The 461,373-nt window shown below is 59.7% G+C and carries 435 protein-coding genes, 5 tRNA genes, 1 other RNA gene, 2 pseudogenes and 1 riboswitch (2 of these 444 cut by a window edge); of the genes and pseudogenes, 203 read left to right on the forward strand and 240 right to left on the reverse strand.

What is annotated here, in order from left to right:
• Positions 1–651 carry the 3' end of a Do family serine endopeptidase gene (locus tag G359_RS14690; protein WP_045836732.1) on the forward strand. The gene continues 885 nt to the left of window position 1, outside the view, so only the last 651 of its 1,536 coding nucleotides appear in the window; its start codon lies beyond the left edge, outside the window; it ends in the stop codon at positions 649–651.
• 115 nt (positions 652–766) lie between these two features.
• Here the strand turns inward: G359_RS14690 and G359_RS14695 are convergent.
• A tRNA-Leu gene (locus G359_RS14695) sits at positions 767–853 on the reverse strand.
• Between the two features lie 255 nt (positions 854–1,108).
• Between G359_RS14695 and lipB the strand changes: the two genes are divergently transcribed.
• Positions 1,109–1,813 carry a lipoyl(octanoyl) transferase LipB gene (gene lipB, locus G359_RS14700; protein WP_045836733.1) on the forward strand — a complete coding sequence of 235 codons (705 nt, stop codon included), beginning with the start codon at positions 1,109–1,111 and terminating at the stop codon, positions 1,811–1,813.
• Positions 1,814–1,921: 108 nt separating this feature from the next.
• Here the strand turns inward: lipB and G359_RS14705 are convergent, their stop codons facing one another.
• Positions 1,922–2,299, reverse strand: coding sequence for a hypothetical protein (locus G359_RS14705; RefSeq protein ID WP_045836734.1), 378 nt, complete (start codon positions 2,297–2,299; stop codon positions 1,922–1,924).
• 243 nt (positions 2,300–2,542) lie between these two features.
• Here G359_RS14705 and G359_RS14715 point away from each other — a divergent pair, with 243 nt between their 5' ends.
• Positions 2,543–3,391: a LysR family transcriptional regulator gene (locus G359_RS14715; RefSeq protein WP_045836736.1), complete on the forward strand. Its 849-nt coding sequence runs from the start codon at positions 2,543–2,545 to the stop codon at positions 3,389–3,391.
• 65 nt (positions 3,392–3,456) lie between these two features.
• Here the strand turns inward: G359_RS14715 and G359_RS14720 are convergent, their stop codons facing one another.
• The 11 genes from G359_RS14720 to rpoZ form a co-directional block, all read right to left on the reverse strand.
• Positions 3,457–5,475: an acetyl-CoA carboxylase biotin carboxylase subunit gene (locus G359_RS14720; RefSeq protein ID WP_045836737.1), complete on the reverse strand. Its 2,019-nt coding sequence runs from the start codon at positions 5,473–5,475 to the stop codon at positions 3,457–3,459.
• Between the two features lie 216 nt (positions 5,476–5,691).
• Positions 5,692–6,702 (reverse strand): hypothetical protein, encoded by a 1,011-nt coding sequence (locus tag G359_RS14725; RefSeq protein ID WP_045836738.1) that lies wholly within the window; start codon positions 6,700–6,702, stop codon positions 5,692–5,694.
• Between the two features lie 564 nt (positions 6,703–7,266).
• Positions 7,267–7,986, reverse strand: a complete 720-nt coding sequence (gene recO, locus G359_RS14730; RefSeq protein WP_045836739.1) for a DNA repair protein RecO — start codon at positions 7,984–7,986, stop codon at positions 7,267–7,269.
• A gap of 20 nt (positions 7,987–8,006) precedes the next feature.
• Entirely contained in the window at positions 8,007–8,945 is a 939-nt protein-coding gene (gene era / locus G359_RS14735; protein ID WP_045836740.1) for a GTPase Era, read from the reverse strand.
• Positions 8,938–9,645 carry a ribonuclease III gene (rnc, locus tag G359_RS14740; protein ID WP_045836741.1) on the reverse strand — a complete coding sequence of 236 codons (708 nt, stop codon included), beginning with the start codon at positions 9,643–9,645 and terminating at the stop codon, positions 8,938–8,940. Before rnc ends, era begins: the two co-directional genes overlap by 8 nt.
• Before the next feature lie 21 nt (positions 9,646–9,666).
• Positions 9,667–10,425 carry a signal peptidase I gene (gene lepB, locus G359_RS14745; RefSeq protein WP_045836742.1) on the reverse strand — a complete coding sequence of 253 codons (759 nt, stop codon included), beginning with the start codon at positions 10,423–10,425 and terminating at the stop codon, positions 9,667–9,669.
• A 199-nt stretch (positions 10,426–10,624) separates the two neighbouring features.
• On the reverse strand, positions 10,625–11,041 hold the full coding sequence (gene acpS, locus G359_RS14750) for a holo-ACP synthase (RefSeq protein WP_045836743.1): 417 nt from the start codon (positions 11,039–11,041) through the stop codon (positions 10,625–10,627).
• On the reverse strand, positions 11,038–11,850 hold the full coding sequence (locus G359_RS14755) for a pyridoxine 5'-phosphate synthase (protein ID WP_045838059.1): 813 nt from the start codon (positions 11,848–11,850) through the stop codon (positions 11,038–11,040). The genes acpS and G359_RS14755 overlap by 4 nt, the downstream gene beginning before the upstream one ends.
• 54 nt (positions 11,851–11,904) lie before the next feature.
• Positions 11,905–12,465 (reverse strand): DUF2062 domain-containing protein, encoded by a 561-nt coding sequence (locus G359_RS14760; protein ID WP_245280045.1) that lies wholly within the window; start codon positions 12,463–12,465, stop codon positions 11,905–11,907.
• A gap of 52 nt (positions 12,466–12,517) precedes the next feature.
• Positions 12,518–14,743 carry a RelA/SpoT family protein gene (locus tag G359_RS14765; RefSeq protein WP_045836744.1) on the reverse strand — a complete coding sequence of 742 codons (2,226 nt, stop codon included), beginning with the start codon at positions 14,741–14,743 and terminating at the stop codon, positions 12,518–12,520.
• Positions 14,744–14,844: 101 nt separating this feature from the next.
• Positions 14,845–15,300, reverse strand: coding sequence for a DNA-directed RNA polymerase subunit omega (gene rpoZ / locus G359_RS14770; protein ID WP_045836745.1), 456 nt, complete (start codon positions 15,298–15,300; stop codon positions 14,845–14,847).
• Positions 15,301–15,691: 391 nt separating this feature from the next.
• On the opposite strand from rpoZ, the gene G359_RS14775 reads away from it, so the two are divergent.
• A complete protein-coding gene (locus G359_RS14775) occupies positions 15,692–16,345 on the forward strand; it encodes a LabA-like NYN domain-containing protein (protein WP_045836746.1) in 654 nt (217 codons plus the stop codon).
• Between the two features lie 36 nt (positions 16,346–16,381).
• Positions 16,382–17,044, forward strand: a complete 663-nt coding sequence (locus G359_RS14780; RefSeq protein WP_045836747.1) for a uracil-DNA glycosylase — start codon at positions 16,382–16,384, stop codon at positions 17,042–17,044.
• Here the strand turns inward: G359_RS14780 and G359_RS14785 are convergent.
• From G359_RS14785 to dapA, 3 genes are read right to left on the reverse strand one after another with little or no spacing between them, the layout of a single operon-like run.
• Positions 17,025–17,594 carry a peroxiredoxin gene (locus tag G359_RS14785; RefSeq protein WP_371199071.1) on the reverse strand — a complete coding sequence of 190 codons (570 nt, stop codon included), beginning with the start codon at positions 17,592–17,594 and terminating at the stop codon, positions 17,025–17,027. The two genes, G359_RS14780 and G359_RS14785, sit on opposite strands and share 20 nt — an antisense overlap.
• Positions 17,595–17,600: 6 nt before the next feature.
• Positions 17,601–18,074, reverse strand: a complete 474-nt coding sequence (gene smpB, locus G359_RS14790) for an SsrA-binding protein SmpB (RefSeq protein WP_045836749.1) — start codon at positions 18,072–18,074, stop codon at positions 17,601–17,603.
• A gap of 26 nt (positions 18,075–18,100) precedes the next feature.
• The gene (dapA, locus tag G359_RS14795; RefSeq protein WP_045836750.1) at positions 18,101–18,991 is read right to left on the reverse strand and encodes a 4-hydroxy-tetrahydrodipicolinate synthase; all 891 of its coding nucleotides are present in this window, start codon (positions 18,989–18,991) and stop codon (positions 18,101–18,103) included.
• Positions 18,992–19,342: 351 nt separating this feature from the next.
• Here dapA and G359_RS14800 point away from each other — a divergent pair, with 351 nt between their 5' ends.
• Both G359_RS14800 and G359_RS14805 read left to right on the forward strand, forming a co-directional pair.
• A complete protein-coding gene (locus G359_RS14800) occupies positions 19,343–21,475 on the forward strand; it encodes a lytic transglycosylase domain-containing protein (RefSeq protein ID WP_245280046.1) in 2,133 nt (710 codons plus the stop codon).
• A 31-nt stretch (positions 21,476–21,506) separates the two neighbouring features.
• The gene (locus G359_RS14805; RefSeq protein ID WP_045836752.1) at positions 21,507–22,490 is read left to right on the forward strand and encodes an alpha/beta fold hydrolase; all 984 of its coding nucleotides are present in this window, start codon (positions 21,507–21,509) and stop codon (positions 22,488–22,490) included.
• Here G359_RS14805 and G359_RS14810 read toward each other — a convergent pair.
• The 7 genes from G359_RS14810 to G359_RS14840 form a co-directional block, all read right to left on the reverse strand.
• Positions 22,430–24,244, reverse strand: coding sequence for a hypothetical protein (locus G359_RS14810; RefSeq protein WP_045836753.1), 1,815 nt, complete (start codon positions 24,242–24,244; stop codon positions 22,430–22,432). The two genes, G359_RS14805 and G359_RS14810, sit on opposite strands and share 61 nt — an antisense overlap.
• A gap of 167 nt (positions 24,245–24,411) precedes the next feature.
• Entirely contained in the window at positions 24,412–26,562 is a 2,151-nt protein-coding gene (locus tag G359_RS14815; protein ID WP_045836754.1) for an OmpA family protein, read from the reverse strand.
• A 358-nt stretch (positions 26,563–26,920) separates the two neighbouring features.
• On the reverse strand, positions 26,921–27,895 hold the full coding sequence (locus G359_RS14820; protein WP_245280047.1) for an NAD(P)-dependent oxidoreductase: 975 nt from the start codon (positions 27,893–27,895) through the stop codon (positions 26,921–26,923).
• 193 nt (positions 27,896–28,088) lie between these two features.
• A complete protein-coding gene (locus G359_RS14825; protein WP_045836756.1) occupies positions 28,089–29,423 on the reverse strand; it encodes a cytochrome c in 1,335 nt (444 codons plus the stop codon).
• Positions 29,420–31,573, reverse strand: coding sequence for a xanthine dehydrogenase family protein molybdopterin-binding subunit (locus G359_RS14830; RefSeq protein WP_045836757.1), 2,154 nt, complete (start codon positions 31,571–31,573; stop codon positions 29,420–29,422). The genes G359_RS14825 and G359_RS14830 overlap by 4 nt, the downstream gene beginning before the upstream one ends.
• An 11-nt stretch (positions 31,574–31,584) precedes the next feature.
• Positions 31,585–32,037, reverse strand: coding sequence for a (2Fe-2S)-binding protein (locus tag G359_RS14835; protein WP_045838061.1), 453 nt, complete (start codon positions 32,035–32,037; stop codon positions 31,585–31,587).
• Positions 32,038–32,195: 158 nt separating this feature from the next.
• Positions 32,196–33,119, reverse strand: a complete 924-nt coding sequence (locus G359_RS14840; protein WP_045836758.1) for an alpha/beta hydrolase — start codon at positions 33,117–33,119, stop codon at positions 32,196–32,198.
• 334 nt (positions 33,120–33,453) lie between these two features.
• Here G359_RS14840 and G359_RS14845 point away from each other — a divergent pair, with 334 nt between their 5' ends.
• The 5 genes from G359_RS14845 to G359_RS14865 all read left to right on the forward strand — a co-directional run bounded on the left by G359_RS14845 (position 33,454) and on the right by G359_RS14865 (position 37,814).
• The gene (locus G359_RS14845; protein ID WP_052699399.1) at positions 33,454–34,119 is read left to right on the forward strand and encodes a DedA family protein; all 666 of its coding nucleotides are present in this window, start codon (positions 33,454–33,456) and stop codon (positions 34,117–34,119) included.
• 126 nt (positions 34,120–34,245) lie between these two features.
• Positions 34,246–35,709 (forward strand): phenylacetate--CoA ligase family protein, encoded by a 1,464-nt coding sequence (locus tag G359_RS14850; protein ID WP_045838063.1) that lies wholly within the window; start codon positions 34,246–34,248, stop codon positions 35,707–35,709.
• An 81-nt stretch (positions 35,710–35,790) separates the two neighbouring features.
• A complete protein-coding gene (locus tag G359_RS14855) occupies positions 35,791–36,060 on the forward strand; it encodes a hypothetical protein (RefSeq protein ID WP_045836759.1) in 270 nt (89 codons plus the stop codon).
• A 282-nt stretch (positions 36,061–36,342) separates the two neighbouring features.
• Positions 36,343–37,350: a zinc-dependent alcohol dehydrogenase family protein gene (locus G359_RS14860; protein WP_045838064.1), complete on the forward strand. Its 1,008-nt coding sequence runs from the start codon at positions 36,343–36,345 to the stop codon at positions 37,348–37,350.
• Positions 37,351–37,388: 38 nt separating this feature from the next.
• A complete protein-coding gene (locus G359_RS14865; RefSeq protein WP_045836760.1) occupies positions 37,389–37,814 on the forward strand; it encodes a VOC family protein in 426 nt (141 codons plus the stop codon).
• Positions 37,815–38,015: 201 nt separating this feature from the next.
• On the opposite strand, the gene G359_RS14870 is transcribed toward G359_RS14865, so the two are convergent.
• Positions 38,016–38,107 (reverse strand) — tRNA-Ser (locus G359_RS14870).
• Between the two features lie 183 nt (positions 38,108–38,290).
• On the opposite strand from G359_RS14870, the gene G359_RS14875 reads away from it, so the two are divergent.
• Positions 38,291–38,908, forward strand: coding sequence for a hypothetical protein (locus tag G359_RS14875; RefSeq protein WP_245280048.1), 618 nt, complete (start codon positions 38,291–38,293; stop codon positions 38,906–38,908).
• Between the two features lie 45 nt (positions 38,909–38,953).
• On the opposite strand, the gene G359_RS14880 is transcribed toward G359_RS14875, so the two are convergent.
• Complete coding sequence (locus G359_RS14880) at positions 38,954–39,223, reverse strand: sel1 repeat family protein (RefSeq protein WP_045836762.1); 270 nt, start codon at positions 39,221–39,223, stop codon at positions 38,954–38,956.
• 405 nt (positions 39,224–39,628) lie between these two features.
• On the opposite strand from G359_RS14880, the gene G359_RS14885 reads away from it, so the two are divergent.
• Positions 39,629–39,898, forward strand: a complete 270-nt coding sequence (locus tag G359_RS14885) for a hypothetical protein (protein ID WP_156150887.1) — start codon at positions 39,629–39,631, stop codon at positions 39,896–39,898.
• Positions 39,899–39,912: 14 nt separating this feature from the next.
• Here G359_RS14885 and G359_RS14890 read toward each other — a convergent pair whose 3' ends face one another.
• Together G359_RS14890 and G359_RS14895 are read right to left on the reverse strand one after the other, a co-directional pair.
• The gene (locus G359_RS14890) at positions 39,913–40,557 is read right to left on the reverse strand and encodes a glutathione S-transferase N-terminal domain-containing protein (protein WP_045836764.1); all 645 of its coding nucleotides are present in this window, start codon (positions 40,555–40,557) and stop codon (positions 39,913–39,915) included.
• 8 nt (positions 40,558–40,565) lie between these two features.
• Positions 40,566–41,534 carry a quinone oxidoreductase family protein gene (locus G359_RS14895; RefSeq protein WP_045836765.1) on the reverse strand — a complete coding sequence of 323 codons (969 nt, stop codon included), beginning with the start codon at positions 41,532–41,534 and terminating at the stop codon, positions 40,566–40,568.
• A 205-nt stretch (positions 41,535–41,739) separates the two neighbouring features.
• Between G359_RS14895 and G359_RS14900 the strand changes: the two genes are divergently transcribed.
• The 5 genes from G359_RS14900 (at position 41,740) to G359_RS20805 (ending at position 44,822) form a co-directional block, all read left to right on the forward strand.
• The gene (locus G359_RS14900; RefSeq protein ID WP_245280049.1) at positions 41,740–42,153 is read left to right on the forward strand and encodes a hypothetical protein; all 414 of its coding nucleotides are present in this window, start codon (positions 41,740–41,742) and stop codon (positions 42,151–42,153) included.
• Positions 42,154–42,258: 105 nt separating this feature from the next.
• Positions 42,259–42,789 carry a DedA family protein gene (locus tag G359_RS14905; RefSeq protein ID WP_045836766.1) on the forward strand — a complete coding sequence of 177 codons (531 nt, stop codon included), beginning with the start codon at positions 42,259–42,261 and terminating at the stop codon, positions 42,787–42,789.
• Between the two features lie 134 nt (positions 42,790–42,923).
• Positions 42,924–43,085: a hypothetical protein gene (locus tag G359_RS20800; RefSeq protein ID WP_197077587.1), complete on the forward strand. Its 162-nt coding sequence runs from the start codon at positions 42,924–42,926 to the stop codon at positions 43,083–43,085.
• A 64-nt stretch (positions 43,086–43,149) separates the two neighbouring features.
• Positions 43,150–44,517 carry a cytochrome P450 gene (locus tag G359_RS14910; RefSeq protein ID WP_245280050.1) on the forward strand — a complete coding sequence of 456 codons (1,368 nt, stop codon included), beginning with the start codon at positions 43,150–43,152 and terminating at the stop codon, positions 44,515–44,517.
• Positions 44,518–44,675: 158 nt separating this feature from the next.
• A complete protein-coding gene (locus G359_RS20805) occupies positions 44,676–44,822 on the forward strand; it encodes a hypothetical protein (protein ID WP_197077588.1) in 147 nt (48 codons plus the stop codon).
• 18 nt (positions 44,823–44,840) lie between these two features.
• Here the strand turns inward: G359_RS20805 and gatB are convergent, their stop codons facing one another.
• The 5 genes from gatB to gatC are packed head-to-tail and all read right to left on the reverse strand — an operon-like array spanning position 44,841 to position 48,762.
• The gene (gatB, locus tag G359_RS14915) at positions 44,841–46,322 is read right to left on the reverse strand and encodes an Asp-tRNA(Asn)/Glu-tRNA(Gln) amidotransferase subunit GatB (RefSeq protein WP_045836767.1); all 1,482 of its coding nucleotides are present in this window, start codon (positions 46,320–46,322) and stop codon (positions 44,841–44,843) included.
• Positions 46,319–46,630: a hypothetical protein gene (locus G359_RS14920; protein WP_245280051.1), complete on the reverse strand. Its 312-nt coding sequence runs from the start codon at positions 46,628–46,630 to the stop codon at positions 46,319–46,321. Before G359_RS14920 ends, gatB begins: the two co-directional genes overlap by 4 nt.
• Positions 46,620–46,934 carry a chorismate mutase gene (locus tag G359_RS14925; RefSeq protein ID WP_245280052.1) on the reverse strand — a complete coding sequence of 105 codons (315 nt, stop codon included), beginning with the start codon at positions 46,932–46,934 and terminating at the stop codon, positions 46,620–46,622. The genes G359_RS14920 and G359_RS14925 overlap by 11 nt, the downstream gene beginning before the upstream one ends.
• A gap of 37 nt (positions 46,935–46,971) precedes the next feature.
• Entirely contained in the window at positions 46,972–48,471 is a 1,500-nt protein-coding gene (gene gatA, locus G359_RS14930; RefSeq protein WP_045836769.1) for an Asp-tRNA(Asn)/Glu-tRNA(Gln) amidotransferase subunit GatA, read from the reverse strand.
• Positions 48,472–48,474: 3 nt separating this feature from the next.
• On the reverse strand, positions 48,475–48,762 hold the full coding sequence (gatC, locus tag G359_RS14935) for an Asp-tRNA(Asn)/Glu-tRNA(Gln) amidotransferase subunit GatC (protein WP_045836770.1): 288 nt from the start codon (positions 48,760–48,762) through the stop codon (positions 48,475–48,477).
• Between the two features lie 203 nt (positions 48,763–48,965).
• On the opposite strand from gatC, the gene ruvX reads away from it, so the two are divergent.
• The 10 genes from ruvX (at position 48,966) to rpmG (ending at position 60,716) form a co-directional block, all read left to right on the forward strand.
• A complete protein-coding gene (gene ruvX, locus G359_RS14940; protein ID WP_082072949.1) occupies positions 48,966–49,460 on the forward strand; it encodes a Holliday junction resolvase RuvX in 495 nt (164 codons plus the stop codon).
• Positions 49,461–49,611: 151 nt separating this feature from the next.
• Entirely contained in the window at positions 49,612–50,586 is a 975-nt protein-coding gene (locus tag G359_RS14945) for an aspartate carbamoyltransferase catalytic subunit (protein ID WP_045836771.1), read from the forward strand.
• Positions 50,583–51,914 carry a dihydroorotase gene (locus G359_RS14950; RefSeq protein ID WP_045836772.1) on the forward strand — a complete coding sequence of 444 codons (1,332 nt, stop codon included), beginning with the start codon at positions 50,583–50,585 and terminating at the stop codon, positions 51,912–51,914. Before G359_RS14945 ends, G359_RS14950 begins: the two co-directional genes overlap by 4 nt.
• A gap of 82 nt (positions 51,915–51,996) precedes the next feature.
• Positions 51,997–52,599: a glycerol-3-phosphate 1-O-acyltransferase PlsY gene (plsY, locus tag G359_RS14955; RefSeq protein WP_045838069.1), complete on the forward strand. Its 603-nt coding sequence runs from the start codon at positions 51,997–51,999 to the stop codon at positions 52,597–52,599.
• Positions 52,583–53,770 carry a DNA-processing protein DprA gene (gene dprA / locus G359_RS14960; protein ID WP_045836773.1) on the forward strand — a complete coding sequence of 396 codons (1,188 nt, stop codon included), beginning with the start codon at positions 52,583–52,585 and terminating at the stop codon, positions 53,768–53,770. The genes plsY and dprA overlap by 17 nt, the downstream gene beginning before the upstream one ends.
• Positions 53,771–54,177: 407 nt before the next feature.
• Positions 54,178–56,955 (forward strand): type I DNA topoisomerase, encoded by a 2,778-nt coding sequence (topA, locus tag G359_RS14970; protein ID WP_045836775.1) that lies wholly within the window; start codon positions 54,178–54,180, stop codon positions 56,953–56,955.
• Positions 56,956–56,975: 20 nt separating this feature from the next.
• Positions 56,976–59,246 (forward strand): ribonuclease R, encoded by a 2,271-nt coding sequence (gene rnr / locus G359_RS14975; RefSeq protein WP_045836776.1) that lies wholly within the window; start codon positions 56,976–56,978, stop codon positions 59,244–59,246.
• A gap of 51 nt (positions 59,247–59,297) precedes the next feature.
• The gene (locus tag G359_RS14980; RefSeq protein ID WP_052699400.1) at positions 59,298–59,759 is read left to right on the forward strand and encodes a DUF983 domain-containing protein; all 462 of its coding nucleotides are present in this window, start codon (positions 59,298–59,300) and stop codon (positions 59,757–59,759) included.
• Positions 59,760–59,771: 12 nt separating this feature from the next.
• Positions 59,772–60,473, forward strand: coding sequence for an NUDIX hydrolase (locus tag G359_RS14985; RefSeq protein WP_045836777.1), 702 nt, complete (start codon positions 59,772–59,774; stop codon positions 60,471–60,473).
• A 75-nt stretch (positions 60,474–60,548) separates the two neighbouring features.
• Positions 60,549–60,716, forward strand: a complete 168-nt coding sequence (gene rpmG, locus G359_RS14990) for a 50S ribosomal protein L33 (protein WP_045836778.1) — start codon at positions 60,549–60,551, stop codon at positions 60,714–60,716.
• Between the two features lie 596 nt (positions 60,717–61,312).
• Here the strand turns inward: rpmG and G359_RS14995 are convergent.
• From G359_RS14995 to G359_RS15005, 3 genes are all read right to left on the reverse strand, one after another.
• Positions 61,313–62,008, reverse strand: a complete 696-nt coding sequence (locus tag G359_RS14995) for a sensor histidine kinase (protein ID WP_082072951.1) — start codon at positions 62,006–62,008, stop codon at positions 61,313–61,315.
• 171 nt (positions 62,009–62,179) lie between these two features.
• Positions 62,180–63,550, reverse strand: coding sequence for a PleD family two-component system response regulator (locus G359_RS15000; protein WP_045836779.1), 1,371 nt, complete (start codon positions 63,548–63,550; stop codon positions 62,180–62,182).
• Between the two features lie 24 nt (positions 63,551–63,574).
• Positions 63,575–64,009 carry a response regulator gene (locus G359_RS15005; protein ID WP_082072952.1) on the reverse strand — a complete coding sequence of 145 codons (435 nt, stop codon included), beginning with the start codon at positions 64,007–64,009 and terminating at the stop codon, positions 63,575–63,577.
• Positions 64,010–64,165: 156 nt separating this feature from the next.
• On the opposite strand from G359_RS15005, the gene G359_RS15010 reads away from it, so the two are divergent.
• On the forward strand, positions 64,166–64,435 hold the full coding sequence (locus G359_RS15010; protein WP_156150791.1) for a DUF3572 domain-containing protein: 270 nt from the start codon (positions 64,166–64,168) through the stop codon (positions 64,433–64,435).
• A gap of 35 nt (positions 64,436–64,470) precedes the next feature.
• Here G359_RS15010 and G359_RS15015 read toward each other — a convergent pair whose 3' ends face one another.
• Positions 64,471–65,340 (reverse strand): cell envelope integrity EipB family protein, encoded by an 870-nt coding sequence (locus G359_RS15015; protein ID WP_045836781.1) that lies wholly within the window; start codon positions 65,338–65,340, stop codon positions 64,471–64,473.
• A gap of 126 nt (positions 65,341–65,466) precedes the next feature.
• Here G359_RS15015 and G359_RS15020 point away from each other — a divergent pair, with 126 nt between their 5' ends.
• The 4 genes from G359_RS15020 to G359_RS15035 all read left to right on the forward strand — a co-directional run bounded on the left by G359_RS15020 (position 65,467) and on the right by G359_RS15035 (position 68,435).
• Positions 65,467–65,928 carry a RidA family protein gene (locus G359_RS15020; RefSeq protein ID WP_045838073.1) on the forward strand — a complete coding sequence of 154 codons (462 nt, stop codon included), beginning with the start codon at positions 65,467–65,469 and terminating at the stop codon, positions 65,926–65,928.
• Positions 65,929–65,932: 4 nt separating this feature from the next.
• Positions 65,933–66,682, forward strand: coding sequence for a glycerophosphodiester phosphodiesterase family protein (locus tag G359_RS15025; protein ID WP_045836782.1), 750 nt, complete (start codon positions 65,933–65,935; stop codon positions 66,680–66,682).
• A gap of 106 nt (positions 66,683–66,788) precedes the next feature.
• On the forward strand, positions 66,789–67,961 hold the full coding sequence (locus tag G359_RS15030; RefSeq protein WP_045838074.1) for a GNAT family N-acetyltransferase: 1,173 nt from the start codon (positions 66,789–66,791) through the stop codon (positions 67,959–67,961).
• 51 nt (positions 67,962–68,012) lie between these two features.
• Positions 68,013–68,435, forward strand: coding sequence for an HIT family protein (locus tag G359_RS15035; protein ID WP_045836783.1), 423 nt, complete (start codon positions 68,013–68,015; stop codon positions 68,433–68,435).
• Positions 68,436–68,458: 23 nt separating this feature from the next.
• Here the strand turns inward: G359_RS15035 and G359_RS15040 are convergent, their stop codons facing one another.
• The 3 genes from G359_RS15040 to clpS form a co-directional block, all read right to left on the reverse strand.
• Positions 68,459–68,692: a hypothetical protein gene (locus tag G359_RS15040; protein WP_045836784.1), complete on the reverse strand. Its 234-nt coding sequence runs from the start codon at positions 68,690–68,692 to the stop codon at positions 68,459–68,461.
• Between the two features lie 85 nt (positions 68,693–68,777).
• Positions 68,778–71,234, reverse strand: a complete 2,457-nt coding sequence (gene clpA / locus G359_RS15045; RefSeq protein ID WP_045836785.1) for an ATP-dependent Clp protease ATP-binding subunit ClpA — start codon at positions 71,232–71,234, stop codon at positions 68,778–68,780.
• Between the two features lie 7 nt (positions 71,235–71,241).
• Positions 71,242–71,598: an ATP-dependent Clp protease adapter ClpS gene (gene clpS / locus G359_RS15050; RefSeq protein ID WP_045838075.1), complete on the reverse strand. Its 357-nt coding sequence runs from the start codon at positions 71,596–71,598 to the stop codon at positions 71,242–71,244.
• 671 nt (positions 71,599–72,269) lie between these two features.
• Between clpS and G359_RS15055 the strand changes: the two genes are divergently transcribed.
• Together G359_RS15055 and G359_RS15060 are read left to right on the forward strand one after the other, a co-directional pair.
• Entirely contained in the window at positions 72,270–74,021 is a 1,752-nt protein-coding gene (locus G359_RS15055) for a D-alanyl-D-alanine carboxypeptidase (RefSeq protein ID WP_045836786.1), read from the forward strand.
• A 12-nt stretch (positions 74,022–74,033) separates the two neighbouring features.
• Entirely contained in the window at positions 74,034–74,471 is a 438-nt protein-coding gene (locus tag G359_RS15060) for a cupin domain-containing protein (protein ID WP_371199072.1), read from the forward strand.
• A 50-nt stretch (positions 74,472–74,521) separates the two neighbouring features.
• Here the strand turns inward: G359_RS15060 and putA are convergent, their stop codons facing one another.
• Positions 74,522–77,704, reverse strand: a complete 3,183-nt coding sequence (putA, locus tag G359_RS15065; protein WP_045836787.1) for a bifunctional proline dehydrogenase/L-glutamate gamma-semialdehyde dehydrogenase PutA — start codon at positions 77,702–77,704, stop codon at positions 74,522–74,524.
• A 168-nt stretch (positions 77,705–77,872) separates the two neighbouring features.
• On the opposite strand from putA, the gene panC reads away from it, so the two are divergent.
• Entirely contained in the window at positions 77,873–78,724 is an 852-nt protein-coding gene (gene panC / locus G359_RS15070; protein WP_045836788.1) for a pantoate--beta-alanine ligase, read from the forward strand.
• 173 nt (positions 78,725–78,897) lie between these two features.
• A complete protein-coding gene (gene parE, locus G359_RS15075; RefSeq protein ID WP_045838077.1) occupies positions 78,898–80,904 on the forward strand; it encodes a DNA topoisomerase IV subunit B in 2,007 nt (668 codons plus the stop codon).
• Positions 80,905–81,025: 121 nt separating this feature from the next.
• On the opposite strand, the gene G359_RS15080 is transcribed toward parE, so the two are convergent.
• Positions 81,026–82,450, reverse strand: a complete 1,425-nt coding sequence (locus G359_RS15080) for a fatty acid desaturase family protein (RefSeq protein WP_045836789.1) — start codon at positions 82,448–82,450, stop codon at positions 81,026–81,028.
• Positions 82,451–83,019: 569 nt separating this feature from the next.
• On the opposite strand from G359_RS15080, the gene G359_RS20980 reads away from it, so the two are divergent.
• On the forward strand, positions 83,020–83,118 hold the full coding sequence (locus tag G359_RS20980; protein WP_245280053.1) for a hypothetical protein: 99 nt from the start codon (positions 83,020–83,022) through the stop codon (positions 83,116–83,118).
• 528 nt (positions 83,119–83,646) lie between these two features.
• The gene (locus G359_RS15090) at positions 83,647–85,407 is read left to right on the forward strand and encodes a DEAD/DEAH box helicase (RefSeq protein ID WP_045836790.1); all 1,761 of its coding nucleotides are present in this window, start codon (positions 83,647–83,649) and stop codon (positions 85,405–85,407) included.
• Between the two features lie 6 nt (positions 85,408–85,413).
• Here the strand turns inward: G359_RS15090 and G359_RS15095 are convergent, their stop codons facing one another.
• The 8 genes from G359_RS15095 to G359_RS15130 all read right to left on the reverse strand — a co-directional run bounded on the left by G359_RS15095 (position 85,414) and on the right by G359_RS15130 (position 93,308).
• Positions 85,414–85,818: a TfoX/Sxy family protein gene (locus tag G359_RS15095; RefSeq protein WP_045836791.1), complete on the reverse strand. Its 405-nt coding sequence runs from the start codon at positions 85,816–85,818 to the stop codon at positions 85,414–85,416.
• Between the two features lie 24 nt (positions 85,819–85,842).
• The gene (locus G359_RS15100; RefSeq protein ID WP_045838078.1) at positions 85,843–86,199 is read right to left on the reverse strand and encodes a HesB/IscA family protein; all 357 of its coding nucleotides are present in this window, start codon (positions 86,197–86,199) and stop codon (positions 85,843–85,845) included.
• Between the two features lie 105 nt (positions 86,200–86,304).
• On the reverse strand, positions 86,305–86,784 hold the full coding sequence (locus G359_RS15105) for an SUF system Fe-S cluster assembly protein (RefSeq protein ID WP_082072954.1): 480 nt from the start codon (positions 86,782–86,784) through the stop codon (positions 86,305–86,307).
• Positions 86,785–86,795: 11 nt separating this feature from the next.
• Positions 86,796–88,079, reverse strand: a complete 1,284-nt coding sequence (locus G359_RS15110; protein WP_045836792.1) for a cysteine desulfurase — start codon at positions 88,077–88,079, stop codon at positions 86,796–86,798.
• A 4-nt stretch (positions 88,080–88,083) separates the two neighbouring features.
• The gene (gene sufD, locus G359_RS15115) at positions 88,084–89,421 is read right to left on the reverse strand and encodes a Fe-S cluster assembly protein SufD (RefSeq protein WP_045836793.1); all 1,338 of its coding nucleotides are present in this window, start codon (positions 89,419–89,421) and stop codon (positions 88,084–88,086) included.
• Between the two features lie 2 nt (positions 89,422–89,423).
• Positions 89,424–90,179 carry a Fe-S cluster assembly ATPase SufC gene (sufC, locus tag G359_RS15120; RefSeq protein WP_045836794.1) on the reverse strand — a complete coding sequence of 252 codons (756 nt, stop codon included), beginning with the start codon at positions 90,177–90,179 and terminating at the stop codon, positions 89,424–89,426.
• Positions 90,180–90,212: 33 nt separating this feature from the next.
• Complete coding sequence (sufB, locus tag G359_RS15125) at positions 90,213–91,682, reverse strand: Fe-S cluster assembly protein SufB (RefSeq protein ID WP_045836795.1); 1,470 nt, start codon at positions 91,680–91,682, stop codon at positions 90,213–90,215.
• Between the two features lie 54 nt (positions 91,683–91,736).
• Entirely contained in the window at positions 91,737–93,308 is a 1,572-nt protein-coding gene (locus tag G359_RS15130; protein ID WP_082073101.1) for an aminotransferase class V-fold PLP-dependent enzyme, read from the reverse strand.
• A 273-nt stretch (positions 93,309–93,581) separates the two neighbouring features.
• On the opposite strand from G359_RS15130, the gene G359_RS15135 reads away from it, so the two are divergent.
• Positions 93,582–94,364, forward strand: a complete 783-nt coding sequence (locus G359_RS15135; protein ID WP_045836796.1) for an alpha/beta hydrolase — start codon at positions 93,582–93,584, stop codon at positions 94,362–94,364.
• 18 nt (positions 94,365–94,382) lie between these two features.
• Here G359_RS15135 and G359_RS15140 read toward each other — a convergent pair whose 3' ends face one another.
• Positions 94,383–95,504 carry an anhydro-N-acetylmuramic acid kinase gene (locus G359_RS15140; RefSeq protein ID WP_045838081.1) on the reverse strand — a complete coding sequence of 374 codons (1,122 nt, stop codon included), beginning with the start codon at positions 95,502–95,504 and terminating at the stop codon, positions 94,383–94,385.
• 86 nt (positions 95,505–95,590) lie between these two features.
• On the opposite strand from G359_RS15140, the gene tyrS reads away from it, so the two are divergent.
• Positions 95,591–96,850: a tyrosine--tRNA ligase gene (tyrS, locus tag G359_RS15145; RefSeq protein WP_045836797.1), complete on the forward strand. Its 1,260-nt coding sequence runs from the start codon at positions 95,591–95,593 to the stop codon at positions 96,848–96,850.
• A gap of 20 nt (positions 96,851–96,870) precedes the next feature.
• Here the strand turns inward: tyrS and G359_RS15150 are convergent, their stop codons facing one another.
• Entirely contained in the window at positions 96,871–100,542 is a 3,672-nt protein-coding gene (locus tag G359_RS15150) for a DUF3971 domain-containing protein (RefSeq protein WP_245280054.1), read from the reverse strand.
• Positions 100,543–100,835: 293 nt separating this feature from the next.
• On the opposite strand from G359_RS15150, the gene G359_RS15155 reads away from it, so the two are divergent.
• A complete protein-coding gene (locus G359_RS15155; RefSeq protein ID WP_045836799.1) occupies positions 100,836–101,303 on the forward strand; it encodes a peroxiredoxin in 468 nt (155 codons plus the stop codon).
• 237 nt (positions 101,304–101,540) lie between these two features.
• Positions 101,541–102,071, forward strand: a complete 531-nt coding sequence (locus G359_RS15160) for a bactofilin family protein (RefSeq protein ID WP_045836800.1) — start codon at positions 101,541–101,543, stop codon at positions 102,069–102,071.
• A gap of 98 nt (positions 102,072–102,169) precedes the next feature.
• Here the strand turns inward: G359_RS15160 and G359_RS15165 are convergent, their stop codons facing one another.
• From G359_RS15165 to G359_RS15185, 5 genes are all read right to left on the reverse strand, one after another.
• Positions 102,170–104,422 carry an AAA family ATPase gene (locus G359_RS15165; protein WP_045836801.1) on the reverse strand — a complete coding sequence of 751 codons (2,253 nt, stop codon included), beginning with the start codon at positions 104,420–104,422 and terminating at the stop codon, positions 102,170–102,172.
• The gene (locus G359_RS15170; RefSeq protein ID WP_045836802.1) at positions 104,419–105,549 is read right to left on the reverse strand and encodes a metallophosphoesterase family protein; all 1,131 of its coding nucleotides are present in this window, start codon (positions 105,547–105,549) and stop codon (positions 104,419–104,421) included. Before G359_RS15170 ends, G359_RS15165 begins: the two co-directional genes overlap by 4 nt.
• A 76-nt stretch (positions 105,550–105,625) precedes the next feature.
• On the reverse strand, positions 105,626–106,180 hold the full coding sequence (locus G359_RS15175) for a GNAT family N-acetyltransferase (RefSeq protein WP_245280055.1): 555 nt from the start codon (positions 106,178–106,180) through the stop codon (positions 105,626–105,628).
• A 24-nt stretch (positions 106,181–106,204) separates the two neighbouring features.
• Positions 106,205–106,615, reverse strand: a complete 411-nt coding sequence (locus G359_RS15180) for a hypothetical protein (protein WP_045836804.1) — start codon at positions 106,613–106,615, stop codon at positions 106,205–106,207.
• 117 nt (positions 106,616–106,732) lie between these two features.
• Positions 106,733–107,356, reverse strand: a complete 624-nt coding sequence (locus tag G359_RS15185) for a MarC family protein (protein ID WP_245280056.1) — start codon at positions 107,354–107,356, stop codon at positions 106,733–106,735.
• A gap of 249 nt (positions 107,357–107,605) precedes the next feature.
• Between G359_RS15185 and G359_RS15190 the strand changes: the two genes are divergently transcribed.
• On the forward strand, positions 107,606–107,878 hold the full coding sequence (locus G359_RS15190) for an usg protein (RefSeq protein WP_045836806.1): 273 nt from the start codon (positions 107,606–107,608) through the stop codon (positions 107,876–107,878).
• Positions 107,879–108,081: 203 nt separating this feature from the next.
• On the opposite strand, the gene G359_RS15195 is transcribed toward G359_RS15190, so the two are convergent.
• Positions 108,082–109,122, reverse strand: a complete 1,041-nt coding sequence (locus tag G359_RS15195; RefSeq protein ID WP_052699508.1) for a sensor histidine kinase — start codon at positions 109,120–109,122, stop codon at positions 108,082–108,084.
• A gap of 322 nt (positions 109,123–109,444) precedes the next feature.
• Between G359_RS15195 and G359_RS15200 the strand changes: the two genes are divergently transcribed.
• The 4 genes from G359_RS15200 to arsC all read left to right on the forward strand — a co-directional run bounded on the left by G359_RS15200 (position 109,445) and on the right by arsC (position 111,244).
• Positions 109,445–109,696: a DUF2188 domain-containing protein gene (locus G359_RS15200; RefSeq protein WP_045836808.1), complete on the forward strand. Its 252-nt coding sequence runs from the start codon at positions 109,445–109,447 to the stop codon at positions 109,694–109,696.
• 84 nt (positions 109,697–109,780) lie between these two features.
• Positions 109,781–110,149 (forward strand): TIGR02300 family protein, encoded by a 369-nt coding sequence (locus G359_RS15205; protein WP_052699401.1) that lies wholly within the window; start codon positions 109,781–109,783, stop codon positions 110,147–110,149.
• Positions 110,150–110,377: 228 nt separating this feature from the next.
• The gene (locus G359_RS15210) at positions 110,378–110,755 is read left to right on the forward strand and encodes a DUF930 domain-containing protein (RefSeq protein ID WP_045836809.1); all 378 of its coding nucleotides are present in this window, start codon (positions 110,378–110,380) and stop codon (positions 110,753–110,755) included.
• A gap of 75 nt (positions 110,756–110,830) precedes the next feature.
• Positions 110,831–111,244 (forward strand): arsenate reductase (glutaredoxin), encoded by a 414-nt coding sequence (gene arsC, locus G359_RS15215; RefSeq protein WP_045836810.1) that lies wholly within the window; start codon positions 110,831–110,833, stop codon positions 111,242–111,244.
• Between the two features lie 793 nt (positions 111,245–112,037).
• Here the strand turns inward: arsC and G359_RS21150 are convergent.
• Positions 112,038–112,349 carry a phosphate starvation-inducible protein PsiF gene (locus G359_RS21150; protein ID WP_371199073.1) on the reverse strand — a complete coding sequence of 104 codons (312 nt, stop codon included), beginning with the start codon at positions 112,347–112,349 and terminating at the stop codon, positions 112,038–112,040.
• Positions 112,350–113,089: 740 nt separating this feature from the next.
• On the opposite strand from G359_RS21150, the gene G359_RS15230 reads away from it, so the two are divergent.
• Positions 113,090–114,778, forward strand: a complete 1,689-nt coding sequence (locus G359_RS15230) for a hypothetical protein (protein ID WP_156150792.1) — start codon at positions 113,090–113,092, stop codon at positions 114,776–114,778.
• A gap of 30 nt (positions 114,779–114,808) precedes the next feature.
• Here G359_RS15230 and G359_RS15235 read toward each other — a convergent pair whose 3' ends face one another.
• A complete protein-coding gene (locus G359_RS15235) occupies positions 114,809–115,411 on the reverse strand; it encodes a DUF1285 domain-containing protein (RefSeq protein ID WP_045836813.1) in 603 nt (200 codons plus the stop codon).
• A 188-nt stretch (positions 115,412–115,599) separates the two neighbouring features.
• On the opposite strand from G359_RS15235, the gene G359_RS15240 reads away from it, so the two are divergent.
• The 7 genes from G359_RS15240 (at position 115,600) to thiC (ending at position 127,552) form a co-directional block, all read left to right on the forward strand.
• Complete coding sequence (locus G359_RS15240; protein WP_045838084.1) at positions 115,600–116,598, forward strand: AAA family ATPase; 999 nt, start codon at positions 115,600–115,602, stop codon at positions 116,596–116,598.
• Positions 116,599–116,609: 11 nt separating this feature from the next.
• Positions 116,610–117,608: a DUF58 domain-containing protein gene (locus G359_RS15245; protein WP_045836814.1), complete on the forward strand. Its 999-nt coding sequence runs from the start codon at positions 116,610–116,612 to the stop codon at positions 117,606–117,608.
• Entirely contained in the window at positions 117,605–120,583 is a 2,979-nt protein-coding gene (locus G359_RS15250) for a DUF4159 domain-containing protein (protein WP_045836815.1), read from the forward strand. The genes G359_RS15245 and G359_RS15250 overlap by 4 nt, the downstream gene beginning before the upstream one ends.
• 11 nt (positions 120,584–120,594) lie before the next feature.
• A complete protein-coding gene (locus G359_RS15255) occupies positions 120,595–122,736 on the forward strand; it encodes a membrane protein (RefSeq protein ID WP_045836816.1) in 2,142 nt (713 codons plus the stop codon).
• Between the two features lie 37 nt (positions 122,737–122,773).
• Positions 122,774–123,559, forward strand: a complete 786-nt coding sequence (locus G359_RS15260; protein ID WP_045836817.1) for an NAD(P)-binding domain-containing protein — start codon at positions 122,774–122,776, stop codon at positions 123,557–123,559.
• An 87-nt stretch (positions 123,560–123,646) separates the two neighbouring features.
• Entirely contained in the window at positions 123,647–125,230 is a 1,584-nt protein-coding gene (locus G359_RS15265; protein WP_045836818.1) for a DUF4332 domain-containing protein, read from the forward strand.
• A 210-nt stretch (positions 125,231–125,440) separates the two neighbouring features.
• Positions 125,441–125,551, forward strand: a riboswitch (TPP riboswitch).
• Positions 125,552–125,668: 117 nt separating this feature from the next.
• Positions 125,669–127,552 carry a phosphomethylpyrimidine synthase ThiC gene (thiC, locus tag G359_RS15270; RefSeq protein ID WP_045836819.1) on the forward strand — a complete coding sequence of 628 codons (1,884 nt, stop codon included), beginning with the start codon at positions 125,669–125,671 and terminating at the stop codon, positions 127,550–127,552.
• 483 nt (positions 127,553–128,035) lie between these two features.
• Here thiC and G359_RS15275 read toward each other — a convergent pair whose 3' ends face one another.
• Both G359_RS15275 and G359_RS21030 read right to left on the reverse strand, forming a co-directional pair.
• On the reverse strand, positions 128,036–128,758 hold the full coding sequence (locus G359_RS15275) for an outer membrane protein (protein WP_052699402.1): 723 nt from the start codon (positions 128,756–128,758) through the stop codon (positions 128,036–128,038).
• Positions 128,759–128,920: 162 nt separating this feature from the next.
• The gene (locus G359_RS21030) at positions 128,921–129,046 is read right to left on the reverse strand and encodes a hypothetical protein (RefSeq protein WP_256363862.1); all 126 of its coding nucleotides are present in this window, start codon (positions 129,044–129,046) and stop codon (positions 128,921–128,923) included.
• A gap of 196 nt (positions 129,047–129,242) precedes the next feature.
• Between G359_RS21030 and G359_RS15280 the strand changes: the two genes are divergently transcribed.
• Together G359_RS15280 and G359_RS15285 are read left to right on the forward strand one after the other, a co-directional pair.
• Positions 129,243–129,656, forward strand: a complete 414-nt coding sequence (locus G359_RS15280) for a hypothetical protein (RefSeq protein ID WP_045838086.1) — start codon at positions 129,243–129,245, stop codon at positions 129,654–129,656.
• Between the two features lie 84 nt (positions 129,657–129,740).
• A complete protein-coding gene (locus tag G359_RS15285; protein WP_045836820.1) occupies positions 129,741–130,025 on the forward strand; it encodes a hypothetical protein in 285 nt (94 codons plus the stop codon).
• A gap of 776 nt (positions 130,026–130,801) precedes the next feature.
• Here G359_RS15285 and G359_RS15290 read toward each other — a convergent pair.
• Positions 130,802–132,163, reverse strand: a complete 1,362-nt coding sequence (locus G359_RS15290) for a polysaccharide deacetylase family protein (RefSeq protein ID WP_045836821.1) — start codon at positions 132,161–132,163, stop codon at positions 130,802–130,804.
• A 223-nt stretch (positions 132,164–132,386) separates the two neighbouring features.
• Between G359_RS15290 and G359_RS15295 the strand changes: the two genes are divergently transcribed.
• Complete coding sequence (locus G359_RS15295; protein ID WP_045836822.1) at positions 132,387–132,698, forward strand: hypothetical protein; 312 nt, start codon at positions 132,387–132,389, stop codon at positions 132,696–132,698.
• Between the two features lie 314 nt (positions 132,699–133,012).
• The gene (locus G359_RS15300) at positions 133,013–133,423 is read left to right on the forward strand and encodes a bactofilin family protein (protein ID WP_245280057.1); all 411 of its coding nucleotides are present in this window, start codon (positions 133,013–133,015) and stop codon (positions 133,421–133,423) included.
• 103 nt (positions 133,424–133,526) lie between these two features.
• On the opposite strand, the gene G359_RS15305 is transcribed toward G359_RS15300, so the two are convergent.
• Positions 133,527–133,838, reverse strand: a complete 312-nt coding sequence (locus tag G359_RS15305; RefSeq protein WP_045836824.1) for a hypothetical protein — start codon at positions 133,836–133,838, stop codon at positions 133,527–133,529.
• 209 nt (positions 133,839–134,047) lie between these two features.
• On the opposite strand from G359_RS15305, the gene G359_RS15310 reads away from it, so the two are divergent.
• The gene (locus G359_RS15310) at positions 134,048–135,019 is read left to right on the forward strand and encodes a magnesium transporter CorA family protein (RefSeq protein ID WP_045836825.1); all 972 of its coding nucleotides are present in this window, start codon (positions 134,048–134,050) and stop codon (positions 135,017–135,019) included.
• Positions 135,020–135,028: 9 nt separating this feature from the next.
• Here the strand turns inward: G359_RS15310 and G359_RS20575 are convergent, their stop codons facing one another.
• Genes G359_RS20575 through G359_RS15315 form a run of 3 tightly spaced genes read right to left on the reverse strand, consistent with a single transcriptional unit; the run spans position 135,029 to position 135,997 of the window.
• Positions 135,029–135,199: a hypothetical protein gene (locus G359_RS20575; protein ID WP_156150793.1), complete on the reverse strand. Its 171-nt coding sequence runs from the start codon at positions 135,197–135,199 to the stop codon at positions 135,029–135,031.
• Entirely contained in the window at positions 135,150–135,269 is a 120-nt protein-coding gene (locus G359_RS21155; protein WP_371199074.1) for a hypothetical protein, read from the reverse strand. Before G359_RS21155 ends, G359_RS20575 begins: the two co-directional genes overlap by 50 nt.
• Positions 135,221–135,997, reverse strand: coding sequence for a chromate transporter (locus tag G359_RS15315; RefSeq protein ID WP_052699403.1), 777 nt, complete (start codon positions 135,995–135,997; stop codon positions 135,221–135,223). The genes G359_RS21155 and G359_RS15315 overlap by 49 nt, the downstream gene beginning before the upstream one ends.
• A gap of 653 nt (positions 135,998–136,650) precedes the next feature.
• Between G359_RS15315 and G359_RS15320 the strand changes: the two genes are divergently transcribed.
• Together G359_RS15320 and G359_RS15325 are read left to right on the forward strand one after the other, a co-directional pair.
• On the forward strand, positions 136,651–137,130 hold the full coding sequence (locus tag G359_RS15320) for a septal ring lytic transglycosylase RlpA family protein (RefSeq protein WP_045836826.1): 480 nt from the start codon (positions 136,651–136,653) through the stop codon (positions 137,128–137,130).
• Positions 137,131–137,251: 121 nt separating this feature from the next.
• Positions 137,252–137,890 (forward strand): septal ring lytic transglycosylase RlpA family protein, encoded by a 639-nt coding sequence (locus G359_RS15325; RefSeq protein WP_245280058.1) that lies wholly within the window; start codon positions 137,252–137,254, stop codon positions 137,888–137,890.
• Here G359_RS15325 and G359_RS15330 read toward each other — a convergent pair.
• The gene (locus tag G359_RS15330) at positions 137,869–138,252 is read right to left on the reverse strand and encodes a lysozyme inhibitor LprI family protein (RefSeq protein WP_045836827.1); all 384 of its coding nucleotides are present in this window, start codon (positions 138,250–138,252) and stop codon (positions 137,869–137,871) included. The genes G359_RS15325 and G359_RS15330 overlap by 22 nt on opposite strands.
• A gap of 230 nt (positions 138,253–138,482) precedes the next feature.
• Here G359_RS15330 and G359_RS15335 point away from each other — a divergent pair, with 230 nt between their 5' ends.
• Positions 138,483–139,280, forward strand: coding sequence for a helix-turn-helix domain-containing protein (locus G359_RS15335; protein WP_045836828.1), 798 nt, complete (start codon positions 138,483–138,485; stop codon positions 139,278–139,280).
• 73 nt (positions 139,281–139,353) lie between these two features.
• On the opposite strand, the gene G359_RS15340 is transcribed toward G359_RS15335, so the two are convergent.
• From G359_RS15340 to G359_RS15355, 4 genes are all read right to left on the reverse strand, one after another.
• Positions 139,354–139,878: a DUF3280 domain-containing protein gene (locus tag G359_RS15340; RefSeq protein WP_045836829.1), complete on the reverse strand. Its 525-nt coding sequence runs from the start codon at positions 139,876–139,878 to the stop codon at positions 139,354–139,356.
• 80 nt (positions 139,879–139,958) lie between these two features.
• On the reverse strand, positions 139,959–141,050 hold the full coding sequence (locus G359_RS15345; RefSeq protein ID WP_045836830.1) for a patatin-like phospholipase family protein: 1,092 nt from the start codon (positions 141,048–141,050) through the stop codon (positions 139,959–139,961).
• Between the two features lie 337 nt (positions 141,051–141,387).
• Positions 141,388–141,633: a BrnA antitoxin family protein gene (locus G359_RS15350; protein ID WP_045836831.1), complete on the reverse strand. Its 246-nt coding sequence runs from the start codon at positions 141,631–141,633 to the stop codon at positions 141,388–141,390.
• Positions 141,634–141,717: 84 nt separating this feature from the next.
• On the reverse strand, positions 141,718–142,623 hold the full coding sequence (locus G359_RS15355) for a metallophosphoesterase family protein (protein WP_045836832.1): 906 nt from the start codon (positions 142,621–142,623) through the stop codon (positions 141,718–141,720).
• A gap of 95 nt (positions 142,624–142,718) precedes the next feature.
• Here G359_RS15355 and G359_RS15360 point away from each other — a divergent pair, with 95 nt between their 5' ends.
• The 4 genes from G359_RS15360 to G359_RS20580 all read left to right on the forward strand — a co-directional run bounded on the left by G359_RS15360 (position 142,719) and on the right by G359_RS20580 (position 146,580).
• On the forward strand, positions 142,719–143,171 hold the full coding sequence (locus G359_RS15360; RefSeq protein WP_045838088.1) for an NUDIX domain-containing protein: 453 nt from the start codon (positions 142,719–142,721) through the stop codon (positions 143,169–143,171).
• A gap of 56 nt (positions 143,172–143,227) precedes the next feature.
• Positions 143,228–143,749: a GNAT family N-acetyltransferase gene (locus G359_RS15365; protein WP_045836833.1), complete on the forward strand. Its 522-nt coding sequence runs from the start codon at positions 143,228–143,230 to the stop codon at positions 143,747–143,749.
• A 181-nt stretch (positions 143,750–143,930) separates the two neighbouring features.
• A complete protein-coding gene (locus tag G359_RS15370) occupies positions 143,931–146,090 on the forward strand; it encodes a DUF1217 domain-containing protein (protein WP_045836834.1) in 2,160 nt (719 codons plus the stop codon).
• 160 nt (positions 146,091–146,250) lie between these two features.
• Complete coding sequence (locus G359_RS20580; RefSeq protein WP_156150794.1) at positions 146,251–146,580, forward strand: hypothetical protein; 330 nt, start codon at positions 146,251–146,253, stop codon at positions 146,578–146,580.
• A gap of 65 nt (positions 146,581–146,645) precedes the next feature.
• On the opposite strand, the gene G359_RS15380 is transcribed toward G359_RS20580, so the two are convergent.
• From G359_RS15380 to glmM, 11 genes are all read right to left on the reverse strand, one after another.
• Positions 146,646–147,470 carry a hypothetical protein gene (locus tag G359_RS15380; RefSeq protein ID WP_156150795.1) on the reverse strand — a complete coding sequence of 275 codons (825 nt, stop codon included), beginning with the start codon at positions 147,468–147,470 and terminating at the stop codon, positions 146,646–146,648.
• A gap of 301 nt (positions 147,471–147,771) precedes the next feature.
• Positions 147,772–148,230 (reverse strand): c-type cytochrome, encoded by a 459-nt coding sequence (locus G359_RS15385; RefSeq protein ID WP_052699405.1) that lies wholly within the window; start codon positions 148,228–148,230, stop codon positions 147,772–147,774.
• A 41-nt stretch (positions 148,231–148,271) separates the two neighbouring features.
• Complete coding sequence (locus G359_RS15390; protein ID WP_045836837.1) at positions 148,272–149,084, reverse strand: quinoprotein dehydrogenase-associated putative ABC transporter substrate-binding protein; 813 nt, start codon at positions 149,082–149,084, stop codon at positions 148,272–148,274.
• Positions 149,065–150,849: a methanol/ethanol family PQQ-dependent dehydrogenase gene (locus tag G359_RS15395; RefSeq protein ID WP_256363878.1), complete on the reverse strand. Its 1,785-nt coding sequence runs from the start codon at positions 150,847–150,849 to the stop codon at positions 149,065–149,067. Before G359_RS15395 ends, G359_RS15390 begins: the two co-directional genes overlap by 20 nt.
• A gap of 296 nt (positions 150,850–151,145) precedes the next feature.
• Positions 151,146–151,943, reverse strand: coding sequence for a YdcF family protein (locus tag G359_RS15400; protein WP_045836838.1), 798 nt, complete (start codon positions 151,941–151,943; stop codon positions 151,146–151,148).
• A 66-nt stretch (positions 151,944–152,009) separates the two neighbouring features.
• Positions 152,010–153,299, reverse strand: coding sequence for an adenylosuccinate synthase (locus G359_RS15405; RefSeq protein WP_045836839.1), 1,290 nt, complete (start codon positions 153,297–153,299; stop codon positions 152,010–152,012).
• Between the two features lie 97 nt (positions 153,300–153,396).
• Positions 153,397–155,079, reverse strand: a complete 1,683-nt coding sequence (locus tag G359_RS15410) for a mucoidy inhibitor MuiA family protein (RefSeq protein WP_045836840.1) — start codon at positions 155,077–155,079, stop codon at positions 153,397–153,399.
• 154 nt (positions 155,080–155,233) lie between these two features.
• Complete coding sequence (locus tag G359_RS15415) at positions 155,234–156,406, reverse strand: phosphoserine transaminase (RefSeq protein WP_045836841.1); 1,173 nt, start codon at positions 156,404–156,406, stop codon at positions 155,234–155,236.
• A gap of 88 nt (positions 156,407–156,494) precedes the next feature.
• Positions 156,495–157,451 (reverse strand): hypothetical protein, encoded by a 957-nt coding sequence (locus G359_RS15420; protein WP_045836842.1) that lies wholly within the window; start codon positions 157,449–157,451, stop codon positions 156,495–156,497.
• A 289-nt stretch (positions 157,452–157,740) separates the two neighbouring features.
• A complete protein-coding gene (locus G359_RS15425; protein ID WP_045836843.1) occupies positions 157,741–158,538 on the reverse strand; it encodes an outer membrane beta-barrel protein in 798 nt (265 codons plus the stop codon).
• Positions 158,539–158,774: 236 nt separating this feature from the next.
• Complete coding sequence (gene glmM / locus G359_RS15430) at positions 158,775–160,124, reverse strand: phosphoglucosamine mutase (protein WP_045836844.1); 1,350 nt, start codon at positions 160,122–160,124, stop codon at positions 158,775–158,777.
• Between the two features lie 351 nt (positions 160,125–160,475).
• Here glmM and G359_RS15435 point away from each other — a divergent pair, with 351 nt between their 5' ends.
• The 3 genes from G359_RS15435 to G359_RS15445 are packed head-to-tail and all read left to right on the forward strand — an operon-like array spanning position 160,476 to position 163,257.
• Positions 160,476–161,384, forward strand: coding sequence for a ParA family protein (locus G359_RS15435; RefSeq protein WP_045836845.1), 909 nt, complete (start codon positions 160,476–160,478; stop codon positions 161,382–161,384).
• A gap of 26 nt (positions 161,385–161,410) precedes the next feature.
• Positions 161,411–161,893 carry a hypothetical protein gene (locus G359_RS15440; RefSeq protein WP_045836846.1) on the forward strand — a complete coding sequence of 161 codons (483 nt, stop codon included), beginning with the start codon at positions 161,411–161,413 and terminating at the stop codon, positions 161,891–161,893.
• Positions 161,894–161,925: 32 nt separating this feature from the next.
• Positions 161,926–163,257, forward strand: a complete 1,332-nt coding sequence (locus tag G359_RS15445) for an APC family permease (RefSeq protein WP_045836847.1) — start codon at positions 161,926–161,928, stop codon at positions 163,255–163,257.
• Between the two features lie 20 nt (positions 163,258–163,277).
• On the opposite strand, the gene folP is transcribed toward G359_RS15445, so the two are convergent.
• From folP to tolA, 8 genes are all read right to left on the reverse strand, one after another.
• Complete coding sequence (gene folP, locus G359_RS15450; protein ID WP_045836848.1) at positions 163,278–164,381, reverse strand: dihydropteroate synthase; 1,104 nt, start codon at positions 164,379–164,381, stop codon at positions 163,278–163,280.
• Positions 164,382–164,465: 84 nt separating this feature from the next.
• Positions 164,466–166,418, reverse strand: coding sequence for an ATP-dependent zinc metalloprotease FtsH (gene ftsH / locus G359_RS15455; RefSeq protein WP_045836849.1), 1,953 nt, complete (start codon positions 166,416–166,418; stop codon positions 164,466–164,468).
• 152 nt (positions 166,419–166,570) lie between these two features.
• Positions 166,571–167,926, reverse strand: a complete 1,356-nt coding sequence (tilS, locus tag G359_RS15460; RefSeq protein ID WP_045836850.1) for a tRNA lysidine(34) synthetase TilS — start codon at positions 167,924–167,926, stop codon at positions 166,571–166,573.
• Between the two features lie 39 nt (positions 167,927–167,965).
• Positions 167,966–168,970, reverse strand: a complete 1,005-nt coding sequence (gene ybgF, locus G359_RS15465; RefSeq protein ID WP_045836851.1) for a tol-pal system protein YbgF — start codon at positions 168,968–168,970, stop codon at positions 167,966–167,968.
• Positions 168,971–169,114: 144 nt separating this feature from the next.
• Entirely contained in the window at positions 169,115–169,906 is a 792-nt protein-coding gene (locus G359_RS15470) for an OmpA family protein (RefSeq protein WP_045836852.1), read from the reverse strand.
• Positions 169,907–170,068: 162 nt separating this feature from the next.
• On the reverse strand, positions 170,069–170,581 hold the full coding sequence (gene pal, locus G359_RS15475) for a peptidoglycan-associated lipoprotein Pal (protein ID WP_082073103.1): 513 nt from the start codon (positions 170,579–170,581) through the stop codon (positions 170,069–170,071).
• A 956-nt stretch (positions 170,582–171,537) separates the two neighbouring features.
• On the reverse strand, positions 171,538–172,875 hold the full coding sequence (tolB, locus tag G359_RS15480) for a Tol-Pal system beta propeller repeat protein TolB (protein ID WP_045836853.1): 1,338 nt from the start codon (positions 172,873–172,875) through the stop codon (positions 171,538–171,540).
• An 88-nt stretch (positions 172,876–172,963) separates the two neighbouring features.
• On the reverse strand, positions 172,964–174,073 hold the full coding sequence (gene tolA / locus G359_RS15485; protein WP_245280059.1) for a cell envelope integrity protein TolA: 1,110 nt from the start codon (positions 174,071–174,073) through the stop codon (positions 172,964–172,966).
• Positions 174,074–174,103: 30 nt separating this feature from the next.
• Between tolA and G359_RS20810 the strand changes: the two genes are divergently transcribed.
• Entirely contained in the window at positions 174,104–174,316 is a 213-nt protein-coding gene (locus G359_RS20810; RefSeq protein ID WP_197077641.1) for a hypothetical protein, read from the forward strand.
• 12 nt (positions 174,317–174,328) lie between these two features.
• Here the strand turns inward: G359_RS20810 and tolR are convergent, their stop codons facing one another.
• From tolR to G359_RS15530, 9 genes are all read right to left on the reverse strand, one after another.
• Positions 174,329–174,778, reverse strand: coding sequence for a protein TolR (tolR, locus tag G359_RS15490; RefSeq protein WP_045836854.1), 450 nt, complete (start codon positions 174,776–174,778; stop codon positions 174,329–174,331).
• A 4-nt stretch (positions 174,779–174,782) separates the two neighbouring features.
• Complete coding sequence (gene tolQ, locus G359_RS15495) at positions 174,783–175,499, reverse strand: protein TolQ (protein WP_045838093.1); 717 nt, start codon at positions 175,497–175,499, stop codon at positions 174,783–174,785.
• Between the two features lie 359 nt (positions 175,500–175,858).
• Positions 175,859–176,350, reverse strand: a complete 492-nt coding sequence (gene ybgC, locus G359_RS15500; protein ID WP_045836855.1) for a tol-pal system-associated acyl-CoA thioesterase — start codon at positions 176,348–176,350, stop codon at positions 175,859–175,861.
• Positions 176,347–177,291, reverse strand: a complete 945-nt coding sequence (locus G359_RS15505) for a metallophosphoesterase (RefSeq protein ID WP_045836856.1) — start codon at positions 177,289–177,291, stop codon at positions 176,347–176,349. Before G359_RS15505 ends, ybgC begins: the two co-directional genes overlap by 4 nt.
• Before the next feature lie 127 nt (positions 177,292–177,418).
• Positions 177,419–178,465: a Holliday junction branch migration DNA helicase RuvB gene (gene ruvB, locus G359_RS15510; protein WP_045836857.1), complete on the reverse strand. Its 1,047-nt coding sequence runs from the start codon at positions 178,463–178,465 to the stop codon at positions 177,419–177,421.
• A 66-nt stretch (positions 178,466–178,531) separates the two neighbouring features.
• Complete coding sequence (locus G359_RS15515; RefSeq protein ID WP_045836858.1) at positions 178,532–178,951, reverse strand: hypothetical protein; 420 nt, start codon at positions 178,949–178,951, stop codon at positions 178,532–178,534.
• A 42-nt stretch (positions 178,952–178,993) separates the two neighbouring features.
• Positions 178,994–179,617 carry a Holliday junction branch migration protein RuvA gene (gene ruvA, locus G359_RS15520; protein ID WP_045836859.1) on the reverse strand — a complete coding sequence of 208 codons (624 nt, stop codon included), beginning with the start codon at positions 179,615–179,617 and terminating at the stop codon, positions 178,994–178,996.
• Positions 179,614–180,141 carry a crossover junction endodeoxyribonuclease RuvC gene (ruvC, locus tag G359_RS15525; RefSeq protein ID WP_045836860.1) on the reverse strand — a complete coding sequence of 176 codons (528 nt, stop codon included), beginning with the start codon at positions 180,139–180,141 and terminating at the stop codon, positions 179,614–179,616. The genes ruvA and ruvC overlap by 4 nt, the downstream gene beginning before the upstream one ends.
• On the reverse strand, positions 180,138–182,243 hold the full coding sequence (locus G359_RS15530) for a hypothetical protein (protein ID WP_045836861.1): 2,106 nt from the start codon (positions 182,241–182,243) through the stop codon (positions 180,138–180,140). Before G359_RS15530 ends, ruvC begins: the two co-directional genes overlap by 4 nt.
• 120 nt (positions 182,244–182,363) lie before the next feature.
• Here G359_RS15530 and G359_RS15535 point away from each other — a divergent pair, with 120 nt between their 5' ends.
• Positions 182,364–182,723, forward strand: a complete 360-nt coding sequence (locus tag G359_RS15535; protein WP_245280060.1) for a hypothetical protein — start codon at positions 182,364–182,366, stop codon at positions 182,721–182,723.
• A gap of 24 nt (positions 182,724–182,747) precedes the next feature.
• Here the strand turns inward: G359_RS15535 and G359_RS15540 are convergent, their stop codons facing one another.
• The 5 genes from G359_RS15540 to G359_RS15555 all read right to left on the reverse strand — a co-directional run bounded on the left by G359_RS15540 (position 182,748) and on the right by G359_RS15555 (position 185,651).
• Positions 182,748–183,497: a YebC/PmpR family DNA-binding transcriptional regulator gene (locus G359_RS15540; RefSeq protein ID WP_045836862.1), complete on the reverse strand. Its 750-nt coding sequence runs from the start codon at positions 183,495–183,497 to the stop codon at positions 182,748–182,750.
• 142 nt (positions 183,498–183,639) lie between these two features.
• Positions 183,640–184,467, reverse strand: coding sequence for a TIGR00282 family metallophosphoesterase (locus G359_RS15545; RefSeq protein WP_045836863.1), 828 nt, complete (start codon positions 184,465–184,467; stop codon positions 183,640–183,642).
• A 13-nt stretch (positions 184,468–184,480) separates the two neighbouring features.
• A complete protein-coding gene (locus G359_RS15550) occupies positions 184,481–185,056 on the reverse strand; it encodes a 5-formyltetrahydrofolate cyclo-ligase (protein ID WP_045836864.1) in 576 nt (191 codons plus the stop codon).
• 35 nt (positions 185,057–185,091) lie between these two features.
• A non-coding RNA gene (gene ssrS / locus G359_RS20130) (6S RNA) lies at positions 185,092–185,251 on the reverse strand.
• Between the two features lie 61 nt (positions 185,252–185,312).
• Positions 185,313–185,651, reverse strand: a complete 339-nt coding sequence (locus tag G359_RS15555) for a cell division protein ZapA (protein ID WP_045836865.1) — start codon at positions 185,649–185,651, stop codon at positions 185,313–185,315.
• 66 nt (positions 185,652–185,717) lie between these two features.
• Here G359_RS15555 and G359_RS20585 point away from each other — a divergent pair, with 66 nt between their 5' ends.
• The 3 genes from G359_RS20585 to G359_RS15570 all read left to right on the forward strand — a co-directional run bounded on the left by G359_RS20585 (position 185,718) and on the right by G359_RS15570 (position 188,319).
• Positions 185,718–185,927 carry a hypothetical protein gene (locus G359_RS20585; RefSeq protein WP_045836866.1) on the forward strand — a complete coding sequence of 70 codons (210 nt, stop codon included), beginning with the start codon at positions 185,718–185,720 and terminating at the stop codon, positions 185,925–185,927.
• 274 nt (positions 185,928–186,201) lie between these two features.
• Complete coding sequence (gene gap / locus G359_RS15565; protein WP_045836867.1) at positions 186,202–187,212, forward strand: type I glyceraldehyde-3-phosphate dehydrogenase; 1,011 nt, start codon at positions 186,202–186,204, stop codon at positions 187,210–187,212.
• 72 nt (positions 187,213–187,284) lie between these two features.
• Complete coding sequence (locus G359_RS15570; protein ID WP_045836868.1) at positions 187,285–188,319, forward strand: class I fructose-bisphosphate aldolase; 1,035 nt, start codon at positions 187,285–187,287, stop codon at positions 188,317–188,319.
• A gap of 79 nt (positions 188,320–188,398) precedes the next feature.
• Here G359_RS15570 and G359_RS15575 read toward each other — a convergent pair whose 3' ends face one another.
• Positions 188,399–190,678 (reverse strand): L,D-transpeptidase family protein, encoded by a 2,280-nt coding sequence (locus tag G359_RS15575; RefSeq protein ID WP_045836869.1) that lies wholly within the window; start codon positions 190,676–190,678, stop codon positions 188,399–188,401.
• A gap of 321 nt (positions 190,679–190,999) precedes the next feature.
• Between G359_RS15575 and G359_RS15580 the strand changes: the two genes are divergently transcribed.
• The 5 genes from G359_RS15580 (at position 191,000) to G359_RS15600 (ending at position 195,826) form a co-directional block, all read left to right on the forward strand.
• Positions 191,000–191,653, forward strand: coding sequence for a thiamine phosphate synthase (locus G359_RS15580; RefSeq protein WP_045838095.1), 654 nt, complete (start codon positions 191,000–191,002; stop codon positions 191,651–191,653).
• Positions 191,650–192,753: an SEL1-like repeat protein gene (locus tag G359_RS15585; RefSeq protein WP_045836870.1), complete on the forward strand. Its 1,104-nt coding sequence runs from the start codon at positions 191,650–191,652 to the stop codon at positions 192,751–192,753. Before G359_RS15580 ends, G359_RS15585 begins: the two co-directional genes overlap by 4 nt.
• Before the next feature lie 77 nt (positions 192,754–192,830).
• On the forward strand, positions 192,831–193,625 hold the full coding sequence (locus tag G359_RS15590; protein WP_045836871.1) for an inositol monophosphatase family protein: 795 nt from the start codon (positions 192,831–192,833) through the stop codon (positions 193,623–193,625).
• Positions 193,626–193,742: 117 nt separating this feature from the next.
• Entirely contained in the window at positions 193,743–194,792 is a 1,050-nt protein-coding gene (locus tag G359_RS15595) for a hypothetical protein (RefSeq protein ID WP_045836872.1), read from the forward strand.
• Between the two features lie 5 nt (positions 194,793–194,797).
• Entirely contained in the window at positions 194,798–195,826 is a 1,029-nt protein-coding gene (locus tag G359_RS15600) for a peptidoglycan -binding protein (RefSeq protein ID WP_045836873.1), read from the forward strand.
• Positions 195,827–195,879: 53 nt separating this feature from the next.
• Here the strand turns inward: G359_RS15600 and G359_RS21035 are convergent, their stop codons facing one another.
• Both G359_RS21035 and G359_RS15605 read right to left on the reverse strand, forming a co-directional pair.
• Positions 195,880–196,008, reverse strand: a complete 129-nt coding sequence (locus tag G359_RS21035) for a hypothetical protein (RefSeq protein ID WP_256363863.1) — start codon at positions 196,006–196,008, stop codon at positions 195,880–195,882.
• A 97-nt stretch (positions 196,009–196,105) separates the two neighbouring features.
• Positions 196,106–197,929: an ABC transporter transmembrane domain-containing protein gene (locus G359_RS15605; protein ID WP_045836874.1), complete on the reverse strand. Its 1,824-nt coding sequence runs from the start codon at positions 197,927–197,929 to the stop codon at positions 196,106–196,108.
• Positions 197,930–198,205: 276 nt separating this feature from the next.
• Between G359_RS15605 and rpmE the strand changes: the two genes are divergently transcribed.
• On the forward strand, positions 198,206–198,430 hold the full coding sequence (gene rpmE / locus G359_RS15610) for a 50S ribosomal protein L31 (protein WP_045836875.1): 225 nt from the start codon (positions 198,206–198,208) through the stop codon (positions 198,428–198,430).
• Between the two features lie 92 nt (positions 198,431–198,522).
• Here rpmE and G359_RS15615 read toward each other — a convergent pair whose 3' ends face one another.
• Both G359_RS15615 and G359_RS15620 read right to left on the reverse strand, forming a co-directional pair.
• Positions 198,523–199,071: a protease adaptor protein RcdA gene (locus G359_RS15615; protein ID WP_052699406.1), complete on the reverse strand. Its 549-nt coding sequence runs from the start codon at positions 199,069–199,071 to the stop codon at positions 198,523–198,525.
• A 380-nt stretch (positions 199,072–199,451) separates the two neighbouring features.
• Complete coding sequence (locus tag G359_RS15620) at positions 199,452–199,646, reverse strand: DUF1192 domain-containing protein (RefSeq protein WP_045836877.1); 195 nt, start codon at positions 199,644–199,646, stop codon at positions 199,452–199,454.
• 177 nt (positions 199,647–199,823) lie between these two features.
• Here G359_RS15620 and G359_RS15625 point away from each other — a divergent pair, with 177 nt between their 5' ends.
• On the forward strand, positions 199,824–200,822 hold the full coding sequence (locus tag G359_RS15625) for an NAD(P)H-quinone oxidoreductase (RefSeq protein ID WP_045836878.1): 999 nt from the start codon (positions 199,824–199,826) through the stop codon (positions 200,820–200,822).
• Between the two features lie 24 nt (positions 200,823–200,846).
• Here G359_RS15625 and G359_RS15630 read toward each other — a convergent pair whose 3' ends face one another.
• Positions 200,847–201,701: a TIGR01459 family HAD-type hydrolase gene (locus G359_RS15630; protein WP_045836879.1), complete on the reverse strand. Its 855-nt coding sequence runs from the start codon at positions 201,699–201,701 to the stop codon at positions 200,847–200,849.
• Between the two features lie 121 nt (positions 201,702–201,822).
• Entirely contained in the window at positions 201,823–204,090 is a 2,268-nt protein-coding gene (locus G359_RS15635; RefSeq protein ID WP_045836880.1) for an EAL domain-containing protein, read from the reverse strand.
• A 335-nt stretch (positions 204,091–204,425) separates the two neighbouring features.
• Between G359_RS15635 and G359_RS15645 the strand changes: the two genes are divergently transcribed.
• The 7 genes from G359_RS15645 (at position 204,426) to G359_RS15675 (ending at position 212,607) form a co-directional block, all read left to right on the forward strand.
• Positions 204,426–205,169, forward strand: coding sequence for an SDR family NAD(P)-dependent oxidoreductase (locus tag G359_RS15645; RefSeq protein ID WP_045836882.1), 744 nt, complete (start codon positions 204,426–204,428; stop codon positions 205,167–205,169).
• Positions 205,170–205,284: 115 nt separating this feature from the next.
• Positions 205,285–206,193, forward strand: coding sequence for a LysR family transcriptional regulator (locus G359_RS15650; RefSeq protein ID WP_045836883.1), 909 nt, complete (start codon positions 205,285–205,287; stop codon positions 206,191–206,193).
• A 202-nt stretch (positions 206,194–206,395) separates the two neighbouring features.
• The gene (locus G359_RS15655) at positions 206,396–206,926 is read left to right on the forward strand and encodes an NAD(P)H-dependent oxidoreductase subunit E (RefSeq protein ID WP_045838096.1); all 531 of its coding nucleotides are present in this window, start codon (positions 206,396–206,398) and stop codon (positions 206,924–206,926) included.
• Positions 206,923–208,488 carry a formate dehydrogenase beta subunit gene (locus G359_RS15660; RefSeq protein ID WP_045836884.1) on the forward strand — a complete coding sequence of 522 codons (1,566 nt, stop codon included), beginning with the start codon at positions 206,923–206,925 and terminating at the stop codon, positions 208,486–208,488. Before G359_RS15655 ends, G359_RS15660 begins: the two co-directional genes overlap by 4 nt.
• Before the next feature lie 55 nt (positions 208,489–208,543).
• Positions 208,544–211,441, forward strand: coding sequence for a formate dehydrogenase subunit alpha (gene fdhF / locus G359_RS15665; RefSeq protein ID WP_045838097.1), 2,898 nt, complete (start codon positions 208,544–208,546; stop codon positions 211,439–211,441).
• Positions 211,442–211,473: 32 nt separating this feature from the next.
• Positions 211,474–212,292, forward strand: a complete 819-nt coding sequence (gene fdhD / locus G359_RS15670) for a formate dehydrogenase accessory sulfurtransferase FdhD (protein ID WP_045836885.1) — start codon at positions 211,474–211,476, stop codon at positions 212,290–212,292.
• A gap of 57 nt (positions 212,293–212,349) precedes the next feature.
• Positions 212,350–212,607, forward strand: coding sequence for a formate dehydrogenase subunit delta (locus G359_RS15675; protein WP_082073104.1), 258 nt, complete (start codon positions 212,350–212,352; stop codon positions 212,605–212,607).
• Between the two features lie 57 nt (positions 212,608–212,664).
• Here G359_RS15675 and G359_RS15680 read toward each other — a convergent pair whose 3' ends face one another.
• A complete protein-coding gene (locus G359_RS15680) occupies positions 212,665–214,749 on the reverse strand; it encodes an elongation factor G (protein ID WP_045838098.1) in 2,085 nt (694 codons plus the stop codon).
• 356 nt (positions 214,750–215,105) lie between these two features.
• Between G359_RS15680 and G359_RS15685 the strand changes: the two genes are divergently transcribed.
• Positions 215,106–215,354: a hypothetical protein gene (locus G359_RS15685; protein ID WP_045836887.1), complete on the forward strand. Its 249-nt coding sequence runs from the start codon at positions 215,106–215,108 to the stop codon at positions 215,352–215,354.
• A 64-nt stretch (positions 215,355–215,418) separates the two neighbouring features.
• On the opposite strand, the gene G359_RS15690 is transcribed toward G359_RS15685, so the two are convergent.
• Positions 215,419–216,621 (reverse strand): pyridoxal phosphate-dependent aminotransferase, encoded by a 1,203-nt coding sequence (locus G359_RS15690; protein WP_045836888.1) that lies wholly within the window; start codon positions 216,619–216,621, stop codon positions 215,419–215,421.
• Positions 216,622–216,916: 295 nt separating this feature from the next.
• Between G359_RS15690 and G359_RS15695 the strand changes: the two genes are divergently transcribed.
• Both G359_RS15695 and G359_RS15700 read left to right on the forward strand, forming a co-directional pair.
• On the forward strand, positions 216,917–217,378 hold the full coding sequence (locus G359_RS15695; RefSeq protein ID WP_052699407.1) for a hypothetical protein: 462 nt from the start codon (positions 216,917–216,919) through the stop codon (positions 217,376–217,378).
• Between the two features lie 88 nt (positions 217,379–217,466).
• Positions 217,467–217,955 (forward strand): hypothetical protein, encoded by a 489-nt coding sequence (locus tag G359_RS15700; RefSeq protein ID WP_045836889.1) that lies wholly within the window; start codon positions 217,467–217,469, stop codon positions 217,953–217,955.
• Positions 217,956–218,041: 86 nt separating this feature from the next.
• Here G359_RS15700 and G359_RS15705 read toward each other — a convergent pair whose 3' ends face one another.
• Positions 218,042–218,773, reverse strand: a complete 732-nt coding sequence (locus G359_RS15705; RefSeq protein ID WP_045836890.1) for an SDR family NAD(P)-dependent oxidoreductase — start codon at positions 218,771–218,773, stop codon at positions 218,042–218,044.
• Between the two features lie 116 nt (positions 218,774–218,889).
• Positions 218,890–219,108 carry a PsiF family protein gene (locus tag G359_RS15710; protein WP_045838100.1) on the reverse strand — a complete coding sequence of 73 codons (219 nt, stop codon included), beginning with the start codon at positions 219,106–219,108 and terminating at the stop codon, positions 218,890–218,892.
• 490 nt (positions 219,109–219,598) lie between these two features.
• Between G359_RS15710 and uvrB the strand changes: the two genes are divergently transcribed.
• From uvrB to G359_RS15725, 3 genes are all read left to right on the forward strand, one after another.
• Complete coding sequence (gene uvrB / locus G359_RS15715; RefSeq protein ID WP_245280061.1) at positions 219,599–222,229, forward strand: excinuclease ABC subunit UvrB; 2,631 nt, start codon at positions 219,599–219,601, stop codon at positions 222,227–222,229.
• A gap of 83 nt (positions 222,230–222,312) precedes the next feature.
• Positions 222,313–222,606 (forward strand): GYD domain-containing protein, encoded by a 294-nt coding sequence (locus G359_RS15720; RefSeq protein WP_045838101.1) that lies wholly within the window; start codon positions 222,313–222,315, stop codon positions 222,604–222,606.
• Between the two features lie 102 nt (positions 222,607–222,708).
• Positions 222,709–223,287 carry a type 1 glutamine amidotransferase domain-containing protein gene (locus G359_RS15725; RefSeq protein ID WP_045836891.1) on the forward strand — a complete coding sequence of 193 codons (579 nt, stop codon included), beginning with the start codon at positions 222,709–222,711 and terminating at the stop codon, positions 223,285–223,287.
• A gap of 68 nt (positions 223,288–223,355) precedes the next feature.
• Here the strand turns inward: G359_RS15725 and G359_RS15730 are convergent, their stop codons facing one another.
• The gene (locus G359_RS15730) at positions 223,356–223,895 is read right to left on the reverse strand and encodes a DUF3617 domain-containing protein (protein WP_052699408.1); all 540 of its coding nucleotides are present in this window, start codon (positions 223,893–223,895) and stop codon (positions 223,356–223,358) included.
• Positions 223,896–223,993: 98 nt separating this feature from the next.
• Positions 223,994–224,296, reverse strand: coding sequence for a hypothetical protein (locus tag G359_RS15735; RefSeq protein ID WP_045838103.1), 303 nt, complete (start codon positions 224,294–224,296; stop codon positions 223,994–223,996).
• A gap of 217 nt (positions 224,297–224,513) precedes the next feature.
• Here G359_RS15735 and G359_RS15740 point away from each other — a divergent pair, with 217 nt between their 5' ends.
• From G359_RS15740 to G359_RS19765, 3 genes are all read left to right on the forward strand, one after another.
• Entirely contained in the window at positions 224,514–224,960 is a 447-nt protein-coding gene (locus G359_RS15740; protein WP_045836892.1) for an acyl-CoA thioesterase, read from the forward strand.
• 19 nt (positions 224,961–224,979) lie between these two features.
• The gene (locus G359_RS19760; protein ID WP_052699509.1) at positions 224,980–225,708 is read left to right on the forward strand and encodes a histidine phosphatase family protein; all 729 of its coding nucleotides are present in this window, start codon (positions 224,980–224,982) and stop codon (positions 225,706–225,708) included.
• A 116-nt stretch (positions 225,709–225,824) separates the two neighbouring features.
• Entirely contained in the window at positions 225,825–226,418 is a 594-nt protein-coding gene (locus tag G359_RS19765) for a histidine phosphatase family protein (protein ID WP_052699409.1), read from the forward strand.
• Positions 226,419–226,438: 20 nt separating this feature from the next.
• On the opposite strand, the gene G359_RS15755 is transcribed toward G359_RS19765, so the two are convergent.
• Positions 226,439–226,942, reverse strand: coding sequence for a hypothetical protein (locus G359_RS15755; protein ID WP_045836893.1), 504 nt, complete (start codon positions 226,940–226,942; stop codon positions 226,439–226,441).
• Positions 226,943–227,274: 332 nt separating this feature from the next.
• On the opposite strand from G359_RS15755, the gene G359_RS15760 reads away from it, so the two are divergent.
• Together G359_RS15760 and G359_RS15765 are read left to right on the forward strand one after the other, a co-directional pair.
• Positions 227,275–227,775, forward strand: a complete 501-nt coding sequence (locus G359_RS15760) for a hypothetical protein (protein ID WP_045838106.1) — start codon at positions 227,275–227,277, stop codon at positions 227,773–227,775.
• 34 nt (positions 227,776–227,809) lie between these two features.
• Positions 227,810–228,187, forward strand: coding sequence for a hypothetical protein (locus tag G359_RS15765; RefSeq protein WP_045838107.1), 378 nt, complete (start codon positions 227,810–227,812; stop codon positions 228,185–228,187).
• A 21-nt stretch (positions 228,188–228,208) separates the two neighbouring features.
• On the opposite strand, the gene G359_RS15770 is transcribed toward G359_RS15765, so the two are convergent.
• The gene (locus tag G359_RS15770) at positions 228,209–228,871 is read right to left on the reverse strand and encodes an MBL fold metallo-hydrolase (protein WP_045836894.1); all 663 of its coding nucleotides are present in this window, start codon (positions 228,869–228,871) and stop codon (positions 228,209–228,211) included.
• Positions 228,872–229,059: 188 nt separating this feature from the next.
• On the opposite strand from G359_RS15770, the gene G359_RS15775 reads away from it, so the two are divergent.
• Positions 229,060–230,385 (forward strand): outer membrane protein, encoded by a 1,326-nt coding sequence (locus G359_RS15775; protein ID WP_256363864.1) that lies wholly within the window; start codon positions 229,060–229,062, stop codon positions 230,383–230,385.
• Positions 230,386–230,599: 214 nt separating this feature from the next.
• Complete coding sequence (locus tag G359_RS15780; RefSeq protein WP_045836895.1) at positions 230,600–232,000, forward strand: outer membrane protein; 1,401 nt, start codon at positions 230,600–230,602, stop codon at positions 231,998–232,000.
• Between the two features lie 104 nt (positions 232,001–232,104).
• Here the strand turns inward: G359_RS15780 and ctrA are convergent, their stop codons facing one another.
• Positions 232,105–232,803: a response regulator transcription factor CtrA gene (ctrA, locus tag G359_RS15785; protein WP_045836896.1), complete on the reverse strand. Its 699-nt coding sequence runs from the start codon at positions 232,801–232,803 to the stop codon at positions 232,105–232,107.
• 684 nt (positions 232,804–233,487) lie between these two features.
• Here ctrA and G359_RS20140 point away from each other — a divergent pair.
• Together G359_RS20140 and G359_RS15800 are read left to right on the forward strand one after the other, a co-directional pair.
• Positions 233,488–233,871 carry a flagellar export protein FliJ gene (locus G359_RS20140; protein WP_082072961.1) on the forward strand — a complete coding sequence of 128 codons (384 nt, stop codon included), beginning with the start codon at positions 233,488–233,490 and terminating at the stop codon, positions 233,869–233,871.
• 219 nt (positions 233,872–234,090) lie between these two features.
• Positions 234,091–234,732, forward strand: coding sequence for a hypothetical protein (locus G359_RS15800; protein WP_045836899.1), 642 nt, complete (start codon positions 234,091–234,093; stop codon positions 234,730–234,732).
• 79 nt (positions 234,733–234,811) lie between these two features.
• Here the strand turns inward: G359_RS15800 and G359_RS15805 are convergent, their stop codons facing one another.
• On the reverse strand, positions 234,812–235,090 hold the full coding sequence (locus G359_RS15805; protein ID WP_045836900.1) for a CtrA inhibitor SciP: 279 nt from the start codon (positions 235,088–235,090) through the stop codon (positions 234,812–234,814).
• A gap of 408 nt (positions 235,091–235,498) precedes the next feature.
• Here G359_RS15805 and mnmA point away from each other — a divergent pair, with 408 nt between their 5' ends.
• From mnmA to G359_RS15830, 4 genes are all read left to right on the forward strand, one after another.
• Positions 235,499–236,722 (forward strand): tRNA 2-thiouridine(34) synthase MnmA, encoded by a 1,224-nt coding sequence (mnmA, locus tag G359_RS15810; RefSeq protein WP_052699410.1) that lies wholly within the window; start codon positions 235,499–235,501, stop codon positions 236,720–236,722.
• 45 nt (positions 236,723–236,767) lie between these two features.
• Entirely contained in the window at positions 236,768–237,505 is a 738-nt protein-coding gene (locus G359_RS15815; protein ID WP_052699510.1) for a class I SAM-dependent methyltransferase, read from the forward strand.
• A 140-nt stretch (positions 237,506–237,645) separates the two neighbouring features.
• Positions 237,646–237,722, forward strand: a tRNA-Met gene (locus tag G359_RS15820).
• A 478-nt stretch (positions 237,723–238,200) separates the two neighbouring features.
• The gene (locus G359_RS15830; protein ID WP_052699411.1) at positions 238,201–238,893 is read left to right on the forward strand and encodes a class I SAM-dependent methyltransferase; all 693 of its coding nucleotides are present in this window, start codon (positions 238,201–238,203) and stop codon (positions 238,891–238,893) included.
• Between the two features lie 191 nt (positions 238,894–239,084).
• Here G359_RS15830 and G359_RS15835 read toward each other — a convergent pair whose 3' ends face one another.
• The 3 genes from G359_RS15835 to arfB all read right to left on the reverse strand — a co-directional run bounded on the left by G359_RS15835 (position 239,085) and on the right by arfB (position 241,727).
• Positions 239,085–240,080, reverse strand: coding sequence for a glycosyltransferase family 2 protein (locus G359_RS15835; RefSeq protein WP_045836902.1), 996 nt, complete (start codon positions 240,078–240,080; stop codon positions 239,085–239,087).
• A 32-nt stretch (positions 240,081–240,112) separates the two neighbouring features.
• On the reverse strand, positions 240,113–241,132 hold the full coding sequence (locus tag G359_RS15840) for a glycosyltransferase family 2 protein (RefSeq protein WP_045836903.1): 1,020 nt from the start codon (positions 241,130–241,132) through the stop codon (positions 240,113–240,115).
• Positions 241,133–241,307: 175 nt separating this feature from the next.
• On the reverse strand, positions 241,308–241,727 hold the full coding sequence (arfB, locus tag G359_RS15845) for an alternative ribosome rescue aminoacyl-tRNA hydrolase ArfB (RefSeq protein ID WP_045836904.1): 420 nt from the start codon (positions 241,725–241,727) through the stop codon (positions 241,308–241,310).
• 384 nt (positions 241,728–242,111) lie between these two features.
• Between arfB and G359_RS15850 the strand changes: the two genes are divergently transcribed.
• Entirely contained in the window at positions 242,112–242,444 is a 333-nt protein-coding gene (locus tag G359_RS15850) for a hypothetical protein (RefSeq protein ID WP_156150796.1), read from the forward strand.
• 356 nt (positions 242,445–242,800) lie between these two features.
• Here the strand turns inward: G359_RS15850 and G359_RS15855 are convergent, their stop codons facing one another.
• Positions 242,801–243,697 (reverse strand): branched-chain amino acid aminotransferase, encoded by an 897-nt coding sequence (locus G359_RS15855; RefSeq protein WP_045836906.1) that lies wholly within the window; start codon positions 243,695–243,697, stop codon positions 242,801–242,803.
• A gap of 195 nt (positions 243,698–243,892) precedes the next feature.
• On the opposite strand from G359_RS15855, the gene G359_RS15860 reads away from it, so the two are divergent.
• Genes G359_RS15860 through G359_RS15870 form a run of 3 tightly spaced genes read left to right on the forward strand, consistent with a single transcriptional unit; the run spans position 243,893 to position 246,655 of the window.
• On the forward strand, positions 243,893–244,477 hold the full coding sequence (locus tag G359_RS15860) for a MarR family winged helix-turn-helix transcriptional regulator (protein WP_082072964.1): 585 nt from the start codon (positions 243,893–243,895) through the stop codon (positions 244,475–244,477).
• Positions 244,474–245,190, forward strand: coding sequence for a response regulator (locus tag G359_RS15865; protein ID WP_045836907.1), 717 nt, complete (start codon positions 244,474–244,476; stop codon positions 245,188–245,190). The genes G359_RS15860 and G359_RS15865 overlap by 4 nt, the downstream gene beginning before the upstream one ends.
• A gap of 52 nt (positions 245,191–245,242) precedes the next feature.
• Positions 245,243–246,655: an ATP-binding protein gene (locus G359_RS15870; protein ID WP_045836908.1), complete on the forward strand. Its 1,413-nt coding sequence runs from the start codon at positions 245,243–245,245 to the stop codon at positions 246,653–246,655.
• A gap of 261 nt (positions 246,656–246,916) precedes the next feature.
• On the opposite strand, the gene proC is transcribed toward G359_RS15870, so the two are convergent.
• The 3 genes from proC to G359_RS15885 form a co-directional block, all read right to left on the reverse strand.
• Positions 246,917–247,747: a pyrroline-5-carboxylate reductase gene (gene proC / locus G359_RS15875; protein ID WP_045836909.1), complete on the reverse strand. Its 831-nt coding sequence runs from the start codon at positions 247,745–247,747 to the stop codon at positions 246,917–246,919.
• 48 nt (positions 247,748–247,795) lie between these two features.
• Positions 247,796–248,293 (reverse strand): type III secretion system chaperone family protein, encoded by a 498-nt coding sequence (locus G359_RS15880; protein WP_045836910.1) that lies wholly within the window; start codon positions 248,291–248,293, stop codon positions 247,796–247,798.
• A gap of 256 nt (positions 248,294–248,549) precedes the next feature.
• Positions 248,550–248,828 (reverse strand): accessory factor UbiK family protein, encoded by a 279-nt coding sequence (locus G359_RS15885; protein WP_045836911.1) that lies wholly within the window; start codon positions 248,826–248,828, stop codon positions 248,550–248,552.
• Positions 248,829–249,036: 208 nt separating this feature from the next.
• Between G359_RS15885 and lgt the strand changes: the two genes are divergently transcribed.
• From lgt to G359_RS15910, 5 genes are all read left to right on the forward strand, one after another.
• Complete coding sequence (gene lgt / locus G359_RS15890; RefSeq protein ID WP_045836912.1) at positions 249,037–249,876, forward strand: prolipoprotein diacylglyceryl transferase; 840 nt, start codon at positions 249,037–249,039, stop codon at positions 249,874–249,876.
• Positions 249,873–251,012: a class I SAM-dependent methyltransferase gene (locus tag G359_RS15895; protein WP_052699412.1), complete on the forward strand. Its 1,140-nt coding sequence runs from the start codon at positions 249,873–249,875 to the stop codon at positions 251,010–251,012. The genes lgt and G359_RS15895 overlap by 4 nt, the downstream gene beginning before the upstream one ends.
• A gap of 25 nt (positions 251,013–251,037) precedes the next feature.
• Positions 251,038–251,826, forward strand: a complete 789-nt coding sequence (gene pgeF / locus G359_RS15900) for a peptidoglycan editing factor PgeF (RefSeq protein WP_045836913.1) — start codon at positions 251,038–251,040, stop codon at positions 251,824–251,826.
• A gap of 204 nt (positions 251,827–252,030) precedes the next feature.
• The gene (locus G359_RS15905) at positions 252,031–253,098 is read left to right on the forward strand and encodes a RodZ family helix-turn-helix domain-containing protein (protein WP_245280064.1); all 1,068 of its coding nucleotides are present in this window, start codon (positions 252,031–252,033) and stop codon (positions 253,096–253,098) included.
• Positions 253,099–253,275: 177 nt separating this feature from the next.
• On the forward strand, positions 253,276–254,211 hold the full coding sequence (locus G359_RS15910) for a ribose-phosphate pyrophosphokinase (protein WP_045838114.1): 936 nt from the start codon (positions 253,276–253,278) through the stop codon (positions 254,209–254,211).
• 54 nt (positions 254,212–254,265) lie between these two features.
• Here G359_RS15910 and G359_RS15915 read toward each other — a convergent pair whose 3' ends face one another.
• A complete protein-coding gene (locus tag G359_RS15915) occupies positions 254,266–254,691 on the reverse strand; it encodes a Fur family transcriptional regulator (RefSeq protein WP_045836915.1) in 426 nt (141 codons plus the stop codon).
• A 294-nt stretch (positions 254,692–254,985) separates the two neighbouring features.
• On the opposite strand from G359_RS15915, the gene G359_RS15920 reads away from it, so the two are divergent.
• From G359_RS15920 to G359_RS15940, 5 genes are all read left to right on the forward strand, one after another.
• Positions 254,986–255,723 carry a 50S ribosomal protein L25/general stress protein Ctc gene (locus G359_RS15920; RefSeq protein ID WP_045836916.1) on the forward strand — a complete coding sequence of 246 codons (738 nt, stop codon included), beginning with the start codon at positions 254,986–254,988 and terminating at the stop codon, positions 255,721–255,723.
• A gap of 188 nt (positions 255,724–255,911) precedes the next feature.
• Positions 255,912–256,661: an aminoacyl-tRNA hydrolase gene (pth, locus tag G359_RS15925; RefSeq protein WP_045836917.1), complete on the forward strand. Its 750-nt coding sequence runs from the start codon at positions 255,912–255,914 to the stop codon at positions 256,659–256,661.
• 43 nt (positions 256,662–256,704) lie between these two features.
• Complete coding sequence (locus G359_RS15930) at positions 256,705–257,433, forward strand: hypothetical protein (protein ID WP_045836918.1); 729 nt, start codon at positions 256,705–256,707, stop codon at positions 257,431–257,433.
• A 93-nt stretch (positions 257,434–257,526) separates the two neighbouring features.
• Positions 257,527–258,624: a redox-regulated ATPase YchF gene (gene ychF, locus G359_RS15935; RefSeq protein ID WP_045836919.1), complete on the forward strand. Its 1,098-nt coding sequence runs from the start codon at positions 257,527–257,529 to the stop codon at positions 258,622–258,624.
• 12 nt (positions 258,625–258,636) lie between these two features.
• Positions 258,637–258,879, forward strand: a complete 243-nt coding sequence (locus G359_RS15940) for a DUF3297 family protein (protein ID WP_045836920.1) — start codon at positions 258,637–258,639, stop codon at positions 258,877–258,879.
• A 13-nt stretch (positions 258,880–258,892) separates the two neighbouring features.
• Here the strand turns inward: G359_RS15940 and G359_RS15945 are convergent, their stop codons facing one another.
• The 6 genes from G359_RS15945 to G359_RS15970 form a co-directional block, all read right to left on the reverse strand.
• The gene (locus G359_RS15945; RefSeq protein ID WP_045836921.1) at positions 258,893–259,297 is read right to left on the reverse strand and encodes a hypothetical protein; all 405 of its coding nucleotides are present in this window, start codon (positions 259,295–259,297) and stop codon (positions 258,893–258,895) included.
• Positions 259,298–259,449: 152 nt separating this feature from the next.
• Complete coding sequence (locus G359_RS15950) at positions 259,450–260,958, reverse strand: catalase (RefSeq protein WP_045838115.1); 1,509 nt, start codon at positions 260,956–260,958, stop codon at positions 259,450–259,452.
• A 142-nt stretch (positions 260,959–261,100) separates the two neighbouring features.
• A complete protein-coding gene (locus G359_RS15955) occupies positions 261,101–261,787 on the reverse strand; it encodes a class II aldolase/adducin family protein (protein ID WP_256363865.1) in 687 nt (228 codons plus the stop codon).
• Positions 261,784–262,884: an S-methyl-5-thioribose-1-phosphate isomerase gene (gene mtnA, locus G359_RS15960; protein ID WP_045836922.1), complete on the reverse strand. Its 1,101-nt coding sequence runs from the start codon at positions 262,882–262,884 to the stop codon at positions 261,784–261,786. Before mtnA ends, G359_RS15955 begins: the two co-directional genes overlap by 4 nt.
• Complete coding sequence (locus G359_RS15965; protein WP_045836923.1) at positions 262,874–263,584, reverse strand: alpha/beta fold hydrolase; 711 nt, start codon at positions 263,582–263,584, stop codon at positions 262,874–262,876. The genes mtnA and G359_RS15965 overlap by 11 nt, the downstream gene beginning before the upstream one ends.
• 233 nt (positions 263,585–263,817) lie before the next feature.
• On the reverse strand, positions 263,818–264,357 hold the full coding sequence (locus G359_RS15970) for an adenine phosphoribosyltransferase (protein ID WP_045836924.1): 540 nt from the start codon (positions 264,355–264,357) through the stop codon (positions 263,818–263,820).
• Between the two features lie 128 nt (positions 264,358–264,485).
• Here G359_RS15970 and G359_RS15975 point away from each other — a divergent pair, with 128 nt between their 5' ends.
• Complete coding sequence (locus G359_RS15975; protein WP_045838117.1) at positions 264,486–264,920, forward strand: hypothetical protein; 435 nt, start codon at positions 264,486–264,488, stop codon at positions 264,918–264,920.
• Between the two features lie 16 nt (positions 264,921–264,936).
• On the opposite strand, the gene G359_RS15980 is transcribed toward G359_RS15975, so the two are convergent.
• From G359_RS15980 to petA, 4 genes are all read right to left on the reverse strand, one after another.
• Positions 264,937–265,809, reverse strand: coding sequence for an S-methyl-5'-thioadenosine phosphorylase (locus G359_RS15980; protein WP_045836925.1), 873 nt, complete (start codon positions 265,807–265,809; stop codon positions 264,937–264,939).
• A 102-nt stretch (positions 265,810–265,911) separates the two neighbouring features.
• A complete protein-coding gene (locus G359_RS15985; RefSeq protein WP_045836926.1) occupies positions 265,912–266,772 on the reverse strand; it encodes a cytochrome c1 in 861 nt (286 codons plus the stop codon).
• A gap of 13 nt (positions 266,773–266,785) precedes the next feature.
• On the reverse strand, positions 266,786–268,105 hold the full coding sequence (locus G359_RS15990; protein ID WP_045836927.1) for a cytochrome b: 1,320 nt from the start codon (positions 268,103–268,105) through the stop codon (positions 266,786–266,788).
• Between the two features lie 13 nt (positions 268,106–268,118).
• Complete coding sequence (petA, locus tag G359_RS15995; RefSeq protein ID WP_045836928.1) at positions 268,119–268,706, reverse strand: ubiquinol-cytochrome c reductase iron-sulfur subunit; 588 nt, start codon at positions 268,704–268,706, stop codon at positions 268,119–268,121.
• Between the two features lie 222 nt (positions 268,707–268,928).
• On the opposite strand from petA, the gene G359_RS16000 reads away from it, so the two are divergent.
• Positions 268,929–269,399 (forward strand): tRNA (cytidine(34)-2'-O)-methyltransferase, encoded by a 471-nt coding sequence (locus G359_RS16000; protein WP_045836929.1) that lies wholly within the window; start codon positions 268,929–268,931, stop codon positions 269,397–269,399.
• A gap of 73 nt (positions 269,400–269,472) precedes the next feature.
• Positions 269,473–270,114 carry a methyltransferase family protein gene (locus G359_RS16005; protein ID WP_045836930.1) on the forward strand — a complete coding sequence of 214 codons (642 nt, stop codon included), beginning with the start codon at positions 269,473–269,475 and terminating at the stop codon, positions 270,112–270,114.
• A 17-nt stretch (positions 270,115–270,131) separates the two neighbouring features.
• Here the strand turns inward: G359_RS16005 and G359_RS16010 are convergent, their stop codons facing one another.
• The gene (locus tag G359_RS16010) at positions 270,132–272,009 is read right to left on the reverse strand and encodes an ABC transporter ATP-binding protein (RefSeq protein ID WP_045838118.1); all 1,878 of its coding nucleotides are present in this window, start codon (positions 272,007–272,009) and stop codon (positions 270,132–270,134) included.
• Positions 272,010–272,150: 141 nt separating this feature from the next.
• On the opposite strand from G359_RS16010, the gene hemF reads away from it, so the two are divergent.
• From hemF to G359_RS16025, 3 genes are all read left to right on the forward strand, one after another.
• On the forward strand, positions 272,151–273,059 hold the full coding sequence (gene hemF, locus G359_RS16015) for an oxygen-dependent coproporphyrinogen oxidase (protein ID WP_045836931.1): 909 nt from the start codon (positions 272,151–272,153) through the stop codon (positions 273,057–273,059).
• A 50-nt stretch (positions 273,060–273,109) separates the two neighbouring features.
• Positions 273,110–274,261, forward strand: coding sequence for a DUF2235 domain-containing protein (locus G359_RS16020; RefSeq protein ID WP_045836932.1), 1,152 nt, complete (start codon positions 273,110–273,112; stop codon positions 274,259–274,261).
• 152 nt (positions 274,262–274,413) lie between these two features.
• Positions 274,414–275,484, forward strand: a complete 1,071-nt coding sequence (locus G359_RS16025; RefSeq protein WP_045836933.1) for an alkene reductase — start codon at positions 274,414–274,416, stop codon at positions 275,482–275,484.
• Between the two features lie 52 nt (positions 275,485–275,536).
• On the opposite strand, the gene G359_RS16030 is transcribed toward G359_RS16025, so the two are convergent.
• Positions 275,537–276,763: a hypothetical protein gene (locus G359_RS16030; RefSeq protein ID WP_045838119.1), complete on the reverse strand. Its 1,227-nt coding sequence runs from the start codon at positions 276,761–276,763 to the stop codon at positions 275,537–275,539.
• 132 nt (positions 276,764–276,895) lie between these two features.
• Between G359_RS16030 and G359_RS16035 the strand changes: the two genes are divergently transcribed.
• The 7 genes from G359_RS16035 to G359_RS16065 all read left to right on the forward strand — a co-directional run bounded on the left by G359_RS16035 (position 276,896) and on the right by G359_RS16065 (position 282,547).
• Complete coding sequence (locus tag G359_RS16035; protein ID WP_045836934.1) at positions 276,896–277,561, forward strand: CoA pyrophosphatase; 666 nt, start codon at positions 276,896–276,898, stop codon at positions 277,559–277,561.
• Positions 277,558–277,863 carry a DUF6111 family protein gene (locus tag G359_RS16040; RefSeq protein WP_045836935.1) on the forward strand — a complete coding sequence of 102 codons (306 nt, stop codon included), beginning with the start codon at positions 277,558–277,560 and terminating at the stop codon, positions 277,861–277,863. The genes G359_RS16035 and G359_RS16040 overlap by 4 nt, the downstream gene beginning before the upstream one ends.
• Positions 277,864–277,866: 3 nt before the next feature.
• On the forward strand, positions 277,867–279,123 hold the full coding sequence (locus G359_RS16045; protein WP_045836936.1) for a CCA tRNA nucleotidyltransferase: 1,257 nt from the start codon (positions 277,867–277,869) through the stop codon (positions 279,121–279,123).
• 97 nt (positions 279,124–279,220) lie between these two features.
• A complete protein-coding gene (locus G359_RS16050) occupies positions 279,221–279,454 on the forward strand; it encodes a hypothetical protein (RefSeq protein WP_045836937.1) in 234 nt (77 codons plus the stop codon).
• Positions 279,455–279,734: 280 nt separating this feature from the next.
• Positions 279,735–280,544 carry a UDP-2,3-diacylglucosamine diphosphatase gene (locus G359_RS16055; protein ID WP_045836938.1) on the forward strand — a complete coding sequence of 270 codons (810 nt, stop codon included), beginning with the start codon at positions 279,735–279,737 and terminating at the stop codon, positions 280,542–280,544.
• 99 nt (positions 280,545–280,643) lie between these two features.
• The gene (locus tag G359_RS16060; protein WP_045836939.1) at positions 280,644–281,888 is read left to right on the forward strand and encodes a BtaA family protein; all 1,245 of its coding nucleotides are present in this window, start codon (positions 280,644–280,646) and stop codon (positions 281,886–281,888) included.
• Positions 281,885–282,547 carry a class I SAM-dependent methyltransferase gene (locus G359_RS16065; protein WP_245280066.1) on the forward strand — a complete coding sequence of 221 codons (663 nt, stop codon included), beginning with the start codon at positions 281,885–281,887 and terminating at the stop codon, positions 282,545–282,547. The genes G359_RS16060 and G359_RS16065 overlap by 4 nt, the downstream gene beginning before the upstream one ends.
• A gap of 16 nt (positions 282,548–282,563) precedes the next feature.
• On the opposite strand, the gene G359_RS16070 is transcribed toward G359_RS16065, so the two are convergent.
• Positions 282,564–282,746 (reverse strand): hypothetical protein, encoded by a 183-nt coding sequence (locus tag G359_RS16070; RefSeq protein ID WP_045836940.1) that lies wholly within the window; start codon positions 282,744–282,746, stop codon positions 282,564–282,566.
• Positions 282,747–282,931: 185 nt separating this feature from the next.
• Positions 282,932–283,630, reverse strand: coding sequence for a hypothetical protein (locus tag G359_RS16075; RefSeq protein ID WP_045836941.1), 699 nt, complete (start codon positions 283,628–283,630; stop codon positions 282,932–282,934).
• A gap of 251 nt (positions 283,631–283,881) precedes the next feature.
• Here G359_RS16075 and G359_RS16080 point away from each other — a divergent pair, with 251 nt between their 5' ends.
• On the forward strand, positions 283,882–284,562 hold the full coding sequence (locus G359_RS16080; RefSeq protein ID WP_156150797.1) for a hypothetical protein: 681 nt from the start codon (positions 283,882–283,884) through the stop codon (positions 284,560–284,562).
• 56 nt (positions 284,563–284,618) lie between these two features.
• Here G359_RS16080 and G359_RS16085 read toward each other — a convergent pair whose 3' ends face one another.
• The 4 genes from G359_RS16085 to G359_RS16100 all read right to left on the reverse strand — a co-directional run bounded on the left by G359_RS16085 (position 284,619) and on the right by G359_RS16100 (position 288,437).
• On the reverse strand, positions 284,619–285,419 hold the full coding sequence (locus G359_RS16085) for a glycosyltransferase family 32 protein (RefSeq protein ID WP_045836943.1): 801 nt from the start codon (positions 285,417–285,419) through the stop codon (positions 284,619–284,621).
• Between the two features lie 271 nt (positions 285,420–285,690).
• Complete coding sequence (groL, locus tag G359_RS16090) at positions 285,691–287,337, reverse strand: chaperonin GroEL (RefSeq protein WP_045836944.1); 1,647 nt, start codon at positions 287,335–287,337, stop codon at positions 285,691–285,693.
• A gap of 35 nt (positions 287,338–287,372) precedes the next feature.
• Positions 287,373–287,687, reverse strand: coding sequence for a co-chaperone GroES (gene groES, locus G359_RS16095; RefSeq protein WP_045836945.1), 315 nt, complete (start codon positions 287,685–287,687; stop codon positions 287,373–287,375).
• A 402-nt stretch (positions 287,688–288,089) separates the two neighbouring features.
• Positions 288,090–288,437 (reverse strand): H-NS histone family protein, encoded by a 348-nt coding sequence (locus G359_RS16100; protein WP_045836946.1) that lies wholly within the window; start codon positions 288,435–288,437, stop codon positions 288,090–288,092.
• Between the two features lie 813 nt (positions 288,438–289,250).
• On the opposite strand from G359_RS16100, the gene G359_RS16105 reads away from it, so the two are divergent.
• Both G359_RS16105 and G359_RS16110 read left to right on the forward strand, forming a co-directional pair.
• Positions 289,251–289,841, forward strand: a complete 591-nt coding sequence (locus G359_RS16105; RefSeq protein WP_045836947.1) for a superoxide dismutase — start codon at positions 289,251–289,253, stop codon at positions 289,839–289,841.
• 236 nt (positions 289,842–290,077) lie between these two features.
• Positions 290,078–291,337 carry a patatin-like phospholipase family protein gene (locus tag G359_RS16110; protein WP_045836948.1) on the forward strand — a complete coding sequence of 420 codons (1,260 nt, stop codon included), beginning with the start codon at positions 290,078–290,080 and terminating at the stop codon, positions 291,335–291,337.
• A gap of 92 nt (positions 291,338–291,429) precedes the next feature.
• Here the strand turns inward: G359_RS16110 and G359_RS16115 are convergent, their stop codons facing one another.
• Together G359_RS16115 and G359_RS16120 are read right to left on the reverse strand one after the other, a co-directional pair.
• A complete protein-coding gene (locus G359_RS16115; RefSeq protein WP_045836949.1) occupies positions 291,430–291,726 on the reverse strand; it encodes a DUF4236 domain-containing protein in 297 nt (98 codons plus the stop codon).
• A gap of 99 nt (positions 291,727–291,825) precedes the next feature.
• Complete coding sequence (locus G359_RS16120) at positions 291,826–293,253, reverse strand: helicase HerA-like domain-containing protein (protein WP_045836950.1); 1,428 nt, start codon at positions 293,251–293,253, stop codon at positions 291,826–291,828.
• A gap of 216 nt (positions 293,254–293,469) precedes the next feature.
• On the opposite strand from G359_RS16120, the gene G359_RS16125 reads away from it, so the two are divergent.
• Entirely contained in the window at positions 293,470–295,344 is a 1,875-nt protein-coding gene (locus tag G359_RS16125; RefSeq protein WP_045836951.1) for a methylmalonyl-CoA mutase family protein, read from the forward strand.
• 22 nt (positions 295,345–295,366) lie between these two features.
• Here G359_RS16125 and G359_RS16130 read toward each other — a convergent pair whose 3' ends face one another.
• The 4 genes from G359_RS16130 to G359_RS16145 all read right to left on the reverse strand — a co-directional run bounded on the left by G359_RS16130 (position 295,367) and on the right by G359_RS16145 (position 298,068).
• On the reverse strand, positions 295,367–296,173 hold the full coding sequence (locus tag G359_RS16130; protein WP_045836952.1) for a hypothetical protein: 807 nt from the start codon (positions 296,171–296,173) through the stop codon (positions 295,367–295,369).
• 287 nt (positions 296,174–296,460) lie between these two features.
• Positions 296,461–296,664, reverse strand: coding sequence for a hypothetical protein (locus tag G359_RS16135; protein WP_045836953.1), 204 nt, complete (start codon positions 296,662–296,664; stop codon positions 296,461–296,463).
• A 136-nt stretch (positions 296,665–296,800) separates the two neighbouring features.
• Positions 296,801–297,076 carry a hypothetical protein gene (locus G359_RS16140; protein ID WP_045836954.1) on the reverse strand — a complete coding sequence of 92 codons (276 nt, stop codon included), beginning with the start codon at positions 297,074–297,076 and terminating at the stop codon, positions 296,801–296,803.
• Positions 297,077–297,165: 89 nt separating this feature from the next.
• On the reverse strand, positions 297,166–298,068 hold the full coding sequence (locus G359_RS16145) for a DUF817 domain-containing protein (RefSeq protein ID WP_045838121.1): 903 nt from the start codon (positions 298,066–298,068) through the stop codon (positions 297,166–297,168).
• A 174-nt stretch (positions 298,069–298,242) separates the two neighbouring features.
• Here G359_RS16145 and G359_RS16150 point away from each other — a divergent pair, with 174 nt between their 5' ends.
• The 3 genes from G359_RS16150 to G359_RS16160 all read left to right on the forward strand — a co-directional run bounded on the left by G359_RS16150 (position 298,243) and on the right by G359_RS16160 (position 301,391).
• Positions 298,243–298,707 (forward strand): hypothetical protein, encoded by a 465-nt coding sequence (locus tag G359_RS16150; protein ID WP_156150798.1) that lies wholly within the window; start codon positions 298,243–298,245, stop codon positions 298,705–298,707.
• A 268-nt stretch (positions 298,708–298,975) separates the two neighbouring features.
• A complete protein-coding gene (scpA, locus tag G359_RS16155) occupies positions 298,976–301,150 on the forward strand; it encodes a methylmalonyl-CoA mutase (protein ID WP_045836956.1) in 2,175 nt (724 codons plus the stop codon).
• Positions 301,151–301,184: 34 nt separating this feature from the next.
• The gene (locus G359_RS16160; RefSeq protein ID WP_045836957.1) at positions 301,185–301,391 is read left to right on the forward strand and encodes a hypothetical protein; all 207 of its coding nucleotides are present in this window, start codon (positions 301,185–301,187) and stop codon (positions 301,389–301,391) included.
• Positions 301,392–301,923: 532 nt separating this feature from the next.
• Here the strand turns inward: G359_RS16160 and G359_RS16170 are convergent.
• Both G359_RS16170 and G359_RS16175 read right to left on the reverse strand, forming a co-directional pair.
• Positions 301,924–302,514 (reverse strand): HdeA/HdeB family chaperone, encoded by a 591-nt coding sequence (locus G359_RS16170; protein ID WP_045836959.1) that lies wholly within the window; start codon positions 302,512–302,514, stop codon positions 301,924–301,926.
• 294 nt (positions 302,515–302,808) lie between these two features.
• Positions 302,809–303,243: a hypothetical protein gene (locus G359_RS16175; RefSeq protein ID WP_045836960.1), complete on the reverse strand. Its 435-nt coding sequence runs from the start codon at positions 303,241–303,243 to the stop codon at positions 302,809–302,811.
• A gap of 321 nt (positions 303,244–303,564) precedes the next feature.
• On the opposite strand from G359_RS16175, the gene pip (G359_RS16185) reads away from it, so the two are divergent.
• Both pip (G359_RS16185) and G359_RS16190 read left to right on the forward strand, forming a co-directional pair.
• Entirely contained in the window at positions 303,565–304,509 is a 945-nt protein-coding gene (pip, locus tag G359_RS16185; protein ID WP_045838122.1) for a prolyl aminopeptidase, read from the forward strand.
• A gap of 298 nt (positions 304,510–304,807) precedes the next feature.
• Positions 304,808–306,607: a DEAD/DEAH box helicase gene (locus tag G359_RS16190; RefSeq protein WP_045836962.1), complete on the forward strand. Its 1,800-nt coding sequence runs from the start codon at positions 304,808–304,810 to the stop codon at positions 306,605–306,607.
• Positions 306,608–306,745: 138 nt separating this feature from the next.
• Here the strand turns inward: G359_RS16190 and G359_RS16195 are convergent, their stop codons facing one another.
• From G359_RS16195 to G359_RS16215, 5 genes are all read right to left on the reverse strand, one after another.
• Positions 306,746–307,363, reverse strand: a complete 618-nt coding sequence (locus tag G359_RS16195) for a Spy/CpxP family protein refolding chaperone (RefSeq protein WP_045838123.1) — start codon at positions 307,361–307,363, stop codon at positions 306,746–306,748.
• A gap of 198 nt (positions 307,364–307,561) precedes the next feature.
• Positions 307,562–308,065: a hypothetical protein gene (locus G359_RS16200; protein ID WP_156150800.1), complete on the reverse strand. Its 504-nt coding sequence runs from the start codon at positions 308,063–308,065 to the stop codon at positions 307,562–307,564.
• A gap of 398 nt (positions 308,066–308,463) precedes the next feature.
• Positions 308,464–309,543, reverse strand: coding sequence for an efflux RND transporter periplasmic adaptor subunit (locus G359_RS16205; RefSeq protein ID WP_245280068.1), 1,080 nt, complete (start codon positions 309,541–309,543; stop codon positions 308,464–308,466).
• Positions 309,544–309,661: 118 nt separating this feature from the next.
• A complete protein-coding gene (locus G359_RS16210; RefSeq protein WP_045836963.1) occupies positions 309,662–309,880 on the reverse strand; it encodes a DUF1656 domain-containing protein in 219 nt (72 codons plus the stop codon).
• On the reverse strand, positions 309,877–311,865 hold the full coding sequence (locus G359_RS16215; protein WP_197077589.1) for an FUSC family protein: 1,989 nt from the start codon (positions 311,863–311,865) through the stop codon (positions 309,877–309,879). Before G359_RS16215 ends, G359_RS16210 begins: the two co-directional genes overlap by 4 nt.
• A gap of 213 nt (positions 311,866–312,078) precedes the next feature.
• Between G359_RS16215 and ada the strand changes: the two genes are divergently transcribed.
• Positions 312,079–313,182: a bifunctional DNA-binding transcriptional regulator/O6-methylguanine-DNA methyltransferase Ada gene (gene ada, locus G359_RS16220; RefSeq protein ID WP_156150801.1), complete on the forward strand. Its 1,104-nt coding sequence runs from the start codon at positions 312,079–312,081 to the stop codon at positions 313,180–313,182.
• Positions 313,183–313,456: 274 nt separating this feature from the next.
• Entirely contained in the window at positions 313,457–313,891 is a 435-nt protein-coding gene (locus G359_RS16225) for a CBS domain-containing protein (protein ID WP_045836965.1), read from the forward strand.
• A gap of 80 nt (positions 313,892–313,971) precedes the next feature.
• Here the strand turns inward: G359_RS16225 and G359_RS19770 are convergent, their stop codons facing one another.
• A complete protein-coding gene (locus G359_RS19770; protein ID WP_052699416.1) occupies positions 313,972–315,048 on the reverse strand; it encodes a glycosyltransferase in 1,077 nt (358 codons plus the stop codon).
• A 205-nt stretch (positions 315,049–315,253) separates the two neighbouring features.
• Positions 315,254–317,365 (reverse strand): glycosyltransferase, encoded by a 2,112-nt coding sequence (locus G359_RS16235; protein WP_156150802.1) that lies wholly within the window; start codon positions 317,363–317,365, stop codon positions 315,254–315,256.
• 692 nt (positions 317,366–318,057) lie between these two features.
• On the opposite strand from G359_RS16235, the gene G359_RS16240 reads away from it, so the two are divergent.
• Positions 318,058–319,197, forward strand: coding sequence for an MFS transporter (locus tag G359_RS16240; protein WP_045836967.1), 1,140 nt, complete (start codon positions 318,058–318,060; stop codon positions 319,195–319,197).
• 12 nt (positions 319,198–319,209) lie between these two features.
• Here G359_RS16240 and G359_RS16245 read toward each other — a convergent pair whose 3' ends face one another.
• Complete coding sequence (locus G359_RS16245; RefSeq protein ID WP_052699417.1) at positions 319,210–320,115, reverse strand: ATP-grasp fold amidoligase family protein; 906 nt, start codon at positions 320,113–320,115, stop codon at positions 319,210–319,212.
• Positions 320,116–320,350: 235 nt separating this feature from the next.
• Between G359_RS16245 and G359_RS20590 the strand changes: the two genes are divergently transcribed.
• Positions 320,351–320,506 carry a hypothetical protein gene (locus tag G359_RS20590; RefSeq protein ID WP_156150803.1) on the forward strand — a complete coding sequence of 52 codons (156 nt, stop codon included), beginning with the start codon at positions 320,351–320,353 and terminating at the stop codon, positions 320,504–320,506.
• A 496-nt stretch (positions 320,507–321,002) separates the two neighbouring features.
• Entirely contained in the window at positions 321,003–321,530 is a 528-nt protein-coding gene (locus tag G359_RS16250) for an Hsp20/alpha crystallin family protein (protein ID WP_045836968.1), read from the forward strand.
• A 133-nt stretch (positions 321,531–321,663) separates the two neighbouring features.
• Here G359_RS16250 and G359_RS20155 read toward each other — a convergent pair.
• Positions 321,664–321,888 (reverse strand): annotated as a pseudogene (locus G359_RS20155) (transposase); the annotation flags it as partial.
• 191 nt (positions 321,889–322,079) lie between these two features.
• Positions 322,080–323,597 (reverse strand): bifunctional aminoglycoside phosphotransferase/ATP-binding protein, encoded by a 1,518-nt coding sequence (locus tag G359_RS16255; protein ID WP_245280069.1) that lies wholly within the window; start codon positions 323,595–323,597, stop codon positions 322,080–322,082.
• 342 nt (positions 323,598–323,939) lie between these two features.
• Here G359_RS16255 and G359_RS16260 point away from each other — a divergent pair, with 342 nt between their 5' ends.
• From G359_RS16260 to G359_RS16270, 3 genes are all read left to right on the forward strand, one after another.
• Positions 323,940–324,329 (forward strand): c-type cytochrome, encoded by a 390-nt coding sequence (locus tag G359_RS16260; RefSeq protein ID WP_245280070.1) that lies wholly within the window; start codon positions 323,940–323,942, stop codon positions 324,327–324,329.
• A gap of 237 nt (positions 324,330–324,566) precedes the next feature.
• A complete protein-coding gene (locus G359_RS16265; protein ID WP_045836969.1) occupies positions 324,567–325,220 on the forward strand; it encodes a BON domain-containing protein in 654 nt (217 codons plus the stop codon).
• Between the two features lie 38 nt (positions 325,221–325,258).
• Entirely contained in the window at positions 325,259–325,678 is a 420-nt protein-coding gene (locus tag G359_RS16270; RefSeq protein ID WP_045836970.1) for a CBS domain-containing protein, read from the forward strand.
• Positions 325,679–325,732: 54 nt separating this feature from the next.
• Here the strand turns inward: G359_RS16270 and G359_RS16275 are convergent, their stop codons facing one another.
• The 12 genes from G359_RS16275 to acsA form a co-directional block, all read right to left on the reverse strand.
• Positions 325,733–326,170: a DUF3775 domain-containing protein gene (locus G359_RS16275; RefSeq protein ID WP_045836971.1), complete on the reverse strand. Its 438-nt coding sequence runs from the start codon at positions 326,168–326,170 to the stop codon at positions 325,733–325,735.
• A gap of 20 nt (positions 326,171–326,190) precedes the next feature.
• Positions 326,191–326,832 (reverse strand): DUF2267 domain-containing protein, encoded by a 642-nt coding sequence (locus G359_RS16280; protein WP_082072971.1) that lies wholly within the window; start codon positions 326,830–326,832, stop codon positions 326,191–326,193.
• A gap of 46 nt (positions 326,833–326,878) precedes the next feature.
• Positions 326,879–328,558: a DUF885 domain-containing protein gene (locus G359_RS16285; RefSeq protein WP_210165515.1), complete on the reverse strand. Its 1,680-nt coding sequence runs from the start codon at positions 328,556–328,558 to the stop codon at positions 326,879–326,881.
• A gap of 223 nt (positions 328,559–328,781) precedes the next feature.
• A complete protein-coding gene (gene ppsA / locus G359_RS16290) occupies positions 328,782–331,193 on the reverse strand; it encodes a phosphoenolpyruvate synthase (RefSeq protein WP_045836974.1) in 2,412 nt (803 codons plus the stop codon).
• Between the two features lie 171 nt (positions 331,194–331,364).
• On the reverse strand, positions 331,365–332,096 hold the full coding sequence (gene gpmA / locus G359_RS16295; protein ID WP_045836975.1) for a 2,3-diphosphoglycerate-dependent phosphoglycerate mutase: 732 nt from the start codon (positions 332,094–332,096) through the stop codon (positions 331,365–331,367).
• Between the two features lie 153 nt (positions 332,097–332,249).
• Positions 332,250–333,233 carry a 1-phosphofructokinase family hexose kinase gene (locus G359_RS16300; RefSeq protein WP_045836976.1) on the reverse strand — a complete coding sequence of 328 codons (984 nt, stop codon included), beginning with the start codon at positions 333,231–333,233 and terminating at the stop codon, positions 332,250–332,252.
• Positions 333,234–333,243: 10 nt separating this feature from the next.
• Positions 333,244–334,218 (reverse strand): glucokinase, encoded by a 975-nt coding sequence (gene glk / locus G359_RS16305; protein ID WP_371199075.1) that lies wholly within the window; start codon positions 334,216–334,218, stop codon positions 333,244–333,246.
• A complete protein-coding gene (locus tag G359_RS16310; protein WP_045836977.1) occupies positions 334,215–334,502 on the reverse strand; it encodes an acyl carrier protein in 288 nt (95 codons plus the stop codon). The genes glk and G359_RS16310 overlap by 4 nt, the downstream gene beginning before the upstream one ends.
• Positions 334,499–335,671 (reverse strand): dihydrolipoamide acetyltransferase family protein, encoded by a 1,173-nt coding sequence (locus tag G359_RS16315; protein WP_045836978.1) that lies wholly within the window; start codon positions 335,669–335,671, stop codon positions 334,499–334,501. The genes G359_RS16310 and G359_RS16315 overlap by 4 nt, the downstream gene beginning before the upstream one ends.
• Positions 335,668–336,648 (reverse strand): alpha-ketoacid dehydrogenase subunit beta, encoded by a 981-nt coding sequence (locus G359_RS16320; RefSeq protein ID WP_045838132.1) that lies wholly within the window; start codon positions 336,646–336,648, stop codon positions 335,668–335,670. Before G359_RS16320 ends, G359_RS16315 begins: the two co-directional genes overlap by 4 nt.
• A 5-nt stretch (positions 336,649–336,653) precedes the next feature.
• Positions 336,654–337,658, reverse strand: coding sequence for a pyruvate dehydrogenase (acetyl-transferring) E1 component subunit alpha (pdhA, locus tag G359_RS16325; protein WP_045836979.1), 1,005 nt, complete (start codon positions 337,656–337,658; stop codon positions 336,654–336,656).
• Complete coding sequence (gene acsA, locus G359_RS16330) at positions 337,655–339,397, reverse strand: acetate--CoA ligase (protein WP_045836980.1); 1,743 nt, start codon at positions 339,395–339,397, stop codon at positions 337,655–337,657. The genes pdhA and acsA overlap by 4 nt, the downstream gene beginning before the upstream one ends.
• Before the next feature lie 254 nt (positions 339,398–339,651).
• Here acsA and G359_RS16335 point away from each other — a divergent pair, with 254 nt between their 5' ends.
• Both G359_RS16335 and G359_RS16340 read left to right on the forward strand, forming a co-directional pair.
• On the forward strand, positions 339,652–340,413 hold the full coding sequence (locus G359_RS16335) for a BON domain-containing protein (RefSeq protein WP_045836981.1): 762 nt from the start codon (positions 339,652–339,654) through the stop codon (positions 340,411–340,413).
• Between the two features lie 150 nt (positions 340,414–340,563).
• On the forward strand, positions 340,564–341,280 hold the full coding sequence (locus G359_RS16340) for a protein-L-isoaspartate(D-aspartate) O-methyltransferase (protein ID WP_045838133.1): 717 nt from the start codon (positions 340,564–340,566) through the stop codon (positions 341,278–341,280).
• Between the two features lie 54 nt (positions 341,281–341,334).
• Here G359_RS16340 and G359_RS16345 read toward each other — a convergent pair whose 3' ends face one another.
• The 4 genes from G359_RS16345 to G359_RS21160 all read right to left on the reverse strand — a co-directional run bounded on the left by G359_RS16345 (position 341,335) and on the right by G359_RS21160 (position 345,864).
• On the reverse strand, positions 341,335–342,963 hold the full coding sequence (locus G359_RS16345; RefSeq protein WP_045836982.1) for an MBL fold metallo-hydrolase: 1,629 nt from the start codon (positions 342,961–342,963) through the stop codon (positions 341,335–341,337).
• Between the two features lie 62 nt (positions 342,964–343,025).
• Positions 343,026–343,928, reverse strand: a complete 903-nt coding sequence (locus tag G359_RS16350; RefSeq protein ID WP_156150804.1) for a ribose-phosphate diphosphokinase — start codon at positions 343,926–343,928, stop codon at positions 343,026–343,028.
• Between the two features lie 23 nt (positions 343,929–343,951).
• Positions 343,952–345,469 carry a thymidine phosphorylase family protein gene (locus tag G359_RS16355; protein ID WP_045836983.1) on the reverse strand — a complete coding sequence of 506 codons (1,518 nt, stop codon included), beginning with the start codon at positions 345,467–345,469 and terminating at the stop codon, positions 343,952–343,954.
• 32 nt (positions 345,470–345,501) lie between these two features.
• Positions 345,502–345,864 carry a hypothetical protein gene (locus G359_RS21160; protein ID WP_082072973.1) on the reverse strand — a complete coding sequence of 121 codons (363 nt, stop codon included), beginning with the start codon at positions 345,862–345,864 and terminating at the stop codon, positions 345,502–345,504.
• Here G359_RS21160 and G359_RS16360 point away from each other — a divergent pair.
• Together G359_RS16360 and G359_RS16365 are read left to right on the forward strand one after the other, a co-directional pair.
• Positions 345,805–346,269 (forward strand): YbhB/YbcL family Raf kinase inhibitor-like protein, encoded by a 465-nt coding sequence (locus G359_RS16360; RefSeq protein WP_045836984.1) that lies wholly within the window; start codon positions 345,805–345,807, stop codon positions 346,267–346,269. The genes G359_RS21160 and G359_RS16360 overlap by 60 nt on opposite strands.
• A gap of 269 nt (positions 346,270–346,538) precedes the next feature.
• Positions 346,539–349,397, forward strand: coding sequence for an AMP-binding protein (locus G359_RS16365; RefSeq protein ID WP_245280071.1), 2,859 nt, complete (start codon positions 346,539–346,541; stop codon positions 349,395–349,397).
• Between the two features lie 78 nt (positions 349,398–349,475).
• Here the strand turns inward: G359_RS16365 and G359_RS16370 are convergent, their stop codons facing one another.
• The 3 genes from G359_RS16370 to G359_RS16380 are packed head-to-tail and all read right to left on the reverse strand — an operon-like array spanning position 349,476 to position 351,345.
• Positions 349,476–349,982 carry a flavodoxin family protein gene (locus tag G359_RS16370; protein WP_082072974.1) on the reverse strand — a complete coding sequence of 169 codons (507 nt, stop codon included), beginning with the start codon at positions 349,980–349,982 and terminating at the stop codon, positions 349,476–349,478.
• A gap of 37 nt (positions 349,983–350,019) precedes the next feature.
• Positions 350,020–350,535: a BCAM0308 family protein gene (locus G359_RS16375; RefSeq protein WP_197077591.1), complete on the reverse strand. Its 516-nt coding sequence runs from the start codon at positions 350,533–350,535 to the stop codon at positions 350,020–350,022.
• 6 nt (positions 350,536–350,541) lie between these two features.
• Entirely contained in the window at positions 350,542–351,345 is an 804-nt protein-coding gene (locus tag G359_RS16380) for an MBL fold metallo-hydrolase (RefSeq protein WP_197077592.1), read from the reverse strand.
• Between the two features lie 299 nt (positions 351,346–351,644).
• On the opposite strand from G359_RS16380, the gene G359_RS16385 reads away from it, so the two are divergent.
• Both G359_RS16385 and G359_RS16390 read left to right on the forward strand, forming a co-directional pair.
• The gene (locus tag G359_RS16385) at positions 351,645–352,289 is read left to right on the forward strand and encodes a dienelactone hydrolase family protein (protein WP_045836985.1); all 645 of its coding nucleotides are present in this window, start codon (positions 351,645–351,647) and stop codon (positions 352,287–352,289) included.
• Positions 352,290–352,293: 4 nt separating this feature from the next.
• On the forward strand, positions 352,294–352,962 hold the full coding sequence (locus G359_RS16390; RefSeq protein ID WP_371199076.1) for a phosphoribosyltransferase: 669 nt from the start codon (positions 352,294–352,296) through the stop codon (positions 352,960–352,962).
• A gap of 222 nt (positions 352,963–353,184) precedes the next feature.
• Here G359_RS16390 and G359_RS16395 read toward each other — a convergent pair whose 3' ends face one another.
• Positions 353,185–353,622: a universal stress protein gene (locus tag G359_RS16395; RefSeq protein WP_045836986.1), complete on the reverse strand. Its 438-nt coding sequence runs from the start codon at positions 353,620–353,622 to the stop codon at positions 353,185–353,187.
• A 295-nt stretch (positions 353,623–353,917) separates the two neighbouring features.
• On the opposite strand from G359_RS16395, the gene G359_RS16400 reads away from it, so the two are divergent.
• Entirely contained in the window at positions 353,918–354,454 is a 537-nt protein-coding gene (locus G359_RS16400; RefSeq protein WP_052699418.1) for a hypothetical protein, read from the forward strand.
• Positions 354,455–354,461: 7 nt separating this feature from the next.
• Here the strand turns inward: G359_RS16400 and G359_RS16405 are convergent, their stop codons facing one another.
• The 3 genes from G359_RS16405 to cysQ form a co-directional block, all read right to left on the reverse strand.
• Complete coding sequence (locus G359_RS16405; RefSeq protein WP_045836988.1) at positions 354,462–355,019, reverse strand: HPF/RaiA family ribosome-associated protein; 558 nt, start codon at positions 355,017–355,019, stop codon at positions 354,462–354,464.
• A gap of 287 nt (positions 355,020–355,306) precedes the next feature.
• Positions 355,307–356,425 (reverse strand): CapA family protein, encoded by a 1,119-nt coding sequence (locus G359_RS16410; protein WP_045836989.1) that lies wholly within the window; start codon positions 356,423–356,425, stop codon positions 355,307–355,309.
• A gap of 6 nt (positions 356,426–356,431) precedes the next feature.
• A complete protein-coding gene (cysQ, locus tag G359_RS16415; protein ID WP_245280072.1) occupies positions 356,432–357,364 on the reverse strand; it encodes a 3'(2'),5'-bisphosphate nucleotidase CysQ in 933 nt (310 codons plus the stop codon).
• Positions 357,365–357,505: 141 nt separating this feature from the next.
• Here cysQ and G359_RS16420 point away from each other — a divergent pair, with 141 nt between their 5' ends.
• Positions 357,506–358,468, forward strand: a complete 963-nt coding sequence (locus G359_RS16420) for a ribose-phosphate diphosphokinase (RefSeq protein ID WP_245280073.1) — start codon at positions 357,506–357,508, stop codon at positions 358,466–358,468.
• On the opposite strand, the gene G359_RS20165 is transcribed toward G359_RS16420, so the two are convergent.
• Positions 358,386–359,510: a hypothetical protein gene (locus tag G359_RS20165; protein ID WP_197077593.1), complete on the reverse strand. Its 1,125-nt coding sequence runs from the start codon at positions 359,508–359,510 to the stop codon at positions 358,386–358,388. The two genes, G359_RS16420 and G359_RS20165, sit on opposite strands and share 83 nt — an antisense overlap.
• Before the next feature lie 309 nt (positions 359,511–359,819).
• Between G359_RS20165 and G359_RS16430 the strand changes: the two genes are divergently transcribed.
• Positions 359,820–360,803, forward strand: a complete 984-nt coding sequence (locus G359_RS16430; protein WP_045836992.1) for an endonuclease/exonuclease/phosphatase family protein — start codon at positions 359,820–359,822, stop codon at positions 360,801–360,803.
• A gap of 345 nt (positions 360,804–361,148) precedes the next feature.
• Here the strand turns inward: G359_RS16430 and G359_RS16435 are convergent.
• Positions 361,149–361,238: transfer RNA gene (locus G359_RS16435), tRNA-Ser, on the reverse strand.
• A gap of 155 nt (positions 361,239–361,393) precedes the next feature.
• Between G359_RS16435 and G359_RS16440 the strand changes: the two genes are divergently transcribed.
• Both G359_RS16440 and msrA read left to right on the forward strand, forming a co-directional pair.
• Positions 361,394–361,891 carry a hypothetical protein gene (locus tag G359_RS16440; RefSeq protein ID WP_045836993.1) on the forward strand — a complete coding sequence of 166 codons (498 nt, stop codon included), beginning with the start codon at positions 361,394–361,396 and terminating at the stop codon, positions 361,889–361,891.
• Positions 361,892–362,005: 114 nt separating this feature from the next.
• Positions 362,006–362,659, forward strand: coding sequence for a peptide-methionine (S)-S-oxide reductase MsrA (gene msrA, locus G359_RS16445; protein ID WP_045836994.1), 654 nt, complete (start codon positions 362,006–362,008; stop codon positions 362,657–362,659).
• Between the two features lie 59 nt (positions 362,660–362,718).
• On the opposite strand, the gene mepA is transcribed toward msrA, so the two are convergent.
• Complete coding sequence (gene mepA / locus G359_RS16450; RefSeq protein ID WP_045836995.1) at positions 362,719–364,221, reverse strand: penicillin-insensitive murein endopeptidase; 1,503 nt, start codon at positions 364,219–364,221, stop codon at positions 362,719–362,721.
• Between the two features lie 166 nt (positions 364,222–364,387).
• Between mepA and G359_RS16455 the strand changes: the two genes are divergently transcribed.
• Positions 364,388–365,098, forward strand: a complete 711-nt coding sequence (locus tag G359_RS16455; RefSeq protein WP_082072975.1) for an alpha/beta family hydrolase — start codon at positions 364,388–364,390, stop codon at positions 365,096–365,098.
• Positions 365,099–365,185: 87 nt separating this feature from the next.
• Complete coding sequence (locus G359_RS16460) at positions 365,186–366,838, forward strand: lysine--tRNA ligase (RefSeq protein ID WP_045836996.1); 1,653 nt, start codon at positions 365,186–365,188, stop codon at positions 366,836–366,838.
• Between the two features lie 37 nt (positions 366,839–366,875).
• Here G359_RS16460 and G359_RS16465 read toward each other — a convergent pair whose 3' ends face one another.
• Positions 366,876–368,651: a DUF262 domain-containing protein gene (locus G359_RS16465; protein WP_245280074.1), complete on the reverse strand. Its 1,776-nt coding sequence runs from the start codon at positions 368,649–368,651 to the stop codon at positions 366,876–366,878.
• Positions 368,652–368,825: 174 nt separating this feature from the next.
• On the opposite strand from G359_RS16465, the gene G359_RS16470 reads away from it, so the two are divergent.
• The 4 genes from G359_RS16470 (at position 368,826) to pdeM (ending at position 373,719) form a co-directional block, all read left to right on the forward strand.
• The gene (locus G359_RS16470; protein ID WP_045836998.1) at positions 368,826–369,179 is read left to right on the forward strand and encodes a DUF952 domain-containing protein; all 354 of its coding nucleotides are present in this window, start codon (positions 368,826–368,828) and stop codon (positions 369,177–369,179) included.
• Positions 369,173–370,261: a quinone-dependent dihydroorotate dehydrogenase gene (locus G359_RS16475; RefSeq protein ID WP_045836999.1), complete on the forward strand. Its 1,089-nt coding sequence runs from the start codon at positions 369,173–369,175 to the stop codon at positions 370,259–370,261. The genes G359_RS16470 and G359_RS16475 overlap by 7 nt, the downstream gene beginning before the upstream one ends.
• Before the next feature lie 246 nt (positions 370,262–370,507).
• Positions 370,508–373,000 carry a ligase-associated DNA damage response DEXH box helicase gene (locus tag G359_RS16480; RefSeq protein ID WP_045838142.1) on the forward strand — a complete coding sequence of 831 codons (2,493 nt, stop codon included), beginning with the start codon at positions 370,508–370,510 and terminating at the stop codon, positions 372,998–373,000.
• Positions 372,997–373,719, forward strand: coding sequence for a ligase-associated DNA damage response endonuclease PdeM (gene pdeM, locus G359_RS16485; protein ID WP_045837000.1), 723 nt, complete (start codon positions 372,997–372,999; stop codon positions 373,717–373,719). The genes G359_RS16480 and pdeM overlap by 4 nt, the downstream gene beginning before the upstream one ends.
• 2 nt (positions 373,720–373,721) lie before the next feature.
• Here pdeM and G359_RS16490 read toward each other — a convergent pair whose 3' ends face one another.
• The 3 genes from G359_RS16490 to G359_RS16500 all read right to left on the reverse strand — a co-directional run bounded on the left by G359_RS16490 (position 373,722) and on the right by G359_RS16500 (position 378,480).
• Complete coding sequence (locus tag G359_RS16490; RefSeq protein WP_045837001.1) at positions 373,722–374,510, reverse strand: TIGR02186 family protein; 789 nt, start codon at positions 374,508–374,510, stop codon at positions 373,722–373,724.
• The gene (locus G359_RS16495; RefSeq protein WP_045837002.1) at positions 374,510–375,436 is read right to left on the reverse strand and encodes a sulfite exporter TauE/SafE family protein; all 927 of its coding nucleotides are present in this window, start codon (positions 375,434–375,436) and stop codon (positions 374,510–374,512) included. The genes G359_RS16490 and G359_RS16495 overlap by 1 nt, the downstream gene beginning before the upstream one ends.
• Before the next feature lie 179 nt (positions 375,437–375,615).
• A complete protein-coding gene (locus G359_RS16500; RefSeq protein ID WP_052699420.1) occupies positions 375,616–378,480 on the reverse strand; it encodes a tetratricopeptide repeat protein in 2,865 nt (954 codons plus the stop codon).
• A 349-nt stretch (positions 378,481–378,829) separates the two neighbouring features.
• Here G359_RS16500 and G359_RS16505 point away from each other — a divergent pair, with 349 nt between their 5' ends.
• On the forward strand, positions 378,830–379,456 hold the full coding sequence (locus G359_RS16505; protein ID WP_045837004.1) for a hypothetical protein: 627 nt from the start codon (positions 378,830–378,832) through the stop codon (positions 379,454–379,456).
• A gap of 38 nt (positions 379,457–379,494) precedes the next feature.
• On the opposite strand, the gene pip (G359_RS16510) is transcribed toward G359_RS16505, so the two are convergent.
• The 3 genes from pip (G359_RS16510) to G359_RS16520 all read right to left on the reverse strand — a co-directional run bounded on the left by pip (G359_RS16510) (position 379,495) and on the right by G359_RS16520 (position 382,641).
• Positions 379,495–380,466, reverse strand: a complete 972-nt coding sequence (pip, locus tag G359_RS16510) for a prolyl aminopeptidase (protein WP_045837005.1) — start codon at positions 380,464–380,466, stop codon at positions 379,495–379,497.
• A 70-nt stretch (positions 380,467–380,536) separates the two neighbouring features.
• Positions 380,537–382,372: a solute symporter family protein gene (locus G359_RS16515; RefSeq protein WP_045837006.1), complete on the reverse strand. Its 1,836-nt coding sequence runs from the start codon at positions 382,370–382,372 to the stop codon at positions 380,537–380,539.
• 8 nt (positions 382,373–382,380) lie between these two features.
• The gene (locus G359_RS16520) at positions 382,381–382,641 is read right to left on the reverse strand and encodes a DUF4212 domain-containing protein (RefSeq protein ID WP_045837007.1); all 261 of its coding nucleotides are present in this window, start codon (positions 382,639–382,641) and stop codon (positions 382,381–382,383) included.
• 273 nt (positions 382,642–382,914) lie between these two features.
• Here G359_RS16520 and mscL point away from each other — a divergent pair, with 273 nt between their 5' ends.
• On the forward strand, positions 382,915–383,304 hold the full coding sequence (gene mscL / locus G359_RS16525; RefSeq protein ID WP_045837008.1) for a large-conductance mechanosensitive channel protein MscL: 390 nt from the start codon (positions 382,915–382,917) through the stop codon (positions 383,302–383,304).
• A 134-nt stretch (positions 383,305–383,438) separates the two neighbouring features.
• Here the strand turns inward: mscL and G359_RS16530 are convergent, their stop codons facing one another.
• The 3 genes from G359_RS16530 to G359_RS16540 all read right to left on the reverse strand — a co-directional run bounded on the left by G359_RS16530 (position 383,439) and on the right by G359_RS16540 (position 385,786).
• Entirely contained in the window at positions 383,439–383,747 is a 309-nt protein-coding gene (locus tag G359_RS16530) for a hypothetical protein (RefSeq protein WP_197077594.1), read from the reverse strand.
• A 248-nt stretch (positions 383,748–383,995) separates the two neighbouring features.
• Positions 383,996–384,700: a glycosyltransferase family 25 protein gene (locus tag G359_RS16535; RefSeq protein WP_045837010.1), complete on the reverse strand. Its 705-nt coding sequence runs from the start codon at positions 384,698–384,700 to the stop codon at positions 383,996–383,998.
• A gap of 225 nt (positions 384,701–384,925) precedes the next feature.
• The gene (locus G359_RS16540) at positions 384,926–385,786 is read right to left on the reverse strand and encodes an aldo/keto reductase family oxidoreductase (RefSeq protein ID WP_045837011.1); all 861 of its coding nucleotides are present in this window, start codon (positions 385,784–385,786) and stop codon (positions 384,926–384,928) included.
• An 809-nt stretch (positions 385,787–386,595) separates the two neighbouring features.
• Here G359_RS16540 and G359_RS21040 point away from each other — a divergent pair.
• The 7 genes from G359_RS21040 to G359_RS16570 all read left to right on the forward strand — a co-directional run bounded on the left by G359_RS21040 (position 386,596) and on the right by G359_RS16570 (position 390,291).
• Positions 386,596–386,721 (forward strand): hypothetical protein, encoded by a 126-nt coding sequence (locus G359_RS21040; protein ID WP_256363866.1) that lies wholly within the window; start codon positions 386,596–386,598, stop codon positions 386,719–386,721.
• A gap of 49 nt (positions 386,722–386,770) precedes the next feature.
• On the forward strand, positions 386,771–387,094 hold the full coding sequence (locus G359_RS16545; protein WP_045837012.1) for a type II toxin-antitoxin system HigB family toxin: 324 nt from the start codon (positions 386,771–386,773) through the stop codon (positions 387,092–387,094).
• The gene (locus tag G359_RS16550) at positions 387,087–387,485 is read left to right on the forward strand and encodes a helix-turn-helix domain-containing protein (RefSeq protein ID WP_045837013.1); all 399 of its coding nucleotides are present in this window, start codon (positions 387,087–387,089) and stop codon (positions 387,483–387,485) included. Before G359_RS16545 ends, G359_RS16550 begins: the two co-directional genes overlap by 8 nt.
• 391 nt (positions 387,486–387,876) lie before the next feature.
• The gene (locus G359_RS16555; RefSeq protein WP_045837014.1) at positions 387,877–388,455 is read left to right on the forward strand and encodes a hypothetical protein; all 579 of its coding nucleotides are present in this window, start codon (positions 387,877–387,879) and stop codon (positions 388,453–388,455) included.
• A gap of 134 nt (positions 388,456–388,589) precedes the next feature.
• Positions 388,590–388,937, forward strand: a complete 348-nt coding sequence (locus tag G359_RS16560; protein WP_045837015.1) for a helix-turn-helix domain-containing protein — start codon at positions 388,590–388,592, stop codon at positions 388,935–388,937.
• 13 nt (positions 388,938–388,950) lie between these two features.
• The gene (locus G359_RS19775) at positions 388,951–389,799 is read left to right on the forward strand and encodes a vWA domain-containing protein (protein WP_197077595.1); all 849 of its coding nucleotides are present in this window, start codon (positions 388,951–388,953) and stop codon (positions 389,797–389,799) included.
• Positions 389,800–389,964: 165 nt separating this feature from the next.
• Entirely contained in the window at positions 389,965–390,291 is a 327-nt protein-coding gene (locus G359_RS16570) for a hypothetical protein (RefSeq protein WP_045837016.1), read from the forward strand.
• 649 nt (positions 390,292–390,940) lie between these two features.
• On the opposite strand, the gene G359_RS16580 is transcribed toward G359_RS16570, so the two are convergent.
• The 16 genes from G359_RS16580 to G359_RS16660 form a co-directional block, all read right to left on the reverse strand.
• A complete protein-coding gene (locus G359_RS16580; RefSeq protein ID WP_156150805.1) occupies positions 390,941–391,555 on the reverse strand; it encodes a hypothetical protein in 615 nt (204 codons plus the stop codon).
• 396 nt (positions 391,556–391,951) lie between these two features.
• A complete protein-coding gene (locus G359_RS16585) occupies positions 391,952–393,313 on the reverse strand; it encodes a coiled-coil domain-containing protein (RefSeq protein WP_045837019.1) in 1,362 nt (453 codons plus the stop codon).
• An 8-nt stretch (positions 393,314–393,321) separates the two neighbouring features.
• The gene (locus tag G359_RS16590; protein ID WP_045837020.1) at positions 393,322–399,546 is read right to left on the reverse strand and encodes an AAA domain-containing protein; all 6,225 of its coding nucleotides are present in this window, start codon (positions 399,544–399,546) and stop codon (positions 393,322–393,324) included.
• Complete coding sequence (locus tag G359_RS16595) at positions 399,543–400,202, reverse strand: 4Fe-4S single cluster domain-containing protein (protein ID WP_197077596.1); 660 nt, start codon at positions 400,200–400,202, stop codon at positions 399,543–399,545. The genes G359_RS16590 and G359_RS16595 overlap by 4 nt, the downstream gene beginning before the upstream one ends.
• Complete coding sequence (locus tag G359_RS16600; protein ID WP_045837021.1) at positions 400,199–402,046, reverse strand: AAA family ATPase; 1,848 nt, start codon at positions 402,044–402,046, stop codon at positions 400,199–400,201. The genes G359_RS16595 and G359_RS16600 overlap by 4 nt, the downstream gene beginning before the upstream one ends.
• 89 nt (positions 402,047–402,135) lie before the next feature.
• Complete coding sequence (locus tag G359_RS16605; protein ID WP_052699424.1) at positions 402,136–403,500, reverse strand: ubiquitin-activating E1 family protein; 1,365 nt, start codon at positions 403,498–403,500, stop codon at positions 402,136–402,138.
• Between the two features lie 2 nt (positions 403,501–403,502).
• On the reverse strand, positions 403,503–403,940 hold the full coding sequence (locus tag G359_RS16610; protein WP_052699425.1) for a Mov34/MPN/PAD-1 family protein: 438 nt from the start codon (positions 403,938–403,940) through the stop codon (positions 403,503–403,505).
• Positions 403,941–403,977: 37 nt separating this feature from the next.
• Positions 403,978–404,463, reverse strand: coding sequence for a DUF7665 family protein (locus G359_RS16615; protein WP_045837022.1), 486 nt, complete (start codon positions 404,461–404,463; stop codon positions 403,978–403,980).
• Positions 404,464–404,467: 4 nt separating this feature from the next.
• A complete protein-coding gene (locus tag G359_RS16620) occupies positions 404,468–404,962 on the reverse strand; it encodes a hypothetical protein (RefSeq protein ID WP_045837023.1) in 495 nt (164 codons plus the stop codon).
• Between the two features lie 61 nt (positions 404,963–405,023).
• Complete coding sequence (locus G359_RS16625) at positions 405,024–408,362, reverse strand: UvrD-helicase domain-containing protein (RefSeq protein ID WP_082072978.1); 3,339 nt, start codon at positions 408,360–408,362, stop codon at positions 405,024–405,026.
• Complete coding sequence (locus G359_RS16630) at positions 408,335–408,973, reverse strand: hypothetical protein (protein WP_045837025.1); 639 nt, start codon at positions 408,971–408,973, stop codon at positions 408,335–408,337. The genes G359_RS16625 and G359_RS16630 overlap by 28 nt, the downstream gene beginning before the upstream one ends.
• Positions 408,970–409,635 (reverse strand): hypothetical protein, encoded by a 666-nt coding sequence (locus G359_RS16635; protein ID WP_045837026.1) that lies wholly within the window; start codon positions 409,633–409,635, stop codon positions 408,970–408,972. Before G359_RS16635 ends, G359_RS16630 begins: the two co-directional genes overlap by 4 nt.
• Before the next feature lie 1,256 nt (positions 409,636–410,891).
• The gene (locus tag G359_RS16645) at positions 410,892–411,512 is read right to left on the reverse strand and encodes a hypothetical protein (protein ID WP_156150809.1); all 621 of its coding nucleotides are present in this window, start codon (positions 411,510–411,512) and stop codon (positions 410,892–410,894) included.
• A 367-nt stretch (positions 411,513–411,879) separates the two neighbouring features.
• Positions 411,880–412,335, reverse strand: coding sequence for a hypothetical protein (locus G359_RS16650; protein ID WP_156150810.1), 456 nt, complete (start codon positions 412,333–412,335; stop codon positions 411,880–411,882).
• An 83-nt stretch (positions 412,336–412,418) separates the two neighbouring features.
• Positions 412,419–412,997: a hypothetical protein gene (locus G359_RS16655; protein WP_197077597.1), complete on the reverse strand. Its 579-nt coding sequence runs from the start codon at positions 412,995–412,997 to the stop codon at positions 412,419–412,421.
• A 71-nt stretch (positions 412,998–413,068) separates the two neighbouring features.
• Positions 413,069–414,121, reverse strand: a complete 1,053-nt coding sequence (locus G359_RS16660) for a GIY-YIG nuclease family protein (protein WP_197077598.1) — start codon at positions 414,119–414,121, stop codon at positions 413,069–413,071.
• A 1,040-nt stretch (positions 414,122–415,161) separates the two neighbouring features.
• Here G359_RS16660 and G359_RS16670 point away from each other — a divergent pair.
• Complete coding sequence (locus G359_RS16670; protein ID WP_045837032.1) at positions 415,162–415,815, forward strand: hypothetical protein; 654 nt, start codon at positions 415,162–415,164, stop codon at positions 415,813–415,815.
• A gap of 49 nt (positions 415,816–415,864) precedes the next feature.
• Entirely contained in the window at positions 415,865–416,284 is a 420-nt protein-coding gene (locus G359_RS16675; protein WP_045837033.1) for a hypothetical protein, read from the forward strand.
• A 37-nt stretch (positions 416,285–416,321) separates the two neighbouring features.
• Here G359_RS16675 and G359_RS16680 read toward each other — a convergent pair whose 3' ends face one another.
• The gene (locus tag G359_RS16680; RefSeq protein WP_045837034.1) at positions 416,322–417,224 is read right to left on the reverse strand and encodes a hypothetical protein; all 903 of its coding nucleotides are present in this window, start codon (positions 417,222–417,224) and stop codon (positions 416,322–416,324) included.
• 379 nt (positions 417,225–417,603) lie between these two features.
• Between G359_RS16680 and G359_RS16685 the strand changes: the two genes are divergently transcribed.
• A complete protein-coding gene (locus G359_RS16685; RefSeq protein ID WP_045837035.1) occupies positions 417,604–418,659 on the forward strand; it encodes a tyrosine-type recombinase/integrase in 1,056 nt (351 codons plus the stop codon).
• 11 nt (positions 418,660–418,670) lie between these two features.
• Positions 418,671–418,952, forward strand: coding sequence for a hypothetical protein (locus G359_RS16690; RefSeq protein ID WP_210165516.1), 282 nt, complete (start codon positions 418,671–418,673; stop codon positions 418,950–418,952).
• 601 nt (positions 418,953–419,553) lie between these two features.
• Here the strand turns inward: G359_RS16690 and G359_RS16695 are convergent.
• On the reverse strand, positions 419,554–420,462 hold the full coding sequence (locus tag G359_RS16695) for a hypothetical protein (protein ID WP_156150811.1): 909 nt from the start codon (positions 420,460–420,462) through the stop codon (positions 419,554–419,556).
• 1,103 nt (positions 420,463–421,565) lie between these two features.
• On the opposite strand from G359_RS16695, the gene G359_RS16700 reads away from it, so the two are divergent.
• The 6 genes and pseudogenes from G359_RS16700 to G359_RS16720 all read left to right on the forward strand — a co-directional run bounded on the left by G359_RS16700 (position 421,566) and on the right by G359_RS16720 (position 426,964).
• Positions 421,566–423,140 carry a hypothetical protein gene (locus G359_RS16700; protein WP_045837038.1) on the forward strand — a complete coding sequence of 525 codons (1,575 nt, stop codon included), beginning with the start codon at positions 421,566–421,568 and terminating at the stop codon, positions 423,138–423,140.
• Between the two features lie 317 nt (positions 423,141–423,457).
• On the forward strand, positions 423,458–423,790 hold the full coding sequence (locus tag G359_RS16705; protein WP_156150812.1) for a hypothetical protein: 333 nt from the start codon (positions 423,458–423,460) through the stop codon (positions 423,788–423,790).
• 294 nt (positions 423,791–424,084) lie between these two features.
• On the forward strand, positions 424,085–424,762 hold the full coding sequence (locus G359_RS19780; protein WP_197077599.1) for a helix-turn-helix domain-containing protein: 678 nt from the start codon (positions 424,085–424,087) through the stop codon (positions 424,760–424,762).
• Between the two features lie 506 nt (positions 424,763–425,268).
• Positions 425,269–425,325: pseudogene (locus G359_RS21165) on the forward strand (hypothetical protein); the annotation flags it as partial.
• A 65-nt stretch (positions 425,326–425,390) separates the two neighbouring features.
• Positions 425,391–426,611 carry a tyrosine-type recombinase/integrase gene (locus G359_RS16715; protein ID WP_045837040.1) on the forward strand — a complete coding sequence of 407 codons (1,221 nt, stop codon included), beginning with the start codon at positions 425,391–425,393 and terminating at the stop codon, positions 426,609–426,611.
• A gap of 279 nt (positions 426,612–426,890) precedes the next feature.
• Positions 426,891–426,964: transfer RNA gene (locus G359_RS16720), tRNA-Gly, on the forward strand.
• A gap of 44 nt (positions 426,965–427,008) precedes the next feature.
• On the opposite strand, the gene G359_RS20595 is transcribed toward G359_RS16720, so the two are convergent.
• The 4 genes from G359_RS20595 to G359_RS16740 form a co-directional block, all read right to left on the reverse strand.
• Positions 427,009–427,227, reverse strand: coding sequence for a hypothetical protein (locus G359_RS20595; RefSeq protein WP_045837041.1), 219 nt, complete (start codon positions 427,225–427,227; stop codon positions 427,009–427,011).
• An 86-nt stretch (positions 427,228–427,313) separates the two neighbouring features.
• Positions 427,314–428,141 (reverse strand): transglutaminase-like domain-containing protein, encoded by an 828-nt coding sequence (locus G359_RS16730; RefSeq protein WP_045837042.1) that lies wholly within the window; start codon positions 428,139–428,141, stop codon positions 427,314–427,316.
• Positions 428,142–428,176: 35 nt separating this feature from the next.
• Positions 428,177–428,407: a hypothetical protein gene (locus tag G359_RS16735; RefSeq protein ID WP_045837043.1), complete on the reverse strand. Its 231-nt coding sequence runs from the start codon at positions 428,405–428,407 to the stop codon at positions 428,177–428,179.
• 205 nt (positions 428,408–428,612) lie between these two features.
• Positions 428,613–428,858 carry a hypothetical protein gene (locus G359_RS16740; RefSeq protein WP_045837044.1) on the reverse strand — a complete coding sequence of 82 codons (246 nt, stop codon included), beginning with the start codon at positions 428,856–428,858 and terminating at the stop codon, positions 428,613–428,615.
• Between the two features lie 598 nt (positions 428,859–429,456).
• Between G359_RS16740 and G359_RS16750 the strand changes: the two genes are divergently transcribed.
• Together G359_RS16750 and G359_RS16755 are read left to right on the forward strand one after the other, a co-directional pair.
• Positions 429,457–429,654 (forward strand): hypothetical protein, encoded by a 198-nt coding sequence (locus G359_RS16750; protein ID WP_045837045.1) that lies wholly within the window; start codon positions 429,457–429,459, stop codon positions 429,652–429,654.
• 401 nt (positions 429,655–430,055) lie between these two features.
• Positions 430,056–430,502, forward strand: a complete 447-nt coding sequence (locus tag G359_RS16755; RefSeq protein ID WP_045837046.1) for a hypothetical protein — start codon at positions 430,056–430,058, stop codon at positions 430,500–430,502.
• An 889-nt stretch (positions 430,503–431,391) separates the two neighbouring features.
• On the opposite strand, the gene G359_RS20600 is transcribed toward G359_RS16755, so the two are convergent.
• Entirely contained in the window at positions 431,392–431,673 is a 282-nt protein-coding gene (locus G359_RS20600; protein WP_156150813.1) for a hypothetical protein, read from the reverse strand.
• Between the two features lie 409 nt (positions 431,674–432,082).
• The gene (locus G359_RS16765; protein WP_045837048.1) at positions 432,083–432,310 is read right to left on the reverse strand and encodes a hypothetical protein; all 228 of its coding nucleotides are present in this window, start codon (positions 432,308–432,310) and stop codon (positions 432,083–432,085) included.
• 496 nt (positions 432,311–432,806) lie between these two features.
• Here G359_RS16765 and G359_RS16770 point away from each other — a divergent pair, with 496 nt between their 5' ends.
• Positions 432,807–433,001 carry a hypothetical protein gene (locus G359_RS16770; protein ID WP_045837049.1) on the forward strand — a complete coding sequence of 65 codons (195 nt, stop codon included), beginning with the start codon at positions 432,807–432,809 and terminating at the stop codon, positions 432,999–433,001.
• Here G359_RS16770 and G359_RS16775 read toward each other — a convergent pair.
• Both G359_RS16775 and gmd read right to left on the reverse strand, forming a co-directional pair.
• Positions 432,982–433,983 carry a GDP-L-fucose synthase gene (locus G359_RS16775; protein ID WP_045837050.1) on the reverse strand — a complete coding sequence of 334 codons (1,002 nt, stop codon included), beginning with the start codon at positions 433,981–433,983 and terminating at the stop codon, positions 432,982–432,984. The genes G359_RS16770 and G359_RS16775 overlap by 20 nt on opposite strands.
• A 15-nt stretch (positions 433,984–433,998) precedes the next feature.
• Positions 433,999–435,075 (reverse strand): GDP-mannose 4,6-dehydratase, encoded by a 1,077-nt coding sequence (gmd, locus tag G359_RS16780; RefSeq protein WP_045837051.1) that lies wholly within the window; start codon positions 435,073–435,075, stop codon positions 433,999–434,001.
• A gap of 647 nt (positions 435,076–435,722) precedes the next feature.
• Between gmd and G359_RS16785 the strand changes: the two genes are divergently transcribed.
• Complete coding sequence (locus G359_RS16785; protein ID WP_045837052.1) at positions 435,723–435,947, forward strand: hypothetical protein; 225 nt, start codon at positions 435,723–435,725, stop codon at positions 435,945–435,947.
• Here the strand turns inward: G359_RS16785 and G359_RS20175 are convergent.
• Positions 435,944–436,129: a hypothetical protein gene (locus tag G359_RS20175; protein ID WP_082073111.1), complete on the reverse strand. Its 186-nt coding sequence runs from the start codon at positions 436,127–436,129 to the stop codon at positions 435,944–435,946. The genes G359_RS16785 and G359_RS20175 overlap by 4 nt on opposite strands.
• A 311-nt stretch (positions 436,130–436,440) precedes the next feature.
• On the opposite strand from G359_RS20175, the gene G359_RS20605 reads away from it, so the two are divergent.
• The gene (locus tag G359_RS20605) at positions 436,441–436,587 is read left to right on the forward strand and encodes a hypothetical protein (RefSeq protein ID WP_156150814.1); all 147 of its coding nucleotides are present in this window, start codon (positions 436,441–436,443) and stop codon (positions 436,585–436,587) included.
• Between the two features lie 167 nt (positions 436,588–436,754).
• Positions 436,755–437,492, forward strand: coding sequence for a lysophospholipid acyltransferase family protein (locus tag G359_RS16795; RefSeq protein WP_045837054.1), 738 nt, complete (start codon positions 436,755–436,757; stop codon positions 437,490–437,492).
• A gap of 12 nt (positions 437,493–437,504) precedes the next feature.
• Here G359_RS16795 and G359_RS16800 read toward each other — a convergent pair whose 3' ends face one another.
• The gene (locus G359_RS16800; RefSeq protein ID WP_045838150.1) at positions 437,505–438,755 is read right to left on the reverse strand and encodes an SAM-dependent methyltransferase; all 1,251 of its coding nucleotides are present in this window, start codon (positions 438,753–438,755) and stop codon (positions 437,505–437,507) included.
• 178 nt (positions 438,756–438,933) lie between these two features.
• Between G359_RS16800 and G359_RS16805 the strand changes: the two genes are divergently transcribed.
• Positions 438,934–439,263, forward strand: a complete 330-nt coding sequence (locus tag G359_RS16805; RefSeq protein ID WP_045838151.1) for a DUF3175 domain-containing protein — start codon at positions 438,934–438,936, stop codon at positions 439,261–439,263.
• A 12-nt stretch (positions 439,264–439,275) separates the two neighbouring features.
• Here the strand turns inward: G359_RS16805 and G359_RS16810 are convergent, their stop codons facing one another.
• Entirely contained in the window at positions 439,276–440,655 is a 1,380-nt protein-coding gene (locus tag G359_RS16810) for a glycosyltransferase (protein ID WP_245280075.1), read from the reverse strand.
• 269 nt (positions 440,656–440,924) lie between these two features.
• Between G359_RS16810 and G359_RS16815 the strand changes: the two genes are divergently transcribed.
• Positions 440,925–441,785 carry a transporter substrate-binding domain-containing protein gene (locus G359_RS16815; RefSeq protein WP_045837056.1) on the forward strand — a complete coding sequence of 287 codons (861 nt, stop codon included), beginning with the start codon at positions 440,925–440,927 and terminating at the stop codon, positions 441,783–441,785.
• A gap of 97 nt (positions 441,786–441,882) precedes the next feature.
• Entirely contained in the window at positions 441,883–443,238 is a 1,356-nt protein-coding gene (locus G359_RS16820) for a glycoside hydrolase family 3 N-terminal domain-containing protein (protein ID WP_045837057.1), read from the forward strand.
• A 37-nt stretch (positions 443,239–443,275) separates the two neighbouring features.
• On the opposite strand, the gene G359_RS16825 is transcribed toward G359_RS16820, so the two are convergent.
• Entirely contained in the window at positions 443,276–443,836 is a 561-nt protein-coding gene (locus G359_RS16825; RefSeq protein ID WP_082072981.1) for a nuclear transport factor 2 family protein, read from the reverse strand.
• 273 nt (positions 443,837–444,109) lie between these two features.
• Here G359_RS16825 and rpsU point away from each other — a divergent pair, with 273 nt between their 5' ends.
• On the forward strand, positions 444,110–444,472 hold the full coding sequence (gene rpsU / locus G359_RS16830; RefSeq protein ID WP_045837059.1) for a 30S ribosomal protein S21: 363 nt from the start codon (positions 444,110–444,112) through the stop codon (positions 444,470–444,472).
• Between the two features lie 104 nt (positions 444,473–444,576).
• Here rpsU and G359_RS16835 read toward each other — a convergent pair whose 3' ends face one another.
• The 8 genes from G359_RS16835 to G359_RS16870 form a co-directional block, all read right to left on the reverse strand.
• Complete coding sequence (locus G359_RS16835; RefSeq protein ID WP_045837060.1) at positions 444,577–445,392, reverse strand: alpha/beta hydrolase; 816 nt, start codon at positions 445,390–445,392, stop codon at positions 444,577–444,579.
• 12 nt (positions 445,393–445,404) lie between these two features.
• Entirely contained in the window at positions 445,405–446,793 is a 1,389-nt protein-coding gene (locus G359_RS16840) for a YiiX/YebB-like N1pC/P60 family cysteine hydrolase (RefSeq protein WP_045837061.1), read from the reverse strand.
• A gap of 118 nt (positions 446,794–446,911) precedes the next feature.
• Positions 446,912–448,330 carry an NAD(P)(+) transhydrogenase (Re/Si-specific) subunit beta gene (locus tag G359_RS16845; RefSeq protein ID WP_045837062.1) on the reverse strand — a complete coding sequence of 473 codons (1,419 nt, stop codon included), beginning with the start codon at positions 448,328–448,330 and terminating at the stop codon, positions 446,912–446,914.
• A 69-nt stretch (positions 448,331–448,399) separates the two neighbouring features.
• A complete protein-coding gene (locus G359_RS16850) occupies positions 448,400–448,813 on the reverse strand; it encodes a proton-translocating transhydrogenase family protein (RefSeq protein ID WP_082072982.1) in 414 nt (137 codons plus the stop codon).
• The gene (locus G359_RS16855) at positions 448,810–449,949 is read right to left on the reverse strand and encodes a Re/Si-specific NAD(P)(+) transhydrogenase subunit alpha (RefSeq protein ID WP_045837063.1); all 1,140 of its coding nucleotides are present in this window, start codon (positions 449,947–449,949) and stop codon (positions 448,810–448,812) included. Before G359_RS16855 ends, G359_RS16850 begins: the two co-directional genes overlap by 4 nt.
• A gap of 110 nt (positions 449,950–450,059) precedes the next feature.
• The gene (locus G359_RS16860) at positions 450,060–450,203 is read right to left on the reverse strand and encodes an aa3-type cytochrome c oxidase subunit IV (RefSeq protein ID WP_045837064.1); all 144 of its coding nucleotides are present in this window, start codon (positions 450,201–450,203) and stop codon (positions 450,060–450,062) included.
• 161 nt (positions 450,204–450,364) lie between these two features.
• Positions 450,365–452,281 (reverse strand): potassium transporter Kup, encoded by a 1,917-nt coding sequence (locus G359_RS16865; RefSeq protein ID WP_045837065.1) that lies wholly within the window; start codon positions 452,279–452,281, stop codon positions 450,365–450,367.
• A gap of 194 nt (positions 452,282–452,475) precedes the next feature.
• Positions 452,476–454,323, reverse strand: coding sequence for a M3 family oligoendopeptidase (locus G359_RS16870; RefSeq protein WP_045837066.1), 1,848 nt, complete (start codon positions 454,321–454,323; stop codon positions 452,476–452,478).
• A 342-nt stretch (positions 454,324–454,665) separates the two neighbouring features.
• On the opposite strand from G359_RS16870, the gene G359_RS16875 reads away from it, so the two are divergent.
• The 3 genes from G359_RS16875 to G359_RS16890 all read left to right on the forward strand — a co-directional run bounded on the left by G359_RS16875 (position 454,666) and on the right by G359_RS16890 (position 460,473).
• Complete coding sequence (locus tag G359_RS16875; protein ID WP_045837067.1) at positions 454,666–456,177, forward strand: sigma-54-dependent transcriptional regulator; 1,512 nt, start codon at positions 454,666–454,668, stop codon at positions 456,175–456,177.
• A gap of 428 nt (positions 456,178–456,605) precedes the next feature.
• Positions 456,606–458,705: a L,D-transpeptidase family protein gene (locus G359_RS16885; RefSeq protein WP_045837069.1), complete on the forward strand. Its 2,100-nt coding sequence runs from the start codon at positions 456,606–456,608 to the stop codon at positions 458,703–458,705.
• A 214-nt stretch (positions 458,706–458,919) separates the two neighbouring features.
• Entirely contained in the window at positions 458,920–460,473 is a 1,554-nt protein-coding gene (locus tag G359_RS16890) for a peptidoglycan L,D-endopeptidase MepK (protein WP_045837070.1), read from the forward strand.
• Between the two features lie 4 nt (positions 460,474–460,477).
• On the opposite strand, the gene G359_RS16895 is transcribed toward G359_RS16890, so the two are convergent.
• On the reverse strand, positions 460,478–461,373 hold the 3' portion of the coding sequence (locus G359_RS16895) for a LysR substrate-binding domain-containing protein (protein ID WP_045837071.1). 34 nt of this gene lie beyond the right edge of the window; 896 of the gene's 930 nt are visible here — the last part of the coding sequence; the start codon falls outside the window, past its right edge; it ends in the stop codon at positions 460,478–460,480.

A 461,373-nucleotide genomic window follows, 5' to 3' on the forward strand; every position in this document is an offset into this window, starting at 1 on the left:
GCAAAACGCGTTTCCGATGAGTTGAAATCATCAGGTCAGGTCATTCGCGGTTGGATCGGCGTAGCGATCCAGCCCGTGACGGCCGATATCGCAGACAGTCTCGGACTGAAGGAGGCGAAGGGCGCGTTGGTTGACGAGCCCCAGGACGGCGGACCGGCAGCCGCCGCCGGCATCAAGGCGCAGGACGTGATCGTTTCCGTAGATGGAAAGCCGGTCAAGGACGGACGCGACCTTGCCCGCATGATCGCCGGTATATCGCCGGGTAAATCGGCAACCCTCGCCCTCATTCGCGACGGAAAGCAGCGGACGATCAATCTGACGGTCGGCACCTTCCCGAAGGACAAGACCGCCCAGCTTGACCACTCCGCCGGCACCGATACGCAGCTCGGCATGACGCTCGCCCCCGCCGATGAGGTTCAGGGCGCGGGCTCGCACGGCGCCGTAGTCGTGAATGTCGATCCCGACGGCCCTGCCGCCGAGAAGGGCATTCAGCAGGGCGACATCATCCTGTCGGTCGGAGGAAAATCTGTTTCTGGCCCGCACGACGTAACGAAAGCGCTACGCGAGGCCAAGAGCCAGAGTAAGCGCGCGGTGCTGATGCAGCTGAAGACCGCCAACGGCGATCGCTACGTTGCCATACCCACTGCCTGAGGCGCACGGCGTTTAGATAACCGGCCAAAAAAAACGGAGCCCTACCGTCAATAGCTGACGGAGGGCTCCGAAACTTTTGAGCCTTGCTCAAGTACATAAGCACTTGAAAATAAAATGGTGCGGTTGAAAGGACTCGAACCTTCACGCCGTTTCCAGCGCTACCACCTCAAGGTAGTGCGTCTACCAATTCCGCCACAACCGCAGTTCAGACCCGTAGGATCTGGAATTCGCGAAAGGGCGTTTGGCGCTGCCCAATTCCGCGAAGACCGCCCACGTAACAGAGCGTTATCACAAACGCAAGCGGCAGTTTGCCAGGGGCCTATCGAACCATTCGCCTCGGACTCACTCTATATAATGCCGGGATCGCTATCGTCGCACGTCAGACCGCCGGAATAGCCCCGGAATTAGCCGACTTTCGAGGTTCGCCGTCGCTCAAGAACCATCCAGATTAACGCCGATGCCATCCAAATTATCGATCGCAAAATCATCCGGCGCCGTCGATTGGGCCATCAGCAATGGCTATGTCGAATACGAACATGCCCTCGCTGTTATGGCGCGCCGGACAGAGGCAATTCGCGAAGGCCGCGCGAAGGAACTCATCTGGCTTCTGGAGCATCCGCCGCTTTACACCGCAGGGACCGGCGCGAAGGAACAGGACCTTCTCAATCCCGGATCGCTCCCCGTTTATCACACCAACCGCGGCGGCCAGTTCACCTACCACGGACCGGGTCAACGCGTGGCCTACGTCATGCTCGACCTCGAAACCCGGGGCCGCGATATCCGCAGCCTGATCACCCATCTCGAGAAATGGCTGATCGATACGCTCGCCGACTTCAACGTGATCGGCGAAACGCGGCCTGACCGGGTCGGCATATGGGTAAGACGACCATCAAAGGGCGAGATGGTCGAAGATAAGATCGCGGCGATAGGTCTTCGGGTTAGCCGATGGGTGTCGAGCCACGGCGTAGCTCTGAACGTCGACCCGGATCTGTCTCAGTTTGGTGGGATTGTCCCGTGCGGCATCCGCGATCACGGTGTGACGAGCCTCGCCGACCTCGGTTTGCCCGTGACCCTCTACGACGTGGACGTCGCACTGCGCAGAAGTTTTCAACAGATTTTCGGACCGACGAGGCTCATTGAAGCCAACGGGCTCGAAATTTAGTCCGAAAACGGACGATCGGCGGGGGGCTATAGTCAGGCGGCAAAAAGAAAAAGGCGCCTGCATCCGAGGGGACACAAGCGCCAAACAGGCGATGCCGCAACCTTTTCTCTACCTTATTTTCCCCTCTCCCTCTTTCGAGGCGCTGCCAGCGGGCGGCGCGAGCCCCTTTTCGGAAGAATCGTAGTAGAGAAATCCCCCTTCGACCGAGACGTTTTCCGAACCGTCGAGCTCGTATTCGTCATTGACGTTGTCGTTGAGGCGGATGATGCAGCTCTTCTGACAGACCCCGCCGATCACCTTACCTATTGGCAGAACCACGTCTTGATGGGACGAGCCCTGGGTGATGGTGAGTTTGACCTCGTTATCACCTCGGTTGGTAATCGTGGCTGCGGAAGCAGCCGAGGTCATAAGAAGAACTGCGATCGCACGAACCGTAAGAGCCAGAAGGTCAGAACGGCCGCTCCTGCGATCGCGGCAGAAATTCATTACTTCTTCTTCTTAGCTGCCTTCTTGGCAGGAGCCTTCTTGGCGGCTTTCTTTGCAGCTTTAGCCATTTTAAATCGTCCTTCCGTTTGGATCGTTGACAGACGCACGTCTGTCGACCCGACTCGAGTCAGGTCGCATTGACATTGATAAGATTCAAGACAATGCACAAACGAAATTTGGCGTTTGGTGATATCGGAAATTTCGATAGATGAGTTTTCCACTCATCGATGAGGATCCCACGCGATGGACGTCAATCTCGCTCGCACATTTCTCGTCGTCGCTGAGACCGGAAGCTTCGTCGATACGGCGCGTAAGTTGAACATCACCCAATCAACCGTCTCCGCACGCATCAAAGGCCTCGAAGATCTGCTCGGACGGCCTCTTTTCACCCGCTCGAAGTCAGGCGCTGAGCTAACAGGCGCCGGCGAACTCTTTCAGAAGCATGCGCTCGCGATGGTCCGCGTCTGGCAACAAGCCCAGCTTCAAGTCTCGCTTGCAGATCAGCATCCCGAACACATTTCCGTCGGCGCACCGTTGAGCCTATGGGGCGGATTCCTGCTGAAATGGACCGCAGGATTGCGAGTTCAGATCCCGGGGATCGCTGTTTCCGCGACTGCCGGAGCCTCGGCCATGTTGAGCCAGCGCTTGATTGAAGGAACGCTCGATCTCGCGATCATGTACCGGCCATCACCCCCGCCCGGCCTGACGATCGAACATTTGTTCGACGAGGAGTTTGTTTTGGTCTCGTCATCGAAAGCAACGGCGCGACGGGGCGTTAACGACTATCTGCTCGTCGATTGGGGAACGGATTTCTTGCAGGACCACGCCGCTGCATTTCCCGAGCACGCGAACCCCGCGATCAGCCTCGATCTCGGACCGATGGGCCTCGATTATCTTCTCGCGAATGAATGCTCGGGGTATTTTCCAGCGCGCATGGTGCGCAAACTGATCGCTCGAGGGCGGGTGAGAGAGCCCAAACGAGCGCGGAAATTCGTTTATCCGGTCTACATGGTCTACCCGGAGACCCGAAACGAAGAGGCTTATGAGCCTATTCTGCGCGGTTTGAGGCGGGCGGCCGCCAAGCTCGGCTGATTGCCAGGCCGCCTGCCTCACACATTGTTTCTATTCCTGACGCCCACCGGCTCAGGCGAGCGCGCTCAAGCGAACTCGAGGATCACCGCGTCGACGGCGAGGCTGTCACCGGGTTGCGCGGCAACCTTCTTCACCTTGCCGTCGCGCTCCGCCTTCAAGATGTTCTCCATCTTCATGGCTTCGACGATTGCAAGATTGTCCCCAGCCTTAACCTCCTGGCCCTCGGCGACATTGATCGCTTTGACCAGACCCGGCATCGGGCACAGCAGGAACTTCGACATGTCGGCCGCGACCTTGACCGGCATCAGCGCCGCAAGTTCCGCCTCGCGCTGCGTATAAACGTACGTCGCCGCCTGAATACCGCGGTACGAAAGGGTCAGACCATTGGGAATCGGACGAACCTGAACCGCAACGTCGGCTCCGTCGACCGTACCAAACCAGACGGGCTCACCGGGCCACCACTCAGATGTGATCTCCATGGTCTTCTTCGGCTCGCCTTCGCCGTCGAGGACCGACACATAGTACGGTCCTGGAATGGCGCCGAGGACTTCGAGCTCAACCGTCGCCGATCCGATTTTGACGATACGGCGCTTGGCAAAGCTGATCGAGTGTCCGGACATCTGGTCCGTGATATCGCGACGGCGCGTATTACCGAGGTGATCGATCGTACCCGCCACAGCGGCGAGCGTGACCAGATCCTTGCCCTCAGGCGCCCGCGGCGCGAAGCCTTCAGGATATTCTTCCTTGATGAAGCCGGTCGAAATCTTGCCGGAGCGCCAGCGCGGGTGCTGCATCATCGCGGAGACGAAGGGCACGTTGTGCTGGATGCCGTCGATGTAAAACGCGTCGAGGGCGGCCGACTGCGCGTCGATGGCCGCTTCGCGCGTCGGCGCATGCGTGACGAGCTTGGCGATCATCGGATCGTAATACATCGAGATTTCGCCACCCTCGAAGACGCCGGTGTCGTTGCGAACAGTCACGCCGTCCTTGGTGCCCTCTGCCGGCGGCCGGTATTTGACCAGACGGCCGATGGAAGGCAGGAAGTTCCGGAACGGATCTTCAGCGTAGACGCGGCTTTCGACAGCCCAGCCGTTGAGTTTGATGTCCGACTGCTTGAACGGCAGCTTCTCACCCGCCGCAACCCGGATCATCTGCTCGACGAGGTCGACGCCGGTCACGAGTTCCGTCACCGGATGCTCGACCTGCAGACGCGTGTTCATTTCGAGAAAATAGAAGGAACGGTCCTGGCCGGCGACGAATTCGACCGTGCCCGCGCTATCGTAGCCGACAGCCTTCGACAGAGCGACTGCCTGCTCGCCCATCGCCTTACGGGTTTTCTCGTCGAGCAGTGGCGAGGGCGCTTCCTCGAGAACCTTCTGGTTGCGGCGCTGAATGGAGCATTCGCGCTCGCCCAGATAGACGACGTTGCCGTGCTTATCGCCGAGCACCTGAATTTCGATGTGGCGGGGATTTTCGATGAACTTCTCGACGAAGCAGCGATCGTCGCCGAACGACGACTTGGCTTCCGAACGGGCAAGCTCGAAACCTTCCGCGGCCTCTTTCGCGTCATAGGCGATGCGCATGCCCTTGCCGCCGCCGCCTGCGGAGGCCTTGATCATCACCGGATAGCCAATCTCATTGGCGATCTGGACCGCGTGCTTCGCGTCCTTGATCTCGCCCATGTAGCCGGGAACGGTTGAAACCTTGGCGGCAGCCGCCGCCTTCTTACTCTCGATCTTGTCGCCCATCGCGGCTATGGCTCGGGGGTTGGGACCGATGAAGACGATACCGTGCTTCTGAAGCTCGACCGGAAACGCCTCCCGCTCCGATAGGAATCCGTAACCTGGATGAACCGCCTCGGCGCCCGTTGCCTTGCAGGCCTCGATAATCTTATCCATCAGCAAGTAGGACTGATTGGCGGGCGCGGGACCGATGTGGACGGCTTCATCCGCCATTTCAACATGGAGAGCATCCCGGTCGGCGTCCGAATAGACCGCCACCGTCTTGATGCCCATTTTGCGCGCCGACTTAATTACGCGGCAGGCGATCTCACCGCGGTTGGCAATCAGAATTTTCTTGAACATCGGCGGGTCTCGGTCCTTCCCGTAAACTCATTCAGGTGCCTCAGCTTGTCGCAAGGCTTCACGCCGTTCTAGAGCCTGCAGAAGGCCGCGTAAACACGCCAGGAGATGGACCGAAGTCACTGACTATGCGATCCGCTGCCGCACAGGAAATGATCGTCGGCAAGCAGCCGTTGCCTGCCAGATCGGGCGTTAATCGAGCCCTGCCTCTTTATCTCATCAGGCTGCGTCGCCGAGCCGGCACACAGCCTCGGTGAGAACAGGGTGAATCCGGGGACTTTCGCGATTGAGATACGAGACCAGCGCCTTCTCGCTCGGGCTCAAACGGCCGTTGCGCCCGAGGCGGCTGACGAGCCAAGTCGCCTCCGCTTCGGTGATTTCCTCGTGCGTGATGATCTCGATTCGCTGGTGCTCGAGGCGCGCCAGAGCCCTCTCCTCAGCAGTCTGATCGAGATAAGCGTCCTGCACGGAGGCTAGGTTCGACTGCACCATGGATAGGAGAGCGGCGAGGATAGACGTCTCCTCTTCCTGGTCCTCGAACGTCGCTTCCTGCTTCAGCGCCTCTTCGCGCGAGGGAACCGCGTAGCCTGATGCCGCCATCATCACATTGGCGATCGCCTTCACGAAAAGATCTGTCCACGCGGGATTAGGCGCGCCGCTCGAAATGGCTTCGTCGATATCAAATAGAACATCCGCCTCGGCCCGTGTCACGGCGACGGCCCCATCCCCCGCAAAAGCGTAGAGCATGCGCCGAATAAGATCGACCTCAGCTTCGCTGATGCTGCCATCCGGCAGAGCTTTGCCTCTGCGCAATGGCCCGGTCCCTTCGATGACCGCGTGCTTCACCTGCTCGAGCGCAAACTTGACGAGGCTGACGGGCGCCCAGCGCGCCTTGTCGAGAATGTTGACGACGAGATCAAGTTCGGTTTTTCGATCAATCTTCCCGTCTTTCGAAACGCGATCGATCAGCCATTTGGCGTTGGCCGCCGTGATGTAGCCCCGCGGCGCTTCCTGAAAGACGATATAATCGGTGATGGCTTCAATGAAGAAATCGGGCCACTCCGGGTTATACCTGCCGCAAGCGTCATTCAGCGCGAAAAGCAGATCGGCTTCATCCGATGAGATGATCCCGTCTTCATAGAAGACGCGCCGAAAATGCAAAATATCGATCAGATCGATCGTTCCGCGCTTCGAAATCTCGTCTATCGGCAGCGACCGCAGCCCACTCATCGAATGCCCCCACACCCAGGACTAAACTGTGGCCTAGAGCGTAGGTCGCGATGTTTAATTGCACCTTAAGAGGCGCACGGAAAATGAACACCCGAAAGCCGGTGACGTAGATAGTGGCCGCGCCGTCACAAGCTTCAAAAACGTTCGGGGGCCGCAGCTCCCCGCTGCGACCCCCGTAACCCCCCGCCGTGCTCCCGCGTGCGCGACGGGTAAGTCTCAATAGAGTTATCTACACCTCAGAATGAACAGTTGCTGAAGGCGTCCGCGTCCGGCGGGTTCCCGCGTCCGGCGGCCGGCTCCCACAGGGGAGTCGCCGGACGCAAATATAAAGCCCGTCCGGAAGGGGGGATTTCCGAACGGGCATGCCGGCTGAGTACGATATCGGACGCACGCGGCCAGTTGAAAAGCACCGGCGGCAAAAAAGAACTCCGCGGTGCGAACAGTTTCTGCCGTCGCGTGATCCCGCATTCACATGGTCCGGCAGTGGCTAGAAGAACGGACTTCGGCCGGATACCCGTCGCGAACGCTCTGACGAAGAGCAGGAAAAGACTCCTCAATCGGATCTCAGGCGGCCAGCTGGGCCAGTAGCCGGGCGCGCGATTGCGGGAGCGATTGGCCGCGCGGGAGCAGAAGATGCTTCTCGATGAAATGTCCCGTCAGCACGAACCCGAGATTGACGTCTTGCGCCGTCACCGGTCCCGATCGCTGCTTCGTCAGGAACTGAGGCAACGCCAGAAGTTTATCGCGGTAGGGCTCACCCGCGGAGGCGGACACGGCGCGGCCCGACTTCGGCGAAACATAGATGAGCTGGTCGTTGCTTCCCGTCGCCGCGCATTGACTGAGATCGAGGCCGAAGCCGAGCTCATCGAGAAGTGCCATCTCCCATCGGACGAGCAGCGCTGGCCACACGGTCGCGTCATTGAGAAAGCCAAGAACGAACAGCGTGATTTCATAAAGATTAGGATGGGGATCGCGCTCGGGCAAAAGCCGCGTCAGGGCGGTGATCGATGAAAGCGCCATCAACGCCTGCGCATCGTCCATCGTCTCGGCGGCGAAGGCTCGGCGCATCTCGACGCTCATGGTCCCGAGCTGGTCGGCGAGACGCGCCTTCCATTCCGCATCGACATGATTGCCGGGTTGAAGAATTGGCCTTAGGCGCCGCGAACGCCCGCCATGTACGAGCCCCATGTGCCGCCCATGCGCCCTCGTCCACAAATCGACGACCGCGGCAGTCTCGCCGTGGGCTTTTACCGAAAGAACGATGCCTTCATCGGACCATTGCATATGGCTGAATAGCCGGCGCCTTACGATTTGGGGAAAGGAAGACCCATTTCCCGATAACGCTCGGGGTCGCTTTCCCAGTTCTCACGCACTTTGACGAATAGGAAGAGATGCACCCGGTGGCCAGCCATCTCTTCGATCGCGTGCCGGGCCGTACTCGATATCTTCTTGATCGTGTCGCCACCCTTGCCGAGCACGATCTTCTTCTGGCTGTCGCGTTCGACATAAATCGTCTGCTCGACGCGCGCTGATCCGTCTTTCAGAGTCTTCCAATCCGTGGTCTCGACCGTCGTCGTGTACGGAAGCTCCTGATGCAGGAAGCGGTAGACGCTTTCGCGCGTCATCTCGGCGGCTTGCGTTCGCATCGGCACGTCGGTGACGTCGTCTTCCGAATAGTGCCACGGCCCCTTGGGGACGAGATTTGCGAGATGCGTCCGCAAATCCTTGATGCCCTGACCCTCAGTGGCCGAGATCATGAAGATGCGATCGGGCGCGAGAAGCTCATCGACCATTTTTGCCAGCGACAGCAGCCTCGGCTTGTCGTCCACGCGGTCGATTTTATTCAAAATCGCAATCTTCGGCATCCGCGCGGACTTCAGCCGCTCGATGATACCCCTGACATCATCGTCGATCCCGGCCGCCGCATCGATGACGAGCAGCACCGCATCCGCGTCTTCGAGGCCGCCCCACGCCGCGTCCACCATCGCGCGATCCAAGCGGCGCTTCGGGTTGAAGATGCCGGCCGTATCGATGAAGACGATCTGGCTATTGCCCTCGATCGCGATACCGCGAATGGGCGCGCGGGTCGTTTGAACCTTGTGAGAGACGATCGCGACCTTGGCGCCGACGAGCGCGTTGACGAGCGTCGACTTGCCGGCGTTCGTCGGCCCAATGACGGCAACGAAACCGCAGCGCTGATCGGCTGGGTCGGGCGGCGAAGAAACTGTTTTGTTGTCAGACATCGCCTATGCGGGCTCCTACGCCTTCTCGAGTTAGTAGCGCAGTTGCTGCGGCCTGCTCAGCAATCCGCTTCGAAGCCCCCTCGCCCTGCGCGGGCGCTTTTCCGGTAATCAAGACTTCGGCCGTGAAGCGAGGCGCGTGATCGGGCCCATTGCGCGCAACGACCGTATATCGTGGCAGCGCCAAGCCCTGCCCTTGCGCCCATTCCTGCAACGCCGATTTGGCATCAACCGCCACCTCGGGAACGAGTTCGCTTTGTTCCTGCCAGAGCCGGTGTACGACACCGCGCGCCTTTTCGAAACCGCCATCGATGAACACGGCGCCCAGAAGGGCCTCGGCCGCGTCAGCTAGAATAGTCGTTTTGTTGCGGCCGCCGCTATCGGCTTCGCTTTCCGAAAGAATAAGATGGGCGCCAAGCCCGATATTACGAGCCACCTTGGCGCACGCCTCGCCTCTAACAAGACGATTGTAACGCCGCGCTAGTTCCCCTTCGCTGGCGTCGGGATATTGCCCGTTGAGGGCCTCGGCGATCGCGAGACCAAGAACGCGGTCGCCGATAAACTCCAGCCGCTCGTTGTCGAACCGGGCAACCTTGCCGCCGCGCACGCTCGCGTGTGTCAGCGCACGCTCCAGGAGCGCGGGATCCTTGAACTTGTATCCGAGTTTCGTCTCGAGTTCTTTAAACTTGCGAGGTCTCAGCATGGCGCGAATGCCGATTTGCGGTCACCGCACGAGAGTGAAGAACCTGTTCCAGCGGATGTCAAACGGCCAAGTCCAGGGCGCATACCATCTGAAGGCATCGGGCTCGTCGACTTTGGCGGAGAAGAAGATGATCTCGGCACGACCGATAAAGTTCTCGTAAGGGACGAACCCGACAGCGCTGCGCACCCGGCTGTCGGTTGAGTTGTCGCGGTTGTCACCCATCATGAAGTAATGACCCTCGGGAACCTTGTAGACCCCCGTATTGTCGTAGGGGCCATTCGGGTCGCTATCGAGAACCTTGTACTTCACGCCGTTGGGAAGCGTTTCCTCAAATACCGCAATCGTTCGCTCGCGACCATCCTCGAATGTAGTGAATTCACCCGCGGGCTGCTTCGGTATCGCCTGCCCGTTGATGAAGAGCTGACCACTCTTCATCTGAATTTCATCACCCGGCAGACCGATGACCCGCTTGATGTAGTCGGTCGAGTTGTCCCGCGGCAGCTTGAAGACGGCGACGTCTCCGCGCTTTGGCTCCCCACCGAAGATGCGTCCCTCAAAGAGGTTCGGACTGAAGGGAAAAGAAAACTTGCTGTAACCGTAGGATAGCTTCGAGACGAACAGGTAATCGCCGATCAGCAGCGTCTCCTTCATCGAGCCCGAGGGAATATTGAAGGGCTGATAAAAGAAGACGCGGACGAACATCGCAATGGCGAGTGCTTCGACGACGATGATGAGGGTTTCAGACCAACTCGATCTCGACGCCTTGATACCAACGCTCATCCAGAGGCTCCTCTGCGCCGCCGAGCGGCATTGGCCGGGGCTCGCTTCATGTTAGGCGGTCCGCTATAGCGAGTTTGCTCCTGAGCCGCAACGACGGGCACAAACCTGACAAAACCGTAAGGAATAACAGTAACTCAGCGCTGCATCGGGCATTTAGGCAGGTAAGCGCTCTGAGGCGATTTTAACCGCGGCGAAATAGTCAGTCGCGTCGATTTCCCTCATCCCGGACCGCGGAGATGATCACGATGGCTTGGGCAAGCGGATATTCGTCCGTCAGGGTGACGTCGATGCGCGCCTCGTAGCCCTCGGGGATCAAGTGCGCTAGGCGCTGCGCCGCGCCACCGGTAAGCGCCAAGGTCGGACGACCCGACAAAGCATTCACGACGCCGATGTCTTTCAAATACACGCCGTAGCGAAAGCCGGTCCCGAGAGCTTTCGAAGCCGCTTCCTTCGCGGCAAAGCGCTTTGCAAACGTTCGAGCCGAATGGGCCCGCGAGAACGCCTTGCGGCGCTCTTCCGCCGTGAATACCCGCTGAAGAAAGCGGTCGCCATAGCGCTCGATCGTCCGCTCTATCCGTCGGATATCGCAGAGATCATTGCCTATGCCGATGATCATCGCCCTCTCTGCGCCGACAACGCCTCACGCGCTTCGTCCATCAGAACGCGCATGCGGCGGACGGCCATGGAAAGGCCGCCGAAAATCGCCTCTCCGATCAGGAAGTGCCCGATGTTGAGCTCCACGATCTCGGGGATGCGCGCAATGGGCTGCACTGTGTTGTAGGTAAGGCCGTGTCCGGCATGAACTTCAAGTCCCACCGACGCGGCAGCGCTCGCCGCTTTCCTGTGCCGCTCGATCTCGAAGGCGACGCCGGCAGCATCGTGTTCAAGCGCGAGATTGCAATACCTGCCGGTATGAAGTTCGACGATATCGGCGCCCACATCCGACGACGCCTCTATCGTCTTGATGTCGGGCTCGATGAACAATGAAACCCGGATGCCCGCATCCTTGAGCTTGGCTACGAACGGCTTGAGCGTCTTCGCCGCTCCCTGCACGTCGAGGCCGCCTTCGGTCGTCCGCTCCTCGCGCCTTTCCGGCACGAGGCAGCACGCGTTTGGCACATGCCGCAACGCGATCTGGAGCATTTCGTCCGTGGCCGCCATTTCGAGATTGAGCGGACGCGTCAGCTCATTCTTGAGGCGCGTGATGTCGGTATCAGAAATGTGCCGGCGGTCTTCCCTGAGATGCGCGGTGATGCCGTCGGCACCACCTTCGATCGCGAGATGGGCCGCACGAAGCGGATCAGGATGCATGCCGCCGCGCGCATTCCTGAGCGTCGCGACATGATCGATGTTTACGCCGAGCCGCAACGCACGAACGGGCGTTGACGCTTGGCCAGTTTCCGAGACTTTGCGGTTTGCCGCCACGTGCTTCACTGCCACCAATGAAAATGAGGGATTTGTTCTGCCGCCGCCGATAGTTCAGCGGAGCCTGCGGTGCCGTTGGAAAACGCGCACCGCTCGGCGTGTAGGATAGTAGCTAAATATCGCGGCTATCAAGCCGACGAGAAGACCACCCACGATCATCGGCTCCACGATGGGCGAAAGATGATCGACGGCCGTATTGAGGGTCTCTGGCGAGGGGGCACTCAACGTTGCGCCAAGCGCATTGGCCGTATCGGTAAAATGATCGGCGGCATAGGCGGGATCTTGACCGAGAAGCAATGCGCCCGCGACGTACGACCCGCTCCAGATCGCGGGCCAGCTCAAGGGGTTGCCGATGAATGTCCCGAGCAGTGCCGCGGGCATGCTGACACGCAGGACGAAGGCGAGCGCAAGCGCGAGGATCGTTTGAACGCCGAGAAACGGCGTGCACGCACTGAACACCCCGAGCGCGAAGCCCAGCGCCACCTCATGCGGTGTTGCCCGAAGCAGAAGGATGCGCCGCCAGAAGAAGCGAAGCTTGTTCCGCAGCCCGGCCGCCCTGAACGGCCATAGGGTCTCACGCGCTCCAGCTGCTGTAGGCTTCTCGTTCAACGACACGGTTCCTATCGACGCTTCGAAAAGCCTCAATCCAGTGAAGGCATAGAATAGCTCACTCGAACAGGCGTTCCACCTTCGCAACGGAGGATTTCGCCCTGAGTCCAGCAACGATGTGGTTCAAATGCACCAAATCGAAAACCTCAAGCTCAATATGCATCACCGTGAAGTCTGCCGCACGGCGAGCCATCTTGATATTGTCGATATTGCCACCCGTCTCGCCGATCACTTTGGCGATCTCAGCCAGTGAGCCCGGCGCGTTAACCGCGGTGACACTGATTCTTGCCGGGAAACGCTGGGGCCGCTCGGGATCGACGTCCCAAGTCACGTCGATCCAATGCTCTTCCTCGTATTCCTTCAGACGTGGTGAATGGATCTGGAACACCCGGATGCCCTCGCCGGGCGCCATGACACCGACGATCCGGTCACCCGGAACCGCGCCGCCGGGTTCGAATGCGACCGGTAATTCCTGACTTGGACCGCCAATCGACACAGCCGTCGTGCTGTCTATTTCGGACGTCCGGAATTTAAGGCTTTTGACCTTTTCGATATTGAACCAGCCGTCTTGCTCGCGGGCGCGCCCGAAGCGCCGCGTCGGCTTGTACCCTTCGTCACCAGGCGCTTGCCCGTGCGGCAGGATCGCGCCGAGCACGTCCTGCAGCGGAATATCGTTCCGCCCGACGGCCGCCAGTAGATCGTCAGCCGTCTTGAAGCCAACCTTCGGCGCCGCGGCTTTGACCTTCTCCTCTGAGTAATCGACCTCGAGCCCCGCAAGCGTCGAAGTAACGAGCTGCCGCCCGAGTTCCATGAAGCGCCGGCGTTCGGCCTCGCGGGCCGCTCGTCGTATCGCCGCTCGTGCACGCCCCGTAACAGCGAAGGCCTCCCACGCCGCCGGTCGGATATGTCCCTTCGACGTCTCGATGACGACCTCGTCGCCGTTGCGCAGATGCGTATCGATCGGAACGTGACGGCCATTGATGTAGGCCGCGATCGCTTCGTTGCCGATGTCGGTATGCACGGCATAGGCGAAATCGAGCGGCGTAGCCCCGCGCGGAAGCGCGATGAGCCGGCCCTTCGGCGTGAAGCAGAAGACCTGATCGTGAAACAGTTCGAGCTTCGTGTGCTCGAGAAATTCCTCCGGATTCGCGGCCTCAAGCAGCGACGAGATCATCACTCGAAGTCGCCCATACGGGCTGTCGTCCCCGTCCAATGTAGACTCGAAGTCGTGGCCATTGACGCGGCCGTGCTGCTGATCCTTGTAGAGCGCATGCGCAGCGATACCGAACTCGGCGATATGCTGCATGTCGTAGGTACGAATCTGCAGCTCGACGCGTTGATGGCGCGGACCGTAAACGGTCGTGTGGATCGACTGATAATTGTTCCGCTTCGGAGCCGATATGTAGTCTTTGAATCGGCCGGGAACCGTGCTCCACGTGGTGTGCACGATGCCGAGCACCCGGTAGCAGTCTTCGATCGAATGTACGACCACCCGAAACCCGTAGATGTCGGACAGCTGCTCCAGGCTGATCTGCTTATGCTCCATCTTGCTCCAGATGGCATAAGGCTTTTTCTCTCTCCCGAAGGTCTCGGCCTTGATGCCGGCATCGGCGCATTTGCGCGCGATCGCTTGCCGGATCTCCTCGACAAGCCCGCGATTACGCTCCCGCATTTCTCCGAGCTTTTCGGTAAGCGCGTCATGCGCCTCGGGATGCAGCCAGCGAAAGGCGTGATCCTCGAGCTCCTCGCGTAGCGCCTGCATGCCCATCATGCCGGCAAGCGGCGCGTAGATGTCGAGCGTCTCTTCCGAATTGCGGCGGCGACTCTCGGGCTTCATGTGCTCGAGCGTCCGCATGTTGTGCAAACGGTCCGCGAGCTTGACGAGAAGCACCCGGATATCGCTCGAGATCGCGATGAGGAGCTTCCGGAAACTTTCCGCCTGTTCGGCCTTTTTGGAAACGAGATCGAGGCGTTTGATCTTTGTCAGACCATCAACGAGGCTGCCGATCTCCGGCCCGAACATCTGGTCGATTTCGGCTCGCGTCGCATCCGTATCCTCGATCACATCATGGAGAAGCGCCGTCGCAATGGTTGCGTCGTCGAGCTTCAGGTCTGTGAGAATGGCCGCCACTTCGAGCGGATGCGAAAAATACGGCGCCCCCGACGCACGCTTCTGATGGCCGTGCGCCTTCATCGCATAGACGTAGGCGCGATTGAGCAGCGCCTCGTCCGCCTTTGGATCGTATTTGAGAACCCGCTCGACGAGTTCGTATTGCCGCATCATGACCCGCCGCACTCCTTCAGGGCGCAAGCGTAACCGAAGACGCAGCACACATTAAAGTAGATCGGTACGAGCTTGATGTCGCTAGACGGGCTAATGAAATATTAGCGAGAGCGGTCGCGCGGATCACGGTCGCGTTCACGGCCAGAACCTGAGCCCGACCCGATGTTGGCCGAAGGCTCCAGCGGCGTCATGCTCTCCAGACCGCGAAGAAGCTGTTCTTCCGTCATGACATCGACCTGCGTGTCGGACGAAAGATCATCGCGGCCGAGCATCGGCGCGCGGCGCTCCGGCGGCAGCAACGGCGCTGCAACGGCTTCCGGCTCGTCGACTTCGGTGTTCTTCTGGATCGACGAGATCAGCGTTTCGCGCATGTCGTCGGGCGAAAGCGTGCGCTCAGCGATCTCGCGCAGCGCGATGACCGGATTCTTGTCGTCGTCGGGCGCGATGGTGATGGAGCTGCCGTTGGCGATTGCCCGCGCGCGGTGCGCAGCGAGGAGGACCAATTCGAATCTATTCGGAATCTTGTCGACGCAATCTTCGACGGTGACGCGAGCCATGGGCAGAACCTTCCCTTGGTAAAAACTGGCACGTTGTAAGGCATTAAAGGGCGCAAACAGCCGATCGGACCGCCTTCCAGCGCCACGCTGATGCCTCTTTGCCACGTTTAATTGGATTAATCAAGTAGTACCGGGGAGAAGCAAAACCGTAATTGCTCGCCCCATAGCATTCCGTTCCAATCAGGATTAAATAGACTAATTGTCACAATTGTTGACTGGCATTCAACTCTGGTAGCCATTAGGAACGAAGCGTTCTACACTGTAGATACATGAACCTGTCGTAATTACCTAAGTCCTTGTAACCGATTAGCGAAACTGGGCTTTTAATGCCCTTTCCAGAGAGATTACTGGACGCTGTTTAGTTAGAACATTCCGCTTTAGGAAACGAAAAATGCATTTTTATCCTACCGAACGGGTTGCTCTCTTCATCGACGGCGCGAACCTCTACGCGACCGCCAAGTCTTTGGGCTTCGATATTGATTACAAGCGCCTGCTTGGGCTGTTCCGGCAAAAGGGCCAGCTCGTTCGGGCGCTCTACTACACAGCGCTCGCTGAAGAGCAGGAATATTCGTCAATCCGCCCGCTGATCGATTGGCTGGACTACAACGGCTTTTCGATGGTGACGAAGCCGACGAAGGAATTCACCGACGCGACCGGTCGTCGGAAGGTCAAAGGCAACATGGATATCGAGCTGGCCGTCGATGCCATGCGTCTGTCCGAGAACCTCGACCACATTGTCATTTTCTCAGGCGACGGCGATTTCCGCAGCCTCGTAGCCGCCCTTCAGCAAAAGGGTAAGCGCGTAAGCGTCGTTTCAACCCTCCAGACGCAGCCGCCGATGGTTGCCGACGAGTTGCGCCGTCAGGCCGACCAATTCGTCGACCTGGCAGATCTCGAAGAGCTGGTCGGACGCGCCCAGAGCGGTGGCGCGAGCGCCGGTCGCGCGCCGCGTGATGGACGCAGCTATACGCCTCGCGCTCCGCTCCCGCCCGTACGCGACTCGAGCTATCTCGGCGACGATGACCTCGCGGAAGAAGAAGTCTGAGCCCACTTTCTTCTTCTTCGATACGAGCATCGACACATGGCGGCCGGGACGATAGGCAATACAGTCTTTGGTCCAGAGCCTCCCAAAGATTGTCCTCGCTGTCCGCGGCTCGTTGCATACCGCCAAGAGAACGCCCGCTTAGAGCCCCATTGGTTCAATGGCGCAGTCCCTTCATTCGGAACCGCTCAAGCCCGTCTGCTGATCGTCGGTCTGGCCCCGGGACGAATGGGCGCCAACCGAACCGGCCGGCCGTTCACCGGCGATTATGCCGGCGTTCTTCTCTATGAGACCCTGATCCGCTACGGATTTGCCAAAGGCGAATATCACGCCCGGCCCGACGATGGCCTGAAGCTCGTCGATTGCATGATTTCGAATGCCGTGCGCTGCGCGCCGCCCGAAAACAAGCCAGAACCAAAGGAAATCGCGACGTGCCGGCCGTTCTTCGAGGCCCGGCTGGCGAGCTTGAACAAGCTCAAGATTATCTTAGCGCTCGGCCGCATAGCCCACGATCAAACGCTCGCAGCGCTCGGCGAAAAGAAAACGCTCTATCCCTTCGCCCACGGCGCGCGCCACGTGCTGAGCGGCGGTCGCATCCTCTACGACAGCTTTCATTGCTCGCGGTACAATACGAGCACCCGCCGGCTGACGCCCGAGATGTTCCAATCCGTGTTCGAAGCGATCAGGCGCGAGCTGGCCTGAGCGCGGCAAGCAATTCTCGCGCATGTGACTGTGGCGCCGTTACCGGATAGACGACGCGATAGATCACGCCGTTCCGAACGACCATTGTCAGACGTTTGAGGTACGTCACACCACCCGTCTCGAACCGCGGCAGCTTCAGTGCATCGGCGAACGCGAGCGTTTCATCGCTGAGCAGGAGATAGGGAATACCCGCACGCGTCGCGAAGGCCTGCTGGCTTTCCGATGATTGACCGCTGAGCCCAAAGACCTCGTAGCCCAAAAGTTCGAATTCCGCGTAAGCGTCGCGAAATCCTTCCGCTTCGGGCGTCGATCCATGCGCACCCGGAATGACATCCCAATCGGGCGGATTGGGAACACCCGGCGTCCCCGTCATCGGGTAAACGAAAACAACCGCCCGCTCCTGATAACGAGCGAGATTGACGCTGGCCCCGCGTGTTGCTGGCAGCGCGACGTCGGGAAGACGCGTTCCCGCAATCAGATGCTTAGCAGCGCCGTCGTCCTCAGGAATCGGGAAATTCGGCATCGCAGCTGGCGGCAGGCTGTTGACCAAGTGAGTTCAGCCCTTCTCTCGCATCAGGCGCGCTTTCTGGCGATTCCAATCGCGCTTGGCCGCATCCTGACGCTTATCGGAGTGGTTCTTGCCTTCGGCGAGGCCGATCTTCACCTTCGCCCGGCCCTTCTCGTTGAAATAGAGCTCGAGCGGAACGAGCGTCATGCCCTTCCGTTCGACAGCGATGCCGATCTTGTGAATCTCGCTCGCATGCATCAGCAGACGACGCTTGCGTCGCGGCTCATGCGGGAAAAGCGCGGCACCCGGATATTCGGCAATATAGCTGTTGATCAGCCAGACGCCGCCGTCCTCAACCGAAGCATAGCTCTCCGCTATATTCGACTGGCCGCGGCGCAAGGATTTCACTTCCGAGCCGAGCAGTTCGATGCCTGCTTCCCAGCTGTCGGTAATGAAGTACTCGTGCCGCGCCTTGCGGTTCTCGGCGACCAGCGTTGTGCCGTCGTCGCGTTTAGAAGCCATCGATCAATGCTTTCCGGCAACAGCCGTCACTCGGCGGCCTTTGCGTCGATCAAATCCAGGCGGAGAAGAACGGCGTCAATTGCCCTGCGGCTCGCCTCCGATATGGGAACCATGGGAAGACGCATGTCTGACGTCCCAAAGCCCAAACGCGACACTGCATATTTAACAGGCGCCGGATTGGTTTCGATAAAGAGGACTTCGTGAAGCGGCATGAGCCGATCCTGAAGTGCCAATGCCTTCTTGAAATCGCCGGCCATGCACGCATTTTGGAACTCGGCGCAAAGCCGTGGCGCAACGTTCGATGCAACGGAAATGCAGCCCGCGCCACCGTGCGCCATGAACGCCAGCGCCGTCGCATCTTCACCCGAAAGCTGACAGAACTCCGGCCCGAGTGCCGCGCGCGTCTGCGAGGGCCGCGCTAGGTTCGCGGTCGCATCTTTGACGCCGACGATGTTCTTCAGCTCGAAGCACCGCGCCATGGTCGCGACCGACATATCGACAACCGAACGGCTCGGAATGTTGTAAATAACAATCGGAATGTTGATGGCGTCATTAATCGCCTTGAAGTGCTGATAAAGCCCTTCCTGGCTCGGCTTGTTGTAATAGGGCGTGACGATGAGCACGGCGTCCGCGCCGACTTTTTCCGCATATTGCGAAAGCTCGACAGCCTCATCCGTCGAGTTCGAGCCCGTACCGGCAATCACGGGAACGCGCTTCTTCGCAGCTTCGACAGCGAGTTCTATGACGCGCTTATGTTCATCGTGATCGAGCGTCGGGCTTTCTCCCGTCGTACCGACAGGCACGAGACCGTGCGTGCCTTCGCTGATCTGCCAATTGATGAACCGCGTGAACGCAGCTTCGTCCACCTTCCCGTTACGAAAAGGCGTGATGAGTGCCGTGATAGAACCTTTGAACATGTCTTCGCCTTAACTAGAAAGGACCGTAACCAACACCGCTCGATGATGCGTCCCTGGGCCTTGTTCGGGAAAATCGACGTGGAAAGGCCCAAGCCGTCACGGCCATGAGCCACTGTCTCGCCGCACGCGCGTGCCACCTCGTTCGGCTTGAACCGCTTGCTTCAGTAGCCATGTCTCCGCTTAATACGGTTTAACGTTGCTGACGACGCAAGCGCCGCGACATTAGGCGCTCGGAAAGCCCACCGCAAGATCGGGCGGGTTGGGCGTTTCATCCCATAGGACGCGATGCATCTAAGGCCCAATCATACAAGACTAATCGGCTTCCTTTTGCGCGCGTTACCGCGATCGGCCGTGGCCTGCGCTATCCTTGGGTTCACCCTCGCGAGCACATCGGCCGGCGCCGAATCAGCGTTCAAACCCGTGCCCCCGCCCGGGCTCCTTAGCGCCGAAAAAGACCAGCTTCGCAAACTCGACGCGGCTCTCGCACCCCTTTTGTCAATCTCCCCCGATTCGGGAGACGTCGACGCTCTGCGCCAAGCCGTTGCTGCCATTCGCTCCGATGACACCAATGGGTTTGCGGAAGCAAAGGGAAAAATTAACGACCCCGTAGCCCGCAAACTCGCGGATTGGATCAGGCTGCGCGCAGGCTTCGGCGAGCCGCCGGAATTTCAGAGCTTCCTAAAGGACAATCCGGCGTGGCCCGACCGGCCGACCCTGACCCAGCGCTTCGAAGAGGCGCTCTTCACGCACGGGGGAAGCGCGAAAAACATCAAAAGCTTCTTCAAAAATTCCGTGCCCGAGACCGGCGCCGGGTACGCAGCCCTGGCCTCCGCCAATCTTGCGGACGGCAATACCGATGAAGCCCGAAAATTTGCAGCGCTCGCATGGCGCGAGAAGAGCATTCCTCCACAGCTGGAAAATGGATTTCTCGATCGCTTCGGCAAGCTGCTCTCCCCCGCCGATCACAAATGGCGCTTCGACCGGTTGGTAACGGACGACGTTCGCTTTGCAGGCAACCGCGCTGATCGCGTGGCGCTCGCTCGCCGTCTCATTCCGCTTCTGCCGGCCAGCGAGCAAAAAAGAGCCGCGGCACGCCTCGCCGTATTCAATAAGGCGTCGAACGCCCAGGCGCTGATGAACGCCCTTCCGCCCGGCAGCCGCGACGACACCGGGCTCGCCTTTCATAAAGAGCAGCTTCTTCGCAAGGCTGGAAAAATCGAGGAAGCGGCGGCGATCATTCTCGCCATTCCGCCGAACCCCGACAAGATTGCGGGGCTCGACGAATGGTGGGCGGAACGGCGCGAACTCGCATACGGCGCGTTGAAACTCGGCAACGCCAAACTCGCCTATGACCTCGTTAAAGACGCAGGTCCTATATCGGTCAATCCGCGCAAAGAACAGGCGTTCTTGGCGGGATGGATCGCGTTTCGTCAGCTCAAAAAGCTCGATGCCGCGCAGAAGCACTTCAAGGATATGGCGACAGCGGCCGATGGCCCGTTGAGCCACGCCAAGGCCGCCTATTGGCTCGGCCGCGTTGCCGACGCGCGAGGCGACAAGGCAGAAGCGGCCAAGCGGTACCGGGCCGCGGCGAAGAATTCCGATACCTTCCACGGCTTGCTCGCGATGCAAATGCTCGAGCCTAATCGTACGAGCTTCGAGATATCGCCGCCCGCCTATCCAACCGCCGCTCAAATCCAAAAGCTCGTATCGTCAGAGACCGCAAAGGCCCTGGTGATTGCGCGTAAAGCCAATCTTTCACGCGAAGTCACCCGGACATTGCTCGCCGGTCTTCGAAACGGCGCCAATACCGAAGCCGAAGTCGGAATGGTGGCCTATCTCGCGGACACGCTCGGCGACCCGCAGATGTCGCTTCGGATTTCAAAGGTCGCCATCGGCAATGGACAGAACCTACTGACCTACGGCTATCCGCTGAAGCCTTTCCCCGGATACACGCCGTTGCGGGCGCCCCCTGAACTGCCCTTGCTGCTCGGCATCGCGCGCCAGGAGACCGAATTCGATCCGCAAATCGTGTCAGGCGCAGGCGCCAAAGGCCTATTGCAGGTCATGACAGGCACGGCTCATCACGTCTGCCGCGACTACAAGATCAAATGCTCGATACCGCGCCTTCTCTCGGATCCGCCGTACAATGTGATGATCGGCTCAGCCTACATCGCCGATCGCATGGATGACTTCGGCGGCTCATATGTGCTCGGCATCGCCGGTTATAACGCGGGGCCCGGCCGCGCGCGCCAGTGGATCAGGGAAAACGGCGACCCGCGCGATCCGAACGTCGATCCCGTCGATTGGATCGAACGCATTCCGATTACGGAGACGCGCGAGTACGTCACCAAGGTTTTGGCGAACATCCAGATCTATCGCGCCCGGCTCGGCATGAAAAATCCGCTGCGATTGAAGCAGGACCTCCTGCGCGATCGCGGCGATGGGAAAATGCCGGAAGGTTTCGCTGAGAACAACGACGGTTGAAAACCTTCAACGACGGGGCGACGACACACCGATGACGATCGAGCAAGAGTTCGAAGATATCTACTTCACCTGCCGCGATGGATTGCGTCTCTACGGCCGGCACTATCGATCGCAAACTCCGTCGCAGGCACGTCCCATTGTCTGCCTGGCGGGCCTGACGCGTAACAGCCGCGATTTTCACGCCGTTGCCCTGGCACTCAGCCGGGGCGCCGTTCCTCGCGACGTTTTCACGCTCGATACGCGCGGGCGCGGGCTTTCCGATCACGATACCGATTGGAAGAATTACGCCGTGCCGATCGAGATGCAGGATGTCATCGATTTCTTGACGATGCTCGGCTTGCGCAATGCCGGCATCGTCGGCACCTCGCGCGGCGGCCTTATCACCATGGTCTTGGCGGCGGTGCAGCCATCGTTGATCGGCGCGGTGGTATTGAACGACATTGGCCCGGTCATCGAGATGGAGGGCCTTGCTCGTATCGCAGGTTACGTCGGCCGCGTTCCGCTGGCGAAGAGCTGGAGCGACGCGACGCGGATCGTGAGAGATCTCTTCCATCACGACTTTCCGAAAATGACGGACCAGGATTTCGAAGCCGTCGCCCACCAGCTCTTCAATGAACGAAAGGGAAAACCCGCGCGGGGTTACGATCCAAAGCTCGCAAAGTGCCTTTCCGTTCTCGATGGGCCGGCGCCGCAGCTATGGCCGCAATTCGAAGCGATGAAGCGCGTACCCGTGCTCGTCCTGCGCGGTGCGAACTCCGATCTTCTCTCGGAGAAAACTGTCGAGGAAATGAAGCAACGTCATCCCCGGCTCAAATCCCTCACCGTTCCCGACGAAGGCCACGCTCCCCTATTGAGAGATGCACCGACGATCTCGGCCATCGCGTCGTTCTTCGCCGAGACCGACGAGCCGCGCGATGGCGCGCGCTACGGAACATTATCGCGCAGCGATTTCGGTCACGTCTCGCGGCTGGTATCGACCTCACCCCGGTCGACGCGCCGCGAAAACTCGGTGTGACCGCCACTCGCGAGAATACGCGCCTGCTCTACCCAGTTCTCGCGCTCAATCCGCCCTTTGAATTCGAGGCTCCGGCTGATGCGATCGATGTCGCCGCTCGTCCAATTCGCGATCTGATCGTAGCGGCCCACACCCAAAGCATTGAGCCGCTTCTCGATTAGAACGCCAATCCCACGAATACGCTTGAGATCATCATGCGGGCCGTCAGCCTCACTATGAGGTGGGACGGCCTCGGTCTCTTCGACGGCCGGCGGGGCGGTAGCGCCGGTCTTTTCGCGAATAGCATCGGTGATCCTGGCCGGTATCGAGATCTTCGGATCGACCTTGGAGAGTGGCGAAATCGGCTCGATGGGCTTCAGGCCACGTGTCACACTGGCTGATGCAGCAGCGATGGCTGCGGCGGCAGCGGCAGCCATTTCGGCGACGGACCGTCCGTGACTCGCAGCAGCAACGCCTGCCATTTCAGCCCGCTCTTCCCCGCTCGGTTGCGACGTTGAACCCGCACCGCTCGCGTCAGTCCGTTGCGGTTGATCCCTGCCAGTTGGCTTCGGAGCCGCAGCAGCAGCATTGGATTTGAGAGCCGCGAGACGATTGCGCGAATAATAGGTCTCTCCACCCTTCGCGAGAATTTGCGCCTGTTCGACCCATTGCTCGCGGTCGATGCGGCCGGGGATTTGCAAATCCTGCCCGACGCGTTTGACGTCGGCCGGCGTCCAGGCTGCGATGTCTTCGAAATAATTGACGCCCGCCGCCTTCAGCCTCTGTTCGATATCGGAGTCGATGGCGCGAATGCGCTGGAAGTCATCGCCGCCTTCGATAGGCTTCGCAGCCGCCAACGGCGCTCTGACTTCAGGTGCGGGCTGAGGCGCAGGCTCAGGAACAAAAACCGGTTCGGGTTCGGGCTCGGGCTCTGGTTCAGGCTCCGGTAGAAACTCCGGCTCCGGTTCGGCTCGCGTCTCCGCTACAGGCGCGATCGGTTCGTCAAACTCCGGCGATTCCAACGGCGCATCTTCCGAAGCAGCCGCTTGCTCGCTCACGACCTCCTCCGGCGGAGCCGCCTTCTCTTCTGCGTTTCTTCGGCCAAACCCGCTCGGCATCATGACGGATGCAGCAGCGGCGGCCTTCGCCGCAGCGACCGCGCCGGCCGCTGCGGCCGTCGTCGCATCACGCAATCTCGCAGCCAGACCGCCGGGTCGCTCCGGTTTTCTAACGGTGTCAGGTTCTGGCTCGGGCTCAGGGAACACCGGAGGCGCCGCATCTTCCGGAGCAATCTCGGCAACCGGCGGCTCGAGTTCCGGCGGCATTTCGGGTTCAGGCAACGGCTCGGGCAGCCGGGGGACGTACATTCCTGTTACCGGCTTCAGAACCGACGGACGAATTTCAACAATCGCGCGGCGCGGAACCCCTTCGTTGAAATCTGGCCCGGTGAGCGCACGCTCGAAACGAGAGGGATCGAGCACCTTGGGCGCCGGACGCGGTTCCGGCCGGCGCAAAAGGTCGATTTTTGGCTGAACGGGATCGATCGCTCTCGGCGCGATCGGCTGATGAATCCGGGGTCCGCTGCGCGCGCGAACGGGCGGCGGCGCGATGACGGGGGGACGATCAGGAACCTCAAGGTGGATCGGCGCCAAAACGCCTTCCGGAACTTCCGCAGACGCGCCCGCGAACGCCCGCTTCACAAGGCAAGCAATAAACGCGCCCGAGAAGTACGACGCGAGCAAAAGCAGGAATGTCTGTAACAGGAGGTACGTCATTTCCTACCTAATCGGATGCACAACAGTTCGCCCCGGACTTCCAAGCTCAGTTCTTCTTCTCGCCGCACGACACCCAACCGGCGACGAGTCCCAGCGCAAAGGCTCCCGCCATCCACCAGATCAATTTCAGGAACAGATAATCCATGGTTGGCTCCTCAGGCCTCGTCTCAGTTGACCCGAACGGTGAATTCGATGCGGCGATTCTTGGCGCGGCCTTCTTCGGTAGAATTGTCACCGATCGGCCGCGTCGCCCCGTAGCCGGTCGTTGTCAGGCGGCGCGCATCCACGCCATTCTGCGAAAGAAAATCCGCAACCGCGCGGGCGCGGCGATCCGCGAGCCGCGAATTGCGCTCATCCGTTCCCTCCGCGTCCGTGTGACCCTCGATTTGAATGCTGAAGCTCGGGCACGCGTTGGCGATCTGAACAAGATCCTTCAGCGTCTGCGTGCTGTCCGGCGTCAGATCCGCCTTCGCCCGCTCGAAGTTGATCGTACCCTTCGCGGTCGTCTGGCGCATGAGGGTCTGGCAGCTGTCGGCCGCCTTTTCCTCCACCGACATGACCGTGATCTCGTCGCGACTTTTGAAGCCGGGAGGCAGATCGGTCGAAAGCACGCTGCGAATGTCGTTGGCGACCTGATCACTCTCGGCAGCGCCCTTGATCACCAGCTCCTTGCCAGAAATCGAAACTTCGCCGTTCCGCAACCGCGCCATCTCTTCAAGCCCGAGATGCGCGGCCGACGACCAAGGCTCCGACGCGGCACCGACGATCTTCATGTTGTCGGTGACATTGGACCCGGCATAGATCTGCTGCGCGATCTCAACGAGACGCAGGCGCGACGCATCATCCGGCGCCTCACCCTCAATCGTCACCATGCCGTTGGCTTCGCGGCTCGCCTTCCACGTAAGGTCCGTCTTCAGCTGACCCGTAAAGACGATATTTGTGGTCGTTTCGCAGGTCTGACCTGCCGCCGCCTTCACATCGCCCGGCACGGACTGCGACGCCGCGTAATCATCGGTTTCGCCCGAAACCTCGAGCCTGCGGTCCGTCAGAATAGATTTGCCTTTTTTCAGACGCGGCAGGGACGCAAGACCCGCAACCACGCACTGCTGCCATCCGTCCGGCGCTCCAGGAGCCACCTGTGATTTATCGTTCAGCTGCCGCCCCGGAAAACGGGCTTTCACCGCATCGATGAGGGCCGCACGCGCCGCTTCGCTCGGCATCATGCCGACGAGATTGAGCGCCGCACCCTCGTTCACGATACCCATCACGTATCCGCCGCCCGGCACGACGACATCAGGCCTGGAAAAGCGAATCTGATCGGTGATCCGGAAATTCTGCGGGACCTCGAGCTTCAAGGTCTTTTTAACGGCCGAAGCGATCTGTTCAGTGGATGCCTCACCCGAAACGACCATCTCGCGATCCGAAATCGAAGCCTCGCCCAACCGAAGCTGCGCCAGCTGTTCGATAGCGACGGATGCCGCCTTGCCCCAGCCATCGGGAGCGCCAGCAGCAATATCCGTATGATCGGCGATCGACATGGTTCCAAACAGCGATTTGACGCGCGAACCGAGCTTCTCGCGCTCCTCGTCGGACGGCGCAAAGCCCGATAACGCTATCCCCGAGCCGCTCTTTTTGATGGACCATACGAAAGGCCGGGCGATAGGCAGCGCGATGTCTTCACGCGCCAGAGCGATACCAGCGGGCCGCCGCTTTACCAGCGCCGACCGGATCTCTCGATAGGCGTCCGCTGTCTTTGCCTCGCCCTTGATCGAGAGATTGAGATTGGCGAGTTCGGCCTCGCCCCGCTTCAAGCCTGAAAGGCTTCTCATGCTGAAGAGGGCGCCTGCGAGCCACGCGTCACGATCGATCGCCCCGCGCGCGAGCCGCATCTCGTCGGAAACCTCACTGCCCGGAAAGGTACTGCGAGCCGCATCGATGAGCGTTCGTCGCGCGTCCTCCGACGGAACGTAACCCGTGAGACGCACGCGGCCGCCGCCGGGCGAACTCACCAGCCATCGGTAGTCAGAAACGCTATCGATGAGTTCGGCTCTGTCGGCAGCGACACGAACGCCCCAGACGTTCTCTAATGATGCGAGCGCCTTTGCCGGGTCGCGCTCTTCAGGAGCTCTGCCCGTCAGGACGGCATCACGGCCGACAAAACGAAGACTCGCCCAATCGAAACCAGCCCGCTTCAAGGCTTCGCCGGAACGGTGGGCGAGATCGAACTCGATGCCGTCACGCTCGAGTTGCACGGCAACCCACGTCATCATCGCAATCGGGACGAGTCCCAAAAGCCAATATGATGGATTGCAGCGCATGCGAACGCGACTCCGAATACCTACCGACGCCTAGATGTAGCGGAACGAGCAGAACCCATTGGTGGGAAGCGAACCGCTAACCCGCCAACGTGGCAAACTCTGATCCAAACGGATCCCCTCTCCCAAGTATAGACAAGAGGCAACGCCATTCCAAGCCGCGCCGAGCCTCCTAGTGCTCCGCTAACCATCTGAGGGAAAAAGAAATCTTTCGCCCCCCCACGGAAGCGATCACAGCCTGTGGCCCAAGTACCGCAAACGCCGTTTTCCTCGCACCCCATCAGGGCGGCGCCATGGCGGCGGAAGCCGAACGCACGAAACTTCCACTAGATTAGGAGCGACCGTCGATGCGTGACACACGCTAAGGAGCATGACCCGGCAGGAGGACAACCACAGAAAGTCCCGCGGCTCTGAGCGCCCCGGCCTCGTCTGGCTCCGCACTTGCCTCTGGCGCGACGCACGTTCTGATCCGCACGAGCCGACCGCCCTTTGCAGCTGCCGTCACCATGTCGGTCGCCACGGACTGGCTATTCTCTCTCCCGGAGGCGATTGGGTATCTCCGAGCTTCGCGGCGAGCGAACTCGGTTACGGCCGCCGGAACGTCTTCATCGAAAAAGATGTCGTCGGCCCCGCGGAGGGCTCGGACAGCGCCAAGCGTCAACGCTTCCGCGCCTCCCGGTCCGATATCGATAATGACGACCGGATGACGAGTGGCTTCCTCCGAAATGTCGCCCGTCAGCTGCTCGAGTTCAGCCGAAGTCGGTCCGCGATCGGCGTTGCGGAGTGCGAGATCCGTGAACCGCTGCCAGAAGCGCCTCTTCTTCTCCATCGTGTCGCCGAGGCGGTCACCCTCGCCCCGCAAGCTGCGCGCAGCCTCGGCCCAGCGCTTGAAGCTGACGGGTAACAAACCCTCGATGAGCGAGCGGATCGCTTGGCCGAACACGGGCGCCGCGCCATCCGTCGAGATCCCGACGACAAGCGGCGAACGATTGACGATCGCGCCGAACTGAAAATCACAAAACGCCGGGCGATCGACGACGTTGACGGGAACACCAGCCGCACGCGCGGCGGACGCAAACTGTGCCGCCTCCCCATCATCACTGAAAGCGCCGACTGCCATCGCCGCGGAAACAAGATCCTCCGGCGTCCAACGACGAGCCTTCAACTCCAACTGGCCACTAGGCGGCGAAGACGCCAGCTCTCGAAAACCCTCGGCAAAGCTCTCCGAGTAAACCTCGACGCGAGCGCCTGCGGCCGACAGAAGTTCGGCCTTCCAGAGCGAAGGCTCGCCGCCGCCCGCCAAAACCACCCGTTTGCCGTCAAGTTTGAAAAACACAGGCAAAACCGCCAACGCCGCGATGCGGTGGGCGGGTGAATTTGAGAAATTCGATTGTTCGTCCGGCATTGAGGTCCACGCGAGCAAGAATTCAGCGCCGAGGCGACGGCATAAAGCTGCGTGTTCCTATCCGCCAGACGTTGACCAAACAAGGATTTCCAGGCGTCGGCGCTCAAGCGACCTCGAAAGCCGCCTATTGCGAGGCTTCTTGGCCGATTTTGGCGACCTCTTGCGCCGTGATGTTGGACTTCGCTGCCCCGAACCGCGAGGTGACGTAATTGACGACGGCCGCAATCTCTTCGGGCGAATACGCCTTGCCGAAGGCTGGCATTATGACTTCTCCGGTCGGCGAATGCCGCGTCACGCCCCAGATCACCGCCTGCGCGACGTTCCTCGCGCTCGGATCATTGATCGCTCGGCCACCAACGAAGTTCGCGTACGAGCGCACGGGACTTTCCCCCGACCATCCGTGACAGGCCGCGCAAGCACCCGCGAAAATCATCGCACCACGCTCGTTTTCCGAAATCTCGTGCGCTTTCGGAAATGCCGAAGCGAGCGTTGTCTTCGGAACCGGAAGTTGCGGATCAGAAATCGGCGGAATTGTTTTCAGGTAGGTCACGAGCGCTTTGATGTCTTCCGGAGCCAAATGCATGAGGCTCATGTCGATCGCCTCACCCATCGGCCCCGAAGCCGTGCCAAATCCTTCGACGTGACCGTGCGAGAGAAACTTCGCCGTCGTTTCTGCATCCCAGCCGCCGATCCCAGTCTCCGGATCCTGGGTGATGTTGTAAGCGGTCCAGCCCGCGGTCACGGCGCCCGCAAATTTTTTTCGATTGTTGAGAGCCTGCAGAAGATTGCGCGGTGTATGGCATTCGCCGCAATGACCGAGAGCTTCGGCCAGATATGCGCCCCGATTCCATTCGGCGCTTTGCGAGGGATCGGGACGAAATCGCTTGTCGCTATTATAGAGAAGCGACCAAAACATCATCCCCCAGCGCTGATTAAACGGAAAAGCAAGCGTGTTGGGCGGAGCTTCGCGGCGAACCGGCGAAAGGCTGAAGAGATAAGCCTTGATCGCAAGCACGTCGTCGTCAGTGAGCAATGTGTAAGAGGTATAGGGGAACGCCGGATAAAGCCGCGACCCGTCTGGCGCGATGCCCTTGTGGACAGCCCTCAAGAAATCGGCGTCGGTCCAATTGCCGATGCCCGTTTCCTTGTCGGGTGTGATGTTCGGTGAGTAGAGCGTGCCAAACGGAAGATTGAACGCGAGACCGCCGGCGTAGGGCTCGCCGCCCTTGGCCGTGTGACAGGCCTCGCAATCAGCGGCCCGTGTCAGATATTCTCCTCGGGTCACGAGATCGGCCTGCGAAAGCCGCGCTGGAACGCCCGTCGGAGTGCCATCCTTGTAATCAGAAAGCGCGACTGAGCCGCCTTTCGCGAAAGCCAGCGGACCCGGCACGTAGATGATCCACGCCGCCGCAGCCAGAACGATAATCGCGAGCGCCGCCACCCAATACCATCGCCTCATACCTGCTTTCTCCCGGCGAGGAGATCGCGATCGATGGGTAATCTTCGCAATCGAACCCCCGTCGCCGCGAAGAGAGCATTCGTGAGAGCAGGCGGCGCGGCTGTCGTTCCCGTTTCGCCGATCCCTCCGGGGAACTCAGTGCTTGAGATAAGATGCACTTCGATCTTCGGCGTCTCGTTAATTCGCAACATCCGGTAATCGTGGAAATTGCTCTGCTCGACGCGCCCCTTCGCGATCGTTATCTCGCTGAACAGTGCCGCAGTGAGACCGAAAATGAGTCCGCCCTCGAGCTGAGCGACGATGGTGTCGGGATTGACCGCGATGCCCGTGTCGACCGCCGACACCAGCCGGTGCACGCGAACTTCGCCGTTCTGGTCGACCTCCGCCTCACAAACAGTGGCTATAAAGCTGGCGAATGCCGTTTGAGCGGAGATGCCCCGGCCGACGCGCGCCGGCAACGGCTCGCCCCAACCAGACTTCGACGCCGCCAGTTGAACAGCTGCTTTCAGGCGCGGCGTCGCATCAAGCATCTTCAGTCGATACGCGACCGGGTCCGCACCTGCCCGGTGCGCCAGTTCGTCGATGAAACTTTCGCTCGCAAAGAAATTGTTGTTGGGCCCGACCCCGCGCCAGAACCCCGTCGGGACACCCGGTGGCTCTGCCCGAATGTACTCAACGCGCACGTTCGGAACGCCATAAGGGTTGTCGGTCGCGCCGTCGACAGCGTCGATGTCGATGCCCTTCTGAAAGGCCGGAGGCAGCCAGCGGGCGATAATCGCCGAGCCCGTGATCCGTTGCGTCCAACCGGTGATCTTGCCGTCTTTTACGCTTGCTGCGAGCGCATCGTGATAAACTGGACGGTAAACATCGTGCTGCATGTCCTCTTCACGCCGCCACACGACTTTCACCGGCCCTTCGACATGCTGGGCAATACGCGCAGCCTTGACCGCCATATCCGGCTCGAGCCTGCGACCGAACCCACCGCCAATGAAGAAGTTGTGCACCGTCACTTTTTCAGTCGGCAATCCGAGAGCTTTGGCGACCTCCGACTGAACGCGCGCGATAACTTGCGTCCCGGTCCAGAGTTCACAAGCGTCTTTCGTGAAGTGGACGGTGCAGTTGAGCGGCTCCATCGTCGCGTGCGCGAGAAATGGAAGTTCGTAAACAGCATCGTATCGATCGCCGTCGGCGAAAGCCGCTTTGACATCGCCCTGTTCCTTGGCGACGATGCCTTCTCCCGCGCTGGCGTTCCGCAGAGCGTCCCACACGTCACGAGATCCGACCGCAGCGTTCGGTCCCTCGTCCCAAGTGACGTCGAGCGCACCGAGGCCCTGCATTGCAGTCCACGTCGTATCGGCGACGACGGCGACGAGGTCATCGAGCACCACGACTTGACGTACGCCCTTTATCGCCTTGGCTTTGGTGTCATCGACGCGTTTTATTTTGCCGCCGAACACCGGGCATTCCGCGAGCGTCGCGAACTGAACGCCAGCAGGCATCGCATCAATGCCATACTGAGCTTTGCCGTTGGTCTTATCCGGCGTGTCCTTCCGATGGATCGGATGGCCGATCAGGGTAAAGTCCTTGAGCGCCTTAAGCGGTGGATCACTGGGCGGCTTCATCGTCGCCGCATTCGCAGCAATGGCGCCATAAGCGAGCTTGCGCCCGCTCCCATCGTGGATCACTTCGCTATTTGACGCCCGGCAACTCGAAGGCTCGACCTTCCATTGCTGCGCGGCCGCGGCAATGAGCATTGCTCGCGCGGTGGCGCCCGCTTTGCGAAGCGGCATCCAGAACGCGCGCACCGAGGTCGAGCCGCCGGTGGCTTGAATTTTAAAGACCGGATTGGCGAACAGCTTCTCGTCCGGCGGCGCATGCTCCAGGACGACCTTATTGAAATCAGCGTCGAGTTCATCCGCCAAGATCATGCCGACGGTCGTGTAGATGCCCTGCCCCATCTCCACTTGCGGCATGACGAGCGTTACGATGTCATCATTGCCGACGCGAATGAATGCATTCGGGGCGAATGGTTCACCGGCAGCATGAGCCACCGGCAAGCGAAAGCTGACGAGCAACACGCCCGCTGCCCCCGCCTTGAGAAGCGACCGGCGCGAAAGACCTTCGGCGGCCGAGGATGAGGGTGTTTCCATGTGAAGCCTCGTTATGCCGTTGCCGCTTTTTTGATCGCCGCGCGAATGCGGACGTAAGTTCCGCAGCGGCAAATATTGCCCGCCATAGCTGCGTCGATGTCATCGTCATTCGGATTGGGCGTGTGGGCGAGCAACGCCGCCGCCGACATGATCTGGCCGGACTGGCAATAACCGCACTGGATCACTTCCAGATCGAGCCACGCCTTTTGAATTTTGGCACCGGCAGCTGTCGCCCCCACACCTTCGATTGTCGTGATCGCGCGATCTCCGACAGTGCCAATCGGCAACTGACAGGAGCGGACTGGCTCACCATCGATATGCACGGTACAGGCGCCGCACTGAGCGATCCCGCATCCGAATTTGGTTCCGGTCATCCCGAGCACATCGCGCAACGCCCAGAGAAGCGGAGTATCGGGGGACGTATCAACGTCATGAGACTGGCCGTTGATCTTGAGCGTAACCATCGCCTGCTCCCAGCTTGAAATGATCGAGACGTCGCCTTCTGGCACAATCGTCGACCGGCGGCGGAACTTGAAAATTCGAGCTTATATTACAGCTATAATTATTACGTTCAACGCGCCGAAAAACCGCAATTCACGGGACTTTTCGAAGTTCGATATAGTCAGGCGGCGCTAACGCTATAAGTCGGCTGTTCCGCTCTCTCTTCCGCTCGCAATAAGTAAGAAACAATCGTTCTCGCGACAGGAGGCGCAAAAAGAATATTGCGATGACCAAACCCGGAGTACGTCTTCAATTCTGCGCTGCCGATTTTCGAAGTGATCTCCTCGGCGCACCCAAACGAAATCTCGTGGTCTTCCCGGTCGTGAACGACGAGCGCTTGACATCCTGTCGCCCGCAAAAGCTTGACCACAGTAAAGCACGAGATCGCACGGCCTGAAACCCGTTCCAGACGCGCCTCGAACGCACGGCGGCCTGCGCTATTGAGCCCCCAACGCTCGGCGAACTCGCCGGTAACCTCCGAAAGACAATTCGGGCTTGCGATAAGCGCGATACGCGGCACATCGAGCGCATGACGCATCGGCGCATAACCCTCGACCGCCACAAGCGAAATCATGCCGCCAAAGGAATGCGCAACGATCGCGCTCAGCGGACCGAACTGGCGGCCGATCATTGCCGTGGCGCGCGCACATTCGATGAGATTGGTCGAGCGTCCGCCGCTCAAACCATGCGCCGGAAAATCGAACAAAACGACGCGATATCCAGCCCGCCGTATCGGTTCGGCGATAGCCGTCATGAAGGAAGCCTCGCCCGTCCATCCGTGGGCCACCAGCACGTTGCCGAGCGGCTCCCGGCGGTCAGGATCGAAGACATAAACTTGAATGTCAGCAACCGGTGTCGAAACCCGCTGCCAGCGGGCGTTGCGCAAATGAAAGCGCGCCCGCGCCGTCAATTGCTGATGATTGGGCGCGCGGTAATGGGACAATTCCGGCATGCAAAAAAGCCGGAATGCCGCGTCGCCACCGGCACCAGCGGGAAGCCCCGACAGAGATTGACCGGCCCAAACGTCTTTAGGCAACCAGATCATCCCCTATTTTTGAAATCGGACTTTCAAATCCGCAAGCGGGACTTGTGGCTCTATTTGCCGCAATGGTTGACGGTCCATTACGCCGCCATTTCAATCGGTCCGAACGCAAACAATCTCTGTTCATATGGGGGTGGTGGCAAACGCCCAAGCGGCTCATATTACCGGGAACGTTCACCTCTCGGTAACCGTTCCCTTTCCTTCTACCGATACGATATTCCATCGACGCAGTGCTCATCCCCGCCTTTCCCCACTTGATTATTGGCAAGATGCCTCGGCATTACCGCAGTCATCACGAGGAGCCACTTTTGCTCCGAACGCGAAAAAGGAATGGCTTTTGATCTCACCTGATGAGCTGCATCACCTATTTCAGACGTACGGCATCTGGACCGTCGCCGTCATCGTAGGACTCGAAAGCCTGGGCGTCCCATTGCCGGGCGAAGCGATTTTGATCCTCGCATCAGCTTATGCCGCGACCCATGACGGCAACATCGCCATGGTTATAGCCGCCGCAACCATCGGCGCTATCGTCGGCGATAACATTGGCTATCTCATCGGCCGGGAATTCGGATATCCGCTCGTCGTCAAATTCGGCTCCTACGTCGGCTTGACCGAGGGCCGCATAAAACTCGGGCAATATCTGTTCCAGAAGTACGGCGGGAAGATCGTCTTCTTTGGCCGCTTTTTCGCGGTCCTGCGGTTCCTTGCAGCCCTTTTGGCCGGCATCAATCAATTGGCTTGGCCCCGCTTTCTCGTCGCCAATGCTCTCGGCGGATTTATCTGGGCAAGCATCGTGGGAATTTCCGCCTACACGTTAGGACGAAGCATCCACGCGCTGCAGGGACCGGTTGGCGCCATCGGGCTGACAATCGCAGCGGCCATAGCAATTACGATCTTTGTTTACTTAAAACGCCATGAAGCGGAACTTCAGGCTGAGGCGGAAGCTTCTCTCCCCGGTCCGCTTCCCGGCCTGCAACCGGGAGGACCACCGAACGCGGGCTGAGCCGCTTCAAAGGACGAGTGTACAATCCTTGAAAAACCAGGATGCGTTCGCGATTTCAGTGAACATCTTTCGCCCACGCTTCCGCGGATCTATGACCTCAGAAACCAATTCAAAGGCATGTCTCAGATGAGAGGTTTTCTCACTGCCGCTTACGATCAGGTGAAGCTGGCCCTCGCCATCCGCTCACTTCTCCCTCCTCGTCCCGAGGACATTGAACCTCGAGCAAAGGCCAAGGAAGAACGCTTCCGTAAGCTTCTGCAATATGCCTACGACAATTCCCCGTACTATCGAAAGAAGTTCCAAGGCATCGATCTGAAGACGTGCGCCATCACCGATCTTCCGACCCTCACGAAGTCCGACATGATGGCGAACCTCGACGATATTTTTACGGACCGCGAACTGCGCCGCGCCGAAATTGAAAGCTTCATGGCCGACCCGGCAAACGTCGGCGCCTACTACAAAGACAAATTCGCCGTCTGCCATACCTCGGGAAGCCAAGGTCAACCGGCCATCATCGTTCAAGACAAGCCCGCAATCCTGACGACCTTCGCCGCGCAGTTCGCGCGCGGCAAAAAAGTCAGCCGCCGGTTTCTCCCTCACCTTCAGCGCCTGTTCAATCCGGCGCGCTTTTCGATCGTCACGCAAAAACCGGGCTTCTACCCGAGCAGCACGTTCTTCAACTATTTCCCCGAGCGTGCTCGCCGCTTTCTCAAGTTGCAGCGCCTTTCCGTATTCGATCCGCCCGACGTGCTCGTGCAGAAGCTCAATGAATTTCAGCCGAACTTCATCACCAGCTACACAAGCGCTCTCGAGACGATCACGCGTGAACTTCAAGCAGGCCGGCTGAAGCTCCGGGGCGATCTCGAACAGATGAACAACATCAGCGAACCGCTTCCGGAGCCCATCGCGCAACGGGTTGAAAAAGCTTTCGGTGTCCATATCACCAACGTCTACAGCATGGCCGAGTGCATGGCGCTTACGTGCGGATGCCAAACCACGCACGGCAGCCATCTCAACGACGAGCTCGCATTCCTCGAAGTCGTCGACAAAAACGGCAAGCCCGTTCCGAACGGCAGCCCCGGAAACAAGGTGCTCCTGACCAACCTCTATAATCTGGCCCAGCCGATCATCCGCTATGAGATCGACGATATCGTCACGATCAGCGCGAAACCATGCGAATGCGGAAGCCTCTTGCCTCTCGTGCAGGCGGTCCAAGGACGATCGAAGGATCAGTTCTGGGTTAACGTCAATGGCGAGATCCGCGATCTTCCGTATTATGTATTTCTCCTCGCACTCCACAACGAGACGAGGCTTGCCGAACATCAGTTTCTTCAGACCGGCGTTAACCGGTTCGTTCTGCGCGCCGCGCCCTTGCCGGGCGAAACGCTGTCTGCCGAAAAGCTCCGCCAGTACATCCAACAGTCGATTACGACAGAGGGCCTCGCTAACGTCATTCACTTCGACGTCGAACTCGTCGATCGAATTCTGCCCGAGGAGTCGGGCAAGGTTCGGCGCGCAAAGAATATGTTCGGACCGCCGCCCGCCACGCCCGCAGAACTCGAAACACAGCGAACGGCGGAAGCTGGCTGATGCCTGAAGCTCCGCTTTGTAAGGAACCACTCCAGATAAATTCAGTTCAGATGGAGGGAGCTTTTTTGCGGAGTGTCAGTCATGACCAGAAAAATCCTGAAGATTGTCGACGGTCCCGATAAACCTGCTCTGCGGTCCGCGCTCGCGTCGCCGGACAGGGAACAGGTTCACTTCGTTCTTGAGGGCGATGCCACAGATGCATCGATCGCGCGCATCGAGGAAATGGCGGAAGGTTTCACCTTCGAGATAAACGGCTGGCTGACGACCGGCGTCCACAAAGGCGAGACGTTTCTCGGAATTTACAGCGTCGAGACCCGCTCGGGCTCGATCGCTCTTGGTATAGGCGCTTGACTTGGTGATGCCGCCTCCGAGCCGGCGGCCTCGATTAATTCTTGACTATGACTTGAACCGCCCCTGACGAAATGCCCCTGACATTGCGACATCCGATTTGGCCCTAAGTGCTGAACCGTTCCGTTCGGCAGACTTCGAAATTTAATTCGATTGTTCCCGCTCAGCATCGGCGCGAAACAGCGTATCGCGATTTCTGCACACTCGGCGACATGACGCTGTTAAGAGACCGTACCGGCGCCGAATAATTTGGGGGAATGCCGTGTCGAAGACGGGATGCATGACATGAAAGCGATAAAAATCACTGCGCCGGGCGGACTGGAAAATCTTGCCCTCGTCGACATTGAAGATCCGGGCAAAGCCGGACCAGGCCAGCTCCGCGTCCGCCTTCATGCCAATTCGCTCAATTTTCACGACTACCTGGTCGTCTCCGGAAAATGGAAAGCAGCCGATGGACGGATTCCGATGTCCGATGGCGCAGGCATTGTCGAAGACGTTGGCGAAGGCGTCAGCGAATTCAAAGTGGGCGACCACGTCGTCTCTTGCTTCTTTCCGCTCTGGCAGGATGGTCCGCCCGAGGTCGATAACTTCTCCGACACGCCGGGAGACGGCATAGATGGCTATGCGCGCGAAACCGTCGTGTGTCCGGTGACTTGGTTCACCCACGCACCAAAAGGCTACAGCCACGCTGAGGCCGCCACCCTCACGACGGCCGGACTTACCGCCTGGCGCGCGCTCGTGGTCGACGCACATCTGAAGGCCGGCGACACGGTGCTCGTGCAAGGCACCGGTGGCGTATCGATTTTTGCCCTGCAAATCGCCAAGGCTATGGGCGCGGAAGTTATTATCACGTCGTCATCCGACGAAAAGCTCGAACGCGCGCGCAAACTCGGTGCTGATCATCTTATCAATTACAAATCCGTCCCTGAGTGGAGCGCACGGGTTCGCGAGCTGACGGGCGGACGAGGCGTCGATCACGTCGTCGAAGTCGGCGGACCGGGCACCCTTCCACAATCCATCGCGTCGGTCGCAATCGGCGGACACATCGCGTTGATCGGCGTGCTCACGGGCCTCGGCGGCAACGTTCCGACAGCGTTACTGATGGCAAGGCAGGCGCGTCTGCAGGGCCTTATCGTTGGCAGCCGTCGCGACCAAAAGGACTTCATTCGCGCTATCGATACGATAGGTTTGCGACCGGTGATCGACCGCAGCTTTGGCCTCGCCGAAATCGCCGATGCGTTCCGCTTGCAAGAAGGGGGACGCCACTTCGGCAAGATCTGTCTGGACTTCTAACGTATGGCAAATGCACCGAATTGCAGGAGATCAACGCAATGCTGAATGTCATATCCGTCGATCATTTTGTCTTGAACGTACGCGATGTCAAAACTTCCGCAGATTGGTATGAGCGCGTACTCGGCATGACGCGCGAAGAGGATCAACCGAACGGTGGCACGCCCAGAACCAGCGTGAAGTTCGGCACCGAAAAGATCAATCTTCGTCCGATCAATGCCAGCACAGTCGAATGGTTCACTGCGGAACATCCTGCAACGGGCAGCGGCGATCTTTGCTTTCTCACCAACTACTCCCCCGAGGAGGTCTCGCATCATCTATCGGCGAACGGCGTTGAGATCGTCCTCGGACCCGTCACCAAAAGCGGTGCAATGGGCAAGATTTGCTCCGTCTACTGCCGGGATCCGGACGGCAATCTCATAGAGATTTCTTCTTCCGAGACGCCACCGGGCCCGAGCAGATCGTAGCGGGTGAGCCCCTGAGGAAGTGCCGAGCTACTCAGCTGCGTGATCCGTGTTGCGCCGCGTTGCATGTCCGTGAGGCAAAGACCAAGCTCGCGAACGCCCGATGATCGGGTGTGACGCCAAATGCTCAAGCCAAATGCTCAAGAAGGACACCGCTTTCGGCGCCGACTTTGAATTCCAGCCATGTGCGCAATGAGTGATGGATGGCGGAGACGCAGGGATTCGAACCCTGGATACGCTTTAGGGCGTATGACGATTTAGCAAACCGTTGCCTTCAGCCACTCGGCCACGTCTCCCCAAATCAATGGGCGAGTGCCCCCTATAGAGGCCGCGCCAGCGCAATGCAAGACACGACCTGACAATGCACAGTGGTGATTGAGCCACCGCTGGCGGCCGCCCCAAAGTCGTCCTAGTGTCCTGAAAACAATATACGGACATCGGGGACGGGCTGAGCCGTGCGCGCTTGCTTCAAAATACAGTTGAGTATCGCGATTTCGGCCTTCCTGGGATCGGCTGCCGGGAACGCGTCCGAGCTGTGCGTCAAATGCTCCGGGCCCGACGCAAGCTACGCCTGCGTCATCAACGGCACGTCGAGCGCAACGATCGACACCGTCGGGAAGCTTTATTGCATTACGGCTCTCGCCAAGTCCGGCGCGCACTCGAGCTGCTCGATAGACCGGGCGATGACCGCCCCGTGTCCAGGCGAACGCAAAGAGCTTCCTGTTCCAGCGGTGCTCGATGACGGAGGATCGGAAGATCAGCCCCAGCACGGCGCTCCTGACCTCACCAAGGCTGGCGAAGGACCGTCCGCTACGGAACCCCTCGAAGCGCCCTCACCTGCGATGCAGGTGGAACCGGCCGGAACGCCCCCCGATCAGCCCAAGGACGCGGTTACGAATGAGCCACCGCCCAAGACCGTGCAGGAAATGGTCGAGAAAAGCGCAAAAACAGCGGGCACCGGACTGAGCGATACGCAGAAGTCCGCAGGCGAAGCCGCAAAGTCGGCAAGCACCGCGCTCGGAAAAGCCGGAGCGGCGGTTAGTGGCGCCGCCAAGAGTTCTTGGAAGTGCCTCTCGTCGTTCTTCTCGAACTGCTGACGCCGCAAAGAAAAGCGGCGCGCTCAGTCCTTCAAGAAAGTGGCTTCAATGAACCGAGACGAGCCACTCGCGCGCGAGCTTTTGGGCTTTGATGATCTCGGCCTTGCTCATGTCGCTCGCGACTTCCGACCGGTAGCGCTTCGCTTCGTCGTTGCCGCGGCTTGCTGCGATGTTGAACCACTTATGAGCCTGGATGAGATCGATCGCTCCATCGCGTCCCGTGGAGAAGCTGAGCCCAAGCTCGAAGAAGGCATCCGATTGATCGCCCTGAGCCGAGTAATCGAACTGACGCGACAACACGTCCATGCGTGCCATGTGAAAACACTCCAAAACCGCCACGCGCTCTTCATGTCGAAAGGCGGTAAAGCCAACGCGCTCGCAATCGATGAACGCCTCCAAACCATCGCAGCGGATGAATGAAAACTCGTAAAAGGCCGAACAAATTTGCTTTAACCGCGCGCTAAAATGGCCTTACGCTCAGCTACCTTCTGACCGAATTCGGAACATTTTGCCCGCCCTGCGACGACTGTTGATCGGACCTTAAGAAGGGTTGCTACCAATTCCTAACCATGCTTCAAAAAGGGGTCCCGCGGCGGCTCGATCGAACGACGGGGTTCGAATGTTCAGCCGGGGTTCAGCCGCGTGCTGGTAACCTTAAAATGTGGGCCGAAAGTCGGTCTTAAGGAGGGTTCAGGCTGCTCGTAGCCTGATTGAGGGATGATGGTTCAGTCAGTAGTCTGCCGCTCGTTGGCGGCTGCGGGGTTTCTGTTGCTTGCAGGGTGCGCACAGCAAGGGTCACACCCCGCCTACATCGGATTGTCAGACCTATCGGACGACGAGCCCGCGGGGAAGCCTCTAATTGGCCGGACCGGCGAGCCATCCGAAGCACTTCGGCACGTACAGTCGAACAAGGTGCTGAGCGCCATGGCCTTCCAAAAAGTCACCGGACGGACCGTTGATCCCGAAAGCCTCATCGGTCGCGGCGAATAGTTCGCTGCTCCACTTTACGCCTTCTTCACAGCTAGACCTTTGATGACGGCCGGACGCTGACCAATGTCTCCGAGCCACCGCTCGACATTGGGAAACTTGCCAATGTCCTGATCGAGCACCCTCCAGATCCGCACCCACGGAAAACTGGAAATATCCGCTATCGAATACTTGCCCGCGAGATACGGGCGATCGGACAGCCGCTTATCCAACACCCCAAACAGCCGCGCGACTTCCTTCGTATAGCGTTCGATCGCGTACGGCACTTTCTCTGGCGCATAATTGCGGAAGTAATTGCACTGCCCAGCCATGGGAGCGAGTCCGCTCGCTTGCCAGAATAGCCATTCATCGACCTCCGCCTTCGCCCTTTCACTCGATGGGTAGAAGGCCCCGAACTTCCGGCCGAGATATTGCAGAATGGCGCCCGTTTCAAAAAGCGCGAGCGGTTGACCATCAGGGCCGTCAGGATCGACGATCGCTGGAATTTTATTGTTGGGCGAGATTGCCAGAAATTCCGGCGCGAATTGCTCGCCCTTGCCGATGTCGATGAATTTGACCTCGTAAGGCACGCCAAGCTCTTCAAGCATGATCGAGATCTTCAAGCCGTTCGGCGTCGGCCAAAAATAAAGTGCGATCGGCTCGTCGTCTCCGTCGTCCTGCATATCACTCCTTAGGGAATGAGAATGATCGAGCCCGTCGTCCGCCGGGCTTCGAGATCTCGGTGCGCATCTGCGGCGTGGCTCAACGGGTATTGATGATTGACGCTGATCCGAATTTGTTTGCTGAGCAGCATCTCAAAGAGTTCTGCAGCGTTTTCCTGAAGTTCTCTAGGTGTTGCCGTATAAGCCAAAAGCGACGGCCGCGTGGCGAAAAGGGACCCTTTCAGCGCCGTAAGCGGGAACGGCGGAACAGGCCCGGACGAGTTGCCGAATGACACCCAAAGGCCTCTCGGCTTCAGGCAATCGAGCGATTGCGGAAAGGTGTCCTTGCCGACGGAATCGTAGACGACATCGCATCCATTTCCCTGCGTGTACTCGCGCACGCCGCTGACGAAGTCATCGCGCTTTGTATTGATAACGTGGGTGCAGCCGTTCGCCATGGCGAGCTCCGCCTTCTCGTCCGAGCTCACCGTTCCGATGATCGTCGCGCCGAGCGCATGCGCCCACTGACACGCAATAAGACCGACACCGCCTGCAGCCGCATGCAGCAGCATCGTCGTTTCGGGCCCCACCCGATAAACTTGGCGCAGCAAATAGCGAACCGTCATGCCTTGCAGCAGCCCAGCTGCAGCCGTCTCGTACGAAATGCCGTCCGGTAACTTCACCAGCCGATCGGCCGGCACAGTCCGCTCGTCGGTGTAGCTGCCGAGTGGGCCAGCGTAAGCCACTCTATCGCCGGACTTGAACCCATCGACACCGCGCCCTACCGAAATGACTTCGCCCGCCGCTTCTGAACCCAGAATCGCCGGCAACTTCGGAAACTTGTAGAGACCATTCCGATAGTAGATATCGATGAAATTGACGCCGATAGCGCGCTGCCGAAGGCGCACCTCGCCAGGAGCCGGGTCGGGAACAGTCACTTCCTCGTAGACCAAGGCTTCCGGTCCCCCAGTGGCGTGTATCCGGACTGCAAATGGCATGTCGTAGGCTCCTATGGGACGATCTTAGGCGTAGAGATGCAGTTCTGCGGCGAATCCGGCTAGTGGGTTGACACGGGCCGCATCTTAGACCCCCGTTCGTCACGAGCCTGCCATGGTGGGTTTCTACCGCCAGAGGGAAACGAAAACGGAAATTACCTTGCATAAATTCGAATATGCACCGCCGCCCCGAAAATTGAATACTGCCGTGGCCTTTCTGCTCGCCGTCACATTTGTGGCTGCCGGCTGTGCGGGCAATGAAGCGGCATTGGGAGATCCGGCGCTCGGATTGAAGTGCGTCGACGACAGCCATGTCTGCATCAGCCAGCGCAAGATGGTCTTCGATTCCTATATGGCGGATAAGTCTCGCGCTTGGGTGAACCAACCCGCAGGCCCGCACGAATACGCCTCCGGCGTCCGGCTCATGGCCTTCAGCAGAAAGCGCAAGGAACTGAACTGCAACGAACTGGCGCGTGGCAAGGAAGAAGCCGATCGCGGTCCGTCAGCCCTGAGCGGCGGCGGTTACCTCGGCTTGACCACAGGACAGATTGCACGCGGAGCGATGCTCGCGCGCGAAGTTTCCCGTGAACTCACGCAGGAAATGACGCGCCGGTGCCGCTAGACTTGAACCTGCAAATTGGCTTCTTATTTGGCCGGAACAGGGCACACGAACGTCGGCCGATCTGGCCTGCACGCTGACCATAACTTCCAAAGTGAAAGTCGCTAAATGAGCGTGCAAGACTTTGTCGATGCGATCATCACGTTTGTGAAAGCGAACGAAGGCTGGGCAGCCCCCATTGCGTTCGCCGTCGCATTTCTCGAAAGCTTCTGCTTTCTATCCATCATCTGGCCCGGCACCGCCATTTTGATCGGAATTTCCGCCTTGCTCGCTCAAAGCGGCGTGGGCCTCGACGTTCTTTGGCCAGCCATCATCGCCGCAAGTATCGGCGGCACCCTCGGCTACGCGTTCTCCTATTGGATCGGCCTCTACTACAAGGACGACATCCACAAGCTTTGGCCGTTCAATCGCAATCCGGAACTGGTAAACCGCGGCGAGGCCTTTTTTGCGAAATGGGGAGCGCTCGGCGTCTTCTTCGGGCATTTCTTCGGGCCCGTACGGGCGATCATTCCGGTCGTTGCCGGGATGTACTCAATGCCGCAATGGCAATTCCAGCTTGTGAATGTCTTATCGGCGGCGATTTGGGCGGCGGGCGTCATCGCACCCACTTATTTCGGGCTGGATTATCTCCTGCACTAGCTCGAATCCGGCCATTCGGCCGCAAAATGACCGCCGTGCTTGCACGAACAGGCGCGATCCCGTAGAGGATCGGCCCAATGCTGCGTCAGGGCGCAGCCTGATTCATTACCTTCCCACCTCTCGAGGCCTGTTTCATGTCTAAGACGTCGCTCAAAAATGTTCAAAAGCAGAAGAAGAAGGCCAAGCGCACCATTCCTCGCCCCGCCCAGAGCCGTATTCAGGGCAACACCGCTGGCGTCCGCACGCGTCTGAAGAAGCTTGCCGGTCAGGCCCGCGCAAAGAAGGCATCGGCCTAGATAGCGGCGCAGTCGCTCACTACGTACTTCGTCGCCGGCGCAATATGGTGACGTGAGTAACGACATGATGACGACTGCGTTCTACCCGCCGACGGTCACGCCGTCCGCGCGCCCACTGCCCCTACTTCCATTTCTAGGCCGCTTCGTCCGCAATCCTCTGCGGGCGATTCCGCGCGCCGTCTATCACGAGCCCATCGTCACCTACGGCGGCAAGCGTCCGCTCGTAGCCTGGGTGACCGATCCGGCCCTCCTCGAAAATATCCTTCTCAAGAACGCCGAGCAGTTTCCAAAGACGCGACTCGATCGCCGCGTCCTGACTCCGATCATCGGCAATGGCCTGTTGACCGCACAGGGCGAGAGCTGGCGCTGGCAGCGCAGGATCGCAAGCCCTCCGTTCCGGCACGCAGAACTCCTCGGCTATGTTCCGACGATGGCCGACGCTGCTGTCGATTGCGTGATGCGCTGGAGATCGCGTGGACCAAACGCCTTCGTCACCAATGTCGAAGAAGACCTGACGGACACCACATTCGCGATCATTGCGCGCACGGTTTTAGCGGGCGTCAGCCAACGCGACGGCGACATCATCAAGCGCGCCGGCCGCGCCTATCTCGATCCAATCTCCTGGGAAGTCGCCGCATCACTGCTGCAGCTTCCTCCTTACGTTTGGCATCCAGGAAAAGGCAAAATGCGGCGCGCGGCCGCCGAACTCCGGTCGATTGTCGGAAGGCTCGTTGCCCAGCGCCGCGAGGAAGGCGGCACGGGTTCCGACCTCGTCGCGCGAATGCTCGCCGCGAAGGATCCAGATACCGGCGAGCCGATGCCCAATGAACTTATCGCCGACAATCTCGCGACGTTCCTATTTGCGGGCCACGAAACCACGGCCAAAGCCTTGACGTGGATGCTCTACGTTCTGGCCCGAGCACAGGAATGGCAGCAGCGTGTGCGGGAAGAACTCGATGCCGTAATCGGCACGGGGCGGATCGATGCCGCAACGATCGGCAAACTACCCATTACGACGCGCGTTTTGAAAGAGGTGCTGCGGCTCTATCCTCCCGCGCCAGTCATGACGCGCGTTACGGCGGGAGACATGGACCTCGGAGGCAAGTTTCTCCCAAGCCCCACACTGGTCGTCATTCCGATCTTTATCGTTCATCGCCACAGGTTGCTCTGGCAAGATCCCGACCGGTTTGATCCGGATCGATTTCTGCCGGAGAACGAAGCCCGCTATCCGCGCACCCAGTTCATGCCCTTTGGATATGGTCAGCGCGTTTGCATCGGATCGTCCTTCGCCATCCTCGAGGCGACGGCAATCCTTGCCACTTTATTGCGAAGCATGCGGTTCGAATGGGATGGACGCCACTTACCTGAGCCCGTGAGCCGCGTCACGCTGCGCCCAAGAGGTGGAATGCCCCTGATCGTCAGGCCTTTGTAGCGGCCTCCCAGGAGCGTCAGACGTTAACTCCGCATTTACCACGAGTTACCGGATCGCAAAGATCGCGATGACATTTGTCATGACCGCGTGAGCGGGACTGCAAACACTTGCTGCTATGTTTTGTCGCATCAGAACCACCAGCCTCCAAGGAGAGGCCAATGACAACGACAAAGATAGCTTACGTGTTCGCAGCCGTCGTTCCGTTCGGCTTCGTCATCCTGGCATGCGCGGGCATCGCGCACGTCGTGTTTGTTGGGCTGCGCGAGCGAAAGGCGAGACGCCTCAGCCTTCAGAAGGCCTTCTGACGTCCCACCTGCCGGCCATCAGATTCCAAGCTTGGCCTTGAGGATGTCGTTGACGGACGCAGGGTTCGCCTTGCCGCCCGTCGACTTCATCACCTGACCGACGAACCAGCCGAGCATGGAAGGCTTAGCCTTCGCCTGTTCGACCTTCTCCGGGTTGGCCGCGATGATGGCGTCGACAGCCGCCTCGATGGCGCCGGTGTCGGTCACCTGCTTCATGCCGCGCTTTTCGACGATTTCCGCCGGATCGCCGCCTTCGGTCCACACGATCTCGAAGAGATCCTTGGCGATCTTCCCCGAGATGGCGTTCGACCCGATCAGGTCGACGATCGCACCGAGCTGCGCCGCAGAAACCGGGCTATCCTCGATGGCTTTGCCTTCTTTGTTCAGACGACCGAAAAGCTCGTTGATCACCCAGTTGGCGGCGACCTTGCCATCGCGGCCTTCCGCAACCTTCTCGAAATAGTCAGCCGACGACCGCTCCGCGACGAGCACATCGGCGTCGTAAGCCGAAAGCCCGAAGCTCGTCATGAAACGCGCGCGCTTTTCGTCGGGCAGTTCGGGCAACTTCGATTTGAGCTCTTCGACATACTCGTTCGAGAACTCGAGCGGCAGCAGATCGGGATCGGGGAAATAGCGATAGTCGTGCGCTTCTTCTTTCGACCGCATGGAACGCGTCTCATTCTTCGCGGCATCGAATAGGCGCGTTTCCTGGTCGATCGTGCCACCGTCCTCGATGATATCGATCTGCCGGCGTGCCTCGTACTCGATCGCCTGGCCGATGAACCTGATCGAGTTGACGTTCTTGATCTCGCAGCGCGTGCCGAGTTTGTCGCCAGGCTTGCGAACCGAGACGTTGACGTCCGCGCGCAGGTTGCCCTTGTCCATGTCGCCGTCGGACGTTCCGAGGTAACGCAGAATGCTCCTGAGCTTCGTCACATAGGCCTGCGCCTGCTTCGACGACCTGAGATCGGGTTTCGACACGATCTCCATCAACGCAACGCCCGAACGATTGAGGTCCACGTAGGAATAGTCGGGATGCTGATCGTGCAACGACTTGCCCGCATCCTGCTCGAGATGCAGCCGTTCGACGCCGACCTTCAGCGTCTCGCCGTCGACGGTGATCTCGACTTCGCCTTCGCCGACGATCGGCTGCTTGTACTGCGAGATCTGATAGCCCTGCGGCAGATCCGGATAGAAATAGTTCTTCCGGTCGAAAACGCTTCTGTTGTTGATCTGAGCCTTGAGACCGAGCCCAGTGCGAATGGCCTGCGCCACGCACTCGCGGTTGATGACAGGCAGCATGCCGGGCATCGCGGCATCGACGAGCGAGACGTGGCTGTTCGGCGGTGCGCCGAAGCCCGTCGACGAGCCCGAAAAGAGCTTCGAATTCGACGCGACCTGCGCGTGCACCTCGAGGCCGATGATGACTTCCCAGTCACCGGTCGCACCTTCGATCAGATTTTTGGATTTCGGCTTTTCAGCGATTTTCTGAGAGTTCATTTCTGGCCTCCAGACCATCCCTTGGTCGCGTAACCGATGCCCGCATAAACGAGACCCGCGATGAGCGACGTTGTGAAAACGCCTGCAATAGCGCGACCGAGCGTAGGCGCGTCCCAAAGGCGAAGAAAAGTTACAATATAGAGCAACGCCGCTCCGGCAGCCGCGCCGCCAAAAGCTGCGATCATGATCTTGGTTTTGTCATCCGCACGGCGGCCAAGCATGAAGGCGACAACGATCGTAGCGGGATTGAGCACGCCATAAAGGAAGACTTCAATCAGCGGCACGTTGGGCTGATAATCAGGCACCATCAACTCCCGACTTTTGGGTATCGTTCTGGACTTGTCGCAGCTTTTCTTCTTCGAACTGGACGAACCAGCCGATCATGTTTCGCCACTGCGCGCCAACCATCTCGATCATCTCAGGCGGCAACCCCTTGTCCGCTGCTCGCGCCTTGACGCGATCGATCACCTGCTGGATGCGCCATTGCACGATGGCGCCTTCGCTCGAATTCATCTTGAGCTGCCACGCGCGGTCGACGTAGCCAAAGCGCTCCGCGATGAGATCGACCAGGGCGGCATCGATGCGATCGATTTCAGTGCGAACCTGGGACATGTCTGCGCATTCCCACGGCCGTTTCGGATCCATGATGTCAGCCCTTCATCCACCAAGCTTCCGGCACCGCGAAGCGGCCGGCTGCATCTTCGATAACCTGAGCAGTCCGAAACAGCGTTTCCTCATCGAACGGCTTGCCGATCAGCTGCAGCCCGAGAGGCGTTCCCTCTGAAGAAAGACCGCCCGGAACCGACATTCCCGGCAGCCCCGCCATGTTCACGGTGACCGTAAAGATGTCTTCGAGATACATGGCCAACGGATCGCCGGTCTTCTCGCCGAACGCGAAAGCCGGCGAAGGCGTCGTCGGCGTCAACACGACATCGACCTTATTCCAAGCCTCGTCGAAATCGCGCTTGATCAGAGTCCGAACCTTCTGCGCCTTGAGATAATAGGCGTCGTAATAGCCCGCCGAAAGCACGTACGTTCCGATCAGTATCCGGCGGCGCACTTCCTTGCCGAAGCCCTGATGGCGCGTATTCTCATAGGTGTCGATCAGATTGTCGCCGTTGACGCGCAGCCCGTAGCGCATCCCGTCGTATCGCGCGAGGTTGGACGAACACTCGGCAGGCGCCACGATATAATAGGCGGGAAGCGCATACTTCGTGTGCGGCAGAGAAATATCGTGGATCGTCGCGCCCGCCGACTTGAGCCAAGCGATCCCATCGTCCCAGAGCTTCTGAATCTCAGGCGACATGCCTTCGACGCGATACTCTCTTGGGATTCCGACCCTGAGCCCTTTGACGCCCTTGCCAAGCACCGCCTCGTAATCCGGAACGGGCGCATCGACGGATGTCGTGTCCTTCGGATCGTGGCTCGCCATCGCTTTGAGCATGATCGCGCTGTCCCGCACCGTCTTCGCGATCGGACCTGCCTGATCGAGAGATGACGCGAATGCGACGATGCCCCAGCGCGAACAGCGGCCATACGTCGGCTTTATGCCGACAGTGCCGGTGAGAGCGGCTGGCTGGCGGATCGAGCCGCCCGTGTCGGTCGCCGTCGCGGCGAGGCAGAGACTGGCTGCAACAGCCGCGGACGAGCCGCCCGACGAGCCACCCGGCACCAGCTTGTCCGTCGAGAGCTTGCCGTCCTTGCCCTTGCGCCGCCAGGGACTGACGACGTTTCCGAAGGCGCTCGTCTCGTTCGACGATCCCATCGCGAATTCGTCGTTGTTGAGCTTGCCGAGCATCACGGCGCCGGCATCCCACAAATTCTGTCCGACGGTCGATTCGTAGGTCGGGCTGAATTCACCGAGAATGTTCGAGCACGCCGTCGTGCGAATGCCGCGCGTGCAGAAAAGATCCTTGTTGCCGATCGGCAGACCTTCGAGCGAACGCGCCTTGCCGGCCGCGATCCGCTTGTCGCTGTCCTTCGCCTGCACGCGCGCGTGCTCCGGCGTCTGGAGAACGTAGGCATTGAGCGCAGGATTGGCTGTTTCGATAGCCGAGATAAACGCGTCGGTCAGCTCAAGCGCCGTGAACGTCTTTTTCGCCAAGCCGTCGCGGGCTTCGGCCATCGTCAATTTGGTAAGATCCGTCACCAGCTACTCCACGACCTTCGGCACCACGAAGAAATTGTCCTCGGCCAGCGGCGCATTTGCCGTGACCTGATCTGCGATCTCGCCGTCTGTAACGACATCGTCCCGCATCTTGAGTTGATGCGCGACGACACGCGTCATCGGCTCGACGTTCGCGGTATCGACCTCGTCGAGTTGCTTCACCCAATCGAGAATGCCCGAGAGTTCCGTCTCGAGGCCCTTGGCCTCGGCATCGCTGATTTTGATCCGAGCGAGGCGCGCGATACGGCGAACGGTCGCTTCGTCGACCTGCATGGAAATGTCCCTTCAAGGAAATCGGGGGATGTTGCGAAGCTCTCTTAGCCGCCCTCACCGCATCAATGCAACCGGCGGTACTATCTCCGGTACCTTCAGAGGGTTAAACAGAGCTGTAACGCGACGAACGATGCCAATTTGCCGCCGAAGCTGGTAGAGGCTGGTTCGCAATCCTCCCATTACACATACTCAGGCATCACATTATGAACCAGTCGGCCGCTCCAGCGCCACCCGGCCGCACCACGGAAGACCAGCAGGACTTCCGCGACATCACGGATGGGCGCCTCATCGGCATCGACGCCGGCACCAAAACGCTCGGCCTCGCCCTATCGGATGTGCGGCGCACGATAGCCTCCCCCCTCGAAACGATCCGTAGAACCAAGTTCACGGCGGACGCGACCCGACTCTTGTCACTTGCCGCTGAGCACAACGTCGCGGGCCTGGTGCTCGGCTTGCCCCGGAATTTGGACGGGACGGAGGGCCCCCGGGCGCAGGCCACCCGGGCGCTAGCACGCAATCTCAATAAATTGTCGCCGCTTCCGATCCTGCTGTGGGACGAGCGCCTGACCACCGCGGAAGCTCAAAGAATGTTGATCGACGCCGATCAGACGCGCAAACGCCGCGCCGAGGTGATAGACAAGCTAGCCGCCACGATCATCCTGCAGAGCGCGCTCGATCGTCTGAATAACAAGGCCTGATCTCGAACTGGCGAGGCTTTGCAGCGCGGAAATCACTGCTTCCCGATGCTCTGTGCCCGGATGGCACTTCACCCGCCGTTAAGTCCCTTTGGGATTGATGTCGTTCCCCTCCTTGCGGCCCCGCAAGACTCCCCCTATAGAAGCGCCTTTAATGACATCGAAATCGAATACCAATGCGCTGAAAGTTTTTCCGCGCCGCCACCTGCTGACCTGCGAGGGTCTGTCGGCCAACGAAATCAATTTCCTGCTCGATCTGGCCGATAGAAATGCGGATCACATCCGCAATAACGGCCGCAAGCGCGATGTGCTTGAGGGCCGGACGATCATCAACCTCTTCTTCGAATCATCGACCCGCACGCAGGCCTCGTTCGAAATGGCGGGCAAGCGGCTGAGCGCCGACGTCATGAACATGAACGTCGCGACGTCGTCGGTCACCAAGGGCGAGACGCTCATCGACACCGCCGTGACGCTGAACGCGATGCGCCCGGACATCATCGTCGTCCGCCATCACGCGGCAGGCGCCGTAGAGCTGCTGTCTCAGAAAGTCGATTGCTCCGTCATCAACGCCGGAGACGGCGCCCACCAGCATCCGACGCAAGCGCTTCTCGACGCGCTGACCATCCGCCGGGCGAAAGGCCGTATCGCCGGTTTGACGGTCGCAATCTGCGGCGACATCGTCCACTCCCGCGTCGCACGATCCAACATCAACGTTTTGAACGCGCTCGGCGCACGCGTCCGCCTCATCGGCCCAACGACATTGCTGCCGTCGTCTCCCGAACGCCTCGGCTGCGAAGTCTTCACCGACATGTGGAAGGGCATCGAAGGCGTCGATATCGTGATGATGCTCCGCCTTCAGCGCGAACGCATGGATGCCTCATACGTCCCGTCGACCCGTGAGTTCTTCCATTTCTTCGGGCTCGATCACGAAAAGCTCGCGCGAGCCAAGCCCGACGCACTCGTCATGCATCCAGGTCCGATGAATCGCGGCGTCGAAATCGCCTCGACCGTCGCCGACCATTCCAAAAGCGTTATCCGTGAACAGGTTGAAATGGGCGTTGCCGTCAGAATGGCAGTTCTAGAAGCGTTATCGGCACACCTTCCGGGCTTCGCGGAGGACGCCCGATGAGAAAGCCGATCGAAAAGCCGAAGAGCCTCGGCACCGCCACCGTCTTCATCAACGCCCGCCTCATCGACCCCGCATCGAACCGAGATGAACCGGGCGGCCTCCTCGTCAAGGACGGCCTGATCACCGATCTGGGCTCCCATCTGAGGCGCAACGCTCCGGAAGGCGCGAACGTCATAGACTGCAAAGGCAACGTCTTAGCGCCCGGCCTGATCGACGCGCAGGTCTTCACAGGCGAACCCGGCTACGAGCACCGCGAAACGCTCAAGACGGCGAGCCATGCCGCAGCGGCAGGTGGCGTGACGACCATCGTCGTCATGCCGGACACCAATCCGGTGATCGATCAGGTCGCGCTCGTCGACTTCATTCAGCGCCGCGCCCGCGACAACGCTCTGGTGCACGTCCAGACCATGGCAGCGATGACGAAGGGTCTGCAGGGCGAGGAAATGACCGAGATCGGTTTGCTGAAGCGCGCTGGAGCGATCGGCTTTTCGAACGGCAAATCGAGCGTCGTCAATACCCGCGTCATGCGCAATGTCCTGAGCTATGCCAAGGACTTCAACGCGCTCGTCGTCCACCATACCGAAGACCCTTACCTCTCCAGCGGCTCGATGAACTCGGGCGAAGTCGCCTCCCGCCTCGGACTGCCCGGCATCTCCAAAATTGCCGAGACGATCATGCTGGAACGCGACGTCCGTCTCGTCGAAATGACCGGTGGGCGCTACCACGCCGCGACCATCAGCTGCCAGGAAAGCATCGACGTCATCAAAAACGCCAAAGCAAAAAAGCTTCCCGTCAGCTGCGGTGTCTCGATCAATCACCTGACGCTCAACGAAAACGATATCGGGCCATATCGTACGTTCTTCAAAATGCGTCCTCCGTTGCGCAAGGAAGAAGATCGCGTCGCGATGGTACAGGCCGTCGCCAATGGCGACATCGATGTCATCGTATCGAGCCATGACCCGCAGGACGCCGACACCAAGCGGCGGCCCTTCGCCGAAGCTGCAGACGGCGCCGTCGGTCTTGAAACATTGCTCTCCGCAGCGCTCCGCCTCGTCCATTCGGGAGACATCACGCTCTCCGCGATGCTGAAGGCTTTGACCATCAATCCAGCGCGCCTCTTGGGGCTGCACTCCGGAAGGCTGGCCAAAGGCGCCATTGCGGATCTCGTGTTGTTCGATCCGGGCGAGCCCTGGGTCGTCAACAAAGACCTGCTCCGTTCCCGCTCGAAGAATACGCCCTTCGACGAAGCCAAGATGCAGGGCCGCGTGCTTCGGACGATGGTTGCCGGACAGACGGTCTATGAATACGCTGGTGTCGAGCGCACATAGACCGACCCTCCCCCCGCCGCTCGAGCGGGCCTTTGCGAAAAAGATCTAGGACATGAGCTCTTTGTTACCTTTGGCAATGCTGATGGACGGCGTCTCGCCGGCTGCGATCGCGGCGGCTCTCGTCATCGGCTATGCCCTGGGTTCGATCCCGTTCGGCCTGCTGCTGACGCGTGCCGCTGGGCTCGGCGACATTCGCAACATCGGCTCGGGTAATATCGGCGCGACCAATGTCCTGCGCACGGGGAACAAGAGGCTCGCCGCGGCGACACTCCTTCTCGACGCCGCCAAGGGTGCCGTCGCGGTGCTCATCGCGAGGCATTATCTGGGCGAGGCGCCCGCGATGCTCGCAGGCCTCGCGGCCTTTATCGGACATATCTTTCCGGTTTGGCTCGGATTCAAAGGTGGAAAAGGCGTCGCGACGTACCTCGGCGTTTTGTTGGCGCTCGCTTGGCAATGCGCCCTCGTCTTTGCCGTGCTTTGGCTGACGGTCGCCGCCCTGACGCGCATATCGTCACTCGCGGCCATTGTCGCGACCATCGCCGCGCCGATTGCGGCGTGGTTCCTGGGGAATGCCGATCTCGCGGCCGTCGTCGCCGTGATGAGCCTCATTATTCTGATCAAGCATCACGCGAACATCGGGCGTTTGCTGGCGGGGGAGGAGCCAAGGATTGGTTCCAAGACCTGAGCAGCAGCAGCTTTTTCGTCCGGCACCGCTTCCAACGGCGGAGCTTTCCGATGAAGAGCGGCTGGCGTGCTTGAGGTTGATCAGATCGGAAAACGTCGGCCCGGTGACGTTCCGTGATCTCATCAACCACTACGGCGGCGCGACGAAGGCGCTTGAAGCTCTGCCAGCGCTGTCCCGTCGTGGCGGTTCAGGCCGCCCGATCCGGATCTGCCCCAAAGCCGACGCAGAACGCGAACTCGAAGCCGCCCGGCGCGCTGGCGCCACGCCCCTCTTCACGATCGAGCCGAACTATCCGGCCCTTCTCGCCCGCATCGATGCACCGCCGCCGATGCTCTACGTCAAAGGCGACCATCGGCTTCTGAATGCTCCCGCCGTCGCCATCGTCGGCTCGCGGCAATGTTCAGCAGCCGGCACGCAGTTGACCCGGATCTTTGCGGCTCAGTTGGCCGAAGCCGGCTTCGTCATCGTCTCAGGCCTCGCGCGCGGCATCGATCGGGCCGCCCACGAGACGTCGTTGAAAACCGGCACGGTCGCCGTTCTCGCAGGCGGCATCGATTGGATCTATCCGCCCGAACACGCCGAGCTGCAGGCGCGGATCGGAATTGAAGGATGTCTGGTCACCGAACGACCACCCGGACTGCAGCCGCGCGACAAAGACTTTCCGCGCCGAAACCGGATCATTGCCGGATTGGTTCATGGCGTCGTCATCGTCGAGGCGGCGGCCCGTTCCGGAACCCTTGTCACGGCCCGATATGCCAATGATCTGGGCCGCGAGGTCTTCGCCATCCCCGGTCATCCGCTGGATCCCCGCGCGGAAGGGACAAACCGGCTCATCAAACAAGGCGCGACGCTTGTCACCGAAGCCGCGGACGTCGTTGACGTCCTCCGTCCCATCATGGGCCTCGAAGAACGCCGCTACGACGATACGCTCGCCCAAGAGCCAGCGGCGGCCGAACCCGACGAAGCGAAATCCGTCCGACCGGATCTTCCGGCTGAAGATGTCTTGAAAGTCGTCCTATCGGCGCTCGGGCCCGCACCCGTCACCGTCGATGCCATTGCGCGGCAATGCGGGATAACCGTTCAGGCGGTGCAAATTGCACTGCTGGAACTCGATCTCGGCGGCCGCATCGAGCGCCAGGGCTACAGTCTGGTGGCTTTGAAAGGTGTTTAGCCTTCCTGGCGATGCGTTTCGCGCCGGGCCTCAGCATGCGATATTGCGAGCAACCGGGATAGCTTCCGGCATCCTTCGCGTTCTGCCATGCGCTGTAATTCGCCTAACAAATCAGCGAGATATTCTAGATGCTCGCGCTTCTCTTCGCCGTCCCGGCCGGAAAATCCACTGTTCTGCAATTCTTCCATCGCCCTTGAGAAAAACACCGCTCATTCCATATGCTTAATGTAGAGCATTATCTCTATGGTCGCAATATCAATAATTGCACAATCTATAGTTGTGACAACCCAGGATTTGACAGCGCTGCGTCGATCAACCATGTTCCCGGCCCGCCGCGAGGCGGCGATTGAAGGCCGCCTATCCGTCGACCCGACGGGCGAAGCGCGGCCCAGGAGCGAAATCGCGAGATGAATGTCGTCATCGTCGAATCCGCCGCTAAGGCCAAGACGATCAACAAATATTTGGGCTCAGGCTACAAGGTCATCGCGTCCTACGGGCACGTGCGCGACCTGCCTGCAAAGGACGGCTCCGTCGAGCCGGACCAGGATTTCGCGATGCACTGGGAAGTGGATCCGAAGTCGCAGAAGATCATGCGTGAGATCTCCGAAGCGCTCAAAAAAGCTGACAAACTGATCCTCGCGACCGACCCTGATCGCGAAGGCGAGGCCATTTCCTGGCACATCCTCCAGATCCTCAATCAGAAGAAGGCCCTCAATAAGAATACCGAGGTCGAGCGGGTCGCCTTCAACGCCATCACGAAGCAATCGATCCTCGCCGCGCTCAAGGAGCCGCGCAAGATCGACGAACCTCTGGTCGACGCCTACCTGGCGCGCCGCGCCCTCGACTATCTCGTCGGCTTCACGCTGTCGCCCGTGCTCTGGCGCAAGCTGCCGGGCTCCCGGTCGGCCGGCCGCGTCCAGTCCGTCGCGCTGCGTCTTGTGTGCGACCGCGAAGCCGAGATCGAAGCCTTCAGAACCGACGAATACTGGACGATCGAGGCGCTGCTTTCGACCGCCAAGGGCGAGGACGTCAAATCCCGCCTCGTCGCGATCGACGGAACGACGCTCAAGAAACTCGACATCAAGGACGAAGCGACGGCGACTGCCATCAGGCAAGCGCTGATCGGCCGGGACTTCCGCGTCGCGTCGATCGAGAAGAAGGCGACGAAGCGCAATCCCTACCCGCCCTTCACGACGTCGACGTTGCAGATGGACGCCTCGCGCAAGCTCGGCTTCTCGGCGAAACAGACGATGCAGATCGCCCAGCGCCTCTATGAAGGCGTCGACATCGGCGGCGAGACCGTCGGCCTCATCACCTATATGCGAACGGACGGCGTCCAGATCGTTCCGGAAGCGGTCGGGCACATTCGCGACGTGATCTCCGCCGAATTTGGCAGGAACTACACGCCCTTCGCACGCGAGTACAAAACGAAAGCCAAGAACGCCCAAGAGGCGCACGAAGCCATCCGCCCGACAGACCCGCGCCGCAAGCCCGATCAGGTCCGCAAGCACCTCGAGAAGGACCAGGCCGCTCTCTACGATCTCATCTGGAAACGCACCATCGCGAGCCAGATGGCCGCTGCCGACATCGAGCAGACGGCCGCGGAAATCGAGGTCAAGGGTGCCGACGGCAAAGCCTACGGCATGCGGGCGAACGGCTCCGTCCTGATGTTCGACGGCTTCCTGAAGGTCTACGAGGAAGGCCGCGACGACCGCGTTCGCACGATCGAAAAGGGCAAGGACGATACGTCCGACGACGATGAAAATCGTCGCCTTCCGCCGCTCGCCGTCGGCGACCACCTGAAAGATAAAGAGATCAGCGCCGACCAGCATTTCACGCAGCCCCCGCCGCGCTTCTCGGAAGCGACGCTGGTGAAGCGGATGGAAGAGCTGGGCATCGGCCGGCCCTCGACCTATGCGTCGACAATGGCCGTTCTCGTCGACCGCGATTACGTGCGCATCGAAAAGAAGCGTCTCGTCCCTGAGGACAAGGGACGTCTCGTCATCGCGTTCCTCGAAAGCTTCTTCAAGAAGTACGTCGAGTACGACTTCACTGCCGATCTCGAGGAAAAGCTCGACCTCATCTCCAACGACGAACTCGCCTACAAAGACGTGCTCCGCGATTTCTGGCGCGACTTCATGGCAGCCGTCGGCGAGATCAAGGACCTGCGCGTCGGCGACGTTCTCGAAGCGTTGAATGAAATGCTTGGGCCGCACGTCTTCCCGGATAAGGGAGACGGTAGCGATCCGCGTCTTTGCCCCAAATGCGGATCGGGACGCCTGAGCCTCAAGATTTCCGGAAAGTATGGAGCCTTCATCGGCTGCGGAAACTATCCAGAGTGCAATTATACGCGCCAGCTCACGCAATCCGCCGACGGCGACGCCAACGCGCTCGACGGCAAGATTCTTGGGTACAATGACGATGGCGTTGCAGTCACTCTGCGCACCGGCCGGTTCGGACCCTACATCCAGCTCGGCGAGGCGGTCGGCGACGAAAAGCCGAAACGTTCGAGCATCCCGAAAGGCATCGACGCGGCGACGCTCGATTTCGAGAAGGCGCTACAGCTTCTGTCGCTTCCGCGCGAGGTCGGCGTGCACCCGACAGAAGGCGGCGTGATCACCGCCGGGCTCGGCCGTTTCGGACCCTTCATTGTCCATGAGAACGGCGAAGCCAAAACCTACGTCAATGTCGAGAGTGTCGAGGACGTACTCACGATCGGCCTCAATCGCGCGGTCACGCTGATTGCGGAAAAACGCGCAGGCGGCGGCAAGAGCCGCTTCCAGCGTAACGCGCCGAAGGTCCTGAAGGATCTTGGCGAGCACCCGAGCGAAGGCGGCGTCGTGCAGGTGCTCGAAGGCCGCTACGGACCCTACGTCACGCACAACAAAGTCAACGCCACCGTCCCGCGCGCGAAAGATCCGGCCTCCCTCACGATGGATGAGGCTGTGGCGCTTATCGCCGAGCGGATCGCCAATGGCGGCGGCAAGAAGTCGAAGGCATCGCGCAGCGCGAAGCCGAAAGCAGCAGCCAAATCAGCAAAGCCCGCGAAAGCCGCAGCCGCAGAAAAACCTGCTAAAAGCGCAAGCGCGGCGCCTGCCGAACGTAAGGCGTCGAAGCCTGCAGCCGCGAAAAAGGCGGCGAAGGCCGCTGCACCCGCAAAGAAACTCGCCAGGGCTAAGGCCTGACGGCAAAAACGAGGCGCCAGGTGGCCCGCAAATCGAATGTGACGCGAGCTCCTGCGAACGGCGGACTTCCGAGCAAAGAGCAGATCCTTGACTTTCTGAATTCCGCTCAGGGCAAAGCCGGAAAGCGCGAGATCGCGCGTGCCTTCGGCGTATCGGGCGGCGCGCGGATCGCATTGAAGCGTCTGCTGGCCGAGATGGCGGAAGAGGGCACGCTCGCAGGCGATAAAAAGCACATGCGCGAGAAGGGCAAGCTCCCGCCCACCACGACGCTTGAAGTCACCGGCCGCGACAAGGACGGCGATCTGATCGCCAAACCGCTTCACTGGGAAGAAGACGACGGCAAGCGGCCCATCGTTCGCATCGTAACCGGTCACGGTCGCGACGTCGAAATCGGCATCGGCGATCACGTTCTCGCTCGCCTCGAAAAGCTCCCGCGCGGGAGTGGAGGCGCGCAATACGAAGCGACGCCGATCAAGAAACTCCCGCGCGAAAAACGCCGGCTTCTCGGCATCTATCGCGCATCGAAGCGCGGCGGCGGCACCATCGAGCCTATCGACCGCAAGGAACTGAAGAGCTGGCAAATTCTGCCGGATGACACCGGCGGCGCCAACGACGGCGATCTCGTTCGCTTTCAATTGAACCGCCGCGGACGCTTCGCGACGCCGCGCGCCGAGATCGTTGAAAGCCTCGGCAATCCTGACGACCAGCGCAAGATCTCGCTGATCTCAATTCATGCGCACGGCATCCCTGAAGACTTCCCGGAATCGGTCATCCAGGAATGCGAGACGCTGACGCCGCCAACGATGAAGGGGCGGATCGATCTTCGCGATATCCCGCTCCTGACCATCGATCCCATTGACGCCCGCGATCACGACGACGCCGTCCACGCGGCGCCCGACACGGACGGAAAAAACTCGGGCGGCTTCGTCGTAACGGTCGCCATCGCCGACGTCGCTCAATACATCCGCCCTGACTCGAAACTCGACCGCGAAGCGAAACTCCGCGGCAACTCGGTCTATTTCCCGGATCGCGTCGTGCCGATGCTTCCGGAAAAGATTTCGAACGACCTCTGCTCGCTACGCGAACTCGAAGAGCGGCCCTGTCTCGCCGTCCGCATGGTGTTCGACAAGCATGGCGAAAAACGCAGCCACACATTCATCCGCGCGATGATGAAATCAGCCGCCAAGCTTTCGTATCAGGAAGCCCAGGCCGCGATCGACGGCAACGTATCGGACAAGTGTCAGCCGCTGATGGAAAGCGCGCTGAAGCCCTTGTGGGAGGCCTACAGGGCCGTCGCCAGGGCGCGCGACAAGCGTGGCCCGCTCGACCTCGATTTGCCCGAGCGCAAGATCCTGCTCAACGCCGAAGGCAAAGTCGATCGTGTGGTCACGCCACAGCGGCTGGAAGCGCATCGCTTGATCGAAGAATTCATGATTCAAGCGAACGTCGCGGCTGCCGAGACGCTCGAGGAAAAACGCCTGCCCCTCGTCTATCGCATCCACGATGCACCAAGCCCGGAAAAGTTGAAGGGCCTCAGAGACTTCCTCGAAACCCTCGACATGAAGGTCCCGCACGCCGGCGCGCTGAAGCCGGAAGCGTTCAATCGCGTCCTTGCGCAAGCGAAGGATTTGCCGGTTCCCGACCTTATCAACGAGGTGATCCTGCGTTCGCAGTCGCAGGCCGAATACAATCCGAAGAACATCGGACATTTCGGACTGAACCTCGTGCGTTACGCACACTTCACCTCGCCAATCCGCCGCTACGCCGATTTGATCGTGCATCGCGCACTGATCCGCGCGCTTGATCTTGGGCCCGATGGTCTGAGCGATGAAGAAATCCCGCACCTCGCCAGCATCGCGAAAGCGATCTCCGACACTGAGCGCCGCGCCATGTCCGCAGAGCGCGAAACAACGGATCGCCTCATCGCCGCTCACCTCGCCGATCAGGTCGGTGCGACATTCCACGGCCGCATCGCAGGCGTCACGCGATCGGGACTTTTCGTAAAGCTGAAGGATACTGGGGCCGACGGCTACATCCCGATCTCGAGCCTCGGCAACGATTACTACCATCACGTCGAAGCGGCCCACGCTCTGGTCGGCGCGCGCACGGGCACCGGATATCGCCTGGGCGATACGGTGGAGGTTCGCTTGCTCGAGGCTATCCCCTCGGCCGGAGCGTTAAGATTTGAAATGCTCACCGAGCCGTCCAAGGGGAATTTCGGCTCGAAGGTGCTCGGAAACCGCAGCCGGCAGCGAAAGCCTGGAAACAAGTTCCGAGGCCGGAGTAGATAACGCCGCAGAATGAACGCGCGGCTTGACCCGGGTGCGCCAAGGTACCATCAAATGTCCATGCTCGACACCGCCAACCACATTCCCGTACCGGACGATGCTGCAGATCGAAATGTCTGGCAGGCAATGGGCCGTGGCTGGCACGAGAAGTGCCCTCAATGCGGCGATGGCAGGCTCTACGGCAAATACCTGAAGGTCAACGACCACTGCCCGGTTTGCGCGGCCGAGCTTTTCCATCAGCGGGCCGACGATGCCCCGCCCTATTTCGTCATGACGATCACCGCGCACGTCATCGTGGCCGGCATCCTCATCCTTGAGAGGCTCTACTCCCCACCGACGTGGGTGCAGCTGGTCATATGGATGCCCGCGCTGGTCCTGCTGAGCCTCTGGCTCCTGCCGCGCGTCAAGGGATCGTTGATCGGCTACCAATGGGCACTTCGCATGCACGGCTTCGGAGATCCAAACGAGGATCCGCCGGAAGAATTTCCGCCGCCCGACTCCGGCCCGTCAACCTGACCGCGCCGCCCGATGTCTGAAGCAACAAGCGTCCCGCTGAGCGAAACGCCGATACGCGACGCAGCGTGCCTCGTCGTCGTCGACGCGTCCGGATCGGAACCGACTGTGCTGATGGGCCGGCGTCACGCGAGCCAAGTATTCTTGCCCGACAAATGGGTATTCCCCGGCGGCCGCGTCGAAGAGGACGATCGCGTTCTCGCCAATCGTTTCGACGGCGGGTTCATGCCGATGGACCTCGCCCACGAGATTAAGCCGTTCGCCCTCGCGGCTGTTCGCGAGCTCTGTGAGGAAACGGGACTGATCGTCGGCAAGAATGCGCCATTCATCGAGCAGAGCGCGGCCTGGGAAGCCTTCGTCGCTTCAGGCCATAGCCCAGCACCAGCGGAGCTTCTCCCCTTCGCACGCGCAATTACTCCGCCCGGACGCGTCCGCCGCTACGACACCTGGTTCTTCGTCGCGAAAGCGAATGCGATAACTGGAAATTCATCGTTACCCGACGGCGAACTGCTCGATCTCGGATGGTTTACGTTTTCGGCAGCAGGCGAACTCGACCTGCCTCGCATCACGAAGCTTGTTCTCGAAGATGTTGTGGCGCTCATTCAGGATGACCCGGAGATAAAGGGGCTGAACGAGCTTCTGCCCTTCTATTATTCAGCCGGATCAACCTATCGCCGCGATCTAATATCCTGTAAGGTCGCACCTCCGGCGCCTTGACACGGCAAAGTTCGCGCGTATGTTGCGCGCTTCCTCGCCAAGGTACATTGGCGCTTCCACTTAGGGCCAGGATCCATGGCGAAACCGGTAACACAAAAAATCAAATTGCTCTCGTCGGCCGGCACCGGCTTCTTCTACGTCACGAAGAAGAACCCGCGTACGTCGACTGAAAAGCTTGTCTTCAAGAAGTATGATCCCGTCGTGCGCAAGCACGTCGAATTCAAAGAAACCAAGATCAAGTAGTCGGCGAAAATCGCCCGGCCTACGCTGGTTTGTTCTTGATAAAATCGAATGTGTTGAAAGCCCTGGCTGAAAGCGGCCAGGGCCTAAAGCAAACTCGGCAGCGGGGTAAATCGTTCCGAGACAGCTTCGCGACCCTGGCCACAACCGGGCGAGGTTCAAAGAGGGCGTTGTTCCTCACCCAGCTTCGCGATCGATCCTCTGCAACCGTTCGAGGAGGCCACTCGTGTGGTCGCTCAGTTCGATCATACCCACTCTATCAGGCTATGCGGCGGGCCCAATAGCGCGGGATTTTGACGGTCGCAGCCCAAACGCAAAAACAGGCAGCGCGACCCTTAAACCCGATGTAATTTCCTAGTTATCCCCACTTCGGTGCGCAAATTGGTGCCAGAATACGAGGCGGAAAGCAACAACTGCTTTACTGTGTCGGGCGCGCAACGATTCGAACGGCAAAGTAGCGCTTAGACCGCCGCCTAAGCACCAGAAAAAATTGCTAAAATTGGTCTGGGATCTGCAACAGCGACTAGAGTTGCGCCTGCACAACTGCTCAACAGCAACAGTACCCCCTTTCAGAAACCGCTCGAGCTTCAATCTGAAACTTAGGTCAATTGAAGCGCCGCGAGTGGAATAGCGAGAACGCAAACCACGCCGGTGGGCCGGTATTGTATTTTGCCTTTCCCATCGATCGTTGACAGAAGACTTTGCTCAATCAATCGCGTTCCGAAACTTCTCCTGACCGGCTCCTCGACTGTCGGACCACCGCTTTCTGTCCAGGTGAGCAGTATCTGACGCCCGTCGGGATCGATCTCAGCCTGAATGTCGACATGCCCGTTTGGGACCGAGAGCGCGCCATACTTGCTCGCGTTTGTGCAAAGCTCGTTGAGAACCATGGCCAACGGAAGCGCAGCGGCGGCTGCCACATCAATCGCCGGGCTCGCGATTGAAAATCGATCCACTCCCTTTGAATTAAATGGCTCGATTGCAACCGCGATGAGTGAACTCAGGCTCGCCTGAATCCATTTCGTTTGCAGAAGGAGGTCTTGAACCCTGCCAAGCGACTGAAGTCGCTGCCCGATAGCGCGCTGCGCTTCGACAATCGTGTCGGCGGTTTGCAGACTTTGAGAAACGATCGCCTGAACGATTCCCAGCGTATTCTTGATGCGATGATGCAGCTCTTCAACGATAAGCTGCTGCAGTTTTCTGGCGACGTCGTGTTCCGCTGATTCCAGCCCAGCTCGCGCCAATAGTAACCTGAGGGCCTTATTCTCCCGCTCAAGCTCTATATCGGCCGACACACGGAGCCTCGCATTTCTATAAGACCGCCAGCTCGACGAGCGTCCGCCTCTTATAAAGCTCGGGGAACGCCGAACCTCGGCGCCACACACTCCATTAAGCCGACAATCTCTTCAATCGTCCAGAGACTTCCTTGACGCCTGCCGCGATCGACATTGCGGAAGGAGGCCCGCCTAGGCCGCGTCCGCGACCACCCTGTTTCTTCCCCGACGTTTGGCAACGTAGAGCGCGCAATCGGCACGTTTGAAAATCGTATCGGGCGTGTCGTCCGGACTTTCCAGCGTGCCGAGCCCAACGCTCGCCGTGATGCGGATGTGCTTGCCATCGCCGATGGCGAATTCATCGGATGCCACACACGCCCGCAACCGCTCGCCGACTTGATAAGCGTGCGTGAGGTCCGTGTCCGGCATGATGATGACGAACTCTTCGCCCCCAAGCCGGCACGCGAGGTCTATCCCGCGCGTATTCCGGCGAAGCCGAACCGAAAACTCCCTGAGCACCGCATCTCCGACGTCGTGACCGTAGGTGTCGTTCACGTTCTTGAAATGATCGATGTCGGCAACGAGCATCGACAGGCTTCGGCCCGTGCGGATCGCCTCGGAAACGAGCGTCTTGAGATGCCCTTCCATGTAACGGCGATTGTGCAGGCCGGTGAGAGAATCGGTAATCGCCTGCTCCATGCTTTCTGCCAGGCGATGGCGAAGAAAGTCGGAATGGCGCTTCCGCTTGATTTGCGTCTTCACCCGCGCCAGCAATTCGTGCCGATCAATCGGGCGCATCAGATAGTCGTTGACGCCCATATCAAGACCGCGAAGCAAGCGCGCTTCATCCCCCGGCTCGACCAGCATGATGACGGGCAGATGCCGCGTGCGCTCGAGCGAACGAACTTGCGAGCAAAGCCTCAAACCGTCGGCGCTCTGCAACGACAAGCTGACGATGAGAAGATCAAAATTGCCGTCGGCGAGCCGCACCAGCGCTGTCTGCGCGTCGCGTTCCGCATAGGTGTCGTTGACCTTCGACAGCACTTCGAATAGCCGCGCCGCCGATCTTGGATGATCGTCCACCAGCATGACCCGGCCGGATCTCGCGGACAGCGCTCGCGCGAGCGAACCATCGTCCGGAATGCCCATATCCTTGCCTGTCGACGCCCGCATGATCATCTCGTCGTTCAGCATCTTGAGACGAGCCAGATTTTTCACGCGCGTTACGAGCGCGATGTCATCGACGGGTTTGGTGAGGAAATCGTCGGCGCCGCTTTCGAGACCGAGCACCTTGTCCGACGGCTGGTCGAGAGCCGTGACCATCACGACTGGAATGTGGTGAGTGGCGTTGCTACCCTTTATGCGGCGGCAGACTTCAAACCCGTCCATGCCCGGCATCATGACGTCGAGAAGCACGACGTCGATGCTTTCGCGGCCTAGAATATCGAGAGCCTGCTGCCCGCTGTTGGCCGTCAGAACTTCAAAATACTCCGCCTGCAGCCTCGCTTCGAGAAGCTTCACATTGGCAAGAATATCGTCGACGACGAGTACGCGGGCTGTCATGGATCACAAATCTGCGAGACGGACTTACGGCTTCGACGGGCCGATGAATTTTCGAACGGTTTCGAGAAACGCCATCACCGAGATCGGCTTTGAAATGTACGCCTCGCAACCACCGGACCGGATCCTCTCCTCGTCTCCCTTCATCGCAAAGGCCGTAACGGCGACGATCGGGATTTCGCGGAGAGTGTCGTCGTCCTTCAGCCATCTCGTTACCTCAAGTCCGGAAACTTCCGGCAACTGGATGTCCATCAAGATGAGATCGGGACGGTGTTTGCGCGCAAGTTCGAGCGCATCGAAACCATTTCTGGTCTGTATCGTCTTGTAACCGTGTGCGACGAGGAGATCGTTGAAGAGCTTCATGTTGAGCTCGTTGTCTTCGACGATCAGAACAGATCGCGTCGTAAGCCGCGTTTCAGGCACGCGACGCTCGACGTTCGTTCCGGATTCCTGATACGTCATAGAACCGCCCACTCTCCATCGCGGCCGTTGTGCACCGATTCTCGGCTAAATCAGGGGTTCATCTTTGCCCCGAAAGCCGTAACCAACAGTTAACGCCAGCTATCGATAGGAAACTCAATGATTCGGTCCCGACCGAAGCCCACGTCTAAGAAATCCATGTCTAAGGATGACGCCGAAGCTTTAGCGTTGCAGGTGCTGGCTTTTCTTCTCGGGGATTCAACGCAGAGCTCGCGTTTTCTCGCGCTGACAGGAATTACACCCGACGACCTTCGAAACGTCGCCAGCTCACCCGAGATTCAGTCTGCGACGTTCGAACACATTCTTTCCGACGAAGGACTTTTACTGTCGTTCTGCCAGGAAGCCGGCGTCGATCCGGCAACCATCGGTCCAGCCTATCATTTGTTGGCGGGATCTGATTTCTCATAACCGCCACGCACCGCAGCGAGGCAATTTCGTGCTTGCTAGTGGACGGCCTTCGTATCCGGACATTTGCCAGGAGCAAGCAATGTCAGCTCCTTCAATTGGCCTTTGATCGAAAACTCACCGTAATCGATCTTCAGATCGCTCGTGACGCCGTTCTCGAAATAGCGAAAGGATAGCTCGTAAGCAGGCGTTTGATCGTGCTTGTCCTTGCCGGCCTCGAAATAACTGATCATCATCGGCCAGGAATCCACGCTCGTCAGCGCATCCGCTCCCTTGAACGATGCTGGCGTAGCCCTGGCGTCCCTGTCGTATTTTTTGCCGATGACCGTATTGGTCAGATAATATTTCTCGCCCTGCTCCGACCCATCGTAGAGATTGGCCGCAAACATCTTCACGCCGCTCTTGGCCGCCTGCACAAGAGTCGAAGCGTGTTGCATCGGAAAGTAGATATCCTGGGGCAACGCCACGCGCTTTTTCGCAGGCTTCACGAGATCGACCCCGACGACCGGCGTCGCACCCTTCGAGCGCGCGGCATCACCTTGGCTCGTGTCGGCAAGCTTATCGTTTTGATATTGCGTCGATGAAAATCTGAGCTTCTTCGCGTCGGCCTCTTCCCAACTCGAGTTCCTGAGATCGCTGAGCGTCTCTGTTCCTTCCTGGTTGGTCATCACGGTCACGAAACGCATGTTTTGCGTGTAGCCATCACAGGCCGAACCGCTCAGCTCGTAAACCATCCGGCCGGTGACGCCGGTAACGCCGGAGCCCGCTGTTGAGTCTCCCATCGTAAGCTCATAGACGGCGCGATGCGGGGCGAACGGGATAAGATCGGCGGCAGAAGCCGGTTGAACAGGCGTTGCACCTGCGAGAACGAGAAGCGCGAACGTGGCATAGCCTTCACGCATAGTCATTTGGCTTACTCGCTTTCCAGCTCGGCATACTTACAACTATCCCAATCTAGTTCGCAGATAAAGCGTTGCAAAGAGGCGCTAGCACGGCACAAGCTGCGCCGAAATCTAACTATGGGTAATTATGACATGACAACAGTCGAGCAAAGGCTTTCCCAGCTGGGCCTTAAACTGCCGGAAGCACCCCAACCCGTCGCCAATTACGTGCCTTTTCTGATCTCGGGGGATCAACTTTTCATTTCCGGACAGGTCGCCAAGGACGCCACCGGCCGCCTGCTGACGGGCCGTCTCGGCGCGGACGTTTCCGTCGAGGACGGACAGGCCGCGGCGAAGGCCTCGGCCCTGAGCGTGCTGGCACAGGCGAAGGCTGCTCTTGGTGATCTCGAACGGGTTGTCCAAGTCTTGAGACTGACCGGCTTTGTCGCCTCGACACCGGAATTTACCGACCATCCGAAAGTCCTGAATGGCGCGTCAGACCTGCTTGTCGCAGTTTTGGGCGACGCTGGCCGCCACACAAGATCCGCCGTCGGCGTCGCGAGCTTACCGCTCGGCGTCAGCGTTGAAATCGACGCCATCCTGAAAATACGCTAACGCCATGCTCGATCGTGCAGCCTTCCTTCGTCCTATCGCACATCGCGGGCTGCACGATCCAAAGCGCGGTATCGTCGAGAATACCGGTCTCGCATTCGAGGCTGCGATTAAGGCCGGCTACGGCATCGAATGCGATGTTCGACCAGTCAAGGGCGGCGTTCCAGTCGTCTTTCATGATGAAACCTTGAACCGGCTCGTCGACGGGCGCGGCCCTCTCGCAGCCGTCAAGGAACGCGACCTACGATCCCTTCGCTATAAGGTCGGGGGATCCACGATTTTGACGCTGGCAGACCTCCTCGATCTGGTTGGTAGCCGCGTACCGCTGCTCATCGAAATCAAAAGCGAATGGGACCCGCCGGATCGCGCTTTTCTCGCAAACATCGCGACGCTCGTCTCGAAATATCGCGGTCCCGTTGCGCTGATGTCGTTCGATCCCGATGTGATGCTCGCCGTGCGAAACTTGGCTCCCGAAATTCCGCGAGGCATTGTTTCGGGAAGCTTCAAGGGTGCCGGTTGGTGGTCACGCAAGATCCACAAGAAACGAGCTTCCGTGCTCCGCAATCTACTGGAGTCAGGCCCCGTCGCGCCCGATTTTTACGCTTATCAAGTCGACGCACTGCCAACCCCGGTTACCGAATATGCGCGGCGTGTCTCGGGTCTGCCGCTTTTCACCTGGACAGTGAGGACACCAAAGCAGCGACGCATCGCTGAAGCTTCCGCAGACGCCATGATATTCGAAGGCTTTCGTCCTTAACGATAAGATCCGATCACCGCCCGCCACGCGGATCTGACCTGCCCAAGGTGATTTGGATCTTGCAGAGGAGTTGCGTAAACTTGGCTCTCTCGCAGCAACGGTAAAGATGCCGATAATCCCCGAGACAGCCGTAAAGCTCGCGCCCTCGATCGCAGCGATCGATGCAGCGCAATGGGATGCTTGCGCCAATCCCGTCCCGGCGACATTCAATCCCTTTGTCTCGCACGCCTTCCTGAAGGCGTTGGAAGAGTCGCGCGCCGTTGGCAGCAAAAGCGGCTGGCTACCACGCCATCTCATTCTTGAAGACGAGAATGGCGCGATCGCCGCCGCAGCGCCCGCCTATTTGAAATCGCATAGCCAGGGCGAATACGTTTTCGACCACGGATGGGCCGACGCCTACGCGCAAGCAGGCGGACGCTATTATCCAAAGCTCCAGATCGCAGTGCCGTTCACGCCCGTCCCGGGCCCGCGCCTACTCGTGAAGCCGGGCGCAACGTCCTACGCCGACGAACAGGTGATGGCGGCGGCCGCGATCGAGGTCGCGCGCATCGGCGGCCTTTCGTCAGTGCACATGACGTTTCTCAGCGAAGAGGTCGCCACTCGGTTGCAGGCTCTCGGCTTCCTGACAAGGATCGGCCAGCAGTTCCATTGGCAAAACCAAGGCTACGCCTCGTTCGACGATTTTCTTGGCACCCTGGCCTCGCGCAAACGCAAGGCAATCAAAAAAGAGCGCCAAGCCGCTCTGTCGCCCGGAATAGAGATCGAGCACGTCACCGGCAGAGGCATAGGCGAGGCTCATTGGGATGCGATGTTCGCGTTCTACATGGATACCGGAAACCGCAAGTGGGGCCGGCCCTATCTCAATCGCACGTTCTTCTCGCTCCTCGGCCAAGCGATGCCAGAGCGCTGTCTGCTGGTCTTCGCGAAGCGGCACGGACGCTATATCGCCGGCGCCTTGAACCTCATCGGCGGCGACTGCCTTTATGGCCGCTACTGGGGCGCCGTGGAGCACCATCCAGCCCTGCACTTCGAGGTCTGCTATTATCAGGCGATCGAGTACGCCATCGCGCACGGCCTCCCGCGCGTCGAAGCCGGCGCGCAAGGCGAGCACAAGCTCGCACGCGGCTATCTTCCGGTCGAAACATTCTCCGCCCACTGGCTCGCCGACCCGGCTCTGGAACGAGCGGTCGAGCGATTCCTCAAGCAAGAGCGCGAAGCCGTGTCCCGTTTCAATGCCGACTTGACCGAGATGGGCCCCTATCGCAAAGACGAGGCCTGAAGCGGTGCCGAGCGAACGGTCGCCGCCCTTTCAGCAGAGTGGAAGAACATCATGTCGTACGACGCAAACAACATCTTCGGAAAGATCCTGCGCGGCGAAATTCCCTGCCACAAAGTCTACGAGGATGCCGATGCGATCGTCTTCATGGATGTGATGCCCCAATCGCCCGGCCACACGCTGGTCGTTCCCAAGGCCCCGTCGCGCAATCTTCTGGACGCCGATCCCGCCGTGCTCGCTAAGGTCATCCCGCTTGTCCAGAAGGTGGCAACCGCCGCGAAGGCCGCCTTCGATGCCGACGGCATCAGTATCGCGCAATTCAATGAGCACGCCGGCGGCCAGACCGTCTTCCACCTGCATTTCCACATCATTCCTCGTTACGAGGGCAAGCCGCTACAAATACACGCTCGAAATATGGAAGAGGGCTCCGTGCTGGCCGCGAACGCTGAAAAGCTCAAAGCAGCCCTCGCCGGTTGAGCCCTAGGCCTCGAGACGACGAACTATCCGGCGACCGTCAGATAACGCCTCAGGGCGCGGCTGGCGCCCCATACGAGAAAGCTTGCGGCGACGATGATCGCAAGCATCAAAGCCGTGGCTGCCGCGAACTCATTCGCGGCGATGCTGTCGACCGCAATAACAATGGCCGCAACAACGCCGATCGCGGCGGGCGCATACCAGCCCGTTCCGATCCAACCGAAAAGTCCCGAGAGAAGCAAAGCCGCAAGCCAAATCATGCAACCACGCGGGCCGTTAGGCCATCATAACGGTTTCATCGGCGCATAGAGAAGCGGCACGACCCGAAGGCCGTGCCGCTGAAGTCTACTCTTCTTTCTTTTTCCGCGGCACGCTTGGCACCGCACCGGAGCCGTTGGGCTTCTCGCCCTTCTCCTTCGGACCGGGCAACGCCTTCTTCGGCGTCGCGTCCGCAAGAACCGGCTGCGGAAGATCGTCATCGTCATCCGTTTCTTCGTCTTCCGGCGTTTTGACCTTCTTCGAAGGATCAAGCGGCAGGAAGTCGAACGCCAAAGCCCGGTCAGGGCCTTTGCCGGAGACGAGAACCTTCACCGTTCCGCCGTTCTCGAGTTTGCCGAACAGCAGTTCCTCGGCGAGCGGCTTCTTGATGTATTCCTGGATCACGCGAGACAACGGCCGGGCGCCGAATTTCTCGTCGTAACCCTTCTCTGCAAGCCACCGCGTCGCCTCATCCGACAGCTCGATCGTAACGCCACGATCTGCGAGTTGCGCCTCGAGCTGGAAGATGAACTTCTCGACGACCTGCGCGATGATCTCGGGCGAGAGGCCCGCGAACGGCACGATGGCATCGAGACGGTTGCGAAACTCCGGCGTGAAGAGCTTCGTCACGGCTTCCGAATCCTCGCCCTCCCGCTTCGCGCGGTTGAAGCCCATCGGCGGCTTGGCCATGTCGGACGCGCCCGCGTTCGTCGTCATGATGAGAACGACGTTGCGGAAATCGACCGACTTACCGTTGTGATCCGTCAGCTTGCCGTGGTCCATCACCTGCAAGAGGATGTTGAACAGATCCGGATGCGCCTTCTCGATTTCGTCGAGCAGCAGCACCGAATGGGGATGCTGATCGATACCGTCGGTCAAAAGGCCACCCTGATCGAACCCGACATAACCCGGAGGCGCGCCGATCAGACGCGAAACGGTGTGCTTCTCCATGTATTCCGACATATCGAAGCGCAGAAGCTCGACGCCCATCAGGTTGGCGAGCTGCTTGGCAACTTCGGTTTTGCCAACGCCCGTCGGGCCTGAGAACAGGTAGCAACCGATCGGCTTCTCAGGCTCGCGCAAACCGGCACGCGCCAGCTTGATCGCGCTCGAGAGAGCTTCGATAGCTTTGTCCTGGCCGAAAACCAGCCGCTTCAGGTCACGACCGATATGAGCGATGACTTCGGCATCGCTCTTCGTGACCGTTTTCGGTGGAATACGCGCCATGACGGCAACGGTCGCCTCGATCTCCTTCGTGGTGATCTTCTTCTTCCGCTTGTTTTCCGGCACAAGCATCTGCGAAGCGCCCGTCTCGTCGATCACGTCGATCGCCTTGTCCGGAAGCTTCCGGTCGTGAATGTACCGTGCCGACAGCTCGACCGCCGCCTTGATGGCTTCGTTCGTGTACTTGATCTTGTGATAATCCTCGAAGACCGACTTCAGGCCTTTGAGAATCTCGATCGCGTCCTCGACGGTCGGCTCCTTCACATCGATCTTCTGGAACCGGCGCACGAGCGCCCGGTCCTTCTCGAAGTGCTGCCGGTACTCCTTGTACGTCGTCGACCCGATGCAGCGGAGCGTTCCCGATTGCAGCGCAGGCTTCAACAGGTTCGAAGCGTCCATAGCTCCGCCCGAAGTCGCGCCCGCGCCGATCACGGTGTGGATCTCATCGATAAAGAGAACCGCGCCGGGGAAGGCCTCGACCTCTTTCATCACGGCCTTCAACCGCTCCTCGAAATCGCCGCGATAGCGGGTTCCGGCGAGCAGCGCGCCCATGTCGAGCGCAAAGATCGTTGCGCCCTTGAGCACGTCAGGCACCTGGCCGCCGACAATCTTGCGCGCCAATCCCTCGGCAATAGCCGTTTTACCGACGCCCGGATCGCCGACGAACAATGGATTGTTCTTCTGGCGGCGGCAGAGCACCTGCACGGTGCGCATCACCTCTTGCTCGCGGCCGATCAACGGATCGATCTTGCCGTCGCGCGCTTTCTTGTTGAGGTTCACGCAATACGTGTTCAGCGCATCGCCTGGCTTCTTCTCTTCACCTTCGGTTGCGTTCACGTCGTCATCGACTCCACGAACCGTCCGCGGCTCAAACATGCCGGGGCGCTTTGCAATCCCATGAGCAATGTACTGAACAGCATCGAAGCGTGTCATTTCCTGTTCTTGCAGGAAATACGCTGCGTGGCTTTCGCGTTCCGAGAAGATGCCGACGAGCACGTTGGCGCCCGTAACCTCCTCCCGGCCTGACGTCTGGACGTGAACGATCGCCCTCTGCACGACCCGTTGGAACGAGTTCGTGGGATGAGCGTCGCGCGCTGATTTGGACACGATCGGCTTGAGCTCGGTGTCGAGGTATTCGATCAACCGGGCACGCAATTGCTCGATGTCGACCGAACAAGCCCGCATAACGGCAGCGGCGTCACGATCATCGACGAGCGCGAGCAGCAAATGCTCTAGCGTCGCAAACTCGTGATGGCGGACGTTTGCATACTGCACAGCGCGGTGCAGGGAGGCTTCAAGGTTTTTGGAGAGCGATGTCAATCGAGTCCTACTCTTTCTCCATGGTGCACTGTAGAGGGTGGCCATGCTGCCGCGAAAAGTCCATGACCTGTGTCACCTTTGTTTCGGCGACCTCATAAGTATAGACGCCGCAAATACCGACTCCTTTGTGGTGGACATGAAGCATGATGCGCGTGGCATCCTCTTGTCCCTTATTGAAGAAGCGTTGCAGCACCAGAACCACGAACTCCATCGGCGTGAAGTCGTCATTCAACAGAAGAACTTTATATAGGTTCGGCTTCTTCGTTTTTGGACGGGTCTTTGTGACGATACCTGTTTTCGACTCGCCATCACCGTCGCCATCGTCGCGACGCGGCCCATCGGGCGGGTCGTTGCTTGCGGCCATGCTATAGGCCGCCAACGAGCGAATACTTTGCTCCGTCTTCATCGCGTGCCTCGGGGAAAACCCGAATCCATCGGATGTTCCCAAAATATCCCGCAACAGGGGCATGTTGGAGGCAGAAAGGTAACGCCCGCTTCTCCAAATGCGTGCCCAGCGGGGCACTTCTCTTTCGCGCCAAATGTTCAAGCTAACACCCGTGTCCATCAAGAGCGCAATATAGGCACGCTGACGAGCAAAAAATAGAACGAGCCGTGTGACGCATTTGGCATTCCCAACAATGAATGACGAAACTCCTTCCAGGTTCCTGTGCATGCGCTCTTCTCAACAGGAGAAACGCGCCCGACTCACGCGCCTCCCCGAGCCGAAACCCCGGCGAGCCCGTGAAATCGGCGGCACCAAGATTGCCCGGATGAGATCGCCTTAGCGAGCGAAATTGAGACACCCCGACAGCCTATTTTTACCGTGTTGTTTAACCCTACTGCAGGCCTCGGGCCATAGACTTATCGGAGCATCCGCCGGCGCCCAAACCTGAGCGCCCAAAAGGTGCCCAAAAACAGTGCTCTGCTTTCAACCATTGACTGCGGGGCCGCTCACGGGAGCCTGATCAGGCAAACTCGGGAGACTACGTTGGCAAAGCAACCGCTCGAAATGAGCGGGCAGAGGGAAATAGCGTCTTGTTTCGACGAGCGTTGGCCTATGCGCCGGCTTTTGTAGTTGTGTTCGGTGTGTTCCTCGGAAGCGCAAGCGCCGGGAAAGATCGTCACGCAGCCTTGATCCTTGATGCCAATACGGGCTCCGTCCTCCACCAGGCGGACGGCGACGCGCTCCGTCATCCGGCATCTCTCACCAAAATGATGACGCTTTATCTGACATTCGAGACGCTCCAGTCCGGACGTCTGAAGATGTCCGACCGGCTGACGATTTCCGAAGCCGCCGCCGGTGTCGCTCCCTCGAAGCTGGATCTGAAGCCCGGCGAGCAAATCTCGGTCTCGGACGCCATCATGGCGGTCATAACGAAATCCGCAAACGACATCGCGGTAGCACTCGCTGAGCGTGTCGGCGGCTCCGAGGGCAACTTCGTTCGCCTGATGAACGCTCGTGCCCGCGAGATCGGCATGTCAAAAACGCATTTCGAAAATGCTTCCGGTCTTCCAAACGACGACCAGGTCACGACCGCCCGCGATATGGCGACGCTGGCTCTCCACCTGCAGGACGATTTCCCGAGCTATTTCCCGCTCTTTGCCACGCGCACGTTCGCCTATGGCGGAAAAAACTTCCGCAATCACAATACGATGCTGAATAGTTTCGCTGGCATTGACGGCATCAAGACAGGCTACACCCGCGCGTCCGGCTTCAACCTCGTGACCTCATGGCGCCGTGGCGATCACCACCTCATCGGCGTCGTCTTCGGCGGCGACACGGCAGCCGAGCGAAATTCCGAAATGCGTGTTCTTCTGACGCGGATGGCGTCGCGCGCATCTTCCGTCAAAACCCGTAAGCCCATGCTGCTGGCGAGGCTGAAAAACGAACCCAAGGTGGCCGAACGGCCGGCGACACGGAAGCCGAAACCCCTCCAAGTTGCACAGGCCGCACCCGCTACGCCCCGTCAGCCGAGCGCGCAACAGCCCGCTCAAGGTTCTCCAGCGGGCCTTGAGACGCCTGTCCATGTCTTCAAGGTCCGCGCCGTTCCGATCGTAGAAAAGGCGCGCTCTGTCGCTGCGTCCCCGGAAGAGACGACAGATATGGAAGCGACGGATCGCACACCCGATCGCACTCCGCCGCCATCCCTCAGCACACCGTCGAGATCCGACCTGACGCGTGTCGCCGACGCGCCCAGCCAAAATGCACCGGCTGAGGACATCGTCCTTCGCCCCTTCGCACCGGCTAATCTCGGAGCTTCTGAGGGACCGTCAAGCCCGCCCCCGTCGAAGCCTGCGGGTCAGCAGGTTGCCATGCTCGGCACCTCCGATGCTGCGCCAATCGCAGCCCCAGCAGTCGTCGCAGCGCCTGAACCGGCCATGCGGCCAAAGCAGGCGAAGACCACGAGCGCGGCATCGCATCCCGCGCCCGTGATCCGTGGAATGCCGCCGTCCACACTCGGCGCCCAGGCTGCTGCTATCCACATGGTTTCAACACAAGGCGGCTACGGCGCCCGGAACACAAGCAAAGCGTCCGGTGGCGGCCGCTATGCCGTGCAGATCGGCGCCTATGGCTCGGTCGACGATGCCCAGCGCGCCTTGACGAGCGTCCAGGGACGCGTCGGCAAGCTTTTGGCCGGCGTCCCCTCAGTCACCAACCCGGCCGTGAAAGACGGTCATCAGGTCTATCGCGCCCGCTTCACGGGCTTCGACGCGAACCGCGCGACAACGACCTGCAATGCCCTACGCCGCCAGTCCGTCGATTGCTTTGTGATGGCCAGCGAGTGACAAACTGAGCGCGTGACAGACTTGCCCGTTGAAGCGGGCAAGTCGTACCATCGCGGGCAACCCTTCAATCAAGGCTCACCCGTGACTGCCAACAATCCTGAATTTCCCAAGCTCGTCCTCTTTCAGGGCGCCCTGCCCGCCCCTGAGGTTTACCGACCCGCGGCGGAGCGCATTGTCTCCGGCGATCCGGTCCAGTCCGCGCAAAACCTCTTCCAAAGCCCAGACGGCCGCTTCAACAGCGGCATTTGGAGCAGCGAGCCAGGAACGTGGCGCGTCGTCTTCAGTGAGAGCGAATTCTGCCACCTGCTCGAGGGCGTCATCATCGTCCGCGGCGACGACGGCTCGGAAGCGACCTTCCGCGCGGGCGACGCATTTCTGACGCCCGCAGGCTTCACGGGCACGTGGGAAATCGTTGAGACCGCCAAGAAATTTTATGCGTTTTACGAATAATCATGCGCTCCGGCCGGCTCCGCGTAGCGGAGTCGGAAGCGCCCAAAGGCTCACCCCTTGCCGCTGAGCAGCGTGTAGTTGCCGCCCGTCGCGGTAATGTCGGTCGCCCGCACGCGCTCAGTGGCGAACCGCGCGAGATAATTCGGCCCACCCGCTTTGGGACCGGTGCCCGAAAGCCCCTCGCCTCCGAACGGCTGGACGCCGACCACCGCGCCGATCTGATTGCGGTTGACGTAGAGATTGCCGACCCGCGCATTCTCCGCGACGTAGTCGGCGACGCTTTCGATCCGGCTGTGAAGTCCGAGCGTCAGCCCGTACCCGGTCGCATTGAGCGCCGCGACGACCTTATCCAGGTTCCCGCGCTCGTATCGGATCATGTGCAGGATCGGCCCGAACACCTCGTGATCGAGCTTGCTCAACCGGTCGATCTCATAGAGCGACGGCGTGACGTACGTCCCGGCCCGGCAGGCTTCCGGCATGGCAAGATCGATGATCTCGCGGCCCTCGCGCTGCATACGAACTTTATGGCTCTCGAGAGCATCCTGCGCCGCTTCGTCGATAACCGGGCCGATGTCGGTCGCGTAATCGTAAGGATCACCGACATCGAGCGCCTCGATGGCGCCCGCCAGCATCGAGCGGATGCGCGGCGCGTTGTCGTCCTGCACGAATAGAACCCGAGCAGCTGAACATCTCTGACCGGCGCTGTCGAAAGCCGACCGCACCGCGTCACGCACGACCTGCTCCGGGAGCGCCGACGAATCCGCGATCATCGCGTTGATACCGCCCGTCTCGGCGATGAACGGCACGATGGCGCCCCGGCGATCGGCAAGCGCCCGCTGAATGGCCCAGGCAGTTTCGTTGGAGCCCGTGAAAGCCACGCCCTGAATGCGCGCATCCTTGACGATGGCTTCGCCGAGCTTCCCGCCGCCCGTTACGAGGTGCAGTGCGTCGCGCGGGATACCCGCCTCATGCAGCAGTTTGACCGCTAGAAAACCCGCAATCGGCGTCTGCTCGGCGGGCTTGGCAACGACGGTGTTTCCAGCGGCAAGTGCCGCTGCGACCTGCCCGACAAAAATCGCGATGGGAAAATTCCAAGGCGAAATGCACCCGAAGACGCCGCGGCCTCTGAGCGTGAGTGTATTTTCCTCCCCCGTCGGCCCTTTGAGCAAAACGGGATCGGAAAAAAGGCGGCGCGTTTCGATCGCATAATAGCGAAGATAGTCGACTGCTTCGCGAACCTCGGAATGCGCCGCTTCCAGCGTCTTCCCGGCTTCACGAATAAGCGCGGCCATCAGAACCGTGCGATCCCGCTCGAACAGATCGGCGGCGGCTTCGAGAATCCGCGCGCGTTCCGGCGCATCGGTTTTCTCCCATCGCCGCGACGCATTCACCGCCGACGAAATCGCATCCTCGAGGTGCTGCGGCGTCGCCAGCCGCACCGTCCCGATCCTGTCGCGATGATCGTGCGGCGACAAAGAGATAGCAGCCGAATCTCCTCCCGCAGTGATCGCGCCGTTGACGATCGGCCCGGCCAAGAACGGAGACTTGAGGACCTTCGCGATGTCAGCTTGAAGTCCGTCGCGCACGCTCTGCTGAACCAGCGCCAACCCGGCGCTATTTTTTCGCTCGGGCAGAAAAATGTCCCGCGGCCGCGCGATCAGTTTGACGCGCTCGCCCGAGGTGAACTCTCGATCCGCAATCTCGACAGGGTCGGCAATGATCTCGGAAATCGACATTTCCTCATCGCCCAGCCGATTGACGAACGACGTGTTGGCGCCGTTTTCGAGCAAGCGGCGCACGAGATATCCGAGCAGCTCCTCATGGCCGCCCACCGGCGCATAGATTCGGCACGTTCGCCCGAACTTGCCCTCGCCGACGACCTGCTCGTAGAGCGCTTCGCCCATGCCGTGCAGACGCTGATATTCAAATTCCACCTGACCGCCCGCGACGGACGCCGCCGCGATCGTGTGAGCATTATGCGTGGCAAACTGCGGGTAGAAGGCGACCGGGTCCGAAATCAGCAGGCGCATCGCAGCGAGATAGGAAACATCCGTGTGCAGCTTGCGCGAGAACACCGGATAATCTTCGAGGCCGCGCTCCTGGGCCCACTTGATCTCGCTGTCCCAATAGGCGCCCTTGACGAGGCGCACCGGAATGCGCTTGCCGGTCTTCTCGCTGAGACGCCGCAACCACCGAAGCATCGGAATGGCCCGCTTCCCGTAGGCTTGAACAGCAATGCCCAGACCGTTCCACCCCTCGAGGTGCGGGCTGACAAGCGTTTCGCCGAAGACATCGGCCATAACGTCGAGCCGGTCCTGCTCTTCGGCGTCGACTGTCAGACCCAAACCCTTCGCACGCGCCGCCCGCGCAAGCGTCAAGAGCAGCGGCGCAAGCTCCGACCGCAGGCGATGTTCTTTGCCGGGTTCAAAGCGCGGATGAAGCGCGGAGAGCTTCACCGAGATCGATGGCCGATCAAAAATCGCATCCGCGTGCGGCGTCGCGAAAGGCCCTGCATCCGCGCCGACGGCATCGATTGCGAGCATATATCGTTGGAAATACCGTTCCGCGTCCTGCACGGTTCGGGCCGCTTCTCCGAGCATGTCGTAGGAAAACCGATACCCCTTGTCGGCGAATGCGCGCGACCGCGACAGCGCTCCCTCGATCGTCGAGCCGAGCACGAATTGCTCGCCCAGCAGTCGGACGGCCTGGCGGATGGCGAGCCGGATGGTCCCCTCGCCCGAACGCGCGACAAGACGCTTCATCGCTTGGAAGGGGTTTGCGCCCTTGGCTTCCCTGAGCCGCATGATGCGACCGGTCAGCATCAAGCCCCACGTCGAGGCATTGACGAACAGGCTTTCGGAGTGGCCGCGATGTTTCTCCCACGCCCCGCCTGAAATCTTGTCGGCAATGAACGCGTTTGCCGTTTCAGCGTCCGGAATGCGCAGTAGCGCCTCGGCGAGGCACATGAGGATCACGCCCTCGTCTGTCGCCAAGCCGTATTCGTGCATGAACGCGTCAATGCCGGCATGGCTCGACTTGTCGGCGCGTGCCGCATGCACCAGGCGCCGCGCGACGTCCGCAGTCCGCCGCCGCTCGTCTTCGGTGAAGAGCGCGCGTTCGATCAGGGCGCCGACGAGCCGCGGCTCGTCCATGAGATACTGCGCGGCGAACTCGTCCCGTGGTGGGAGACCCCGCTGTGTCACGCTATCCTCACGCCGCAATGTCGCGACCATAATTTTCTCGCTGATAAAGGGGCACACTCAACGCGATTCGCCCACCGGTTGATATTACCAGATTGCTAGCCCCGCGCCTGCGGCCGAAAGCCGAAGCCCCCTTGTCCCCTTGACGGACTCCCCAAAATTCCGCCACGACTGCCCCAAAATCCAATCGGGGCCTGAACTTTGTCTGAAATCATCAAAGTCGTTCGCAACGTACGCGACCTCCGAAAGGCCACCTCAAAATGGCGGCAACGCGGCCAGAGCATCGCCCTCGTCCCGACAATGGGTGCCCTCCACGCAGGCCACCTCGCACTCGTCAAGCTGGCGAGAAAGAAGGCCGACAGAACGGTCGTTTCGATTTTCGTCAACCCGACCCAGTTCGGGCCGAATGAAGATCTCTCGCGGTACCCGCGCGACGAGGCGGGCGACTTGCAAAAGCTCGCTGACGCCGATGCCGATCTCGTCTGGGCCCCGGATGTCGAAGAGATGTACCCTGAGGGCTTTTCGGCGGGCGTCCGCGCCGGGAGCGCGGGGAAGGACCTCGAAGGCGAGTTTCGCCCGTTTCATTTCGATGGCGTGGCAACGGTCTGCACGAAGCTCTTCAACCAGGTGACGCCCGACATCGCGATCTTTGGCGAAAAGGACTACCAGCAGCTTGCCGTGCTGAAACAGGTCGTTCGCGATCTCAATATGCCCCTGAAGGTGATAGGGGCCCCAACCAAGCGCGATAGCGATGGCCTGGCGCTTTCATCTCGCAATGCCTATCTAAGCGATGCAGAACGCAAGATTGCCCCCGCGCTAAACGCCGTTATTTCTGCACTCGCTGAAGACGTCGCAAACGGAGCGGACGTGGCGTCCGGTATTGCCAACGCCAAGCGCAAGCTTGCTGCTGCCGGATTCACGAAAATCGACTACGTCGAAGTCCGCGACGCAGAAACGCTGGCTGTCCCCCCCGCCGGAGATGGCCGCGACCTGCGTGTCCTCGCCGCTGTTTGGCTCGGCAAGACACGTTTGATCGATAACGTCGCAGTTTAAGGCGTTTGCCGAGTTGCCGCGCCGCCACAAGTCGCAAACGCGATGGTGGCGAGGCACCCGGCTCGGGCTATAAGGAACCCTCAAGATTCGCTTCAGCGGCTCTGGCTGTCGTGCGTGTCCCGCCGCTTCGTTTCGAAGGCATGGCCACGCCACCGCACGAACAAGGGCTGCACATGAGCCGATCACAAACAGACCTCTTTCCGGAATTCGATAGCGAAATGACTGAGAAATCGTCGCGTGCCCGCAAACCTGTCGAGAGCGCCTACAGCGAGCAGCATATCGAGGTGCTTGAGGGCCTGGAGCCCGTCCGGCGCCGCCCTGGCATGTACATCGGCGGCACCGACGAAAAGGCCATGCATCACCTCTTCGCCGAGGTGATCGATAACTCGATGGACGAGGCCGTCGCGGGCCACGCGACATGGATCGAGGTCGAACTCTCGGCCGACGGCTTTCTGTCAGTCACGGATAACGGCCGCGGCATCCCGGTCGGCCCGCACCCGAAGTACAAGAACAAGAGCGCGCTCGAAGTCGTTCTCACCGTGCTGCACGCCGGCGGCAAGTTCGACTCGAAAGCCTACAACACGTCGGGCGGCTTGCACGGCGTCGGCGTCTCGGTCGTCAATGCTTTGTCCGAAACGCTCGAAGTGCAGGTGGCGCGCGACCAGCAGCTCTACCGTATGGTCTTCTCGCGCGGCGAACCGCAAACCAAGCTCGAGAAGCTCGGCTCGATCATGAACCGGCGCGGCACGAAAGTCCGCTTCAAGCCGGATGAGAAAATCTTCGGCAAGGGCTGTGCTTTCAAGCCCGCCCGCCTGATGAAGATGGCCCGTTCGAAGGCCTACCTTTTCGGCGGCGTCGAAATCCGCTGGAAGTGCGATCCTGAACTCATCAAGGATGAAACGCCTGCGGAAGCAATCTTCCATTTCCCGGGCGGCCTGAGCGACTACCTGACGGCGTCGATCGACGGCCAAATCCAGGTGACGAAGGACATCTTCTCGGGCCGGGTGGAAAAGGAAGCCGGTCACGGCTCGGTCGAATGGGCGGTTGCCTGGATCGCCAACGAGGACGGCTTCTCGTCCTCCTACTGCAACACCATCCCGACTGCCGAAGGCGGCACGCACGAGAACGGCTTGCGCCAGGCGCTGTATAAAGGCCTCAGAGCCTACGGCGAACTCGTCGGCGCCAAAAAGGCCATCCAAATCACGTCGGAAGACGTGATGGGAACGGCGGCCTCCATGCTGTCCGTATTCATCCGCGAGCCCGAATTCCAAGGCCAGACGAAGGACAAGCTCGCATCCGCCGAAGCGACAAAAATCGTCGAAACGGCGGTCCGCGACGCCTTCGACCATTGGCTCGCCGACAGTCCGCAACAGGCAACCAAACTCCTCGAATGGACGATTGATCAGTCCGAAGAGCGCCTGAAGCGCCGCCGCGAGAAGGAAGTGGGCCGCCAGTCCGCCACGCGCAAATTGCGCCTGCCGGGCAAGCTCGCCGACTGCTCGATCCAGCAGGCGGCAGGCACCGAGATCTTCATCGTCGAGGGTGACTCGGCCGGCGGCAGCGCCAAGAGCGCGCGCGATCGCGAAACGCAAGCAGTGCTGCCGCTCCGCGGTAAAATCCTGAACGTCGCGAACGCCTCATCGGCCAAGCTTTCGCAGAACCAGCTGCTCGCCGATCTCATCCAGGCGCTCGGCGTCGGCACCGGCACCAAATATCGCGACGAGGATCTGCGCTATGAGCGCGTGATCATCATGACGGATGCCGACGTGGACGGCGCGCACATCGCCTCGCTGCTGATCACATTCTTCTATCAGGAGACGCCCGAACTCGTCGAAAACGGCCATCTCTTCCTGGCTGTCCCGCCGCTCTACAAGATCTCGGACAAGAGCGACGTCGCCTATGCGCGCAACGAAGCACACCGCGACGAGCTCATCGCCACCCACTTCAAGAACAAGAAGCCGAAGGTTACGCGCTTCAAAGGCCTTGGCGAGATGGACTTCAAGGATCTCAAAGAGACGACGATGGACAAGCGGCGGCGAACGCTTCTGCGCGTCGGCATCGGCGAAGGCGAACGGAGCGGATTGGCCGATGTGGTCAACGCGCTCATGGGCTCGAAGCCCGAAGCGCGCTTCCGCTTCATCCAGGAACACGCCGCATTCGCGAAAGACCTGGATATCTAGACTTGTCTTAGGCCTCGGCGGCCGGCTCCCCGAAGGGGAGTCGCCGAGGCCCACAAAAGACTCAACGAGGACAACAAAAAAGGGAGCGCAAATCGCTCCCTTTCTTATTATTCAGCCCAGATTATTTGCCGTCGCGCAGAGACGCCTCGTTCTCCCGTGCAATGGCACCAGCGTCGCTCACCTTGGCGTATTCGAGCGTTTCGGTATCGACGTAGACGTCACCATCTGGCTTCGGCGCGTACCTTTCGCCCAGCACCTCGATAACGGTCGGATTGCGTTCCTCGACCTTGCCATGAGGCGAGTTGAAGTAGCCCTCAACGACGACCCCCTTCTCGCGATAATCCGAATCCTGCAGCAGCAGCTCGTGCAAGCCCTTGAGTTTGTAATGGGGCACAGAGGCGAAGACGTGATGCGGGAGGTGATAATCCATGCCGAACGGAAAGACCGCGTAGCGAATGAACGGATTGACGAGAAACACCCGGGTGTTCGTGTAACGTCCGCGATCGGCATTTCCGTGCTGCACCCACTGGCGCATGATCATGAATAGCGGGAACGCCGTAAACAGAGGCAGTATCCAGAGCAGGCCAAAATACGCCCACGCTGGGCCCCAGCCCGCGACTTCGATCCCCGTAAGAGCGGAGTAGAGGATCGCCATATAGAGGATGCGGCTGATGTTCGTCGTCCGATGTGAGATCACCGTCTCGACGTGCGCATGCGGCAGCTTCTCCTCATCGAGAAAATAGAAGTACGCAACAGCCACGGCCGTCGTCACGCCAAGCGCCGCGAAGGCCCACGCGCCATGTCCCAACTTGATGAGCGTGATCGCAGCGGCAGGCGCCGTCACAGCGTAAATGACGCCCATCAGCGTCGGCAGCCGTTCGCCCTTACGCTCGCGGTCCATATACGGGTTGTTGTCGGTACCGAGCGCGCTGTAACGGGCCCGAACCAGCATGTAGCGGAAGAGGTTCGGCAGCCAAAGCTGCTTCCCGAGTTCCTTCAGCATCTCGAAATGCGTGATGGGGAAATCGAGATCATGACCGCTTTCGTTGAGCTGGGCCCAATCGGGATCACGAAGCGGATCGTTGATGAACTGGTGATGCGCGAGATGGTGCAGCCGGTATTGGAACGTCGACGTATAGATCGGAAACCCGCCGAGCCAGTCGGATGCCAATTCGTTCAGGATCTTGTTTTCGAAAAGAATGAAGTGGGTGCCTTCGTGAATGACACCGCCAAACTGGTGTTGCGACGCGCCGACCACCGCGATGCAGAGGAGCGTAGCGGGAATGTTCCACCACCAGCCGAGGCCCGCCGCTGCGACCGCGCCGTAGCTCCAAATCGTCAATCCAATCGATGCAGCGATGACGAGATAGACAAACGCGATATGGCGGAAATTCGTGTAGTTATCCCGCTTTTTGAGTTCTCGGATGGCGTCGCCGCGACGGACGCCCCGCGGACGGTCTGCGGCCTTCCCTGGCGCAGGTGCACCAGCAGTTTCTCGCGCGGCAATGCCTGCAGCATTCAATGCAGAACCAGCATTCAAAGTCATCTATCGACCCTTGCGAATTCAACGGGGCTTAAGCAATCGGCATCTCCCCTTTGGGGACGCGGCTTGCTACTCACCCAACCGATGTATTCTGCTTCAGACTCAGGTCCGCCGGCACATCGTACGGCATTGAATATTGATCCAAAAGTCAATTTCGCTAATACGACAAATAGCCTTCTTGTTTGGACGGTTAGTAAAGCTCTTTTTCGAGCGGACCTACACACCTCGCTACGAATGAGACCGCGCTGCTGCGATTCGTCCGCAGGCGTGCCTCACACTCGTCCAATATCACCGTGTAGGCATCGGTTTCGACCGTCCTTCACATCAAGCACAGCGATAAACAAGGACCGCCGAAACATTCGGCACATTTATGCTAATGTCGGCCATCCTGGGCTCAGCATTTTACTCCTTCGGAGCCCACGGGCGCTGCCGGCATTTTCGGCGTGGCTTTCTCCATCGGCATAACTGTCATGCTGACCGCTTTCGCCATCGGCCATGTGTCCGGCGGACATTAAAATCCGGCCGTAACGCTCGGTCTCGTTGCAGGCGCCCGTTTCCAGCTTGGAACAGCGGTGTTCTACATTCTGGCTCAGTTCATCGGAGCGTTCGCTGCTTGCGGAATCTTCTCGCTCGTCGGGCACACGAGCCCAACGTTCGCAGCCAACGGCTAGGGCCAGCTCTCGATGCTCAAGGCGAGCCTGCCCGAGGTGTTCATCCTCGAGACCGTGCTGATGTCGATCCCGATCTCCAATACGTCGGTCAACCCGGCCCGAAGCTTCGGACCGGCCGTCTATGCCGGCGGCGAGCCCCTCTGTCCCAGGTTTGGGTGTTCTTTGCTGCTCGCATCCTGGGCGGCATCATTGGAGGCCTATTCGGGAAATGGCTCCTCAAGGACTAAGCCGTCCGTGGCGATACGGGGCGGGCTGCCTATTTCGCTCGCCCCGATCCCTCCCCTGTGACACAACCTCGCGGGCTCAGCCCCCTGAACTGGCGAGTTTCCCTTGCGCTTGGGCGGGATGTATGCGAGCACCCAAACGTGCCGGAGCGCAGGGGATCGATTTGCGCATTTTTTAAATGCTTTTGATCCGCACTCCTATTCGGCTTAGGTCCTTTCGGCACCCGCCCCCTGCGCTCTCGAAAGACTGTCTGACGCCGAGTGCGCCGGACCATCCGAGCTGTGCAGATGGAGATACTGACTTTTGGAAACCAAGACGTTCGCTGACCTAGGGCTGTCGCCCAAGGTTCAAGCAGCCATTACGGCTGCGGGTTACGTCAGCCCCACACCGATTCAAGCCGCCGCCATCCCGGTTGCCGTTACCGGAAGAGACGTGCTCGGCATCGCCCAGACGGGCACCGGAAAAACGGCATCGTTCGTCCTCCCGATGATCACGCGCCTCGAAACGGGCCGCGCGCGGGCGCGAATGCCCCGTTCACTGATCCTCGCGCCGACGCGAGAGCTTGCCGCCCAGGTCGCGCAAAGCTTCGAAAAATACGGCGTCAATCACAAGCTCCAGGTCGCGCTTCTCATCGGCGGCGTGTCGATGGACGATCAGGTCAAGAAGCTCGATCGCGGCGTCGACGTTTTGATCGCCACCCCCGGCCGGCTGCTGGACCATTTCGGGCGCGGCCGCGTCATGCTGATGGGTGTCGAAATCCTCGTCATCGACGAAGCCGACCGCATGCTCGACATGGGCTTCATCCCGGACATCGAGAAGATCTGCAAGCTTCTGCCGCCACGGCGCCAGACGCTGTTCTTCTCGGCGACGATGCCGCCCGAGATCACGCGGCTCGTCAATCAGTTCCTGAACAATCCCGAGCGTGTCGAAGTCGCAAAACCCGCGACGACCGCGAAGACCATCACGCAGAATTTCGTCTATTGCCCGAACGGCGAAGACTGGGCGAAGCGGGAAGTCCTGCGCGATCTGATCCGTGGCAACAACGTCAAGAACGCCATCATCTTCTGTAACCGGAAGCGCGACGTTGCCGTTCTTCACAAATCGCTGACGAAACACGGCTTCAACGCCGGCGCTCTTCATGGCGACATGGATCAGTCGAGCCGCACTGAAACACTCGACAAATTCCGCGCAGGCGAAATCATGCTGCTCGCAGCTTCCGATGTCGCTGCACGCGGTCTCGATATCCCGGAAGTCTCCCACGTCTTCAATTTCGATTTGCCGTGGGCCGCCGATGACTACGTTCACCGCATCGGGCGAACGGGTCGCGCCGGACATGAGGGACACGCCATTTCTCTCGTGAGCCCCGATGACCTGAAGTTCTGCAAGGACATCGAGAAGGTAACGACCGAAGCGCCCGTATGGCTTGGCGATCCTCCGACCGAAGAAGATATTGCAGGCGCCGGCAAACGCCGCCGCGGTCGCGGCGGACGCGGCCAAAGCTCAAGCCCCGACAAATCGCGGCGGCCGCAGCAAGGCTCCCATCGCGGCGGTCGCGCCCCGGAGCATCGGGCCCGCTCGTCCGAACAGCCGGCGCGGTCAGTCGAACAGAGCGCCCACCAGCCGGAACCAAGGCATCGTCAACCGGAACATCCGGCCAGTCAGCCTGATCAACCTCAGGCAGCGGCGGCCGAGCATCCGCATCACGAGCGCAGACGCGCACCGCGTCCGGAAAGAGCACCGCAACCGCAGCACGCCGAGCAACCGAGGCCCGACCATCCAAGGTCAGAGCAGCCACGCCCAGAGCAGGCCAAACGGTCCGCTGAGACCGCGCGGCGTCCTCAGCGTTCGCGACCAGCTCCAGCACCTGATGCATGGACCGATCAGCCTGCACCCGCACAACGGTCGGCTCGCCAAGAGCGGCCCGAAAAGCGGGATGGTGCAAAGGAAGCTCCGCGCAAGCCGCAGCCATCCCACAAAGGCGACGAACGCCTGGGCTTTGCCGAGAACGTGCCCGCGTTCATGCGAAAGCCGCCCCGTCCGATGAAGGTCCCCGGACGCGGCTAAGGTTCATCATGTCTTCGGCTTGCCTGCACGCTTCGCCGTTCCGGCGACGCGTGCCGGCTTGGCCTTTCGGCCCGCTTGCGAAGCAGCATGTTTCGCCGCCGCGACTGAAGCGGATGCCCATTCCGTGAGTTCATCGGCATCATCGAGAAGGCGCTCGGGAAGCCGCCAGTAGGAATGAAGCGCCGCGCTGCCATTCTTCGTCATGTACGAGAACGCGCGCGAATGCTCCGCCTCGAACACCGGCCGCGTAGCCTCCGACGTTTTGAGATAGATCACGCCGTCATCGATGATGGCGAAGAAGATGCCATCGAAATAAACCCCAACGCCGCCGAACATGCGCCGCCCGGAAACCGAGCCGGCGCGCTCCAGCGCATCTTTCAGAATTTGGAGAATTTCGTCGTTGGCGGACATGACCTTTTCACGCCCGCGATCGCATCAAGCCTCTGCGGGAGCAAATCCTGGGGGCGTCGCCGGTTCGAGATTGACGCTCTCGCCGCAACCGCACGCACTCTTCTGGTTCGGGTTGTTGAACACGAACTGCGAGGAAAGCTTGTCGGTCTTATAATCCATCTCGGTGCCGAGCAGATACATCATCGCGGCCGGATCGATGAGGACGACCGCGCCTTTGTCTTCGATGATTTCGTCGAACTTCCCGATCTCTTCAGCCCACGTCATGGTGTATTCCATGCCCGCGCAGCCACCCTTCTTAATGCCGATTTTGAGGGCTTTGACGCCGGGTTTCTGCGCGATGAGCGCAGCAACGCGCGCCGCGGCGGCATCCGTCAGGGTCATCACTTTTGGCATCATTCTAAGCGAGGGCACGCGAGCCTCCGTATCTTCGAGTCGTGGCAGCAGCCACACTATATGGGAATTCAGCCGCCAAAAGCGAGGGTGTCCTCAAAACATGCCGACGGCGAGGCGTGCCTCGTCCGACATGCGGCTTTGATCCCAAGGCGGATCGAACACGATGGCAACCTTCGTCTGGGCGACGCCCGGAACCGCGTTGACGGCATTCTCGACCCAGATCGGCATTTCGCCGGCGACCGGGCAGCCGGGAGCCGTCAAGGTCATGGTGATCGCGACATTGCGGTCGTCATCGACATCGACCTTGTAGATCAATCCAAGCTCGTAGATGTCGGCCGGGATTTCCGGATCGTAAACGGTCTTGAGCGCAGCAACGATATCGTTCGTCAGCCGCTCGATCTCTTCCGGTGGCAATGCAGTGGCGGACGAAGATCCGTTTCTGTCCTCCGACGTCGCAATCTCAGATGCGGGATCGGGCGCAAGGCCACCATCAGGAGGCGTCGTTGGCGGCGCATCGAGCGCTTCGACCGCCTGCTTGACAGCTGCCCGGTCATCAATCTGCTTCCCGTCCATGCGGAAGCTCCTCAGGTGAAAAGGTCATGAGCTTTGGTGAGCGCGGCAACCAGCGCATCAGCCTCGGCTTTTGTGTTGTACAATGCGAAGGAGGCGCGGCAGGTTGCCGAAACCCCGAGCCGCTCCATCAGCGGCTGCGCGCAGTGATGGCCGGCCCGGATCGCGACGCCCGAACGATCAATGATCGTCGAAACGTCATGCGGATGCAGGCCATCGATCGTGAATGAGAAAATCGCGCCTTTGCCGGGAGCGGTTCCGTAAGGCTTCAGCCAAGGCAACTCACCAAGACGCCCCGCCGCATACGCGCCAAGCTCCGCTTCGTAACGCGAGATCTTCTCGCGGCCGATCTGCATCATGTAATTGAGCGCCGCGCTTAAACCAATCGCTTCAACGATGGCCGGAGTGCCGGCCTCAAACCTGTGCGGCGGCTGGTTGTAGGTCACGTTGTCGAGCGTAACGCTCTCGATCATATCGCCCCCGCCCTCGTAAGGCGGCATGGCGGCGAGATGTTGCCGCTTGGCATAAAGCACGCCGATGCCCGTCGGCCCGTACGTCTTATGCCCGGTAAACACGTAGAAATCGGCATCGAGATCGCGAACGTCCACGCCCATATGCACGGCAGCCTGGCTGCCATCGATGAGCACCGGCACGCCCTTCGCGTGCGCGATCCGAATGATCTCTTTCACCGGATTGATCGTGCCCAGCACGTTCGACATGTGCGTAACGGCGACGATCTTCGTGCGCTTCGTGATCAGGCTTTCGAGCTTTTCGATGATCAACTCGCCGCTATCGGTCATCGGCGCCCACTTCAGAACGGCGCCCTTGCGTTCGCGCAGGAAATGCCACGGCACGATGTTCGCGTGGTGCTCCATGATCGTGATGAGGATCTCGTCCCCTTCACCGACCCGCGGCTCTCCAAACGAACGCGCGACGAGGTTGATGGCGCTCGTCGCATTGCGCGTGAAGATGATCTCGTCCTGATGCTCGGCATTGAGAAAGCGGCGCACGGTCTCACGCGCCGCCTCATAATGCTCCGTCGCGGTGTTCGACAGGTAATGCAGCCCGCGATGCACGTTCGCGTATTCGAAGCGATAGGCGTGATCCATCGCCTCGATGACGGAGAGCGGCTTCTGCGCCGACGCCCCGTTGTCGAGATAGACGAGCGGACGATCGTTCACCTCGCGAAAGAGGATCGGAAAGTCCGCACGAATGCGCTCGACATCGTAGGGCGCACCCGTCAGGCCGGCCTGCGAGGCGGTGCTTCTCGCTACATCGATCGACGTTTCGCGTCCCATGTGCCTATCCGCGTGGCGAGCGGCCGAGCCACTGCATCGCATAAGATGCCAGCGCCTCTCTCAGCCCCTCGTGCTCAACCTTGTCGAGCGCTTCACCAATGAACGATTCGATCATCAACGCGCGAGCTTCCTTTTCAGGAATGCCCCGCGAGCGGCAGTAGAACAGAAGATCGGCATCGAGTTCCGCGCTCGTCGTACCGTGCCCGCAAACGACATCGTCCGCGTAGATTTCGAGTTCGGGCTTTGAATCGAACTCGGAATCTTCCGATAGCATCAGCGCTTGCGACATCTGCTTGCCGTCGGTCTTCTGCGCATCGGGCCGAACGATGATCTTGCCCTGGAACACGCCGCGTCCGTGACCGTCGAGAACACCCTTGAACAGCTCCCGGCTTTCGCAACGCGGGACCGCATGATCGACGACGAGCGTCGTGTCGACGTGTTCCGAATGACGAGCGAGATAAGCGCCCGAAAGGTCGAGCTTAGCTCCTTCGCCCGCGAAAAGAACGTTGCTCCCGTGACGGGCAAAGCCGAGACCCGACGAGAACTGGAAGCCGCGGTAGCTCGCATCGGCCGACAGCGTCACTTCGCCATTCGAAAGATGCAGCGACTTGCCTTCATCGACCGCCACCTTCACGTGATTGAGCGTCGCGCCTTTTCCAACCGAGACCTGGGTCAGAGTGTTGAGGTGCGCGTCTCGCACTGCGCCCGGCAGCACGACGTCCGCTTCGATGATCGTCGCGTTCGAACTCTCACCGGCAGTGATCAGATTGCGGACGGTGACCGCATTGGCCTCCGACCCGGCACGCACAAAAATCATGAGAAGCGGCTTGGCGACCGACGCGCCCTTGGCGACTTCAACGATCGCGCCATCCGTCATGAAAGCCGTGTTGAGCGCTTCGACAGCGTCTCCGCCCTCGGGCGTCGAAGCCAGGCTAAGAACAGTCTCTTCGGACGCGGACTGAAGCGCCTTGCCGATTGTCGAGACCGTCAACCCGGTCGCGTCGGCAACGTCGCTCAAGTCTGCGCGATGGTGGCCGTTCACGAAGACGATGCGATGCGCATCGACATGAGCCAACGGCCCGAGCGCAACGATAAGCTCGGCGATGGTCAGCGGCGTCTTATCCTCGACGGCGGGCGGAAGCACCTCTTTGAGGTTCGCGCGGAGATCGGTGTATTTCCATTCTTCGATGCGCCGGTGCGGGAGCCCGAGCCCGCTGAACGCGCCGATAGCCTGCGCACGGAGAGCCTTCACCGCGGCGCTGCCCGGAAGCTTTGCGGCGGCCGCCTCGAAACTCTCCGAGATGGCCTGCTCCGCCTTGGTCTTCATGACTGCTACGTTCATGTTCACGCTGCCTTGTTCGTAAATTCAGCGTAGCCGGATTTCTCCAGTTCGAGCGCCAGCTCCTTGCCGCCCGTCTTCTGAATGCGTCCGTCTGCAAGCACGTGGACCTTATCCGGCACGATGTAATTCAAGAGCCGCTGATAGTGCGTGATCACGAGGAACGCGCGATCCGGCGAACGAAGCGCGTTGACGCCATCCGAGACGATCCGCAACGCGTCGATGTCGAGGCCGGAATCGGTTTCGTCGAGTACGCACAGCGTTGGCTCGAGAAGGCCCATCTGCAGGATTTCCGAGCGCTTCTTTTCGCCACCCGAGAACCCGACGTTGACCGGACGCTTCAACATGTCGATGTCGATGTTGAGCTTCGCGCCCTTCTCCTTCGCCAGTTTCAGGAAGGCCGGCGTTGTGAGTTCCGCTTCGCCGCGTTTCTTGCGAACGGCGTTGAGCGCCGTGCGGAGGAACGTCAGCCCGGCGACGCCCGGAATTTCCATCGGATACTGGAATGCGAGGAACACGCCCTTTGCGGCGCGCTCATCAGGCAACATCTCGAGGATGGACTCGCCATTCCACAGAATGTCGCCGTCGGTAACTTCATAGCCGTCCCGCCCCGCGAGCACATAGGCGAGCGTGGACTTGCCGGACCCGTTCGGGCCCATGATGGCGTGCACTTCGCCTTTCGGCACCGTGAGCGAAAGCCCCTTGAGGATCTCCCGATCCTCGTCCTCGAGCTTCACGTGCAGGTTCTTGATCTCAAGCATCTTCCGTACCTTTGTAAGTAATCCGGGATTTGATTAGCCGACCGAGCCTTCAAGCGAGATGCCGATCAGCTTCTGGGATTCGGCCATGAACTCCATCGGCAGCTGCTGCAGCACGTCGCGAACGAAACCGTTGACAACGAGCGCCACCGCCTCCTCCGACGAAAGACCGCGCTGGCGGCAGTAGAACAGCATGTCGTCCGAGATCTTCGACGTCGTCGCCTCGTGCTCGAAGTGCGCGCTCGAATTCTTGGCTTCGATGTAGGGCACGGTGTGCGCACCGCACTTGTCGCCGATCAGCAGCGAGTCGCAGTTCGTGAAGTTGCGAACGCCCGTCGCCTTCCGGTGCGCCGACACGAGACCGCGATACGTATTCTGCGAATAACCCGCCGCGATGCCCTTCGAGATGATGCGGCTCGACGAGTTCTTGCCGAGATGGATCATCTTCGTTCCGCTGTCGACCTGCTGATAGCCGTTCGAAACCGCGATCGAATAGAACTCGCCGCGCGAATAGTCGCCGCGCAGGATGCAGCTCGGATACTTCCACGTAATGGCGGAACCCGTCTCGACCTGCGTCCACGAAATCTTCGAATGATGGCCGCGGCAGTCGCCGCGCTTCGTCACGAAGTTATAGATGCCGCCCTTGCCCTGAGCGTCGCCCGGATACCAGTTCTGAACCGTCGAGTATTTGATCTCGGCATCATCAAGCGCCACGAGTTCGACGACAGCCGCGTGCAGCTGGTTTTCGTCGCGCATCGGCGCGGTGCAACCTTCGAGATACGAAACGTACGCCCCGCGATCGGCGATGATCAGCGTGCGTTCGAACTGTCCCGTCTGCTTCGCATTGATGCGGAAGTACGTCGAAAGCTCCATCGGGCAGCGCACGCCTTCCGGCACGTAGACGAACGAGCCGTCGGAGAACACGGCCGAGTTCAGCGCCGCATAATAGTTGTCCGACTGCGGAACGACCGACCCGAGATACTTCTTCACGAGTTCGGGGTGCTCGCGCACGGCTTCCGAGATCGAGCAGAAAATCACGCCGGCCTTCTTTAGTTCGTCCTTGAACGTCGTGACGACCGACACGCTGTCGAACACGGCATCGACCGCGACGCGCGATCCCGTCACGCCCGCAAGAATTTCCTGCTCCTTGAGCGGAATGCCGAGCTTTTTATAGGTCTCGAGCAGCTCCGGATCGACTTCGGCAAGGCTCTTCGGACCCTCGGTCGATTTCGGCGCCGAGTAGTAATAGAGATCCTGAAAATCGATCTTCGGATAGTGGACCTTAGCCCAAGTCGGCTCCGTCATCGCCTTCCAGCGAGTGAACGCTTCGAGCCTCCAAGTCAGAAGCCACTCCGGTTCGCCCTTCTTGGCCGAGATGTAGCGCACGGTCGATTCATCGAGGCCTTTCGGCGCCTGGATGCTATCGATCAGCGTCTCGAAACCGTACTTGTACTGGTCGACATCGATCTTCCGAACGTGATCGATTGTCTCCTGAACAGCAGCCATTTCCTCGTCTCTCTTTCAATGCCGCCAACGAGCGGCCCTTCAACCAATTCACTTTTAAGCAGCGAGCGCGGGCGCTCCTGCGATCGTCGTCCACGCAGCGAGAAATGCCGCGATATCTTCCTTAGTCGTCGCCGGTCCGAGACTGATGCGGATCGTGCCCGCGGCAATGTCGTGACCAAGTCCCATCGCTTCGAGAACGTGGCTCGCGCCGACTTTGCCGGATGAGCAAGCCGATCCGGCGCTTACAGCGATTCCGGCGAGATCCAATCTGATGACCAGCGTTTCAGCGAGCTTGCCGGGAAGCGCCAAAGCCGTCGTATTCCCGAGACGCGTCGCGCCTTCGCCGATGATCACCGTCTCGGGACTGATGCGCTTGACGCCTGCCTCGACTTCATCCCGCAATGCCTGGATGGCCGCCGCCGATTTGAGATCGCGAAGCGCGGCTTCGGCTGCAGCACCAAATCCCGCGATGGCAGCGACGTTTTCCGTCCCAGCGCGCCGCCGTCTCTCCTGGCCGCCGCCTCGAATTGCGGGAACGAGATCTACATGGTCACGAATGACCAGTGCACCAACACCTTTAGGGCCACCTAATTTGTGCGCGGAGAGCGCCAGCGTATCGACGCCGAGCGACGCGAAATCGATCGCCATCCGGCCCGCCGCCTGCACCGCGTCCGTATGCACCGACAGGCCTCTCGAGCGCGCAAGCTCGGCAATTTCCGCAACCGGCTGCACGATGCCGGTCTCGTTGTTCGCCAACTGCAGCGCGAGAAGCGACGGACCCGCGAATTCTCGCGTCAAAACACTCTCGGCGAATTCATCGAGGTCGACGATGCCGTTCACATCGAGCGGCAGCATAACAACGTCACTGCGAGCCGCGCGAACCGGAGCGAGAATGGAATCGTGCTCCGTGCCGCTCGTCAAAATCGTCGCCCACGGCTGCGCAACAATCCAGTTGTTGGCTTCCGTCGCTCCGCTGGTGAAAACGATCTCTGAAGGCTTGGCGCCGACAAGACGCCCGACGCTTTCCCGCGCACTCTCGATGACGGAACGGGCACGCCGGCCTTCGGCATGAACAGATGACGGATTGCCCGCGACATCGAGCGCCGCGATCATCGCAGCCTTCGCCTCAGCCCGGAGCGGCGCCGTCGCGTTGTAATCGAGATAGGTTCGCTTGCCCGTGGTTCGCGCGGCAGCGGCTGTGAACAACGGACCCGATGAATACCGCCCGCCGGTGATGACGTCTGCGAGATTAACCGACGACAGGAAGTGTCCCATCGACTCACTCAGCGCGGTCCAAAGCCAGTGTGTGACACATGGCGTCGCGGCGGAGCACCGCGGATCATTGTGCGAACAGCGCGTAAAGCGGGTGTCTTCCTCGACCGCTTCCATCACCGCGGCGATCGAGATCTCGGCGGCAGGCTTCGCGAGCCGGTATCCACCCGAGCGGCCGCGGGCGCTCTCGACGAGGCCAGCGCGGCGAAGGGGCACGAAAAGCTGTTCCAGATAGGCGAGCGGCAGGCTCTGCCGCTCAGCGACGACCGACAGCGCTATGGCGCCTTCATCGGCATGCCCGGCGAGATCCGCCATGGCCATGACCGCGTACCGGCCTTTGGTCGTCAATTCCACGTCGCTGATCTCCGGACTATCGTTGCCCCAAGTGGCAACGGAATCCAAACCTTGCGCCCGGCACCCCGGACTGTGCTAAGAGAGCCGCCCTGATCCAATGCCTGTTGTAAACGAGCCAGGACCCATATTTCGAACGGTTCTAAAGTTATGGAAATCCTGAGCGCCGGAGTCAAGGATTGAGATTCAACCCACAAGGATTTGATCGCTCGGAGGCCATCCATTGGCTCCGTAGCTGCCCTGAAGCCAATTGACCGAAAGATCGAGTAATCTCTGATGCCTGAACTCATTATCAACGGCCCAGGCGGTCGCCTGGAAGCCCGGTATCACCACGAAAGCAACGGCGACAGCCCGATCGCGCTAATTCTGCATCCCCACCCCCAATTCGGGGGCACGATGAACAACCAGGTCGTCTACTCCCTTTACCATACCTTCGCGGCGCGGGGATTTTCCGTCCTGAGGTTCAATTTCCGTGGCGTCGGACGCAGCCAGGGCGTGTGGGACGGCGGACCGGGCGAACTTGCCGACGCCGCCTCCGCGCTCGATTGGCTGCAGCAGGTCAAACCCGACGCCAAGACGTGCTGGATTGCCGGCGTGTCGTTCGGCACCTGGATCGCCATGCAGCTTCTGATGCGGCGCCCCGAAGTCGATGGCTTCATTTGCGTCGCACCGCCATCCAACCTTTACGACTTCTCCTTCCTCGCGCCCTGCCCCTCCTCGGGCCTGATCATCAACGGCGACATCGATCGCGTCGTCCCGACGGCATCGGTCGCCGAAATGGCAGCAAAGGTTAAGGTGCAAAAGGGAATAAAGATCACGCACGAAGTCGTGCCCGGCGCCAACCACTTCTTCGAGAACAAGACCGAAGAACTCGGCAACATCGTCGGATCATATCTCGATGACCGGATGATCCAGTTCGAGCAGGATCGCGAGCGCAACAAGGAACGCGAACGGGAACGTGAGCGCGAACGCCAGCGCCAGCGTGAACTCGAGCGCATGGAATCCCAGAGCACCCCAGCAGCAGCTGCTGCCGGTGAGGACGATAGCGACGAGGAATAAGCTCGTCGCCGAGCCTTTCTACTGAATCACATGAGCGGTGGGATCTGCCCGCAGTCCCCCGCTCATCGGTGCTGAGACCCCGGTCGTCCCGGGATATGTAATCGGCAAACCGCGAATGGAGCGGACCGCCAGATAGGCCCACGCCTCCGCTTCAAGAGCGTCTCCGTCGAACTCCACGGTCTCCGCCGGCACGACGGCGTTTTGAACCTGCTCCGCCAGCATCCGCATGATGGCGCGGTTCTTCCGGCCACCGCCGGAAACGATCCAAAGCTCAGGCTCCACAGGCATATGCTCGCGCGATTTGGCAATGGCGCGCGCCGTGAAAGCGGCAAGCGTCGCGGCTCCGTCTTCGACCGAGAGATGGTCGATCAGATCCGTGCCGAATGTGTTTCGGTCGAGCGACTTCGGCGGCGTGTCCACGAAGTATCCGTGGCTCAGAAAAATCCGGACGATCTCCTCGTCGACATTGCCGTGAGCCGCGGTCGCGCCCCCCGCATCGAGATGCGCGCCGGTTTTCCGGGCCATCCAATCGTCGAGCAACGCATTCCCCGGCCCCGTGTCGAATGCCACGAGACTGCCCTCGCGGCCGATCCAAGTCACATTCGATACCCCGCCGATATTCACGACGGCGACCGGCCGTTGCGGCAGCTTGGCCGTCAGCGCCCGATGATAAACGGGAACGAGCGGGGCCCCTTGCCCACCCGCATCGACGTCGGCCCCACGGAGATCGTAAACGACGGGACAGCGCGTCAAATTTGCGAGCAGGCCACCGAGGCCTAATTGCACGGTCAGACCCGCCTCGGGCTTGTGAAGCACGGTTTGGCCGTGAAACCCGATCACGTCGATCGACGCCCCGTCGATGCCTGCGTCCTTGAGATACTGGCTGACGGCGACGGCATGACACTCGGTCAGGGCCCGCTCGGCCTCTTCCAGCGAGTGAAAACGGTCAGTCCGGGACGTGAGGCCGCGGGCATCGGCAATCGCATTGTTGAGCATCCGCCGCATGCCATCGTCGTAGGGATAAGTCCGCGCCTGGCCGCGGAGAACCACGTCTTCTCCGTCCGTCTCCAGAAAAGCGACGTCGATCCCGTCGAGCGACGTCCCGCTCATAAGGCCAATCGCCCGCACCAACTTGCTCATAGGCACCTTCCCGTGCATGGTGCCGCCGCCCGCGATATGGCTCGATGTGAAGCCCGCGGCCACCGAAGCGGAAGCCAAGAATTGCGATGACGACACCGAAATCCGAATTTCTCAAGATTATGACCGAGCGCGGCTTTGTTCACCAGGGCTCGGATCTGGAAGGCCTCGACAAATTGGCGTGCGAGAACCGCGTCGTGGCTTATGTCGGCTATGACTGCACCGCGCCGTCGCTGCATATCGGACATCTCCTGTCGATCATGATGCTGCGTTGGATGCAGACGACGGGTGCCGGCAAACCTATCGCCCTGATGGGCGGGGGCACCACGCGCATCGGCGATCCCTCCGGCAAGGACGAGACGCGCGTATTGCGGACGGTCGAAGAGATCGAAGCCAACAAGGAAAGCCTCAAGCAGGTCTTCGCGAAATTCCTTCAGTTCGGCGAACGCAAAACCGACGCCCTGATGGTCGACAACGCCGAATGGCTGGCGCCGCTGAACTACATCGGCTTCCTGCGCGACGTCGGACGCCACTTCTCCGTCAATCGCATGCTGACGATGGACAGCGCGAAGCTGCGGCTCGAGCGGGATCAAGAACTGTCCTTTATCGAATTCAACTACATGCTGCTCCAGGCCTACGACTTTGTGGAACTCAACCGCCGCTATGGCTGCAACTTGCAGATGGGCGGATCGGACCAGTGGGGCAACATCGTCACCGGCATCGACCTTGGCCGCCGAATGGGCGCCAAGGAACAGCTCTACGCGTTGACCTGTCCGCTGCTGACGACCGCGTCCGGCGCGAAGATGGGCAAGACTGCCGCCGGTGCCGTCTGGCTGAACGAAGCCCAGCTTTCGACCTACGATTACTGGCAGTTCTGGCGAAACACGGAAGACGCGGACGTTGGCCGCTTCCTCAAGCTCTTCACGTTCCTGCCGCTCGAAGAAATCGCGAAGCTCGAACGCCTTTCGGGTTCCGAAATCAACGAAGCCAAGAAAGTTCTCGCAACGGAAGCGACAGCGCTTCTGCACGGTCGCGAAAAGGCCGAGGCTGCGGCCGAGACCGCGCGCAAAACCTTCGAGCAGGGAACGCTCGCCGCTGATCTGCCGACGATCGAAATACCGAGCGCCGACCTGGACGCCGGGCTTGGCGTTTTGACGGCCTTCGTGAAGGCGGGGCTCGTCGCATCCAACAGTGAAGCGCGCCGCCAGGTCCAGGGCGGTGGTCTCAAAGTGAACGATCAAGCCGTGACGAGCGACAAGGCAACCCTTGGAAAGGCGGACGCGGATGCAAATGGCGTCATCAAGCTTTCGCTCGGCAAGAAGAAGCACGTTCTTCTGAAACCGGTCTGATCGCTAAATCGGTAGCCCGCTCAATGGTTGGTCGTCGTCGATGACCAACCGTCGACGGCCGGCGCGTCCACCTTCGGAGCCTGAGCCTTCGCCTTGGCCTTCGCTGCGGGCTTAGGCTTCGCTTTGGGTTTGTCGCTCGCGTCAGCCGGATTTGGCGGCGCGGCGCGGATCCTGTCTTCGATCGGCTTTTGCGGTGTCCGGTCCTCGCGCACCTGAATGGTTGGATCCATCGACGTCATCTGGAAGATGTCCCGGAATATTCCAGGCGCGACCAGAGAGAACGGATTGACGATAACCTGAGGGTCCGACGTCGGCCCCTGCACGGCGAATGTCATACCGACAATGCCTTCGCCCTGCGAGCCCGACAGGATTTGTCCGAGCAAGGGAATATCGCCCAGCGCACCGTTCAATCCCTGCAACGGGATATAGGTGCCCCCAATATTCACGCGCTTCGTCCGGAAATCGACCTTGCCGCGAAGCGTCGCCCCGAGCAGTGGTCCCTTCAAATACGATTCTTGCAGCACGAACTGTCCGTATCCGACAGAGAACGGCGCACGCATCCGCGTAAAATCGAAAACCTCACGCGTGACATGGCGATTGCCACCTATCGCCGGACGGCCCTCGTCGGCGCTGCTGACGACTTCGGTAACGATCGGATCGCCGAGAATCCTGAAATCATCGACCACGAGAACGCCGGTCTTTTCCGCCGGTCCCGCGCCGTCGAGCCCGACATCGAGCTGCATGCGGCCGCCCTGCATATTCGGGTAGAAGTTCACGAGCTTCATCACTTGGCCCGCGTCGCTCGACGTCACGACGAGCCGCCGCCCGCCCTGGCCTTGATCCAGCTTCGCCACGAGCGGTGCTCCGCCATCGAGCGTGCCCTTGGCATCGAGGCCTGCGAGATCTCCGTTGCGCGTCTCGATCGCCATCTTGAGATTGCGCAGCGATACATCGGAACTGCCGATGACGTTCGCGAGATCGACCGTCACGTGCGCGCCGGCAGACGCCGCCGGCTTGTCTTTCCGGCCCGGACCATCGCCGACACTGAATAGCGAACGGAAGAAGTTCCGCCCGTCGAAATTCGACCCGGCGATTTTGATCGTCCAGAAATCATCTTTGCTCCGCGACCCGCTAAGGTCGAGGCGCGAGATGACGTTCAGATTAAGCCCTGGAAAATTGAATTCTTTGATCTTGTTGTCGGTGCCGATGACGATGCGCCCATCGGCGGCGATATCGTCGCTGACGACTTTGAAATTCTGCAATTCCGTATCGCGACCCTGCGCGGTGACGATATCGGCGTCGAGGCTCGCGGTCCGCCCCGGAGCCTTGCGCCATTGCAAATGATCGAACGTGAGTTCGGCATCCGTCAAATCGGCATGCAGCTTGATTGCGGGCTCCGGCCGGTCGCCTTTCTGAAGCGAAACTTCGATCGGCACGACGCCGTGAACGATATTGTTGACATCGAGACCGAGCTGCGTGCGATCCGCCTCGTCGAGCTTCGCGACGATCTTGAGCGGTGGCTGCTGTCCAGCTGCCGGACCGAGAAGCCGCTGACCGACGACCTTTGCCGGAACGCCATTGATGAGCAGGTCGCCCTTCGCATCGAGCGAGGTATCGGTGAGGTTCAGATCGAGCGTAAAACCCTGGACGTCGAAACGGCCCGCAACCTTGCCGAAACGCCCGTCCGAAACGCGAGCTTTACCGGTGATGGTCATGTCATCGCCGCTGACGCCCGGGAAGAACGGCAACTTGATCAAGAGCTGCGCATCGATCTTGCCCTCTCCCGCCTTGGGCAATGGAGAAGCATCGCGGACGGCCCGCACCGGAAGTTGCTCCATCGCTTCGAGGAACGGAGCGAGTTCACCCGCGGCCGAAAAGCCGATCTCGCCGTTGGGGCGAGGCCCCATGATGTCGTCCGTCGTCAGGTGCCCGTTCTTGAGCGGCAGCTGGCCACCGTTCGCCAACGCGACAGCGCCTTCGGGCACAGTAATGTCGAGAGCGTTGTCATTGATGCGGATCGCCATGCTCGGCGCTGTAATCGCCGGCATGCCGGGCAACGGCGTAAACACGGCATCACTCGCCTCGAAACTCGCGCCGACGCGTTCGAGCTCAGTCGAAACGGAACCTGGTTCGATGCCGCCGACGTTGCTGTTCGTATAGCGAAGCGTTCCACCCTTGAAGTTGACAGCCGATACGTTCTTGCCAACCCATTCGCGCGTCCCCGACGCCACCGCATTCGGCCATAGCGCCTTAAGCGTCGCGAGCGGCATCGGCGAAACGGCGAACTCGGCCGACACGCTCTGACCTTGCGGACCCGCTTGGGTCGTCGCCTTGATCGTCGCCTCTCCCCCACCGCCCGCGAGGTGGAATTCGGTCAGATCGATGAAACCCCGCCGGGGTATAATTGTGCCACGCGCCGACCACTTGTCGATTGTGACTGGAGGCACGTTGAATTCCGCCGCCTCGAGGACTCCGTTCTTGCCGTCGAGCGCGAACTGCCATTGCGGCGGGTCCGATCCCTGCGAGACGTCTGTCATGTTCCCAGTGAACATCATCGTGCCGTCGCCCCATTTCACCGGGCTCGGCTGCAGCTCCCAGTGCCGGGCCTTTCCGTCGAACGTCAGCTTGAAGAGACCGGCGGTAACCTCCATCGGGTGAACCAGATACGGAAGGCGCACGCGGCCTTGTCCGACTTCGACGGCAAGCTCGCCGCTTTCGATCTCACCAACGCTCGAAAGCTGGACGGTGGCATCGCCCGAAACCGGGAATTCGAAATTGCCGAGCAAGGCAAGCGGGGGCGCCGCAGCCGCGAGCGTCGATGGAACGAGGTCGCGGATGGTTGCCTTCACATCGAGCTTGCCGGTTTGAACATTTTCGTCCGTCAGAAACGATACGGACCATGCCCCCTTTGGAGACGCGACAGTCGCGCGACCGGAAATGACGCTACGCCGCTCGGCGTGATTGAAATCGACGCTTGCCTCATCAATCCGCCAGGAACTGCGCTGGCCCTCATAGTCGACAACGACGGTCGCGTTCGAAAGGCCGAATTCCGTCAGATACGACGTAGCATCCAACCGCTTCCTCGCCCGGCGGGACGACTCGCTCAGCATCTTTGCGAGATTGACCTTCGTTCCAGCTTCGACCGCATGAGGCGTCACGACCGTCGTTCCCGACCCGGCAGGCGCCGCCGGCGGTGCGGCAGCGCCAGTGCCGTCCGGACGCACCGGAGTGGGCTTCGGGACTGCCCGCTCGAACACGAATCCGGATTTCTCGGAATAGGCGAGCGCGATGATCGGATCGATCAGCTCGATACGCGCAGGAACAATTCTCCCACGCGCCAGCGCCGCCACGGAAATGTTCACGGCAGCAAGGGGCGACGACAGCACGACATCCCCGCCTTGCTCAAGGACGCTGACGTCCCGGAGCCGGAATTCCAGCTCCCCGCTCGGACCAAGCCGCAGCTCGGCGCCATCGATCCTCACCGAACTCGTGACGAGTTCCGCGTTGATGCCGCGCTCGATCGGAGAGACGACGAAGTCGAAAGCAATCGGGCCGTGCTTCAGCCGCACGTAAAGAAGGCCCGTCGCCATCATTGCGAGCAGCGTCAGCGGCACGACCAGATAGAAGAGGACGCGGCAGCCGTTAAAGAAGTGGCGCAGCCCCGTGGCCATCGCGCCGTCTTCCTCGGGCATTGCAAGGTTCGGCGGTGCCGTAGCCACGCGCCGCGAAATCGCAGTTCGTGGCACGCCATTTTGCTGCGCGCTTTGGTCGGCGTCGCGCCGATTTGGAGGGCGCCCGCCGGTTGCCAGTTTCGTCAACTCCGCTCCTCAAAACCCCCACGGACCATGACGGCCCGGTCCCCCGTGCTGTTGCCGGGAACGGACAGAAAAAAGCTTTCAAAAAGAAAGTCTAAATCCCCTGGCCTCCGCTCTCTCGACGTGCCAGCTACAGTTCCGAAAAACGACAAAAGAAAGGCACATTTAAGATGATCGAGGACGGAAAAAAAGCACCTGACTTTGCCCTGCCCGATGACAACGGTGGAGAGGTTCGCCTATCCAAACTCAAAGGCCGTCCGGTCGTCGTCTATTTCTATCCGAAGGACGACACGTCGGGTTGTACACAGGAAGCAAAAGACTTCTCTTGCCTCGCAGGTGAATTCGCGGCCGAGGGAGCCGAAGTCATCGGCATCTCCCCCGACAGCCCGAAGAGCCACCAGAAATTCAAATCCAAGCACGATTTGCAGGTTCGCCTTCTCGCCGACGAGCAGAAGGACGTCGCGACCGCCTATGGCGTCTGGGTCGAAAAATCGATGTACGGGAAAAAGTACATGGGCGTCGAACGCTCGACCTTCCTGATCGACAAATCCGGCAAACTTGCCCGGAGTTGGCGCAAAGTCCGCGTCCCCGGCCACGCCGAGGAGGTCTTGGAAGCCGTCAGAGAACTCAAAAGATAACCAAGCTGGCGCGAATAGCGGCACCGTTGATCTTCCGCCACACTTCTCCACCAAGAATTATGCTTTCTGCGGCAATGCAGCGAGTTTCCGGTGGAAATTGTCTGCCGCTACGATGGACTGGGTCGCCAAAAGTGCTACGCGAATCAAACGCGCTCGCCGCAGATTTAAATGTTGTAATGCGTTGAGACCGCTCTGGGTGCGGATCGTTGCTTAAGTTGTGTAAGAGGGGAAGACCATATGTTGCCAAATTTTCGCCGTTCCGAGGCCGATTCAAAATCGCAGCCGACCGGCTCCGCCGCGGAAACGAGCCACACACCCGCGTTCCAGCCGCGTCCCTTCCTGACCGTACCTCGCGCCGTCGCAACCGAAGGACCGAAATCCGTCTCGGTGATCGGCGCGGATCTGACCATAACCGGCAATCTCATCTGCAAGGGTGAAGTCCAGGTCGACGGCATCGTCGAGGGCGACATCCAGGGCAGCAACGTTGTTGTCGGCGAACACGCAACGGTCACCGGCAGCATCTCCGGCGAGGAAGTCATCGTCCGCGGCCACGTCGTCGGATCGGTGCGCGGCCGCCGCGTCATGCTGCAGACGACGAGCCAAGTCGAAGGCGATATTTTCCACCAATCGCTGTCCATCGAGCAGGGTGCTCTGTTCGAGGGCAAATCGCGCCGTACCAAGGAAGACCCACGCACTGTGGCGGCGCCGAAATCCGAGCCGATCGGCTTCGTTGTGCCGCCCCGGCTGCCACCCGAACTGCCGAATTAATTCACGTCCCCAGACTCTAAGTCCACTCTAAGACCGCACTCTAAGACCCCAGACTGCAAGACCTCAGACCCCAAGGCCCTTTCCCCCAAGGGCCTAACTCACCTTTCCGGCCGCCAGTTTGTAACTGTGAGTCGACGGCCGGGAAGGATTTCAAAAGCTCTCTCCCGGCACGTCAGAACGATGATCTGCGGAACGCTCGTAGCGGCCGCAAGCTCGGCGCACACGGCGGCGAGACGAACGTCGTCGGAATAAGCCAGCGGATCATCGACGACGAGCGGCACACCTCGGCCGCTCTCGGCAAGGATTTCAGCAAATGCTAGCCGCACGAGGAGCGAAAGCTGCTCGCGCGTGCCATCGGAAAGCGCGCTCACATTCTCCGCACCATTAGCGCGACGCAAGGCAGCGACTGCGAAATCGTCTTGGAACGTCAGTTCCGACGAACCGAACACGCGCTCGAGATGCCCAGAGAGCCTGCGAGAGATCGGCGCCGAGTAGGCTGCCTTCGCGCGCGCTTCGATCTCGCCCAGCGTTCGCTCCAGTAGCCGGAGCGCTTTCGCTTCGTGGCTCAATCGCTGTACCTCGGCCTCGGCGCGCTCGAACTCGCCCTCGTGCGCCGCAAGTTCGCTGGCCCGGCCGCTTTCGTCGAGAGCCTGTTGCGCACCTTTCGTGTGTGCGAGCTCGTTCTTCAAGCGCTCGATTTCGCTTTTACGGCTGGCTTCGGCATTTCGCGCGCTCGCGATCTCGCCGTCGAGCTTGCGAAAATCATCGTCACTCATCGCCTGGGCGCTGAGCGCGTTGAACGTCAGGCGTGCGTCCATGGCTGCCGACTTCAAGCGTTCGACATCGCCTTCCGAGTGAACAGCCTGATCAGCCACCAACACCGCCTCGATCTCCGCGATGTCGCTTGCAAGCGCATCAACGCCCCGGGGAGCGATGTCGGAGAGCCGAGCGCGCGCACCCGAGAGATTCGCTTGTTTCTTCGTGCGCGCCGAGCTTCGCGCACGCGCTTCCTCGATCGTCGCCGCGCCGATGCGCTTCAGCACGTCCTCCATTTCGCGCGACGCCGCTTCGCTCTTCGTCCGCAGCTCCGCTCCGCGCGCAGCGTGCGCAGTCGAAATGCCGATCGTACCAATTCCGGCGATACGGATTTCAAGCGGCTCGACGACGGAAAATTTGCGGCTCTCCTGCAGCGGCGATCCGCCGATCTCGATGCGCCCGCGGCCGCTCTCTTCAAGCGCGATATCGACCGTCGCGGCGTGGCCCGAAAGTTCCGCTTCAGCGACCGCCCGCTCCTGCTCGAGCGCCACGAGCCGATCGATTACGGTCGGCACGGCGGTATCGGCCTCGATTTCCAACGCCCACGTCTCGATCTGCCGGGCGAGGTCGCATGCTGTGGTGTGGGCCGCCCGCTTTGCCGCGAGTTCCTCCGCTGACTTTTTGCGAGCTGTCAGCGCGCTCGCCGCAGCGGCATGCTCCGCTTCCCGCGCCCGCATCGCCTCGCGCGCGACATCCCGCTCGGAGCGCGTGGTAATGGCAGTCGCACGCCGCGCCTCGAGCTCGGCAGTCCCCGCACCCGGTGCATGCGAACGAGACTGCGCTTCGAGCTCGCCAAGCCGCGCGGTCATCGCCGCGATCTGATTGAGCCGCTGCTCCGCCGCTTGCGCAATGGTCCGCGTTTCCTCGAACTGAGCCTTGGCCTCGTCGCGGAGCTTCACGGCAACGTAGAGCGGTCCATCTTTTTTCGCGGCGCCTCGCGACGGTGTCGCGAGAACGTCCAGCGCACGCTTGGTCCGATCGCGCACACCTTCGAAAACCGCATCGAATGCCGCCGTCTCGATCTCGCGGCCGATAACATCCCTGAGGATTGCTCTCTCACCACGATCCTTCACCTTGCCGGAGGGATCGAAATCAGGATTGGGAGGCGACAACCCCCGCTGCTGGCGGACCCACACCAAGCCGAAACTACCGGGCAGATCGCTGCTTCGGCCGGTCAACTCGGCGAGCCGCTCTTCAGCCTCGGCAGCGCGCGCAACGCTCGTTCCGGAATCGAGATCGCTCAGGAACGCGCCCGAACCGCGTCCGAACTGTTTGCGAATTCGCCACCGGCGCCCATCCACTTCGAAGTCCACCTCGACGAGCGGTTCGCCACCGCCGTAAGGGCGCATGTCGTCAAGCACGCCACCGCTCACTTTGTGCCGAACCAGAAACGCAGCCTCGAGCGCGTGAAACATCGTCGACTTGCCCATCTCATTGGGCCCGCAGAGAACGTTCACGCCCTCGCCGAACGTTTCGATGGCCACCGGCTCGCCAAATCGTCTGAAGGACGCGACGCGGAGCGCGAGAATTTTCATGGTGCCTCGCGCCGGCCTTCGGCCGCAAATCCCGCGAGACGTAACAGGGCGGTCGCGGCAGCGTCGGATTCGGCATTTGCCGGATCGGAACTCATGGCCGCGAGATGTTTCGCCGCTTCCAACAGCGGACCGGCCAGACCGAGGCTTTCGAAATCCAGCGAGCCCGACGTCACCGTCAGCCTTTTGTCGTCGATCTCCAACCGGCGCAGGCGCGCCGTCCAATCCTCTCGCCACACATCGAGCGCCGCGCGATCCGCAAGCGAGAGGTGACCGCCAAGCGAGAGCCGAACGAGCGTCTTGGCGAGCGTGCCAGCTGCCGTCCGAACGTCGCGTTCGATCACGCCGAGTTCGGCAAGCGAATGGACGGCCCGCTCAAGCCGCAACCACGTGAATTCCGCAGTCGGCACCTTCTCGACACTGACAAGCTGCGAACCCTCAACCGTGACGGCAAGCGCAAAGCCCGGCTCGTTATCGGGAAATTGATCGGGCTCCGGCGTCCCCGAATACCAGGTATCAGCGGAAATGCGCGCCGCACCGTGCCAATCGCCGAGCGCCAGATACGCGAGCCCCGCACGCTTCGCGCGATCGGGCGCCATGCGGAGCGCCGCATCGTCATCGCTGCCGAAACCGCGAACCGAGCCATGCGCGAGCCCAATGCGCGCGGCTCCCGCTGGCGTCGCGGCCGCGTCCATCCATTCGGTGATATCGCGCCCCGGATCTTTCGATGTCACTGGCGCGGGTAACAGCATCGCGTCATTGCCGAACGCCTGCGGCGCCGCACGCGAAAGCACGGTGACGTTTGCCGGCACACCGATCCGCGAGACCTGATCCCACACGCCGCTCAACCGCAACGGATCATGATTGCCGGGCAACAGCAGCCACGACAGATCGCTTTCCTCAGCGAGTTGTGCGAGCGCGCGCCGGATCTCGACCGTCGCGATCAACTCGGAATCGAAAACGTCTCCTGCAACGAGAATGTGCCGTGCGCCACGTTCACGCGCGATCTTGGCCAGCCGCCCGATAATGCCAAGCCGCGCCGCCGCAAGCTCACCCGCAAGGGCTGGCTCGAAACGGCGAAACGGCTTTGCGAGGTGCCAGTCCGAGGAATGGATAAAGCGGAAGGTCATGAGACGGAGGTTTCGCCGCTTCGTCCGTCAACTTCAAGGCATCTCTCAACGACGCCCTGCCGTGTGGATAACTTTGTCAGAGCGCACGCGCCAGGAACACCAGCTCTCTGGCAGGGCCGATACGAGCGACCTCCGCAAACCCGTTTCGGTTGTAGAAGCTGACATTCAGCGCGCCAGCGCTGGTTACGACATGTACGCCTCTCGCGCCTTGAACCTTCGCGTCAGCCAGGAACCGATCGACCAACTGCTTTCCGATGCCACGATTTCGAAATTCGGGAGCGAGGTTCACATGCAGGTGCGCGGGGAATTGTTTGGTCTGCCCGCGTAAGTCCGCGAAAAATCCGATATCGGCAAACCGCGGTGCGTGGGCCGGATCGTCGACCGCGCCTACGAGATAACCAACGACATCTCCCGGCGGCGTCATTGCCAGATACGCGAATTGCGGATCGTCCCGCAGGTAGCGCCCGAGCCATCGCTCGCGAAAAGCCGCGCGAGATTGCTCGGTCGCGAAGGACTTCGTGTTGCTCGATTCAAAGAAAATCGCATCGATGCCGCGCTCGATTTCCGCCGTCAAAGTGACGTCGAGATAGCGGCGGATGTTCACGGCCTCGGGCATCACTTCGTTTAACACACGGATCTTGCGAAGGCACCGTGGCTAGCCGGCAGCGTCGACCGCTGCGACAAGCTGCTTGCGAAACGGCGGCGGCAAATCGGCGGGGATGGAATCGGGCTGCATGACAGGCCCGTTCGAGACCTTCACCGCGACCGGCGCGGCGCTAACGTCTGCTGGATTAGGGCCGCCGTAATTGCGGCTGAAGGGTTGGGTCGGGTCGTCCGGCATCGTGCGAATACGGGCCGACGGCGAAGCTTGAACGGGCAGGCCATCCTGCTCCATCTCGACCGCGGGACCTTGGGCAACATAAACCGGAGGCGCCGAGCCCGCATAATAAGCGTCGTTGTCCGTCGCGCATCCCGCCACCGAGACGGCAGCCACCGAGGCCATCAGCGGACCAAGCACACCGCGCAAGGCCTTAACCGGCCATAGGCCAACGGAGAACACCGACATAGGATACGCCTTCAGCAACGCCACAAACGCAACAAATCCTCTCGAACTGACCGGGAGTGAAACAGCGAAGCGTTAAAACCGCCCTAACGCACGCCCGCTTTTGGAAAGTGATGATCCTTATCGGGGAATAAGCCCCGACGCATGGATGCCGTTGAAAACCGCCTGCACCGCGATCGCAGCGAGCAAAATTCCGAACACACGAATAAGCACGCGTTGAGCAGTCACGCCGAGCAGGTGATTGAGCTGGTTCGCGAGAGCGAGCAGCACCAGCGTCATGATCATCACGGTCGCGAGCGACGCCATGACGACCACCAGTCCGAGCGGCTCGCCGTGCGCGTTCGCGGCAAGCAAAATGCCGGCACTCATCGCGCCGGGTCCTGCCAGCAGCGGAGTCGCTAACGGGAAAACCGCGATGTCGTCCTTGGTCTGCGCTTCCGCACCTTCAGGCGGTGTGAGTTTTATCGCGCCGGCCGGTCTCGCAAAAATCATATCGAGCGCGATCAACAGCAGCACAATCCCACCCGCGACCTGCAACGCTGCGAGCGAAACGCCGAGTTCACTGAGGATAGGATCGCCGAACAGCGTGAATACTGCGAGAATGCACGACGCGATCAGCGTCGCGCGGATGGCTATGGCTCGTCGCATGTCATAGGGCATCTTCGGCGTGAAAGCCGCGAACAGCACCGCCGCTTCGATAGGCCCGATCGTTACGAAAAACGTCAGGAAACTTTTGAGCGCCATCTCAGTCATCGTCGCCCGCCTTTGACCTCACAGAAATCGCCGCAACGAACCACCGCGCTGCACAGCGAGGCACCGCTTTGCTCAAGCGCTTGGCGGAAAATCCGAGCACTCGATTTGCATGGCTGCTAACAATTTGAATTGGCGAATATTCAATATGGACACGGAACGATTCTCACTGAATCATCGTCGTTTCAGGGAGGGCACCCAATCACCTAATTGAAAGGAGATTGCTACGTGACCGTACGTGAAATGTCTTGCGACAATGGCTTCAAAGCTCAGCTTGCGGGCTTCAGCCTGACGACTGCTGAGATCCTTTATCGTCTTCCGGATCATCCCTCGCTTCTCCAAAGCTATATCTGGCAGGAATACGATTCCGCTCCCCGCTTTCCAAAGCTGAAGTCCTTTCTCGACTTCTGGATCGCCGAGATCGAAGGTCAGCTTTTCAAAGTGACCGTGGCTCACTCTAAGCTTATTCGCCCAGCGGAACTCAGGCTTGTGGGCATGGAATTGAAGCTACACTAGGGACGATCAAGGCGCCGCTGAAATTGGTGGGCGCCTGCTCGACTGAAAGCATCCCGGCGGCGCCAGCTCAATCGGCGTACAGGCGCGTTACGGCATCGTAAGTACCGCTTGTCGCCGGATAGGATTTAGTCTCATGCATGTTGGGGAATCCTAGGGCCCCAAAACTCGAGGCAGCGCCGGATGCGCTGCCTTTTTTATTCATTTCATTTGACCGTCTTCACCGGGATCGTCACGACGATTGCAGTTCCTGGCGACCGGTCTTCAACCTCCATCTTGCTGCCGAGCTGCGCCGCGAGCATTCCCATCAGTCGATTGCCGATACCCGACTGCAACGGTTGGGCCGAAGTGCCTTGTTCCGTTACGCCACGCTGCCCAACGCCATTGTCCGCAACGACGAGCTTGTAAACCTCTCCCGACCGCTGAAAATTTACAACGATCGTTCCCTGCTTTTGATCGGGGAAGGCATGCTTCGTCGCATTGGTGACGGATTCGTTGATAATCAGCCCCAGCGGAACTGCCTTTTCGAGACTGATCGAATGGCTTTCCGCGCGGCATTCGATGGCGATGGGCCGCATCGCAAGCCGCGACAGCCGAAGGTCGGCGCACAATTCGCCGAGGTACGATTTCGTATCGACGACGACATGATCGTCGCGAAGCTCCAGCCGCCGGTGCACGCGCGCAATCGTCTGCACGCGCTCCGCCGCGGAGAGCAACGCTTCCCTCGCCTCTTGGTTCGCCGAACGCGATTGCAAGTTCAGGAGCGTCACGACGTTCGCGAAATCATTTCGCGTGCGATGCGACAACTCGTTCAGCAACACATCGCGATCTCGAACGGCCGCGGTTGCCCTTTCGTGTTCGATGGCGAAGGACACGAGGCCGACATGTAAAGCCTCGACCACCGACGAGATCGCAAATCCGATCACCACGAACAGTGCCAGCGCGATTTGATCTGATGGGTTCAGCACCGCGATCCAGTAGCGCGGATACAGGAAGTAATACGAAACCGCCAACGCGCTTAAAACGGTTGCGAAAAAACCGTTGCCGCGATCGAGGAATGCACCGGCGACGAAAATTACGGGAATAAAAGCAAGGAATGGATAACGGTTGCCCGCGTCTTCTCCCCACGTGAGTTGTATCCAAACGACCAAACCCACGAGCGCGATAGTCACCACATAGCGCAACAGAACAGGCATCGTCCGCGAGGCGACGGCGGTGCCGTGAACTCTCGAAATCCACCTTTGCATGGCCATAAAACGCAACGGAGCAAAAATGGTTCAGACCCATCGGTAGCGTAACAGTTCGCAACCCTTCGGACGGCCGGATGCGCAGGCGGGCGTGAATTTGCTTTATGGGGGCATTTCCGGTAGGGTCCGATACCAGTTCGGCAGTTCGATCGGCCTCGACATGGTTCGCACGAGGCACCGCCGGTACGATTGAAGCCGACGCTCTTGGGGCTGGCAGTATGCAAGCTGCAAGTTCAGACATCGCGGCGACACCGATCAAGACGCATAATTCACCGACCGGTTCACGCTCTGAACCGGCCCCGCACAGGCCGAGGCGACAACCATGCCCGGCAACGAGGAACGCGTCATGGACAGCCGGTTTATTCGCGTCACACGGGCCTCGGACAAAACCTGGGCCGTGCTCCGTGGACCGCGCAGCATCTCTCTTCTGCGGTTCGCGATCAAATCGCACGCCGTCGCCTACGCCCGTGCCGTGTCGCAGGCAGGCAAGCTCACACTGTTCGTCGACGACAGGCACGGCACCGCCATTCGCCAATCGGCGGCCAGCACCACGTATCCGAAAATACTCAACTAACCGAACGGCCAACTTTTCACACGGTGTGCATCTCGCTTTGCAGGTGCTCGAAAGCACCAACCAACCCAGCGAGGAACGAAAAAAATGTCTCTGAGTGTAGCCCAAATTCATGCGGCACGTGGCACCAAGCACACGTGCGGAAACGACGAATGCGGCGAGCGATTTTATGATTTGAACAAGTCGCCGACGGATTGCCCTTATTGCGGCGTCACCTTCGAGCCGATGGCCGCAAGCACGCGCCACACGTTCGAGATGGAAGTCGGCAAGCGCACACGCGGCAAGGTCTACAAGCTGACGCAGGCTCCTGAAGTCGAGGAAGTCGCCGAAGCTGAAATCGACGTCGAGGAAGCCGATGACGGCGCCGACACGCCGAACATCCTCATCGAGGATGACGAGACCGAGCCAAGCACGGACGACGTTATCGACGCTCCGATCAACAACGACGAAGTGTAAGCCCGCTTCAACGACGCGACCGGCGGCGGCCTCCGCACAGCGGAGCTGCCGCCCGCCGCACGCGAAAACATCGCCGATTTCCCAAGGACGAAAGCGCGCGCAATCAAAAAACTGCGTGACGTTCTGGGCCGGCTCTAGGCATAAGTGCCTCCGGAAAACTGAACCTCCATCCGCGACGATTTCTATTCCGCACGATGGAGCGTATTTCAGTCGCCGACGGAGGGGGCAATGCATCGCTGGTTTTTTCTGATTTACGTTGCACTGATAGTGCCAGCCAACGCGGCCACGATTGACCAATCCCTCCTCAAACTCGACCCCGAGGAGCGCGCGCATCAGGTGTGCATCCTGAAGGGCATCCTCGACATCAATCGCGCGAAAAAATTGCAGCACGTCGATCGGCTGAAAACGAGCATCCTCTCGCGCGCGACATTCGACGGAACAACCGTCGTCGCCAAGGGCGGAGCCGTGCGCGCCAAAAATCGCTGGTACCAAGTGAAATTCACCTGCGCGGTGACGAAGGATCAAATGAAGGCGACGTCCTTCGAATACGAAATCGGCCCCGAAATTCCCGAAAGCAAATGGGAGGATGTCGGGCTGTGGAAATAACGCGAGCCTCGGATTGCTGCGCATAAACGGCAGCACGAAAAGCCCGAAGGACACGGCCCGTATCGGAGCACAGTCATGGCGATCACAATCTACCACAACCCGAGCTGCGGAACATCGCGCAACACGCTCGCGATCATTCGCAAAAGCGGCGAGGAACCGCGCGTCGTCGAATATCTGAAAACGCCGCCGAGCCGCGACGAGCTCAAACGCCTCATTCGCGAGATGGGCATCTCACCACGCGATCTCCTGCGCAAAAAGGGAACGCCCTACGACGAACTCGCCCTCGACGATCCGAAGTTGACGGACGAACAGCTGATCGACGCGATGCTTCAGCATCCGATCCTCATCAACCGCCCCATCGTCGTAACGCCGCTCGGCACGCGCCTCTGCCGCCCATCTGAAGCGGTGCTCGACATCCTGCCCAATCCCGACATCGGCGACTTCGCGAAGGAAGACGGCGAAATCATTCCAGCGCGCAAGAAGAAATAGGCGCAACGGCCAACGCGATCGTGATCGGCGGCCGGCTCCGCGAAAGCGGAGTCGCCGATCACAACGCAAAAACTCCGGCCGGCTCGCGGAACGCGAGTCGGTTGCGCCAATCAAACAAGGAACGGGACGGCGGGGCCTCGCTCTCATGTCTTATGTACTTCGGATGCAGCCTTCGCCGCCCCGTGACAGTGCCAAGTCTTGGCCACGACTTCGCAGCGGCCGAACCGGTAATCGAAGCCGTTCAACAACCTGAAAAGAGGCGAACCTCCTTTCGAGCCGTGAGCCCACCAACCTCCCGTGCATCTCGAGTTGGAGCGGGAGTTGAACCGCGACGCCTCATAAGAGGCCCGCTCGCGGCCGGCAGGACATCCCCAGGCGCGCCGATATCGCTGGCGGCCCGGCACGCTCCCATCCGCACGCACACCCCATGCTCGAGTGCACGCCCTTGCAAGTCGCGGCGGGACGAGAGGGAGTATGCTGTGCGCGGAACAAGCGGGGATAAGTTTGCGCGTACCAATTTCGCGGAAGGTTAAGCGGCAATCGCCGAAAGCACGGACACACTTCCCATCCGTCATCCTCGAACGGGTGAGCAACGCGATCCCGTTCGGGGATCCAGCGTAAGAATCGCCGAAGGCGCCACATGGAATTTCGCGACGAGTCTCACGCTGGCCGGGCGACTCCCGTTCCGGGAGCCGGCCACCCGGCGAAACGCGTTCGGGGATCCGCAAAATTCGCGATATGGCAGAAAAAAAGCCCCGCGGGCGGCGGGGCTGCAGTCGGAACGACCTCGCGATCAGTTTGGCGTCTTGTTGCCCGCCGGTGCACCGTCGGTTTTCGCTGGAGCCGGTGTCGTGCTGGACTTATCGGCCGCCGGCGATGGCGTCGTCGTAGCCGAGGAGCCTGCCGATGATTTCCCTTTCAGCTCCTTTTTGCATTGAGCGCGGAATTTGACCCGCTCCTTGCCGTGCAAGCCTTTCGCGTCGGCCTGCTTCGAGCATTCGATCGACTCTGGCGTCTTCGGCTTGGATTTCGAAGCAGCCGCGAAAGTCGCAGTCGATGTGGCCGCCATCGCAACGGCCGCCAGCATGATCGTGAAAGATTTCATCTCGTAATTCCTTTAGCTCTTTAGGACCGTCTACGCTGCACCGCGCGTCAGTTCCACCACCAGTGCCGCGAGTCGCATTGAATACGCTACCGCCGCGGCGTCCTCGCGTTCTTACTTTTCCGGATTATTGAAACGCGATGCCACCCGACTGAGCGAGATAGCGCGCGTTCGGTTGAACGGTTCCCGAATAGGCAGTTCAGAAACCATTCACAATTCGGGTCATCGTTTTGCTGAAAACGTTTTTTGCTGATGCGCCCGCACGCCCTGCCCTTCCGTCATACCCGACCGAGCGCGGCTCACTGCGCTGGCGGCCGGCTCGCGGAACGCGAGTCGCCAGCGCAAAACGAAGCCGCGCCGAAGGTCGGGGATCCAGCGTAAAACTTGGTCAGAAGACGCAATATCGAACCTCCGGCGCTTCTCACGCTGGATCCCCGAACGCGCCTCGCTGCGCTCACGCATTCGAGGATGCGAGGGAAGGTTCAGCCGAGTGCTGCCGACTAAGAATTCTTCATCCGCACGCACACCCCATGCTCGAGTGCACGCCCTTGCAAGTCACGGCGAGTTGAAGGGAAGGGGCTTTTTTTCAGAGGAAAATTCAAACCAATCGACGTTCTGTGAACCGACTTTTTTCGAGATGTGCTAGCTGAGACCTTTATTCGGTGCCTATCGCGGCAAGCTGAGTTCAGCAATTTGCAATTCTTCAGCGTCCCAAGAGCAATTAGTCCAAAATGAGGGCCCACATGTCTATCGACGTTCTCAAAAACGAAATCACGCGTTTCCTAGCAAGCACGGAGCCCGAAGTTCTCTGCATCAACGGCAAATGGGGCACCGGAAAGACGCATGCCTGGAACGATCTGGTACTCAAGTCGAAAGAGGCATTCGGTCTTAAGCAATACGGGTTTATCTCCCTTTATGGAATCAACTCTCCCGAAAAATTGAAGCTCGCCATTTTGGAGAACACCCTACCTGTTGAGCAGATCGGCGAAAAAATTGACCCAAAGACCATTTGGTCAAATCCCGTTACAAACACGAAGAACCGCTGGCGAAAGCCCGTCGCATGGCTCGGCTCCCTCGCTGGGATGGTAGATCTTAGCGAGGTTTTTGAGCGACTATCATTTCTGGCTGTGCGAAATCAGATTGTCTGTCTCGACGACTTGGAACGAAAAGGCGACGACCTAAAAATTAAAGATGTGCTGGGACTTGCAACGTTTTTGAAGGAACAGCGAAATTGCAAGGTCGTTCTCATTCTTAACGAAGGCGCCTTCGAAAAAACCGAGAAAGATGACTTCCTCCAATTCTTCGAAAAAACAGTTGACACCCACATCAAGTTTGAACCGACAGCTCAGGAATGCAGCACCATCGCCCTACCAAACGACACCCGCATTCATGAAGAGCTTCGCAATCATGTTGTCGCGCTCGGTATCACAAACATTCGCGTAATTCGTCGAGTCGAACGGATGGCACGGCTACTGGAACCGCTACTAGCAACGTATCATCCAAGCGTGTTCTCCAATTTCATGAAAGAGCTCATGCTACTTGGATGGAGTCGATATTCCGAGGCTGCTCCAAAAATTGAGTTCCTCAAAAATCGTCGAAGCCAACTATATGGCAAAGAGGAGGATGGATCGCCCGACGAAGAATTATGGGGCACCATACTAGATGAATACGGGATGCAATATTTCTCTCGCACCTCAGAGATCGTGCTCGAAAGCATTGAGCGCGGATTCTTTATCCCGGACTTAGTGAACGAAGAAGCTCAACGCCTTGATAGCGGGTACAAAGAAAAGCAAGGAGATGATGATTTCCACAACGCTTGGCGCTTATTTCATGACGGGTTCGATGATAATCAGGACGAGGTGATCACGGGCTTGAACGACAGCTTCCGCAAAAACGCAAAGTACATCCGGCCGTTGAATGCCAATTCCACTGTCACGCTATTCAGGGACTTGAACCAGGGCAGCCTCGCTGATGAGCTTGTGCAGCTTTACGTGGATAGCCACGGCCCTGAGGTCTTTGATGTGCGCAATCTGTTCTTACCCGATGATATTTCAGATGAAGGCTTCAAAAAGGCCGTTACCAAGAAGCAAGCTGAAGTCAAAGACAGCAGGGATCCAAAGCAGGTACTACTAACTATCGCGCAAAATAGGTCGTGGTCAGACGAGGATATCGCATTACTATCAGCGATGAGCGAAGATTCCTATCTCCGGCTATTTAAGGACCTCAAAAACGGATCCGAACTGTCTGCATGCATCAGAATGGCATTATCATTTAAAACTATGGGTGGCGCTGGTGAACTCGAGACCTCAATTGCGGACAAGACGAAAGCTGCACTTATAAAAATCGGCAATGAGTCTTTACTGAATCGGAGGCGGGTAAAAAAATATGGAATTAACCTGGACTCTAGAGATGATACTCGTGTTTCCAATTGATGCGCAGCCAGTCTCCAGCATCTGCTTCACCTATCCCATCCCCCACCACACGCCCCCACTCCACACCCCAATCTCACCCGCGTCGCCCTCACCCGCCTCCGCCAACTCCACCAGCTCCGCGTACACCGCTCTTGTGCAGAGCGCTTCCAGCCTCCCGCGCACGAGCACGTAGGGCTTCAGTCCGCCGTCGGGCTCTGACTTCGCGAAACGCAACGGATGCTCCGCATCCACCGTCACGACGTCATCGACGTTCGTGCGGAGCGTAATCGTCCGCTTAGCGCCCTCGCCCGTCACTGCCATCTCGACGGCGAGGAACGGCGCGTCCTCCACCTCGACGTCCACCTTCTCCGCGGGCGTCACGAGATAGGTCCGGCCGTCCTCGTCCTTCCGCAGGATCGAGGCGAACAGCTTGACGAGCGCGATGCGCCCGATCGGGCTCCCCTGGTACAGCCACGAGCCGTCGCGGCGGATCTTCATGCCGATGTCGCCGCAGTAGGGAGGGTTCCACTTTTCCACCGGTCTGACGCTCGTGTCCCCGCCCTCCGACGCCGCGCGCATCAAGGCTTCGAGACCCGAGGGATGTGCGTCAGTTTTGCTGGTCATCTGAGGAACTTGCGGTTTTTCATTCGGCATTTACGGTCGCTCCAAGTCGGAGCCTCAATGAGTGCAATATCCTAACGTAACGTTCACTTGACCCTATGAGGGCCGGGCAGGATCGTCTACGTTCAAGCTACCGCCGGGAACACCGCTGCTCGGCCGTTGTTTTCAATGGCGTTTTCGCCAACAAGACTGACAAAACGCTGCTGCGCGAGGCCTCCCTTATGAGCACTGTCGTCGAAACTCACACTGATATCGTGCCGCGGCTCGAAGCCGCTGCCGAGCGCGTGCAGCGCGCGCACAAGGCGGCCGCGACCGTCATTTTCGGGCAGGATCAGGTGATCGAGCGCACGCTCATTACGATCCTGTCGGGCGGCCACGCGCTGCTCATCGGCGTTCCGGGCCTCGCGAAAACGCTGCTCGTCGAAACGCTCGGCAAGGTGCTGGGGCTCGACGCCAAGCGCATCCAGTTCACGCCCGACCTCATGCCGTCGGACATCATCGGCTCGGAAGTGCTGGAGGACGAACCCGGCCGCGGCCGCTCGTTCCGCTTCATCAAGGGCCCGATCTTCACGCAGCTCTTGATGGCGGACGAAATCAACCGCGCCTCGCCGAAGACGCAGTCGGCGCTCTTGCAGGCCATGCAGGAGCATCACGTCACCGTCGCCGGACAGCGCCACGATACGCCCGCGCCGTTCCATGTGCTGGCGACCCAGAACCCGCTCGAACAGGAAGGCACGTATCCGCTACCCGAGGCGCAGCTCGACCGGTTCCTTCTTCAGGTCGATGTCAGCTATCCCGATCTCGTCGCCGAGCGCCGCATGCTCTACGCGACGACGGGCAACGAAACGCCGAAGCTCGAAGCCGTCATCTCCGCGCAGGAATTGATGGCGACGCAGCGCCTCGTGCGCCAGATCCCCGTGCCCGATAAGGTCGTCGAAGCGATCTTGAAGCTCGTGCGCTCCGCGCGTCCCGGCACCGGCGAGAACAGCGACACCGACCGCTTCGTCGCCTGGGGTCCGGGCCCGCGCGCAAGCCAAGCGCTGATGCTCGCGGTCCGCGCGAAAGCCCTGATCGACGGCCGCCTTGCACCGTCTGTCGATGATGTCGTGGCGCTCGCCGAGCCGATCCTGAAGCATCGTATGGCGTTGACGTTCGCCGCCCGTGCCGAAGGCGAAGATCTCACTCACATCATCGCGCGCCTCGCCGCGGCCGTGGAATAAAAGGAGCGCGAATGGCGGGCCCTCTAGGGCGGACAGGCGGCGGACGCGACGGCGCTGGCCCCGAAAGCCGGCGCGTTCTCGCACTTGAGCGCGAAGCCGTTTCGCTCGTCGATCGCATGCCCGAGTTGCTGATGGAAGCGGCGCGCATCGCCTCGACGGTCGCGCAGGGCATTCACGGACGCCGACGCGCGGGACCGGGCGAAACGTTCTGGCAGTTTCGCCAGTATCAGCCGGGCGAAAACGCGAGCAACGTCGACTGGCGCCGCTCCGCGAGTTCCGATCACCTCTACGTCCGCGAGCGCGAATGGGAAGCAGCCCACACGCTCTATCTCTGGCCGGACGTCTCCCCCTCGATGGATTTCAAAAGCCATCTCTCGAAGGTGACGAAGCGCGACCGCGCGCTGGTGCTCGCCCTCGCATCGGCTGAAATGCTGGTGCGCGGCGGCGAGCGTGTGGCACTTCTCGGTCAAACGCTGCCGACCGCGAACCGCAACGCCGCAACCCGCATCGCCGAGACGATCGTCGTCAACGCGAAATCCGAGCAGATACAGAAAAGCCTGCCGCCGAATGCCGGGCTCAACCGCTTTGCAGGCCTCATCCTCTTCAGCGATTTCCTCGCCCCCGTGCATGCGCTCCGCGAACGCCTCGAAGGCTACGCAGGCCACGGCGTCGGCGGCCACCTCGTGCAGATCATCGATCCGGCGGAAGAAACGCTGCCCTATCACGGCCGCACCGAATTCATGACGCCCTCCGGCAGCCAACGCTGGGTCGCTGATCGCGTTGAAGCCTTGCGTCCCAAATATCAGGAGCGGTTCGCGGCCCATCGCGCCGAACTCGCCGAGATGGCGAAGCGCTTCGGCTGGTCGCTGCTCACCCATCACACCGATCGCCCAGCATCCGAGCCGCTGCTGTCGCTGCTGATGCGCCTCAACGGATCGGCTCAGGGCTATCGCTGGATGTCGTCGAGTTCGGACGCTATCTCGACCGACGCCAAGGAGCGCGCGCGATGAGCCTCGGCCCGCTCGCCTTCCTCAATCCCTGGCTGCTCGCGGCCCTCGTCACGCTGCCCGTCATTTATTGGCTGCTGCGCGCCGTGCCGCCGCGCCCGACGCAAGTCGAATTTCCGCCGACGCGCATTCTCGTCGGCCTCGATAACGACGAGAAGACGGCCGAGAAAACGCCGTGGTGGCTGACGCTGATCCGCCTCCTCGCGGCGACGTTCGTCATATTTGCCCTCGCCGAGCCCATTCTCAATCCGTCGAAAAATTCGAGCCTCGGCGGCTCCGGTCCCGTCGTCGTCTTCGTCGACAACGGCTGGGCTGCCGCGTCGCGCTGGTCCGAACGCGCGAGCATGATCGACCGCATCATCGGCGAAGCCGAAAGCGGGGGACGCCCCGTCGTGATCGTACCGACCGCAGCCGCGAGCAAACTCCACAGCGTCAAGATCGAACCGCCGCGCGAAGCCCGCAGCACCGCCGCCGCTCTCACGCCCGAACCATTCGATCCCGACCGCGAAGCCGCGTTCGGCGCGTTGCAGTCCGCGTTGTCGGAAGCGGGCGAGAAGAACCCGAGCATCGTCTGGCTGCACGACGGCATCGATCACAAATCGCAAGTCGCCGGCATCGCGAAAAAACTCCAAGATCTTGCGGGCAACGGCACGTTCGCCGTGCTCGACGAAACGCACGGCCGCGAAGCCTTAGGGCTGGTCGCGAACCTCGCCGAGAAGGGCAAGCTCGAAGCCGTCGTCCTCTCTCCCGGCGGCCCCGCGCGCGAAGGCACCGTCAACGCGTTTTCCGCACGCGGTGAACGCCTCGGCGAAGCCCCCTTCAGTCTCATCGCCGGAGCGACATCGGCGAAAGCGACGTTCGAACTGCCGCTTGAACTCCGCAATCAGGTCGCGCGCATCGAGATCGCGGGCGAACGCTCGGCCGGTGCCGTCAGCCTCATCGACGCCATGACGCAATGGCATCGCGTCGGACTTCTCTCGGGCGAAAGCCGCGAAGAAGCGCAGCCGCTGCTCGCGCCGCTCTATTACGTCGAGAAGGCGCTGAAGCCCTATGCGGACGTCGTCGTCACAAAGGATTCAAACCTCGTCCAGGGCCTCGATTCCGTCCTGAAGCAGAACATCTCGGTTCTGGTGCTTGCCGACATCGGCACGCTCTCGGGTGAAGCGGCCGAAAAGGTCGAAGATTTCGTCAAACGCGGCGGCCTGCTCGTTCGCTTCGCAGGACCGCGGCTCGAGAAAGCGGGCGACGATCTTCTTCCCGTCGCGCTCCGCACGGGCGGACGCTCGCTCGGCGGCGCATTGTCGTGGTCGTCGCCGCAGCCGCTCGCATCATTCGACGAGAGCAGCCCCTTCTCAGGCCTCGCCATCCCGAAAGACGTAACGATCAATCGGCAGGTTCTGGCCGATCCCGCCGAGCTGACGCCCGACGTCGAGATCTGGGCCCGCCTCAAAGACGGCACGCCGCTCGTCACATCGACGAAACGCGGCAACGGCCGGCTGGTGCTCTTCCACGTCACCGCGAATTCCGATTGGTCCAATCTTCCGATCTCGGGGTTGTTCGTCGAGATGCTGCGCCGTCTTTCCACGATGGGCGTCGTCGGCGCATCGGCCTCCGAACAAGGCGACGGCACGAAGTCCGCGAAGGCCGATGCGACGCCGAAAAATAGCAGCGACGCGGGTGTCCTTGCCCCCCTCAAAACACTGAACGGCCTCGGCACGCTCGTCTCGCCGCCGCCGACGGCTGAGCCGCTGAAATCGCCCCAACTGCAATCGACAAAGCCGAGCTTCGAACATCCCCCCGGCTACTATGGACAGTCGGCGAGCCCGCGTGCGTTCAACGTCCTCAATGCGAAAAGCACGCTCGTGCCCTTCCCACCGCTGACCGCAGGCGTGACGCGACTGAGCTACGACAACGCAGCGAGCACGGCCCTGAAACCAGCACTCCTCTCAGCGGCGCTTGCGCTTCTCTTCCTCGACATACTCGCCGTCATGCTTCTCCAGTCCGGCGGCATGCGCGGGCTCTTCTCGCGCCGCCCCGGCCGTTCGAGAGCGGCAGGCGCCGGCGCAGTTGCACTCATCTTCGCCGTTCTCGCGTTCGCTGGCGCGGGCGACGGCAGAGCGCAAGAACTGCAGCCGAATTTCCAGGACATACCCCAGCTCGACAATTTCGCGCCGATACCATCGCCGCGGTCAGGGCCCGACATCGTGCGCTCGGCGCCGACGCCCGCTGACAAAGCCGCCATCGACGCGACGAGCAAGGTGACGCTCGCGTATGTCGTCAGCGGCGACCGCGAGACCGACGAGACGAGCCGCGCCGGTTTGCAAGGTCTCGGCCGCGTTCTGCAGACACGCACCGCAGTCGAGCCGGGTGAACCCGCAGCCGTCGACATCAGCAAAGACGAGATCGCTTTCTATCCGATCCTCTATTGGCCGGTGCTCGAATCCGCCGAAGCCCTTCCCGACACGACGATCGCCAAGATCGACGCCTACATGAAGGAAGGCGGCCTCATCATTTTCGATACGCGCGACTATGGCCAGGGCGGCGCGAATACGCTGCCGCTCGCGGGGCGCGGCGGCACGGCCTTGCAGCGGCTGTTGAGCAAGCTCGACGTGCCGCGTCTCGAGCCCGTGCCCGAAAATCACGTCGTGACGAAATCGTTTTATCTGTTGCGTTCGTTCCCCGGCCGTTGGGATGGCGGACAGCTCTGGGTCGAGGCCATTTCGAACAACGACAACGATACGCACAAGGCCCGCGTCTCCGACGGCGTCACGTCCATCATGATTACGTCGAACGATCTCGCTGCGGCCTGGGCGCTCGATGATCGCGGACGGCCGATGTACCCCGTGGTGCCGGGCGGCGAAATGCAGCGCGAGATGGCGTTTCGCGGCGGCATCAACATCGTCATGCACGCGCTGACGGGCAATTACAAAGCCGATCAGGTTCACGTTCCCGCCCTCCTCGAGAGGCTGGGTCAATAGAGGCATAGTCTTTGAACTGGTCGATCACATTCGCTCCGCTGCTCCCGTCGCCGGTTCTCATCGGCCTGACGGCGGTGGCTGTCGCGCTGATCTTGGTGATGCTCTTCCGGCGCTCGCGCGGAGCATTCATTCGCGCCGCCGCGCTGGCGGCGCTCCTTGCGGCACTGTTCAATCCGATCCTGAAGGAAGAGCAGCGCGAGAGCCTCGCCAACGTCGCGATCGTCGTGCTCGACGAAAGCCCGAGCCAGAAACTCGCCGATCGCACCCAGCAGATGGAAGCGATCCGGTCCGACTTAGAGACGAAGTTCGCGAAAATCCCAAACCTCAACATCAAGTGGGTGACGGGCGGCGTCCCCTCCGAGACGGCAGCCGCTGGAACGAACCTCTTCACCGATCTCAACGCCGCATTGAACGACACCGCGCCCGATCGCATCGCCGGCGTCGTCTTCGTGACGGACGGTCAGGTCCACGATGTTCCAAAATCGGCAGCGGCCCTCGGCTTCGATGCACCCGTCCACACCTTGCTGACCGGCAAGCCCAACGAATTCGACCGTCGCATCGAAGTGATCGAAGCGCCGCGCTATGGCCTTGTCGGACAGTCGCGCGAAATCCAGGTCGCCGTGCGCGAGACGGGAAGCGCGCCCTCCGCCAATTCCGGCGCAGCGACGCTGAAGGTCCGCCGCGAAGGCCTGCCCGACGAGACGGTGCGCACTGAGATCAATCGCAATGTCAAAATCGACATGCCGATCCCGCACACCGGCACGAATATCGTCGAGATCGAATTGCAGCCCGTCGAGGGCGAGCTGACAACGGCGAACAACCGCGCCGTCGTCGCCGCGGAAGGCGTGCGCGAGAACCTGCGCGTGCTGCTCGTCTCGGGCGAGCCACATCCCGGCGAGCGGACGTGGCGCAACCTTCTGAAATCGGACGCCGCCGTCGACCTCGTACACTTCACGATTTTGCGGCCGCCCGAGAAGCAGGACGGCACGCCGATCAATCAGCTGTCGCTCATCGCCTTCCCGACGCGCGAGCTCTTTTCGGAAAAGATCAACGAGTTCGACCTGATCATTTTTGACCGGTACGAGCATCGCGGCATCCTGCAGCTGCTCTACTACGACAACATCGCCCGCTACGTGAACGAACACGGCGGCGCGTTGCTGATCGCTGCCGGCGACGATTACGCGAGCCCCTACAGCATCTACAAAACGCCGCTCGCGCCGGTGCTGCCCGCAGCGCCAACCGGGCGCGTTCTCGAGATGCCGTTCAAGGCGAAGGTGACGGCCGACGGACAGAAGCATCCAGTCACCAAGGATCTGCCCGGCTGGAACGCCGCGCAGGTGGCGGACGCCGCGCCCGAGCCGACGTGGGGAAAATGGTACCGCCAGGCCGAGGTGACGCCCCAGCGCGGCCGCGTCGTCATGAACGGCGCCGAAGATAAACCGCTCCTCATCCTCGATCGCAAAGGCAAAGGCCGCGTCGCGCTTTTAACGTCCGATCATGCGTGGCTTTGGGCGCGCGGCTACGATGGCGGCGGACCGCACACCGACCTGCTGCGTCGCCTCTCGCATTGGCTGATGAAAGAGCCGGATCTCGAGGAAGAACGCCTCATCGCATCCGCCAAGGGACTGAAGCTCACCATCGAGCGCCGCTCGATGGAAGACAAGGTCGGCCCGGTCAAGATTCTCGGCCCCGGCGGCGATACCTCGAACGTAACGCTCGACTCCGTTCCGGTCGAACCGGGCGTCTGGCGCTCGGCCGTCGATGTGAAGCTTCCCGGACTGTACAAAATTGAAACCGAGGGCCCCGACGGCGATCTGACGGCGGTCGCCAATGCCGGCGTCGAAGATCCGCGCGAAATGAGCGAAGTGACGGCAACGGATCAGAAAATGAAGCCGATCGCCGATGCGACGGGCGGCGGCGTTTTCTGGACGAAGGCTTCCGGCGCCCTCTCGTCTGCAACCGATATCGATGTGCCGCGTATCTCAATGATGTCGGCAGCCAAGGTGATGGCAGGGTCTGGCTGGCTTGGCCTCAAGGATCGTCAAGCCTTCCTGACCCGCGGCGTGAAGTTAACGCCGATGTTCACAGGGCTCGCAGCGCTTTCTGCTCTGCTCGCCCTGATCGCTTTGGCCTGGTGGCGTGAGGGAAAATAGCGATAAGCAAAGCAAAAAGCAGTAAGGGCACGACGCAATGGGGCACGCTCTCAACAATCGGCCAATCGGCGTAATCGGCAACGATGAATTCGGCTCAGCAATCGCCGAGCGCATCGCCGCCTGCCATTTTCATACGGTGTACGCCGCACTTCCCGGCTCGCCGCCGCCTGTGACCCACGGCGAGCTGCTCGAACAGATCTCCGAACCCGGCGCCGCATTCCAATGTCCGATCGTGCTCGCGGCAATCGAAGACACCGAAACCTTCCGCCAGCTGCTCATTGGCGACGGCAAGCCGCCCTCAACCGCAGGCCCTCGACCCGGAGCTGTCCTTGTCGATCTCGGCGCCCGCACGCCGCGTGAATTCCAAGTTTTGTTCGAAGTTCTAGAACAGCGAGACGTGGCGTTGGCGGATGCCGCATTGATCGGCGGACCTGACGCTACGATGCACGGCCGTGCAAAAATTCTTCTCGGCGGCGACCTCGCCGCTGTTGAAATCGCGGAAAGCGTTCTCTCCCTTCTCGGCAACGTAGAACGCACCGGCCCGCTTGGCAGCGCTCACGCCGCAGCTGCGCTGATGGGCTACATCGAAGCCGCCCACGCTGTCGCGCGCGAAGAAGCCCTGGCACTCGGAGCCGCCTGCGGACTGGCCCCCGAGACGCTGAAACGCGTCCTCTCCGACGAATCGTCACCACGCGAACTAAATGTCGTCCAGTTGGCGCGACGAGCCGCCCTCGCTCGCCGGATCGCCCGCGACCGGCGTGGCAGCGCCGACATCATCAACCTCGCCGCCGAAAAAAACGCGCGGAATCGCGAAAATCGTTGATGAGCGGCAACACCGGGGCCGAATCAATCGAGCCGGCGGCGCGACTCACGTAGACCATCGGGACCGGTTGCTCACCCCGAGGCTCCCATGTCGCTTCTCTATCGCATCGTCTACGCCACGCACGCGAATGGCACGCATCACAAGCTGGCGCTCGACGCGCTCCAGTCCATGGGACGCGACGACAGCGAAGACTGGACACGCCTCTTCCTGAAGCATGTCGAGCTCTATCTCCAGGGCTCGAAAGCGCCTGACGTAACGTTCAAGGATTTCAAGAACCACGTTCTGCACGTCTCCGAGAACTACTGGGGCGGCGCGCTGGAGAAGGTGAACGAATGGTACGCGAGAACCGTCTTTGAACTCAAAGGCGGCAACTGGCCGGAAGCCGTTTACGCCGCGGGCGTGCTGAGCCACTACTTCACCGATCCTGTAATGCCGTTCCACACCGGTCAGACGGAAGCCGAGAACGCCGTCCATCGCGCGGCCGAGTGGAGCATCAATCGCTCTTACAATACGCTGCGCGCACTTGGCGAAAAGCGTTACGGAACCCCCGACATTCGCGTGCCCTCAGGTCCGCGCTGGCTTTCCGAATTGGTTTGCAGCAGCGCCGAGTTCTCGCATCGCTATTACGAAAAGCTCATCGCCCACTACGACATCAACAAGGGCGCGACACGGCCGGAAGAAGGCCTCGACGACATCGGCAAAAATATCGTCGCCGAGCTTCTGATCTATGCATCGGCCAGCTTCGGCAAGGTTCTCGACCGCGCAATCGCCGACTCCAACGTCATGGCGCCGGAAGTGACGTTGACGTCCGAAACGTTCCTCAGCCTGACCGAGATCCCGCGAAAGTTCATCGAGAAACGGTTGTCGAATGCCGAGGACAAAAAGGCCGTCGCCGCCATTTACGACGAACTCCGCGCGACCGGCACCGTGCGCCACGCGCTCTCGGAAGACGACAAGACCATTCGCGATCTGCACTACGCCGAAGTATTGGCGCCAAAACTTGCCGAGCGGAGCGAAGCGCGCGCCGCCCGCATCGAAGGACGCGACGATACTGCGCTGGAAATCGCCGTCGCCAAATCGGCTGTCGCCCTGAGCGCAATCTCCGAACAGCCGCCCGCGCTTCCCGATGCGCCCGCGCCAAGACCGCGAGCCGAAACCATGGCCGCGCAGGCCGAGCAACTGCGCGCCACGGGTCGATCGCCATCTCGGGCTCCGCGGCTAAGAGATGAGCGGTTGCACGAAGCCAACACGTACCTCACGGCGGATGACGCTCTCGAGGCAGCGCCGTCCATCGGTCCGAAAACGGCCGATCGTATCGCGGCCGTCGGCATCTACAGCGTCGGCGATTTCCTCGCACAAGATCCCGAGCAGCTCGCGGAGGCTTTGAACGATCCGCATTTCGACGCCGAAACGCTTCTCGAATGGCAGGACCAGGCGCGCCTCGTGATGGCGGTGCCGGGCCTTCGGGGCACACACGCTCAGTTGCTCGTCGGTGCCGGATACCGGACGGCTCGGGCCGTCGCCGAAGCCGACCCAGTCTCTCTATCCGCGAACGTATTGCGCTTCGTCACGACGTCCGCCGGCAAACGCGTTCTCCGCGAAGGCCGCCCGCCCGACATCGAAAAAATCAAAGGCTGGGTCGCCGTCGCCAAGCAAGCCGTCGCGGCTTAGCATCGCCTATTTCAAGGCGCGCCTGTTTTTTTTCGTCATCCCGGCGAAGGCCGGGATCCATCCAGGCCGATGGCAACCCGTAGGCCAAACACACGTGAGCGCCCGCTTTCTTGGCTCCGGCAGCTTGGGCGGATCCCCGCCTTCGCGGGGATGACGACGGTAATTGCGCCGCCAGGCTTGCCATCTCCGCACAACGGAGCCACAATGCTCTCGTTTTCCGAGGGGCGCCGGTGTTCCGGCTGAGATCGCGTAACGAAAGCGCGAGCACCCTTCGAACCTGATCCGGGTTATGCCGGCGAAGGGACGGAGCACGAGAGTGGCACGACGCCACGATTCCGCACCTTTCCGGGCACGCAATTGTTCGCACGCGTTTTTCGCGCGTGTGCCATCGCCCAGCCACGTCCTCGCAAGGGAGTGGCCGAGAGGAGCAAAACTGCCATGAACAAGCTTACGCGCGCCGCTGATATTCAAACGCCCAAAGTGACGGTCGGGCCGCACCGGGCATCGACAAAGATCTATTCCTCACCGTCGGGTCACGACGACATCCGCGTGCCGTTTCGCGAAATCGCGCTGACCGACATCAACGAACCGGCTTTCCGCGTGTATGATCCATCGGGTCCTTACACCGATCCCACCGTTACCATCGACGTCGAGAAAGGCCTGCCGCGCATTCGCGACGCCTGGATCGCAGGACGCGCGGGCATCGAAACCTACGACGGCCGGACCGTACAGCCCGAAGATAACGGCAACGTCTCCGGCGCCCACGCCGCGCGCGTCTTCCCGACCGTCTATCGCCCGTTCCGCGCAGCGAATTCCGAGCCACTCACGCAATTCGAATGCGCCCGCGCCGGCATCATCACGAAAGAAATGATCTACGTCGCGCATCGCGAAAACCTCGGCCGTGAGGCCGCACTCGCGCGGGCGAAAGATGCACTGACGGATGGCCAAAGCTTCGGCGCCGAACTCCCCGAGCACATCACGCCCGAATTCGTGCGCAGCGAAATCGCCCGCGGCCGCGCAATTATTCCCGCAAACATCAATCACGGCGAGCTCGAGCCGATGATCATCGGCCGCAACTTCCTCGTGAAGATCAACGCCAACATCGGCAACTCGGCCGTGACGTCGTCCGTCGAGGAGGAAGTCGAGAAAATGGTCTGGGCGATCCGCTGGGGCGCCGACACCGTGATGGACCTCTCCACGGGCCGCAACATCCACACGACGCGCGAATGGATCATCCGCAATTCGCCCGTTCCGATCGGCACCGTGCCGATCTATCAGGCGCTCGAAAAATGCGGCGGCGATCCTGTCAAGCTGACGTGGGAACTCTATCGCGACACGCTCATCGAGCAGTGCGAGCAAGGCGTCGATTACTTCACGATCCACGCCGGCGTGCGCTTGCCGTTCGTCCCCCTCACCGCCAACCGCGTGACCGGCATCGTCTCGCGTGGCGGCTCGATCATGGCCAAGTGGTGCCTCGCACATCACAAGGACAGCTTCCTCTACGAGCGCTTCGACGAGATCTGCGATCTGATGCGCAAGTACGACGTATCGTTCTCACTGGGCGACGGATTGCGGCCGGGCTCGATTGCCGACGCCAACGATCGCGCACAGTTCGCCGAACTCGAAACGCTCGGCGAGCTGACGAAGATCGCCTGGGACAAGGGCTGCCAGGTGATGATCGAAGGCCCCGGCCACGTGCCGATGCACAAGATCAAGGTCAACATGGAGAAGCAGCTGAAGGCCTGCGGCGAAGCCCCGTTCTATACGTTGGGACCGCTGACGACTGACATCGCGCCGGGTTACGACCACATCACGTCCGGCATCGGCGCCGCGATGATCGGCTGGTTCGGGACATCGATGCTTTGCTACGTGACGCCGAAGGAGCACTTGGGGCTGCCGAACCGCGACGACGTCAAGGTCGGCGTGATCACCTACAAGATCGCAGCGCACGCGGCCGACCTCGCAAAAGGCCATCCGGCGGCGCAACTTCGCGACGACGCCCTCTCGCGCGCCCGTTTCGACTTCCGCTGGGAAGACCAGTTCAACCTGTCGCTCGATCCCGATACCGCCGTCGCCTATCACGACGAAACGCTGCCGAAGGACGCGCACAAGGTCGCCCACTTCTGCTCGATGTGCGGACCGAAGTTCTGCTCGATGAAGATCACGCAGGACGTCCGCGACTACGCAGCGACCTTGAACGATAAGGAAGTCGGCATGGCCGAGATGAGCGAGAAGTTCAAGGCGATGGGGAACGAGGTTTATCTCGATGTCGACGAAGTGAGAAAGCAGACAACAGCTCGCGTGCCACCGATTAGGGACTGAGCACCATCGATACCCAAACACGAACGAGCTGATGCCGCTTCGGATGCTTAGGCCGCGACCGCGGTCATACGCTCAACGGTTGCCGCAAAATGTCCGCACCAGTCGCTCTTTTCGACAACGGGCCAAGCAGCACGCGTATTGGCAGACCCTGCTTGAGGAAGGGGCGGATTGAAGCGGCACAATCCGGTATCCTTTTCCTTATGCTTTGCCGCAGCACCTATATGGGTGTCGTAGAATTGGCAGTTTGCGCAGGCACAAGTGGTCATTGGACAACTCCGTATGCAAAACATGCCCCAAGCGGAGATATAATCGTTAGCGAGGCACTTTGAAATAGTGCGGTGCGCCATGACGGGACGCGTGGCGCAACCGTCCTTCGCGCGCCATGCACACTAACCCTTTGCCCTGGGCGTCGCCGACAATGCATAAAAAAAGCCGGGCAAATGCCCGGCTTTTTCCAAATCCAATTGGCGCTTCTTGCGACGCTTACTTGCCGAGCGCGTATGACACGCCAAAGCGAACAGCGTGCGAAGTCAGGCTCCAGGCATCTTTGAAGTGGCGGTCCCAATACACCGAGACATCTTCTGTGTGCGATCCGAAGTCCGTGTAGCGATATTCGGTGCGCACCGACCATCGGTCGTTGAGCGCATATTGCATGCCTCCTCCGACCGTCCAGCCAACACGGGGTTGGTTCATGGAACCTGATACACTTGGCGGATCGCACCAATCGCAGAAGTCTCGGGCGGAGAATTCAGCGACGGCCAAACCGCCCGTTGCGTAGACGAGCGAATGATCGAAGGCGTAGCCGAGCCGTACCCGTGCCGACCCTTGCCACCCTGTTTGAGCCTTGTAACCCCAACTGTGGTAAATCGGGTCATACCAAGTATTGCGACCATCGTTGAATTCGACATCGCCCTCGACGCCATAAACGAGGGCCCCGCGTTGAATGTTATATCCGGCATGACCGCCACCGACGAACGCGGGCTGACTGTCGCCTCCGAAATAGTTCTCGCCCTGCACTTCGTCATAACCGATTTCTTTATAATCCACGTGGCCGCGCGAATATCCGGCCTGCAAGCCGACATAGGAGCCCGACCAGTCATAAAGCGGCGAGATGGCGGGTGTTGCGCGAAGTTTTCCGAGATCTGCAGCGAACGAGGACGAGGACAAGGCGACAAGCGCCACCGCAGATAAGCACGACCGCTTCATTTCACACCTTCAAGTGAACATCGATCAATTCGATCTGATTGATTCGCACGAAATTCTCCACCGGAGATTAAGTCCGGGCACTGACAGCCACGCCAATCGCGCATGAAAAAAGCCGGGCACATGCCCGGCTTTTCCAAATCCGCTTATCGCGTCGCGCGGCAGCTACTTGCCGAGCGCGTATGAAACGCCGAAGCGAACTGCGTGGGACGTCAGCTTGAACGTATCTCTATTGGGCCACTCGCCGCCGGTGGTGCAGCCGAAAGCAACGTCGATTTCATAGAAAACCATCCAATGAACGGCGATCAGTAAAATGATGTGAGCTGATTCGCGGAAATTCTCCAGCCGAGACTAAGAGGGCGCTACACTGGAGTTTAGGTGGATCGATGTGCTCGAGCCCCGTCGCTTCCTAGGAAAACCGATGGCTCCCTCACCCGTTTTGCAGCATCAAAGCACAACGGGAATGCGCAAATCTGGGGGGATGAAAATGGGCTTCAAAACCTATCAGCTCGGCGAACTGCTCGGGATTGCCCTGCTGCTCGGCTCAGCGGCAATGCAGATCTTTTATCTCGACCCGCTGAAGCGGCAGATCGAATGGCAGCTGGCGACATTCAGTATGCAGCAATCGGCGCAGGTTCAGACCAAGGCGACGTTCGACACGCGCATCGCGTTGCTCGAAGCGCTCAACGCACCGGCCGACAAGATCAAGGAAGCCGAATCCGATCGCGACAAAACTCTCGGCCGCTTTCAAACCGCGGACGCAAATATTTCCGATTTCATGATCGAGAAGGAGCGCGTCGAAGACTATTTGCAGCTGATCGTCCTCGCCCTCTTCGCGCTCGGAACGGTGCTCGCGGGCTTTGGACGGGCAATGGAAATGCGCACATCTCACCACGGCTGAGTGCGCGCACGGACGAAATGTGCAGTAAACAGCTCAAACGCAGATACCGTCGCCCGCTCCAAGATTCTGTCCAATGGATTTCCCATGCTCGCATTTCGCGTCTTCCTGATGATCGACATCGCGGCGCTTTTTCTCGCGCTCTACTTCTTCCTCGTCGGCATCGCTGACGGCTCCGTATCATCCTTCAACATCCTGCTTTGGCTGAGCCTGCTCGGCGGCATCTGCGCCATCATCGCGGTCGGCTACAGCCTCAAGACCAAGGAACGCCGCGCGGCCGCGAATACCGTGCTGGCGGTTCTCGCCCTTCCGTCAATCGCCGCCGCGCTGTTCGTCGTGACGCTGCTCATTGCCCAGCCGCGATGGAACTAGCGAGCGTCGCAGAGCCGTCAGTATCGTCGCACACCCCTTTTCAAAGCCCGCAAACAGTGCCAGCTTACCTCCATCTTTCAACAACCGAGAGGAGGTGATCCGATGTCGAGTGGGATCTTGAGGCGGACGATGTCGTGGTCGCTCAGGCTTGCATCAGGAACTCTCCTGGATCGCATCTGAGACCTAAGCGGTAGACATTGCACTCCGCACAGCACGATGATCTCACGGGGCCGCTCTCACAGGAGCGGCCCTTTTCTTTTGGCGATTCCGAACGTCTACGGAGCCTTTCCACAGCATTATAAACCGTACGCTGATAAATCGCTGGGTTGTATCCGGGACGCAACACATGCCCGGATTCAGAGCAGGATGATTCGTTTTGTCTGGCAGTGGCGCGAGACCTCACATAGCTTTGCGCCAAGTGGGCAGCCGATCGGGGGATCGACTGGGGGAGTGGGTCAAGTCCCACTTAATGCCGGAAACGCTACACGCCGATCATCAGCGTCGGCCGTAGCGAACGCCCAAAAATAAGCCACTGCGCTGTCTTGCGCTTCGGCCACAACACTTTGGTTTGCGGCGGGCCCGGGGGGGCCTATCAGGGCGTCCAAAAAGAAATGGGTGGCACCGCCACCCATTTCTTTTTTTGCGCGTACTGGCGCTGCCGGCCGGCTCGACGAAGGAGTGTCGGCAGCGCCAATCAAAATGCGTCCTGCGCTCCCGGCCGGCTCGACGCAGGAGAGTCGGCAGCGCCAAAAATGCGCGCGGCCCCAATCGATTTTTTATTGCCCGAACCAATATTCCCACGCGTCCTTGACCCGTTGAGAAATCGATTTCGTCGGCTGCTGAGGCGCCGTCTCGATAGGCATCATTGGCGCTGCGGGAGAACTCGCAGCCGTCTTCTCGCCTTCCGCGGAAACCGTTTTGACGGGAGACGCAGTCTCCTGCGCCATGCTCACCGCCGCTGTATGCGTCGGTGGAACCGTCGCGTTGGCCGCGGGAAGACTGCCCGTCGTGGTAACGACCGGACCCATCGGAGATGGTGGCGATGAAGTCTCCGCAATGGACTTCATCGGCTGCACCGCCGACTGCTTGCCCGGAACGGAATTCGCTGCCGGTTCGCTCGAAGGTGTCGTCGGGAATGACGGAAGCGCGGGCGCTGCGCCCTCGGAGTGCGAAGCAGCAGATCCCGCGGTCGTTGCGGCATCAGGCGCTGGCGGCGGCGGCAACCCTTCGGGCTCGCCCCCACTCGTCGCGGATTCCGCTGCAGGCGCCGGCCCGTCGATCGTCTTGACGATGCTGGAAACCGGCCGCTCGGCGCCCACCTGCGGCAAGCCCTTGGCTTCCTTCTCGATGGCCTGATCGTATTCCGCGACCGTCGTCACCGGAAACTTCGCCGTCATGTGGACGATCTTGTATCCCTTCGCCTTGAGCTCGGCGAGGAGCATCGGCACCGCCTTCGCCGTCGTCTTGTGAATGTCGTGCATCAAGATGATGCCCTTGCCCCTCTTGTCGATCTTCTGCATCAGGGACTTCACGAGATGATCTGCGGTCTGCGGCTTGAAATCGAAACTGTCGATATCGGTCGAGAACATCGCGATGTTGCGTTTGCCGAGATACGCGACCGCCTCAGGCGTATCGGCGAGCGTTGGAAAACGGAAGAACGGCGCGACCGGCCCGCCGACGGCGCGACGGACACCGCTGACGCCGCGCTCGATCTCATCCTTGCCTTCGTCGAAAGTCTTGAGCTTGGCGATCGACTTGTGGCTCCACGTGTGCGTGCCGACCGTATGGCCCGCCTTCGCCACTTCGCGAATGATCTCAGGATAACCGAGCGCCATCTTTCCGATCGAGAAGAATGTCGCCTTCACGCATTCATCACCCAGCGCCTTGAGCACGGCCTCAGTCGTATATTTCTGCGGGCCGTCGTCGAACGTCAGGAGGATTTCCTTGTCCTGCAGAAAGTCGTAGGCCTTGTAGTTATCCATGCCGAAACCGGGACCGCCGGTCGTATCGATTTCGACGGTGCGGGAGACGCCAAGCGTGCCGGCGCGAGGACAGGTCGCATCGTCCGCAGCACGGGCGGCAGGAACGGCGAGAAGCGCCGTCAGCCCAAATAAGAGACCCACCCGGCAAACAAACATGTTGTCCTCCCTTATTTTATTAATCGAACCTAGCAGACTCCAATGCTGTCAGCAGCCCGCCTCGAAAAATTGGGACGAGCACGTCGCTTTCAGGCTTCACCCGCTCAGGCTCATTTTCAGCACAAGTCTCGCATGAGTCGGGACATTGCCGCACCCGAGTTGCAGCGGAAAAGTTTGGCCCTTAAATTCAATGCACTACAAACAGAAATGAAAAGAGTATCTTATGAAGGCAATTTTCCGCTCCTCGCTAACGATCGGCGCCATGCTCGGCGCGGCTGCGATGATCGCAACCGCAGCCAACGCGGTGACCCTCGCGAAGCCCGCGGGCGAAACATCTTCCCATGTTGTGAAAGTCGATCACGACCGCGATGGCCATCGCCACTATCATCCCCGCAAGCCGCGGCACGTCGTGCATGCACCGTTCACGCGCGTTGAAAGCGGCCGCAGGACGGTCGTCGATGCACCCTTCGTGCATGTCTACAAGGGCCGCCACGGCAAACACATCGTTGCGCCGTTCGTAGACATCCGCAGATAGGTCTTACCCGTTTGTCGAATGCCATTGGGCGGGTCGTCGAAACGGCGGCCCGCTCACATTTTAAGCAGTCCGTGCCCGTTAACAATTTTTCCAAAAATCCTTTTTGGCATCGCGGCGAAACGAGGCTGGCGGATATGCCGACTTGGCCATAATGTACCCAAAGTACACTGCTTAAAGCAGCCCTAGCGGGACGGGCGATAGCAGTTTCTTATTTTGGGGGTAGTCATATGTTCAACCGCGTAGCGACGCCGGATTCGCGTGGCACTGAGCCAGTCAAGACACTCACGCCACAGCAACAGCCGCCGGTGCCACAAATGAAGACCCCGGCCCCGCCGCTCTTCGGCTCGCCAATTCAACAATCAAGTTCCGTGATCGATGCGCCGACCTCGGTGCTCGGCCAGGACATCACGATTTCCGGTCAGCAACTCGTCATCAAAACCAAAGGCTCGCTTTTGATCGCCGGACATATCCAGGGCGACGTGCACGGCGAGTCGGTGACGGTCGGCGAGACGGGAAGTGTTGTAGGCACCATCACGGCGCGCACGATCACGGTGCAGGGTGAAGTCAGCGGCGCCCTCAAGGGCACCTCGGTGAACCTCAACGCAACCTCACGCGTCGACGGCGATATCATCAAGCAGACGCTCTCGATAGATGAAGGCGCGCAGTTCGATGGCAGCGTTCGCCGTGCCAAGGACGCAGCCGAAGTCACTCCCGATCTCAACTGAGATCAGAGCGGCGGCCCCGCCGCCGCAACCGCATTTTGAGTGATGCCGGTGACCGTCGCCATCAAGGCAATCGTCATCGCATCACTGCGATAATCTTCTTGTTTTAAAAGCGCCCGCGTCCTGTCGGATTGACCTCGTCGCACGACTCCTTGATGCGAATGTCGTGGCCGATGTACCGGCAAAGCGTTTGCTTGAAAATGGGATCCTGCCGGACCCTCTCCGGCGATGCCTTGAATCCGTACTCGTTGGCCACCTGGGCTACATACTGGTCCTGGCAGTAGGGCGTCGACAACGGCGATCCCTGCACCATTTGATAACCCCTGTGGCATGCGATCCCTGCTTCCGCTGGCACCGCAAACCCGGCGGCCAGCAACGCCACGCTCACCCCGATCTTAATGTTCAATCGTAGAGCCATGATCGGCCTCCTTTGGAAACTGAATTGTCACACTTCGTGCGTCTCCGTGCAACAAATGTGCGTCACGAAACTTAGACGCATGGCCGGGTTGCCTGGCGACAGCTGACATGAAATGGCTGGCGCGGTGATAACTCGCGCTAACGGCAGGCCCCCAGGCAGGCCGCAAGCGCCGGAAATGTGCGCTCCGAACTCAAAAGGTTTTATCCACGATGATCACTGTCTACGACGCGGTTGGTGGCAAACTGGTCCAGCGGGACCGGATGGGTGATCTCTCGACGAGCGTCTGGATCGATCTGATCGAACCGAAAGAGGACGAAGACAAGTACATCGAACAGGCGCTCGGCATTGAGGTGCCGACCCGATCCGAGATGCGCGAGATCGAGGCGTCGAACCGTTTCTATACCGAGAACGGCGCCTACTACATGACGAGCATCATCCTGCACAACAGCGAGCAGGACGTGCCGATGACCTCGGTCGTGACGTTCATCCTTTCCGGCAATCACCTCGTGACCGTGCGATACGCGTCGCCGCGCGCTTTTCCCGTTTACATCGCCCGCGCCGCCAAGGGTGACGTCGATTGCGTCACCGGTGCCGGCGTCATGATCGGCATTTTGGAAATGCTGATCGAGCGGGAAGCCGATCTGATCGAACGCGTTCAGGACGAGGTCGAGCGCATAGCGCCTCTCGTATTCGGTCAGAGAAATACTTCGAGCGCACCTCAAAGCCGCCGCCTCGAGGTCCTTCTGAAAACCGTCGGCAAGGAAGGCGACGTCGTCGCGAGAGCGCAGGAAAGCGCGATGTCTCTTCATCGGCTCTCGCTCTATTTTGCGAACGCCGCGCGCGAGCGCAAAGACGACCAGCGCGTCGCCGCCCGCATCGAAGCGGCCAATCACGACATCCTATCGCTGATGGAAAGCATGCGCTTCCTCTCGGCGCGGACGAGCTTCCTGCTCGACGCGACGCTCGGCATGATTTCGAACGAGCAGAACCAGATCATCAAACTGTTTTCGGTCATGGCGGTCATGCTGATGCCGCCGACGCTGGTCGCATCGATCTACGGCATGAACTTCCGTCACATGCCCGAGCTTGAATTGGATTACGGCTATCCGCTGGCGCTCATCTTGATGTTCGCCGCGGCCCTCATCCCCTACCTCTATTTCAAGAAAAAGGGCTGGCTCTGATCTCTGCGCTCAACGCAGGAGCGTCAGGAGCAATGAAGCGGCCGCCGCAACGCCGAGCGTCGTGATCACTCCGGCTCGCAACACGAAGAGCAGAAGCGCGGCGAGGACGCCAAGGCCGAGCGCCACGGGATCAAGGCTCGCGATCTCCGGCACCTCGAAATGCAAGGGCCCGACCGCCATGGCAAAGCATTTCGTCCGGCTTCAGCCAGCCGTAACCGGCGACGACCGCCTGCGCCATGTAGGCGAGCACCGCGTAAGCGCCGCCGAACGTGACGACCGCCAGCTTCGAAAAGAACACCGCCAGATGGGTAAGGACGTGATCGAACCCGAACAGAGCGGCCACAGCGGCAGTAACCAGACGGCGAGCCAGATGCCCATCGTCTGCGCCGTCGAAGTGAATGGAACCGGCGCGACCTCCGCCGATCGGCTCGCACCGGCATCCGTCACGGACAACAGGCGCCAGTAGCCGACGAGACCGGCAGCGAGAATGATCAGCGGAAACGGCACGTTGAAAATGAAGATCGCCAGGAAGGACGCGAGCGCGATCAGCCATTCCGTCCGTCCCTTGAGCGAGCGCCGCGCGATGCGGATCAAAGCCTCGACGACGATGGCAACCACGGCCGCCTTGATGCCGGTGAAGACCGCGGCGACCACAGGCACGGTCCCGAACGACGAATAAAGTGCTGCGAGCGTGAGGATGACGAGCGCGCCCGGCACGACGAACAGCAGGCCCGCCGCCAACCCGCCGCGCGTCCCGTGCATCTTCCACCCCGCGTAGGTGGCGAGTTGCATAGCCTCTGGACCGGGCAGCAGGGTGCAGAAATTGAGGGCGAGCAGATAGGTCCCCTCGTCGAGCCACTTCTTCTGCTCGACCAGCACCCGGTGCATCAACGCGATCTGACCGGCCGGTCCCCCGAACGACATCAGCCCGATTTGCGCCCAGACCCGCACCGCCTCGCCGAACGATGGATGGGCCAAAGCTTGACCGTCCGGGCCGGCACTGAACTGTTGTTACCCGAGACCTCACCGGAGAACCGCGGGTTCGGACGTTGCGTGATCGGCGTCAAATGTCGAGCACGGCACCGCCTAGCAGATTGCGTTTCAAAAAGGATCCGGGCCGCGATCTCCTCGCCCTGACAACACCTTAGGCCCGCCAAAAAACGGCGCATACGGAGCGAAAACCGGGAATTTTTCGCTAGGAGACTGAATAGTAAACATTTTGTGGCGCGAGCCCCGCCCCGATTTCAGTTCCCTTAATGGCAGTCCAATTCTGCGACCTGGCGTCGCGCAACTTAAAAGTGCAGCTAAAATAAGTTAGAATTTTCCGTGACTTACGAATTATGGTTAAAAGGTGGTATCTGCTATGGGTTGACCTCCTATCCACAGGGTGCTCGTTGGGCGGGCCAGAACGGGGGGTGACCCCAGTTAGCACGGGCAGCAGGTAGAACCAGGTTCTGGAGTTCTGAAACGGGTCATAGGGGGCAATTCACCTTAAGAGCTACTTCTCCCAACATTAACGACGGTGCCGCTTCCGAAGCGGTTGCCCCGTGGTCGCCTGGTGGCGTGCCGCGGGCGGGGGAAACCGCTCATTCGACCCAGACGACTGCTGCTCTTTTGATAAGGAGTGCACTATGCGTTCAACTATTGCGATCGCCGCGTTCGCGTTCGCTGGGATGTCGGCAGCTGCCGTTCCCGCAATGGCGTCCTCGTCGCATCACAAAGCGACGTATCACAAGGCTTCTTACCAGAAGAAAGCCCACTATTCGTCCAAGGGGTCGCGCAAGCACTACGCTCAGGGCAACGCACGCAAGCACGTCGGCGGCAGCGCTTCGGGCGGTATGGCGTCCTACTACTGGGAAGGCCAGCAGACCGCTTCGGGCGCCCGTTTCAACCCTGAGGGTATGACGGCTGCTCATCGCACGCTCCCGTTCGGTACGCGCGTTCGCGTCACGAACCAGTCGAACGGCCAGTCGGTCGTCGTCACGATCAATGACCGTGGTCCCTTCGTCGGCGGCCGCGTCATCGACCTGTCGCGCGGCGCCGCACGGAAGATCAACATGACCGGAGCCGGCGTCGCCCGGGTCTCGCTCGAGGTTCTCGGCCGCGGCTGAACCTTAAGGTCATAGTCGAACGAACTTCGGGAGGCGTTGGGGATACCAATGCCTCCCGACGTTTTTCCGCCATCGCGAATCAGCATAGTCGTCGGATTGGAGAATATCCGGGGGGATATGCGTGCGCGGAAGCATTAGTGTCGCTTATGTTGCCATGTGGGTGGGCTTGCTCCTTCCAGCCGCGAGCGCCCCGTCGGAAGCCCAGTCTCTACCCGACGCCCTATCCGGCCCCGCCAATAAGGCGGCCCAGGGAAGTTGGACGACCGTAACGGCCCCCACCCGGCCGGCAGGTTCATTCGATCACTGGCAAGCCAAAATCACCATCGCGAAGCCATCCTTCGCCGATCCCAAGCAGACAGCCCCTACGGCCGCGCCCCTTGCCGAGCCCCCGTACGCCCTTCATGGCCCAAACCCGGCGGGCGCCGGTCATACGTTGACCGGCATCGCGTCCTTTTATGGAACGGGCTCGCGGACCGCGACCGGGGAAGCCTTCAATCCGCAAGATCTGACGGCCGCGCATCGGACCCTACCCTTCGGCACGCGCGTCCGCGTGACGAGGGTCGACAGCGGCGATAGCGTCATCGTCCGGATCAACGACCGTGGCCCCTTCAAGCCCGGCCGCGTGATCGACCTTTCGACGAAAGCCGCCGAGAACCTCGGAATAACCGGAAAGGGCCTGGCGGCCGTCAAGCTTGAGGTCCTCGACCGCGAAGCCGGTCCGCGAGTGGAAAACGTCGCTCAACGCTCGGAACGCCGGTAAGCCTGCTCGAGGCGGGATTCCAAGACACTGATCTGATCGAGATAGGCGCCCCGGATGCATTCGGTGTCCCGGCCGCAGCTGTCGCGCGCATCCAGAAACTGCCGCTGATAGTTCCTCAAATCGTTGCGGTCGTAACGATTGCCGTACGCCGCTTTGAGCTCCGAATATAAAGAGCTCATCCGCTCGTCGAGACCAGCCAGCCTGTCGCTCCGGCAGATCGTCCGTTCAGACGTCGTCTGCGCTCTCCGGCAGTCGAATTCCTGCGCGGCTGCGGGACGAACCGACACCGCGAATAATGTGAGCGCCAACAGCGATCCTGCCGAAACAGCCGCTGCCAACTTCAAGGTTCCCGTATCCGACATGTGCCCATCTCCTCAGTTCTCGCGCCTCTCTCGGCGCCGCCCCACCCCAGCGGTGGACAAGCCGACAATGCGAAAAACCGCCCGGAAACGTGAGGCCGTTAAGCGCCACCCGGCGGTAATGGGAGGAAGTCGGATTATTGCCCCCGGATTCCGATTGCGTCCGAACGGAAAGAATCGGTAATTTCCGATACCGGCGGCGTCCGTCGCCGGACTTCAAAATCAAGCGGCCAATGAAGAAAGCTGTCGCCCAGCCTGCGCCCGTAACCACTCGTCCTGAGGCGCTCGAGCGCATCAAGACGGCGATGGTCGAAAAGAAGCTGACGCAGGCGGAACTCGCCGACGCCGCCGATTGCCACGAAAAGACGATCCAGAACCTGCTCGGCGGCCGATCCGTTCGCGATCAGACGCTGTTCGACGTCTGCATGGTGCTGGGCCTCGATTTCCACGGACTACGCGATGCGTGGCACGGGGAATCCGTTGCCCTCGAAACCACCGGCGGGTCGTTGGAGCTGAAAGGCAACGGCGGTGGCATCGCGCCGGTCTATATGGGCGCTTACTCGCGCGCGGCGGTCGACCATTACATCGGCAGCTACCTGACGCTGAGACGAGCGTTCTCCGTGCCCGACACGATCATCGCCTATCGCACCGATATCAGCTGGGATGCGGAATGGCCGAGCCTTGTCTTCCAAGAGCGCGAGCGCCCGGATGCGCCTTACGCCCATCGCGGCCGCCTCTATATCCCGGCTTCATCCAGCTTCATCCACTTGGTCTCACTGACCAAAGGCGCGATGCGCATGGTGGTCGTCTCGCAGCTCGACCGCGCGGGCGAAATGCGCGGGATCATCACCACGCTGAACAAGCAGCGCGCGACCTTCATTCCGGTCGCGACGCCGATCCTCTACGCCCAGCGCGAAAACTTTGATGCCGATGCCTTCGGTGAAATATCGCCGAAGAACCGCGCCTACGGCGAATACAAACGCCTGCTCGATGAAACCATCGCCGAGGGCTACGCCCGGCTCGTCAGCTGATCGCGCTACTCCTTGCGCTGGCGGCCGGCTCCCCGTCAGGGGAGTCGCCAGCGCAAATCAAAGATTCCCGCACTTACGATTTCTGATCGTAGAAATAATTGTCGAGCAGATACTTCAAGCTGCGCGACCACGACTCGTCCGTGTTGCCGCGAATGTCGACGCTCTTCAGGAATGTCAGTTTGTCCGTCGCCGGATCGGCGATGTAGAGATTCATGTTCAGGATGAGGTTCGACACCTTCTGAACGGTGATCCACGCGACGCGGTCGGCCTTGAGTTCTTTGCCGAAAGCCGCCTCACAGCCTCCGCATGAACCGACGAATTGCCCGCTCGCGATCTTCGCCCGGATGTCGTCGGTCAACGGCACGACAGCGTAGCTTCCCGAAGCTTCGAGAGAGGTCGTAAACTGGCGCTCGATCGCGCCGATCCGGTTACGCTCGGCATCACTCGTCGGCTCCAAGCTTTCGTTATCGTTCTGAAGACGTAAACCGAGGAAGGCTAAACGCGGAGCCTCTCCGGCACCTGCGTTCTGAGCCAACGGTACCTGAAACAGAAGCGCCGACATTATCAAAGGCAGGAGAAAAATACGTAGTCGCTTCATCGTGGAGTGTCCTTTTGGAGGTCTGGAACGAAAGCGCCGAAGACGAGAATTGGTTTCACGTTCAGCTGCGCGATGGCCGCTTACTTCTGGCGTTTTCCGCCAACGCCGCGCTTTTGAGCTGGCCGCTTCGCCATGATGGGCGAGCGAAATGTGATGCCATCTTCGACGGCCGGAAAGAAGTGCTTTGCGAGATCGATGGTTTCGAGCCGTCCAACAGCCGACCGCGCAACGTCGAGCCACTTCTCAGCGTATTCGCGTCCCGCACCATGAAGGTACGTGATGATGTCCCAATCGGGCTTCACGGTCGTCTCGGGATTGAGCGCGCCCGTAACCGGCCCACCATCGATCAGATGAAAACGGTGCCGGCAAATCGGCGCGAGGCGCCCCTTTGCGAGAAGCGGTCCCGATGTCTCGCGCGCCGCCATAATGACTTCGATATCGCGCAGAAGCGGCGCGTTGAACGTCAGACGATTGGCGTGGTTTGAAATATCCCGCGCCGTCGTCGGCAACTTCGTGTTGACGCGCGGCGCAACCATCACAAGAAGCGTATCCCCGATCGGACTTTCGCTCGCGAGCGTCACAAGATCCGGATTGGCCGAAAACCCGCCGTCCCAATAGGCCGCGCCTTCAATTTCGACGGCATGATGCATGACCGGCAGACAGGCGGACGCGAGCACGGCATCGACCGTGATCTCGTCTTCGCGAAAGAGACGCGCTCTGCCCGTCGCAACATGCGTCGCCGCAATCAGCAGATCGACCGGCGACTTTGCACGGATCAAGTCGAAATCGACATGCTCGGTGAGCAAACGGCGCAGCGGATCGAAGCCAAGCGGATTGAATTCATAAGGTGACAGCATCGACGCGAGATGCGTCGTCAGATGCGATGGCCGCACCAGCCCGTTGAGAAATGGATTGAGCCGCGTAAGGTCCGGAATGGCGGCGTTATGAATAGCGTGCCAGATTTTGTACATCTTCTCGCGCGCCTTATCGCGAGAACCTTCGGCAAGCCCCGCCGCAAGCGCAACCGCATTGACGGCACCCGCGCTCGTCGCGCTGATCCAGCCGAATTGAAGCGTCTCATCCTCTAGCAGCCGGTCAAGAACGCCCCACGTAAAGGCGCCATGAGCTCCACCGCCCTGAAGGGCAAGATTGATGTAGACAGATTTCGCCAAACCGCATTGCTCCCCGCAGGCCAGTCAAACAACAAAAGCCAGCGTGATCTCATATCATTAACGCACGCGGCGAGCGTGTGACCTAGACGCCGCGGCAGAACGACTGGGCAATTACAAAGGTTCGTCACTAGCGTGTAAATGATACACATGCTCGTCGAGCGACTTTCTGCTCAACACTTGTGCGATCAACGCCAGCGATATGCTCAGCGTCTAAGCGACAACTCGCGAGATGCCGGATAATGATCGCATATCGAGCGCGTGCGTCAGCTTGCAGCACAACTGTCACGATGCGGACGCGCGTGGCATTTGGCCGCTAACGCGACACAGCCGACGTCCGTTAAACCTTCGCCCGCTTAAGCGCCGCATTGATCCGTGTTTGCCAGCCATTGCCGGTCGCGCGAAACTTGGCGATGACGTCCTTATCCAAGCGCAGCGTTACCTGCTCTTTGTCCGATCCGGCTGGACGCCCGATTCGTGCCCGGCGCTCCGCAAGCGCCTTTTCCAAATCCTCCTGCGTGACGTCCCAATCCTCTGGGTCGTTCGGATCTGCCCTAAGGGCTATAATATGTTTTTTTCTCACCATTGTTGCTCTTCCTAACTGAAATGAATCTCACCCTGTCGCCGCGCATGACGTGGACGGCGGTCCACAGCCTATCACCCTCCGCGATCACGACGCCGGCGCGAGAACGGTCTCGCTGATTTTTTTGACGGGCGAATCTGGTCCGTCGATTCCCCGCACGACTTGGCGGATGCGAAGCCCCGTCTCGCTTTTGAAGAACGTGAAGAGATTGTAGCAGGCCAATGGTTCGTCGCCATGTCTGGCGCCCGCCGACGCCGAAGCCACGCCGACGATCGGAATGGATTTCGTGCGAGACCGCACCCAATCGACGCGCGACGTGTGATTGTGACCGTAAAGCACAAGCTCTGCCTCACTGCGTTCAAGAAGGTGCGCGAAGTGGGCCGCATCGCTCAGCGCCCGCCGGGGCGGCGCAAGATTGGGAAGCGGCGGGTGGTGAATGAGCACGACACGGACGATGCCTTCTTCGCCGAGCGCCGCAAGCTGCTCGCCGGCAATCACGAGCTGATGAGCACCGAGCCGTCCGCTGGCGACGAACGGCGGCGTCTCCTCTGCGGAATTCAAACCGACGAGCGCAATTGGCCCGACGCGCCGCACGAACGGAAAGGCCAGCGTATCGTTTTCGCCGCCCATATATTCCGCCCAGCGCCGAACGCCGGGATCGCCATGCAAGCTCGAATAGATGTCGTGATTGCCGGGAACGACGGTGACGTTGTCGGGCGGCCCGATACTTTGAAGCCAAGCATGTGCCGCTTCGTATTCGGCCGGCAGACCCAGATTGATGAGATCGCCCGTTATTGCGATATGATCGACCCGAAGCGCCGTCGCATCGGCGAGCAACTTATTGGCGATCTCGCCTTGATGAACACGGCGCCGTTTGCGAATCCAGTTCACATATCCAAGCGCCCGCTTGGCATTCCAATGCCGCCATCCAGCCCCCAAAACGGGCGGCAGATGCACATCGGAGAAGTGCGCAAGCGTGAAAATCTCGGTCATGTCGGGAATACGGCGTATCCTGCGGGAAACGTACTCTAGCACACCGTGGTAAGTAGCAAATGCCTGGCGACGGGCAGGAAAGGGAGAGTTCGCCGTTGAGAGAGGACCGCTTCCTCGTAGGCCAATTCGTCGCCCGCGCCTTCCAGCAATACTGGCGGTTGACGCGCGGCGTTTATTTGAACGTCGAGGCGTTCGTCATGGACGAAGCGGGCCGGATTCTCCTTGTGCGAGAAGAAGTGGGCGGAAAATGGAGCTTGCCCGCATCGACCGTACAAAAAGGCGAAAGCCTCGAGACCGCGCTCCGGCGCCTTATACGCGACGCAGCAGGCATCGAGGTTAATTCGAAACCCGAGCTGCGCGGCTTTTATGCCGAAAGCCGAAGCCGCCAAACGGGCATGTACGTCATCCGCAATTGGCAGCCGCACTCCGTCCCCGGCACCCTGGAAATGAACTTCTTTGCGCCATACGCGTTGCCGGCCGATGTCACGAAACCGGCCGCGGCGCGAATTAGCCGCTTGGTTGAGGGTCGCACAATTTCGCAAACGTGATAGAAGCCCCGCCTGCCGGACCGTGCCGGCGTCCTCTAGCCTGACAGTCCGCGCGCATGTCCCCATCGATCGTTATCCGCAAAGCGCATCCCGAAGATATCGTCGAGATATCGAAGTTGCATGCACGCGTTTTCGGGCCTGGACGCTTTGCGCGGTCTGCCTATCGGGTGCGCGAGGGAAAAGGACATCTGTCACGGTTCTGTCTTGTTGCCTGCATCGGCAATGAGATCGTTGCCTCGATCCGGACGACTGAGATCGCGATTGGCGGGACCAAGGGCGCGCTCCTGCTTGGACCGGTGGCAGTCGACTCAGACCATCGGAGCTTCGGCCTCGGCAGCAAGCTCATAACGGCCGCACTCGAAGCCGCGCGCAACGGCGGCACGAAACTCGTCGTGTTGGTGGGAGATCAGCCCTACTACGGCCGCTTCGGCTTCAAGCCCGTGCCACCCGGCCAGATCGTCTTCCCGGGCCCCGTCAACCCGTTCCGCATTTTGGCCCACGAACTGGAACCGGATACGCTCCCGAAGTATCGCGGCCTCGTGGTTGCAGAGCCACCCGCGAAATCAGCAGACAATTAAGCTCCGCACTTCCGGCAGTAACGCCATCGTAACCCGAATCTGTCGACGATCGGTTTAAGCCGCTCGTGGCGCAAAGTTGTATCCGATTCAATCGGACGCAAAGCGAAAGGCTTGTCAGGTCCAGTGCAAGCTGTGAGACCATAATTCGGGAACTCGATTCGACTGCAGCAGAAAGCCCGCGATGATCTCAACCTACCTGCTCTATCGGACCTACGCCGCCGACCTGCCGAAAACGCTTTCGCGCATTTCCGCCCAGACCGATGTTTCGAACGCCGCCAAATATTATCAGGCCAACATCGGCAACGTGAAAACGGTCGATGAATTTCTGAACAACTCGCGGCTTTTCACCTACGCGATGACGGCATACGGCCTGAGCGACATGGCGTACGCCAAGGCGTTCATGAAGAAGGTTCTGACGAGCGACCTGACGGACTCAAAGAGCTTCGTCAACAAGCTCACCGACACTCGATTTTTGGAATTCGCGAAGGCTTTCCAATTCTCGACTGATGGCACGCTCGCCTCGCAGCCAACCGTCGCCCAGAACTCGACGGAAGAGAACGATACGATCGGCCTGTACACGCAGCAGCAGGTCAACAAGGGCATCGCGGCCTCGACTGAAGCCACCTACTACCAGGCGAATATCGGCAGCGTGACGTCCGTCGATCAGTTGATGTCGAATTCGCGTCTGCTGAACTTTGCGATTACCGCTTTTGGCCTGAGCTCGAGCAACGCGTCGAGCGCCACGATCAGAGCCGTTCTGACCAGTGATCTTTCTGATCCCAATAGCGTCGCCAATACGCTCTCGAATTCAAATCCGAATTTCAAATTGCTGGCGTCCGCGTTCAATTTCGGGACCGACGGCAGCGTGAACGGAACCGCCCAATCAGCCGGCAACATTGTCTCCGCGGTTTCGCAGTACTTCAACGCGACCGGAACGAACGCCACCCCCGCGGCGGCGGCATACAAGACGCAGTATTATAAGGCCGCGATTACAAGCGTGACCTCGGTCGACGATCTGTTGTCGAATTCCACGTTGTACGATGTCGCGCTGACAGCGTTCGGCCTCAAACCCAACACGGAATCGCAAACGCTCATCCGCCAGATCCTGACGAGCGATCTCTCGGATCCCGACAGCGTCGCCAATCAGCAGACCAACACGGCGTACCAGAAGCTCGCGGCGGCGTTTAGCTTCAACACCGACGGATCGGTCAATGGCGCCGCACAGACATCCACTCAGGTCAGCAGCCTGATCTCCCTCTACTCGTCCAACTACGACGCCACCCAGAAAACGTCGAACGCCACGGCAACCTCGGCCTACCAGGACGCGATTGAGGCCGCGACCTCCGTTCAGGATCTGCTCAACAGCACGGCGTACAACTACATCCTGTCGGCCTACGGAATAGATCCGCTCAAGACGTCAAAATACACGATCACCAAGATTTTGCAGAGCGACGCGAGCGACCCGAACAGCTTCGCGAACCAGTCGCATAACCCCGCCTATATAGCGATGGCGGCGGCATTCAATTTCGGTTCCGACGGCAAAGCGAAGACCGCGCAGGTTGCGCAAACGAGCGCAAATCTCACCTCAACGGTCAAACTCTATATGACGCAAGCCGGCACATCGACAGCCGCGCTGGATCAAGCAGAGACCGACAGCAATTACTACGCAACGGCGATCGGCGCGATCACCAACGTCGATGATTTCCTGAAAGACTCCAAGCTCGTGAAGTTCGCACTCAGCGCATACGGGCTGAAGGACGCAAACCTCTCGACCTCGGATTTACGCAAGATCCTGACGAGCGATCCCCTCGATCCGAAGAGTTACATCAATAAGGTCGAGAATTCCAAATATCGGCCGCTTGCCGTAGCGTTCAATTTCGGAACTGATGGCAAGACGCTCGACGTTCCGGCGGGCCAGTCGCAAGACCGTAGCCAAATAGTCGAGACGATGGACAACTACGTCGAACAGACGATGGAATCGCAGGCCGGCGATCAAAGCGACGGCGTTCGTCTTGCTCTTTACTTCCAGAAGAAAGCGTCGAGCATAACCTCAGCCTACCAGATCCTCGCCGACAAGGCTCTTTTGCAATTCGCCCAGACCGCCTTGGGTCTATCCTCGTATATGTCTGCTGCCGATATCGACACCCAGGCAAAGATGATAACCCAGAGGCTAACTCTGACGGACCTTCAAGACCCGACGAAGGTGAATAAGATCATCGCCCAGTACGCGGCGCTTTATGACGCCGCGAATTCGACAGCCAGCAGTTCTCCAATCCTTCAAATCCTGCAGGGAAGCTCAAACTCTAACGGCATCATAACAATTGATCCGATCACGACATAAGCCCCGTCCGGCCAACTCGCTCGATAGGCCGGCTTCGCATTCTGTGCCAATAAAGCAGCAGACTGAAGGATCCGGCTAAACGGTCTTTTAGTTGTTGGCGAGCAGGATTAATCTTTGCAGACAGCCTGCGACGCGGGCTTCGATGCGAAGGACCCATGCGATGAGACCTTTTGCTTTCACCTCAGTTGCTACGGCCGCACTGCTGCTGTCGGCCGCGGCCGCAGTCGCCCAGCCCCCCCGCTCGAGTTCCGGCCCGCGAGGCCCGGACGGCGGCGTCCAATGGGCGCCTGTCGATCGCCTGGGACCGACCTTCGCGGCTGACGATTTCCTGCTTCCGGACTCAGGCTGGAACGGCCATGGCGTCGCCACGGCCGGGACGGCGGGACCCAATTGGACATTGAGACAGCCAGTATTCGGTCCGCCCCTGCCGACACTCCCGACCCCGGCGCGGCGTAGGGGTTACATCATCCTGGAAGAAAACGGCAACTGACAGCGTTTTTTCAAAACGAAAGAGACGCGAATTTCCTCGCGTCTCCTAGCAACTGAGCATGTCGTTTAGAACACTCGAAATCTAAAGCGCGCCGGAACATTGGTATCGCGGCTGTTGCCACCACGTACACCACCATACCACGCCGCACCGAGCCCGATGAGAAGACCGATGCCGGTGAGCAGTCCCGAAAGTTCCGTCGTCTTCTTCGCCTTGTCGAGCGCCGCAATCGCATCGTTATAAGCCGTATCGACGCGAGCTTGCGCATCGGCCTGCGATATACCGGCTCTAGAAGCAACGATCGAGGAAACGAGATTCCTGTCGCTCGGCGCGATGTGATCGTTACCGAAAGACCGCATGAATACCGCTTCGATGGTCTTCTCTTCCTCGGCGCTCAACAGCTGAACGTTGGTGACGGGCTTACCCTCCGGCGGCGTGGCCAATGCAGTCACGATTCCCGAAAGCGGACTGGATGATGAACTCGAGAACTTTGCGATGGCCGAAGATCCCGCGTGCAACGCAGCAGCGCCTGCGCTTGCCGCAATAAACGCGCCGAACAGGACACATACGCCCCAAGCCACGAGACCCTGCAGTCCATCGCGAAATTCAACCTCGTCGGGCGGCACGTCTGCAAGACGCGGACGGACGCGGGCGGCTACGTATCCCGCGATGAGAAACGACGCGATCGTCGCGATCAGCGCCCAAGCTGCAGCGACTGATGCGGCAAGGGCCCCGTGGGAGTGACCCGGCCATGGAGACAAAAAGGATAGTCCCGCGGCAATGCCGAGAGACGTCAGAACGAACAAGAGTGCCGTCCCAGTGACCGCGCCGGCAAGTATGCCCCGCCAGCTGAGATACGGGCCCGTCTCGCGCACGTCGACAATTTCTACCATCGTGGCGTCTCCTTCGATCATCTAAAACCCAAAAGGCCCAGAAGAAACGAAATGACCACGATCAATCCGATCAGATAAATGATCTCGTGCACTGCACGTCTCCTCACATTATGCCGCCCATTCAACGGCAGCGGCGCGCAGATTGTTCCGGGGAAACAAAACCTTCGCATCTGCAGCAAGGATAGCGAGTGCACGGTGAGCACCACGAGAGGATGATGAAAAGAGAAAGGAGCGAGCGAAAATATCAGAGTCAACGACGCGCCATAGAACGGCTGCCGAAGTGCATGCCCCCCGGCCGAACCTACTTCGCGTCTTTTTTCATTGTGTCCTTCGACTCCTCACCCGGCATCCCGAAAGATAGCGCGTGAACATACGCCGCCACCTGCCAGACCTGCTCGTCCGGCAAGAAGCCTCGGAACGACGGCATCCCGTTGGGCCGTCCTTCGCGAATAGATGCCGCGATGTTCTCGATCGAGCCGCCGTAGATCCAGACCTTGTCCATCAAGGCTGGTCCCATGCCGCCACCACCGTTGGCATGACAGCCGACGCAGTTCATGGCGCTGAAGATCTGCTTTCCTTGAGCGATCTGCGCGGGATCGTTCATGATCCTGCGGCCTTCTGCGCTCGTCTGCGCAATGACCTCGCCGCCTCCCGGAGCGAGTGGAACCAACGAGACTTCCGGCTCTGGGTTATTCGTCACCTGATGCGTACTGCCGTTTTCAGCGGCTTCGGAGTTGCAGCCCGCGATCAGTAAGGTCATCAGCGCGCAACTCAAATAAGGAAGAGATTTTTTCACAGGGCTCACTCCGCTGCTGCGGATTTCTTCGTCATTGGTGAAGTTTGAATGTGATATTCCGCGAGGATGTTTCGAATGTCGGCTTGACGTCTCTCAAGCGAGCGATTGATTTCATCAGCGAGCGCCGTATCCGGCTTGCGCACGCCCATCGATATGGAAAATCTCATGTCGGGAATATTATCGATGTGCGTGACCCGCAACGCAGGCGTCTGGCGCACTGCGTAATAATCGGCAACTGGACCCCAAACGACCGAAAGATCGACATCGCCATGCGCGACACCGGCGACCACGGGAAGAAGCGGATCTGGCTTCGACCAGTCGCCAATCACCATGTAACCTTTGATGCCGCTTATGATCCCGCGCCGCGCGAGTTCCGTCATCGGCGGTGTATTCGCGCCGTCATTGCCGACGAGCTGAACCCCGATGCGCGTGTTTCGCAAGCTTGCATCATCGAAAGAGGTTATCGGAGCGGCGCCTTGCGGCTGAACGAACGCGTAGCTCGCCGTGTAATAAGGCTTCGTCGGCCGCACCCGGTGAAAATCGACCGGCACACCCGGAACGACATCGCAAAGCCCGGCGCCAAGCCCCTTGCGGATGAACCCGCGCCACTCCGGCGTCCACACGAACGTCGCGGTCGCGCCCATGTCGGCGGCGATGAGCGTTGCTATCCGATTTTCGAAGCCTTCGCCGCGATCGTTTGAGAACGGCATGTTGTTCGGATCAGCGCAGAACTTCAATTCGCGCGCGACGACCGGGCCAACCGAAATGGCAATGGCACCAAGAGCGAGAACGATCACTTTACGGAATCGCGAAAACATAAAGCGTTCCTCCCTTCGTCGTATGCTCGGGAAGATCTTTGACGGCGTTGACGAAACCGAGCGCGGCCGTGCCGTCGCGCTTATCGAGGCCGCCGGCGACGATTGCGCCTGGCCAGCCGCCGACACCCGACAGAACGGAAACGTACTGTTTCCCGTCCGGGCCGCGCCACGTCGTCGGCTGACCGATAATTCCGGAGCCTGTTTTGAACCGCCAAAGGAGTTTACCGGTTTTCGCATCGACGGCTTTGAACCAGCCCTCCATCGTCCCGTAGAAGACCACGTCGCCAGCGGTTGCCAGTGCGCCGCTCCAGACAGGAAACGACTCGTCGATTTTCCAGACTTCCTTGCCCGCCTGAATATCCCACGCAGACATCACGCCGCGATTACCACCCGGCCCCGCATTCATGTGAACATTGGCGCCGACATAGGGCGTTGCCGCGATATAGCCGACGTCCTTCTCTTCGATGTCCATGCAGAGGTTGTTGTGCGGAATGTAGAGAAGTCCCGTCGATTCCGAGAATGAGGATGGCTGCCAATCCTTGCCGCCCGGCGGCGCGGGGCAAACATCCGTCATCACCTCATCGACCTTCGGCTGCTTCGCCTGATTGTAAATGAGGCGGCCCGACATCAAGTCGACGTTCGTGCTGCTGGTGATATGCACGAATGGATTTGCGGCCAAAACCTCGCCATTCTCCCGATCGATGATGTAGACGTAGCCATTGCGATCCGGATGGACGAGCACTTTCCGGTTCTTGCCGTTCCACTCCGTATCGAGAAGAATGCATTCGTTGACCGCGTCGTAATCCGACACGTCATGGGGGCTCAGCTGATAGAACCAGCGCGCCTGACCGGTATCGGCGTCGCGCGCAAAGATTCCGGCCGTCCAGAGATTGTCGCCGGGACGCATCGAGGAATTCCACGGCCCCGGATTCGATGTGCCGTAATAGATGAGGTTCAGCTCCGGGTCGTAGGAAACCCAGCCCCAAACAGTTCCGCCGCCCTGCTCCCACATGCCCGACGGCCAAGTCGAAACGCCGAGATCCTTGCCTTGGAATTGTGGATAGTGCGGATTGAACCCGCTCCCGATCAGCACTTCCTTATCGGGACCCGTGCTGAATGCCTTCCACAAAACCTTGCCCGATCCCTGGTCGAGCGCCGCAATCCATCCGCGAACGCCCATTTCGCCGCCGGAATCGCCGACAAGAACTTTATCCTTGGCGAGAAGCGGTGCCATCGTCATCGTCTCGCCGATTTTGATGTTCGCCATCTGCGTTCGCCAGATCTCGGCGCCGGAGTTGGCATCGACAGCGATCGTGTTGCCATCGAGCGTATTGAAGAAGACCCGCCCGTTAGCGAAAGAGGCGCCGCGATTGACGACGTCACAGCAGGCAACGCCCTGCGATGCCGCGAGCGGATGCGGCTCATATTTCCATTTGAGCGGCGCGCCGGGCTTCGACAGATCGAGAGCGTAGAGGATGTTCGGATAGGGCGTGAGTGCGTAGAGCGTATCGCCGACGACGAGCGGCGCGGACTCTTCCCCGCGGTCAACACCCATAGAAAAGGTAAATGCGGGCTGAAGCTTTGCAACGTTCTCCGTATTGATATCGGAAAGCGAACTGTAGCGCGTGAGGCCCGTGTTGGCGCCAGGCATCGGCCACTCGTTCCCGCCCGCATTCGCAAAGGCTGGCGCCTTGGGTTTCGATACGTTTTCTTGGGCTAAGGTTTGAGCGAATGAAGGAAGCGGATGGAATGCCAAAAGTGGCATGAGAGAAAGGAACAACGTGTGGCGTCTGAAATTTGGCATCGGCGTATCCCTGAAAGAGTTGGGCGTTGCCGGGCACCGATGACAACGCGGACGCCACCAAACCTGCGGTCGCCGCTCACGGCACCCCTCAGTTGCCCAAACCGGCGGAGGGATTAGCGGTTCCTGATGTTCGAAGGATTTGCGTTAGACCTGTCGGCTTACTGTTAAGCGGGCGCAAAGAACCGTCCGCAGACAAGCTCTGGCGACACGCTTTCACGAAGTAGATCAAGTTTTGCGCGAAGTGCGCGCGTGATCTTTCAAGGTCCCGGGAAGAGGGACGTGCTTCGTCCCGACATCCAATATGCGAGCAATCCGATCCACTCTTTGGCGGCGAGATCCGTGCGCTCCATCCCAGCGGAAATGCTGTCGAAGGGGCGGATCGCATCTATTCGCCCACGCGTCCGGAAATCGACGGGATAAGGCACGACGTCGAACCCTACTTTGCGGAAAACGCCAACCGCGCGCGGCATGTGGAAGGCGGACGTGACGAGCAGCCACTTATCTTCGCTCGTGGGCTTGAGTAGCCGCTTTGTAAACAGCGCGTTTTCGTAGGTATTTCGCGAGTTGTTCTCGATCACGATCCGGGAAGGCTCGATACCCGCATCGATAAAGAACTTCCGGATATCGGAACCTATCCCCTCGCCGCCGAAAAGAGAGCCACTGCCACCGGTGAAGACCACTTTCGCGTCGGGAAGCGCGTGCGCAAGGCGCAGCGTCTCAGTCAGCCGTTCCGCAGATTCGTTTAGCGCCAGACCGCCTCGACGATCCGTAATCGAACCATCCTCAAAGCCGCCCAAGAGAATGATGCCGTCGATCTTTCCTTGCGGCACCTCCGGCACACGCGTCGCAAAGCGCTGCTCCAACGGCAGAACGAGAAGATTGCCGCCGGGCAGGAATCCGAAGAGGACGATGATGCCGAAGCCCACCGAGAGGAAAAACCCAGCGGGCTTCGGGCGGCCGAATTTCAGAAGGAGAATTCCCGCAGCGAGGGCGAAAAACGCCAGGCTCGACGGCTGGATGCAGAAGAAGATGATCTTCGATGCGATGAAAAACATTTCAGATCCCCCTTCTGCTCGCCGGCCGACCCTGGCCTCCGATTATCCCCGGACGTTTCCCCGTCCTCAGATGAAGGGGTCCTTCATCAGAATGGTGTCGTCGCGCTCCGGGCTCGTCGAGAGAAGCGTGATCGGACATTCGATCAGCTCCTCGACGCGACGCACGTATTTCACGGCTTGCGCCGGAAGATCGGCCCAGCGCCGCGCGCCTTGCGTTGATTCCGACCAGCCTTCGAACTCTTCGTATATCGGCTCGATTTCCGCCTGCGCGGACGAACTCGCCGGCAAACGCTCGATGCGCTCGCCGTTGAGTTTGTAGCCGACGCAGATGCGGATGGTATCGAAGCCGTCGAGAACATCGAGTTTGGTCAGCGCAATGCCGTCGATGCCGGAAACCTTCGCAACCTGCCGGACGAGAACGCTGTCGAACCAGCCGCAACGTCTCTTGCGGCCCGTAACGGTGCCAAATTCGCGACCCCGTTCGCCGATCCGTTCGCCGATTGCGTCCGTAAGCTCCGTCGGAAACGGACCGGATCCGACGCGCGTCGTGTAGGCCTTTGCGATACCGAGCACATAACCAACGTGACCAGGCCCCATGCCCGAACCCGTGGCAGCCTGCCCCGCAACCGTATTCGATGACGTGACGTAGGGATATGTTCCGTGGTCGACGTCGAGAAGCGCGCCTTGTGCACCCTCGAACAGGATGCGCTTGCCCTGCCGCCGCGCCTGATCGAGAAGTTCCCACGTGACGGCCGTGTAGGGGAGAACCTTCGGCGCGATGGCAAGAAGCTCCGCTATCAGGTCTTCCTTCACGATCTCAGGCTGACCGAGACCGCGACGAAGTGCATTGTGATGTGCGAGCGCCCGATCAACCTTCGCTCCAAGCGTCGCAGGCGATGCCAGATCCTGCACCCGGATCGCGCGGCGGCCGACCTTGTCTTCATAGGCCGGTCCGATTCCACGCCCCGTGGTGCCGATCTTTTCCGTGCCCGCCGCAGCCTCGCGAACGACATCGAGTTCGCGATGGAAAGGAAGAATGAGCGTCGCGTTCTCCGCAATGCGCAGATTTTCCGGCGTGATGGCGATGCCTTGTTGCGTCAAGCGCGCGATCTCGTCGGTCAGCGCCCACGGATCGATGACGACACCATTGCCGATGACGGAAAGTTTGTCGGGCCGAACCACACCCGAAGGCAGCAGCGATAACTTGAACGTCGTGCCGCCAATGACGAGCGTGTGTCCCGCATTATGCCCGCCTTGAAAGCGCACGACGACGTCGGCGCGTTCCGACAGCCAATCCACGATCTTGCCTTTGCCCTCGTCTCCCCACTGGGCTCCGACCACCACGACGTTTGCCATTAGTTCAAACCTTCTCACACTCTCATGATTTGGCCCCGGCATCGGCCAGGGCCTCGCGGCAATTCCGCTAGCTTAGTTCACGCTCTGGCTTGTCGTCTCAACGCCCGTAGACGATCGACTTCGCCGCCGGCCACGAAACTCGATAGCCGTACTCCAGAATTTTTTCCTCATCCGGCTCGAGCTTGCTCTGGAAAGCAATGATCCCGCGCTTGTCGTCGACATTCTGCGTCGTCGGCGAAACCCGGCCCGTCAGCTCGACCTTGATGTCGTCATTCTGCGCCACGGGAACGCGATCGAGAATGGTCACGTCAATGGCCCGCTCGTGCATGTTCTTTACGTTGACGCGGAAGTTGCGGCTATCGACGTGCGACGTCGAAATAAGCCCGCTCTCGCCACGCTTTTCTTCCAGCACCGCATGCTTGATCTTGACCTGATCGTCTATGCCGAAGCCGAGATCATATTCGCTTCCCGGATTGAGAAGCGGCAGATCCCCGGTGCCGACGAACGTGCCGTCGCGAAATAGATAAACTGTACCCGGCAGCAGAGGCGTGCCCTTGGCGAGCTTGAGCTTCGCATAGAGGTAGGCGCTGGTATCGAGCTTCGGAACGGCGCGAACGCCCAAGGCCGGCTCGATGGCCTCCGATGCGAGAAGCACGCGCTTGGCTTCGCCCGTTCCCGCGATGCTCGCCCGTCCGGGAACCTCGAACGTCGCTTCGAACGGTGCACTTTGCAGCTGCGCCACGGTTTCTTCGACGATGGCCGGTTCGGCCGCCTCTTGCGCCAAGTTACCGCCGACAGCGTCCTCCGCGGCAAGCGACCGCCGTTTTTCCATCAATGCCGGCGCCGGCGGAGGAGCCGCGGCTGCTACCGGCTTCGGCGGCTGTTCGAAATCCACGAATTGCGTATCGATGTCCGGCGCCGACGAACCATCACTTGGCCGCGATGTCGAAAGGTTCAACGAAACGCCATCCCAATTCTCTCCCGAGCGCTGCGTAATCGCCGCGCGCCGGTCAAGCGACAGTTTCGGCGGCTCCGTCTTCGAGCCCGTCTGCAGCCGGGCATCGTACAGCGGCGCCCAGTGAGCATCCGGAACCTGATAACGCACGCTCAAATCAGCCTCGAGCGGCGTCTGCGCGACAACGTGCACGCGCACCTCGGTTTGTTCCGTCCGTGCAGGCGCCAGCGCCGCAAGCTGTTTCTCGGCGTCGGAGATCTGCCGGTTGATCTCACGAATTTTCTGCTCGGCATCGAGCGCAAGTTTGCTCGCGTCTCCCGTCGCCTGCGCGATCAGAGCCAGAACCTTCGGCCAGTCGTCGAGCGGCGGAGCAACAGATGGCGTTTGAGAAGAGGGCCGCGCCGGGAGCTGAGCGAGATTGGCAATGAGCTTCTTTTGTGTCTTCGCAGCCTGCGCCTGCGCATCGACAGTCGTTCTCTGATCTTTGAGAGCCTGAATGGAGTCTTCGAGAATTTTGCGCTGCTTGTCGGCAGCTTCGCTCTCGGCGCGCTGCAGAAGCTTCTTCGCTGTATCGACAGAACCAATATCGAGCTTGCCGCTCGCCTTGCCCTCGACCCTCACCGAACCGGGAATGGCACTCGCCGGCACGTCGCCGATGACGATCGTATGCTCGCCCTTGTCGATGTGGACCTTTGCGACGCGCGTAACCTCCGCGCCCGAAAGAAACACGGTCACGTCGTCAACGGCTGACGTCGCCGGTACTTCGGCAGCACGCGCGTGGAACGGCATGGCGGCCAGGAAAGCTGCCGCAAAGACAAAACGCATCTCGCTGTGACCTTTGGTTGTTTGGTTCTGACGACGCCCGAATGAACCGCCCTGCCGAGTGGCGACCCCAACCGATTATGGCCGATGCAAAGCGCGATAAAAAGGCATTGACAGCGGCCGTGTTAACCAGAATACGCGAAGGTATCCAGCGAATTCACACCGAAATCGCCTCCGCGCGAGCCTTCGCATACCCCCATTCAAGCCAGGGTAGAAGTGCCGCGATGTCATCACTCTCGACCGTAGTGCCGCACCAAACCCGAAGCCCGGCCGGCATGCCACGGTAAGCGGCAATATCGAAGGCCGCAGCCTCGCCTTCGAGCAAGCGGACGAGCCTGCGCATGACTTTAAGACGCACGTCCTCCGATGCATTCGCCAGCGCCGGTTCTGCGAACCGCATCGCGACCGATGTGTGAGAGCGCGTCCGAGGATCGGCGGCAAGCGGGGCCACCCAGGGCGTCCGGTCGATCCAATCGTAGACCAGCGAAGAATTGGCGCTTGTCCGCGCGATCGTCGCATCGATCCCGCCGAGACCCTCCGCCCAGTTGAGCGCGTCGAGGTAATCTTCGACGCATAGCATCGACGGCGTGTTGATCGTGACGCCCTCGAAAACGTCGCGAAGAACCCCGTCCTTGTTCGTCAGCCGGAAAAGCTTCGGCACGGGCCACGGCGGCCGATACGAAGCTAGCCGGTCGAGCGCACGCGGCGACGCAATGAGCATCCCGTGCGCGCCTTCTCCGCCAAGCGCCTTTTGCCAGGAATAGGTCAGCACATCGATTTTTCGAAGATCGATGCTCTCCGCGAAAAGCGCCGACGTCGCGTCGCAAATGACGAGACCTTGCCGATCATCGGAAATCCAATCGCCGTCGGGAACCTTCACGCCCGTCGTCGTGCCGTTCCATGTGAAGAGAACGTCGCGCGAGAAGTTGACCTCGCCGAGATCCGGAAGATGTCCCGGTTCCGCCTCGAACGTGCGCAGATCGGTAAGCTTCAACTCGGCGGTCGCATCGCGCAGCCAGTTGTGGCCGAACACGTCCCACGCCAGCACATCGACCCCGCGTTCACCCAAGAGGTTCCACATCGCGAGTTCGAATGCTCCGGTATCCGAGCCCGGAACAATCGCGACTTCATAGCCCGCAGGAAGACGAAGAATATCCCGCGTACGGTCGACGGCGAGCTTCAATCTCTCCCGGCCATCAACGGAGCGATGCGAACGCCCAACGAGGGCGCCGCTCAACGCATCCGGTTTCCATCCCGGGCGTTTGACGCACGGGCCGGACGAAAAGAATGGGCGAGCGGGTTTGATCTTTGGCTTTTTGAGTTCGGACATCGGCCGCTCTTAGCATGGAGGCGACACAAGAAAAAAGGCGGTCGCGAACGACCGCCTTTCGGCACCAAGCAACACAAGGGTGCACGTTCTAATCAAACTTGATCCGGAGGCCGGAGCGGAACTGCTGCAGGACGGCGTCCTTGTAAACAACCCTGTTTTCGCCCGAAACAGTTGGCACCGTGGAGGAAATTGCCCCGCCTTCCCAAAGCATCTGCCAGCCGTTGTCCCAAATAATGGTGTCGGTGATATTGGTGGCGATGCCTGCTTGAACTGCCGCAGCGAAGTCGATCTGATCTTTGGTCGTCTTTCCGGTCGTCGTGTAAGTTGCGGGCAACGTGGCGGTATTGACGCAATATCCGTCGGGGTAATTGATGCCGCCGTCCAGACCCGCACTCGTATTCGTCGACTGATTACAGGTCGCGACTTCCTTGTAATTGCGCTTGATCTGACGCCAAGAGAAACCGAATCCGCCTCCCACATAGGGCGTAAACCGCGTTCCCGTTGGTATGTCATACAGCAAATTGAAAAGAGCCGTCGTGCGGGAAAGCTTCACCTTATCGCTCCGCGATACGTCGTAAAAGTTCGTATCGAAAGTGGGACTAGGGAGCTGAGTCGTGGGGTTGATATAGGTGGGTCCGGCAGCCGACCGAGTCGCAGTCGTATAATCGGAAATTGACGAGCTGTAGATTTCTGAACCCGGGGTGTAATCGACAGCGATTTCGGCCCGCAGAGATGGTGTGATATAGCGGCCGAAATTGAGACCGAATATCGGTGTATTGCCTATGCTGCCGCTATCCACATTGGTTGTGGGTCCGGACTGTTCGTAGTCAGTTATTTTGGCATCTTGAAAGATGTTTCCGCCGAGCGCCAACCCGACGTACCAATCGGAATCTGCGTCATATGTCGGCACGGGAACGGGTGCCGGAACCGGTATCGCGACGCCGCCGCCCATATCCTTGACGCCACCCCAGTCCGCGGCCATTGCAGGCGCCCCACCGGCGGCAAGTAGAAAACACGTGGCGATCCACGCTTTCGCAGATTTCATAATCGATCCCTCAAATCGGGCACGCATAAATATGCGCACCACTCAAAGACTCTGCTCAACGCTACGCTTGCGCTAACCGAGCCCTAGGAGGGAAACAGCGGCTTCGGATCGGTGTCCGTGGGCTCCTCGGGAAGGAGGAGCCCACTACGCTTCACGGGGGAGGACACTCAAACGCGAAACACGCACAACAAACCACACCTTTGGCATTCCGGGCGGAACAGGTGCTACGCCCCTGCTCCATCTCTTCTCGAGGGCGCGACGGCGCCCAGACAAATAACCAGACAAATAATCAGTTCAGATCGTACCGAAGGCCGACGCGAAGCTGATGAGCGGTAATGTCCTTTAATTTTTCAGAAGACGTCACAGTGTCTGCATCGAACGAAGCCGTTTCCGCTTTGCCGAGGTAGAGGAAGCGATATCCGAAATCGAGGTAGAGCGCGTTGCCCGAGCTGACCGCTACCGGCTCGTCCTTCATGCCGCTGACGTAGGTCGTCTGACCGCCGCGGATACGCCAGGAGACACCGGCCATTGCCGCTGCCGCGAAATTATCGGTTGATTTGCCGCCAAATTCGGTTGTGCAACCGCACTGCTCGAACGTCCCGGACGACGTTGAATTGTGCGCATAACCGATGCCGGCGCCGATGTAGGGAACGACGCGGCCACCACGGTTGAAATCATAATAGAGGTTGGCGAGGACGACGGTGCTGCTCAGATCGAACTTCGCGTTGCCGACGAGGTTGCCCGGCGAATAATAAAGCGAGGACTCGGTGCTGGCGTCGAAAATATGATCGACCGTGATATCGCCACGGAACCCGCGTCCGAAATAGCGGCCGATACCGCCACCGACGCTCCACGCGCCGTCTTGGCTGGAGTTTCCCACCTCACGGCCGCTGAAGCTCAGCGAAGGGCTCGTGAACCAGTTATATCCGCCGTCGGCCCGGATGTACCAACCCGCCGACGCAGCCGGCATGGGCGCCATGATAGGTGCGTCCTTGAGGCTGGTGCCGCCGAGGTCAGCAGCCGACGCAGCCAGAGCACTGCTAAGAACGAGTGCCGCGCTGAGCAGTACTTTGCGCGTAATAAGCATGTGATTTCCCTTCTCGAGCGGCTCAGCGCTCCGCGCCGGACCGGTACTAAAACCGGTCTCGAATATTACCGAGAAGGCTTAAGACGAGCTTAATTGGCGTCGAAATCTGACACGCCGGAGCAGAAGCCGAATTGCTAATGAGAAGTTAACGTGATGTGCGCACGGACGATCGCCCGCGCCCGGCCCGCGCGCGTCGCCGAACAGAGTTCACATAGGCTCAGATCAACGAAAGCAGCTTATGCAGCTGCAGCCGACTTAACGGCGTCGCAGATGTCACCAACAATGGTCGACACGATCTTCTCGTCATCCCCTTCCGCCATGACGCGGATGACGGGTTCCGTCCCCGACGGCCGAATGACGAGACGCCCGTTTTCTCCGAGCTTCGCCTTCGCGCCCTCGATCGCCTTGATGACTCGCGTATCTTCGAGCGGACGACCGTTTGCATAACGAACGTTCCGCAAAATCTGCGGCAACGGCTGAAAGCGGTTGCAGACTTCCGAAACAGTTTTACCGGTGGCGACGACGCACGCCAAAATCTGCAGTGCAGAGACCAATCCGTCACCCGTCGTCGTGAAGTCGGAAAGCACGATATGCCCCGATTGCTCGCCGCCGACGTTGAATCCATGCTTGCGCATGTGTTCGGTGACGTAGCGATCGCCGACCGGCGTGCGTGCAAGCGTCAATCCGATAGACCGCAAATAGCGTTCCAGCCCGAGGTTGCTCATCACCGTCGCGACGATGCCGCCCGCCGCGAGCTTCCCCGTCCGGTGCCAGCTCTCCGCGATCACCGCCATCAGCTGATCGCCATCGACGATCTCGCCCTTCTCGTCGACGATCACGACGCGGTCCGCGTCGCCGTCGAGCGCGATGCCGATGTCGGCGCGAAGCTCTTTCACCTTCTCGACGAGCGCTTTCGGCGACGTCGATCCGCAATTCAAATTGATGTTGTGGCCGTTCGGCTCGACGCCGATCTTGATGACTTCGGCGCCGAGTTCCCAAAGCGCTTCCGGCGCGACCTTATATGCCGCGCCATTGGCGCAATCGATGACGATGCGAAGCCCCGCAAGACGCAACTGCTTCGGCATCGTTCGCTTGGCGAATTCGATATACCGTTCCTGCGCACTCTCGACCCGTGTCGCACGGCCGATGCGGTCGGATTCGACCAGCAAGGAGCTGGAGTCGGAATCGATCAGATCCTCGATCTGCCTTTCCATCTCGTCCGACAGCTTGTAGCCGTCCGGATCGAAGAGCTTGATGCCGTTGTCGTAAGACGGATTGTGGGAAGCCGAGAGCATCACCCCGAGATCGGCCCTGAGAGACCGCGTCAGCATGGCGACAGCCGGCGTCGGCATCGGTCCGAGCAGGAACACGTCCATCCCGACCGACGTGAAGCCCGACATGAGCGCCGCTTCCAGCATGTAGCCGGAAAGCCGCGTATCCTTGCCGATCACGACACGGTGGCGATGTGTGCCCGACCGGAACACGGTTCCGGCCGCCATCCCGACCTTCAGCGCAATTTCCGACGTCATCGGATGCGTGTTGGCGAGACCGCGAATACCGTCCGTCCCGAAATAACGGCGTCCCATGCTAACCTCCCGTCGTGTGGATCAACCCATTCGCGCGAAGAGCCCGAATCGGCGAACCGAAAATAGCAGCGATCGACTTGAACCAATTGCGATCGGCGTGCTTCCCCGTCACCTTAAAGACCATAGATGCCCGAGCACGCACCTGCATTCCATGCCGATGGTTGAATTGCCGCAAATCTTACACCGGATTCCACTCGGGGTTGCACGCACATAGGCCTTCTTTCCACATTATGAGATTTTGAGACACAGGTTGGCTCGAGTCACGGAATCGGCCCATAGGTCCGCTATTGATGTAGCGCGCGCTTCAGAGGCAAAATCGGTTCGGCGGGCGCAATCCGAGGGGTATCAATTATGGCAGTCTTTCTAGCGGTCGCTAACCGCAAGGGTGGCGTCGGCAAATCTACTGTCTCGGTGATGCTCGCCCACGGGCTTGCGGTCTACGGGGGTAAGCGCGTCCTCTTGATCGACCTCGACTCGCAGTGCAACGCGTCACTCATTCTGATGGGCGGCCAAGGCTGGAACGAAGCCCGCAAAGCCGGCAAGACCATCGCTGATTACTTCTACGACCTGTTCGACGGCATTCCCGCCAACGCCCGCGATTACGTCGCCAAGAACGTCGGCGACGTTTCCATATCGAACGGCAAGCCGGCCCCGATTTCGCTCGTGCCCGGATCGCTTCTCCTTGAGGATATCCAAGGCGAGCTGTACCTCAAGCAGGCGAGCCAGAGCAACGTTCCAGAGGTCGTCGCGAACCGCGTTCGCGGCCGCATGGAAAGCCTCATCCGCCGCTTCGAGGGCGACTATGACGTCGTAATCCTCGACTGCGCGCCGGGCCTCTCGTTCGCGGCGCTCGCCGCGCTCAAGACCGCCGACAAGGTCATCGTTCCCTTCCGGCCGGACTACGTCTCGCAGCTCGCCGTCGATCGCGTCGCCATGCTGATCGAAGACATGCGCAATCTCGATGATCTGGCCGCAATGCCCGCTGAGGACAGGCGTTACGTCTGCCTCGCAAACTACGTGCGCAACGACGACCGGGACTATATGATGATCGAGGAGATAAGCCTCGTGCACCCTGTGCTCGAGACTTTCCTTCCGCAGCGTAACGGCATCGCCAACGCCTTCGACTACATCGGTCAGCTGAGATCGATCGACGTCAAGTATTCCGACGCCGCCGGCGACGTCAAAGAGCTTCATCAGGAGATCGCCCGCCTCGTCGAAACCGTGGCGGCAAAGAAGAAGAACAAAGTCTCCGTTTCCTAACTGTTGAAGGCGAGAAAACGTCGAACATGAGCAAAGGCAAACAGCTCTGGCCCGGCGATGAAATGGCGGCGTTCTTCCGCGCCCATATCCGGCGCGAGACGACGCTCGAGGGCGACGCAGCTGACCGGCTAGCTGCCGCGCTGACCAAAGCCGTCAATCGCATGCTCGTTCGCGAGGTGCCGCCAGAGCCACCCGTTGTTGCAGAGCCGCCCGTCGAAGCCCCGACAGCCGCTGAGCCCGCAAGCCCGGTGGAGACGATCGAGCGGCACGACCGCGCCGAAAATTTCAATCCCTATCGCTTCTCCGCGATGGTGACTTTGGCCAAGCAGGGCCGCGATGGCCTGATGAAGCGCCTCCAGGAAATCAAATCGGCGGAAAACCTCCGGGCCTTCGCCGAGGCGCAGCATGTACCGGTTGCTCCCTCCGTGAAGCGAACCGATGAGATCCGCAAAGCCATCATCGCGGGCGTCGAGCGCCGTCTCGCGGATCGCAAAGCCGCAGCCAGTTGACGAGCTGCAGTCGATAGAAAGAGGGACGCGACGTGGTGGCCGAAGCGCCGATTGACGCAAAGCCGGGCCTCATCCGCTCCATCGGAACGACACAGCTCGCGCTCTATGCGCTCGGCAGCATGGTCGGCTCGGGAATCTACGGCCTCATCGGCAAGGCGGCGGGCGAAGCCGGATCTGCCGTCTGGCTGTCGTTTCTCATCGCCATGGTTGCGGCACTGCTGACCGCTCTCTCCTATGCCTCGCTGGGCTCGCGCTATCCACGCGCAGGCGGCGCCGCCTACGTCACCGACCGCGCCTTCAGGCTCCCGGTCCTGAGTTTCACCATCGGGCTCGCCCTCGTGGCATCCGGACTGACCTCGATCGCGACCCAGTCGAAGATCTTCGCCGCAATCCTCGCCGACTTTGCAGGCATCGAGGCGTTGCCGCCGACCGCGATCGCGGTGGGCTTTCTGCTGATCATGAGCGGAATCGTCTTCCGCGGCATTCGCGAGAGCATGTGGGTCAACGTCGTGTGCACGTTGCTCGAAGTCTCGGGAATTCTCATCGTCATCGCGTCGGGCATCTCTTACTGGGGCACGGTCGACTATTTCGAAACGCCGCCACAGAGCACGGATACCGGCATCGCCCTCGTCGTACTGCAAGCGTCCGTGTTGACGTTCTTTGCGTTCATTGGCTTCGAGGACGCCATCAACGTCGCCGAGGAATGCAAGGATCCGCAGCGCACGATCCCGCGGGGCCTCGTCATCGCAACGGCCTCGGCAGCGCTTCTATACGTGGCCGTCTCGATTACTGCGGTGTCGGTTTTGCCGTGGCAGGAACTCGCTGCCGCGCCGAGCCCATTGACGGCGGTCCTGCAACGCAGCGCCCCCGGGATCCCCGCCGGGCTGATGAGCTTCATCGCGCTCTTCTCGGTGGCCAACACCGCCCTCGTCAATTACGTGACCGCGTCCCGGCTGATCTACGGCATGTCCGGACAGGGACTTCTGCCGGGCTTCGTTGGACGCGTGCACGAGGTGCGAAGAACGCCTCACATCGCAATCGCCGTCATTCTCGGATTGCTGCTGCTGCTCGTCGTTGCCGGAGAAATTGCCGACCTCGCCGCAGCGACAGTCCTATTGCTGCTTGTCGTCTTCATAGCCGTCAACGCGTCGCTCATCGTGCTGAAGCGCCGCAAAGGCGAAGCGCTCGGACAGTTCGAAATTCCCCTGATCCTGCCGATCGCGGGCATCGTCGTCTGCTTAGCGCTTCTCGTCACGCGGGTCGCAAGCACCGACTGGCGCGCCCCAGCACTCGCCGGCGCGCTGCTTGGCCTGATCCTTTGCTTCTACGCCGCTTTACGGATGACGACGTCTAAGATCAGATAGCGATCGCTGCTTTCGCAGGATCAATCGAGGCCCTTCTCCGTCCCAGCCGAGCACGCGCGCCAAACCTCGATCGCCTGCTTCGTTTCCGCAACGTCGTGAACGCGCAAGATCTGCACGCCCGCAGCAACGCCCGCGATCGCACAGGCGAGCGACCCCGGCACACGGTCCTTCGCGGCGTCCACATTGCAGAGCTGCCCGATCATCTTCTTCCGGCTGACGCCGAGAAGCAGCGGAACGCCAAGACCGTGATAGAGCGACAGCCCAGCCATCACGGCAACGTTGTGATGAAGATGCTTGCCGAAGCCGATGCCCGGATCAGCGACGATCTTCGACTTCGGAATTCCGGCAGCGACGCACGCCTGGATGCGCCCTTCCAGATAATCGAACACATCGAGCACGACGTCGTCGTACTTCGGATTGTCGTTCATCGTCTTCGGATCGCCCTGCGCATGCATGATGACGATCGGCAGCCCGGTCTCGGCCGCAACTTCCAGCGCTTCGGGGTCATAAGTGAACGCCGAGACGTCGTTCAGAATGTCGGCACCCGCCGCAGCCGCGCGCCGCATCACTTCGGACTTGCGCGTATCGACCGAAATCACCGCATCGGTCTTGGCGCGCAAACCCTCGACCACGGGAATGACGCGGCGCAGTTCCTCATCGACCGCGACCGTATCGGATTGCGGCCGCGTGCTTTCACCGCCGATATCGAGAATGTCGGCGCCCTCTTCCACGAGTCTCAAGCCCTGCGCGATCGCGGCCTCAGTGGTCGCGAACTGCCCGCCGTCCGAGAAACTGTCGGGCGTGACGTTGATGATGCCCATGATGCGAGGACGATCGAGCGATAACCCGGCAAGGCGCGCGCGCGGCTCTGAGAGCTCCTGAAGAATATCGGCGGCAGACAGCGCCTCGCGGCCCCAGTCGCCGCTGAACGCGTCGCCCAAAACGACCGTCCGCCGTTTCGTTGCTGGCGACGCCCGCGTCAAAACATCGAGCGCCGCAAACGAAAGCCGGCTGCCTGCAAGCGGCAACCCCTTCCATTCTGGAACCTCGGCCTCATCGACCGCCCGGCGTACACTTCGATCCCAGAAGATCGCACTAGGTTGCAGATAGACTGATCGTTTCATCTCGATTGGATTCCAACTCACGAAAAAGCGGCCGCGATGTTATCGCGGCCGCCAGAAAAAACTGAGGACCTTTGTGTCCGGCGATTACTGCGGCTGCGGTTCGGGCTCGATATCGATCCCGCCCTTCGGCTCGCCCCGCGGCCGCGGCGGCTGCCGGCCTGCAGACGGCACGGCCGAACCGGCCGGACCCTTGCTGCCGTCATCGTCCGTCGGACGCACGATCTTGTCGCCACGCATAATCGACTGGCACTCGTCGCCGTTGATCGTCTCGTACTCCATCAGCGCCTGCGCCATGGCTTCGAGTTCCGCCTTGTGCTGCGTCAGCACGGCCCAAGCGGTCTTCTCGCCGGTGGTCACGATGCGCCGAGTTTCCTCGTCGATGAGCTTGGCGGTTTCCTCGCTCATGTTCTTCTGTTGCGTGATCGAATGGCCGAGGAACACTTCCTGCTGGTTCTCCGAATAGAGCAGCGGCCCGAGCTTGTCGCTCATGCCCCACTCCGTCACCATCTTCTTGGCGATGTTCGTCGCCTGACTGATGTCGCTCGAAGCACCCGTATTCAAGTGTTCGCGGCCATAGATGATCTGCTCGGCGACACGGCCGCCGAAAGCCATCGCGATCTTGCCTTCACACCACTGCTTCGAATAGCTGAGGCGATCCCGCTCCGGCAAACTCATCGTGACGCCCAGCGCCCGGCCGCGCGGAATGATCGTCACCTTGTGCAAGGGATCGTTGCCCGGCACGACGAGATTGACGATCGCGTGGCCTGCCTCGTGATAGGCGGTCGCGAGCTTCTCTTCCTCGGTCATGGCCATGGTCTTGCGCTCAGCGCCCATCATGACCTTGTCTTTGGAATCCTCGAACTCGGCCTGAGTTACGAGCCGCTTGTTGCGGCGCGCAGCGAGCAACGCCGCTTCGTTGACGAGGTTCGCGAGATCCGCGCCCGAGAACCCAGGCGTACCGCGAGCGATGACCTTCGGATCAACGTCCGGCGCCAGCGGCACCTTCTTCATGTGAACGCGTAGGATCCGCTCGCGCCCGACCACGTCCGGATTGGGAACGACGATCTGGCGGTCGAATCGGCCAGGACGCAGCAACGCGGGATCGAGCACGTCGGGACGGTTCGTCGCCGCGATGATGATGATGCCCTCGTTGGCCTCAAAACCATCCATCTCGACGAGCAGCTGGTTGAGCGTCTGTTCACGCTCGTCGTTGCCACCACCAAGACCCGCGCCGCGATGACGGCCGACGGCATCGATTTCGTCGATGAAGATGATGCACGGAGCGTTCTTCTTCGCCTGCTCGAACATGTCGCGCACGCGGCTCGCGCCGACGCCGACGAACATCTCGACGAAGTCGGAGCCCGAGATCGTGAAGAACGGCACGTTGGCTTCGCCGGCAACAGCGCGCGCGATAAGGGTCTTACCGGTGCCCGGAGGGCCGACCAGCAAGCAGCCGCGCGGAATGCGTCCGCCGAGGCGCTGGAACTTCTGCGGGTCGCGAAGGAATTCGACGATCTCTTCAAGATCGGCTTTCGCCTCGTCGACGCCAGCAACGTCTTCGAATGTCACGCGGCCATGCCGCTCCGTCAAAAGCTTCGCGCGAGACTTGCCGAAACCCATCGCTCGGCCCGAACCCGATTGCATCTGGCGCATGAAGAAGATCCACACGCCGATGAGCAGCAGCATCGGGAACCAGCTCAGAAGAATGCTTGTGATCGACTGCACTTCATCCTCGGCAGGCCGCGCTTTGAATTTCACACCCTTCTCGCGCAGGCGGGTCACGAGGTTTGGGTCTTCTGGGGCATAAGTCGAGAACGCCAGATCGCTGGAGCTTGCGTCTTTCTTCGTTCCGGTGATGCGGTTGCCCGCGATCACGGCCTCCGAGACGTTACCCTTGTCGACGGCGTCAAGAAATTCCGAATATTGAATTTCGTTTGTGCGGCGCGTTGTGCTCGGATTGCTGACGAGGTTGTAGAGGGCCAGCAAGAGGACGAACAACGCCGCCCAGATCGCAAGTTTCTGATAATTCGGGTTCATTTTTTTCCTTGATGGCGCCATCGGCACCAAAATGGCGCGTGCTCGGTGGCACTGCTGCCCCCCGAGAGAGACCTTAACATAGGTGGCGGCCCATCTCCGCACAAGTTCGGGCGTTTACCTAGGTTTCCCGCCACCACCATACGCCGAAATCCTTAAGATGTAACAGATGCCAAAGGCGTCAATTCGAACCCGGCCGGATCGAGCGGCTCGGCCTCCGGAAGCGCAAAAGGCGCCAGAGAGGGTGCTGCAACGAGTTGATCCCCGGTCCAGAACGAGGGAAGCGCGGCAGCGGCCCGCGCCGGCGGGCGCGATTCGGCACGAAGCCGAGGCAGGATCGCGCCGTATGCCGCAGAACCCAACGGTTTGACAGTGATCGTCCTCCCGCCGTTGAGCTGTGACCCGAGGCCGCTGTTTTCCGCAGACCAGCATAGCGCAAAGCGGTTGTCCCAAATTCTGACGGCACGAGGCGGAAGTTCGACCTCCGAGTGATCGAGCCGGCCGGCTTCCCGCCAGATTCGAATGAAGCGCGGCCCAGCTGAGACCATCGCCCCACCGAGGGTCGCGGCGCACTTTTCTTCCCCGCGGAGCCGAGCTGCCAGCGCTTCGATTTCAGAAAGTTGAGGCTCGGGACTGTCTCCGCCAAAACGGGCGATGAGACGTGCCATCACCTTCTGCCGCAGAAAGGCCGGACCGTCATCGAAGGCCCGCCGATCGAACGTCGCGAAAACCTCGTTGCCGAACGAAAGGTTGAGCGACGCGATGAAGTGCCGCTCCGCGTATGCGAGGGCCTCGCGGGCATCGCTCAGACGTCGCGCCGATGTCGCCAATGCCTGCGGTGACAAACCCGCTTCGCCGAGACCGGACAGTGCCGACCGCACACGCGCCCGCTCGTAGCGATCGTCCGTATTCGATGGATCTTCGACATAGACGACGTCGCGCTGAGCGACGGCGGCAACGAGGCGGGCTTTCTCAAAGCCGAGCAGCGGCCGCGCCAGAGTGATGCGCGATCGCTCGGTGATGGGCCGTTCGATGCGCATACCGGAAAGGCCATCGATGCCGGCACCGCGCGCAAGCCGCATGACGAACGTTTCCGCCTGATCATCGAGATGATGAGCGGTCGCAATCGCGACGTTGCCATCGCCAATGCCGCGCGCGTGCTCTGCCAAAAGTCGGTAGCGTGCCTCACGCGCCGCTGCCGCGACACCCGTTCGCGGCTTCGCGCCTTCCCACGTCAAAATCGCATGAGGCAAATCTAACTGTCGTGCAGCTTGCCCGACGAGTTCGGCTTCGAAACGCGATTCCGGGCGAAGTCCATGATCGACCGTGGCAACGGAGAGCGACGGCCCTGCAAACTTCGCACGCGCCCGCCATTCCGCCGCGAGAAGCATGAGCGCCATGCTGTCAGGCCCGCCGGACACCGCGAGAACCACGTGACTGAGCCGTGCGAGCCGATCGAAGGCGGCGTCCGCTTCGGCTTCAGAAATCGGTAATGGCAGTACGCGACTCACGGTTTTCAGTTCAGCGGAGAACTTGAGCCCGCCGCTCCTTTATTGGCAGCCGATCCGCTGCCGTTCACTCTGTGCGCGAGCCTTCACGTTTGGCGCGGCCGTCGGAAATTTCGACGCCAACTCCGAGAAGGACGAGCAAGCCGCTTCTTTCTGCCCGAGCCGATCAAGCGACATCGCGAGCTTCAAAAGGCTGTCAGGCGCTTTGCCGCTTTGGGCATAGGTCGAGTAGCCCTTCAAGAAAGAACTCGCCGCCGCCTTGTATTGACCGCGAACGAAATAGGTTTCGCCCAACCAATATTGCGCGTTTCCCGAGAGCGAGTCGTTGGGAAACTTCTTCAGGAAATCGTTGAAGGCCGTTTCCGCCGAACCGTAATCGCGTTGAAGCAGATAGCCATATGCCGTTTCATATAGCTGCTTCGGGTCTCCGACCGGCTCGCTTGCTGTAGGCAATGCCGCCGTTGCGACGGGCGCGGGCGATCCGGCGACGCTGCCGCCTCTGTCGGCCTCCGGCTGTCCGTTGGCGTCGAGCAGCCCGCCGATTGCATCAGGGCCCGGTGAAACGGTCGTCGAACCGAACCCGCCTGCTCCAGCATCCGCGTGATCGACGGCGCCCACATCGGTGCCGCCCTGAATTTCCGATCGCCGCGGAACGCCGCCCATGCTGCGAACCTGATCCGAGAGCTGCTGCACTTGCAGCGAGAGCGCGCGAACCTGCGTCTCAAGCCCTTCGATTCGTGCAGGATCGGCGGAAACCGCCCCTCCTGACGAAGGGAATGGCGCGGCTGCCGAACCACCATTTTTGGCAAGCGATTCCAAAGTTCCGACGACGACCTGCATATCGACGAGTTGCTCCTCGAGCGCCTGAACCCGCGCTTTGAGCCCCGCGTCACCCGAGGAAGCTGCCGCGGCCGCCGCAGCCGCGCCGGCCTTCGACGGTCGCGTGTCGCTTGACTGCGCCAAAGCCGGAACGGCCGATAGGGCGAACGCCAGCGCTACGATCTGAAACCGCAAGCCACTCCGAAGTATCCCCGCTAGCTTGGCCATTCCCGGCTCTACCCCTGATGTTCGTTCGATTGTTTTGCCGCTGAAGCGGCCGTCGATTGCTACTGGAAGAAGAAACTGTAGCCCAGCATCGCGTGCGCCTCCACCTACGCCGCGTCGCAGCACCCATCAACCCTGCGAGAGGAATTATTGCGAAACCGCCTCGGCCGGATCCGCAGGGGCGCTGCTCGTGGAGCCGATCGACGCTTTCGCAGGCAAACTCGAAATCGTCGGCCGCGACTGCCAGCTTCCGTCAAAACGCCAATCCTTTATGTACACTTCGGCATTCCGGTTCTGAGCCTGGCACAATGGCCCATCACACACCGCCAGCCGGTCCGCATCCCCGGCAGCCTTGACCTCGACTCGCGTTTCCGAAATTCCCGCCGCGACCAGTCGGTCACGGACGGCCTGCGCGCGCTGCAGGGAAAGCGCCCCCGATGCGGTTCGGCCACCGTCATCGTCAGCACGACCGATGACCACAACCGTGAGATCGGGCCGGGCATTAAGCCAACGCGCTTGGCTCTCGATGATGCTTCGCGCACGCCCGCCGAGGATCGCGCTGTTCTCAGCAAAGAAGACACGGTCTCCGACGTCGATCAGAAAAGCGCGCCGATATTCGGCAGTGCGCTCGGCAAGTCCGGCTTTGATCTGGGCACGCTCGTCTGGAATGCTCTCGCCGCGGTCAAGCGCCGCCAGCGCCCGCTTCGCTCTGGCGGCCTCGATCGATCCGGGAAAATCGCTCATAACCCGGGCGAGCAATCGACGGCCCGACTCATCGGCGTGATCTGAAAGCGCGTCCAGCCCGTCTTCGAGCAACTCGCCGGCAGTTTCGCCAGCTATCTGATCCTGGGCGAACACACGCGGCGCCAAAGCCGCCATGAGGGCAAGCAGCCCGCAGATAACGCCAACCGCAACATTGGAAGACCGCAATTTCAACATCGACCCGGCGCCGCAACCTGGAAAGTCCAGGCGCCGTTATGCGATTCCAATTAGGCCAAACTTTGCTGAATCTGCGGTGCGCAAAAGCTCTGTGGGAGTGTGGCTCTTATGAGCCAATGAGCCAAAGCGCGATGCCGCAAAGCGGCACCGCATGAGCGGCTGTTAACGCTGGCTAACCTGGCCGCCGCTGTTGAGCACCGTCTGCGCGCGGCGATTCTGCGACCAGCAGGAAATGTCGTTGCACACCGCAACCGGACGCTCCTTGCCGTACGAGATCGTGCGGATGCGCGCGCCGTTTATGCCATGCTGCGAAAGGAAGTTGCGCACGGTCGTCGCGCGGCGAGCGCCAAGCGCGATGTTGTATTCACGCGTGCCGCGTTCGTCGGCATGGCCTTCGATGGTGATGGTGTAATTCGGATACTGCTGCAGCCACTGCGACTGCTTCGTCAGCGTCTGCGCGGCTTCGGGCGTGAGATCGACGGAGTCGGTCGAGAAGTACACGAGATCGCCGACGTTCTGAGTGAAGTCGCGCTGCGAACCCGGCGTCGCATTTCCGTATTTGCTGCTCAGCGCGTCAGGCTGCATGTCCTTGTTGGCGCACGCACCGAGAGTCGCGGCCAGAATCGAAACGGCGGCGAGGCGCAGACCCAAGCTCCGCGCAAACGTGGCCATCATTTCGCAAATCCCCTTCGTATCGATCTCATCTCTCGCGTGAGTTGCACACGCTTCGTCCGTGAGAGAGATAGCTGTTTCATCTCCGCATAGAGAATCGTTCAGCCGAAAATGTGGCCGAGTCCGCTGATGACCCACCAAGTCTCTCTCGAAGAGAGCTTGGAATACCTGGATCCCCCGCGATCCGTTCTCATGCAAACTTGTAGCATCGAGATACGAGGTGCGCGTGCGACTAATTTGGTTTTGAGCACTTTTCTCGATCTTTTCCAGCGCCAAACGTGCGCGGAAGAATCGATCATTTCGAGCCGCCACGGGAGGCCGAAGCGCGAGCCACGCGAGCCGGAAAAACATCCCGACAATGGCACCCTAAAAAAGCTCAAGACCGAGATGGTGGCGAGCAAATCGCCAACAACTCGGTCTTGAAGAATAGGATGAAAAACGCAGTGCTAAGTATGCAGGTAACGCTAAAAGCGCGACCTGCTTCCGAGCGACGGACCCACCAACATTGAGTCAGCGAGAACGAATGCGCTTTTCACAGGTAGTCTCCTTTGAGGCAGACTACTCGCGATTAGCGAGCAACCTGGTCGCTAGCGGTCGGGCCGCCGAGCTTCAAAGGCGTATGTTCAGCTTCGCGACGGCAAGCGCCGAGAGCAACTGCCGCGACTACTGCTGACAAAAGGATCAGCCCCTTCACACCCTGCATGGTCATATCTCCTGATACGATTCCGGCAAAAGCCGTACTCTGGGGTACCGGGAGGGCGCGTTCCGATCAAGAACAGAGGGCTCAATTCTCAAGTTTTCCAAGGCAATAGGTGCGAAAATGCAACGGGACTTAGTGGGCAAAAGTCAACACTCTTAGGACTACGGTTAAGATGAGCAAGCCATTGATATTGCTCACCTTAGTTCGTCTAAACAGAGACGTCGTTAATAATTGGACGGCGCCGTTCGTAAACGGGGTGTTAATTCAGAAGCGGTGACCAAGCGGGGTCCGAAGCGAAGGCTGGAGTGTCGACCTTTCGCTCGTTGTAGCCCGTGATATCGACCGAGAAGATTCGAGGTCCGCCATTGCCCCCCTGCGACTCGCGGAAGAACATCAGCACCCGGCCGTTGGGGGCCCAGGTCGGCCCCTCGTTGTGGAACCCTTCCGTTAAGGTGCGCTCCCCCGAGCCGTCGGGCTTCATGACCCCGATGATAAACTCACCGCCAGTCTGCTTGGTAAACGCGATGTAGTCCCCGCGAGGCGACCAGACGGGGGTCGAGTAGCTGCCGTCCCCCATCGAGATCGGACGTTGATTCGAGCCGTCTGAATTCATGACCCAGAGCTGCTGCCGTCCGGACCGGTCGCTTTCGAACACGACCTGCCCGCCATCCGGCGAGTAGCTTGGACTGGTATCGATGCCATTCGACTGGGTGAGTCGCCGCGGCTGGCGCGACCTGAGATCCATCTCGTAGATATCGGAACCGCCGTCGGGACGACCGAGACTCATGATGACCCGCTGTCCGTCAGGCGAGAATCGCGGCGCGAAGGTCATATTCGGGAAATCGCCGACAAGCTCTCGCCGACCGGTCTCAAGGTTCATGATGAAAACCTTCGGCTCGCCGGACGTATAGGACATGTACGTGATTTCCTGGTTCGTCGGAGAGAACCGGGGCGTCAACACGAGTTCCTGGCCTTGCGTCAGCAGACGGACGTTCGCGCCATCCTGATCCATGATCGCGAGGCGCTTGATGCGCTTCTCTTTCGGACCCGTCTCGTCGACGTAGACGATACGCGTATCGAAATAGCCCTTTTCGCCCGTCAGCCTTTCATAAACGCTGTCGGCAATCAGATGGCCGATACGCCGCCAATTCCGCGCGGCAGTCGAAAAACGCTGCCCCGCGAGCTGCTTGCCCCCGGCGACATCCCAAACGCGAAATTCGGCGCCGACCTTTCCATCGCCCGCATTGACGACACGCCCGACGACCAACGCATCAGCTTGGATCGAGCGCCAATCACCAAATCGCGGCGCGGCGTTCACGTCCCGCACCTGCTCGAGAAACGATTGATGATCGAGAGGGCGAAAAAGTCCGGACCTTTCGAGATCGGCTTCGACGACAGCGGCGATATTGCTCGCGAGTTGCTGATCGTCCCCGAGGAAGCTCGGAATGGCGATCGGGATCGGCGCGATCGTGCCTTCCGTCTGCGTGCCTTTGAGCTGCGCCATCGCGCCCGGCGCGAAGCCAGGAACGAGCCAGACGCAAGCGGCGACGAGCGTCGCAACGGAAAACAGCCTTTTGAGGCGGACTTTCAAGGTCATGGATGGTCTCTCACTGCGTCTCTGCGGCGGTTCGGAAGTCACAAGGCGATGCTTCGCTTCGCGGTCGAATGAAGCAACTTTTGGGCGTTTACAACATTTCACGCGGATCGAAAGTCCAGTCGATGTACTTCCACCCGCCCTCGTACTTGTCCGGAGGCAGGCGGAACGGCGAACACATCCTGACAGCTCTGAGCGCGGCTTCGGCGTAAACCTGACCGGCAGTCGTCGACGGCGCGGAAGTGACGCGCGGCTCGCCAACGAGCGTGCCGTCAGCGTTGAGCTCCCAATGAAGCTCGACGACCGGAACCTCGCTACCACCACCCGTACCCGGCGGCCGCCAGCAGCCATTGAGCTGCGACTTGAGCATCCCCTTCAGGAGATCCTGCTCGCGCGCCGAAAGGACAGTATCGGAACCGGTTTGCGTTCCGGCTTCCTTGCCGAAGTTCGTCGAGGACGAGCTTGAACCCGCTGCCTGCTGACCCTTCTTCCGCTTGTCCTTATCGAGAAGAGCCTTCGGCGTTGCGTCGTCCGGCGACTTCTCGAGAAGAGACGCGATCTTGCTCGGATCGAACTGCTTCTTCGCGGCTTCGGCTTTCTTCTTGGCCTCTTCCTGTTTCTTCTTCTTGAGTTCGGCGGCCTTCTTCTTTTTCGCTTCCTCTTCGGCCTTCTTTTTGGCCTCGTCTTCCGCCTTCTTTTTCGCGTCCGCCTCGGCCTTTTTCCGCGCTTCCTCGTCAGCCTTTTTCTTGGCCTCGTCCTCAGCCTTCTTCTTGGCTTCTTCCGCCTGACGTTCTTGCTCAAGCTTCTGTTCCAGAAGCTTTTTTTCGTCCGGCGTCGGGCCGGGCGCAGGCTCGGGCGGCGGCGGCGGCGGCTCGTCGATCTTCTTCGCTATTGGATCGGGCTCGGTCTTCGCCGGTGGAGGTGGCGGCGGCGGAGGCTCGGCAGCCTGAGGCGGCTCGGGCTCCGGCGGCGGCTCGGCCTTGGCAACCTGCTGCTCAGCGGGCGGCGGAGGTGGCGGCGGCGCGTTGGTCGGCTTCGGCGTATCGTTCTTGCTGTCGTCGGGCTTGGGCTTGTCGTTCGCCTTCGTCTCGAGGTTTTTCGAATCCTCAGCTCCCTGCTTCAGACGCAGGAACTCAGACGGCGTGATGATGTCCGCTGCGATCGCCGGCGTATCTGGCGATAGCGGCGGCGTTGTGTGCATGGAAAAAAGCGCCCACCCGAGGAGTGAAGCGTGCAAGAGGAGGGACAGAACGAGTCCGAAGGGCACGGTCAGCACCCACCTTCTCTGAAAGATGGCACGTATGAGCGCGCGCAATGGCGAACCGCAGGGCGAACCACGATACGCGTCGTCGACAGCGAGCAATTCGAGCGACGCGTCGGCACAGCGCTTCGCGTGTTCCTTGGCCGACGCGCATCCTGGTTCGTCATACGTATCGTCCTTTAGGGATTACGGGCGCTAGGAGCCTCCCTTCTCTCCATTGAGAACGAACGACAGTTTCTTGAAGCCGCCCTGGTTGATGCGGCTCATCACCTCCATCACCGTCCCGTAGTTCACGCCCTTGTCGCCACGCACGAAGATTGCCTCGTCGTAACCGTTCCCGGCGATGGCCTTCAGTTTCGTCGCCAGTTCATCCAACTGAACCTGGGTGTCGCCGATATAAACGTCGCCGTTGGCTTTCACCGTGACCGCCAGCGGGTCCTTCTTCGGAGGCTGGATCTCCTGCCCCTTCGATTCCGGTAAATTGACGTCGATGCCTGTCTGCAGCAGCGGCGCCGCAACCATGAAGATGATCAAAAGCACGAGCATCACGTCGACCATCGGCGTGACGTTGATTTCGGCCATCGGCATGTGACGCGCGCGCCGCCGGCGCCCGCCGCCCCCGCCCGCTTTGACGCTCATCCCCATCGGCTTAAGCCCTCACGTCGATCTGGCGAGATACGATCGCTGCGAATTCATCGGAAAAAGCATAGAGACGCTGCGATATGGCCGCCGAATCGGCCGAGAACTTATTGTAGAAAATAACGGCCGGAATGGCGGCCATGAGGCCGAGCGCCGTCGCGAACAAGGCTTCTGCGATACCAGGTGCAACCACCGCCAGCGATGTGTTCTTCGAAACTGCGATGGACTGGAAGCTCGTCATGATGCCCCAGACCGTACCGAAGAGGCCGACGAACGGTGCCGTCGATCCGACGGTCGCGAGAAACAGGAGACGCCGGTCGAGACGTTCCATCTCGCGGCTGATCGTGACGTCCATCACCTTCTCGACGCGCAGCTGAATGCCGCCAAGCGCGCGGATGTTGCCTTCGACGGAGCGTTTCCACTCGCGCATCGCGGCAACGAACAGCGCGGCCATCGTGATCGTTCGCCCGCGCGACAGGTTCGCGTAGAGTTCGTCGAGCGACTGGCCCGACCAGAACAATTGCTCGAAGCGGTCGCTCTCGACGCGCGCGCGCCGGAACGCCAGGAGCTTTTCGAAGATGATCGCCCACGACCAGACGGACGCGATGCCAAGCCCCGTCATGACGATTTGGACGGTGAGGCTCGCTTGCATAAAGAGTTCGATGAACGAGAAGCCACTCGCTCCGACCGGGGCAACGGCGCTTTGGGCGACATCCGCGGGATTCATTTCACCATCCATGTCGAAGAATTGAGATACCCGTACGGAACCGCACGGGCCTTGGAATTTCGGCAGCATTGGGACGCGCCCGGCGCGGGCCCGATGAAGTTTGCGTATGACGGCGTAATGACGTCCACCCCGGCAGCAAGCGCCATCGCCCACCGCGCTCATTCGCATCGAGAGCTTTTGACGCCCAATATGACCAAACGAGGGCTTAGTGTAGCCGATGGCAATGACGCATCATCGTGTTTATCCACGAAAAACGCGGCCATTGATCTCACCATGAGCCATGCAGAGCGCCACAACGAATGTCAATTGGCGTCTGGACGCGCTTCTAGGGCACCCGCGAAATCTCAGGCGCACAGATCCTAGACGGAAGAATTTTTTGTCGCTTGGGCGTGCGCCTCGAATGCCTTTCGCACGGTATCGCTCAAACGCAGAGGTTTTCCCGAAATCGACACGAGCACCACGACGACCTCGGCAGAGACGAGAGGCTTGCCGTCGCGGCTGATCCTCTGATCGAGCGTCACGCTTGCCGCCCCAAGTGCCTTGACGCGCGTTTCGACCTCCAGGAGGTCATCCATGCGCGCCGGACGCGCGAAGTCGAAGTCCATGCGGCGGACAACGAAGGCGGCCGGCTCGCGGCTGTCCGTTCCGTCGATCATGCGCCGGGCATCGGTGCCGAGAAGCCGAAGAAAATCTGTGCGGCCACGTTCCGCGAATCGCACGTATGACGCGTGATAGACCACCCCACCCGCGTCGGTGTCCTCGAAATAGACCCGCACTGGAAGGACGTGGCGCTGCCCCTCGGCATCGTGAACGATGCGTCCGGCAAGGTCTGGCCATGGGTTCGTCGTCAAACTTCGCCCCCCTCGGCGCCGCCGAGTTGGACCGTTACGATCTCAGGCGGAGAGCCGAAACGGATCGGCAATGATGAGCAACCAAGGCCGCCGGAAACAATCAAATGCCGGCCGCCTTCGACGATGTGTCCATAAGAATATCGGGAGCCAAATCGCGAGGGCACGACCGGCGCATATCCGAATATGCGAACTTGCCCGCCATGCGTGTGACCGGCGATCGTCAACGAAACCCTGTCCGGAGTAACGGGAAAAATATCGGGCTCATGCGCCATCAGAATGACCGGCGCATCGTCCGTTATCAGCCGCAGCGTCCCCGGAAGATCGTCCACGCCGCGATAAGCGATTTTTCCGCCGTGCACGAACTCGTCGTATTCATCGTCGAGCGGGTAAAGCGCCCATTGATCGCCAAGACCCGCGAGCCAGAAAGGCTGCCCGTCCTTCTCGAGGCGCACGGCATTGTTTTCATAAACGGGGATACCGACGGCCTGCAGTGCGAGGCCAGCAGGTGTGGGCCCCGCGCGCCTGTCCTGCACGTCTTGCGACTGCCACCAATCATGATTGCCGAGAACCGCATGCACGCCGAGCGGCGCCTTGAGTTTCGCAAGCGCCGTCGCCCAGGCGCCGTTGCTCACCTTCCCAGAATACTTCCCAAGCCTGTGGCCGACGACATAGTCGCCGAGAAGCAGGATCGCGTCGGCGCCAAGGCTGTTTGTCTGTTCGACGATAATTTCGAGCCGCTCGACCGACATCCACGGCTCGCAAACATGAAGATCCGCCAGCACGGCGAGCTTCAGTTTCAGACCCGGCGTCCAGTTCGGAGGCGTCAGATTGTATGTGGTGACTTTTTCGCGGAAGGCTTCGGCGAGCGCGTAACCGCTCAGCGCCGTCGAGCCGACACCGGCAACGCCAGTCAACTTGAGCAGATCGCGACGGCTGATCAAACCCGTTACCCTCGGTCCCGTTTAATCGGATGGTGCTGTGGAAGGTCGTTAACCCACGTCCGCACTCTGGGCGGAGAATGCTGTCCAAACCGTGAATTTCGCCACCATAAAAGCGCCTAGAGCGGCGTTAAGTCCCGTCCTCGTCGTCTTCGAAGATCGGCAATTCGGGCGATGCCGCGCGCGCGGGGCCGCTGACGCCAAGATGGCGATATGCCTTCAGTGTTAACACTCGCCCCCGCGGCGTGCGACCGATGAACCCCTGCTGCAGCAGGAACGGCTCCACGATTTCCTCGAGCGCATCGCGCGGTTCCGAAAGCGCCGCAGCCAGCGTTTCGATGCCGACCGGGCCGCCTTCATAATTGTGAAGAATGCAGCCGAGATATCTGTGATCGAGCGCGTCGAGCCCCTCGCCATCGACTTCGAGCATCGTCAGCGCCCGGTCAGCCACTTCGGCGTTGATGACGACGGCGCCTTCGACGCTAGCGAAATCGCGGACGCGGCGAAGAAGGCGGCCCGCGATCCGCGGCGTTCCCCGCGAGCGTTTGGCGATTTCGCGCGCGCCATCAGGAGACATCTGCGCGCCGAGCACCCGCGCACCGCGGCCGACGACAAGCTCCAACTCCGGGATCGAATAGAAGTTGAGCCGCACCGGAATGCCGAAGCGATCGCGCAGCGGATTGGTCAAGAGCCCCGCGCGCGTCGTCGCCCCGACCAGCGTAAATTTTGGCAGATCTATTCTAACCGACCGCGCAGCAGGCCCCTCGCCGATCATCAGATCGAGCTGGAAATCTTCCATCGCTGGATAAAGGATTTCTTCGACCGCCGGATTGAGCCGATGAATTTCGTCGATGAAGAGCACATCGCGCTCTTCGAGATTGGTCAAAAGCGCCGCGAGATCACCGGCTTTCGAGATCACCGGCCCCGACGTCGCACGAAATCCAACGCCCAGTTCCTTCGACAGAATCTGTGCAAGCGTCGTCTTCCCGAGACCCGGAGGCCCCGCAAAGAGCACATGGTCGAGCGCATCGCCCCGCCCGCGCGCCGCCTTGATGAAAACCCGGAGGTTCGCCCGCGCCTGCTCCTGCCCGACGAATTCGTCGAGCGATTGCGGACGTATCGTCGCCTCGAAGGCGTCGACGTCTTTTCGCGCGCTGCTGACAAGCCTGTCGGTCATGGTTTGTTCGTGAGGCTATTCGGGAGCGCCGTCAAGTCGAAGACCTGCTCTCTCCCTTTGCCGCGCTCAGGGTTTGAGAATGCCGATGATGATCAGCAACGCCCGCATGCCGATCATGAGAAGTCCCGCGGCAAACGCGAGAAAAGGCACTGCGCCGGGCGAGTCGAACGGAAATATGACTACCGCCGCCATGAACCCGAGAACACCCGCGACCGCCGCTTCGAGCCAGCTGTACGTGCCGCGTTGCAGGACGAACGGCGTTAAACCCAGCGCCGCGACCGTTGCCGGAAACGCACTCCAAACGAACGCATCGACCGCGGCTTCCCCGAGACCCTCTCCTCCGTGCGGCGGCAACACGGGATCGGTCAACGGACTGAGAAACATCAGCCCGAGATCGATAAGACCTGCAAAAAAGGCGACCGCGAGAGAGGTGATAAGCACCATCCAAATCGCGCGTTGGGCGTTGCTCAAAGTGATCTTTCGCATGTTGGGCCGACGTTTCCGATCGATTTTGCCGGTATCCGGCCGTTAGCGAGCCAGTTCCTTGAGACTACGCTTGATGAGCCCCGCGGTATCCGCCGCTTGGCCTAGTTCCTTTGAAGCGACGGCCACGGCCGCACTGGCCTGCGCCGGGTTGTAGCCGAGATTGGTCAGCGCCGAGAGAGCTTCCGAGAACGCCATCCCCGCAGGACCGCCATTCGCCGATGGCGTCGGATGACCGGCTGACTGAATACCGTGACCGGCGATCGATAGCCCCGGCGCCTTGTCCTTCAATTCTGCGACGATGCGTAACGCAAGCTTCTTGCCGACGCCTGGCGCCTCTTCGACCGCCGCCCAATTGCCGAGAGCCACCGCTGTCGCGAGATCCTGCGGCGACATGATGCCGAGAACGCTCAACGCGACTTTCGAGCCGACGCCCTGAATGGACTGCAAAGTCCGGAACCAGCTCCGCTCGAATTCACTCTGAAATCCGAACAGCCGGATCGCGTCCTCGCGCACGTGCGTGTCGATCGTCAGCGAGACATCATCACCCGGCTTCAAATTGCGCAGCGTTCGCGACGAAGCCTGCACCTCGTAGCCGACGCCGTTGACGTCGATGACGAGAAAACTTTCGCCGACGGCGTCGACCTTGCCCTTGAGCTTGCCGATCATGGCTGCGGAACCTTGGTTGCAATGGCCGCCAATCGCTGCCGGCTGACACGGTGATGTGCATGCGTAATGGCGATCGCGAGCGCATCGGCTTCATCCGCGCATCCGAACGTCGCCTTCGGCAAAAGGAAACCGATCATCGCCTGGATCTGCTGCTTCTCGGCGTGGCCCGCGCCCGTCACCGACTTCTTGATCAAATTCGGAGTGTATTCCGCAACCCTGAGGCCGAGCCGAGCGGGGGCGAGCAGAATGGCTCCACGCGCTTGGCCGAGCTTCAACGTCGAACGCGGGTTCTCGTTGACGAAGGTTTCTTCCACGGCAGCCTCCGACGGGCTGAAACTTTTGATGACGCCGGTCACGGCATCGAAAAGCGCGGAAAGCCGATAGGCGAGATCATCGTCCTTCGGTGGCGTGATGACACCCGACGCGACGTAAACGAGCCGAGGACCGTCGCTATCGACGATACCCCACCCCGTGCGCCGCAAACCGGGGTCGATGCCGATAATGCGAATCGTTCGTCCATTCATGCTCTCCGCATAGCACGAACCGCATAGGGCGCCGAAGGCGTCATAGGCGGCGGCGGCAATGGCGGCGGCTTCGTCGCGTCAGCAACCTTGCCCGTCAAAATGGCGTCGAGCGCCTCGGCGACGTCGGGCTCGGTCCAATAGCCGGTATGGCCGCCGATCCCCATCACGTGGTTGTCGATGCGAAGCCCGCGCGGCGGGTTGATGCGGCCGCCGATGTAATCGTCGACGCGATAGAGATTGATCCAGCACTTGAGCCGCGACGCGATGCCGAGCGCCGCCGGCTTGGACGCTGCATATTCATGGAAGTACTTCTGATAGAGCGTGCCGAGCGGCGAGCCGAACGTCAGCAGCGCCGGCGACGCATCCCCGAGCCGCGTGTAATTCGGGCCGTTATCGCGCAGGAAATCATAGACGATGATTGACCCCTGACTGTGCGCCAGAAAAATCACGCCGTCGTAGCTTTGGTTCTGAACGAAGTGTTCCAGAACGAGATTAAGTCGCCCCTGGATGCGCTCGCGTCTCAAACGCCGGAACCGCGAACGAAACACCGAGGGAATGAAATAGGCGGCCGTCTCCTGCCGCGGCTGATAATGATGATCGATCAAATCACGCGCGACGTTCACGACGTTGGCGATGCGCCGCCCGAAGAAGAACGGCAGCGCCACCGCCACGACCGCCGCGACGGGGAGAATGTAGCTTCTGAGCGTCACGAAGACTTCGTTGCTGTCGAGATAGGGCTGCACGAAGACGAGCGCGAAGACGACCATGAAAGCGACGATCAGCAGCGCGACCAGAAAGGGATTAAAGAGCAGCCTCGGCATATTCCGCGCCGTCTGCTCGAGATCGGAAAGCCCTCGCCGCGCCCGCAAATGCCTCAGTTCGATCAGCACGCCGCCGCCGATGATGAAGAGCATCACCGTCAGCGCCGCCGCCGCAAAGATGAACTTGAACCGCCCGATCCAATCGAGCTCGATGTTGGGAACCTGCACGAGCTTCGCGACCGGACTATCCCAAGCGAGCTGATGCGCCTCGATCGCCTGCTTGATGAACGGTTGCGCTTCTCTGAGCGTCGTTATCGTCTCGGCGCGATTGAGCATCGGATAAATCGCGCTGACGACAACCGTCGTCCAAAGCAGAAATTGCATGATCAAAATGGCGATGCTCGTCGAGACCGTAGCAAGGCGCGAGCGATCTCCCGTCTTCAAGGCGCGCAGATAAGCGATGCCGAGCAACGCCGTGGCGAAGAGCATCACGCCGCCCCAGAAGCGCCAGCCCCAGATGATGACTTTGTAAAGCCCGTTGATATAGCACGCCGCCGCCGAAGAGGCGGCCATCGCACAGTCGATCGGCGCTGGCCCAGTGAGCCGCTCAGGCCCGATCTCGAGATCTGGAACCTTCTTCAAGAGCGGCAACAGCAGATCGTAATATGTCAGCCCGAAAACCGAGAGCGCCGCGATCGCCAGCCAGAAGACGGTGTCATACCACGAGTAATCCTGCTGTCGCGTGATCCGATAAAACACGTATAGCGACGCCAGAAAAATCGTCGCCGTCACCATCAGCACTTGCGATCTGACGTCGACGATGTCGGTTGTCAGCGTTGCAGGCTCGAAAAGAAAAAGCCCGCAGATCACAGACGTCACGATCGTCAGCGCGGCGCTCGGGCCCCGAATGAGCCAGCCCGCAACCCATAGAATTTTCCTGAGAAGCCACGAGATCGCATCTCGCGACCGGTCGAGCATCGCGTCCACGAGATGATGAGACTCGAAGATGACCCGGAAGAGTTGCAGCAACGTGTTGACGCGGCCTTCTTGAACCGTCGTCAGATCGGCCCAGTGCAGTTCGACGGCTTCGATCTCAATGCCGGAAGTGTGTGCGGCGCCACGGCGGATGACGGGAAAAACGGGCGGCGGTGATCCGACCTCAGGCTCAGCCATCCGGTTGTATTCGTTGGCGGGCGAAACGCTGTAACCCGGCCGGGTCGCAGCAAGCGTATCGAGAACGGCGTTAACGCAATAGCCGGGTTCGGTTTCGCCAACGCCATGGACGACGACCAATCCGACGCGAACGCGGCCCCTTCCACCCGATGGTCCGTCCGCCGCCATTCACTACCCCCGTACGCAGTATGCGAACCAATGATAACTTTTTTGGCGAGAAGGGCGATACCCCCTCCCGCCATCGCCAGCCCTCGTAAGAACCCACGATTTGGGCTTTAGTGTTGCCGATTGACCAGCATCTTCGCAACCAATCAAACCGATGAGGACGTCATGGACCCGGCATTTACTCATCCGCTTTGGATTGTGGCGGGCGTATTACTGATCTTTGCTGGTTTGTGGTTATTTCGATGGTCTAGGCGCAATAGCGCATCCAGCGAGATTGCTGCCGCAACGACCGAAGCTGCCGTTAACAAACTTTTGAAAAATCCGGCGGCCAAAGCCCCGGCCGGTTCTGCAAACCCGGTGAAGAAGCGCGCAGCCGCAAACTTCCGCAACGCGATGGCTCAGCTCGCAGGCATCGTCGGCCTGCTGATGATCATCGCCGGACTTGTCTACGCCGTGTTCGGGATATTCTATTCTGGAGACTAGCTGCCGCGATCGGCAGCATAGCCATCAAGCAGCCGTCAGCTTCTTCATGACTTCATCTGAGATCTCGAAGTTGGCGTAAACGTTCTGCACGTCATCATCATCTTCGAGCGCCGCCAGCATTTTCATGATCGTCTGCGCATTGTCCTCATCGACCGAAGTCGTGAGGTTCGGCTTCCAGATCGCTTTGACGCTTTCGGGCTCGCCAAGCTTCTTTTCGAGTTCCGCGGCGACCGTTCCCAATGACTCGAACGCACAAGAAATGACGTGTGCGTTGGCGTCCGACTGCACGTCGTCAGCTCCGGCTTCAATCGCAGCTTCCAGAATGGTCTCAGCAGAGCCAGCAGCGGCCTTATAGGTGATCTCGCCGATATGATTGAACATATGGCCGACCGCACCGGTCGCGCCGAGGTTTCCGTTGAATTTCGTGAATACGCTTCTGACGACGCCGCCCGTGCGGTTGCGATTATCCGTCAGAGCTTCGACGATCACTGCGACGCCGCCTGGCGCATAACCCTCGTAGCGGACCTCTTCATAGTTCGCGAGATCGCCGCCCAGCGCCTTCTTGATGGCGCGCTCGATATTATCCTTCGGCATATTCTCGGCGCGCGCTTCCTGGACCGCAAGGCGCAAACGCGGATTCATATTGGGGTCGGGCGTTCCGGACTTCGCAGCAACCGTGATCTCGCGGGCAAGCTTCGCGAAGAGCTTCGAACGCATCGCGTCCTGCTTGCCCTTGCGGTGCATGATGTTCTTGAATTGCGAATGGCCGGCCATGCTCGTGCTCGCTCGACTTGGAATTGCGCTGAACTGAAGTCCGTCTTTTGCGCAACGGCTGCGCGCCGGTCAAGAGAGCGAACGCAAACCCTTCATCGCGCCACCGATGAGGGCGGCTTTTGCCGAAATTCTGTGTGAGGCTTCAGCCGGTTGACCAAAATGCCGGAACCGCGGGCTCCAGATGCGGCCCGAGCCGCAACGGCCCCGCATTCACCGCCAAACCAGTCGCATCGTCGATATCGACTGCAAATCCGGAAATCGTGCCCGGTCCGGTGGCCGGCTCGTACCGGCCGCGCGGAATTCGCGTAAGGAACCGGTTGATCGGCTCCTCCGGATCCATGCCGAGGACCGAGTTGTAATCACCGCACATACCCGCATCTGACATGTAAGCCGTGCCGCCCGAAAGTATGCGGGCATCCGAGGTCGGCGTGTGCGTATGGGTTCCGACGACGAGACTGACGCGCCCATCGAGGAACATCCCCATCGCCTGCTTCTCGCTCGTCGCTTCGGCGTGAAAGTCGATCAGGATGGCATCAGCGCCCTGCTTCAATGCACACGCTGAAATCTCCGCATCGACGGCACGGAACGGGCAGTCGAGCTCGGTCATGAAAACGCGACCCATCGCATTGACGACGAGCACATCCGCCCCGCTCTTCGCCTTGAGCAGAGTAGCGCCTCTTCCCGGCGTTCCCTTCGGATAATTGAGCGGGCGGATCAGCCGCTCGGTGCGCTCGATGAAAACCAGCGCCTCTTTCTGGTCGAACGAATGATTGCCGAGCGTCACGCAATCGGCGCCCGCATCGATCAGATCGTTGAGGATCGTCTCGGTAATTCCAAATCCGCCAGCCGAATTCTCGCCGTTGATCACGACGAAATCCAACCCATAGCGTTTGATCAGCCCCGGCAATGCATCGCAAACTACCGTTCGGCCCGGGCGACCGACGATATCGCCGAGAAACAAGAGGCGCATCAAGAATTCCGGATCAAGTATCGAGACAACGTTGCGGGCCCGAGGGTGTCAGCACCCAATCGAGTTTCTCGTCATAGCTTTCGGCAGGGACCGCGTCGACCCTTTGTTCGTCGTAGGCAATGCCGACGGCGACGACGCGTTTGAGCTTCCTCAGTCGCCGCAGCGTCCGGTCGTAAAAACCGCCGCCATAGCCGAGCCGGTAACCGCGGAGGTCGAACGCCAAGAGCGGCACCAGAACGACATCCGGCTCGACCACCGGCTTATCCTCGAGCGGTTCCGCGATGCCCCATTGGGCCGGCGCCATGGTGTCACCCGGCGACCACGAACGCATCAGCAGCGGCTTCCCGCGACCTTGCATAGCAGGGAGCGCCAGCTTGAACCCTTCGGCCTGCAGCCAAGCCATCAACGCCGCCGGATTGATCTCGTCGCGGATGGCCGCAAAGCCTGAAACGACAGCATCGGGCTTGATACCCAGAAAATCGAGGCCCTGAGCCGCAATCTTCCGGCTCGCCTCCGCTCCATGACGCTCAAAGGCCGCTTTCCGCCGAAGAAGCGCTTCGGCTCGCAGCTCTTTTTTGGCGTCTGGCATCACTTCCGCAGTCAAACGCTCTACCCGTTGAAAAAGTAAATGCCGCGAAGGCCGTTGGGAACATGATCCCGCGTGGTCCCTACGAGTGTAGGTGGGCACCATATGTCCGAAGCCACGGCTCCGGACAGGGACAGCACCCATGCGGATCTTATAGGCCCCCGGGTCATTTGTCCCTGACGAGCCCCGCAGCACCCCTGATTTAGGTCAGTTGGACGGAAAAATCCAGGGCCAGTCCTGCCTCATCCCCCGATCAGCGCTAGCCTTTGGCTCGCCGCCTGACGGGCTCGATGTCTTCATCTTCGTGATCTTGGTCGGCCTCTTCGGCCTGGATGCTGCGAATAGCGACTGACCTGACCTCGGACGGGCTGCCCTCGAGCAGCTCGTCAACGTCCGCTCGGGCATCAAACAGCTCGTCGGTCACCATGAGGGCAGCCATAAGGATGAGCCGCTCGTCACCGACAGCCCCGTGCTCCTGCACCAGTCCATCGAGCTTAGAACTCAGATAATCGACGATATCGGTCAGACGCCGCGCGTCATGTTCTTCGCACAAAAAGCGATAAGTGCGTTGATTGAAGGTGAACGGGACCTCGGCCATTCTATCCGGCAGCTCCGCCGCTCTCCGCTCGAACGACGCGCACAGTCAACCGCTCTCGTGAAGACTATGAAGCGAATCGAGAACCCAATCAATCCGGTTGAGGGCGTCCGCCGAGCGCTGTTCGAGCTCCGCGATACGCTGTTGCGCGGCGGCCAACTCGGCCCGAAGACGCGCGTTCTCCGACCGGAGCTCAACGTCGCCCATCGGCTTGCGGGTGGACTTTACGTCGTCCCCACGCTTGATTTTTACGGTGTTGCGTTCAGTCATGGCCTCTAATCACCCTTTCGGGCGACACGATTGACGCACCTGTCACCTAATGCTTGCCGTCTACGTTAACTAGCGAAGGTAAACGACGTCAATAAACGAGACCGTGTTTGTACCCTACTGAACGAAAAGATTTGCCGGAGCGTATCTCGGATCGCCGGGGCAATCTGATTGACAGGGGCCTATCAACTGACGTTAAAGACCCGCAATTACTGGCGATAACGGTGATTAGAACAATATCTCGTCAGCCCTAGCATATATCTCTTACCCCGGAGGACCCCCGAGAATGACTGTGAAGGTGGCGATCAACGGTTTCGGCCGCATCGGTCGTAACGTGCTGCGCGCAATCATCGAGAGTGGACGCACGGATATTGAAGTCGTCGCCATCAATGATCTCGGCCCCGTCGAAACGAACGCCCATCTCTTGCGTTATGACAGCGTGCATGGCCGATACCCGAAGGAAGTGAAGGTCTCCGGCGACACGATCGACGCGGGAAGCGGACCGATCAAGGTCACGGCGATCAAGAACCCCGCCGAGCTTCCCCACAAAGCCCTCGGCGTCGATATCGCATTCGAGTGCACCGGCATCTTCACGTCGAAAGAAAAGGCGAAGGCACACCTTGATGCGGGCGCGAAGCGCGTTCTCGTCTCGGCGCCCGCCGACAACGCCGACCTGACGGTCGTCTACGGCGTCAACGAAGACAAGCTGACAAAGGACCATGTCGTCGTCTCGAACGCGTCGTGCACGACGAACTGCCTCGCGCCTGTCGTACATGTTCTGCACGATCTCATCGGCATCCAGCACGGCTTCATGACGACGATCCATTCCTATACCGGCGATCAGCCGACGCTCGACACCTTGCACAAGGATCTTTATCGCGGCCGCGCTGCCGCGCTGAACATCATCCCGACGACGACCGGCGCCGCCAAAGCGGTCGGCCTCGTCATCCCGGACTTGAATGGCAAACTCGACGGCGCCTCGATGCGCGTGCCGACGCCGAACGTCTCGCTGGTTGACTTCAAGTTCGTCGCCAAGCGGAACACGACGGCCGAGGAAGTCAATAACGCCCTTATCGAAGCCTCGAAGTCGAACCGCCTCGCCGGCATTTTGGCGACGACCGGCGAGAAACTCGTCTCGATGGACCTGAACCACGATCCCGCGTCCTCGACCGTAGCCCTCGATCAAACCAAGGTGATCGACGGGAACTTCGTCCGCGTTGTCTCGTGGTACGATAACGAATGGGGCTTTTCGAACCGCATGGCCGACACGGCGGTCGCGATGGCGAAGCTGATCTAACGGAATTCTGACGGGCGCTGCGAACGGCGCCCGTTTTCACGAGTAATGAATTGAAAGCCTACGGAGGCAAAAATGAGCGAAAAACTTGAGGACATCGCCCGCGCGCTCGTTGCGCCAGGCAAGGGCATTCTCGCTGCTGACGAAAGCACGAGCACGATTAAGAAGCGTTTCGATACGATCAAGCTCACCTCGACCGAGGACAGCCGCCGCGATTACCGTGAGATGCTGTTCCGGGCGACGGAGGGCATGAAAAATTACGTCTCCGGCGTCATTCTTTATGACGAGACGCTACGTCAGAAGGCCAAGGACGGCACGCCGCTCGTCGACATCATGAAGGCCGCAGGCTCAATTCCCGGCATCAAGGTCGATCTCGGCGCGAAGCCGCTTGCCGGGCCGACCTCCAAAATCGAAACGATCACCGAGGGTCTCGACGGCCTGCGCGAGCGCTTCGCCGAATACCATAAGCTCGGCGCACGTTTCGCGAAGTGGCGCGGCGTCATCACGATCGCTGATGGCTTGCCGAGCTGGAACTGCGTCAAGGCCAACGCTCACGCGCTCGCCCGTTACGCCGCCCTCGCTCAGGAAGCCGGCATCGTCCCGATCGTCGAGCCTGAGGTGTTGATGGACGGCCCGCATTCGGGCCACGACATCAACGAATGCTACCGCGTAACGGAATGGACGCTGCGCACAGTATTCCGCGAACTTTACGACGCGCGCGTCCAGCTCGAAGGCATCATCCTGAAGCCGAATATGGTCATCGCAGGCCAGAAATCGCCGAAGCAGGCGAGCCCGGCCGAGGTTGCCGAAAAGACGATCAAGTGCCTGAAGGAAACGGTGCCGTCTGCGGTTCCCGGAATTGCGTTCCTGTCGGGCGGCCAATCGGACGAAGCAGCGACCCAGCACCTGTCGCTCATGAATGCGTCGGGTCCGTTGCCCTGGCCGCTGACGTTCTCCTACGGCCGCGCATTGCAGGCCGCAGCGATCCAGGCATGGGGCGGAAAGCCGGAAAACGTTGCAGCCGGTCAGCGCGCCTTCACGCATCGCGCCAAGATGAACAGCCTTGCTGCTCTCGGCAAATGGAGCGAAACGCAAGAGAAGGCTGCCTAAAGCAGGCAAGCCCGATCTCGAAACAAAAAAGAGCGGATCAAACGATCCGCTCTTTTTTTGTGTCTCTGTCGTTGCCAGTTCAGTTCAGGAAGATATTCGACAGCGCATCCTGAATGGTGCCGCCGGTGCTCTTGCCTTGCGGCTTTTGCTTCGCGGAAGCGCTCTTCTTTGCGTCCTTGTTCTTCTTCGAAGGCGGCGGCGAATCCATCATGCTGTCCGAACCAGCATCGCCGACTGTGGTGGCGCCGCGCCGATCGTTGGACGCGCTCGGCACTTCAGAAGCATTCGATTCGGTCGGGTCGATCGCTTCCGGTGCGGTGTAGCGAACCGGACGCCCACGCAGCGCCGACATGATCCGGCCGTCGTGGCCGTAGATGTCCGAGTACGTCTGCAGGCGACCATCGTCATCGACCCGAGCGGTGAAGTACACCAGATAGACCGGCACTTCCTTCGTCAGCGTAACATTGGCGCCGCTGTCCCAGAGCTGTCCGACCTTCTCGGGCGAATAGCCCTTATCCTCTGCGAGAAGCACCTCGGCAGTCCGGCGCGGTTCCTCGACACGCATGCATCCGTGGCTCAAAGCGCGAAAGCTTTGACCAAAGAGGCCGCGCTCGGGCGTATCGTGCATGTAAACGTCATGCCGGTTCGGGAAGCGGAATTTGACGAGACCGAGCGGATTGTCCGCGCCGGGCGGCTGAGTGAAGCTGTAATCCCGGACGTCAGCCGTGTTCCAGTTCACTGAATCCGGATTGACCGGCTGGCCCTTGTAATAGACTTGCAGCTTATAGGCCTCCAGCACGCGCGCTCCGCCGCTGCTACCGCCACCGAACAGCTGGTCGAAGAAGCCGATACCGGTACCACCGCCGGACGCGCTTCTAAGGCGCGGCAGAAGTTCTTTGGCTTTGATGCCGTCGGGCATGCCCCAGCTCGGATGGAAGATCACGAATTCCATCTTGGACGCGAGCACCGGAGTCGGCCACGAGGGCTGACCGACGATCATTTTCTGCTTCAGCTCGAGTTCGTTGCCCTTCCAGATTTCGCTGGTGAACTCAGGAATGTTGTTCATCACGTAGAACGGACCGAGATCCACCGGCAGCCAGCGCCAACGCTCCATATTGACGATCAGCCGGTCGAGATGCTGCTTCGGATCGATCTTCTTCGGCTCACCGGCCTTGTTCAGCGCCGCGCGTAAGCGATTGTTCACGACGCCATTCGCCTTGAAGCCGTTGTCCTTTTGAAAGGCGCGCACGGCGTCAGCGAGTTCATCGTCATAAACACGCTCGTCTGCCGGGTTGGCGGCCGGCACCTTCAAGCGCTGGCGCAATAGCGCAACCTGATCGTCTTCCGCGCCGGGCTTGAATTGCTTGCCGTCCGGCAGCTTGATGAGAAGGGCCGGATCGATCGCCTCCTCCTCCTGCTTCGGGCCCCGCGCCTTCAGTAGCGCTTGGCGCAACCGCTCGAAGCCGACATGCTTCGGATTGAGACCGCGCAGATACGCATCGGGCTCGGCGACGCTCGCCAATTCGCTGACGACCTTCTTCGGATCTTTAACCGGCGGCTTCATGTCGAGAATGTTGCTCAACGCGACGGGATCGAGACGGCCGCCCCGCGCAAAGCGCGCATATTTCAATGCCGAAAGCGTCAGCTGCGCTTCCGCTGCGCCCTGTGCTTCAGGGCTTGCACCGCTCGCAATTTCCGGCACCGGAAAATCGGTTGGCTCGAGGCCCCAATCGTCTGCGCTTCGGAGTGTCGAGATGACAGCCTTAGCTTTATGCGTGTACGCACCGTCGTGCACCCACACAGGTTCGGTCCGCGAGTTGTAGAAGTCGCGTGCTGCCGCAATGTCCTCACCGACGTTGTTCCGGCCGGCGAGAGATTTGTCGCCGAGCGTCGTCCGCGCCGCCTCTACGATCGGACTGACAGGTGGCGCGACAGGTGCCGCAACGGCCGGCGTCGCTTCGGGCTTCGGCTGAGTTGCAGTGTCAGCGGGTGCAGCCGAGGCGGGAGCGACTTCCGGAGCCGGGCTGGCAGTTGGCTGCGATACATTCGAAGCGGGAGCGGGCGCGGGCGCTTCACTCGCAGGCGGCGTTACGGCGGCCGTCGAAGGCGCGGGATCGGCCGGAGCTTCAGAAGGCGCTGTTGCAGGCAGCGATGAAGGTGCTGTCGCTGCCGCATCTTTTGCAGCATCTGAAGAAGGAAGTGCGCCGGTCGTCGCCGGGGTGCCGGACGGCGGAAAATACGTCGTCGTACCGTCTTGCGAATTCTGAACAGTTGGCTCAGCCATGGCAGCAGGAACGCCGCCGATCAAGCCAATCCCCAGCAAGCTGACGCCCAGAAGGCGAAGAGAAGATTTATTCATTCCCCGTTTGGCTCCGATAGGCGAGAGGCGCGGCGATGCCAGCGTTGCCGACACTACGTGAGCCCTCAAGTTGGCGGAAAAACGCCGGAACACAGAGATAGGCGACAATCGCCCGTCCCCCCAAAATGGTAAACTGCGTAAGCCCCGGAATCCGGCGAAAAAACCGGTCCGTGACTAAGAAAACTCGAATCGGCTTGAGTATATCCCCGTTTACTGCAACCCAGTGCGGGAAACGTCGTTGCCCAACACTACGAATGCGCCCGCTTCTTGTTTCTGCCGCAATCGGCTTCGAAGAGCGGGCCTGAACCGGAGCCTTATCGCTTGTCGAGCGCCACCAGCCTTTATCTAGATTTCGAGATCGATGCGGGATCAACCGCTGCGCACGCGTCGAGCTTGCTCAACGCGGCGTGCGATGCCGCGCCGATCGAAAGCGTCCTCATCCGTGCCCCGGAAGGGTCAGCGCTCGACGAAGCCATCGCTCGCACGCTCATCGCACAGATTCAAAAACGGAATATCGCGGCCCTCGTCGCATCCAGCCTGGACGAGGCCACGAAGCTCGGCGCCGACGGCATCCATTTGCCCTGGTCGCGCGATATCGTTCGCCAGTTCAAAACGTTGAAGCAATCGGCCCCGTCGGGAACAGTCATCGGAGTCGATGCCGGCCGCAGCCGTCACGACGCGATGGAAATAGCGGAAGCGGGCGCCGATTACGTCGCCTTCGGCGTTCCACCCCACGTCGAGGATCGCGAACGCGCTGCCGAGCGCCAGCTCGATCTTGTCTCCTGGTGGCACGAGTTGTTCGAAATCCCCTGCGTCGCCTTTGATGTCGATGATGCGGACGCTGCGCATTCCCTCGCAGAAGCAGGCGCAGACTTCGTCGCCGTGCGCCTTACATCCGCAGATCCCGAACAAACGGTCGCCGTTAAAGCGCGCGAATTTTCCGAAGCTTTGAAAACTCCGGAGCCAGCGAAATGATAGGACGCGCGGCGAAATTCGCCGCCCCTCTCGCGCTATCGGCGCTCTTCGGCTTTACCGCCGCCGCTCCGCTTTCCGCGGACAGCAGCTCGTGGTTCACTCGGGACACCGAAACGCCCGTTCCGAAACTAGCGCCCTCGCCGAAGAAGCCCGCTCAATCGAGCGCACCGTCGAACGCACCCGCGCCAGGCGGAACGTCCGACATCCGGAAATCAATCCCCTCGACGGTACCAGCAACCGGCGACGACGCGGCGTACACGGCGTTCGATCAAGGCCAGTATCTGACGGCTCTGAAGCTCGCCGAAGAAGCAGCCAGCCGTGGCGAACCCCAGGCCAACACGCTGATCGCGCGCATCTATACGGAAGGTCTCGGCGTCCAGAAGGACGATCGCAAAGCCTTCGAATACTATAAGCGCGCCTCCGACCTCGGCGACATACAGGGCACGTTCGCGCTCGCCATCTCGTACGCCGAAGGCCGCGGCGTGAAGAAAGATCGCAAAGCCGCCGCCGAACTTTTCGAAAAGGCGGCGCTGACGGGGCAAGCCGAAGCCAACTACAATCTCGGCCTTCTTTTCCTCAAAGGCGACGGCAAACCCGAAAATCCCATTCGCGCCTTCCAGCACATCCGCTACGCCGCGGAAAAAGGCTTGCCGCAGGCTCAATACGACCTCGCCGAGCTTTACCAGTCCGGAACGGGCACGAACGCCGACGCGCTGGAAGCTGCCCGCTGGCTGTCCCGCGCTGCCGAGCAGGGCTATCCCGAGGCCCAGTACGATTACGCGGTCCGCCTTATCCAGGGCATGGGCCTGACGAAAGACGAGCCCAAAATTCCAATCCTAATGAAGGCCGCCGCCGACAAGGGAATAGCAGGCGCCCAGAACCGCTTGGCCTACATCTATTTCGACGGCATCAAGGTAAAGAAAGATCCGGTCGAAGCAGCCAAGTGGCGGCTTATCGCCAAAAAGAACGGCTTCGACGACCAAGAGCTCGACGCGCGGATTGCGAACATGCCGAAAGCCGACCGCCAGAAAGCTGAGGCGGCAGCATCGGCCTGGGCGGACCGCATCCGGGTCGACGCGGGCATGGCCGAGGGCCCGTAGCCTTTCAGTCGCCTTGCCACTCGGGGCAAGAGCCGTTAGAGCCCGGCACTCCCCTTTTTGCGGCCGGACCAACGAAAATGAACAACGTATCCCCGACCCTCAACGTCATGATCTCGGCTGCGCGCAAAGCGGGCCGCAGCCTCATTCGTGATTTCGGCGAGGTCGAGCAGTTGCAGGTCTCGATCAAAGGACCGGCCAATTTTGTTTCCGCCGCCGACCACAAGGCCGAAGAGATCATTTTCCGGGAACTTTCAAAGTCCCGCGGCACCTACGGCTTCCTCATGGAGGAGCGCGGCGAAATCGTCGGCGCCGACAAAACGCACACATGGATTGTCGATCCGCTCGATGGAACGACCAATTTCCTGCACTCGAACCCTCTGTTCGCAGTCTCGATCGGCCTCGAACGCGAAGGCCAGCTCGTTGCGGGCGTCATCTACAATCCCGCGAGTGACGAGCTTTTCACGGCTGAAAAGGGCAAAGGCGCGTTCATGAACGACCGCCGCCTGCGGGTGGCGGCTCGCAAAAACCTCGGCGACGCACTCGTGACGACCGGCATCCCCCACCGCGGCCGCGAGGGCCACGCCCGCTATCTCAAAGAAATGGACGTGCTGATGAAGGAAGTGGCGGGCATCCGCCGCACAGGCTCAGCCGCACTCGATCTCGCGTTTGTCGCAGCCGGCCGTTTCGATGCCTACTGGGAGCACAATCTTCAGCCGTGGGACGTTGCGGCAGGCATCGTCATCGCCCGCGAAGCTGGCGCTTTCGTCACTGATCTGAAGGGTGGCGACAAGATGATGGAAACCGGCGACGTTCTCGCCGCAAATGCCACCATTCACAAAGCTCTGGGCTCATATCTCATCAATAAAGCCTGAATCGGGCTGCATAGCCGCGGGCTAGCCGCGACTTCGGCATGATGTTGCCCGTTTTCGATGGGACAGCCTTGCGCTAATGTTCTGGCGGACAGCGGGGCGTTCCGGAGGCGAGGACTAATGGCCAAAATCCGCCCGGGCGATGCTTCGGCACTCGCTCCGGTATCAAGGCGGCTGACACCACCTGGTGTGTTTTTGCTGCGCATGACGATCTTTTTGACCTTGGTCGGCTTTCTCGCCGCCATTCTTTTTGATCAGTTGCAGCACTCATTCCTGAACAATCCCGGCCTCAACGGCTTGATTGTCGGAGCGTTGGCGCTCGGCATCGTTTACGCCTATCGCCAGGTTTTTCGCCTTTACCCCGAAATTCGTTGGGTTAACGCCTTCCGCATCTCCGATCCGGGCCTGTCGATCAGCGCCCGCCCCGTGCTCCTGGCGCCCATGGCGACCATGCTGCGCGACCGGACCGGCACGCTGTCGCTCTCGACCGCAGCCATGCGCTCGTTCATGGATTCGATCGGCTCGAGGCTGGACGAAGCCCGCGACACCGGCCGCTACCTGGTCGGCCTTCTCGTCTTCCTCGGCCTCCTCGGCACCTTCTGGGGCCTCCTCGAGACGATCCAGTCAGTCGGCGCCGCCATCGACACCCTCGACAGCAAGGCGACCGATAACGTCCAGCTCTTCAGCGATTTGAAAGCCGGCCTGTCCGCGCCGCTGAAGGGCATGGGCACAGCCTTTTCGTCATCGCTGCTGGGCCTCTCCGGATCGCTGATCCTGGGGTTCCTGGAGCTTCAAGCGAGCCATGCCCACAACCGGTTCTACAACGAACTCGAGGAATGGCTCTCGGGCATCACCGAGCTGACGCCCGCAGGCACCGGCGCCAACACCAACGACTACGTCAATCGCCAACTTCTGTCGGCAGTCGTCGAAATGCAGCGGTCGCTTGAGGACTTCGCAAACCGCGTGGTCGATCAGGCCGCCTTGCCCTCCAAAGGGACACCCGCCCAGGACGACGTGCGAGACCTTGCGCGCGGCGTCAACCAGCTCGTGACCCAAATGCGCTCGGAGCAGAAAGTCGTCCGCGAGTGGGTCGATGAACAGGCGCAGAGCCAAGCCGAGGTTGCCCACATGCTACGCAACCTCGCTGACGCCATGAAGCGCGGGGTCTAAGACCGATGGCACGCGGACGTTCCCGTCGCGGCGGTGAGTACGGGGAGTTCTGGCCTGCCTACGTCGACGTCCTGTCGACGCTGCTTCTCGTCGTCACCCTGCTGATGTCGATCTTCATGATCGCCCAATACTTCTCCGCTCAGGAAAGCACGGGAAAGGACTCCGCCCTACAGCGTCTGACCCAGCAGATCAGCGAATTGACCTCGATGCTGTCGCTCGAGAAAGGCAAGTCTCAGTCGGCGCAGGACGACCTTTCCGCGCTGCAAGCCTCGCTCTCCGCTCTGAAGGCCGAGAACGAGAAATTGACCGGCGCCGGGCTTGGCTCCGATGAGCGCGCGAAGGCTGCCGAAGGACGCATCACGGCACTCAGCTCCGATCTCGACAAGCAGAAGAATATTTCAGCCGAAGCCCTATCGAAAGTCGACCTGCTCAATCAGCAGCTCGTCGCGCTCCGCCGCCAGATCGCCGCGCTGAGCGACGCCCTGGATGCGTCCCAGAAGAAGAGCACCGAGAGCGACAAGACCATCAAGGATCTCGGCGCCCGCCTCAACACCGCACTCGCGCAGCAGGTGCAGGAATTGAAGCGCTATCGTTCGGACTTCTTCGGCCGCCTCAGAGAGCTTCTGAAAGACCGCAAAGACATCCGCATCGCGGGCGATCGCTTCGTGTTTGAATCGGAAGTCCTGTTCCCGGCAGGATCGGCAACGCTGACGCCCGAAGGCGACGCTGCGATGGATCAGATCGCTTCGGCAATACTCGAGCTGCAAAAGGAAATTCCGCCCGACATCGATTGGGCGCTGCAGATCAACGGTCACACCGACGTCCGCCCGATTTCACGCTCGCAGTTTCCGTCGAACTGGGAACTATCGACAGCGCGCGCCTCGTCCGTCGTCAAATATCTAATCTCGAAGGGTGTCCCACCTGATCGCCTCGTCGCCGCCGGCTACGGCGAGTTTTCGCCGATCGATACCGGCCTGACGGAAGAGGCCTTCCAGAAGAACCGCCGCATCGAGCTGAAGCTGACGAACCGCTAAGGGTTTTTTGCGGATCTGCGCGAACACAGAAAGCCCATGCCCTTTCAGGCAATTTATGTAATGCCGAGGGTGTAGGCGAGCCAATGGATCGTCTCGCCGTTGTTGTACGAAATATCGTACACGAAGCAGCCAAACAACACGACAATGACCGTCAGAGCCTTCATAACGCTAATAATCAGCATGCGGACATTAATGGCTGATTAAAACACGTTGAAATGGACGCATCGCGACCTGCTCCCACAAGGGGAGCCGCGATGCGCGACATAGAAAGTCTGATGCCTACTCGGCGGCTTCGCGCCCGAACTGCAGTTCGGCCAAATGCGCGTAAATCCCGCCACGGCGAACCAGCTCGATATGCGTGCCGGCTTCGACGATCCGGCCCTTCTCCATGACGAGAATGCGGTCGGCCTTCTGCACCGTTGCGAGCCGGTGAGCGATAACGATCGTCGTCCGGCCACGCATCAAGTCTTCGAGCGCCGCCTGCACCGCGCCTTCGCTCTCCGCATCGAGAGCGCTCGTTGCTTCGTCAAGCAGCAGGATCGGCGCGTTCTTCAAAATCGCACGCGCGATGGCGATGCGCTGACGCTGGCCGCCGGAAAGCGAAGTGCCCCGTTCGCCGAGCTTCGTATTGTAGCCATCCGGAAGACGCCGGATAAACTCGTCTGCCTGGGCCGCCGTCGCCGCACGGCGAACTTCTGAAAGCGTCGCTCCGGGCGTTCCGTAGCGAATGTTTTCAGCGACCGTATCGGCAAAGAGCGCGACGTCCTGCGGCACGAGCGCGATACGCCGGCGGAGCGCCGCCAGGTCGGCATCGACGACATTGACCCCATCGACGCGAACGACGCCTTCATTCGGATCGTAGAAGCGGAGCAGCAGATTGAAGATGGTCGTCTTGCCCGCGCCCGATGCACCGACGAGCGCCAGCGTTTCGCCGGCGTTGGCGCGAAATGAAACGGCGTTGAGCGCCTTCTCCGCTGGATGCGTCGGATAGGCGAACGTCACGTTCTCGAAAGCGATGGTGCCGGTCGACGGCTCCGGCAACGGCGTGGGTTTGTCCGGCGAACGGATGTCCGGGATCGTCGCCATCATTTCCGAAAGACGCTCAGCCGCGCCCGCCGCTTGACTGATCTCGCCCCAGACTTCCGACAGCTCCGCCAGAGCCCCCGCTGCAAAGAGCGCATAAAGCACAAACTGTCCGAGCCGGCCGCCGGTCATGTCGCCTTCGACGACTTCGGATGCGCCGTACCAGAGCACGCCCGTCACGCTGACGACGGTGAGAAAGATCGCAACGCCCGTCAGCGCCGCGCGTGCGAGCATCCGGCGTTTCGCCGCGCTGAACGTCCGTTCGACGGCGCGCGAGAAACGATCGGAAACCGTCTTCTCGTTCACGTAGGCTTGCATCGTCCGGTAGGCGGCGAGGTTCTCGGAGGCATAAGCCGAAGCTTCGCCGAGGGTGTCCTGAGCCTGTCGCGACAAGCGGCGAACGACGCGGCCGAATCCAACGAGCGGCAGAACGATGATCGGGATCGCGAGAAAGACGAGAGCCGACAGATTGGCACTCGTGATGAACATCATGATGAGCGCGCCGACCAGCATGATCGCATTGCGCGCGGCCTGGCTCAGCGCTGAACCGGCGACGGCCTTGATCTGCGTTGTATCCGCCGTCAGGCGACTCATGATCTCGCCCGAATGGTTGAGATCGAAGTAGGCCGGGCCGAGCTTCGCAAGCTGGGCGAAAACCTTCGTCCTAAGGTCCGCGACAACCCGTTCGCCGATCCAGTTCACGAAATAGAAGCGCGCCGGACTCGCAATCGCGATGAGAAGGCCGATGCCGATCATCGTCGCGAAGTAGTTGTTGATCAACGTCGAGTCGTTGCTGGCGAAGCCATTGTCGATCATCCGCCGCACGGCAAGCGGCACCGAAAGCATCGCAAACGCCGAAACGACGAGCGCAATGATCGCACCCCAAAGGGCGCCCTTATGGGCCAGGATCAGGGGCTTGAGGGTTAGGAGCGGTTTGAGGGCCGCACGCTGGGAGCGCCGCGTACCCTCGTCGGCGGTTTGAGCCCGTCCGGAGCCCTGATCTGCAACGTCGCTGCTCATAAGCCTTTTTTGGTCCAAAGCTCGGGGAAACAAGATGTTTCAACCCTGGAGCCGGCCCGGACCATGCCCCACGAGGCCGCCGGGCTCAAGAGACAATGGGCCGCTTTTTGCCCGGCAATCCTTACGGTTTACTCAGGTTCGGTGCGTTATCCGGCCTTGTGCCGCGTACTCATCTCGGCTAAAGAACGGGCCAATTCAGTCCCCTTTGCAACGAACCGGGGCCGAGGCTCGTCAGAGCTTCGCCGTGAAAACGCATTACAAGACGGACCCAAGGCTATGAAGAAAGACGCTGACCTCCACCCGGATTACCACCAGATCACGGTGGTTATGACCGACGGAACGGAATTCTCGACCTATTCGACCTACGGCAAGGCCGGCGACAAGCTGACCCTCGACATCGACCCGAACACGCACCCGGCCTGGACCGGCGGCGACGCGAAGTTGATGGACCGTGGCGGCCGCCTGTCGCGCTTCAAGAAGAAGTTCGAAGGCATGTTCTGATCGCGGAAGCGCGATCGAACGAACGCTGTCTCTGGAAAACAAAAAGCCCGGTCGCGAGACCGGGCTTTTTCAGTTCCGCACCGAACTTGAATTCAGCTGAATTTACCTGCAAACGCGCGCTCCAACAGGCCAACCTGCTGTGCGACCGGATTGACGGCCGCTTCCGGCGTGTCGGCAGCCGAAGGCTTCGCCAGAACGCGATCGAGCTGCGAAATGCGATCGTGCAGCTGGAAGCTTTCCTCGATCAGGCTCTGCAGCCCCTGAGGAAGATCGGAATAACCTTTGACGTGCGAAGGCCGGCCGAAGGCCTGCAGCTTCACGCGGCGGCGTTTCTTCAACGCCTCTTCTTCCGTGATCTCACCCTCGCGCAGAGCGCGACGGATCAAAAGCCAGGAGGCGAGGTCGAGCAGCCGAGTCGTCAGCCGCATGCTTTCGGTGGCATAGAGCACGCCTACGCCGCCGACGAGATTCTTGGCTTCTTTACGTCCTGGTCCATCAAGGTAGCTAGCCGTACGCTCGACGAGCGCCATGCCTTCCTTGAAGATGTGGTCGAACTGCTCGGAGGACTGAAACCGCTCACCGAACGAGACCGTTGTGGCGCCGCCCATAGGCGCGCCGTCCACGCGATATACGTTACTCATGACCCTCAACGATACAAACGCTTACCCGTCCGCAACTGCTACCACGAACTGACATTAGTGCACCATAGTTAACAAGAACGCCCAAAACGGGGCAGATATCCCCAGTTGGGCGAAGCTCCTGTGGACAATGCAAAAAAAGAGCCGCCCTACTCGAGCGGCTCGAAAGTCAACAGGGAGGCGTCAATACAGCGGCAGAGGGGCCGCGTATATCCAGATGGCCTGGATCGACACACAAGATGCCGCGATATGCTTAAGGTTGAGTTAAGCTGTGTAACGCGCCGCGCACTGCACAGTTAGCAAATCGGGACAGTGTTCGAGTTTGACCCTTCTCAAAATCGAACAGCCTAGAGCGCATTTCAAATAAAGCTTTCAGAACTTCTTCACGATTTGAAAAGCGCGCGGGCCGCCGCCTCGTGCTGGCGCTTTCGTCCCAGCTCGACGTTGACGCGCGCGATCTCCGCTTCGAGATCCTTCACCCGTTTTTCAAGCTCGGCGACTGACAGCGTTTCGAGATTGTCTCCGATGGCCGCGCCGCTGCCCGACTTCTTTGGCGGCATGAGATCATCGAGGTCCATGGCGGTTCCTCCAATTCTCTTTTTCGAGAGCTTATTTGAGATGCACCGAGCGGTCGAGCCTTGGTCGCGTCATCGGCGAGACCGGTGGAACGAACCCTTGCCGTCGATCCGATCCGCTTGCCCCAACGGACATGAGAGTGCATTCCTCTCGCCGACCTTAACGAGAAAGCGAGCGATATGAATCTGCCGACATCGATGAAAGCCGTTGCTATCGCGGGATCGGGCGGCCCCGAGGTGTTGAAGCTGACCGAAGTGCCGGTTCCGCAACCCAAACCCGGCGAAGTCTTGATCAAGGTTGCAGCTGCCGGCGTAAACCGTCCTGATGTCCTTCAACGGCAGGGAAATTATCCGGCGCCCAAAGGTCATTCGGAGCTGCCGGGCCTCGAAGTTTCGGGTGTGATTGCGGCGCTTGGAGAGAAAGCTGATCATTTCGCCCTCGGCGATGCCGTCCTGGCGCTCGTCCCCGGTGGCGGATACGCCGAATACGTCGCGGTGTCCGAGCTGTCCTGCATCAAAAAGCCGGACGCGATCTCATTCGTCGAAGCGGCAGCGATCCCGGAGACGTTTTTCACGGTCTGGCACAACGTGTTCGATCGCGGCCACCTCAAGGACGGCGAGAAATTCCTCGTCCACGGCGGCACAGGTGGCATCGGCGTCACCGCGATCCAGCTCGCGAAAGCGTTTGGCGCGACCGTCTTCACGACCGTTGGTTCCGACGAAAAATGCGAAGCCGCACGCGCGCTCGGCGCCGACGTCGCAATTAATTACCGAACTGCTGATTTCGCGCAGGTGATCAAGAGCGAGACCGCCGGCAAAGGCGTCGACGTGATCCTCGACATGGTCGGCGGCGACTACATCGAGAAGAACATTCGCTCGCTCGGCGACGACGGTCGTCTCGTCAACATCGCCTTTCAGAAGGGCTCCACCGCAACGGTCGACTTCATGCGCGTGATGCTGAAGCGGCTGACGCTCACCGGATCGACATTGCGCATTCGCTCGAACGAAGTGAAAGGCCACATCGCCCGCAGCATCGAAGAGCACGTCATTCCTCGCATCGCCGCGGGGCAGATCAAGGTTCCAATCGACAGCACCTATCCCCTCGCCCAAGCGAGCGAAGCCCACGCGCGCATGGAGAGTAGCGAACATATCGGCAAGATCGTCTTGACGGTCGCCTGAGCGGCGGCCTCGAAAGCGGCTGGATTACCAATCCAGGCTTTTCATCACCGCGACCGGCTGCGGCTTATCCGATGGGAAAAGCCGCCCGGCCGCCTCGGCGAGCGCTTCATCCGAGCGCACATGAACACCGCTCGCGATGAAGACCGAACGAATCCCGAAATCCGCGGCGCCCGCGATGTCCGTCGCAACGCCGTCCCCGATCGCGAGCACGCGGTCCTTGCCAACGGCGCCCCCGCGCAGATCCGATCCAGTGCGCAGCGCCAAATCGTAAATCGGTTGATAGGGCTTGCCCGCATAACTCACGGCGCCACCCAGCGCCGCATAAGCAGCAGCGATCGCACCGGCGCAATAAATGATGCGGCCGCCGCGCTCCACCTTCAAATCGGGATTGGCGCAGATCATCGGCACGCTGCGCGCCTGGAGCTTTTGAAACAGCGCCGAATAATCGTCCGGCGTCTCGGTTTCGTCATCGTAGAGCCCGGTGCAGACGGCGACCTCCGCATCGTCAGCGGATGCGCCGGGTACAGCACCAAGTCCAGCGAAAATCGGCAGATCGCGTCCCGGTCCGATATGGAGGATGCGCCGCCCAGCCCAGGCTTCGATCAGGCTCCGGGAAACATCGCCCGAACTCACGATCCCATCGTAGGCGGCACGCGATACGCCGATGCCGTCGAGCTGGCGCATGACGCTCTCGTGCGGACGGGGAGAGTTGGTGACGAGCAGCGCTGTCCCGCCCTGCTTCCGGAAAGCCTCGCAAGCCCCGACCGTTGACGCGAACGGCCGAACGCCATTGTGCAGCACGCCCCATATGTCGACGAACCAGAGGTCGGACGAGGCGGCAAACGGCGCGATGGAAGCGATAAGCGGAATGGCGGTCATGCGAGGCCCTTACGCGAGATCCGTGAATGCGACCTCGATTTTCGGCCTATAAACGAGCCGGAGCCGGACTGTCATCCGGCTCCGTCGTCACACGTTGTTTTGGGCAGTCGCGCTCGGTCGGTTATGCGGCGGCCGAATGATTGGCGGGCGCACCGCCGCCATTCACGTTGACCTGACGCGGAGCGCCAAAGAGCGGTCCCTGGCCAAGCAGAACGCCCGCTTCAAGCAGACGCTTCTGCGTCGCGGCATCGGTAATCCCGCTTGCGATGACCGACAGACCCGCCAGCGTCGCCCGCTGCAAGATCTCGTCCGCCGGCACAAAGCGATCGCGAGCCGTCATACCGCTCAGAAGCGTTTGTGCAGCGACCCGGACGAACTGGAAGCCGGTTTGCTGAAGCGTCGCGAAGTCCGTTCCCATGTGCTCGACCTGATCGAGCGCAAAGCGGAAACCGAACGAGTTCATATCGCGGAGCGCCTGCCATGCGGCCGGCGTCAAGCTATCGAGCGAATGCTGAGAGAACGTCAGCACAAGCTGCGCGGCAATTCTCGGCCGGGCTTCGTAGGTGTGAGCGAAGGATTCAAGGAATGCCCTGCTCGTGACCGACGATCCGAGGAAGTTCGTCAACAGCAAACCACCCCGATCGCGAGCATCCATCCGAGCCGCGAGAGCCGCGGCGCGATTGAGACGCTCGATATCAAAGCGCGAATCGAGTTCGCCGATCAAAGCGAAATCGTCTTCGTTCAATTCCAGAACATCGCCGCCGGGCGACCGCAGATTGGTCGTCATCTCGTAATGCCCGACCGAATGCTCCGCGAGGGTAACGATCGGCCCGAGCATCACATCCAGCATCTCGTCTTCGATCGCGCGCGCAATCGCGGCTGCACGGGGCGGCAATTCCGGCGTCGGCGCCGCTTCGGCCGCGAACTCCAGAATCGGCAGCTCAGGAAGCGTCAGTTCGGGAAGCGGCAACGCCTCTTCTGCTTTGACACGCGCTGGCTCCTCGAAACTCGGCTCTTCGAATCCTTCCTCTGCGCTCAGCTCTTCTTCCGGCTCGAAACCAGCGATACGCTCGGCAGTCGCCGGAATGATTAGCTCTCCGAGGCCTTGCGACGGCGCGGGTGACGGCTCCGTCGCGGCCGGCGGAACGAACGCCGGTGCCGGTGTTGGGGCTGGTGCTGGTGCCGGGGCGGACGTCGCTGCCGGTGCCGGTGCAGGAGTCGTGGCCGGAGCCGACATCGGCTTCGACGCTGCCGTATCGAGCGCAGGAACAAAATCGCCGAACGAAGGACGTTGCCGCATGGTGTTGGCAACCGCCCTGAGCGCACCGATGGAATCCTCAAGCGCGCTTGAGGGCGACTTCGCGCGGTCGTTTCCACGCACGGGCTTCGGAGCGCGCATCGCTTCGGCGGCGTTCACTTCGTCTGCGAGTTCTTTGATCTTCCGCTGAACCAGCTCGAGATCGCCCTCGATCGTCATCGCTGTATTGCTAGGCAACGTTGCGTCTATGGCAGGCGACCAGCTCGGAGGGGGCGTCAAGCCTTTTGCCTGCGGCTGCTGTGGCTGCGCGTCGACACGCCGGCGGAACGACCAGCGCTCACGGCCCGCCTCGGGGGCCGGCCTGTCGGCCACTGGAGCCGAGAACGTCGGACGGTCTTTGGCCTCCGATGGCGGCGTCAACGGCGCTTTCACAGGAACCTCGAGGAACGGCTGCCCTGCCGGTTGCATGAAGGCGCGCGGCGCGGGACGTCCTGACTTGTCGGCACCAGACATAATGTCGGCAGACGCGAGAGGGCGTGCCGTCGGATGATCCGCGGCAACCGGCTTTTGCTGCGGCTGCGGTGCACTGACGGGTTGCGCCGGCGAAGCAGCTTCCGGGCGCGGCACCAGATTGCCGATATCGCGGCTGAGTTCGCGGATCCGCGCTTCCGGCGTGCTGGAAACCGGCGCAACGGGAGGCCCAGGTACGGGAGACACGGTGGCAGCAGCGGTCGGACGCGCCGGCGCGGCCTTCGCCTTCACCTCATTCGGCTTCGCATCGTGACGCGTCTGCGCAAGCTCGGCTTTGAGCTGCGCAATCTGCGCGGATTTCTGAACCTGCTTGTGAACCAGCATCGACAACGCCAGTACGACGGCGCCCGTGGCGAGCGAAACGGGCAGCGAAAGACCAATCTGTGCAAAGCACATCATGGCAATCGCCGCCGAAACGATCAGGATAGAAACCAAGATGAGGCCGTCCCTCGATTGTTGCTCGGGCGGCGTCTCGGTTGCATCACCGGTTGTAGGCGCAGCGGGCCCCGACAGTGGAGCGGGTCCGAGAGCCTGCGACGGCGCAGCGATGTCGAGCGGAGCGACACTGGCCTGCGGCTTTGAATTGTCCTGCTTTGTCATGGTGTTCCAGGCTGCCTTCGATTCGTCTTACTCCAACCTTCGCAGACGGATGAACGGAAGCAATGTACCGGTGACCGCTATCACCACCTTTTCGCGCGTCATCGGCACAACCGGTGAGATCATACCCCCGGCGGGGCGCGGAGGTCACACGATTATACTTGGCGAACATATGTTCCGCGGCGGTGCATAGTCGCAAAAGCGCCCTTGACCTGTCTCCCGCAAACCCGAATCGGCGCGCTGTTTAGGTCTCGTTAGGCGAATCGGCGTGCTATCGTGCGACCGACGGCGCCTCTCGCGTTCGCCGGTTTAGCGTAGTGTCAGGAGGGGAAGAGCGCATGTACATGGATCGAGTGGGTGCCAGCGTCGAAAGTGAAGTCTCGAGTGAACTTGCGCGGGCGCGCATCCTGATCACGGGTCTCACGGGCGTAGCAGGCGTTGACGTTGCACGCGCGTTCGCGGATCTGAAAGCGCGCCTTGTTGTCCATACGACCGACCTTTCCCCCGAACTGGTCGAACTGGCCGCGCTGTTGACGCAAAGCGCCAGCGAAATTCGCCTCCACACGCTCGACATATCAAATGCCGATTGCGCCGCGAAATTCGCGCAGACGTCGGCCCAGACCTACGGCGGCCTCGATGTCGCAATCAATATGACGTCGATCTCCTCCACCGAAATTCAGTCGCTCCGCGCCGACGGCGATCTCGAAGCCCTCGTATCGGCGAAACTTGCCCCGCTCGCCCAGCTGACGCGCGTCATCGCCAACCGCATGTGCGTGGTGCTGAGCGAAGGGATGGTCTTGAACGTTCTGAAAATGCCCGAGCCCCAGGATCGCCGCACCGCCGCTGTTGCCGGTTTCGCGCGCACCGCGCTCGCTGCAATGATTGCTAACGAAGCCCGCGAATGGGGCGGCAAAGGCATCCGCATCAACGGCGTCGGTCCGCGGGCCTTCTATGATGGCAGCCGCTCCGGCGCGTACCTTACCAATGAGCCCGACGTTGCGACGCTGGCGCTCCATCTCGCATCGCGCCGTGGACGTTCGCTTTCGGGCCACGTCTTCGACGCTGGTGGCCCCGAATTCTAAAACCCTCAGCAGACTTGGACGCCCGTGCGGGCCGATCGAGCCATGAATGGGCGGCTCGATTGCATTTGATTATTGAACCGTCGATGATTAGCCCTCTCTCGGGAGAGAGAGACAAATGGACATCCGGCAGCTTCAATATCTCGTCGCCCTCGCACGCGAAAAACATTTCACGCGTGCGGCCCAGGCGTGCAACGTCACGCAACCGACGCTCTCAGGGCGTATCCGCCAGCTCGAGCTTGAGCTTGGCGTGCCGATCGTGGAGCGCGGTCAGCGTTATCAGGGGCTGACCCAGGAGGGAGAGCGCGTTCTCAAGTGGGCGCAACTCATCCTCAACAACTGGGCCTCGATGCACCAGGAGCTGGCCCACCTCGCAATAAGTGACTTCGGCCTGACCGGCAGGCTGACGCTCGGCGCCATACCGTCCGCGTTGCCTATGATCCCCTACCTGACGCGGGACGTCCAACGCCTGCATCCGCAGATCAACTTCACGATCATGTCCATGAGCTCGGAAGAAATTCTGCGCGGGCTCGAGGAATATTCGATCGACGCCGGCATTTCCTATCTCGACAACGAACCGATCAACGGCCTCATCGCGACGCCTCTCTATTCCGAACACTACTGTCTCTTCATCCCCGACGGCCACCCCCTGGCCGATCGTGAGACCGTGACTTGGCGCGAAGCGGCCGAATTGCCCCTCGGACTGCTGACGTCGAACATGCAGAACAGGCGAATCATCGACCGGGCTTTTCACGATGCCGGATGCCGCCCCTCGCCCGCACTCGAAACCAACTCGGTGATCAATCTTTATTCAAATGTCAGGCTGATGCAGCTCGCCAGCGTGATGCCTCATTATCTCTTGGAGCTGCTCGGCAGCGACTCCGGACTGAAGGCCATCCCCCTGGTAGAACCCAAAGTCGCTCACAGTGTTGGGCTGGTTACACAGGATCGCGATCCTGTCGCACCCCTCGTCCGCGCCTTTCAGGCGGCTGCCGCCAAATTTTCAGTAAACATTATTTCTTCATGAGAAACGGACACTTAGTCCGTCTCCTTTGCCTCAAACTATGAGATTTCCCGCAGTTATTGCGTCGCCCCATAGATGAAATCTATGATGAGATCGACCATATCGATTTGAATACCAGGGCGGGATGCCACACTTAACCACTATGCGGCAAAGTGGCTTCCTGCGTCACGGCGACCGCCAACAAAACACTGAGGAAACGCCAAACATGGCGAAGAAGGCCGGTAAACAATCAAACGGCTCACGGGTGGAACAATTCCCCGCTCCGACCCCTGCTGAGGTCGCAGCTCTGGCGGTATGTGCGCGCCATGGAAACAAGCCCGACGAGCTTCTCGAGATCTTCCACGACTTGCAGCACCAGCTCGGCTACGTGCCGGACGCCACGCTGCCGGTGATCGCTAAGGCATTAAATCGTTCGCGCGCTGAGATTTACGGCGTCCTGACATTCTACCACGAGTTCAAGCGTCATCCGGTCGGCAAGCACGTCGTCAAGATCTGTCGCGCCGAAGCTTGCCAGGCAATGGGCACCGACGCGCTATGTCAGCACGCTGAGCGATCGCTGCGCACCCCCCTTGGTGGGACCACGGCCGACGGCCTCGTCACCATCGAGCAGGTCTTCTGCCTCGGTAACTGCGCGCTGTCGCCCGCGATCATGGTTGGCGAAAAGCTTTACGGAAAAGTCGATCCGAAACGTTTCGATGATATCATCGGCGGACTCGAGAAGGAGGCCGCGGAATGATCAAGGTTTTCGTACCCCGCGATGCCGCAGCGCTCTCGGTCGGCGCCGATGAAGTTGCAGCCGCTATTTCTTCGGAAGCAAAGAAGCGCAAGCTCGACGTTGAGATCGTCCGCAACGGTTCGCGCGGCATGCTCTATCTCGAGCCGCTCGTCGAAGTGGAAACTTCGAACGGTCGCGTTGCCTATGGTCCCGTCGCGGCAAGCGATGTGGCAGGCCTCTTCGATGCAGGCTTTCTCGAAGGCAAAGCCCATGCGTTGGGCCACGGCCTGACCGAAGAAATTCCCTACTTCAAAAATCAGGAACGGCTGACGTTCGCGCGCTGCGGCATCACCGATCCCCTCTCGATCGAAGATTACCGCAAGCACGGCGGATACCAGGGGCTTGCGAAAGCCCTCCAGATGAAACCGATCGACATCGTCACGGAAGTGACGACCTCGGGCCTTCGCGGCCGCGGCGGCGCGGGCTTCCCGACCGGCATCAAATGGAAGACGGTTCACGATCTTCCTGCCGGCGAAAAGTACGTGGCTTGCAACGCCGACGAAGGCGACAGCGGCACCTTTGCCGACCGCATGCTGATGGAAGGCGATCCATTCTGCCTGATCGAAGGCATGACGATCGCAGCCGTCGCGGGCGGCGCGCAGAAGGGTTACATCTACGTCCGTTCCGAATATCCCCACTCGGTGCACGTTCTGCGTGAAGCCATCGAGATCGCACGTCGCGCCAACTGGCTCGGCGATAATATTCAGGGAACGAATTTCTCGTTCGATCTTTTCGTGCGCATGGGCGCGGGCGCCTACATCTGCGGCGAAGAAACTTCCATGCTCGAAAGCATCGAGGGCAAGCGCGGCATCGTTCGCTTCAAGCCCCCGATCCCCGCGATTGAGGGTCTGTTCGGCAAGCCGACGATCATCAACAACGTGATGAGCTTCGCCGCCGTACCGATCATCATCGACAAAGGCGGAGAGTTCTATCGCGACTACGGCGTCGGCCGCTCGCGTGGCACGCTCGCATTCCAGATCGCCGGCAACATCAAGCAAGGCGGACTTGTCGAGAAGGCCTTCGGCGTCACGACGCGTCAGTTGATCGAAGACTGGGGCGGCGGCACGGCGACCGGCCGTCCGGTACGCGCTGTCCAGGTCGGTGGGCCCCTCGGCGCCTACATCCCGGAATCCAAGTTCGACGTGCCGATGGACTACGAGGAATTCGCCAAGGTTGACGCGATGGTCGGCCACGGCGGTCTCGTCGTGTTCGACGATACGGTCGATATGGCCAAGCAGGCCCGCTTCGCGATGGAGTTCTGCACGATCGAAAGTTGCGGCAAGTGCACGCCCTGCCGCATCGGTTCGACACGCGGCGTCGAGGTGATCGACAAGATCATCGACGATGTCGATCGCACGAAGAATTTGGCCCTGCTCGAAGATCTATGCGTGACGATGGCGGACGGATCGCTCTGCGCAATGGGCGGACTGACGCCGTTCCCGGTCATGAGCGCGGTTCGTGGTTTCCCCGAGGACTTCCACAAGCCGTCACCGAATAAGTTTCTAGCGGACGCTGCAGAGTAATTTCAGGATTAGACATCCTCAACGAGGACGCTCGATGAACCACCACGTCAAGCCGATGACCCTCATCAAAGAGATCGACTACGGCACACCCACGCCCGAGATTCACGAAGCCACCAAAATGGTGACGCTGGAGATCGACGGCCAAGAGATCACGGTTGCCGAAGGCACGTCGATCATGAACGCCGCGATGCAGCTCGGCATCCAGATTCCGAAGCTGTGCGCAACCGATAGCCTCGACGCCTGGGGCTCATGCCGCCTCTGTCTTTGCGAAATCGAAGGCCGCAGGGGAACGCCCGCTTCGTGCACGACGCCTGTCGCGCCCGGCATCAAGGTCCAGACGCAGAATCCGCGCCTCGCCAACATCCGCCGGGGCGTCATGGAGCTTTACATCTCCGATCATCCGCTCGACTGCCTGACCTGCGGCGCCAATGGCGACTGCGAGCTTCAAGATATGGCGGGCGCCGTTGGCCTCCGCGAAGTCCGCTACGGCTACGACGGTGAAAACCACGTCTTTGCAAAGCGCGCCGATGGCGAAGCCAATGACCGCTTCAAGCCGAAGGACACCTCGAACCCCTACTTCCAGTTCGATCCCTCGAAGTGCATCGTCTGCTCGCGTTGCGTCCGCGCTTGCGAAGAAGTGCAGGGCACGTTCGCGCTGACGATCGATGGCCGCGGCTTCGCCTCGCACGTTTCTGCCGGTATGGACGAAGAGTTCCTGGCATCGGAATGCGTGTCGTGCGGCGCCTGCGTTCAGGCCTGCCCGACGGCAACCCTGATCGAAAAGTCCGTGCTCGACCTCGGCCAGCCCGAACACTCCGTCGTGACGACCTGCGCCTACTGCGGCGTCGGCTGCTCGTTCAAAGCCGAAATGCGCGGCGAGGAAGTCGCGCGCATGGTGCCTTATAAAGACGGAGGCGCGAACGAAGGGCACTCCTGCGTCAAGGGTCGTTTCGCCTTCGGCTACGCGACCCACAAGGATCGCGTGCTGACGCCGATGATCCGCGAGAAGATCACCGATCCGTGGCAAGTCGTGTCGTGGGACGAAGCGATCAACTACGCCGCACAGCGCCTGAAGGAAACGCAGGCGAAGTACGGCAAGGATTCGATCGGCGGCATCACGTCGTCACGCACGACGAACGAAGAAGTCTACGCCGTCCAGCGCATGGTCCGCGGCGCCTTCCACACGAACAACATCGACACCTGCGCCCGCGTCTGCCATTCGCCGACCGGCTACGGCCTGAAGCAGACGTTCGGTGAATCCGCCGGCACTCAAGACTTCAAGAGCGTCGACAAGTGCGACGTCATAATGGTCGTCGGCGCCAATCCGACCGACGGTCACCCCGTCTTCGGGTCGCGCATGAAAAAGCGCATCCGCGAAGGCGCAAAACTGATCGTCATCGATCCGCGCCGCACCGACATCGTGCGTTCGGCGCACGTCGAAGCTTCATACCATCTGCAGCTTCAGCCTTCGACCAACGTCGCGATCATGAACGCCATCGGTCACGTCATCGCGACCGAAAACCTGATCGACCGCAAGTTCGTCAAGCGCCGCTGCGAGCCGACCGACTTCTATCGCTGGGAAGAGTTTATCAAGCGGCCGGAAAATTCACCGGAAGCGACGGAAGTGCTCACCGGCGTTCCGGCGCAGCAGGTTCGCGAGGCGGCCCGCCTCTATGCAACCGGCGGCAACGCGGCCATCTACTACGGCCTCGGCGTCACCGAACACAGCCAGGGCTCGACGATGGTCATGGCCATGGCCAACATCGCGATGGCCACCGGCAACATCGGCCGCGAAGGCGTCGGCGTGAACCCGCTGCGCGGTCAGAATAACGTGCAAGGCTCGTGCGACATGGGCTCGTTCCCGCACGAGCTCCCGGGCTACCGTCACGTTTCCAACGCGGACGTTCGCTCCATCTTCGAGAAGGAATGGGGAACCAAGCTCGAAGGCGAGCCGGGCCTGCGCATCCCGAACATGTTCGATGCGGCATCCGACGGCTCGTTCCGCGGTATCTTCATCCAGGGCGAGGACATCGCCCAGTCCGACCCCAACACACACCACGTCGAGCACGCGCTGTCGTCGATGGACATCGTCATCGTGCAGGACCTCTTCCTGAACGAGACGGCAGCGTTCGCGCATGTGTTCCTCCCCGGCACGTCGTTCCTCGAGAAGGACGGCACGTTCACGAACGCCGAGCGCCGCATCAATCGCGTGCGCAAGGTGATGCGCGAGAAGCAGGGCATGCCCGAATGGGAAGTGGTCTCGCGGATCGCGACGGCGATGGGCCATCCGATGCGTTATAACAATGCAGCCGAGATCATGGACGAGATCGCACGCGTCACGCCGACGTTCGAGGGTGTCTCCTTCGCCCGGATCGAGGAACTCGGGTCTATTCAGTGGCCGTGCAACGATGAGCACCCGACTGGCACGCCCGTCATGCACACGGAAGAGTTCACGCGCGGTAAGGGCCGCTTCATGCTGACGGGCTTCGTCCCGACGGCAGAACGTTCCAACCGCAACTTCCCGCTCATCCTGACGACGGGGCGCATCCTGGCGCACTACAACGTCGGCGCCCAGACGCGGCGCACCGACAACGTCGCATGGCACCCCGAGGACATCCTCGAGATCCATTCCAGCGACGCGGAAATGCGCGGCATCAAGTCTGGCATGAAAGTGTCGCTCGCGAGCCGCGTCGGCGCCACGACGCTGACGGCAAAAGTCTCTGACCGCATGCCGCCGGGCGTCGTCTATACGACCTTCCACCATCCGGTGACGGGCGCGAACGTCATCACCACGGACAACTCGGACTGGGCGACCAACTGCCCCGAGTACAAGGTGACGGCGGTGCAGGTGACCGTTTCCAACCACCCGTCCGAGTGGCAGGCGGAGTGGCAGGAGCGCGAACTCGAGAACAAGCGCATCGCCAAGGACAAGAAGCTGGAACCGGCAGAGTAATCTCTGCCCCTCCAGCATGGAGCTGAACTACGATGAATGTCGTGCCGAAAACTGTAAAGCAGCCCCAAGGTGGAGCGGAGCTATGCTCGCGCCCCGCCGTGGGCGAACTGCACGCGGCGTCCGGCACGCAGTCCGTGACATGGCAACTCCCCGAAGAGGTGCCCGTCGCGCTGCAGATCAACTCCGAGCCCTACACGGTCATGATGTCGACGCCGGCGGATCTTCGCGATTTCGCGACCGGCTTTCTCGTCGGCGAAGGCATCGTCCCCGATCCTTCGAAGATCCAGGGCATCCTCGTGATGCCGGTCGACGGCGGCATGGCGATCGACGTCGCCGTGCCTGAGACTGCGATCGAAACATCGCGTCTCGCACGACGCGCCATGGAGGCTCGCACGGGTTGCGGCCTGTGCGGTGTCGAAGATATCGAATCCGCCGTTCGGCCCTTGCAGCGGCTCGACCGGAAATGGTCGCCAAGTTCCGAAGCCATACGGCGCGCTGAGCTTAGCCTCTTCGACCACCAACCGATGAACCGCTTCAACCGGTCGGTTCACGGCGCAGCTTGGGTATCGAAAGACGGCGAGATCCAGTTCGTCCGCGAGGACGTCGGCCGCCACAACGCTCTCGATAAACTTATCGGTGCCCTCTACACGCAAGGCATCGACCGGACGGACGGCTTCGTCCTGATGACCAGCCGCTGCAGCTTCGAACTCGTGCAGAAATCGGTGACCGCAGGCATCGTGGCCCTAGTCACCGTCTCCGCACCGACCGCCCTCGCCCTCGAACTCGCCAAGAAAGCCGATCTCTTTCTGGCGTCTCTCGGACCCGGTGGTCCCGTGATCTTCAATCGCTGACGTTCCAATCAATCCCAACAAATCGGTCCAACGATGCAAGCTTCCGATCTCGTCCGCATGGCCAATCAAATAACGGACTACTTCTCCGTCTACCCGAAACCTGAAGCCATCGACGGCATCGCCAAGCACATCCATGCATCGTGGGAGCCGCGCATGCGCAATGCTCTGAAGGCCCACATCGATGCCGGCGGCGCGGGCTTGTCGCCGTTGTTTCTGGAAGCGATGGCCGATTACTTCAAAGGCCCGAAGAGCCCGGTAAAGCCGGCGGCGGCCGCGACGAAGTCAGAAAAGGCCACTGCCGCTCGCAGCTCCTGACAGCGGAACGGGCGGCGCCAACGCCGCCCGTAATTGGTTCAGGCTCAACCGACACTGCTATTCCGCCGCCGCTCGGTTCGCGGCAAGCACTTGATCGCGGAGGCGACCGGAAACCTCGGCCAAGTGGTCGAACCCCGAAGTGAAAGATCCGACACCGGCCGTTGCCGATCTGAGATCGATGATCAGGCTATCCATCTCCGCTTCCGGAATGTGAGCCTGGATCAAATCCCATCCCGGCCATTCCGGACGCGCGTCAAAGCCGAGGATCTGCCCTCGCCGCTGCGAGATGATGCTGTTGATCCGCGCATTGGACTCCGACGGCACCGCAATCGATACCGCCATGATCGGCTCCAGGAGAACCGGATTGCATTTCGGTAGACCCTCCGACATCGCCAGCCGCCCAGCCTGGCGGAACGCCATGTCGGATGAATCGACCGAATGAAACGACCCATCCGTCAGCGTCACCGCAACGTCGACAACGGGAAACCCGAGCGGACCTTCACTGAGGTAATCGCGCACACCGATTTCAACCGACGGAATGAAGTTCTTCGGAATGGCCCCGCCGGTGATCTTCTCGTCGAAGACGATCCCGCCGCTTCGGGGCAGCGGTTTGATGTCGAGCTTGACGTCGCCGAACTGGCCGTGTCCGCCCGACTGTTTCTTATGCCGCCCGCGGACTTCCGTCGCTGTCCGGATCGTTTCCTTATAACCGACACGCCGCTTCTCCCGCTGCACGTCGATGCCGTACTTGCGCATCAGCCGTTCCAACGCCACGCGAATGTGCATCTCGCCCTGCCCATGCAGCAGAATTTGATGCATCTCGGCATTGTGTTCGAGCGTCAGGGACGGATCTTCGTCGATGAGCTTGGCGACCGCAGCCGACAGCTTCACCTCGTCCTTCCGATCTTTCAGACCAAGCCCGATTGCGAGCGCGGGCTGCGGAGCTTCAAGCGTGGAGACCTGCGCAATCGCCGCTTTCCCGACAGCAATCGTCTCGCCTGAGCGAATGCTATCGAGCCGGCCGAGCGCCACTGTCTCGCCAGCCTTTGCTGTGCCCCGCTTGACTGCCTCCTCGCCGCGAATGGTGAAGATGCCGGCAACGCGCTGCTCGTGCCCGTCAGCGCCCGTGACCGTCGCGCCATCGGGGATATCGCCGGCGAAAACACGCGTGTACGACAGTTTTCCGCCAGCCTTCGTATGCACGCTCTTGAACACGTAAGCCGCGGATTTCTGGCCATCGAGATTCAACCGCTTTGCCGTGTCTTCGACTGACGGACACTCATGACGAAGCGCCTTCAATAGGCGAAGGATGCCGTGCCCATGCTCGGCTGAGCCGATGAGAACGGGGCAAATCAGACCGTCGCGCAATTCCTTTGAGAGATCATCGAACACACGGTCATTGGGCGGCGGAATATCGGCCAGTAGCTGCTCCATAAGCTCATCGTCGTAATCGGCGAGTTTCTCGAGCATCTGGAATCGCGCTTCCTTCTCGCGTGCTTCGATCGCGGACGGCAGCTCGATGATCTTGCTGGAAGCATGTTCGCGGTAGACGTACGCGCGTTCTGACGCGAGATCGACGAAGCCCGTAGCGATGCCATTTTCCCAGATCGGGATCTGGCGCAGCACGAGCGGCTTGGCACTGGCTGGCTGCAGGCTCGGAATGACGTCATAAACCGGTATCGGCGACGCATCGATTTTGTTCAGGAAGAGAATGTGCGGGACGCCCGCGTCATCGAGTTGCTTGAGAATGACCTGCAGCGCTGAAACGCGCTTCGGATCGGCCTCGCAAACGACCACCGCCATATCGCAAGCGGGCAGCGCGAGAGCGCCTTCATGCGCGAACTCAACCGAACCTGGACAATCTATGAAGGTGAAATTTTCCCCGAGGAATGACGCGTCGGCGACGTTGAGACCGACGCTCATCGCGTGCTCGCGAGCTTCCGGTGTGCTGTCGCCGACGGTCGAGTTGGCTACGATCGATCCGGCTCGCGAAATGGTGCCCGTGCGGGCAAGTATGGCTTCGAGAAGTGTCGTCTTACCGCTGGCGAAGGGTCCGATGAGCGCTATGCAGCGCGCGCCTCGGACCCCAGGCCTATTTCCGTGAGTGCCATTTCCGCCCTTCGGGCCATCTGGGCTCGTCATGATTGCCTCCGATTTGCGAGGCGCGCGCATGCAGCCGCGCCCCGCACCTCGGAAGAGAGCGGCCCGTCGATGGTCGCTCCAAAGCCCAATCCGCACAACGTGATTCGCCGCACAGTTTCGTGAAGAATGTATTGCAACGCGGTAGAATTACTGCGTAAGGGCGATTCTATACTGCAACGCCAAAGTGACTTTCAAAATTGCTCTTCCGGACCGCTGTCGAAAGCCAAAAATAACTTGAATAACTTTAAACTTGCCGCATTGTGAACTCTTCCGGCGTTTCGCGCGTTCTAAGGGCACTGGCGAGAAATTCGGAATGAGTCAGAGGGACGTTGGCTCAGGAAATGCGAGGCTGGGTTATGAGTATTGAAACATTGATGTCCGCAGCCAATGCTGCTGGATATGTCATGGCCGCCGAAGAACAACTGCCCGAGACTTTCGGCGCTGAACCGCAGGTGTTTGAATTCAAGTCGCAGCCGGCGACGGCGATCGCGATTTGGAGACCGGTTGTACCGTCCGTCGATGGCAAGCCGCTGACAGGCCACATTGCCAACGCCTGGGATTGGTTCACCGACCGCTTCGTTCACCACGGCGCAACGCCGGCCTGACAAGCGAAGCAGGCGACTACTGGATTTGAAGAGCGCGCGACCGAAGTCGCGCGCTTTATGTTTTTCAGGTGAGATTTCCGCAGAAGCGCTGGATGCGCGTGCAGGCATCCTTCAGCGACTCGGTGGAAGCCGCATAAGACACGCGGAACGATGGCGACCCCTCGAACGCGGCGCCATGCACGACGGCAACGCCTTCTTCCTCCAGCAACGCCGTGACGAAGTCTTCATCGTTCTTGATGACGGTCCCGGATTTGCTCGTCTTGCCCACCAACGCCTTGATGCTCGGATAGACGTAGAACGCACCCTGCGGCTTCGGGCACTGCAAGCCCTTCGCTTGGTTCAGCATGCTGACGACGAGATCCCGCCGTTCGACGAAAACCTTGTTGTTCGCCGCAATGAAGTCCTGCGGCCCGTTGAGCGCCTCGACGCCTGCCCACTGCACGATGGACGACGGGTTCGACGTCGACTGCGACTGCAGCTTGCGCATGGCATTGATGAGAATCTCCGGACCCGCGGCATATCCGAGACGCCAGCCGGTCATGCAGTAAGCCTTCGACAGCCCGTTCATCGTGAGCGTGCGATCGTAGAGCTTCGGTTCCACCTGCGCCGGCGTCGCGAACTTCAGCCCGTCGTAGAGCAGGTGCTCGTACATATCGTCCGTCAGCACCCACACGTGCGGATGCTTGAGCAGCACGTCCGTCAGCACTTTCAGATCTTCAGCCGAATAGGCCGTTCCCGTCGGGTTGGACGGCGAATTGAAGATGAACCACTTGGTCTTCGGCGTGATCGCCTTTTCGAGCGCTTCCGCGCGGAGCTTGTAGCCGTCTTCGAGCGTCGTCTCGGCAAACACCGGCTTGCCGCCGCCGAGGATCACGATGTCGGCGTAAGAGACCCAGCAGGGCGACGGAATGACGACCTCGTCTCCCGGATTGAGCGTCGCAAGCAGCGCATTATAGAGCACCTGCTTGCCGCCCGTGCCGACCGATACCTGACTCGTTTTGTAGTCGAGCCCGTTGTCGCGCTTGAACTTCGCGACGATCGCCGCCTTGAGTTCGGGAATGCCGTCGACGTCCGTGTATTTCGTCTTGCCCTCGTCGAGCGCCTTCTTGGCGGCATCTTTGATGTTCTGCGGCGTATCGAAATCCGGCTCGCCCGCTGACAGCGAAACGATATCGCGCCCTTGCGACTTGAGCTGTCGCGCCTTCATGGAAACGGCGATGGTCGCGGAAGGTTGGATGCGGTTCAGACTGTCGGCGATGAAGCCCATGTTTAAGCGGCCTATTTTCGGAATTGAGATCTAGCTTTTTCGCGTCGCGAATAAGCGGCGCGGACCGTAATTGCAATGTTTCCTTGTCGCAAGACAGCGTTTTCTCAAAGCTGACGCCCGGCAGACGCATCCGCGCTGATGCCACCGCGCAACAAACACGCCGGAAATATCGTGGACCGCCCAATTCATGAGCGTGTGCCACAATCCGAACCCAAGGCCGCCCAGAAGCGCAAGTCAACTTGCTCATCACGTGATCTACTTATCAAGTCGATGACGAGCGGGAGGAATTGAGACGATGCCTGTCAGCGTTCAGCCGGAAACTCGCAACCGCCGGAAAATCGGCGCCGCACAGCCGGTGTGCTCCCATCAGTTATGGCGTCCTTTGATCGACGCGGCCGTAGCGGGATTGGCCTTCGTCCTGGTCTCGACGATGTTCGTCGCGCCGGTGAAGGCCGGAACCTACTCGGCCCCCTTCGCTGGCCTCCACCACACGGCCGCGACATCCACTTTGAAGGCCGTGGCCGCGCCTGCCCCCCTGCCGATTGTCCAGATTGCCACGGCCAGCTCTCCTGCCGACGCGGTTTACCGCCAAACCGGCACAACCGCAGCGTGGGGACTGCTCGGGATGGCATTTTCGATGCTCGCGGCGCTAAATTTAGCAATTCTTAGGCATGTGAAGCGCGTTTACGCACCGCGATTTGCCCTTTCCGGCAGACGGGATAGGGTTATCGGCCGATGTGGCGCGACGCGCTATTGAATTGCCTTAATCTGGACTGTACCTCTGATGGCGACGAACAGGCATTTGAGCCGGGTCGTCGCCTGATAGGAATGCTGGAGGCCAAAGCATGACGAAGCAGGACTTGAGGCCCTTTTGGTTGGGTTTGACTGCCGGCGCAGCCGTCGCAGCCATCGCTGCTGCGTTGCTTTTCGCCAATAGCGAAACCGTCCTCCGCAAGAGCTTCCAGACTGCCCTCAACCGGACGAGCGTCCCAGCCAAGGATGTCGTCGCGGCCAACTCCGCACCGATTTCGGGCTCAGAAGACTACTGGTTGACCGCCATGCGCGACGGAACCACGCCAGTCACCAAGGCGATTTCCGTCGGCGATCAGATTTCGATGAACCTCGGCGGCGTCCGGCGCACACTCGAAGTCGCGACGGTGTCGGATTTTTCTCCGCAGATCACCCAGATCGATACATCGTCGGGACCAAACCACCTGGTGCTCGTGACCGCGCGTGACCTGGGCGATTCCGCGGGGCGCCCCATCCGCTTCGTCATGGAAATTCAGCAAGGCGGCGCACCAGTCCTAAACGGTCGCGCCGGACGCACGCTCTGACGAGCTGACTTCACCTTTTCAGCAAGTGCTGGCGATGGCGGCCGGCTCCCCGCAAGGGGAGTGGCCATCGCCAATCATAGAACCCCTCACCAGGGCTGCTCTTCCTTGTCCTGAAAAAATCCACCGTTGGGCCCTTCGCTGTCGATTGTCGCCAGCCAGACTGCCGTTTCCGCGCCCTGCTCCGGCGAACGAGGCGCATCGTTGCCGCCCATAGCGGTCCTGACCCAGCCCGGCGAGCAGGAGTTGACCTTCACATCCGTGCCCGACGCGGCAGCTTCCCCCGCAGCGATCCGGGTCAAAGCGTTCAGCGCCGTCTTTGAAACGCGGTAGGCCGGATAGCCCTTGCCCATACCGCTCAACTGCCCGGCGAGAGACGACATGTTGACCACGCGGCCATAGCCGCGCGTCAGCATTCCGGGCATGAGCGAGCGCATCATAACGGCCGGGCCCAGCACGTTCGTCTCCCACGTTCGCCGGAAAGTCTCGTCCGTCATGTCGAACAGACTGGAGCTGAACCCACCCGGACCGTCGATCAGAATAGCGGCGTTGTTAACGAGCACGTCGATCGGTGAATGAGAGAGTTCCAGCTCGGTGAGTGCGGCGGCCAAGCGCCCGGCGTCCGCCATGTTGAGAACGACTGGCGTAACCATGACGCCCGCCTTCTCGAAAGCCTCTGAGGCGATGACCGCCTTCTCACGCGACCGCACGCCGGCAAGAACGCGAAAACCCTGAACCGCAAGCTGACGAGCGATCGCGAATCCGATGCCGCGATTGGCGCCCGTGACGAGAGCTGTCTTGGCATCCTCCGTAAGCGGCATGATGCGCCTCCGCGCGATAAATACGAAGTCGCGAACGCAACTCGCGCCCCGTATTGAAAAAACCCCGCCGACACACGGCGGGGTCTCTCACCTAGACGGTTCTGCGAAGTCCGATCTTACTTCTTCTCTTCCGGCTTCGCTTCCTTCGAGTGCATCATCTCGTGCTTGCAATGCTCGCGGAATTTCTTGCGATCCTTGCCGTGCAGACCCTTCGCATCTGCCTGCTTCGAACATTCCATCGACGCAGCCGACTTTTCGGCAGCGGCGAATGCCGTTCCCGCGCCCATGACGAACGTGGCCGCAACAGCTGCAGCAAGCAATTTGGTGGTATTCATTGAGGTCTCCGTATTCGCTATTTGGGTTATCGTCCGCCAGGACCGTTCGAACGGACGTTCGACCGGCAGCGGCCCCCAACTTCCCAACCGGATAACGCACAACTTCCGAATTGGTCCCGCCTCGCTATCATCGTCCGGAGTACTGCCGAACTTACTCTTCCGTAAGGAGAATTTTCGGAAAACCAGATCGACCCGAATTTGCTATTGCTCAGGCGTGACACTGTGGCGTCAAATCGGCATTTATGACTAAGGCCCCCTTTCCTATATTGATCCTGTGTCGACACCCACAAAGCCACCCGGACCAAAAGCACCTCGCCCCTCCCGCGGAAAATCGGGAAAGCCGACTCAGCCTCCTATGGAGACAGAGGCCGGAACGCCGGGCTTTGGCGAAGCGGGCTCATATTTCGCACCAGCGGACTTTTCACCGAAACGCGGAGCGACGGGCCTTCCCAGCTTGCCCGCGCTTCGTCAGTCAGGGCCGCGCCCGCCGATGGGCAGCGAAACTCTGACCGATAGCCTGACTGCGCTATTGACCAAGCCTCATGAGCGATCGGACCGGGCCAAGGAACTTCTGTCCCGCCAGCCGCTCATGGCGACCCACCCGATCGTCTCGGGGGGCATGCCGACGTTCGTTCCGCATAGACCCGAACGGCCTGAGAAAAGCGAAGGCGGCGTCCGCTTCAAGATCGTCTCCGAGTACCAGCCAAAAGGCGATCAGCCACAAGCCATCAAAGAGCTTGTCGAAGGCGTCGGCAAGCATGAGCACAACCAGGTGCTGCTCGGCGTAACGGGCTCCGGCAAAACATTCACGATGGCGCACGTGATCGAGAAGACGCAGCGTCCGGCGCTCATCCTCGCGCCGAACAAGACGCTCGCAGCCCAGCTCTACGGTGAGTTCAAGAGCTTCTTTCCGGAGAATGCGGTCGAATACTTCGTCTCGTATTACGACTACTACCAGCCCGAAGCCTATGTGCCGCGCACGGACACCTACATCGAGAAGGAATCCTCGATCAACGAACAGATCGACCGTATGCGCCACTCCGCAACGCGCGCCCTGCTCGAGCGCGATGATGTGATCATCGTGGCCTCGGTGTCGTGCATCTACGGTATCGGCTCGGTCGAAACCTATACGGCCATGACGTTCACAGTCCGCGTCGGCGAACAGCTTTCGCGCGATCAATTGCTGGCCGACCTCGTCGCCCTTCATTATCGGCGCAACGATCAGAATTTCGTCCGCGGCTCCTTCCGCGCGCGCGGCGACACCGTCGAAGTCTTCCCGGCCCACTTAGAGGACCGCGGCTGGCGTTTCTCGATGTTCGGCGACGAGATCGAGTCCATCGTCGAATTCGATCCGCTGACGGGCAACAAGACCGACGAGCTGTCGCTCGTGAAGCTCTACGCAAATTCGCACTACGTCACGCCGAAGCCGACGCTGCAACAGGCCATCAAGTCGATCAAGTCCGAGCTGAAGCAACGCCTTGAAGAGCTCTATGCTGCCGGCAAGCTTCTCGAAGCCCAGCGCCTCGAGCAGCGCACGACCTTCGACATGGAGATGATGGAAGCGACCGGCTCCTGCGCCGGCATCGAAAACTATTCGCGCTATCTGACAGGTCGCAATCCCGGCGATCCGCCGCCGACGCTCTTCGAATATCTGCCCGATAACGCCCTCGTCTTCGCCGACGAGAGCCACGTGACCGTGCCCCAGATCGGCGGCATGTTCCGGGGCGACTTCCGGCGCAAGGCAACGCTTGCCGAGTACGGCTTCCGCCTGCCCTCCTGCATGGATAACCGGCCGCTGCGTTTCGAGGAATGGGACGCGATGCGGCCGCAGTCCGTGTTCGTCTCGGCGACGCCCGCAAGCTGGGAACTCGAGCAGACCGGTGGCTCGTTTGCCGAGCAGGTCATCCGTCCCACCGGCTTGATCGATCCCCTCGTCGAAATCCGCCCCGCGAAATCGCAGGTCGATGATCTGCTCGACGAAGTGCGTCAGGTTTCGAAGAAGGGCTATCGCACGCTCGTCACCGTGCTGACGAAGCGCATGGCCGAAGACTTGACCGAGTACATGCACGAGAACGGCATACGCGTCCGTTACATGCACTCCGACATCGAAACGCTGGAGCGCATCGAAATCATCCGCGATCTGCGCCTCGGCGCCTTCGACGTCCTGATCGGCATCAACCTCCTTCGCGAAGGCCTCGACATCCCCGAATGCGCCTTCGTCGCCATTCTCGATGCCGACAAGGAAGGCTTCCTGCGCTCGGAAACATCGCTCGTGCAGACGATCGGCCGCGCCGCGCGTAACGTCGACGGCAAGGTCATCCTCTACGCCGATCAGATGACGGGCTCGATGGATCGCGCCATCGCCGAAACCAACCGCCGCCGCGAGAAGCAGCTCGCGTGGAACGAAGCCAACGGCATCACGCCGGAAAGCATCAAGCGCAACATTCAAGACGTCATGCAGTCGGTCTACGAGCAAGACCATGTGACGGTCGACGCCGGTCTCGCCGACGGCGAGAACGTGCAAGTGCTCGGACACAACCTGCAAGCCGTCATCGCCGACATGGAACGGCGCATGAAGGAGGCGGCCGCCGATCTCGAATTCGAAACGGCCGCGAGATTGCGCGACGAGGTCAAGCGCCTGCGCGAAACGGAGCTTGCCATCGCCGATGATCCGATGGCGCGGCAGTCGGACGTCGAGGACAAGGCGGGCAGCTTCAAAGGCGCGCGCAAATATGGACCGAGCGCCAACGTTCCTCCGTCCAGGCCTGAAGGCAGCCGTATAGAGACGGAATACGAGCCGGTGCAGCCGACGTACGCGCAATCCACATCTCGCATCAAGAAGCCGTCGCTCGACGACATGGGACCAGGAACCGATCGGCCTGTTCCAGCGCGCACGCAGCACGTCGATAGCCGCGTCAAAGCGGGAGCCTTCGGCGAAAAGATTGCAGGCCCCCACAAACCCACGCTGGACGAGATGGGTCCGCACGCGTCGCTTCCCGTGAAGTCGGGCGAAAAGCCGTCACGCATCACGACTCCGACGAGAACCCGCGAGTTCGAGGACGGTTCCGAGAAGAAGAGCCGCCGCGGCCGCCCCAAGAAAACCGGCCGCCCGGGGCAGTAGAAGCGGTAGATTTTCCTACTTTTGATTGGGCGCGCGATCTAACATCCACGACTGCGGGGAGCACCACCACAATGGAGGCTCTCATGGCAACGTACGTCATTCTTGCCAACTTCACGGACAAAGGCATTCACGACGCTAAAGACACGATAAGCCGTGGCGACAAATTCAAAGCCATGGCCGCGAACGCAGGCGTCACGGTCAAAGACATATATTGGACGATCGGCACATTTGACGCCGTCACGATCTGCGAGGCGCCCGACGACGAAACCGCCACGGCGCTGGCGTTGAGCGTTGCCACCCGCGGCAATGTCCGAACGCAAACACTGCGCGCCTTTTCATTCGATGAAATGGGGAGAATCCTCGGCAAAATGGTGTGAGCGCCGCCTGAGTAGGCGGCTCGAACGCTCGTTGCCGCAGAGCGGAACTCCCACAGGCCCGATCGGTTGTTTCTCAGTTGCCAAGCAATCGAGGAACCTCCAATGCCTAAGATCTCGAAAGCGAAAATTCTTATTCTCGCGACGGACGGATTCGAGCAGTCGGAACTCGAAGTTCCGCGTGAGAAGTTGAAGGCGGTCGCACAGCTGGTCCACGTCGCCGCGCCGAAAGACCGGAAGCAGAAAGACTCGATCACCGGCTGGGAAAAAAAGGACTGGGGCAAGCCCGTCAAAGTCGATGTCGAATTGAGCGAGGCATCGACCTCGCTTTACGACGCTATCGTGCTGCCGGGCGGCCAGATGAATCCCGACACGCTCCGCCAGAATCCCGAAGCGATGAAGCTCATCAAAGCCTTTCTCGCCGAAGGCAAGGTCGTCGCCGCTATCTGCCACGCGCCGTGGCTGCTGATCGAGGCCAAGGCCGTCCGCGGACGCAAAGCCACGTCATACAATTCAATCAAAACGGACATGATCAATGCGGGCGCGAACTGGGTCGACGAGCCCGTCGTGGCCGAAGAGGGCATCGTCACAAGCCGCAACCCGGGCGATCTCGAAGCCTTCGTCGCCAAGATCATCGAAGAGATCGAAGAAGGGAAACACGACCGCGCGGTGCTTGCCGCGTAACGCGCGAACTTGCTGCGGCTGCCGAGAGGCGGCCGCGGTCTCCCGCTTGGTGATGATCAATCCAACATCTAAGGCTGCCAGGGCGTCTTCGCCACGCCGAGCGAGTTGATCATATCGCCAACGTTCAACGTAATGCCGCCCGGCATTTGCATATCGCCCGGCTTGACGCCTGCGGGACAAGCGTCAGACATCCACTTCGCCTTTTGCGTCGTCAGCGTTTTTTCAGACGACGGCAGGCCTGAAATATCTCCGGTGATTTCGATCTGATAGGCCGATTGGAAATCGCCGGTGATCACCACGTGTGACGTCGTCTTCATCGGACCCATCGTACACTTGGTGTCCCAAACGTAAGCCTCGCCCTGGCGCTTGATCTCATGATCGGAACACATCGCCTCCATCGCCGAGGTTCCCGCCTGCATCATGGCTTTATCGGTCGCCGCATCGATGCAGGCATGCACCGTCATTGCGAAAGTCGCCTTCGATCCGTGCGCAATGGCAATCTCCCAATACCCCGGTTTTCGCGCCGGCAGTTCGACCGGATCGGCCGCAGCGCCGGAGATTAAGGCGAGGAGAAATATTGGCGATAGCGTTTGACGGTGAATTTTCACAATCGCGCTCCCGGTTGTCAGTGGCGCGCCAGAGTCGCCTCCACCCAGGGGATTTGCAACGGTCCGCTGCAGCGAATTTTTGGCGGCGATCCCGCTGATCAGCAGGCAAGCGCGCGAGGAGGCTTGCGGCCGGGACTTTGGATGCTTTTCAAAATCATGAGCAGCGTATGGCGAACGGCTTCTTCGACCGTTTCGACGATATGGCCCGGTTCGGTCAGATTTGCAGGCACCCAGACGAGTTGCGTGTCCACCGCCCGCCAGCTGCCGAAATAGTCACGCCCCCTCAACACCGTCACGCCGGTTCCTGCCAATCCTTCGCGGACGGAAAATCCGCTCAGTGAGACCTCGGGAATGTCGGCGAGCTGCCTCAGCAGTTCGCGATCGGGTGTGGGGGACGTCATGGCGTTATCGCAAATCGAATCGGTGTGAACGGCCTGATTCGCCAAAATTAGGCAGTGAAGGTTGCGTAAGGGTTGACACCATGCCCGGTTTTGAAACTTGGGCGCCCTGCCGCGCGTCTTCCCTCCATCAGCACGGCTCCTTTATCCGGACTAAGGGGTATAAGGCACTTACAAGCGTCTCGCGGCCTGGTCCGCACACTGAAAGGTCTGTGTGGACATGGCAGCCGAAAGTCCCGAAGAAAAGCGGCACCGGACGGCACCCCATTTGCCCATGCCGACCGGCGACCCCGTCATCCGCACCATCGCGATGCCCGCCGACACCAACCCCGCGGGCGACATCTTCGGCGGCTGGATCATGTCTCAGATGGATCTCGCGGCCGGCAACGCCGCCGCGCGCATCAGCCAGGGACGCTGCGCAACCGTCGCCGTCGAGGGCATGAGCTTCCACTCACCCGTCAAAGTCGGGGACGAATTGACGGTCTGGGCACGGCTGATAAAGCGCGGACGTTCCTCGATGACGTTCGACGTTCAGGCCTGGAGACGCCCGCGAGATCGCGAAGCACAAACGTGCGTTACGCGTGCCCACTTCACGTTCGTGGCCCTTGATGACAACGGCCGGCCAAGACCGCTGCCCGATTCAGCCGATGGCGAAGGGTGGGTATAAGCTCAACGGGAGTGAACGAATGGAACGCGTCTCCACTCTTTTTCGGCACTGTGCGACGGCGGCCCTTTTACTGGCAGGCATCGCTTCGGCAACGTTTCTCCTGGACATGCACGGCAGAACTGCCAGCGCCGCCTCGTCACGCGGCGATGGCGCTCACATCGGATTCCTCGCTGTTGGCTCGCCGAACCTCGAGAAGCGATCCGCATGCCTCCTTTGCACGCGAGTCCGCGAGCAAGCCAGCGACTACGCGCCCGTCCAACACTTTCTCGGCGGACCCAAGCGCATCATCCTGCTGCGGCACGCCGACAAGACCGATGACAGCGATGACCCTGATCTCTCCGATGCCGGACGCGCGCGTGCGGACCATCTCGCAACGTACATTCCGCAAACATTCGGCAAACCGGATTTCATCTTCGCGACCGCCCACTCGAAGCATTCGAACCGGCCGAGAGAAACGGTGCAGCCGCTCGCGGACGCGCTCGGATTGAAGGTCGAGCACGACATGGAAAAAGACGAATTCGAAGACCTCGTCGATGAGGTCTTCAACGACCCCGACTACAAGGGCAAAACGCTCGTCATCTGCTGGCATCATGGAACCTTGCCCGCAATCGCAGCACTGCTCGGCGCCCCGGCCGGCAGCTATCCCGATCCATGGCCCGACGACGCCTATAATCTCGTCCTGGATTTGCAATACGATCCGAACTCCGGTAGCGCCCCAACGGTCAGCCGCGTCATCGAACCGTTTTGAACACCTGCCAAGTTTCTGCGAATAGGGCGCAGGTTTCCATTAGGTCGCGTTGAAACGCGACGTTGAACGGAGACTCTAAGAGCGCCGCTGCCTGAAACGCAGGAAAGGAAAGCGATTTGAAGAATTCTGCGGAACCGGGCCGCGGCCTGAAAGCATGGCTATGCTCATTCGCCCGAGCTTTGGGGCTGATCAGTGCTCCGGAAGAAATAACGGCGACGCATCACCCCGGCGGCGGACCGGGCCGCATTCTGCTCATGCGCCACGCGGAGAAGACCGGAGACATCACCGATATCCTGCTATCGCCGGAAGGCGTCAAACGCGCCGAGCGGCTCGTGACGTACATTCCCCAGACGTTCGGACGCCCCGATTTCATTTACGCGGCCGCCCGCTCCAAACGCTCGATCCGCTCAATCGAAACGGTGAAGCCGCTCGCCGCCGCGCTCGGTATCGAGGTGCAGCATCACATCGAAGATAAGGACTTCAAAACCCTCGTCACCGAGATCTTTTCGAAGCCCGAATATCGCGGAAAAATGCTCGTCATCTGCTGGCACCACAAGAAGCTGCCGGAGATCGCGGCACTCTTCGGCGCCCGCGAAGGCAGCTATCCCGCCTTCTGGCCGCAAGACGTATTCAATCTGATCCTGGATTTCCGCTACGATCCGAAATCGGACGCAGCCCCAGTCGTGGGACAGATCGTCGAGCCGTTTTGATGGGCCCCCCGAAAGGCCGCTCAGCACTTTTTCAGTGATGCCGCGAGTTCCCGGAAGACACTTGCGTCATGCGGAAGAACCTTGACGGACTGATCGCAGCCCTGGCCGGCCACCGCCATGTGCGCTTCGAAAAACTGACCCGACAGCTGAACATCGAAGCCATCGGCCGTGACGGTGCCAGCAACCGTGCCGCCGATATCGTTGATCTTATCCTGCCACGCTCCGGTGACCTTTTCGCCGTCGACGGCAAGATCGGTTGCCGCATGAAGTTTGAAGTTTGCACCGTCGTCACAACGCAGCGTCTGACGCATCCCCGCCACGCCGTCCTGGCGTGCGACGTAGGTCACGACACATTTGAAACTCGATGCCGGGCCCGTCAGGGACGTCATCGTTGCCATGCCCACCCAGCGCCCCGCGAGGCTGGCCAGGGGATCAATGGGCGCTGCCGCCCGGTTCTCGGTTGCAACAAGGCTTGAAATCGTTGCAACAGCTACATACGTGGCAACGCGGTACGGCCGACCCATGATAGAACTCCCTCAACATATCGATTGGCGTGGCGCACCCCGAGTCCCGCCCCGCGGCCATGCCGCCGTCTTGCTTCTCAGCGCCACCTAACAATACCGGGAGTTTGAAATTCGATCGCGACGCTTTGGAGGCTACATTTGGGTAACTCGCAGGCTGCATATTGTCCGCAAATCCGGGGTGCATCGAGGCGCGGACGGCTGCTCGTCAGGTGTCGCTTGGCAGCAACACATCTGAACGCGCAGCATTGTCATTCCCATATGGCTCGCAAATTGGCTTACATCGGACGATAATACCGCCGCTTCGGGGGCCCACAAATTGGAAGGAAGTGTTCGTGGTGCGCAATCACAGACTTGCAGCGTCAGTCGCGGCGTGGGCCGCCGTCGTAGCGGCCGGCATGGCCTTATCGTTCAATCCCGCGGTCGCGGCGTCTGACAATCCGTTCGTTGAACTCGCCGGCACGTGGAGCGGTTCAGGCACCGCCCGGTTCGACAACGGCAAGACCGAAAGCCTCCGCTGCAAAGGCTATTATACGAACAACGGTGGGCCGACCAATCTCGGTCTTTCGATTCGCTGCGCCAACGCCTCCGCAAAGGTCGAACTGAGAGCCAATCTCACCAACGCCAACGGCGCGGTGAGCGGCGATTGGGAAGAGCGCACGTACAATCAGTCCGGCACCGTTGCGGGCCGCGCGTCACCGAACAGAATGAACCTGTCGATCAGCGGCGGCATCAACGGCTCGATGTCGGTCGCGATTTCGGGTGGCTCCCACTCGGTAACGGTCGCGACCAGCGGACCGTCGTTCAAGGGCGTCAACATTTCGATGTCGCGTTAGCGGAAAACCCCAGCATCAAAGGATGAGATTTTCTATGCGCGCAAAAATGCTGGCAGCGGTCGCCGTCGCCACGGCAGTCGCCACTTCGATCGCCCCCCAAGTTGCCGATGCGCACATTGGCCGCCTTCGCTCGAACTACAAACAGGGCGAGGTAATCACCGCCTTCAGTCGCTTCGGCAACGGCGCGATCTCGAGCGTCGTCAGACGCGCCCCCAAGTGGGGCTGGGAAGTTCAGCTTCCAGGCGGAAGTTGGACCGCCTGCAGAAGAAGCTGCGAAGAGACCCTTCGCGTCCAGACGGTCGATTTCTTCGGCAACGACGACAATTCGATCTCGAGCGGCGGCTACGGCACCTTGCAGCGCGAATGCGGAATTTTCGGCTGCCTCGGCGGCTCCTACACGTTTTCGTTCTGACCGCCGAAGCCCCGCGAACTTTTAGACCAGAAACGGATTGGTCTGCCGCTCCTGCCCGAACTGGCTCGGCGGACCATGACCGCAAATAAACGCGATATCGTCGCCGAGCGGCAGAAGCTTCGTCTTGATCGCCGATATCAACGCGTCGTGGTCGCCGTAAGCAAAATCGGTCCGCCCGATCGACCCGCGGAATATCACGTCACCGACCAGCGCGAATTTTTGCCCCCGGTTGAAAAAAACGACGGACCCCGGCGAATGCCCGGGGCAGTGAAAAATCTCGAACTCGTGCCCGGCAACGGTGACTTTATCGCCATCGTCCAGCCAGCGATCGGGCTTCACGTTGCGAACACCGGAGATGCCGTACATCTCGCCCTGCTTCTCGAGCGCGTCGAGCAGCACGGAATCGTTGCGATGCGGACCTTCGATCTTCACGCCGAGCCGGTCGCGGAGATCGGCAGCGCCGCCCGCGTGATCGATGTGGCCGTGCGTCAGCAGAATCTTCTCGACCGTAATTCCCGCTTCTTTGATTCCCCGCTCGATGCGATCGAGATCGCCACCCGGATCGACGACGGCGCCGACCTTCGTCGCGTCATCCCAAATCAGCGTGCAATTCTGCTCGAACGGCGTCACGCGGACGATCGCCGCCTTGAGCGGGGATGAAGGGTTGGCGCGCGCATCGCTCATAGGTCTAACTCCGTATTGCTCTGTGTCTCTTAGAACAATCCACCGTCCATCGCGAAGCGGCGGGATGGCGCGACGTCTTCCTTAGTCCGCGAATCAGATAACGATATCAATGCATCGGACATATTTGCCCGAAACTTGCGCATTGAAGCCCACAGACAAGCCGTCGTCTGAGGCCCCGGGGGAGAGCCATGATTAGAAACCTTGCCAGCCTCGCATTAGTCGCGGCAGGCACGTCGATTGCCGCCGCGGTGCCGGCTGCCGCCAATGACTGGGCAGGACCGTATATCGGCATCGGCGGCGGCTATGGGATGACGAACACCCGTACGAACGCCTTTATCACGGACTTCTTAGACGAGGCAGTTACGAGCAAGAGTGGCCAAGCAGGCAATGGCGGTTTCCTTACTCTCAGCGCCGGCTATGACCACGCCCTGTTCGGACCGTTGGTCGTTGGCGTTTTTGTCGACTACGATTTCTCTAATATCGATACCGGCTTTTCCAGCCTGCTAGCCGCCGAGACGGGCCACTTCAAGGTGGGCGATCAACTCTCGGTCGGCGGCCGGGTGGGCTATCTCGTTGCGCCGACGACACTCTTCTTCTCGACGTTCGGCTACGCCCATTCCGATCCAAGTGACATGACGATCAACTATAATGGCTCCAAGCTCCGAGCAGATCTCGGAAGCTTTAACGGCTACTTCCTGGGCAGTGGTGTCGAAACATTGATTGGGAACGGATTTAGCCTCAAGGCTGAATATCGCTATACATCAATGCAGGCGGAGAACGCTGATTTCGGGTTCGGCCCGATCGCTGTGACGAATGGCGTCAAACCGCAAATCCAAACCATCAGAATGTCGCTCAACTATCGCTTCGGTGACGGCAAGAAGGACGTTGTCGACAATTCGATCCCGCCGATCACGAGCAGCTGGACCGGGCCGTACATTGGCGTCGGCACAGGCTATAGCGTGGCCCAAAAGCGGGAAGACTTCGGCCCGAATGCAGGTCCCTTTAACAATCCGGTCAGCAATGACGGCGGCTTCATCTCGGCATCGGTCGGCTACGACTATCAGTTCAGGCAAAGGTTCGTCGCCGGTGCGTTCGCCGACGCTGATTTCTCGAACCTTCACTACAGCGACACCAATAGTGCTGATGATGGCACCGAATTTTGGAGCAGCCGCGGTGGGTTCAAAAACATCCTGATGGTCGGCGGTAGACTCGGATACCTCACCGCACCAGACACCCTGCTGTTTGTCAGCGGCGGCTATGCCAATGCCGGACTTGGAGAGACCCTTCTCACCGTTAATATTTCCGACCCGCCAGTGTCCGGCGTCTTGTACGACGCGAAGCGCCTCTCCGGCGCGTTCATCGGCGCCGGCATCGAAACCAAAATCTGGGATTCGCTCTCGCTCAAAGCCGAATACCGCTACATCGACCTGGAGAGCGCAACCCTTGAGCCATTCCCTGCGCACATCGACCCTGACATCCAGATGGGACGACTTTCTTTGAATTGGCGGCCCTGACGCCGCCGGTTCGGCGCCACAGAAATTGAACGCATGTTTCGAAATTCAGGGGCCCTCGTGGGCCCCTGAGCATTTGGGCGACAATCGCTGCGAAAACTCGGGACAAGCGAACAAATCCGCACACATATTATCCGCGAACGGGATATAAGCGACCGACTGAATCACATTTGCTGACGATTACGGATAAGTCTCCCTTCGCCGGTCCGGGGATACAATGGTCGAGAAAATCGCAAGCCTCGGGTTAGCCGTTGGAGCAATTTGGGCTATCGCCGCCGGCCCAGCAGCCGCAAACGACTGGAACGGCCCCTCGATCGGCATCGGCGGCGGCTACCAAATGACGAACATCGACACCACCGCATTCCAGTTCGGCGGGATCGGCGAAGCGCGCGAGACGTCGCGCGGCGTGCCCGGAGCGGGAGGCTTTTTCACTCTCAGCGCAGGCTACGATCGCAAGCTATCCGGCCCTCTCGTCGTCGGCGTATTCGTCGATTACGACTTCGGTGACGTGGACACCCACTTTACGACTACGAACTTCGGTCTGGACGGAACACTCACCCTGAAGAACCAGCTCTCGGCTGGCGGCCGGATCGGTTATCTCGCTTCGCCCTCGACGCTGTTCTTCGGAACGTTCGGCTATGCCCACGCCGATTCGAGCGATCGCACGACCTTCGGCTTCGACCAGACGCATGGAAACTTCGGCGAGTTCAACGGCTACTTCCTCGGCGGTGGCGTCGAGGCATTGGTCTACGACAATTTCAGCATCAAAGCCGAATACCGCTATACGTCGTACCAGTCTGAAGTCGGCGACTTCAACGGCATCGTAGGCGACTCCGTTAAACCACAGCTGCAGAGCGTCAGGCTCTCACTGAATTACCGGTTCGGCGACCGAAAGACCGACGTCGTGGACAATCCGGCTCCCTCGGTCACCAGCAATTGGACCGGCCCCTACCTCGGCATCGGCGGCGGCTACAGCATCGCCACGAACATGCTGGAATTTTCGGACACCGACGAGTTCGGTACGACCGTCAGCCGAAACCCGGAAGGCAGCCAAGGCGGATTCATCTCTCTGTCCGCGGGCTACGATCTGCAAATCCGGCCAAGGATTGTCATAGGCGCCTTCGTGGATGGCGATTTTTCGAATTTGCATCATAGCGAAGGCGTGCACTTTTCTGATGCCGACTCGCTCGACGACGAAACCGTTCGCAACGACTTCAAAGATTTCATCATGGTCGGCGGCAGGATTGGCTATCTGACAACCCCCGATACGCTCCTCTTCGTGAGCGGAGGGTATGCCAACGCCGGCCTCGGAGACACGACCGTCACCTGCAACTGCACCGACGTTCTCGATTTCCCGCAAGGCCGGATCATTGCCGGCAAACGCCTCTCAGGCGCCTTCATCGGCGGCGGCATCGAAACCAAAATTTGGGATGCGCTGTCGCTCAAGGCCGAATATCGCTACGTCGACCTCGCGAATTCGAACGTAACGAACTTCCTCGACGTGGATCCAGAGATCCTCGAAACGATCTCTTCGCGAATGGATCCCGCCGTCCAGATGGGACGCCTGTCCCTCAATTGGCGCTTCAACGGCGGTCCGCGCACCGAACCATTGAAGTAAAACGTCAAGCAAACGCTTCGCGACTGCCGAAGCTAACCCCAAAAACACGACAAGGGCCATCATGGCCCCTGTGCGCGTGAAAAAAATCAACCGAACGCGAAAGCTTAAGCGGCCTCGGAACCTTCATGTCCCGGATCGCGCAGCACATACCCGCGGCCCCACACCGTCTCGATGTAGTGCTTGCCGCCAGTAGCAGCTTGCAGCTTCTTCCTGAGTTTACAGATGAAGACGTCGATGATCTTCAGCTCAGGTTCATCCATTCCGCCGTAGAGATGATTAAGGAACATCTCTTTCGTCAGAGTCGTGCCCTTTCTAAGCGAAAGAAGCTCGAGCATCTGATATTCCTTGCCGGTCAGATGAACGCGCTGATTATTGACGTCGACCGTCTTGGTGTCGAGGTTGACGCGAAGATCGCCGGTCTCGATGACCGACTGTGCGTGTCCCTTCGATCGACGAACGATCGCTTGAATGCGTGCGACGAGTTCATCCTTGTGGAAAGGTTTCGTCATGTAGTCGTCGGCGCCGAAGCCGAGACCACGAACCTTGTCGTCGATGCCCGCAAGACCCGAGAGTATGAGGATCGGTGTTCCGACCTTCGCGACGCGAAGAGTCTTCAGAACTTCGTAACCGCTCATGTCTGGAAGGTTAAGATCCAGGAGAATGATATCGTAGTCATAAAGCTTACCTAGATCGACGCCCTCTTCTCCAAGGTCCGTCGTGTAAACATTAAAACCCTCGGACTGCAGCATTAGCTCGATGCTCTGCGCCGTGGCACTGTCGTCTTCAATGAGTAGAACCCGCATGACCGTCCCTCTGGTGCCCTAATACGATCCGTGTCCGCGCTATGTCTGTCCTTCGCTCAAAGAAAACGCACAACAATCGAGCTAAGCGATCGTTAGGAAGTTAGCGACGAGAGGTTAACAAACCCTAATTCGCGTTAGCTAATTCACCATCCTGTGGCGTGCCGGTGTTCCGGCAGCAACTGCAGATGACATGGCTTCCGCAAAGCCGGTCACACCGATGACGGTCGCGAGGTAAAGTTTCCCCGTTCGCGCCAAAGCATGGCCCGCTGTTTGTCTCAAAATAATTAGAACTGCGCCCCTCTCGACCGACGATAGGTCTTCCGCAAAGTCCGATTTTGAGGCGCCCACCCCATCATCAGACTCCGATCGCATCTGACCTGCATTCGGCTCGAATCAACAGCTAACAGAATTCGTGAGATTGCCCTAGACTGCGTGTGACTAAAATTTTGACCCCAAACGAGACGGGTCCTCAGAAATAGTTACCCGTTGCTTTACCGCAACTTAAGTGGAGTATGTCATACATTATTACTGAGGGTCATCGGACGCTGGTGCAACGCGGCGGCCCGTCAGAATTACTGCATTTCTTCCTGGTTGCTGTAGCAGCAAAGCCTAATCTTTGATTGGCACGCTTCTTGGGTAACTTGAAGATACACATAAGTTCGAATTTGTTTGGGGTATCGGACGATGAAGTCACGTGACATGGCCATACGCCTGAAGCGTCGTGAAGTAGAAGAGAAGTCTAGAAAGGTAGATGATCTAGAGCGAATTATTCGCGAGTTCGATCAGATGGCCTCGGACCTCGAACGCCAGATTCAGCTTGAGGAAGATCGCACGGGCATTCGCGATCGGGCTCATTTCTCCTATTCGACGTTCGCAAAAGCGGCTGCACAACGGCGCGACAACCTCCGGCAGTCGACGGAAGGCCTCCGCGAGAAACTGGCCGCCGCCGTTCGTGAGCGCGACGACACGGTCGAGCAATTCTCTCGCGCCTCACAACAAGCCGCTAACCTTGACGATCCCCGCGCCGGCCGTCGTGACCGCCCTTTCGGCATCACCGCCCTTCGCTAAACGCTCTCGGAGATCGGGCTCTCGCATAAGGCCCGGCTCCGTAATATTCCCGGCGATGCGGCCCGCCTGAAAGACGCCGCCTTCTTCCCCTCCAAATTCTGTTGGTACGCGGTTTGGCGTGACTGTGTCCCCTTGCCCAAATCGGGCGAGGCGGGCACGAGTTGCAACTGACATTTGCGTTCAAGCAATGAGTCTATGTGAGCCGCCGCTCGGGGAAAAATGCCTGTTCGCCGCCCATCGAGAATGGTACCGGCGCTGCTGATCATGGCGGCGTTGCCGGGTTGCGCGGGCAACGGGCCGGAATTGCAGTCTTTGAACCTCCAGCCGACCAGCCAAAATGCCCCCGCCGTCGCAGCGATGCCAGGAGGCGAGGCGTCCGCAGGCAAAGTCATCGCCGGCGCGACGGGATCGGCGACCGAGATTTATTCACGGCTGGCACGCGGCGCCATGAGTTGCTGGTTCGCCGTAGGCGGCCCTCTCAAGAAAGACTACATCTTCCACGCGACGGCCGACGCACCCTCGCGCGGTGGCAAGGCCGAGATCGTCATCCACGAACGTGATTCGACGCAGCCCAACCCGCGCGGACCCAAAGCCTATCTCGTCGGCATCGAACCGACGGGAGAAGCATCTGCCGCGCTAACGGTTGAAAACAGAAAAATGCCGGATGCTTTCGCCTCTGCGATGACGGAGGACATCTCGCGATGGGCAAAAGGCACAGACGGTTGCGCGACCGCCTCTTCGACCCCGGGCTGGATACCTGCACCACCCGAGACGGCGGACGCAGCTCAACCGGCGAAGAAAAGTAAGCCTCAAAAAGCAAAGCTTAAAGCTGCTCAGGCCAAGCCGGCCCAGCAACCCTAGACTACACTCTGATGTGGCGGTCCACGAACTCTAGGAAACCAACGAAATCAGCCTGACGCGATCCGTCAGACAGACGAAGTTAGTCCCGATAGTCCTGTAAACGCGTTGCGCGAAGGCCGGGCAGGCCGTGCTTGTCGATAGAACGCTGCCACGACAGGAACTCGTCGACGGTCAACGTATAACGCTCGCAAGCTTCTTCAATGCTGAGAAGACCACCGCGGACAGCGGCGACCACCTCGGCCTTGCGGCGAATGACCCATCGTTTCGTATCCCGCGGGGGAAGGTCTGCGACCGTGAGCGGTGACCCATCGGGTCCGATCACGTAGCGCCCGCGCGCTCTCATCTGCTGTTCGGTCATGATACTCAATACACACTCTTTGACCATGGTTAGTTATACCCGCATGCGATTAAATTAGCACTAACCCATTGAGTGAAAAACATATAAATGGGCGTGCCAATTCCACATTTCCTCCGCTGGAATAGGGCACCGGTGAGGCGTTCCGTCCCAATCTGAAGCATCGCAATGCCTTGGCGATTTATCAGCGAAAAATGGGCCAAAACCCTTTAGCGAGGCTCCACGCCGCCTTGCAGACGGCGGATTTGACAATTATTGATTGGCGAGGCCCAATACCCGCTGAGATCACAATCCGCCCCCAGCAGGGCAATTCTCTGAAATTCTTGGATCTTTTGAAGGATAGCGGCGTCGAGGTATTGTTGTAGGAGCTTTGTTGCGCCCCCCTGCCACTAGCCCGAGCCCGTCGATCGTATGAACCAGACCGAAACATCATCTGCCGGCAGCAGCGCGACGCGCGCCCCAAATCAGGCGGGCGCAGCGAAAAAGCGCGTCGTGGTGGCGATGTCAGGTGGCGTCGATAGCTCAGTTGCCGCAGCCATCATGAAGGCCGCAGGCCACGACGTCATCGGCGTCACGCTGCAGCTCTACGATCATGGGTCAGCGACGGGCCGGAAAGGCAGCTGTTGCGCGGGCCAGGACATCCACGACGCCCGGCGCGTGGCCGAGGCGCTTGATATTCCGCACTATGTTCTCGACTACGAGACGCGCTTTGCCGCCAAGGTCATCGAGTCATTCGCCGAGAGCTACGTCGCCGGTGAAACACCGATCCCTTGCGTCACCTGCAATAACGAAATCAAGTTCCGCGATCTGCTCGATACCGCCAAGGACCTGGGCGCCGATGTCCTCGTGACCGGCCACTACGTGCAACGCCACGACACCGAAGACGGACCAGTCCTCTCTCGCGCCGTCGATGCGGATCGTGATCAGAGCTATTTCCTATTCGGAATCACGAAGGAACAGCTCGCGTCGCTTTGGTTTCCGATCGGCGGCATGCAGAAGGCCGCCGTGCGCGACCTCGCCCGCTCATTCAATCTACCGGTTGCCGACAAGTCCGATAGCCAGGACATCTGTTTCGTTCCGACGGGGAAGTACACCGACGTGATCGAACGCCTGAAGCCGAGCGCGCTCGATTCCGGCAATATCGTCCATCTCGATGGGCGCATCCTTGGTCGTCACGACGGCATCGTGCATTACACGGTCGGCCAGCGCCGCGGCATAAAAATTCCCGCCGCCGAGCCCCTTTACGTCGTCCGTCTCGACGCATCGAAGAACGAAGTCGTCGTCGGTCCGCGTTCGGCGCTCAGAACCACGGGCCTCATGCTCCGGAACGTCAATTGGCTCGGGGAAAAGCCCTTGAGCGAGGTCGCCGCGGGCGGTCTTTCCCTTTATGTTCGCATGCGTTCGTCGCAAGCGCTCCGGCCTGCACTTCTCGCAATCGCTGATGATGGCGCAATTCGGGTTGAGCTTGCGGACGGCGAAGAGGGTATTGCGACCGGACAAGCGTGCGTGTTTTATGCCGATGCCGGGACGGAAGGACGTGTCCTTGGCGGGGGATGGATCGCGAAAACGATCAAGGCCACAAATGCCGCCGAGCATGTGGTCACGAACACCACGATGGCCGGAGCGGAACGCTAAGCGCATCGCATTGAAATGGATTTGCGGACGAATGGAGATCGGGCAGTGAGCGACAACAAGCCTTCGGGCCTCCACGCCTCCTCGGGAGTGCGTGGGGCGGCACAGAAAAGGCGTTCGGATGCGAAAGTCGTGCAGCTCGATGAAGGCCAGGTCCGCGACGCTTACCGTCGCTGGGCGCCTGTGTACGATTACACCTTCGGCGCCATCTCGACGGCCGGCCGTCGCCACGCCGTCGAAATCGTCAACGCTGGTGAAGGGCGCGTCCTCGAGGTTGGCGTCGGCACCGGCCTCTCACTCCCCGATTACAAAAAGCATTTGGATATCGTCGGCATCGACCTCGCGCCGGAAATGCTGGACAAGGCCCGCGATCGCGTCAAAGCCGAGAAGCTGACGAACATCTCCGGCCTCTACGAAATGGACGCGAGCAACCTTCGCTTTCCCGACAATTCGTTCGACACGACCGTCGCGATGTACGTGATCACCGTCGTTCCCGATCCGCAGAAGGTCATGCTGGAACTTGCTCGCGTGACGAAGCCCGGCGGCGAGGTCATGCTGGTGAACCACTTCAGCCAGGAAGACGGCGTCCGCGGCTGGGTCGAACGCCAGATGGCGCCGTTCGCCGATCTCGTCGGCTGGCACTCGGTGTTCGACGTCTCGCGTGTGATGGTCTGTCCGGATCTTAAGCTGATGGACCGCAAGGCCCTGCGGCCCTGGGGCATCTTCACGATGATGCGCTTCCGCAAGGAAGGGGCAGCAAACCAGCGCCCAGTTGCCGCGGAATAGCCTCGCGAAATAACGTCCTTCCCGGCTCTAGCGAAATTTTGTTGGCACTTACGTGCCGCCGGGACGGAGCGCCGTGTTGACAGAAAGCTACGGCGCTCCCTATAGACGGTCGCTTCGGTGCCAGCATGCTGGCCCGGTGTGGCGGGATAGCTCAGGTGGTTAGAGCGAAGGTCTCATAATCCTTAGGTCGGCGGTTCAAGTCCGCCTCCCGCTACCAACAACACCCTTTGAAATATCAGGATTTCCTTCTGTCCCCTCCCCAGCGCTGAGGAAAACAGAAGGCGCGCCGCGCATCCGCTTCATGCACAGCCTCATCGCCGGATGTGTCGCCAACGGCACCGGAGCGATCATTTCCCTCAACCGCGCGCCAATGCTGCAGTTCGGCGCGACGAGTGCCGGAACTTAGGCCATCCTTTTGCGGATCGAGTGGCGCCAACGCTCAAAACGCCGGCTCATGCCACGTTGCCGGCCTCTGAACACCGGCACCAAATGCGCGGCGAGGGCTTCTTCCAGAAACGTTTCGGCGTACCTGTCGTCGGGGTCAAGCAAGCAGACGAAATCGCCCGTCTTCCCCATTGCCGTCAGAAGTCGGGCAGCGGTTTATGCCCATACGAACAGATTTATCTATTTCGGATCTCGTCGTTTCAAATATGCGCCTATATGTTCCGCGTGCATCGGATCGATGAGGGGGAAGCATGGGACTGAGAACGGCACTTGGATTGCGGAAGAAAACGGCTGCCGCGTCGCCAGTCGAAAAAGTGAAGCTGACAAAACCGCTGCCGCTGCATCCGGACGCAGCCAAGTGGTTCGCTGGTAAGGAGCTCACGACGGACTGGGCTACGTGGCATGCCCGTAATTGGCTGACTTTTATCTCCCAAATTGACCGCCCCGTTAAGTCGGTTCTTGAGATCGGATCGTGGGAAGGACGATCCGCAATCGTCTGGCTTAACTTATTGCCACACTGTCACGTGACTTGTGTCGACGCCTGGGACCTCTTCAAGTCTCCTGGGCATGCTGAGCGCGACCGCCGATTTGATTCCAATCTGGCTGAATATGAAGGCCGCTTTAGAAAGATCAAAAGTCTATCTATCGACGCACTGACTAGGCTTCTCGCCGAGCACGCACATTTCGATCTCATCTATATTGACGGCACCCACACGAGAGACGGGACGCTTGCGGACTCCGTCCTCGCATGGCCAATGCTCCGTCAGGGCGGCGTGATGATCTGGGACGACTACCTATGGGAGATGCACAGACCCTCGAAAGAGCGGCCCCAGGAAGCTATCGATTGGTTCCTGCGTGAGTATGGCGCTAGCCTCGAAGTGATCCATAAGGGGTATCAGATCGCTGTACGTCGCAAAGATCTGACACCCTTTGCATCGAGCTAACTTTATTATCCATTGGGAATTTCGGATTGCACCCGAACTCAGCAACCGAACCTCATATGCCCAATTACGATCATAGAAGTACCAAGGGTCTTCATGTGAACTCACGCGCTATCTATCAGGAAGAAGACAACCAGGTTATTTCATCGATAATGTAATCGACGCAGAGAGTGTAAGTTGTCGTAAGTCGCGGCTTACTCGATCCGTTTGCGAATCGACCGTCGCCAACGCACCAAATGCCGTCCGAAGCCACGGTGGCGAACCTCAATTATCGTTGGACCTTGTGCGGGATCTTTTGGTCGAGAACGCCTGAACTCCGGCAGCCCATTCTGCCTAATCGCTTCGATCACATCTTGAAATGCTTGCGGAGACGATTGTTTCGCACCCTTGCGCTGTTTGTCCTGAAAAGACGAGTAGATGTTAGTATCGATCCATGCATTTGATGCGTGAAGCGTGCGGTAAACGAGCGCTTTCTGGAGGAACAAACTTCCCCCTAACGCATGGGCTCCCTGGGCCAAGTAACCGTCTGCGCAATCCTTATAGGCGAGCTTTCGGTTGGGCTTGAGGTACTTCAGTGCAGCTCGCCGGAACATCATCGCTGAGCTGGACGTCCAATGCCACCCTGGTATTGTCGACCAGACGAACAGGAGCCTCGGCTTTTCGGGTTCGTGAACTTCGAGATATTTGCCGTAGTGCTGCATCCCAGCGGTATACATGTCTCCCCTCACACCCATTCCAATTACGCCGCGTTCGTTCGTCAAATATTGATCGGTTGAAACGATCGGGCACATGACGCCGGCGCCCAAATGCGCACCGAGCGCCTCTTCCAGAAACGTGTTGGCGTACCTGTCGTCCGGATCAAGCAAGCAGACAAAATCGCCCGTCGTCCGGTCAACGCCTGCGAAGAAGGCCGGAACCTGCCCGACATTTTCGCTAAGCGTATGAATCGTCACCCGGCTATCGTTTATCTCGGCGACGATTTTGATTGCCGCGGCCCGATGCGGAGCATCCGATCCGTCATCGACAACGACGCATTCCCAATTCTCATGAGTTTGATCGATGATAGAGAGAATAGCGTCCCGGAGGTGGTCCGAATAATTGTGGTGCGTGATGATGACCGAAACCAGCGGATTTCCCCACTTCGAGCGGTCCAGCCCACTCGACGCTTCATCAATTTCGATGACTTGCATTGGCCCTCGTCGACTTGAATTTAGCCTCAGGTTTAATCGTTACGATGCTCCCGCTGCGAGCCAAGAACTCGTTTGCGGATGGACCGTCGCCACCGCTCTAAATGCCGGCCCATACTGCGCCGCCGCACCCTCTTTGTAGCGAGTACGGAACCTTTCACTGGAGCGCGCCTGAACTCCGGCATGCCATTGGCTCTGATCGCTTCGATCGCATCTTGAAATGCAACCTCGCCCCATCGGTGCGCACCCTTGCGCTGCATTTCCTGCCACGACGCATAGATGTCAGCATCGATCCATGAATTTGATGCGTGAAGCCTGCGGTAAACGAGAGCCTTTTGGAGGAACAAGGTCCCCCCTAACGCATGGGCTCCCTGGGCCAGATAGCCGTCCGCGCATGTCTTGTAGGCAAGCTTTTTATTGGGCTTGAGGTAATTCAGTGCAGCTCGCCGGAACATCATCGCTGACGTGGACGTCCAATGCCACCCGGGTATTGTCGCCCAGACGAAAAGGAGCCTCGACTTTTCGGGTTTGCGCGCTTCGAGATATTTGCCGTAGGGCCGCATCCCGGCGGTATGGAGGTCACCCCTCAACTCACTTCCAATTATGCCGCGTTCGCTCGTCAGGTATTGTTCGGTTGAAACGATCGGGCACATGACGCCGACGTTCAAATGCGCGGCGAGCGTGTCTTCCAGAAACGTCTCGGTATACCTGTCGTCGGGGTCAAGCAAGCAGACGAAATCGCCCGTTGTCTGCTCAACGCCGGCGAAGAAGGCCGGGACCTGCCCGACATTTTCACCCAGGGCGTGGATCGTCAATCGACTGTCGTTTATCTCAGCGACGATCTTGATTGCCGCGTCGCGGTGCGCTGCATCCGATCCGTCATCGACAACGACGCATTCCCAATTTTCGTGAGTTTGATCAAGGATAGAGAGAATGGCCTCTCGGAGGTGATCCGAATAATTGCGGTGCGTGATAACGACCGAAACCAGAGGATTATGCCACTTAGCACGGTCCAGGCTAATGCCCGACGGTTCGCTGATTCCGCTACCGTCCATTCAGCCCCCCACTTCTTTTATACCCAATACGAATATATCCCCTCCGCAGTCGTGGGACAAGCGTACCAGCGGCAAATGCCCACTAGTCAGTCAATGTCAGAATAGATTGGTGCGAGCATCATACCGCGCGATTTCGAGGGCGATGAGCGCGCGCTTCGCTGCTAAATAACGCCCATCATTCGAAATCGACTTTTCGGCTGCGCATCTTCTTGACGCGCCCGCGCACAGTCTTGGCCTTGATCCGCTCCTCGCGTGCGCCGCGGGAAGGTTTCGTTTTGATCCTGAGCTTCGGACGCTCCAGCGAGGTCTCGATGAGTTCGATGAGCCGCGATCGGGCATCGGCTCTATTCTGTTCCTGACTGCGAAAGCGATCGGCCTGGATGACGATGATCCCTTCGATCGTCAAACGGCGCCCCGCCAGACGTTTCAGCTTGTCGCGCGCATAATCAGGAATGGACTTATTGGCATCGAGATCGAAACGCAGCTCGACCGCTGTTGAAACCTTGTTGACGTTCTGCCCGCCAGGCCCCGACGCCCTCACGAACCGCTCCTCGAGTTCTGTTTCTGCGATCTCGATGGCGTCCGTCACGCGCATGCCCAGTCAGTCCTATTCTTCCGTCAGCTGATTTCTGACCACGCTTCGGCGACTGGTCGATTCATTTGAGAGATGTATCACCGCACCCTCGAAGAGCAATCCAAGTGGAGAAGCGAGGCCGCTCCCGGCAGCGTCGAACACTCTAGGTTGCAAAACCGGGGCATCACTCGTAGCATTTGCTCGACTGGTCTCGCAAATCTGGAACCGATTGAGCGGCTGCCGCGTAGGGGACGAGGACGGGGCGTCGACAGATATTGGTTCACATTCGAGCAATTCCGTTTACTGCCTCTTTAACAGTCTCCACCTAGCGTGATGAGGGATTACCCATCGAATCGGTGTTTCATCGCTTTTGAAACATGCGGCCAAGAGGTCGAGCACAGCGCCATGCGATCTGCGACGTCAACGACAATCTCTTCGATGGATACGGCCATTCGCAGCGCCCAATGGGGGCGATCCACCCGCTTCATCGGCATCGCAATCGCTTCGCTCGGTCCGGCAATATTCTGGTGCCTCGCCATCCAGCTGGCTGCCTACGGGATGGGAATCTCGCTCTCGACGACAACGATAGGCGCAGTGTTTGCAACCATCGCCCTATTTCTTTTCGCGGTTTGCGCCCCGATCATGTTGCGCAAGCCCACCGCCGAAACCCTGGTAACGGCGCCACCCGTAGCGGTCTCAAAGACGAGATCCGGTCCGGATCGCGCGAACGCGCACTAACTGCCGGCCCAGTCGCAAACCAACTGCTCGCAAATGCGCCTTCTCGAACCGCCGCCGATGCACGGTCCGCGCACGGTCTCGCAACGCCGGCAGGAATAAGATGACAAACATCCACGCCAGCCTCGGCCGCGCTTAAAATTGCAAGTCATAAGAACCTGGCAGTCGCGCTGAATACCGGGTCCACCGCCTGGGCCCTCCTGAGCCAAGGCGGTGTCCAAACCGCAGAAAGCGGTTATCAGTCCAGCGAAGAGAAGTAATGCTCTCGCCATCTAGAGTACCGGAAAAGTTTAAGCCGCAAATCGCGAGCATCAACCTCTCCGATCCTCAGTGCAAGTCGTAATCGCCGGTGCTAACCGCTATTCTGCGGCAGCGCGCTTCTTCGGTTTCACCAGTTCCATATAATCGTTGAGCAGCTTTTCGGTGATCAAACCGGGCTTGTATTTGTGCTCGCCGATTTCAGAAACCGGAGTGACTTCCGCCGCCGTACCCGTGATGAAGCACTCGCTGAACGAGCTGAGTTCTTCCGGCATGATCACACGTTCGACGACCGTGATGCCGCGCGCCTTCGCAAGATCGATCACTGTGCGCCGCGTAATGCCGTTGAGGAAGCAATCGGCTTCCGGAGTATGGAGCACGCCATCCTTGACGAAGAAGATGTTAGCGCCCGTGCACTCGGCGACGCGGCCGCGCCAATCGAGCATCAACGCATCCGAATAGCCGGCGCGCTCGGCGCGGTGTTTCTCGATCGTGCAGATCATATAAAGACCTGCAGCCTTTGCTCGCGACGGCGCACACGCCGGATCGGGGCGGCGATAGACGGCATTCGTGATGCGAATACCCTTGAGACGCTGCTCCATCGGAAAATAGGAGCCCCAGTCCCAAGCCGCGATCGCGAGATGGATTTTCGCGTTTTGCGCTGAAACACCCATCTGCTCGCTACCCCGCCACGCGACCGGGCGAACGTAGCAATCGGAGAGCTTGTTGGCGGCGATGACATCGCGGCAAGCCTGGTCGATCTCGGCGACCGAATAGGGAATTTCGAAATCCAAGATCCGGGCGCTCTCCACCAGGCGCTCGCTGTGCTCGGTGAGCTTGAAGATCTCACCCCCATACGCGCGCTCACCCTCAAACACCGAGCTCGCATAGTGCAGAGCGTGGGTCAGCAGGTGAACCTTCGCATCGCGCCAGGGGACAAGAGCCCCGTCAACCCAGATGAGCCCATCACGATCATGAAAGGGGATGAGGTCGGCCATACGAGTCTAAGTCCTTCCCGAGCTTTATGGTTAGCGGTACTGGAGGTTTGCCGGACGTCTCGGAACGCTGGGGCGTGGCAGCCTGAAACCGCCAGGAAGCGGGGCTTCAGTTCGCCGTGCGCAGAAGCAGAGACCTGCCGGGGCAAGCCAGCATTTTGGCTTGCAACAGAATACAATCGAGGCCAATAAGTCAACATGACTGACATAACGTCAGAAGGCTCGTCAAAACACGTTGCCGCATCTGGGCATTCGGCCGCTCCCGCAGCCGCCGATGGCCGGCCCTCCGCGCTCGTCGATCTGATCGCGTACATAGAGCTTTTCTATTTCGCCTATCGCGACTTTACCTGCGACCCAGATGCCATTCTGTCTCAATACGGCTTCGGCCGCGCGCATCATCGCGTATTGCATTTCGTGCATCGCAATCCGGGCCTGAAGGTCGCGGAATTGCTGGAAATTTTGAAGATAACCAAGCAGTCCCTGGCGCGCGTTCTGAAGCAGCTCGTCGACGAGGGATTCATCATTCAGAAAGCCGGAAACGAGGATCGGCGTGAACGTCGGTTATACCTCTCGGCCAAAGGCACACGGTTGAACGATAAACTGACACAAATTCAGGCCAAACGCATCGAGGGGGCGCTCGCGAACCTCGGCCCAGGAGCCGATGCCGTAGCGCGGAATTTTCTTTTTGGGATGATCACAGAAAAAGACCGGCCCCAGGTTGAAACCCTCATCAAGGGGCAGCGCACCGACCCATCGGAAACTGCACCAGATTGCAACCCATGAGAGCCCTGATGGCCCAGGATCGAGCCGAACCGTTAGCGGACAATGCCCCGCACATACTGGTTGTAGATGATGACCAGAAGATCAGAGGATTGCTTGGCCGCTTCTTGTCGAGCAACGGCTTCCGCGTAACCGAAGCCGCCGACGCCGCCGCTGCACGTGCCTTCATGCGCGGCTTGTCATTCGATCTCGTTCTCCTCGACGTCATGATGCCGGGCGAATGCGGCTTGTCCCTCGCCCGCGATCTGAAGCTGACGCGGCCTGTCCCGATCTGCATGTTGACGGCCCTCGCCGAAGCTCAAGACCGGATTTCAGGTCTCGAAGCCGGCGTCGACGACTATGTCTCGAAGCCGTTCGATCCGCGCGAACTGCTGCTCCGCTTACGTAACATCCTGCGCCGGGGCCAAGTGCAAACCGCCCCACGCGATGAAATCCGGATGGGCGGCTGCGTGTTCAGCATCGCTCGCGGCGAACTGAAACGCGATGACGAAGCCATCAAACTCACCGAACGCGAACGCGATCTCTTGAGGCTTTTCTCGCAACGCATTGGCGTCGCGGTTCCCCGCCACGAGCTTTCGAGCGATGACAGCACGGGCAGCGAGCGCGCGATAGACGTGCAGATCAATCGCCTGCGACGCAAGATCGAGGCGGATCCATCAAACCCTGTCTATCTGCAGACTGTCAGAGGCAAGGGCTACATTCTCTACACGGATTGAACGCGATAACCGGCTTGGTCCCGGACACGCGAATGGCGGAAAAATTACTTCAATGGCTGTTGTGCCCGAAACGACACCGGATACCGGCAGCGACGCCTCACGATATCGTCGCTTCCGCGAGCATCCCTATGTCGTGGGCCTGCTCAACATCGGCGCCGAGATGCTCCCGAAGGGCCTCTACGCCCGGGCGCTGCTCATCATCATCACGCCGATCGTCGTCCTTGAAGGTGTCATAGCGTTCGCGTTCATGGAACGACATTGGCAGGCCGTGACGCGCCGCCTGTCGGAAGCGACTGCGCGTGACATTGCAGCGTTGATTGAAGTCTACGAGGATCTGCCGAAATCGGACGGCGCTCAAAAGATCATCGATCTCGCGCGTGATCGCCTAAGTCTGCAAATGGAGGTTTTGCCGAACGGCGATCTTCCACCGCCAGGGCCGAAGCCGTTTTTCCGTTTGCTTGACCGCGCCCTCTCGAACGAGTTGCGCAAGCACGTCCAGCTGCCATTCTGGATCGACACCGTCGGCGATCAGAACGTCGAGATCCGCGTGAAACTCGACGACGCCATTTTGCGCTTCGTCGCCACGCGAAGCCAAACCTACGCATCGAACTCGCATATCTTCCTGCTTTGGATGGTGGGCTCATCCGTCATCCTGCTCACGGTCGCGATCCTCTTTCTGCGCAATCAGATCCGGCCGATCTTGCGGCTCGCCGATGCGGCCGACGCCTTCGGTAAAGGGCGCGGCATCCCTGAAGATTTCAGGCCGCGCGGCGCGCGCGAAGTCCGCCAGGCTGCCCTCGCCTTCCTGCAGATGCGCGACCGCATCAAGCAGCACGTCGAACAACGGACCACGATGCTCGCTGGCGTCAGTCACGACTTGCGAACGGTGCTGACGCGGTTCAAGCTCGAACTGGCGCTGCTCGACGACACGCCCGAAACACGCGCGCTCTCGGGCGACGTCGACGAAATGCAGCACATGCTCGAGGACTATCTGGCATTCGCCAAGGGCGACGGCGGCGAAGAAGCCAAGCCGACGAACTTGAAGGAGCTGCTGGAAGAGATCGTCGACGACGCATCGATCTATGCTTGCACCATCGATCTCAAGATCCGCAAAAGCAAAGGCGACATCGTCTTGCCGCTGAAACGGCAAGCCCTGAAGCGCGCCATCATGAACCTCGTGACGAACGCCGCCCGCTTCGGCGACCGCATCATCATCCGCGTCGCGCCGGAAGGCCGATGGGTGCGGATCGAGGTCGATGACGACGGCCCCGGCATCCCTGAGCACGAGCGCGAGAACGTCTTCCGTCCATTCTACCGGCTGGATCACGCCCGCAATCAGGACGAAGGCAACAGCGGCCTCGGTCTCGTCATCGCCCGCGATATTGCCAAGAGCCACGGCGGCGAGATCGCCCTCGGCGAAAGCTCCATGGGCGGCCTACGCGCGATTATTTCCCTGCCGAAGTAGGAAAAAATCTCGAAATATCGTTCTATTCTAATAAGTTACGACGTCAAACCACACGGCTTTGTGATTTGACCGTTATGTTATGAAGTTACAATTTGGGGGACATCGGAACCGGGGGCCAAACCCGTCGACTTCGGCAAGGTGTCCTCCAAGCCTGCAGTCACCGGTACCGAACTTCCCGATCGCCGGGGCCGCCACAGCCCATTCGGGAAGCCACGCTTGTAGCCGCGAACTGAGATCGAGACCGAAAAATCCCAGCCCCGATCAACGTCCCAGTTCGCGGCCACGTTTTTGCGCGGCTAACACAGCTTCTCTCATGAGTTCCTTGAGACCGCTCCCCTCGCGCATCAGCACCGCGAGCGCCGCAGCCGTGGTGCCGCCGGGCGACGTCACGTTGCGCCTCAGCGTTTCAGGATCGGTTTGCGATTGATTGAGGAGTTCGCCCGAACCTGAGACGGTTGCGCGCGCCAGCTTCTTCGCCGTCGCCTCATCGAGACCCGCCGCGACACCCGCCTCCGCGAGAGCTTCTGCCAGAAGGAAAACGTAAGCCGGCCCCGAGCCCGAGACGGCCGTTACCGCATCGATGAGACTTTCATCATCGACCCAAACGACCTCGCCGACCGCTCCGAGCAGGCTCTCACAAGCCTCCCTTTGCGCCGCCGTCGCATGAGCGTTGGCGACGACACCCGTGATGCCGCGACCGATGGCGGCCGGGGTATTCGGCATGGCGCGAATAACAGCGGTGCCCGGGGGCAAATGGCGTTCGAAACTCGCGAGCGTCTTACCCGCTGCGATGGATATGACCACGGTCTCAGGGCCTGAGACTTTCGCGAGCGCCGGAAAAACGTCGTCCATCACCTGCGGCTTTACCGCGACGACGATAACCGCAGGCGCACGATCGAGCGGGCTCAGATTGCCCGCCACCGCCTTGATGCCGTGTCGGTTTGCAAGATCGAGAGCCGCGCCCGAGAGATTAGGCTCTTGGATGATGATACTCGCTGGATCGAGACCTCGTTCGATCCAGCCTTCCAGTAGGCTAGCGCCCATCTTCCCGGCGCCCGCAAGCACCACCGGACCATTCAATTTCAACGACATTCTGGGGTTTCCTCGGCGAAGAACGCCGAACCCGTAACGGCGTCCGGCTTAAGCCTGACCCTGCGTCTCGAACATCGTCGAAACCAGGGCTTCTTTGCTCTCCTTACCCGCCCAAACCACGAACTGGAAGGCTTGATAGTAGCGCTCGCAGCCTTCGAGAGCCGCCTTCAGCATCGCCTCGCACTGCCGGACCGTCGCAACGGTGCCGTTGAGCAGAAGCGCGTGACGGAACATCACGAGGCCTTCCTGCGTCCAGAGATCGAAGTGACCGAGCCAAAGCTGCTCGTTGATCTGCGCGATCAGGCGATACATTTCCGTCAATCGGTTCGAGGGAACGCGGAAATCGAACGCACAAGCGAGATGCAAGGCTTCGAGGTCGTCCCGCCAGTTGATCGAAATGTGGTAATCAGCCCACGTCCCGGCGACGATGAGCGTCAGCTCCTCATCGCTCGCCCGTTCGCACGGCCAGTCGTGGCTCTGCGCAAGCTGTTCGATGAGATCGATCGGATTGAGAACGCGGTCAGAACCCTGTTCCGCAACTGCCATTGATGTCGTTCTCCAAGTCTGCCGCGCGCCGGGATGGCCTAACGAACGACGCAAAACACTCAAATTCAAATGCGCCGCTTAGTGCTGCGCCGGACAAAACCAGACGCCCATACGAGTCGCAAGCTGACCCGACCGGCGCGCAAACCTTGTCCACGATCAAAGTGGCAAAGCCCGGGCGCGCCGGGGTCTAGAAGGCGGTTCACCAACGTTTGCTGGTGAAAAGCCGCTTAAGCTGTGGATGCTTTGAACGCACGCTTCAAACCGTCGAGGTGCCTTGCAGCGAGAGCTGCGCGACCTGCGCCTCGAGCACTGCAACGCGCGCCGCCAGCGCTTCGTTCTCCTGACGCGCTTTTTGCGCCATCTCGCGCACCGCTTCGAAGTCTTCGCGCGTCACGACATTCATTTCCCGCAGGAACTTCTCGGCCTGGCCGCGAAAGATCGCCTCCGTCTCTTTTTTGAGGCCGTCGGCCGCCCCGGCGGCTTCCGTCATGAGCTTGGCAAAGTCGTCGAAGAGTCTGTTCGTCGTCTGGGTCATTGGGGGTCTCGGAATTGAGGGTGTTCACAAGTTATGGCGATTGCAGCCCAGGGCCGCAAGCTCAAGGCCGCTCGCGCGCCCCGAAGAGCCGGTCGCGGGCCAAACGATGCCCGCTTGACTTTGCTCAGGGGTTCCCAAACAACGCTTCGCAGTCAGGCTTTCTCAGGGCCTTGATACGGCCAATTGCCGAACCTCGCTCGGAGCGCCGATGACACCTCTCGCCCTTCTGACCTACCCCAATATCGACCCCATCGCGATCGAGTTCGGCCCCATATCGGTCAAGTGGTACGGCCTCGCCTACATGTCCGGGCTTCTGCTCGGCTGGCTGTATGTCCGTCGCCTGATCTCGACGCCGAAGCTCTGGCGGGGAGACAAGGCCCCGATGACGCTGGAGCGCGTGGACGACCTTCTGCTCTTTATGACGGCAGCCGTCATCATCGGCGGCCGCCTCGGGCAGGTTCTGCTCTACGACCCCGACTTCTACTTTGCGAACCCGGGAGAGATCCTCAAAGTCTGGAAAGGCGGGATGAGCTTCCATGGCGCGCTCATCGCATCCGCGCTGCTGATCCTGCTCTTCGCCCGCGTCTATAAGGTCAACGCACGCTCGGTCATGGACCTCTGCTGTGCCGCCGTACCGATCGGCATCTTCTTCGGCCGCGTCGCCAATTTCATCAACTCGGAGCATTGGGGCCGCGTGACCGACGCCTATGTCGGCATGGTCTTTCCGAATGGCGGAGAAAACCCGCGCCATCCGAGCCAACTCTATGAAGCTCTGCTCGAAGGCCTCGTGATGTTCATCATCATAAGGTTCGCAACCCATCATCTGTTTGCGTTGAAGCGTCCGGGCCTGACGACCGGCATCTGGCTCGTCTGGTACGCGATCGCCCGCGGCATCTGCGAGTTCTTCCGCGAACCCGAACCCGATCACATCTTGAACATCGGTCCCTTTACCGCGGGACAAGTCTATTGCCTGCCCATGCTGTTGCTCGGCATCTATATGATCTGGACTGCGAACCGGAACAACGCTGCCGGAAAGGCCGTCGTGTGACCGTAGAAACTGGATTGCGTCGCGATACGCCGCTGTCCCGGCGGATCAAGGAGAGAATCCGCCGCGACGGGCCGATGACGGTCCAGACCTACATGTCGATCTGCCTTTGGGACCCGGACTACGGCTACTACCGGACGCGGCCGGTGTTCGGCGCCGCCGGCGACTTCATCACCGCAGCCGATATCAGCCAGGTTTTCGGCGAACTGATCGGCGTGTGGGCGGGCGTCGTCTGGCAGGGCGTGCTCGGCGCACCCAATCCCGTCACGCTTGTGGAATACGGCCCCGGACGCGGCACGATGATGCGCGACGTGCTCCGCGCCGCACGCATAGTTCCGGGTTTTGCAAATGTCGTGCGTGTCCATCTGGTGGAAGGCAGCGACGCCCTCGCCGAAATCCAAAGCGCAACACTCACAGACTTCCAAAGCGCGCTGAGCTGGGGGCGCGAACTCGATGAATTCAATCCGCCCGCCATCATCTTCGCCAATGAATTCCTCGATGCCTGGCCCGTCGCGCAGTGGGTCAAGACGGCTTCCGGCTGGCACATCCGTGGTGTCACGCTCGATGCAATGGGCGAACTGCAATTCGCGGGCATCGACAGAAACTGCCCGCACGAAGCGTTCGAAGCACTTCTGCCGAATGCGCCGCCAGGAACGGTCATCGAGTCCCAGCGCCTCGACCAGCTCGCGGAAGCCCTGAAAGCCCTCGCCGAGCGCGGCCCCGTCGCATTTCTGACGATCGATTACGGTCACACGACACCCGCAGCAGGCGACACGCTGCAGGCCGTCCGCGAACACAAGTATGAATCGCCTCTGACCTCGCCCGGCGAAGCCGACCTAACGGTTCACGTCAATTTCTATGATCTGGCCTCCACGCTGCACCGCGCGGGCTTCGTTCTTGATGGTCCCGTCACCCAGGCGGAATTTCTCGGCGCCCTCGGCATCGTCGAAAGGGCATCGCGCTTGATGTCGGCAAACCCAGCGCGCGCCGGTGAAATCGAGATGGGCGTCGCGCGGCTCTTGGCGCCGAATGGAATGGGCTCGCGTTTCAAGGTTCTCGCCGCCCGTTCGCCCGGCTTGCCCTCGCTCCCGGGTTTCAGCGCCGCCCGCGTGACGAGCGATGCGCCCGGATCGATGTGATCAACGTAATGAAGGTCAGCGCAGAATGACGCTCAAACCGATCGAAGCGCGAACCCTGCACGCGGTCGCCGGCATTCGTCACGGATTTTTCACACGCGCAGGCGGCGTCTCAACCGGCCTCTACGAGAGCCTCAACTGCGGCATCGGCTCGAACGATGATAAAGCGCTCGTTCTTGAGAACCGTCGGCGCATCGGATTGCACCTCTGCGGCAACGAATTGAAATTCGGTTCTGGCGTCGTCACGCTCTATCAGGAGCATGGCACGACCGCATTCGAAGTCACGGAGGCGCCATCGCGCGACGCCCTTCCCCACGCCGACGCCGTCGTCTCGAGAACGCCAGGGCTCGTCATCGGCGTGCTGACAGCCGATTGCACCCCCGTTCTCCTCGCCGACGGTGAGGCCGGCGTCGTCGCCGCCGCCCATGCAGGCTGGCGCGGCGCGCTCAACGGAATCGTCGATAGCGCCGTTCGCGAAATGGAGCGGCTTGGTGCTCGACGTGAGCGCATCGCGGCAGCGGTCGGCCCCTGCATCGGTCAGGCAGCCTACGAGGTCGGGCCCGAATTCGAAGCCGCCTTCCTGTCGCGCGATCCGGCATACGCCCGCTTCTTCAAGCGAACCGCCGATAATGCCAGGCCGCATTTCGATCTTTCGGGATTTGTTATGAGCCGGCTTGCATATGCGGGCGTTAGTAATACCGAGAACCTATCGCTCTGCACCTGTGAGAACGAATCGCTTTTCTTCAGCTACCGGCGTAAAACTCGTCGCGGGGAAGCGGATTACGGCCGACAAATCTCTGCCATCGTCGTGACGTAAGTGCACAATCCACAGCCAATGCCGAGGCAACACCTACGTTTACACGACCTGACAACAGTTTCGCCGGGCTGCCATCTGGACGGGCAGTCAAAGGCTGATCTAGAGGGATAAGGTCAGTTCCGGTAGTTTTCAGGGGAGTTCAGGCCGCGGGAGTAGCGTTTTCCGGCCGCCGGGAAGTCGCGGTTGGATAAGGGGGGACGTCCATTGACGACCTTTTGGTTTGCACGTGCGCGTGAGCGCAGAACGCGTCTACGGATGATCGGGCCGGTGCTTTTGGCCGCCGTCGCCACGATGGGACTAGGCGGCTGCGAGTCGGCGTCGAACATCTTGAGCGGTGGCGGCAACGCACCCCAAGCTTCGCTCACCCTTCCGCCGGCAACACCGGTCGCCGCACAGACGGCGAAAATTCAGATCGCGCCAGTCATCGGCTCGCCTGATAACGTGGCTCGCGATCTGCAATCGCAGCTCGCCTCGTCGATCGGCCGTGACGGTATTCAGGTTGCAACCGCAAACAACGCGACGGGCGAATACGTCGTGCGTGGCTACATCGTAGCGGCCCGCGAAAAGACGAAGGCCAAGATCTCCTACATCTGGGATATTACGGATCAGGCCGGAAAGCGCGTCCATCGCATCACGGGCGAAGAAATGATCGGCGGGGCCGGTAAAGACCCCTGGGCCTCAGTCACGCCGCCCGTCGTGCAAAGCATTGCCGATAAGACCTCGAAACAGATCGCAAGCTGGTTGGCGACGAGCGCAAGCGTTCCCGTCGCAGCCAATACCCCTGCAACGCCCGGTGCACCTTCGACCGTTGTCGCCTCGAATAACGCAGGCCCGGCGCCGAGCCCGTCCTATCCGACGGCGTCCAACGCACCGCCGCTCGCACCGACGACCGGCAGCATCTCGACATCGGGACCGATCACGGCGATCGTGCCGATGGTGACGGGCGCGCCCGGCGACGGCAGCTCCACGCTGACGACGGCCATCCAGCGCGAGCTGACCAAGAGTGGCTTGGCTCTCTCGAGTGTACCGAATGCCCAGGCCTACAAAGTCGAAGGCAAAGTCGCGATGGGCCAGAGCAAGGACGGCAAGCAGCCGATCCAGATCGACTGGAACGTCATCGACCCCACCGGCAAGAAGCTCGGCACTGTGTCGCAGAAGAACGAAGTACCGCAGGGCTCGCTCGACGGCTCTTGGGGCAAGACCGCCGACGCGGCCGCAGCGGCTGCCGCACAAGGAATTATCAAGCTTTTACCGGCGAAGAGCACAGATTAAGTAAACTGTGCGCGATATCACCCTAAAGCATCGTAACGATGACAACATTGGGCCCGGACAGTTGAACTGTCCGGGCCCAATTGCTACAAGCCCGCGCTTAAACGAGACTTTGGAGCGCAAATGCCTTTTGATGCCAAGGTTGACGCTCGAAGTTTGGATGGCCGGGGAAAGCTGGGCGTGAAGATTGTCGCGGGAAACAGTAACCGGCCGCTTGCCGACGCTATCTGTTCTTATCTGAAGCTTCCTATGGCCAAAGGCCAAGTGAAGCGTTTTGCGGACATGGAGATCTTCGTCGAGATCCAGGAGAATGTCCGCGGCCAGGATGTCTTCGTCATCCAGTCGACGTCGTTCCCCGCGAACGACAACCTCATGGAATTGCTGATCCTGCTTGACGCGCTGAAACGTTCGTCAGCGCGCCGGATCACCGCCGTCATTCCCTACTTCGGCTACGCCCGGCAGGATCGCAAGCCCGGCCCGCGAACGCCCATCTCCGCGAAGCTCGTCGCCAACCTCATCGAGCGCGCGGGCGCCGACCGCGTTCTGACGCTCGACCTGCACGCCGGACAGATCCAGGGCTTCTTCGACATCCCGACCGACAACCTCTTCGCCGCGCCCGTCATGACGCGCGATATCGAAGAGCACTACGGCAGCACTGACGACATCGTCGTCGTCTCGCCGGACGTCGGCGGCGTCGTCCGCGCCCGTGCTCTCGCAAAGCGCATCGGAGCACCAATCGCGATTTGCGATAAGCGCCGCGAACGTCCAGGCGAAAGCGAAGTGATGAACGTCATCGGCGAAGTCGACGGCAAGCGCTGCGTTCTCATCGACGACATCATCGATTCAGGCGGAACGCTCGTCAACGCGGCCGAGGCCTTGCTCAAGAACGGCGCGACGGAAGTATCGGCTTACATCTCGCACGCCGTGCTCTCGGGCGGCGCCGTCAGCCGCATCCAGAATTCGCGACTGAAATCGCTCGTCATCACCGACTCGATCCTTCCGACCGAGGCCGTCAGGGCAGCGAAGAATATCCGGGTGATCTCGATCGCGCCGCTGATCGGCGAAGCGATCCTGAGAACGAGCCGCGAAGAAAGCGTCTCGAGCCTCTTTTACTGACACCTGTCAGAGGGCGCGCGGACGTCGCTGCGCGCCATCGCAAAACCCAGAGTATCAGCCGTTGCGCTCGGCCCGGGTTCCGGCCGTGCAGTCGCCGCAGCGGCCGCGAATCTCCATCGTCATCGACCGCACCTTGAAATCGTTCTTCCCGGCCCAGGCCTGCAGGCTTTTGACGGCCGCCGGATTGTCGAATTCCTTAACGGCGCCGCAGGAATCGCAAATGGCGAACACAGCCTTTCCGTGATGGTGCGGATGATCGCACGCGACGAAGGCGTTAAGGCTTTCGAGCCGATGGGCGAGGCCATCCTCGATGAGACGCTGTAGGGCCCGGTAAACGGTCGGCGGGGCGCTGACGCCCTTGCCGCGGACCTCCTCGATAAGTTCATAAGCGCTGACGGGCCGGCCCACACCTCTAAGCGCCTCGACAATGATCTTGTCCTGGTCGGCCGCGCTGCGGCGCTTCGTAGGCTTTTTGGCCATCACTCCGGGCATCTCCGTAACCCGCCTTCACGGGGCAATAATTGCTCGCCAGCCAAATCCGGCCCTAATATGCTGATTTTCGCGGCAACTTTCCAGCGGGACCGCCCGCTTCCCGTAGCCTTGTATGGGCGCAATCGCCGTGTTTGGGCCGTTGCGCGTATGCCGAACCCCGGGTATACACGCGCAATCTCATGAAGACCTTCCTGAGACGCCGCCCGGCACCCTTGGAGGCCGGTACGCGGCTATTTGGCTCTTCTGATAGGCAGTTGAGCCACAACACTCGGAGACGATGCCATGTCTGAGCTCATCACGCTCAAGGCTACGGCGCGCCCGCGTGCCGGCAAGGGGGCCGCACGCCAAGCTCGCCGCGATGGAAATGTGCCTGCCGTCATTTACGGCAACCACGAACCCTCGGAACAGATCAACCTCGAATACAACGAGCTCTGGAAGCAGGTCCTTCGTGGCCACTTCACCTCGACGGCTATCGAGCTCGACGTCGAAGGCAAGAAGCACATCGTGCTTGCCCGCGACGTGCAGGTCGATCCCGTACGCGATACCCCCCTCCACGTCGACTTCCAGCGCGTCGGCAAGGATGGCGTCATCCGCGTTTCGATCCCGATGCACTTCGTCAATGAAACACAGTCGCCCGGCCTGAAGCGCGGCGGCGTGCTCAACATCGTGCGTCACGATGTCGAAGTGTACTGCCCTTACGACAAGATCCCGCGCTTCTTCGAGATCAACCTCGAAGGCATGGAAATCGGCCGTTCGATCCACATCTCGGAAGTGTCGATGCCGGAAGGCGTTTCGCCTGTCATCAAGAACCGCGACTTCACGATCGCAACGATCGCAGGCGCGCTCAAGGGTGAAGACGAAGCCGCGACCGCGACCGCTGCCGCTGGTGCTGCCGCACCGGCCGCCGACGCCAAGGGTGCAGCTCCTGCAGCCGGCGCGAAGGCCGCTCCTGCCGCTGGCGGCAAGGCGGCTCCGGCCGCCAAGGCAGCACCCGCTGCCAAGCCCGCAGCCAAGAAGTAAGACAATCACGAACCGGCGCGATCTTCGCATCGCGCCGGTCTCTCTCGGGTCGCGCACCCGCCGCCGAAAGGCGCGGGTCCGGCGGCCGGCTCCCCGCAGGGGAGTCGCCAAGCGCATTACAAATACCTTCGCGAAGCGCGCGCCTTCCGGCCGGCTTGCCGGAGGCAAGTCGGAAGGCGCCACCAAAAATGAAGCTCTTCGTCGGACTTGGTAATCCTGGCGAGAAATATCGCGCCAACCGCCACAACATCGGTTTCATGGCGGTCGATCGCATCGCCGAGCGCCACGGCTTCGGCCCATGGCGAAAGAAGTTCCAGGGCCTCGCCTCTGAAGGCTCGATCGGCGGCGAACGCATCACGCTTCTGAAGCCCGAAACCTACATGAACGAAAGCGGCCGCTCGGTCGGTGAAGCCCAGCGCTTTCTCAAAATTCCCCTCGACGACGTCTACGTTTTTCACGACGAGCTCGATCTCGCGCCCGGCAAGGTGAAAGTGAAAACCGGCGGCGGCAACGCCGGCCACAATGGCCTTCGCTCGATCTCCGCGCATATCGAAAACGAGTACAAGCGCGTGCGCCTCGGCATCGGCCATCCGGGCTCGAAGGACGTCGTCATCCATCACGTCCTGAACGACTTCGCGAAATCCGACCGCGAGTGGGTCACCATCATACTCGACGCCGTCGCGGACGCCGCGGGCTACCTCGCCAAAGGCGACGACGCGCGCTTCTTGAGCGACGTTGCACGCCTGAGCCAGGACGAACCTGAAGCTCCGGCGCGTAAAGCCGAACGCCCATCCCGGGATGAAGAGCCGCGCGCCCCCAAAAAGCAGGCATCAGGGCCACACCCCGCAGGTGAACGCGCCTCCAAACGACAGTCCGCATTGGCCGAGAACTTGAAAAAATGGCTGGGGGCGCGAAAATCGGGCGACGGAGGCTCGTGATCGTTTCTTCACGCACGCGTCAGGGTCGTGGGGGTTGAGGGTCATGTCCGAATATCAGGAAGAGAGCTATTCGAACGGTCCACATACGAGTGGCACGTTCCAGACGGTTATTGGCGCGCTCATCCTCTTGTTCACGGTCGGCGTTTTTGGCGCCGTCGGCTGGGACGCCTATAACGCCGCCGACAAGGACAAAACCGGCGTCCGCCGCATCCTCGCCAAGCGCTGGAACGACCGCACGCTCGTGTTCCCCATCGAAGGCACCGACCGGGCCGGACGCCACGCGCTGTTCGACGTCGTCGTCCTCACCAAGAACTACGGCTGGGTGCGCGGCTCGACGACCGAACTTGCAAAGGACGACCGCCGTCTGTCGCCGGAGGAGATCCAGGATGAAGTTCTGGCGCCCCAACTCCGCGAGGGACTGGGTTCCGCGCGCGGCCTAATCGCGGTCGGGCTCGCGAGCCAGGAAGGCGAAGTCGAGCGCGAGGAACAGCGAGGCGCAGAGCGCGCCGCTCGGACAGCGCAATGGGTCCAGGAAGCTCTCGGTGAACGCATTCCGATGTGGACGCTGAACCTCGGACGCTACGTCGACCCCTGCGCCGATTGCGAAGATACCGACACCAGCTGGCAACGCCCATTCATCGTTATCGCGGTGCGCCAAGTCGATCAGGGTACGCACATTTCCGAAGCGCTCGCCGAGGCACTGTCCTACACGACGAACCTGCCCGCCCCTTCGCGCTATTCAGCTTTTGCGTTTACGAAATTCACGCGGTGAGCCATAGGGCCGCAGAAGCAGCCGTTAAGGCTTCACATTAGGCCGCCGCTCGCTTAACCCACAGGCCTCAACTCAACCGGATATTTCCCCTCCATGGGCTTCAAATGCGGCATCGTCGGCCTGCCGAACGTCGGCAAGTCGACCCTCTTCAACGCGCTGACGCAAACTGCGCAAGCAGAGGCAGCGAACTATCCATTCTGCACGATTGAACCCAACGTCGGCGAGGTCGCCGTTCCGGACGACCGTCTCGACACGCTGGCAAAGATCGCAGGCAGCAAAGAGATCATTCCGACGCGTCTGACGTTCGTCGATATCGCAGGTCTCGTGCGCGGCGCCTCGAAGGGCGAAGGCCTCGGCAACAAGTTTCTTTCCCACATCCGCGAAGTCGATGCCGTTGCCTACGTGCTCCGCTGCTTCGTCGATGAAGACGTCACCCACGTCGAGAACCGCATAGATCCGCTCGCCGACGCCGACGTCGTCGAAACCGAGCTGATGCTTGCCGATCTCGAAAGCCTCGAGAAGCGCATCTCGCAGATCGAGAAGAAGGCGAAGACCGGCGACAAGGAAGCCAAGGCGCAATACGCCGTCATGGAGAAGCCCTTGCAGCTCCTCCGCGAAGGCAAGCCTGCGCGCCTCGCCAAGATGACGCCGGAAGAGATGCCCGCTTTCCGCGCGCTGCAACTCCTGACGTCGAAGCCCGTCGTCTACGTCTGCAACGTCGAAGAAACCGCCGCGGCGAACGGCAACGCCTATTCCAAACAGGTCGAAGAGCGCGCCAAGGCCGAAGGCGCTGCTGTCGTCGTCATCTCCGCGAAGATTGAAAGCGAGTTCTCCGGCCTCGCACCCGAAGACCGCGACGCGTTTCTCGCCGAAATGGGCCTGGAAGAAGCTGGCCTCAACCGCCTCATCCGCGCCGGCTACAGCCTCCTCGATCTCGTGACGTACTTCACGGTCGGGCCGAAGGAAGCCCGCGCCTGGACCATCACACGCGGCACCAAGGCTCCGCAGGCCGCCGGCGTCATCCATACCGACTTCGAGAAGGGCTTCATCCGCGCCGAAACCATCGCCTTCGCCGACTACGTCGCGGGCAACGGCGAAACGGGCGCGAAGGAAGCTGGAAAAATGCGCCTCGAAGGCAAGGAATACGTCGTCCAGGATGGCGACGTCATGCACTTCAGATTTGCGAACTAGGGGTCAATAGCCATGTCCACCGAGCTTCCCGACCGGCTCAGCAACGATCCGAAAAGCCCCTACTTCAACGAAGAAGTCCTGAAGCGCGACATCGGCATCCGCTTCAACGGCGTCGAGAAGACGAACGTCGAGGAATATTGCGTGAGCGAAGGCTGGATCCGCGTCGCAGCCGGCAACGCCAAGGATCGCGCCGGCCGCCCCATGACTCTGAAGCTCAAAGGCAAAGTCGAGCCGTACGTCCGCGCGGCCGAATAATTATCGCTGCAGCTTAACTCGCACGCCGCTTTCGCGTCGCGGCGGCTTTCTTCGCAGAGGCTTTCCGGGCAGCTGTAGAACGCGTCGCAACCGTCTTCCGAGCGGCTGCCGTTGGACGCGCCGCCGAACGTTTGCGGGCTGCTGCGGCACGCGTGGCCGAGGCTTTGCGAGCAGCAGTAGAACGCGAGGCAGCAACCTTCCCGCCGATCTTGCCGCCCCGGCGCGAAGATGCCGTCGACACCTTCTTACCGCGGCCCGAACCGGTCTTCTTGCCGCCGCCGGTTTCCTTGTTAACTGTAGCCCAGGCGCGCCTTTCAGCTTGACCCTTCCGGACGCCACGCTTCTCGTAGCCTTCTTCGATGTGTTCGGCCTGGCGTTTTTGCTTGGATGTGTAGCTCGATTTATCACCACGCGGCATGACCGCTCCTCCTCATTACTTACATTGAGCGCTGCCAGAGCAACGCCGCAACACTTCAGAAGTTGCAAGAAGTCGTGATAGGAAGCTCACTGAACAAAAAAGGCCCCGCATCGAGCGGGGCCTTTTTCATTGTCTGCAGTGGAGACGTCCGCTTACTCGGCAGCTTGCGCGCCTTGCGGCATCTTCTGCTGCTGGGCGGTCTCCGAAGCCTTCTGACGCGTCATGTGCTCGAGAGCTGCACGCACGCCTGCCTCGTAATCCGGATGCACCTTCTTGAAGTGCCCGAGCTGACGCTCGGCGATGAAATCCGGAATGCCCCACATCGCTTCCGCGATGTTGTTGAAGAGGCGAGCTTTCTGATCTTTGTTGAACAGATTGAACAGCGCCGTCACCTGACGATAATCGTCGTTGCCGTCGCGGTGGTTATAGCGCTCGGCATCGCCCGAAATCGCCAACGGCGGTTCCAGAGCCGACTTGTCTTCGACCGGACCGTTGAACGAGTTCGGCTCGTAATAGGCGTCGGTCACTCCGGTCTGCTGACCGAAGAAGTTCATCGGACCATCCTTGTGATAGTGATGAACCGGGCACTTCGGCGCGTTCACGGGCAGATGTTCGTAGTGCGTGCCGAGGCGATAGCGGTGCGCGTCCGCATACGAGAAGATACGCGCCTGCAGCATCTTGTCGGGCGAGAAGCCGATGCCCGGTACGATGTTGGACGGCGAGAACGCCGCCTGCTCGATTTCGGCGAAGTAGTTCTCCGGATTGCGGTTCAACTCCATCACGCCGATATCGATCGGCGGATAATCGCCGTGCGGCCAAACCTTGGTGAGGTCGAATGGGTTGTACCAGTGCTTGCCGACATCGGACTCCGGCATGATCTGGACCTGAACCTTCCACTTCGGGAAGTCGCCCTTCTCGATCGAGGTGAACAGGTCTTCCTGGGTTGACTCACGGGTATGACCGACGACCTCGGCCGCTTCCTTGTTCGTCCAGTGCTTGTGGCCCTGCATGGTCTTGAAGTGGAATTTCACCCACACGCGCTCGTTCTTCGCGTTGATGAGCGAGTAAGTGTGCGAGCCGTAGCCGTTGATGTGGCGAATGTCGGTCGGAAGACCGCGATCCGACATCAGGATCGTCACCTGATGCAGGCTTTCCGGCGAAAGCGACCAGAAATCCCACATCGCCGTCGGCGAACGCATGTTCGTCTTCGGATGCCGCTTCTGCGTGTGAATGAAATCCGGGAACTTGTAAGGATCGCGAACGAAAAACACCGGCGTGTTGTTACCGACGAGATCCCAATTGCCTTCGCTGGTGTAGAACTTGATCGCAAAGCCGCGGACGTCGCGCTCCGCGTCGGCGGCGCCGAGTTCACCGGCCACCGTCGAGCAGCGCAGCAACATCTCGGTCTTGGCACCCGGCTGCAGTGCCGCGGCCTTGGTGTACTTCGAGATATCGCCGGTGATCGTCAGCGTGCCGAATGCGCCCCAGCCCTTGGCGTGAACCGTACGCTCGGGGATACGCTCGCGGTTCTGGTGCGCAAGCTTTTCGAGCAGCTGATAGTCCTGCATGAGCAGCGGGCCGCGCGGCCCTGCTGACAGCGAATTCTGGTTGTCGGCTATGGGCGCGCCGGCGGTTGTTGTCAGTTTCTTAGTGTCGCTCATCGTGAAAAGTCCTTCCTGGAGGAAACTCAAACGACCTAGATCAGAAAAACTTTCGTCTCCAATCTTTTTTTCAGGAAATTCTTATAAGACAATCTTATAGGCGTTCCAAATTGCAATGTGACGCCCTAGACCGATTGTCCGCCTAGTCTAGTTCTGTGTTCTTGCCGTAACTCTTGAATTTTTCGACGACTTTTCGCATTTCGTCATCGCTGAGCAGATGCTCTGCGCCGGTGCTCATGACCTTGTAATACTGCTCCGCCAGAACTTCCACTTCAATGGCAAGTTCGAGAGCGTAACTGAGCGATTTGCCAAGCGCAATTTGGCCGTGATTGGCCATAAGGCAGGCGTCGCGATCCTTAAGTCCCGCAGCAACATGCCGCGCAAGCTCTTCCGTCCCGAATGTCGCGTAGGGCACGCACGGAATGTCTTTTCCGCCTGCAACCGCCACCATGTAGTGAAACGCCGGAATTGGTTTATGGGCGCAAGCAAGAACGGTCGCATGCGTCGAATGAGTATGCACGACAGCGCTGCGGTCCGGACGCGCGTGGTAGGCGGCCAAATGAAAATGCCATTCGCTCGAGGGCTTCGCCTGCGCCTTCGGAACACTGCCGTCTGCCGCGACGAAGACGATGTCTTCCGGCTCCGTCTCTTCGTAACGCTTGCCCGATGGCGTGATAAGCATCCCATCCTCAAAACGGCACGAGACATTGCCCGATCGCCCAGCTGTCAACCCCGAACGGCTCATCGACAGAGCCGTCGCGATGACCTCTTTCCTCAATGCTTTTTCGCTGACCCGCTTCACGCCCGTCACGCCCGTCACGCCCGTCACGCCGCTGCGCTCGTCTGCTCGGGATAAAGAGACACAAGTCCTTCGCGCGAAGCCGGGCAAATACCGCGCTCGGTAATGAACCCTGTAACGAGCCGCGCGGGCGTCACGTCGAAGGCCGGATTGCGCGCACGCGTCCCGTCCGCCGCAATGAGCACAGATCCGACGTCACCATTCGCGAGCTTGCCCTGCACGCGCAGCACCTCGTCTTCGCTCCGTTCTTCGATCGGAATATCCGCACCCTCGTCCGTCCGCCAATCGATCGTGGAGTAAGGCAGGGCGACGTAAAACGGAACGCCCGTATCCTTCGCCGCCAGCGCCTTCAAATAGGTCCCGATCTTGTTGGCGACGTCGCCATTGGCCGTCACCCGGTCCGTCCCGACAATGACGAGATCGACATCGCCGCGCTGCATGAAGTGCCCGCCCGCGTTATCGGCGATGAGGCTATGGGGAACGCCGTGTTGCAGAAGCTCGAACGCAGTCAGCGCTGCGCCCTGATTGCGCGGCCGCGTTTCGTCGACCCAGACGTGAACCGGAATGCCAGCATCGTGCGCGTGATAGATCGGCGACGTGGCCGTTCCCCAATCGACGCACGCGAGCCATCCCGCGTTGCAGTGCGTAAGCACGTTGACCGGGCGACCGCCCTTCTTATCCGCAATATCCTTGATGAGCCGCAGCCCGTTGACCCCGATCCGACGGCACGTCTCGACATCGTCCTCCGCCAGTTCGCCCGCGCGCGCATAAGCAGCCTCCGCCCGCGACTTTGCCGGAAGCGGAGCAAGTGTCGCCCGAAGATCTTCGAGCGCCCAGCGCAGGTTGACAGCCGTGGGTCTCTGTTCGCCGAGAAACTTCACCGTGTGTGCAAGATTCGCATCCGACGGATCGTTGCGCATGGCGAGCGCGACGCCATAAGCCGCGGTCACACCGATCAACGGCGCGCCGCGCACCTGCATGGATTTGATGGCGTGCGCCGCCTCCTCAACCGTCTTGAGAGTCAATCGCACAAGCTTATGCGGCAGCACCGTCTGATCGATGATGCCGGCTGACCACCCATCGGCTTCGAGCCAGATCGTGCGCGAGGACACTCCATCAAGCTTCATAGTTCTCCTCCGCCGCTGATTTCGTGAATTCTATGATTTCGGTCGCAGCCGCCGCCGCTTGCGTCTGCAGTAGCATATGAGCCGCCGGAAAGACGATCATCCGCGACCGGCCTTTTTCGCCGATGACTTTCTGCATGCGCGATTTGCTCACCAGCCAATCGGAGCGGCCATGAAGTGCCAGGATGGGACAGCTGAGGCGCATAAAATCCGCTGTGACGTCAACACCCGCCACGGCTCGAAGCCGGGCCGCTCGCACCGGAAGCGACAGACCTTGAACGATTGTCTCGACCTTGCTCCGAAGCTCCGGGTCCCCGTAGGCTCCCATGAGCATGGCATCCCTTAAGTTTCGCGGCGTCGCCAGCGGGTGAACGCGCGCGCATCTGCGAATGAACCAAGAGGGCCACGGATTCTTGACGAACGTGGCGGCGAGCACAATTCCCTGCACCTGCGCACCGAGTTGCCCCGCGATCAAAACCGCGACCGGTCCGGAGAAGGATTCACCCAGCACGTAGACCGGCCTGCTGCCGATTTTATGCCGAACCAGCTCGACATATCCCGCGTATCCGAGCGTCGGATCCGGCGGATAGCGGACAACGGTCACCGTGAAATGGCGTGCAAGGTGAGGAACGATCCGATCGAACAGCTCGCCCGTCCCATCGAGACCCGGCAGCAGAACGATTTCGGGGGCCTCGTTCGCCATGCTCAGTACGCAGGAGCCCCCGGTAACGGAATATGAAGGGTGGCATCAAGACCGCACTGCGCACACTTCAATGCATACCATTCCGAATACGGCCGCACCGAGCGATCGATGATCTCGACGCCAGATGCTCCGCATACGGGGCATGCCTGCGCTGAGTCCGGATCGGTGCGCCAGGCTGCGATCCGATCCAGCGCCTCAGTCAGATGTTCCTTTGGCAGGTCCAATGGGAATCCCTAGTGCCCTCCGAACGCGACGAGTGCATGATGCGGGATACCGAGAGCGGTGAGCCGCTGCACGCCGCCAAGATCCGGAAGATCCACGATGAAGGTCGCGCCGACGACGTTTCCACCCGAGCGCTGAATGAGTTTCACGGCAGCCTCAGCCGTGCCGCCTGTCGCAATGAGGTCATCGACGATGAGCACGCGCGCGCCCTTCTCGACGGCATCCTCGTGAATCTCGATCACGTCGACACCGTACTCGAGCGTATACTCCTGCCCGATGGTCTTCCACGGCAGCTTGCCCTTCTTCCGGATCGGAATGAAACCGCATTCCAGACGATCGGCGATGGCGCCCCCGAGGATGAAGCCTCGCGCCTCGATCCCCGCAACCGCATCGACTTTGCCGTCCTCGAACGGCTTCGCCATCCCCTTGATGGCCTTTTTGAGCCCTATGGGGTCGGCGAGCAGCGTAGTGATGTCCCGGAACATGATGCCCGGCTTGGGATAATCGGGGATCGTTCGGATGAGTTCTTCAAGGCCGTCTAGGTTCTTCACGTGGCTCACTCCCGCCAAATTGACGGCGCAAAATAGCAATATCTATTACTTCTAGGTAGTTTTAGAGCAACGCGCATGTGCTGAATGATTCGGCGCAAGCTTATGACACTCCCTTGAAGGACTTCGCGATGGCAGCCCAAGGCCCCTCCGCAATGGCCGAACCCGAATTCGACCCGCTTTCGGATGACGGCGAAGACCTGCCGAGAACGTTCCGCCGCGAAAAGGAAGCCCGCGCCAGAGAGGCACGCGAACGTGCCGCTCAAGAGCGCGCTGCGGCGCCGACCTTGCCGATGGGCGTAGCCGACCGTCGCATGAGCCCCCGGCCCCACACCTATGAGACGGGCGACCCCGACACAGGCGACGACGTGCAGCCCATTCCCGCTTCGGTGCGCCGCTTCGATGTGCCGTTCGTCGATCTCGTCACCTTCTTTTTGAAGGCGGTGATCGCGAGCATTCCGGCGCTCTTGCTGCTCGGCGCTGTCCTCTGGGTGATGGGCGCAGCTCTGCAGGCGCTCTTTCCCGCCCTGATCAAGATGAAGATCCTGATCAGCTTCCCGAATTGAGCGCCAGCGGCCAACCTTAGAACAGAACGCGGCCGGCAACCGCCTTTAGCTTCTTGAGAAGCTCCGGATCGCGAGCCTCGGGCGGCGTGATGATCGCCACCTCCAGCGAGCGATCGGAGCCGATCGGACAGGCCGGATGCTCGCGCGGAAAATCACGCGCCAACCGCGCAACGAGCCGCTGCGCCTTCTCGGTATTGTCCTTCATCACTACCAGGATCGCCGCCACATCGACGTCGCCGTGATCGTCGTGCCAGCAATCGTAATCGGTCACCATCGCCACGCTCGCGTAGCAGAGCTCAGCCTCGCGAGCGAGCTTGGCCTCCGGCATGTTGGTCATGCCGATGACATCGCAATCCCAGGACCGGTAGAGATTGCTCTCGGCGCGCGTCGAGAACTGCGGCCCTTCCATCGCCAGATAGGTGCCACCGCTATGAACTTCGATCTTCTCGTGCTTGGCCGCCTTCTCGAGCGCCTTGAACAATAGCGGGCTGATCGGATCGCCCATCGCGACGTGCGCCACGCAGCCGTTGCCGAAGAATGATTTCTCGCGCGCGAACGTCCGGTCGATGAACTGGTCGGGAAGCACGAAATCGCCGGGCTTGTACTTCTTCTTGAGCGATCCGCAGGCCGAGACGGAAATGAGATCGGTCACGCCCGCCCGCTTCAATACGTCGATGTTCGCGCGATAATCGATGCCGCTCGGCGACAGCTTATGGCCGCGCCCGTGCCGCGGCAGAAAGCGGATCGGCAGCCCGTCGATGTCTGCAAACAGCACCTCATCCGACGGCGTGCCCCAAGGGCTCTCGATCGCCTTCCACTCAGGATTGGCGAGACCCGGCAGATGATAAAAGCCACTGCCGCCCACAATGCCCAGAACCGTAGCCGTCATACTCGCTGATCTCCCTGTCCCCGACCGGTCGCGACAATTAAAAGAAAAAAAGCCCCGCAAGCGAGGCTTTCTTAGTTTGCAAATCGTCACAAGCGTCCGGGCTCAATGTTTGATGTTGACCCAGATTCGCTTTTTACCGAGGTAGAGCAGCACGGTTGTGACGATCAGAAATAGGATGACCTGCCATCCGATCCGCTTACGCTGATCGAGCGACGGGTCAGCGGCCCATGACAGAAATGCGACAACGTCCCGGGAATAGTTGTCGAGCGTTGGAGGAGTACCGTCCTGATAGGCGACGGCGCCGTCCGCCAGCGGCGGCGGCATGCTGATCTGATGACCCGGAAACGCCTTGTTGTAGTATTTGCCGTCCGTCAACTTGAAGTCGGCCGGCGGGTCCGAATAATCCGTCAGAAGGGCGTACACATAGTTCGCGCCACCTTCCTGATAGGCATTCAGAATGTCGCCGAGCATCAGGAACGGATGGATGTACCAGCTCGCATCCCGATGGCTGTCGCGAGCCCTCGCGATGAGCGAGAGATCGGGCGGCAGCGCACCGTTCTGAACCGAGCGCGCTTCCTGGTCGTTATGATACGGGCCCCGGATCGGATCGGAGAGCAACGGCGGCCGCTCGAACATCTTGCCTTCGTCGTTCGGCCCGTCGGTGATCTGGTTCGGCCAAGCCGCCGCCAGTTCCTTCACCGAAGCTTCCGGAAATTCCGGACCGCCCGGCTGCACCAGATTACGGAACGAAAGCCGCTTCAGGCCATGACAGTTCGAGCAGACTTCCTTGTAGACCTGGAAGCCACGCTGGAGCTGTGCCTTGTCGAATTGGCCCGTGAATCCGCTGAACGACCACTTCTGCCGCTCGATTTCCGGATGAGCCGCTTCCTCGGCCGATACGCTGCCGATCGCAGCGGTCAGGGCGATGAGGGGCAACAGAGTGAGAGAGAAATGCTTTTTCATGGTTCTATCCCCCTCAGCGCGCTTCAGGAGCAGCAGTCGCTCCCGTCGGCAGGCCGGAACCACCGCCTTTGCTCAGCACGTCTTCCGTGATCGAGCGCGGCAACCGCTTCGGCGTTTCGATGAGGCCGACGACCGGCATCACCACGAGGAAGAACAGGAAGTAGCAGACCGTGAAGATCTGCGCCGCGGTGACGTAGATGCCCTCGGCAGGCTTTGAGCCGAGATAACCCAGCGCCACGCATGTAAAGACGAAGAACCAGAAGAACCATTTGAAGATCGGCCGGTACTTCGCCGAACGCACGCGCGATGTATCGAGCCACGGCGCGAACGCGATGATGATCACCGCCGAGAACATCGCGATGACGCCGCAAAGCTTCGCGTATTGCCCGAGCGGAATGCCCAGGAACGAGCTCGTGAAGGCCCGCAGGATCGCGTAGAACGGCAGGAAATACCATTCAGGCACGATGTGCGGCGGCGTCACCAGCGGATTGGCTTCCACGTAGTTGTCCGCATGCCCGAGATAATCCGGCACGAAAAACGCGAACCACGCGAAGATGATCAGGAACGCGAAGATCCCGACGGAATCTTTCGCCGTCGCATAAGGATGCATCGGCACGGTATCGGACGGCTGCTTGATATCGAGGCCGGTCGGATTGTTTTGCCCGACGACGTGCAGCGCCCAGATGTGCAGGCCGACGACGCCGGTCAGCACGAACGGCAGAAGGTAATGCAGCGCGAAGAAGCGATTGAGCGTCACGCCCGAAACCGCGTACCCGCCCCACAGCCATTCGACGACCGCCGTGCCGAGGCCGTTATAGATCGTGTCGAGCGCGGAAAAGAGGTTGGTGATGACGGTCACGCCCCAGAAGCTCATCTGGCCCCACGGCAGCGTGTATCCCATGAACGCCGTTGCCATCATCAACAGCATGATGATGACGCCGAGAATCCAAAGCACCTCGCGCGGCGCCTTGTATGAGCCATAGTAGAAGCCGCGGAAGATATGGATGAAGACGGCGAGAAAGAACATCGACGCGCCGACGGAGTGCAGGTTGCGCAGCATCCATCCGTAATTCACATCGCGCCGTATGTGCTCGATGGAATTGAAGGCCGCAACATCGCTCGGCTGATAGTGCATGGCGAGGACGACGCCAGTGGCGATCTGCGCGAGAAGGCAGACCGTCAAGATGCCGCCGAACGTCCAGAGATAGTTCAAGTTCCGCGGCGTCGGATAATCGACGAAACTGTCGTTCACCATGCGCGCGATGGGCAACCGCTCATCGAACCATTTGCCCCAGCGCGACGTCGGAACGTACCTAGAGGTCGAGCCTCCCATTTGCGCTCTCCCCCTAACCGATTTTTATTTTTGTATTTGTTTCGAACGCATAAGGCGGCACCTCGAGATTGCGTGGTGCCGGCCCCTTACGAATGCGCCCCGACGTATCGTAGGTCGATCCGTGGCACGGGCAGAACCAGCCGCCGTACTCGCCGCGCTCGTCGCCCATCGCCTGCCCCTTCGGGATGCAGCCGAGATGCGTGCAGATGCCGATGAGCACGATCCAGTTTTCGTGGCCTTTGACCGTGCGGTTGGCATCGGTCGCAGGCGGGTCGCCTGTGAGGCCTTCGTTGCGCGCGTTATCGTCGGGGAGTTTTTTGACGTCGACGTCCACCGCCGATTCGATCTCCGCCTTCGTTCGGTTGCGAATGAAGATCGGTTTGCCGCGCCACATCGCCGTTATGGCCTGACCTTCTTTCACCGGAGACAGATCGATCTCGACAGACGAAAGCGCTTTCGTGCTCGCGTCGGGATTCATCTGCTGAATGAAGGGCCAAAGAAGCGACGCGGCGCCGACAGCGGCGAACGCGTTACCAGCAACCACCAAGAAATCCCGGCGGTTCGGCTCTAGTGCTTCAGTAGTCACGGATGCCTCTCGCATTGGAAACCAGAGACGATGTGATGGCTTTTTGATCGTCCGAGGAAAAACCCCGCCGTCGATTGCCTTGTTTTTAATCTCTGGTTTGTTCGTTTCTCTTCCCTAGCGACGTTCTGACAGCCTTTGCCTCCGCTATCAACAACGAGCGCGACATAAGGCGAGAGGCAATTTGGCGCATATTGAGGACTGGACAGGGAGCGCGGCCTTCACGCAGGTCGCGCTGAGATGCGACTTGCTCTTTTTCAGCCCGACATTGCGCAAAACACGGGCACCATTCTGCGCCTCTGTGCTTGCTTCGGTATCCCCGTCGACGTGATCGGACCGACCGGCTTCGACATGAGCGACCGCGCGCTCAAACGCGCGGCCCTCGATTACTTGCCCCACGTCGAACTCTCGCGGTACGCGGGGTTTGATACCTTCATGGAAACACGAGCAGCCGCCACGCCTCCGCAAGGCCGGCTCGTTTTGCTGACGACCAAAGCTGCAACCTCCCATTGCGACTTCCGCTTCGCGCCCGACGATACCTTGATGCTCGGCCGCGAAAGCGCCGGCGTTCCGGACACGGTCCACGACCGTGTCGATGCACGGATCACAATCCCGATGCGGCCGGGATTGAGATCGTTGAATGTCGCCGTCGCAGCCGCCATCGTTCTCGGCGAGGCGCTCCGCCAGACGAACGGTTATCCTCACGCCTGACGCTCTCGGCTGTCGCACGCGTGACACGTGACTGCTGCATTTCCGGCGCGCAGCCTTCACGAATCACAGCGCCATGCCGATCGAGACGTTTCTGGAAATTGCAGGCGCCGCATCGGCAATATTGCTGATCGCAGGCCTCATCGCGGGCCAACTGAATAGCGAATGGCGCATCTGGCCCGCGCCGCCCGCGGGCTCACTCAAAAGCTTCGGCTTCTGGACTCTCTTCCGCACATTGAATGTCGTCGTGCTGGTCCTCGGCATCGAGCGCTTTTTGACGACGCTCACCGGTCCCGCCGTCCCGCTTCGGATTGCGCTCGCAGCCGTCTCAGCGATCGCCGGATTGGCCTACATCAACGCGCTATGGTCGCTCGGCCGCAAAGCCACCTACTGCCAGGCGAGCGGCCTGGCGACCGACGGCATCTACCGCTGGACACGAAACCCGCAGTACGCAACGGCCATCGCGGCGTACACGACTCTGGGGCTCGCTGCCGCCGCCTGGGACGCAACCCTGCTCGCCGCGTCCCTCGTCGTTGTCTATGCGATGATGGCGATTACTGAGGAACCTTGGCTCGAGACGCGCTACGGCAGCGCCTACCTCGCTTACAAATCCGAGGTGCCGCGGTTCTTCAACGTTCGCCACGCCGTCGCGACGCTTGCAGCACTGGCTGCAAACAGACCGCCGACGCTCGCAAGACAGCCCCGGACCAAGCGATAGCGGGGAAACGCCCCCACCTACTCCGCCGCCTCGCGCGTCAGGAAGCCGCCCGACTGGCGCGCCCAGAGTTGCGCATAAAGCCCGCCGCGCTTCAGAAGATCGGCGTGCGAGCCTTCCTCCACGATCTGCCCGTCCTCCATGACGACGAGACGATCCATCGCCGCGATCGTTGAAAGCCGATGCGCGATCGCGATCACGGTTTTGCCGCGCATCAGCGTTTCGAAACTCGACTGGATTTCGGATTCGACTTCGGAATCGAGTGCGCTCGTCGCCTCGTCGAGAACCAGAATAGGAGCGTTTTTCAGCAATACGCGCGCGATCGCGATGCGCTGCCGCTGCCCGCCCGAAAGCTTCACGCCGCGCTCGCCGACATGCGCATCGTAGCCGCGACGGCCCTTCAGATCCTCGAGCCCGAGGATGAACTCATGCGCGTGGGCCCGTTTCGCCGCCGCGATCATTTCCGCTTCGCTCGCGTCTAGACGCCCGTAGAGAATGTTGTCCCGGACCGAACGGTGCAGCAGCGACGTATCCTGCGTCACCATACCGATCTCGGCGCGAAGGCTATCCTGCGTCACACGCGCGATATCCTGACCGTCGATCAGAATGCGGCCGCCTTCGAGGTCGTAGAAGCGCAGCAGCACATTGACGAGCGTCGACTTGCCGGCGCCCGAACGGCCGACGAGCCCCACCTTTTCACCCGGACGAACCGTCAGCGACAACGACTCAATGACGCGAGGCGGCGCATCCGCCGAAGCCGCACGGCCCGCGCCATAATGGAAGTGAATGTGATCGAACCGGATCTCGCCGCGCGGGACCACGAGAGGTTTGGCATCCTGAGCATCGACCAGAAGGTTCGGACGCGAGATCGTCTCCATGCCTTCGTGCACGACGCCGATGTTCTCGAACACGTCCGCGATCGTCCACATCACCCAACCCGACATCGTCACGATGCGAATGACGAGACCGCTGACGACAGCGATGTCGCCGACGGAGACGTACTGCATGGTCCAAAGCCAGATCGCAGTTCCAGTCGTCGCGACGAGAAGAATGCCGTTCAGCACATAGAGAACGATTTCCATCGCCGTGATGAGCCGCAGCGAAGCCTGCCACTTCTGCATCTGCTCGGTCAGCGCCTCGCGCGCGTAAGCGTCTTCCCGCTCAGCGTGCGCGAAGAGCTTCACCGTCATGATGTTGGTGTAGCTGTCGACGATGCGGCCCACGAGCATCGAGCGCGCTTCGGACGCTTCCGTCGAGCGTTGCTTGATGCGCGGCACGAAATAGCGCAGCGCGACGATATAGGCGACGAGCCAGATGATGAGCGGTATCGTCAGCCGCCAATCCGAGGCAGCAAACAACAACGCCGACCCGACGAACTGCACGCTCGCATACCAAAGGGCGTCGATGAGCTGCACCACGCTTTCACGCAGCGACGTTCCGGTCTGCATGATCTTGTTGGCGACACGGCCCGCAAAATCGTTCTGAAAGAAACCGAGGCTCTGCCGCATCACGTAGCGGTGCGTCTGCCAGCGAATGCGCGATGTGCAGCCGGCCGAAAGCATCTGATTTTTGATGAAGTCGTGCGCAGTCGAAACGACAGGCCTCAGAATGAGCGCCACAAACGCCATCAGAGTCAGCATCGTGGCGTGCGTCGAGACGAAATTCGCCGGATCGCTCTCCACGCGCATCCTGTCGACGATCGTGCCGACAAACCCCATCAGCGCCACTTCGATCGTGGAGCCCAGGCAGCCCGCAATCAGCAGAAGCAGGAAATACGGCCAAAGAGGCTTGATAAAAAACCAATAGAATGCCCAAAGCCGGTCCGGCGGCCGCACGATGGCGCGGTCGTCAAACGGCTTGATTTGGGTTTCCCCCCAACGCATGAGGCGGCTAAGCATGATGTTATCGCAAGCAAAAAAGCGGCGCATGATCGCAGGTCGGAAGATCCGACGGGCGACGGCGACCGGATATTGAAAGTGGGTGCCTGTTAGGGCTAAGGGTCTTTTCCGTCAAAAACAAGACACGGTACCCTCTTCTAGATGAACGCATCCGATACGCCTCTGGGGCAAAAGAAAGCAACCGCACGCGCCTGGTTTGAAAAACTGCGCGATGATATTTGCGTTGCGTTCGAGAAACTCGAAGCTGGGCTTCCTGAAACTGCTCCGCATGGCAGCGATGCGCCGGGCACGTTCACACGCACGCCCTGGTCACGCACCGATCACAGAGGCGCCGAAGGCGGCGGCGGCGTGATGAGCATGATGAACGGCCGCGTCTTCGAAAAAGTGGGCGTGCATACGTCGACCGTTTACGGAGAATTCGCACCAGAATTCCGCAAACAGATTCCGGGCGCCGATGAAAGCCCCGAATTCTGGGCATCCGGCATTTCGTTGATCGCGCATCCGCGCAACCCCAACGTGCCGGCGGTTCACATGAACACCCGCATGATCACGACGTCCAAATGGTGGTTCGGCGGCGGCGCCGACCTGACGCCCGTGCTCGAAAAGCGCCGCACGCAATCGGATGCCGACACCCTGGCATTTCATGCCGCGATGTACGGCGCGTGTGCGGCTCACCCGATTGCCGATTACGCCAAGCTCAAGAAATGGTGCGACGAGTATTTCTTCCTGCCGCATCGAAACGAAATGCGCGGCGTCGGCGGTATTTTCTACGATTACCTGACGCCCTCCGAAGCCGAAGGCGGCTGGGACGCAGCTTTCGCCTTCACGCAGGACGTCGGCCGCGCTTTCGCGAGCGTCTATCCCATGCTCGTGAGAGGCAATTACGCGGCGGCCTACACCGACGAGCAGCGCGATGAGCAATTGGTTCGCCGCGGCCGCTACGTCGAATATAACCTTCTCTACGATCGCGGCACGATGTTCGGACTTAAAACGGGCGGCAATGTCGAAAGCATTCTTTCGTCGATGCCGCCCCTGGTAAAGTGGCCCTAATGGCTTTCGCGCTTCGATAGCGCGACGGCAGCCTTCGGGGGGAAGGCACAATGAAACGCCTCGTCTGCTCCATGGATGGCACGTGGAACGACGATGTCGAGGCATTGCCGTCGACCAACGTTGCAAAGCTCACACGCGCCGTCCTCCCCGCAGATGATCAGGGCGTCAGGCAACTCGTACGCTATGTCGTGGGCACCCCGGCCTCGCAAAAAGGATCGATTTCCTTCAAGGAAGCCACAGGTTTTGAAATTGGCGAGCGGATCCGCGCGGCCTACCAGTTCCTCAGCCATACCTACGAACCGGGCGATGAAATCTATCTATTCGGTTTCTCGCGCGGCGCTTACGAAGCGCGCAGCCTCGCGAGCTTCATCGCGCTTTTCGGCATCGCACGAAAGGACGCGGGCTTCGCCATCGACGACGCTTGGCGCCTCTATCGAAAACCGGAACGCCGACGCGATTTCAATGCCGTCGCCGAACAGAGCAGCTCCTGCCACTATCCGGTCCCGATCCGCTGCATCGGCGTCTGGGATACGGTCGAATATGCCGGAACTCCACACTGGTGGCGATGGCTCCGCAGCAGCCGCAGTTACCACGACGTCCGATGGCACGACACGATCGACGTCGCGCTGCACGCCGTTGCGATCGACGAAACGCGCGGCACATTCCGCCCCGCGATGTTCACGCTTCCCCATGACATCGCATTGCCGCCGCATCGGCACGTCCAGCAAGCGTGGTTTCCCGGAACACACGCCGACGTGGGCGGCGGCTCGCCCGAAACGGAACTCTCCGATATTGCGCTTCTCTGGATGGCCGCGAAAATCCAATCAGCCACAGACCTCGCGATCGATATCGAAAAGCTGAACCGCGAGGCGAAGCCCGATCCGCTGGGCCCCCTGCACCCGCCGGAAGCTGGATGGCGTTATGCTCTCGGCAGTCGCATTCCGTATCTGCGTCTCGTCCAGCAGGATATTCGCGGCATTCCGGATCGGCGGCGCGGCGTTTTCAAGACCTGGCGAACGAGCAAGCTTCGCAACGGAAGTATCTCGCTCAATGAAACGGTCGACGAAAGCGCACTTACCCGGCTCGGACAGACAATCCGTGAAAAGTATCGCGGAAAGTTCGAAGAGCGCATCTACGAGCCTTCAACGCTGAAAGCCCTTTTTTCTCCCGAGCCACAGACCGCGGACTCGGTCGAAGCCTGAAGGTTTTTGCAGCAACAGCGCCGACTATTGCAGCCGCGGCAATAATGCAGTGCCCGCCATCTTGAGTTGGCTCCGCTTCCGCCCCAGCTTAGACACACCTGACGGCCGCCCTATTAGAAGCTTTCCCGCCGCACAATTTCCAGGAAGATCCAATGGCATCACTCTTCGATCCGCTCCAAGCCGGGGCGTTCACGCTCAAAAATCGTGTCGTGCTCGCGCCGCTGACCCGCTGCCGCGCCAGTGCCGGCCGGGTGCCCAACGACCTCATGCGCGAGTATTACGTGCAGCGGGCGTCCGCCGGATTGATGCTCTCGGAAGCAACCTCCGTTACGCCGATGGGCGTTGGCTATCCCGACACCCCAGGCATCTGGTCGGAGGAGCAGGTCGCAGGCTGGAAGCGCATCACCGATGCCGTCCACGCCGCAGGCGGCACCATTCTCTTGCAGCTCTGGCATGTCGGCCGGATCTCTGATCCTGTCTATCTCGACGGCGAATTGCCTGTCGCGCCGAGCGCCATCGCCGCCAAGGGCCACGTGAGCCTCGTACGCCCGATGCGCGATTACGTCGTGCCGCGAGCGCTGGAGCTGAGCGAAATCCCCGGCATCATCGCCGACTATCGCCGCGGCGCCGAAAACGCCAAGCGCGCAGGCTTCGACGGCGTCGAAGTTCATGGCGCCAATGGGTACCTCCTCGACCAGTTCCTGCAGGACTCGACGAACCATCGCACCGACGCCTACGGCGGCCCGATCGAAAACCGCGCGCGTTTGATGCTCGAAGTCGTTGACGCTTGCATCGAAGTTTGGGGCGCTGATCGCGTCGGCCTCCATCTCGCGCCGCGCGGCGATTCACACACGATGGGCGACAGCAACCGCCTCGCGACCTTCAGCTACGTCGCCCGCGAAGTCGGAAAGCGCAAAATCGCCTTCATCTTCACGCGCGAACATGAAGCCGCGGATTGGATCAGCCCAGAGCTCAAGAAAGCATTCGGCGGCGTGTTCATCGTCAACGAGAAGTTCACGAAGGAATCGGCGGAGGCTGTCATTAAATCCGGAGCGGCCGATGCGGTGTCCTTCGGCAAGCAGTTCATCGCCAACCCAGACCTGCCCGAGCGGTTCAAGCTGAACGCGCCACTGAACCCGCCCGACCCGTCCACGTTCTACGGCGGCACCGCCAAGGGCTATACCGATTACCCCGCGCTAACGACGGAAGACGTGCGCGCCTAAGAATGAAAAAGGCGATTGATTAGCGGATCGCCACGCAATAGCGGCGCCGGGCTCAACGCTCGGCGCCTCTCGCCGAAATGCTGTCGAACGCAGCCGCAAATTCAACCGACCCCGGCTTCGAGATCGCATACGTCATCCGCCGGTCGAGTTCAGCCTGCAGCTGCGACCCCGTCAACCCGATCACCATCTTATTGACGTAGTAGGCGCGCCTCGAGAAGAAGTTCGGCGTCGGCGCTTCCGTTCCTGGTGACTGCATCATTTCAAGGCCCGTCATCGGTCCCGCCAGATTCATCAATTCGAGTTCAGCTCCGGAAAGCGAATATCGGCCCTGCTTTTCTGCCGTATCCCGCAGTGTCTTGAGCTTCATCGCCTGCAGCATCGGCCCGATATCGCCGTCGATGTTGAGCGTGTGAATGCCCATGCCCTCGCGCGTTTTCGCGTAGGCCTGCTGCACATCCCATTCGAACGGCTGATGCTTGACGTTCGCGTACATTTTTTTCAGCACCGCCAGCTTGTGCTTCAGCAGCGCCGTTCGTTCCGGCGAGTTCTTCGGATTGCGGAGCTTCTGAGTGAGGCGCGAAATAAAAATCGGCCCGCTGCGCGCGAGTTCGTTGATCGAGTTGGCGTCGAGAAGCTGCGCATAGCCGAGCGCACTCGAAATCGCACGACCGGTCTTCTTGGTCGGATGAATTCCCGATTGCATATCGTAGGTGCCGACGCCGCCCGTCTCGAGCGCGTAAACCCTGACGACCTGCTCCTTCGAAAGTCCGAGAGCCGCAGCTTCCGTCGCATAGCGAAGCTTGAATTCCTTCTCCGACACCCGTTCCGGAGCGAAGTTGTAAACGCTCTTCGCCGCGACGAGGTAATCAGGGATTGTCGCCAGCTCTTTCGGCTGCGTCGGATCGCTCTGTCGCTGCGCCGTGAGGAATTTTTCGTACTTCGCGGCGAGATCGCCCGACAATGGTGGACCCTGATAAGTCGGCGGGAAGCTCATCACATAATCGGTCGAGTCGAACGGAACTTTCTGAGACCGCTTCTTCTTGCGTCCAAGGCGCTTCTGGTCCACCGCAGCCCAGTATTGATCGAGCTGCGCCTCGAAAATTCGCCGCGCGGCCTTCCACTCCTGAAACTGCTGCACCTCGCCATCGGAAAGAGAGGCGAAAAAATCCGCCGTCGACAGCGCCTGCGCATTTAGCGACGGGACAACGAACAGCATCGCCAGAGCCATGATGCATAGGCCCAGCACACGAAACGGCGATGTCGTTCTTACGTACGCCAAGGTCAGCTCCACCTGCCTGTCATCGAGTTTGTCAACGAGACACAGCTTGAAATCACGAATAGAAGGTACCGTGATTCATTGGAGCCCGGCCATCCGATCGTCTCATCCTTCAACTTCCGCTAAGGTTGAGCAATGAACCCGCTTTCCGCCCCTAATATGACCGATATGAACATACCGGAATTCGATGCTGCGGCGTTCGAGGTACTAGCGCGGTCGCGCCTCCTCCCTAACCCGCCCCTCCTTAACGAACCTCACTCGCCCGGCGACGATGACCTCAATCCCGGAAGTGAGCGCATTCCAGCAGGCCTTCGCCATGCCGCCGTCCTCGTGCCGATCATAGCGCACTCGCCCCTGACCGTCCTGCTGACGACGAGAACGGATCATTTGCCATCTCACGCGGGTCAGATCGCCTTTCCTGGTGGAAAGGTGGAAACTCACGACGCTGGTCCGCTCGCTGCTGCACTGCGGGAGACCCGGGAAGAGATTGCGTTGGATGCTGCCTTCATCGAGCCCCTCGGATTCCTCCCGCCGTATCGCACCGGCACGGGCTACATCATCACGCCATCCGTTGCCCTCGTCCGCCCCGGCTTCAAGCTGACCGCCGATCCAGAGGAGGTCGCCGCCGTTTTTGAAGTTCCGTTCGCTTTTTTAATGAACGAAGCCAATCATCAGATACACAGTCGGGTCTACGGAGGCGTCGAGCGTCATTTCTATGCGATGCCTTACGGAGAGCGCTATATTTGGGGCGCGACGGCGGGCATCATTCGCACGCTCTATCGGAGACTGTTCAGCACATGACCCGAATTGTCATAGAGAACATATTTTTCTTCATGTTGCCGACGTTGGTGTACGTCATGTGGATCGCGTTCAAGGAAGACGAATGGGCGGGCCTGCCGACGATCGTTGCGCGGGCTCCGTTGCTTCGCCTGTTCTTCGCGGGCGCAGCGTTGATGCTTGGAACGCTCATCGCGTTTTCCTCCCGCTCACACAACGATCCGCGTGATGTTTACGTCCCTGCCTCGATCGAAGATGGAAAACTGGAGCCCGCTCATAGCGTCCATGTTCCCGAACCCGCCGAACCGCAAACGGCGAAGCCCTGATCCATGCGAGAAACCACAATCAAATGGCCACGCGTGAACGCCGCTTGGCTCCGCTCTCCCGCGATCGAAAAAGTGTTCGCAGCGCTTGCGAAAGACGGCGCGACAACGCGCGTGGTCGGTGGCGCTGTCCGCAACACCCTGATCGATCGCCCGGTCAATGAAGTTGATATCGCGACGACGGCCATTCCGGACGAGACCATGCGGCTCGCCCGCGCCGCCGGCCTCGGCGCCTATCCGACGGGCATCGACCACGGCACCGTAACAGTCGTCGCGGACGGACAATCCTATGAAGTCACAACGCTCCGCCGCGACGTCGAGACCGACGGCCGGCACGCGGTCGTTGCCTTCACGGACGACTGGAAAGAAGACGCCTCGCGCCGCGACTTCACGATCAACGCACTCTACTGTGATCCCGACGGAACTCTCTATGATCCGGTCGGTGGCTTCGAAGACTTACGCAAGCGTCGCGTTCGTTTCATCGGCGATGCAAAACAGCGGATACGCGAGGATTATCTTCGCATTCTGCGCTTCTTCCGTTTCAGCGCTCAATACGGAAATGGCCAGATCGATCCGACAGGCCTCGCAGCCGCAGACGAGTTGAAGGAAGGCCTGGTTCTTCTCTCCGCCGAACGTGTTCGTGCCGAGATGCTGAAGCTCTTCGCAGCGCCGGGCGCGCCGGAAGCGCTCGACGTCATGTACAAAGCCGGCATCTTGCAACTCGCGATCCGCACGCGCATCGAGCCTGATCGTTTCGCGCGGCTCGTCGCAATCGAAGCCGCTCTCGGCGAAGCACCGGACCCGATAACGCGTTTGGCCGCGCTCGCCGTTATTCATCCGGGCGACGATAGGTTCCTCGCCGAGCAGCTCAGGCTCTCGAATGCAGAAGCATCGCGCATCGCCGCTGTTTTCACCGGCGAACCGGGCATCGATCCGGAAACACCCGAAGCGACAGGCCGCGCCGCCCTCTACCGGCTCGGCCCGGAAAACTTCAAGCGGGCGGTCATGCTCGCCTGGGCGCGCACTGAAGCATCTCCCAACGCCCCCAATTGGCGCGCCAGAGCGCTGCTGCCGGATCGCTGGAAAGCTCCGAAATTGCCTGTCTCAGGAAGCGACGTGATCGCGCTTGGCGTCGCGCCGGGACCGGCCCTCGGCGGCATTCTTAAAGCATTCGAAAGCTGGTGGATTGGGAACAATTTCCCGACCGATGCCGAACAACAATGCAACGTGCTGAAACTATTGGCGGCGAAGGCACTTGCATAGCTAAGCATCAAATTTCACTTCACGTTGGCTTTTGCTCAAGCTAAGTTCCCCACCGTTGCGGGGTCAGCCGTTTGTATTGCGTTGAGGAAATGCCCTGATGGACACCATCGGTCCCGAGCGCGAGCGTTCGCTCAAGTTCGTCCAAGTTGTCTTCGCTATTCTAGCTCTTCTCAGCCTTATCTCAGCACTCGCCGTTTCGACTCGCGGAGTCGATCTGGGATTGCCTGAATCATCGACGTATCCGATCGCGCTGGCATTTCTTATCGTCGGCGCCATCGACACGGCTCTGTTGTTTGCGTGGGAACGGATCTCCCAACGCATAGAGCTGTAGAATTGAAGGTCAGCCGCTGGGCGAGCTTTAGCTCCATGCCCGGCGGTCCCGCCTTTGGCCGGCTCCGCGCAAGCGGATTCACCCAGCGCCGACAAAAAGCCTCGCCTAGCTACAGATTTCATCGACTGGTCTTGGTAAATCCAGGCTAGCGCTAACTTTTACAACTCGCATTTGAAGCTGCCGCAGGCCTTCGTCACACGCCTGTAACATGAATCCCGTCCTACGTTTTACATGAAAGCTTAGTCGCTTTTATGGGAAGCGTACTGACTGGGGGCCGACCTTGAGCGCACCGAACCCGGAACACCTCGAATACCGAGCCGTCTTCATTTCCGACATTCACCTCGGGATGCGCAATTCGCAAGCGACAGCTCTTCTCGACTTCCTGAAAACAGTCGAATGCCAGGACCTCTATCTGGTCGGCGATATCGTCGATTTCTGGAAGGTGCGCCGCGGTCCCCACTGGCCGCAGAGCCATAACGATGTCCTGCAGAAGCTCTTACGCAAATCGCGAAAGGGTACGCGCGTTGTCTTCATTCCCGGCAATCACGACGACGGCTTGCGCGACTATACCGGCATGAACTTCGGCGGCGTCGAACTTCGCCGCGATGCCGTGCACGAAGGCGCCAACGGCAAGCGCTATCTCGTTCTGCATGGCGATGAATTCGATGTCGTCGTTCGCTACGCCCGCTGGCTTGCGTTCCTCGGCGACCGTTCCTACGACGCCGCCCTCGCACTCAACGTGCCGCTGAACTTCATGCGCCGCATGCTCGGCCTCGGACACTGGTCGCTATCGGCGTTCCTGAAACACAAGGTGAAAAGCGCCGTCAATTACATCGGCGAGTTCGAAGAAGCTCTCGCCGGCGAAGCCCGCCGCCGCGACACGCAGGGCCTCATCTGCGGCCACATCCACCACGCCAACGAACGCATGATCGACGGCATCCACTACCTGAATTGCGGCGACTGGGTCGAAAGCTGCACCGCCATAGGCGAGCGCTTCGACGGCCAATTCGAAATCATCCGTTGGAAGGAACATCTGGCCGCCCGCGGTTCGCAGGCGCCTTCAGGCCGTTGGTTCATCGAAGCGGCATAGTTGCGAGTTTCGGGCGGCCGGCTCGCGTGTCGTCCCTCGTTTTGGGCGGCCGGCACGCGGAACGCGTGTCGCCCAAAACAAACAAAACGGAGATCTCCCTTGAACGCCACCGCCAAAGTTTTTGAGCCGACGAGTTCCGATCTCTTGAGCGAAGCAGTTCACCAGAACAGCGCTTTGAGCCCGGCCGGCATACTCGAACGCACTTTCACGTTCGCATTCCGCTCGATGGTCTATCCGCAGATCTGGGAAGATCCGCGCGCCGATATGGAAGCGCTCGAACTCACGCCGCAAAGCCGGATGCTCACGATTGCCTCGGGCGGCTGCAACGTCATGAGCTACCTGACCGCGAACCCGGCCCGCATTTACGCGATCGACCTCAACGAAACGCACATCGCGCTGTTGAAGCTGAAACTTGCCGCCGCTCAGCACCTGCCGAACCACGCAACGTTCTTTCGCTTTTTCGGCGCCGCCAACGACCGCCGCAATGTCGCGCTCTATAACGATCTCATCGCCCAGCACCTCGACGCGGATACGCGGAGCTATTGGGAAGGCCGCGATCTGACGGGCCGCCGCCGCATCTCGCGCTTCGCCCGCAACTTCTATCACTACGGACTGCTCGGACGATTCATCGCCACCGGACATCTCGCGGCCCGCGTGTTCGGCGCAAACCCGAAACGCATTCTGGATGCCCGCAACATCGACGAGCAGCGCGAAATCTTCGCCCGCGAAGTCGCCCCCGCCTTCGATCATCCCGTGTTGCGCTGGATCACATCGAACCGCGCCTCGCTCTTTGGCTTGGGCATTCCGCCGGTGCAATACGATGCGTTGTCGAACGGGGGCACCCGCACCATGGCCGATGTTCTGAAGGAACGCGCCGAGCGCTTGGCAACCGGCTTCGATCTGAAAGACAACTATTTCGCCTGGCAGGCGTTCGGCCGCAGCTACGCGGCACAAGGCGAAGGCCCCTGCCCGCCCTACCTCGACAAGTCGAACTTCATGGCCGTCAAGGCCCGCGCCGGCCGGGTCAACGTCGTCCACGACAACATGATCCGCTTCCTGTCGAACGAACCGGCAGACAGCCTCGACCGCTACGTGTTGCTCGACGCACAGGACTGGATGGACGACGCCGCGCTCAATTCGCTCTGGCGTGAGATCACCCGCACGGCTCGCGCGGGCGCCCGTGTCATCTTCCGCACCGCAGGCGAGGAAAGCATTCTCCCCGGCCGCGTCTCGGATGCCATCCTGAACCAGTGGACCTACGACGCCGCGAAATCGGCCGAGATCCACAACAAGGATCGGTCCGCGATCTACGGCGGCTTCCACCTCTACGTCAAAACCGCATGACCTCTGCGATGACCGACACGGCCGCAAGCGCGATGGATGGCATGTATCGCCACCAGCGCTACATCTACGATCTGACGCGCCGCTACTATCTCCTCGGCCGCGATCAGCTGATTGAAGAGATCAGGCCGCCGGTCGCCGGATCGGTGCTCGAGATCGGATGCGGAACGGCGCGCAACCTGCTGCGCGCCGCGCACCTCTATCCGGCCGTGCAGTTCTACGGTCTCGACGTATCCGAAGAGATGCTGAAAACGGCACGCGCCGCCATCGATCGCAGCCCCGCCCGGGATGCCATATCGGTCGCGCAGGCCGACGCCACGACGTTTTCCGCGGCGGAACTCTTCGGCGTCAAAAAGTTCGACAGGATTTTCATTTCCTACGCGCTGTCGATGATTCCGCCCTGGGAAGCCGTGATCGACCGCGCCATCCTGCAGCTCGCCCCGCGTGGAGAACTGCACATCGTCGATTTCGGCACAATGCAATCGATGCCTAAGCTTCCGCGCAGCGCCATGCGCGCATGGCTCGCCCGTTTCAGCGTCACACCGCGGCTTGATCTCGAAAGCGTCGTTCGTGAAGCCGCAAAACACCATGGCCGAACGGCAGCGTTCAGTCAGGGCCGCTTCGATTACTCCGCGCTCGCGCGCATCGGCGCCAAAATCTGATCGGCTTCTTTGACGCTCAGCTGAGGCCCGGCCCGCGCAGCTCCCTGAGCGCAGATTCAATGCGCCGCCAATCGTCAGCGAGCTTCTTATCTCCGGTCTGAGCGTACCGCCGCACCATCTCCGCCGCCTCCGCCAGCGCCTTGGGTCCGTGAGATCCATAGAGCTTGCGGGCATGATCATGGATTTCGACCGCATTCATGGCTGAGCCTCCTCGGCTATTCCAATGTTCGACGAACTTCGTCGTCTGCTCTCAATCCCCTCAAATCAGGAACCGCCCATGAGGTTCCCCATCACGTTCACCAGCTCAGCCCCGTTTAAGACCCGCGCAAAAGCCCCGGCTCTCGCTGCCGGGGCTTCCGTCGAAAGAGTGACCCCAAAGATCCTTTAAGAAGCACTTGAAGTTGTAGTCGCAGCCTCTGAAGGCCCGGCAGCCCCATTGGCGACGATCGCAGCGACCAACGGTTTGTCTTCAGCTGGGATTTCGATCGCAGCCGCTGGTGCTTCCGTTGCCTCAGACGCTTCAGGCGCAGCAGCTTCCGCTGCCGGTGCCTCAGGCTCCGCAGCCGGCTCGGCAGCTGCAGCTTCAGCCGCAGGAGCTTCCGCGACCGGAGCCTCCTCCGCCGGAGCCTCAGATGCTGGCGCCGCTTCCTCGGCAACAGCTTCGGCGACCGGCGCCTCAGAAGATGCCTCGGCCGCGGGTGCCTCTTCGGCAGCGACCTCGGCTGGCGCTTGAGCAGCCTCAGCGGCCACCTCGGCTGCAGCCTCCGGAGCTGCCTCAGGAGCGGCTTCCGCGACAGCCCCCTCTGCGGCAGCTTCTGCTGGAGCAGCCGCCTCTACGGCCTCTGCAGCGGCTTCTGGAGCGGCTTCAGCAGCCGCCTCAGCCACAACCTCCGGAGCTGCCTCAGCCGCCGGTTCAGCGGCAGCGGCTGGCGCCTCTGCAGCAGCAGATGGACTGATTACTTCCGAAAGCTCGCCGATAGCTCTTTCGACGGCTTTCATGGCTTTGAAGTCCGACGACGCCTCAATGCGCGCTCGAACATCGTCGTGTAAGGTCTTGAGCTTGGACAGGATATCGGCCGACATCTATTCTTCCCTTTGTCTTGGTGTTCAGAGAAAAAGCATCCCCTTCGTCTGCGCATGACTGTTCATGCGGACGCTCGTCTTCAGATTTTGCAGTAATGCGCAAGAATAAATGTACAGGAATTCTGCGCGCCGCGAACCGGTGCGACAGACTGTACACAGCTATAAATTGAGCACTGGCCAGTTAGGGGGTGGAGAGATTCCCCTCATGCCTCTGGCGCGGTAGGGTCGCCAGGAGTCACGTGGGGGATCCGATGTCGAGACCAGCGGTTAAGCCTTGGGGGTTCTTTTCTCGTCTCAAAGAAGCGTGGGAAGCGTTTGGGTGGCTCCTCACTCTCGCTTTTGGAACGGGAGCGATGAGTGCATTCCTGGCCTGGACCAACTCCTTCCAGCTCCCTTGGTATCAGATACTCTTCTTCGCGGTGACTACCACTTGCCTCGTCGCAATCGCATTCGTCCATGTCACCGAATACATGCGGACGCATTCGATTGAGCGTGCTTTCCGGCTCAAAAACCTGTCGCCGAGTTCCATAGGGGACGATACGGCGACAAACAAATACGTCGTCGGCTTGGCAGGATTTCTGGAGAACCGTTCCATTCATCCGCTTTTCATGAAGATCGAACGAGGCTCCATCACCTTACAAGGAAGGTCCCCGGAGAGAATGGAGTTACCTAAGGGTGTGCTGGAAGTTCAAGCGGGAGACGCCGCTCGCATAGGCTTCCCATTAATCTCTCAGCTTGATATCGGCCAGCCGATTACAGGCCGCTTTACCGTGGGAGTGAGATTTGGTCGAAGCAAAGACGGCCTGACGCATTTTTATTACACGGAGGGGGATGTTTTGATTACCATCATCCGCGACGGAGCGCAGGCGATAGTTCAGCTGAACGATTCAATTACAGAAGCCGTCTACGGACGAGCGGCGGAAAATTGGTGAAAAGCATTGTCCCGAGGCAAATACCTCTCGCTTGAATAGGCCCGCAAAGCGCACCCCTAACCAAGCCCCACCGTCTCCTTCACTGAAGGCAACAACGCTTCCACCCGCTCGGCCAGCCATCCTGATTTCGGCAGGCTAAGTCCGTTGCGGCCTTCAAACGTAGATCGCCAGAGATGCACGCAGACCGTTTCAGGCGTGATGAGCGACTCGATGAAGCCCGGCTCGAAGACGCGCGTGATCGCAGGCCCTCTGATCGGGATCGGATAAAGAACCTCCCTGGGGAGCGCGAGGCGATCGACCCCGCAAAGCTCCGCGAAGTACGTCAGCGCCGCCGGTCCGTATTTGGGCGCAGGAAGACGAACGCCGACTGCCGCAGCGCCAATGCCTTTTATAAGCCGGCTGCATTTCGTCGGCCACGGCATCCAGGGCATCACAAAACGATGCATCGGCCGCTTCCGGCAAAAAGCCAGGTATCGCTTGAGAAGTTCGCTATCGGGCGGCAGGCGAAGAACGGAATTGCCGATCCGGTCCTCATTCTGCCAACCGAACACATATTCGGATCTTGGAAGCGGCTGGATGAAGATCACATCGAGATCGGTCCAGGTCCCGCATCCTTGCGCGATGCCCTCGAGCCGAAAGAAATCGGAAAGGTGCGCGACGCCCAACCCGAGAACCTCGTCTCTTTTGGCGGTACTGAAGATCGAGGCGGCATCGAGAACGCGGCAGCCGAGCTTGGCTGCCAATTTTTCCCGGTTGTCATAGGTGAAAACCATGAGATCTTCACCAATGGCCTTCGCCGACGCAACGCAAAGGCGCTCCATCCAGGTCACGTGACCGGACCAAAAGGAAAAAAGCATCAAAGAATTCCGCGAAATATTTGACTACGGATTAATCACGAGAATCGGCCTTGAACAAATGACAATCCGCGTCTGCATATTTCCGCGAGCAAATGTTTGAGGAAAACCTGGAATTCACCCGCTTCCGCCTCTGCTCATTTGAGGCATCGACCCTCCTAAAATTCTCGCTCACAAAAAAAGCCCCGCATCGCTGCGGGGCTTTCTGATTTCTGACTTCGCCGAGGGGGACAACTCCTCGAGGGAGTTGCACGGCGCGGAGGCCAAAACTTCCTTAGAAGTCCATGCCGCCCATGCCGCCCATGCCGCCGCCGGGGGCGCCGTGCGAGTGGCCAGAGTCCTTCTTCGGCACGTCGGCAATCATCGCTTCCGTCGTGATCAAGAGACCCGAGACCGAAGCAGCGTCCTGCAGTGCGCAACGAACGACTTTCGTCGGGTCGATGACGCCCTGGGCGAAGAGATCGCCGTACTCGTGCGACTGAGCGTTGTAACCGAACGCATAGGTCGAGTTCTCGAGGATCTTGCCGACGATGACCGAGCCATCTTCACCAGCGTTAGCTGCGATCTGACGAGCCGGAGCCTGCAGAGCCTTGCGAACGATGTTGATGCCGACCTTCTGGTCGTCGTTCTCGGGCTTCAGCTTGTCGAGGGCCTTGCCTGCACGGAGCAGAGCGACGCCGCCGCCAGGAACGATGCCTTCTTCAACGGCTGCGCGGGTTGCGTGCAGCGCGTCGTCGACGCGGTCCTTGCGTTCCTTGACTTCGACTTCCGTCGCGCCGCCGACCTTGATAACGGCAACGCCGCCAGCAAGCTTAGCGAGACGCTCCTGAAGCTTCTCACGATCGTAGTCCGAGGACGTTTCCTCGATCTGCGCCTTGATCTGCTTCACGCGAGCTTCGATGTCGGTCTTCTTGCCCGAACCGTCGACGATCGTGGTGTTTTCCTTGTCGATCGTCACCTTCTTGGCGCGGCCGAGCTGCTGCAGCGTAACCGTCTCGAGCTTGATGCCGAGATCTTCCGAGATCACCGTGCCGCCCGTGAGAACAGCGATGTCCTCGAGCATGGCCTTGCGGCGATCGCCGAAGCCCGGAGCCTTGACGGCAGCAACCTTGAGGCCACCGCGAAGCTTGTTGACGACGAGCGTTGCGAGCGCTTCGCCTTCGACGTCTTCAGCGATGATGAGGAGCGGCTTGCCCGACTGAACGACGGCTTCGAGAACCGGAAGCATCGCCTGCAGACCCGAGAGCTTCTTCTCGTGAATGAGGATGTAGGGGCTTTCGAGCTCGGCAATCATCTTGTCGGCGTTCGTGATGAAGTACGGCGAGAGATAGCCGCGATCAAACTGCATGCCTTCGACGACATCGAGTTCGAAATCGAGGGTCTTGGATTCCTCGACCGTGATCACGCCTTCCGAACCAACCTTGTCCATCGCTTCCGCGATCTTCTTGCCGACGACTTCGTCGCCGTTGGCCGAGATCGTGCCGACCTGAGCGATCTGGTCCTTCGTGACCTTCTTCGAGTTCGTCTTGAGGTCTTCGACGATGGTCTGAACAGCGAGATCGACGCCGCGCTTCAGGTCCATCGGGTTGGAACCGGCTGCAACCGACTTCGCGCCTTCGCGCACGATCGCCTGAGCAAGAACCGTTGCCGTCGTGGTGCCGTCGCCCGCGAGATCGGCCGTCTTGGACGCGACCTCTTTGAGCATCTGCGCGCCCATGTTCTCGAACTTGTCTTCGAGCTCGATTTCCTTCGCAACCGTCACACCGTCCTTGGTGATGCGCGGCGCGCCGAACGACTTCTCGATGACGACGTTACGGCCCTTCGGACCGAGCGTGACCTTGACCGCGTTGGCAAGGATGTCGACGCCGCGAAGCATGCGCTCGCGAGCGTCTTGGGCGAACTTGACGTCTTTAGCTGCCATGTGGAGCAACTCCTAAGCTGTGGGGGGAGAAATTATTAAGCTGCGGCCTTGGACTTGGCGGGAGCCGAGAGCACGCCGAGAATGTCGCTCTCCTTCATGATCAGGAGATCTTCGCCGTCGATCTTGACCTCGCTGCCCGACCACTTGCCGAACAGAACACGGTCGCCAACCTTGACGTCGAGTGGGTTGACCTTACCCGCTTCGTCGCGAGCGCCGGGACCAACAGCAACGACTTCGCCCTGCTGCGGCTTTTCCTTGGCGGTATCTGGGATGATGATGCCGCCAGCGGTTTTCGACTCTTCCTCGATACGTTTCACGACAACACGATCGTGGAGCGGACGGAACGTCATGGGACTAACCTCATGATTTGATGAACAATTCTAGAGCTCGCGGCTCGGGGGCCGATTGACCGGCAGCTGAACGCTCGTCCGGCTAAACCGTGACCGGCTCCTATAAAGCCCGAGCACGTGAGCTATATGCGGCCGCCTGCTAGCACTGTCAATAGGTGAGTGCTAACGACTGCGATCAATATGAAAATCTGATCCCGTTCGCCCCTGAATTCCATCAGGTTGCACGCACAAAACATCAGGATGCGTACGCGCGCTTTACGAATTCCGCCGCCGCTGAATAAAGGGGTGGCCGCTGAAGAATGATCAATTTAAGGCGTATGCAGAATGGGCGGCAATATCCACTTCGGATATCGCCGCCTATTCGCTGTAATTCAGGCTCTTACTGACTAATAGTCAGATTGATTAAATCGAAAAGTCAGCGAGCTTTGCGCCCTTTCTCAGGCGCTCGACCAACCAGTTGGGTTTCCGGCCGCGGCCTGTCCACGTGTCGGATTTGTTCTCGGGATTAGCGTACTTCGCAACGCCAACCGACTTGTTTTTTCCCGCTCCGCGGCCCCGCACGCCGCCAAACAATTCGGCAACCGAAAATCCGTGTGTTTCGGCCATATCGGCCACTTTCTTTTTCAACTCGGAACGTTCGCGATCCCGAGCAACGGCGATGGCCCTTTGAACCTTGGATTCAAGATCAACAAGTTCTTTTAGAGAGAGCTTGTCGACATTGATCGCCGCCATCTTCTGAACCTTTCGCATGACAAACTGAAACCTCTATTGAATGCTGCTGGGCGGTGTAACCACATCGGTAAGCCCTCGCAGCACGAATCTCCGCGATGTGTCACCTTGTCAACGCACACTCATCAATAGTCGTGAATTTTCGGCAAACACTTATTGATGCGAGGGCTAATTGGTCCGGTGTCTTTTAGGCTGCTGGCCTTCCCAGTTTCTAATGCCTGAGGCTACATATATCTAAATGAAAAAGCAGTCAGTATTGCATTTGAACAAACAAATATCAGAGCAAACGTGCGGGTTGAAAAATAGATCCGAAGTCGCCGGTTCGCAATCTCAGATATGTATTTTCGCGCCTTTCGGCATAAGCCGGCCGGCCTATCCTTAATAAAGAACGCCGAAGGCCTTTGCGAATGGGAGCGCGAAACTCGCCCGTCCCTCTTTTCCCTGCAATAGCCAAGCTCATTTGAGACGGCCCTTTTATTACCTAGGGGGCAAAGAGGCCAACCGGGACGGTGCCGGTCGGGTCCGCCCCATTTCCCGTCGATCGATTTGGTCAAGCCCCCAAAATTCCGCCAGTATTCCCGCCGACCTCAATCAAGCGATTGTTTTGAGCAGAATTGGCCGGGCCAATGAGAAAAAGCCGGCTCCCCGACCTTGCTCTTTTCGCGCTTGGCGGGCCCCACAGGCTAAAAAGCGCCTGCGCGATGACGAGACCAAGCTCTAAGTAGGAACCGCAACACGACCGGCAAGTTCAGCCCATGTCTTGTGCAAGCGGATCGCTAAAGCTACTTTCCCGCGACTTTCGATCCACCCCCAACTCCAATGAGTGGTCGTCCTATGACGCTGAAATTACCTGATCTTCCCTACGCCTATGATGCCCTCGCGCCTTTCATGTCGGCCGAGACGCTCGAATTCCACCACGACAAACATCACTTGGCGTACGTCGAGAACGGCAACAAGCTCCTCGCTGGCTCCAAATACGAGGGCCAGTCGCTCGAAGATATCGTGAAGAATGCTTACGCCGATAAGGCCGTCGGCCTCATCAACAACGTTGGCCAGCACTATAACCATCTTCATTTCTGGCAATGGATGAAGAAGGGCGGCGGCGGCAAGAAGCTGCCGGGCAGCATCCAGACCCTCGTCGACGGTTACGGCGGGTACGACAAGGTCCGCAACGACTTCATCGAAGCCGGCAAGGGTCAATTCGGCTCGGGCTGGGCTTGGCTCGCCATCAAGGACGGCAAGCTCGAGGTCGTCAAAACTCCGAACGGCGAGAACCCGCTGATGTACGGCTCCAAGCCCATCCTCGGTGTCGACGTCTGGGAGCACAGCTATTACATCGACTACCGCAACGCCCGCCCGAAGTACCTTGAGGCGTGGTTCGACAATCTCGTGAACTGGGAGCACGTCGAGGCGTTGGCCGGTTAATCCGGTTTCGCTCGCAAAGCGTTTCGATCACCGGGGCGTCGCTATGGAATACGGCTCGAAAAGCCTGCCATGCGGCGCCCCGATGCCGTTTAAGCGGTTCACGCTCGCGCACATAATATCTTTGGAAACGCCGTTTAATCGTCAGACTGAGCCTTCCCCGCCATTGCCGCAGCCTTCACGGTGCCGTAAACCGGAAGCTCTATCGAGGGGTTAGAGTGCGTTGGGGGTTAGCTAGAGTGCAAGGGCCTAGGCTACAGGTCGGGCTACTGCTGGTGGCGTCGCTTATGGTCTCCGGTTGCGCGGCTGCGATCCCGCGCAACGGTATCAGCAGCGCCACGTTGGCTGAGACGGCCGAAATCCCAGGCATGCCCGGCGTCCGCTTCTGGGCCGACGAAGTTCCCCGCAATCCCCTCGCAGAAGTCCGTCGTCGCACGGCGCACATGCCTCCGATCGGACAGACCGCCAAAACGCGGGACGGCCGAAAGCTCGTCGATACGCTCGCACTGTCGGGAGGCGGATCGGACGGCGCATTCGGCGCTGGCGTCTTGGCTGGGTGGACGAAGCGCGGCGACCGTCCGGAATTCCAGGTCGTAACCGGCGTCAGCGCCGGCGCCATCATCGCGCCGTTCGCCTTCCTCGGACCTTCGGAAGACGAAAAGCTCCGCGTGATCTGGACCCAATACAAGCAGGACCAGGTCGTCACGCCGGAAATCTTGTCCGGCCTCTTCGGCGGCCCGGCGCTCGCGAGCACCGCGCCGCTTCAGGATCTGATTGCACAATATATAGACCGGCAGTTACTCGACCGGGTTGCGGCCCAGTACAAGCGCGGCCGCGTGCTCTTGGTGCTGACGACAAATCTCGACGCTCAGCGCCCCGTCGTTTGGAACATGGGCGAAATCGCACTCAATCGCAGCCCGGAAGCGACAGAGCTTTTCCGCAAAGTCATCCTCGCCTCCGCCGCCATCCCGGCGGCCTTCCCGCCCGTCAAGATCGAGGTCGTGGCGGGTGGCCAGAACTACGAAGAGTTACACGTCGACGGCGGAACGACGCGCGAAGTATTTGTGAGCCCGGTCGAAGCCCCGCTCAGCGCCTTTGACTCGCTCTATCCGAACCCGCCTTTGCGCCGCTATTTCATCATCAAGAATGGCAAGGCAGCGCCTGTGCAGGAGGTCGTGAAGCCGACGACGTTGCAAATTGCGGCGCGATCGATTTCGACTTTGATCAAGAGCCAAAACCAGGGCGAGCTTTATAAGATCTACCGGGTCGCGCTCGACGGCGGCGCCGATTTCAATTTTATGGCCGTGCCGCCTTCGTTCAATCTGCATACCCAAGAGATTTACGATCCGCGCTATCAGGCCGCCCTGTATGCGGAAGGCTTTGCCGAAGGCCGCAGGAACATCTGGCTCAAGTCTCCGCCGGGACAAGCCCCCGCCCCACCTGAAGTCACGCCGCGTACGAGGGAATTGTCCTCCGCCGCCACACCCGGCAGTGGTTGAACCGAAACGCGCACAGCGACAGCTTTCGATAAAAAAAGGCGCCCGGCTGATTGCCCGGCGCCTGAAATAAAGTCTGCGAGCGGGATGCTCGATCAGAACCAGTGTGGCTGCCACCAATGCAGCAGCGCCTTCACCGTGGTTGGCGAAACCAGATAGGCGACGCCGACCAGAACTGCGATCAGGATCAAGCCGATGAACAGCGTCGTGCTCAGCGGCGTGCGATAGCTCAGCCCCGTGCCGGGAATGCCGAGCGTGACCTGCTCACCATTCTTGCCGACGTTCACCGTCGCGCCGTGGCCGCCGAGGCTGCCGCTGACGCCCGTCTTGCTGAGATTGATGCGAACGCCGGGCAGAATGCTGATTGTCTTGCGAAAGCGGAAGTAACCCATATCGTTCTCCTCAGCGGCAGAAGCTGCCGTGCGATTCTCTCGCAAAACCTAATGGTTCTGACCGTTGCTTTCAACGGATAGCAACCGTCGTCCCCCGGCTCATCCCTTGCCGCGGAGGATGTTCGAGAACGATGAAAGCCTCTGCTTCAGCTGACCGACGACGGTATTTCGTGCCTGCAGCCGCTCGTGCGCTGATTCGCGATCCAATTCCTTGCCGTATTTCTGCAGGTTATCGCGATCACCTTGAACGAGGGCTTTCCGCTCTTCCGGCGTCAGCGGTCCGACGCGCGACATCGGCGGCCGGATGAGCGTGCGCTCAACCATCGAAGGCTCGCCTTTGCCGTGAAGGAGCGAGACCAGCGCCTCGCCGACCTTCAGCTCCTGAATGGCGCGCTCCGTATCGATTTCAGGATTGGGGCGGAACGTCTGCGCGGCTGCACGAATGGCTTTCTGCTCCTTCGGCGTGAAGGCGCGAAGCGCATGTTGTATGCGATTGCCGAGCTGCGCCGAAACGCGGTCAGGCACATCGCCCGGGCTCTGCGTCACGTAATAAACGCCGACGCCTTTCGAACGGATGAGACGCGTCACCCGTTCGATCTGTTCGAGCACCGCCTTCGGCGCATCGTTGAAAAGAAGATGCGCCTCGTCGAACAGGAATACGAGCTTCGGCTTGTCGAGATCGCCGACCTCGGGAAGCTTCTCGAACAACTCCGTCAGCAGCCAGAGAAGGAACGTCGCGTAGAGGCGCGGCGTGTTCATCAGCTTCTCGGCAGCGAGGACGTTGACCACGCCTCGCCCGTCCGGCTGAACCTTGATGAAGTCCATGATGTCGAGCGCCGGCTCACCGAAAAATTTAGCGGCACCCTGCTCTTCGAGAACCAAAAGACGGCGCTGAATGACACCGACCGTCGCCGGCGCCACGTGACCATACTTGCTTCGGAGCGTCGACGCCTTCATGCCCATTTCGTCGATGACCGAGCGAAGATCCTTGAGATCGAGGATCGTCATCTTTTCGTCGCCCGCAGCGCGCTGATCCTCGGCCCAACGGAACGCGATATTCAGCACGCCCTCTTGCGGCTCCGTGAGCTCCATCAGACGCGAAAGAAGAAGCGGCCCCATCTCCTGCACGGTCGCGCGCACGGGATGTCCGTCAACGCCGAAGATGTCCCAGAAGGCGGTCGGAAACGATGTATTGCCGTAACGCGTCAGGCCGATTTCTTCCGCCCGCTCCACGAGCTTCGGCGACGGCTTGCCCTTCTCGGCGATACCTGAAAGATCGCCCTTGATGTCGGCCGCGAAGACCGGAACGCCCGCTGCCGAAAATCCTTCCGCCAGGACTTGTAGCGTCACCGTTTTGCCGGTGCCCGTCGCGCCCGTGATGAGGCCGTGCCGATTGGCGAGCGCCAGCTCGATGCATTCGGGCTTCAACTCCCCGCCAGACTTGCTGACGCCGATGAGGATGAGCCCATCCTGCACGTAGTCGCGAGGATCGGCGACAGGCTCGCCAGCACCGTGCGTTCCAGTCATTTCGCCTCCAACGTATCCTCGAACTCGACTCAATCGGCCGCTTCGGCCGGTGATGCCATGCGCCGCGGTTCGAAGCAAACCGGCCCGATATCATCTCTGAGCGCGGCAATTGGGCCAACGGCCCAAGAATATTTCACGCTCGCACCAGCCACTTGAGCGGTATATCGGAAAGCGGGCGTTCCAGTAACGCCCCCTCGCCTGTGGGAGCCAAGTTGTATGACAACCTCGACGAACGAACTGCACCTCGCAAACGACTTTCCCGCCGCCAGCACTGAACAGTGGCGCGGACTGGTCGATAAGGCGCTGAAGGGCGCCGATTTCGAGAAACGGCTCGTCACCCGCACGGCCGACGGCATCAAGATCAACCCGCTCTATACCCGTGGCGACGCCCTGCAGAGCGCCGTGAACGCCCTTCCTGGGTCAGCCCCCTTCACCCGCGGCACGAAACCCGTCCGCGACGGCCTCGGCTGGGACATCCGCACGATCCACATCGAGAGCGATCCCAAGGCACTCAACACCGCGATCCTGGAAGATCTCACAGGCGGCGTGACCTCGATCGCCCTGCAGGCAGGCGGCAATGGCCTGCCGCCGACGAAGGAGGCTTTCGCCACGGCTCTGAAGGACGTCCTGCTGGACGTCTGCCCGATCGTCCTCGTCGCTCAGGAGAACTTTTTCGACGCCGCCCTGGCGCTCAACGTCGAATGGGATGCTCGCGGCATAAAGGCCGCCGACCGCCAAGGCTCCTTCGGCGCCGACCCGATCGGAACGCTCGCAATGACGGGCCGCCTCTCCGAACCGGTCGAGACGGCACTGGCGCGCGCCGTCGCCTTGATGAACACGACCGAGGCGAGCCCGCGCGTGCAAGTCATGACCGCCGACGGCGTCGTCGCGCACGTTGCAGGCGCGAGCGAAGCGCAGGAACTGGCCTTCATGCTTTCCGCGCTCGTGGCCTATCTGCGTGCCGCCGAGCAAGGAGGCATTCCACCCGCCAAGGCTCTCCCGAAAATCAATGTCTCGCTCGCAGCCGACATCGACGAATTTTCGACGATTGCGAAGCTGCGCGCAGCCCGCCGTTTGATCTGGCGCGTCGCCGATGCTTCGGGCGTGGGTGATGTCGCCTCCGCCGTCAAGCTCAACTGCCCGACGTCTTACCGCATCATGGCGAAGCGCGACCCCTGGACCAACATCCTGCGCACGACCATCGCCTGCGCCGGCGCAGCGCTCGGCGGAGCGGACGCAATCGTCGTCCTTCCCTTCACGTTCGCGCTTGGCAAGCCCGACGCCTTCGCGCGCCGCGTCGCCCGCAACATCCAGATCGTCTGCCAGGAAGAAAGCAATCTCGGCCGCGTCAACGACCCGGCAGGCGGTTCCTGGTACGTCGAAAACCTGACAGACGATATGGCGAGAAAAGCCTGGGAAATTTTCCAGGACATCGAAGCGCGCGGCGGCCTCCTCGAATGCCTCCAGTCGGGCTTCATCCAGGAAACCATCGGCAAGACCGCCGAGGCCCGCGCCAAGTCGATCGCGACGGTGCGGCAAGAGCTGACGGGCGTCAACGCCTTCCCGCTGCTCGGCGATGATGGTGTCCACGCCGAACCCTGGTCCGCGCCAACTCCGCCCGCCACCAAAGCCGCGATCGAAGTGACGCCGCTGAAGCCGCATCGCCTTGGCGAAGCCTTCGAGGCTCTGCGCGATGCCGCCGACGCACACGGCGGCTTCAAAGTCTTTCTCGCCAGCATGGGCGAGATCGTCGATCACAACATTCGCACGACTTGGACGAAGAACTACCTCGCAGCAGGCGGCATCACAACGCTCGTAAGCGACGGCTACAAAACGCCGGAAGACGCAGTCGAAGCCTTCCGCAAATCCGGCGCCGACGCCGCGTGCATCTGCTCGTCCGATGCCGTCAACGCGACGCTCGCCGAACCGGTCGCAAAAGCGTTGAAAGCCGCGGGCGCCAAGCTGGTCCTTATGGCGGGACGGCCGGGCGAAAAGGAAGCCGCGCTCAAAACGGCAGGCGTCGACCAATTCCTCTTCGCAGGAGCCGACGCAGTCGCAACGCTCGAGGGACTGCAGAAGAAGCTGACCTAGCGCTCCTCACGAGCGAGCTAAATCAGCAGCCGCAGAATTTTCCCCAGCACGTCCGTTCCCTCGTCGCGCAAGTTGAGATCTGCGGCTCCATCGACTGCCCGGGAATGCCGATCTGAAAGGCTTCCTTCGGGATGGTGCCTTGGTTGACCGCGGGCGGGTTCGGCGCGCCGACAATTACGAAACTGTTCGTTGAAGCAACGCGGCCACTTCTGGTTCGCTCCGCACTTTTCTTTTTGGGCTTACCCTGAGAGAAGTAGGACGACATCGCGTCGTCTTCCGCATCGACCGGCATTCCGAGACCCATAGCGGGCCGGAAGCGCTTCTCCGAACGCGGCCGGACCGTGGCCGAAGACTTCGTCTCCGTCTCGGCTGTCGCCTTCGCTGCCGTCTCCTCGGTCTCTTCCTGGGCGGCAGGAACTTCCGTCGCGGTCTGAGCGACCGTCGCAACCTTCATCGGATCGGCAAGAGCCACGGCAGGCTTTTCGGCCGGGTCCGGAACCGTAAGAGTCATCGCACTTTCGACGATCGCGGGCGTTGGTTGCGGACCTTGGTTGATCTCGATCTGGTGCCCTTCGGAAGCCACAGCGAATTTCGCACTCAGAGCTTCCGCCGCTGCGACGCGGTTCGATTCAACAAATTGCTCGGTGGCGAGCACAAATTGGCTGAAGCTCAAGATCGGCACGAACTCCGGAACCGTAATGATTTCTTGTTGAGGCAGTTGCCCGGCATCGGCCGCGTCGGCCTTGTTGCCTGCTCCGAATTGTAACGGAGCCGAAAAAGCCGATGCGGCGACCACGCCTCCGGCCACGATCAACGCTTTAAATTTCACGACGCATACCCCCACGCGATACATGGGACCACTCGTCCACTCCGGCCCGCACCGGCGCCGTGGCACCCTTTTCACAAATCGGAGTGGTTGGAAGCTCTCTTCCGTAACCCCCCATCTTCCCACGAGATAATTGGTCAGCAACCAAGGCAGGAGAATGGCCGACTTGCATGCTCCGTTTGAGCAACAGAGCAGCCCTGAAAACAAAAAATGCCGGCTCCGATGAAGAGCCGGCAAGGTGCTGGGGGAAGGAGCGAGGACGTCGGAGGAAATCGAAAAGTCGATCCGCGCTATTCGCGAGCGGACGTCGCGAACACAGCCATGATGCCGAGCATCGGAATGGAAGCGAGCACCGAAACGGCCGTCACCGCATACTCGTTGCCGCCTTCGGTCAGCGGCGAGAGGAGCGCTTGCGCGTCAGGCAGGGCAGCGACCACGACAGTCGCAACGGTGGTGATTGCTGCGGCAGCGGAAGCAACGACGATGCCCGACATGATTGTGATCCTCTCAAATGGCTTCAACAGCAGGTGATGTCTGATGAGAGGAAGAATGCGCTAATCGAACAGCCGCCGCTGTTCCGCTCGGGACACCTCTTCGAGGCACGCTCCGGTCGCCGGAATGGATCAGAAATTACTGCTTGCCGAGCTTCTCGATCTTCGCCGCCATGTCCGGAATGACCGTCATCCGATAAGACCCGTTCTCGCACTTGAGGATCCAAACTTCCTCGTTGGGTCTCGACGCCTTGTTGTTTTTTTCCGCGCCCTGCGGCTTATCGCAAGGAAAACCCTGCTGACGCACCTGCGCAGCGAGATCGAGGGCCGCGCCGCTACCAGCCGCTGATGCATTCGTTGCAACGGCTGTGACGGCGAGAAGCAAAGCAGTCGCGATATAGGGGGAGTGCGCCATGGAATCCGCTCCGAGGGAATAGCGCCCTATTGTACGGCAAAAGCGTTCCGGCGGAATGGTCCTACCCGAATTCGCAGTAAATAATGTCCTTAGCTATTCGTATTTGCCATCGCATTCGGCCGGTTGAGCCACGCGACAAGTGTATATGAAATCAACATCAGCAGAAACCACGATCCGAGCTTGCCGATCCCGACGGGCTCCCAACCGTGCCGCTGGTGGGGATAGGCCCACGCTGCGGTGAACGTCCCGATATTCTCCGCAAGCCAGATAAAAACTGCGACCAGGAGAAGTCCAAGCAGCAGCGGCATGTGCCGGTGTACCTTCCAGATCTTGTAGTAGACCGTACACGGCCCGATCAGGATGATCGCCGCTGCAAACAGTATCGGCCGCGCATCCCACACATAGTGATGGCCAAAGAAGTTCGCATAGATCGCGACACTCAAAATCCCCAGCGCCCAAACGGGCGGATGCCGCGTAAACCGGAAATCGAAGAGCCGCCAGCACCGGGCAATATACGAACCGATCGCCGCATACATAAATCCGGTGAATAACGGAACGCCGCCGATACGAAGAAAACTGGGCTCAGGATAAAGCCACGAACCGACCGAAGTCTTGAAAACCTCCATAACCGTGCCGACGATATGGAAGATGCAAATGACCTTCACCTCGTCGATGGTCTCGAGCTTGAAAGTGACCATCAGGATTTGAATGAGCACAGCCGCGACGACGAGGAAATCATAACGCGCGAGCATCGCCCCTTTCGGATAGAGAAGATGCGTCGCGATCAGCAGCACCAACATCGACGCTCCGAAAAGACAGGCCCACGCCTGTTTGACGCCAAAGCGAACGAACTCGTATGCAAAGTGAGCGCCACGCCCACGTGCCTCGGCCGCCTCCCCAAGCTCCGCTTCCCAATCGATGAAACGCGCGAGCGGCGCCCAGAGCCGAGCCGCACTCGTCTTAGGGTTCCTGTCGGAGACCTTGCGTTGCATGTCTGACCTTGGAAGAAGCGGTAAGGCGGGTTTACACATCAAGCCGAAGTTTGTGGCATTCTCGGCTCCGGAAGCGGCGTCCGGAAATGTCTTTGATTGACCGCCGCGTTTCCTCGTCCCCGCCACGGGCATGCGCAATCCGCGGTGCCGCCGGAAACGACACAGGATGTCATCATGGCCACGTCTCCGGCGCCGAACGCACATCCACAGGGCCATTCGCTCTTACGGCTGACGTTGATGGGGTTGCTCGCCGCCATCATTTCCGCACTCATCCCCGCGACAACGATGCTGGCGCTGTCCGACTACCAATTTTACGCGAGTCCCCATGTCGGCGAGGTCACGGGAACGGCCCTTCAGAATTACGCTGAAGATCTCCCGTCGGCTCTGGTGGCGGCATTCCTCTGGTATATTCCGATCGGCACATTCGTCTTTCCGCCGGTCGCGAAACTCGTCGGCGCGAACACGGGAAGCAGCCTGGCGAGGCTCATCAAGTTCATCGTGCTGGCAGCGGTCATCTGGCTGGTGGTTGGCGAGACAATCTACGTCGTGCTCTCGCCCCTCGCTCCAGCGCCGCCCGGCGTTCAGCAGAACGACCTGATCACCGCCGCTCTGAGCGGGGTGCTGTTCGCCGTCATTTAACGACCTTCTGCTCCGTCGCAGAGACTACCTTCTCGGCCCAAGACCGAGTTGAAGCGCCACCTTCCCGCGCCGGGCGGCCGCCCCAAGCCCGCACCGGCGGCCGCCCCAGGCCCGCGCCTGGCGGCCGGCTCCGCGCAGCGGAGTCGCCAGGCGCCAAGCAAGACGTCGCACGGCGATTGTCTGAGCACCCGGTTTTGCCGTACCGTGCCCCGAACCAATCCCGGGACCAATCCAGGACCCATCCTCTCATACCGGATCAGTGCCCTAAATGACGTCGATCCCGAATTTCGCACAGGTGCCTCTCGACCCTCCCGCGACCGGAAAGCCGGCTGCGAAGGCAACCGCTCCAGAGGCGCCCGTCTGGGAAACCCCCGAAGGGATCCCGGTGAAGCCGGTCTTCACCGATGAGGATACGGCCGGTCTCGACTTTATCGACGGCCTGCCCGGCATCGCGCCCTACGTGCGGGGGCCCTATCCGGCGATGTACGCACTGCAGCCCTGGACAGTCCGCCAATACGCCGGCTTCTCGACGGCGGAAGATTCGAACGCCTTCTATCGCCGCAACATCGCAGCCGGCCAGAAGGGCCTTTCCATCGCGTTCGATCTCGCGACCCATCGCGGCTACGATTCCGATCATCCGCGCGTGAAGGGCGACGTCGGCATGGCAGGCGTCGCGATCGATTCGATCTACGACATGCGCGTTCTGTTCGACGGCATTCCGCTCCAGGACATGACCGTCTCGATGACCATGAACGGCGCCGTGCTTCCCATTCTCGCCCTCTTCATCGTTGCGGGCGAAGAACAGGGCGTCTCGCCGCAAAAGCTCGCCGGAACCATTCAGAACGACATTCTGAAAGAGTTCATGGTGCGCAACACCTACATTTATCCGCCTGCGCCATCGATGCGGATCGTGTCCGACATCTTCGCCTACACCAGCGCGAACATGCCGAAGTTCAATTCGATCTCGATTTCCGGCTATCACATGCAGGAAGCGGGTGCGACGGCCGACCTCGAACTCGGCTACACGATCGCCGACGGCATCGAATACGCGCGCGCAGGCGTTGCAGCCGGTCTCGATATCGACGCCTTCGCGCCGCGCCTCTCGTTCTTCTGGGCGATCGGCATGAATTACTTCATGGAGATCGCCAAGATGCGCGCCGCGCGTCTCCTTTGGGCGAAGCTCATCAAGGAAGAATTCAATCCGAAGGACGCACGCTCGCTGTCGCTGCGTACCCATTCGCAGACGTCCGGATGGTCGCTGACCGCGCAGGACATCTTCAACAACGCGACGCGCACGTGCCTCGAGGCGATGGCCGCAACGCAGGGCCACACGCAGTCGCTGCACACGAACGGCCTCGACGAGGCGATCGCATTGCCGACGGACTTTTCCGCCCGCATCGCCCGCAATACTCAGCTGCTGTTGCAGCAGGAAAGCGGCACCACACGCACCATCGATCCGTGGGGCGGCAGCCACTACGTTGAGCGGCTGACGTATGAACTCGCGAAAAAAGCCCTGACCCACATCGAGGAAGTCGAAGCGCAAGGCGGCATGGCGAAGGCGATCGCCGCCGGCATCCCGAAGCTCCGGATCGAAGAAGCCGCCGCCCGCACGCAGGCCCGCATCGACAGCGGCCGCCAGACGATCACGGGCGTCAACAAGTACCAGATCCAAGGCGACCGCGAGGTCAACTTCCTCAAAGTCGATAACCGCGCCGTGCGCGAAGCGCAGCTCGCGAAGCTTGATCGCCTGCGCAGCGAACGCGTCGAAAGCGACGTCGAAGACGCGCTGAACGCGTTGACGGAAGGCGCGAAGGGCAACGCCAATTTGCTCGATCTCGCGGTGCAGGCGGCGCGTAAGAAGGCGACCGTCGGCGAAATCTCCTACGCGCTCGAAAAAGTCTTCACCCGCCACAAGGCCGAAATCCGCGCCATCAGCGGCGTCTATAAGAAGGAAGCGGCGATGAACCCGAGCGTTGATCGCGTCAAGAAACTGGTCGAAGCCTTCGACAAGAACGACGGCCGCCGGCCGCGCATTCTCATCGCCAAGCTCGGTCAGGACGGTCATGACCGCGGGCAGAAGGTCATCGCGTCCGCGTTTGCCGATTTGGGCTTCGACGTCGATATCGGACCGCTGTTCGCAACGGCCGACGAAGCAGCCCGCCAAGCCGTCGAAAACGACGTGCACGTGGTCGGCGTGTCATCGCTGACCGCCGGACACCTGACGCTCGTGCCTGAGCTGAAAGCCGCACTCGACAAGGAAGGCCGCGGCGATATCATGATCGTCGTCGGCGGCGTCATCCCGCCGTCCGACTATGAGGAGCTTTTCCGCTCCGGCGCAAAAGCAGTGTTCGGCCCCGGCACCAACATCCCCGAAGCCGCCGCCGATCTCGTTGAAAAGCTCAACGCCCAGTTGGGGTACGCGGACAAACAGGCGGCGGAGTAGTCCCCGCTTTTCCCTTTTACAAAAGGTACCCGTCATGGCCTTCGACCAGCTCAAGCTGGAGATCTCGATGCTTCTCACCGAGATGCAGAACGAGCCCCAGGACAGACACGAAATTTATCTCTCGCTCAGAGAAAAGCTGAGCCAGATCAAAGCAACCGGCATGCCTCTGCCGGAGGATCTCGTGAAGCTCGAGCACGAGCTTGAAGAAGAATTCGCCAGCGAACAGCGAGACGGAGAATAATAGCCCGTCCCACCGCCAAGCGGCCGCCTCGTCGCTCGGCCCCATCCCCACCGTCATCCCGGCGAAGAGCCTGCCCCGGCGAAGGCCGGGGCCGGGACCCACGACAACGTGCAGCGCATTCTCATGTGCTGTCCGTGCGGAGCGAACCGCGTTTTCAGTTTCGTCGAAGCTTGTCTGGGTGCCGACCCCCGTCGGCATGACGACGGTGGCGATGCTGAACCGCGGCAGAACCCAAAAATTCCGTCATCCCGGCGCAGAGCCTGCCCCGGCGAAGGCCGGGGCCGGGATCCACGACAACGTGCAGCGCATTCTCACGTCCTGTCCGTGCGGAGCGAACCGCGTTTTCAGTTTCGTCGAAGCTTGTCTGGGTGCCGACCCCCGTCGGCATGACGACGGTGGCGATGCTGAACCGCGGCAGAACCCAAAAATTCCGTCATCCCGGCGAAGGCCGGGATCCGTCCAAGCCTCCGCATAGCGGTCGCTGATCGTCATCTGGGTGCCGGCCTACGCCGGCATGACGGAAAGTCCTGGCTTACTCCCCGTCGCCTTCTTCGCCCATGAACTTCTCGCTGGCGGTGAAGAGACCCATCTCTGGATTCTCAGCGCAGTAGGTCGCCATCTTGGTGACGCTCTCGCCAAACTTGTCCATATCGATGATCTTGCTCTTGGCGATGCTCGCATGATAGCCGGCGAGCCACATCAGGATCTGCCCGAGCCCATCTGTCTCGTCATCCTTGGTGGTGTTGACGGCCTCGCACTTCAGAATCGCCAAATCGATGGCTTTCGGCGTCTGGTCCGCGGAGTTCTCGCCCATGAATTTCTCGGACGCAGACATGACGCCGACATCAGGGTTCTGCCCGCAGAATTCGGTCGTCTTTGAAAACTCTTTCGACAGGTTGTCGAAATCGACGACCGTGCCCTGCTCCCCCGTCGCCTGATAGCCTGCCATCCAATAGAGAATGACGGTCGCGCCATATACCGCGACTTTGTCGGACGACTGCGCTTTGGCATTGAGGTCGCGACATGTCAGCGTCGAGGCGTCGATCTCTTCGGCCGAGGCGGAATTGAAAGACGTTGCGAGCAACAGCATGGCTGTCACCGCGCCGAGAAAAGTGCGCATCATGGGTAGGCTCCGAGAATGACGATTTAGAGAGGCAGGCATGGCCGCTGAAAGGTCCACCTCGCACCTCGAACCGGACCCGCGTTGCGGAATGTCCTCCGAGTGCGAATCAGCGACGAAATCAAAATACAATAAGATGCATGCGCCGCGCATGTGAGAAATGCACGGAGCGAGCACGATGATGCTCGGAGCCAATCACGAAGACAACCGCAGCGCGCAGGATTTTCAGAATGAAAAAGTATGCCGATCAATCGGCCGGCAACCGGCGCGCGAACTCCGCGCGCCGCAGGCGCAATATTAGCGCTTACTCAGATTGAAAAACGCCGTGCCTGCTTCGCCCGAAAGCCGAACGCTCTGGCTCCGTCCATTGACAGTGATACGGATCTGGCCGCCCGTATTGTATTGCTCATTGAAGAAGCTTCCGACGTAGCTATTTGCACCGACCCTGGTCAGTTCTGCGGACTGATCGACCCTGGCTGACGCTGTCGCGCACGACGCCGACATTATATAGCTCGTCGCGCCGGTCTTCGCGAAATGCGCTCGGCATCTTGCTGATTCCTTGGAGCCGGAAGAAAAGTTGATCGAGCCATTCCCGGACCATGTTCCGACGAGTGTCGCGGCGTCTGCCCGCGCGGCGGTAAAGGCCGCCAAGCTCATACCCAGGGCTGCAGCAAGCGTTACGCCTATCGCCGATGCACGGTGCGTATTCCGAAGAAGTTCGCTCTGGATCATATTTTACTCCATTGAGATCGGCGGGTGATCATCATAACGCACCACGATCCGTTTTGTGGCGTGGGAGCACGTAGGTATCGTCTCGATTTTCGTCAATTGGTTCGAACCCGGAAACCAGGAGTTTCGAGGGCCTTGCCGGTCCGGCTATAAGACGCATCACGAAAGCCCTCTCAGCGCCGCAATTCCGGAACCTCGCATGCGCACCGTGACGGTCCTACGACGACCCGCCAAGACTCCGGTTGTCATTCCGTTTGCGATGGTTGCGAGCGCCTTACCGGCTGATCTTGCCGTTTATGAAAAAGCGTGCTCAGCAATTTGATGATGAAGACTCTCCCTGAATCGTTCCGCCCCTTCGATGCCCGCATGCTGAACGTCGGCGACCGGCATTGGATCTATGTCGAGGAGGTCGGCAAGAAAGGGGGACGTCCCATCGTCTTTCTGCACGGCGGGCCCGGAAGCGGCTCCCAGGCACTCCACCGAACACTGTTCGATCCGGCGCGCGATCACGTCTTTCTGATTGATCAGCGCGGCGCCGGCCGCAGCCATCCGTATCTCTCTTGCGAAGCCAACACGACGAAACACCTGATCGCCGACCTGGAACGGGTTCGCGAGCATTTCGGTATCGAAAAGTGGCTGCTGGTCGGCGGCTCCTGGGGTTCGACCCTTGCCCTCGCCTACGCCGAGCAGCATCCCGGCAGAGTTTCGGGACTTGTTCTGCGCGCGATCTTTCTCGGCACGGACGAAGAGGTTCGCTGGGCCTTCGTTGATGGACCCAAGGTTTTCCGTCCTGAGCTGTTTGAGGCCTTCTGCAATCATCTCCCGCCCGGCGAGCGACACGATCCCCTCGCGGCCTACATCAGGCGATTGACCGATCCCGATCGCGCCGTGCAAACCCCATCTGCACACGTCTGGTTTGCCTACGAGCGCGCCTTGTCCGAACTAGCACCCAAACACGCCGTCCTGCCGGAGAACGTCGCGAGCGACGCCCGCCTGCCCCCGACGTCCATCTTCGAGGCGCACTACATCAAGAACAGCTTCTTCCTGGAGCCCGGAGAACTGTTGGCAAACGCATCCCGGCTAGCAGGCATACCGGGCACCATCGTCCAGGGCCGATATGATCTTCTATGCCCACCGAAGAACGCTTATGCACTCGCCGCCCGGTGGCCGGACGCCCATTTGGAGATCACCGATCACGCCGGACATTCGATGACGGAGCCGGGAGTCATGGCAGCCATGCGCCGCGCAATTGCGGACGATCATCGTTGATCCGCCAACGCCTTGCGCCCGCAAGGGCTTGAAAGATTTGCCGATATCGGCCGCGTCAGAGACGCACGCGGATCCGGAATTGCTTGACTTTTAATCCAAACGCCACGATACACCGCTCATTGCTCTTCGATGGCGCTCGGGTCCTCGTGCCACTTTAAGCGGTTCAATCACCGCGCTCGACCCTGCATTGAGATCAATCCTTATAGACAAGGCCGCACCCCGACAGCGCCGGTGTGGGCCATGGGACAAACCTCGGCACAGGATGCGCGGGGGGCGAAGCCCTTGGGACTTTTTCACTTTGACAACACAGACTTTCGAGGCTTTCGGATTTGCCGAGCCTCTTTCGCGTGCCCTTACGCAATGCGGGTACACGACGCCGACTCCTATTCAGCAGCAGGCACTCCCGCCGCAGCTGGAAGGCCGCGACCTCCTCGGCATGGCCGAGACGGGTTCAGGTAAAACCGCAACCTTTCTTATTCCGATCCTGAACAAGATTGCTGCAGAGGGACTCGAGCCGGGCTGGAAGCAAGTCGTTGCTTTGATCCTCGCGCCGACCCGCGAGCTTGCAGTCCAGATCGATCAGGAAGTTGCAAAACTTGCGCGTAACATGAACATCCGCCGCGCGGTCGTTCTTGGCGGCGTGAGCAAGGGCCCGCAGATCAACGCGCTGAAGCGCGGCGTTCATGTCCTTGTTGCGACCCCGGGCCGTCTGCTCGATCACGTCAACATGAGAAGCTGCGATCTTTCCGGCGTGCAGACGCTGGTCATCGACGAAGCCGATCGCATGTTCGACATGGGCTTCATCCGCGACATCAACAAGATCGTTTCGCTGATCCCGCAGAAGCGTCGTACCGCACTGTTTTCGGCGACGATGCCCACCGAGATCAAGAAGTTCGCCTACGACATTCTGCAGGACCCCTACCGCATCGACCTGTCGTCGAAGACCATCGTCGTCGATCGGATCGATCAGAAGGTCATGATGGTCAGGTCGGCTGAGAAGCAGAGCCGCCTCCACACCATTCTTGCCGACGAAGAAGCCAAGCGCGTCATCGTCTTCACGAGAACGAAGCGTGGCGCGGACCGCGTTGCCGACCGGCTTGCGATGGCGGGCATCAGCTCGTCTGCATTCCACGGCAACAAGGCTCAAAACGCCCGTCAGCGCGCACTCAACGATTTCACGTTGGGACACATCCGCGTTCTCGTGGCGACCGACATCGCCGCCCGCGGTATCGACGTTTCGAACATCACGCACGTCGTCAACTTCGATATGCCGCTCGATCCGGAAACCTACGTGCACCGCGTCGGCCGTACGGCCCGTAAGGGCACGACGGGCATCGCGATCTCGCTGTGCGATCCGTCAGAGCGTGGCGAAATCCGCGCCATCGAGAAGATGATGAAGCAGCCGATCGTCGTTATCGACGATATCGGCGGCGAAGTCCTCCCGATGCCGGAACGACGCCGTGACGACGACGCTCCGCGCCGCTCAGGCCCACCTCGCGCGGCTCGCGGTGGCGAAGGCCATCGTGGTCGTCCGGGCTTCCAGGGCGGAGCCGGCCGGCCCCGTTCCGAGCGTCCGGCTGGTGATCGCCCCCGTCCAGAACGTAGACCCTACGATCCCGCAGCCTCGATCGCGGGCCCCTCGGCGGAAGGTGCTGCCAAATTTGGCGTCGCTGACCGGCGCTCGGCCGACCGTCCCCGTCAGGATGGCCCCCATCGCGGCCCGCGTCAGGGTGAGCAGCGTCAGGGCGAACATCGCGCAGGCGGACATCGCCAGGGCGAACACCGCCCAGGTGCACCGCGCGGCGAGCATCGCGGCGAATATCGTGGAGACGCCCGCCCGGCACGTCATGCCGATGGTGCGCGTCACGCAGATGGCGTCCGTCATGCAGATGGCGCTCGCCCGGACCGCAACCATGGCCCAGCCGGACGTCATCGTGACGAAACCGGCACTGCCAAGCGCGAAGGCGGACACGGACCGAGAAAGCCCCATCATGGCGGCGGCGAAGGCCGTCCCACATGGAAGGGCGGATCGGACGCTCCGAAATTCATGAAGCGCCGTGAAGACGGTGATCGCAACCGCGATCGTACCGCGCGCTAAATTGCTTCGGCCCTGGCGGCCGGCTCTCCGGAGGAGAGTCGCCAGGGCCAAACAAAAAGCCCGGCCCATAAAAAAGGCCGGGCTTATTCGTGCCCGGCAAGTTGGGGAACCGTGAAAGTCCGTCAGCTTGAGCTTGGCTCAGCCCTTCTTGTCCGGAGGACCGCGATCGTCGCCGTCGTCATCATGCGCAGGCCCGTGACCACCTTTGCCTTCATGGCCGGACCAGCCGCCATGACGGCCGCCCGGACCCCATCCACCCGCAAACCGGTGCCCATGATGGCCACCCGGCATGAGCTGGTGTATCAGCGGCCGCAGGACATCCTTCTGAGCATCAGAGAGCGAAGCGTAGAATGGTGAGAACGCAGTCGAGAACGCTTTCATGCGGTCGGCCCGCTCGCTCATCCGCTCGCTGACTTTCTGGAAGCGGTCAGCAAGATCGGGGCGCTTTTGCTCGCCACCCTTCTCCTGCTCGGCCTTGCGCTCCTCGCGCTTCTTCTTCCACTCTTCCATCCGCGCTTGCCGGGCTTTGAACCCTTCGCGAACTTGCGTTTCGACCGGAGCCCAAAGCTTCTCCTGATCGGGCGTGAGCTGTAGCGCGGTTTTCACCATCGCCAGCCTGCCCTCTTCAAGACGCGAACGGGTTTCGGGCGTCATATTCCAACCGGCCTTGTCAGCCGTCTTTGCGATAGCAACGGTCGCGGGAACTGCGACAACGGCCGCGAGTGCGATCCATGTACCGCGAGATAAGGTCTTCATTGGCGTCTCCTTCAGGCCGGGGATAGGCAAGGGGCATTTGCCGGCCGTCGGGGTAACAACGGGGACGCACAGCTGATCCGTCGCTGCCACGCGCATTACGTGAGCGCTAAAATTCAGCTGAACAAAATGAACAAATCGAGGGAAATTTAGAGGTCTTTGGCCTCATCCCTGCTCGATTCTGAATGAACCTTGAAAGCTTTAGTTTGTCCGGTTGATGACGACCGGCTCATGGGGATTTTGCGACGGCATGAGCGGCACGTCCGCGGCGGCAGCCTTTCCGGGCTTCGCGCTTGTGTCGATTTTTTGACCCGGGTTCTGCATCGGACCGCCAAGCGACGTTTGAGGCGCAAGCGGAATGCGAACCGGCTTGTCCGCCGGCTGCGCATAAACGACAGGGTCGCGCCCAGCGAAGCATCCGGCGACGCAAATCACCAGATCTTCGTTCGGCCGGGATGCGATCAACTTCCGAACGAGAAAATTGTCCGGCCCCGCGAGTCTCTGCGTGCCGAAGCCATCCTCGGGGATCGTGTTGAGATTTTTCGCCGAACCTAGCGGATCAGCATCGGCACCCGCGGCTTCCAGCTGCGAACCCTCCGCAGCGGCACCATCCGTTTCGACGTTGTCTGCGAGAACCCGTGTCAGCGGCACGGCCACAACGAGGATAGCGAAGGCGGCACCGCCCAATAACCACGACCGACGCATGACAGACGGCTCCAAATCTGAACAGATTTCGAAGGACTGTGCCGTAGCGGAGTAAACAAAGGCTTACCCGCCAACGCGTCGAGGGACAGTTTCAAACATTGCAGGGAAACGACAATGACCCGGCCTATTCGTCGAGCAGTCCGTTGGACCGGTTGCAGCGGTGGACGTTCACGACAGTGACAGTCCGCCCCCGTCTGTCCTGGACTTCTCGAGCCCGCTGTTGACGCCGTGCGTAACGCCGCGCCAATTCCTCGTTGGACGCGAGCTTCATTTTCTCGGCAATGCTTTGCGAAAAAAGCAACATGGAACTGATCCTCAAGTTTGCCGGACAACAGCAGGAGCCACCCTCAGTTCCTTCTATTTTGAAATAATCTCGACGCGCACGGCCTGACGAGTGTTCAACGTCCGTGAGCGGTGTTCTTATGGTGCTTATCGCTCTTACGGCTCTTATCGCTCGTATTGGTGTTCTCGCTTTTTTCGTTCTTGTCGCCGTCAGTGCTCTTATCGCCCGTCTGTTTTTCGGCCTCCGGCATTTGCACCGCAGGCTTCGGCGCTTCAGGCTTTTGAACTTCAGGCTTCTTGGGTTCGGGCTTCTTGGGTTCGGGCTTCTGAACCTCGGGCTTAGCCACTTCGGACTTCGGCTCAATCTCGACTGTCGCCGTCATCCCGATGACAAGACGCAAATCCTCTGGGACATCTTCGAAATGAATCCGCACTGGAACGCGTTGCGCCAGTCTTACCCAAGTGAAGATCGGATTGACGGTCGCAAGCCCGCTGTTACCTGGCGTCGCGTTTGAGACCACGATACCACGAGCGACGCTGTCGACGCGTCCGTGTAAAACCTTGTTATAGCCGAGCAGCCAGATCCTCGCGGGATCGCCCTCACGAATTTGATTGACCGCAGTCTCTTCAAAATAGCCGTCGAGCCAAAACGAATCCGCGTCTACGATGGACATGGCCTGCTGACCCGCCGTCGCGAAATCGCCCTGCCGTATCAGCAGATTCGTAATCCATCCATTCACCGGTGATCGCAGCTCCGTGCGCTCTAGGTTGATATTTGCCTGTGTAAGGTTGGCATTCTGCTGGGCGAGCGTGGCTTCGGCCATCTGCGCCGACGACGTAAACGTTTGTTTCTCTTCGATCGAAGTCGCGAGATCCGACAGCGCATTCCGTCGCGCTTGCTGCGCTTTCTTGTTTGCAAGATCAGCCTCGGCCTGCTTGATGCCCGCTTTGGCGAGATCCACTGCAACATGGAAGTCGCGTGGATCGATCTTCATCAGCAAATCGCCCTTTCGGACGAATTGATTATCTTTGATGGGAAGTTCGACCACCGTTCCCGATACTTCGGGCGCGAGCCTAACGACATAGGCGCGTACGGTCCCGTCGCGTGTCCACGGCTTCCCCATATAATTCTGCCACAAGATCCACACGGCCCCAGCCGCAACCGCCGCCATAGCGAGCGTTGCAAGTATCGGCAATATCCGCAGCCGCCTCTTTACCGACGGCGGGTCGTATACAGTTGTCGTCTCCCGTCCGACTGGCTTGGCGGGCGCCAACTTCCGGGTGGTTGATGCGATCTCCGTCATGATGCCCAAACTAGTTATAAATTCTAAGGTGTCCAAAAATCAGGACCGTGGCCGTCAGGACGATTAGAAATAACGAAAATTCGAAGAGGGCCGGATGCCATACGCGGCGCATCCAGCCGAACTCCACCGCGATCACGCGCAACGCCATCGTAATCGCGAAGGCCAGCACCATCAGCGGTACAAACGGCGAAATGAGAACGCCCAGAATGTTGATTTCGACGAAGCTCATGACGGCTGACTACCGAAATAATCGCTCTGACGGTCAACGGCTTCGGCGATGGCAAGCAACATCGCCCGCGCTCGCATCCGCCCGCGCATGCCGGATTGATCATGGGGGATCGACGCGATCTCCTTGTCAAGATCTTCCAATGTGTACTGAACTCTCGGTAAATCTCCGGCGGCTAAGGCCGAGAGAACGTCCGAAATTTCCGCTCGGATCCGGCCATACGTCGCCAAGTGCCGTAATCGGATGACCTGCACGCCGACCGTCAGCGTAGTCGCCAACCGCGATCGCTGAACGGGCTCGGACTCTTCAGGAAGCGCCGCCAACCGCGAGTACATCCGCCCCTGCCACTGTCTGAACGTCCAGTGCCGTTGCCCGGCGGCCAGACGCCGGAGGTCGCGAATGGACAAGTCGACCAGACGCTGCGCCCGGAAACTGGGAGACGGCTGAGGTATGAGCAGAAGCGCAACGGCTCCCGCTAGGCAGCCGGCCACAAGACCGAACGCAGCGTTCAGGTAGGCATCAGGATCGAAAACCATCACGTTCGTCGGTGCAAGAAGCGGCACGAAATTGACCGTTCCAGCGATCAAGTAAGGCGCGAGAGAGGGCACGGTCGACAACGCCCCAATCGGGACGAGCGCAATCGATAAAATGAGACTGAATGCGAGAAACGTCTCGTGATTGATCAGCGCCGTAAACTTGAGGATACCGGCAGCCACCGCCGCGAACAGAGTGCCGATCACCAGCCCCAGTGCGGCTTTGGCGGACCCCTCCAACATTGGCGAGAACAGCATGATCGTCACCGCCGTAAACGTCACGGCGTAAAGTCCGCTCGGCCATTGAGAGACGATCCAATAGATCACCACAACACCGACGCCAATGAAAACGCGCAAGGCATTGACGAGAGCCGGAAGATAATCGGCAACGACGATGCTTGGAATGCGGACAACATCGCGCGCATGCGCTGGATCGGATAATAGTGCGAGCCCGTTAGCTGCAGCCTCAAGGCCCGACGCAACTTCCGCGCTCGCGTCTGCCGCAAGTCGCAACGATACATCGTCAGTCTTGATAGCCATGAATTTACGGACCAGCCGCGCTTCCGCATCCCGATCGTGCGCTGGCGCGCGGCTCCAATCCGGAGGAAGCTCCTGCGCAAACACCGCCGCAATGCGATGCGCCTCGGCCGGAGAAAGCCCGCGCAGATGCGTCTCCGCGACTCGCGCGCCGGAAAGGGCTGAAAACAAGCCATCTATCGCGACGCGAAGTATGGATCTCCTCTGCAAGATTTCGGCCGACTCGCCTGCTGCCTGATCGACGACGGGGACGAGAGCCGATATTCGCTTTATGAGAACGCGCCTCGCCTCAGGACCTGTGGCGTTCCACGGATCGACGAGTATCCGCTCGAACTGTTGAGCAATCTCTTCAATGAGCTGCGATAATAACATTCGCAACCGCTGAGGCGAGTTGCCGAGGTCTGTCAAAGCGACCACCAACGTTCCGCAGACGATACCTATACTGATTTCAGAGGCGCGATTGATGGCGATGAAGAAGATCTGGTCCGGATCCGGTATGGAATTGTTGGCGATGATGATCAGCGTATATCCCGCCAGCAAAGCCGCATAGGATGCAAAGTTCTTCAACAAGGTCGAAACGAAAGAGCAGGCAGCCGCCCAGACGAGCATTGCGAACAGAAATCCGAAGCGATCCTGCGGAAAGATAGCTGTGAGCACCACCGAAGCAACCGCACCGACGATCGTTCCAATCAACCGAAACACGCCTTTGAGCAGCGACGATCCGACGATCGGCTGGCAGACGATCGCGGCCGATGTTCCGGCCCAGTAAGGCGTATCGAGTTCCAGATAGAATGCCGTGAAGAGCGCGAGGCACACCGCAGTTGCCAAACGCAACCCAAAGAGCAGCGCCGGGACGGCTGTGGCTATGAAGTTCGAAAAACCGCCACCAGGTCTTTCCTGAGCTACCGAGGATGTCATTGCGTCCATCGAGATCAAGACTGCCCGGACTCGGGCCATAAAACATAAGAGAATTTCGGTTCCGAGATGTTAAGAGATCGTGCTTCGATGTTAGTCTCATTCCCGGTTGGCGTCAGGCTGATGATAAAGGTGGCGCTGAGCAGCAATCTCCGAGCAATTTGAGAGCAAGGACCGGAGTGCAGGCGGCAAAACCCTCAGCTATCCTCCGCAGCCATGAAGACAAGATCAGCGAACTCGATGCTCCGCACGCAGGAAAAGCCGAAGCGATCACTCCCGGCCGAAGACGATGCGGCCTTCTGGGACGCAGTCAAAACGCGTGATCGCGCGTTCGACGGAAAAGTCTTCTATGCAGTTGCGAGCACTGGAATCTACTGCCGCCCGTCGTGCCCGGCGCGGCTGCCGCAACGGAAAAACGTCTCATTTTATGCCAGCTGTCGCGAAGCCGAAGCCGCCGGCTTTCGGCCATGCAAGCGATGCAAGCCCAACGAAACATCACTGCATGACCGCCACGTGGCCAAAGTTGCAATGGCATGCCGCATCATCGAGGACGCGGACGAGCCCCCGTCGCTTGACGAACTCGCCACAGCGGCGGAACTCAGCCCATACCATTTTCATCGGGTATTCAAAGCCATGACAGGATTGACCCCGAAGGCTTACGCCGCGGCGCACCGCCAGAAGCGCCTGCAGGCCAAGCTCCCGAAAAGCAGTTCCGTCACCGAAGCCATCCACGATGCAGGCTTCAACTCCAGCGGCCGCTTCTACGCAGACTCCGCTGCAGTTCTGGGCATGACGCCAACCGAGTTTCGGTCCGGCGGCGAAAACGCCGAACTGCGCTTCGCCATAGGCCAGTGCTCGCTCGGCTCAATTCTTGTCGCCAGCAGCGACAAGGGAATTGCAGCCATTTTCTTGGGCGACGATCCCGAAGCGCTTCTGCACAATCTCGAAGACCGCTTTCCAAAGGCCAAGCTGATCGGTGGCGATCACACCTTCGAGGACACCATGGCGAAGGTCATCGGCCTAGTGGAAGCGCCCGGCACGGCCCATGACCTTCCACTCGATGTGCGCGGGACGGCCTTTCAACATCGCGTCTGGCAAGCTCTCCGTGAAATACCGAGCGGAACAACGGCCACCTATTCGGAGATCGCCGAGCGGATCGGAATGCCCAAAGCCGTGCGCGCAGTTGCTGCGGCGTGCGCAGCAAACAAAATTGCCATCGCCATTCCCTGCCACCGCGTCGTCCGCAACGATGGCTCACTCTCGGGTTATCGTTGGGGCGTGGATCGCAAACGCACCCTGCTCGCACGCGAAGCAAAATGACAATTCGCGCGAACCGGACCTGCGGGTCAGCGGGCGCGAAACTTCGGCATCGCGCGCGCGATTAGGTCCAAAAATTTTATCGATCATGAATTCACTTCCGAAAATCGGAAGGATGTCAAAATTTTTGCAGCAACTCGTTTGTCAACTGACGAGATGACGGGCAACACGCGGGCCATCACAAATAAGTTCTCAGGCGACGATGAAGCAACCCTTGACCTTCAACCCCGATGAGGTCCCACTAAGAGTTTTCGGAGCGTAACCCCGGAGACGAGCGATGAAGGTTGCAAACATTTTGGAGGTCAAGGGTCCCGAAGTCATGACTGTGCGGCCCAGCGATACTATTCGCGACGTCGCTCACCGGCTCGTGGAGGAAAACGTCGGCGCCTTGGTCGTGAGCAACGCGGAAGGCACACTCGACGGTATCATCTCGGAACGAGATATTTCACGTGGGGTTGCATTTCATGGCTCAAACATCGGCGCGATGCTTGCGTCCGATCTTATGACCAGAGGTGTTATAACGTGCGCGCCGGACGATCCCATTTCGGATACCGCGAGGGTTATGACCAACCGCAGGATCCGGCATCTTCCGGTGCAAGACGGCACGCGTATCGTCGGCATCATCAGCATCGGTGACATTTTGAAATACCGGCTCGACGAAGTGATGCTCGAGACGCGCGTGTTGCGAGACATCGCGATGGCAACCCGCTGATTTGCGATCCGCTGATGTTCGCGGCTTGAAAGCGTGCGAGGCCATGGGCGAACTCTCCGCCTACTCTGGCCTCGCAAGCATCAACCCGTCGCGCCCAAGTTCCTGGTCATCGACTGGAACATTTTGCTATCGCTGATGCGGCATTCAAGAAACGCCAGATACGCCTCGAATGCCGTCTGAAAGTTCAAGCACGTCAACCCGGTCCAGGCCGCTTTCCTTATCAGAGCGTAGCGGCGGCGCCGGCTCTCGCCGAGATATCGCTTTCTCGCAAGTGCCGGTATCGCGTCGGCGGCCGCGATTGTCAGAGACGTACGTCGCTTCTCTTGAATTGCGTCGATCGCGTCATAGGCCGTCGCGAGTTCTCGAATTGTTGTTCCATGCCGGTCCGCCGAACGCATGAGCTCCTCAAAATTCGGCACCTCGCGCAGTCCGTCGCAAGGGTCCTCGCCGGAACGTTCCCTTTCGCGCGCGGCATATAATGCGAGATCGCGCGAGAACGATTGCCGCGCTCGAAACTGCGAAGCCACCTGAGATTGGTGGAGCCGGTAATACAAAAACGCCTCCGGCAAGTTCACGATACGATGCCGCTCGGACAGCCGCAGCCAAAGATCGTAGTCTTCCGCGTGCTGAAAGGCGGCCCGATAACCCCCGCAAGCCAAAACGGCATCTCTTCTCATAACGACCGTCGGATGCGAGATCGCGCAACTGCCTTTTTTATAAAGCTGCGTGCGAATGGCGTTGGAATCAAGCGGATAGTTCGATCGCTCTCCCGTTGCAGTGCCTGCTGAATCAATGATCAAGACCTGGGAGCCCACCGCCGCCACCGCAGGCGCGCCCTCAAGATATTCGATCTGCGCTTTAAACCGTCCCGGAATGGAAATGTCGTCGGCGTCCATGCGCGCTACCAGCGGTGTCTCGGCAGCGTGGAGCGCGTGATTGAGCGCGGCAGAAATCCCGATCGGCGGCTGATGAATAACCTGCAGCTTTCCTTTCCAAGCCAAGCTGGAAAGGATCGAAGCCGTTCCATCCGAGGAGCCATCGTTGACGATAATCAGCTTATTTATGAATTCCGCGTCGGCAGCCAAACTGGCGACAGCAGACTCAAGATATTTTTCACCGTCCCTGACAGGGACAATAACATCCAATTTTGGAAGCATGATCGCATCCCCTGCACATTCATTGTTCGATGAAATCGCGAACGCGAACTGATACGCGTTGACTGACTCACAACTAACAATGGGAGTGCGAGGGCACGGCTCGGGGCTGGTCGTTACGTCGACAACATGGGGTCGTCCTGCCCGGCCGAAAAACCCGGATCACAATCCTGGACGCGTGTTGAAGAAAATCGAATTCTTTAAAAATCTAAGTTTTAAAAGTATGGGCCAAACTACGCATGAGACTGAGCGCCAAACGTTGCTTCATGTTCAATGCACGTCCGCTTCGTTGGAACTCGGATAAGGATCTTTGAATTTTTGCAACGCGCCGTGAGGAGTTGCCCGTATAGGCGCCTCCCGAAGGCAAATCGCGGAAGAAAACTTCGCCGAGATAAAGATAGTCGCCAATAAATTCCCAAATATGTTCCGTTGAGCGCGTAGCCGTCGCAAGGTAATCACTCAGAATTTTTACATTAGCGCGTGCCGTGCCGACGGACATTTCCTGAGACCATTTCACCGACATGGCAGCGGGATGGCGACGGTAACGCCACAAGACCTGCGGGATGACTCGCGTTTCATAACCCGCTTTGAAATATCGAAGCCAAAATTCCCAATCTTCCGCTTCGCCCCGTGTCAGGCCGCTGTTGTACCTCAACTCTTGGAACGACTGGGTATGCCCCATGTGGTTGTTCTTCAAATCGTTCCAGACGAAGTGCGAAAAATGCTGGAACACCGTCGGCGCGCGCACGCCCGTCTCACTGCCGAACATCTCGTACCAGCCCTGAACCGATCTGACGTTTTCAGAGAAGTTGCTCTGAATATACTTTCGGCTGACGGCGACGAAGTCAGGGAGAAGCAAATCGTCCGCATCGACGAACACGAACAGCGGCGTATCACAGGAGTCCAATAGGCGGTTTCGCGTTTCTGCAAGACCTCGCCAATTGAAATTGATCACCTCGACGTTTTTATAGGTCGCGGCCTTCTTTAAAATTTCGAGCGACTCCGGCTTCGAGCTTCCGTCGTTGCCGACGATGACCTTCGCGGGCATTTCCGATTGGCGAAGAGCGGATTCGATGGTGTCGAGGAGGAACCCATCCGGATTGCAAGCGGGAATGAGTACACTGACGGCCCAATCACTTTCTATCCGCGCGGGCGCGATGTACGTAGAAGCAGTCTTTGGAACCAGCTGTTCGTAGGCTTCCACATATCGCGCTGGCGCCGTGCGTTCCGCAACATGATGGATGATCTCCGGACGATCGTCCTCCATATGCCGGAAAAATTGATCGATCGGATAAGCTGAAATATCCCGCGAACCGGCGTCGACACAATATCTCTGTCTAAGCGCCGGCGGAATAAATTCGCTCTGCGCGCTACCGGCAAGCATCACCGGCGCGACACCACAAAGGATCGTCTCGGCAGCTGCGTAGCAGAACGTTTCCCTCGGCGACATATTGATAAGCACGTCGGCTTCGCCGACACGCTCGAGCGAAACCTCGCGAGGCTTTCCAGGAACAAACGAGACGCGATCGGAAAACGGATAGAACTCTCGCAGTATCTTCTGCTTGAACTCCTCCATCGGCACATCCATGGGTCGAACCGGCCCCACGAATTCGACGTTGAACTGCGGATGATAGTAGAGAAACCGCTTTGCAAGATCCGTGAATTGCGTAAGTCCCTTCGATACGATGACGGTTCCGTACCACAAGATCTTCGACGGATTCCACGTTGAGGAAACTTGCTTGGACACCAGATCCAAAGGCTCGGGAATGACCTCCATACGGTCCGCCGCAATATCCTGAGCAATAGTCAGACTTTTTGCAGCCGCTTCGGATGGGCAGATCACTTTGTCTGCCAGGCGAAAACATTGATATTCGAGATTGACGGATTGAAATGTCGATCGCGGAATAAACGCTTTTTGATGCCGCGCGATATTGTAAGTCGTACCGTGATTGAACACGGTAATCAGGCAATTCCGGAGCGACGGCTCAACGTTGCGACGCTGCAGCAGACAGTAAAGCGGCGCGCACCAGTCCGTCCCTTCAATGACATCGAACCCATGTTCCCGATGCAGCGCGAGGACCGCATCGGCCACCGTTGCCGATATGAAGAGGTTCCGATCTACCATCTTGTAGTCGTCGAATTTTATCGGCACCACATGAAGAAAATGCTTGAACTGGGTGGAGGTGCGAAAGCGCTTTCCACTATCGCGCCACGTGAGCACATGGCACTCGTGCCCGGCATTGTGGAGAGCGCTTGTCGCTTCTGAGAGATAAGTAGCAATACCAGCCGTCTCGCCAAAAGACGGTACTTCTGGACTCACGAATAAAATTTTCACCGATGCGTCTCCGTCGGAGATAATATCAATTGTAAAAATAAGTTGGACGCACACAAAAGCGCCGCATAAAGAGTGCAGCACATCCAGGAAAAAATCGGATGACTCTGCAATACACGCGGAGACGAATTGAAAAATACGCAAACAAGGAATGCGTCTGTCGTAACCGAAAGATCAGCCCACGTCTATGTTGGGAAAGCCACAGAAAAGCTCGTCAACAGAGCTTTTGCAGATCGATTCGCGAATTTGTATTTTCACTCATCACTGACCACAAGCGCTCAGTGATATTCGCGTCGGGCTGACAACCACAACAACTCTACGCGCATGCATCTCTCAGAGTAGAACAACTCGAACGCGTCTCTTAGCGTCGCATAGGACCGCCTTGCACAGCCGTCCAACATCGGATTTTTTCAAATCAATCAAAAGTCGAGAGCAGCTTCTAGCGCGCTCTGCCGAGGGTGACATAGCGGCTTCTCCCGCGAGCGCCCCTCGCGCGGCAACTCTTTCAATCCTCAAAAGAACGCGGAAATAATCCGTCTTTACAAAAGACGAGCAAATCTCCGATACGACCTCATCGCGGCAACGACGTCTCGGCCCATCTGTCGATCCGTCCTTCACGTGAAAGCAAAATCTTCGCGACGACGGCGCGGATTAAAAAGAGATGGGACGTTACGGAATTCATGTCAGCGCCGCTGCCGGGTAGAGCACAACAATTTTCAACGCGCGTCACTTTCTTCGTCGCAGGCTTCACACTCGCTGCGTGGGCGCCTCTCGTGCCCTACGTCAAGGATCAGAGCAATCTCAGCGATGCGACGTTGGGGCTCCTTCTCTTGTGCCTCGGCGCCGGCTCCGTCACCGCCATGCCGCTGGCCGGTATTTTGTCGAAGCGGTATGGCTGTCGCCCGATACTTCTCGCGGGCGCGCTGTTCATCGCATCCTCGCTGCCCGTACTGACGCTCTCCTCATCCGTTCCGCTCCTCGCCGTCATGCTCTTTGTCTTTGGCATGGGCGAGGGAACACTAGACTGCGTGATAAATGTCCAGGCGATCATCGTCGAGCGCGCAAGCGGCCGAGCAATGATGTCGGGCTTCCACGGCCTTTACAGTTTGGGAGGACTCGCCGGTGTCGGCGTGATGACACTGGTGTTGTCCTCGGGAGCGACACCCGCATTCGCCGCCATGATCGTCGTGGCGGTAACGATCGTCGCCATGGCCGCGGCAGCACCTTATTTGCTGACGTATGGCGCGGAAGGCGGCGGCCCAGCGTTCGCGATCCCGCACGGTGTAGTCCTGCTCATCGGGCTACTATGCTTCGTTGTCTTTCTGACGGAGGGCGCAGTTCTCGACTGGAGCGCGGTCTTCCTGACTGCAAACAGGAACGTCGATCCCGCCGTCGGCGGCCAGGGATATGCCGCCTTTGCACTCGCGATGACGATGGGCCGATTGACCGGCGACGCCGTCGTCGAACGCATGGGCCCCACGATCGTTCTGCTGGCGGGACCCCTCTGCGCCGCCTTCGGCCTCTTCACCGTCGCGATGGTGCCGTTTGCATGGGGTGCCGTGATCGGCTTTGGTCTCGTTGGAATCGGTTGCGCGAATGTCGTGCCGATTCTTTTCACAGCGGTCGGACGACAGACCAAAATGCCCGAGCACATTGCCGTACCCGCGATCACCATGCTCGGTTACGCGGGAATCTTGGCGGGCCCCGGAGCGATCGGCTTCATCGCGCAAGTGGTCGGCCTGCCTCTCGCGTTCGTCGTCGTCGCCGTACTTCTCATCGGCGTTGCCATCGGCGGCCGCTGGTTACGGGTGGATAACTGAACGCAGCTGAGACTAAGCCATTTGGTTCACTTTTGAGGCACCGAATATGTGCTTCGACACGTCGATCTCAGCCTCGGCCGGAATAAAGGACTGCCCGCCGCCCGCGTGGCAATGCGTAATCTCGCCAATGAAAAAATCGTTATCATCCGTATAAACGTCTATTCGCACCAGAGAAAAGTAAGCAGCGATAGCGTTTGCAGCAGCCACGATCTCATCGAGCTTCGCAGGCTTTTTGTCGACTTCGGCAAGCGGGTACCCCATCGAGCAGTTACAATCTTCCCACTTGGCCGTATAAAGCCTTCGCCGCCGGGAGCTCTTCGCGCGCCAGTTCCCGTACTGCCTGATGATGACTTTGACTTCGCCATAGCAAAACAGATTCAATTCGTAGAAATCTTGACCCTCAAAAATGGGCGGTTCGACGATGATTTTTGGCGCCAAGTCGCGATAATTGGCTTCGCGCTTCTTCTTGTAGTAGCTGTGTTTGAGCCAGCCGGCCAACACGTCATAATCTATTGGTTCGCCACGCTCCCTGAAAATGTTGAGCCCTGAAGCGTGCGTCGCTTTGATGAAGCACCGGTCTGGAAACTGGAATGCCTCCAGCTCGGATTGCGATCTTATAACTCCGATGGTCGGCACGTTATAAGATGGGCCAACAACGCCACTGATGAAGATCTTCCCCAGCTCCTTGTCCGTTGTAAACGTTCGAACGGGATCGCGCAGCTCGGGACCGGATTTAATCCGATACAAGACGTCGCTGAAAATCCAGTTCTTGGTTGGATATCGTCGGTGCCTCTTTATAAATTTGGCGAACGCATCGTTTCGCTCTTTCAGTCGGCTGCTTGGCAACAAATATCCGCCAATTCTGAGAACCCAATACGGAATTGTAATTTTGAAAAAATCTAACACCGCGCCTGCCACTTCAATTCCCTGCCTTAGATCTCATCACAACCCGAATTGACTGGCAGAACAACGCAAACACGCCGCTGAACCAGCCTCAGCACCTTGGTGCAAAACCGGGTCGTCCCTATAGCGCGCGCATCGACGTCGATGCGTTACTCAAGCGCCACACCGACGCGCGGAATGAATCACCGCTCATGCCCCGATCCTGAAGAGACATAGTTCCAAGACAATCGTTGTCTGAAATTTTTGGATCATGCGAGGTCATCATCTAGCGACCTGCGCCATCACCATGATCGGTTGCGCAGAAAGTCTCGCACGCCGCGCAGCGATCGGCTTCATCGCGCAGATGGTCGGCGTGTTTCCCACGTCCGTTGCGGTCGCGTTCTATCTATCGGCGGCCGCCGTTTGAAGGGTTTGAACCCAGCGACAAAATTGTTGAATGATCGGCCGCATCGTTTGCATTTCAATCCGCAACCAAAGTATCGCTTAAATTTTTTAGGCGATTTTCATGACCTATCGATACGCTCTCCGGGTTCGTCAAAACTTGGGGATCGACTAAGTCGCCTTCTCGATAAATGCCGGCGACCTAGGTATCGCGGAGATCACCCAAACTCGCTTTGATAATCACGAAAAGGCTGTCCCATCGACATCGCGACAAAGGACGATCATGTCCAAGGTTATGCCGAAAAGGGTCGCCAGCTTTATATTTTTCATAGTAATTCCTCCAATTGAAGAAACAGTTTGAAATGAAATTTAGGAGAGAGACTCCTTAGGACTGTCACACGGTCCCTCGACGAGGCGACTCATCGTTGGATGCGATTGCAATGGCCTCACGAACTCTTCTTATGTTCATCAATGCTATGGTATCAGGGCGTTCGGAAATTTATTAGTTAGGAGTTAGTGCAATGGCAGAGCCAGCAGTGAAACTTCCCGTAAAATCCGAAAATGAGACGCCGTCATACCGGGATTGGTGGCCAATACAGAATCTGCGTCGGCAACTGAGCGAGATCGTCGAGGATTTTGATCGCGGTTTTTTGCATTCGCCTTTCCGCGGCTCGCTTCTCGACGTTGAGCCGTTGAGGCGAGAGCTGACATGGGCATCAGCTCCGCCTGTTGACATCGTCGACAAAGACACGGCTTACGAGATTACCGCCGAGCTTCCTGGCCTTGACGAAAACAACATCGACGTGAAGGTCGCCAATGGAATGCTGACGATCAAGGGTGAAAAGAAGGAAGAGAAAGAAGAGAAGAAAAAAGATTATTATCTCTCCGAGCGTCGGTTTGGCTCTTTCGAGCGTCGCTTTAGTGTCCCGAAAGGTGTTGATACTGATAAGATCGCTGCGAGCTTTAAGAAGGGTGTCTTGACCGTAACTTTGCCGAAATCGACAGAAGCAAAGGCCGCCGAAAAGAAGATCGCAGTGAAAGCAGCTTGACCAGTTTGGTCTAAAAAGACCACCCTCGACGAGGATTGATGGTGCGGACTGCATCCAATCCTTGTTGGAGGTGTTGCTGGAACGCGCGTTGCTGCCTTCACTTTGCGTTTTGGCCTGCCCCTGATCACGATACCATCCGCTCGTTCTCGCGTTCGAGGTCCTTGAAGCGCTTGGCCTGATCGAGCTTCAAGCCACCGTACTCGCGGCGCCAGCGGTAGTAGCTCTGCTGCGAGACACTGATGCCTCGGCAGACCGTGCCGATCGCTTGACCTTGACTCAGTCGAGCCTCCGCTTCCCGCAGAAGCCCAATGATTTGCTCCGTCGTAAACCGTTCCGTGCCATTCCCTTTTCTCCTCAGTCGAGGTTGAAAATAGCCGGATTCGCTCAGTCAGCTTGGTACCGGTCTAGGAGAGCACGCTAGGCACGCACGATGATCACCTTGACCTCCATCACCGACGTAGACGCATCAAGCTAACCTAGACTTCGCTACGCTCGGAGCGATTCCGGCCGTCATCTGGACGTCAGGTTTGATCTGTCTATGAAGTCGGCTTAACGCTCCGCCATATCCGGCGCGGCTTGCACGCGCTTAATCAGCATAGCAGCCGTCTTCGCGATCCCTTCACTGGAGCTGAGCGATTGCCATTCAGTCTGCGTCGCGCTGTTCGCCTGTTGCCGTAAGACGCTTGGCGTTGCATCGGAGGGATCTCCAATGCGGCGGCTCACGCGATCAATAAGCAGCTCGAGCGGCGCATCCAGCCAGAAGCCATTGAAGGGAACCGTGTCAGGGACCGCCGCTTCAATCCGTTGCCGGTCTTCAGCGCGATCAAAGACGGCGTCGGCGATAACAGCGTGGCCGCTCTTCAGAAAAGTTGCCGCTGTCCGGGCTTGCTCCGCATAAACGCGTTTCGACACGCCGGGTTGATATGCTTCAGGCGGCAAACGCGTTTCTGCCGGGACGCCGTATAAGCGCTTGCGAATTCGATCACTGGAAAGCACACGGGCGCCTGGCGGCGGTCCTAACCGATGGGCGGCCGCTGCAGCAACGGATGACTTGCCGGACCCGCTCAGGCCACCAACAGCAACGAGCTGCGGTGGGCTAAAATTCAACAGATCGCCGGCAAGCTCAAAATAGGCGCTGGCTTCCTTGAACGCAGCTCCGCTTCTATCCGTGACTTGGACGCCGGCGACATGCGCGCGAACAGAAGCACGAACAGCCATGAAGAAAGGCAGGAGAGCGACACCATCATCTTCATCGGCAGCATCGAAATAACGATTGAACACCCAGTTTGCCTCGGCGCGAAGTCCCCGACCCCATAAGTCCATGAGCAGAAAGGCGAGATCGTAAAGCACGTCGATGGTGGCGAGATCATCATCGAATTCCAGGCAGTCGAAAAGCGTGGGAGAGCCATCAAGCAAGCAGATGTTTCGGAGGTGCAGATCTCCGTGGCAACGGCGCACTTTGCCAGATCTCTCGCGCTCATCCAGTAACCACCCCAACCGATCGAGCATCGCCTTGAGCTCCATTTCAAGGGCGTACGCCTGGTCAGCGCCAAAGATTCCCGCGGCCCTGATCGATTCCGAATTCATATCCAGGACAGCCGTCATGATCTCGCTACCCGATCGCCGATGATCGATTGCTGCATCTCGATGGAAGTCTGCGATCGCGATTGCCGTCTTGGAGAGGAGGGTAGGACCGAGTTCGTTCCGTTCAGCGATTTGGCTGAAGAGATCTCGTTGATCGAAGCGCACCATTTCAACAACGGAATCGACCAATTCTCCGTTGCCGTCGAATGTCAGGCGGCCGCTGGCTTCCCGTGTGATACGTCGCACGGCAACATAAAGGGACGGTGCGGTGCGCCGATTAAGTTCTAGTTCTCGCAGGCATGCAGACAGCCGCAGGCTGGCTGTAGAGAAATCCAAATAGGGGAAGCAAACCGAACGCTTGAGCTTATAGGCGCGCTTACCACTCAGGATAATGATCGAGATATGCGTGTCATGTCGTTCGGTAACGTCCGATAGGCTCGAGAGGAAAGCAATTGCTTCGCTTTGATCTTGCCTAATCATCATCGGCATCCGCGCTCCGGCAGATCTTGAGGTGGAAGATTATCATTCCTTTCAGGCGGCTGGCCAGACGGCTGGCGATCTCGTTGTTTGGGAGCTTCGTCAGCGACTTCGGCGAGCACCAAGCGGTCGTATGCAGCGCTTTGCCTTCACTAGGACTCGCAAATCTCGTCTCGTGTGCTTGGCGTGGGCGGCTTCCTCGCTGGCTTTAGGAATGTTCAAACGCGGGAGATAAAGTATATTTCGCGGGAGCACGTTCCGGCTCCAGCGCTCAACAGGGCTTGACTTGCCTCAAGGCCATCGTTTGCGAACAGCACTTATTTTATTTTAATTTTGAGGATGACGGCTATGCGAGCGTCGTTGCTATTTGTTCCACTTGTTTTTCTTCCCTTGGTCAGTGCCGGTGCTGAGGAAGTAGACGCCAATCGCCTCGAGCTTGGCGAAATGCCATACATGACTTATTGCGCCTTATGTCACGGCATGGGCACAGATACGGGCATGTTTGCCGAAGCGCTGAAAAGGCCAGCTCCGGATCTTACGCTAATAGCCAAGAGAAATGGCGGGATGTTTCCTGAGGGGCGCGTCAAGGCCATTATTCGTGACGGCGGGGTAAGCGGACATGGCACAATGCGTCTGCTGGCGTGGGAACGTTATTTCCGGAAGGACACCCCGCCGGAACACGCTGATCAGGTGATCGACGATATCACGTCCTATCTCGAGAAGCATCAAGCGCCCTGATCAGGGAAGATACTCGCGAACCATCGGAGTTCTGCCGTTGTGTAGAGCAGTCGTCGCTCTCTACCGATTTTCGGCTTCGCAAGGCAAGGCTCGGTCGAAAGTCGCTGCGCAGCATGGCCTGCGAACGTAAATTGGCGAGTTAAAATTTCTGCTTGAGGATTGACTCAACGCAAAGCGCTTTGTGACTTGCTGTTCCACGCAACTATTTTGTGGTGAGTTGAGTGGAAGGATACTTCAATGAGCGATATCCAGCTTCGCCAGTTCGTCATCGACGAGCTTGAATTCGAACCCAGCATCGACGCAACAAATATCGGGGTCGCTGCTGATGACGGCATCGTAACCTTGACCGGCCACGTTCGAAGCTATGCCGAGAAGATTGCCGCACTACAGGCTGTACGCCGAGTCAAAGGCGTGCGCGCCGTGGCACAGGAAATCGAGGTTCGCTATCCCGGCGAGCACAAGACGGCGGACGAGGAAATTGCGAAGCGCGTCCTCAATGTTTTGAAATGGCACGCAATGATCCCGCACGAAGACGTTAAGGTGACCGTCGAAAAAGGATGGGTAAACCTCAGCGGCACCGTAGACTGGCACTATCAGAAGAAAGCCGTGGAAGACGCCATCAAGAAATTACTGGGTGTCATCGGCGTTACCAATTCCATATCCGTCAAGGCGTCGGTTCAGACGGCAGATATCAAGAAGAAGATCGAGGCCGCATTGGCTAGAAGCGCGCAGGTTGAGGCCAACGCCATTCGCATCAACGTCTCAAACGACAATCGAGTGAGCCTCGAAGGGGTTGTCGACAGTTGGGAAGATCACGACGTGGTCGAGAATGCAGCGTGGTCAGTCCCCGGAGTCCAGTGGGTCGATGACCGTTTGACTGTCTCGTCGTGAGTTTAGTCGCAGTAGTCTTAGTATGTCAGGAGGAGGCCATGAAGGTCAGAGATGTAATGCATAAAGGCGCCGAGTGGGTAAGTCCACAAACCCCCCTTAGCCAAGTAGCGCAGCTGATGAAGGATCTCGATATTGGTGCACTGCCAGTTGGAGAGAACGACCGGCTCGTCGGCATGGTGACTGACCGCGATATTACCTGCAGAGCGATTGCCGGCTCCCAAGACGTTTCGAAGATGACCGCCCAGAACGTGATGTCCAAGGGAATTGTCTACTGCACCGCCGAGGAAGAACTCGAAGACGCGCTGCGGCTCATGGAAACAAAGAAAATTCGCCGTCTACCCGTCATCGACGGCAAAAAGCGCATGGTCGGTATGCTCAGCATTGGGGATGTTTCTCACGCGGCGCCTCGTAGTGTCTCGGGAGAAGTCATAACGGCCGTATCTGCGCATCACGCGTGATTAGAACTCTTCAGACGCGCGCGGGCGAGTGCGAACCGCGCGCACAAGTTTATATCAAAGTCTGTTGATCTCGAACTCTTCACACGAGTAACCCAGTAGCGAAAGACCTTCTTCGAGGAAATCGCCTAGCGTGGGAATGCCGAGAAGATAACGCGCCGTGTATCGATTGTGAGCGCTCGCCGCTTCCTTGCGTACCTCTAGCCAGTCAGCTGCGGTGTAGTCGCCGCGCCCGAGCCAAGCGAGAGCCACAAGATCGATCTGCTCATCTTCCGTCATGGCGTTGATGAACGACGTCAATTCCTGCAAGGAAGGATCATCGTTGTGGTCTTCGAGAACCTCCGCCATCCGATCATCGGAGGCATTGGAGCCGGGATCGGGTTCCGTCACGACATCCTTGGCGTCGAACTCGTGAGCCTTGATAATTACGAAGCAGACTTTCTCGGGAGAAATCTGCAGCTCCACGGGCTCATTCTCAGAGATTATCCTGGTCATATTGAACTAAATCCGCGTTCCTAGGAATCCGCACTTCTCTGCGCACGTTTGCGGAAGGTTTGCGCTGTGTCGGGCCAGAGTGCCTTCAATTCGGCCGGTAGCTGCGAAATTACATCGGCGATTTCACCTGGATCGCAATGGTGTGCGAGGAGCGCAAATACATCGCGAATCGCGCGCTCCGCCGGGACAGCATTCGGGAAGTCCCTCCCAGATATTTCTTCGACAAATTCTTGTCTCGTGGTCACTTTGCTTGGCCCTTTTCGGGGCTGCCAGCCTTCATAGTAGATGCCGCGCACGATTATCGGAAGCTGAGCACCTAGATCGACGGCCTCTTCAAGCGTCAGGCGATCCCTGAGATGGTGGAGAACACCGCGCAAAACGCCAAGGGCTTCCTGACCATCTGCGAGATCACCTTTTTCGCTCAGCTCATTGAGCCATTCCTGAATTTTCTGGATGGCATGCGCGAGGGAGGGAGGCATTGTCATGATCATTCTTCCGGATCTGAGGCGGCCTGAAGGCTCAAAGCCTGAACGTGATAGGCGGGCTAGCAAGCCAAATTTCCAAATACGACGCGAAGAGATGGATTTGATTAGAGTTCGTCGTGTTCTGCTAGGTGCTTTGGCATGGCTGCGCCACTCCGCAATCACTCTTGTGTGACCCATAGCATATTTTCAGGCGCGGAGCGCCGTTAATATCTCGACGTGCCGATCAGCGCTTTGCGAGTTGGGCCGGAATGAAACGCTCGCGTACCGCTTGCGCAAGCAGAGCTGGAGGTAACGGCCCCTCTTCCAGCAAGAAATTGTTGAACGCCAGTCTGTCAAAAACATTTCCGAGCGTGAGTTCGGTTTCCATCCGTAACTCCATGATGCACGCATAACCATAGAAGTAACTGGTCGCCTGTCCAGGCATGTTGAAGGTGTAGCGATCGAGTTCCTGTCGGACCATTGCTTTCGACAACACGGCGTCGCGGGTTAGAAGATCGCTTGCCTGCTCGCGTTCGATCAATCCGAGATTCAGCATCGGATCAAGCATCGCACGCGCTGCTCGGAAGAGGCGGAATTGCAGTGCAATTAATTGGCCATCGAGGGGTTCGTACGGCATCATCTCCGCCTCGGCGTAGAGCGCCCACCCCTCCGAATTGACTGAATTGGCGGCAAAAAGAGCGCGTGCAAGCGAGACGCCACGTTCAAGCATCGCAGTGAACTGCAGTTCATGTCCGGGGCGGCCTTCATGGGCAGCCAGAGTCCAGGCGGCCGACGGATAATTGAAATCATCGAAGGCACCATCTGCGCCGAGTGCCGGATTGTTGACGGAAAGAACAAATGTTCCTTGCTGTCCGGTATTTCGAACCAGAGGTGCCGGCAAGAAATGCGGCGCCGGCTGAGAGGCGTTTTCAGCGTCGCTTCCAAGACGCATGGCCATCGGCCTATTTGGCGTCAGGACGATGCCTTGCTTTCGGATAATGGCCACAATCGTCTCGATCACCTTCCGGTAGTGGCTTTCGAGTTCGCTAGTGGGGATCGGCTCCTTCTTCAAAGCACGGATCACGTCGCGATAGTCCGCCGCCGGTATGCCTTTCTCGCGTGCCACCAACGGAGCGAGCTGTTGCATCGCCGCCCGCGTTTCCATGAACTCCAATTCAGCTCTTTGAATTAAAGACTGAGCGTCGATATCGACGCCGGTCCGCTTCAGGGCGTCAGCATATAACGCAGGAGGTAGCCTAGTATCCGTCCGGGCATGAGGCAGAACCTCGGAACGCAACCAAGCCGTATATTCGTTGGTCTGCTTATCAAGAGCATCGAGGGCATCCTCAGCTCCGGAGACCTTCAAGTCGATGAATAATTTGCGGATACCGATCATATAGGTATCGGCATTCCGTAGTGCCTGTTCGACTTCCGGTCTGGACGGACGCAGTAGCGTGCCATCGCCGACACGTTCCTCATACCGCTGTATTGCCAGCGTCATCAGAGGAACAGTGCCGGGAGCGAGACCCGCATAGCGCTTGAGACGATCAAGAGCGTGCCCTCTGCGTTCGGGGGGTGTCTGCTCCGACAAAAGACCGCGCAAACCCTCGAACACCAATTGGGACACGTCTTGCCAAGGCAAGACCAGCCGTTCCTGCAATTCGCTGCTTTCGATGTCGTCGGTTGCCGTCGCGATCATGATTTCAAGATCTTCGCGGACGTTCGGGTCGCGCTCGGTGTTGAGCTTTTCGTGCAATTCAGATTTGGCGGCAGCAACCGCCGCACGGAACCTGCGCACATTATCGGCTCTTAAGTCCGCGACACGATCATCGTAGCCGGCAACGCCGAATTTCGAGAACGACTCAGGTCTGAACGGCGCCTCTGCCCCGATCAGTATCTGCGCATAAGCATTGCTGCGCTCCACCCATGTTGGTTTCGTATCTACTGGAAGTGGCGAGAGATCCTGCGCAGTTGCAGGCAAGGACATCACAAAGAGACTGATGGCGATGATGACGCGAACTTTGTTGAGGATGGCGAATTCTCCCGAGAGTTGAATTCCAAGCGGATCAACAAGACTGCACGGTCACCGTCGTGAGCGTTAGCTTCGGGTCCAAAGCTGACGCTTGTCCAGATTCGAGAATAATCAATCAATCCGTTCGTGGCGCTTCGCTACGACTGGCCAATTTCGATAGCGATCCTTCTGCAGCGGCGATCTCTTGCTTAACGCGTATGAAGCTGTCCGGATTTACAGAAATAGAATCGATCCCGTGCTCGATAAGGAAATGTGCAAATTCTGGATGGTCGCTCGGCGCCTGCCCGCAAATCCCGGTGTGTGTCCCGGTCTTTTGTGCTGCTGCAAGCAGATCTGAGATCATCAAGGTGACCGCCTCGTGCCGCTCGTCGAACAAGCCGCTAAGTCTTTCACTATCGCGGTCAATGCCGAGCACGAGTTGAGTGAGATCATTTGAGCCAATCGAAAATCCATCGAAGCGTTCTGCGAACCGCTCTGCCAACCGTATGTTCGAGGGCAGCTCAGCCATGACGTAAACTTCGAGTCCTTCTTTGCCCCGCATTAGTCCATGACTTGCCATCTCGGAAAGGACGCGATCCGCTTCCTCAGGCGTGCGGCAGAATGGGATCATCATTATGATATTGGAAAGCCCGATTTCCTCGCGCGCCCGGCGGATGGCCCGGCACTCCAATGCGAAACCCTCACGATAGTCTGGATGGTAGTAACGGCTCGCTCCGCGCCAGCCCAGCATTGGATTTTCCTCTTTGGGTTCGAAACCAGCTCCCCCAATGAGTTTGGCATATTCGTTGGTCTTAAAGTCACTCATCCGAACGACAACTGGGTTGGGATAATGCGCGGCGGCGATGAGTGCGATGCCGCGAGCAAGAGTATCGACGAAATAGTCCTGCTTCGAGTCGAAACCGTGAGTGAGACATTCAATTTGGTTGCGAACCTTTTCGTCCTTGATCTCGTCGAAGCGCACCAAGGCCATGGGATGAACCTTGATGTAGTTGCTGATGATGAATTCCATGCGCGCCAAGCCCACACCATCGGTCGGCAGACGCCACCAGCGGAACGCTGCCGATGGATTGGCAAGATTGATCATTGCCTTGGCATGCGTCTTCGGAATCTGTGCCGTGTCGATATCAGTCACATCAAAATCTATGATGCCCTCATATACATGGCCCACTTCGCCCTCGGCGCATGAAACGGTGATCTCCTGATCGTTTTGAAGAGTCTCGGTCGCATTCCCGGTTCCGACGATCGCTGGAAGCCCGAGTTCGCGGCTGACGATCGCTGCATGGCTCGTGCGACCACCATGGTCTGTGACAATCGCGGCTGCCCGCTTCATGATCGGCACCCAATCCGGGTCGGTGATGCCCGTGACGAGGACCGCGCCGTCTTGAAAATTCTGGATATCATCGGCGCTGGCCAACTTGCAGACCTTGCCGGCGCCGATAGCGTCGCCGACCGCGAGTCCGGAAATGATAAGCGACCCTTTTTTCCGCAGTCTATACGTCCTGAGCTGACTGGCTTCACGCCGCGACTGAACTGTTTCCGGTCGCGCCTGGACGAAGAACAGTTCGCCTGTTTGTCCGTCCTTTGCCCATTCGATGTCCATCGCTTGACCGTAATGACGCTCTATGGCAACTCCCCATCGGGCAAGCGTTAGGATCTCATCATCACTAAGGATGAATCTGCGTCGCTCATCGTTGCTGGTGTCAACCAGGGATGTTGAGCCCTTCTCCGCGTATATCAACTTGCGAACCTTGGCACCCAGTGTCTTCTCGATGATCGGTTTCCGCGATGGTTTCTCAAGGAGCGGCTTGAAGACACGATACTCGTCGGGTTCGACCATTCCTTGAACCACCGTCTCCCCTAGACCCCACGCTCCGTTGATCAAAACGGAGCGTGGAAATCCAGTTTCCGTGTCGATCGAAAACATCACGCCTGAGCAAGCCAAGTCGGAGCGAACCATCCGCTCGACGCCAACCGAAAGTGCAATTTCAAGATTATCGATCTTATTGTTTTTGCGATAACTGATCGCCCGATCGGTGAACATAGAGGCGAAGCACTTCTTGCAAGCCTCTAGCACCTCATCCTCACCTTGTATGTTCAGGAAGGTCTCAAGCTGCCCCGCGAAACTCGCCTCAGGAAGATCTTCCGCCGTCGCACTCGAGCGCACAGCAACACCGACTGGTCCGCCGTCGCCCATTTGTCGATAAGCCCCTCGCACCGCTTGCGCCAGGGGCTCTGGAAGTTTCCCATTCAGAATAAGCTTGCGTATCGCACCACCCACTTGAGATAAATTACTCAAGTCATCATTCAGCTTTTCGAGCTCGGTGGCAATTGGCTGACGGAGTTCGTTCGCCTCCAAGAAGAACCGATAGGCCGCTGCTGTGGTAGCGAACCCTTGTGGGACGCGAATGCCGGCATCCTTGAGCCGGCTCATCATTTCCCCAAGCGAGGCGTTCTTACCGCCGACTTTATTAATATCCGTGCGACCAATTTCCGAAAGCTGAAGGATAAGCTCTTTGTGATCGTCCATGCAGCATACAACCTTGACTCGTTTGCGGGCCGGTTTTTGCAGTGCCGGTATTTGTATTTGCCGACACGACTAGCGGGCATGTTGGGCCTAGCCCTTAGTGGCTCCTGCCCATTGTGCTTGGCGATGACCGGCGACGTTTCAGAAACTGGAACGTTTCAGCACTGATCTTCGTCAAGTCTTCGAGTTTCGTGCAAGAGAATCGTTCCGCTCCTTTGGCTCTAGATAGCGGCTTTGAATGGGACTGAGTTCGGCATCGAAATCATAGACGAGCGGCCTTCCGGTCGGGATTTCCAGGTCTAAAATATCGTCGTCGGCAATCTTATCGAGGTATTTCACGATGCCCCGAAGGCTATTTCCATGGGCAACGACGAGAAGATTTTGCCCCTTCGTCAGCTGCGGCTCGATATGTGTGTGCCAATATGGCAGGACGCGCGCGACCGTGTCCTGCAGACTTTCACAGCGCGGAATTTGATCGGGGCGCAGCACGGCATATTTTCGCTCGCGTCCAGGATAGCGTTCGTCAGAATCGTCCAACGGCGGCGGCCGCGTCGAATAGCTTCGGCGCCACTGACGAAACAGCTCCTCGCCGGCCACCTTACATACTTCGTCCTTGTTTCGTCCCTGCAGGGCACCGTAGTGCCGCTCATTAAGACGCCAACTTTGCTGGACGGGCAGCCACATCAAATCCATTTCATCAAGGACGATCCACAGTGTCCGGATTGCGCGCTTGAGAACAGAGGTGAAGCAGCGATCGAATCGGATGCCGTGCTCTGTCAGCAAGTGTGCCGCTTCTTTCGATTCCGCCATACCCCTTTCCGACAAATCGATGTCGGTCCATCCGGTGAAGATATGGTCACGATTCCAAATGCTCTCACCATGACGCAATAGAACGAGCTGGGGCATCGCGTACCTTCGTCTTCGAAAGCTTGGTCTTTTGGTCGCCGGCGTTTTTTTCTATGTGAGGTCGAGGTGGCTATCGATGTCCAGGCGTTGGCAAACCCATGCACTAACAATTTCATCGCGGGAGGCCATGTCAGGCGATGCCGATATTTTGACCTACTGGCTTGTCTTAGACAATCTATCTCGCGCGCGATGCGGTACCTCAATCGCTTCTATTGAAACTTCGCGATAAAGGCGTTCGACATCCTTACGAAGGCAAAGTTCAGTTCCCGGCGCCAGTAGCGCAGCCGCTCCGGAGGCAACGCCGTACCGAAACGCAGTCTGCAGATCGTGGCCGACGGCGATGCTCCAAACCATGGCGCCCAGAAAGCTGTCACCTGCACCCACCGAACTAACAGGCTTAATTGGAATGGCGGATGCACGCCAAACATTGTCACGCGTGACCAACAATGCGCCCCGATCGCCCAGCGTCAGCGCGACGATCACGGCTCCTCCACTCGCGACAACGCTGTAACACGCATGAATGCAAGAGTCTTGATCTGCCAGCGTCATATTCATCAATTCGCTCAATTCATTGAGATTTGGTTTGATGAGATATGCACCTTCCCCGATCGCGTGTTTCAGCGCAGGTCCAGACGTATCAAGAATGAACCTTGCGCCCCTCTCCTTTGCCAGCCGCGAGACCTGCGCATAGAAATCTTCAGGGACCCCGGGCGGCAAGCTGCCGCTTGCAATAATGAAGTCTGGTCGACATTCGAGAGAGGCCAGCGCGTCAAAGCAGCTCCGGCATTCCGCTTCAGTCATTTGAGGTCCCGGAAGGGTGAAGCGGAATTGTTGTCCTGTCACTTCCTCGACGACCGCGAAACTTTCGCGCGTTTCGCCTCCGATCGGAATGGTCAGGCTGCGGATCCCCTCCGCATCAATGAGGCGCCGGAGTAACTGCCCGATCGATCCTCCCATCGGATAGATGGCGGTGGCGTCAAGGCCAAACCGGTGCAGCACACGCGCGACGTTGATGCCGCCACCACCGGGATCACGCCGGACAGTCGCGCAGCGGAGCTTTTTGACCGGCACCACGTGATCAACCGACGTCGCCATGTCAACCGCCGGATTTATAGTTAGCGCCGCGATGTTTTGCATATCGTCACTTCTACTGGCGGAACTTCTGTCTTGCCAAACATTGCAAGCCGACAAAGCTTGGATGGGAATGAATAATCACTGCGGTGGGAATACGAGAGAGATACGCTCCAAATCGTCCCTTCGCTTCGAAGCGGCGGCGGAACGGCGAATTGACTAGAAAGTCGACGATGCGGGGCGCGATCCCGCCAGCTACATAGACGCCTCCACGCGCGGCAAATGTCAGCGCAGCGTTGCCGGCGACCGTTCCCAGCATCGCGCAGAACATATCTAAAGCCTCTATGCTGATCGGGCAGGTGCTTTCGAGTGCGGCCGCAGTTATTTCGGCCGCGCTGCGCTTCTTGATCTGCAATCGTTCAATCGAACAAATGGCTTCATAGAGATTTACGAGTCCGTCACCTGATAGCGCTCGCTCAGCGGACGCATGGTTAAAGCGTTCGCGAAGATGCGCTATGATTGCATCTTCCCGCGACGTGCCGCCGGGCAACGTCGTATGTCCCCCTTCGGACTCTAGGACAATCGCAACGTCGGGACGCGGCACAAGGCAGGCGAGCCCCAGACCTGTTCCCGGACCGAGCACCACCGCTGGCGCGGTTGGCACCGCTTGCCCCCTGCCAACCAAGCGCAGATCGGACGGCGCGAGGTGTGGCAACGACCAAGCGATTGCTTCGAAGTCATTGATGACGCAAACATTCCAACCGAATGTCTTGCGCAACTCATCGGCATCGATGACCCATGGGCTGTTCGTCATCTTCACCCGCCCATTTTCTACGGGTCCGGCGACGGCAAGCATAGCACCTGAAATGGACGCTCGATCAAAGTGTCGATCAAATAGCGCCTCTATTGCATCGTTAACTCGTTCATAGTTCGCAACGGGCACCGATTCAATTCGGCCAACTCGATCTGATTCAAGGAGTGCGAATCTCGCGTTCGTCCCACCTATATCGCCCAAAACGATGCAATCTCGTCCGAACGAATGGGCAATCACGAAGTCATATCCTTACTGGGGGCGCCAGCACCTGACGCCGGATAGCCTTTTGCTTTGAGGTAGGCGACGCATCCCGAGAGAGTCTCGAGCTTGCTGTAATCGCGCTCCGGGATGTCGATTCCCGTTTCCTGGTGGAGTGCGATGATGAAGTTGAGCAAGTCCATCGAGTCGACTTCGAATTGTTCGCGGAAGTTCGTATCGGCCGCAAATTTTTCATTCTCTAGGTCGGGTGCAATCTTAATAAGTGTCGATTTTACGAGATCTGTCAGCTCTGCGTCCGTCATAGCATCTCCGGCCTCCTTAGCAGTTGTTCGAAGCGTGAAAGGAACTGGGCCGCGCGCCGACCGTCGCTCACCCGATGATCTCCGGCGACGGAGATGGTCATGGTCCGGCGGACAACGACCTTTCCATCGGTGACCCACGGACGCTCAGAAATTTTGCCACAGCCGATGATGGCCACTTGCGGCGGGTAGATGAGAGGAAAGACCTCGTCAGCAGTCTCCTCTCCTAGATTGGAAAAGGTGATCGTGCCTTCGGAAAGTTCGGAGCTCCTGAGGCGCCCGCCACGCACGCGGCCCACGAGGTCCCGGAGCTTGTCCATGAGGAGATCCAAATTGAGGGCCTCCACTCCGCCGATGGCCGGTGCGATGAGGCCACCGCCGCGCATGGCAATGGCTATTCCCATGTTGACGTTCTGTGCAGGCAGAAAGCATCCGTCAACGTAGTGCCCGTTGAGCTCCGGCGTTTTTGCGAGCGCGAGCGCCAAAGCGCGAATGAGTGGCACCGCGTAAAGCAGTCGGGCGGTCACAGGCCGACGCGCGTTCTCGACCTCGAGCCAAGCGATCAGCGGCGAGACATCGATCGTCGAACTCACATAATAGTGCGGAATCTCGCGGTGCGACTTCGCCATGGCAGCGGCGATGGCCTTTCGCATCTCATCGAATGAGATGCCGGCAGGCGCGCGCGCAGGCGCGGCGCGTTTGGTTGCGTCGACTTGATCGAGACCGATGATCCCGTCCTTGCCCGGCATGATCGTGGCAGGGTCGATGCCAAGCTCAGCCGCCCGGCGGCGGGCGGCTGGTGTAATGGCGGCGCGAACTGCGGAGATTTCCGCTGTCGACAAAGGTATGGTTTGCTTTGGCATTGTTGCGGCGGGCGCTGCTTCGGCCGACTTGGCGAATGCTTTGGGCTCTATACTGACCTCGCCAGGGCGTTCGTCTTTGCCGCGTATCGTTGCCATGATGTGACCAACGGGCACTTTCTCCCCCGGCTTGGCTAGCGTCTCGGCCAGAACGCCATCGTCAAAGACCTCGATCTCGATCGCGCCCTTCTGTGTCTCGACGACAGCGATGATGTCGCCGCGCTGCACGGGATCGCCGGGCTTTTTCATCCATTCGACAAGGGTACCCGCGTCCATATCGGCACCGAGCGACGGCATGCGGAACTCGATCATCGCCGCAACACTCCCTTGACGGCGGCGACGATGGTCTCGGGCTGCGGAGTCGCCGCAATCTCAAGGTGCCTCGGATAAGGAATGGGCACCTCCGCGCTGCATACGCGTGCGACCGGCGCATCGAGATCATAGAACGCCTGCTCCATTATGCGGGCACTTATCTCGGCCGCGAGACTGCCCGAGCGCCAGCCCTCGTCGACGATCACGGCTCGGTGCGTTCTCCTGACCGAGGCCATAACTGCCGCGTCATCGAGAGGCCTCAGTATCCTCAAATCAATCACCTCGCACGAGATGCCTTCCGCGGCGAGCGTCTCTGCAGCGGCGAGGGCCTTCTTGAGACTGCCGCCATACGTAACAACAGTGGCGTCGCGCCCGGACCGCCTCGTCGCCGCCTTATCAAGGTCCACGGCGAGAGCGCCCTCGGCCGCGACCTGACCCTCGTCGTTGTAGAGCGTCGCGTGCTCAAAAATGATCACCGGGTCTGGTTCGCGAAGCGCGGTCGCGAGCATCCCGCGCGCATCGGCGACGGTTGCCGGGGCCACGACCCTGAGGCCCGGCACATGCGCGTACCAGCATTCGAAACTGTGGGAGTGCTGAGCGGCGAGTTGGCGGCCAGCTCCCGTCGCCATGCGGATCACGATAGGTACTGACAGCTGCCCACCCGACATATGTCGGAGGGTAGCCGCGTTGTTGACGATCTGATCGAGCGCCAAGAGACTGAAGTTGATGGTCATGATCTCGACGATTGGGCGCATCCCGCCGAGCGCCGCGCCGATACCGGCGCCGACGAAGCCAGACTCGGAGAGCGGCGTGTCGCGGATGCGCTCCTCGCCGAACTTCTCAAGCAGTCCCTTCGAGCACGCGTAGGCCCCGCCATAGCGGCCGACATCCTCGCCCATCAGGAACACGCGCGGATCCCGCTCAAGTGCTTCTATCAATGCTTCACGCACCGCATCGCGATAGGTGATGTTCCGCATTTTCGTCACTTGTGGACCTCGACGCGCGGAGTATGAACATCCCGGACTAGATCCTCGATGGACTCCCATGGCGCTGCTTCGGCGAATGAGACCGCCTCGCCAATCTCGCGCTTCACGTCCTTCTCGATCGCGTCGATGTCCGCCTCATTTGCCAGGCCGACCATCTTGAGCCAGTCCTTGAACCGCTGAATGGGATCGCGCTTTTTCCATTCCTCGATTTCGGTCTTAGGGCGATAAAGATCGGGATCGAACATGGAATGGGCGCGGAAGCGGTATGTCTTGTTCTCAAGGAACCGCGGGCTGCTGTTGGATCGGACTTCCTGCGCCAGCCGTTGCGCCGCCGCCTCGACCGCAACCACGTCCATTCCGTCGACCGCCTCGGCTGGGATGCCGTAGCTTCTCGCGTGCACGCAGATGTCGGGGACCGACTCCGAGCGCTCGATCGCGGTTCCCATGGCGTACCGGTTATTTTCGCACACGAAGAAGACGGGGAGCTTCCACAGCGCGGCCAGATTGAGCGACTCGTGGAACTCGCCCTCCGCCGCCGCACCCTCGCCGAAGAAGCAGCAGGTGACACGGTTGCGGCCCTGCATCTTGTCGGCGAGCGCGAGCCCCACGGCGAGCGGCAGGCCACCACCGACGATGGCATTGCCGCCGTAAAAGCGAGTCTTTGCATCGAAAATATGCATGGAGCCACCGTGGCCGCGGCTCACACCCGAGACCTTTCCGTACATTTCAGCCATCACGGTCGTCATCGGAATTCCGCGTGCGAGCGCGTGGCCGTGTTCTCGGTACGTAGCGACGATGGCGTCGTCCGCGGTGAGCGCCTCGATGACACCGACCGCATTCGCCTCCTCGCCGATGTAGAGGTGAAGAAAACCGCGGATCTTTCCGGCACCGTAAAGCTCGGCGCACGTTTCTTCGAAGCGGCGGATCAGGATCATTCGGCCGAGCAGCTTCAACGCATGCTCGCGGGTAAGGTGCACTTTGGGGCTGCGCTGAGACGTCATTGGGGGCCCTCGAGCGTGGAGATGTCGCCCTCAGGAAGTCCAAGCTCGCGGGCCTTCAAAAGCCGGCGCATGATTTTGCCTGAGCGCGTTTTGGGCAGACTTCCGCGGAAATCGATCTCGCGCGGCGCGACTGCAGGGCCGAGACGCTTTCGCGCGTGGGCCAGCAACTCCTTCCGCAATTCCTCGCTTTCGCTAAAGCCCTGGTTCAGGCCGACGAACGCCTTGACGACCTCGCCGGCGACTGGATCGGGGATGCCGATCACGCCGGCCTCGGCGACGGCGGGATGCTCCATGAGAATGCTTTCAACTTCGAACGGACCAATGAGATGGCCCGATGATTTGATCACGTCGTCAGCCCGCCCGACAAACCAGAAGTAGCCATCAGAATCTCGCGTTGCGAGATCGCCGGTGAGATACCAACCGTCTGCGAAGCATTTTGCGTAGCGCTCGTCTTCTTTGAGATAGCCGCGGAACATGGATGGCCAGCCGCCTTTCAGCGCGAGCTCCCCCTCTCGGACCGGCGCGTCGATGACGGAGATACCCCGCTCGGTGCGCGCGACGATCGCGGCTTCAATGCCCGGCAACGGCCGGCCCATGGATCCGGGCTTGATGTCCATCGACGCGAAGTTCGAGATCATGATGCCGCCCGTCTCGGTCTGCCACCAGTTGTCGTGGATCGGAAGCTTCAGCGCTTTCTCACCCCACACAACGGCTTCAGGGTTCAAGGGCTCACCGACGCTCGCAATGAAGCGGAGCGCCGAAAGGTCGAACTCGTGCGCCAAATCCGCCCCGGCTTTCATTAACATGCGGATCGCCGTCGGGGCCGTATACCAGACGCTTACCTTCTCCTCGGCGAGCGTGCGGTACCATCGTTCGGCATCGAAGTCCTCCTCGTCAGAGATCATCGTCGAGCCCACTGTAAGCGGGCCGATGATGCCATAGGACGTCCCAGTCACCCAACCGGGATCGGCGGTGCACCAAAAGATATCGTCAGCGTGGAGATCAAGCGCGAAGCGCGCCGTCATGTGATGAGCGATGACAGCAGCGTGCACATGCATGGCGCCTTTTGGGCGCCCTGTGGTGCCGCTCGTGAAATGCAGGATCGCAAGATCCTCGGGATCGGTCGTGGGAATCTCGAATTGCGGGGAAGCATCCGAGATGAGCTGATCGAAATCGTGTCCGCTTTCACCGCCACCGACGAGGATGACATGCTTTAAAAACGGCAGTTCGGCACGGATCGGTCGGATCTTACGTTCATAATGGCGAGGTGTCGTCACGAGAACCGAGGGCTCGGCGATCGCCATGCGCGCTTTCACCGGGGCTGGACCGAATGCGGAGAATAGAGGCGACAGGACAGCGCGGCACTTCCAGGTCCCAAGCGCCGTCACGTATAGCTCTGGGACCCGGCCGAGCAACGTGAAGATGCGGTCTCCGGTGCCGATGCCGAGGGATTTCAGCGCATTGGCGAAGCGGTTGCTGAGTTGGGCGAGGTCGCTATAGCGGTAATCCTTGGTGGGCCGCCCTTTGCCGATCGAACGCAGAGCGACGCGGTGGCCATGACCCTCGGCCACGTGCCGGTCGACTGCCTCATAGGCAATATTGAGCCCGCCGCCGGGGAGCCCGGCGAGTTCCTGTCTCGCAGTCTCCCAAGTGAAGCTCCGCCATGCTTCGTCGTAATCGGCAAGACAGGGAGGATGCGCTGCGCCTGCATGGGACTTTCGAATTACCGGCCAGTCCATCGCGTAGCTCCCAGCCATAATAAACTGCAAATGAGACCGAGTTCAGAAGCCAGTCATTGATCCTCATCATGTACACGTTTCCCGAAGTGTTCTCGCTACTGATCTTTCCGCGGTTTAAGGCATGAACCTCGCGAATAGTTCATCGCCATTAGATCGAATTGAGAATGAGTTTATCGCGAATGCCGCTTTGCCTCTCCTTACTTCAGAGCTGGTACGTCGGCTGAGTATAGCTAGCTTTAATTCGGGAATTCAGCATGAGTGACTTCGAGTCAAATCCCGTACCGCAACAGGACCAATTACAGCTCCTCGCCAAGGTGCGCTCCACCTTGAGAAGCGAGCCCCTCCTCGGCCCTTCGTTCCATCTTCGCGATCTGAGGATAGAAGAAGATGGCTCGCTTATCCTCGACGGAGAAGTCCCAAGCGTTGCAGCGAAGAAACTTGCCCTCGAGCACGTCGCTGCTCTAACGCCTTCGGCCACATGTATCGTCGACCGCCTGCACGTCAAACCGGCGGTCCATATGACGGACAAGGAAATCCGAGTACATGTGCGCAACGGACTGATCGAGGAGTCGAGCTTCAGAGCCTTGGAAATCCGCGAACTCGAGAATGGGGAGCTGCGCCTCATGCGCGGTGCGCCAGAAAAGGTGCTCGGAGTGCTCGATATAGAGGTGACGGATGGCGTGGTGATCCTCAACGGCCGTGTTCCGGGTCTCACGTCGAAGCGCGTAGCTGGCGTCATCGCATGGTGGGTGCCGGGCGTGCGTGATGTCTTTAACGGTATCGAAGTCGATCCGCCCGAGGATGATAGCGCTGATCTGATCGCGGAAGCAGTCCGCGCGGTCCTGGAGAGGGACCCGTTCGTGGATGCCAGTCAGATCAATGTTGATGTGCACGCCACGTCGGTTCGACTCGCCGGCCTCGTGCCAAATGAAACGGAACGGCTTGCCGCGGAGCGGGACGCTTGGTGCATTTTCGGCATAGATACCGTTGTCAACGAAATCAAGATCCAGCCTTGAAGCTATCGTTGAAGCTGAACCGGCACGGATATTTTGATGATTGGCCGCAAGGAAGTAACGCAACTCCCGACAGGCCGCGTGTATGCAGGAGGTTTTCGCCGGCCCCACGGCGAAGATGTTGGCGGTCAAGGGACGTTTGGCGCTAGCGTAATGAGACGATCGATCCTAACGGCATTTGCGCTTGCAACACTTGCAACGGGTGCTGTTGCGGCGGAGGATTTCGTCACCGAGCGGCGCCTGATGGTCCAAGAAATTGAGAGTATGGCAGCGCCACTCGCTGGTGAAACGGGCATTGCAAAGTTTGACCCACGCGTGCTGAGAGCGCTAACCGAAACTCCGCGTCATGAGTTCCTGCCGAAAGAGCTGGCGGGCGTTGCATACAAGAACCGAACGCTCTCCATCGGGCACGGCCAGACGATCTCGCAGCCTTTTATCGTCGCGCTGATGTCGGAGTTGCTGCACGTGAAAGATACGGACAGGGTCTTGGAGATCGGGACCGGCTCCGGCTACCAGACTGCCATCCTATCGGCGCTTGCGCGGGAGGTATACACGATCGAGATCATCCCAGAGCTTGCGACCACCGCACGAAACGTCCTTGCTCGGCTTGGCTATGCCAATGTCACAGCCAAGACGGGTGATGGCTATAAGGGCTGGCGAGAGTATGCCCCATTTGATGCCATCATCGTCACTGCGGCCCCCGATTACGTTCCGCCAGCGTTGATCGAACAGCTCAAACCAGGAGGGCGTATGGTTATTCCCGTTGGCGGTTTACTTCAGGATCTCATGTTAATAACGAAGAAACCGGATGGCATGACGATCAGTACAGCCATCGTCCCGGTTCGGTTTGTGCCTTTTATCAGAGAGTAGTGGAAGGCGCGCCGGCGCCACTAAACTCCCGCTCAGGCAATTTGCGGCTCGTCATCACCGATTTTTGGGCTCTTCTATTGAGTCCGCCAGTTTATCCTCAAGCGCTCTGCGCAGCCGGCGCATGAGGATCCCCCTTGATCGGTCGTCTGCTGCCCGTTCGAACTGCTCACGCAAGTCCAACGTGAATTGCGCAAGTTCGTTGTGCCAGTCCGCGCGACTGACTACCTCCGGCGAGAGGCGGCGCGGAACAGGCTTGGGCCGACTTCCCAGACCGTTTGCCAACAACTCCAATTCGTCATCCAGGACGGGCGCAATGACGCGGTCTTCCGGCATGCCGCCCTGAACAATCTCGTCGCGTAATGCGTTGATCTCCTCGTCCTCGCCATGAATGAGAAATAAGGCACGATTGATCGGTTGGCGTCGACGTATCCAGTCCACAAGCTCAACACTGTCAGCATGGCCGCTATAAAGGTCGGTTTGAACAATGTTGGCTCGCACCTTGACCGCGTCACCCTGGATTATCACGGCCTCAACACCATCAACCAGGAGCCGTCCGAGGGTGCCCTGAGCCTGATAACCGGTAAGCAGAACGGTTGCCTTGTCGGTCCACAACCATCTCTTCAGATGATGACGAATGCGTCCCGCGTCGCACATGCCGCTCGCGGCCATAAGGATCGCGCCTCCGCTCACGCGGTCGATCGCCTTGCTCTCGTCGGCCGTCTCGGTGAAACGGATGTTCGGATTGGTCAGCAGAGATGGCCGAATATCGAGTTCCTCAAGCTCTTGCGCATGCTTTTGAAAGACCTTGGTTATGCGTATCGCGAGTGGCGAGTCGAGGAAGATTGGTACACGCGGGATAGCGCCGGACTGCTGCAGCCGAGTTAGGTCGGCAATGATTTCCTGCGTGCGCTCAACCGCAAAAAGCGGGAGCAGAAGAATGCGATCACCGCGCAGTGCCTCCTTCACTATGCGTGCCAGCAAGGCGCGCCGTTCGTCGGCCGTCGCCCGTGTCCTCTTGCGATTGCCGTAGGTGGATTCGCAAATGACGTAGTCGAAGTTGGCTGGTGCATCTGGGTCGGGCTGGAACAACTTGTGTTCAGGACCGATATCGCCAGAGAACAGAAGCCGAAGAAGCCGTTGATCATCGTGTCCTGTGGCGATTTCGATCTCGATCGAAGCCGAGCCGAGGATGTGGCCAGCGTTCCAGTACCGGACTCGTACACCTTCGCCCACTTCGGTCCAGTCCAAGTACTCGACGGTGCGAAAATTATCCTGACAAGCCTCCGCGTCCTCCTGCGTGTAGATCGGTACCACCTGTGCCTTTCCGCGTTGGGCATATCTCCGGTTCAGGTTTTCAACGTCCATCTCCTGGATATGCCCGCTGTCAGGCAGCATGAAAGACAGAAGGTCTTTTGTACCGCGGGTCATAAAGACCGGCCCCGTGAAGCCCGACTTCCATAGCTTCGGCAACAATCCGGCGTGGTCGATATGAGCATGGGTCTGCAGCACGAAGTCGATGAGCGAGGGATCGAACGGAAAGGGCCTGTAGTTGAGCTCCTTAAGCGTCTTGTGCCCCTGAAAAAGCCCGCAATCGACGAGGAAATTGCACTTCGGTGTGCGCACGAAAAAGCACGAACCTGTGACGGTGCGAGTCGCTCCGCAAAATCTCAGCGTGATGGTCATCGCGTTTTCTCCTGCGGACTTGGCATAACCCAGCCAAGCAGGGGTTAGGCGTCAATAAATGGTCAGCCGGCCGCCATGATTTCCCTGTGCAATGCGTCCATCAGGACATCGTCGAGCATGATCGCATTCGTTGGGTGCGGAACGCTATGTGTCGAGCGGACGGATCGTATGCCCACAGAAGCAAACGAGGGAAGAGCATCTGGCGAGAAAAGTGCATGCGTGATGATGACATCGATTGCCGACGCGCCGGCCGACACAAGTGCCGATGCGCAAGCGATCAGCGTGCCACCGGATGAAACGATGTCGTCGACAATAAGAACAGGGCGGCCCGCAAATATGCTTAAATCGGTGAACGAAATCGCGACAGAGCGGTCGCTACGGCGCACTTTCTGCCCAACCGCATAGGCTCGTCCCAACCGACTTGCCAGGTCGCCAACCCAGCAACGGGATTCTTCGTCGGGACCAACTACAATCGTTCCAGGAGCGATACCGGTTGCGCGAAGCGCGTCGGCAATGGCAGGCACAGCAGAAACATTCTCGGCCTCGATGCCTGGAAATACGCTTCGGATGTCCCTCGTGCGATGAAGATGGGCGTCTACGGTTATGACGCGGTCGAAAGTGCCTGCGAGCAACCGGCCGATCGCTCGCTGGCTGATCCCCTCATTGGCATGGAACGCAGTATCTTGCCGCATATAGCACATGTACGGTGCAACTAAAACGAGCCGCTCGGCACCGTTACGCCGCAACGCCTCGCAAGCAATCAGGATACCGACAAGCTTGTCATTTGGATTATCAAGTGGCGCATAGACGATCGTGACCGGCGCGGCAGGTCCCACCGTGACCCGTAACTCTCCATCAGGAAACCGATGAAATCCGATCTCGTATCCCGCTACGCCGAGCTTCGTCGCCAACCTTTTCGCATCGATGATCCCCGACGTGAGACTCTGGATCGCAACCCGCATCATGCCATCATCCCGCTGCTCTACGATCAATGTCCATCAATGAGATATCCGGTATTCACTTTGGCCGCTGCTACCGCGAGATCGAACTCTGACCGGTCCAAAGCGTAGATGCGATAGAGAGGTTCGCCTTTCTCCGCGCGGTCTCCAATCTTCTTGAGTATCTTGATACCGGCACCCTTGTCGATCGGTGCGCCTGCTGTGCGGGCGAGACGGTTGAGGCACAAACAATCGATGCTAGAGACGATACCATCGTTGGCAGCAGGAATATCGACAGTTAAAGTTCCAAGGTCAGCCCGGCATGGAGAGGGTCCTTGCGCGTCGATGATCTTGTGCATCTGTTTGAGGGCTGCGCCGCTATCCAGAAGTGCCCGCGCTCGAGCATACCCGGCACCCCCTCGGAGCTCGGGATCATATTCAAGCAACCTGGCGGCCAGCCGGAGAGACTTTTCACGCAGGTCTTGGGGCGCATCCGGATGACATGCGAGGACTGCCATCGCGTCTTGGGCTTCGAGGGCCGGCCCGATTCCTCGACCGATTGGCTGCCGGCCATCGGTCGTAGCGACTTCCACAGTTATTCCGAAACGATCGCCGACGAATTCGAAGAGCTTGCGGAGTCGCATCGCGTCCGCGCCGGTCGTCACCTTGGCTGTTGGCCCAACGGGGATGTCGATCAGCAGATGACTCGAGCCGGCTGCCAGCTTCTTTGACATGATCGACGCGACCATCTGCTCGCGAGTATCGAGGCTGAGCGGTCGCTCCACTGAGATGAGTATGTCGTCAGCGGGTGAGAGATTGACATGACCGCCCCAGATGAGACAGCCGTGACAAGCCGATACGACTTCTTTCATTTCTTCGACGCCGAGGTCGACACGTGCGAGCACCTCCATCGTGTCGGCTGTACCTGCCGGTGACGTGATTGCGCGAGACGATGTCTTCGGGATCATCAAACCATGGGCGGCCACGATCGGCACGATGATCATCGATGTTCGGTTACCGGGAATTCCGCCAATACTGTGCTTGTCGACGACAATCGGTCGTTCCCAAGTTAGCCGTGTTCCGGCTTGCGCCATTGCCTTTGCCAATGCGAGCAACTCGTCAGTCGTCGTAAAGCTGGCAGATCCGATCAGGAATGCTGCTATCTCCATATCGGAGTAACGATAGTGGGTCAGATCATCGACGATTGCGTTGATCTCCAAATCGCTGAGTGTATGCCCCTGGATCTTGGAGCGCACCGAATCCAGACTGGCAGGTGGCGCTGCTGGTGTGATGGTCACGAGAGTACCAGCGGATTGTGCGAAACGGTGAAACGCAGGTTCGGCCAATCCGAGATCTTCGGGGCACACTAGCGAATCGTCATCCGTAACAAGCAGTGTGGCGAGGAGCACCTTGGCCCCGAAACGCAGCTCTACTCGGCTGAACGCGCGAAAGACTTCGGCTCGCAGGGCCGTGGACCGTCGTGAGATGACAGCCACATTCTCGCGCCCGGTGTCGAGACTAATACGGCGGATCTTGAGCCGCGGGCGTGAATCTTCGACGGGGTTCATACGGTTGTCCAATGGCAATGAGGAGGAAGGATTTATTCTGCAACGCTCAGACGTCCCTCAACCCCGCAGAATTCGCGGATGACCGGCAATACCTCCCTGCGCCAAATCTCACCACGGAATAGCGAAAAGTGACCTGAGCGTGCCACAATGATTTGCCGGTGCATATGCTGAGAAAGTGAAGTGCAAAGAGCATGCGCGGCGTTCGTCTGCCACCTCTCATTGCTTAACAATCGTGCCTTTTTTACGCAGTGACTTGATCGCCTCGACTTCATCAATGCGCGCAACGTTCGTGATAGGATCAGATTTCGATCGCCAGACTGCAAGTGGAGATTTGGATGGCTATCATATTGGCATCGCCAGCCTTTCGTCACGGCGAAACAATACCCAAGATACATACTTGCGACGGGATCAACGTATCGCCGCCGCTCGAATGGTCTGGCCTACCCTCTGGCACGCGAAGCTTGGTCGTTGTCTGCTTGGATCCCGATGCACCTGGCGGCACCTTCCACCATTGGGCTGCCTATAACATTTCGCCCGAGGAGACGGGCCTTAAGGCGAAATACAAGTCCGGCATGCGTGACCCGCGATTCATGCAGGCCATTAACGACTTCGGTACCTATGGTTACGGTGGTCCGTGCCCTCCCCGCGGGAGCAAGCCACACGCCTATCATTTTCGGCTCAGCGCACTGAATGGGCGCCTCGACGAGATTTCTGCGACGTCGACATGCGATGAGATCATTAGACGTGCCAAAGGCCTTGAGATCGGCGCTGCCGATCTCGTCGGCTACTATGGGCGTTAGCCACCATCGGCAGGGCAATGGCCATGCGGCCCCCGGCCTCCAATTTGACTGCCGCAAGTGCCGTTCGGGATTTGATGCGCCGATGCAGTAATCGAACTCACGATACGCAACGGCACTCGGAGTGCAGTGCACTCGTTCGCGGAACAATCCGGCGCCCTCAAACCTAATTGCCTTAGTGGCCGTTCGGTGAATTGATCCCCGTCATAGCGGTCTCTTCGGCCCCGTAGAGAGTATATTTTTGATTAAAGATCCTTCTACGGAGAGTTCCGTTGAAGAACGGCACCAGTCACCATCCGAGCGTGGGAGCGGCCAGCCCTGGCGGCCGAACTGAGGCCGAAGCGCGCCTTCTAGCGATCGTGCGTGAGCTGGCACAGGAGCTTCAGCCTCGCAAAGGAATGCAGCTCGACGTAGGTCTTGATAGTAATCTCGATCGTGACCTAGGCCTGGATAGCCTGGGCCGTGCCGAACTCATGCTCCGCCTCGACCAAGCATTCAAAGTCCGTCTGCCGGAGCAGTTGATCAGCGATGCTGCAACATCGAGAGATCTTCTCAATGCAGTGCTGACCGCCAAACCAGGAGGTTTCAAATTTACCGGCGAGTTCGATCTTCGACGCACCCAGCTGCCTGAGGTCGTCGAGCCGTCGCATGCCCGCACACTTCTCGAGGTACTCGAAGCGCATGTCCGCGCGCATGGCTCTCGCCCCCACATCCGCCTTTGGGTGAGTGACGAGGAGGAACGGATCGTCACTTATGATGATCTCGATCGTCGTGCGCGCCGCGCGGCCTTTGGCCTGCTCGATCTCGGACTGCAACCTGGCGAGCGAGCGGCCATCATGCTGCCGACGAGCGCCGACTTCTTTCTGGCTTTCTTCGGCGTGTTGATGGCGGGCGGCGTACCGGTTCCAATCTATCCACCATTCCGGCGTGCCCAGATCGAGGACCACTTGAAGCGTCAAGCGGGCATCCTGCGCAACGCGCAGGCACGACTCATCATCACTGATGCGGAAATCCGTCCGCTCGGTGGTCTCTTGATGGGGCTTGCCGAGGACTTGTGCTGGGTCACGACCATTGCCGACCTGAGCCGCGCTGACGAACTGGCAACCCCAGTGCCTGCGTCGTCTGAGACGACAGCGCTTATCCAATACACGTCCGGCAGCACCGGAGACCCAAAGGGCGTCGTGCTCAGTCACGCCAATCTGCTAGCAAATATCCGAGCCATGGGTGAGACGATCGAAGCCAGCTCGCGCGACGTATTCGTCAGTTGGCTACCGCTCTATCACGACATGGGACTCATAGGTGCTTGGCTCGGCAGCCTTTATTTCGGTGCGCCAACCGCCATCATGCCGCCCCTTGCCTTCCTCGCCAATCCGGGACGCTGGCTCTGGAGCATCCACCGCCATCGCGCAACATTGTCCGCAGCTCCAAACTTCGCCTTCGAGCTGTGCATGAAAAGCTTGCGCGATGAAGATCTCCGAGGTCTCGACCTCAGCTCACTGCGCATGGTTGTCAATGGCGCCGAAGCCGTCAGCCCGGGCACGATCAAGCGGTTCACGGAGCGGTTTCATGCCTTCGGCTTCCGGCCCGAGGCGATGGCGCCGGTCTATGGCCTTGCAGAGTGCTCGGTCGGGCTGGCATTTCCGCCCGCCAACCGCGCTCCGATCGTCGATCGTGTACAGAGGGTCGCGTTGACGGTCGATGGCGAGGCTGCCCCGGCGGCACGCGATGATGCAACCGCCCTTGAGTTCGTCGCCTGCGGTCATCCCTTGCCCGGGCATCAGATCCGAATTGTCGACGATGCAGGCCGCGAAGTCGCTGATCGCCATGAAGGACGGTTAGAGTTCAAGGGGCCTTCAGTCACGAAAGGTTACTTTCGGAATCCAGAAAAGACGCTCTTACTGTTCGACGGTGACTGGTTGGACAGCGGTGATCTCGCCTATGTCGCGGGCGGCGACGTTTTTCTGACGGGCCGCGTGAAGGATATAATCATCCGCGCCGGCCGCCACATCTATCCGCACGAACTTGAGGAGGCCGTGGGCAACATCGAGGGTGTGCGCAAGGGCTGCGTCGTGGCGTTCGCCAGCCATGATGAGCGCACCGGCACCGAGCGGCTTGTCGTAATGGCCGAAACCCGCCTCAAGGAAGAGCTGCAGAAAGCACAACTGAGGGAAAGAATTCAGCAATATTCGCTCGAACTCCTCGAAACTCCGCCCGATGAAATCGTGCTCGTGCCGCCCCGAACCGTGCCGAAGACCTCGAGCGGTAAAATCCGCCGGTCTGCAGCGCGGGCCCTCTATGAGGAGGGAACGACTGCCGAGAACAGAGCACTTTGGTTGCAGCTGACTAGGCTGACGCTTCAAGGAATCCTGCATCGCGTCCGCCGCACTTCCAGGCGCGGCGCCGAGCTTGTCTACGCCGGTTATTGGTGGGCGCTGCTGGCAGTCTTTGGCCTTGTGCTATGGCCACTTGTAGTTCTCTTGCCAAGACCGCGGCTGCGTCATGCGCTCCTTGGTGCTGGAGGACACGCGTTCCTGCGCCTCACGGGTATTCCGCTCGACGTGAAGGGCCAGTCCAAGATTCCCGAGGAGCGTGCGATGATAATCTCTAATCACGCGAGCTATCTTGACGGTCTCGTTCTTATTGCTGCAATTCCCGGCGAGTTCAGCTTCGTCGCAAAGCATGAACTTAGCCAGAAGTTCGTGGCCGGCACATTTCTGAAGCGCCTTGGAACAATTTTCGTCCGTCGGGTCGACCCGAAAGGCGGTATCGAGGATACCGAGGCCGTAGTACGCGCTGCTAATCGGGGAGTACGCCTCGTAATCCTTCCCGAGGGAACATTCTCGCGGATGCCGGGGCTGCTACCGTTTCGCCTGGGAGCTTTCCTGGCCGCTACCCAAGCCGGGATCCCCGTGGTGCCGGTGACGATCCGCGGCACGCGCATGATCTTTCGATCCGATCAATGGTTCCCACGCCGTGGTCGCATCTCAGTGGACGTTGGCGAGCCGCTCTTTCCAGATGGCAACGACTTCGCCGCTGCGGTGCGCCTGCGCGATCGCTGCCGCGCCGTCATCTTAGAGCGATCGGGCGAACCTGATCTGGCCCGCGAACGCGTTGAGCTGTCACCGGATTAAGCCCATCAGATCGCCCTGCATGCATTCATTTCGCTAAGTCCCGCTCAAGGCTCAATGGATTCAACCTTTACGGGCGCGTCAACGACTGCGGGGCTTCCTTAGTGCCTCGGCAAAAGCGGAAACTTGCGCACCGGCTTCGCCAGAGGCCACCTGCCGGGCGGTGATGGCGCATGTCGTGCGAGGAGGCCTGCCGACGATGTCTTGCATCTGGGCAAAGGCCGTTTCGCTGCCTCCCCCGCCGAAGGTGCAGAAGAATGCAACATCCGGTAGGCGAGCCTTATTCATGGCGAGATAGGCCCGAACCGGGGACGAGACAGACCACGCCCAGACCGGTGATCCAATAATCACCAAGTCGAAGAGCGAAGGATCGTTCTTTGCCGGTAAAATATTGGCAGGCTGCTTTCGGCGCGCCTCTATAATCGACCTCCAATATCCGAGAAAGCCGGCCCGGCCCTTTGGTTCGACGATTTCCTCGATACTGCAGTTGAGTTTTGCCGAAAGGACTTTTGCTATCCCCTGCGTCGTTCCGGATCGCGAATAGTAAACTACAAGAATTTTCGGCGCAGGCATGATGATCGCCTCCATGTTGGAAATTCATCGTAGAGCGCCGATCAAGTTCGAATCACGTGTCCCGCTTCCAATGCATTCGAATGAAGTATTCTTCGTCATTATAGTGCGTATCAAGCTCGCCTTTGAAGGCACTTTCGAGCGCATGTCCGATACGCCGCGGGAGGTGTATGTCCGTCGTCGTCACCACTGTCTTGTCTGGCGTCTCGGTGATGTCGATGATGCGGGACAGCGGGTGTTCCGTGTTCTGCATTTCTTGAGTGTTGCGGATAAGTGCGAGAATCTCTGTTTGGTGAGCTTTCGAGAATGACCCAGCTATAGTGATTTCGCCGGCTGGGAATTTATCGTTGGTGCGGTGACAGGCAGGGCAGAGTTCCTCGCATGCTCCCTCTGCGACCCGCTCGACCCACTGCCATCGTCCATTCTGAAAGACCGCGCCGCACTGCGGACACACAGCAGGCTCGGTCAGCTTATGGCGGGCCTTGTAAGGATCGTGACGGTGCTCCTCGATATGATGCGATTTAATGCTGTCATGACGCCGCTCGGCGCGATGAACGTCTCGATCCTTCATGATCAATCACCTAGAATTTAGAGCCGATCCAATTTTTCTAAAGTTCGCGGGAATTTCCAAGCAGCCCCGGCGTGACGGCCGACTGGGTTCCAGCTCCGGAAAGCAGAGTCTGTCGCCGTCCAATGCGATATGAGCATCAATGCCGTGCTCGCGACCAAGTTCTCGGAGCTTTGCGTTCAACTTGCGAGCATCGCCTCGTACTATCCCAGATCCGCAATGGGTGAAAATCGCTCGGCGAATGCCTGCATGTTTGCACCAAGCGAGTTGATTAACAATGGGTGCATGGCCAATTAGATTCCCGTCTCTCCTGCGCACCATCGAGCGTGTCATGGTTGCCCCGTCGCCAATAAAGAGATCGATCCCACGAAGTGCGCGCTTTGCGTCGAGGACCCTGGCAACATCGGGCACGTAGAAGAAGGATTTGCCATCCGTCGCCACCCGAAAACCAACGGTCGGAGCTCGGATTGAGTGCTCGACTGGGAAAGCTGTGAAGCGCGCTCCTTCAATACTAAAGGCCTTTTTCGCTGTCAGCGTGCGCCGTTCCCGAATGGGAAAGCGGTGGATGAAGTTCCATGTCTCGCTGGTCGCGTAAACCGGACACGGCGCGCCCGCCGCAAGTCCCGCGGCGTGATCCGGATGCGCATGCGTAAGAACAACTGCCGTCGGCGCAATAAGCTTCAACGTGCCCAACCAGTCCGCCCCGCAATCAATCATAATGCGAGCGTTGCCACGCTGAACAAGCAACGCGCTATGGCGCCGATGCCGGCGAGAGCGAATATTGATCTCGCCGCGTGTGCCAAGAAACGTCAATGTCAATGCTCCGACCGTCGACTCGACGCTTGCCACGATGTGATCACCGAGAACGGGTGGCCACCGGCTCAAAAGCCTAGCGTGCTCAACACGAATTTCATTTCACGCATCAAAAGTGCTGTGTAATCAGCCTTTGATGCAAATTAGTTCGCAGGTGATTTCCGTTCGACTGCTAACATTAACGTGCTGGCTCATAATGACCTTAAGTGGCACGCATCATTCGGCGGTTTGATCCTCCACAATGTCGCCCCTCCGATACCAATTACGTGGTAACAATTAGTGTGCGGAGTTGGTCGAATATGATGCGATCATCCATGGTGCGAGAAATCGAGATCTTGCCTAGGAGACTTGGCGGCTTTCTTGCTGTGCCCAAAGCCGCGATGGGAGTTGTCGTTTTTGTGCACGGGAGTGGTTCGAGTCGATTCAGTCCACGCAACACGTCGGTTTCTCACGCCCTCAATCGAGCCGGTCTTGCCACTCTTCTCTTCGATCTTCTGTTGCCCGAGGAAGCCGAGGACCGGCAAAATGTCTTCGATATTCCCCTGCTTGTAGGCCGGGTTGAGGAGTCGCTGGATTGGATCCAAGCGGAAGAAGCAGTCGCTCACCTTCCAGTGGGGCTGTTTGGCGCGAGTACCGGTGCCGCCGCAGCTCTGATGGCGGCGGCGCGCCAGCCGGACCAGGTATCAGCGGTGGTATCTCGTGGCGGGAGACCCGATCTTGCCGGTGAAGCGCTAGCCGGAGTGAAGGCTCCCACGCTTCTGATTGTCGGCGGGCGCGACGAGCTTGTGATTGAGTTAAATAGGGCTGCGCTGACTAAATTAAGATGCGAGAAGCGCCTCGATATTGTCCCCGGAGCTTCGCACCTGTTTGAGGAACCTGGCACCTTAGATGCGGTTGTTTCGCTAGCATCTGCTTGGTTCCGGCAATTTTTTAAAAAGGACTAAGCGCGTGGGAACGATAATCTTTCAGAACCGCCAGTATGCGGGCCAACTCCTGGCCGCAGAGGTTGCTCGACGTGGGTACACGGATCCCGTTGTGCTTGGTTTGCCGCGCGGCGGCGTTCCCGTCGCTGCAGAGGTGGCAGCAAAACTGAAGGCGCCTCTCGACATAATTCTCGTTCGCAAAATTGGAGCACCTATGCAGCCGGAGCTTGCTATCGGTGCAGTGGTTGATGGCGGCGCACCTGAGTTTGTTCGCAACGAAACGCTCATCCGCGCGCTTGGGCTGACTGACGACGAGTTTCGCGAAGAAGCGGAACGTCAGCTCGCCATTATCGAGGCGCGACGCAAGTTGTGGGTCGAGGGACGTCCCCGTATTCCCCTGAAGGGCAAGACCGCGATCATAGTCGATGATGGCATCGCAACAGGTGCAACGGTGCTGGCATCCTTGCATGCATTGAAGAGGCAAGGTCCGAAGCGGACGGTTGTGGCGGTACCGGTCGCATCATCGGAGGCCGTCGAAGCTCTGACGGCAGAAGCGGACGATATTATCTGTCTCGAAGCCCCCTGGGACTTTGGCGCAGTTGGTTCATTTTACGCTGATTTTTCGGAAACAAGTGATGCTGAAGTGTCTCGGCTGCTCGATATCGCTCGCGTCGCGGAAGGCACCCGCACATGATGCCGCGGCAAGATAAATCGGTATGAATGTTCTCGTGGGGTCGCCGCGCTAACGCTCATCGTTTGAGCGGTCGTCGAGTTCATCGTTCGACAGGATGTCGGAAACGAGGGCCGCCTCATGACCGCGCTCACAAGCCATGACGCCCTCGCGAGCGGCAATCGTCATGTCGAGGAACGACCAGATCTGGCCTAGTCGCCGAAAACTGGCAGGAAGCGAGATTGTTCAGCGACAGATCAAAACCGACGTCGTGCTCTGCGTTACAACGCGATGAGCTTGGCTGCCGAGCACGAGGCGCATCAGGCCCCTGTGGCCATGCGATGCCATCACGATCAAATCGCAGCCGTGTGTGCTTGCAGTTTCTACGATGGCCTCGGCGGGATACTGGTCTTTGACATGAACGGTCTGGCAAGCAATCTGTAATTTCATGCCAGCGGCTGACGCGTCGTCCAGGATTTTTCTGGCGTTCGCCGCTGCAGCCCGCTCGTATTCTTCGACCGGATAGACTATCGCGACTTCGGCCGGAGCATCCATTCCCCAAGGTTCCGTCACGGTTAAGATTGTCACTTTCGCATTGACCGCCTTCGCCAGGGCGAACCCCTGTTCGACAGCCTTCCCGGCGAGCTCCGAACCGTCTGTCGCAATAAGCAAATGTTTGTACATGTTTTCAATTCACATAGAGATAAGCTGGCGAACGTGCGTTTGAGCGCTGCGCCACTGCCAAGTACCCGGGAGAAAAATAATCCCTTTCCTTGATCCCATGATGATAGATCAACGACCTTGATCGGCGTCAAGAGATCGTCGTTCATGTTAATTGATAACAAACACGCAAGAGATATTCGCGGCCGGCGATTTTACCCGGCACGACAGCGGTCGCGGCGATTGCAGCAGTCTTTTGGGCATCTTCACTATGGCTCAACGGTGAAACGGGCGACCACCAATACGTGCGAGGCAAGCTTTGGCAAGGGAGAATGCGGTTATCGAAATTCGAATTCGAGAGCTTGCGCAGCTCTTCAATTCACTCGATCCTTCACCATTCCACGAACGTGACCTCGATCGCGATGCTGAAGAATACATCGTCGGCTGGGCGCGTGAACTTCCTTCGGACGCATCGCTTCGCATTATCGTGCATCTTCCGGAAGAAGAAGCTCGCAAAGCACAGGAGCGAGGGCTTAGCGCTGCGCTGGCCAACTACTTCGCGGAACGCGCCTCGATGCAACAGCGTGAACTCAACGAACTTTTCCGGATAGGTCGCCGCTACTTGCTGATCGGCTCCATAGTGCTCGTCGTTTGCCTCCTTGGCAGCCAGCTCGCGCGCATGCATTTGGGTACTGGACCGATGGCGAGCATTATCGCCGAGAGCCTGATTCTGGTTGGCTGGGTCGCAAATTGGAAGCCGATTGAGACGTTTCTGTATGACTGGTGGCCATTGAAACGGCGGCGTGACCTCTACCAGCGATTGGCGCAAGCGTCAGTAGAAATCAAGTCATTCTAGAGGATACCTACCGCGAGCGAACCGGCTGGACGAACGTTGCCTGGGGCCCTTTGTCCCCCATCGTTTCAGCGAACTGCACTTCCTGTCCAACTTCCAGATCATCGAACTTATCGCCAACGACACTATTGCGATGAAAGTAGATTTCGCGACCGTCTGCAGAACTGATAAACCCGTGATCACGCGCAGACTCGAGTGAACTCACAGTCCCGTGGGGAGGCTGCTCATGTGTTTTGATCTGTCCCTGCCTCCGTCGCACGAGATCCTGTAGCTGCCGGCGCGCAGCAGCAAAGGCATCCGAGATCGTAACATTAACGTCCTCATGTCGTCCCGTTGCAGCCGGATCCCGGCTTATCGCAATATCGGCGGCGCCGGGGATCGTGAAATGGAGATGGACACTATAGGTGTCCCCCTTATGGTGCCGATGTTGCGGCCGCCCTATTACGATGCGTGCGGATGTGATGCGGTCGTAGAACTGCTCGAGCTTTTTGGCTTCTTCGCGTACGCGCTCATCGATGTAGTCAACGGGCTTGATATGTTCGAAAACAACCTGGATAGGAACCTGCATCACAGTAAAATCTCATATCTTAAGTTGCTGAAACCTGTCTCTTCCTCGCGCCTGGATCAGAGCTAACATTGCCTCACGACGACATCGAGGTTCCCGCCGCTGGCCCCCGGATCTTTCAAGCATGCGAAACGCACACATCATAACATCGTTCCAAGTCCCGTTCCGCCTGCAGTGCATTGACCGATAATAAAGACCGAGAATAAATTTCATCATTGTCAGCAACCACGAACCTGCGCTCTGCGGACACTGATTAATCTTTGGGTTCTATATGTCGGCTCATTCTTGCGTCACCATTTGAGCTTCAAGGTGTTATCCGTTTCAATAAGCACTTCGGTACCGAAGACCTTGCCTTCCCGGTTCAAAATCCTTGCGAGATGTTCCACATCTGTCCTCGCGGCTCGATTGAGCCGCATGTTCCGGATCTGCAGTGGAGTCATTTCTAGCCCAGCAAGTGAGCCGTCCGTCGTGCGGATGGCCGGGAAATACATGAGCGCCAGATCGCTTCTGTACTGTTCCCAGCCTTCGATACCTTCGTAGTCGTTGATCAGATCACCGCAGCCATAAAGAATGAGCTTACCCCGATAAACTTCAATTCCCTTGGCGTGATGTGAAGAATGACCATGGATTACATCTACGCAGCCGGCGTCTATGAGCCGGTACGCAAAGAGCCTGTGCTGCTCCGGTACGGGATAGCCCCAGTTTCCTCCCCAGTGAATTGAGACAATAACTGGGTGCTTCTTCCCGACCGCTGTGTGGATGCGCTCGATGATTTCTTCTGCTGCATCGCCCGACAGTGCGGGCACGAGATTAATACCCGGCCTCTCGGAGCCAGCTGCCCATTCGTGAGGAACTCCGGAATCGACGCAGGCGAGGGAAAAAACAAATAGCCGCGAGTTACCGCGATCCACTATTGCTGGTGCTGTCGCGCGAGCGGCGTCACAACCTGCGCCCGTGAACTGCACACCTACTCGATTTAGGGTGTGAAGCGTTTCGAGCAAACCGGAGGGACCCCAATCGAGGATATGATTGTTTGCAAGCACGCAACAGTCGATCCCCGCCGTGCGGATGACGCCGACGTTCGCTGGACTCATTTTGTAGTTGATGCCCTTCGGCTCCGCGCTGGCACTGTTTGTAATCGCAGTTTCAAGATTGATTATTCGGGCGTCGAGCCGACGGCGGTTCAGCTCATCAAGGGCATCGCCCCAGACGTACTCAAAGGAAACCGGCTGCGGAATGGGCCCATTGCGTCGCTCCGCTAGTAGCACGTAATCTTTTGCCGACCTCACGTAACTTTCGTAAATATGCGGGTCCGCGGGATGCGGTAATATCTGGTCTATGCCTCGTCCCGTCATGACATCGCCAGCGAGAAAAAGCGTAACCGCTTCAGGAGATCGGGTAGGCGTCATTCCTGTTCACCCTGATGCTGTGATTGCAAGAATGACTCTGCTCATCGCAGGATTACCCAGAGCAATGAACGCTGGCACGATGAATTCATTATCGGCGCGGCCGTAAACGAGCGGGTTGCCGTCTGGTGCGATCACCACACCTCCTGCTGCCGCGACGATCGCGTGTCCGGCGGCGATATCCCACTCGTGGGTCGGCGCGAGTCGCGGGTATATGTCCACGCTTCCCTCCGCGATGCGGCAAAACTTGATCGATGAGCCGCACGATGTCTCATTGTCGACCTGCAACAGGGAAAGCATGGCTGCGGTTCTTGAATCGAAGTGGGAGCGGCTGACCGCAGCTACAAGGCCATCCTCGGGCAGCCGCCGGCGCGTATTGAGAGGTATTCTCTGCGTCGCTTCACTGACGTTTGCGCCTGGCGAAAGACAGAATCGTTCCGCACCTCGTGTGGCGACCCCGCGCCACACGAGCGCGCGCGCAGGCGCAATGATGACGCCTACGAGTGGGGCGCCGTCTACCAGCAGCGCAATGTTGACGGTAAACTCATTTCGGGATGCGAGAAACTCTCGTGTGCCGTCGAGCGGATCGACAAGGGCAAAACACGAGGTAAGAGCCGAAGAAGCTCCTTTGGAAAGGGCGCTTTCCTCGGATACAATTGGTACATTTGGAAGAAGACGAGACAGCTCCTCGATGATGATGGCATTCGCTGCCTCATCTGCTGCGGTAACGGGCGAGCCATCGCTTTTAAAGCGTCTCGAGGCTGCTGCTGGATCAAAACGCAAGATCGCCTCCGCTGCATGAGATGCAATGGTGGTAACTTCGTCAACGCAATGCATTTCCGCTAATTTTGAGATGTCCAGATTGCTTGCCACATCACAGATCCAGCGTTTGCTGTCATCTATGATAAGAGAAAACGTTGACGACGCATTGATATTCCGCAACGCCGACGATCCAGGCCGCGCTTATTGAAAGCTGCCACATGATGGCAGCGTCAAAGCCGAGAGGGCATGCTTATGACTGCCGATTTCCGACTCTGGAGTCCGTGCGACGCTCATCCGCCGATGAATTCGGATCAGACTCGATTGTTCGCCCTCCAGGCCTCAGCTGACCTCGGGAAGGCGGTTGCGGCGGCTTTAGAGTTGCCCCTTTGTGCGCATGAAGAGCGCGAGTTTGAAGATGGGGAACACAAGGCGCGTCCACTCGTTCCCGTTTCGGGTATGGACGTCTATGTCATCCAGAGCCTTCACAGTGGGCCGACGGCTAGCGCCAATGATAAACTTTGTCGGCTATTGTTTTTTGTGGGAGCGCTGAAAGATGCCGGCGCCGCCAGCGTAACCGTTGTGGCGCCCTATCTATGCTATGCGCGAAAAGATCGTCGGACCAAGCCGAACGACCCGGTAACCACACGCTACGTGGCGGAGATACTCGAGGCTGTCGGCGTGGATGCGATCGTTACTCTCGACGTTCACAACCCCATGGCTTTTGAAAACGCGTTTCGCTGCCGGACTGTCACGCTTACGGCCGCGCCCCTGTTCGCTGATTATGCGAGGAAGTTCAAGGGTGAGAAACTTTGCATCGTTTCTCCCGACACTGGCGGAGCGAAGCGAGCCGAACTTCTGCGTGAGACGTTGGAGGTGGCTTTCGGTCAGCCCATTGGCAAAGCCTTTGCCGATAAGCACCGGAGTGCTGGCGTCGTCTCAGGCGATCTTTTTGTCGGCGATGTCGAGGGAGCGACCGCTCTTATCGTTGATGATCTTATTAGTTCGGGAGGTACACTCCTGCGGGCGGCGCGCGCTGCGCGCAAAGCCGGCGCGCGTCGCGTACTGGCGCTGGTAACACACGGACTGTTCATGGCTGGCGCTTCCGAGGTACTTGCAGAACCCGCAATCGAGTTCGTGGCCGTTACAGATACAATACCGCCATTTCGACTCGATCTCCGGCTAGCTGCGCAAAAAGTGCACGTCATTTCTTCAGCCTCCCTGCTTGCCGAGGCGGTAGCCTGTTTGGCAAATGGGCAACCGCTAACGCACCTTGTCGTTTTTTGATGAAGCGCTGCAGGTGGGTCGCGTCGGCCGCCGCGATGTCCAGATATGCTTTCGCGACTCGCGGCCATTTCTCCGGAGTTCGCGGATTAGGCTCCAATAAGTGAGCGATCGCCAACCTTGCCCGCAGCATTGCCCGGTGACAGCGATAGAAGCGATATAGCGCTTCCGGCGGATCATCGTGCAATCCTTGCGCGATTTTGCGGTGGCAGTAGTCGCCTATCCATGCGGCGCCAAGACGTTCGCACTCGACACTGAGATACGCCAATTCGTCGAACGGATCGACGGCTCTCAGTCGTGCGTTGAACTCCAGGCAGTCGATAATTCTGATGCCATCGGTGAGCCATACGTGCTCCGGACGCAAATCTCCATGCCCGTCAAGAATGCGGCGTTTGCGAACGCGCTCCTCCAGCGTCCGAGCGCAATGGGTGAGAAATGCGCGCTGAGCATGATCTACCCTGCGTACGGTGGCCGAAGAGAGCCCAAGACGCGCATTGAGGAGGATGCGAGAGTTTTCGTTGAGGCTTCGCTGCCATTCGCGTATTTGCACGGCGGGAGGGATAAAGACGCGTTGAGTGCGGCGATAGAACCCGACGAGGGTCGACACGAGCCGATCGAGCTGCTGTGTTTCAACTCTTGAGTTGGTGAGTGCGTGTTCAAGCGTCAACTGCTCATCGAGACGCCTCATAACCACGAGCCAATCGACGATGGTGCCGGTGCCGCCGATTGAGAGACGATCGCGCGAAATAACCAGGGGCTCCACGTTTAGGTAAATGTCGCGAGCGAGCCGCCTGTTCAAACGGAGTTCGGCTCGACAAGCAGCTTCGCGTTGCGCGAGCGTCGAGAAATCGAGATAGGGAAAGCGAACGGGCTTCTTTAATTTGTAGGCTTTGTCGCCGGCTAGGAAGACCCATGACATGTGAGTCTCGCGAACGGAAACGACCTCGCCAGCGTTGAGATGATAAGTGGATGCTCGAGTGAGAAACGAGACTTTTTCCGCAAACGGAAGGCGCTCCTCGACCCGTCTTGGCGATAATGGTTCCACCTTATTCCATCTCGAGACTGTTGCTCACCTTGGACCGGGAGCCGCTATAGACTGGCTGGATTTCAACCCTTCCAGATAAATAAATTGCAGCCAAATGGGTCGCCGAATATCTTGATGCACATCAACGCTACGAGCGAGCCGCTCTGCGCGATTTTGCTCTGTAAGAGCGGCCAGATTTCCAAATATGATTTAATTTGTGTGCTTTTCTGTCTTCGTAATCCCATCGTCCCATTTAGGTCACGGGTGTAGGGTGGCGTCGGATTCGACGTCCAGCTAGCATGCAATAAACGCGAAGGCGGGCCTAAAGCCATGCGGATTGCGACATTCAACTTGGAGAGCTTGGATCTGCCTCCCAAAGCGCATGTTCCGCTGGAAGTTCGTGCGGAGATATTAAGACCGGCGCTTGCCCGGCTTGAGGCTGATGTGCTCTGCTTGCAGGAGGTCAATGGCCAACCAGTGCGTGGACAGGCGGAGCGCGCGCTTGTTGCGCTCGACCAGTTGTTGGCCGGAACACCGTACGCTGAGTACCACCGCGTCTCGACTACGGGTCCAGATGGGCACGGCGTCGCCGATGTCCATAATCTGGTAACGCTCTCCCGCTTGCCTCTACTTTCGACACGCGAGGTGCGCCATAGCCTCGTGCCGCCCCTGCAGCATTCTGTGCAGACGGCCGAGCCCGCCGACACCGACTATAAGCCTCTGCGCTTTGATCGCCCCATACTCGTCACCGATCTTGACGCTGGCAACGGACGGCGCCTCACCGTTGTCAATCTGCATCTTCGTGCGCCCCTGGCTGCCACCATCGCCGGTCAGAAACTCGCACCTTTCATTTGGAAAACTGTATCGGCGTGGGCCGAAGGCTACTTTCTGGCCGCCGTTCGACGAGCGGCACAGGCCCTCGAACTGCGCCTTCTCATAGATCAAATGCTCTCCGAGGATCCGCACCTATTGATAGCAGTCGCAGGTGACTTTAACGCCGAGGATCATGAAACGCCGCTCAAGATCGCGATGGGCGCGGAGGAAGACACCGGCAACGGGCAGCTTAGCGGGCAGAGCCTCATCGTGCTCGACCGCGCGATTGCCGCCGACCGGCGATGGAGCGTATTGCACCATGGCCGCCAGCAAATGCTGGACCACATCCTCGCTAGCCATACGCTCTATGGCTACTTCCGATCGATTGAAGTCCACAACGAGTCGCTCGGCGACGAGGCGGTAGCCTATTCTAAGATCAGCAATCCGCCGGGGTCCTATCACGCCGCTGTCGTAGCGCAATTTGCGCTCGGCTTCGGGTGAAAGTCTGCCTCTGAAGCGGCGTCATCAACGGGCCTGGGCGCTCGATCGTAGATAACAAGTAACAATACGAAAGCAGTCTCGGCGTATTTCCCAGGAGCGCGACCCGCTCGGCTTCACCCTAAGATAGAGCCCGGCGCCATCCGGGTAGAGGCCCGGCTTCTTGATATTCGAGGCAGTGATTGCGGTGAGGCGATGAGTTGTTTTCGGCATCCCCGGGTCCACAAACGCGAGGCCGATGGTAGGCGATTTGCGCCGACGTCCATAGTCGTCAGATGGGGCTTTGCCCTGATTTTATTACGGCAATTTTCTCAGACCGCCGTCAATAGACACCGACAGACAGGGGGTTGGCGGAGAGGGTGGGATTCGAACCCACGAGACCCTTACGAGCCTACACGCGTTCCAGGCGAGCGCCTTCAACCACTCGGCCACCTCTCCAACGCAATCGCGAAGCAGCGCACTTAACCCATCCGCGCCTCAAGCGCAACGCTGCTCGACAAAGTCTCTGCACTTGACCGCCGTCGGCCCCGGCCACACAAAGGTGCCACTCAAGGCACCCGGTTAACGAACCCGGCGAACGAGCAAGCGCGAATATGACCTCGTCAGTGCTACTGAAAATCTTTGCCGGATTGGCCGCATTAAGCGCAACAGCCTACTGTTGCCTATGGTATGCGGCTGGCGAGCCTAACAACGGCTGGTTGCTGCGCCTGGCTCTGGCTGCCTTCCTGATCGCGGTCGTCATGAGCGTGGTGAACCCCGAAACCCGCCCCAGATTGATGCTGCGGTTTCTCGCCGCGCTCTTTGCCTTGTGCACGCTCATCGCCTTCGCAGCCGATATTTCACGGGCTCCCGTCGATGGAGCGTCCCCTGGCGCCATCTCCTTGATGCAGCACCTGCAAAGCTGGGCCCCTGCCTTTCTGGCGGCGCTGCAGCGGTCGGTCACGGCCTCGAGCGAGCCGTTCCTTTGGGACCCCGTTCTGACCTCGGTTTTGTCGCTGCCGGGAACGCTGATCTTCCTGCTGCTCGCTATTGCCTGCGGCTATCTCGGACGACCCCGCCGCCGGGTCCGCATTTTCGCGAACGACTATTGAAATAGCCAAAATTGCACCGCCTCCGGGCGCAACGGCAGCCCGTTAGGACTGAAACGAAATGGGATAGGCTATCGTATACTGGGCATCATCCCAATAATAAGAAGGAGCCAATCCATGTTTGCCAGGAAGCAGGTCGCGATGCCATCTGCCGAGCAGGCGCCGAAGGGGCGCCCGGCCCCAATTCTCGGCGCGGACGCCGAGCACTATCTCTTTTCGCGGCCGTTGCAGCCGCCTTACCCTGAGGGTCTCGAGGTCGCGATATTCGGCCTCGGATGCTTCTGGGGTGCCGAACGGCTGTTTTGGCAACTGGGCGACGGCATTTGGATAACGGCCGCCGGCTACGCGGGCGGCTACACACCGAACCCGACGTATGAGGAGGTCTGCTCCGGCCGCACCGGACATACCGAAATCGTCGTCGTCGTCTTCGACCCGAAAACCATTTCCTACGACGCGCTTCTGAAGACGTTTTGGGAAGCTCACGATCCAACCCAAGGCTTCCGCCAGGGCAACGACATCGGCACGCAGTACCGCTCGGCGATCTACACGACGACGCCGGAGCAGTTCGCGGCGGCCGAGGCATCACGAAAGGCCTACGAGCAAGCCATCGCCCACAAAGGCTATGGCCCGATCACAACCGAGATCAAGCCAACCGGTCCGATCTATCTGGCCGAAGGCTATCACCAGCAGTACCTGGCCAAGGTTCCGCACGGCTACTGCGGCTTGGCCGGAACCGGAGTGACCTGCCCGAAGCCGGCTTCCGTCTCCTAGGCGGCTAACGCGTCGGGCGGCCGGCTCCCCGTAGGGGAGTCGCCCGACGCAATCAAAAATTATTTAGGATCGGCCAATTTCGGATCGGTCGTTGCGGCCTTGTGCAAATGCGGACGAAGAGCCGGACTATTTGCCAAATGCGATGGCAACGCCTTTGCGCCCGGAACAGCCGCGGCGCTGGCGATCGCTGAGTGAACGGCGGCAGCCTTCGCCAACGTCCGCTTGACTTGCAGAGGCGTCAGCAGCGCTTCCCGCGGCACCGGCACCGGATCGGGACCGGAGGCCAGAACCGCTTGGCATTCCTTCGGCAGCTCGGCCAGCATGAGAGGCGGCTTCGGCGGTTTCACACCCGCAACCGGAGGAGGCGCGGGCTCGAGCGGTGTCTTGGACGGAACCACTTTTGCCAGCCACTGATCGACTTCCTTCCCGCAACCGTCATCACCTGTCGGCGGCACTTGCGGCGCACATCCGGCAAAGCCCTCGGGACATTTGATACGCATGTGAAAGTGATAGTAATGCCCAAACCAAGGCCTGACTTTTCCGAGCCACTTGCGGTCAGGATCACCAACCTTGCACAGCGCTTTCTTGATCGCCGGATGGACAAAGATCCGTTCGACTTGCGGATACGACGCTGCCCGCTTGATGAGGGCGACCTGCTTCTCGGAGAAGACAGCCGGATCGACGGCAAGCCCCGTGCTGTCGAGCATCGACGTCGCCTGCAGGTCTTCGCGCTCCTTGTTGCTGAGACGGCGATCCGGCATCGGCGTCAGCCAGATATCGGCATCGAGCCCGATTTGATGGCTCGCATGTCCCGTGATCATCGGACCGCCGCGCGGCTGCGCGATATCTCCGACGAGAAGACCCGGCCAGCCATCGAGCTTCTGCGCGTCCTTGGCAAACTGTTGGACGAGCGCGATGAGCTTCGGATGACCCCAATTGCGATTGCGCGATAAGCGCATCTCCTGCCAAGCCGGACCATCGATCGGCAGCGGCACCGCGCCTGAGAGGCAACCTCGTGAATACGATCCGATAGCCCGCGCCTCGAGCGGCGCCGGAACCTTGGCCGCACCGAAGAGCGTCTTGGCTCCGATGAATTTTGGCCAGACGGGCTCTTTGGTCGGTACGGAAGCTTCGGTCCCCGGAATAGGTTCAACCTTGATTGAGATCGGCCGCGCTGTCGAAGCGGCTGCAGGAGCCGCCGCTCCTGTCTGATGCTCCGTCGTCACCGAGCCCGTAGTCGTGGCGGCGTCTGCAGGTGCCGGGCTTTGTGCTTGCGCCGCACTGCCCGGCTCCTCGCCCTGTGGTCCGCTCTCATCCGAATTCGTCAGCAGGCCGTTCCTGGGAACGAAATCCGGCAGCGCCGGGTGCTTGCCTGCGTCGGGATGCGCGGGATCGGGTGAAACGGGAACACCGCTCGAATCGTCGACCGGTCGTGGGTCGGCGCGAAGCGGTCCGATGAAATTCAGCGCTGCCAGCGGCGCACCCGGCGATTGGAGCCACGAAGCACCAACCAAGGCCATCGCACAGAAGACCGCGAGCACCAGTAACCTTGCGGCCCTCATGCTTGTCCCCGTTTTTTGACTCGCGCCATCTTAGACCATTCTCGGGCGAAATTCTGATCCTACATCGATTTCCAGTTGCGGTGTTGCCTAGCGCCACATAATCGAACCGGAGCCATTGCATCCCGCCCGGCACATCCGCTTCATCAGCACCATTGCGAACCCAATTATGACACGCCTTCAAAAGGTTACCGAACCGGCCGCCAAAAATGCAGCGACGGACGCTAAACCCGTCTTTCGCATCGACAACGGCATAACCGGTGCCAAATCTCGACTGATTTTAGCTCATGGAGCGGGCGCGGGGATTACTTCTTCGTATATGGAAGCGATTGCCGCACTCCTCACTGAACGGGATATCGCGCTCACGCTTTTCGAGTTCGGCTACATGTCGGCCAGACGCGACGGTGGCGCGAAACGCCCGCCGCCGAAAGCCGAGAAGCTGATCCCCGAATTCCAGGACATCGTAACCACGGCAGCCGGCGAAAATCCGCGCCAAAAGCTCTTCATCGGCGGCAAGTCCATGGGCGGGCGCGTTGCGAGCATGCTGGCCGATGAACTCTACGAGCAAAACGTGATCAGCGGCCTCGTCTGTCTCGGTTATCCGTTCCATGCGCCGGGAACCCCCGACAAACTGCGCACCGATCATCTGACGAAGCTTCGCTGTCCCGCCCTCATTGTCCAAGGCGAGCGCGATCCGTTCGGAAGCCTTAGCGAAATCGAAGAAATCCAGCTTTCCAAGAAAATCACGTTCGCCTGGATGAGCGACGGCGACCATGATTTCGGTCCGCGCGGAAATTCGGGTTTCACGCGAAAGGGTAATCTCAAAGCCGCCGCCGATGCCGTTGCGGCATTTATCGCGAAGCATTCGGGCCCGCGTTGACGCTGACCCCCGAGCCACCTACGGTGCGCGCCTTCGTCTCAAAACAAGCCTTTGCAATACCAACCTCACCGACCGTAGCAGCACCCGATGACCGCACTCGTCTTCACGCCTGAGCAGGCCGCCGCCAGCAAAGATTCCAAGGCTTGGCCATTCGAAGAAGCGCGCCGGCTCATCAAGCGGTTGGAGCGCCTGCCCGATGGCGCGACGAAGACAGTGCTTTTCGAAACCGGCTATGGCCCGTCGGGCCTTCCACACATCGGCACGTTCGGTGAAGTCGCCCGCACGACGATGGTGCGCCACGCCTTCGAGGTTCTGACGGAAGGCAAACGCAAGACGCGCCTCCTTTGCTTTTCCGACGACATGGACGGCATGCGCAAAATTCCGGAGAATGTTCCGGATCGCAAGGCGCTCGAGCCCTATTTGCAAATGCCGCTGACCACCGTTCCGAACCCATTCGGCGGCGATTACAAGAGCTTCGGCGACCACAACAATGCAATGTTGCGGCGCTTCCTCGATACGTTCGGCTTCGAGTACGAATTCGCCAGTGCCACCGAATACTACAAGGCCGGCCGCTTCGATGAGGTCTTGCTGCGCGCCGTCGAACGCTACGACGACATCATGAAGGTCATGCTGCCGACGCTCGGCGCGGAACGTCAGGCGACCTACAGTCCGTTCCTGCCGATCTCTCCGAAGTCCGGCCGCGTCCTCTACGTCCCCATGAAACAGGTGGACCCGAAGTCCGGCACGATCACGTTCGCCGATGAAGACGGCGAGGACATCACCCTTTCGGTCACCGGCGGCCAGGTCAAACTGCAGTGGAAGCCGGATTTCGGCATGCGTTGGGTTGCCCTCGGCGTCGACTTCGAAATGTTCGGCAAAGACCACCAGACGAACGCGCCGATCTACGACAAGATCTGCGAAATCCTCGGCGGCGTCGCGCCCGAGCACTACGTCTACGAGCTATTCCTCGACGACAAGGGCGAGAAGATTTCGAAGTCGCGCGGCAACGGCCTGACCATCGACGAATGGCTGACGTACGCCTCGCCCGAAAGCCTGTCGCTTTTCATGTATCAGAAGCCGAGAAGCGCGAAGCGGCTCTATTTCGATGTCATTCCCCGCGCCGTCGATGAATACCTGCAGTTCCTGTCAGGATACCCGAAGCAGGAACCGAAGCAGCAACTCGACAATCCGGTTTGGCACATCCACTCGGGCACGCCGCCTAAGCCGCAAATCCCCGTCACGTTCGGGTTGCTGCTCAATCTCGTTTCGGTTTCCCACGCGCACACGAAGGACGTCCTGTGGGGCTTCCTCGACCGTTACACGCACGGAGCAAAGCCGGAAGACAATCCGATCATCGATCAGCTGGCGGGTTATGCGATCCGCTACTACGAAGATTTCGTGAAGCCGACGAAGAAGTTTCGGACGCCCGACGACGTCGAGATCGCAGCCCTCGAAAGTCTCGACAAAGCGCTCGCAGCGCTTCCTGCGGACAGCGACGGCGACACGATCCAGAACGCATTGCTGGACGTCGGCCGCGCTATCCCGCGCTATCAGGATCCGACGAAAACGAGCCCAACGGGGGGACCGGGCGTCAAACTCGACTGGTTCCAGGCAATCTACGAAATCCTGCTCGGCCAGGAGCGCGGACCGCGTCTCGGCACGTTCGTCGCGCTCTATGGAATTCCTGAAACGCGTGCCTTGATCGCCAAGGCACTCACCGGTGCCCTCGCCAACGCCTGACCCCCCGCCGATCGGCGGCGAAAATGCGGAGCCGAGGTCAGACGAGCGGGCTCACAGCCTCGGTTTCCTCAGGTGCTCTCACGGTCCGTGCACCGGACTTTTGGCCGAGAAGGTCGACGCGCCAGATCCGGTCGATCAACCCGACGAGCCGCTGCTCGCGCGCCTCGATCTGCCCGCGCAGCCATTCGCGCTCCTCGATGACATCGCGCGTGATTGCGAGCATCGGCGTCTGGCTCGAACCTTTCGAGTAGATCTGTTTCTTATCGTCCCAGGACGCATTGCGCGCGCGGTCGTTCTCTTGCTGCGTGATGAGCACGAGATTGCCGAGGCTCTCGACGAGCTGCGCCCGCTCCTCCGCACTCGGGAATGATTGCCGCCACGTACTCGAGGCTGCAGGCCGCTGCGGCAATACATGCTCGATCGTATAGAGATCGGGATCGACGGCATCCATCGACCCCGCCAGCTCATCGCCGAGGCGAAGCAGAAGCAGCTTGCAGACCTTCGGATTGCGTTTGTGAAAATCCTTGAGGTGAAATGCGATGCCGCGCACCTCGTCTCTCGTCAATTGTAAAACCGGGTGCGATTTGTCGATCGGCTCACCCGACCGGATGACCTTGATCAGGTCCGCAAAACGGCGGACGCGCTTTCCAGATCCAGCGCACAACAGCCGGGTCAACATGGCCAACCGTTCGATCTCGGCGAGCAGGAATTGCGAGCGTGCAGGATCGCGTTTCCAATCCTTGAGCGCTAAAATCGCGGCCGGTGCCCAGTCTGCCTCCGGCAAGCGATTGAGATAAGCAAGCGACCGCTGTATCTCTGGCGGCAACACGTCCCTGCCCCCGCCCCGAATGAGCGCATACGATTTCGCAAGCGGCACGAAGACGTCCTTGAAAAACGGTTCCGAGCCGCCGGCATCACGAATGACCTGACGTACGCCCGAGACGATCTGCAAGCGCCCGTGACCGTAGATCGTTCTGAGATGCGCGAAAAACGGCTCGAACCCTTCCCCGAGTTCCGCGCTCATCTCGTCCCACGTGGCGACGGCCCACTTGGCATCGCCCGCGGACATGCGCGCGAGAATGTCCGACTTCAGGATGTCATTGCGCTGTAGCTTTCTTCCGCGCTCGTTCAGAACGACGAACATCTGGTGAGACCGGTCGATATCGTTTCCGACGATGACGACGACGAAGCATCGGTCCGCGATGAAGTCGGCTAACTTCGCACGAGCCGTGTTTGTCAGTTCCGCAAGTACGGTTTTGAAGCGATCACGGACTTCAAGAAGCGTCGCCTCCGGGAGGGACGGTGCCGCGATATTGGCCGGCAACACAGAGCTTCCAGACAGCAACACGTTGTCTTCGAAAACCGCGCGCTCGCGCGTCGAGAGGTGCAACCGGAAGCGCTCCGTCCGGAAAAAGCGCGTGCCCAACTGCGCGACGAGCATACTATGAACGCGTTTCGAAATGGCCTTCTTCGGATCGGTTTCGAGATCGCGCAGCACAGCCAGCAGCGTCATCAGTGTGACAAGGCGTTGCTGCCCGTCGATCACTCCGAACTCACGGGCTGTCATCTTGGGTGACAGCTTCAACGTCTCGGCCCCAGGCGCATCCATCAGGACGACGGCGCCGAGGAAGTAAGCCGGCTCAGCTTCATCGTCCGATGAGATGCCGGCAGCTTCAAGAAGATCGTCGAGAAGCTGCTCCGCCTGCTCGCGTCCCCAAGAATAGGGCCGTTGAAAAAGCGGAATGTTCAGCAGGTAAGGACCGGACAACAATTCTGAAATGCTTAGCGATGCCGTAGGATACACGAATGCCACAACCCTCTTGACTGCTATTCCTGGGCCTAAGTATTTCGCCTCTGGCTAAAAACGAACGCCCTGCAAAACAGTTTCACCCCTAGCCATTCGGAATTAGCGACCATAATGCATCGCCCCGAAGACATATGTAATGGATGATATCTTTTCGAGCGCATCATCAAAGTTCAAAATGAAATGAAAAAAATCGTCTACAAAATTGTCACGGCAGCCGATTGGTCGGAGGCGGCCGGAAAAGGTCAGTATGACGGATCGCCCGACGACAAGCGAGATGGTTTCATCCACCTGTCGGAACGCCATCAGGTGCGTGGCACATTAGAAAAACATTTCAAGGGGAAGCGCGATCTGCTTCTGATCGCGGTCGAGGCATCGAAGCTAGGCGCCGATCTCAAATGGGAACAATCCCGTGGAGGCGATCTTTTTCCCCACCTCTACGCGCCCCTGAATGTTTCTGTGGCTTTATGGGAGCGGCCGCTGCCAAACGCGAACGACGGCGTTCATTATCTCGATGAGGAATTGTTCTCGTGCTGAAAAGCATTTACCGCCTGACACGACCTGCGCTTTTCGCACTTTCTCCTGAGGAAGCACACGAACTCACCGTGCGCGCGCTCGAATGCGGAGTTTATCCGCGGTCCACCGCAGCCGATGATCGCGCGCTCTCGCAATCGGTATTCGGCCTCGAGTTCAAAAATCCCATTGGCATCGCGGCGGGCTACGATAAGGACGCTCGTGTCCCCGATGCCGTGCTCGGTATGGGCTGCGGCTTCGCCGAGATCGGCACCGTCACGCCGCATCCGCAAAGTGGCAATCCGAAACCGCGCATTTTCCGCCTCGTCGAAGACAACGCTCTCATCAACCGGCTCGGATTCAACAACGGCGGTCACGAGGCAGCGCTCGCCCGTCTCGAAGCGCGGAAAGATCGCGGCGGCATCGTCGGCGTCAACATCGGAGCCAACAAAGACAGCGTCGACCGTGGCGAAGACTACGTGCTGGGCCTGCTGCGGTTCAATTCGGTCGCCAGCTACTTCACCGTCAACATCTCGTCTCCGAACACGCCAGGCCTCCGGGATCTACAAGCCCCCGCAGCGCTCGAAGCTCTTCTCGCCCGCGTCATGGCTGCGCGAACCCGTCTGATCAACGATGGCGCCCAGAAGCGTCCGATCGTCGTCAAGATCTCCCCCGACATCGCGGCCGACGACATCGCACCGATCGTCGAGAAACTCATGGCGTATGACGTTGACGCCATCGCAGTCTCGAACACGACCCTGTCACGCGATGGATTGAAGTCATCCGACTCGCGCGAAGCCGGTGGCGTTTCCGGGCGGCCCCTCTTCCAGCGCTCGACTGCCATGCTCGCCCGCATTTTCAAGCAGACGGAAGGCAGGATTCCGCTCATCGGCATCGGAGGCATCGACAGCGGGCCGCGCGCGCTCGAAAAAATCGAGGCGGGCGCCACATTGTTGCAGCTTTATACCGGTCTCATTTACGAAGGGCCGAGCCTGATCGGAGAGATCAAGTCACACCTCACGAAAACGCTCCACGAGGGCAGACAAACCAACCTCGCCGCAATCCGGGGTCGCCACGCCGACGTCTGGGCGAAACAGCCGCTCTAACGACGACGTTTTTTTCGAGGTCTTCCGAGCCGCTGCAGGTATAACGTCCAAGTTGCCCATAAAAGCGATTAGATCGACCTGAGCCAATCCTTGGACGCGCCACGCAAATCCACCAAGAACTCGGGATCGGCCCCTCGCCAATCCGCTAAGGCTGGCGCACGCAAAAAACCACGCAGCGCCCCTCTCGTCGCATCGACGGCGGAGAAGAAAACGCGCCGTGCTCGATCCGCTCCCGCGACCGAGGCGCTGCCACCCGAGATCGCGGCTTGGTTCGCGCGGCGCGGATGGAAGCCGCGTCCTCATCAGCTCGCGCTTCTGGATGCCGCTCGTGAGCGGCGCTCGACGCTGCTGATCGCTCCGACCGGCGCCGGCAAAACGCTCGCGGGCTTCCTGCCGAGCTTGATCTCGATCCACAACGGTCAAAAAAAGAAAATCGGCGCCGGACTTTTCACGCTCTACGTCTCCCCACTGAAAGCGCTCGCCGCCGACGTCGAACGGAACCTGACGAACCCCATCGAGGAAATGGGTCTCAAGGTGCGCACCGAAACGCGCACCGGCGATACCTCCGTTGCACGACGACAGCGCCAGCGCGTGAAGCCGCCGCACATCATGCTGACGACGCCGGAGCAGGTCGCTCTCCTCCTCAGCCACCCCGACGCCCCCTACCTGTTCGCCGATCTCGACACGATCATCCTCGATGAACTGCACGCGCTTGCGGCTTCAAAGCGCGGCGATCTCCTCGCGCTCGATCTCGCCCGCCTGCGCAAGCTAGCGCCGAACGTGATGACGATCGGATTGTCGGCGACGGTCGCGCGACCGACCGAGCTTCGCGGCTACCTCGTTGCGCAAACCGAACCGGAAACCGAAACGCGCCTGTCCGACATTGTCACCGTCAAAGGCGGCGCCAAGCCGGTGATCGAAATCCTCGAAGCCGAAAACGAAATTCCCTGGACCGGCCACACCGCCCGCTACGCGATGCGCGAAGTTTACGAGGCGATCGGCAGACACAAGCTGTCGCTCGTTTTCGTCAATACGCGCATGCAGGCTGAATTTGCATTCCAGGAGCTTTGGCGGATCAATGACGACAATCTGCCGATCGGCTTGCATCACGGATCGCTCGAAGCGGCCCAGCGCAAGAAGGTCGAAGCCGCAATGGCTGAAGGCCGGCTCCGCGCCGTCGTCGCGACCTCCACGCTCGACCTCGGCATCGACTGGGGCGATGTCGATCTCGTCATTCATCTCGGAGCGCCGAAAGGCGCGAGCCGGCTCTTGCAGCGGATAGGCCGCGCAAACCATCGGCTCGACGAGCCGTCACAGGCGATTTTGGTTCCGGGAAATCGTTTCGAGGTGCTCGAATGCCGGGCCGCCCAACAGGCGGCGGAAGCCGGAGATCAGGACGCCACGCTCTCGCGCGTCGGCGCGCTCGACGTTCTGGCTCAGCACGTTCTCGGCATGGCCTGCCAGGCGCCGTTCGATCCCGATGCGCTATTCGATGAAGTGCGCTCGGCTCTTCCCTATGCGGGACTGACGCGAACCCAGTTCGACCGGACAGTCGACTTCGTCTCGACGGGTGGTTACGCGCTGAAGTCATATGAACGCTTTGCCAAACTAAGACCGGCGGAGAACGGCAAGCTGCGCGTAGCCAATCCGCGCATCGTCCAGCAATACCGCTTGAACATCGGCACGATCGTCGACGCCCCTCACCTCAAGGTGCGCCTCGTCTCCGGGCGCGGCGGAAAGAAAAATATCGCCCGAATGGGCGGCAGCGTCCTCGGCGAGGTCGAGGAACATTTCGCCGAGCAGCTGACGCCGGGCGATACATTCGTCTTCGCAGGTCAGGTCCTTCGCTTTGAAGGCATCCGCGATACCGAAGTCTTCGTCTCGCGCGCGACGGCAGAAGATCCGATGGTGCCGAGCTACGACGGCGGCAAATTTCCGCTGTCCACGCACTTGGCCGGCCGCGTGCGCGCCATGCTCGCCGATCCGAGCGTCTGGTCGGGCCTGCCAAATCCCGTCGCCAATTGGCTCGAGCTCCAGACCGAACGCTCCGTCGTCCCAGCGCCCGATGAAGTCCTCATCGAAACATTTCCACGCGGCAACCGGAACTTCCTTGTCGCCTACCCGTTCGAGGGACGACTCGCGCATCAGACGCTCGGCATGCTGCTGACGCGCCGCCTCGATCGGATCGGAGCCAAGCCCGTGGGCTTCGTCGCCAACGACTATGCGTTGGCCGTATGGGCGCACGGAGACATCTCAAACCTGATCTCGGACGGCCGGCTTTCGCTCGCCGAACTCTTCGACGAGGACATGCTGGGCGACGACCTCGACGCATGGCTCGCCGAGAGCGCGCTCATGAAGCGCACCTTCCGCTTGGCCGCCGTCATCGCCGGACTGATCGAGCGGCGGCACCCCGGCAAAGTCAAATCCGGTCGCCAGGTGACGATCTCGACGGATCTCATCTACGACGTGCTGCGACGGCATGATCCGGGGCATCTGCTGCTCGAAGCCGCATGGGCCGACGCCGCCACGGGCCTGCTCGATATCAAACGCCTCGGTGCGTTTCTGGCTCGCATTAAAGAGCGAATCAGACATCAAACTCTTGATCACGTATCTCCGCTTGCCGTGCCGGTGCTGCTGGAGATCGGAGTTGAACTGGTTTACGGCCAAGACCGTGACGCAATTTTGCGCGATGCCGCAGACGAACTGATCCGCGAAGCAACGGGGGACATGCGGACATGAACATGCTGAAACCGGAACGCATAGGGCTCGACGATTTCGCCGATCAGCCCGTGCACGTGTGCGGCAAAGCTTTCGTCGCACACAAATCCGGCGCACTTTTCTGGCCCGCCGAGCGCGCGTTGATCGTTTCAGATCTTCATCTCGAAAAGGGCTCGTCCTACGCCGCTTACGGACAAATGCTGCCGCCCTACGATACGCGCGACACACTTCAGAAACTCGCGGCCCTGATCGACAGGTACGATCCCGAAACCGTCATCTGCCTCGGCGACAGCCTGCATGATCAGGACGGCGCCGCCCGAATGGACCCGAGCGACGTCGATAGCCTTCGCGTGCTGCAGGAAGATCGCGACTGGATCTGGATCACCGGCAACCACGATCCGAAAATCGATCGCATGCTCGCAGGCTATGTGATGCCCGAGATCGTCGTCGGCGGCATCGCGTTGCGCCATGAGCCGCGGCCCGGAGCCCGCACGCACGAAATCGCCGGACACTTCCATCCGGCAGCCCGCCTTGTGTTCCACGGAACTTCGTTGCGCCGTCCGTGCTTCGTCGGCAATCGCCTTCGTCTCGTGATGCCCGCGTTCGGCGCGTTCACTGGAGGATTGAACATTCTCAACGCCGCCTTCGAGCCGCTGTTCGGCGACGACGGGCTCGACGTCTGGATGCTCGGCCACGAAGGCCTTTATCCGGTTGCGCCGCGTCTCCTTCGCGACGACTGAATTCAGGCAGGCTTGCGGAAGGCAAAAGCGGCCGCGAGCCCCGCCGCTACCGCCATCAGCACCGTGCTCACGCCATAGGCGAGCGGCTGCGAGATCGCGAAATTATGGATGAAGCGCTCGATCCCTTCACGCGTCAGGTTCACACGGCTCTCGTATTGCCCGAGCAGCTTGCCTTCCTTGAAAAGATAAACCCGAGCGGTCAGCGGACCGACAGGCACGTTCGGCGGTAACGCAATCGTCGCGCGGAAAAGGCTCCGTCCGATGAACGTCGCGCCGAAGTCCCGTCTGACGTAAACCCTCTGCTGCTCCTTCAGCCGGATGAGCGCCTCCCTTGAGGTTTGAAGAGAGGCGGCGTCGGCCTCGTCCGCTCCCACGGGTGCCATGCTGATATGATCGAAGCCGATCTGCTTCGCATCGAGAAGCGCCTTGTCGGCGATCTCGTCGATCGGACGCGTCGAGGCGATGGCGTAATAGCTCGGAACCGCCTCGAAATGCACTGACGATGTATTGATCCAGATGCCCGCAACGCGTGATTTTTCTCTGACCACCGCGGGAGCCGGCTGCCCTTCGACGACAACGATGATGTCGTAGGTCCCCGCTTCAGGACTGGGCTGCACGCTGTTCTCGACCGTGCCGAAAACAAGGATCTCGGTTCCCGTGAAGCTCGATGTGATCGCGACCTGACGTGTCGATGCGTCGGCTTCCACGTTCTCTTTCGGCCGGTCGGCAGCACGCGCGCCGCTCACCATCGCGAGCATCAGAACGATCGCTGCGCCAAGGAGCTTCCGCATCACCGCGCTCCCGGGGTCGATGCGAGCGAAAAGAGATCGCTCGGCTTGATCGCCAAATCGACAGCCATGCGCGCGGCGACGAGCAGGATCAGCACGCCGAGCAGCACGCGCAGATGCTCGCTGCGAATTTTTTCGCCGGCCATCGTTCCGAATTGCGCACCCAACACGCCACCCGCGATAAGGATCGCCGCGAGAACGATATCGACCGATTTATTCTCCACCGCATGCAGCACCGTCGCCGTTGCCGAAACGAACACGATTTGAAAAAGCGATGTCCCGATGACCAGCGCGGTCGGGACGCGCAACAGGTAGATCATCGCCGGGATCATGACGAAGCCGCCGCCGATGCCCATGATCGCCGAGAGGAAGCCGACGAACATGCCGATGACGATGGGTGGCACCGCGCTCATGTAAAGCTTCGAACGCGGAAACCGCATCTTGAACGGCAAGCGCTCCATCCAGCTGTGCTGTCCCGGCTTGCGGCCCGAAGCGCTTCCCGCCGTCCGCGTTTTTCGCGAGGTATTGATGCCTTCGATCAAGATGATCGTACCGACCACGCCGAGAAAAATGACGTACGTCAGCGATACCGTCAGCTCGAATAGCCCTCTCGCCGTCAGCACCTTCACGAAGGCGACGCCGACGTAACTTCCTGCGATGCCACCCGCCAGCATGACGAGCGCCAGCTTAATGTCGATATTACCGCGCCGGTACTGCGTCATCGCCCCGGAAACCGACGACGCGGCGACATGAGACGTGCTCGTCGCAATGGCCACTCCCGGCGGAATTCCCAGGAACGTCAACAGCGGAGCCAGTAGAAATCCGCCGCCGACACCGAACAGGCCGGAAAGAAAACCCACCGTCGCACCGAGTGCCAGAAAGGCGATGACGGAAACCGACATCTCGGCAATCGGCAGATAGAGGGTCATCCGGCGGTCCTGAGCGGCAAGCGGCGCAAAGAAGAAGGTCTCTTGGAAAGGCTGCGCTAAGGGACACCAATCGGCGGGACGCGGCAAGCACCGCGCCGTTCATGATAGCCGCACCCCGTCACAAAAATGCGTCAATCCCGTCTGCTGGAGGGAATGACCCTCCGGCGGGAAGAACCCCTTTAGCCGTTGACGCCGTTCTTCGGGTTGTTCTTCCACATTTCGCCCGCCGTCCGTGCGTCGTTCACCGTGCGCGTCGACTGCGTGGGCTTCCAAGCCGCGATCATCTTGTTGGCAGCCGTCACCTCGTCGGCAGTCAGCTTGCCGCGAAGGATGTCGCGGCGCCTGACGGCATCCGCGTCGCCGCCACGAGCCGCGATCGAAAGCCACATGAACGCGCGGCTCATGTCCCGCTTCACGCCGAGGCCGTTTTCATAAAGCACCGCGAGATTGAATTGGCTGTCGGAGAGACCGCGCTGCGCGGCTTCCTCGAACCACCGCGCCGCCGTCATATAGTCGGGCGATTGATCGCTTTGATTGGCGCTGAGCACGGCAAGATTATGCATCGCCTTGATGTTGCCCTGCTCCGCCGCGCGCTGATACCACATCGCCGCCTGCGCCCGGTCTGGCTTCAGCCCGAGCCCACGCTCATAGAGTGTGCCGAGACGGTACTGAGATTGCGCAAAACCCTGATCCGCCGAACGCTGATACCACTTAGCGGCATCCGAGAAGCTTTGTGCCGTACCTTTGCCTTCCGCGAGACGCGCGCCCACTTCGAACTCCGCCGAAGGATCGCCATTCGCCGCCGCGAGACGCAGCGACAACGGACCGACCGTCGCGGCCGGCATATCGAGCGGCGCTGGCTTCGACGAAGCGGCCGTCGAGACCGATCCCGTCGTCAAGCTGGATTTCGTGCCTTCCGTTTCTGCTTCACTCGGCACCATCGACGCGGGAACAGCGGGGCCGTCGCCAGACCTCGCCGCCGCGTTGCCAAGCTCGCCCGACATCGCGGCCATGGCCTGACGGCGTCTCGCTTGCTCGAGCTGCGCCGCCGTAACCGGCTGATCGAGATCGACAGCTACGCCAAGCATCGGCAAGGCCGTGGTGCGCTGAGGCGCTACATCGGATGCAGTCTTCTCGACTTCGCTGTTCGTGGGAGCGAGATCGCCGCGCGGGCCGCTGCCATCAAGCGACGGGTCAGCCGATTTGTCCGAATTCTTCGTCGGAGCTGAAGCATCCGGGCCAGACTTAGCGGCATCCGACGACCCGCTTTGCCCAGCGCCGTTCGCCTGCGGTGACGGCAGGGACTGCGTCGCTTGTCCGTTGGATGACGATCCGACATGCGCTTTGCCGAATCCGAACGTGTACCAGAGGCTACCAAGCGCAATGAGAGCAACCGCGGCAATCACCATGAGCCGTGGCGACGGCGCCGATGGGCCAGACGTCTTTTTCTGCGCCACTGCCGCCGGACGAATGGGCCGGCTGCCCGCGGTGGGCGCACCCAGCGCGCCGTCCGGGCCCGACGTTGAAATCGAGACAGACGGTCCGACGACAACGTCATTCTGTTCGGAAAGACGCTGCTTGGCGCGCCGGGCCTCGGCAACGAAGTCCTGGCGGGTCTTCTCACCTTGGCGTGCGGTTTCTTCAGACACTTCATTGAGCGCGCGCGGCCGTGCAAGAACCGACGCAATAGCAGGCTTCGAAGACGGGAGTTCCGCAAAGGCCGCGTCGAATGACCCACCGGTCTCGTCGTCGAACGTTTCCGAGGCATTGACCGCTTCGCGACCGAACATACCCGCATGATAGGCGCCGCTTCCGGCCACCGTCGATGTTGCCGCCGCCTGTTGGCTGAATTCGATCGAGTCCACACGATCCAAAAGACGGATCATGGCTTGCTGCATCGTGTCGAGCAAAGCCGCCGTCTGCTCTTCTCCTTGGCGATTTTGCGACATCAGCCGCTCGATCAGCGGACGCAGCTCGTCCGCAGCAGAATGGCGATCTTCGGCGCGAAGATCCGCCATGCGCCGTGCCGTCTGCTCGGCCGCCGCGCGTGCGATCGCATCGTAATCGAGACCACCCGCCACGGGCGGCGCGACGCTGCTTCCATCGGCCGGGACGCCCTGCACATCGGCGAGCGTATGCGAAATGCTCGCAAGTTGCGCCTCGATGACATTCAGCCGTTCGAGCTGATCTTGCGTCTGCACGAGATGATTGACCACCTCTGCGACATGCGACTCGATCAGATGAACCGCGGCCAGATCGTCATGCGTAGCGACACCCTCGAACAGTTTCGCAAACTGGCGCTCAAACTGATCGAGTCGTTGGCTGATCTGCGAAATGCCGTTGTCGGGTCGCATCGCCGCGAGCGACTGCTCGATGCCCTGCGCAATCTCGGCGAACTTGTTGTCCAGCCACGCCTCATCGATGCCGGGACTGACGGCCGCCCGGCCCTGCGCGTGCGCAACCGGGTTGGCGGCGGAATGCGCCTTCGGGGCGAAGTTCACATCGTCCGTTTCATACAGCTCGGCCAAGGCATTGGCCGCCGCGCGGTCCCAGGGCTCGGGCGCATCGTCCGATGGGCCCCCGATTACGTCGAACGTATCGACGATGCCCGGCGCGCGCTTCGAAAACTCGTCATGCACGTCGTTATGAGCTGAGCGAAGCGCCATCGGCGTCGAGGACCTGTAGGGATCGTTGGAAGAAGAACCACGTCGCGCGGAGGCGGAAACCGGGCGCTTATCGTTGGCGCCAAACTTCGCCTCGACCGGATCCGACAATCGGTGCGCCAGTTCGGCCATCGCCGTCTCGATCCGCCCAAACGCTGGCGCGAACTCTTCCGGCACGCGAGGACGCAGCGCATCCGCTTCGCGTCCCATTCCGTTGATGCGCTCCTGCATTTCAGCGAGTGCTGCTGTATGGCGACGGTCCGCATCCACGAGCTGAGCCGCAATCACATCGAGCATTGCTCTGAGATCGGCGCGATTGTCACCGCCGGTGCTCGCGTGCTCGCTTTCCGGATAGTCAGCGCTCAATTCCGAATTGGACATTTTCCCCTCGAGGCAACGCAATGCTGACGGTCCGGGAGAACGCAATGTCAGCGGGATAGGGACATCGGAGGCGTCCTACCGCGCGGGGCAAATGCGAACATGGGGACGCGGCACTAGTCATGGCTCGCTGCCACAATCGGGGCATCCCAGTAAACGCGGGGTTAAGGCCCGTGCTAAAATGATAAAATTTTTAGATTACAATGTCTTATTGTGTTGGCCTTCCGTCGACTGACCAATGAATTCGACCCCTCAGCGAGCGCCGATTCGGCAATTACGAGCACAACGCTGCCTTGTGATGCAGCTGCACCGAGACCATTTCCGGTCTTAGGGCAATGCGGAGGACTCGAAAATGACACTAGGGATGAAGCGAGCGGCGGCTCTCGGATTGCTGATCTTGCCCACACTCGCAACCTTTGCGGCAGCACAGCCGGCACCGGATTCGACTGCGAAGTCGGACGCGGACGCAAACTCGAAGGGGCGCTATCAGATGTCTCCCATCGAAGGCGGCGTGATACGCCTCGATAGGGAAACGGGTGCCATCGTAGTATGCTCGCGTATCGGCAATGAACTGGCTTGTAGGAGCATCGAAGAGAGAACAAACGTTCCGTCAGCTGATGAACTTGCGGCGCTCAGAGCCGAGAACAGGCAATTGAAGCAGCGCATCAAGGAGATGATGGAGGATATAGAAAGCGAACCTCGCACCAGCCCATACGGCTCCGGTCCGCCCGGTGGCCCGCAGGGTGAATTCCATGGCGGGCCTCCTGGCGGGAACTTTCAATTGCCGACGGACGAAGAAGTGGATCAGGCGCTCGACTACCTCACGCGCGTCTACAAAAAGATCCGCGACCACGTGAAAGACATCGATAAGGACACGGCTGCTCCAGGCCAAGCTCCAGCACCACCGGCGCCTTTGCAGCAGCCCCCTTCGGCGCAGCCATCTACGCCGACCAATCCTCCTCCAAAGCTCAGCCCCTGAGACGCCGCACAACCCGGCTGACGGCCGCTAAGAGGACGCTATGCCGAGCGTCCCGACGAAAACTTCCGCGTTGCGCGAATAAGCTCATGAACGATGCCGGGTTCCGTCATCGCATGCCCGGCATCGGCGACGACGCGCAAATCCGAACCGGGCCATGCCTTGTTGAGAAGGACCGCGTTCTTCACGGGCGTCACGACATCGTAGCGCCCGTGCACAATGACACCCGGGATATCCTTCAACCGGTCGGCCTCAAGCAGCAGTTCGCCGTCGCGGCGTAAAAATCCTGCGTTGACGAAATAGTGGCTCTCGATACGCGCAAATGCCAGAGCATAGTGATCTGCTCCAAAGCGCGCGACGCGCTCTGGCTCGGGAATGAGGGAAAGCGTCGTGCCTTCCCAGATGCTCCAGGCGCGGGCCGCAGCATAGCGCACGCTGAGATCTGGAGATGTCAAACGGCGATGATAAGCTGCGATCATATCGCTGCGTTCGTCAGGTGGGATGATCCGCTGAAATTCCGCGAAAGCTTCCGGATAGATCCAGCTGCAGCCGTCTTGATAGAACCAACGCAGCTCGGCCTGCGTCAGCAGGAAGATGCCGCGCAGGATCATCGCGCTCACGCGTTCGGGATGCGTCTCCGCATACGCGAGCGCGAGCGTCGATCCCCACGACCCGCCGAAAAGCTGGAAACGCCCGATACCAAGTTCGATCCGAATGCGTTCGATATCCGCGACGAGATCCGGCGTTGTGTTGTTATCGAGCGACGCGTTCGGTGTCGAGCGGCCGCAACCGCGCTGATCGAAGAGCACGATGCGGTATCGCTCGGGGTCGTGAAAGCGCCGCATGGTCGGATTGCTGCCACCGCCCGGTCCGCCGTGCAGGATGATGACGGGCTGCCCGTCCGGATTACCGCATTCCTCGACGTACAGCGTATGCCCACCGCCAACCGGCAGCCGATGCTCGCGATAAGGCGCGAGAGGCGGATAGAGATCCAATCGATCGCGGACGGTCATGACGGCTCTTCAGCTTGCTGGAGGGTTCAAGCCATCCTAGCCGATGGCGTCCGATGGTGGGCACAAGGACTTATGTGCGAGCATGCTTCCTGAGCTGCAACCGCTGCATCTCGCGATCGTAAATAATCTCTCCCCCCGGAACCCGCATATCCCGCACAATCGCGAGCGCGTGCCGGTTGGCTTCGGGCCGCATCATGCTCGTCATGAGGGCCAAGCCGAACGAAACCGGAAGACCGAGGATGCCGGCGATAGGGCTCGGCGTCGAGAGCGTGCCCATCTCGCTCATGAGAATGGCCAGCGACGCCGCGACGAACCCGGAAATGACCCCGGCGATGGCCCCGCCGACGGTCAGCCTCTTCCACCAGATCGATAGCAGCATCACCGGAAACAGGCTCGCCCCCGTGATGGAGAGCGCCCAGAGCACCAGCCGCAGCGGATCGGTCGGGGCCGCAATCGAAAGCGCCGCACCGCACATGGCGACGACGCCGATGAAGCCGCGCACCACCCACACGCGGTTGGAAGGCGACGGCGGTTCCCACGACATACCTTGAACCACGTCTTCGCCGAGTACTGTCGCCAGCGAAACAGTGGTCGCGCTTGCCGTGACGAGAGCCGCCGCAAGCGCTCCGGCAAGCAGAAGGTACACAAAAGCCGAAGGCAACCCGACCGCGATCGGAAGAGAGAAGAGAACGCCGTCCCGATCGAACTTCAAGCCGTCGAAGCCAAGCTTCGTAGCAGCCTGATCGAAAGCGACGAAATGGTTGGCCGCCGCTTGAAACAGCCATTGCGGCAATGGTCCGAGCCGCTCTGCCCTCACCGCATCGAGCGTGAAATCGCGCATGAACACTGCGACCGATGAGATCGTCAGCAGTGCGAGCCCCGAAAACACGACCGCCCAGCCGAGAGACTTCCGCGCTTCATAAACTCCAGGTGACGCGGCGACCCGCGGCAACAGCCAGGGAGCCGTGCTGATGCCCGTCGCGATCGCAAACGTCCCGATGATGAAGGCCAACGGACCAATCGCCCCAAACGGTTGGGTATAAGGCTTCGTCAGCAGCGAGAAGCCTTCGGGCGGCAGCTGAAAGGCCAACGGCCAGACACGAACCAGTTGCAAACCCTCGTTCACCTCATTGCGCACCAGCCCGCGCACCATCGGCCCATTGGCGAGCTGCGGGATCGGCAGGCTCGTCACGATGACGCTGACGGTCGTCGCGACCGCCAGCAACGCCAGGAAAAGGGCAATCGATTGCGCCACGCCCGACCATGTGAACGAGCGCTTGCCACCGCCGGCGGTGGAGATCGCAATGGTCAGCGCGATAAGACAGATGAGACCGCTTTGGCTGCCGCCGATCAGATTTTCGGCGATACTGCCACCCATCCGAAGTTCGGCAGAGAGAACCAAAAGCATCGGAACGGCAGCGACGGCGGCTGTCACCACCCTGAGAGACCGGCTCTCGAAACGTCGCCCGAGATAGCTCGGAACCGTGAAGGCGCCGAACTTTCGATAAAAGGGCGCAAGCGCAATTGCCATGATGACAAAGCCGGTGAGCATGCCGATCAGCAGCACGAGCGCATCGAATCCGGCGAAAAAGAACGCCCCCGTTCCAGCGACGATCAAAGTCCCGCCAAGCGCGGACGCCGCCAGCAGCAGCCCTGTGTAGGCAGCCGGCACGCGACGCCCCGCTGCAAAAAAGCAAAGCGTCTCGTTCGTCGCAACAGATAGCCCCATCGCGCCATAGATGAGAATGGGCCCGGCGAAGATCGCCAATCTCAGAAGATGGTCATCGAGACTGAGCTGCTCGAAAATCAAAACGAGCAGAAAGAGCGCGGTGTAGAGAGCCGCGAAGATGCTGAAATACGTGCCGAGGCGGGGATTGACCATCCTCGCACGTGCGCCGAACGCCATATTCCGCCTCACATGTCTTCATGGGCGCCATGCCAATGATCGATGGCATTCTGGCGATTGACGTAGCTCGCAACCGTTATGAGCGCGACCACAAAGAACCCGTGGGCCGCGAGAAAATATCCTAACGGAAAGCCGAGAAACCTGTTGGCGTTCAGCTGCTCTGCATAAAGTGGCAAAATGATAACAAGAGCGATGAACGGAATGGCGCTCGCCAGAACTTGCCATTTGGTGTGCCGCCAATAAGGCTTGCGTTCCTTGCGTTCGATCATTCGGCTTAGTCCCCCATCGTCGCTCGGCGGACCCCCAAAACCAGTCCTGAGCTGCCGCCATTATGCCCGGCAGGCACGGTCCTTGTCCAACGATCCGAACGGCAAAAACAGCTTTCGTTCCACGTTGTCCTGGGGAACGCCATCCCGTAAATTCCCTAAGAATCGTCGCTACGCCGCAGAGACCGTTGCCTTCGCCTCGTCGTGACGACAACTTAGATCGTGACTAGCGACGCCTGAGACTGGTTCGAAACATCAGCTGAGAAGGACATCGCAATGGGCGTACTAAACGAGTTCAAAGAATTCGCGATGCGAGGCAACGTTATCGACCTCGCCGTCGGCGTAATCATCGGCGCCGCATTTGCACCGATCGTTTCCACGCTCGTCGACAATATCATCATGCCGCCGATTGGTTATCTGATGGCCGGTGTCGACTTCTCAAGCTTGGCTGTTAAGATTCCGACGCCGACCGACCCCGTTCTGATCAGGTACGGCATATTTCTGAACGCGCTGGTCAAATTCCTCATCACGGCGTTCGCGATCTTCCTTCTCATCAAGGCCATTTCCGTCATCCAGAAGCCGAAGCCTGCCGCTGCTCCGGCGCCTACGCCGACTGAGATCTACCTCAAGGAAATTCGTGACCTTCTCGAAAAAAGAACGCCCTGACCCTGCGATCCAGGAAGAATCCATCGCGAAAGGCCACTCTTTGAACGAAGGCCTTTCCGCTCAAAAGGCGCGCATCCGCTGACGTGACCGCCACGGCGCGCAAACTGCGCCGAAGCCATCCGCGATGCGTTGCGTTACTGCTTGACGTTGTATTGAACTTGCTGGCTGACCCACCCGCTCACGCTCAGGCTGATCGCAGGCGTCTTGCGCTCGTCGACGGCTGCGCGCGACGCTTCCAGATCCCTGATCTGCGCCTCGACATCGGCGGACGGCTTTTCGACAGCGATGCCCGCAGCAGCATTGATATCGCGACTGAGCTTCGCAGATAGCGCCGTATCCTGCGAGGGGCTCGGCAAGCTCATATCCTCAGCGCGAGCCGGAGCGCCGAGTAGGCAAGCCGCGACGGCAGCGGCGATGCAGAGAGTTGCAGTAGCGGCCTTCATCATCTCTCCCCCGATGAGTTCTCGCCTTTTATCACGCTTCTGAACGTCAATTCCAAAAATTTCCGCCGCTGCCGCCGGCGAAAAGTCTGAACACCCGTTAGGCTCGCCGGGAGACTTTGGCGGACGATCGGACAGCCCGCCGCCCTCACATATGGTAAGCTCTCTACGCGGGCGTCACGCCGAGTGCGTAGGCGTTCAAATCTGACATGAAGCTCGTCGCCTCAGCGAGCGACCTTTTCGTCTTCAAATCAAAACTTGAGGCTGCGCAAATAGCCAATCATGCCAAGCTTGCGCACGTTGAAGATCGTCCGCGTAAACCGGTAATTTGAGCGCTTCCTGGTCCGCGTCACGATCGTCGACGGAAAGAGCTCGCGGCTGAGCTCGGTCACAGGTGGCGGGTCTATGCCATAGACGTTGAGGTCGAGGCTCCAAGGCCGGCGGACTTCATGATCGATAGCGTCGACGATGGACCGTTGGGTCAAGAGCTTCTTCGCGCCGCTCGCGCTGACGATGATGGCAGCGGTCCCATACGGAACGTAAGGATAGCGGATCAGGTTGTGGGTGGCATCAATCTTGTCGATGACGAGGCAACCGCGAGTAGGACGGCGCACCATGCGGATTATGTCCCAGTCGCTCGGCACGACGGCAAGTGCCGCACGGACGATTTCGAGAAAACCGATGGGGAGAATGGCGTCGTCCTCAAGGACAACGGCGCAAGGCAGCTTTTCATCGCGAATACGGGCGCAAATCGAGAGATGGCTCGCCGAGCACCCGACCTCACCGGGCGTCAGGCGCGAGTCTCGGTAATATGGAACGAGCCAGTCAGGGACTCTGACGCCATCGACGGCACTCAGCCGCGTCGCCTGAATGCCCGCCCTCGCTAATTCCGCTTCGATATGGTTGCGCCGATCGTGATCGCAGTCACGGTTGATGTAGTACACGGCAACCGACATACGCCCCCCGACGAAAATTAAAACCGCACTCTAATTATCGGCAGACGGAGCGTTATGCTAGTGTGGATGGCGCATATTGATGGGACGGCAGAAATTGAACTCGACCTGAGGTTGAAACTCGGCGCTTTTGTCCGCTCAGCTACGTGACCATTCGAAAGAACGACTGCGTTCGGATTCGAACCGTTCAAGAGTCCGCATCGGGCCCGTATCCGTTGTGCGCGGCCCTCACACCTGTGTGGCAAGCCGCGCGAACACCTCATGCGATAATTTGAGTTCGGCCGCAGCCAAGTTCTCACCGAGATGCGCGAGCGACGACGTGCCGGGGATCAGCAGAATGTGCGGCCCGCGACGCAACAGCCACGCGAGAGCCGTCTGCATCGGCGTAGCGCCGAGTTCCGCCGCGATCGCGGAAAGCGCCGACGACTGCAAAGGCGTGAAGCCACCGAGCGGAAAGAACGGCACGTAGGCGATGCCAAGGCTTTCCAGTTCGTCGATCAGCGCGTCGTCATCACGACGCGCCAGGTTGTAGAGGTTCTGAACGCAAACAATATCGGCAAAGGTCCGCGCCTGCCTGAGCTGGTTCGACGTCACGTTGCTGAGACCGATGTGCCGGACCAGTCCTTTGCGCTGAAGCTCGGCCAGCGCATTCATCTGCGGCTCGAGCGAACTCTCGACCGGCCGGTCAAAGCCGCCGACGCGCAGGTTCACCACGTCCAGCTTATCGACCTTGAGGTTGCGAAGGTTGTCGTGCACCGCGCGTGTGAGGTCATCCGGAGAGAGGGCCGGAATCCACGAGGCATCCGCCCCGCGCACGGCCCCGACCTTCGTCACGATCACCAAGTCATCAGGATACGGGTGCAGCGCCTCGGCGATGATCTGGTTGGTCACATACGGGCCATAGTAATCGCTCGTGTCGATGTGATTGACGCCACGCGCAACGGCTTCCCTCAACACGGCGAGCGCGGCGCCCCGATCCTTCGGCGGTCCGAACACACCCGGCCCCGCGAGTTGCATGGCGCCATAACCCATCCGGTTCACGGTGCGGTCGCCCAACCCGTAAGTTCCGGCGGCAGTGATATCGGTCATGGCGAGATCTCCCGGATAGGACGCCCTTCGAAGCAGTTGCGGGACCGTCGAGAAAGTGTCAAAAACCCGCTTCACGGTCGCGGGCGTAGTTCAATGGTAGAACGGCAGCTTCCCAAGCAACGCTCGCTCCAATCTAAGCATATAAACTTCGAGGCATTTTCCTGATCTATGCTTCGGTGCGTAGCTCATGCGTAGCACGGCGTCGGCTGCGTTCGATCAAGACGTAACGACGACTTAACAATCCGCCTCAAAGCCAAAGCGACGGTAGAATGCCCGACTAGCTTCGGGACTCAGGTCATCAGCGCACGTCTGGCGGAAATCTCCGACGCGTTCACTCTTAGGCTGTCTCCACCAGGGCTAGTCAGCTCGGTGTCCGAAGGCCCGCCAGCGCTTCCCGCGTCACCTTCCAGCAACACAAGTTCGTAGAAACGACCGTCGTGAAACTACGTGTCCACGGTCTGCGGGTCGCCCAAACGTATATTTGTATGAGACTAAGTTAAGCAACAAAAGTCTCGTGTACAGACCTTTGTTCCTCGGTGGTCTGCAAAACCATCGGCTTTGAAATTGAGGGATGGTGCCGCGAGGTTCGACTCCTCCGCGACACACCACTTTTCGCGAGGGCATCCGCAAGCGGCAAAGCCGAGCGTGTGGTACTCGAGGCTACGCACGCTGGTTTAACTTCGCAGGTTCGAGTCCTGCCCCCTCCCACCAACCAAAGAGACGAGAGTGTCGAACGACTTCATGAGCGACCCGGCCAACAAGAAACTCGACGTCGATCTGACGAAGATCACGCGCTTCGAGCTATTGATTTGAACCGGGAGGACGCCCGCGCCTGGATCGGCGGGCCGCGCTACGACAAAGAGCCGACCGAGATCGCAGCGTCCGTGCAGGGCGGCGGCCGCACGCTCAAAATCTTCGTGAAGCGCCACCGCTAGCGGAACTTTTTTAGCTTGCTCCCAATTTGGTAGCATGGTATAAAGTTGTATGCGATTATTCAGCCGTTCAACTCTCGTCAACTACGCCGAGACGCAAAAGAGTGTGCCTCAATATCGGGCGCTCAAATCTCAGGTCAAGGAGTGGTGCAAGGAAGTTGAACGGGCGAAGTGGAAGAGCACAGCGGACATCAAGGCCGGCCACGCGACGTTGAGCGTGATCACATCCGACCGGGTTGTCTTCAATCTCGTTGGCAACCATTACCGGCTGATCGTGAGAATAGACTTTGACTGGGGTGTGGTGCTCGTGTGCTTCATTGGCACCCACAAGGAATACGATGACGTCGATGCTGAAACGGTGACATTCGATGATTGAGCTTAAACCTATCCGCAACGAAGCGCAGCACAAGGCGGCGCTCAAGGAAATCGAACGCCTGTGGGGCTGCAAGCGCGGCACGCCCGATGGCGATCGCTTCGAAGTCCTTGGCCTGCTCGTCGAGAACTACGAGCGCGAGCATTACCCGCTCGGCCCGTCGGACCCGATCGAAGCCATCAAGTTCCGCATGGAGCAGATGGGCTACACGCGTGTCGATCTGGAGCCGTCGATCGGTAGCCGGGGTCGCGTCAGCGACGTCCTGAACCGCCGGCGGCCGCTCACGCTCGCCATGATCCGGCGGATCAGCGAGCAGCTGAGCATCTCGGCCGAAGTCCTGATCCAGCCGACCGTTAAGAAGGCGAAGAAAGGCGAGAGAGCCAGGGCCGCCTAACGCTGCCGGCCCTGCCGCATCTGGCGGTCGGTCTGCTTGATCAGCAGGATCGTGCGCGGGTCGTTCGTACCGCAAACCGTACAGCGTAGTTTGCCGCGCAGCTCCTCGTGATCCATCTCGGGGTCGTATGGCGTGAGGTCGATCGGGATGCGCCGAGGGCCTTTGAGGAACCCGTGGTTGCCGTGACAGACGGCGTAGAGCTCCCGGCCCCGAATAAGAAAGTCTTTGATCTTCCTGGCCGTCGCCTAGTACGCCCCGGCCGTTCCCAGCGCGATAATAGCGACCGATGGGCGGCCCGTCCACGCCAGGCGCCTGAAACTTGACGTCAAGCTGGGCTGTGTCATCAATCCGTAAACGGCCTTTGCAATGTCTGCGGAACGGGGAGCTTTCAGTGATCACGAGGATCGTATTCATCTGTGCAATTTTCGCCTGTGCCGTCCTGCCGGCGCGGGCGACCGAGTGCGAAACGCGCGCAACAATCGATTGGCTCCTCTCTCGCTTCAAGACCAGGGACACGCCGTTTTCGTTCGCCGAGTCTCTCGCACACCTTGCAAATCCTCGTTCCCGCGAGTCAGCTGAGTACATTGGAAGCCAACTCAAGGAGCTGGCCGACCGCGTTCCGCCGTCCGCCACGCCGGTGCAAATCAAAGACGCTCATGCGGTCGATTACAACGACAAGATCGATCGCTATCAGTGCGAAGCGACAATGGTGCCAGACCCTGAGACCTATCCGAACGTCCTGATGCTTGTGCTGCTGGCGCAGACGTTGAGCAACCAACAAAACCAGACTTCGCTACTGCTTGCCGCGCTCATAGATGAAGGCAACCTGCCCAAGGTCCAACAAGTGTTTGGCCTTCTGCGCGCCTCATACGCCCCCATCGTCGCCAAGGCGACCGAGCCGCACACCATGCGCTACACGGTTCAGAACACCGAGAGCGGCAAACTGATCGAGATCCTAGAGAGCAATTGAGCGTGGACCCCAGCTGGAAACCGGCTGTCGACGGAATACTGCTCGGGCTGGTTATCTCCGTCTTTGTGCTGTCGTACGCCTTTCGCCGCTAGTTGCACTTGACGCAAGTCATGAGTTGCGCTAAATGCAAGCTCATGTCGAAGCACCCGAAGCCGAAATCCGTTGATGAACGCCTCGCCGAGATCCGTGAGATCCTCGCCGATGCCCGGCGCGTATCGGGTACGACACAATCGTCTGTCGCCGATGCGATGGGGTTGTCGAACAGCCAGTATTCAAGGATCGAGAACGGCTCGACGGAGATGAGCCTCCGTCAGTTTCTCGTCGCGTGCAGTGAAGTGCACCTTGAGCCGTCTGCTGTGCTTGGCGCCCGGGAGGATGTCTCCGTGGCCGATCTGAGGCGCCGTTTGCGCGCCTCAGAAAGCATCATCAAGCAAATCTCAGGTGTCCTTAAAGTCGGCGACAAGGATGCGTGGGACGACTGAAGGAGTTCTGCACATGACAGAAGCAACTACGCCGGAGACTGCTCCGGCACTCACGACCTCGATCGTTATGGTTCTCGACCGCTCCGGCTCGATGTCGAGCTGCCGCGACGCGACGATCAAGAGCGTCAACAGCTACCTCAAGGAAGCGAAGGGCGACGCCAATCTGAAGGACGCCAGCTTCGATCTGATGATCTTCGACAGCCAGTCGATCGATACGATCCGCTCAGGGACGATCAAAGCGATCGAGGACATCACGCGCGAGGATTTCATGCCCCGTGGCGGCACGCCCCTGCTCGATGCGATTGGCCGTGGCGTCGACAGCCTCGATAAGAAAGCTGCCGACGGCAAGGCCATTCTGGTTGTTGTGACCGACGGCGAAGAGAACTCGTCCCGCAAGCACAACTACGAGAGCATCAAGGCGCTGATCTCGACCCGCCAGGACAAGGGCTGGCTCGTGATTTTTCTCGGCGCCGGTCTCGACAGTGCCAAGCAGGGTCTGGCTATGGGCATCAGTTCTGCCAACGTCGCCAACATCGGTCTGGACGAACAGTCGCTCGCCGCCACCGCGTCGTTCATGTCGGTATCGAGCGCTGCGTACGGCGCCACGCGGTCGATGGCTGAAGCCAAGGGCTACGCCGGCTCGGAAAAGATTTCCCGGTCGCTGCGTATGTCGATGGGCGACAAGTCCGGCGGCGCCGGCATCGTCGACAACGTCGACGCTGTGATCGCTGGCATGGACAAGACGCTGGTGATCGACGATCCGTGGGCAAAAAAGATCCCGCCGCAGGTCTCGCGTTCGAAGACGCCCCCGAAAGACGTTGATGCCTGGGCCGACACCCCGGCCGACAGCTGGGGCGCGTAAGTAAAAGGGTAGGATTATCATACCTTTTCGAAAGGCCGGGAGCGATCCTGGCCTTTTTTGCATGAAAGTGCAGGAGATTTGGCTACACCTTCGGATTCTGGTTGAAATCCTAAGAACTCCTGCCTACTTTGAGGATACCGCGACCCAAAACAGGAGTAAAAAGTAATGCCGGCACCAGAATTTGGCTTCTCGATCGCAAAACGGTTCAAAGATCTTGGCTTCACGTATGCCGATCGCGTCCGCATCCACGAACGGCTTGAGGCAGAGGGCGGCGTTCGCCCAGGCGAGCACAAGAACGATGCTGCGTTTCGGATCGCGAAGCTAATGAGGGCTGAAGAGGACGCTCAGAAAGCAGCCAAAATCGAAGCATCCGCTCCTGCTCCGGCGGCCCCGGCGGCCCCGGCAGCGAACGACGACGAGGTCATGGAGTGCACGATCTCAATGAAGACGACGCGCCGGGCACTGCGTGAGTTTTTTGCCACGACCATCTGACTGAAGGTGCACATCAAGACGTAAGTGGCCGGGATCGCTCCCGGCCTTGACGCTTGGCGAGGTTGTCCATAAGTCTCTTTAAGGACTGTCGCCGGGGCAAGCGCCGCTTTCTTGGCGGCCCGGCGAAGCCAAGCCGCGAAAGCTTCCGCCGTCGCCTCGCTGTTCTCGCCCTGCTCGCCCTCTACGATGATTGAACAGGCATTTGCCCTTCTCGAGCGCCTCGAGGTAGAGTTCCGGCAAAAATTCTTTCCGGCTCCGTTGATCCTCGAGCCCCATGCACGAGCAATGCGATCCGTGCACGTGCCACCACATGCCGCCGTCAAAATAGGCGAGGTCGGCCGAGCCTTCATAAGTCGGCGTCGAATAGACAAACCAGCATGCGCCCGCTCAGGCCGACTTGCTGATCCGAAGTCCGGTTGCGGCGAGTATCTTCAATCGCATGGTTGCTCCTTAACGACTCTGACCCTGAGCAGTCGTCGGACCGAAAGCGCGAGCAGACCTGCGGAGGTCCGCTCTGATGGAGCAATGCGGATGATAGGGGAAGCCCCCGGCAACGACGTGCGCTGCGAACCAATTCGCATGACGAGTTGGCTGTGGAAGATGCGCCGTTGGGCGCATCTCCGCTGAGGTAGAACTTCAACACACCGACTTAGATGGTGCTTTTCGCGCCGCCCTTGCTCGCATCAGTTGATTTCGAATGCGAGGTATCGATATCCCGCAGTTCCTTCATGAACTCGTCGAGACGTTCAGAAGTGGACCTGGGGCGGTCAATTCGCACCTGCTTTGCTATTGCATTCACGAAATCCACGACGTGGGTTTCGTACATTCGCTTTCGCACGTCGAAAGGCGTCTCGATGAGCGGCTTCGCTTCACGCTCAAGAGTGCTGTCGTCCCAGTGATAGGGGCCGCCGGGCATGTCTACGTCGACGTAACCTTCCCACCGGCAATTTTCGTAGAGGATGCGGAACCGGCCACTGTTATCCTTTGACCAGACTAGTGCCTCTTCCTCGATGAACCCGCTCGCGGTGCCATCCATGTCCAGGCTGATCTCGGCTTCCCGCTGATCTATGGGGCAGAAACATTTGCCCGTGCCCATCCGAACCTCTTGAGCCAAGCCAGTTTCGCGGAGGTAGGTCTCCAGTTCTTTCAGATCATTCGAAAGACGTGTCTTCGCGTCATCCGCGCCCTCAAAGGCCTGACGTGCGGCATCAACCGCCTGTTGCAACTCAGGCGACGAAAATTTTGGTGGTTTAATTCTGGTCATGAGATCACCGCTGTTGAACCGTGGTGAAGGCGTCAACCTTCCGGGTCGTATCCCACTCAAGGGTGCAGGTGGCCACTCAAGGCTGACGGATGACTATGCAGTGGGAGGTTGAATGTCAATAGCCATGGCGAATTGTCCAACGTCGGCTTCCGAATTTGCGGTAGTAGTTTTTGGTCGGTATTGGCCCATCGCCGACGTCAGCACTTGGTCGCTCGATCCCATTAGCGGACCTCAATGCCTGCACCATTGGTCGCGTGAAGGGCTGCTACGAGCAAGTCAGGTAATTGAGGAATTAGCGTGCGGGAGTGGGCGACATTCCTACCATGTATCGCTCAGCCTAGGTGGCGGCTACGCTTCTACATGTCTGAGGCTTAAGTGGACCACCATTTTGCCAGATCACCGCTCCCTCTTCTTGAGCGGTGCAGACGTCGTCCGGCGCTGGTCACTCAAAACACTTTCAGCTTCAAACAAAACTGGCATCGCTCCCACCGGCGTTGACCGCTCGATCTTCAACTCGCCCTGCTCTTTAAGAACATGCTTGTGAAGCTTGTCGAAGTCAGAGCACCATACCGTCTCAATGTCCCGATCTTTCGGGTGATCGTTGGCGTTTGCCTCAGAGCCAAACCGCACGGGCCGGAACTGTAGCTGTTCGGCCCCTCTCACTTCGACACCCATTTCAGGATTAGCGGCACGGCGCATCACCAACCGGCCATCTTTGACCCAAGCGGTTTCCATACCCTCGCGAGCTTCGTAGCCGAGGTCTGCGAGCGTCTTTAAAATGGCGCGCCGCTTCGCTGCCAATGCTCTTCCCTTCCGCTCGGCGTCAGTGACGTCTGCCACACGTCTCGAAAGTGACGCCGCCCTCGAGGCATCTTCGCGCTGCAAGGCATCCCGTGCTTCCGCGATCAATCCCGTGGCCGCCGGAAGTCTCAGGGCCTCCAGCTCGGCCACCCTTTCTTCAAGAGCAGAGAGTGCCTTGATCTCATCTCGGCGCTTTTGGATCGCCGCAGAAATCTCAAGCTGGAGCGTATCGGCCATCATTCGTTGTCTGGCTTCTGAAGTCTCGCGGGTCACGAGAGTCTGCCGCACTGATAGGGCTTCGGCAGACTTGTCGTCACCCAACATGCACAGCTCCGCGAGTGCAGCATCGAGGTTGCGCGTACACTCCTCAGAAGCCGAGGGTTGCTTGTCGAGCCAGCTGGCGAAGCTGGTGACTTCTACGCCGCCTCTCAGCTTGTCCGCCAGCAGTCGCTGTTCGTCGGTTAGGCCCGCTTCCGGCTTACTTTGCGACAAAGCGGCCAACACTTGTGCGAGAATGTTTTCTGCACTCTTTTCATCGACATCGCCGGCCGCAATCTGCTGAAGCTTCACCGAAAGATCGTCCGGAAGGGCTGAGCCGAGCGTCTTGAGCTCATCGAGCTTCTGGGCTGCCATTCTCTCGATGCGGCGCTTCCGAAGTTGCGCGTCTGCCTTCTTCTTCGCAGCCTCTTCGATCCTTCGCGCGATGTCCGCTTGCAAAAACTCGACCTCGCGAGGAACCTCCTTCTGCAAGTTTAAAAAGCGGTCCTTTGAGAGTAGTCCCTCAATCTCCTTCAAGCGCGTGCGCGTCTTGGCCACTTCGTCGTCGGTCAAAAGGTCATTTCGCTTTCCTACCTTCTCCCAGCGGCTGACCGCTTCCCGGAGGTCGGTGAGGCGGGCCTCGCAGGTTGCGATGACTTCTTCCCGAGTCACGACCCGAACTACCTTTGGCCCGCTCATGCCGCCCCCTATCTCAGCGCCAGTTCAATAGCCTGCTGCAGCCGTGCCTGTTCCGCCACACGGCTATGGTACCAGCCCCTTAGCGAAACGCGATGTATGACGGGAATGGCCTTCTGCATGACGCCTCGTCGCCAGATCTCGCGCGCCCGAGCGTGAGCCAGAATAGGATGCCGATGAGCCCCGCACTCGATTCCCAGCCCGTAGGTGCCACGGGACGGATGATCAATGGCAAAATCAATGCCGAATGCACCGCCGTCACTTGCCCGCGTCGGCCGCACTCCAAGACTTTCCAAGTAGTGCTGAACTGAATTGAGGAAGCCGTCATCCGCAGCAATCTCATGTTCATCGGCACGATGCCGATCTTTCAAAGTCTGGTCGAGCAGCCGCTGTGCAACATCATAATTCCCGGCCGTCATCGCCAGAACGTAAGCCATGTAAAGCTGTAGATAATCCCGTGGTGTTTGCGGCTTGGCACCACTTGTAAAAATGCCCGATACCTCATTGATGGGCATCGACGTCACCAGGGTCACCTTCTGACGCGCGCGCGTGATAGCTACGTTGAGGCGCCGCTCACCACCGCCCTGGCTCAACACGCCGAAATTCCGGCGAAATGTGCCTCTGCCATTTCGACCGAACGTCGTCGAAAAAATGATCTGATCGCGCTCGTCGCCCTGGACGTTCTCGACGTTCTTGACAAAGAACCCCATGTCCTCGCCGGCGTCCGTTCGTTGACGTTCGCGAATGTACGCGGCACGGAAGACGGAATCCTCCTCCGCACGCTGCTCCAAGCCCATTTCGATCAAATCCGCCTGATCGCGGTTGAAGGTGACAACCCCCACGGAAGGAATCGTTTTTCCACGGCCTAGCCATAGTCCGGCTAGCAAGTCGACGACTCGATCAGCTTCTGCCTTGTTCGTCCGTTCTTCGTAAAGGCCGTCGACCTGAATGAGTTCCAGAGGCTTTTGCCGCAAAAGCTCTGCCTGCGGATGCCGTACCGGGACGTTTAGCTGGCCATCGTAGAATGCGTTGTTTGAGAACGAAATCAGCTCTCGGTACGCCGAACGGTAGTGCACCTTGAGCATGACCGTCGGGAGGGACGACTTGGCCAAATCAAGAAGGTTCGGACAATCCTTGATTTCCCGCCGGTTCCACGAGTCCATGGCTGCCGTCGATTCCTCATCGCTCAGGTCCTCTCCACCCTCGTCAACCTCCCCATCCTCGTCATCGGCGACGTCACGGTTCGAGAAGAATGAGGTCGGGGGTAGCTGCTTCTCGTCGCCACTGACAACTACGACGTTGCCTCTGAACAGGGAGGGGACGGCAAACTCCACCGGCATCTGAGACGCCTCGTCATAGACGATAGTGTCGAAAAGGGCGGGTTTCAGCGGCAGCATGCGGCTAGCAACATCGGGCCCCATCAACCAAACAGGCCGCAGCTCCATGAGGCCGATTTCCGACGCTCTGTCCATGAACTCGCGAAGCCGCAAAGCACGCGGTCCTGTGAATCGGGTGACATCCGTCCATTCCTCCAACGTCCGCAACGATGGTAGATGAATGTTCGACTTGATCGCCTTCCTGTTGATTTGTTGCAGCTCTGCTTCGGCTGCCGCCAGCGACGACACCGCCGTTTCGAGTTCGTGATCATCGCTTAGAAGCCGCTGGTCGGCATGCTCAAGCCGCGACTTCCAAGCGAGCAACGATTCTCTCCGGATCAGTCTACCGACCGCGTCAGCGAGTCTTGCCGCGTCCAAAGTCTTCAACCAAGAGGCTGTGGAGCGCATGGCTGCAAACACCTTGAGCACACCTCCACCCTGATCCCTGACCCGCACGCGGAATTGCTGATAAGGGACCAAACTCGGTAAAGCATTCACGATCGGTGTTATGAGATCGGCTGTGGATTGGTTGGCTCGAATGCGATTGTGACAGGCCGCGAGCCACTCGACTTCAAACCACGGCGCCAATGCATTGAGAGCGGAAAGGCTCGACGTCCGGCCAGCATGCCGGGCAAGTGCATCCTGCACCTGTACGAAATGTTGCCGGACCGCTTCCGCCCGTCGCGTACGAAGAGCGAGTAGCGTTTCTTTGAGAACCGGCGACGCTTCAATGTACGTTGCGGCCTCTGCCACATACTCTAAGCTAGCCTGCAGCCCATCAAGGTAATGTGTAAGCTCTCTGACCTGTGCCTTGGCGAATTCTTGTTGCTCAAACCCCAGTTCGACAAAGACGGTATTGAGGCGCGCGCGAAGATCCCTGAGACTTCGTTCATGCTCGGCGGCCGACAAAAATGACCCTGCGACGCTATCGGAAATCACAGGGGTCGACTGCCGCAGAAATTGCCAAACTTTCTTCCGCTTCGAATAGCGTGACAAACTTAGACGGCCGAATAGGGAAGGCTTTCGAAGCGCCTCGCCCGTCAACGCAATCCAGCCCTCCAACGCGAGGTCACTAAGACCATCGACAAGTTCTGCCAAACCTGCATCCCGTTTGACGGGAGGTAGTGCGGTAAGCTCGTTGCGAATTGTTGTGAGCGTGGCAGAAGCATTTGGTCCGACCGTCTGTGGGCCTTGCTCGTTGACGAAAGCACCGATGAGGAACCCGAGCTGATCGACTTGGCTCTCAGTCAGGGTCGACAACACAGGATACGCCTGGTCCGCCCAGTCTCTCAGTGCTGAGGCATCCTCAAAGTCAAAGGCCCCATCCGTGCCCGCCGGTGGGCGCGTGCGCTCGACTACAACGAAACCCTCGAGATCCGCGAAGAACTGCGCGATATGCTGTTGATCCCAACCAAAAGCCCGCAGCTGCGCAAGGGCGTTGTTCTCGAACTCGGATGGCAACCAGACGGCAGCGAGGCTGGCACAAGCCTCATTGACGGCCTGCACATGCTCAGCCGTCATCGTTCCCAGAATCTTGCGTAGACTCAGAACATCCGGAAGAGGTCCGAGGCCCTCGATCAAGATGAGTTCACCTACGATCTCGCGATAGGTAAGCCCCGATACATCATCCCGCCGGTGCAGCGCGTCCTGATGTGAGTTGAGTTGGCTTTCCAAGCGCTTGATACGTTCCAACACCTCGTTTCGCTGTCGCTGCCATACTGTACTCGGCGCGCCATTTGTGAAGAGCCCGGTCACCTGGTTGCGCACTTCCTGAATGACCGCCCGCCTGTCTTTGCTCTCGTCTCGCACGAGCATGATCCGATTATCGAGACCCTCGCGCTGCAGGCGCTTAAACACGACATCTAATGCTGCTTGCTTTTGGCAAACGATGAGGATGCTCTTCTTGCGCCCGATGGCATCGGCCACCAAGTTGACGATGGTCTGACTTTTGCCGGTGCCCGGAGGTCCTTCTACTACGAGGCCCGGAGCTGAGCGCGACTGCAATACCGCCAGATCCTGTGTCGGATCGCTGTCGGCCGTTGTGAAGCGGTCCAAGCCCTCTCCGGCTGGCGTTGGGAGTACCGGTTTTCGTTTCGTTTCCTGAACACGCAGCAAAGCCTCCAGGCCTGTGCCTTGAGGCGGAATAGCCTTGAGTTGCCGAATGTCTTCGACAATAGCTTGACCGACAAAGGTGACATGAAACAGCACAGCCGCCGATGTCAGCTCTGTGGTTCCGGAGGCGACCTTGGCGTCAGCTGCTGGCAGCTTTGCCAACTCGCTCTGCCGGACCTTCTGTGTAAGCAGCGAGAATTGATCCATGACGGACATGGCCGTCGTGGATCCGCTCAAAACTGCATCGCGCGCGGCTTTCCACTTTTCAATTTCTTCGGGACTGAAGACATTCTGTAGCGCCGGGTTCAGCCTGACCTCTTCCCGATCGCGGTCAAAACCCACCGTAATACTTGCCCGTTGCCCCACCTCCATCCCAATGCGGATCGGCCAGAGTAGAACCGGTGCGATACGCGGCTTTACGCTTTCGCCGCGCGGCTGCACCAGCACAAACGGAAAGCCGAGGTAAAGTCCATTGATCCCTGTATCGCGACGGAGCAATTCGGCACGGCTCACCAAAGTGCGCAGGCGCGGCTCCAGCGATGGATCGCGGCCAAATACTCCTGGATCAACCGGCAGCGTCGCATCCGAACGCTCCAGAAGTTGATCCAGCAGCGCCGCAGCTGGAACTCGGGATGTCCCAAGCTCCGTAACGTCGATGCGTGGGCTAGTTTTTGTGATTGTCATTCGGGCGAGAGCGCCCCGTGATACGCTCGTTGTAATGCGCTTCTCAAAGAAATCGAGAAGTTTGGCGACGTAATCCTGCTTGGGCGGCTGACGCCACAGTTCCTTTGGCACCGAAAGAATGACCGCTGCGCGCGGCAGGCCAATGCGCCGTTCGAGACGATACTGATCCGCCCACTCATCCAGGCGCTGCATGCCGCAACGAGAAAAGTTCTCTATCCGATCGTTTAGCCGGCCGAGCACGTCGCGGCGGGGAAGCTGCAAAAGCGTAGCGGCTACTTGCTCGTCGAACGCAGTGACGCCTTCGCGTCGCGCAAGTTCTGCCGCGCTCGTGACAAGCTCGTGCAACGGTATAAATTGCCCTTTGCCAGCTGAGAGCAAGAGCACCAGGTCCTCCTCCGTCAGCTGGCGACGATCCATAAGGGAGTTGAGGCCCTTATGTTCAGTATCCGGACTCAAGCGACGTTGTGCCTCCCACTGCTCCTCCAGCTTGAGACGCGACGTGCACAGCGCATGGATGCGCAGAACATTCTCGTTCAGTTCAATCTCATGCAGCTTCGCGCGCTTGCGCACTTGATCTAGGCGTTGGCTCAGTGCCGTGAGCCATGGTTCGAAGCCGAACTGCTGCAGCAGGTCTGGCGCTTCTCCGCTGATAAAGCTGAAAGCCTCCTGCGGGAATGCGAGCAACCAATGGGGCGTCACGATATGGCCAGACAGCACCAACGGCATGTCAGGGTTCAAGACCTTGAGCGCAATCGCCAGCCGCGTATCATCATCGACGTTGTCCCGTCGCAGCACATTCCTCAGAGCCGAGCGCATGCGCTCGCCGCCCTTCAGCTCTTCCAACCACGTCGTGATTTGGCCACGAACCAGCTGTTCGCGCGCCTCATCCCAATTCTCGGGTTGTGCTGCAGCCAGAGCATAGAGGGTGGGCCTGCGATATGACTTTCCACCCAATAGGAAGCCTGACACTTCGGCAGTGTTCAGCAGCGGCGGCTCACTCGGCGGAACAATCGGCTCTCCGCGTAGCCATGCCTCAACCTCCGCCCACTGCCAGCGTTTTGCACGGTCCCGGAACAGGAGCCCGCGCAGAAGCACCAAAAATTCATCGGAGAGGTCTGACGGAAGCTCAACACCATGAGCGACAACACTCATGAGATAGGCCTGATCATTGATCCCAGCAAAACAAGCGCCGTGGGTGAGCCGCTCCAAGAGGACGATGCCAAAGCTCCACCAATCCGCTGCGGGTGCGACCGCGCCTGCGAGGCATTCTGGTGCCGTATACCGCGTTAGTTCGGACGGAACGGCAGTATCCAGGTCCCGATTGGAAAGTCTGGCCTGGCCGAACCTGCAAAGCGCGACAGCCGCCGGATCTTCACCGCCAAGGAGAAACGCCTCGGGCCGTAGATCACGATGCCGGAGACCGGCCCGGCCCATTGCGTGGATTGCGGCGGCAGCCGAGGCCACGAACGCGCGAGCGATTTCCGGTTGCCAAGTCTCGGTGATGGCGGCCAAGAGCGTTGCGCCATTCGTGGCAACCACCTCGAAAGCGCGCCCTTGCCATTCCCCCGCGTCTAAGACCGAGGCAACCGGCAGGGGCGCTAACGCCGGCAGCGCCGCGTAGACCGACGGATCGGGCTTGACCTCGCAAGCCCACAGCGTGAGTACGCCCTCGCCCCGTCCTTCCTGCCGAACGTGGAAGACTTCCGCCAACGTCCCGGCAGCATTAACGAGTGAGAGTACCTCCCAACCGGCTATGATTGTCGTCGCGCCATATCCGACTTGGGGCTCTTCTCCAGCACCGGGAGGGACTCCGATGCCGTCCGGAGTAATAGGTAGTTCATCGAGAAATACCCCGCACTCTCCGCAAACCAAGTCACCCGGCCGCACGGGATGGCCGCTGGGGCACGTCGGACCTATGGGCTGCGTCGTAAGCGCCGGCGCCGGTACGTAGACCGGCTCCAACGTCAGATCCCAATTGCAGGTGCCATCGCCCTCGGGGGTCTGACAGAAAACCTCCTCGACCGGCCTCTGCTGTTTGCACTTGGGGCAGATTTTGAAGGTCATGGGGCTACCCCCTTAGAGCTCGGTCCTTTATCCTCGGACGTTGATACACGGTGCCCCTCAAGGTCGAGTGAGGCTGCGATTTGGCGAAACGCGTTTTGGCTCGGCACGCCGGCAAACCAGACAGAGCCGTCTTCATCGAACATCACGTCGAACTTCGGCGCATAGGAGCTCGGCACAGTGAAGGGCGCGAATCGATCCGCGCCGAGCGACGTCAGCAGATGCAGCCGCTGATTATCACTGCCCCGCAAGGGTAAGCTCTGGGCCATGCCGGCCACAAATGGATCAGTCATCAAGGCATCGATGAGCCCGTCTGCGGCAGATAACTCGCTATGCAGTTTCTCGAACGGATAGCCGCTATAGACGAAGATGTCGCCGCTGAACTCTCCGCGAATGGCTTTCAGGAGTGTCACTAACGCGAGCGACTGGTCAAATGGCTCGCCTCCGGAAACAGTTATGCCATCGGCGATCCGTAGCCATTTCTGTAATGCGCCCATCACCTCACCAATGGTCGTCGTATGGCGACCAGCAGCCCAGGTGTCCGCAGAAATGCAACCCGGGCAGCGGATTGAGCAGCCTTGCAACCAGATGCCGATGCGCTTTCCTGGCCCAAGTGTTGTTACAGGGAAATGCAGTCTGGAAAGCGCGATCTCGATCATGCGACGCTCCGCAACTCGATACGTGTCACCTTGCCGGGAACGACGGCGCTGATATTCGCGCGGCTTCCTGATTTGATGCCGGCATCAAATAGCGCGCGAGCCAGCGGATTGATGAGATGCGCTTCGATCTGATTCCGGATACCGCGTCCGCCATTTGAGAGATCCTTGAGGCACAAAGCCCGAAGCGTTGCCAAAGCTTCTTGGAAAATCTCTATGAAGATGTCTTTGTCAGCGAGGTCCTTGATCGTACTGGCCACCATGGCTTCAAAGATTTCTAACGCGACCGGATCGCGAATGAAATCGAACACGATGATGTTCTCGCCCATCCGGTTCAGCAGCTCTGGCCGATTGATGACCTGCTTGAAGTGGCGGTCGATTTCGCTGCGAACCTTGCTCTGAACGGCGGAGAACTCCTCGCTCGGCAATACATTGGAAACACGTTCGCCGTCAGTGCCCTGGCGATAAATACCCAGATTGGAAGTGAACAAGATCAAGGCTTCAGAGAAATAGACTCGTTCGCCGCGCCCCGAGGTGAGCAGGCCGTCATCCAGAACCTGTAGAAACTTATCCAGGATGCGGGGATGTGCCTTCTCAATCTCATCGAAAAGAACGACGCTGAACGGCTTTTCGCGGATGGCGTTCGTAAGTTCTCCGCCAGCGTCATAACCAACATATCCAGGCGGAGCACCAATCAAACGCTGGTCGGCGTGTTCGGCGCTGAACTCCGACATATCGAAACGGATGTAGGCGCTCTCGTCGTTGAACAGCAGCTGCGTGATGGTTTTAGCCAGTTCAGTTTTACCGACACCGGTCGGTCCCGCTAGGAAAGCCACTCCCCTTGGCCGCCCACCGCGTCGTCCTCCGCCAACGCCGGTAATGGCGCGCTTGATGATGTCGAGCACATGCACGACAGCATGGTCCTGCCCCTTGACGCGAGCCGTGATGAACTCTTCACCATCCCTGATTTTTTCCTGAGGTATTTTCGCCCATGGGTCCTCGGTGACCCCTACCTTGTAGTTGCGGACGGCATCCTTGACCTTTGTCACGGGAATGTTCTCGCGACGGGCGAGTACGGCGATCGCCGTGAGATCAAGCAGCAAAAGCCCCTCTGTTTGCTCAACGAACTCGCGGCCGAGTGTCTCCGCGATTTGGCTATCGAGCGTCGCTCCCTGAGGCATCGTACGCAGCAGGGACGGGACTAGGACGTTGCGCGCACTATTGTCAGGCTTCGGGATCGGGATGCTGCGGATACGCGGATTATCGATCAGGAACCAATCAGGAAGGTTTCCCTCACGCTCGGCGATCCACACAATCGTGTTGAACGCCGGAGCTCTGTTTGGACCGGCAGGACGGGCTTTCGCCCGATGTGCCTGAACTAGAGCGTTCGCGAACAGCCGATGCTCCCCCTCGCTCAACGTATCCGACCGCACTAAGAGCCGCGACGCGAAGTCGACCAGCAAGGCGACGGGTGGCCCGTCCAAGCTCACGAAGCGGCCCAATATGTCCATCAACGCGGTTGGGCCCGCTGGTGATTGACCGGATTCACTGACAGTAAGTCCAAGTCGCTCGAGCAGCTGTCGGCTTGCCGTTATCTCGTCTGGGTTGAGACCGAACTGACCGAACCCATTCACGAGATCATAGACGATTGTGCCGGCATATCCCGCCGCCCTCAGCTCCCGGTGAACACAGTCGCTCAGCGACACCGCGCTGTAGGTCCCGGTGCTCGTCTCGCTAACCTGCAGGTCTCTTACATTGCCCGAGAAAACGAATTGGCTTTTGAGGGGAACGTAGCGCGCAAAATCCCGAAGCCATCGCGGCTTCTCAAAATGACTTAGTCCGGCCATGCCGCCCCCTGGTTTTAACCGAATGCACGTTCATTTAAACGAAGGCACTACTTAACAACATAGCCGGACCAGCTGAACCAAAACCATTTCTAACTACAAGCACCAACATGACCGAACGCGTACGGTCCGGAAGTCATGGTGACAGCCTCGATGCCATCCGGATCAACAAGACTGCCAGCAATGCTTTGATAGGATCGACCACCATTGAGGCGGCGGAGCAATTCACTTAGAGCAAACGCTGCCGCGACTAGCCCGACGAAGGGAACACCGACAGAACGGGACGCGAGTTGGGCAAGTCCGCAGGTATCCAGACCTTTCGCTTTGAGGGCTTGGTAAGCTGGTTGGTCAGAAACGTTAGGTCCGCCAGGGACCTTATCTTGCGACCAGAGACGATCTGCATTCAGCGCAGACGGAAATGTGTGCATCGCAAATGCGCGAAAGCCCTCCGGCCCGCCGCCCAGCCCGGCCTCGACCACGAGACCAAAACCCGCCCTTTCCAGAGAAGCGCGAGAGAGAGGATTGTCCACGCCACAGAGTGCGACTGGCGGATCATGAGGCGAGACGCGGGTCCATGTGCCGAACCGCTGTTCGTTGATCGCAACGTCCATCCCGCGCTGCTCCAGCCAGGACGCCACAACGCGTGTCTTATGCTTGCCTGCCCGGTCGAGTGAAGAAAGCACCGATGTGCTGTCATTCGAGGGCGCGATGCGATCGAAATCCTGCAGCATGAGCCGCACCTGCCCTCGATCACCATACGGCAGGCATGCGAGAAGCCAAGCTGTTGCCTGCCCCAGATTCCCCATTCCGATCAGCCACAGTGCAGACGGCAGGTAAGTAAGTCCCGGTCCTTTGGCATCCGCGTCCAGCCAATGGCTCTTTGGCGACCAAAGCGAAAATCCGCACGAACGGCGACCCGCCATCGGATGATCGCCTGCATGGTATGAAAAGGCCTCTCCAATACACGCGCAGGCGGCTATGACGGGCGCAAGCGGCATGGCCCCGTCGTCGCACAATGCCGAACCATTGCGCGCAGGGATTACGCCGCCGCACCAGCCCGACCATAAAAGATGCCACGCCGGCAAACCCGGTCCGGCATGTTCAACATCACCGATCAGCGCGAGCGGCAAAGATGGCGAAAGGGATGAAACAAGCTTTCCGCCCAGTTCTTGGACGGCCTCACGAACCGACGGCGCTTCGGCAAGGGGAAGAAGAAGGGGTGCATCGATGAGATCCGCGACTTCAATGCCGCCGAGGAACGTGCGGCGTGCGGCGTTCACTAAGGTCAGAAGCGCGATCTGGCCGTTGCGTGTCTGCTGCGCCTTCTCGGAAATGCGCACGCCTAGGCCAAAGCCAGCAAGCATTTCGATCGCTTCGTCCTGCGTCGCTGCTTTGCCGTTGTCCATGAAGAGCTTCGCGGTGCGGTGCATGTGCTCGTGATCAATCGGGAGGCCCATGGTCAGCTCCAGAATCCGCAGTAGATGAACCCCGGGCGGCGAGCGGGGCTGCAATCTGTCCATTGATGACTGCCGCGATATTCGAAGACGCCAAGTCGATCCCACGGGACCGGCGGCGCTGCGAAGTCCGGCGCTATCATCGCGATATGCCCTTCCCTCGCGACCATCGGGTTGGTGCGGTCAGAATGGCTTTGAAACGCCGCGCCGGGATGGGTGTGGATGTCGGCGACCACGGTCAGGCTGCGGGATCGGCAGATCGACCACAGCTTCGAGAACGCATCAGCGCGAAGGACGCAGACGCCGGTCCGGTAGACCTGCGGATCAAGCTCGTCGTAGAACACGAAGTCGTTGACGTTGCGGATGTCACCCGCGCGGCTGCCGAGAAGAAACGCGCCGGCTTCGTGGACGCCACCGCCACGTCGATGCAGCCCGTCTGTCAATCTGCTCCAGACGTCAGGCGCGCAATTGATCCTGTGCCTAGGCGCCGCGAACGCCCGTATAATCGCTTTGATCGAGAAGTTCATAAATCTGATCCAGATAACAGGTTATGCCAATGGCCGGCTGCCAGAGGCGGTTGGGATGCTGGTGAAGCCAGTCACTATGACCTTCGAGCGAGATGCGGTCGCAGGGAAGATACAGACACGTGCCGCCCTTCCACTCGGGCCGGAAGATGGAAGGGACAATCAACTTGCCACCAGGCCACCGTGCCGGAGCCAGCGGCGCGTTGGCATCGAAATCCCACGGCTGCGCCGTCACGGGTGATAGCCGGTAGCCCGAGCACTGGAATCGGAACGCGTATTCGGCCGGGGATTCCGGCCGTGGTGCCGCCGCAATCGCTATGACGGCGTACGGCCAGGCCACGGACAGCAGACGCCACTTCCCTTCGACCTCGCCGCACCGAAAACGCGGTGCGGCAAGATCTGCGAGCAGCAACAACTCGCCTGGCGAATTGATGAGAGACACGGCCTTAACCCTCCACGCGCTTTACGGGGACGAGATCGAAGCAGACGCTGCACTCGCGCCCGTTCGTAAGCTCATGTAACGGGGTGTCGGTGGCGGGTTCGCGGTCCGTGCCGCAAAGGCGCAGCACGTGCTCGCCGGCGTCCTTCGGATCGAGCTTGAGCTTGTCGACCGCCCACGCCTTGACCTTACGAACGCGCGCGCCCGGGGCAAACTTGTGATCGATGGTGCGTTCAAGGAAATTGACCGAGACCGCAATCTTGCGACAGCGGCTGAGATGCAAGCGGCAACCGCGCTTAATACCCTTCACCGTCTTCTTGTGATCGTCGAGTTCGTGGCCATCCTCGTCTTCATTGACGAAGAGCAGCGCGTCTGCGTCTACCGTGACGCCGTGTTTTGCCATCGCATCGAGAACGTCGCCAACGGTGCTATCCGCGAGCAGTTCGATCTCAATGATGCCGGGTTTGTCCTGTACTTGAAGAAATGCCAGTGCCTTGTCCATGATGCTCTCCCTTTCGCGCTCTCAGGGAGTAAGCGAAGCCACATGGAAAAAAGCGGAAGTGCTAAGCACCGCAGATAAAGTAATACGGGCAGGCCGGGCAATGCCGGTCGGAGCGATCTGGCGGAAAGGCGCCGTTCTCGATGCCGGTGATGGCGTCCACGTATTCTCCGAGCTTGTCAGCCTCTTTCTTATGGACCGGCACCGATACGGATAGGGCATGCGCCGCGTATAACGTTTCGACAGAGGCGCGGTTGGCGCCGTATCGATCGTTGGCCCCTTTTCTCAAGAGCGCGTAGACCGCATTGTCGGGCTCGGATTTTGTCTGTCTTCCGGTGCGGATCCGCTGAATACGAACGGAGCCGTCTGCACCGATGACGACTCTGTCCGGTCTAACGGACACACTTCTGCCGCTCACATCGACCGACCACTCGTCACGCTCATAGCGGGCATCTTCACCGCCAACGAGCGTTGCCATGGCAGACACCATCGCATCGGCGCTTTTGCGATAGAAGGGCTCGAAGCCGTGATCGGCTGGACCGCGTTCGGACCAGTCGCGATCGAGTTGAGCCATCGCCGTAACGGCATCTGCGGGTTCCTGCCTCGCGCGCGCGTCTTCGAGCCACGAGATCGTGCGATAGACGCAGCCGTGAAACTTCACATAAGCGGAGCTGCGGCCGCCGCCCGAGATCCCGTCGACGAACTCATAGCGATAGCGGCGCGGGCATTGCATATAGGTGCTGAGTTCGCGCTCTGTGTAGAACTGTTTGGTGGTCACGTTCACGCGTTCAGGCGCTGCACCCGGCAAGAACGTAGACCCATGCCGTGATTGCTGCACGCTCGCGACCCTGCCTACGAATGCCGATGCGTTTGACTTTCTGACAGCCGTGTATTGCTCGGCCCGGCTGATGCAGAGGTAGTCGCGGGCCCGAGACAACGCTACGAAAAACAGGCACTCTTCTTCGGCTGCGTGATCCTCGCTTGCCGTAGCGAGTGCGGGCAAAGTCGGCGGCGGCGGACAGCGGACTGGATGCGCACGTGCCGGCATATAGCCGGCAGCCAGTCCCGGAAGGTGGACGGCCGTGAACTCTAGCCCTTTGCTGCCGTGGATGGTCATGACGCGCACGGCGTCGAGGTCGGACGCTTCGGACGCGACCGGCCGGAACATTCGGTCGTCGTTCAAGGCTTCCAGGCGGCGAACGCGATCGAGAAGTGTGCGGCGCGACGCGTGGCCTCTGTCAGGATGGTCGATGCACAGCTTGAGGAATTGATAGATCGCAATCAGGCATTGCTGCGATTTGCTGTCGTTCGCTTCGAGAAGCGGGTCCAGATATTCGCTGCGCTCGACAAGATACGTGGAAAGCATCGACCACGCCGAGCTCGCCGGACCCATGCCTTGCAGATGCGTGGCCAGGAGGCTGAGCCCCCTCTTCCCGTCTTCGGTGAGGTCGGCAATGGTGTCTAGGTGTCGGATCGCATCCAATACCGTCTGGCCGGTCTCCGCCACGCGGGAAAGCACCTTGACGGCATCGCTGCGGGGTATGCGGTATTGCAGGAATCTCGCAACCCGCATAAGGCCGACACCGCCAAATTCAGCGTCGAGAGCCAGAAGGGATTGGAGGTCACGGATCTCGTCACGCTCGAACAGATCGCCAAGATAAAGCAGCGGCACGCCCATGCTTTCGAGGGGGCCGCAGATTCTCGCGAGAGTGAGATGAGATCGCGCCAGGATGACCTGGTCTTCGTAACGGATGCCCTTCGCCCGCAACTCTTCGATGTTTGCCTTTATGGCGGCGGCTTCGGACGTTACGTCCGGTGCAACGACGATTTTGACGCCGCCGCTATCCTGGCGGGCCGGAATCCATGAAGGCGCCATGGCGCCGTTTGGCATCGTGCGCGCGAACGAACCAAACGCCGTGACCACATCGGGGACCGATCGATAGTTGTACTTCAGGGAAAGCGTCTCGCCGCCGAACTCTTCGGTGAATCGCGTCACGTTGCCGGGTTCGGCGCCCCGGAACCTGTAGATCGACTGTCTGGCGTCGGCGACCACCCACACTTCAGTCTCGGGCTTGCAAAGCGCGCGAAGAAACTGCGCGCTCGCAAGATTCACGTCCTGGTACTCATCGACAAGAATATGCGCGTAGCCATCGCGATAAGTCTGTGCAATGTCGGCATGCTCCGTGAGCATTCTGGCGGGGAGCATCACAAGGTCGCCGAAATCGACCGCATCATTCTCAAGCAACAGCTCTTCGTAGACCTTGTAAATCGAGGCAACTTCCTTCGCTTTCTCTCCGATCTCGCGCACGGCCGGGTCGGCTGACGCGCATGCGGCGTCAGCCTCGTTCATGTATTGCTGCCAGGGGATCATCTCATCCTTGCAGCGGGAGATGGCCCGCAGGACTTCGCGGAGTTCAAGGGCGGGATCATAGATATTGAGAAAGTGATGCAGGTCGAGGCGGGTCAGGTTGTTCTCAAGCAGTACAAGACATCCGGCCTCGTCGAGCAGCTTGACGTTGATGGTTCGGCCCACGCGATCGGCGTGCTTCGCAAGAATTTCCCAGCCGAAGGCGTGGAACGTTCCGGTCCACATTTCAATCGCGGCACGCGGGTTCATGGCGCTGATGCGCTCCCGCATCTCTTCAGCGGCCTTGTTCGAGAATGTCAGCGCCAGAATAGAAGACGGCGCTACGCCATCGTTGATAAGGCGTTCAAGGCGGTGCACAAGCGTTCTGGTCTTGCCCGTGCCCGGGCCGGCGTCCACCAACAGTGGACGCCCGCGCCACTCAGCGGCTTTGCGCTGCGATTTATCAAGCTCGTATCTTGGCGCCGCAACTTCGGGGTCACGCGGCCGCAGTGGCGGAAGAAGTAGCGCTCTTACGGCCTGGTTCATGACGAGGCCGAATGGCAGGCCAAGATCGCGCGCGATGCCTGCAATATCGCGCTTTCCTGCCAGAAGCTCGGTGCGCAGCCAATCGGAAGGACAAAGGAATTCGCCGGCGAAGATGTCGGCCTGAACCTCTTTGCGCTCCTTGGGCGAGTAACCCTGCGCCGCAGCAACGCCGCCGTCAATCTTATCCCCGCCCAGACCCGGCGCGATCATCGTCACATCGCTGCGCGGATCGCGATGCAATTCGAAGTGGCCGATTTCGTGGGCGGTAACGACCGCCTCATCTTCGCGGGTCTGCCCCTGGGCGAGGTGAACGATGAAGGCTGGGCGATCAAGAAAGCCCAATACCCCCTCGCCGGCCCTCGTGCCGGGTTCAAAATATCTGATCTCGAGATCATGGATTAATAGCGAGGCAGACAGCAACGCCGATGCCCTTCTGTCTCCAGAAGCGCGATCGAGCGATTGTCCGTGCAAGGCGCGCGCAGCTAACCGGATATCCCGCCAGGCGTCCATGGGGAGTCCCTTCCAAGCCAGTAATTCTTTTTCTCTTCACTCATGTCAGTGTTCAGGATGACGGCCTCATATGATTGCGTGTGAACTTCGGGCTTGTTCGATGCTTTGGCATTCCCGAGCATGGGCGCTGAAAGCGTTCGGGCGATACTTTGCTCCAAATCGCTCGCGGCACTTCCAAGCGCATTCGACAAAGCCTGAAGCAAGCGGGAGTCTATCGGCAGTCGCAACCGTCCCGCGTTGAGTTCGCCCAGAACCAGACGATCGATCTCAATGCGGCGCGCGAGAGCCGGTATCGTGACTCCTGCCCGTTCCAGCAGCTGGGAGAATGTCTCGCCGCCTTTTGCAGCCTCCAGCGATCCCGCCTTTTCGGCGTCGTAGATCGCGTTCAACGTCCAGCTCCAGTTGCGCGCGATATCGGCCTCGTCAGGTTCGACGCCATGCAGTTCCGGCTGCGCTTTCCAGGAAAGCTGATGCTCTGCATGGGCAATGATATCGTCGGCGAATTCCGGATATCGGCTCGTCCACTCCAAAATCTGTTCAGCAGTCGGGTGCTCGCAAGCCTCATGGAAGGCGAACAGAACTTCATCTCTGCGGGTGTCGTTCGTGCTCATTTCGACTCTCCAACCTTCGATTTGATGAAGACAAGCATCTCAGCAACCCATTGGCCGGCTGTCTTCTCACTGACCCCCAGTACCCCGCTGATCGAGGTCGTCCCCTTACCCGGTTTCAACGGCACACCCTGCAGGTGCAGCCGGACCGCAAGGCGTTTGCGTTCATCCGGCACCAACCGTAAAATTCGCTCCAGATCTGCCCGGAGTTCCGCAAGCTCTGTGGCGCCGGTAGCCGCGATCATACCTTCGGCGTCATCAAGAGAGATCGAGTCCGGTGTCGTCGCCAGCTTCTTGCGCTCTTCCCTGACCGCATCGATCGTCCTGGTCTTCACCACGGCCCCGTAGCGCGTCTCCATCTGCCTGCCGTCTGCAGAATTCGGATCGAGCACTGCCGCTATTAGCTGATGGTGAACCCGCTCAGTGATTTCCTTCCCGTTGTTCCGCCATCCGCTGTTGACCCGGTTTCCGACATCTTTCAGGATGATCCGGTTGAGGAACGCCATCAGCTCACTGAATACGCGCTTATCCGCCTGGATCGCACGGTGTCGCACAGCCTTGATGACGTCTTCACGCCTCAGCCGTTCGATCTCGCCGGACGCTGCAATCACGTCCGACCATCCTTTCAAGTCGTCGGGCGGAGGCGCCCCCTTCGTTTCACTCATAATCAGCCCTCGCCCTGATGGCCCTTCTCACCCTCTAAGCGTATCGGCGCAGAAAAAAGCGGAAGCGGCCCGTCATCTAATTGATTTCGCGGCCGGTTCTCAAGCTGCAACACACTGAAAGGAGGTCATCGCATGTACTGAAATGTAAGGGGGGCTGAAGACTGTCTCCGTAGGACATGGAGGCACGACGTCTAGTTTCGGGTCAGCAATGTGCAGGCCGTATCTTAACCGCAGACAGACTTAGGCAGTAACACTGCCGTAGGATGTCCGCGCCGACCCTGCGGTCGTCCGAAATTGGGCTAACGTGAGCAGGTTTGTGGCCGCCGACGCGAGGCCGTCAAACCATCGATGTATCGGGGAGCCCGAGCTTCTTGCAATAAGCCACTAATGACGCATTTTTCGGCAGCTCGAACGTCTCGTCGCTGATTGGGTTGCCTTGCCAGATTCTCGGTGCCTGCGGCACGTTCGTACGATTGTGATAGAGTAGATGCCCGGAGCCAGTTGCCCTGATCGAAAGACGGGGGTCCCGCACGAAAAGCACCCGCGTCCCGCTCTTCGGAGGAGTGAATCGACGAGCTTGCCGTCGGACTGTTCCCATACACTATGAAAATCGCCCACGATGACAGCGTTGCTGCCCTGGCGGAATCTCCAAAGCGCCCAACCGTGAATGCGCCGGCCGCCACGCTGCTGCACGATATGTTTAGACGATACGTGACAGAACTTTGGTTCGTAACCTCCGCCCAGGTCCTCGAAATCCACGAACACAGGGCTGCTCAAATTCCACAGCTTCAAATATTCGAGAACGTCGGCATCTGATCCAGAACCCGGCAGCTCCATCTTGTCCTCCTTGCTGCTCGCCCCATTTCGCTTTTCGTGCTCAAACAGCGGCAGTTGGCCAGTCATGAACTGAGCTGCGTTGCCAGGCTCACGGTGCCCAAATTATCCAGGCGGCCGACTGGCTCTCATCGAAGCCACACCTCAGATTCCGGACCTGGTCTTTTGTGCTCGCACTTTGCCGGTCGCACACCGCTCGATGTCGGCAATTGAGATTCAGCGGCCGTTCATATCGGCATGACCTACAGCATACAGCCCCTACGCACAGTCATTTGCCTCGATTAATGCAGGCATTCTTTTCGTAATACAACGCCCCATTTTCTATTGAAAATTCGTCTTTTCGCTGGCCATTTCCGGCCGGTATGGGGAATAGAACTCCACCTCGCCATCATTGCAAAGCGAGCGAGGTCTCCGTGGCAGGCTCAATGAGCTTCAGCAGTATTGGGAGAAGGGGCCTTGTCCGACTTCTCTTGCTCGAGTTTCAATTTACAGTTTGTCTCTGCAAACTGTAGCGCGACCGCCAAACCTTCAACCTCATAAGTGTTCTGCGATTGGATCGAATCGTCGATCTTGATTGCTATCCCGAAGCGCTTTTTTGCGGCTAATGCCCGATTGAACAAGGCTAACACGTTAGGTCCGTTGCCCATGAAGCGGTAGCTGTTCGAAATGATGTCCCAAGAAGCCGGAACTTCAACTCGCGGATCATTGTCCACGATAACAACCAGTGACATCTTCGGATTGGTTTTGAGGTACTTGGTATCGTCGTCATTTGGCTTCCTGCCGTCGGGAACATAAATAAGAGTCGGCTCGCTTTGCCCAGCGGTGCAGCTGAACCCCGCTTCTGCAGCGCTAAAAATGTTCCCTTGCGTAACGTAGCTATAGTAGCTGTCGCCGTTGAAGGCGTCTGCATATGTATGCGTTTGCCATTCCGCCAACGCCGGCGTTGCGATCAGAAGAGCGAGCCCGACTGAAAATAAAATTCTTCTCATAGTCATTCCCGTGAACATGCTGCCTTCCAATTCGCTTACACTTTCGACCGTCAAAGAATCTGCGCACGAACACATCGCAGCAGACTAGGCGCGGATCGAAGCCTGCCCGGAGTCCATAGATATCTCCTGCTACGTCGGACAGGCACTGTGTCGTCTCGTGTTTGAACAGAATTTTCGTAGGGCTCGCGGTAGATTTCGCCGGGTTGTGGTGAACGCACCGACGAACATCTCGAGGCCGAGACTAAAAGGCTCGGCTTCGAGCATGATTTGTGGCTCGATGACGAATTGGGGGCTTGAGAGAGCTGGCGAACTATAGCCCCGGCGCTCGCGTTGAAGACCTACGCCAAAGGATTGAACCAGAAGGCGACGGCCAGCTCTCCTAGCGCCACTTGAATGCACGCCCCGGCTTCGTCTATCTGGCCTACCGTCCTCTGACCGTGTCGGCCATAATGCCGGGCATGAAGCCGTGTATGTCGCTGCGCACTTCGCCCTCCACGGTCGCGCGGCAGCCGGTAGCACAATTGGTGACGATCCATTTCCGCATTTCGCGGGGCACTTTCGAGATGTCCACGGCAATGCCGTTCATGTCGAAAGCAGTAGCCGGGTCCGTGAGCATGAACATATCGCCCACATACATGCCTTTTCCCAAGGTCCGAATTCGCTGGCCCTCAAGCTCTTTGATATCGACCTTGAGATCGACGAGCTTAAGATCGGCATAGCTCGCCGTTTCGTGCTCTTTTGGCGCCGATGGCTGGATCTGATAAGTGCCGTCATCTTTGAGCAAGACCTGACGACCGTCTCCCAAAGTCGCGATCTGGTCGGCGTAGGCAGTTCCAATCGAGCAGAGGAATAGTACTACAAAGCCAGCTTTTCGCATTTCGCTTCCTATCTAATTAGTCATGCTGACAACAACGCCACAACCACCCGCTCGCCGGAAAAATCGAAATCCTAAAGCTCGCGCTAGTCCGGACACTCCATCATCATTTTTGCAAATACCGGCTTTGCTGAACCGATCGGAATATCTTCCTCGATGGAATTTCCTAAAACCGTAAGGGTCGTCACCCTAAGACGAGAACCTGCCATTATCCGTTGAAAATTATCGTCGCCAATGTGAACGGCCCCTATTTGCTGCTCTATCTGTGTGGGCAGCTGCATTCCCGATGGCGGATTGTTATCGATCCTGTACTGAAATCCACCGACACCGCCTCGCGCGCGATAGCTTATGTAGAGATCACGGCTGGAAATCTGAATGTGCGGTTTCCCTACCGGCAGGAGAAGGCAGGACACCTTGTCGGTCATCGAATCCTTGCTTCGATGAATTTCCCAACCCGAAAACCCCGATTGTTGATCTGCCTTTGCCTTGCCCGCCTGTGTGGATTTGCCATCCATTTCCGCCGCCTTTCGGTCGTAACAGGCTAATCGAGCTGACGGATTTGCAATCGTTTTGCATTCCTCTGCGAATGCCGACTGGGCGGTTGAAATTAGCGTGGCCGAGACGGCCAAGGCAAAAAAACGGTTCTTCTCGATTATAAATTGCATCATATCCCCCCAATACAGTTCGCCACTATGGCGGGTGGCTATTAATCGTCAAGAGCATAGCCGCAGGGGCATTAGACGACGCGATTATAAGTCTTACCATCAAGGACGCGTTGAACTTGATCGGTATTGCGTGCGCCGATCCGCACGACGATCTCCTGAACCGGAAACGAGTTCGCAAGTTCGCGAATAGCACGAACTTGATCTACGGAAAGTCGATCGTCACGCCCGCAGATCTGCGCAACTGCCCAGGCGTCGTCTTTCCACTTCTCAGAAACCCAAGGAGCAGGAAGGCCCTTGCGCGGGTGGTCCCGCAGCCAAGCTTCTAGAATACGGTCCCGCTCGTCGGGCATAGGCACCACGCGATCAGCAAGCATTCCATTTTCGCGTAAGTATCGAAGTCCGGACTTGCCACCAGGAATCATGTTTAGCCGACGAGCATCGATCCAGTGCCCTTCGACAATCGCTTCCTCTGCCGAATAAAGTGCCTCCAGGTCATCGGTAATACCCATCACCTTATGATGGATGTAGGTGACCCGTCCGGCGGCTAGCTCGTCTCGCAGTTTTCTATGAAATAGGAGAGGGCTTCCGGCTTCAATGGCCCGGCGGTGTTCAGCCCAGCGCAATTGCCAGCTGCGCGTTGTTACGCCGACGTAGAAGTAACCGTCGCCAGGATATGAACCGCTGTGCCCGAAAATGTGCTGATAAAGCACGAAGGCTTTCTTTGGCCACGATGACGGGGCGATGAGGTGTTGTGCCGGCGACGAAAAGATTGCGCTTGGAGTTTTGACGTTGAGGAGCGTTATCGTCGAGTCTCTTCCCAGAGCTTCCAACCGTCCCCCCTCGATGAGCGCCGGATCTTCAACGATTTCCAACCGAATTTCTGGAGTGATGGCGAGTTCACCCTCTTCGAGCGGTCGTCCGGAGCGAAAGTCGCACGAGCCTACGCCCCGGTGTCCGACTTGCACCCTTTGCTGGGGCACTATGAAAATCGGTTCATCACCAAGTGCCACCATGTGCACGACTGGGATCATCTGACCGGGTTTGACCCGCATGAGCCCGCCGCGCTCTCGTGCGACAGTTAGCCAGTGCTTGCCGTAGCCAGTGCGGCACCAGCTTCGTAGCATTGATTCAACTTCATGCAGGCGCCGGTGCATGACTTTTGGCGCTAGATGTTCCCACCACTGCCTGTTGATTTGGATCGCTTTCAAGGCCCTGCCTCCGCGAGCTGTACGCAGGCACGCCGATCCATTTTACGCAGAGCTTTGATTCGCGCTTCCCGTCATTTTAAACCCTCTCATAATCGGGAAGCAGTCGGCTAAGATCTAAGCATCATACTTAGACGGCCCTCAGCCGACCGATGCCGCAGAGAGGCTTGAGATTGCACGATAGTCCGTCTGCCCGGCGGCTTTAGAGAGTGGATATCCAATGCGCCGATGGAAGCGAACAAGACAAGACTTTGCAGAATTTACGAAGGGCCAGGACGTCATTCTTGACGAACTGGCAAATGCTGTTTCGGGCGAGATGCTGCTTGATCTTCTGACGTGGCTGGCAGACTTCAAAAGTGCGAAGCAGACGAGTGAGAGGTTTTTAGCCGGTAAACTTGAGCGCGAGCGAGTTTGGATCTCGAAAAGATGATCGCTCGAAGATTTGGGCTGGGTACGGGCTTCTATGGTGAGAAATCGCCTTGGCCCCCAGTCTATGTATGCGACGAGAAAAATTATCGACTCTGGCTCGACCATGATGGCAGTCTCGGTCGGAAAGATGACCGGACCTGAAGTCGCATTCGAACCAAAACTAAGCACCTCGGAACACCTCAAACTTTGAGTTGGGAGGCGATTTCTGAAGTGATCCCGCTTGGCCTAATGACTCAAGTTGCGCCTACATAAATAATAGTTGGTGAGGTCTGTCTCAGATGGCGACCCCGACGGCCCGTGCACAACAGGCACCAACGTCAGACTGGACGCTGCGGGGCGACCCTGCCGGTGGGGTGGACGCTGCGGCAGGACGCGGGGGCGCGACCCCCATTGGCAGTGGACGCTGCGGCTGTCACCTCCGGTCCCGGCTACCGACGAGTACCGACCCCGACGACATACCGTGCTTCCGGACCGTGATCCGCTTCGCTAAGAATTGAGGCAATAGAGGATGAGCGAGAGTGAGCGCGAGCATGAGAGACATAGGCGGTGGGTTCCCCGGTGGCGGCGGAGACGGCGGCGGCGCGAACGCTGGCATCACGTACACGCTGAAAGTTCAATTGGCCGGACGCCCGAGGCCCAATATGTTTTACATCGCGGGCGGCGAGAAAGAGGTCGCGCGCCTGCGTGGCCGCGTTGCCGATGGCGGCATCATCGCCTTCAACACGCTGACGCATTCGATCGCGGTGAACCTCGACCACGCCTTGTGGGTGAACTTCCTCGAAGACTACGGCACATTGAAAGGGACAGGGCCCGGCTGGAAGCTTCCGATCGATAACGATTACGCCGTCGGAATGCTGTTTGCTGGGCACGAAAAGCCGGTCGTGGTTGCGGTCGATCCCGATGCTAATTCGCCCGTGCGCATGAAGGGCAAGAAGATCCCGGAGCACGAGTTCGACAACGAGGGCGTCAGCGGCTGGAATTTCCTGATGCACTTCATGATCGATCTTGACGTCTACGGCGACAGCGAGGTGGACGACGCGTTCCTCTCCTTCCCCGACATTGACGGCGAAACGTTCCACGTGAACGTCGACCTGTTGCAGCTTGCCGTCATCCCGTTTGAGATCGAAGGCAATCACGACTGCATCGAAGAGAAACCGAAGAGGCGCAGCCCCAAGAAAAAATGACGGACACGACGACACCCGAAACGAAATTGCCAGATACAGTGGGTCAGAGATGAAGACCATCTTGAAGGGCGTTAGCTTGAGCGTTCTCCTGCCCGCGATTCCGGTCGCCGCCGAGACGCGGGTCGAAGGGGCCATACGACTATCGCAGCTCACGCTCAGCGCTATGGAGTGCACCGTCTTCGCTAAAGAGGACGCTGAGGCTAATCGGTTGTTTCAAATCGCCATAGACGCGGGGCGAAAATTTCTCGCTCTGGCCCCGACATTGACGCCTGAAGAACAGAAAGCCGCAAGCCCACAAATTGCGGTGCTATGGGGAGGCCTGTCGGGTCCATCGGTTGATTTCGTCTTGGGCGAAGCATGGCACGCGATGTCGTCCGCCGCCTATAAGAAGCTGGGCGATGACACGAAACGCTGGGATACCGAAAAGGTATTCAAGTATGCAGACGCTAATTGCAGGCTCATCCGTTGAGCCGTGAGCAGATTATCTACCTGAATCGAACCACATGCTAGGGCAACGGAATGTCAGTGTTGCGTAGCTCTTTTGGAATTTGAGACGCTACATCTGTGGCAGGTTCTTCGACTTTAGTCATCGCCTGAACCGCTGCCGTGATTTCTGCCGCCCGCCGAAAGGCCTCATCATCAAGATCTCTGCCATGGAGAAAGTTTGCAATGGCAGCCAGCAACTTCTGCTCGATAGCTCCAAGCAGATAGTAGTAGCCACTAGCGCCAAACTTTTCGATGAACTCGCTCTTCTCGGGCAAGACGGAAATCATCATTGGCTTTAGGGTATCTTCCTGATTGAGATATCTGATACCACCGTTGCTGAGCGCTTTGAGCACAGCCACAGATTGGATGAGAACGCTCTGGTAGGCCCCGAACAACGCCCAGATGTCGGCCGGCACGAAGGGTCGTTCGGAAAGTGCGGAAGCTGGCTTCATATCCAAGCCGTCAAGTCCGGCCATGGTATGCAGATTTTCGGCAAGCTTCTGCACTCTGGAATCTCCATCTTCCGCCGCTTTGAAAACCTCCTTCAGGTTCAAGTTCGATAGAAAGCGCGCTGCTATTTGCATCTGATCAGTGGCGATCTTAGCCGACCAGAGCTTTTCAACTGCTTGGAGCCGCCGGACATCAAGCGCCGACTGCCTAGCCGACCGCAACGACAACGTCGCGTCAGCAATTGATCGAAGCTGCCTCTCGCGTGCATCGAGTTCTGCGCTGAATTTCTGTTCTGTGCGCCGCAATTCCGATTTCAGATTTTCGATGCGCTGATCAAAATGATGCTGAACGAACCCGCCAACATATTTCCCCACCGCTTGTCGAACGAAGGGAAAAGTCAATCCGACGGCCATGAGAAAAATCGAGCCGATGGTAGTGAGCGCGATAGATGAAAAATCGATGTTGATTGCCACTATCGCTTCCCCGCGTGATGCGAAATCTTCGAGCCCGGTTCGTTCGCATCCATACCACGATGACGGTATCGCTCGAAGGACATTGGGGAGCCGATAACTCATCTATCAAAAATCTAAAAGTTTTGATCCCCCTCAAATCATGCTCCGAAATACGGCCTTCTCGTCGATTATCAAAACTCCTTCGCTAGCACAGTAGTACCGGCGGTTCCTTGGGTGCCCGGTGAGTCGCTATGTCTTCCGCCGCCGCGCACGCTCAGCAGTCTCGAAGGTCTGCCCGACTTGAATTGAAGATTCAAAATCAATGGCGGTCAGCCCAAATTCACATTGAAAATTTCTCTTATCGCTAGTAATATATATAGGAGATTCAATGAGTTATTGAATGTCCGAGATCGCAAACAATATCGCCCTCTCTCTGCATCCGACGACATCGCACCTTTCAGAACATGCCCGTCTCTATAGCGCTGCGTCGCTGCGGCCAACAACGCGCCGCGCTTATGCAGCGGCACTCGAGGGCTGGCTCGAGTGGCGAGATCAAGAAGAGCTCGAACCGGCCCTTCCGGTCGATGTCGCAAACTACATCGCTGGGCGCGCCGCAGCCGGTCAATCCGTTTCAACGTTGCGCACTATCATCGCCGCACTAAAAGCCGGTCACGAAGCGAAAGGCTGGACGTTTGACTCATCGTCTCCAGTAGTCAGCCGCGTACTACGCGGCATTGCCAATTTGGAGTACCGGCTCCCTCGACAGGCCGAGCCCTTGCACGGGGCAACCTTACTGCGCATCTTGAACGCCATTGCTTCCGTCGAAAGACCATCAATCATCGATCGACGCGACGCGGCCCTCCTCGCGCTCGGCTACACCTTCGCGCTTCGACGTTCCGAGTTGGTGGGTCTTGACTTCCACGAACAAGGTCGAGGTGAACAACGCGGAACGGGCGTCCTCCGGATGAAAGAAAGAACGATCGAAATTGCATTCGCAATCTCGAAGACAGCGAGCGGGCAACCCGAAGTCGTCACGGTTCCTCGTGACGAAGCGATTGAAACCGCGAAAGCCATCGAAGCTTGGCTCGAAGTATCAAACATCCACTCAGGGGAGCCCCTTTTCCGGAGCGTGTCGAAGAGTGGAAAAATTCGCCAGCGACTAAGTGGACAGAGCGTCTCATTGATTGTGAAAGCGCGCTTCGCCGAGCACGCAAGGATTGAGCACGGGTTCTCCAGCCACTCCGCCAAGCTCAAGGCGCAACACTATTCCGGACATTCCCTTCGCGTTGGCTTCTGCGTTTCCGCCGCAGAAAATGGCGCCGACATCCGCTCAATCGCGAGTGTCACACGGCATCGTTCGTTGGTCATGCCGTGTCGGTACGCACAGCGCGCCGATCAAATTCGGACATCCCCCCATCGCCTTCAAGGAATTGGGCTCAAAAGCATGGAGCAATAGGAATGGCGACTTTGATCAAGTTCCCGCGACCTAAACAAGAACTTGAGCCGGACGAGGATGTTGTTGCGATTCTGGCCGAACTCTTGGTGCGGGCCGAGGCTGGCAAGCTTCAAAGCCTTGTGGTGGTCACCATTTCCGAAGACGGTACGCCCGAACTCGCGATGAAGATGGATCGAGGACACGCAGCCAGCGTTATCGGCGGCCTCCATGTCGCCGGCACAAAACTCGCACGGCTGCTCGACTTCGCGCTGAGTGACGAGACAAGCGAAATTCAGGACGACGAGGAACTATGAGCAACGGCTTCGTCTCAGTTTCAACGAACATTCCGAGGATTGTTACATCCTCCTGGTTCGTGCCGTTAGAGCCGACCAAATTCTGCCGTGTCGGAATTTCGCGTGGCACTCCACGGGGACAGTCCGGCATCCAAAGTTGCCGCCGTCACCGCGAATACGGTGCCCGCAACTTCAACTTACCTAACACACAATCAAAGTGGCACTTTGGGCGAATGACTTTTTCTACTTCCCAGAAGTCATCTGACTCCCGCCCAGGTCCATTTCTTCCACTTTCTTCGAAGCGGAATTGGACACTAACCTCTCCTCGCTGAAACGAAGCTATCGGCTCCCCCTTCCGCCTCTGGAAGCGCACCTTGCCCGTTAACGAGCCAAATCATAGAAGGTCGTGAAATCCCCCAATGGCGTGCCCAATATTTTCAAAAAACGGGGTCCTGCCCTTCCAATTAGCACCCGATTGCAAATGGACATCGAACAGCCAAGCCGGAAGACAGATCGAATAGCGATTGCCGCTTCACATTTGGCCACCAGCGGCAAGGAGAACCGCTCATGGTAGGGGGCCTACCTTCCGCCAGGAGAGCAATTAGGCACGTCTCATTGATGGCTACGTATTGCTTTGTCCGGGCGCGTCTAACCTCATTTCAGAATGACGGAAGAGTTGGATACAATCATTGATTGCAAACGCGAAGAACGATGAAAAGCTCCTGATAGGCTTCTTGGGGTCTTGTTTCTCCGCCCTTGCCCAAAGGGTAACGAACAGGCTCGCCGGATCTAAATACGGAATCCTCTTCCACTCCTTCGCCCAGTCTTTCAACGCCGCGACCGTTGCAACACGCTGGTGCTCAAGGTCAGCCATCATACGGCCGCGAACTGCTTCACAAGCGAGTTCAAAATAGGTTTCATCCGACAAGCCATCGAAGCCACGCTCGTCGATCGACGCTCCCAGCAGCGACCGATATGCATCGATGCCCAAACGGGGCTTTGGTGCGTCGATGGGACGAGCGACCTCGATCGCGGCAACGGCCTCGCGCGCACGCGCGGAAGAACGCGCTGCTGCTGCTGCTGCTTCTGCTGTTCGCTGACACGCGCGCAAAGCGCTTTCCCTATTTAACGTAGGTATATGGCTAGAATAGTCTGTATATATGACCGGGATTTCACTGCCATCAACTCGGATTTCATCGACCCCAGACCCGGAATTGACGGCCGCGAAACCAAGTATTGATGCATGGTTTTCGGCTATGAAGACCGGGCCGTCGTAGGCACCGAAAGCGTCGGCGCCAAACACATCCGCACGGAAGGACAGCCGGTTCGGCCCGACGCATGCAACGACGCCGTCCGCAATGAGTTCCTTGACGAGCTTGATGACGGTCCTGCGCTTCAATCTCGTCGCCTGGATAAGGTCTTCAAGCGCCACATTCGCAAACCCTTCATCCAGGTCGAAGGCGGATTGAATCTCAAGGAGAAGCCTGAGTTTTGCTCCAAGGGTGCGCCCGTTCGACTTCAGGCGGCACAAATGCGAATAAAGCGTTCCGTGCGCGATAGCGATCCGTGAGCCGAAGTTGCGGCCGAATTTATCGCGATCGGAGGAATCCACGACAAGCAGTTTCTCGGCCGTGAGAACTGCAAGTACCCCACGGCCCTTTGCTTCCAACGAGTCCTCAGAGATTCCGATCTTGGCGGCAATTTGGGCATGCGTCAAAGCCCGACGTCGCTCGTTATCCCACAGAACACAGGGGTACGGGGGCTTTCCAGCACGCTTCGCAACAGATTGGAAAAAGCCTAGCGCGAGACCTAGCGCGTCGTGCCCTCCGGTTTTCGACGACGCCAAAAGCTTCAGCGCATCGGCACTAAAGAAATCAGCAAGCGTACTGGGTGAAAGTTGCGCATGGCGCCGCCAGTGTTGACCGGCAGTTATCGCCCATGCGCGCAATGCCAAATCGGACGACATGAGAGCTTACCTAATCGTATGAACACACCGAGATCGGGTTGCCGTGTCGCCAAAACCGACACCGCCTTAGCCCGCCCACTGTCAGTCAGTGTAGCGCGGAACGCAGTCGAACAGAGGTTTACTCCACAGCAACGTCGGACGCGATATTATCGCACTGCCCACAAGTTACTTGAAAGCAACTGTGGAATTACCAAAAAGTAAAGACTTGCTTGACTTTTATAAAGTAAAGCCTTCCGAGACTATACAGCAATCGATTGAGCTAATTGAGGAAAATGGAACTCCCTCATTATTGAATACTCAATAGAATACGAGCGTCGATGAACGAGACCGCCTAACCAGCGCGCACGCGTCAAAAAAATGCACGTGAAGAAAACAAGCGGCTTGCACATTTGCACGACCATCGTTCATCAATCGGAAGGTTTTTTGTAGCGCCTCGGCGGAATACAGAGAACCTTGACGTCGACGCTAGCGAAGCGTTCGTCAAAGTTAGCACCAACCGAAATGGATTGCTGGGCCGCCCCAATGGAGGATCACTGGCAGTTCCGGTGAAGGCGCAATTTCGCCCAGTCTTTGTAGCGTGCCCAGTCTCGTGACCAGTCCTCGTTCCGCGTTGTTATCGGTTTCATTGAACCGCTGACGGCGACGTCTGCGTTCACGAGGGGATTACTATGCTTTTGAACCGCTTCATCATGAAGTGCGATGAGCATGTGGGCATTGTCCTGATTGGGACAATGCTCGCAGCTAGTCTCGCCGCAAATCTCTATGCCGTCTCGACGCTGATGGACTCTTTCGTCGGGAGCTGCGTGCAGTTCGCCGTCGTGACCGTCTTCGTCTGCCTTGAGGCTCTGGGACCTATCAAGGCGCGCGAAGCTTTCCGCAACCGGAAATTCGCCGCCGGGATCTCAATGCTGGCTGCGGTGGCTTTGGCGGTCTGCAACACCACCGTCAACGAGTTGACGTTCTACAATGTCAACTATGCCAACAAATCGCAGGGCCTCACCAAGTCGAAAATGCTCTCCGATGACCTCGGCACCGAGAAGGCCGAGATCGAAGCGCGTCTCAAGGCAAACGCCAAGATCCGCCCGGCAGCAGAAATCGAGGCCGACATCGCAGCCGCGATGGCGAAGATTGTGCGCATTTCGCGCAAGCAGGGAGGCACGCTCAGCGACCTCACGAAAGACTGCACTGCGAAGCAAGCTGAGGCCTACCTCATGTGCGGCGGCGTCTTCGCATTGCGTTCAGAGCTTGCCAACGCCGTCGCGGCGCTGCCGCAGATGGCAAAGGACCGTGCCCGGCTTGAATTCATCCGGCAGTCGCGTGAATGGGTCACCTCGATCGGCACCACACATCCCGGCGCGGCGCTCTTTGCCAAATGGGCTTCCATCGACGCCGAGCAGGCTCAAGGGATTTTTATCTTCCTGACCGTGCTCACCCTGCAGTGCCTGAACCTCATGCTGCCGTTCGCTTGGTTCTATGCCGAGGAGCGGAAGTGCAGTGCCGTCCCTGCCGAGCCTACTGGCAAGACGCCGGAGGCTTCAGCTCTTACCGGCAAACCCGCCGACAAACTGGCCGTTACCGGTAAGCCCGCAGAGCACATTGAAATTGCGGGCATGTTTACCGGTAACGCGATCAACGAGGTTACCGGTAACGCTGCGCGTGCGACCGACACTCAAGCCGAGATTCCACATAAGCCCCTTGTCAGAGATTCCGTGGAAATTACCGGCAACCTCGCCGAGGGCCTTACGGGCAACGTCAACGCAGGCGAGACTGAGTCGGCTACCGGCAAATCCGATGAAACCCATGCCGGTAAGTCTGGCGAGAGTTCTACCGGAAGCGTCGGTCCCCACGCGGATAACGCGCTCAAGTCGGCGCATCATACCGGTAAAGCAAAGCGCCTCGCCTATGCTGGCATCGAGCGCTTCGCGATGCAGTTCTGCGACATCGGAGAAGGCTTTCACGAATGTACGTGTGACCTGTTCGCGGCATACGCGCCCACTACGGATCCCTTATACCGCCTCAACAACGTGCACTTCAGCCGCCGGCTCCGCCAATTAATCGGAAAGGGGACTAACGCGCGCGACACCGCGCCTCGCAAAAACGGTCGTCGCATCGTCATGGGCCTGCGCCTGAATGACGAGGGCCTCAAGCTGATCGGCCGTTATACGAACAATCTCGCGTCTTCGCCGCTCGCGGCCAAGGGAGCCTCACGCCGGGCCGCTTCGCATGAGCTCGCAACGGTATAGGACCGATCCTGATACGATAGGTGCAAGGTTCAGCCATAAAAGCTTTGACGTGATCCCGAGCGCGGGAGGTGCCCCGCGCCCAGAAAGAGATCACATGGTCATCAGGCTGAGCGCCACATGCGGCGACGACTTAAGGCCGATCGGAATGAGCTGTCCGTGCTGGCACGATCCGAAAGTGATGGCGCACTTCAGAGAGAGATCAGCGTTGCTCTTGCTTGGGCCGCGTAACCGGCTCAAATATCAGACCGACTCCATTTCGGAGCGCCGCGCAAACAAGAGGAGGTTTCCATGTAGGTAAGCAACCCATGGAGCCCAAAATGGCACACTACAAGCGCCGCAAGGCACGTATTCATTGCCCCAGAGCTATTCGAGGCAGCGAGACGAGCTGGCGAGCGAAGAACAAGCTGAAGCCGGTCGTTCTCTCCCGCGAAAGCCGGCTGAAGGCAGGTAATTGGGAAGGCTGGGCCTTAGCCTGGCATCCCTACAAGCGAATGATGAACAGCTACCCAAAGTCGTGGGATATTCTCTTTCACACTCGACCGAAGCGTCGCGAGAGTCGGGCGCTCGAAAAGAAGATTATCCAGGGTTACGACGCCGACGGAATCGTCTGGCCCGTCGGAAACCACAAGCCGCACACTTACTATTGGTGACGCCAAAGGCCGGACTCCATGCCGGCCTTTTTCATTCCATCGGCTCCGCGTCCGTGCTCGAGGCAACCCAGGAATCAAATCGCTGGGTGAAACACCACGAGAGCCCCATCGAGCGTCGGATCCGTCGTTCTTTGCTATGAATGAATGGCCCATTCGCTGCGTGTTCTCCGGTTTTGGAAGCTCTGCCTATTGCCATAAGGTCTAGCATCACGATACAATTATTGCAGACTCGAAGTCCCGACGATGTCGGTCGGCTTGAAACCGCAGCGCAGGTCGGAGTTGGTGGAAGACACTATGAAAGACGAAATTAGAAGTCTGGGGAAGCGTCTCAAGGATGCACGGCGAGATGCGAAGATGACCGGCGATGAAGTGGCAAAAATTCTATCAAAAAGTAAGCAACTCATAAGTCATTGGGAGGCCGGAAGGTCGGAGATAACGATCGTAGATCTGCGGAAGGTAGCAAGTCTGTATGGGGTGGAGATTGAATGGCTTCTATCAGGTACCCCATCGAAGAGCGGCATGAGACTTAAGCCTCGGCAGGGGCGCATTGTATCAAAAGGCAGCAAAGCTGAGATTCTAGAGATCGCGCGTGGCGCTCTGACCATAGAAGATATTGCAGAGAAACGGCACACGTATGCGGATTGCTCAGCGCACTCTATCTCCTTCGAGATCTTCGAAGATGCGATGGACGGCGCCAGCATAGCCGGGGTTACGGCATTCAAACCCGGCCATATCGTCACCGTAGACCGTGAAAAGATGCCTTCTCCTGGCGAGTGCGTAATGCTGGTTATGGTCCGCTCGAAGGACGTCGTTTTCCGGCGATACAAATCGCAGGGCTTCGGAAAGCCGCTAGCGGTACCGTTCAAGCTAACCGCCGACAATTCGAGCTACGACACGATAGACGTGAAGCGCGCCACTGACTTCGTCTTCTTCGGAACGCTCGTTGAGCACGTGATTCTCGGTTCGAAATAACCCAATCATGCAGATACCGCGCTCTCGCTCGATATGGTCGCCTCCTGCGCGTAACATCCAAATTGAAGTGATCGGCTCGATCAAGGTCGATGACACCTCACCGTCATAGGCGGCGGCGACTTGCCCATGGACGGTTTGAGGCGCCACCTCCGAGAGATCCGACGGGCCCTCACGGAAACCAGCAACGCCAAAAGACCTCCCTTCCGCGCTATTCACAAATTTCTCAGGAAAACCCGCTGCGAGAGGATCGTAGCAGGCTTTTCTGCAAGGCAGGCGCTGGCGCAGGAAGTATCGTATTGATATACTTCATTTAGACATTATAATTTCAAGGCACGATACTCTCGCCGGAGCCAAAGGTCATGTTTTCGAGCGCGCCGTCATCTGGTGAGCATCATGATGGTCTTGTCATCGCCGACGCGATCCCAGAAACCTTGCTCAAGGATGTTGAGGCGGTGTTCGCCGGCCGCCGTTATCAGACAACCGGCGTAGTCGCTCATCTGCTTGGGATGACCCCGGTGCACCTACGGCGCTTGGCAAATGCAGGCGCCATCGGCTCGGTGAAGCTGACGGGCTGCCATCGCCGGTTTCTCAAGGAAGACGTTTTGATGTACTTGAGGAGCAAACGCACATGTCAGTCTTCCGTGCCCTTCGCCGAGACGGAACTCCAGAGCCGTATTGGCGCTATTCGTTCAAAATGCGCCTCCCTGGGGAACTCAAATCCCGCAAGTTCCAAGGCTCCACGCGCCAGAAAACGAAAGCTGCAGCCCGCGAATACGAAGAGCAGATACGTCGGAAGGCAGCGACAGGACAACTAGCGACGCTGATGACCATCGGCGAGGCGACGGAGCGCTATCTCGATGAGATCCTCCCGACGTCGCCCTCAGACGAAGCTCGCCGGACCCAGCGCCTGCACATGGCCGAGGTTGTGCGTTACTTCGGTGCCGACACGCTCCTGACGTCGATCACGCAAGCGACCGTCTCCGGGGCTGCCAGCAAGCGCGCCAAGCAGCCGCTGACGCGTTGGAAGCGGGTGACGCCATTCGTCCGCAAGCGCGACCGCACACCGGCAACCCCGGAAGCCGTTTACGAGCTTCGGTCGATCCAGCAACTGCCGACGCCGGGTTGCGTCAATCGCCAGATCATCGAACCGCTGCGCCGCGTCCTCCGCCGCGCTAAAAAGCAGTGGGGCGTCATGATCGACCTCGATCAGTTCACCTGGGGCGGCCGCGACGGCGTCAAGCGCAAGGAACCCGACGAGCGCAACCGCGAGCTGTCGCTCAAGGAGGAGCTGCGTTTCTGGGGCGCTCTGCCGAGGGGCTATCACGACATCTGCGAACTCTTCATCATCTCGGGCAAGCGCCAGTCGATCTGGCTCGGGCTCGAAAAGGACAAGGTCGATCTCGAGGCCCGGACGATTACCTTCCGGCTCCTGAAGAAGCGCTCGGTGCAGATCGTCACCCAGAGGCTCACCCAGCGCGAGTACGAGATCGTCCGCAAGGCCTACGCGGAAAGCCCGGCCGAGTGCCCGTTCGTCTTCACGATCGAGAGCGAGCGGAATTTCGAGCACGGCGCCATCCGCGCCATCTCGGCGCAGATGCTCCGCCGCGCCGTCACGGCCGCCTGCGCAAAGGCCGGGATCGAGGACTTCCACCCCCACGACTTCCGCCACACGTTCGGCTCACGGCTGGCGCGGGCGACGAAGAACATCAAGCTCGTCCAGAAAGCGATGGATCACTCGAACATCAAGTCGACGCTGCGCTACGTCTCCGTGCAGCAGGAAGAGATCGTCGAGGCCCGGGGCCGCGTCCAGACGGCCAGGGCACCCTTGCGGCTCGTCGCCGCTGAGTGACGCCAATCATCGTTGGACGGCATCAGGCCTCGGAGCAATCCGGGGCCTTTTTGTTGCCGGGTGCAAGTCCGGGATCTGCACCCAAATTGCACCCGAACGTGCACCAGGTGCCCTCTCCCCTCCCCGGCCCCTGCCTCGAGGCCGGCTCCCGTGCGTTTGACGTAGCACATGCGTAGCACGCTTTTGCGCCTGCCTTGTTTTTTATTGGCTTTTATGTTCTTTTCGGGCTACGGGAAAACCCTGTGATTTCAGTCAAAAAGCCCAGGAAAATCGGGCTTTGCGGGCGTAGTTCAATGGTAGAACGGCAGCTTCCCAAGCTGCATACGAGGGTTCGATTCCCTTCGCCCGCTCCAAGATTTCTCGTCCACCGGTAAACGGCCGCCGCGCATCGGCCCGTTCAAACTGCGGATGATGACAGAAGCTCGCTCTCGCGCGCGACGCGCTCGAACACCTCAGCGATCGTCTTGATGCGGTAGAGGCGCTCGCCACCGTCAGCGGGCATAACGCGCGTAACCTTATAGAGTCTGGCCGACGCCGCGAGCCCTCGCATCGACGGAGAAAAGTCGACCGTCTGCCCCACTCTGAATTTCGCTATAGCCAAGTTCGTTCTAGACATTTTTCATCTCCGTATGTCGCGCCAGATCTGCTTCGAGATCGGCAAGTTGAAATCAACGATTTTTGGCATCGTGCCTGCAGAACAAATCAAAGCGCCAATTTGGCGTTTTCCGCGATTTCATCCGTCCACACACGGAAACCTTCCAGCGTGTTGGTACCAAACGTCGTTGTCATCGCGACGTCCGCCGCGTCCCGTCCACGCGCAATCAGTACGCGACCGATCCGAGGGACATTGTTCCGCGGATCGAACGTACACCAACGATTGCCGAGGTAGGCTTCGAACCACGCCGCGAAATCTCCCGGCGGATAAGGCGGCAGCGTGCCGACGTCGCCGAGATAGCCGGTGCAGTATCGTGCCGGGATGTTCAATGCGCGGCAGAAGGCGATAGCCAAATGCGCGTAGTCGCGGCAGACGCCGCGGCGCTCTTCATAGGCTTCCGAGGCCGTCCTCGTGACGCGTGCATGCTCGTAGCCAAAGGCTATGTGATTGTGCGCGAAATCGCAGATCGCTTGAACGCGTCCCCACCCCGGTGTCGCGTAGCCGAATAGCTTCCAAGCCAAATCCAACAGACGATCACTGTCGCAGAAGCGGCTGGCGAGAAGGAAGACGAGCGCCTCTTCCGGAAGCTGTTCGACCGGCACCTGCCACGCATCGGCAATCACCGGATCAGGCTGACCGGAATCGCTGACAATTGCATCGGTGGAAATTCGAACGCGTCCCGCCGGCGCAACGATCCGGCTGCACCAATTGCCGAATCCGTCGCGATAACCTGAGATCGGCGCCGGAGGGCTGACAATGATATTATCGGGCATCGCGAGATCCGAAACCCGCGTGTAGTGAATGTTGAGCATCAGAATGGCGGGTGTCGGTTGAGCGAACACATAGTCCAGCTCATAGCCGACCCGAAGCTTCATACGTTCATCCCTAATCTGGACCAGAGTTGAACCGTTCAATGCTGGACGTTCAGGTTGGCAAGCGCGAGCCGTTTCAGGCCCGGAAGATCGCGCACGCCATTCGCGGATGCTTCTATGACCCGCAGCGCGAGCATGAGGCACGTGCTGTCGGTCGGAGGCGCAGCGATCGGCCCGCCCGGTTGATTTTGAATATCGAGCAAAGCTGCTGCGTAAGCGCGATAGCAAAGTGCAAATTGATCGGCTGTGAAAGGCGGGCGAGCGTACATTCGCGTCCTCCGGGGGCAGGCGGGAGCGCGAGCATCTCTCAGCCATCGACGCCAGCAAACATTGCCGATGGTCGGATGATCATGCGCGGTTGAGGCGAATTTAGCTACCTTTTTTATTCGAAAGGACGGCGATGCATCGGCCGGGAGGATCTAAAACGGCCGGTACACCTCAAAATCGTCAGCATCCTGATAACCGCTAAAATGCTCAGACCCCGGCCCGATGAGCGTCCAAATCGATGATGTTGTCGCCCGGCGCGTTGATGGGCGAGAAGTCCGTGACCTTGTTGCTGTCGCAGACATACAGCCACTTCGCATCGAAGAGTTCGCCGTCGCGGATATACCCAAGGATGGCGCCGTGCTTGGGGCGCCAGAAAAGTGTAGGCGGCAACGCCGTCCCAAGCTTCACCCAGTTAGGCTCGACGTACTCTCCGACAGGCTTCCAGTGGATCATTATTGTCCTCGGCTTCCTTCATAATGAACGCAGCCGGAGCTAAGTCCCCGGCAAGATCGATCTCGAGAAGGGTTATAGGTCGATTTCAGCGAGGTGTCCTGGCCGAATATCAAAGCAATGCGATGGGATTATTCGATTTGCCCAACCGCGAGCACCTTTGAGATCGATCCTGCGCCGCTACCGACAAATCCAATTTGAACACCCGAAGTCATTGGCATCCGCGTGCGCATTTGGCAGTTGGGGATTGCACAATGGCGTCCGAACCCCCATCTATGGTTTATGTGGAACTATCCCAAGAGTGCGCAGCATCAAGCGGCAATTGATGCGATGAAACCCGAACGCGATCGCGAAGCTGCAAAATCAAGAGTCGCTGAAGCGAAGCTTCGTCGTCAGCAAGAGGCAATTCAAGCCATCCAAGAGCGCGAAAATGAGCGCATCGCTGTTTTGACGAAGACACAGCGTTTGCGGGCTGAACGTCTCGCGCGCGAGGCCCTCGAGGCCCCAGCTCCAAAAAAGGGATCGCGGTCCACCGTCAAACCGGCTACGAGATCCGCCACAAAACTCAAATAGCCGACGCATTAAACGACCGGAGCCACCCTTGCCTAAATTTCTCGAATGCACTGATCTGGCGAGTGGCGAAGCCATCAACGTCAACTTCGACAATGTCGAAGTGTTCGAAAAGGCCGATCAGTCCGGTCTATCCGGCACGAAGATCAGCTTCGTCGGCGGCCGGTATATCTTGGTGAAGCAAACGACCAAGCAATTGACCGACAGCGTCAACGGCGACCAATCCTGAAATTCATCTCCCTGTAGTTGGATGCGTGCGGGCCAATTCCCGCACGCATTTCATTTATGAAACTCGCGCTGCCCAGCGACGAGTTCTGTTGCGCTATCCGATCTGCAGATGAGGCCCCGCCGTCTCGCCTTTCAGAAGGGGCAAGTCGCGCGGTCTCCCGTTCACGGACCATTCAAGTGCTAACCTGCTGACTCGGGTTTCATACAAAACCGAAGCGGCACGTCAATCAAAGCAAGAATAACCGCCTTTGAGGGTGAACTTTACGCGGCCTGATTATATTTTTGGGGCTTTAGATGAACTTACACATTGTGGCCACATAACGTGCCCAAAGCGTTTCGACCAACCGTCAACCCGCGTTGCAGTTACGAACGAAAGTAAGAAAGAGAAGAGGATAGCCACGCATGAACACTCTCATCAAATACACGCTGATAGCCGCCGCCTTTGCGGCAATGCCGTTCGGAGCGCAAGCGGCTGACGCGGACAAGGGGCTCGAGCTGGCATTCTTGCCCAGCGCGCGAGAGGTCACGTTGCTCAACGAGGGCGGCAAGTTCGTCACCGTCGACATGAAGAAGCTTGCGAAGGGCGATAAGTGCCATCTCGAAAAGGATGCGGTCATTGTGAAGGTCGGCCCTGGCGCCACTCCGGCAACGACTCTCGTCCGCTACGCCGCGCCCAATCTCGCTCACGGTGGATGCCCATTCTTGACCGAGTTCGAAATATCGGACGAGGACTACACGGCAGCACGCGCAGCGTTCACTGCCAAGACGGATGAAGCCTCCAAGAAGGTCGACGATCTCAAGAAACAGCTCGGCGATAAGTGGAACGAGCTGACGAAGACGAAGCAGTAGTCAGCGGAAGCCGTAGAATGACGAGAGCGAAAGGCTTCCGGCTATTTGGCCTTTCGCTTTCTTCTCGCCGGGTCGTTGCGAAGAAGTGAGATCAGATAGATCCCAAGCGCTATCGGCGCGCCGATAGCCAAAATCATCTTGATATCCTCAAGCATCGCACAGGCTCCCAGAGCGATCCGCGAGCCGCCTTGATAGCACACGCGCGGCCAACGCTTTTGAGCGCGCTGTGCAGCAAATAATTATCCCCTCGCTTTTCTCGCACCTGATGCCTGAAATCATCAGTCGAGAGATCATGTTGTTCGGGGCTGATTTCAAAGGCCGGGAAGACAACGCCCCCCGACCTCAAGATAAACATTACTGCTGCTTAGCAGCCCAGTTGCAACATGCACCTACTATAATTCAGGCCTCCAGGAACCCATCGACTACCGCACACCTCCTGCACGGCATCGCAACTGTTGACGCCGGAGTAGGGAGGACCGCCAGGACCACTGGGCCGATCTGGCCAACCGAAATGCTGAATGCGCTGAACCAGCGTTTGATCCGGTGGTGCAGTCGTGATTCGTGGCTCTGCGAGAGCCGACGTTGCAACCACGGCAACACCACAAGCAATAAACCCGAACACGATTTTTTTCATTGTGCGTCTCCTTGCTGGGAAGCAAGAAGAGTCTAGCGCCACCTCAGTGCGAGAATGAACTTTCGCACTTCGCGCTGAACATCCAGTTCACAGACGGATTCCTTTGAGCCATGTTTCATGACGCGCTGCACACGCCGCGCGACGAATGAGAAATTGATCTTCGATTGCAGAAAGAGGTCATGAAACCCGAACCGAAAAAAAGCCGGGAAGCTGAAACCTCCCGGCCTCGAAAATTGATTTGGTAAGTCGCGCCTGTCAGCAGCCGTGACGCCACAGGCAACGGCGGAATCCAGGACCGCCCCAACCCCAGCGGTCAGCGCAGAGATGCCGCACGCCGAAGCAGCCGCGATATCCATAACCCCAACCCGGACCACGCCAGCCGGGACCACGCCAGCCGCGATGCCAGTGGTGATAGTAATCGGCTTTCTGAACCAACGATTGAGATGAAGGAGGCGTCGGGAACATCGGCTCCGCTGAGGCCACAGTCGCGAACAGGGAGCTGCTGAGTGCAATAAATCCGAGAGCAATTTTCCTCATTGGGTGTCTCCATTGCAGTAGAAGCAAGAGACATTTCTGACCCAAAAAATTGCGGAATTTGTGCGCTTACGAGAATGTATGGAAGACGCACGAAAATGAACATACGTTCACGATTTCCGCGCAATCAGCAGCATTCAGAAGATGCATTGGGTGCTAAGGAGGCGGTTGCGACCCGGAAGGGTGAAAGCGATTTAAATCGGGTTCACCCGCAGGCGCACTTGCCGCCGGAGCACTCGCCCCCTGAAGCGGCACCTTGGGATTCATCTGCCCATAATAATAGGCGCTTGCGCCCAACGCGAACGCCGCGAGCAGCACTGCCACAAGCACATTCAGCGTTGTGTCCGTTCTTCGAACCACCTCATTGATGCCGCGGCTCTCGCTCCAGAAGGCCATGATCGTCTCTCCTCGCCTAAGGCGTGTTTGGCTTTGGAGTGTCGAATGCGACAAGCGCCGCAGGCGATGTCGAAACAATTCCTGCGTCGTCGGTTAGGATGCGTCCGTACATCAGCACCGATAGCAGCACGATACCGAGAACGAACGAAACAAACACGCCGATCCAGACAATGCGCCGTGCGTCGCGACGCGCGAGCGCTTCGTCCGCGACGTCGATGAAATCGTGGTCTCGTTTTAACGCCATGGCGTTATCCTCCAAACGACTTTGGTAGGAAAACGGCGCGCGAGGAACGTAGTTCCGGATGAATTTTAGAATTAATCCGCATAAAGAAAAAGAGAGCGGCGCTGTAAGCCGCTCTCTTCCTTGAGCTTATCGCTCATAGACAGAACCATTTGGGGACGGCGCGGTTCTGCCAGCCACCGATCAAACCTCTGGGGTAGAGGTTGCCATGTAGATCCATGGGCAACAACTACTCAGCACTAATGCTGCTGTCGGCATTCGCTAAGCAATCTGATTTGGGTGCAGAGCGTCAAGCCCGTCGTGATAATGACGCCAACCAAATAATGCCATGAGCCACGCCGGACACACCACCCGAGGCCCGCTTCTCGGGCGAAATATCGCGGCAGGGAACCACAGGTAATGACAAGCGTTTTTGACCCCGAGCGCGGCATTTGCCTCGCTCTGTTAGGATGCCGGCTCGGTGCGGACGAGCCGGCATTCCGTTGGTATTAGGAATGACATGCAGATCACGTGCTACAGCTCGGATGAGCTAAAGAAACTCGCTCACATCATCACTGAAATTCTCGCAGAAACACGCAGCCGCTACCCGGAGCTTTCGACAGATGACGTCGTTCAGCGCGTCTGCGCTATCGCCGACCAAGGCGAGCGCGACATATCGAAATTCCGTAAAGCCGTCATGATGGACGCAGCTTGAGCGGTAGTCCGGCCATCAACCTGCGTTCAGCCTGCCTACGCTGTTCGCCGGAGGCAGTTTGGAGGAACCAAGCGTAGGTATCCGCGAGACCATCGTGGAGGCTCGTTCGCGGCTTCCAGCCGGTCGCCGAAAGACGCGAAACATCGAGAAGCTTGCGTGGCGTCCCATCGGGCTTCGAAGGGTCTGTAACGATCTTGCCTTCAAACCCGACCACGCGGCAAATCAGCTTCATGAGCTCCAGGATCGTGATGTCTTCGCCCGAGCCGATGTTGACATGGTGTCCGCCGGAATACCTCTCCAGCAAATGCACGATTGCATCCGCAGCATCGTCGACATGCAGGAATTCACGGCGAGGCGTGCCACTGCCCCATATCGAAACCTCGGAGGCGCGGCCGAGCTTGGCCTCATGCGCCTTGCGAAGAAGCGCTGGAATGACGTGCGACGTCTCAAGATGAAAATTGTCACCCGGTCCGTAGAGGTTGGTCGGCATCACCGAAAAGAAATCGGCGCCGTATTGCGCGCGATAGGCTTCGCACAACTTTAGCCCGGCTATTTTTGCAATGGCGTAGCAATCGTTGGTGGGCTCAAGAGGACCGCTGAGTAACGCCTCCTCTCGGATCGGCTGCGGCGCGAATTTGGGATAGATGCAAGAAGACCCGAGAAACACGAGCCTCTCCACGCCAGCTCGGAATGCGGAATGGATGACATTCGTCTCGATGACGAGATTTTCGTAAAGAAATTCCGCCGGCAGGGTACTGTTCGCCTGAATGCCGCCGACCCGAGCAGCCGCAACGATGACCGCGTCAGGTCGCGCTTCGAACATGAAGCTGCGAACGGCCGCCTGATCGAGCAGATCGAGACGGTCCCGCCCGGCAGTAATCAGTTCGCAAGGCTTGCGCCGAAGCCGGCGCATCAGCGCAGCTCCGACCATCCCACGATGACCGGCAACAAAAACGCGTTTTCCCGAAAGATCGTAGAACATCTGCGCGCCAACCGCTCAGGCAGACCGGTCCAAGCGCCAATGCTCTCGATCGACGAGAAGCAAATCGGCGTCGACCATTTCGGCCACCAATTCGGCAAATGACGTCTTGTGTCTCCAACCGAGTTTGGCGAATGCCTTGGAGGGATCGCCGTGCAAAAGATCGACCTCCGTTGGCCGGAAGTATTCGGGATCGACGCGCACGAGCACCCTGCCGCTGTTCGCATCGCGCCCGACCTCATCGGCTCCAGTGCCCTCCCAGCGGAGAAGGCGCCCGGCTCTTCGGAATGCGAGTTCGACGAATTCGCGAACCGAATGCGTTTCGCCAGTCGCCAGAACATAGTCGCCCGGCTCATCCTGCTGCAGCATGCGCCACATGCCGTCGACATAATCGCGGGCGTGGCCCCAATCGCGCTTCGCATCGAGATTGCCGAGGTACAGCGTGCGCTGGATACCTTTCTCGATCGCCGCCACACCGCGCGTGATCTTCCGCGTGACGAAGGTTTCACCGCGGACCGGACTTTCGTGATTGAAGAGAATGCCGTTCGAGGCGTGCAGCCCATAGGCTTCGCGGTAGTTGACCGTAATCCAATAGGCATAAAGCTTGGCGACGCCGTAGGGAGACCGCGGATAAAACGGCGTTGTCTCCGATTGGGGCGTTTCCCGGACGCTCCCGTAAAGTTCAGACGTCGAGGCCTGATAGAAGCGCGTCGATCCGGCGAGCCCTAAGATACGGATCGCTTCGAGCAGCCGAAGCGTACCGAGTGCGTCGGCATTGCCTGTGTATTCCGGCGTTTCAAAGCTCACGCCCACATGACTTTGCGCGGCGAGATTGTAAATCTCGTCAGGTCGAATTTCTTGCACAAGACGAATGACGTTCGTCGTGTCCGTCAGATCCCCGTAGTGGAGATGAAAGTGCGTCGCCCGCTCTCGTGGATCGCAATAGAGGTCGTTGATGCGCTCCGTATTGAAGGACGACGAGCGCCGTTTGATGCCATGAACTTCATAGCCCTGCTGAAGCAGAAGGCGCGCGAGATAGGATCCGTCTTGCCCGGCCACGCCTGTTATAAGTGCCGTCCGTCTTCGCTCTGCCATGCGCCCCCTCGTCCGATCACTACCTGAGATAGTAATGGAATCGATTGTGCCCGCAATAGTAGATACGCAGAAAGCGGCTCAACTGCAGATTGTTTCGCACTATATCAGTGGAGAACGGGACGAATGAGGGCGGGCACAATATTCCCGTGGCACCGCCCCTTTGGCCAAGGCATTACGACCGGCGGCTCACTCTTAATCAGCAGTACCGCTCATCGAAGGCGACTCCGGATTTTCAGGATCGACCCGCTGACTTAGTGGGACGTTCCGGCCCTGATCCGTCGACTCGTATTCCTCCGGCGCAGTTGGCCTTTCGACCTTGTCACCGATGTCATCGCTTCCGCTCCACCGGGGACCGTACCCCGATGGGGCAGTCCTCCCAGAGTCATTGTAATAAGCGCCGGGCGATTGGGCGATCGCGGGCGCCGTAGTCATGAGCACACCAATTATTCCGGCGAAAATCAAAGGTATCTTCACAGTATTTGCTCCTCCACGAGCTAATCGGCGGAGAACCTGAAATACCTATAAATGTTCCGTCATCAGATTGTCACAGATCCGTCACTGTGCCTGGCCGGACCGCGCGAGGAACCCTCATTCGTAGCTCGCGTTGCAGGGATGTCATTGGTGCATTGCGCGATTAGGAGCGGGTCATGACGATCGAGAACCTCGCCGTAAGCAATAATGAGCCCGCCGAGCTGTTCGATGCGCGATCCCGCATTGCGCGTCTGGAAGCCAAGGTCCAGCAGGCTGATTATCTTTTGAGCGATGCGTTGGATTCGGCCCTCGATTACGAGGATATGATCCGAAAACTACAGATGGCCCAACAAACTCTGAAAGAGGCGTTGGGCCAGCAAAGCGCTCTTATGCGCGCCTAGACCGGACCCGCATGCACGATGCGGTATTGGTACGGTAAGTCCGAGCAGTAATGGGCCCCGGCACGCTCAGCATCCTCAAAGGACTCGAACGCGCCATCGATGACCTCATTGCCGCCGCCGAAACATCCCTCATCGTCGCCCCGGCAGGATTCACACCAGACGACCACGCGAAATTTTTCCATTTGCCACCCCGTGAAACGCTTCGCACGAGCATACGAATCGGCCTGCCGTGCAGGTCTTCTTTCTGATTTCCCTTCTGAATTTCGGATGAATGTTTTCGTGAACTTCGTGTGCGGCCGTTCACGGATTTCGAACGGGCAGACCAGATCCCTCGAAACTCCGCCCACCGTACTCGACCCTCTACTAAGGCATACGGTGTGAACAAGTGCCGCATCAACCCTGCCAATTCGGTCGCAGGGGATTGAATGTGAGAGACGGGAGCTTTATCTCGCCAAACTCGTTTCCAGGACGCAGCCAACTCTGAGTTTTAGGTATGCCGAAGCAGGCAGTGAAAATCCGGTTCGAAGACGTAGAGGCTGCCGCATCTGACGGCTACTATGTCTTTCTCACTCTCCTAGGCGCAGTCGCCACAACGACGCTCGCGATCATCTTGAGCCTGAGCCTCGAAATGCTCGGCTAAGACGTCGATCAACGCGAGCATTGTTGCGGAATAGCTTTATCCAAAGACCTTGCGAACGGCGATGTCGGGAGATAATTGCACCCTCGCATCATTGGGATACTTTTGGACTCCCGCAAGCGTTACTCGCTTACGGTCAAGGCTCAAAAGTAGCACGCTGGTTCGACGAAATGGCCCGGGTATCGAGAAAAAATAAGTTTCTGGCAGCGATCGCGGGCCGCGTGGTCGTTGGACTGATCAAAGCCGTCAAAAAAACCTCCCGACCCGTCTACCAGCCCCCGACTTTTTTCGACGACCTTCGCGCTGAGGTGCCCTTCATCATGGCGATGTGGCACGGGCAGTTCATGATGCTGGCTGATCTCAACACGCGCGAATACAAAGTCGCGGCGATGGTCGCCCGCCACGGCGACGGCGAGATCGTCGCGCACTTTCTCCGCCAGTTCGACATCTCGGCAATTCGCGGAGCTGGCGCAGGTCACAGAAAAAGGGATCGCGGAGGCGCATACGCCCTTCGGGCGGCGGTGCGCGCTCTCGAAGAGGGAACGATCGTCGCAATGACCGCTGACGTGCCTCCGTCACGGCCGCGCCATGCGGGCAATGGCATCGTTACATTGGCCCGCCTCTCCGGTCGCCCGATCATTCCGGTCGCCGCGGCGACCTCCAGATTTATCGTGCTCAACACCTGGAGCAAGATGACGATCAATCTGCCCTTCTCCGATCTCGCGCTCGTCGCAGGCGATCCGATTTTCGTCGCGCCTGATGCCGATGATGCGGAACTCGAAAGGAAGCGGCGTGAGGTGGAAAACTCACTGAATGCCGCGACGAGCCGGGCCTACGAAATCGCGCAAGCGACCGAACCGAAGCTCGATACCTCGACCTCACAAACGACGAGCAGCCGAAACACCTGAGCTAACGACAACTCACTCCGCGGCAACGCTTTGGTGCGTTTCCTGCTCGCGGCCGCGCAGTTTGTCTTCTTCCGCGCTTATATAGCTGCGGACCCGCGGCACAGCATCGACAGTCTTCGCGAGCTGTATCTGGAAAACCATGAGCCCGCCGTAACGGAACCCGGCTTCCGCCGCCGCCAGATAGAATTCCCACATTCGGCAGAAACGCTCATCGAGCACCGCAGCCGCTTCCGCGCGCCTTGCCATAAACCGGCTTCGCCAAGCCGAAAGCGTATCCGCATAATGCAGCCGTAGGATCTCGACATCTGTCACGATGAGACCCGCTCGCTCGATAGAGGGAAGCACCTCGGCGAGCGTCGGAAGATAGCTGCCTGGAAAGATATATTTGGCAAACCACGGGTTGGTCGCGGACCGGCCGTCCATCCGGCCGATGGAATGAATCAAGGCCACGCCGTCATGCTTCAGACTTCGCCGGACCGTATCGAAGTAGGTATCGTAATCCTTGAGGCCGACGTGCTCGAACATCCCGACGGAGACAATCCGGTCGAAGCACTCATTCAGCGCACGATAATCTTCGAGACGGAATTCGATATGTGAGCTGAGGCCGCGCTCGTCGGCTCGCCGTTGCGCCACTTTAAGCTGCTCGGGTGATAGCGTCAGTCCGGTGACATTGGCGCCTGCGATATCGGCAAGATAAAGTGCGAGACCACCCCACCCGCATCCGATATCCAGAATTTTAGCCTGGGGCTTGATAAGAAGCTTCGCCGCTATGTGCCTTTTCTTGGCGAGTTGAGCTGCATCCAAACTCTGGCCAGGAGTTTCGAAGTAGGCACACGAATACTGCCGGTCGGGATCGAGAAAGAGCTCATAAATGCGATCGTCGATATCGTAATGGTAGTGAACATTCACGCGCGCCCGTCGCCGCGAATTCCGCAACGTCCATCGGCCGAATGCATTGCGCACCATGCTGCGCAGACGTCCGAGTTGCGGCGGCGTAAGGCAATTCAGATTCCGGCCCAAGAGCTCCAGCAGATCATAAATTGACCCGCCCGAGACCTGCAGCCGGCCATCGGTGAACAGCTCACCGAGCGCCATTTGCGGATTGAAGAAAAGCTCAGTTCCGGCTTTTGAATCGAGCAATCTGATGGTCAGCGGCAACCCGCTGCCGTCACCCGCTGAGAGCCGCTCGCCCCCAGGCAACTCCAGCGTCAAGGAACCCTTTTGGACGCAACTATTGAGAAGGGATTGCAATGCGCGTTTCATCGGTTTGCAAAACTCGAGCCGAACAACCAAGAGAAACAACCGGAAAGCATTTTAGTTCCGCATCAAATGCACTCCGTCAATAGGAACTTAGAAGACCACCTCCAGTTTTTCACGTGCATTGCAGTAACTGAGTAAAATCAGTCTAAAGGATTGTCATTTGCGCCAGAGCGATAAGCATTTGAAGCACGCGCCAAAAGCTCGTCCGCGTGCCAATCAGAATAAAGTTCAGAAGCGGTCAAAGCACCTATGGTCCGCGGACGTTACGGAAAATAGCGATGCACTCGATCTCGAGAACCATGTGTTCACGCGCAAACCGGCCGCAATTGCGCAATCGCTGAAGCGCTCCGCCGAGCGAAGCCACAGACGCAAGACGACGCCATTCCAATCGGCGATGTCCATGCTCAATTTTTACATTAATCGTGCGGGCAAGAACCTGACTGCCAAACGCCGGCAGACTTTGGATCGTGCGAAGGACGAGTTGCGAAAAGCATTCGGCCGCACGAAATAGCAGCCGAAATAATCATGGTAGCGGCCTCCGCGTTCGGCTCACGCCGTGCGTGGTCTTTTCCCAGTAAAACGGCCTGAGCACGAGGTCGGCGATCGCGCGATAGGCAGCGAATGAAATCGCGAGCCAATAGACGGGCAAAAATAAAACGGAGACGAGCCGTCGCGGCGCCCCTGTCCCCGCTGACGTGACGGCAATGAGCGACGCAGCCGAAACATACCCTGTCGCGAGATTTAATCCGCACAGCCAAAGCAGCAAGTCGCTGTCCGGCAGAATGCGCATGCCGAGAACGCCATGGATTGCGGCGAAAACATAGAACCAGGGATGACAGAGCATCGAGACGAGCATCGCGCAAATGGTCACCTGAAAACCTGCAAACTTCCACGGACCGAGATCACGCCAAAGGCGTGTAGGCCGCCGCATATGCACGAGATAGGTCTGCATCCAGCCCTTGATCCACCGGGTACGTTGACCGAGCCACGCCCGCCATGTCGTCGGCGCTTCCTCCATCGTTTCGGAATCGATCATGGAGACCTCATAACCGAGGCGAGCTAAGCGGATCCCGAGGTCGGCATCTTCCGTGACGTTGAAAGGATCCCAGCCGCCGCACTTCAGAAGAACATCGCGCCTGAAATGATTTGACGTTCCCCCAAGAGGAATTGCCCAGCGCAAATGGTCGAGGGCCGGAAGCAATCCCCGAAAGAGCGCCGAGTACTCGAGCGTAAACTGCCGGCTGAAGAATGACTCGTCGGCGTTCGAAACGGCAAGCCGCGCCTGCACGCAGGCGAGCCGCGGCCCTCCTTCGATGAACGCGCGCGCCGCCCGGCGAAGCTGATCCGGATCCGGAAGGTCTTCCGCGTCGAAGACTGCAACGAGCGCGCCGCGCGCATCCTGCAACGCGTAGTTCAGCGCCCTGGGCTTCGTCTTGGGTTGCCCGTGAGGAACCGTTACAGTCCGCATGTTCGCATAAAGTCGCGAGGTCTCAATCGCCCGCCGCGTGGCATGATCGTCCTCCTCTGTGATGAAAAGGATCTCCAGCAGCTCGCGCGGATAGTCGAGACGCCCCAGCGCTTCCACCAAACCCGGCACGACCGCGACTTCCCGGTAGAGCGGAATGAGCACGGAAAATGTCGGGAGCCATTTGTCGTAGCGGCGGTCGAATGACGGAGAATTTGAACCTCCCCGAGGACTTCGCAGTGCGCGCAAAAATGCGGCCACGCGAAGCGCGGAGATCATGAAGAACGGGATCGTAATCGTCAGCGACCAAAGAACGAGACCGAAGTCCTCAAGCAGGATCAACCCCGCAGTCAACGCCGAAAGCGCCGACAGAAGCACCGCGCGCTGCCACGCGAGGAGCGGAGAAGCCGCGGAAAAGTCCGGTGCGCGGCGCCTCAAATCGTTGACCGCGCGATCAAGTTGCCCAATATCGCGCTGGAACCGCGAATGCGAGGAACGAGATCTCCGGCCACGACCGCGCGATGTGCGGGCAGCTCGCACAGGCGGCGTCTTTGACCGAGCCCCGAACATTCAAGCCCCTGGTTGCCCCCGCGGCGACCGCCGTCGCCCAGCCAGTGACAAAGTATATGCTCAAGGTGTGCAGATTTGAAAGACGTTCAAAAAGGTCGCCCGGGTGAAACCGTCAGCGCCGGGAGCATGAGGGAAGCATGAAGGCTCGAAATCGAGTTCGGGACGTTTTCCTCGCCCTCGCGGCTTTCGCGGTTTTGACTTTCGGCCATTCCGTCGACGCGATATCCGAAGGGGCGGGCCCGGAACGAGTTGCAGCAACGTCCACCCCGCCGCCCACAGACTCTGGCCCCACACGCCGGGTCGTCATCCGGTTTCTGACCGACAGCGACTTTCCGCCCTTCAATTTCTACGATGAAGACGGCGTGCTGGTCGGCTTCAACGTCGATCTCGCGCGCGCCATTTGCTTAGAGCTCGGCACATCCTGCGATATCAAAGCCCGGCCCTGGGAGGAGCTTTTCACGGGCCTGAAGAAAGGCGAGGCCGATGCCGTCATCGCCGCCCACAAAGTCACGGCCTCAGCGCTGAAAGATGTCGACTTCACCGACCGCTACTTCCACACACCAGGCCGGTTCGCCGGACGCAAGGACGAGCCGCAAGTCGAAATGTCTCCGAACGGCCTCGATGGAAAGCGCATCGCCGTCGCCCGCGGCACCGCGCACGAAGCTTTCCTCAAAGCCTTTTTCCGCGACAGCCCGCTGGCGATTTACGAAAACGCCGATTTGGCGCGCGAGGCTCTCGCCGCCGGCAAGGCCGATTTCATATTCGACGACGGCATCTCCCTCGCCTTTTGGCTGAATGGAACCCTATCGCGACAGTGTTGCGAAATGCGCGGCGGTCCCTTTTTGGAACCGAAGTTCTTCGGCGACGGTATCGCAATCGCGGTACCGAAAACCGACCCTGGAATTAGGCTCTTGCTGAACAAAGCTCTGGACCGGGTAAGGGCGTCGGGGCGGTTTGAAGAACTCGTTCAACGCTACTTTCCCGTCAGAATTTATTGAGATTAATAGTCCTCGAAGCTGGGCGTCGCGCAAAAGCAGGCCTAATGCTTTTTGCCTTCGTCGAGCCGACTGGTCTCAACCCGACATCGTCGAGCGAATGATCAAGACCATTGCCCGGGCAGTTCTTCTCGCTTTCCTTTCGGTGACGCTATTGCCGTCACTGGAAGGAACCAGCGATGCCCATGCCGCATACGCGCGCAAATATTCGGCCCGCGCCCGATACAAAGCTGCCCGCATCTATCGTCGAAACCGCATGCTGGCGCTTCGCGCAGCAGCCGTCTCCGCAGCCAAGGCCCAGGCGGGGCACGCGCAAGGAACACCGCAACGCCCGCTCAAGCTCCTGACGAGAGATCAGATCCTCGCGTCAGACCCCGTACGCCTCGAGCGCCTCGGAAACCGCCTCGTCGTCGGCTTTCAAAGCTTTTCCGAGGTGAGACCGCTCGTCGAGAAAAAAGCCATCGCCGGCATCTTCATTACCGACCGCAACGTCCGCGGCCGGAAGGCCGCCGACGTGGCCAAAGACATTCAAGACCTGCAGAACATCCGACGGGCACAAGGCATGCCGCGCCTCATCGTGGCCGCGGATCAGGAAGGCGGATACGTGTCGCGCCTTTCGCCGCCGCTCAAATGGCAACCAACCCTTGGAATGATCATCGCCAAGCTCAAGACCGACAACGAACGGGAGAAAGCCGTCCGTGATTACGCGGAGGCGCAAGCGCGCGAACTCGATCGCCTCGGCATCACCATGAACTTCGGACCCGTCGTCGACCTGCGGCTGGGCGCGCCATCCCGCAACGACGGCGAAACACGCATCTACTGGCGCGCCATCGACAGCGACCCTTATCTCGTCGCCAAGGTCGCCGGCTGGTATTGCGATACGCTGACGAAGTTCAACATCATTTGCACGCTGAAGCATTTCCCGGGCCTCGGCCGGGTAGCGCGCGACACTCACGTTACTTCAGGCGAACTCACCGCGAAGCAAAGTCAGCTCGAACTCAGCGACTGGCTGCCGTTTCGCCGCGTCATGACAGAGCCCGGCATCGCAACGATGGTCGGCCACGTCCGCGTCGATGCCGTCGATAAGGAAACGCCCGCTTCGTTCTCCGATGCCGTCATCAACACGGTGATCAGACCGCGCTTCGAGAACGACGGTCTTTTGATCACGGACGATTTCAGCATGGGCGCCGTGACGGGTTCGAAAGACGGACTGGGCGGCGCTGCCGTAAAAGCCCTCAACGCCGGCGTAGACCTGATCCTGCTCTGCACGATCGACGGCCACTACGACATCCTGATGTCGGCATTGATCGAGGCGGACATCAAAGGCGAGACGGCCCTCGCCCGCGAGAGTGAATCCAACGAAAGACTGAAGCGCTACGTCTTCGTCGATGACCGTGAGCTGCCGCCATCGACACCGCTCCAGGCCGAGCAGACGGGCCCGGCAATTTCGCCGTAAAGCTGAATCGCTCAGCAAAAGCAGCCCCCGACGAGACTTAAAGCGGCGGCGACGGCTTGCTCGCGGGCGCGCCCGCCGGCTTTCCCAAGCCGCGCCGGTCTGCAGCGAGGAAATGACGAACGATCGACCACGTCCCGTCTTTGAGCGCGTACTCCATCGTATAGGTTCCCCCGAGCACGGCCCGCGTGCCCTTACGCTCGCCGGTCAAACGATAGGTGACCGGACCACTCACCACGGCCGTCCCGCAATCCGACGTCAGCGACGACGGCCTGATTGAAATCATCGGCCGCTTGGCGAGCAGATCTTTGTAATATGCCCGGATCGCCTCTTTCCCTTTGTGAGGTTCGCCGTCCTTGCTCGCAATGAGCGTCGCCGCATCCGCATAAAGCGCGGCAACCCGCTCCACATTGCCGCTCGTGAATTCCGCCTTCCATCTGTTTTGGAGCTGCACGGTCTCGACATCCGACAGCTTGATACACGGCGCTTCCGCCCGCGCCGGACCCGTCGTTCCGATGTTTACGATCACCGCCGCAACGCCGGCGATTGAACCGAACACTAGCGACCTAAGCGAGCGCCTGAAGAATACCAATCCGTCCATGCGTGCAGCCCTCCACCTCCCTCCGGTTTTCACGATTCCCAGCCAAAAGGCGACCGCCCGCCCGACGGCTGGGGTGACGAGTGGGGGAATTGCGCGCGGCCCGCAAAAATACTTTCCTCAACCGCGACGAACACTCACGCAGACCCAATTGCCAATCATCGTTGTGTTTGCTACAAGGCACTCAGAAAAGAAGCGCGGGCCCGGCGGCAAAACCACCGGCGTCGGTGTTTTTGTGCATCCCGATAATCTGGATTCTTTAGAGGATACAACCGCTTGCAGGTTCTCGTTCGCGACAACAACGTTGACCAAGCTCTCAAGGCGCTTAAGAAAAAGTTGCAGCGCGAGGGCGTCTTCCGCGAGATGAAACTTCGCGGCCATTTTGAAAAGCCTTCTGAAAAGAGAGCACGCGAGAAGGCCGAGGCGATCCGCCGGGCCCGTAAGCTCGCACGTAAGAAATTGCAGCGTGAAGGCCTTCTTCCGAGCAAGCCCGCCGTAGCGCGTGGCGGTCCCGGTGGTAAGGGCGGTCCGGGCGCCGGTCGTGGTGGCGCAGGCGGCAGCAGCGGTGGTGGTTTCGGCGGCGGCGGTTTCCGCAGCAGCGGTGGCCAGGGTGGCGCTGGCGGCGGCAGCAGCTTCTAAGCTTCAGCCCTTTCGGGCTATGCGAATATTCAAGGCTCGCGATTTTTTCGCGGGCCTTTTCGTTTGGCCAACGTTTCGTTTGACCAGCGCCCCCAGTTCGCAGCCTACGATCGCGCGGCCCTGAGCCTGCTGATCCAACCGTCGACAATGTCGAACGACGGCCCGTCGTGAATGACGTGTCCACCGTCCGGAATAGTGCTCATCTCTTTGGGTTCATTGGCCGCCGCGAAGAGCCGTTTCCCCATCCGCACCGGCACGACGTCGTCGGCTTCGCCATGCAGGATGAAAAGGGGAGCGTGAACGTCGCCGATGTGGCCGATCGAATCGTAACGATCCTTCAGCAGCCAACCGATGGGCAGCCAGGGATAGTACATCGACGCGAGTTCCAGGATCGACGTATACGGGCTGTCCAGGATGACGCCCGCCACCTTCTTTTCTCGCGCCACCTGTATCGCGACGCCACTGCCCAGCGATTCGCCATAGAGGATGATATCGTCCGGACTGACGCCCTCGCCAACCAGCGAGTCATAGGCGAGCTTTGCATCCGCGATGTTGGCCGCTTCCGACGGCGAACCGGTCGAGCCGCTATACCCGCGGTAGGCCATCATGAACACGCCGCGACCGCGATCGAGATACCGGCGGATCGTTTCACGCCTCAGCTCCAACGCTCCGCCGTTACCGTGGAAATAGAGAATCGTCGGCTGCCCGGGCTTCGCGTTGCCGTACCACGCGACGATTCTTTCGCCGTCCGGCGTCGACAGGATCCGTTCCGAGACATCAGGAAGATTGGCTGCGGCCGGCAACGTGCGCGCCGGATCGGGGAAGTAGATGAAATGGCGCTGTGCGATATACATGACCCCCACCGCTGCAGCGTAAATGGCCGCAGCAATCCCAATGACGACTTTAGTTATCAGAAGCATACCGAGCTTGTTTTAGCGCCCACGCCGGACCAGGTACCCAATCCTGTTGCCTTCCCGCTCGCGAATTCTTTCGAGCGCATCCATCACATCCAGACCATGCAGCGGCACCCCGGTATCGGCGACCGCTTCCTGATTGAGTTTTAGAAGCTCGTGGTAGATCGGCTCGGCGGTCTTGTGCAGCATCGCGACGACCGCCACCGTCTTTCTCGGCATGTTTACGGGAACGCGCGGGAAGACCGAAGAAAGCACTTCCTTGGCGTTGTCCGAGAAATGCGACGCAAAGCGTCCAAGCACCGAAACAAGCTTGATGGCTGCCGTCTCTTCGAACCGGTAGTTGTAGCGCTCCATCCATTCGAACAGCTTGTCCATCGTGAAATCCTGGAGCCGGATGCCCGCCGTCTCCCGGTAGTCTTGCCATTCAGCCACCAGGTCGAACTCCGATTCCATATCGATATCGGCCGGCGCGAAGGTGAGATCCGTCGCAACGCCGACGCGGTCCAGAAAGTCTTTGTTCTTTCGCGCGATCTTGGTCGGATACGTTGGCAGCTTGAACATACCGAAGCTGCCCTGTTCATACGCAAGCCTAACGAGCTTCGAGCAGAACAGGTTTCGCGTGTCGTCGGTGCGCATCGAGAAATCATAGAGGATGCGCTTGCCGCCCTTCGCGTGCGACGCAGCCACATAATCGAAGATGCATTTCGCCGCCCGCGCCGCGAGGTCGGCATCGCGATTGCGATAGAGCACCGCCCGGACGATGTTGTGATCGAGCGCTTTGGCGAGCGGCGTGATGACCGCGCCGTCCTCGATCAGGCTTTCGACCATCCAGTGATCGCCCGCGGGATCGATGTACACGATCCCGATGTGGCTGAACTGGCTGTCGACGTCTCCGATACGCGCTATGGCGGCGCTGTTGTGAGCGGTGCCACGGACAAGAATAACGTCGCCCGACCGGAAATTCTGCGCCGCGCCGCTTTGGTAGAAGGGATAATTCACGAGCGTATTGTTGTCGGACCCCGTGAACCCGCGCAGCAGATAGCCGCCCTCACTCACCCGCGGATGACCCGTGGTGATCTCGCCGAGCATGTCGGACACATAGCGAAGCACCCTAAACACGTCGCGAAAGCCCTGCGTCACGTCCGGCGTCATGAGCCCGAGCATCTCGTAATGCCCGAGATGATTGCGCAGCCCGACCCTGAGATCGAAAAGCCGGTAGATCAGCGCCTGCGCGTTTTTGGCGATCGCCGCGACATCGTAATCGGCGAAGCGCGCCTTGGAGGCTCGCTCGTAGATATATTGCAGGTTGCGCGCCAAAAGGGCCGAACTGGTCACCGGAGTGGCAGCCAGAATCTCGATGTACTCGATGTCTCTTTCGAATGACGCCGACGCAACGGGAGCCAACACGGAAAACCCCTCAAGACCAGAATTCGTCGAAGCTATAGCAGACCAATCCCGGTGCTGGGCGAAACCGGTCCGATGGGCAAACGATTGTTGCCGATCTGCCGCTATCCCTGGACTCGATCTACTCTGCGAGAGCTTTAACGATCTCTTCGGTCATTTTCTTGGCATCGCCAAGAACCATGACGGTGTTGTCGCGGTAAAATACCGGGTTGTCGATGCCGGCATAGCCGGAAGCCAGCGACCGCTTGTTGAAGAACACCGTTCCCGCCTTCCAGACCTGGAGCACGGGCATCCCGTAAATCGGCGACGACTTATCGTCTTCGGCAGCCGGGTTGACGACGTCGTTCGCACCGATGACGTAGACAGCGTCGGCCTGCGCGAACTCGCTATTGATATCCTCGAGTTCGAAAACTTCGTCATAGGGAACGTTGGCTTCGGCGAGCAGCACGTTCATGTGCCCCGGCATGCGCCCGGCGACCGGATGAATGGCGTATTTCACCTCGACGCCCGCCTTCTTGAGCGCATCGCCCATCTCGCGAAGCGCGTGCTGCGCCTGCGCGACCGCCATGCCGTACCCCGGCACGATGATGACCTTCGCGGCATTCTTCATGACGTATGCCGCGTCCTCGGCCGATCCGAGCTTCACCGGCTTCTGCTCGCCGCCGCCCGCACCGGCTGCCACCGTTTCACCGCCGAACCCGCCCGCGATGACGGACAGGAACTGCCGGTTCATCGCCTTGCACATGATGTAGGAAAGAATGGCGCCCGACGATCCGACAAGCGCGCCAGTGATGATCAGCGCGACATTGCCAAGCGTAAAGCCGATGCCCGCGGCCGCCCAACCCGAATACGAGTTCAGCATCGATACGACGACCGGCATGTCCGCGCCGCCGATCGGAATGATGATCAGCACGCCGAGCGCGAGGGCTGCGAGAACGATCAGCCAGAACAGCCACGCCGAACCGGCCGACTGGATGAAGGCATAGATGAGGAAAATCAGAAACAGCGCGAGGGCGCCGTTGATGACGTGCCGCATCGGCAGCAGGATCGGCTTGCCGGACATCCGCCCCGAGAGTTTCGAAAAGGCGATCACCGAGCCAGTGAACGTGATGGCGCCGATGGCGACGCCGAGCGACATTTCGAGAAGGCTGCCGCCCTTGATGCCTACGCTCGGGTCCAGAGGATCGGCGAGAATACCGAACGCCGACGGCGCGTAGAGCGCGCTCGCCGCAACGAAAACCGCAGCCAAACCGACGAGCGAGTGAAACGCCGCGACAAGTTCCGGCATCATCGTCATCGGAATTTCGCGCGCCGTCTTGGCGCCGATGAAGCCGCCGATACCGAGCCCGAGAACGATGAGGATCCACGACGTCGCCGTCGGCTCCGCGAGACCGAGCGTCGTCAGGATGGCGATCGTCATGCCGATCATGCCGTAGAGATTGCCCTGTCGCGACGTTGCCGGGCTCGACAACCCCCTGAGCGCGAGAATGAAGAGAACTCCCGAGGCGAGGTAGAGCAGTGCGGCGACGTTTGCGGACATTGGATCGTTTCCCCGGTCCCGTTGTCTGATGTCTTGGGCGCTTCTCTTGTGACCAGTCGAGCGTGAGCGTCAGCCGTCCTTTTTCACTGGCGCGTCTTTTTTCTTGTACATCGCGAGCATGCGGTTGGTGACGAGGAAACCGCCGAAGATGTTGACCGACGCCATCGTCAAGGCGAGGAAGCCAAACACTTTGGCGATGGTGCTATCGGATGAGGTCAGCGAAACGCCGACCGCGAGAAGCGCACCGACCACGATGACGGATGAAATCGCGTTGGTCACGCTCATCAGAGGCGTGTGCAGGGCCGGCGTCACCGACCAGACGACGTAGTAGCCGACGAACACCGCGATCACGAACACCATGAACTCGTAGACCGAGGGACTGATCAGCGTGCCCTCTGCCGCAAAGGCGGACGACGCGGTGAAAAAGAACACCGAAAGCGCTGCAAAAAGCGGTTTCATCACGCGCATGGCGAGGCTCCTCATGCCGTCTTTGTCGCGAAGTTCGGATGCACGAGCTGACCGTCTTTGGCGACCAAAGTCCCCTTGATCAGCTCGTCGTCCCAATTGACCGCAAGCGTCTTTTCCTTCTTGTCGATCATCGTCTCGATGAAGGCCAGGAGGTTGCGTGCGTACAAACTCGAAGCATTGACGGCAATCGTGCCCGCGAGATTGAGCGGTCCGAAAATCTTGACGCCGTTCGGCGTCTCGACGGTCCGGCCGGCTTCGGTCAGCTCGGTGTTGCCGCCGCGTTCGGCCGCAAGATCGACGATGACGGAACCGGGCTTCATGCTTTCGATCATCGCGCGCGAAATGAGCTTCGGCGCCGGACGCCCTGGAATGAGCGCCGTCGTGATGACGATGTCCTGGTTCTTGATATGGTTCGCGATGAGCTCAGCCTGTTTCGCCTGATACTCCGCGCTCATCGGCTTCGCGTAACCGGCGGCCGTCTGCGCCTGCTTGAATTCGTCGTCTTCGACCGCAACGAATTTCGCACCGAGCGACTGAACCTGCTCTTTCGTCGCCGGACGCACGTCCGTCGCCGTCACCTGCGCGCCGAGCCGCCGCGCCGTCGCGATGGCCTGCAACCCGGCAACGCCGACGCCCATGATGAAAGCTTTGGCCGCCGGAACGGTACCGGCTGGCGTCATCATCAACGGTAGTGCCTGTCCGAACATCGAGGCGCCATCGACGACGGCCTTATAACCCGCGAGATTGGCCTGGCTCGACAGCACGTCCATGGACTGCGCGCGCGTCGTTCGCGGCATCAGCTCCATCGAAAAGACCGTGCCCCCGCTTGCCGCGAGGGCTTCAAGACCCGCACGATCGCCGAACGGATCGATCATCCCGGCAACAATGGCGCCCGGCTTCAACGCCCGAATGTCTTCGGCGGACGGACGGCGAACCGAAAGAAGAATGTCGGCGCCTGCGAGCGCTTCCGCCCGGCTAACGATCTCCGCTCCCGCGGTCCGGTAGGCCTCGTCGGAAAAGCGCGATCGGAGCCCCGCCCCCTGCTCTATGCGCACACGCGCCCCGAGGGCCGAGAACTTTTTGACCGTGTCGGGAGAAATCGCGACACGCGGTTCGTCGGCCAGTTCACAGGTAACAGCTATCGTAACCATGTCTCGTTCCAATTGAGCGGGAGGGGCTGCGCGGCTCAATATGAAAAAGGGCAGTCCTTAATCGGGCCGCCCTGTTTTCTTTTTGCCTGTTGTGTCCGGTGTCTCAGACATCAGGCCAAAAAGAACTTCATGCCGGCAAGGATGACGACCACGAAAACGATGCCGTACTTCGTCAGACGCAGAAACGTCTCGTACGTCTCGACATGCTGCGCGTAGTCCATCGACGGACTACCTTTGGATGTATCGATGCTCAAGGCTTCACTCCCCTAGGCCGGTTGGAAATCGTTTCTTTCTTGCTTGGTATATCAGATTGTGGCGAGCTTCAAGCTGTCGCGGTTTTTCGGCCTTGGACATCGGATCAAGCGTCCATCAGAGGGTCGTCACGCGACCAAGTCCAAAGGAACCGGATAGGCGGCTAGATCGCTACTTGCGTGCCGACCTCGACGACTCGATCGGTCGGAATCTGGAAGTAGGTCGTCGCGTCCTCGGCGCTACCGGCAAGGGCGATGAACAGTCGCTCCTGCCAGCGCGGCAGCTCGGATTTGGACGTCATCCGCAACGACCGCCGCGACAGGAAGAACGATGTCGAGCCGATATCGATGTTGCAGTCTTTCCGGCGCGCGTGCTCGAGAATCTTCGGCACGCTCGGCGTTTCCATGAAGCCGTACCGCGCGATGATGCGGATGAAGTGATCCGAAATCCGCTCGATCGTCAGCCGTTCGTGCCGCGCGACACGAGGCGTCTCCACCGTCCGGATCGAGAGCAGAATGTTGCGCTCATGCATGATCCGGTTGTGCTTCAGGTTGTGCATCATAGACGTCGGCGCAGCATAAGGATCGCCGGTGAGGAACACGGCCGTACCCGAAACGCGATGCGGAGGCTTCGCCTCGAGCTTGCGCACGAGCCAATCGAGATCGGCTTCATTGCGCTTCGTGACCTTGGCGAGAACCCGCGTTCCGCGAACCCATGTGAACATGATCATCGCCAGCATGCAGGCAACAGCCAGCGGCACCCAGCCACCTTCGAACAGCTTCAGAATGTTGGCGGAGAAGAACGCCTGCTCGATCAAAAGTAGCGGAATGACGATCAGTGCCACCCGCCAGAGCGGCCAGTTCCAGCACTTCCAGATAACGAAGAACGCCATCAGCGTATCGATGACCATCGCGGCCGTAACCGACACGCCATAGGCCGCCGCCAGATTGGACGAAGTGCGGAACGCGAAAATCGCGACAAGAACGGCGATGAACAGGATCCAGTTGACCCTCGGCATGTAGATCTGCCCGGCCATGCTTTCGGACGTATGCCGGATTTCGAAGCGGGGAACGAGACCGAGCTGAATGGCCTGCCGGGTGAGTGAAAATGCGCCCGTAATCACGGCCTGGCTGGCAATCACCGTTGCGAACGTCGAAAGGATCAGCATCGGGATCAGCATGAAATCCGGGTAGAGCCGGTAGAACGGATTTTCGATCGCGTTCGCGTCGTTCATGACGAGCGCGCCCTGCCCGAAGTAGTTCAGAACCAGCGCCGGCATGACGAAGTAGATCCACGACGCTGTAATCGGACGACGGCCGAAATGCCCGAGATCGGCATAGAGCGCCTCCGCGCCCGTACAGGCCAGAAACACGAGGCCCATCACCGTCAGCCCCAAGAACCCGTGGTGGTAGACGAACGTCATTCCGTAGACCGGATTCAAGGCGAGAAGGACGTGCAGATTGTCCGCGATGTGTGCGAGGCCACCGAGCCCGAGCACGACGAACCAAACCACCATCACCGGCCCGAAAAATCGCGCGACCCGATCGGTGCCGCGCGATTGCATCCAGAACAGAAGAGCCAGCACCAGAAGGGCGACCGGAATAACGGCCCGCTCGAACTGCGGCGCGATGAGTTTCAGTCCCTCGACGGCCGAGAGCACGGAAATGGCAGGCGTGATGACGGCATCGCCGTAGAAGAACGACGCGCCTGCAATCCCGAGCGCTCCGAGCAGCGGAGCGCTGCGCCGTGCCACCGTCTGCCCCAGCGCCATCAGCGCGAACATGCCGCCTTCGCCCTTGTTGTCGGCGCGTAGCAACAGCAGCACGTATTTGATGGTGACGACGAGAGTCATCGCCCAGAATATCAACGACAGCACGCCGAGCGCCGCTTCTGCCGTCGTCAGCCCACGATGGGCAGCCGCAGTTATAGCTTCCTTGAACGCATAAAGCGGGCTCGTACCGATATCGCCAAAGACGACACCCACTGAGCCGATAGCCAATGCCCAGACGTTCTTACTGTGATGCCCCTCTCCGGCGCCAAGGTCGGCGGCGGCCTGAACAGAAGCGGGCGCTTGTGCCATGCAGGCACCTCGACCTTATTTAAAAGGCTGCATAGCAGCAAAGTGGCGGGCTTCTACTCTCACGTCATGCCGTTGGAAAGCGGCAAATTGGCCGCCGAGCGCTGTTAAACGCCCTTCCTAGGCTTGACAATGCATCGCCAAAGGATTCGTTGCACCGTCCTGCCTAGGATTTCCGGGGATGATTTTCACAGTCCTCAGTCGATTTTTTCCAGCTCGTCGATCATGCCTTCGATAACCTTGAGCCCCTTGTTCCAGAACTCCGGATCGCGGGCATCGAGACCGAACGGAGCGAGCAGCTCGGAATGGTGTTTCGACCCGCCCGCTTTCAAGAGGTTGAAATATTTCTGAACGAACTCAGGGTGTGCTTCAGAATAAAGGCCATATAGCGAATTCACCAAACAATCGCCGAAAGCGTAGGCATAGACGTAGAATGGCGAATGGATGAAGTGCGGGATGTAAGTCCAGAAGACTTCATATCCGGGCTTCAGATCGATGGACGGCCCGAGACTTTCCGCCTGAACTTCCAGCCACATTTTGTTGATCTGGTCGGATGTGAGTTCGCCCTCGCGGCGCGCTTCGTGAACCTTGCGCTCGAACGTGTAGAACGCGATCTGACGAACGACCGTGTTGAGCATATCCTCAACCTTGCCGGCGAGCATGGCCTTCTTCTCGCGCGGGTCCTTGGTCTCAGAAATGATCGAGTTGAACGTCAGCATCTCGCCGAATACCGAGGCGGTTTCGGCAAGCGTCAACGGCGTCGGAGCGAGAAGCGGGCCCTGGTCGCGCGCCAGCCACTGATGCACGCCGTGCCCCAGTTCATGCGCAAGAGTCATCACGTCCCGCGGCTTGCCCAGATAATTCATCATCACATAGGGATGCACCGACGGCACTGTGGACGCCGAGAATGCGCCAGGCGCCTTGCCGGGCCGCACGGGAGCATCGATCCAGTTCTTATCGAAGAACTGCTTGGCGATCGTCGCCATCTCCGGCGCAAACCCGTGGTACGCGCGCAGCACAATCTGCTCGGCTTCAGGCCATGAAATCATCCGCTCCGGCTTGTCGGGTAGCGGGGCGTTCCGGTCCCATGACGCGAGCTTCTTCTTGCCGAGCCACTTCGCCTTCATCGCATAGTAGCGGTGCGAAAGCAGCGGATAGGCCGCCCGAACGCTTGAAACGAGCGCGTCGACCACCGGGCCTTCAACCCGGTTTGCAAGATTGCGGCTGTCTGCGACGTCTTTGAAGTTGTGCCAGCGGTCGGAAATTTCCTTGTCCTTCGCCAGCGTGTTCGTAATGCGCGTGAAAAGCGGCAGATTGGCCGTGAAAACCTTGGACAACGCTTCCGACGCGGCCTTGCGCTTCTTCTCATCCGGATCGGACAGGAAGTTCAGCGTCGGCTCCAGCGACAGCGGTTCCTTGTGGCCTTTCACGACGAACTTGAGCGACGACATCGTCTCGTCGAACAACCGGTTCCAGGCAGCGCGGCTCGTCTGCGACTTCTCGGTGAAAAGCGTTTCGATCCGCTCATCGAGCTGATGCGGCTTTTCTTTCCGGAGATCCTCGAACCACGGCTTGTACCGCTTGATGCTCTCGTGCTTCAGCGCTTCATCGATGACGGCGTCATCGATCTGGTTGAGCTCGAGCTCGAAGAAGATGAGATCGGTATAAATCTTCGTCAGGGCTTCCGAGATGTCGGCGTTGAATTTGGCCCGAACGGGGTCCGTCTGGTTCAAGACATAGTAGAGCCCCGAATACGACCCGAGCTTGCCCGCGAGATCGGCGAGCTTCTCGTAATCCTTGATAGGCTCGATGAGCTTGCCGCCGTCCTTCGCAAGTTCGGCGAGACGCCCCTGGTAAGCAGCCTTGATACGCGTTGCCTCGGCAGCGGCTTCTTTGAGATCGCGCTGAATTTTAGGGTCATCGGGACCAGCATAAAGGTCGCTCAAATCCCATTCAGGCATCGTTCCGAGCGGCTGATCGGCGGACGACTGCGAAAGTGCGGCGTCGGAGGCAAAGTTGATGTCCGAAAAAGACTTGGCGCGCATGGGGGTCCTTCACAAACGATGGTTTTCGCCGTGGCTTACCACAGCCGAGCCAAAGATTGAAATTCGCGGCCGGTGATGTGGGATCGTGCAAAACTGGACCAGCGCTGCGAGCGGTAAAAAACTGCCGGTTCAATGTCCCGGAGAAAAAACTTCCGGGTCAGTTCAGCCGCTTACCTGTGAGCGAAGAATATTGTGCCAATTCGAAACCTTACATTTACCCTTGTCGGGCAATCTTCCACCCGTTGCGTAAGTTCTAGGTCACCGCGTGTTTGAAGCTGGAGCAAATCCAGCGTCGCCCGCCGCAGCTGACCGGTGTATCCGTAAGAGTAAAGTTGCGTGCCAATGTCCAAGCGTATTCTCATCGTAGACGACGATCCTGCCCAGCGTCGCATTCTTGAAGAAACGATCAAACGGTTTGGCTTCGAGACCAGAACCTGCGGATCGGGCGAACAAGCGATCCAGATCCTGGAAGGTCCGGAGCACTCGCAAATCGGCCTCGTATTGCTCGACCTAGTCATGCCCGGCATGGACGGCATGGCCGTACTCGACCGCATCGGCCGCGTCGCCGGCATGCCCCCGATTATCGTCCAGACAGCCCACGGTTCGATCGAGACGGCAATCAACGCGATGCGCCGCGGCGCCGTTGATTTTGTCGTCAAACCGGCATCGCCCGAACGGCTTGATGTATCCATCAAGAGCGCGCTCAAAATCGAAGCCCTCGCCGAAGAGATCAACCGCATCAAGAAGACGGTCGATGGCACGCTGACGTTCGGCGACCTCGTCCTCCGCGGCGAAGCGATGAAGCGCGTCATCACGCTCGGCAAGCGCGCCGCAGCTTCAAACATTCCCGTTCTGATCGAAGGCGAAAGCGGCGTCGGCAAAGAGCTGATAGCGCGCGCCATCCAGGGCGAAAGCGATCGCGCCGGCAAGCCGTTCATTACCGTGAACTGTGGCGCGATCCCCGAAAACCTTATTGAAAGCATCCTTTTCGGCCACGAAAAGGGCTCCTTCACCGGCGCAACCGACAAACGTATCGGCAAATTCCAGGAAGCCGACGGCGGCACGCTCTTCCTCGATGAGGTCGGCGAGCTTCCGCTCGAAGCCCAGGTGAAACTGCTCCGCGCCTTGCAGGAAGGCGAGATCGACCCCGTCGGCGCCAAGCGTCCGGTGAAGGTGAACTTCCGTCTCATCTCCGCGACCAACCGCGACATGATCCAGCAAGTGAAGGACGGCAAGTTCCGCGAGGACCTCTACTACCGCCTCAACGTCTTCCCGATTTTCATCCCGCCGCTGCGCGAACGGATTGAAGACATTCCTGAGCTTGCCCGCCACTTCCTCGCGCGCTTCGCGGCCGAAGAAGGCAAGCGCGTCGCAACGATCTCCGACCGCGCGATGAGGCTCCTTCAGGCGTATTCCTGGCCCGGCAACGTCCGCCAGCTCGAGAACGCAGTCTTCCGCGCCGTCGTCCTCGCAGACGGACCCGAGCTTTCGGTTGCTGAGTTCCCGCAGATCGCAGCTCACGTCGAAGGCTTCGAGACGGAGATTCCGGCGGCACCCTCGACCGTACAGAAAGCCCCGGCCTATACGGGCCCCGCTCTGCTCGGCGCCGAGAACACCGTCCCTCATACGATCGAAATGAAGACGCCCGCGTCCGGCGGCAGCTCGCTCGGTATCCAGGCAGTCGCCGAGGACGGCGAAATCCGCTCCCTCGAGGCCATCGAAGCCGACATGATCCGCTTGGCCCTCGGCCGTTATCGCGGACACATGACGGAAGTGGCCAAGCGGCTCAACATCGGCCGGTCGACACTCTACCGGAAGATGCAGGAATACGGATTAGAGCCCCGCACCAACTAGCCCAAGCGACAGAACCAAATGCGCGTACGCAGAGTTTGCGTACGCCGGGTTTTGGCCGGCCGTTCGGGTCGCTGTTGCCTTGGTGTCGCCCTGAATTCGAATTTTTTTAGTGAGAGGACGGAGCCCCTTCGCCCTCGAACGCAAGAGCCCCGGCTGCATCCGGGGCTTTTGCATTTTTAGATACTGGCCTGAAAATAAGGCGCTGCGGCCCAATCGGCTTCAATCAAATTGCAACTTTCCACGTCGTACTTTGTTAGTTAATCGCATCGGTCGGACGGGCGACGATTCTACGGCCACCCTACGCTTCGAGCACGAAACAGCAACAGTTTCGCCACAGCGCTGTGCAATACAGCCATGTCGCGCAATCTGACTGGCAAGGCGCGATGCTGGCGCGTATCTAAGGCCGGTAACAAGAGGTGAAGATTTCTATGCGTGTCGCGAGACTTCTGGCGGTCGGCATGGTGTTGCTGGCCACCGGCTCGGTATCTGCAGCTTTGGCTGTCGAACCCAGCAACGACCAAACCGATAAAGCCGCTGGCGCTTCGACTGCCCTCCCGGCTCCTGATCGAGACAGCTCCGACCCGCAAACTGCAATGCAGGTGCAGACCCCGCCACCACAGGACGGGTCGGCCTCGAGCCAGGCTGCACCTTCCGAAGATCCGGCCGTGCATTCGCAACCGGCAGCTGCGGCACAGGCCTCCGACCCGACACATACCGCGGACGCTCCGGCGGCTGCTTCGGCCCCGGCTTCCGCCGCGCCTGCCGGGAACACGGCGGCCCGCGAGATTACGCCGACCAATGACCTCCTCTATCTGCCCGTCGCCCGTTACCTGCAGGACAACGCCAAAAAGGCCTTGGCCAGCACCGACTTGGCCGATCGCCAGGTGTTGATCCAGTTCTACACCGCTCGCATGGGCTCCACGCTCTGGGTCAACAAACACGGCTACAACGATGCCGCGAAGAATCTTATCGCCACGCTCAATGATGCTGACAGCTGGGGCCTCCGCTCGGCGGATTTCAAAATCCCCGAACTGAAACCAGCTGCCGATGGGGAATTCAGCCTCGACGATCTGACGGTCGCCGAAACGCGCCTCTCTCTGTCAGCGATGGAATACGCCCGCGACGCGCGCGGCGATCGCATCCCTGACCCGTCGTCCCAGCTCGGCACCTACCTCGATCGGAAGCCGGTGCTTCTGGACCGCAGAACCGTCATCGATAGTCTGGCGACGGTTGCCGACAAGGGCGAATATCTGACCGAGCTTCACCCGAAGCATCCGCAATTCGTGCGTCTGCGTGAAAAGCTGCTCGCACTGCGTGCCAACGCCAAACAAGCAGAGGATCTGAAAATCCCGGACGGCCCGAAGCTGACGCCGGGCACGAGCCACGCACAGATCGCGATCCTCCGAAAGCGCCTCAAGGTTGCCGCCGCCACGACCAAAGAGGACGGCACGCCTGCCGACGACACCTATTATGACAAGGGTCTCGCCGCCGCAGTCGTCGCCTACAAGGAAAGCAAAGGCATCGATCCGGCCAACCCGGCCATTACGTCGACGCTGCGCCGCTCGCTCAACGCATCAAACGACCTGAGCGAAGCAAAGCTCCTCGCCAACATGGAAGAGTGGCGCTGGATGCCGGACGACCTCGGCAAATACTACGTCATGGTCAACATTCCCGAGTTCAAAGTCCGCGTAATCTCGGACGGCGAAGTCATCCACGAGGAGCGTATCGTCTCGGGCCGCCCCGATACGCAATCGCCGATCTTCTCCGAGATGATGCGAACCGTCGTCATGCAGCCGCGCTGGAGCGTGCCGGATTCCATCAAGATCAAAGAGCTGTTGCCAAGTCTCAGAGCTGGCGGTGATCCGCTGCGCCGTCAGGGACTCGTGATCGAGCGCAACGGCCGCAAGATGGATCCGTATAGCGTCGATTGGAGAAGCAACGACATTCGCAACTTCAACGTCTATCAGCCGCCCGGCGGTGGTAATGCCCTCGGCGTCGTAAAATTCCTGTTCCCGAACAAGCACGCCGTCTATCTGCACGACACGCCGAGCAAGAGCCTCTTCAACGAAAGCACGCGTGCGTTCAGCCACGGCTGCATGCGCGTCCGCAATCCGGTGAAGCTTGCCGAAGTCATCCTCAACAAGGACAAGGGCTGGGACCCGGCGATGGTGCAAAATCTCATCGCCAAAGGCCCCGAGGAAAACGAAATCAGCCTCGATCAGCCGATCCCTGTCCACGTCACGTATTTCACCGCTTGGGTCGCCGACGACGGCGAAGTTCAGACGTACGGCGATGTCTACGGCCACGAGAAGCGGATCAATTTGGCGCTCCAGGGCCGCTGGAACCAGATCGCGAAAGCCGACGAAAAGAAAGTCTCGCCAGAGGACATTCCGCAGGCTGACGGCTGGGGCAACGACGGCGGCTTCGGCTCGCTGTTCGGCAGCTACGACGAACGCGATAGTCGTGGCCGCAAGAAGTATGACCCGGGCCTCGGCGGCTTCTTCAAGCAGGTTTTGGGCGGCTTTTAACTCCGCCAACTGATGTTCCGCAGCCGGCCGATCCATATCGGCCGGCTTTCGCTTATTAACTGCCTGAGTATTCCGGCCTTTTTATCGCCCTTTCCAACCCTTTAAATGTTCAGACAGGATAGTTACCGCCTCTTAACGGTTCGGGATTAACCGTTAATGGCCGAGCATTTTTAGCCCCAGTCGGGCTCGGGGATTTAGTAGGGACGGGGGATTCGTGGCCTTCAGCCGATCAGGCCTAGTTCTAGGCGCGTTGACGCTTGCTGTTTCCGTGTTCCTGCACGCCGACAATATGACGGCGGCCGGTCAACCCGAAGAGCGCACGATCTCGCTCTATCACATCCACACCAAAGAGCGTTTGACCGTCACGTATAAGCGGAATGGCCAATACATTCCCGAAGCGCTGAAGCAGATCAATTGGATCATGCGCGATTGGCGGCAGAACGAAGTGAAGGAAATCGCCCCCGCAACCATCGATATCGCGTGGGAAATGCACGAAGAACTCGGCTCGAAAGAGCCCATCAATATCATCTGCGGATACCGCTCTTCCGGCACCAACGAAATGTTGCGCCGGACCGTCGGCGGTCAGGCGAAGCAGAGCCAGCACATCACCGGCAAGGCGATCGACATCACCTTCCCGGACATTCCGCTGAAAAAGATGCGTTACTCCGCGTTGATCCGCGAACGCGGCGGCGTTGGCTATTACCCGACCTCGGGCGTCCCCTTCGTCCACGTCGACACGGCAAACGTCCGCATGTGGCCGCGCATGCCGCGCCAGGAACTCGCACTGCTTTTTCCCAACGGCCGCTCCAAATACGTGCCCGACGACGGCCGCCCCATCACGCCGGCGGATGTGACGACCGCACAGAGCAAGTTCCGCGAGCTCGCGACGCAGGTCGCCGAATTCTTCCATGATCGCCGCACGCCCGGAACCTCGCGAACGATGGTCGCCTCGTTGGAACTCAGCCCTCCGAAAAAGAGCCTGAACGTCGTCGCGTCACTTGGGAATGCAGCACAGCAGGCGCCCGCGTCGGACAACGGCTCAACGCGCCGAAACGTCAATCTGACGGCCGAGCCCGATCCGGCTCTGGCGGCACCGCGCCCGTTCGCCCCAGCCGCAGTTGCATCGCTTGAAACCGAAGCTGATCCAAAGCCCCAGCTCGTTTCCGCGCCGAAGCTCGTCGATCGCTCGTCGCACTTCACGCTCCCTTCGAAAGCCGACCGTGGCAAGCTCGACGCCCTGGTGACAGCCGCCGCAACAATGCCGGTGCCCGAACTGGTTCGCGGCCCACGGCCCGCCGTCCGTCCGCAGAAAGCCTTGGCGGCGGTCGCTTTGGCTGAAACCCGGCAGCCCGCTTCACCTGTTCCGGCCGCACGAGTTGCAAGCCTGGATCCCGCAGTCGGCACGGACATGCACCCGGCAAGCCTCGGCAACGGGTGGGCCCAGGCCCCGCAGTTCGACGAAGATCATCCCGACGAACTCGATTATCGACCGTTCCCGCTGTCGCCGCTTCTGAGCGACAAACCGGCATCACGAGACCAGCCGCTCGCCGAAATGCAGGCGCCCGACGTCGCAGCGACCCTCGAGGTTTTGGACGATGTCGGCGGTATCGTGCCGATGAAATTCAGAACTGGGCAGCAATTGGCGGAATCAGTCTCATCCGACCAGTTCAGCGGCAAAGCGGTCCACGCGGAAGCATTGATGGAAATAGAACAGAGCCGCATGCCTTCGGGGATCGAGAGCAGAGCCGTTCAAACCAGCGCGCGCTGATCTTCTAGGCCTGCAGCGCCAAAGCGCCTCGCTTCAACGAGGCCTGCCCCGCTTCGGCAACGAGTTTACCCAGCGCCAGAAAATCATCCCGGCGCGGGCTCGACCGCCGCCATGCGAGCCCGATGGATCGCGAAGGCTCCGGATCGACGAAGCGGATGATCTTGATCTCGCGGCTCCGGCCTTCGACACCAAGGCATATTTCGGGAAGCAGCGTGATGCCAAATCCCGCCGACACCATCTCGACGATCGTCGATAGGCTCGATGCGCCGAAAGTATTTACGTCGTCGACCTGTTGCAGGCTGCAATACGTGAGCGCCTGATCGCGCAGGCAGTGCCCCTCTTCGAGCAGCAATAGGCGGTCGTGCTCCACCATCTCCTTCGTGGCGCGAACCCGGCCCGAAAGCTTCCGCGTCTTCGGCAGAGCTAGCAAAAACCGGTCTTCGAAAACCGACAATGTTTCGAGGTCGGGATTCTTGATCGGCAACGCGAGCAGCAGAACATCCAGCTTGCCCTCGACGAGTTCGTCCGTCAGGGGCTGCGTTTGCGTTTCGCGGACATGCAGTTCGAGGTCCGGATACTTCGCTTTGAGCAGCGGCAACAGCGGCGGCAGGAGATAGGGGGCAACGGAGGGAATGACACCCAAGCGAAGCGTACCGGAAAGTATGCCGCCTGCGTGCTGCGCATAATCGACGAGATTGCGCACGTCGTTGAGCAACCTCTGCGCCCGGATCGCGATTTCCTCGCCCTTCGGCGTCAGCTTGATGCCGTTGCGCGTACGCTCGACGAGCGCAATGCCGAGCGACGCTTCAAGATCCTGAATTTGCATCGACAGCGCCGGCTGCGTCACCGCGCAGGCATCGGCCGCTCGTCCAAAATGCTGCTCGCGAGCGAGAGCATCGA

Source organism: Hyphomicrobium sp. 99 (assembly GCF_000384335.2).
Classification (GTDB): domain Bacteria; phylum Pseudomonadota; class Alphaproteobacteria; order Rhizobiales; family Hyphomicrobiaceae; genus Hyphomicrobium_B.

Bases quoted from the DNA above. Each gene is read 5' to 3' on its own strand.
- G359_RS16530 (WP_197077594.1), bottom strand. From the start codon at position 383,747: ATGAAGGCCGCTACTGCAACTCTCTGCATCGCCGCTGCCGTCGCGGCT.
- G359_RS16535 (WP_045837010.1), bottom strand. From the start codon at position 384,700: ATGTCGGTTGCCGTGTACTACATCAACCGTGACTGCGATCACGATCGG.
- uvrB (WP_245280061.1), top strand. From the start codon at position 219,599: ATGGGCAGCGAAACTCTGACCGATAGCCTGACTGCGCTATTGACCAAG.
- G359_RS16040 (WP_045836935.1), top strand. From the start codon at position 277,558: ATGACCCGAATTGTCATAGAGAACATATTTTTCTTCATGTTGCCGACG.
- G359_RS15405 (WP_045836839.1), bottom strand. From the start codon at position 153,299: ATGGCAAACGTCGTGGTGGTCGGAGCCCAGTGGGGAGACGAGGGCAAA.
- tolA (WP_245280059.1), bottom strand. From the start codon at position 174,073: ATGCACACAACGCCGCCGCTATCGCCAGATACGCCGGCGATCGCAGCG.
- G359_RS15155 (WP_045836799.1), top strand. From the start codon at position 100,836: ATGATCGAGGACGGAAAAAAAGCACCTGACTTTGCCCTGCCCGATGAC.
- putA (WP_045836787.1), bottom strand. From the start codon at position 77,704: ATGGTCGCGACATTGCGGCGTGAGGATAGCGTGACACAGCGGGGTCTC.
- G359_RS16215 (WP_197077589.1), bottom strand. From the start codon at position 311,865: ATGACATCCTCGGTAGCTCAGGAAAGACCTGGTGGCGGTTTTTCGAAC.
- G359_RS16195 (WP_045838123.1), bottom strand. From the start codon at position 307,363: ATGAAGACCTTATCTCGCGGTACATGGATCGCACTCGCGGCCGTTGTC.
- pdeM (WP_045837000.1), top strand. From the start codon at position 372,997: ATGAACATGCTGAAACCGGAACGCATAGGGCTCGACGATTTCGCCGAT.
- arfB (WP_045836904.1), bottom strand. From the start codon at position 241,727: ATGCGCGTGACGGACGCCATCGAGATCGCAGAAACAGAACTCGAGGAG.
- G359_RS15180 (WP_045836804.1), bottom strand. From the start codon at position 106,615: ATGTCGGTGTTCTCCGTTGGCCTATGGCCGGTTAAGGCCTTGCGCGGT.
- G359_RS15885 (WP_045836911.1), bottom strand. From the start codon at position 248,828: ATGACCCAGACGACGAACAGACTCTTCGACGACTTTGCCAAGCTCATG.
- G359_RS16350 (WP_156150804.1), bottom strand. From the start codon at position 343,928: ATGATGCGGGTTGCGATCCAGAGTCTCACGTCGGGGATCATCGATGCG.
- lgt (WP_045836912.1), top strand. From the start codon at position 249,037: ATGACACCTCTCGCCCTTCTGACCTACCCCAATATCGACCCCATCGCG.
- G359_RS16080 (WP_156150797.1), top strand. From the start codon at position 283,882: ATGTCGAGACCAGCGGTTAAGCCTTGGGGGTTCTTTTCTCGTCTCAAA.
- G359_RS16570 (WP_045837016.1), top strand. From the start codon at position 389,965: ATGCCGGCACCAGAATTTGGCTTCTCGATCGCAAAACGGTTCAAAGAT.
- G359_RS14725 (WP_045836738.1), bottom strand. From the start codon at position 6,702: ATGAGTGGGCTGCGGTCGCTGCCGATAGACGAGATTTCGAAGCGCGGA.
- G359_RS16705 (WP_156150812.1), top strand. From the start codon at position 423,458: ATGGCACACTACAAGCGCCGCAAGGCACGTATTCATTGCCCCAGAGCT.
- G359_RS15685 (WP_045836887.1), top strand. From the start codon at position 215,106: ATGAGTATTGAAACATTGATGTCCGCAGCCAATGCTGCTGGATATGTC.
- G359_RS15275 (WP_052699402.1), bottom strand. From the start codon at position 128,758: ATGAAGCGGTCGTGCTTATCTGCGGTGGCGCTTGTCGCCTTGTCCTCG.
- G359_RS15105 (WP_082072954.1), bottom strand. From the start codon at position 86,784: ATGGACGGGAAGCAGATTGATGACCGGGCAGCTGTCAAGCAGGCGGTC.
- G359_RS15965 (WP_045836923.1), bottom strand. From the start codon at position 263,584: ATGGCGAACGAGGCCCCCGAAATCGTTCTGCTGCCGGGTCTCGATGGG.
- G359_RS14890 (WP_045836764.1), bottom strand. From the start codon at position 40,557: ATGCAGGACGACGGAGACGACGAGCCGATCGCACTTTATTTTTGGCCG.
- G359_RS15800 (WP_045836899.1), top strand. From the start codon at position 234,091: ATGCCTGTTCGCCGCCCATCGAGAATGGTACCGGCGCTGCTGATCATG.
- G359_RS15135 (WP_045836796.1), top strand. From the start codon at position 93,582: ATGCCTGAACTCATTATCAACGGCCCAGGCGGTCGCCTGGAAGCCCGG.
- G359_RS16250 (WP_045836968.1), top strand. From the start codon at position 321,003: ATGGCAGAGCCAGCAGTGAAACTTCCCGTAAAATCCGAAAATGAGACG.
- G359_RS15395 (WP_256363878.1), bottom strand. From the start codon at position 150,849: ATGCCACTTTTGGCATTCCATCCGCTTCCTTCATTCGCTCAAACCTTA.
- G359_RS16605 (WP_052699424.1), bottom strand. From the start codon at position 403,500: ATGGGCCTCCCGATTGATCACGAGCACATGCACCGCACCGCGAAGCTC.
- G359_RS16000 (WP_045836929.1), top strand. From the start codon at position 268,929: ATGCGACTTGCTCTTTTTCAGCCCGACATTGCGCAAAACACGGGCACC.
- G359_RS15770 (WP_045836894.1), bottom strand. From the start codon at position 228,871: ATGAGCGATGCGCGCGCCAACCCTTCATCCCCGCTCAAGGCGGCGATC.
- G359_RS15230 (WP_156150792.1), top strand. From the start codon at position 113,090: ATGTCTATCGACGTTCTCAAAAACGAAATCACGCGTTTCCTAGCAAGC.
- hemF (WP_045836931.1), top strand. From the start codon at position 272,151: ATGAACGCATCCGATACGCCTCTGGGGCAAAAGAAAGCAACCGCACGC.
- G359_RS16460 (WP_045836996.1), top strand. From the start codon at position 365,186: ATGACCGCACTCGTCTTCACGCCTGAGCAGGCCGCCGCCAGCAAAGAT.
- G359_RS16440 (WP_045836993.1), top strand. From the start codon at position 361,394: ATGACCTCGTCAGTGCTACTGAAAATCTTTGCCGGATTGGCCGCATTA.
- G359_RS16025 (WP_045836933.1), top strand. From the start codon at position 274,414: ATGGCATCACTCTTCGATCCGCTCCAAGCCGGGGCGTTCACGCTCAAA.
- tolB (WP_045836853.1), bottom strand. From the start codon at position 172,875: ATGACCTTGAAAGTCCGCCTCAAAAGGCTGTTTTCCGTTGCGACGCTC.
- G359_RS15830 (WP_052699411.1), top strand. From the start codon at position 238,201: ATGGGACTGAGAACGGCACTTGGATTGCGGAAGAAAACGGCTGCCGCG.
- G359_RS16580 (WP_156150805.1), bottom strand. From the start codon at position 391,555: ATGACCAGAATTAAACCACCAAAATTTTCGTCGCCTGAGTTGCAACAG.
- G359_RS15170 (WP_045836802.1), bottom strand. From the start codon at position 105,549: ATGACCTTCCGCTTTATCCATTCCTCGGACTGGCACCTCGCAAAGCCG.
- G359_RS16795 (WP_045837054.1), top strand. From the start codon at position 436,755: ATGGCCCGGGTATCGAGAAAAAATAAGTTTCTGGCAGCGATCGCGGGC.
- fdhF (WP_045838097.1), top strand. From the start codon at position 208,544: ATGACCCTCATCAAAGAGATCGACTACGGCACACCCACGCCCGAGATT.
- G359_RS14980 (WP_052699400.1), top strand. From the start codon at position 59,298: ATGTCCATGCTCGACACCGCCAACCACATTCCCGTACCGGACGATGCT.
- tolQ (WP_045838093.1), bottom strand. From the start codon at position 175,499: ATGAATCCCGCGGATGTCGCCCAAAGCGCCGTTGCCCCGGTCGGAGCG.
- rnc (WP_045836741.1), bottom strand. From the start codon at position 9,645: ATGCTGAGACCTCGCAAGTTTAAAGAACTCGAGACGAAACTCGGATAC.
- G359_RS15340 (WP_045836829.1), bottom strand. From the start codon at position 139,878: ATGAAGCGACTACGTATTTTTCTCCTGCCTTTGATAATGTCGGCGCTT.
- G359_RS16115 (WP_045836949.1), bottom strand. From the start codon at position 291,726: ATGGGTTACTTCCGCTTTCGCAAGACAATCAGCATTCTGCCCGGCGTT.
- G359_RS16410 (WP_045836989.1), bottom strand. From the start codon at position 356,425: ATGACGCCTACCCGATCTCCTGAAGCGGTTACGCTTTTTCTCGCTGGC.
- G359_RS16125 (WP_045836951.1), top strand. From the start codon at position 293,470: ATGACAACCTCGACGAACGAACTGCACCTCGCAAACGACTTTCCCGCC.
- gatC (WP_045836770.1), bottom strand. From the start codon at position 48,762: ATGCAGGTCGACGAAGCGACCGTTCGCCGTATCGCGCGCCTCGCTCGG.
- proC (WP_045836909.1), bottom strand. From the start codon at position 247,747: ATGTCGTTGAAATTGAATGGTCCGGTGGTGCTTGCGGGCGCCGGGAAG.
- G359_RS16545 (WP_045837012.1), top strand. From the start codon at position 386,771: ATGCGATTATTCAGCCGTTCAACTCTCGTCAACTACGCCGAGACGCAA.
- G359_RS15385 (WP_052699405.1), bottom strand. From the start codon at position 148,230: ATGACCTTACTGATCGCGGGCTGCAACTCCGAAGCCGCTGAAAACGGC.
- G359_RS15680 (WP_045838098.1), bottom strand. From the start codon at position 214,749: ATGACGAGCCCAGATGGCCCGAAGGGCGGAAATGGCACTCACGGAAAT.
- G359_RS14950 (WP_045836772.1), top strand. From the start codon at position 50,583: ATGAGAAAGCCGATCGAAAAGCCGAAGAGCCTCGGCACCGCCACCGTC.
- G359_RS16620 (WP_045837023.1), bottom strand. From the start codon at position 404,962: ATGGACAAGGCACTGGCATTTCTTCAAGTACAGGACAAACCCGGCATC.
- G359_RS15350 (WP_045836831.1), bottom strand. From the start codon at position 141,633: ATGGTGAGAAAAAAACATATTATAGCCCTTAGGGCAGATCCGAACGAC.
- G359_RS16395 (WP_045836986.1), bottom strand. From the start codon at position 353,622: ATGTACAAACATTTGCTTATTGCGACAGACGGTTCGGAGCTCGCCGGG.
- G359_RS16170 (WP_045836959.1), bottom strand. From the start codon at position 302,514: ATGATGCGCACTTTTCTCGGCGCGGTGACAGCCATGCTGTTGCTCGCA.
- G359_RS16655 (WP_197077597.1), bottom strand. From the start codon at position 412,997: ATGCAATTTATAATCGAGAAGAACCGTTTTTTTGCCTTGGCCGTCTCG.
- G359_RS15370 (WP_045836834.1), top strand. From the start codon at position 143,931: ATGATCTCAACCTACCTGCTCTATCGGACCTACGCCGCCGACCTGCCG.
- G359_RS20575 (WP_156150793.1), bottom strand. From the start codon at position 135,199: ATGGCGGTCGGGCCCTTGCATTTCGAGGTGCCGGAGATCGCGAGCCTT.
- era (WP_045836740.1), bottom strand. From the start codon at position 8,945: ATGTCTGACAACAAAACAGTTTCTTCGCCGCCCGACCCAGCCGATCAG.
- G359_RS21160 (WP_082072973.1), bottom strand. From the start codon at position 345,864: ATGTATCTTGGGTATTGTTTCGCCGTGACGAAAGGCTGGCGATGCCAA.
- G359_RS16005 (WP_045836930.1), top strand. From the start codon at position 269,473: ATGCCGATCGAGACGTTTCTGGAAATTGCAGGCGCCGCATCGGCAATA.
- G359_RS16670 (WP_045837032.1), top strand. From the start codon at position 415,162: ATGAGAGACATAGGCGGTGGGTTCCCCGGTGGCGGCGGAGACGGCGGC.
- G359_RS16135 (WP_045836953.1), bottom strand. From the start codon at position 296,664: ATGTCGGGCATCGTCGTTGCTTCCGCTGCCGCAGCAATCACCACCGTT.
- G359_RS16770 (WP_045837049.1), top strand. From the start codon at position 432,807: ATGCAGATCACGTGCTACAGCTCGGATGAGCTAAAGAAACTCGCTCAC.
- G359_RS20800 (WP_197077587.1), top strand. From the start codon at position 42,924: ATGTCTAAGACGTCGCTCAAAAATGTTCAAAAGCAGAAGAAGAAGGCC.
- G359_RS15240 (WP_045838084.1), top strand. From the start codon at position 115,600: ATGAGCACTGTCGTCGAAACTCACACTGATATCGTGCCGCGGCTCGAA.
- ftsH (WP_045836849.1), bottom strand. From the start codon at position 166,418: ATGAACCCGAATTATCAGAAACTTGCGATCTGGGCGGCGTTGTTCGTC.
- mscL (WP_045837008.1), top strand. From the start codon at position 382,915: ATGGGCGTACTAAACGAGTTCAAAGAATTCGCGATGCGAGGCAACGTT.
- G359_RS16335 (WP_045836981.1), top strand. From the start codon at position 339,652: ATGAGTGACTTCGAGTCAAATCCCGTACCGCAACAGGACCAATTACAG.
- G359_RS16255 (WP_245280069.1), bottom strand. From the start codon at position 323,597: ATGATGATTAGGCAAGATCAAAGCGAAGCAATTGCTTTCCTCTCGAGC.
- G359_RS21035 (WP_256363863.1), bottom strand. From the start codon at position 196,008: ATGCTGATTATTAGCGTTATGAAGGCTCTGACGGTCATTGTCGTGTTG.
- G359_RS20595 (WP_045837041.1), bottom strand. From the start codon at position 427,227: ATGTCTAGAACGAACTTGGCTATAGCGAAATTCAGAGTGGGGCAGACG.
- G359_RS15190 (WP_045836806.1), top strand. From the start codon at position 107,606: ATGTCTTGCGACAATGGCTTCAAAGCTCAGCTTGCGGGCTTCAGCCTG.
- G359_RS16275 (WP_045836971.1), bottom strand. From the start codon at position 326,170: ATGACCAGGATAATCTCTGAGAATGAGCCCGTGGAGCTGCAGATTTCT.
- G359_RS16765 (WP_045837048.1), bottom strand. From the start codon at position 432,310: ATGGCGTTAAAACGAGACCACGATTTCATCGACGTCGCGGACGAAGCG.
- G359_RS14920 (WP_245280051.1), bottom strand. From the start codon at position 46,630: ATGGTGCCTGATTATCAGCCCAACGTGCCGCTGATTGAAGTCTTCCTT.
- G359_RS16070 (WP_045836940.1), bottom strand. From the start codon at position 282,746: ATGAATGCGGTCGAAATCCATGATCATGCCCGCAAGCTCTATGGATCT.
- parE (WP_045838077.1), top strand. From the start codon at position 78,898: ATGAGCCGATCACAAACAGACCTCTTTCCGGAATTCGATAGCGAAATG.
- G359_RS16635 (WP_045837026.1), bottom strand. From the start codon at position 409,635: ATGAGTGAAACGAAGGGGGCGCCTCCGCCCGACGACTTGAAAGGATGG.
- G359_RS21030 (WP_256363862.1), bottom strand. From the start codon at position 129,046: ATGGTTTTCTATGAAATCGACGTTGCTTTCGGCTGCACCACCGGCGGC.
- G359_RS16405 (WP_045836988.1), bottom strand. From the start codon at position 355,019: ATGCAGGTTCCTATCCAGGTTGTTTTCGAACATATCAAGCCCGTTGAC.
- G359_RS15260 (WP_045836817.1), top strand. From the start codon at position 122,774: ATGGGGCACGCTCTCAACAATCGGCCAATCGGCGTAATCGGCAACGAT.
- G359_RS15945 (WP_045836921.1), bottom strand. From the start codon at position 259,297: ATGCCGCGTGGTGATAAATCGAGCTACACATCCAAGCAAAAACGCCAG.
- G359_RS15420 (WP_045836842.1), bottom strand. From the start codon at position 157,451: ATGAAATCTGCGAAAGCGTGGATCGCCACGTGTTTTCTACTTGCCGCC.
- G359_RS16815 (WP_045837056.1), top strand. From the start codon at position 440,925: ATGAAGGCTCGAAATCGAGTTCGGGACGTTTTCCTCGCCCTCGCGGCT.
- ychF (WP_045836919.1), top strand. From the start codon at position 257,527: ATGGGCTTCAAATGCGGCATCGTCGGCCTGCCGAACGTCGGCAAGTCG.
- G359_RS14905 (WP_045836766.1), top strand. From the start codon at position 42,259: ATGAGCGTGCAAGACTTTGTCGATGCGATCATCACGTTTGTGAAAGCG.
- G359_RS16785 (WP_045837052.1), top strand. From the start codon at position 435,723: ATGACGATCGAGAACCTCGCCGTAAGCAATAATGAGCCCGCCGAGCTG.
- G359_RS15780 (WP_045836895.1), top strand. From the start codon at position 230,600: ATGGTCGAGAAAATCGCAAGCCTCGGGTTAGCCGTTGGAGCAATTTGG.
- G359_RS16210 (WP_045836963.1), bottom strand. From the start codon at position 309,880: ATGAGCTTCGTCGAAATCAACATTCTGGGCGTTCTCATTTCGCCGTTT.
- G359_RS16630 (WP_045837025.1), bottom strand. From the start codon at position 408,973: ATGAGCACGAACGACACCCGCAGAGATGAAGTTCTGTTCGCCTTCCAT.
- G359_RS15805 (WP_045836900.1), bottom strand. From the start codon at position 235,090: ATGACCGAACAGCAGATGAGAGCGCGCGGGCGCTACGTGATCGGACCC.
- G359_RS15605 (WP_045836874.1), bottom strand. From the start codon at position 197,929: ATGAGCAGCGACGTTGCAGATCAGGGCTCCGGACGGGCTCAAACCGCC.
- rpmG (WP_045836778.1), top strand. From the start codon at position 60,549: ATGGCGAAACCGGTAACACAAAAAATCAAATTGCTCTCGTCGGCCGGC.
- G359_RS16310 (WP_045836977.1), bottom strand. From the start codon at position 334,502: ATGACGGACGCAGAGCTGACAGATCTCGTAAAATCGACACTTATTAAG.
- G359_RS15985 (WP_045836926.1), bottom strand. From the start codon at position 266,772: ATGAAAAAGCATTTCTCTCTCACTCTGTTGCCCCTCATCGCCCTGACC.
- G359_RS15930 (WP_045836918.1), top strand. From the start codon at position 256,705: ATGTCCGAATATCAGGAAGAGAGCTATTCGAACGGTCCACATACGAGT.
- G359_RS15920 (WP_045836916.1), top strand. From the start codon at position 254,986: ATGTCTGAGCTCATCACGCTCAAGGCTACGGCGCGCCCGCGTGCCGGC.
- G359_RS15755 (WP_045836893.1), bottom strand. From the start codon at position 226,942: ATGGGTCGGCCGTACCGCGTTGCCACGTATGTAGCTGTTGCAACGATT.
- G359_RS16855 (WP_045837063.1), bottom strand. From the start codon at position 449,949: ATGGTTACGATAGCTGTTACCTGTGAACTGGCCGACGAACCGCGTGTC.
- smpB (WP_045836749.1), bottom strand. From the start codon at position 18,074: ATGGCTTCTAAACGCGACGACGGCACAACGCTGGTCGCCGAGAACCGC.
- G359_RS14945 (WP_045836771.1), top strand. From the start codon at position 49,612: ATGACATCGAAATCGAATACCAATGCGCTGAAAGTTTTTCCGCGCCGC.
- recO (WP_045836739.1), bottom strand. From the start codon at position 7,986: ATGCAATGGTCCGATGAAGGCATCGTTCTTTCGGTAAAAGCCCACGGC.
- G359_RS16820 (WP_045837057.1), top strand. From the start codon at position 441,883: ATGATCAAGACCATTGCCCGGGCAGTTCTTCTCGCTTTCCTTTCGGTG.
- G359_RS16825 (WP_082072981.1), bottom strand. From the start codon at position 443,836: ATGGACGGATTGGTATTCTTCAGGCGCTCGCTTAGGTCGCTAGTGTTC.
- G359_RS14860 (WP_045838064.1), top strand. From the start codon at position 36,343: ATGAAAGCGATAAAAATCACTGCGCCGGGCGGACTGGAAAATCTTGCC.
- G359_RS16375 (WP_197077591.1), bottom strand. From the start codon at position 350,535: ATGAAGGATCGAGACGTTCATCGCGCCGAGCGGCGTCATGACAGCATT.
- G359_RS15200 (WP_045836808.1), top strand. From the start codon at position 109,445: ATGCCCGGCAACGAGGAACGCGTCATGGACAGCCGGTTTATTCGCGTC.
- G359_RS16650 (WP_156150810.1), bottom strand. From the start codon at position 412,335: ATGCGAAAAGCTGGCTTTGTAGTACTATTCCTCTGCTCGATTGGAACT.
- G359_RS15835 (WP_045836902.1), bottom strand. From the start codon at position 240,080: ATGCAAGTCATCGAAATTGATGAAGCGTCGAGTGGGCTGGACCGCTCG.
- topA (WP_045836775.1), top strand. From the start codon at position 54,178: ATGAATGTCGTCATCGTCGAATCCGCCGCTAAGGCCAAGACGATCAAC.
- G359_RS21150 (WP_371199073.1), bottom strand. From the start codon at position 112,349: ATGAAATCTTTCACGATCATGCTGGCGGCCGTTGCGATGGCGGCCACA.
- G359_RS16200 (WP_156150800.1), bottom strand. From the start codon at position 308,065: ATGCGTCGGTCGTGGTTATTGGGCGGTGCCGCCTTCGCTATCCTCGTT.
- G359_RS16035 (WP_045836934.1), top strand. From the start codon at position 276,896: ATGAACCCGCTTTCCGCCCCTAATATGACCGATATGAACATACCGGAA.
- G359_RS14885 (WP_156150887.1), top strand. From the start codon at position 39,629: ATGGTTCAGTCAGTAGTCTGCCGCTCGTTGGCGGCTGCGGGGTTTCTG.
- scpA (WP_045836956.1), top strand. From the start codon at position 298,976: ATGACGTCGATCCCGAATTTCGCACAGGTGCCTCTCGACCCTCCCGCG.
- G359_RS14880 (WP_045836762.1), bottom strand. From the start codon at position 39,223: ATGGCACGCATGGACGTGTTGTCGCGTCAGTTCGATTACTCGGCTCAG.
- G359_RS14925 (WP_245280052.1), bottom strand. From the start codon at position 46,934: ATGTCCCAGGTTCGCACTGAAATCGATCGCATCGATGCCGCCCTGGTC.
- ruvB (WP_045836857.1), bottom strand. From the start codon at position 178,465: ATGACCGACAGGCTTGTCAGCAGCGCGCGAAAAGACGTCGACGCCTTC.
- G359_RS15035 (WP_045836783.1), top strand. From the start codon at position 68,013: ATGTCGTACGACGCAAACAACATCTTCGGAAAGATCCTGCGCGGCGAA.
- G359_RS14825 (WP_045836756.1), bottom strand. From the start codon at position 29,423: ATGAGGCGATGGTATTGGGTGGCGGCGCTCGCGATTATCGTTCTGGCT.
- G359_RS16270 (WP_045836970.1), top strand. From the start codon at position 325,259: ATGAAGGTCAGAGATGTAATGCATAAAGGCGCCGAGTGGGTAAGTCCA.
- G359_RS15390 (WP_045836837.1), bottom strand. From the start codon at position 149,084: ATGTTTTCGCGATTCCGTAAAGTGATCGTTCTCGCTCTTGGTGCCATT.
- G359_RS15300 (WP_245280057.1), top strand. From the start codon at position 133,013: ATGAAGACCCCGGCCCCGCCGCTCTTCGGCTCGCCAATTCAACAATCA.
- G359_RS15915 (WP_045836915.1), bottom strand. From the start codon at position 254,691: ATGGCCAAAAAGCCTACGAAGCGCCGCAGCGCGGCCGACCAGGACAAG.
- lipB (WP_045836733.1), top strand. From the start codon at position 1,109: ATGCCATCCAAATTATCGATCGCAAAATCATCCGGCGCCGTCGATTGG.
- G359_RS15625 (WP_045836878.1), top strand. From the start codon at position 199,824: ATGAATCTGCCGACATCGATGAAAGCCGTTGCTATCGCGGGATCGGGC.
- rpmE (WP_045836875.1), top strand. From the start codon at position 198,206: ATGAAGAAAGACGCTGACCTCCACCCGGATTACCACCAGATCACGGTG.
- G359_RS16355 (WP_045836983.1), bottom strand. From the start codon at position 345,469: ATGAACCCCGTCGAAGATTCACGCCCGCGGCTCAAGATCCGCCGTATT.
- G359_RS15470 (WP_045836852.1), bottom strand. From the start codon at position 169,906: ATGTTGAAATTGCGGTCTTCCAATGTTGCGGTTGGCGTTATCTGCGGG.
- G359_RS16775 (WP_045837050.1), bottom strand. From the start codon at position 433,983: ATGTTCTACGATCTTTCGGGAAAACGCGTTTTTGTTGCCGGTCATCGT.
- G359_RS19770 (WP_052699416.1), bottom strand. From the start codon at position 315,048: ATGCTTCCAAAATTGGATGTTATTGTCCCTGTCAGGGACGGTGAAAAA.
- plsY (WP_045838069.1), top strand. From the start codon at position 51,997: ATGGACGGCGTCTCGCCGGCTGCGATCGCGGCGGCTCTCGTCATCGGC.
- lepB (WP_045836742.1), bottom strand. From the start codon at position 10,425: ATGAGCGTTGGTATCAAGGCGTCGAGATCGAGTTGGTCTGAAACCCTC.
- G359_RS15365 (WP_045836833.1), top strand. From the start codon at position 143,228: ATGTCCCCATCGATCGTTATCCGCAAAGCGCATCCCGAAGATATCGTC.
- G359_RS16010 (WP_045838118.1), bottom strand. From the start codon at position 272,009: ATGCTTAGCCGCCTCATGCGTTGGGGGGAAACCCAAATCAAGCCGTTT.
- G359_RS15975 (WP_045838117.1), top strand. From the start codon at position 264,486: ATGGCAGCCCAAGGCCCCTCCGCAATGGCCGAACCCGAATTCGACCCG.
- G359_RS15540 (WP_045836862.1), bottom strand. From the start codon at position 183,497: ATGGCCGGCCATTCGCAATTCAAGAACATCATGCACCGCAAGGGCAAG.
- G359_RS15990 (WP_045836927.1), bottom strand. From the start codon at position 268,105: ATGGGAGGCTCGACCTCTAGGTACGTTCCGACGTCGCGCTGGGGCAAA.
- G359_RS19760 (WP_052699509.1), top strand. From the start codon at position 224,980: ATGGAACGCGTCTCCACTCTTTTTCGGCACTGTGCGACGGCGGCCCTT.
- G359_RS14715 (WP_045836736.1), top strand. From the start codon at position 2,543: ATGGACGTCAATCTCGCTCGCACATTTCTCGTCGTCGCTGAGACCGGA.
- G359_RS15980 (WP_045836925.1), bottom strand. From the start codon at position 265,809: ATGACGGCTACGGTTCTGGGCATTGTGGGCGGCAGTGGCTTTTATCAT.
- G359_RS14765 (WP_045836744.1), bottom strand. From the start codon at position 14,743: ATGATGCGGCAATACGAACTCGTCGAGCGGGTTCTCAAATACGATCCA.
- G359_RS15940 (WP_045836920.1), top strand. From the start codon at position 258,637: ATGTCCACCGAGCTTCCCGACCGGCTCAGCAACGATCCGAAAAGCCCC.
- G359_RS16715 (WP_045837040.1), top strand. From the start codon at position 425,391: ATGTCAGTCTTCCGTGCCCTTCGCCGAGACGGAACTCCAGAGCCGTAT.
- G359_RS16595 (WP_197077596.1), bottom strand. From the start codon at position 400,202: ATGATCGAGATCGCGCTTTCCAGACTGCATTTCCCTGTAACAACACTT.
- G359_RS14855 (WP_045836759.1), top strand. From the start codon at position 35,791: ATGACCAGAAAAATCCTGAAGATTGTCGACGGTCCCGATAAACCTGCT.
- pth (WP_045836917.1), top strand. From the start codon at position 255,912: ATGAAGCTCTTCGTCGGACTTGGTAATCCTGGCGAGAAATATCGCGCC.
- acpS (WP_045836743.1), bottom strand. From the start codon at position 11,041: ATGATCATCGGCATAGGCAATGATCTCTGCGATATCCGACGGATAGAG.
- G359_RS20175 (WP_082073111.1), bottom strand. From the start codon at position 436,129: ATGGAAAAATTTCGCGTGGTCGTCTGGTGTGAATCCTGCCGGGGCGAC.
- G359_RS15030 (WP_045838074.1), top strand. From the start codon at position 66,789: ATGCCGATAATCCCCGAGACAGCCGTAAAGCTCGCGCCCTCGATCGCA.
- G359_RS15515 (WP_045836858.1), bottom strand. From the start codon at position 178,951: ATGCGAAAGATCACTTTGAGCAACGCCCAACGCGCGATTTGGATGGTG.
- G359_RS14985 (WP_045836777.1), top strand. From the start codon at position 59,772: ATGTCTGAAGCAACAAGCGTCCCGCTGAGCGAAACGCCGATACGCGAC.
- sufC (WP_045836794.1), bottom strand. From the start codon at position 90,179: ATGCTTGAGATCAAGAACCTGCACGTGAAGCTCGAGGACGAGGATCGG.
- G359_RS15140 (WP_045838081.1), bottom strand. From the start codon at position 95,504: ATGAGCAAGTTGGTGCGGGCGATTGGCCTTATGAGCGGGACGTCGCTC.
- G359_RS16800 (WP_045838150.1), bottom strand. From the start codon at position 438,755: ATGAAACGCGCATTGCAATCCCTTCTCAATAGTTGCGTCCAAAAGGGT.
- G359_RS16740 (WP_045837044.1), bottom strand. From the start codon at position 428,858: ATGATCCACTGGAAGCCTGTCGGAGAGTACGTCGAGCCTAACTGGGTG.
- G359_RS16340 (WP_045838133.1), top strand. From the start codon at position 340,564: ATGAGACGATCGATCCTAACGGCATTTGCGCTTGCAACACTTGCAACG.
- G359_RS15865 (WP_045836907.1), top strand. From the start codon at position 244,474: ATGAGAGCCCTGATGGCCCAGGATCGAGCCGAACCGTTAGCGGACAAT.
- G359_RS15880 (WP_045836910.1), bottom strand. From the start codon at position 248,293: ATGGCAGTTGCGGAACAGGGTTCTGACCGCGTTCTCAATCCGATCGAT.
- G359_RS15400 (WP_045836838.1), bottom strand. From the start codon at position 151,943: ATGTTTTTCATCGCATCGAAGATCATCTTCTTCTGCATCCAGCCGTCG.
- ruvA (WP_045836859.1), bottom strand. From the start codon at position 179,617: ATGATCGGCAAGCTCAAGGGCAAGGTCGACGCCGTCGGCGAAAGTTTT.
- gmd (WP_045837051.1), bottom strand. From the start codon at position 435,075: ATGGCAGAGCGAAGACGGACGGCACTTATAACAGGCGTGGCCGGGCAA.
- G359_RS14705 (WP_045836734.1), bottom strand. From the start codon at position 2,299: ATGAATTTCTGCCGCGATCGCAGGAGCGGCCGTTCTGACCTTCTGGCT.
- G359_RS15160 (WP_045836800.1), top strand. From the start codon at position 101,541: ATGTTGCCAAATTTTCGCCGTTCCGAGGCCGATTCAAAATCGCAGCCG.
- G359_RS16085 (WP_045836943.1), bottom strand. From the start codon at position 285,419: ATGCTTTTTTCCTTTTGGTCCGGTCACGTGACCTGGATGGAGCGCCTT.
- G359_RS16320 (WP_045838132.1), bottom strand. From the start codon at position 336,648: ATGCGGAACATCACCTATCGCGATGCGGTGCGTGAAGCATTGATAGAA.
- G359_RS16850 (WP_082072982.1), bottom strand. From the start codon at position 448,813: ATGAGGAGCCTCGCCATGCGCGTGATGAAACCGCTTTTTGCAGCGCTT.
- G359_RS15615 (WP_052699406.1), bottom strand. From the start codon at position 199,071: ATGAGTAACGTATATCGCGTGGACGGCGCGCCTATGGGCGGCGCCACA.
- G359_RS14895 (WP_045836765.1), bottom strand. From the start codon at position 41,534: ATGCCATTTGCAGTCCGGATACACGCCACTGGGGGACCGGAAGCCTTG.
- mtnA (WP_045836922.1), bottom strand. From the start codon at position 262,884: ATGAAGCTTGATGGAGTGTCCTCGCGCACGATCTGGCTCGAAGCCGAT.
- G359_RS15705 (WP_045836890.1), bottom strand. From the start codon at position 218,773: ATGCCGCTTACGGAGGATGCCAAGACAGCTCTCGTCACGGGCGCCAAT.
- groES (WP_045836945.1), bottom strand. From the start codon at position 287,687: ATGACGTTCCGTCCGCTCCACGATCGTGTTGTCGTGAAACGTATCGAG.
- G359_RS15100 (WP_045838078.1), bottom strand. From the start codon at position 86,199: ATGACCCTGACGGATGCCGCCGCGGCGCGCGTTGCTGCGCTCATCGCG.
- G359_RS16300 (WP_045836976.1), bottom strand. From the start codon at position 333,233: ATGCAAAACATCGCGGCGCTAACTATAAATCCGGCGGTTGACATGGCG.
- G359_RS15265 (WP_045836818.1), top strand. From the start codon at position 123,647: ATGTCGCTTCTCTATCGCATCGTCTACGCCACGCACGCGAATGGCACG.
- G359_RS16260 (WP_245280070.1), top strand. From the start codon at position 323,940: ATGCGAGCGTCGTTGCTATTTGTTCCACTTGTTTTTCTTCCCTTGGTC.
- G359_RS15550 (WP_045836864.1), bottom strand. From the start codon at position 185,056: ATGCCAGACGCCAAAAAAGAGCTGCGAGCCGAAGCGCTTCTTCGGCGG.
- rpoZ (WP_045836745.1), bottom strand. From the start codon at position 15,300: ATGGCTCGCGTCACCGTCGAAGATTGCGTCGACAAGATTCCGAATAGA.
- G359_RS14830 (WP_045836757.1), bottom strand. From the start codon at position 31,573: ATGGAAACACCCTCATCCTCGGCCGCCGAAGGTCTTTCGCGCCGGTCG.
- G359_RS15575 (WP_045836869.1), bottom strand. From the start codon at position 190,678: ATGAATAAATCTTCTCTTCGCCTTCTGGGCGTCAGCTTGCTGGGGATT.
- ybgF (WP_045836851.1), bottom strand. From the start codon at position 168,970: ATGGCCAAGCTAGCGGGGATACTTCGGAGTGGCTTGCGGTTTCAGATC.
- G359_RS16175 (WP_045836960.1), bottom strand. From the start codon at position 303,243: ATGATCCAGAGCGAACTTCTTCGGAATACGCACCGTGCATCGGCGATA.
- arsC (WP_045836810.1), top strand. From the start codon at position 110,831: ATGGCGATCACAATCTACCACAACCCGAGCTGCGGAACATCGCGCAAC.
- G359_RS15590 (WP_045836871.1), top strand. From the start codon at position 192,831: ATGAACAACGTATCCCCGACCCTCAACGTCATGATCTCGGCTGCGCGC.
- G359_RS16540 (WP_045837011.1), bottom strand. From the start codon at position 385,786: ATGACCGATATCACTGCCGCCGGAACTTACGGGTTGGGCGACCGCACC.
- G359_RS16590 (WP_045837020.1), bottom strand. From the start codon at position 399,546: ATGACCTTCAAAATCTGCCCCAAGTGCAAACAGCAGAGGCCGGTCGAG.
- G359_RS20585 (WP_045836866.1), top strand. From the start codon at position 185,718: ATGAAGCGAATCGAGAACCCAATCAATCCGGTTGAGGGCGTCCGCCGA.
- ppsA (WP_045836974.1), bottom strand. From the start codon at position 331,193: ATGGACGATCACAAAGAGCTTATCCTTCAGCTTTCGGAAATTGGTCGC.
- G359_RS15005 (WP_082072952.1), bottom strand. From the start codon at position 64,009: ATGACGTATCAGGAATCCGGAACGAACGTCGAGCGTCGCGTGCCTGAA.
- G359_RS15650 (WP_045836883.1), top strand. From the start codon at position 205,285: ATGGACATCCGGCAGCTTCAATATCTCGTCGCCCTCGCACGCGAAAAA.
- G359_RS16100 (WP_045836946.1), bottom strand. From the start codon at position 288,437: ATGCGAAAGGTTCAGAAGATGGCGGCGATCAATGTCGACAAGCTCTCT.
- G359_RS16050 (WP_045836937.1), top strand. From the start codon at position 279,221: ATGGACACCATCGGTCCCGAGCGCGAGCGTTCGCTCAAGTTCGTCCAA.
- G359_RS15545 (WP_045836863.1), bottom strand. From the start codon at position 184,467: ATGCGCCTCTTGTTTCTCGGCGATATCGTCGGTCGCCCGGGCCGAACG.
- G359_RS19775 (WP_197077595.1), top strand. From the start codon at position 388,951: ATGACAGAAGCAACTACGCCGGAGACTGCTCCGGCACTCACGACCTCG.
- G359_RS20805 (WP_197077588.1), top strand. From the start codon at position 44,676: ATGACAACGACAAAGATAGCTTACGTGTTCGCAGCCGTCGTTCCGTTC.
- G359_RS15620 (WP_045836877.1), bottom strand. From the start codon at position 199,646: ATGGACCTCGATGATCTCATGCCGCCAAAGAAGTCGGGCAGCGGCGCG.
- gap (WP_045836867.1), top strand. From the start codon at position 186,202: ATGACTGTGAAGGTGGCGATCAACGGTTTCGGCCGCATCGGTCGTAAC.
- G359_RS14810 (WP_045836753.1), bottom strand. From the start codon at position 24,244: ATGACGTACCTCCTGTTACAGACATTCCTGCTTTTGCTCGCGTCGTAC.
- G359_RS15725 (WP_045836891.1), top strand. From the start codon at position 222,709: ATGCCTAAGATCTCGAAAGCGAAAATTCTTATTCTCGCGACGGACGGA.
- G359_RS15840 (WP_045836903.1), bottom strand. From the start codon at position 241,132: ATGGACGGTAGCGGAATCAGCGAACCGTCGGGCATTAGCCTGGACCGT.
- G359_RS15950 (WP_045838115.1), bottom strand. From the start codon at position 260,958: ATGAGCGACACTAAGAAACTGACAACAACCGCCGGCGCGCCCATAGCC.
- G359_RS15860 (WP_082072964.1), top strand. From the start codon at position 243,893: ATGACTGACATAACGTCAGAAGGCTCGTCAAAACACGTTGCCGCATCT.
- G359_RS15720 (WP_045838101.1), top strand. From the start codon at position 222,313: ATGGCAACGTACGTCATTCTTGCCAACTTCACGGACAAAGGCATTCAC.
- G359_RS15235 (WP_045836813.1), bottom strand. From the start codon at position 115,411: ATGCCGAATGAAAAACCGCAAGTTCCTCAGATGACCAGCAAAACTGAC.
- pdhA (WP_045836979.1), bottom strand. From the start codon at position 337,658: ATGACGTCTCAGCGCAGCCCCAAAGTGCACCTTACCCGCGAGCATGCG.
- G359_RS16075 (WP_045836941.1), bottom strand. From the start codon at position 283,630: ATGTCGGCCGATATCCTGTCCAAGCTCAAGACCTTACACGACGATGTT.
- G359_RS16685 (WP_045837035.1), top strand. From the start codon at position 417,604: ATGTCCGAGATCGCAAACAATATCGCCCTCTCTCTGCATCCGACGACA.
- G359_RS15320 (WP_045836826.1), top strand. From the start codon at position 136,651: ATGCGTTCAACTATTGCGATCGCCGCGTTCGCGTTCGCTGGGATGTCG.
- G359_RS15020 (WP_045838073.1), top strand. From the start codon at position 65,467: ATGACAACAGTCGAGCAAAGGCTTTCCCAGCTGGGCCTTAAACTGCCG.
- G359_RS15655 (WP_045838096.1), top strand. From the start codon at position 206,396: ATGGCGAAGAAGGCCGGTAAACAATCAAACGGCTCACGGGTGGAACAA.
- G359_RS16515 (WP_045837006.1), bottom strand. From the start codon at position 382,372: ATGGCGTTCGGCGCACGTGCGAGGATGGTCAATCCCCGCCTCGGCACG.
- thiC (WP_045836819.1), top strand. From the start codon at position 125,669: ATGAACAAGCTTACGCGCGCCGCTGATATTCAAACGCCCAAAGTGACG.
- G359_RS15250 (WP_045836815.1), top strand. From the start codon at position 117,605: ATGAGCCTCGGCCCGCTCGCCTTCCTCAATCCCTGGCTGCTCGCGGCC.
- ruvX (WP_082072949.1), top strand. From the start codon at position 48,966: ATGAACCAGTCGGCCGCTCCAGCGCCACCCGGCCGCACCACGGAAGAC.
- G359_RS16045 (WP_045836936.1), top strand. From the start codon at position 277,867: ATGCGAGAAACCACAATCAAATGGCCACGCGTGAACGCCGCTTGGCTC.
- G359_RS15740 (WP_045836892.1), top strand. From the start codon at position 224,514: ATGGCAGCCGAAAGTCCCGAAGAAAAGCGGCACCGGACGGCACCCCAT.
- G359_RS16735 (WP_045837043.1), bottom strand. From the start codon at position 428,407: ATGTACGCTCGCCCGCCTTTCACAGCCGATCAATTTGCACTTTGCTAT.
- G359_RS16470 (WP_045836998.1), top strand. From the start codon at position 368,826: ATGAAAAAAATCGTCTACAAAATTGTCACGGCAGCCGATTGGTCGGAG.
- groL (WP_045836944.1), bottom strand. From the start codon at position 287,337: ATGGCAGCTAAAGACGTCAAGTTCGCCCAAGACGCTCGCGAGCGCATG.
- G359_RS14840 (WP_045836758.1), bottom strand. From the start codon at position 33,119: ATGATCTGGTTGCCTAAAGACGTTTGGGCCGGTCAATCTCTGTCGGGG.
- G359_RS16755 (WP_045837046.1), top strand. From the start codon at position 430,056: ATGAACACTCTCATCAAATACACGCTGATAGCCGCCGCCTTTGCGGCA.
- G359_RS16675 (WP_045837033.1), top strand. From the start codon at position 415,865: ATGAAGACCATCTTGAAGGGCGTTAGCTTGAGCGTTCTCCTGCCCGCG.
- ctrA (WP_045836896.1), bottom strand. From the start codon at position 232,803: ATGCGGGTTCTACTCATTGAAGACGACAGTGCCACGGCGCAGAGCATC.
- G359_RS16140 (WP_045836954.1), bottom strand. From the start codon at position 297,076: ATGGCGCACTCCCCCTATATCGCGACTGCTTTGCTTCTCGCCGTCACA.
- G359_RS15185 (WP_245280056.1), bottom strand. From the start codon at position 107,356: ATGGCGCTCAAAAGTTTCCTGACGTTTTTCGTAACGATCGGGCCTATC.
- G359_RS14850 (WP_045838063.1), top strand. From the start codon at position 34,246: ATGAGAGGTTTTCTCACTGCCGCTTACGATCAGGTGAAGCTGGCCCTC.
- G359_RS15870 (WP_045836908.1), top strand. From the start codon at position 245,243: ATGGCTGTTGTGCCCGAAACGACACCGGATACCGGCAGCGACGCCTCA.
- G359_RS14780 (WP_045836747.1), top strand. From the start codon at position 16,382: ATGGCGGCCGGGACGATAGGCAATACAGTCTTTGGTCCAGAGCCTCCC.
- G359_RS15410 (WP_045836840.1), bottom strand. From the start codon at position 155,079: ATGCGTTTTGTCTTTGCGGCAGCTTTCCTGGCCGCCATGCCGTTCCAC.
- G359_RS15735 (WP_045838103.1), bottom strand. From the start codon at position 224,296: ATGACGTCCCCCACACCCGATCGCGAACTGCTGAGGCAGCTCGCCGAC.
- pgeF (WP_045836913.1), top strand. From the start codon at position 251,038: ATGACGCTCAAACCGATCGAAGCGCGAACCCTGCACGCGGTCGCCGGC.
- G359_RS15380 (WP_156150795.1), bottom strand. From the start codon at position 147,470: ATGGTAGAAATTGTCGACGTGCGCGAGACGGGCCCGTATCTCAGCTGG.
- G359_RS16120 (WP_045836950.1), bottom strand. From the start codon at position 293,253: ATGACTGGAACGCACGGTGCTGGCGAGCCTGTCGCCGATCCTCGCGAC.
- G359_RS15305 (WP_045836824.1), bottom strand. From the start codon at position 133,838: ATGGCTCTACGATTGAACATTAAGATCGGGGTGAGCGTGGCGTTGCTG.
- sufD (WP_045836793.1), bottom strand. From the start codon at position 89,421: ATGAACGTAGCAGTCATGAAGACCAAGGCGGAGCAGGCCATCTCGGAG.
- G359_RS14805 (WP_045836752.1), top strand. From the start codon at position 21,507: ATGACGATCGAGCAAGAGTTCGAAGATATCTACTTCACCTGCCGCGAT.
- mepA (WP_045836995.1), bottom strand. From the start codon at position 364,221: ATGAGGGCCGCAAGGTTACTGGTGCTCGCGGTCTTCTGTGCGATGGCC.
- G359_RS16600 (WP_045837021.1), bottom strand. From the start codon at position 402,046: ATGGCCGGACTAAGTCATTTTGAGAAGCCGCGATGGCTTCGGGATTTT.
- G359_RS15775 (WP_256363864.1), top strand. From the start codon at position 229,060: ATGATTAGAAACCTTGCCAGCCTCGCATTAGTCGCGGCAGGCACGTCG.
- G359_RS14720 (WP_045836737.1), bottom strand. From the start codon at position 5,475: ATGTTCAAGAAAATTCTGATTGCCAACCGCGGTGAGATCGCCTGCCGC.
- G359_RS16835 (WP_045837060.1), bottom strand. From the start codon at position 445,392: ATGCTTCTGATAACTAAAGTCGTCATTGGGATTGCTGCGGCCATTTAC.
- G359_RS16520 (WP_045837007.1), bottom strand. From the start codon at position 382,641: ATGATCGAACGCAAGGAACGCAAGCCTTATTGGCGGCACACCAAATGG.
- G359_RS16885 (WP_045837069.1), top strand. From the start codon at position 456,606: ATGCGTGTCGCGAGACTTCTGGCGGTCGGCATGGTGTTGCTGGCCACC.
- mnmA (WP_052699410.1), top strand. From the start codon at position 235,499: ATGAACCAGACCGAAACATCATCTGCCGGCAGCAGCGCGACGCGCGCC.
- G359_RS15095 (WP_045836791.1), bottom strand. From the start codon at position 85,818: ATGTCCGCCAACGACGAAATTCTCCAAATTCTGAAAGATGCGCTGGAG.
- sufB (WP_045836795.1), bottom strand. From the start codon at position 91,682: ATGGCTGCTGTTCAGGAGACAATCGATCACGTTCGGAAGATCGATGTC.
- G359_RS16660 (WP_197077598.1), bottom strand. From the start codon at position 414,121: ATGCTACGAAGCTGGTGCCGCACTGGCTACGGCAAGCACTGGCTAACT.
- G359_RS15245 (WP_045836814.1), top strand. From the start codon at position 116,610: ATGGCGGGCCCTCTAGGGCGGACAGGCGGCGGACGCGACGGCGCTGGC.
- pip (WP_045837005.1), bottom strand. From the start codon at position 380,466: ATGACCGTCCGCGATCGATTGGATCTCTATCCGCCTCTCGCGCCTTAT.
- G359_RS20600 (WP_156150813.1), bottom strand. From the start codon at position 431,673: ATGAGGAAAATTGCTCTCGGATTTATTGCACTCAGCAGCTCCCTGTTC.
- G359_RS16160 (WP_045836957.1), top strand. From the start codon at position 301,185: ATGGCCTTCGACCAGCTCAAGCTGGAGATCTCGATGCTTCTCACCGAG.
- G359_RS16730 (WP_045837042.1), bottom strand. From the start codon at position 428,141: ATGAAGCTTCGGGTCGGCTATGAGCTGGACTATGTGTTCGCTCAACCG.
- pal (WP_082073103.1), bottom strand. From the start codon at position 170,581: ATGATGGCCACGTTTGCGCGGAGCTTGGGTCTGCGCCTCGCCGCCGTT.
- G359_RS16495 (WP_045837002.1), bottom strand. From the start codon at position 375,436: ATGACCCTCTATCTGCCGATTGCCGAGATGTCGGTTTCCGTCATCGCC.
- gatB (WP_045836767.1), bottom strand. From the start codon at position 46,322: ATGAACTCTCAGAAAATCGCTGAAAAGCCGAAATCCAAAAATCTGATC.
- G359_RS15355 (WP_045836832.1), bottom strand. From the start codon at position 142,623: ATGACCGAGATTTTCACGCTTGCGCACTTCTCCGATGTGCATCTGCCG.
- G359_RS16265 (WP_045836969.1), top strand. From the start codon at position 324,567: ATGAGCGATATCCAGCTTCGCCAGTTCGTCATCGACGAGCTTGAATTC.
- gpmA (WP_045836975.1), bottom strand. From the start codon at position 332,096: ATGCCCCAGCTCGTTCTATTGCGTCATGGTGAGAGCATTTGGAATCGT.
- G359_RS15630 (WP_045836879.1), bottom strand. From the start codon at position 201,701: ATGACCGCCATTCCGCTTATCGCTTCCATCGCGCCGTTTGCCGCCTCG.
- G359_RS15585 (WP_045836870.1), top strand. From the start codon at position 191,650: ATGATAGGACGCGCGGCGAAATTCGCCGCCCCTCTCGCGCTATCGGCG.
- G359_RS20605 (WP_156150814.1), top strand. From the start codon at position 436,441: ATGCCGAAGCAGGCAGTGAAAATCCGGTTCGAAGACGTAGAGGCTGCC.
- G359_RS15425 (WP_045836843.1), bottom strand. From the start codon at position 158,538: ATGCTTATTACGCGCAAAGTACTGCTCAGCGCGGCACTCGTTCTTAGC.
- petA (WP_045836928.1), bottom strand. From the start codon at position 268,706: ATGCGAGAGGCATCCGTGACTACTGAAGCACTAGAGCCGAACCGCCGG.
- G359_RS15435 (WP_045836845.1), top strand. From the start codon at position 160,476: ATGGCAGTCTTTCTAGCGGTCGCTAACCGCAAGGGTGGCGTCGGCAAA.
- clpS (WP_045838075.1), bottom strand. From the start codon at position 71,598: ATGGCCGCAAGCAACGACCCGCCCGATGGGCCGCGTCGCGACGATGGC.
- G359_RS16505 (WP_045837004.1), top strand. From the start codon at position 378,830: ATGACACTAGGGATGAAGCGAGCGGCGGCTCTCGGATTGCTGATCTTG.
- G359_RS15765 (WP_045838107.1), top strand. From the start codon at position 227,810: ATGCGCGCAAAAATGCTGGCAGCGGTCGCCGTCGCCACGGCAGTCGCC.
- G359_RS15700 (WP_045836889.1), top strand. From the start codon at position 217,467: ATGACGAAGCAGGACTTGAGGCCCTTTTGGTTGGGTTTGACTGCCGGC.
- G359_RS20590 (WP_156150803.1), top strand. From the start codon at position 320,351: ATGCGAGGTCATCATCTAGCGACCTGCGCCATCACCATGATCGGTTGC.
- G359_RS15695 (WP_052699407.1), top strand. From the start codon at position 216,917: ATGCCTGTCAGCGTTCAGCCGGAAACTCGCAACCGCCGGAAAATCGGC.
- G359_RS16430 (WP_045836992.1), top strand. From the start codon at position 359,820: ATGCGGATTGCGACATTCAACTTGGAGAGCTTGGATCTGCCTCCCAAA.
- G359_RS16490 (WP_045837001.1), bottom strand. From the start codon at position 374,510: ATGCGGAAGCTCCTTGGCGCAGCGATCGTTCTGATGCTCGCGATGGTG.
- G359_RS14835 (WP_045838061.1), bottom strand. From the start codon at position 32,037: ATGGTTACGCTCAAGATCAACGGCCAGTCTCATGACGTTGATACGTCC.
- G359_RS16585 (WP_045837019.1), bottom strand. From the start codon at position 393,313: ATGAGCGGGCCAAAGGTAGTTCGGGTCGTGACTCGGGAAGAAGTCATC.
- G359_RS15000 (WP_045836779.1), bottom strand. From the start codon at position 63,550: ATGACAGCCCGCGTACTCGTCGTCGACGATATTCTTGCCAATGTGAAG.
- dapA (WP_045836750.1), bottom strand. From the start codon at position 18,991: ATGTTCAAAGGTTCTATCACGGCACTCATCACGCCTTTTCGTAACGGG.
- tyrS (WP_045836797.1), top strand. From the start codon at position 95,591: ATGACGACACCGAAATCCGAATTTCTCAAGATTATGACCGAGCGCGGC.
- G359_RS16865 (WP_045837065.1), bottom strand. From the start codon at position 452,281: ATGGCACAAGCGCCCGCTTCTGTTCAGGCCGCCGCCGACCTTGGCGCC.
- G359_RS16625 (WP_082072978.1), bottom strand. From the start codon at position 408,362: ATGGACGCCTGGCGGGATATCCGGTTAGCTGCGCGCGCCTTGCACGGA.
- G359_RS15040 (WP_045836784.1), bottom strand. From the start codon at position 68,692: ATGATTTGGCTTGCGGCTTTGCTTCTCTCGGGACTTTTCGGTTGGATC.
- G359_RS16065 (WP_245280066.1), top strand. From the start codon at position 281,885: ATGACCTCTGCGATGACCGACACGGCCGCAAGCGCGATGGATGGCATG.
- G359_RS20580 (WP_156150794.1), top strand. From the start codon at position 146,251: ATGAGACCTTTTGCTTTCACCTCAGTTGCTACGGCCGCACTGCTGCTG.
- G359_RS16145 (WP_045838121.1), bottom strand. From the start codon at position 298,068: ATGCAACGCAAGGTCTCCGACAGGAACCCTAAGACGAGTGCGGCTCGG.
- G359_RS20140 (WP_082072961.1), top strand. From the start codon at position 233,488: ATGAAGTCACGTGACATGGCCATACGCCTGAAGCGTCGTGAAGTAGAA.
- G359_RS15010 (WP_156150791.1), top strand. From the start codon at position 64,166: ATGTCTAAGGATGACGCCGAAGCTTTAGCGTTGCAGGTGCTGGCTTTT.
- G359_RS16240 (WP_045836967.1), top strand. From the start codon at position 318,058: ATGTCAGCGCCGCTGCCGGGTAGAGCACAACAATTTTCAACGCGCGTC.
- G359_RS16345 (WP_045836982.1), bottom strand. From the start codon at position 342,963: ATGACCATCACGCTGAGATTTTGCGGAGCGACTCGCACCGTCACAGGT.
- ruvC (WP_045836860.1), bottom strand. From the start codon at position 180,141: ATGAATGGACGAACGATTCGCATTATCGGCATCGACCCCGGTTTGCGG.
- G359_RS15080 (WP_045836789.1), bottom strand. From the start codon at position 82,450: ATGACTTTGAATGCTGGTTCTGCATTGAATGCTGCAGGCATTGCCGCG.
- G359_RS16455 (WP_082072975.1), top strand. From the start codon at position 364,388: ATGACACGCCTTCAAAAGGTTACCGAACCGGCCGCCAAAAATGCAGCG.
- G359_RS15645 (WP_045836882.1), top strand. From the start codon at position 204,426: ATGTACATGGATCGAGTGGGTGCCAGCGTCGAAAGTGAAGTCTCGAGT.
- G359_RS16500 (WP_052699420.1), bottom strand. From the start codon at position 378,480: ATGTCCAATTCGGAATTGAGCGCTGACTATCCGGAAAGCGAGCACGCG.
- G359_RS15530 (WP_045836861.1), bottom strand. From the start codon at position 182,243: ATGGCGGCGGACGGACCATCGGGTGGAAGGGGCCGCGTTCGCGTCGGA.
- G359_RS15555 (WP_045836865.1), bottom strand. From the start codon at position 185,651: ATGGCCGAGGTCCCGTTCACCTTCAATCAACGCACTTATCGCTTTTTG.
- tolR (WP_045836854.1), bottom strand. From the start codon at position 174,778: ATGGGGATGAGCGTCAAAGCGGGCGGGGGCGGCGGGCGCCGGCGGCGC.
- fdhD (WP_045836885.1), top strand. From the start codon at position 211,474: ATGAATGTCGTGCCGAAAACTGTAAAGCAGCCCCAAGGTGGAGCGGAG.
- G359_RS15570 (WP_045836868.1), top strand. From the start codon at position 187,285: ATGAGCGAAAAACTTGAGGACATCGCCCGCGCGCTCGTTGCGCCAGGC.
- G359_RS15150 (WP_245280054.1), bottom strand. From the start codon at position 100,542: ATGCCCGAGGAAGACGGCGCGATGGCCACGGGGCTGCGCCACTTCTTT.
- G359_RS15710 (WP_045838100.1), bottom strand. From the start codon at position 219,108: ATGAATACCACCAAATTGCTTGCTGCAGCTGTTGCGGCCACGTTCGTC.
- G359_RS16870 (WP_045837066.1), bottom strand. From the start codon at position 454,323: ATGCGCGCCAAGTCTTTTTCGGACATCAACTTTGCCTCCGACGCCGCA.
- msrA (WP_045836994.1), top strand. From the start codon at position 362,006: ATGTTTGCCAGGAAGCAGGTCGCGATGCCATCTGCCGAGCAGGCGCCG.
- G359_RS15660 (WP_045836884.1), top strand. From the start codon at position 206,923: ATGATCAAGGTTTTCGTACCCCGCGATGCCGCAGCGCTCTCGGTCGGC.
- acsA (WP_045836980.1), bottom strand. From the start codon at position 339,397: ATGGACTGGCCGGTAATTCGAAAGTCCCATGCAGGCGCAGCGCATCCT.
- G359_RS15675 (WP_082073104.1), top strand. From the start codon at position 212,350: ATGGCCAATCAAATAACGGACTACTTCTCCGTCTACCCGAAACCTGAA.
- G359_RS14775 (WP_045836746.1), top strand. From the start codon at position 15,692: ATGCATTTTTATCCTACCGAACGGGTTGCTCTCTTCATCGACGGCGCG.
- G359_RS15015 (WP_045836781.1), bottom strand. From the start codon at position 65,340: ATGACTATGCGTGAAGGCTATGCCACGTTCGCGCTTCTCGTTCTCGCA.
- G359_RS16360 (WP_045836984.1), top strand. From the start codon at position 345,805: ATGGCTATCATATTGGCATCGCCAGCCTTTCGTCACGGCGAAACAATA.
- G359_RS15025 (WP_045836782.1), top strand. From the start codon at position 65,933: ATGCTCGATCGTGCAGCCTTCCTTCGTCCTATCGCACATCGCGGGCTG.
- G359_RS14865 (WP_045836760.1), top strand. From the start codon at position 37,389: ATGCTGAATGTCATATCCGTCGATCATTTTGTCTTGAACGTACGCGAT.
- G359_RS15210 (WP_045836809.1), top strand. From the start codon at position 110,378: ATGCATCGCTGGTTTTTTCTGATTTACGTTGCACTGATAGTGCCAGCC.
- G359_RS16315 (WP_045836978.1), bottom strand. From the start codon at position 335,671: ATGATCGAGTTCCGCATGCCGTCGCTCGGTGCCGATATGGACGCGGGT.
- G359_RS15850 (WP_156150796.1), top strand. From the start codon at position 242,112: ATGCGATCTGCGACGTCAACGACAATCTCTTCGATGGATACGGCCATT.
- G359_RS16700 (WP_045837038.1), top strand. From the start codon at position 421,566: ATGCTTTTGAACCGCTTCATCATGAAGTGCGATGAGCATGTGGGCATT.
- G359_RS19780 (WP_197077599.1), top strand. From the start codon at position 424,085: ATGAAAGACGAAATTAGAAGTCTGGGGAAGCGTCTCAAGGATGCACGG.
- G359_RS15165 (WP_045836801.1), bottom strand. From the start codon at position 104,422: ATGAAAATTCTCGCGCTCCGCGTCGCGTCCTTCAGACGATTTGGCGAG.
- G359_RS15205 (WP_052699401.1), top strand. From the start codon at position 109,781: ATGTCTCTGAGTGTAGCCCAAATTCATGCGGCACGTGGCACCAAGCAC.
- G359_RS15290 (WP_045836821.1), bottom strand. From the start codon at position 132,163: ATGTTTGTTTGCCGGGTGGGTCTCTTATTTGGGCTGACGGCGCTTCTC.
- G359_RS16550 (WP_045837013.1), top strand. From the start codon at position 387,087: ATGATTGAGCTTAAACCTATCCGCAACGAAGCGCAGCACAAGGCGGCG.
- G359_RS15110 (WP_045836792.1), bottom strand. From the start codon at position 88,079: ATGGGACGCGAAACGTCGATCGATGTAGCGAGAAGCACCGCCTCGCAG.
- G359_RS16225 (WP_045836965.1), top strand. From the start codon at position 313,457: ATGAAGGTTGCAAACATTTTGGAGGTCAAGGGTCCCGAAGTCATGACT.
- G359_RS15595 (WP_045836872.1), top strand. From the start codon at position 193,743: ATGGCCAAAATCCGCCCGGGCGATGCTTCGGCACTCGCTCCGGTATCA.
- G359_RS15195 (WP_052699508.1), bottom strand. From the start codon at position 109,122: ATGCAAAGGTGGATTTCGAGAGTTCACGGCACCGCCGTCGCCTCGCGG.
- G359_RS14910 (WP_245280050.1), top strand. From the start codon at position 43,150: ATGATGACGACTGCGTTCTACCCGCCGACGGTCACGCCGTCCGCGCGC.
- G359_RS16385 (WP_045836985.1), top strand. From the start codon at position 351,645: ATGATGCGATCATCCATGGTGCGAGAAATCGAGATCTTGCCTAGGAGA.
- folP (WP_045836848.1), bottom strand. From the start codon at position 164,381: ATGAAACGATCAGTCTATCTGCAACCTAGTGCGATCTTCTGGGATCGA.
- G359_RS16150 (WP_156150798.1), top strand. From the start codon at position 298,243: ATGGCCACGTCTCCGGCGCCGAACGCACATCCACAGGGCCATTCGCTC.
- G359_RS15335 (WP_045836828.1), top strand. From the start codon at position 138,483: ATGAAGAAAGCTGTCGCCCAGCCTGCGCCCGTAACCACTCGTCCTGAG.
- G359_RS16560 (WP_045837015.1), top strand. From the start codon at position 388,590: ATGTCGAAGCACCCGAAGCCGAAATCCGTTGATGAACGCCTCGCCGAG.
- G359_RS15600 (WP_045836873.1), top strand. From the start codon at position 194,798: ATGGCACGCGGACGTTCCCGTCGCGGCGGTGAGTACGGGGAGTTCTGG.
- G359_RS16875 (WP_045837067.1), top strand. From the start codon at position 454,666: ATGTCCAAGCGTATTCTCATCGTAGACGACGATCCTGCCCAGCGTCGC.
- G359_RS15855 (WP_045836906.1), bottom strand. From the start codon at position 243,697: ATGGCCGACCTCATCCCCTTTCATGATCGTGATGGGCTCATCTGGGTT.
- glmM (WP_045836844.1), bottom strand. From the start codon at position 160,124: ATGGGACGCCGTTATTTCGGGACGGACGGTATTCGCGGTCTCGCCAAC.
- G359_RS16370 (WP_082072974.1), bottom strand. From the start codon at position 349,982: ATGGAGGCGATCATCATGCCTGCGCCGAAAATTCTTGTAGTTTACTAT.
- G359_RS16280 (WP_082072971.1), bottom strand. From the start codon at position 326,832: ATGGGTCACACAAGAGTGATTGCGGAGTGGCGCAGCCATGCCAAAGCA.
- G359_RS16105 (WP_045836947.1), top strand. From the start codon at position 289,251: ATGACGCTGAAATTACCTGATCTTCCCTACGCCTATGATGCCCTCGCG.
- G359_RS14815 (WP_045836754.1), bottom strand. From the start codon at position 26,562: ATGCGCTGCAATCCATCATATTGGCTTTTGGGACTCGTCCCGATTGCG.
- G359_RS15415 (WP_045836841.1), bottom strand. From the start codon at position 156,406: ATGTCCGAACTCAAAAAGCCAAAGATCAAACCCGCTCGCCCATTCTTT.
- G359_RS15440 (WP_045836846.1), top strand. From the start codon at position 161,411: ATGAGCAAAGGCAAACAGCTCTGGCCCGGCGATGAAATGGCGGCGTTC.
- G359_RS15295 (WP_045836822.1), top strand. From the start codon at position 132,387: ATGAAGGCAATTTTCCGCTCCTCGCTAACGATCGGCGCCATGCTCGGC.
- G359_RS15285 (WP_045836820.1), top strand. From the start codon at position 129,741: ATGCTCGCATTTCGCGTCTTCCTGATGATCGACATCGCGGCGCTTTTT.
- G359_RS15635 (WP_045836880.1), bottom strand. From the start codon at position 204,090: ATGACAAAGCAGGACAATTCAAAGCCGCAGGCCAGTGTCGCTCCGCTC.
- pip (WP_045838122.1), top strand. From the start codon at position 303,565: ATGAAGACTCTCCCTGAATCGTTCCGCCCCTTCGATGCCCGCATGCTG.
- G359_RS16845 (WP_045837062.1), bottom strand. From the start codon at position 448,330: ATGTCCGCAAACGTCGCCGCACTGCTCTACCTCGCCTCGGGAGTTCTC.
- G359_RS15690 (WP_045836888.1), bottom strand. From the start codon at position 216,621: ATGGGCTTCATCGCCGACAGTCTGAACCGCATCCAACCTTCCGCGACC.
- ada (WP_156150801.1), top strand. From the start codon at position 312,079: ATGAAGACAAGATCAGCGAACTCGATGCTCCGCACGCAGGAAAAGCCG.
- G359_RS15330 (WP_045836827.1), bottom strand. From the start codon at position 138,252: ATGTCGGATACGGGAACCTTGAAGTTGGCAGCGGCTGTTTCGGCAGGA.
- G359_RS16020 (WP_045836932.1), top strand. From the start codon at position 273,110: ATGAAACGCCTCGTCTGCTCCATGGATGGCACGTGGAACGACGATGTC.
- G359_RS15310 (WP_045836825.1), top strand. From the start codon at position 134,048: ATGATCACTGTCTACGACGCGGTTGGTGGCAAACTGGTCCAGCGGGAC.
- G359_RS15280 (WP_045838086.1), top strand. From the start codon at position 129,243: ATGGGCTTCAAAACCTATCAGCTCGGCGAACTGCTCGGGATTGCCCTG.